This window comes from Paenibacillus rubinfantis, from assembly GCF_001486505.1.
GTDB classification, from domain to species: Bacteria; Bacillota; Bacilli; order Paenibacillales; family Paenibacillaceae; genus Fontibacillus; species Fontibacillus rubinfantis.
The window spans coordinates 230,686-692,058 of sequence record NZ_LN909064.1; the positions used below are offsets into that span (position 1 = coordinate 230,686).

Sequence of the window (461,373 nt, forward strand, 5' to 3'; positions counted from 1 at the left end):
CGGGTTTCGCGTCATTACCGGCATCTGCCTTGTTTGTGTCTTGATCCCCAGTCTGATCCTGCCAACCTTGTATTTTCCTCTGCAATACGCCCACTGGCTGAACTTGCTTCCTTTATGGAACCACAGGCTGGAGGATTATGCCCAGTCGGCCATCCATTCGATTAATCTCTACTTGGGACCCGAGTTCCTCTTGTTCTTTTATCCCTTTATCAAAAACAACACCAAAGCCCAAAAATGGGCGCATCTCGCGGTATTTCACTCCACGGTCATCTATATGGTCATCCTGGTGGGCACGTTCGTTTATTTTAACATGCAGCAATTGAGGCATACCGTTTGGCCATCGCTGATCCTCTCCAAGATTATTCGTTACACGATTGTGGAGCGATTTGACTATATTTATATCTTTAATTGGTTGTTTGTGATCTTCCCCGGATGTTGCATATCGATTTGGGCGGGAGCGCGGATTTTGAACCAAACGTTAAAGCTCCCGAAAAAATGGGCGTTATGGGTCACCTTGCTTGTGATGATCGTCGCAGTACTTTGGGTGCGATCGCCTGTGCGCATCGAGCGGCTGGAGAATATCATCATGCTCTTTGGCGGCACCTTGACCTTCGCCTACATTCCCCTGTTGCTGGTGATTGCCTCAGCCGTGCAGGCGGTCAAACGACGACACACGGCCCGAAGCGATTGAATTCGGTGCAACTAAAAAACACCCGCAACCTGTGCAGGTGTTCTTCGTAATGAAATGATAAGAGACGCTACGGCAGGAACCGTCTCCTTAAGCTTGGCTTCCGCCGGAAAGGTGCTTCTCCGTCAGGATGGTCAGCATTTGGATGCCCACTTCGTTATGCCCGCCTTCGGGGATAATGAGGTCGGCGTATTTTTTGGAAGGCTCAATAAACGCTTCATGCATCGGCTTCACCGTTGCAAGATACTGTTGATGGATCGAATGGATCGAACGGCCGCGTTCCTCCATGTCGCGCAGCACACGCCGGAGGATGCGCACGTCGGAGTCCGTGTCCACGAACACTTTAATGTCGAGCATCTCCCGCAGCTTCTCGTCATACAGGACAAATAACCCCTCAACGATAATAATGTTGTTGGGCTGCAGCTTCACCGTCTTGTCCGAACGGGTGTGGATCGTAAAATCGTACACCGGCGCATAAGCAGCTTGTCCGTTCTTGAGTTGGGTTAAGTGCTCCACCATCAGCTCGTTATCGAAGGCGAAGGGATGGTCGTAGTTCGTTTTCTCCCGTTCGGTCATGCTGAGGTGAGATTGATCCTTGTAGTAGTTGTCCTGCGAGATAAACGTGACTTTATCCGTGTCCAGCTGGCCGATAACCGAGCGGGCGACCGTTGTTTTCCCGGATCCGGTGCCACCGGCGATACCTATGATTAACATGAAATTGATTACCCTCCTAAAATACATCCCTCTAAACGTACCCGTTTAACATTCCAGTATTGTAGCATAGCCCGGGCTTTTTTTCACCTTGTTGGGGTGGAAACGGGGTCCTTCATATTATGGCAAATTCGTGACGGGATATCGATGGATGGGAGGGTCACTTTTTCTCATAAATTCCCGTGGATTAGGTTTACAATAATGGTAGGTCAAAGCCTACCAAATTTAAATAAAGAGGTGCTGTCGATGTGGCATACCAAAACCCGGGAGGCCGTCCTGCAAGAGCTGCAGGTGGATTCCGCGGCCGGAATCTCCTCGGGAGAAGCCGCGAAGCGTCTGTCTACGTACGGGCCGAACCAGATTAAAGGCAAGCCCAAACCCAGCTTGTGGTCGCTGTTCTTCGCCCAGCTTAAGGATATGCTGATCTATGTGCTGCTTGGCGCCGCCGTCGTTACGCTCATCGTTGGGGAATATATGGATGCCGTTATCATTCTGGCCGTTGTCCTGTTGAATGCGATCATTGGGGTCATTCAGGAGCAGAAAGCGGAGAAAGCGATCGAGGCACTGCAGCAAATGACGACGCCTAAAACGCTGGTGCGGCGAGACGGCGACGTCAAGGAGATCGATTCCGGGGAGATCGTCCCGGGCGATATTGTGATTTTGGATGCCGGACGCTTCATCCCGGCGGATCTTCGACTGCTCGAAAGCGCCAACCTGCAAATTGAGGAGTCCGCGTTGACCGGGGAGTCCGTTCCATCCGACAAGAACGCGGAGGACCTGCACCAAGAAGCTCAGACGCCTATCGGGGATCAGAGTAACATGGCGTTTATGTCCACGCTTGTGACCTATGGCCGCGGCGAAGGGGTGGTCGTTGGGACGGCGATGAACACCGAAATGGGCAAAATCGCCAAGATTTTGGACGAAGATACCCATGAGCTGACCCCGTTGCAAAAGAAGCTCGAAGAGCTGGGCAAAATGCTGGGTTATATCGCCATCGGCATCTGTGTCGTGATCTTCGTGATCGGCTTGATCCAGGGACGGGACCTGTTCGAGCTGTTCCTGACGGCGATCAGCCTTGCGGTTGCCGCCATCCCAGAAGGGCTGCCGGCGATCGTGGCGATCGTGCTGGCGCTAGGCGTCACCCGGATGTCCCGCGTCAACGCGATCGTGAAGAAGCTGCCTGCGGTTGAGACGTTAGGTTCGGTGAATATCATCTGCTCCGACAAAACCGGGACGCTGACGCAAAACAAAATGACGGTTGTCAAGCATTTTACCGCAGAGCCCTTAGGCGACGAGGCACCGCTTGAAATGATCAAGACGTTTGTGCTCTGTTCCGACGCCACGTATGAGAACGGCCAGGGCACCGGCGACCCGACGGAAATCGCCCTTGTTGCTTACGGAGAACAATATGAACTGTTGAAAAAATCGCTGGAAGCGGAATACAAGCGGGTATCCGAGAAGCCGTTTGATTCCGACCGCAAGCTAATGTCCACGCTCAACCAAACGCGGGAGGGATATCGCGTCCATACCAAAGGGGCGATCGACCAGCTGCTGCGCATTTCCAATTCCGCCGTGCTGAACGGGGAGGTCGTTCCGCTTACCGAGGAGCTCAAGCAGCGGTATTTGCAGGCGGCCGAGGTGATGTCGGACGATGCGCTCCGGGTGCTGGGGGCGGCCTACAAGGATACGGACCGCGTCTTGCCGCCGGAGGAGATGGAGCAGGATTTGACGATCCTGGGCTTCGTTGGCATGATCGATCCGCCGCGGATCGAGGTGAAGGATTCGATTCGCGAAGCGAAAGCAGCGGGGATTACACCGGTGATGATCACGGGCGACCACCGCAATACCGCGGTGGCCATCGCCAAGGAGTTGGAGATCGCCAGCTCCTTGGAGCAGAGTATGACCGGGGCGGAAATCGACGAGCTTTCGGACGAAGCCTTCGCTCAGAAGATCAACAACATCCGCGTGTTTGCCCGCGTTTCCCCTGAGCATAAGGTCAAGATCGTCAAAGCCTTCAAAGCGAAAGGCAATATCGTATCGATGACCGGGGACGGCGTTAACGATGCGCCTTCGCTTAAGACGGCCGACATCGGGGTCGCTATGGGGATTACCGGTACGGATGTATCCAAAGGCGCCAGCGATATGATCCTGACCGACGATAATTTTACGACGATCGTCCAAGCGATCCGGGAAGGGCGGAACATTTACGCGAATATTCGCAAGACGGTGACGTTCCTGCTGGCCTGCAATTTCGGGGAGATCGTGGCGATTCTCGCTTCCATTCTCTTCTTCTGGCCTTTGCCGCTCCTGGCAACCCAGATCCTCTGGATCAACCTGGTCACCGACACGCTGCCGGCCATTGCATTGGGGGTGGACCCTGGCGAGAAGGACGTGATGAAGCGCAAACCACGCGATCCGAAGGAAGGTTTCTTTGCCGGAGGGGCGGCATTGCAGGCGGTGCTGGGAGGATTGTTGATCGGGGCGCTGACGCTGGTGGCTTTTTACGTAGGGCTACGCGAACATGGCTATGGGCTACGTTCCGACAACATTCCCGAGGACGTGATGACTTACGCCCGGACGATGGCGTTCGTGGTGCTGGCGGCGTCGCAGCTGTTTTACTCCTTCTCCAAGCGCAGCGCAACCAAGTCGATCTTCACAATTGGGTTATTCTCAAACCTGCTGCTCGTTGGAGCGGTCGTAGCCGGATTGCTGCTACAGTTCCTATCGATCTCCATTCCGTTCCTGGCCGCGGCGTTTAAGGTGCAGAATCTCAGCTTGGCGGATTGGGGTTTAGTGATTCTGCTGGCGTTGATCCCGTTGCTCCTGAATGAGGTCGTTAAGATCCTAATGCGAGCGGCGAAAACAAAAGAGGCGTAGCGAAAGCGAGAAAGATGAGAATTTTGCTAGAACACAGGAGAATTTTGAATTCCCCTCCCGCTAGGGTTTGGTAGATGATACAAGTGAATAAACAGAAGAAGCAAAGGCCGCGGATGACAAGTCTCGCGGCCCTTGTTCGTTGGAACAAACCGAGGGGGGACAGTAGATGAAGAATCAGGGGAGTCCGCAGATGAAACGAAACGGGAAGCCGGCATTTTCGCTGGGGCGGAAGCTGACGGCCGCTTTTATTACCGTATCGCTGCTGGTTGGAGTGATTGCAGGAGTGGCCTACGTGTTTTTGAACCGGCTGGATCAGAATTACTCGGAGCTGCTTCAACAAAACACGACCGTTCTAGATCAAGTGGCCCGGCTGGAGATGGAGACGCAGCGCCAGAACAGCCTTCTGTTTGGGTATATCGTGGAGCCGACGTCCGAGAAGGAACAGCAACTGACGGAGGCTAATGCGGAGTTGAGCGCGTTCATCAATGAAATCGTAAGCGCTTCCGCAAAAGAGGAGCAAGCGGCAGTAGCCTCCTCGTTGTTGGAGTCGAACGCGACTTTTGCCCGTCTGTTGGTCAAGGTCCAGGATTACGTCCATTTGGACAAGCTGGATCTGGCGAAAGCGGAAGCCCTGATGTGGGCGATCCCAACGTCGGATACGATGATTCAGGGGGCTGGTGAACTGCGGACGCTGCAGGAGAACGAGCTTCAGGCCAAAATGGATGAGTTCCAGAAAGAATCGGCCTTAACGATGTGGATTTTGGTGTTATGCGGCGTAGTAGCAATTACGTTCGCCATTTTGACCGGCGTGATGCTGTCGTGGCAGATCGTCAGACCGATGCGAGTGATGGTGAAAGGTGCGCGCGAGCTGGCGGACGGCGATTTGACCCTTGCGGAGACGGTCGTGAACAACCGCGATGAGATTGGTGAACTGGCGGCGGCGTTTAACCACATGAGACGCAGCTGGCAGGATATGATCGGCAATTTGGGGCGTCATGCCGGTCGGGTTGCCGAATCGGCTGACCAGCTGCGCCACCAGTCGGAGCAGTTCCGTGCCTCCTCCGGAGAGATTTCCAACATCATGGGCCAAATCTCGTCCGGAAGCGAGGAGCAGGTGCAAAGCGTGGAGTCGGGCGTGGCCCAGGTGACGGAAATGGCTGCGGGAGCTCGGGAGATGGCCGGCTTGGCGGATGGTGCCCGTCAGCAATCGGCAACGGCCGTGCATGAAACGAGAGCCGGTGAGGAGATCGTAGCGTCAGCAGCGGCGCAGATGGCGTCGATCCAGCGGCAAATGGACGAGCTGCGGGCGTTCATCGAGCGGCTGGGCGTACGCTCCGAGCAGATCGCGGCGGCGGCCGAACTGATCGAAGGCATCTCCAAGCAGACGCAGATGCTGTCGCTGAACGCCTCGATCGAAGCGGCACGGGCCGGGGAAGCCGGCAAAGGATTTGCCGTGGTCGCCGGAGAGGTGCGGAAGCTGTCGGCAGAGACCGGGGCTGCAGCCGCAGGCGTGGCCGAGATGGTGGAAGGCGTGCGGAGTGAAATGGAGCTGGTGATGGAAGCGGCGCAGGCCGGATCGCAGGAAGTGGCCACCGGCATCGCAACGGTCCATCAAGCCGGAGAGGTGTTCACCCGCATCCGAGAGGCGGTCGAGCAGGTTGCCGGCCAGATCGGCCGGGTGGCCGGACAGGTTGAGCAATTGTCCTCCCAATCGGATGCCGTGGTGCAGGCGATTAACACCATCGACCGAGTTGCCCAGCAAACGGCCGGCGGTTCTCGGGAGGTATACGCGCACACCGAAGAGCAGTACGCCGGCGTTCAGGAAATGATGGCTTCCATGGAGGGGTTAAGCCAATTGTCCGATGAGCTGCAGGCGTTAATCGGGAAATTTAAATTGTAAGCGGCAGTCGGGTCTGAGTCATTTGCACGGACGTTCTGGGCACGTCCCCCTTTTAGACATCTTCCGCTGGTTAATGTTATAATGGCCCTTTATCTAAGGGGGTGCTATAACAATGAATGATGGGGGAGGATTCTTGGAGACTCTCAAGCAGCTTGACTGGACTGAGATCGGGGTTGCCTTCGGGATTATGGCGCTATTCGCTTTGTTTAGCAAAGGATTTGTGAAATTGGCCTTCGCCCTGCTGAATCGTCGGAAATCTGCTGCATCGACATCAAACCGGGGAGACCTCTGGAGGCAAGTCCTTGAACGGCCTTTTCGGTGGTTGTTTATCTTAATTGGCCTTGAGCTGGGGTTGAAATATTTGCTGCCGCGCAGCTGGGAAATCGCCATTGGCTTGGATCCCTTATTCCGCAGCGGCGTCATCGCCTTGATCGGTTGGGGACTGTATATTCTATCCGCTCAATCTTCGGTGATGCTGGAGGGACTCAGCCGCAAGATCCGATTAGATGATGCCAGCATGCTCATTCCGTTCTTATCGAAGGTCCTGCGGATCGTTGTGGTGATCTTAACCGTGGCCTTAATTGGGGCGGAATGGGGATTCAGCATTAACGGCTTGGTGGCTGGCATGGGATTGGGCAGCTTAGCCGTCGCCTTGGCGGCCAAAGACACATTAGGGAACATCATCGGCGGGATTGTGATTATTTTGGAGAAGCCTTTTGCGAAAGGCGATTGGATTCTAACGCCAACCGCTGAAGGCGTGGTGGAGGACATTACCTTCCGCAGCACGAAAATCCGCACGTTCGCCGATGCGTTGATTACCTTGCCAAACGCCGCGCTGGCGGATCAGCCGATCACGAACTGGAGCAAAATGGGCAAGCGGAGAGTGAACTTCACACTTGCAGTAGCGCTGGACTCCGACCGTGAGCAGCTGTCGGCCGCTGTCGCCCGAATCGAACGACTGCTCCGTGAGGACGAGAAGATCGATCCAGGAACGATTCTGGTCAAGTTTACGGATTTTAACGAGAGCAGCCTAGGCATCTTCATCTATTATTTTACTCGCTCGACGGTTTGGGCGGAGTATTTAACGGCGCGGCAGGAAATGAACCTCGCCTTTATGCAGGTGCTGGAGGAGGAGGGCATCAAGCTGGCTTATCCGGCGCATCGTGTATTTCTCGAAGCGGCGCCAGGAACGTCCGGCGAGATGAATGTTGCCTTATCGAGGCAATATGAAGCTTGATTATCAAACATCCCGCGGGGCTGCTTGCCCGCGGGATGTTTGGCGTTAAATCGTATAAGGTACCGCTTCGAACGTCTCCGCCTTGGCAATGGCTTCCTCCAGCGACAGGCCGGTGAAGCTTTGCGCAGGGAAGTAACGTCCGCTCTTCTTGTCGTCGACGAAAGCGCCAACCACGATGCCCGGCAGCACGCTTTCTACCGAATTCGGAGCTTGCGGGCCGCCTAAGTCGGTCCGGCACCAGCCCGGATCGTTCAGATTGATCATGACGTCCGTGCCTTCAAGGCGGGAGGCCAAATCTTTGGTGAACTTGTCCAGAGCTGCCTTGCTGGCTGCGTAGCCAGCTTGTTCCGGCTCGTTTTTGATACCGCTGGTGGTGTTGATCACCCGGCCGAAGCCGCGTTCGATCATCTTGGGAATCAGGCGGTTGCAGATCGTTGCGATGGAAATGAAATTAATTTGAAAGCTTTGTTCGAAATCCGAAACCGGGGTTTTCCAGTAATCGGTCCGGTAGGCGATTTGCACGGCAGCATTATTAAAGACGATGTCGACCGGCGTGCCCTTGGCTTCGATTTCATCCAGCATAGCCATTACTTCCTCGTGGTTGGCCAGCTCAGCTTGGACGGAGTAAGCCTGGACACCCCGTGCCCGGATCTCTTGCTCCATCTGCCGGGTATGCTCCAGTTTGCGGCTGTGCAGAATCAAGTTGCATCCCTGCTCGGCCATAAACCTTGCGGTCTGGTCCCCCACCCCGCGGCTTGCTCCGGTGACGAGCGCCCATTTGCCTTTCACATTAACCATTCCGATATCCTCCCTGTTTGCGATTCTTCTAGGTTGGTGTCCTAACGAATCTCATTTTACTAGACTTGTAAGCGGTTTACCATCATCCAGTCTTAAATTTGACTGTAGTGAAATGGAACTATATAATGGACATCACATGTAATATATGGAACTTATGACCTATTTGAAACTAGGAGGAGATACCCGAGTCTATTAAAAATTTTACTAAAACAATGTTGATATCATTTCTACCATACTACGATCAAGGTGATGCTAAGATGAATCGAATTCGTAACATTTCTATCCGTACCCGGATCATGGTGCTTGTCTTCTTGGCCATGTTCGTCTCGAATACCGCATTAATCGTCACGTTGTCCTATAGCCAACATCATGACTTTTTTAAGCTGATTACGCCCTCTTTGGGATTAAAGGCACTGATCATTTTTATCATCTTTGAAGTGGGGGCGGCATTCATCTCCGAAGCTTTGCTGGTTCGGCCGCTCAAACAAGGCGTGAAGCTGGCCAATTCGATGGCCGAGAACGATTTATCCGCCGAGATCCGGACGACGCAGCAAGGGGAAGCGGGGCAGATGATCCAGTCGCTTCAGAAGGCCAGAGATAACCTGAAACACCTGATCGCGACGATCCAGTCCTCCTCTGAACGGGTGACGTTGTCTTCGGAAGAATTGAACCGGATTATTGAGCAGGCCAATGGGCAGGTACACGAAATCAATGAGGGTGTTAAGCATTTGCTAAACGTGTTTACCCAAAACGCGGAAAGCATGAAGCAAACGGCCGTTGCCATTTCAGAAATAACGAACCATTCCCAGACGACGGCAGAACTCGCCAATCAAATTGCCGAGCGGGCTCAATTGGTCATGAATTCCGCGGAAGGCGGAAAGCAGTCGGTAGATTCCATCGTCGAGGCCATCAACGAACTGGCGGCGAACACCCAGCATGTCAGCGGCGAAGTACTCGCGCTGGAGGAACAGAGCCAGAAAATCACCGAGGTTGTCCGTATCATTCAACAAATTTCCGAGCAGACCCATCTGTTAGCCCTCAACGCGGCGATCGAAGCCGCCCGGGCCGGGGAAGAGGGAAGAGGATTCGCCGTCGTCGCCGGACAAATCCGGAAGCTGGCGGAGGATACGAATCAATCCTTGCAGGAAATCGGCAACCTGGTCCAGAATATGACCGTCCGAACCGGCAGCGTCGTGGCCGCCGTTGCCCAGACCGGGGAGAAGGTCCGAGAGGGCGTAACGCAATCGGAGAACGTGAAGACCAATATCGAGCACATCATCGACAATATGGAGAACACCTTCGCCATGTTGACCGAAATTTCCGGCGGCGTGAACACTCAAGCGGCCTCGCTGGAGGAAATGACCGCAACGCTGGAGGACGTCAACGGCACCATCGAGTCGGGGCTGCAGGTTTCCGGCAAGATCCAGGGGCAGCTCGGCACGCAGGAGAAAATCTTCGGCGAAATTGAGAAAACGTCCGGCAAGCTGGTCGAACTGTCCGAGAATATGAATGGGCTGACGAATGTATTTAAGCTGTAAGTACTAGTTGATTTTTGATGAAAAAGAGCGTCTAATATGAGAGCCCTGCAAAAGCCTCGTTTTTAGGGTATTGGGGCTCGGAACTGGAAAATAAATTTGATAAGACGGAAAAAGCAGCTTCATCCTCACCCGAGGATGGGCTGCTTTTGCTCTTTTAACTTCACCATCCGTTTTACGTTTACCACAAACGCGGTGAGGTAGGCTTGTATTCGCATGCGGAAGAGACCCCGGTATCTGGCTGTATCCATACCGTGGAATCTCTTCATTTCCGCATTCTTGTGTTCAATGATCGGTCTGCGCTTGATTCGTTCCTTGAACGTATCACTGAATTCGAACTCGATCTGTTCCTTATAGTGTTCAGCGATGATTCGAATCGAGTAAGTCTTACTCTTGGCGCCCGGCTTGTAGCATCCTTCGCGCAGCGGACAGGTTTTACACTTCTCGACGTCAAAGTAATAGACAAGCGAACGACTCTCTCCGCTGGTCTTGCTGCCTTGAATCGCCTTGCGTTTGCTTCGCTCACCGGCCGGACAAACGACGAAATCGGCATCTTTGTTATATTCGAACCCTTCTTGACGCTCGCCCCCTTCGTGGACAATCGGGTTTAAGGGCACGACAGGCGATATGGTTTCCTTTTTCATTCTGGCCAGATTATCCTTGCCGGAATAGGCGGTATCCGCTATGATTTCGTTTACGGTTACGCCGTTAGCTGTGGTTTGTTCGAGCAATGCCGGTAATTGCTTGCCGTCGTCGGTGCTTCCCGGTGTTACCTCCAGCGCGGTAATGATCTCTTCCTCCGTCATGGCGATATGTTCTTTGTAGCCAAAGAACGATTTCGAACTACTCTTCCAGCCGAAACGTGCATCCGGGTCGATGGCGGAGAGAATCCCCTTGTGTGAGAGTAATCGCTCATCCTCGATGATTTGTTTGGCGATGCCCAGTTTCTCGCTCACCGCTCCTTCATGGTCCGGAAGCAGTTCCTCCACAGTCTCTCCCAGCTGTGCCAAGTAGCTCAGCATGGTTTTCTCCGCCTCCGCATCTTCGCTTTTAACAGAGGGCAGCTTAGGTAGTTTCTTCTCCAACTTGGGGTGGCGTTTGACTACGACGCGAAACAGACGCTTGGCCGCGTCACGCAGCACTTCGAATGGCTTTTGTTTTGGGCTGCCGGCCAGTGTATGCGTGGCATCCATGATGATAGTTTTGCTTTTGACCAAGCCTTGCTTGATACATTGACTGACCACATGCTTCAGTATGTCTTCGACCTGACTTGCTCCTAGCCGGTGATTACGGAACCGCGATAGCTGGGAGGCGTCTGGCAGCGGATCCTCCGGATTGATCCCGAGAAACCACTTGTAAGCTAGATTCACCTCAGCTTCCTGAATCATTCGCTCATTCGAGAGGTTGTACAGGAGCTGCAAAAACAGCAAACGAAACAGCAGTTCCGGCTCATTTGCCGGCCTGCCGTAATACTTGCAGTAGGAATTTTCCACTAATTCATATACAAATCCGAAATCCACCGCAGCATCGATCTTGCGAAGCAGATGGTCTTTCGGCACAAGCTGATATAGCTCCGCATGGAATGATGCGGTTAGTTGTCTGGCTGGCTGCAGCAAAACGGCTCAACTCGCTTCTTTTTTTCTTCCAGTATACAGCAAACCCAGTACCGAAGGGGTACTGGGTTGCTTTTTACAGAAACTGTATTCGTTTTGCAGGGCTCTCTAATATGACGCTCTTTTTCTTTTTCGACTTTATTTAAATAGGGACAAAATATCTTATGGTAATAATTTGTATTAATAGGATATAATATGAGTTGAAAATGAGAAATAAAGGATATTTTGGCATGTAAATAGGAGGTGAGTCTGTAGGTTGTTATCCTTTTGTTGAAAACGCATACACAAGAGTAGATTTTTTAAGGAGGGACGTTTTTTGAAGAAAGTACTAACATCATTTTTGGTAATTTGTTTTCTGTTAGTCAATTTAGACATTCCTTTCACTAATGCCAGTTCGACTCAAGAAACATTATTGGGCCCTGCCGAATCGGAGACGCTTCCCCTATTGAATGAAGAGCTAGTACCGAATGGTGATGCAATAAACGAGAGTGTAACTGAAATTGTATATAATGAAGAACCACGAGGAAGATTTTTAGTCCGATTTAAAGAGAATTATCCAATAGGGGATTTGAGTGTTACGGATGGTGTCTACCAAGCCGTAGGGACATACACTCGAACTCTTAATAATACTACATCCCCCCCCGCTCAAGTAAATGCTGATAATTTGGAAGTTCAAAAAGTAATCACCTTAGAAAGCATTAACGCACTTTTTATGGAATTAACGGTGGACGAAGTTAATCGGTTGCTATCAAGCCCTATAGTAGACTCCATCGAAGAGGATAAGCTGATTGAAATCGCCCAGGATCCAGTTACGGTAGTAGAACCCCAGTCTATTAAAGAAACGTCACAGACTATTCCTTGGGGGATTCATTCCACAGGCGGCTATATGACTCAAGTAAAGAAGGGGGCCGGTACAGGCACGATAAAAGTTGCTATTTTTGATACCGGTATTGCTTCTCATTCTGACTTGAAGCTTGCCGGAGGGGTATCTTTCGTTGAGTCATCAAGTGATTATAATGACGAACAGGGACATGGCACCCATATTGCCGGCACCATTTCTGCGATTGATAATGGGATTGGTGTCGTTGGGGTTGCCCCGAATGCTGATATATTTGCGGTCAAAGTTGCAGATTCTTCCGGAACAGGCTATACAAGCTCGGTAATTCAAGGGATTGAATGGTCCATTGAAAACGATGTGGATATCATTAACATGAGCTTTGTCTCATCGCAATACAGCGAAATGCTACATGAGGCTATACAACAAGCAAGAGCAGCAGGGATCATTATTGTAGCTGCAGCCGGGAATACCGGTCTTGGAGAAAATACAATCTTATATCCCGGAGGGTACCCGGAGGTGGTTGCAGTTGGTGCTATTGACCGGTCATACCATCGTCTGGATTTCTCAAGCACAGGAGAGCAACTTGATTTAGTTGCGCCTGGATTCGGAATTACTAGTACATCTTTAGACGGCGATTATGGAGTTTCGTCTGGTACTTCGACTGCTGCCGCCCATGTAACCGGGGCCGCCGCTCTACTTTGGGCGCATCATCCATCTTGGACAGCTGACGAGGTTCTATCTAAACTTTACGAAACTGCTACGCCACTTGGTGGTGTAGAGGAGTATGGAAAAGGATTAATTAACATTGCCAAGGCGGAAGGGGTTATTACTGGTTACATCGCTCCATTGTCAGATGAGAATCTCACGGGTTTAAATTCGATTATTCCAACAAGTACGGACAGTGATTTGGAGATTGCTTCATATGACAAGAAAAATGATGGAGCTACGATATACCCCGGTGATTCGATTACTGTCTCTTTAAAACTTGAAGGGGATCAGAACGGACAAAACCCGCATAATCAAATCAATATTGAAGTGACCTCAGTTTCAAACCCTAATCAAATCATAGACTCCAAAACGATAACGAATCCAAGGTTGGATGTTGAGATCCCCTATACATGGAATACTACTCCATCAACGCCGACAGGAACTTACTTAATAAAATATCGTTATCCTGCATTGCCAAACGGATCATATGATGACACGTTTATTATCTATGTTGCACAACCTGGTATAGGTCCGGATACTTACGAACCCAATGACACCGTGAACTCCGCTAAGATCGTCTTACCGGATAATAGTTATTTATCTTATATTTCCTCAAGTAGCGACGTAGATTACTATAAGTTAGTTGCCGATAAAGCAGGGGAGATTACCTTTGATTTAAGCATCCCTGCCTCTGTTGATTTTGAGTTGTCCGTTTTTGATGATTCCGGAATTCAAGTGGGCAGATCCTCAAATGGTACGGGGGTAGACGAACAGATTGTTTTGCAAGTAGCTGCTAATAAAACGTACTTCATTAAGGTCACTGGCTTTTTTGGGCAGTTTAGTACTTTACCATATACATTGTCGCTAAGTCCAATTGAGGCTCAAAGGTTCCCTGCGCCTACAGGGTTAGAAACAGTATCTTTTTCAAATAGTATTAAATTGTCTTGGGACCCATTGCCTGACGCCAAATCTTATTTGTTAAGGATTAATGGGAAAGAGGCAGGTAATTCTTCTACATCCTCGTATACGTTTTTAAATTTAACCGCTTCACAAGCATATACTCTCGAAGTTGCTGCAGTATATCAAGAAGGGACAAGCAAGTTTTCATCCATAGAGGCTTCTACTACCATCCCCGAATTGATCTTACATGAACCCCAAGATATTGAACAGGTCTCAGGATCCAGCCAGCTTTTCAGCTTTAAACCGGCGAGTACGGGGGTGTACCGATTTTATACCAGTCCGTTTAAAGGGACGGGTTCAGCTGTAGATACACAAATCGGTATTTATTCCGACTTGCAATTGAGTAAAGTATTGGACACAAATGATGATGCTAACGATTCTGTATTTTCTGAAATCATGATTAGTTTGGTAGGCGGAGAGACTTATTATGTCAAGGTTCAGGGCTATGACACTACTCCATTGCGTGCCCGTATAACTGCAGATGTCGTTAGTTCTACCATTCCATATATCTATCTCAATCAACCAGTAGATATAAATGAACAAAGGAATGATAGCAACGTTTACGTGTTTGTCCCCGCCGAAAATGGAACTTACAGATTCACTACAAGCAGGTATCGGGGATTATCCGGGTCCAAAAATAATGATACAGATTTATCGGTGTATGCAGATCCTGAAATGGAGTCAACTATTGGATATAATGACGACAGTCCAACCTCATCATTTTCCGAAGTTGCTGTAAATCTTAGTGCTGGCACACCCTATTATGTACGCGTGAAGGAAGTAAACGGCGGAAAGGTCTATGCCCGTTTATTAGTGTCTTCCGCAGGAAGGACTTCTTTTACTCCATTACAGTTGGATACTCCACTTGATTTGACAAAACCAAGCGGTGAACATGCCTACTTGCAATTTACGCCTAATTATACCGGGAAATATCGCTTTTTTACATCTAACCTGAACGCCACATCTATGTTAAATGATACTGAAATCAGCTTATACAGTGATGTAGGTTTGAAAAATTTATTGGATTCGAATGATGATGTCAAAGGATATAAGCCATACGGTGAGCTTTTTTCCAAACTCGAGGTGAATTTGACAGCAGGCGCAACTTATTACCTGGTAGTAAGAAATGCCTCATCGAGGGAGGGGCTGCAGACACGGCTAACCGTTGAGGGTATGGTACATGATAAACCTGCGAATGCTCAGTTCATCCCGTTTGATGAACTTATTGAAAGAGACTCGACAGGGAATTTATTGTTTGTTTCGTCATTGTATGATGTCGATTATTACCAAATCGTTTTAAGTCAGCCAGAACAAATTAGCTTTTACTTGTCTGAAGGCGAAGGGGTTATTGAAGATGCTAATGGCAATGTGAGGGGCTACTTTAGCCTGGATAAACGGCAGGTTTTTGAACTTGGCGCGGGCACCTACTATTTGAGAGTCGAAGATGAGGTTCTTCATTACAATAGACAATCTTCGGCATGGGGATTTATAGGTTACAATTACGAATTGTCAGTTAATATCAATAGTATTGAGTATATTCGAGGAGATTATGGAGAAACTTCCAATCTTCGAATTATGAGCCTGCTTAATGATACTAGTCTTGATGCAACTCCAGGATCCGGTGATCATGCGAAGGTAAAATATAAACTCACAAGAGATACATCAATAATCTATGTGGAGGTTTATACACAACATGGCTTCCCAGTATATAAAACCCAAAAAACGGGGAGCTATAAAAAGAATGCCTCTATTGATGTGACTTGGAATGGTGTCGTTAATCCGTATACGCCTGCAAAAAATTATTATGCTAACTATTCAGAAATTTATACTGGAATGCCACAGTATTATGCGAAAAATGGAAGCTATCATTTATATGTTTACAGTCTTGACTCCAAAGACCGCAAGAAGAATGTTCAGCAATATATACTGAATGTATTTAATGATCCGTTAAACAAGCTTAATGTTGTTCCTCCTCCACCTGAGAAAATGAACAACAAAAAAATAACGGCAAATGACAGGGACAAATGTCAGGTTTGTCAAAACTACTTCAACACTTATGTTTTAGGTCCAAATGACAATGTCGCGCTCACAAGTTATGATGCCTGGTTCTCGGAAATGTACGGTATGACTGGGTTGCAACAGTTCTGGAAGGGCGCAGAGGATCTATTTCTTTGCAATAAAGGAAGTGCGGCGGATCAACTCCAATGTACGCTGGATACCATTGGCTTGGTTCCGGTTATTGGGGACGGTGCTGATGCGGTTAACGGTGTTATTTATCTCATAAGAGGTAAAAACGCAGAGGCACTGTTATCAGCGGGGGCAATCGTACCGGTTGTCGGAAGTTTTGTTACAGGAGGAAAAAAAGTAACTTATACTGGAGCAAAAGCATTTAAGCGGATTTATAGAAATAATCCGTGTGGATGTTTGCCCGAAGGAACCAGTATAACAACTAAAGACGGAATTAAGCCGATTGAACAGATAAGAGTTGGTGATCTGGTTCTTGCCAAAGATACAGAAACAGGAATCCAAGCATATAAATCGGTTGAGAAACTCTTCAGCAGCGAGTCCGAGGAAATATATACTGTAAAAATTGGCGATACGCTGATAGATACTACAGGGAACCATCCTTTCTGGGTAAAAGGGAAGGGCTGGGTACCTGCCGAGGAGCTGCAACCGGGCGATCAACTGGAAACGGAGGATGGTAAACTCCTTGCGGTTGATGCCTTAACGGTAAATTATGAAGCCACGAAGGTTTACAACTTTACCGTAAGCGACTTCCATACTTACTATATATCTGATCTGAGTATATTAACGCACAATCTTTTAGAAGTTTGCCAGATTCAAAATTATGCTGGTGTAAAAACAAAAAGAATATCCGGTAGAAATAGCGGAGGTCCTTCAGTGATATTGGAGGCAGAAATCAAAAAGGCAACGGGGATGGATAAGCCAAACGGTTGGGCTGCCCATCACATTGTACCTCATGGGGCGTCGAATAGATTTGCCAAGGATTTGCAGGATATATTGAAGAAACATAACATTGACCTAAATTCCTCAGCCAACGGTGTTTACCTACCTAGAGAAAAAGGGGTTTCAACTACGGTAATAGATGGGCAGACGATGGCAACGCATAATGGTAGTCATGTAATAAGTTATTATGAGTTTGTTTGGAATCAAATTAACCCTGTGAAGAATGATAAAAATAAAATCCTTGAAAGATTAGATTATGTCCGTGAAGAATTACTAAACGGCAGATTAAAACTTGGGAATATAGACAATTGAAAAGGAGAATAACATGAAAGTTTATCGATGGAAAAGCCATGTTAAATCAATGGTGCTCACTTCAAATAATGATGAAACTCATCCGATTTCCTCTGATTTTGATGGAAAACCTAAAATTGATTTATGGTCACCAACAAAAGTTGAAACTGTCAGCAAGAAGAATTTTCACGATTTTCCGATATATTTAAGTTCAAAACCTGTAGTTTCTGCTCGAGTCAAAAAAGTGATCGAACCTTTTGTAAAAGATGAAGTTGAGTTTTTACCATTGTTACATGAAGAAATTAATTTATACATGATTAATGTAACAAATGTTCTAGATTGCGTAGACTGGGAGCGATCAGATGTTCAAACCTATAAAGATGGATCATTAGCAGGATTTAATAAACTTGTATTTGATTTTACAAAAATACCTGAGGGGACGTACATTTTCAAATTTAAAGAACGTGCTTCTACATTGGTATTTGTCACAGAGTTATTTAAGAACTTAGTAGAAAGCCATAAGTTTAAAGGATTAGACTTTTCCGAGGCTTACGATTCAGAATTCACCGAGGAGAAGGAACAGGAACAGAAGCAGAATTACGAGTTGGCTCTTGAAGAAATTGAACGTAAAAAAGGAGAGGAATTCTCATACGAGGAAGCCAGGGAGCGAGTTGATAAAGGACAGGCTGTAGCCAGTGGGAAATGGAAGATGCAGTTGGATGAGAAAGGGCGATTTTGGCTGGGTGAGCTTACTTTGGATTTAACTTATCAATGGATCATGCCGATCTATACTCCTCCGATACTGCTTGGTTATTTATGGCATGAAGTAGAGAAGTCCGAGATTAAATAATTCGATGTGGAGGATTTCTATGAGACGTTATTTAAGCATTTCTATATGCTTTGCACTATTTTTGTCCATCCTCTCCCCCATGTACGGGGGAGGGGGGACGGTAGCTACGGCAGCAGCGGCAAGTTCTCCAATTACGACCCATTTACTAACGGGGAATCGGCATGTGAGTGGTATATATTACGGGAGTGTTGAGCTTCAATTAACTGTATTGAGTTCAGGCTCGGGGATTAGCGAGACGCGGTATAGCCTGAATGATGGGGGGAGCTGGGTAACTTACACAGAGCCTGTGATTTTCTCGGAAAAAAAGGTTTATCACATACTTTATCAATCCGTTGATAGTATGGGGAATATCGAAGATCCTAAAGAAGTGGGTTTTACGATTAAGCAGGATTATTTTCCGCCTGAGACAAGCGTTGAGGTGATAGGGACAAAGGGACAGAACTCCTATTACATTAGCCCGGTGACCGTCGCTTTGAATGCGGTTGACGGGCACTCCGCGATAGACTACTCGGAATACAGTCTTGATGGAGGACAGACATGGAATCGCTATGTTCAACCCATTCCGATAAATGATCAAGATAAGACATTCATTTATTATCGTTCCAGGGATATTGACGGTAATATTGAGAAAGCGCAGAAATATAAGGTTAATTTAGATCTGATCCCGCCTTCGGTACCTGAATTCGCAATCAGTCCGGACCTATGGAGTAATTCTAGCTTTGTAGTGACTATTTTTGATGGGATTGATGGACAGAGCGGTACATTGAAATCGCAGTATCGTATTGAAGGCTCGGAAACCTGGCTGGACTATACGGCGCCGGTTACGGTTAGCGGTAGCAGCTTCAAGAAGATCTATGCAAGAACGGTTGATTATGCCGGAAATGTGAGTGAAGTTGCCGAGTATACCTTGCAATTTGAGACAGTGGCTCCCGGAAAGCCAAATATAGAACTCAGTAAAGCGGTATGGACTAATGAACCCGTCTTTGTCAATATATTTGAGGGCAGCGACGAGGACAGCGGAGTTCGTGGTTACGAGTATAAAATAGGATCCGAGTCGGAGGATTGGCTCGTTTATGGTGGGCCATTCTCTGTTAAAGACGAAGGAATCACCAAGGTCTATGGCCGGACGGTTGACGTTGCGGGGAATATTAGTCTAGCTAGCGAGGCAGAAGTTAAAATCGATCTAACCCCCCCTGCAGCCCCAGCTAATATCTATAAAGTGAATCAATTGGGTACCTCCGTATTTATTCGCTGGTCCCCCGGTTCCGACAATCTATCAGGTATAGCTGAATATGAGATTTATAATGGGGATGCTCTTTTAGGAATTACGCAGGATACTAAATTCAAACTAACAGACCTTACCCCAGGCGAAGATTATACCGTAACGATAAAATCCATAGACGTAGCAGGTAACGTATCTGAGATTGGTAGTTCCATAACCTTTTTTGTAAACAATATGACCGTTTCAGCCTACCGTGACCATAATTTTGCCTGGAATGCACAAGGTGATGTATGGGGATGGGGGTTAAACAGTAGGGGACAATTAGGAGATGGAACTCGAGTTGATAAACAAGTTGCCACAAGCAATCCGAAATTAAACGGTTTTTCCATGATTTCGACAGGTTTGACGCAAAATATAGCCCTTCGCTCCGATGGAACCGTATGGACTTGGGGAGAAAGTTACCGTGGACAAGAAATCCCGCTTACCAAAGTTGAAGGCCTAGAAAATATTGTTTCTATATCGTCAGGCTTGCTTCATTACTTGGCCTTACGGGAAGACGGAACCGTCTGGGCTTGGGGAAGCAATGATTTGGGGCAATTAGGTGACGGCACGACCAACATCGCCACAACGCCTGTCCAAGTTGTTGGCTTGGATTCTGTTGTATCCATCGTAGCTAGTTATTACAATAGCATGGCTTTAAGAGAAGATGGAACCGTCTGGATTTGGGGATATGGTATCCGAGGTGTGCTTGGATATGATGCTCCAACTGAACATAAGCAACTTACACCACTTCAGATTCCGAACCTGGAGGGCATCACGCAAATTGATTTGTCATATCTTCATGGAGCTGCATTGAAGGGCGACGGTACTGTATGGACCTGGGGATTTAATGAGAGTGGCCAATTGGGGGATGGTACCTTTTTTGATCATGCAGCGCCCCTACAGGTTCAAAACTTGAATGGGGTCATCAAAGTATCGGCATCCTATTCCCAGACCCTCGCACTTACCCGGGACGGAAAAGTCTGGGCTTGGGGGAACAATTATTATGGGGAAGTTGGGGATGCATCAGGTATCCAAAAACGCCCAAGTCCCGTTAGGACAGCGCATTTAGAAGGGATTGTTGATATTGAGGCGGGAGAGTTATATAGTATGGCAATTAAGAGAAACGGTTCTGTTTGGGCCTGGGGAAATAATACGTATGGTCAATTAGGAGACGGAACTAAAGTTGCTAAAACTACCCGTACTTTGGTGAATGGAATTCCTTTCCCAACAGATGTATTATCCCCAAGTGCACCTACGCAATTAAGAACAACTGGAAAAACTTCTACAACAGCGGTATTGGCTTGGGAGGAATCGAATGATAATCATGCGGTAAAAGAATACCTGGTATACCAAGGTAATACCCTGATAGATACTTTAGAGGTTGACGCTCATCCCATTGATTATACTACCGGCTATACGGCTATAGGTTTAGCCCCTGAAACGGAATATAAATTTACGATTAAGGCGCGAGATTACGCTGGCAATATTTCCGGCGGAAGTAACGAAGTTACTGTTAGGACAGAGGCTTCTTTACCAATGGCAATATCAGCTGGAAGCAATCACACTTTAGCCCTTAAGAGCGATGGGTCTGTTTGGGCTTGGGGAAGTAATAGTGCCGGTCAGATAGGCGATGGGTCATCAATAGGACGATTGACACCAAAACAGGCTACTGTTTCATCAATCACGGCTATATCCGCAGGAGGCTCATTTAGTTTAGCATTAAAGAGTGACGGGACGGTTTGGGGCTGGGGTGAAAATACAATCGGACAGCTTGGGAATTCACAATTGACTTCTCAACAAAAGGTGCCCAAAAAGATTGAGAACCTGGACTCGATTGTTGCTATCTCCGCAGGTCATACACATGCACTTGCTTTAAAAAGCGATGGGACGGTGTGGTCTTGGGGCTCCAATTTTAGTGGTGAGTTAGGCATTGGCACAACCACTAATTCTTATGTTCCCGTTAAAATACCTTCGTTAAGTGAAGTTAAGGCGATAAGTGCAGGGATGTTCTACAACATAGCTGTAAAGACAGATGGAACTGTGTGGGCATGGGGGATGAATAATTATGGTCAACTTGGTGACGGTTCAACAACAAATCGTTTAGTTCCAGTAAGAATTACAACTCTATCCGGTGTTGAAGGGGTTGCAGCAGGGTTATACCATGCCCTTGCATTGAAACAGGATGGTTCAGTGTGGGCATGGGGATACAATTATTATGGTCAGCTTGGTGATGGTACGATCACGAGCCGGACAACACCAGTACGAATTGGAGCGTTGAGTGGCATCAAACAAATTTCGGCAGGGATGTACCATAGCATGGCCAAGTCTGACACCTTATTATATACATGGGGATCAAATGCATATGGTCAACTTGGAAACAATGGAACATCCAACTCCTCTACCCCTATTGTTATTTCGTCATTGAGTCAGACCAAAGAGATTGATGCTGGATATAGCCATAGCACCATTTTGACCAATAATAACGCGATGACCTGGGGTATGAATGGTACAGGACAACTTGGTGACGGTACCACAACCGATAAAAGAATACCGGTTGCAGTGAAGGGTCTTGTCTCCGGATTAACAACAAAAAATGTACGAGATTCTCTCATGATAGGTGAAGGAATATTTGCTGAGGAATCATTAATACTTCCGGATATGTTCCATTTTCCGGATTTGATTGCTCCATCTACCCCAGAAGATGTTATTGCTGAAATTTCTGGAGAAGGAATTTCCCTAAGATGGAAGGCATCAACTGATAATAATGGAATAAAAGAGTATTGGGTATATGCGGATCAGGTACTAGTAACTAAGACGGCTACCAATTCATCAATTATTATGAATCCAGAAAGAGACTTTACTTTATGGACTATTAGAGCGGTTGATGAGGAGGGGAATTTTTCGGATCAAAGTATTCCGATTTCATTGTAATTAAACACATCAATCTGGTTGCTTTATAAAAGTATAATAACCAACAGATCGATTTCTCTTCTTAGAAAAGAACGCTTGTGGAATTGCAGGCGTTCTTTCTTTTTTTGGTGATATCGAATAATGTCGATAAATATAGGTCTTTAATACGTGGTATTTGTCGAAATAAGACGTTTTGTGTCTATAAGGTTTCGATGTTCTAGCCGATATATGAATCAACTACTTGATACTACTGACAACCAAAATAAGGAGGGGTTATATTGGGAGCCTGGATCAATCGAATAAGAAACATCAAGATCGTGCACAGCGTAGTGATGTTGTGGGTACTCTCCTTGCTTGCCACCACGGCCATCGGCGTGGTTGGAATGAACTCGATTCTAAAGCTGCACCAAACGACGGAGGAGATTACCTCCGAAATTATTCCTAAGCTGAAGGATTGGGAAGATGTGAACGGTCATATGGGGAATCTACGAAATACGGTGACGAAGATCATCGACCGCGATTACGATGAGGCGATGATCCAAACGTTTGAGGGTTTGGACCAGCAAATTACAACGATCCTCGAGCGGAATGTGGCGGCGTCGCAAGGGAACCCGGAAGAAAGTGAACTGGCACAGAAAACCGCTCAAAGCTATCAAAAGTACGTCTCCTATCTTCCAACTTTGATCGAACAGCGCAAGCAAGGCCAAGTGGCCGATAAACAGCTGACGAACGTGGAAATGACGGAAGCGGGGAATGAATTAACCCAGGACATTTTGAATATCGTGGATTACCAGAAACAAGTGGCTGATGAGAAAAGCGCGGCCTCAAAGCTCCTTCATACGAAAAGCCTGCGGCTGTTCACGATCATCTTTGTTGCTTCGCTCCTTCTGATTAGCACGATCTCGATTTTTGTGCTCCTGATGATCCGCACTTCCATGAAGGACTTTATCTCCCGGGTAGAGCTGGTTGCAGAAGGCGATGTGACGGTTCAATTTAACGGAGAGCTCGGCAACGAGTTCGGGATGATGAACCGCGCTTTGAATAAGACCATCGGGGCGATTAAAACGATTCTGCAAACCATCGGACTGGATTCGCAGAAACTCACCGACCAAACCATTGCACTGACGGCCTCCTCTGCAGCGATGAATATGAGCGTAAGCGAAGTCTCAACGGCCATCCAGGAAGTGTCCTTAGGCTCCGTCAATCAGGCGGAAGAGTTGGCTTCTATGACCGAGTCCTTCCAGGCGTTTGGTGACCGGCTGGACGAGATCACCCGCTCGCTGGAGACGGTGGATGAAGTTGCGAAGCAGGCGGATGACAAGGCCCAGAACAGCAGCGGAAAATTGGCCGAATTGGTGACCTCCGTGCAAGGAATTGCCGAATCGTTTAGAGAAACGCAAACCAAGGTCGAAACCTTGACGGGCAGTTTGGCCCGCGTGACGGAGATTACCCGTCTAATCAGCGAGATTTCCACCCAAACCAATCTGCTGTCGCTTAATGCGTCCATCGAAGCGGCGCGTGCCGGTGAGGCAGGCCGGGGATTTGCCGTCGTGGCGGGGGAAATTCGCAAGCTAGCGGAACAAACGCAGTATTCTTCCCAGGGGATCGACGATCTGTTGCAGGAAATAGGACGGGAAATGGACGGGGTATCGGCAACGTCGGCTAAAACGGGCGAAGTGCTGGCTCGTCAATCCGAGGTCGTGAATACAACGATGGAGGCGGTTCAGGAGATCATCCATTCCATTCGGGAAATGATGCCGCAAATCGAAGAGATCACTACCTCTGTTGTGGCGGTTAATGAAGATAAGAACCGCGTCTTGCTCACCGTGAGCTCCGCTTCGGCTGTAGCTGAGCAAAATTCGGCCTCCGCCGAGGAAATTTCGGCATCGGCCATCGAGTTGAACAGCTCGACCGGGGATATCGCCCAATCGATCAAAGAGCTTGAATCGCTTTCGTTCGAAATGATCCGGGAAGTGGAGAAATTCAAATTGGCGTAAAGAGGACCAAGGCCGCCTCGACCCAGCATCGCTTCCTCCTCCAAATCAAGCTATAATAAGCATAAATAAAATCATAGTTTAGGTTGACGACCCGGAGAGGAGCAGCGAAGAGCGATGTACGGAAACGAAGGAATAACAGACAAGAAGACGCTGAAGACGGCTTTCGACCGGACGGTTTATCAGGTGGGAGGTCACGGCAAACGGAATATAGAGGTGCTGAAGCAAGCTTTTGCCGAGATCGACGGGCAACTGGACAGTGACATGTATGGTAACGGGCTTGCTTTGGAAGCTTTTGAAGCGAAAATGGCCGGGGTGCTGGGCAAGGCTTCGGCTGTGTTCTTCCCCAGCGGTACGATGGCGCAGCAAATCGCTTTGCGGATCTGGTGCGAACGTAAGGGAACGAAACGCGTAGCCTACCATCCCTTATGCCATCTGGAGATTCATGAGGAGGACGGCTTAAAGGAACTGCACGGGATCGAGCCGATCCTTCTGGCGGACAAGGACCGGCTAATCAGCTTGGAGGATGTTCAGGGTTTGCCCGAGGGGGTCGCTTGCCTGCTGCTCGAGCTGCCGCAGCGCGAGATCGGCGGACAACTGCCACCGTTTGAGGAGCTTGCGGCGATTTCCGAATACTGTCGGGAGAAAGGCATTCAGCTGCATTTGGACGGAGCCCGGCTATTTGAAGTCCTTCCGTACTATCAGAAAACTGCAGCAGAAGTCTGCGCCTTATTTGACAGCGTCTATATCTCCTTCTATAAAGGCATCGGCGGAATTGCCGGAGCGATATTGGCCGGGGAACCGGAGTTTACGAAGGAATCCAAGGTGTGGAAGAGACGACACGGCGGCGATTTGATTAGCTTGTATCCTTATTTTTTGAGTGCGGATTATTATTATGAGCAACGTGTCGGGAACATGGATGTGTATTACCGGCAGGCGCAGGAGCTCTCCGGTCTGTATAACCGGTGCCATCATCTGAAGACCGTACCGGATGTCCCGGTTTCAAACATGTTTCATGTCCATGCGGATCTCCCTAAGGATCGGCTGGAGTACATCCTAATCGAGGTCTACCGGGAAACAGGGGTTGGCTTAACCCCCTCAGTCAAGGAGAAGGTTGATCAGGGCTGCTCCTTCGAGGTAACCATCGGAGACCGGTATGGCGAGGTACCGAAAGACCGGCTGCAACTGACGTTTGAATTACTTGATCAGAAGCTGAGAGGGGAATCGCTATGAACCGTAAAGTCATTTTTTTGACCACGGACAGCATGGGGAACGGCGAACGGGAGCTCGGAACGCAACTGCTGGAAACGTTCTTGACGTTGTTGAAGCAACGGGAACCGGAGCAGCTGCCTGCAGCGGTTTTTTGTGTGAATCGGGGTGTACTGGCCTTGACTGAACAATCGTTTGCTTCACTGCATCTGAAAGAGCTGGCCAGTCGAGGCGTACCGGTATTGGCCTGCGGGACTTGTGTCAATTATTACGGCATTCAGGATCAACTCGCAGCCGGTGAGGTGTCTAGCATGGGATACTTTATGGAACTGGCAGAGCAATACGAGGTGCTGACCTTATCCTGAACAGGCATCGAATCGAAAAAACACCGTAAGAATACGGCTTCTGCCGTCCCTTACGGTGTTTTTTTATTTCGGACCCTCGTCTATTAATGACTCTATTCCTCGATAATTCAAGCCTGTTTGAAATAATCAAAGCAGGAAGATGATGTATGCGCTTACCTGAACAAGGCGGATCACAAAATCCTGCCAATCGGTCATTTACACTTCTTTACACATTTCGGAGCCGGGAGTATGATGCATCAGTAGCAATTTTATATCTGACAATGACCTGATCGCTGAATTCTGCATGCAGAAACGGGGGAACCAACTGAGACGGGCTTAGTGCCGGTTTCCGGGGTGAATCGCTTGCTTGGCCGTTTTGGCCAAACGGGCGTAGGGCTGCTTTCGTGCCCGAATCCGTCAGCTAACTCCGTAAGCGTCCGAAAGAGGGAACTGTCGCGACTTTTGCCTATGATTTTTAAAAGCGGTCGCGGGAAGGTCCAACTTTCCTGCGGCCTTTTTGCGTTGTTCTTCGCAGGAATGGAGAACCTATAGAGCACCAAATAAGTAGGGCAGAAGTTATTTTGGGGATGAAAAGAGGAGCTCATCATGGTAAACAAAATTAAGCGTGTACTGATCGGGAGACCGATGAAAAGTACCGAAATCGAAGGGGAGAAGCTGGGCAAGTTAAAGGCATTAGCCGTATTATCCTCGGACGCTTTGTCGTCGGTGGCTTATGGGACGGAGCAAATTCTGATCGTCTTGATGGCGGCGGGATTTTCAGCGATCTGGTATTCCATCCCGATCTCGTTTGCGGTGCTTGGACTGTTATTGATCTTGATCCTGTCATATCGCCAAACGATTTTCTCCTATCCAACCGGAGGCGGGGCCTATATTGTGGCGATGGATAACCTGGGGAAATCAACAGGGCTTCTGGCCGGCGGCTCACTGCTGGTCGATTATGTCCTAACGGTGGCGGTAAGCTCCTCGGCGGGGACAGACGCCATCACATCCGCTTTTCCGGCGCTGCATGATGATCGGGTGTTGATTGCGCTCTTGATGATTACTCTGCTGACGCTGATGAATCTGCGCGGGGTGACGGAATCGGCTTCGGTATTGGCTATTCCGGTTTATCTGTTTGTCGTGTCGATCTTTGTCCTGATTCTGTCGGGGCTTTTCAAATATCTGACCGGCGGCATTCACGCAAGCGTACCGGAAATGGGAACCGCGGTTTCGGACATTAGCTTGTTTCTGCTGCTGAAGGCGTTCAGCTCCGGTTGTTCAGCCTTAACCGGGGTCGAGGCGGTGTCCAACGCCATCCCGAATTTCAAGAAGCCAGCGGAGAAGAACGCGGCGGCGACGCTCGTAATGATGGGTGTCATTTTGTGCGCCATGTTTATCGGAATTAGTGCGTTGGCTTATTGGTATGGCATTGCTCCAAATCCAAAGGCAACCGTCGTTTCTCAAATTGCCGAATCAACCTTCGGCCGGGGCGTATTGTATTACGTGATTCAGGCTATCACGGCGCTTATCTTGTTCCTGGCCGCCAATACGGCTTACTCGGCCTTTCCTTTACTGGCGTTTATGCTGGCCAAAGACAAATACATGCCCCATGCCTTTATGGTTCGCGGAGACCGGCTTGGCTTTTCGAACGGGATCATTTTTCTCGGCGTAGCTTCGGCTTTGCTGGTTATCGGATTTCATGGCAACACGGAGAGCTTGATTCCGCTGTACGCGGTGGGTGTATTTATCCCGTTTACGCTGTCGCAGCTCGGCATGATGGTTCGATGGCTTAAGCTGAAGCCGCAAGGCTGGGGATTCCGGTTTGCAATCAACACGATTGGGATGCTGACCACGCTGGGAATTACACTTATCTTCATCATCACCAAGTTTTCGCATGTATGGGTCGTTTTTATTTTCTTACCGCTCGTCATGTTTATCTTTTACCAAATTCATCGTCATTATTTAAATATTGCCGAACAGCTTCGAATCCGGATGGACACGGACAAACCCTGCATTAAAGGCAGTACGATTGTGGTTCCGGTTGCCGGCGTCACCCGCGTCGTCATGAACTCCTTAAGTTACGCCAAATCGCTGACGGATAATGTTGTTGCCGTGTATGTTGGTTTTGATGACGAAGAAATTGACCGCATGGAGAAGAAGTGGGAGGAATGGGATCCGGGGGTTCGGTTAATTACGCTGCGCTCCAGCTTCCGCAGTATTATCCGTCCGATTATGAAGTTTATTGATACCGTGGAATGGAAAACGGCGGAAACCGATCATATCACCGTCTTGATTCCCCAGTTTATTACCAAGCACTGGTGGCAGAATATTTTGCACAATCAATCGAGCCTGTTGCTCCGAGCTTATTTATTTAATAAAAAGGATATTGTCATTGCGACCGTTCCTTACCATCTACAAAAATAGTTCGTTTTGCCGGCTTGACGTATACTAACCTAAATCGAGGAGGTACTCAGGTGCTTCGGACAAAAATCATCTGTACGTTAGGACCCGCCTGCGATTCGGTATCCGTGCGACGGGTACGAGCGCTGATTCTGGCGTTCGCCCCATCATCCGGATAAGACAACCGATGAGATGTTGGCATCGGCAATCGACAGCGCCCGCCGATCGGGTTACATCGAGGACGGGGATACCGTCGTCTTCTCCGCCGGATTGCAAGAAAGGTCCCCCGAAGCCGTTGTCGCAACGGCACGAGGGACCTTTACTTTTGTTAGTGGATTTGATCCAGCAACCGGTAGGCTTCCTGCTTGGTTTTCACCTGAAGCAATTGCTCGCGGAATTCGTCATCCATCAGCTTGCGGGACAGCATTTGCAGAATCTTCAAATGCTCGTTACCTTTGTTTTCGGCGGGTACGGCGATCATAAAGATCAGTTTAGCGGGGGTACCGTCCGCGCTGCTCCAATCGATGCCTTCTTGCTTGATCCCAAACACGACCCGGGGCTTCAGCACCGCTGCCGATTTACCGTGCGGCACGGCTACGTTCATGCCGATGCCGGTAGAGCTCTCTTGCTCGCGCTTTAGAATCGCCTGCTTGAATTCGGCTGAGGTGGTGAGCACACCTTCGGCGTCCAGCTTGGCGATCATCTCATCGATGATTTCGTCCCGCGTCGAGGCGGAAAGCGAAGGCTCGATGAGATCCAGGCTGATGATATCGGTCAGTTTGTTAACCGGATGTTGGGCTTCACTTGTCGGCATGCTTACCGGGCGAACCGCTTCCGAACGCGGCGTTTCGATAGCCGGGGCCGCCTCCGCCACCGCACTTGCCCCAGCGAGTTGAGGTTCAATTTGGTCTTTCTTCAGCAGCTTGATCATCAGGGCTGTGACGATGGAACCAACGATGACGGCGACGAAGAACATCAGGATATTGTCAACGGCGCCAAGCACGGCAACGATCGGTCCGCCGTGGGCGACACGGTCGCCCACGGCGCCCAGCATGGCGATAACGGAGCCGGCCATCGAGCCGACCATGATACTTGGAATAACGCGCAGCGGATCTTGGGAAGCGAAGGGAATCGCCCCTTCGGTAATCCCGAACAAGCCCATGGTGAACGCCGCTTTACCGGACTCTCTTTCCGCGTTATGGAACTTGCGTTTGAACAAGAACGTAGCCAGACCCAAACCAATCGGCGGAATACAGATCGCCACCGCGATCGGGCCCATGATTTGATAGTTACCCTCCGCGATCATCGCGGAGCCGAACATGAACGCCACCTTGTTGACCGGTCCCCCCATGTCGAAGGAGATCATGGCGCCAAGGATCAATGCCAGCAGTATCGAGCTGGCCCCTTGCATGCTGGCGAGCCAGCTAGTGAGCGATTCGAACACCTGAGCGATCGGGCCGCCCAGCAGGTAAATGAAGGCGAGGCCAAGGATCAGCGAAGACAAGACCGGAATGATGATGATCGGCATGATCGGCGTGATGGCCTTCGGCACTTTCCACTTTTTGATCCACAGCGCGACGTAACCGGCCAGGAAGCCGGCGATGATCCCGCCGATAAAACCAGCACCGGCTTCACTTCCGTAGAAGCTGCCATTCGCGGCGATATAACCGCCGATCATCCCGGGAGCCAGACCCGGACGGTCAGCGATGCTAAACGCGATGAACCCGGCTAACACCGGAACCATAAACGTAAAGGATGCGGCCCCCAGCTTCTCGATCGTTTTCCAGAACGAGTCCTCGGGAATTTGCAAGCCGCCCGGCGTAGGGACGCCGCCGATGGAAAGGGCGATAGCGATCAGAAGACCGCCGACGACGATAAACGGAATCATATAGGAGACGCCGCTCATCAAGTGGCGATAGAAGGCATTTTGCTGCTTGGCGCCGGTTGGTTTGGACGGTGTGCCTTCCCCGTTGCCCTGTCCTTTGTAAACAGGCACATCCCCGGAGATCATCTGTTTAATCAGCGTTTCGGGGTTCCGAATGCCTTCTTGCACGCCGACGGCAATCAATTTCTTTCCGACGAACCGGCTTTTGTCTACCGTTTTGTCAGCGGCGATGATGATGCCGTCCGCTTGGCGGATATCTTCTTCCGTAAACTGGTTTTCCACTCCGATCGAGCCTTGGGTCTCGACCTTCATGGCAATGCCTAGCTTATCGGCGGCTTTTTGCAGATTTTCCGCCGCCATGTACGTATGGGCAATCCCGTTGGGACATGAGGTAATCGCCAGTAATTTCATGGATTTTTCCTCCTGTAATATAGATCGAAATCGTTTACATGACCCATCTTAACGTAAAAGGAACGGCGGAAAAGAACTTTATCTTACCGGAAGTTCCGGAATAAACAGATTATTTCCCTATAAGCAACTGAGAAGCTCCTCGGGGGTTTGTGCCTGCACGAGCCGTTCGACCGTCGATGGCTGTTCGCTGAGCAGGGACAGGCGCTGGAACAGTTTTTTCGTCATCTCTTGCTCCTGCGGGGCGAGCGCCAGCATAAATACGATGGACACCTTCTCTTCCTGCCATTCCAGCGGCTCTTGCAGAGTGGCAACGGCGATCCGCGAGGTTCGAATCAGCTTAGGATCCCCATGCGGAATCGCGATACCGCCGCCGATGGTTGTAGACGAAATTCGTTCCCGCAGCAAAGCTTGATGTGCGTAATTTGTCTCGACATACCCCTGCTTCGCCAACTCATTTGCCATCAGCTCGATGAGCTCAAATCGATGACCGATGGCCAGCCGCGGAAACACGAGCGACGGCTGGGTGTACAAGCTGAGAATTGAACCGGCATGTTCCGCTTGCCCGGATTCTTGATCCAGCTTGCCGATGAAGTTGGCGATCTTCTGCACTTCCCCGGGCTCCAACAGCGGGGACACCGTGATGGACGGGCGGGTGACATGTTCCAGGGGAACCGTGGAGATGATGAAGTCGACCGAATGGTGTGATAAATACCCAGGGAGGTCCGCTACCCGAACGGAATCCAATACTTGCAGTTCCGGGAACTTCCGCTCCAGCTTGGAACGCAGAATGTGCGACATGCCAACTCCCATATGGCAAACGGTCACGATTCGCTTCCTATCCTCGATAGGTTGGCTGAGCCGCTCTACCGCAGCCTGAAAATGCAGCGTCAAGTATGCGGCTTCCTCCTCGGGAAAAGCAAATGGATACCCTGTGCTTAACTCCCGGGTCGCATCAATCACCATGTCGAACATGTAGGGGTACATTTTTTTGATATCCTGCAGCATCGGGTTCGATACTGGGAGTCCATAGCTTAACCGATTAATGGTGGAATATAGATGGATGCGCAGTCCTTCCATCAAGACCTCATCTTTACTAAAATCCACCCAGGTCAAGGCGGACATCTTCCGAACGAGCGTCTCCGCCATGCCGCGGGCTTCGGCCGTATCCGTCGTCGAAGCCGCTCCGGGGTCCGCCGTTTCGATCCGCGCCTTGGAGCGGATCTTCCCGCCCAGAATATGAGCGGTTAGATAAGCCGCCTCATCCTCCGGAAACCGTACCGCAAAAAGGCGCTCCAGCTTACGGATGAAAGTTCCGGTCCAGCGAAACTCCTGCTTCCCGCGAACAAAGATTTTCTCCTGCTCGGAGAAGGAAATGGGCTGCTTCAGCTTCGTGCGCCGAACCATCAGCAGCGTATGAATCAGCAGGTTGTCGAACGCCTCATCTGTAAACGCCAGCTGGGCGTCAAGCTCAAGCTGCTTGAGCTCCCGGGTGACCATGTCCAGTTCATGGGGAGCAAACCGATCCTTAATGAACGACTGGCCGGCTTCGCCGGTGAGTTGGGACAACCTGGACAACGCCGCCCGCTTATCCCGTTCCATCCCCTCGATCAACACGCCGACTTTTTGCTTGGAGACAACGGTTAGATCTCGTTTATCAAGCCATTCCCGCAAGGTGTCTAAATCCTTTTTGATGACGGTCTTGCTGGTATAGTGTTTGTCAGCCAGCTCTTGAATCGTGACCGGCTTCGTCTCCATCAGCAACTGGTACGCCACGGCGATGAGTCGCTCCTCTTCCGTCTCTTGATCCTTATGTTTTGCGGAATTACGTAGCTCTGCAGCGATTGCGGCTTTGTCCGACTTCGAAATGTCCAAGGTGACCCCTAATCCGGGTTTGCGGACCAGACGGGCGTTTGATGATTGGGTCAAATACCTGTCGATTTCATCCAAATCGTTGCGTATGGTTTTTTCCGAGCAGCCAAAGTGCAGGGCGATATCCCGGATCACCAAGTGAGGCCGGGTTTCGGTCAACAGCATATGTATTAAGTCCTTCTGACGGTTGTTCATCGTTTCGCGTCACCCCCTTGCTATGGGATTAAAGTGTTCGATTCGCGCCATCCTTCACTTCGTGTAGCATTTCTGGATCCGGCAGATTCGATACGGGCGGGCACCAAACCTGGCCTCCGCACGTACACTAACCTAGATTCACCCGAATATTGACAAGGAGGGGAACAGGTTTGATCCTTCTGCCGCCAAAAGATAAGAGGCAGCTGTCCCAAATCCAAATGACGCTGCCTGCGCTTCAAAGGGAAATCGTGGAGGCTCAAGAAAGAAGCCCGGTGCCCTATCGTTACGGTTCTTTAGATGAATTGCTGTTTGAGCTGAGCCTGCGGAACTCCATCGTTGATTCCGCGCTGGCGCTCAATCAGAGCGGTGCCCAATTTGCCGTCTACCGTAAATCCCGTTGCAATGAGATGTACTGGAACCGCACGGAGGAAGGAGGGTTTCGGCTGAAAAACGGAGTGGCGCCGTCGGATGCTATTATGGACATCTATCGGAACGGTCCACTTTACGGCTTCGAATGCTCCATGGCCATGATGATTGTGATGTATAAGGCGGTGCTCGATCAAATCGGCAGCCGGGCGTTTAATACGTATTTTACGAATCTGCTTCTTTACGATTGGCAGTATGACAGCGATCTCGGTTTTCGTCAAGGAAGTCTGCGGTTAGGTCCTTATCCCGGGGATATTCTCTATTTCAAAAATCCGGACCATAACCCCGAAACCCCGGAATGGCAAGGGGAGAACGTGATTATGCTAGGGGAAGACCGCTACTACGGCCATGGCATCGGTATTCGTTCTTCCGCCGGAATTATCGAAGCGCTGAACCGCCGAAGAAAACCCGGCAGCCGAAAATCGGCGTATTTGCTCGATACGATCATTTACCCCAATTACGAGCATATCCGTTCTTTGCGGGGCGTGTATGCCCGGATCGGCAGCAGCGTATATCGCCGCCGCGGCACGGACTCCGGCCAGGCTTAAGCAAATAAGGCCTCCTGCGGTTGCAGGGGGCCTTATTGCCGGCTTGCATGTGATTAGAAGAAGAAGGGGAAGAAGAATCTTCGGAAGAAGAAAAACGGGTAAGGCCGGCGAATAAAGCGGCGGAAGCGGCGCGGATAGCCATAGCCAAAACCTCCGCCGAAGGGATAACCGCCGCCATAAGGGAACCCAAACGCGCGATCATCCATATCCCCGACCGGAACGAGCAGGTACACGTGGTCATCGTCCATTCCGTCGATGATCCCTTCATACATTCTGCCGTCGGACCCTTCCATTTGCATCAGATGGTGGTGATACTTTTTACACATTTCCATCATTTGTTTCTTCTGGTCGTACCCCATCGGTTCTTGACTCATCGGGCTAACTTGGCTTGGCGTGCCGCCGTAAGGCGAATACATCGTGGGCATTCGAATCCATTCCTCCTTTGTTCTTGCTGCAGTATATTCGCGGATATAGGCATTTGTGCGATAGGTTCTTGTACCCGTTTTGCCACGATCGTCTTGTACCGGAATGGACCCGAATATGCTAAGATGGGGATGCATTGGGCATGGCCTTATCCAACGACATTTAGGAAAAAAAATGAGGAGCGATCACACATGGACAAACAACCGTTAGGCACCAAAGTGATTACGCAAATCGGAATTATCGTTAGGGATATCGAAGCCGTTTCGCAAGCTTACGCGGATTTCCTCGACGTGGAGAAGCCGGCATGGTTTTGGACCGACGCCGTGGAAGTGGCGAAGACGGAATATCAGGGAGCGCCGTCCCCAGCCCGGGCGAAACTGGCGTTTTTTGATTGCGGCCAGCTGCAGTTGGAGCTGATCGAACCGGATGAGCATCCGAGCACTTGGCGGGACTTCCTGGAGGAGAAAGGGGAAGGCATGCACCACATCGCCTTCGTGATCGACGGGATGAAGGAGAAGATTCAACTGCTCGAAGGGCGCGGCATGCCACTGTCGCAAAAAGGGGAGTACACCGGCGGACGTTATGCTTATATGGACGCTACGCGTGACCTGAAGCTGTGGATCGAGCTGCTGGAGAACGACAAGAATGACAAGTAAGCGATGATCGTTTCAAGAAATGTAAACGGATTCATGAACAAACCAAGGAGGCAAGGTAGGATTATGAAACTGATTGTGACGGGAGCGGGCAAGGGACTTGGACAGGAGATCGTTGGCGAAGCGCTGCGGCGCGGCCATGAGGTGGCCGCCGGCATTCGCTCACTGGAGACGAACGTGGAGACGTTGGAAGCTCTGCAGGAGGGGGTGCCGGGGAAACTGACGCTGCTGGAGTTGGATGTAGATGAGGAGGAGTCGGTCGCCCAAGCGAAGGAGGCAATGGCCGAGCGCTGGGGCACGGTGGATGCGCTGATCAACAATGCGGGTATTTTGCTGGCACGGGAGCAGTCGATCGAGCGTTTGGAGTTCGCCGCCGTGGAGAACACTTTCCGCACCAATCTGTACGGCCCGATGAAAATGGTGAAGCATTTCCTGCCGTTACTAAAGGCAGGGAACCGCCCGTTGATCCTCAACGTCTCTTCCGAGGCAGGCTGTTTGGCTGGAGCGTACGGCGGAGATTACCCATATGCATTGTCCAAAGCTGCGCTGAACTATTTCACCGCCCAGCTGCGCAAGGAGCTGGTGCCGCAAGGGTTCGCGGTGTACGCCATGCATCCGGGCTGGATGCGCACCCCGATGGGCGGCAGCCAGGCGCCGGGCGACCCGCGGGATTCGGCGCGGTCGATCCTCGACCTGGCCGAGGGTAAACTCGAGGCGGACACCAACGCCGTGATGATTGGCATCGACGGGAAGGCGATGCCGCTGTAGGCTGTAGGCTGCGGCGTCCCGGTGGACACGCCGCCGTGGAGGGCAGAGGGCAGCGGGAAGGCCGGATGTGTGGCGGTGCCGGTGCAGGGGATCCGGTGGCTTGCGTGAACCGTGGCGGGTGGCTGGCTCACCATGGCCGGTGGCACATCCCGAGCCCGGTGCGTACCCGTTGGCGCAACCTGGGTCCGGTGCCTATAGGGGTACCCGTCAAGCAACTAGTGATGCAGCTTCCATTTTGGATTACTTTTGTGCAAATAAGGCCCTTTTGGGGCCTTATTTTTGTGGGATCGACCGCTATTATTACCGCCCATCCGACCGCCGGGTACATGTCCATTACCCCTTAATCCAATCACCTTCCTCTAATCGCCGAACCCTCTTGCCCTTCACCGTACGTTTCTGCAAACCCGCATCGCTACGCGGTTTTCTCGTGGACAAGCCGGGAAAAATGTACGCTTCGCTACCCAGGAGTACCTATCCAAGCGGATCAAACCTCGATATGCTTGGAATGATGGGGCGCATTTGCTGCCGCTAGACAGAATAAAACAGAACTAGATATAATGATGGAACCGAAAAGGCGGGCGGCTCGGCCTAAATGACAACGCTTCCAAATTTAGCGCTACCAATTCAGATGGGGGGGTCATCCCATGCTTCGGCATTCCCGGGTTTTCCGCAGCTTTCTGATTTCTTACGTCGCCATCTTGCTCATTCCCTGCATCGGAGGGTACATCTCCTACCGGACGTCCATCAGTGTTACCGAGTCGATCTCGATCGAGAACAGCGTCATCCAGCTGGAAAAAAGCCAAGAGCTGCTCGAGCACCGGATGGCGGAAGTGGAGGGCATGACCCGGCAGCTGGCGATCAGCCAGGAGATTAACGCCCTGATGAACGACCGCGGCACTGAAAGGGACGTCTACGGCATCTGGAAAGCGATGCGCAACGTGCTGACGTTTGGGCAAACCAACGATTTTTTGCGGAACTACTTTATCTATTTGGCCAACTACAATTTGATCGTGACCTCCGGTTCCTCTTTCCGGCCGGAGCATTATTATGAATACTTCCATTACGACAACCTGTCATTGGAAGATTGGGAGCAGCAGGTGCTGGGCAAAACCCACCGCAGCGAAATCAAGCCGCTGACGCCGTTTACCGAGCGGGACGCGAAGACCTCGGTCATCACGTATATGCAATCGCTGCCGCTGGACAGCTTTAACGATACGTCCCCGGCGATTGTCGTTGTCCTCATCGACCAGAAGACGATCGCAGGTCTCCTCTCCGGCCTGACGGAACAAAGCGGCGGCTGGGTTCATATCTACGACGCGGAGGGAAATACGATTTTCCTCCAGGGCGAAATGGTGCCGGATATCGCCAAGCTGCACGCCAATCCCGGATTTGATGAGAACAAGACGAGCCAATTCTATGGCCACGATCTGGTGATCACCACCCGCTCGGATAAGAACGGCTGGGTCTATCAGGCCGGTATTCCACGAAGCATGCTTATGGAGAAGCCAAACCAGATTAAGCAAGTTTCGTGGATGATTACCGGCGGCGCGATGGGCATCGGCCTGCTGGTGGGCTTGTTCCTGGCCTACCGAAACAGCCTTCCGATCAATCGATTGATCAGCGTGATGAAGGAGCAGTTTGGCAAGGACGAGGACACGGGACGCAACGAATTTGACTTCCTGAGCGGGAACATCGCAAGCATGATTACGAAAAACAAGCTGCTGGAGTCGGACCTTCACCGCCAGCTTCCGTTGGTGCGCGACGCCTTCCTGAGGCGGTTGATTGCCGGTGAATTCGAATCGCGGGACGAAATCGCCTCGGCGGCGGCCCAAGCCGATATCGCGTTACGTCAAGGCGAGGGTTACGTGGGGATTCTGCAGATCAACGGTTATGCCGGGATGGATACCGTGGAGGTGCTGAACGAGCTAAACGCCGCAAGGCTGCTCATGAAGCAAGCCGTCACGGAGCTCGCCGGGCCCGTACCGATGATCGATTCCGGGTCGGACAAAATCGTCCTGCTGTTCTTCTCCGAGGCCAACCAGCTTCCGGGTCCGGCGGAGGAGGAGCGGATTACGGAGCTGATGGAGTCGCTCGCCCAGCATGTGTTCGCCGAGTACAAAATCTCCCTGCAAGCCGGCTTCGGCGAACCGTTCGCCAGCGTGATGGAGGTGGGGCAATCCTTCGATCAAGCGAAGCAGGCGCTGGAGTATGCGGTTTACCTGAACAGAAAGGGTATTCTCTGGAGCCATGAAACGCAAATCGAAAACACGACCTACTACTATCCGCTGGATACCGAGCATCGCCTGATCAGCACGATCCGTGCCGGGGAGCTGGAGGAGGCGCAGAAGATCATCGATTCGATCATCGCGCACAACCAGGATCAACGCGAGCTGTCCGTCGAGATGAAACACCAGCTGGTTGGTGAAATGAAGGGCACGTTCCTCAAGCTGCTGGATCAGAAAATCTTCCTGGAGTCCCCGCTGTTCGAGAGCGTCAAAAAGCGAATCATCGACATCGGATTCTCCGAGCCGCTTGAGTCGATCCAACAGGAGTTCCATGCGATTATGCAGGAGTTATGCGGCTTTATCGCCAACAAGAAGAAGGATTCACACGCCCAGCTGATCAAACAGATTTATCAGTATACGGCCGAGGCCTATGCCGACCCCGATCTAACGTTGTATAAGGTCGCGGAACAGGTGGAGCGACCGGAGAAATACATTTCCCAGCTGTTTAAAGAAGTCACCGGGGTGAACTATTCCGACCATCTGATCAAAGTGCGGATGGACCAGGCCGCGGTCCTGCTGAAGGAGAGCAGCTATACCGTCGACGAGATCGCCGCCCGGGTTGGGTACAACAGCTCGCATTCGTTCCGCCGGGCGTTCAAGCGGTTAACAGGCATTTCGCCAAGCGCTTATCGGCAATCTTGCCAGGATTGATCCACAGTTCCTCCACTCCCGTTTATCTATATCACACCCGCCATTGCAGCGGCTGTACCTTCCGATCTAGGAAGGTGCGGCTGCTGCTTTCTTTTTTAGGAATAATGGCTCCCGGCCCGAAGGATGACCCCCGAAAAACAGGAGATCTGTACGCCAAAAGACGGAAGTGTACCTGTTCAACGCCGCCAAACATGCCCTATGATGACCTCGTAAAGAAAACGCTACCAACCATCGCAGGCCATCTGCTAAACCTATGCTTCCGAAGTAAGTTTTGTTTGAAGCTGTCTTTAGGAGGTGGCGCTTACAAAACGTTTTAGGGGGAATTGTTCTGGAAAAACAACTTGCTTTCAAGCCGGATTACGTCCCGGACGCCACGCGCAAGGCGAGCTACTGGCGGGTTGCGCGCCGTAACATCAAGAAGCACTGGCAGCTGCATTTGCTGGTGATTCCTCCGGTCTTGTTCTTTCTCATTTTTAAATATTATCCGATGCTGAATGCGGTGCTCGCGTTCAAGGACTACAACGTCATCAAAGGCATTTGGGGCAGCCCGTGGGTGGGCTTCAAGCATTTCCAATTGTTCTTCGAGAACCCGCAGTTCTGGACCTTGGTGAAAAATACGGTTTTCCTCAGCGGTTACTTGATCCTGGCCGGATTCCCGATCCCGATTCTGCTGGCGCTGATGATTAACGAAATTCGCGGCGGCCGTTTTAAGAAGTTCGTGCAGTTGGTTTCCTTTGCCCCATATTTCATTTCGACCGTTGTAATGGTATCGATCATCATGCTATTTCTGGCGCCTCGGCTTGGCTTTGCCAATATCGCGCTCAATTACTTTGGACTGGAGTCGATTAACTTCCTGGGCGAGCCGGGCATGTTCCGTTCGATTTACGTTTGGTCCGACATTTGGCAGACTGCGGGCTACAATGCCGTGATCTATCTGGCGGCGCTAGCAGGAGTTGATCCCACCTTGTATGAAGCGGCGAAGGTAGACGGGGCCTCGCGATTCCAAAAAATCCGCCACGTCGACTTGCCCGGCATCGTACCGACCATCGTGATCATTCTGATTCTGAACGTCGGCAACGTAATGGCACTGGGCTTCGAGAAGGTGTATCTGCTGCAAAATCCGCTGAACCTGGTCAATTCCGAAATCATCGCGACCTACGTTTATCGGATCGGTTTGCTGAACGCCAACTACAGCTTCGCTACCGCGGTTGGCTTGTTTAATTCCATCATCAATCTCGTGTTGCTGCTGACCGTCAACGGTTTGGCCAAGCGGCTTACGAAGAACAGCATCTGGTAGGAAAGGAGTGAGGGTATGGCAGCTACAGCAATCCCCAAGAGAAGAATCAAAGAATCGGCGGGGGACCGGATCTTTATCGGCGTCATCTACGTCATCCTGACCCTGTTGGTGATCGTCGTGCTTTATCCGCTGGTCTATATCATCAGCAGCTCCATCAGCAGTCCGGCGGCCGTCACATCGGGCCGGGTCTGGCTTTGGCCGGTGGAGATATCCTTTAAGGGTTTTGAAGAGCTGTTCCGCCGAGGCGAGGTGATGACCGGGTATCTCAACTCGATTTTCTATACGACGGCCGGGACCCTCATCAGCGTCACGTTAACGATTATGATTGCTTATCCACTGTCGCGCCGGGCGTTCTTCGGGCGGAACGCGCTGATGATGGTGATCACGTTCACCATGATCTTCAGCGGCGGCCTCATTCCGACCTATATGGTGGTGAGGGGGCTAGATCTGATCGATACGCGTTGGGCGCTTTTGATTCCAAACGCGATTTGGGTTTGGCAAGTCATCATTGCCCGTTCGTTCTTCCAGTCCTCCATTCCGGAGGAATTGCTGGAGGCCAGCGAAATCGACGGCTGCAGCGACCTGCGGTTCATCTGGAGCGTGGTGCTGCCGTTGTCCAAACCGATCATAGCCGTGCTGGTGCTGATGTACGCGGTGGGGCAATGGAACGCGTATTTCGACGCCTTGATTTACTTGAAATCGGCAGACCTGTTTCCGCTGCAGCTGATTCTGCGAAGCATTATTATCCAAAACAACAGCGGCAGCAACATGGATGCGATCGCCATCGTCGAGAAGCAACAGCTTGCTGAGTTGCTGAAATACTCGTTGATTGTAGTCGCCACGTTGCCGGTGCTGATCATTTATCCGTTTGTGCAGCGGTATTTTGTCCAAGGGATGCTGGTGGGTTCCGTAAAAGGCTAATCATCGTACCGCGTAAGCCCGGAAATGGCGGTTGCGCCTATAGGCTTCTGACCTCATTATAGAAGGAGGTGATGCTCTCGATTGGCACCAAGAGAGTTGCGGAAGGGAAGCGAATGACATCTATCAAAAAGGGAGCGATCAAATTTGAAGAAAACCCTGTTAAGCATGTTCATGCTGGTGCTGGCGATTACGCTGGTTCTCAGCGGCTGTTCGGGCAAAAATACAGAGAGCTCGAACGGTGCCCAAGGCAACGGCTCGTCCGGGAGCGCCGAATCGTCGAAGCCGGTGGAAATCAGCGTCTTCGCCGTTCAGGAGTCGGGCATCGACATTCCGACCAACAAGTTTACGAAGTTTTTGGAAGAGAAATTCAACATCAAGTTTAATTGGCAGATCAACCCGTCCGACGGCGCGAAGGAGAAACGCCAAATCTCGTTGGCGAGCGGCGACTATCCGGAAGCTTACCTGCTGACGGCTTACATCGACGAGTTCTCGCAAGCGGACGTGCTTAAATACGGGCAACAGGGAGTATTGATCCCGCTGAACGACTTGATTGACAAATACGGACCGAATATCAAAAAAGCGATGGAAGAATCTCCGGAAATGAAAGCGCTGTATACTGCCCCGGACGGAAACATCTACGGGCTGGGCGCTTACACGGAGTGCTTCCACTGCTCCTATCCGAATAAAATGTGGGTGAATACCGAGTGGCTCAAAAAGCTGAACCTGGAAGAGCCCAAAACCATCGAAGAATTTAAGGCCATGCTGCAAGCGTTCAAAACCCAAGACCCGAACGGCAACGGCAAGGCGGACGAAGTGCCGCTCAGCGGTTCCATTGAGGATTTCGGCGTACGCATCGTGCCGTATCTGATGAACGCGTTCGTGTATGACGACGACCGAAACTATTTGAACATGGAAAATGGGAAGGTGGTCTCGGCAGCGATCAAGCCGGAATGGAAAGAAGGTTTGGCTTACATCAAATCGCTGTATGATGAAGGGTTGATCGATCCGGGGGCCTTTACGCAGAACGCTGAAGCTTATAAGAAAATCGGCGAAAATGCGGATGCGGAAATCCTTGGTGCTGGAGCGGGGATGCACCCGGCGATTTTCGTCAACATCGATCCAGGCAACACCCGTTCCGCACACTACAATCCGCTGGCACCTTTGTCGGGACCGGCCGGGGTTTCGTTCGCCACACATGATGCTGGCGGTGTTACTTCTGGAGCTAAGTTCGTGATCACGAATAAGGCCAGTGAGGAAGTGCAAGTTGCTTTAATTAAAGCGATTGACTACATGTATACGCCGGAAGGGCAAACCAACGCCGGATCCGGTCTGAAAGGCGAAGACTGGACCGATCCGGAGCCGGGGGATAAAGCGCTGGGCGAAGGCGTCACGCCGATGGTCAAACAAATTCCGTTGAAAGAAGGCGAAGCGCCGCGCAACGCGGGCTGGAGCGGGATGGGCCATTTCTATATGCCAAAGGAATACCGCGATACCTGGGTTCAAGGCGAAGACATTTATGCATCGGACGGTTATGAACGCAGATTGTATAACGCCACGCTGTTGTATCAGGGACATGAACCGAAGGAGATTTTCCCGATCTGGTCGATCTGGATTGATCCCAGCGTGATCGATGAAGCCAGCATGCTGCAAACCAACTTGAAAAATTACATCGAGCAAAGCCAGCTGCAGTTTATTACCGGCAACAAGGATCTGAACAAGGATTGGGATAGTTATGTGCAAGGCTTGAAGGACTTGAAGCTGGACCGCTATCTGGAGATTTTGCAAAATGCGTATGACCAATCGGCGAAATAATTCGATACTCTCGTTGTCGCGTCTACCCTTGGGTGGATCGTGGCGCGGATCAAGGAAGCCGGCCTGTCGGGCCGGCGTTCCTATTTTTCAATCGTGTAGGGGGAGCGGCAAAGGTTCAAGCCAGCCTCTTGCGTAAAAGGACGTTTTCAGGTATTTTTCTTCCAAAACAGAGATGGATGGGGAGGAATGGATGTGTTATGTTGAGCGAAGATCGTGCGATCGTAATCTCCTTGGGCGATTTCGGGGCCTCGCCGGATACGGATGAGGATGCGCAGCCGGCCATGCGGATGGCGCTGGAGGCGGCCGCCCGAGCGGAGGGTCCGGTTGTACTTGAGGTACCGTACGGGCGGTATCATTTTTATCCGCAATCGGCCATCCGGGCTCCATACCCTGTGACCAATACGGCCAGCGAAGAGGAGTTGACCAACGTCACGAAGACGATCGGGTTGCTGCTGAAAGGGCAGCGGCGGTTGACCCTTCGCGGGAACGGGGCGCTATTTCTGTTCCATGGCAAGCAGACGATGCTGGTATTGGACGGCTGTCAGGACGTGGCGATCCATGACCTTCACTTCGACTATGCCGTGCCGACGGTAACGGAAATGACGGTGGAGCGTTGCGAGCAAGGGGAGGGCTGGATAGAGGCGGCGGTGCATCCGGACTCGAGATATGACATTCAGGAAGGCCGGCTGGAATGGGTTGGCGAGGACTGGCGTTTTCGGGAGGGGCCGATGCAGCTTTACGATCCGGCGGAAAATACGACCTGGCGGGTAGATAACTGGCTGGAGCAGGGGGGGACACGAACGGAGGAGATCCAACCCGGGCGGTTGAAGTTTTCCTTTACCGGCGGTGTACCCGAGGGGTTGATCCCCGGTCGTATTGTGCAGATGCGCGACGGTATCCGGGATCAGGTGGGCGTTCTCATCAGTGAAAGCGCGGGCATTATGTTCTCCGGCTGCGGCCTGCATTTTATGCATGGGCTTGGGATGGTGGGACAATTTAGCGAAAACCTGGTTTTTGAGCGCTTGGACTTATCGCCGCGTGCCGAAAGCGGACGGACGGTTGCCGGCTTCGCCGATTTCATCCACCTGTCCGGCTGTCGAGGGCAGATGCAGATCCGAGATTGTCGGTTTGCTGGGGCACATGATGATGCAATTAACGTCCACGGCACCTATCTGCGCATCGTTGGCCGCCCGTCGCGAAGCCAGATGGTCGTGCGGTTTATGCACCCGCAAACCTACGGCTTGCCAGCCTTCCGCGCCGGGGATGCGGTTGGCTTCGTTGATGCGAATACGCTGGTGACGTATGAAACCGGCTTGGTGGTGGACGTTCGTCGGTTAAGCTCGCGGGAGCTGCTGCTTACGTTGGAGCGGCCTGCGCCGGAGCAGATCGGCCCGCAGGACGTGCTCGAGAACATCACCTGGTCGCCCGCGGTGGACATCACGGGCAACCATTTTGCCCGCATTCCAACTCGTGGAGTGTTGGCCTCCACACGCGGGCGGACCGTCATCCGCGACAACGTGTTCGAACGGATGCGGATGAGCGCCATTCTTGTCGCAGCCGACGCTAACTCCTGGTATGAATCAGGCGCAGTCACGGAGATGGTGATTGAAGGGAACCGGTTTATCGCCTGCGGCGGGGAGGCTCATGCGGTAATAGCGATCGCGCCGGAGAATCAGGAAGCGCTCTCAGACGCACCGGTTCATCACGGGATTACGATCGTTAACAACCGTTTCGAACGGGAGCACGGGCGGCTATTATCCGCGCGCAGCACAATGGGATTGGTGTTTCGCGGGAACGAGATCCTTCAGACGCCGTCTGGAGAACTTGATCCAGAACAGCTTGTGCAGTTGGAGGCTTGCTCGGATGTGGTGATTGAGGATCCTATCTTCCGCGTGGAGGATGCACAGGCAAACGAGAAATAGGAATGGGACAGGGGAGGAAGAAACGATGGAGCAAAATACGAAGCTGCAATACCACAGGCCGGCTGCGGTCTGGACCGAAGCGCTGCCGCTTGGAAACGGGCGTCTCGGCGCCATGGTTTACGGCGGGGTTGAGCGGGAAACGATCAGCCTAAACGAGGACACTTTATGGTCGGGTTATCCGCGGGATTGGAACAATCCAGCTGCCCGCCAGGTCTTGCCCGAGGTGCGGACGCTCGTGCGGGAGGGGCGATACGAGGAAGCGGATCAGCTGGGACGCCAAATGCTGGGACCGTACACCGAGTCCTATTTGCCGCTTGGCGATTTGCTGCTCACGTTCGAGCACGGGGCGGCCTGCCTGAGCTACCGGCGTTCGCTGGACTTGGCGGATGCCATCCACCTGACGGAATACGCAATCGGAGGGGTGACCTATACGCGGGAAATGTTCGCCTCCCACCCGGATCGGGTTATCGCGCTGCGGCTGACGTGCAGCCAGCCGGGGGCGCTGGCCTTCCATGCGCGGCTCGACAGCCCGCTTCGACATACCGCCGCCATTGAAGACGGTGCATTCGTGCTGCGCGGGACGGCACCGGAACGGGTGGAGCCGAACTACGTGAATGCGGATCGACCGATCCGTTACGGCGATCCGGCCGTTTCACCGGCGATGGCTTTTGAGGGCCGGTTGGCGATTGCTGAAACGGACGGCCAAGTTCGGGTCGACGGAGCCGGCATCCATGTGCTGGACGCGACGGAAGCCGTGTTGTACTTCAGCGCCGCGACCAGCTTCGACCGGTTCGACCAGATCCCCGGCGCGGGACGACCGGGGGCCACTCCAGCCGAGGTGGCGGCGGCACGCGCCAAGGCGGACTTGGCCGGTGCGCTGTCCGGCCCGTATTCGGAGCTTCGAGCTCGACACCTCGGGGATTACCGGGACCTGTTTGGTCGCGTTAGCCTGCGGCTGGGGGAATCCAAGGCTCCACAAGGCATGGATACGGAACGCCGGATCGTAGAATATGGCGCTTCCGACCCTGGCCTGGTGGAACTGCTGTTCCATTATGGCCGGTATTTGCTGATCGCCAGCTCTCGGCCGGGCACACAGGCCGCCAACCTGCAGGGCATCTGGAACGCGATGACCCGGCCGCCTTGGAGCAGCAACTGGACGCTGAATATCAATGCGGAGATGAACTACTGGCCGGCGGAAGTATGTAATCTGGCGGAATGCCACTGGCCGCTGCTGGAGATGATCGGCAATTTGGCCGAAAACGGAGCCAAAACGGCTGCCGTCAACTACGGCACGCGCGGCTGGACGGCCCACCACAACACGGATCTCTGGGGGCAAACCGCCCCGGTGGGCGATTTTGGCGACGGCGATCCGTCGTGGGCATTTTGGCCGATGGGCGGCGTGTGGTTAACGCAGCATCTGTGGGAGCATTACGTCTTTGGCGGGGACGTTGCTTATTTACATGATTTTGCTTATCCCCTTTTGAAGAACGCCGCATTGTTTGCCCTCGACTGGCTTATCGAAGACGAGTCGGGTTATCTCGTGACCTCGCCGTCTACCTCGCCGGAGCATAAATTCCGTACGGCGGAAGGTGTAGCGGCGATCAGCGAAGGGGCGACGATGGATTTGTCGCTGATCTGGGAGCTGTTCACGAACTGCATCGAAGCGGCGGGTGTGCTTGGCATCGATGAAGCGTTTCGCGAGGAGCTGCGACAAACCCGGGAACGGTTGCTGCCGCTGCAGGTCGGGAAGTATGGGCAATTGCAGGAATGGAGCCGGGATTTCGAGGACGAGGATGTGCATCATCGGCACACCTCCCATCTGGTGGGCGTCTATCCCGGCCGCCAGCTGTCGGCGGCGGAGACGCCGGAGCTGTTCGCCGCCGCGCGCCAGGTGCTGGAGTGGGCGGGCGGCGAACTCGCCGAGGCGGAGATCGTCTCGACGCTGGGGCATACGTGCCGCGTGCGCGCCGGGCTCAACGGGGACACGCCGCTGGCCGTTTATCACGGCGATGTAGAGCTAGCCGTGGAACGGACCATAGACGGCGACATCCAATTTGCGACGGAAGCCGGAGAAACGTACCGGCTGGTGCGGGATGGCCGGGCGGCCGGGAAGGAGTGAAGGGGATGGAGATGCGCGGAGCGGAGCAAGGTATCCCCAAGCTCTGGTATGACAAGCCGGCCGTGGCCTGGCCGCAAGGGTTGCCCGTGGGCAACGGACGGATCGGCGCCGTCGTGATGGCCGCGCCGGATCGCGAGGTCTGGAACCTGACCGAGTCGACGTACTGGTCCGGCCAGGCGGAGGAAGGAGCACCTGCCGCGACGGGAGGCAAGGCGGCGCTGGCGGCGATCCGCGAGCGGTTGTTCGCCGGCGATTATGCCGGTGCTGACCGGCTGGCGAAGCAGGCGCTGCAACCGCCCAAGCCGAACTTCGGCACCCATCTGGCGATGTGCGAGGTGGTGATTGAATTTGCCGGGGGCGGGGAGGAGATGGCGGGAAGCGGTATCGGTGTCTCCGATCGCTCCGGCGAACTCGCCCCGCTCGGTGATTCCAAACCGACCGGGGTGGTTGATGCGTCCTGCCTCCCATTCCGGCGCGAGCTGGACCTATCGACAGCTTTGCTGAAGACGACCGGCGGTCCCCCAGGATCAACCTTGGTCCGGGAGCTGTTTGCTTCCCACGCCGACGATGTTCTCGTCTCGCGGATAGGGAGCGAAGCGGCGGGCGGTGTCTCGTTTACGCTCGGGATTGCGGGTCTTACACCCGAATTCGCGGTTTCGGCGGAGGGGGAGACGGCGCTCGAATTCCGCGGCCGGGCGACGGAGACGGTGCACAGCGACGGGGCCTGCGGCGTCAGTTGCCGCGGCCGCGTTGAGGTTGAGACCCGGGGCGGCCGCATCCGCGTCTACGACGGCCGGCTGGTTGTTATGGGCGCGGACGAAGCCTGCATTTATCTGGCGGTCGCCACGGATTACCGCAGGGAGTCGCGCGCGTGGGAGCGGGCAGCCCGGCTGCAGACCGCCTTGGCGTTATCCAAGGGCTATGATCGCTTGAGAGCGGATCATATAGCCGACTACGCGCCGTTGTTCCGGCGGGTCTCCATCGAGCTGGGGCCGTCCGAAGAAGCGGCGAAACTGCCTACAGACCAACGGCTGCAGCGGCTGCGGGAGGAAGGCAGCAGCAGCGATCCTCAGCTGTTTGCTCTATTTCTGCAGTACGGCCGCTATTTGACCTTGGCCGGCGCGCGGGAGGATTCGCCGCTCCCCTTGCATCTGCAAGGCATTTGGAACGACGGTGAAGCTTGTCGAATGGGCTGGAGCTGTGATTACCACCTCGACGTGAACACGGAGATGAATTATTATCCGACCGAGGTGGTTCACCTTGGCGAAAGCCACATCCCTTTGATGCGATACCTGGAGGAGTTGGCCCATGCGGGACGCAAAACGGCTCGCGACGCCTACGGTTCGCCGGGGTGGGTGGCGCATGTGTTTTCGAACGTATGGGGATTTACGGAGCCGGGCTGGGACACCTCCTGGGGATTAAACGTCACCGGAGGGTTATGGCTTGCCATGCAGATGATCGAGCATTACCGATACGGACTGGACCAAGAGTTTCTGAAGCAGCAGGCGTATCCGGTGCTGCGCGAAGCGGCGTTGTTCTTCCTCGACTATATGACAGTTCATCCGAAATCCGGCTGGCTTGTGACCGGGCCTTCGAACTCTCCGGAGAACCATTTTTACCCGGGGCGGCCGGAAGAAGGGGATTGGCAGTTATCGATGGGAACCACGATGGATCAGGAACTGGTGCGGGAGCTGTTTACGTTCTGCCTGGAGGCGGCCGAGCTGCTGGAGGTCGATGTCGAGCTGCGTGCCCGCCTGACCTCCGCCATCTCCCTGTTGCCTCCGCTGCAAATCGGTCAAAACGGCCAACTGCAGGAATGGCTTGAGGATTTCGCGGAAGCGCAGCCGGAGCATCGCCATTTGTCGCATCTGTTCGCATTGTACCCGGCGCATCAAATCACACCGGAGGAGACGCCGGAGCTGGCGACCGCCGCCCGGGTGACCCTGGAGAACCGCATGCAGCAGGACGAACTCGAGGATATCGAGTTTACAGCGGCGTTGTTCGGGTTGTTTTTTGCCCGGCTGCAGGACGGGGATCGCGCTTTGAAGCATATTTCGCATCTGGTCGGCGAGCTGTGCTTCGATAATTTGCTTAGCTACTCCAAGGCAGGGATCGCCGGGGCCGAGACGAACATTTTCGTCATCGACGGCAATTTTGGCGGCACCGCAGCGATCGCGGAAATGCTGCTGCAAAGCCGTCCCGGCGGCGAAATCCACCTGCTCCCGGCGCTGCCGGCGGCCTGGCCGACGGGCCGGGTAACGGGCCTGCGCGCCAAAGGAAACGCCGAGGTGGATCTCGCCTGGGAAGCGGGCCGATTAACCGGTGCGGCCGTGCGCACCTTTTCGCCGGGCATGTTTACGGTATACCTTGGCGGCCGCCGGGCGACCTTCGAGGCGAAAGCCGGCGGAGAGTATCGGTTTGACGGGACGCTGACGCTGCAAACGGTGTAGCCGTGACTTCACTTCGCAAGAGGGAGGGGCCATTTCGAAACGGGATCGTACCCCACGAATCCCCGCGGAATGGCCCTGTTCTTTTCTCCGGGAGGCCCATTGAGTTAACTAAATAAGTGCGTCACTGCAGTTATTTTCGCACTTTTCAGCCCAATCGGCGGATTAGTTGCAGGAATACCGTTATTTTCGGCTGATTGCCGACAATCGGGCTTTTTCCAAGAAAATAAGTGCATAAGCGGCGTTATTTTCGCCAAAACCCCTTCCTTTCGGAAAAATAAGTGTATTCCCGCCCTTATTTCCCCGCCATCCGTTGTCCTTCCCCCTCCCTCCAACAGGGAAAATGTACGCCCCACACCGCAAAAGTACCTTTACGCTCCCGACCTTACACGGTAACATCATCCCTGGAAAGCGCGGTGCTTCGAAATCGCCACCTATCGGATCGATCCGCAGGTGCGGTCTATTCAGTCGGTGGATTTAGGTAAGAATTCAATTCCAGCAAGAAGCAGCCGATTGTAAAGGCTCATAAGCTACTTCGTGCGATGCTTTTCCTCGCTTGGCTTGTCATGATATAGTTACACCAGATACTGTGCGAGTAAGGGGGAAGGGTTGTGTATCGTAAACTGGTTGCGTATTGCTTGTCCAAAAAAGGGGCTGTCCAGGAGTTTCCTTTTGGTCCGGAGACGGCGGTGATGAAGGTTGGGGGGAAGATGTTCGCCTTACTTCCCGTCAAAGCTGAAGATGAGGTGGCGAGCATTTCCTTGAAATGCGATCCCGTGATCGCCGACAATCTCCGGGAGCAGCATGCTTGCGTGAAGCCGGGATATCACCTGAACAAAAAGCACTGGAATACGGTCACCGCCGACGGCAGCCTGCCGATGGACGATTTGCGGGCCATGATTGACCATTCTTACGATCTGGTGCTCGGCGGGTTAACGAAAGCGGCCCGTGAGGCGGTCTTGATGCGCATCGGCGGATAATGCCGGGTTGGTACAGGAAGCCTTCGGCCGCTCCGGAGCGTTATCCCTTCGGAATACGGCGGTATTCGGTGGGGGAGTACCCCATGATTTTCTTGAATAATCGCGAAAAATAATACGGGTCGGACAGGCCGACCGCACCGGCGATCTCTTTAACGCTTAAGCCGGTGAGGTCGAGGAGCTGTCCGGCCCGCTGCATTTTCAGCCGCAAAAAATACTCGATCGGCGGAAGCCCCGCCTCCCGGTTAAACAAGTAAACGAGATGCTGCTTCGACAGCCCGATCTGCTTCGCCATTTCGGAGAGCGTGAGGCTCTCCGTCAGCCGCTCGGTCATGTAGCGGACGGCCTCCTCGAAATAGCGCTCGCGTTTGCGGTCCTGCGCCGACCGCTCGGCGCTGAGCCCGATGCTGCTGAGCAGGTGGCGCATCGTCTGCGCGACATGGATCTGTACGGGCAAGGAGTAGTGCTTATCGTGCAGCAGGCGGTAGCATTGCTCGAATAACTCCAGCAATTGGGCGTGTACGCTGAGCGGCAGGCGGACCGGTCCGTCCTGGGGCAGTCCGTACGTGCGAATCAATGCGGCGGTATCCTCGCCTTGCAGATGAAACCAGTAGATACTCCAGGGTTTGTCGACTGAAGCCCCGTATCGGTGCGGCATGCCCGCCGGGATCACCGCTAGCTGGCGTTCCGTCAGGAGGTAGCTTTGCTGCGTTTTGCTCATCGTCGTTCCCAAACGCTCTGCCCTGCCGTCCTCGGCTTCCTCGCTCCATTCCACCCATCCTTCGCCCTCCACGCAATAGATGAAGATATGAGCATCCGCTCCTTCCGGGCGTTCCCGAAAATGATGCCGCGCCTGCGGGAAAAAACCGATATCGCTGACGAACAGCGGGCGGGTGAGGGCGGATTGGCTTAATTCTTTCAGCATATAGTCCGGTTGAACGAACAGCTTTTGCGCCTCAAAACCATCAGGTTTGCGAATTTGATCTTCCATAGAAATCCCTCCTCATAAGAATATAGTCCATCATCTCCCGTATTTCGTCAATTGGAATTCCTTCAGGTCCGGGGTACATTGGGGTTACAAACCATTACACCATTACAACCATTACAACAACGAAGGGGAAAAAGGGAGGATTGGATATGAACGTTCAACCACAGGGTTCCACGCAAACCACCACCCCGGTACAGGTACGGGTCTGGGAAGAGGATCAACGGATTCCAACCTACGGGGTTGGGGAGCCGGACAAAAACCCGATGTTTTTAGAAAAACGCGTGTATCAAGGCAGCTCCGGACGGGTTTACCCTCATCCGGTCATCGATAAGATTTACGACGAGAAGCAGGAGGTCTGCTATCGGCTGGCGATTTTGGAGAATGAGTACGTGCGCATCGAAATCATGCCAGAGCTGGGGGGGCGGATCTATCGCGCGCTCGACAAAACGAACAACTACGATTTCGTATACTACAATCGCGTCATTAAGCCGGCGCTGGTTGGCCTGGCCGGACCGTGGATTTCCGGCGGCATCGAGTTTAACTGGCCGCAGCATCACCGGCCGAACACGTTTGGCTCGGTTGAGTATCGGCTGGAGCAAGGCGAGGACGGCAGTGCCACCGTCTGGGTCAGCGAAATCGACCGTATGTACGGCACCAAGATGACTGCCGGGTTTACGCTTTACCCTGGCAAGGCGTATCTGGAGATTTCCGCGCAGCTGTACAACCGGACGCCGGAGCCGCAAACGTTCCTGTGGTGGGCCAACCCGGCCGTGGCGGTGAACGATCATACGCAGTCTGTGTTTCCGCCGGACGTTACCGCCGTATTTGACCATGGCAAGCGCGACGTCTCCCGGTTCCCGATTGCCACCGGCACGTACTACAAGATGGATTATTCCGAAGGTGTCGACATTTCCCGTTACAAAAACATCCCGGTTCCCACCTCCTACATGGCTTACAAATCCGATTTCAACTTCGTCGGCGGATATGACCACGGCGTGCAAGCCGGTTTGCTGCATGTTGCCAATCACCACATTTCCCCGGGGAAGAAGCAATGGACCTGGGGGAACGGGGAATTTGGCCAGGCTTGGGACCGCAATCTGACGGACGAGGACGGCCCGTACATCGAGCTGATGACCGGGGTGTATACCGACAACCAGCCGGATTTCACTTGGCTCCAGCCGTATGAGGAGAAATCGTTTAAGCAGTATTTTATGCCCTACAAAGACATCGGGGTCGTCAAAAATGCTTCCATCGAAGCGGCCGTTAACCTCGAAGTTGACGAGACCACGCGGACGGCGACGGTGCTGGCTTATGCAACTTCCGTATATGAAGGGGCGGTCGTGGAGCTCAAAGGCGCACGCCGGGTCTACGTATCCGATACCGTGACGCTGTCGCCGACGTCGACCTACAAATCGGTGGTCTCGCTGGATGAAGGCGACCAGCCTCATGACTTGCGGGTGACGGTGCGCGACCGCGAAGGGCGGCTGCTGATCTCGTATCGCCCGGCCGAACCGTCGATCGAGCAGGTGCCGGAAGCCGCCAAGCCGCTGCCGAAGCCGCAGGAGCTGAAGACAAACGAGCAGCTGTATTTGGCAGGTCTTCACCTGGAACAATACCGCCACGCTACGTTTGAGCCGGAGGCGTATTACCTGGAGGGCCTGAAGCGCGATGCCGGCGATATCCGCATCAATGTCGCTTACGGTACGCTGCTGCTGCGCCGGGGCCGGTTCGCCGAGGCGGAGGCGCATTTCCGCACGGCGGTGAAGTCGCTGACCTGGCGCAACCCGAACCCGTACGACAGCGAAGCGCTGTACCAGCTTGGGTTGGCGCTGCAGTTGCAAGGGCGGGACGAAGAGGCGTTCGCCGCCTTCTACAAAGCCGCCTGGTCCGCCGCCTGGCAGGACAGCGGCTACTATTCGCTGGCCGCGATCGCCTGCGGCCGCGGCAGCTATGCGGAAGCGCTCGAGCTGGTCGAGCGCTCGCTAATCCGGAACAGCCGCAACTACAAGGCGCGGCTGTTGAAGGCGGCGCTGCTGCGCAAGCTGGGGCAGCCGGGGGAGGCGCTCGCCTATGCGGGCGAGACGCTGGCGCTGGACCCGGCGCGCCGCCGCGCCGGCGGACTACTGCTTCCCGAACAGCCTGACGGATCTGCTCGTACTGCAAAGCGCGATCGCGGCGAACCCGGGCGATGCGAAGGCGCATTACTACCTTGGCAACTGGATGTATGACAAGAAACGTCCGGACGACGCGATTGCCCACTGGGAGGCGTCCCGGAAGGTGGACGCCGGGTTCCCGACCGTGCACCGCAATCTGGCGCTGGCGTATTACAACAAGCGCAACGATGCCGACGCTGCACGGGAGGCGCTGGAGAAGGCGTTTGCGTTGAACCCGAAAGATGCCCGGGTGTTTTACGAGCTGGATCAGCTCTACAAGAAGCTGGACCGTCCGGCGGCGGAGCGGCTTGCGGGGCTGGAACGTCACTTGGCGCTGGTGGAGAAGCGCGACGATCTCTATCTGGAATACGTCACGCTGCTGAATACGCTGAGCCGTCATGACGAAGCATTACGGGCTTTGGAAGCCCGGAAGTTCCACCCTTGGGAAGGCGGCGAAGGCAAAGTGACCGGACAGTACCGGTTCGCCCTCGTCGAGCTTGGGAAGCAAGCGCTGGCGGGCGGGAACGGCGATCGGGCGATCGAGCTGCTGGAACAGGCCCTCGTCTACCCGGAAAATCTCGGGGAAGGCAAGCTCACCGGAGCGCAGGAGAACGACATCCTGTATTACCTGGGTTGCGCCTACGAGGAGCTGGACCGGATGGAGCAGGCGACACCGTATTGGCAGGCCGCCTCGCAAGGGCTGGAGGAGCCGGCCGGCGCGATGTATTATAACGATCAGCCGCCGGAAATGATTTATTACCAAGGGCTGGCTTGGCGGAAGCTAGGCGTGGAGAAGGAAGCGAAACGCCGGTTCAATAAGCTGGTCGACTATGCGGAGAAGCATTTGTTCGACGAGGTCGAGTTCGACTACTTCGCCGTGTCGCTTCCGGACTTCCTCGTGTTCGAAGACGACTTGAACCGGCGCAACGTCACCCACTGCCGCTTTATGCTGGGGCTTGGCAAGCTGGGCCTTGGCCGGGCGGCGGAAGCTGCCGAGCGCTTCGACGAAGTGCTGTCCCTGGAGCCAAGCCACCAGGGCGCGAGGATCCACCGGCAGATGTGCGGATTGCCGGGGACGTTACAAACTCTACGCTAACGCTTGCCACAACGCTTATTTGGCCTAAAATGACGATGTTGACTTTCTAACGCTGATCAGCGTGCTTATGGGGGCGATGAAGCCCCCTTTTTGCTCCAAAATGAGCAAATAAGGTGTCTGGTAAGCGTTAGATCTAAAATCTCCTCCTTTTTGCGCAAATAGCGTTGGTCACAAGCGTTAGACGATTGTACTCCCGCAGCGAAAGGGAAAACTGTGGAAAATGGGGGCGAATCGCGTGTCTTCAACGTTTCACCTCAATGTTTCACCTTACAGCGATCCGGTTGGAGGAGGAATAGGCGAATGAACCAATGGCGAAAGTCGGAAGTGGAGGGCTGGGACGCCTGGACCGGGGAAACCGAGCAACTAGCGGTGACCATCGTTCCAGAGCTGGGCGGCAAGGCCGTATCGCTGCAGAATCGCAAGACGGGGCGTGAATGGCTGTGGCGGAGTGATAAGCCGCTGGGGAACGAGGGCTACGGCACGTCCTTTGCGGCCGGCGACGAAAGCGGCTGGGACGAAATGTTCCCGGCCATCGATGCCGGGGCATACCCGCAAGCGCCTTGGCAAGGCCGGGCGATCCCCGACCACGGGGAGGTCTGGTCCCGGGCTTGGGAGCATCAGACCACGAGCTCGGCCCTGACCTGCCGGATTGGCGGCGTGCTATTTCCCTATGTCCTGGAGAAGACTTATACGTTCCCGGCCGCAGACACACTTCGCACCGAATACACCGTGGCGAACTTGTCGGGAGCGCCCTTCTCCTTTTTATGGGCGGCGCATCCACTGCTGCAGGTACGGGAGGGCATGAAGCTGCACGTTCCGAACGATCTGAAAGAGATCGAGGTCTCTTACTCTGCGGAGGGAAGGCTAGGTGCGTTCGGATCCAAGCAGCCTTGGCCCCTGGCGCACAGCAGCATATCCGGAGGGCCGGTTGACCTGAGCACCGTGGAGCCCAACGCCGGCCGATTCGCGGAGAAGTATTACTTCACCGGCCGGCTTGGGCTCGGCTTCGGCTCTGGCTCCGGCTCCGGGTACGCCGGCATCAGCGATCCCGCGACCGGCGAGGCGCTGACGTTCTACTTCCCCGCAGATAAAGTGCCGTATTTAGCCGTCTGGGCCAACTACGGCGGGTTCGGCGGTAACTATCAACTTGCCTTGGAACCGGCCACCGGGCGTATGGATGAACTCGCCCATGCCGTCCGCCGGGGTGAAGCCGCTGTTGTTCCCGGCCGGGGCGTGTACCGTTGGCATTTGGATGTCACGTTAAGCTGAGTTCGATCCGTGTGTGACCTTTGTTACTCCCCTGCCGTGGGCCATACGCTAGAATGAGGACGAAACTAATCCATATGGAGGTAGGATGGCGGATGGCCCAGAACAAGGGTAGCAATCGGAATGGCAGCGAGAAACCGGCTTCCAACAATAAGACGGCGTACAACCGAACAAGCCCTGACAAGAAGAACGCCGGCAAGGGGACGGCAGGCAAATCTCCCAACGGAAAAGGAAGGGACCCGGGGAAAACAAAATCCGGTCTGATTTTTGTCGCTTCGTTGATTTTGATTGGCGTCTTGGTGATCACGCTGGCTATCGTTTTCCTGAAGGGTTCGGATTCTTCCGGGTTGAAGGATCTCCCGAACTACACGGAAATCAAAGGCGATTACACCGCCGAGGGCTTGAAATATGAGAAGCAACCGCATCTAGGTGATCCGAACGCCAAGGTTAAGGTCATCGAGTTCGCCGATTTTAAATGCCCGGCCTGCAAGAAATGGGATGAAACCTACATGACTCAGCTGCAAAAAGACTTCATCGATACCGGCAAAATCGAGCTGTTCTTTACCAACTACGCGTTTATCGACCGGGATTCGATCATGGCGGCCAGCGCGGGCGAAGCGATCGCGGCGCAGAGCAACGAGAAGTTTTGGGAGTTTAAAAGTAAGCTGTACGAACACCAAGGGGATGAAACGAAAATCTGGGCAACACCCGGCTTTTTGCTCGACTTCGTGAAGAAGAACCTCGAGGGGATCGACTATGAGCGATTCGAGAAAGATCTAAAGGAACACACCTACATGCTTCCGGTCAAAGAGGATTTCAAAACCGCCGGCTATTACGGCGTCAACGGAACCCCTCAATTTATGGTGAACGGGGAGCTGCTGCCAAGCGCCTCGTACGAGGAGTTGGCGGCGGCGATCGAAGCGGAGCTGGCGAAGGCGGGCGGACAATAGGATCATTTCGGACGCTTTATACGATGATCCCCTTTGATCAGATCGCCGAGAACTGGCGAAGAGCTTAACTCACTCCGGTCTTTGGCCCTCCTGAATGAATGGGATCATCGTGCAAAGGCAGCACGAGAGACATCAAGATGCGCTGGAAATCGGCGCTGATGCATACGAGGTAGAAGTTAACACCGGCCGACTGAGGATATCGGCCGGTTTTTTCTTATGTCGTAAGCCGGTTATGAGCGTGGTTTGGGCTTTAGTCGAACAGGGATCCAAATTTCCACCTTGCACCTATCCGAGGCCTCGTCCCATGCCGCGTATTTTTCGATCGTGGGGCCGGATTTCTCGTATTTGCTTTGGGGCAGGAACTCGGTGTTGATCCGTTTCCATACGTTTCCGAGCGTATGCCCTGAAATGCTGCCGTTCGCTTCGAACTTTAACCACGTGCCTTCCGGATATATGTAGCTCTCGAATCCGGGCACGTCTTCCTGCTCCCACTCGATCGCACACATATAGTCGTTGCTGCCCGTCTCGTCGAACCCAAAGCATAACCCCAAATCCAGGGGACGGCCGCAGCGCTGTTGGATGGCCTCATGACTGCCGTCGCTGTGGACCACCTCCCAAGTTCCGCCGCCAGAAGAAGTTACGCGCCGGATGCCGATGACTTTAAAGCCAGGTTTTACCATAACCGTATAATCCATTTTATCCACCCCTTCCATTGCTAAAGTAAAGCGAAGTCGACCATAAAAGGCCAACTTGACTCCCGGACCACGGGCCTGCATCGGTGACACTCCGTGGAGACGCTTGAACGCGACGGTAAAAGCATCCGCCGAGGCATAGCCATACCGCATGGCGATATCGATGATTTTCTCGTCGGTATTCTGAATATCGTAAGCGGCGCAGCTCAGTTTTCGACGGCGGATATACTCGGACAAAGGGAGCTCCGTCATCTGCGTAAACGCCCCCTGAAACAACGGAAAGGAACAAGCCGCAATTCGGCTGATTTCCTGTTCGTCGATGAGGTCGCACAAATGCTCCTCCACATAGTCCATGACTTGATTCACTCGCAGAATCCAATCCATACCTCTTTCACCTCTTTGAGCTTTATTATAGAAGGCCCAGATGGCCGCAACCCGTTAGTTTATGAAGAAAAATCAACGGATGGAAGGAACGAGTAATTCAGGAGAACTAGATTTAAGGTCAAAAAAGGTCAAACTCGCAGATTGATGGACCTCGGACCAAAAAATAAAACGAAAATCGCCGCCTATGGAGGGATTTGGCTCGAGATGGTTTTTGTCACTTTGGAAGCGGGGGCATATAATGAAGGTGTAAGGTCAAATAAGGTCAAACCAAAGAAAGGGGAATACATGATGTTTGATTTGATTCCATTTGGCAGACATAGAGAAGACGCGTTCAGCCAGTTGGCGAAGACGTTGAATGATGTGTTCCAGGATGACTTTTTTGCCCCGTTTCAAAATTCACCGCGTGCCTTCCGAACCGATATTCGCGAGGCGGAGGATGCGTATCTGGTTGAAGCGGATCTGCCGGGTTTCCGCAAAGAGGACATCGAGATCGATTATGCGGCTCCTTACTTGACGATCAAAGCCGTTCGCAATGAGGACAGCAGCATGGAGGATACCAACCAGCACCTCGTTCGCAAGGAACGCCGGTACGGCGAATATGTGCGGCGATTCTACGTGCAGGACATTGAGGAAGACAGCATTCGCGCGTCCTTGAAGGATGGTGTGTTGAAGCTGGAAGTGCCGAAACGGCAGCCGACCCGCTCCAAACGCATTCACATTCAAGACGGCGATTAATATAAAACAGGGGCTATCCCTCCAGCAATAAGCTGGGGAGGATAGCCCCTTTGGTATTTCATCCATCCTTAGCCCCGTTCATGGCGAGATGCTGCCAGGGCTGCCGGATCGCCAGTGTGTTCATCGGTGCGTTGCACGGCGGTGTAGTTGGCCTCCTCTGGTGCCACCCGTTCGGCGCGGACGGCGCTGATCTTGAACTCCGGCATCCGGCTGACGGGGTGGAGGGCATCGTTCGTCAGCCGGTTAACCGCCTGGTCGCCGCCCCAGTGGAACGGGACAAACATCGTGCGCGGATGGATGTCCGCCGTCACCTTGGCGGCGACCTCCAGCGACCCGCGCCGCGAGGTCAAGCGGACGCGGTCGCCCTCGCGCAGGCGAAGCTGCTCGGCCAGGTCCGGGTCTGGCCGGGCCCGGGGCACGGCCAGAACAGCCCCTGCGCTTCCTGCAGGCGCGGGTAGCTTAAGCCGCTGTAGTCGGCTTTGCCCCCGGCGGAAGCGCGGCACAACTCGTCGAATACTTCGCTCATCGACGAGTAAGAGAAATAGCGCCCTCGGCCCAGCCGTTCGGCGAGGGCGCACAGCAGCCAGGCGTCCGGCATCGCCGCGCCGGCCGGCTTAAACACCTGGGGCCGGTAGAACACCCGGCCCTCGAGGTTCGTCATCGTCCCTTCCACTTCGAGGAAGGACGTGCCGGGCAGCAGCCAATCCGCGTAGGCCGCCGTCTCCGTCTCGAACAGGTCGACGACGACGAGCAGGTCCAGCTTCGCCAGCGCCTCGGCGACTCGGGCATTGTTGGGGCTGGACACGACCGGATTGGAGCCGAGGAGGATCATCGCTTTGATGTCGCCGTCCAGCACCTTCCCGAACAGCTCATACGCGGAGACGCCTTTGCCGGGCAATTCACTTGGATCGATTCCCCAGACGCCGGCGACATGCGCCCGAGCATCGGGGTCCTCGATCGAGCGATAGCCCGGCAGCTGGTCGGCCTTGAGCCCATGCTCGCGGCCGCCCTGCCCATTGGCTTGCCCGGTGACGGAGCCGAAACCGCTGCCTGGTTTCCCGATGTGCCCGCATAGCAGGCACAGGTTGATGTACTGCAGCGTATGCTCCACGCCGTTCACCTGCTGCTCCAGGCCCCGCGCGGTCAGGACCATCCCGCGCTTCGCCCCGGCAAACCCGCGGGCCACCTGGCGGATCGTCGCCTCGGGGATCCCGGTGAGGGCGGCAACCCGTTCGGGCGGGAAGGCCCGCACCGCCTCCTGCACCGCTTCAAACCCTTCCGTATGCGCGGTCACAAACTCCGCGTCATACAAGCGCTCCTCGATGATCACATGCATCATTCCGCTGATGAGCAGCGAATCCTGTCCAGGCTCAATCATCAGTTGGTGGGTGGCGATCTTGGCCGTCATCGTCCGCCGCGGATCGATGGTGACGATGACGGCCCCTTGCTTCTTGGCGGCCAGTAAATAAGGCATCAGCGTGGGTTGGCACTCGGCGATATTGGTACCGGCGAGGAGGAGATAATCCGTTTGGGGGATATCCTCAAGCGGAAAGGGGAGACCGCGGTCGATCCCCAACGCCAGTTGCTGCGCCGCCGCCGCGGAGGACATGCAGTATCGACCGTTATAGTCCACGTAGCGGGACCGCAAGGCGACCCGGGCAAATTTGCCAAGCAAATAACACACTTCATTCGTCAGGGAACCGCCGCCAAACACGGAGACGCTGTTGGGACCGTACTGTTCCTGAAGCTGCCGAATCCGGTCGGCGATGTCGTCCAGCGCTTCGGGCCAAGCCGCTTGCGACCAAGCGGGAGAGGTTCCTTCAGGGGACAAAGACTTCCCCTTAAGACCGCCCGACATCCCCGCTTTATTGCTCCGACCCGAGTTCTGCTCCGCAAGTCTGCGCAGCGGCTGCATCACCCGTTCCGGATGAACCGTATGCTCAAAGGCATTGAAGCCCTTTTGACAGAGCCGGCCGGTGGCTACGGGGAAGTCCAGACTTGGCTTCACTTCATACCCCAGCCTGGACCCGGGGGTAACGTGCAGGTCCAGGCTGCACTGCATACTGCAGAAGGGACAGTGGGATCGCAAACGCTGCTCAGGAAGGGCGGCTGTAGGGGTAAGCATCATAAGTCGCCTCCTTCCGCTGCAGGAACGTTCGTTTCCACTGGCCTTGAATGAGGGTGACGGTGAGGATGCAAGCCAGCGCGATGCCGCTTAGAATGAGAAAACCGGGGGTATAGGAACCGGTCCACTGCTTTAGGAGGCCAAGGATATTCGGCAGGAAATAACCGCCCAGCCCGCCGGCCGCCCCCACAATCCCGGTGATCACGCCGATTTCTTGCTGGAACCGCTGCGGGACGAGCTGAAATACCGAGCCGTTGCCCATGCCCAGGCACATCATGCCAACGAACAGCAGCACGGTGACAACGGACAGCGGCGGCAGCGACGAGACGGAGGCCATCATGAGAGCCACCCCCGCGTATAAAGCCAGCAGCATGCGGACTCCGCCAAGCTTATCGGCCAGCCAGCCGCCTACCGGACGGAAGAAGCTCCCGGCGATCACGCATAAAGTGGTGAAATCGGCGGCCCGCACCGCGCTAAGCCCGTATTGTGTATTGAAAAAAATCGTCAAGTAGTTCGACAACCCTACAAAGCCGCCGAACGTCACCATATACAACAAGCAAAACAGCCACGTATCCCGCTCGCGAAGCACGGCGGCGTAGTCGCGCAGTTTTTTGGGGTCCGGCTGGTTGGGACTGTCTTTCGCCAGCAGTGTAAAAACGAGGAAAACCAATGCAACCGGAAGGAGAGCGAATCCAAACACGACCTCCCAGCTCCCAAAATACTGGGCGATTCGATTGGCGAATAAGGTGGAGAAGACGGTGCCGCTATTGCCAGCCCCGGCGATCCCCATCGCTAATCCCTGGTATTGCGGCGGGTACCAGCGGCTGGCTAAAGGCAGGGCCGCCGAGAAGGAAGCGCCAGCTACGCCCAGAAGCAAGACGACCGTGTACAACTCGCCTAGCGAATCGACGAATTGCCAGCCCCAGACGAGCGGCACCATGGTGACGGCCATACCAAGCTGGCCGGTCCGTTTGGGTCCGATTCGGTCAGCCAGCACGCCAAGCACCAGGCGAAGCACAGAGCCGCCAAGGATCGGCAGGGCGACGAGATTGGCTTTTTGCGCGGCGTTCATCGGGTAGTCCTGCATCATGATGACGGCTAGCGGCCCGATCAGGACCCATACCATAAAGCTAACATCGAAGTACAGAAAAGCGCTCAGCAGCGAGGGCTTATGCCCGCTCTTCAAAAAACCGGTACGTTCCATCCTTCCATCTCCTCTCCAGGTTCCATCCTCTTTGTCCGGGATGTTTCTGTTCTCTTAGGTACGGCCAAAACTGGGCGCAAAACAAAAAGGAGCCCCGCGCAATCTTGCGATTGCCCGAATGGCTCCTTTGCCGACCGGCGGCACTACGTTGTGCGAGACCGGAATATGAATAGGGTTGCGCCACGACGTTGTGAACGTAGTTAAATTATATGAGTTTTAGAAAGAATATGTCAATATAAATAACAAAAAATGTTCATAAATTTAACTGAAAATCATCTTGACGATTGCAAAAACGTAGTTTTCACGACGAGAATTCATTTTTCCGTGGATTTAATGTAAGGAAATATGACATAAGCGTATTTGACAACACCACTCATTCCGACGCCAACCCCATGAAGAAGGTCCTTCCTTGATACATGTCATCAACTCGATTTCGGGTTACAATAGAAGGTACAGACAAGCGAGACGAAGAATTCGAGAAAAAGAGGGATCCGCCTTGAGTGAAACCGAAGTGCCCACCCGAACGCCAAGCCAAGATCAACCTGTTGCCGCGTCCGTTGCAGAGATCGTTCGCGCCCAGCAGCAATTCGTCCAGTCCGGTGCCACACGCCCGGTTGAGTTCAGGCTGCGCCAGCTGGAACGTTTGAAGGCCGCTATTACCCGTTACGAAATGCGAATTTTGGAAGCGCTGCAGCGGGATTTGCGCAAACCTGAACTCGAAGGTTACAGCACGGAAGTGGGTTATGCGTACGACAGTATCGGTTACGTGATGAAGCGGCTTCGGCAATGGGTCAAGCCGGAGCGGGTACGAACACCGATCACCCATGTTGGCTCCCGCAGTTACATTTACCGGGAGCCTTACGGCTCGACGTTGATCATCGGCCCGTTTAACTATCCGTTTATGCTGGTGATCGATCCGTTGATCGGGGCGATCTCCGCGGGGAACGCCGCCATCGTTAAACCTTCGGAGTTTACGCCTCATGTCTCTGGGGTTATTGCCGAGATGCTTGGCGAAACGTTTGATCCCGAGTACATCCGGGTCATGGAGGGGGGGCAAGAGGTGACGTCCGCGTTGATTCACGCCCCGCTGGATTTAATTTTTTTCACCGGAAGCATTCAGGTTGGGAAAATTGTGATGGCGGCAGCCGCGGAGCATTTGGTTCCGGTGGTCTTGGAGCTGGGCGGGAAAAGCCCTTGCATTGTCGATCGGGAAGTGGATTTGGAGCTGGCCGCACAGCGCATCGTTTGGGGGAAATTCCTCAACACCGGTCAGACCTGCGTGGCGCCGGACTATGTGCTCGTTCACGAGTCGGTGAGAGCGGAGCTAATCGCCAAAATGAAGGCGCAGATCACGGCCTTCTACGGGGAAGATCCGCAGCGAAGTCCGGACTATGGTCGGATCGTAAACGAACGGCACTGGAACCGGTTGATGGGATTATTGGATCCCTCTAAAGTAGCGGTTGGCGGGACGGGGGAGCGCGAGGATCTGTATCTGGCACCAACGATTATGGACAACGTGAGCTGGGAAGACAAAGTGATGCAGGAGGAGATCTTTGGGCCGATTTTGCCGGTGCTGGAATATCGGGAGTTGGACGCGGCGCTCCGGAACATCCGGGAACACCCCAAACCGCTGGCGCTGTACTTGTTTACGAGCAACTCGGCAACGGAACAAAAGGTGATGGAGTCCGTTTCGTTCGGCGGGGGATGCGTAAATGATACGATCATGCACTTAGTGAGCCCGTATCTGCCTTTTGGCGGCGTAGGTTCTTCCGGGATGGGCGCTTATCACGGCCGGTACAGCTTTGAGACGTTTTCGCACCGGAAAAGCGTGTTGAAAAAGTCGCGGATCAACCTTAGCTTTATTTATCCGCCCTATACCGCCGGGAAGCTCAAGCTGATCCGACGTTTTATAAAGTAGGGAAGTTTGATGGAATGAAACTTTCATGGGAGGGGTATTCATGGAAATGAGTCCAAGCCGCAAATTCGCCTGGACCTGGCGCGTGAAGGAAGATCAGCTGGAGGCTTATGTGGAGATGCATTTGAATCCCTGGCCGGAGGTGCTCGAGGAGCATACCCAAGCGGGTATTCGGAATTATTCGATCTTTCAACAAGGGAATCAGTTTTTCTACTGCTTCGAATGCGATAATCCGGATGCGGCGTTCAAGTACATTGCGGACAGCGAGGTGTGCCAGCGGTGGAATGCGATCACGTCGGGGATGGTGGAGGGTTCATTTGACTTTAATGAGCCGCAGCCAATCGTGCCGATGCGCGAGGTTTTTTACTTGAAATAAATCCAATCACATCAGGAGGATTCGGAACATGAAATATCGCAAATTAGGGAAGACCGGTCTAAACGTTTCTGTGGTGGGCATCGGAACCTGGCAGTTTGGCGGGGAGTGGGGCTTGAACTACACGCAAGCGGAAGTGGATGCGATTTTGGATCGCGGCCGGGAGCTTGGCATAAACTTGATCGATACGGCCGAGTGTTACGGCGATCATTTGTCCGAATCGTTCATCGGGGATTATCTCAGCCGGCGCAACCGGGAGGATTGGTTGGTAGCCACGAAGTTTGGGCATCAATTCCATGAGCGGTTCACACGGACGGACCGTTTTGATGCCGCAGCGGTCCTGCAACAGCTAGACGCTTCGCTAAAAGCGCTGAAGACCGAATACATCGATTTATACCAGTTCCATTCCGGTCCGGATGCGGCTTTTGACAATAATGAACTGTGGACGCTGCTGGATAAACAAAAGCAAGCCGGGAAAATCCTTCATCTAGGCACGTCGATCGGCAGCAACGACAACCTTCATCAGACCGAGGCCTCGACTAAAGTGGGTTCGGAGGCGATTCAGGTGGTGTACAACCGGCTGGACCGCGTGCCGGAAGAGCGAGTGTTCCCTTCCTGCGAGCGCCAACAATTAGGTGTGCTTGCGAGGGTGCCGTTAGCGAGTGGCTACCTCAGCGGTAAGTATAAACCGGGTGCGGTGTTTAGCGAGACCGATGTGCGCCATCGTCACGATCCGGAGAACACTCGCCGCAAGCTCGAAGAAGTGGAGGAAATCCGGCGGAACGAACTGCCGGAAGGCGTGGACATGGCTCAGTGGGCTTTGGCCTGGTGCCTGAAGAATCCGATTGTCAGCACGGTGATTCCGGGCTGCAAGAATCCGGCGCAAGTAGAGGCCAATGCGGCTGCGGCTGAGCTGGAAATCTAAGAAACTTCAAGAAGACCGATAAGCAGACAAAATGTTTGCTTATCGGTCTTTTTTCTTATTGACGATTGTCAAATTTAGGATTATTATGTAACTATAAATTGGTATTTTTGAAGTATATGGTGTTGCTTGATGTCATTGGATGTCGTTTGGTGCTCTACTAGTCGAGAAACTTTCGACTCGTAGAAGGAAGCGGGATTGGGGGGCGATAATTTTTTGATATCCACAACCACGATTCGCGCAGAACTAGAAGACTACATCAAGAGCGAAAGGACAACCCTACATCGTTTTTCGGAAACTGCCGGGGTTAACGTCGGTACGTTAAGCGGAATCATTAACGGGAACCGGCCGATTGCCATCGGTCAACTGGACCGAATCACGGCTGCGATGGGCTTGCCCGAAGGACACTTTTACGATTTATACGCAGATGAATGTTTTACTTCAACCGCTCCGCATTGGAGAAGGTTGCGGCCGTTCCTGATAAAATGCGCCGAGCTGGAGAAGTACGATTGTATCAATGTGGTATTAAGCCGATTACTAGAAGACTTGAAACAGATTGCGGGAATTTTCGAAACTGCGGAGCAAATGTTTGAGAAGGGTCTAAAAAAAGCTGCCGTAATTCTATATGAAGCTGTAATTGAAAGCGAGAGATCTAGCCATTCCGAACGGCTGGCCATGAGTTACTACAGGTTGTTTAAAATTCACAGCATGGATAGTGACAAGGGATTTAAAACTGCAATGCAATTTTTGCCCTACAGACATCGTTTGCCGGAAGTGTATGCGCTTGATGGAATACTAATGTTGGTCGAAGTTTATTCGCTTAAATTTAATTGGTCTGAAGTCGAAGCATATGCAGATGAACTTTGCGCATTAGCTAAAGCGTTGTACGAAAGAAAAGTATGGAGATACAGCGATTTCAAACCACTCCGTCCTCTTGTTTATTATTATGGTAGGGGCTATCTTTTCAAGTCTGGCTCTTATGAATATAGAGGAATGTTTGAGGAAGCAAAGAAATGGATTGCAGAATATGCGGATTTAAGTTGGTTTGATGCCGATGATGAAACCCAAACTGCCGTTATTGAACAATTTAAAATGTTTGCCCAGGCCAATTATCTTTGTATGGATATTAAAACGGGGGATCGTTCAAAAATTCCTAAGTATGTTCAATTCTTGGAAGAAGAACCCGATGAACTGGTGGAGGGCTTGATAACATTAGTAGAATCGGCCAATCGCTATGAGTTTTACATTGATGATATTCTTGATCGATTTTCCGAAGAAATTGAAACATACAGGTTGATTGGAAAAGATAAGTGGTTTCCAGAATCCGTAGTCAGTGTGAACCGTTGTTCCGTTTTTTTTCAGAATTACGCAATTTATAATCTGAGAAAAAGGAATTATGAAGAAGGTATAAGGAGCTTATTATATAGCTTAAAACTGGCAATTTCCTTGAATAATAAATCTTTGATCGTGAATTGCATGACTTTATTTGAACTGAATCGCAGGTTCGTAACTGAGGAGCAATATAATAATTTTGAAGAACTGTGTAGAAAGGTGTGGGAAAATGAAAAAGAAAATGTTTTTTACGGTTTCGGCTTTGACAATGGTTAGTTTGGTAGGTTTGGCAAGTGGTACTGGTTTAATTGCAACATTGTCACATGGCTATTGGGGTTAATCTATTTTGTCTTGAACCATTCAAAAAAGTAGGGGTCAGCCCTTTTGGGTTGACCTTATTTTTATTTTATAGCGTATCTAGAGACAGAGTGAGCAACTTTCCGGGCTGTAACATCTCAAAAAATGGAATTTTTTTGTTTCTTGCATTAGGTTTCATTATGTAATATTTGGCAACCTCTTCTAATATGTTCCTAGGGTGATAGCTATGAACAGTTCTGAAAAAATCAGATTCCGAATTGAACTGGAAAGACAAGAATTAAATCGGTTAGCACAGAGATATGGCTTGCGGCATGCGCGGGTTCTCCATCAGTCGGTGGTTCTTGACCGGTTGTTGAATAAATATAGTAAAGTCACATACTCTGATTACCGAAGAAAAAAGCCCATCGCGTAAGATGAGGCTTTTTTACTTTGTTCTTTATCCTCTGGTCAAATTTCTTTAGTTCATAATTTTCTGATTTCCTCGATAGGCAATTGGGTCGTGTCGGCCACTTCCCTTGGAGAGAAGCCCTTGGATAATAACCTGCGCGCGATATGCTGGCGTTCGAGAAGGGTGCCTTGTGCGATCCCTTTTTCAATCCCTTTTTCAATCCCTTTCTCTAAGCCCTCTTCCAGGCCTTTCTCATAACCTTGCCGCATCCATGCGGGCATTAATTCCATGATCACTTCACTCTCCTTTGCGTATTGATTCGCCAGCTCCCGAAGCATTTCCTCATCCTGCCGGGGATCCGGTTCAAAATACAAATCAGCGATGGACATCACCAGGGCCAGACGGGCATTATCCAGTCTTTGGCTGAGCTGCAGCAGCATGCGCAGATAAGCCAAACGCAGCTCCCGTTCCTCCCCTTTATTGTAGCCCATTTTAGCTAGTAATGCAGCAGCCACAGGGTTGTTGGATTCGATAAACCTCCGCCAGGGTTGGTTGATGAGCTCGAATTTCAGAAACCGAAATTGGAGGATGTCCTCTCCCAGAATCGACATGCTTAAGGAATTTCGCTCATTTTTGCTCTCCGAGGAAGTAAAGATGGCGATAGGGATGATGAGTTGATGTTCTTTCCGGTGCCGTTCAAAGAGTCGGCTGAAGTAGATAAACATTCGCTCATGGAAGTCTGCTTGTCGATACGATTGAGGTTCAAGATGGATGAGGATGAAGGCATCCGTACCGATATATTTGGTTTCCAGCAGTAGATCGAGCGTACGCGCCTCTTCTCCCACCACATCTACAAGCTGCTCTTGCATGAGGAAACGGGTTTGGCTGAAGTCTAGCTGCGATTCAAGTTCAGGAAAAAACAATGCGATAAATTCCGCGAAAAACGTATGCAACAGCTTTTTAAATGCTTCATCATGGGGGATGTTTTTTCTCCCATAGTTCCCGCTTTGCGGTTCCTCCCCGACTTGTTGGATCCAGGATAATTCGGTTGCCACAGACGGATCACACTTCCTTTCCGAACGCAAAAAAGCACACCACGCGCGCCAAGATTGGCGGATGCGTAAGTGTGCTTCACTTTGCTTCTGATGAGTTCTGTTACGTTTAGCTTACCTGATATAGAGTATTATGGCAAATCTTTCACCTGCCGCTCATCCTATCCGGTCTTACCGGAAAGAAGTCATCAAGCCCTGCAACAGTGTCCGTACATCGTACTGGTATTGATTGATCGGCGCGATCGGCTTGTTCAACCCCAATAGGCCATATACCGCCATGCGGGCGGCACGGACGGAATATTCTTCGGTGAAAACGACATCGTCCGGAATTTCGCAGAATTGACTAATAAACGCTAAGTTCGTGGAGCCGTCCGGAATGACCCTCGGCCGATCTTCGATCGCTCTAGGCATGAACTGTGAGGTGATGAACGGCATCATACATGGAATACAGTTGGCGGTAGAGAGGATCGCCTCCATGTCTTCTTCAAAGTGGAGATGGTGCAGCAATTCGGTGAGAATCTCCTCGCCGGTACACTCGGACATTTTTTTAGGCACGTAATCCCCAACGCGATCCGGGAATAATCCGTATCCCCAGAAGACTTTCACATGCTCCGGTTGATTGCGGAAATGCGGCTGATGAGCCAGCACGATGGACATGAACCAGCTTGAATCCTTAAAGGTCACCAGTGCACCGGTTCCCGCCTTGTTGCGGGAAAAAGCTTCCATCCGGTCAAAAAACCGCGAGTCCTGACAAGTCACCGTAAACGATTCCCATTTGGACTCATCGATATGATCGTCGAAGGAGGAAGGACAACCAAGGTTGGTTTTTTTGGCGGCAATCCGCTCCCATAACTGCCAAGAGCTTCCCTTGCCGTTCAGCTTCGGCGCTGTGCTCATGGAGCCTAGGCTGTAGCCCTCCGTCATTGAACCGTTGGTGACGATCACCAGATCCCCTTCACCCAAATCCAGGAATTGCGGCTCTCCGTCCTTCAGATAGTGCATTCGCGTCACCGTGATCCCCTCGCCTTCGCGGAAGTCTAGATCCGTGACCGTGCATTTCAGTGAAAAGTCTACGCCGTGCCCCTCCAAATAGGTTTGCAGCGGGAGAATGATCGAGTCGTATTGGTTATAAGGCGTGCGGGTAACTCCCTCCAGCGTGTGGATGCGCGGGAATTCATGCATAAACCGGAGCATGTATCTTTTAAACTCTACGGCGCTGTGCCAAGGCTGGAAGGCAAAGGTGGTTGCCCACATGTACCAGAAATTCGTTTGGAAAAAATGCGGGCCAAACCAGTCATTGATCCGCGCTTTGCCCATTTTCTCTTCCGGGGTCATGATCAGCTTGACCATGGCCATACGGTCCGCCATATCAAAGCCCATGGAGGTCACGTCCTCCACTTGGCCGTCGCGGTTTACTAACCGGGCGTTGGAATGGGTCGGGTGGGCGGTATCAAACGCGATGATCTCATCCCGAACCGAAAGCCCCGGGTGGTCTACGGAAGGGATGGAACGCAGCAAATCCCAGGTATTTTCATACGTCTCATCATTCAGCATCCGGCCACCGCGGATCACATACCCGCGCTCACCGTCTCCGGCACCGTCGTTACTGCCGCCCAGCACCTTCATTTCCTCCAACACATGAATATTTTGGCCAGGAAAATTGCAGTCCCGAATCAGGAATGCGGCCCCCGCCAGCGAAGCGATTCCTCCGCCAACAAAATAAACGTGATTCGTATGACGATCTGCAGACATAACTTTCGCCTCCAAAGAATGTGATGAATGGAACAATCTTAATGTAATCTGTCTTTGGAGCAAACGAAATCAACAATGCAGCACGCCTGTATAAAAAAACGACACTCCTCAAGGAGTGTCTAGGAATCCGACGGAAAAAGCCAGGTTTTGCGCCGCTGAAAGTCTTCTTATCTTCACTTCTGTAAAACGGGCGGTCGCTTGGCTTTGTATTCATACCGCTGCAATGCTTGCTCGAAATGACCATCCACCAATTCGCTGAGCTTAACAATGAGGGTCTCCGGGGGCTCCTTCATTCCGTCCCGCATCCAGCTGATGATCAGCCCGGTAAACGCCAGCGTATAAAAGTTGGCCAAGAACCGTTGATCCTCCGCATCCACGTGCATCCCCGCGGACACTTCTTCAACCACACCCATGACCAGGCTATTTGTTACGTTATATAGGTAAGAATCCAGATGGCTGCGCGCCAGCGAATTCAGGGTGTTCAAACAAAACGCCCGGTTGTCTTCGATGTATTTGAATATTTTTAAGAAGCCGTTGGTCCAAGTCCGATAGCTGCGCTCCCCGGCGATGGCATCTACTGCTTCGGTTTGGTAAATCCAGCCGAGCAGCTCGAAAATATCCTGGAAATGATAGTAGAACGTTTGCCGGTTTAATCCGCAATCGTCTACGAGATGCTTCACAGTGATTTTGTTCAAGGGAGCAGAAGTCATCCGTTGCTTTAATGCGGCGGCGAGCGCCTTCTTAGTAAGGTGGGAACTAGACATGAGAATCACCTGCTTATGGTAAAAATAGGTGGATCATCCTGTCTTCATTATACTCCCGCTTAGGGCAGCCTTCAAAAAGGTAACCCCCGCCCAATCGATAGCGGAGGTTTAGGCAAGGTCTTAGGATTAACTCGTCTTCGACTTATTGTAAATATCGAAGGCGACGGCGAGCAGCAGGACCAGCCCTTTGATGCCTTGCTGCCAATCGACCCCAAGTCCGATCAGCGACATGCCATTGTTCATCACGCCCATCACCAGGCCGCCAATGATGGCGCCGATGACGGTGCCGATGCCGCCGGAGGCAGAGGCACCGCCGATAAAGCACGCCGCGATCGCATCGAGCTCAAAGTTCGTTCCAGCCTTCGGCGTAGCCGAGTTGAGGCGTGCGGCGAAGATCAGACCGGATAGTGCGGCCAGGGCGCCCATGTTAACGAAGACCCAGAACGTTACCTTATTGGTTTTGACACCGGACAGCTTGGCGGCCTTCTCATTGCCTCCAAGCGCGTAGATATGGCGGCCGGCCACCATTCGGTTCATAACGAATGAGTAAATGACAATCAAGAAGAATAGGATGATCAGGATGTTCGGCAGCCCATTGTAGGTTGCCAGCACAAAGGTAAAGATGTTGATGACGGCAACGAGTAACACGAGCTTTGTAACGAACACCCAAATCGGCGCGACCTCAAACTGATATTTGAGCTGAGTCCGCCGCTCCCTCCATTCCTGCCAAATGAGGAGAAGGGAGAGAGCCAGACCCAGCAGAATCGTCAGGGTATGAAGGCTGCCGCCGCCAAACCAGTCGGGAATGAAGCCGGAGCTGATGCGTTGGAACGATTTCGGGAATGGCGCGATCGACTGGCCGCCAAGCACAATCATCGTTAAGCCCCGGAACAGCAGCATCCCGGCCAACGTAACGATAAAGGCGGGGATTTTCACATAAGCGACCCAAAATCCTTGCCAGGCGCCAATAAGTCCGCCAATCACCAGCGAGATGATGATGGCAAGGAACGTAGGCAACTGAAGCTCCACCATCATGATGGCGGCCAAAGCTCCGATAAAGGCGGCGATGGAGCCGACGGACAAATCGATATGTCCGGTGATGATCACAAGCACCATCCCGATGGCTAGCACCAGGATGTAACTGTTTTGCAGGATTAGATTCGTAATATTCAATGGCTTCAGCAGGATGCCGCCCGTCAAAATTTGAAACAGCGCCGTGATGAAGATCAAGGCGATAATCATGCCGTACTGACGTATGTTTTTTCTGAAAAGTTCGCTAACCGCTTGCATCGGTCTACCCCCTGCCTCGAGTCATGGATTTCATCAGTACTTCCTGGGTGGCGTCCTCGCGCTTGACTTCCCCGGTAATCCGGCCTTCGCTCATGACGTAGATGCGGTCGCACATCCCAAGAATCTCTGGCAGCTCCGAGGAGATAAACAATATACCCTTGCCCTCGTCCGCCAGTTGATTGACGATCGAATAAATTTCGTATTTGGCTCCAACATCAATGCCGCGTGTCGGCTCATCGAGAATCAAGATTTCCGGCTGTGCGTAGATCCACTTGCTGAGGACGACCTTCTGTTGATTGCCGCCGCTCAGGTTGACCGTTTTCTGCAAAATGCTGGGCGTTTTAATGTTTAGCTTGCTCCGGTATTCCTCCGCGACCAGCACTTCCTCCCGTTCATTAATGACGCCGCGGCGGGACAGCTTCTTTAAAGAAGCCAGCGAGATGTTGCGTTTAATATCGTCGATCAAAACTAAGCCGTATTGCTTGCGGTCTTCGGTGACATAAGCGACGCCATGTTGAATCGCCTGGCTGATGTCGTGAAACCGCACCTCTTTGCCGTGCAGGAACAGCTGACCTTTAATATGGCGACCATAGGATCGACCAAATAAGCTCATCGCGAGTTCGGTTCGGCCTGCACCCATCAAGCCGGCGATCCCAACGATCTCCCCGCGCCGGATATTGAGGTGAATATTGTCCAGCACTTTACGCTCGTCTTGCTGCGGGTGGGTTGCCTCCCAACCCCGCACTTCAAAGATCACCTCACCGATCCGGGGAACCCGCTCCGGATAACGATGGGTGAGATCGCGGCCCACCATCCCCTTGATGATGTGATCCTCGGTCACCTGATCGGCTTTCGTATCCAACGTCTGAATCGTCCGGCCATCCCGGAGAATGGTGATCGAATCGGCAACTTTGCTGATTTCGTTTAATTTGTGCGAAATGATGATGGAGGTGATGCCTTGTTTTTTCAGTTCGAGGATTAACTCCAGCAGGTTTTCGCTGTCATTTTCGTTCAAGGCGGCTGTGGGTTCGTCCAAAATTAACAGTTTGACCTGCTTGGCTAAAGCTTTGGCGATTTCCACTAGCTGCTGCTTGCCGACGCCCAGCTCCAATACGCGTGTCGCCGGCGATTCGTTTAAGCCTACTCTTTTCAAGAGCGATTTGGTCTTGACCGTCGTTTCATTCCAATCGATTAGTCCGTGTTTGCTTTGCTCATTACCGAGAAAAAGATTCTCCGCGATCGAGAGATAAGGGATCAAGGCCAGCTCCTGATGGATAATGACGATCCCCAGCTGCTCGCTTTCCTTGATGTCCTTAAATTCGCATACCTTGCCTTCGAACAGGATCTCTCCTTCATAGGAACCATGCGGATAAACACCGCTAAGCACCTTCATCAACGTCGACTTTCCGGCCCCGTTTTCCCCGCATAAAGCATGGATTTCCCCGGAGGCTACCTTTAGGTTGACATGGCTTAGCGCCTTAACCCCCGGGAAGGTCTTCGTAATGCCCCGCATTTCCAAAATCGTATTGCTCACATGTGCCACCTGGCCTTTCGCTCACGGGAAGCGGATAGCGACGGTCGCCCGAATCCGCGTCCGCCGCTATGCGGTTACCCTAAGTTAATGAGGATTAGAGTCCCAGATCTTCCTTGGAGTAGTAGCCGGTGTCGACGAGCGCCGGTTCAACGTTGTCCTTGTCGACCGAAACCGGTTCAAGCAGGTAAGAAGGAACAACCTTGACGCCGTTATCGTAGGTTTTCGTGTCGTTAACTTCGGCTTCCGTGCCTTCCAGAATGCTTTGAACCATGGAGACCGCTTTTTTCGCCAACTCGCGTGTATCCTTAAAGACGGTTTGCGTTTGCTCTCCAGCAAGGATCGATTTGACCGATGCCAGCTCGGCATCCTGGCCGGTTACGATCGGCATCGCTTTGCTTCCGGAGCCGTAGCCCACGCCTTTAAGCGAGGACAGAATGCCGATACTGATGCCGTCATATGGGGAAAGCACGGCGTCCAGATTCTCCGTGGAATAATGAGCGCTCAGTAAGTTATCCATGCGGGCCTGAGCGGTAGCGCCATCCCAACGCAGCGTGGCGATTTGTTCCATTTTGGTTTGTCCGCTGCGTACGACAAGCTTGCCGGAATCGATGTACGGCTGCAGTACGGACATGGCACCGTCATAGAAGAAGTAGGCATTGTTATCGTCCGGAGAGCCCCCGAACAGCTCGATATTAAACGGGCCTTTGCCTTCTGTAAGTCCGAGCTTTTCTTCAATATAGGAGGCCTGCTGTACGCCAACCTTGAAGTTATCGAAGGTGGCGTAGTAGTCAACGTACTCGCTGTTCATGATCAGCCGGTCGTAGGCGACGACTTGAATGCCCTGGTCATGGGCTTTTTGCAGAACGTCAGTTAGTGCGCCGCCGTCGATGGCAGCAATAACGAGGACCTTCACGCCCTTGGTGATCATGTTTTCGATTTGCGACACCTGGTTTTCGATGACGTCTTCTCCGTATTGCAGGTCTGTGCCATAGCCGAGGGCCTTAAACTCCTTGACCATGTTGTTTCCGTCGTTTACCCAGCGTTCGGACGATTTCGTTGGCATGGCAATACCGATCGTTCCTTTCTCACCATTGCCCGATCCGCTGCTGCTGTCGTTTCCTCCGTTGGCGCAAGCCGCGAGGGCGAATACCATCGCCAAAGCAAGTAAAATGGCCGTTACCTTCTTCAAAGTTGATTCCCCCTATACTTAAAATGAATGCGTTTACAGATCGGAGTATAGCAAGCGAAGGGGGCGGTCGTATTTACAGTGGATTGACTCTTTTTATAAAAATCGAACCTTTGTGGGAGGGCTGATTCAGAGATGGGGGCCTATGAAGGGAGGCGAAAAAATGCACAAAAAAGGGGGAGAAATACTCCCCCTAAGCATCTTCATGTTCAAACGCACCTTTGCGGTATTGCAATGGAGAAAGGCCGGTGGCGCGCTTGAACGCCGTGCTGAAATAGTGTTGGGTTTCGTAGCCGACTTGTTCGGCAATTTCTCCGATCGTCAAGTCGGTGGCGATTAATAGGCGGGTCGCCCGACGGATGCGGAGCTGCGTCAAATAGCTATTAAACGTAGTGCCCAGCTCCTGTTTGATCATGCGGCTTAAATAAGCCGGGGAAGATTGCAGGGCGTGCGCCATCGCTTCCAGCGTTAGCCCGCTGTCGCCGAAATGCTCCAGCATAAATTGCTTGGCCCGGCGCACCAACGGGGAAACAGCGTTCTCCTTGTTTACGGCGGACTTCGCTTTCCGGTATACGGAGGGAAGCTCCAGCACGTCACGAGCGCCCTCGGCCAAGTACACCTCGGCAGCGATCTTTAAGTGGGTGCGCACCAAGGTTTCAATACGGTGAAAATCGGCTTCAGCTTCCAACCCCCACAGCAGGATAACAATCAGTCCGAAGGGGTCGCGGAAGATCGCCCGGGGGTAGGGGGCGAGCACCTCGGCAGCGATATTCTCCACCGCATATCCATAAAGCTGCCGTTCCTCCTCTTTGTATAAAGCGGGGGAACCAGCGGGCTCAGGCAATCGGATCACGCCCAGCCAATCCGGGCAGGCGTCCGGCAGTTGCAAGAACCGCAGCTGTTCGGAGATTTCAGCGGCCGTCATGCCCCCGTCCAGCCATTGCTGGCCAAATCGCTCCCTTAGGAGCGGATAACTACGGGAAATTTGCTGCGAAGCCTGCTGCCATTGCTGCTGTTTGGACGCTTCTTCCTCCAGCTCTCCGCGCACCTGCCGCAGGACCTTCTCTAACTGTACGGGATTGGCCGGTTTCAGGATGTAATCCTTAACCTGAAGACGGATCGCCTTTTGTGCGTACGCAAACTCGTCATGGCCCGTGATGATGATAATCTTACAATCCGGCAGCCGCTCGCGCACCTGCTTCATCAATTCGATCCCGTCCATGATCGGCATGTTGAGATCAACCAACATGATGTGAACGTCGTGCTGGATCGCCTTCTCCAGCGCCTCCTCGCCATCCTCGGCTTCAGCTACTACCGTAAGGCGTAAGCTCTCCCAGTCCACGCTATCGCGAATCCCTTCGCGAATAATACACTCATCGTCGGCGATGAGCACCCTCCAACGAGTTTCTGAGTAGGTTCCACTCATGATTCCATCCTCCCAAGGCGCGTTTGTTCCTCCCGAATGATCGGGTGGGTGACAGTAACTACGGTTCCTCGGCCTTCCTCACTTTGGATCGTCAGGCCATATTTCGGGCCAAAGGTTAACGCGATCCGAGCTTGCACATTCAGCATCCCGTATCCCTGTCCGCCTTCGCCAGCAGGGGATACACCTGCCGCGGTTGGTTCGGCTCCCTTTTCCCGGCCATCCGTGGTGCCTGCGGCCTGCAGTTCTTTTTGCAGCCGGGCTAGTTGATCCCGCGGAATGCCTTTCCCATCATCCCGGATGGTGATCACCAGCATGCCGCTATCTTCGGCGGCTTCAATGACCACGCGGCCCGGCCCCCGGCGTTCCTTGATGCCATGGTAGATGGCATTTTCCACGATCGGCTGAAGGATCAGCTTCAATACATAGACGCCGCGAATATCCGGTGCGATGTGCAGCGAGTAATCGAGTTTGCTTTGATAACGGACGTGTTGAATATGCAAGTAACTTCGCACGTGCTCGATTTCATCGTTTAGGGGGATGATGTCATTCCCCTTGCTCAAGCCGATTCGGAACAGCTTCGACAAAGACTCCGCCATTTCCGCGATGTCCTCCGAGCCGTTGCGGCGGGCCATCCAATGAATCGTATCCAGCGTATTGTACAAAAAATGCGGTTTGATATGCGCCTGCAGGCTTCTAAGCTCCGCCTCCCGCTTCTGACGCTCCTGCAGTTCGGTCAGGGAGAGCAGGCGATGGATCTGCTGGAGCATGGCGTTGAAGCGGCGGCCAAGCAGACCGATTTCATCAGTACGGTCGCTCCAGTGGCGAATCGTCAAATCGCCGGACTGGGCTTTTTGCATAAAAGAAGCCAACTGCCCAATCGGCCTCGAAATCGTGTGGGCCAGGTAGAAGGAAGCCGTCATCCCCAGCAAACAGACGATAAACACAAAGCTAACGACGTAAAAACGAATTTCCCGCATTTCCGTAGCGGATTCAGCCATGGAAAAGACGCCGACCGTCGTCCAGTTGGTGAACGGCGAATGTCGGTAGATGAACTGCAAATCGCGGCCGCCCACCCGTTCTGCGTAGGTTCCCGAGGCGTCCTGACCGAGCCGATCCAGCGGAATGCGATTGATGTAGGGGGCTGGCGGTGAATAGATGAGTTCCCCGTTGCCGTCCACCACCGTGAGATAGCCCGTTTTCCCCAACCGGACGTCCTGCGCGGTCTCGGCAATGACCCGCAGCTTGAGGTCGATTAAGACGACGCCCTTGACCTGCTGGGTTTCGGGGTCGAGAATCGCCCTTACGGCGGAGACGACTTCACTATCCTTGTAGTTGACATGCGTCGTGACATTACGGCCTCGCGGATGACCGATGATTTTGAAGATCCCTTTATTGCGGACCGCCTCTTGGTACCACGCTTCCTGGGTCAGGTTTTCTGAGGTGCGGGCATACATTTCGTTGCTGATATATTCGCCGCGGCTGTTGACGATCAGAATGCCTGCGACTTCCGAATACAAGGTGGTGAAGCCCTGCAGGAACTTGCGAATTTCGTAATGATCGGTATCTGTTGGTGTTGTTGTTCGTGGAGGTGTTTGGACAGACGGTGCCGATAGAACGGGTTCTGCCTCATTGTTGTTTTCGAGAAACTGCAGCACATCCGGGTTAAAGGAGATGAAGAACGTCATGTTTTGCAAGTTCTCCACATACGTCTCCAACGACCGGTTCACCTTGCCGATTAGCTGCAGCGTATTGCTCGTAATCTGGCGTTCGATAATGCGGTCAACCGTCCAATTCGTCAGCACGCCTAGCCCGATCGAAGGAAGGATACTGATCAACATAAAGTGGACGATTAGTTTGTAGCGGATGGGCAAGTTGTTCAGCGAAAAACGACGGATCTCCCAGGACCGCTGACCATATCTATTTCGCATAGTAATCATTCACATTCTGCCGTGTAACGACGGTGATGCCGGTATCCACGCGCTGGGGAACGCGAGGGCCGGGGTGCGAAGATCCTTCCGAGTCATGCTTCAACGAAAAGAGCAGCTGCAGCGACCAATATCCCATGTTCCAGGTGCCCTGGGCCATCGTGGCGGCGATATCTCCGCTTTTGACCAAGTCCAGGGTGCCTTTATCGGTATCAAAGCTGATGATCTTCGGGCCGGAGGAGGCCAAGCTAACGGCCTTTACGGCCTCCGCAACACCGATGCCTCCGTTGGCTTCGGTAGTGAAAATGCCTGCAACGCCTGGGAAGTCGTGCAGGATTTCCTCTGCCGCTTGCCGGGAGTAGAGCTCATCGCCTTTGCCGTTTTTGGTGGCGACAATGTGAAGGTTGGGGAATTCTTGCGTAATGGTATCGGAAAATCCTTCGGTGCGTTCCTGGTGATTTTGTTGATCTGGTACGGTGACGATGGCGACCTCCCCGCGTCCGCCGGTGAGCTCGGCCATTTTACGCGCGGCTTCAACGCCGGCCGAGTAGTTGTCGGTGCCAAGGAAGGAGAAGGCGCGGCTGCCGGGGGCGTCGGAATCGAACAAAACAACCGGAATGCCGGCATCGACCGCTTTGTTAATCGTGGCGGTGAGCTCGGTCGGATGAATGGCGGAGATCGCGATGCCGGCCGGTTTTTTTGCAATGGCTTGCTCCAGCACCGTGATTTGCTCATGAATATCGCGTTGGGTGGAGCCGCGGTATTCTACGGAGACGTTCAGCGCCTGGGCGGCGTCTTCGAAGCCTTTCAGCCCGCTTTTCCAATAGTCGATGCCCCTTTGAAACGTCACCATCACGTATTTCTCATCAATGGAACCTCGAAGGCCCCCGGAACTCCATTCGTCGTTCATCCGAATCTGGGAGCGATAATCCAGTACGTATAACGCGAAGCAAGCGAAGAGCAGCAAGTACACGATCCAAATCTTTTTCATATGAAACCCCTTTCATAACAACGGTCAAAAAAGAGAGGAACTTCGACATCATCATACTATGATTCGCCATAAATGATAATGATGGATTTTAGAGGATTCCTCGGGTTGGGGTTAGCAGAGTCACAAAGCCGTCGATTCTCATCGTGCTAAATTGAGACTAGGATCCTGCTGCTCGATCCGCGGCGGGGCTAAGTCTGTAGAGGCGAGGATGGTTAATGATGTGGAAGATGATGGAGGAGAAAATCGAAAATTTATTTCCGGGGTATTTTTCCATGGCGATGGCGACCGGGGCTTTATCGATTGCGATGGAACTGCTGAAGATTCCGTTTGCTCCAAAGATTCTGCTTTACCTGAACACCTGCATTTATGTCATATTGTGGATGCTCACCTTGATTCGCTTGTTTAAATTTTTCCCGAGAGTGCGAGCAGATTTAACAAGCCATAGCCAAGGCCCTGGTTTCTTTACCTGCACCGCCGCAACCTGCGTATACGGCAGCCAATGGGTGATCGTAGCGCATAACGGAACCATTTCGACCGGCTTGTGGGTATTCGGCATTTTGCTCTGGGTTGTCATTATGTACACCTTCTTTACGGCTGTGACGGTAAGAAAAGAGAAACCAACTCTGGCCGAAGGTATTAACGGCGCTTGGTTGATTGCCGCTGTCGCCACCCAATCGGTCTCCATTCTGGGTACGCTCATCTCATCCTATCTGACGGACGGCCGCGAGATCGTGCTGTTTTTTACGTTATGCATGTATTTGTTAGGTTGTATGCTGTACTTGAACATCATCACTTTAATATTCTACCGATTCACCTTTGTCGACCTGAAGTATGCTGCGCTGACGCCGCCTTATTGGATCAACATGGGAGCGGTCGCGATTACGACCCTGGCAGGCTCCACCTTGATGCTGCATGCGGCAAAATGGCCGTTTTTAACCGAGCTAGTTCCTTTTTTACGGGGATTTACTTTGTTCTTCTGGATTACCGGCAGTTGGTGGATTCCGTTGCTTTTTATCCTGATGATTTGGCGGCACGCCTACCATCGTTACCCTCTGACGTACGATCCCCAGTTTTGGGGAATGGTTTTCCCGCTGGCCATGTACACAACCAGTACCTATCAATTGTCACAGGCGTTGAAATTGCCGTTTTTGGTCGCGATTCCACGCGTCATGATCGTCGTTGCCCTAACGGCGTGGATCGCCGTTCTGGCCGGATTTCTTCATCATCAAGTGCGTTCCTTCCAAAGCGCCGAGAGGTCTTCCTTGAGATAACAAGCCCATTCCTTGTTTAGTAATATCACTAACAAAAATATAACAAATAACAATGGAATTAGTATATAATGGAGCTTATCTTACGACTTTATGGAGGGCTTATGAACAACCGCAGCTATGTGATCAATCATTGGAGCTTCAAAGCGTGTGATGAAACGGAGTGGAAGCCGGCCCGGGTGCCGGGTACCGTGCATACAGATCTGTTTCGCAACGGATTGATTCCTAATCCGTTCGATGGAACAAATGAACATGACTTGCAGTGGATCGATCGGAAGGATTGGGAATACGAGACCTCCTTCGAATTGGACGAAGCTTGGTTCGCCTTGCCTCGGTTGGAGCTTGTCTTTGACGGCTTAGATACGTATGCCGATGTCACGGTTAACGGGGTGCACGTCTTGTCGGCCGACAATATGTTCCGCGTTTGGCGGATCGATGTGAAGCCGCTGCTGCAGCAAGGCACAAACAAGATGGTCGTCCGCTTCCGAAGCCCGATCGCTGAGGATCTGCCCAAATTGGAGGAGCTGGGCTACGATCTTCCGGCACCAAACGACCAATCTGAGTTAGGCGGGTTAGGCGACCGCCGGGTTAGCGTGTTTGCCCGCAAAGCGCCGTATCATTACGGCTGGGATTGGGGGCCGCGCTTCGTGACCAGCGGGATCTGGCGCGAGGTCCGGCTGGAGGGCTGGTGCGGTCCGGTGATCCGCGATTTGTCGATTCGCCAGGACCGGGTCAACGCCTCGGTTGCAGAGCTCACCGCTGTGGCGGAGGTTGAAACGGCGGAGCGTTGGGAAGGTCAACTGAGGGTCACCAACGGCGAACAGACTTGGGAACGTTCTGTAGTGCTGGAACCGGGGACGCAAGCCGTAGAGGTGCCTGCGGTAATCTCGGAGCCGAAGCTGTGGTGGTGCCGGGGGCTGGGCGAACCGGCGATGTACAACTTCCGCGCCGAGCTTGTGGCGAACGGCGGGCAGGCACCGCTTGCCGAAGCGTCCGTCAGAACCGGGCTGCGCGACATCAAGCTGGTGCGGGAAACCGACGCCGCCGGCGCTTCCTTCCGCTTCGAGTTAAACGGCGTGCCGGTATTCGCTAAAGGGGCTAATCACATTCCGAACGACAGCTTTTTGACGGAAGTGACGGACGAACGCTATCGCCATGAGATCGCCTCGGCAGCTGAAAGCGGCATGAATATGCTTCGTGTATGGGGCGGCGGGATCTACGAGCAGGATGTCTTTTACGAGCTTTGTGACGAATACGGGATTCTGGTTTGGCAGGACTTTATGTTCGCTTGCAGTATGTATCCGGGGGATCCGAAGTTTCTGGACAATGTGACGCACGAAGCGGAGGACAATATCAAGCGGCTGCGGAATCATCCGTGTATCGCCCTCTGGTGCGGAAATAACGAAATCGACTCGGCTTGGGCCCATTACCTTGAAGACAAAGGTTGGGGATGGAAACAAAGTTATACGACCGAGCAGCGGGAAAAGCTGTGGGCGGATTACGAAGCGGTATTCCATGAGATTTTGCCTAAAGCGGTGGAGCGTCTGGCGAACGGTGTGGCGTATTGGCCTTCCTCGCCGCTCCGCCGCCTGACCGGGGATGAGTTTCAGCATGCCAATGAACGATCTGGTGAAGGCGACATTCATTACTGGGGCGTGTGGCATGCGGTGGAGCCGTTCGATAACTATAACCTCCGCGTTGGCCGTTTTATGAGCGAATACGGTTTTCAGTCCTTTCCTGAACTGAAATCGGTACTGACCTACGCGCCGGAGAGCGAGCTGGCATTGGAATCCGACATCATGCTGGCTCATCAGAAGAACGGCCGCGGCAACCAGTTGATCAAGGAGTACATGGACCTTTATTTGCCTACGCCAAAGGACTTCAAATCGTTCTTGTATATGAGCCAGGTGCTGCAGGCTGAGGCGATCCGCACGGCGATCGAAGCCCATCGCCGCAACAAGCCTTACTGCATGGGGACGTTGTACTGGCAGATGAACGACTGTTGGCCGGTGGCATCTTGGGCGGGGATGGACTATTACGGACGTTGGAAGGCACTGCAGTATACGGTACGCCGCAGCTTCCGCGAGGTCATGCTGGCGATCTACGAACCGGAAAGTGGCCCGATCTCGGTCAGCGTGGTGTCTGATCTGCAGCATCCGGTGGAAGCGCAGCTGCGGCTGTCGCTTTATGACTTCCAGGGCACCCTGTTGAAAGAACAGACGTTGGAGGTTCGTGCGGCTGCAGATTCCGTCGTGGAAGCTGTTGTGTTCGCGCGGGCCGAATGGCTGGAAGGCCGAGATCCGCGTCAGGTTGTGCTGCATGCGATCCTGGAGATCGAGGGGCAGGCCGTGGACAGCAAGCCTTACTATTTCGCATCGGCCAAGGAGCTATCGTTGCCAACGGCCAACATTACGGTTCAAGAAGAGGCCGGCAGCGGCGGCAGTCGATATACTTTAGTCAGCGACGCCCTGGCGCGCCAAGTGTGGATTTCGGCGGAAGAAGAGGGGATTTTCTCCGACAATTACTTTGATCTGATCCCTGGAATTCCGGTGACGGTGGAGTTCCGTCGGCGGGGCGGCGAGAGCAGCGTGGAGCCGTTTGTAGCGGGGAACCCGGGTAAGCTGACCGTCCGCTCTATGATCGATTTCGTGTGAATTCGACTCTGGATTTTACCGTGTTATAATAAACAAATAGAAATTGCGTGTAATGTAAAAACACGGTAAATTCCGGAGAAAAGAGATGGGGAACATACGTAACTCGAACCGAATTCATTTCGTCATCACGTTCGTGTTGATCGGCATGAAGCTGTTATTGCTGCGTTATTTTTTCTATGGGAGCCTTGCGGTTCAGGGAGTGCCCGGCGAGTGGCTGTCGGTACTGGCGCTGCTGTGTCTGGTTGAACTCCTGACGCCGGCCAAAGGTAAATGGGGGGTCTACCTCGGGTTTAACTTCGTGATCTCCTTTATCCTGTTTGCCGCGACGGTATATCATGCCTACTTTGGCACGGTACCAACCTATGCGGTGCTCAGCGGGCTAAACCAGGTTCCCGAGGTCAAAGCGAGCGTAGCTTCGCTATTGCGGCCCGAACAATTTCTGTATTTCATCGACCTGCCGGTGCTGATTGCCGTTCGCATCTTCCGTGCGGCTCGGCGACGCCGGGCTTCGCGCGGGTACTATCTGTCGGGAAACCTGAGCTTCCGGACAAGCCGGCCGCGGGCCTCATTGACGTGGAAGGTGGGGGTGGCATTCGTCCTGATCGTCAGCCTGATGTTATCCGGCCTTTACATCCGCTCGGGGAAGAGCATCGATAACGAGTTGGTGCGGGCCGAAAGCGTTGGTTTCTTTAACTTCCAGGTTGATGCGGCGATTCGCAACCAGGAGGAGGAGCGGATGATCGCGGAAGGCAACCTGGAGGAGACGGCGGCCAAAGTCCGGCAGTTGGAGAGCACCTATCCATACCAATTGGCTGCGACAACCGGAGAACCTGCTTATTTTGGCGCTGCCCAAGGAATGAACTTGATCGTTGTCCAGATGGAATCGTTCCAGAACTTCCCGATTAACCTGAAGCTGAACGGTCAGGAGATTACGCCCGTGCTAAACGGGTTGGCAAAGGAAGGCTTCTACTTCCCGCACGTATTCCAGCAGATCGGACCCGGGAATACGTCGGATGCCGAGTTTATGTCCAATACATCGATTTACCCGACGGCCGCAGAGGCGATGTCGACCGGTTACGGTGACCGGCAGCTTCCTAGCCTGCCGCGTTTGCTGCAACAGCATGGATACACGGCGAACACGTTCCACATCAATAAAGTGACGTTTTGGGATCGCCATAAAATGTACCCGGCGCTGAACTTTGATCAATATTACGACAAGCCGTATTATACGAACGATCATTTTAACGATTTCGGTGCGTCCGACGAGGAAATGTACCGGGTGGGCGTGGAAAAGCTAGCCGAGCTCAAGGCGCAAAGCAAGCCGTTTTACGCCCAGTTCGTCACCACCTCAAGCCATAATCCGTTTGTGGTGCCGAAGGACCGCCGCCATATCGACTTGCCGGCGGATTTGGAAGGCTCGATGCTTGGGAATTACATCGAGGCGATCAACTACACCGACTATGCCATCGGCAAGCTGATCGATCGTTTGAAGCAAACGGGCATGTGGGACAATACGATGTTGGTGTTTTACGGGGACCACTTTGGCCTCCAGGAGAAGGATGTTCCCGCCCGGGAAATCAGCGAGAAGCTGGGGATCGCTTATGACGAGCGAATCAGCCGGTTTAACATCCCGCTGATCGTTCACATCCCCGGCCAGCAGCATGGACAAGTGGTGGAACGCACCGGAGGTCAGGTCGATATATTGCCAACCGTGGCGAACCTCCTAGGCCTCTCGCTCGCGGAGGAAGGATTTACCGCGTTTGGACATGACCTGCTGAATATCGACCGCAACGTGGTGGGGATGCGGTATTATCTGCCGACCGGCTCGTTCTTTAATGACGAAGTCATGTTCGTGCCAGGGGCGGGTTTTGACGACGGCGCGGCCGTCTCGCTGGACACGCTGCAGCCGGTCGCGGATATTGCGCCGTACCGCAGCGACTATGAATACATCACGGAGCTGATGAAGCTCTCGGATGAATACGTTAAGCTGCTCCCGAAGCGGGGGCAATAACCCAAAAGGCCCTACCGGATACCGCAGGTGCGGGGATCGGGTAGGGCCTTTTAATTTTGATCGAAACGTCAGGTCAACTGAGGATGGTGTATCGGGTTTGAGCGCTGTTGGAGACAAGCTCCGGCAGCTCTTGCAGCTGAAGCTCATAAGCTTCGCGAGTGAGGCTGCCTTCCTTCAGCCTTTGCTGTAGCTGCTCCTGGAGCTGAGCGATTTGCAACTGGATCACCCGATCTGCATCTTGGCCGTTAAGCTCAGCGATGTCAGTCAGAGACTGGCCTTCCAGCAAGGCATCGTAAACCTCTTGGTCGGAGGAGGCGCCCAGCAGTCCGTTCAGCTCGTCCTCCGGACGCTCCGCGTCATTGCTGAGGCTGGACTGCTTGGACGGATGAGCCGCATAGGCCAGAGTGGTCAAATAGCTGGAAAAGCTGGGGTTTATCGTAATAACGAGGGCCATCGTGCCGAGAATGACCACTTTTTTCAATTTAAATTTCATAGGGTTGGATTCCTCTCTATTCAAGGGATAGTTCAGGCAAAAATCAATGACTCTAGTAGTAATACGGATGGGGAGCCTAGGAAGTTTCAATCGAACCTCGCCACTGTCTTACCAAAAATAGGGTGGTATCAGAAGGGTTCCTTTCGTATAATGGAGTTCAACTAAGCGTAAGTTCGGAACAAAGGGGCGTGCAGGGACGAGATGGCAGAGCAAATGGCGATTCGGTCGCTTAACGTAAGCAAGCCGATCGAGGTGGAGCATCAAGGCAAGACGGTACGAACGGGGATTTTCAAAAAGCCCGTGACGGGTGCGCTACATCTGTCGACCGTGAATTTTGCCGGGGACGAGCAGGCGGATCTGCGATTTCACGGGGGGCCGGATAAGGCGGTCTGCGTGTATCCATTTGAGCGGTATGCGTATTGGGAGGCTAAGCTGGGAGTCACCTTGGACCTTGGAGCATTTGGGGAAAATCTCACGACCGAAGGCATGCTCGAGGAGGAGATTTGCATCGGCGACCGGTTTCGTTTGGGCGAAGCCGTCGTTCAAGTCAGCCAGCCACGACAGCCCTGTTATAAGCTGGGCGTCAAGCACGGCCTACCGGAGCTGCCGCTGGAAATCCAGCAAAACGGGTACACCGGGTATTACTTTCGAGTGCTTCGCGAGGGTGAGGTTCGCCCCGAGGATCGGTTGGAGCGGCTCGAAAAACACCCGGCAGGCGTTACATTGGCGTTTGCGAACCGCGTGATGCATCTGGAGAAGGAGGATGCCGAGGGCATCCGGCGTATTTTGGCCGTGGAGGAATTGTCGGATAGCTGGCGTGAGACGTTGACCGCCCGATTGACTCGGCTGACAGAGGAATAGGCTTCTAAACCGCTCCCTATGAGGAAGCGGTTTTTTTGTACCATCCGTCCTAGGCAGAGGGCCGCGGCCTGGGACTTGGGGGCCGTTTGGTTCAAGGTTAGGCATCCGGGGGTAAATTTTTTTTGCGACGGAAAACATAGAAACTTTTACCCGGGATGATACGTCAAATGGGAAGAGTTATTTTTCTTTAGCTCTGCTTATGAGCATGGGGAGGATGAGATTTTTGAAGAAACTATGGGCTTCGCTATTAGCCGCATTCCTAATCATACCAATCTTTCAACAAACGACGGCGCAAGCGGCTACGCCAATCAGCATCTACATTGACGGCAGCCGTTTGACCACGGATCAGGCGCCAGTCGTCATCAGTGGACGGGTTATGTTGCCGCTGCGGGCAATCTTCGAAGCGCTGGATGCAACGGTCAACTATAACCAGACGCTGCAAACCGTCACCGCCCAAAAAGACAGCACGACCATCGTGCTGAAGCTGAAATCGCGTTCGGCTACCATCAACAATGAGGCGGTATTGCTGGATGTGCCGGCACAAAGTATCAAAGGCAGAACAATGGTCCCTGTCCGCTTCGTCAGTGAGGCGCTAGGCCAGCAAGTAGGTTGGAACAATACCACCAAGATCGTCACAATTAGCTCCGGCACGGGCTCGGGCGGCACGGGGGGCGGAAGCTCGGATCCCAGCCCGGTAGCTTATGTTTCTGCCCGCGATGTGGGGAATAACGGAGACGGCCGGGATTTGGAGATTAGCTTCTCGAAATCCTCGAACGAATCGCGTGTTGAACAGTACCGCGTGATGCTCGTGAAAGCTACCAATGCTTCCGCCTTTAATCTGACGGCAGCACTAAAAGTCGGATCGGCCAATTACACCTCGTTATCGCCGTCGGGAACCGACCCGGTTGTGAACCTGTCGGCTAGTGCACGGGACGTCGACGGATCGGCCATTCGTGAGAATCAATCTTACGTGGCTTATGTGTTGGTAATAGGCAAAGGCAACAGCGCCAATTCGTTATCCAACCCGTCTCCATCCTTTACGTTGTCCAATGGAGCGGCGGTAGCAGCTCCGACAAATGTGAAGGTGAGCGATGTGAGCGATTATGGCGATGGCCGTGACTTGAACGTTACTTTCACACGGGCTTCAAACGAAAGCAACATCGCGAACTATCGGGTGTTCGTTGTGAAGACAAAGGACGCCGGAAGCTTTACGCTGAGTACGGCAAACAACGTACCAAGCTCTTATTCCACGGTCGTGTCCAAATCGGGTAGCGGTTCGACGCTGACGGGTCAACTGACCTCTACCACCCGGGATACGTCCGGTGATCTGATCAAAAACAGCGTGTCCTACACGGTTTTTGTGCAATCGGTTAGCAATAACTCGGGATATGCCAACAAATTGTCTACAGCATCATCCGCAATCACGCTTGCCACAGGTTCGGTGATTGCACCAGTCATTACGAAGGTGGAAGACTGGAACGACTACGGCGACGGCCGTGACCTTCGCGTTAGCTTCAACCGGATTTCGGACGAAACGCGGATCGGATCTTACCGCATTTTCGTCGTCAAAGCCAGCGACTATGCAAACTTTAGCTTGTCGAAAGCCAATGCGGTATCCCAAACCAACTATACGCAGGTGAATAAGACTGGATCGAATATCACGTCGTACGCTTTGTCGTCGAGCGCGCGGGATGTCAACGGAGCTACGATTCGCAACGATGTCAGCTACCGGGTGTTTGTCATGGCTGTTGGTACCGGGAATTATGCTGGGACGAATACGTTATCCGCTGCTTCGGGCGCCATTACACTGACACGAGGCAATATGGTGGACATAGTCTCGAACGTGACCGTTGAAGATGTGAACGATAATAATGACGGCCGCGACCTGCGGGTGAGCTTCACCCGGGCTTCGAACGAGACGTATATCAGCAGTTACCGGATCATGGTGGTCAAAACGTCGGATGCGGGCAACTTTACGTTAGCGAAAGCCAACAACGTTGGCAGCGCAAATTATACGACGGTGAACAAAAACGGCTATACCCTCTCTACGGTTCTGAGCTCCGGAGCAAGGGACGTGGATGGAGCCACCATCCGGAACGGAATAAGTTATCGGGTGTTTGTCCTCTCGGTAGCCGCCAATGGGTACAATCTGAGTAACGCATTGTCTTATTATTCCTCGCCGATTACGTTGTCGTACAATGCGGTGGGGACCGTTTCGAATTTGACCGCAGCTGACGTTAGCGATTACGGTGACGGCCGCGACCTGTATGTTTCGTTTAACCGTGCCGCCGATGAAACGAATATCAGCCATTACCGTGTGATGGTGGTGAAATCGGCGAACGCTGGCAGCTTTAATCTAACGAAAGCGAATGCGGTACCTAGTGACCGATACACGTATATCAGCAAAGGCAACTATACGTTAACCGGGGTCCTCGCTGCAGGAGCCAAAGATGTTGACGGCGCAGCCATCAAAAACGGCGTCAGCTACCGAGTCTTTGTTTTGTCGGCTGGCCACAGCGGCACCAATGCGCTTTCACTTGCTTCAAACGTCATTACGCTTTCGGGTAGTGCTGTTGGAGCAGCTTCGAATGTAACGGCCAACGATGTGAATGATTACGGCGATGGCCGCGATCTGCGGGTATCGTTTACCCGGGCTTCGAACGAAACGTACATCAGCCAATACCGGGTGTTTGTAGTCAAGGCATCGAAGTACAATAGCTTTGACTTGAACGCCGCCAATGCGTCTAACTTCTTCACGGCCCTCAATAAAAACGGGGCCACCTTAACCGTTGATCTTACCGGCGCGAAAGACACCGATGGGGAGTTTATCCGCAACGGCGTGGCGTATCGGGTTTACGTCTTGTCGGTTGCCGTCAGCGGTGGTGGATCGAACGCACTGTCGGTGGTTTCCAACGAGGTGACGTTGAATAACAGCGCTGCGCTCGAGAGATTAAAAGTTTCGGCTAATGTTACGGGAGGACGTTTCTCCTACAGCGATATCGTGGTAAGCTTCAACAAACAGCCAAATGAAAACCATGTGCAAGAGTACCGAATCATGGTTGTTCCAGCGGCCAATGTTAGCAGCTTTAGTCTTGAGTATGCCAATACGGTGACTTTGGACAGCAATTTTACGACCGTAACTCCAAACGGACAGAATATCCAGGTTCCGTTGAACCGGGCCAATACCGTCTACGGTACGCCGTTGGATTCGAACACGACCTACCATGTATTTGTGTTGACGGTGGCGACTCCCCAATCGGGCTTGCCAAACGTCTTGTCCGGTCCATCGGGTCAAGTGAAGTTAGAAGTGGACCCAAGCACCGTTCCTGTACCTGCAGCAAGCATTGTTAGTGCTACAGCAAACGGAACTAATATCGATGTAAACTTCAACAAAGCTAATGAAGATCAAAACATCGACAAATATCTTGTTATCGCCGTACCGAGTTCGGGTACTCCAGCGATTTCCGATACAGGAGTAACTGTAGCGAAACAAGGGCCATATTCGGTTTCTGTAAATTTGGATCACCAAGGAAATCCTCTTGATTTCCAAAGTAATACCTATAATATTTACGTTATTTCGCTTCCGGATAAGAGCAAATCGACGAACTTTAACATCACCGGGCCCACTCCGGTTGCACCGTAAGCTAGAAGCAAAATAAGAAATACCTGCGAAGAGCGGTACGCCCCAAGGCGCCGCTCTTTTTTCGCCTAATTCCCGCTGCACTTGGGGCACAAGATTGACAATCTTTTCAAAATTTATGTACCATTAAGGTCAACTAAGGGAGCGGAAAGGAAACGGAATGCGGAATTTGGATGAGGCAGTAAAGACGGATGGAACGCTGGACGATCAACGGATCTGGCGCCGGGAACCGATGTACCTGGGGATGAACGGGCGACGGGTGGAGCGGTTTTATACTGACCCCGAGCATAGCTATATCTTTAAACCGCTGACGAACGGCGAATCGGTGGACCGAGAGGCGTGGGTGAATCGGAACATGCTAACGCAGCTCCCCGAGATTTCGGTGCCTCAGCTGCTGGCAGCCTCGCCGGAGGGGAAAGGAACCGAGGGTTGGACAATCTTCGAGGACCTAGGAGCGCTGCGCCATGAGTACCGGCTAGAGTATGCGCAGGCCGCGGCTCGGCAGGTGGCCCGTTTGCACGCGGCCCCGGCGGAACATTGGCCGGGCCTGACAAGCCAGGGCCCCAAACCGGGCATTGAGGCGATCGCTGGCGATGTGCTGCGGCGGCGGGAAGAGGCACGGGCAATTCTTGATGGGCATGGCCTTCCGGTACAATGGCTCGACACAGAGAATGTTGACGCCGTAAGGGATGGACACGGCTTTCGCGTTAACCATCAGGTGCTGTCCCATGGCGATTTGCATCTGGGCAACTATGCCGTGACGGAGGCGGGGCGCGTGATTCTGCTCGATTGGGAGCATGCGCATCGAAACCTCCCTTATTGGGATCTGTACCATCTGATCGACATGTCGCATCCGCGGTTTCCTAAGAGGATGCCGGCGGAGGATCGGTTGAAGCTGCTCGACACCTATTTGGAGGAAGCAGACAAGCAAGGCACAGCCTGGACAAGGGATGAGCGGGTTCGGGAGTACGCTCGGTTTGCTGCGATCTTTTCCCTTTGGATGCTGCTGTTGATCGAGGGGGATTTGCAGCGGGGAGGTGGCGTTTGGACGATCGAGGGGCTGCTGCGGCAACGGGAAGAGACGGCGGACAGTTTAGCCGGATGTCTTGAACTGCTGGAGAACCAGGGGTAGCATATGAACACTACCGATCTGCTAACGGACTGTATTGACCTTATCGGTTCATTTTCCGAACATTTCCCGCAGTAACGGACCTGTAAGCCGCTATTTGGGCTATAAAGGGGTGTTTCTACCGGGTTTGCCTGCAATAAGGTCTCTCAAGTCCGTTAAAACCTCATAGTCCCAGATTCGTAGCCATTAACGTCTCTCAGGTCCGTTAGCGGTTGACGAAGCAAGACATGACGTGGCAAGCCACACATTACTATATGAACTAGAGGCGGGATTAAATGAAGAAAGTCGGTTTAGTCATGCGAAAAATCCAGTTTGCGGAAGCCCAGGGCCCCCGCGTTTTTGCGGAGCGGCTGCGCGCCGTCGGCCGGGAGCTTGGTGTAGATGTCGTCTTTATCTCCCCGGAGCGTCATGTCAGCGGACATGATTGGCTTCCCGGCTACGAGCACGAGAAAGGTGATCTGGTCAATTACGATATCGTGCTGGACCAAATTTATGCCCAGGACATCGAGCATGTCCTTTATACCGTATCCGGGTTTACTTTTCTAAAAATGTTTCTCCCCAAGAGTGTCCTATTCCCGCATAGCTTCCCGGACCCGGCGCTCACGGGATACGAAATGATGAAGCCGTTTTACGGAATTGTGGACAAAGCGATCGTACAGACGGAGTTTTTGCGGAAGCAAATGAACGACGTGTTCGGGGTGACGGACGTGGACGTGATTCCGATCGGATTTAATGAAACGCTGGCGGAGCGGCATTTTGACCCGGCGGCGATCGTGGATAACCGGGTATTGTGGATCGGACGGGACGAGGAGAACCGGCGGCCGGATCTGGTGCTGGAGTATGCGCGGCAAAATCCGGACAAGGATGTCATCATGGTGTTCGGCGGGGAACGTTACAAGGAAAGCATGAAAAAATACGACATCCCCGGAAACGTCACCTTGCGGTTCGCATTAAGCCAGGACGAGGTGTTTGCCCTGATGAACTCGGCCAAGGTGTATTGGAGCTGCTCTCGGTTCGATACCTTCGCCATGCCGCTGACCGAAGCGTTGGCGATGGGTAAAATCGTCGTCAAGCCGGAGCATCCCTGCTATGGTCACATCAGCTCCCGCCACGCCTTTGCCGGCAATGAGAACAACTGGTTTGAACTCGTTAATATGGCTGCGGCCTTACCGCTGAAGTTTTCCCCCGGTAATCGGGAATACGCCTTCGAGAAATTTTCGGCGACGGTGATGAAGCAAGGGTATGAACGCTTCTTCGGGGAGTGGTTGAAATGAACGGGCTAACCGTGGGCTCGAAGTTGGCCGGCACCATTGAGCAACTGGCAGCGAGTGGCTGGCCGCCGCGTGAACTTGAATCGCTTGGCGCGTGGAAGCTGCGGGCGAACAGGGGAGTCACAACTCGAGCGAACAGCGTGCTCGCAGCCGGGCCGTTTCCAGAGGGGGATTGGCTCGTTGAAGTAGAGCGGTTTTACCGGGAGCGGGGTCTGCCGCCGTGCTTTCACGTTAGTGAATCCTCCCCCAAAGAGCTGGACGGGCGGCTGGCCGCCGCGGGGTACGAAGTGTCGATGAATTGCCTGCTGTTAGCGGCCGACCTCCAGGTAGTGCTTCAGCAATCCGCTGCCTACAGAATCGGCGAAGCTGCAGTCAACTGGACCACGCAGCCGGAGGAGCCTTGGATGGAAGAATTCCTGCGGATGGAGGGATTTCCGAAAGAACGGCGGGCGGGATATTTGGCGATTTTTACCGCAATGCCGGAACCCAAGACGTTTGCCGTCATAGCGGAGGCAGGGGAGCCGATGGGGGTAGCCACAGGGGTGATCGAGAGGGGCTGGGCCGGCATCAGCAACGTGGTTGTCGACCCGCGCCACCGACGCAAGGGCGTGGCGGGTCGGTTGTTGCACGCGCTGGCATCATGGGCGGCCGCGCACGGGGCGGAAGGCATGTATCTGCAAGTGTTGGCGAATAATACGCCGGCGCTGGAGCTATACGGCAAGCTGGGGTTTCAGGCCGTTTCGGCCTATCATTACAGAGTTCGCAAGTAACAGGTAACAGGGAGGCGGCCCGATTGGGCCGCCTTTTTTGCGTAGGAAGGAATTTCCTTGGGCTAGCGCGAAAATTACATTCTAGGGAATTAGTGGCTGGGTTTCTTACATAAACATGGAGTAGATCCATCGATCGAAGAAAGGATTTGGAGTACATGGCACAAACGTTGCTGTATCAATACGGGCCGAATTATCAGGAGCCGCCTAGGCCGGAACGGGATGAACGGAGGGAAATGATCTACCGGGATCCTACCCCGGTATATGTCGGTTTCTGGAGAAGGGTACTCGCTTGTTTTATCGATGCACTTCTTTTGACGGTGGTCGATTGGGTCCTTCCCCTCCCCGATTTTTCGCAAAGGCTGCTCGATCTGCTGTACTTCGTGATTCTTCCGGCCACGGCTTGGCAAGGCACGGTCGGGAAGCTGGCAGTGGGGGCCAAGATCGTGGATGCGAATGGGGATCGAATCTCCGTGTTACGGTCGCTTTGCAGATATTTTGCCCAAATTTTATCCGCATTGGTCTTATTCATCGGGTACATCATGATCGCCTTTAGCGCGGAGAAACGCGGCCTGCATGACTGGATCTGCGATACGTTTGTCATTAATCGGAACTCGGAGCTATACCCATAAACCGAAGAAACGGCTTTGGTTTGAACTCACGAGTTATGTAAGCGTTTTAATCAAAAGAATCTTTAACCATGAGCGGAAACGGAGGAGATGACGGATGACACTGGCAGAGCGATTGGGGTATGAAAAGGACGCGAAATTGTTGATCGTCAATGCGGATGATTTCGGGATGTGTCATGCGGAAAATGCGGCGATTATCCAGCTGCTTCAGGAAGGGGCAGTGTCGTCGGCTACAGTGATGGTCCCTTGTGGCTGGGCCAAGGAGGCTGCGGCCTGGAGCGTTGCCAATCCCGAATATGACGTCGGGGTCCATTTGACGTTTACCAGCGAATGGAGCGGATATAAATGGGGGCCGGTCACCCGGGATGGAGACGTGCGGACGTTGGTCACGGAAGAGGGTTATTTTCCCGGGGACGTAACCCGCTTCGAATTGCAGGCCAGCCGGCCGCAGGTGCGCCTGGAAATGATCAATCAGGTGGAGACAGCGCTGGCGTTAGGTCTTGCGCCTACGCACCTTGACAACCACATGGGCAGCTTGTACGGCTTGTCCACCGGCAACCATTTCCTCGACGTAACATTTGAAATTTGTGCGGACTATGGCTTGCCGTTTCGCTTGCCGCGTTCGTTGCCTCAGATAGGCAAATTGCCGCCGGAGGCGGCTACTCTAGTCCGACAGGTCACCGAACTGGCTGACCGGATGGGCGTCATTCTCCTCGATGATCTCATCGGGCTGCCTTTTGGCAAGCAGCCGGGCGAAACGTACGAAAGCTACAAGCGGGAGATGATTGACGTCCTCCGGGCGCTGCGTCCCGGCGTTTCCGAAATGATCATCCACCCTGCGCTCGCGACGGAAGAGCTGAAAGCGATCCATCCGGAGTGGGAAAAAAGGCATTGGGATTATCAGCTCTTCCGCGATCCGGAGATTAAGGCGGTCCTGGCGGCGGAAGGCATCGAGATGATCCGCTGGAAGGACCTGCAGCAGTTGCAGCAGCAACAACGGTCTTAACGAGTCGAACGGCTTTCAAATGAAGGGGGCAAGGCGGATGAGGCGAACCGTAAATCCGGGAACCCGATCGGAGCTTCAAAAGGTGGCTTACAGTTCAGGCAATTTGGCGGTCAATTTGATGTCGCAGGCTTTTGCTACCTATCTTGTCTACTATTACGTTGACATCCTGGGGGTCCGGCCGGCCTGGATCAGCTTGGCGATGGTTTTTCACGGCGTGTTGAATGCCGTGTTGAACCCGCTGTTTGGCCATCTGTCCGATCGGACCCGGTCACGGTTCGGCAGACGGCTCCCCTATATCGGGTTTGGCCTGGTCCCGTTGGCCGCGGCGTTTGCTCTGTTGTGGATACCGCCGGCGTCCGGGGACGGGGCTTTTCTCTATTTTATCGGAACCGTGATGCTGTACGATGGGTTGTTCGTGTTAGTGGTGCTGAACTACTCCGCTTTATTCCCGGAGATGTTCCAAAGCATGAAGGACCGCGCGTACGTATCGTCCTGGCGGCAGATGTTGGGGATCGTGGGCATGATCGTTGGCGTAGCTATTCCGCCGCTGCTCTATGCGCAAATCGGTTGGGGGGCGATGGGGGGGATCTTTGCGGCGTTATCAGCCCTATTCCTAGCCTTCTCCCTCTGGGGAAGCTGGGAAAATCCCAACGTCCCCCGAACGACATTTCGTCTGACCGCAGCGGTTGGGCATACGTTAGGGAACCGAGCGTTTGTATTCTACGTCACCGGCAGCTTCCTGGTGCAATTTACGTTTGCGCTGCTGCCGGCGGGGATTCCCTTTTATACCAAATATGTGTTGGGTCGTGAGGAGAGCTTTAACACCTTGCTGTTAGGGGCGATCTTTCTGTCTGCGATTCCATGCGTTTTCCTATGGGGGCGAATGACGGCCAAGTATGGAGCCCGGCGTGGGGTACTAACGGCCGTTGTTTGTTATGCGGCGGCTTTGCTGCCGTTCGGCTGGATCACGCAGGAGGGAAGTGCGATCGCCACCGCCGCTGCCGTAGGCGTCGGGCTAGCCGGATTGCTGGTGTTGCTCGACGTCATGTTGTCCGAGGTGATCGACGAGGACGAGCGGCGTACCGGCGCACGCCGGGAAGGCATGTACTTCGGTATGAACGGATTTATCGTCCGATGGGGGGTATCGCTGCAAGCCGCCTGTATGGGCCTGATTCTGGAGGTGAGCGGGTATGACGCCGGCCTAAACGAACAGCCGGCATCGGCCGCAATCGGCATCCGATGGATGCTTAGCGGGATACCGGCTGCGGCGCTGCTGCTGGCGTTGCTGTTTTTTTACTTCTACCCTTTGGGCAATAAGAGGTCTCCTTCGTCGGATCACGATTTTCGCAGCGGGGATTAACTCGATTTCAGCAACCCCACGATCGCTTCCGCGTTCAGCGGACGACTGTAATAGTATCCTTGAATTTGATCGCAGCCGTTTTGCTGCAGGAATTCGAATTGAGCTTTCGTTTCGACGCCTTCGGCCAACACGGTCATCCCCAGCGATTTCCCTAACTGGATGATGGAACGCAGCAGCGAGTTGTCGCGTTCGGAGCACGGCGTTTCCTGCACAAAGGTGCGGTCGATCTTCAGTACCTGAACCGGGAGGGATTTCAAGTAATGAATGGAAGAATACCCCGTCCCGAAATCGTCCACGGACAGCGAGATGCCGCGTTCCTGTAAGGCAGTTAAGGTATCCTTGATCAGCACATGATCGTTCAGCAGCGATTCGGTCACTTCCAGCTCCAGGTATTGCGGAGCGAGGCCCGTTTCGGCCAGCACCTGTTCAACCGTGCGCAAGAAGTGCGGATGCTTAAACTGCACGGCCGAGACGTTAACGGACATCGGCAGCTTCGGAAAACCGGCATCCTGCCACCGCTTGTTCATTCTGCAAGCTTCCAGCAGGACCCATTTTCCCAACTCCACGATAAACCCGTTATCTTCGGCGATGGGGATAAAAGAGACCGGCGGGATGTATCCCTGCACCGGGTCGTTCCAGCGAATCAAGGCTTCAAAGCCGGTTAGCTGCTCGGTGGAGGCATCGATTTTAGGCTGGAAGTGCAGCTCGAACTGCCCGGTGGCCAGCGCTCGAATCATCTTCTTCTCTAAGGTCAATTGGGCCATCAGTCGGTCCATCAAATAATAATCAAAGTAATGCGGGCCTTCCAACGCTTCCTTCTTCGCTTCCTTCATCGCCATTTCGGCGTGCTGCAGCAGTTGGTTCACGTCGGAGCCGTCGTCAGGATAGAGGCTGATCCCCATCCCGAAGCTGACATGGAACGTTTCGCCGGAAAGCGTATAAGGCTCTTGTAATGCGGTATTCAAATCAAGAGCGAGCGTATGTATAAACAAAGGGTCGGACACGTTCGACACCAGCACGAAAAATTCATCTGCAAAGTTGCGACACATCGAGGTTCCATCTGGGAATGCACGGCGCAGCCTGTCCGCGACTTGTCGAAGCAGTTTATTGCCGTCGCTCTCGCCATAGCTCTCGTTGATATGCCGAAACCGGTTCAAGTTGATGCAGATGACGGCGGCCGTTGTATTCTCAGCTTGGGCCGATCGAAGCTCAGCATGCATCAATTCCTTGAAACGATTGGAATTCAGCAGATGGGTGACCGGATCGAAATGGGATAACAGGCGGAGACGTTCTGTTGAGGCCTGCTGCAGCTCTACTTCCCGGGTCACGTCAAACTGAAGCCCGATAAAATAGAGGGGATGGCCCGCAGAATCCATGATCGGGCTGATCACAAATTGGTTCCAGTAGGTACTGCCGTCCTTCCGGTAATTCTTAATCGTTACCGTAGCGGAGCCGTTCTCCTTCACCGCTTTCCGAATAACGTCAAGGTGTTCCTTGTTCGTCTCTTCTCCCTGAAGAAACCGGCAATTCCGATTTAAGACTTCCTCGCGTCTATATCCGGTAAGAAGCTCAAACCCTTGGTTGACGTAAACCAGAGGATTGTCCTCCAGATTGGGGTCCGTAATAGCGAGTCCGACGCCCATCATATCGATGGCGCGCAGCAGGGCTGAGGCAGTGAGCATGGATTCGGGTCGGAATAAGGCGCTTGTCTGGTCGTCTTCCACAATATAAAGCCTCCTCGAAATGAACCGCTTGAGATGTAGTTAACCGACGATGTCCGTCATACGGGAGCGTCCGATCATAGCCAAAGTCAAAGCTTATAATCCCATCATACATGCGGCATGGTGCCGATGGCAATCGGTTTTTCTGAATAAAAAGACAAAAGTCGCATGCCCTTCTACCTAGGGTTGTAATTTTTTTCACGAAAGTGATCTTCCTCATTCTTAACGGTCTGTTCCCGGTGATAACATAACTTTATTTAAAGCACAACCGGGAAGGCGCAACCAGATATTTTACTGCTTTATAGCAATAACGCGAGATAGCGTTGAAAATTTCAGTTCGATTTATGGGAAAGCAAGCGACATTAAGATCAGGAGGTTGAAGATGGGGAAAACTACCGGTTTTTTGGAGTATCGTCGGGAGGTGCCGGGTGAAATTCGACCGCAGGAGCGGATCGACACTTGGGAGGAGTTCACTGTGCCGCTGGCGGAGGAGAAGCTAAGAACGCAGGGGGCGCGATGCATGGACTGCGGAACCCCGTTCTGTCATGCAGGACGGCTGCTGTCGGGTATGGCCTCCGGTTGTCCGTTGCACAATTTAATTCCGGAATGGAACGACCTCGTCTACCGCGGCAGTTGGAAAGAAGCGCTGAAGCGCCTGCACAAGACGAGCAACTTCCCCGAGTTTACCAGCCGGGTATGCCCGGCGCCGTGCGAAGGGGCCTGCACCGTTGGTAAGAGCGGTCAGCCCGTGACGATCAAGAGCATTGAAAGGGCCATTATCGACCGCGGATTTGCGGAAGGCTGGATACAACCTCGAGTTCCTGCCGCATCCACCGGCAAGAAGGTGGCGATCGTGGGTTCCGGTCCCGCAGGGCTGGCTTGTGCCGATCAGCTGAACAAAGCCGGGCATGCCGTGACCGTATACGAACGGGCGGATCGGATTGGCGGGTTGTTGATGTACGGCATTCCAAACATGAAGCTGGATAAGCAAATCGTTCAGCGCCGCGTCGATTTGCTGGCCGCCGAGGGCATCCGCTTCATCCCTGGGGTAGAGATCGGCAAGGACCTTTCGGCCGACCGGCTTCGCGCGGAGTTTGACGCCGTAGTGCTGTGCTGCGGAGCGACCCAAGCAAGGGAGCTGCACATCGAGGGCCGTGAGTTGGGCGGCGTTCATCAAGCGATGGAGTTCTTGTCCCAGAATACCCGAAGTCTGCTGGATTCGGGGCATCAAGACGGTCGCTTCCTCTCGGCCAAGGATAAGCATGTTGTGGTCATCGGCGGCGGCGATACGGGGACCGACTGCGTTGCTACAGCCATCCGCCAAGGCTGCAGGAGCGTGACCCAACTCGAAATCATGCCGCAGCTTCCGCAGTCTCGCCGACCGGATAATCCGTGGCCGGAGTGGCCGAAGGTGCAGAAGATCGATTATGGCCAGGCGGAAGCGGCCGAGTTGTTCGGACAGGATCCCCGCCGTTTTGAGACCTCATCGAAATCGCTGTTGGGGAATGAACAAGGCCAAGTGACCGGAGTTCAAACGGTTCGCGTGGAGTGGAAAGAGATCGACGGTCGCCGAGTGCCGGTGGAGACGCCGGGAAGCGAGCAGGTCCTTCCTGCAGATCTGGTGCTGCTGGCATTGGGGTTCGTCGGACCGGAGCTTGCTTTGTCCGAGCAGCTTGGCTTGGATCAGGATGAACGCACGAACGTCAAGGCAAAACTCGGCGATTTCCGAACGAATGTAGAGGGGATTTTCGCCGCCGGTGATATGCGGAGAGGTCAAAGCCTTGTGGTTTGGGCGATGCATGAGGGCCGGCTGGCTGCCCGCGAGGTCGACCGGTATTTGATGGGTAGAGTTAATCCATAAGCAGCTTGAGCAGCTGTGTCCGGTTGCTGGCACCAACCTTTTGAAAAATGGACCGCATATGCTTCTTAATGGTGACTTCGCTTAGGAAAAGGCGGGAGGCGATGTCGCGGTTGGTCAACCCTTCGGCGGCCAGGGCGGCAACCTCCTTCTCTCGATGGGTTAAATCTGTACGGGCATAAATTGCAGCCTCCGGTTTGCTCTTTGGCATATGCTCCGGCGATAAACCGAAGGAGATCGCATTATGGCGTCCTTGAAGGCTATCTTCGTGCAAGCTGGGGATGGTCAACTCGCCATCTTGCCCGCTAAGCAAAGAGACCAGCCTAAGGGGCAAACCGTCGGTCTGCTTCCAAATGCGATAGATCTGCTCCGGCTCAACGATCCCGTTACCCCGCAGATAGGCGACAACGCTATGAAAGTCCAGGTTCGTGAGCGGCATCCGGTAGATCAAGCCTTTCCAAAGCGGGCATCCCATCCATTTGCCAGACAGCGGATTACGGCCGGAAATGATGCTAAGGCAGCGGTCCTTAATTTGCGGCATAAAAAAATCTCGCAGCCAATCCTCCATCGGTTCGAACAGTTCATACGTATCGATAAAAAAGAACGCTGGCCCAAGCTTAGCTTGTTTATTGATGGCCTCAATGGCGGCTCTGATGATAAAGTCGGGATCGGATAAGGAGGGAAGGGAGTCAAATAAGCCAAGCTGGCACAGGATTTGCCGGCTGAATTCTTCGGGTGTGGTTCTGCACCTCGCGGCGTCTAGCTCGATTACGGTAGCCCCTTGCTTGACAGCGAGCTTTTGAAACTCCTCGGCTAATGCGCTTTTTCCAACGCCGGCTGAGCCGTAAATGTTGATGATTCGTTCCATGCTATCATAGTGCTTTAGATATAAAGAAAAGATCTCCATCTCCCACTCACGACCTAAGAATTGGGTACTTCGTTCCGTGTCCGGAAACTCGTGTGATGTTGAATTCATGGTTTTCCACCTCCTCTCACCTTCTTCAAATTTTAACTATTATTATTTAGAATATCGTTGAATCCTAAGATAGAATAGTGACTTTTTGTATAGTAATGTCGAAAAAAGCCTTTACAAAGTATACTTTGGGGTAATGTCTCAATTGCTGTCGTCATGATAAATTTTATTTTGTCTAACAGGAAATTTCTGTGGTCTGGACTACATTTCTTGAATTATTATAGGAAGAAAGGAAGATACGCCCTGAAGTAAGGATAGGCCGAAAGGCACAATATAGAGACCATGACATAAGGCGAAAGGTTCGTCATAACTAGCTGATCTGCAAAGAGAATGAGGTGAAGTCATGAGACAGGTTCATGTCAGAATGCTCGAACCAGGGGACGTTTTGGCCGAGCCTATACTAAATCAACACGGGATGACGATGCTTGGGGCGGGAACCGCATTAACCGAGAATCACATCGTCCGTCTGAAGAAGCTGGGGATTCAAACAGCCATGATCGGCTTGAAGGAGCCGGCGGGCTCCTTCCGAGATGACGGCGAGCAGGGGACAAGCCCGCTCATGAAGTTTCAGGATCTGAAAGAGAAACGCGAGGCGCGCAAGCACATTCGGCAAATGCTCGTGCGTCTGGCCGACTCCGACCTGGGCTTTGGGCGTCCGTCTACCCCTCAACTAGACGAACAGTTTCGCCGGATGTTCCGCAATATTCTGTACGAAATCACCAGCCATGAACAAGTGTTGGATGGTCTGATCCGCCTGCAGCAAAGCGACCCTTACCTGCTCGAGCATTCCTTCCACGTCACGGCGTATTCGGCGATTCTGGGCATCGCCGGCCAATACTCCGGCGCGGAAATGATCGACCTCTGCGTTGGCGCGCTGTTGTTCGACATCGGGATGACCGAACTGCCGGACCACACGATAAGGCGGAACGGCAGCTTGACGGGAGCTGATCGCGAGGCGCTGCGGCGGCACCCGGAGGCTGGCTTCCAAATCCTTTGCGATATGGAGGGCGTATCGAGACGTTCGGCCCTCTGTGCACTGCAGCATCATGAGCGCTACAACGGAACGGGATATCCTTCTCGGCTGAAGCATCACGAGATCGATGAATATGCGCAGATCGTCGCCATAGCCGATACCTACCATGCGTTGATCTCGCGGCGAAATTACCGTCTGGCCTACACACCGGGCGAAGCGATCGAATATTTGCTGGCCGCCGGGGATCGTTATTTCAGCCTCGAACTGATTCAGACGTATCTGCGTAATATCAGTATTTACCCATTGTCCTCTTTAGTGAAGCTAAGCAATGGCCAACTGGGTATCGTATCTTCCCTGGATTCCAGCCTGGTGCACCGTCCGGTGGTCAAAATCATTCGCGAAGCGGACGGCTCCAACGTCAGATCTCCTTACGAAGTAGACCTCATGCGCAAAACGGATCTGGTCATTACCGAAATCATGGAATCCCATGGGGAAGAGCTCCAGCTGTCCGCACGGCTCTGATCCCAATCCAAATGGAAACCTAAATCAGTAGACGCAAAAAAGCGCGAGCTTGGGAAGCATTCCCTAAGCTCGCGCTCATTTTATGTGGATCCTATCTATCGGCTGACGTCGGTTAGTTCAGACTGCATGGTTTCCAGCTTGCGGATGATCTCCTTTTGCCACTGCTGGTCGCCCAAATGGGCGGCAAGATTGAGCAGATCCAAATAGTCATCGATGTTCAGCCTTGTTTTTCTGCGGGCGGATAGCAATCTCATGGCGTTCGTCTCCTCTTGGCCGTTTTCGGTGGATAAACCCGGGTGATCCCGAAAAGATAATAATGATAATCATTATCAAGTAATCCTTTTTTTATTATGCACAATTCCGCGGCCCTTGTAAATAGTGGCGAGACCGTTTAATCTAAAATTTGAATAAATCATCTAATGACGGGATGGCAAGGGCTCACTGCGGTTAAGCTAAGCGAAAAACAAAACAGACAGAACAATGGGAGGCGTTATGGAGACAGAATCGCTGCTAAAAGTCGAGGAACTGGCACTCAAGAAATACAAAATTTTCAAACAAAGTCATCTCCGTTATATCGCGCGGGCGATGTTGGCGAGCATGTTTATCGGCTTTGGGGTGATTGTTGCCTTCAAAAGCGGGAACTACTTCTACTTGGAGCATTCGCCGCTAACCTATCCGATGGCAGCTCTGACTTTCGGCGCTGCGATTATCCTGATTGCCTACGGCGGCGGCGATCTTTTTACCGGCAATACGTTTTACTATACATACGCAGCTTTAAGGAAACGGCTGAAATGGCAGGATGTCACCAAGCTCTGGGTTTTCAGCTACATCGGCAATATCCTGGGGGCTGCAGCCTTCGCTTTGTTAATCTACTTGACCGGTTTATTTGCCGATGCCTCGGTAAATAGTTTCCTGCTTAACGTAGTTGAACATAAAATGGCTACCCCGGTCACGGAGTTGTTCTTCCGGGCGATTCTTTGTAACTGGCTGGTATGTCTGGCTTTCTTCATCCCGATGGCGTTGCAGGGGGACGGGGCCAAAATGTTTGCGATGATGCTGTTCGTCTTCTGCTTCTTTATTTCCGGCTATGAGCACAGCATCGCCAATATGTGTACCTTTGCTATCGCTTTGGTGCTGGACCACCCGGGTACGATCTCGTTTGGCGGTGTCGTCCACAATTTAATCCCGGTGACGCTCGGCAATTTGGTTGGCGGGGTGCTGTTGATGGGCTTTATGTACTATTTCGCGAATAAGCCGTATTTGGATGCGCAGGATTCTTCCGAATCGTCTTCAAAATAAACACAAGTTGATGGTAGGTACCTCCGTATTGGGGGTACCTATTTTTTACTGGTTTTTCTTTCGCTACCGGGTAATTTAGCCTATGGGTTCCTGCATAACTGTGTTAAGATGAAACAAAATATGCTAATTTTCGCGATTCGATGGGGTAACCCCACTCCTATCCTACCGTAAAGGGTGTATCGCATATGAAGCGGATCCGAATGTTGTTGATCGCAGGCATGCTCGTGTTTTTGATCATGGCGGGGTTAGACTTGGCAACGGTCGAAGCGGAACGAAGGGTGGTTCGATACCAGACGGAGCTGGACTATCCCCCTTACAAATTCAGCCAGAACGGATTTGAAATGGGCTTTGATCTGGAACTAACCCATCTGATCTTTAAAGAGCAAGACTATACGCTGGAATATTCCGCTTCGAGCTGGGAGGAAGTTTATCAGGCACTGGCCGAGGGATCGGCGGATACGGCCGGACTGATGGCGGTTCAAGAGGAACGGAAGCAGGATGTCCTATTTTCCAAACCGGTGATGCGGACCTACGTTGGAGTCTATGCCAGAGAGGATTTCCGAGGCAGTCTGGGGAAGGATGAGCTGAATCAATACACTGTTGGCGTGGGCAAAGGGCAATATTCCGAGGAGATCCTCCAATCGGAAGCCGGCATAGCTACTTACCGTACATACCCTACTGTTGAAGAAGCCCTACTTGCTTTGGAGCGGGGAGAAATCGATCTGCTGTTTGAGAATGAGAACGTCGTCGATTATTTGATTGTAAAGCGAGAAATGACCGGCGAGGTTCACAAGGTGCTGGAGGATCTGTATCCCCGCGATGTCGCTTATGGAATCAGCAAAAAAACACCGGAACTGGTCCATTACATCAACGACCGTATTGACGATCTGAAACGCTCGGGAGTTTATGAAGAGCTCTACTTGAAATATTTCTTTACGCATTCGGATTCGTTCTCGAATGCGATGCGAAACCGCCTTATCCTGATGGTTGGCTTACTGGTCGGCGGGGTGGGGACGAGTTATTGGCTAATTCGGGCGTATATCGTCCGTTTGCGCCGCACGATTCATGGGGAACGGGGATTTTCCAAGGAAGTGCTGGATCATACCCATTTATTTATCTGGGCGGTGCAAAGCGACCGGACAACGGTCCGCTTCAACCGGTACGCCGAATCGATTACGGGCATCCGGGAGGGGGACGCGGTTGGGCGGCCCTATACGGAGCATCCGTTGCTGCAGCATGCTTGCCGGGAGCTGATTCCGCTGTTGGATCAAGCGCTGTCCCATCGCTTCGTCGATAACCGCGAGCTCAACCTGTTCTGCGCGTATCAGGGGAAAGCGAAGGCGTTCTTGTTCCGCACGGCGGTCCTTCCCGGGATGGGAGGCGATCCGGACGTCTTCCTCATGACCGGGGTGGACATTGAGGAGCGGAAGCAATTCGAGAATAAGCTGCATCAAAGCTATCAGGAGCTGGAATTCGCGAATTTAGAATTAACCGCCACGCAGGAAGAATTGAGAGAGAACTACGATCAATTGCTGGAGAATCAAGAGAGGCTGAGACGGAGCGAGGAACGGTATCGGCTCGTGGCGGAAGCGTCGAACGGCGGCATTTGGGAGATGGACTTGGAGCGGAATCGCCGCTTTTATTCTCCACGGTGGTTTGAGTTGCTGGGTTACCGTCAAGAAGATCCGATCACAAGCGAGATGCTCCAGCAGGTGATTCATCCTGATGATTCCCCAAGGATCCAGGGGGAAATGGCCTCCTTACGGGCAGGGGACAAAGAAGTGTTCGAATGCGAATACCGCCTTCGCTGCAAAGACGGGGAGTACCGTTGGTTCCTGGGCCGGGGGAAAGCGCTGTTTGATGAGCAAGGGCGCGCTTACCGGATGGTAGGTTCGAATATCGAGGTGCACCGGCTCAAAATGTACCAGCAGCGCATGCGGCATCTCGCTTATTATGACACGCTTAGCGACCTGCCCAATCGATTGTATTTGCTCGAAGAGATGGATGCGTTGGTTTCCCGGGAAGACGCCAAGGCGGCCTTGTTTTTCGTGGATACCGATAATTTTAAATATATAAACGACACACTGGGTCATAAATTTGGCGACCGTTTGCTGATGCAAGCGAGCTCCCGCTTAACCTCCCTGATTGGGGATGCGGGCATGTTGTTCCGACTAGGCGGAGATGAGTTTGTGATTCTATTGAAGGATGCGGAGAGGGAGCAGGCGACGGCTCTGGCGGACGAGCTGCTGCAAGGCTTTAAGGAACCGTTCCGGATCGACGACAGCGATCTGTTTGTGTCGGTCAGTATCGGCATTTCGTTCTATCCGCAGGACGGCCGCAACACCGAAGAAATTCTCAAGAACGCGGACGTCGCGATGTACGCAGCCAAAGAAGCGGGGAAAGGCAAGTATGTCGTTTTTGACCCCGGATTTTTGCAAGCGTTTAATGATCGGGTCCATTTGGAAAAGAATCTGCGTCAAGCGTTGGCCCGCGGCGAATTCACCCTCCACTACCAGCCCCAAATCGGAGTGCGTGACGGCCACATTTGCGGCTTTGAGGCACTGATTCGCTGGAACAGTCCGGAGCTCGGCTTCGTATCGCCCTTATCGTTCATTAAAATTGCCGAGGACAGCCGGCTGATCGTCCCAATCGGGGAATGGGTGCTGAAGGAGTCTTGTGCTTTCGCCAAACGCCTGGAGGACGAAGGGTTCGGGACTTTTAAAATGGGTGTCAACATCTCCGTTGTGCAGCTGCTGGAGGACGACTTCGTGGAGAGTGTGCTGCGAGTGTTGGAGACTACAGGACTGGCGCCTGAGTGTCTAGAGCTGGAAATAACCGAATCGATGATTATGGAAACAGTGGATTCGCTTGTCCCTAAGCTGAACGAGCTGAAAGCCTACGGCATTCAAATCGCTTTGGATGATTTCGGCACCGGTTATTCTTCCCTGGGATCGTTGAAACAAATGCCGATTACCACACTGAAGGTGGACCGAACATTTATCGAGCATTTGCCGGAACAGGACGATAACCGCTCCCTCGCGAAGGCGATCGTGCTGATCGGTCGTAAAATGGGACTGCAGGTCGTTGCCGAAGGCGTGGAGACGGAGCAGCAGATGCAGCATGTCCGGCGTGCCAAGTGTGATATTATTCAAGGATACTATATCAGCAAGCCGCTTCCGGAGGCCGGCATTCGCGAGCTGCTGCGAAGCTATCAGCCTCCGCCGAAATAAAATAACCCGCAGGATCGTGAAGGGATTTCACGGTCCTGCGGGTTATTTGTTTTAACTTAAAGTCCTGCCGGCGTGTGGCCCTCCTGGGCGGGGACGGGGTCCGGTTCGCTGAGGAACGCGGTGATCGGCATGGATGCCGCGCCGAGCGCTGTGGAACGGGTCCCCAGATTGGCGAAGGCTACCCCGGATTTCTTCCGATGGTAGGACAAGCTGCGGTTCTCCAGGGTTTGGAGCATGGCATCCTGCAGCAGGTCACCGGCGAGAGACAGGCGGTTGCCGATGACGATCAGCTCCGGATTTAGGATATTGACCAAGTTAGCCAAGCCCACGCCAAGCTGAGCGCCGATTTCATTCAAGAGCTGAACGGCTCGGGGCTCGCCATCGCGAGCCAGCCGGATAATCTCCTCCAGGTCGGGATGCGTATCGTTCCAGAGCTTGGCGGCCCGGTCGAGCAGCGCCTTCTCCGAGGCTAGCGTCTCCCAGCAGCCGCGGTTACCGCAGCGGCAGAGCGGACCGTTCTCGGCGACGGTCATATGTCCGACCTCGCCGGAGAAGTTCGACGTGCCGCGGTACAACACGCCGCCAACGATGATACCGGAGCCGATGCCGATCCCGATACTCAGGTAGATCAGATTTTGCGCCTCGCGGCCGGCACCGTAAAGCTTCTCGCCAATCGCGCCGGCATTGGCTTCGTTATCGATATGAAGATTGGCCCCGAATTCGGCGGCCAGCGATTCGTACAGGTCAACCTGGTTCCAATCCAGGTTGGGGGCCGAGATCACGCGGCTTTTGTCATCGACAAGCCCCGGTACCCCAATCCCGATCCCAACGATGCCGTAGGGGGATTCAGGAAGCTTTTTGCTAAACTGGCGGATCGTTTTGCGGATTTGGTCCAGAACGTGATCCGGGGTGAAGTCGGCCAGCGGTACCGTTTTTTCCAGAATGACATGCCCTTCCAGGTCAACGAGCACGGCCAGGAGATCATTTACACGGATATCGATGCCGACGGCATAACCGGCGCTGCGGTTAAAGAGCAGCAGGGTAGGCTTCCGCCCGCCGCTGGATTCGCCGGGGCCGATCTCGGTCACAATCTGGCTGTCGATCAACTCGGAGACGAGGGACGATACGGTCGCCTTGTTCAAGCCGATCGCGGCGGCTATATCCGCACGAGACAACGGTTGACGATGGCGGATCGTATCCAGGACGATGGTTTTATTCATTTTTTTGATCAGCTGCTGATCGCCTGTGATTTTCATGCTCTACTCCCTCGTTATACCCATGCCTTGGGGCATGGCGAATTTATGTCTATACGCATCATAACATAAATGACACGAAAGAAATCAATAACTTTGTTAGTTTACTAGACAAACTAAGTGGAACGTGGTACGATCTAAATATAGAAGGCATGCTTCCATTATTCGGTGGGCATGCTACTTATAATCGCTAGGATGTAAAGGCTTACTTAAATTTAATCTCTGTCTGGGAGGAATTCGTGGTGAGTTATTTCAAGAACATTGGCAAAATTCAGTATGAAGGCGCAGGTTCCAACAATCCGCTGGCATTTAAACATTATAATGAGAACGAGGTTGTTCTCGGCAAATCGATGAAAGAACATCTGCGTTTTGCGGTTGCTTACTGGCACACCCTGACGATGAACGGCAGCGACCCGTTTGGTCAAGGCAACATGATTCGTCCTTGGGAAACGGTAAGCGGCTTGGATCTGGCTAAAGCCCGCGTTGAAGTTAACTTCGAATTTTTGGAGAAAATCGGCGCTCCTTATTTCTGCTTCCATGATGTCGACGTTTCTCCAGAAGGCGCTACGCTGAAGGAGTCCAACGAAAACCTGGACGTCATCGTTGCTAAGATCAAAGAAGGTATGAAACAAACCGGCGTGAAGCTGCTTTGGAACACGGCAAACATGTTCTCCAACCCGCGTTATGTACATGGCGCAGCGACAACTTCCAACGCTGACGTATTCGCTTATGCTGCAGCTCAAGTGAAAAAAGGTCTGGAAACCGCTGTTGAACTGGGCGCTGAAAACTATGTGTTCTGGGGCGGCCGCGAAGGCTACGAATCCCTGCTGAACACCGATATGGCTCTGGAACTCGACAACCTGGCGAGATTCTTCCAAATGGCAATCGACTATGCGAAGGAAATCGGCTTCAAAGGCCAATTCCTGATCGAGCCAAAACCAAAAGAGCCTACAAAACACCAATACGATTTCGACGCAGCAACGACGATTGCGTTCCTGCAAAGATACGGTTTGCAAGACCACTTCAAGCTGAACCTGGAAGCCAACCATGCAACGCTGGCCGGCCATACGTTCGAGCATGAGCTGCGCGTAGCTAGCATCAACAACATGCTGGGTTCGATCGATGCCAACCAAGGCGACATGCTGCTTGGCTGGGATACGGACGAATTCCCAACCGACTTGTATGCTGTATCGTTGGCCATGTACGAAATCCTGAGAAATGGCGGATTGGGCTCCGGCGGCGTCAACTTCGACGCGAAGGTAAGACGGACTTCCTTCGAACCGGAAGACCTGTTCTATGCTCACATCGCAGGTATGGACACCTTTGCCAAAGGCTTGAAAGTAGCCGGCAAAATGATCGAAGACAAATTTATCGAGAACCTGCTTGATGAACGTTACGCAAGCTTCAAATCCGGAATCGGCGCGGATATCGTTTCCGGTAAAGCTAACTTCAAAACGCTGGAAGCTTACGCTTTGGAGCACAGCCACATCGTCAACAAGTCGAACCACCTCGAGCTGGTTAAAGCCCGCCTGAACGAGTACATTTTCGGCACGAAATAAGCGTAAAGACAGGTTTTGAACAACTTTTCCAAAAGGGGACGCGAGCCGTCCCTTTTTTGGTATAAGGGATATGCGAAGGGAGAGTATCGCGATGAAGTATGTGATTGGCATTGACCTGGGGACCAGCTCGGTCAAGACGCTGCTCGTGAACCAGAACGGGGAGATCGCCGGGGAGGCGTCGGCCGCTTATCCGCTGATCCAAGAACGCCCCGGGTATAGTGAGCAAGATCCCGAGGAATGGGTCAAAGGGACATTAGCTTGCTTGAAGCAATTATTGAAGGATACCGGCGTAGCAGCGGAAGACGTAGAAGGCGTGTCCTTCTCCGGCCAAATGCACGGCTTGGTCCTGCTGGATGAGCAGAACAACGTGCTGCGCAACGCCATTCTGTGGAACGATACCCGGACGACCAAGCAATGCCGGGACATCGAGGCGAAGCTGGGCGACAAGCTGCTCGACATTACGCGTAACGCGGCGCTGGAAGGTTTTACGCTGCCGAAGATCCTCTGGGTGCAGGAGCATGAGCCGGAGCTGTTCGCCAAAGCGGCGCGGTTTGTGCTGCCGAAGGATTATTTGCGCTACCGCATGACCGGTCAAGTGCAAATGGAAATCTCCGACGCGGCGGGCACGCTGCTGTTGAACGTGCCGGAAGGCCGTTGGAGCGAGGAGATCGCCGCCGCATTCGGGCTCTCGGCCGGTTTCTGCCCTCCGCTGGTGGGCAGCACCGAGAACACCGGCACGCTGCTGCCGGAGTTTGCCGCCGCGTCCGGCCTGTCGGCCGGCACGAAGGTGTTCGGCGGCGGCGCCGATAATGCCTGCGGCGCGGTGGGCGCAGGCATCGTCCGCAAGGGCGACGCGCTGTGCAGCGTCGGCACGTCCGGCGTGGTACTGACGTACGAAGAAGACAAGAACAAGGATTTTGCCGGCAAGGTGCATTTCTTTAACCATGCGCATCCGGGGGCTTTTTACGCGATGGGAGTGACGCTGGCCGCCGGGTATTCCTTGAGCTGGTTTAAGGAATCGCTGGCACCGGAGCTTAGCTTTGACGAGCTGCTGAAGCCGGTGGGCGACATCGCTCCGGGTTCGGAAGGGCTGTTGTTCACCCCGTACCTAGTTGGGGAACGCACGCCGCACGCGGACAGCGTGATTCGCGGCAGCTTTATCGGCTTGTCCGGCACGCATCGCCGGGAGCATCTGGCCCGCGCGGTAATGGAAGGGATCACCTTCTCGCTGCAGGAGTCGTTTGACCTGTTCGGCGCCGCCGGCATCGAGGTCGAACGCGTTATCTCCATCGGCGGCGGGGCGAAAAATCCAGTCTGGCTGCAAATGCAAGCCGATATCTTCGGCAAGCCGGTGGTGGCGCTGAAGAACGAGCAGGGCCCGGCGATGGGCGCCGCGATGATGGCTGCTGTGGGCAGCGGTTGGTTCGGCAGTCTGAAGGAATGCGCCGATGCCTTTATCGGCTACGCCAAAACGTATGAGCCGATCCGGGCCAACGTGGAGAAGTACGCTCGCCTCTTCAAGCTGTACCAGCAGGTTTATGCGGCAACACGTTCGCTGAACGAAGGTTTGCAGGAGTTCCGCGAGTAGAGAGCCGGGTTCGGATGAATTCGATTCGATTCGGATGATTCGGATTGGCTCGATATGATCCGGACGGATTCGGAGTGGCCGGATGGATGGGGTTGAGCCCGGTTGATCCCCCGACGGATCCGCACCGTTCGAGACCGATCCGGACCGATCCGGGCCGATCCGCCACTAGAAGCGCCTGTTCCTTCATTAGGAACGGGCTCTTTTCATTCGGAAATGTTGTAAATGATGCAACATTGAAGGGTCAAAGGCTTGCGCGATAGCCAAATGTTGCATTTTGTACAACATTTTTGAGTAAACTCGGCTGATACAGCCGAAAATGTTGCAGGAAATACAACATTTCAGCCCATTCGCCGCTTTATGGCCTTAAAATGTTGTACCTTTTACAACAATCGCGGGACGTTCAGCCCGGAGCCTACCGCCACGGTTGCCAACGTGGGCAACCCAAGAAGAGCCCCATCCCATCTAGCCCGAAAGGCATGGTATAATTGTCCTTGCACGAGGAGGGAAGACAGACATGTTCATCCGGAACATTTACCGCAACTACTTCAAGAACAATTTGTTCATGAAGATCATCTTGTTTTTCTCCGTCATCACCATTGTGACGATCATTACGTTTTCGTATGTGATGTTCATGTTTATGTCCGAGTCCGCGGTGCAGAGGCAACTGGATATCCAGAAGAGGGCGATCGAAAGCGTCAGCGATTATATCGGCAGCAAATATGAATCCGTGCAAGCTATGATTCGGGACATCTATCGCGACGAGGAGCTGGCGTCGAATACTTCTTTTTTTCTGGAACATCCGTATCAGGATTACGTGAACTATCGCCTGGACCGTTTTTATATGGAAAATAATTCATCGACGGATACCGTGCTCTACTTCCGCAACGTGGTGGACGACGATCCGGACATCCGCAGCTTGATGTTGTACAGTGCGGATCTGCAGCAGCTGTATTCCTTTGGCAGCGATAATCAATTTAAGATTATTCCGACCAATCAGGCTCGGTCCTTCGTGCCCGACGTGATGTCCCAGCAGGAAAGGACGAACGTGGAAATAGCTAACATTTGGGTGCGCAAAACAGTGGGTTTGCCGGACATTCCGATGTATTCGGTTCGCATTCCGATCAACAATAAGCTAACGCTGCGCAACATCGGGCAATTGGATGTTTATTTTGAAACAGACCAGGTGTGGGGCAGCTTGGCGATGTATCAAGAGGAATTGAAGGGATCGATCCTGATCCTGTCCGCTGACGGCAGCGTGTTGTTTGATTCCTCGGGCACCTATTATGGACAAAAATATCCTTATACCGAACAGCTTAACTCGCTGTATGACACCGGGGTACTGGGCAACGGGCTGATTGCCACGAAGCTGACGCAAAGCCAGGGAGGGTACACGGTGCTCAGTACCGTCCCCAAAGAGGAGCTGGCCAAAACCTACCATGGGCTTCGCAACACGATTGTGACCATCAGTTCCATTTGCATTTTATTCGCCATTCTGATCCCGGCGCTGTTTATCAGCAATTTCGCCAAACGGACGCAGGGCATTATCCGGTTTACTCGGAGAGTGCGCAACGGCGATTTCACGGCGCGGATTGCCGATGTCCGGGAGGACGAGCTGGGGCAGATCTCCAAGAGCTTTAACGAGATGCTGGACGAGCTGAATGTGTATATCGACCGGGTGTTCAAAGCGGAGATCAAGCAGCATCAAACTGAGCTGGTTGCACTGCAGGCGCGGATCAACCCGCATTTTTTGTACAATACGCTGGAAGTGATTCGCATGCGGGCCATTTCCCAAGGCGCCAAGGACGTCGGGGAGATGATCTACAGCTTGTCCGTCCTGTTCAAGAGCATGGTGCAGCAAAAGAAAAACTACACGCTGAAGGACGAGCTGGAAGCCTGCCGCTTGTACCTGGAGCTGTTCCGCATCCGGTACAAGGATCGGTTTACCTATGAGATCCAAGCCGCTCCCGCGTTGTACGGCAAGTCGCTCGTCAGGCTGACTCTGCAGCCGATTGTGGAGAACTACATCGTGCACGGAATTCAAACGGACCAGTTTGACAACCGGATTACGATCGAAGTGCGGGAAGACGGGGATACCTTATTGGCCGTGGTGAAGGATAACGGGAAAGGCATTAAACCGGACCGGCTGGAGGAAATCCGCCGGGAGCTGGAGCGGAAGGAGGAAACCGGGCAAATGTTCGGTTTGCGAAGCGTGCATACGCGGCTGCGGTTCCTGTACGGTCCGGCTTACGGGATTGAGATCGACAGCGTACCGGGGGCTGGGACAACCATCACCGTACGTTACCCCAATCGGGAAGGAACGGAGGTTGAAGATGTATAAGGTGTTTATTGTCGATGACGAGCCGTTTATCATCGAAGGCTTATACGATATCGTCGACTGGCCGCAGTTTGGTCTGGAAATCGTCGGTCATGCGGGGAACGGGCAGCAAGCGCTGGACGCGCTGAGTTCTACGCCGGTTGATGTATTGATCACGGACATCTCGATGCCGGTGATGGACGGGTTAACGTTGATTTCCGAGGCAAGGAAGCTTCATGAGGAGCTGAAGGTGATCATTTTGAGCGGATTCAATGAGTTCGATTATCTGAAAGAAGGTATGAAGCTCGGGATCGAAAACTATTTGTTGAAGCCGATTAATCTGGAGGAGCTGGAGTCGACGCTCCGCAATACCGTGCAGAAGCTGGACAGCGTACAGACGGACGGGCTGTATGATGCCTATGATGTCCAGATTTTGAAGGATAACACCCTGTATCGCTGGCTAAACGGGCAAATCGCTGCTGCCGAATTCGAGGAGCGGACAGAGCTGCTGGGCCTGAATTTGCAGGGACCCAACGTTGCCGCCGCCGCCCTGCGCACCAAAGGCAACTCCGCCGAAGTGTTTGAACGGGCTGAACGTTATTTGAAGGAGCGGAGGGGCGTGACGCTGTTTCGCGATGTGGACGGGGATATTGGGATCGTGGGCTCTCTCCTCCAAGGGGCTGAGGAAAAAAGGACGTTTCCGGAGCTAATGGAAAATCTAGCGTTGGAGCTGTCCGTCATGAACCGGTCGATCCAAATCGGCGTGGGCAGCGTGAGACGGCTGCCGGAGGGAGCTCCCCTCAGCTACAAGGAAGCTAAGCGCGCCCTAGAATATTATCTGATCTATCCCGATCGGCGGACGATCGAATACAAGCAGCTGGAACGCGAACGACTTGGCGACAGCACGCTGGAGGGCGGTTATCCGCTGGCTTGGGACGAGTATACTAAGTTGATTTTGGCCAAGGATCAGGAGGGGCTGAAGGAGCTCATGCGCCGTGATTTCGAGCAGATGAAGCAGCTGGCGGGCATTCGCCCCGAGGATCTGCAGAACGCGGCTTTAGAGCTGGTGGTCCGCTTTAAAATGGAGCTTCAGCATATCAAATATTCGGAAGAGACCGATTTGTTTAAAAAGGCGCTCCAGCGTGTCCAACGCTGCGAAACGTTCCAGGGGATGATCGAAAGCCTCGAGAACTTGGCGGAGGAAACGGTTGGCTCGCTGCTGCAGGACGCCAAGAATCCGGTCGTGCATCAAGTGTTGACTTACATCGATAAGCATTACGCCGACGAGCTGTCGCTGAAAACGCTGGGGGCGCAATATCATATCCATCCGGTGTATCTCGGACAGTTATTTCATAAAGAGACAGGCATGTCTTTTGCGGAGTATATAAATAAGTATCGCATTGATAAAGCAAAGCAACAGCTCAAAAACTCCAATCTCAAAGTGCAGGAAATCGCCCGAAACGTGGGATACTGGGAGATCGGATACTTCTACAAGCAGTTCCGAAAGTATGTGGGGATTTCCCCCACCGACTTTAAAGCGCTGCATTAGATAGGATGGGAATGGGTACCCTGGATCAAGGATGTTTTTACCTTCCAATAAGGGAGGTTTTCCTTGAATCCGGGGTATTGTCCTTTTCTTTAATTTGTACCTCAATTTTTTAAGTTTGTCTTCTTTTTGTAACGGCTTTCATCCGGTAAGGTTAAGTTAGTTAAACAAAACAAAAGAGCTTCAAAAGGGAGGATCACCATGAGTAAAAACAAAAGAAGTTTTTCTTTCGTCCTTGCTACGCTGATGGCGTTGGTGCTTGTTCTGAGCGCATGTGGCGGCAACAAGAACGCGGACAGCAACAGCGGGTCTGCAGCGGGCAACTCGGAAGAAGCGGTTAACCTGATTTGGTATACGATCGGGACGCCGCAAAAAGATGTGGATCGCGTTATGGAAGAAGTCAGCAAGTACACCAAAGAGAAAATCAACGCGACCATCACGATGAAAATGATCGACTGGGGCGATTACACGCAAAAAATGCAAGTGAACGTGGCTTCCGGTGAACCGATGGACATCGTCTTCACTTCCGCCGGCGGTTTCGACTACGTTCAAAACGCCAGAAAAGGCGCGTTCCTAGAGTTGGATGAACTGCTTGAGAAATATGGACAAGATCTGAAAAACACCATCGACCCTGCTTTCTTGGAAGGCTCCAAAGTCGATGGCCACAACTACGGCATCCCTGCCAACAAAGAATTGCCACAACAAGAAGTATGGCGCTTCAACAAAGCGTTGGCTGACAAATACAATGTGGACATCCCAAGCATTCGTACCTTGGAAAGCCTCGAGCCGATCTTGAAAACGGTCAAGGAAAACGAACCAGGCGTAACGCCTTTTGCAATGGACAAGAACTATGTTCCTTACGTGCCTTATGATTACATCATCCAGAACCTGCCGATGGCGGTAAAACTGGACACGACGGATTATAAAATCGTAAACATCTTGGAAACCCCAGAAATGCAAGAAGCTCTGGATCTGATGCACAAATACTACAAAGCGGGTTATGTTGCTCCTGAAGCAGCAACAACCGGTTCCACAAGCGACCTGATGACTTCCGGTCAATGGTTCTTGGACCGTGCGCAAACTCAACCGCTGGCGGATAACCTGTGGTCCGCAAGCTATGGCTACCCTGTAGTCTCCACGCCGGCAAGTGACGCGATCATCACGAACACTTCCGTACAAGGCTCGATCATGGCGATCTCCGCAAACTCCGAACATCCGGAGAAAGCGATGGAATTCCTGAACCTGCTGAACACCGATCCGGTGCTGCGTAACATGGTTGACTCCGGTATCGAAGGCGTTCACTATAACAAGCTGGATGACACGCATTACGAAAACCTGGCAGAATCGAAAAACTACGACATGCCGTCTTACTCCTTGGGTAACAACATGCTTCTGTACTTGAACCCTAACGATGCAGACGACAAATGGGAACAATTCAAGAAATTTAACGCAGAAGGCGTAAACTCGCCGATCCTGAGCTTCAACTTCGACAGCACGAAAGTAGCTACCGAAATGGCAGCCGTACAAAACGTGAAGGAACAATTCTGGTCCTCGCTGATGACGGGTACGGTGGATCCGGCGGATTACTTGCCGAAAGCGATCGAAAAATTCAAAGAGGCTGGCCTTGACAAGGTCATTGCTGAAGCCCAAGCTCAGCTCGATGCCTGGAGAGCTGCAAACAATAAGTAATAATTAAAGAAAGAGTAGGGATCGGGCGGGTGATTGTTGCGCCCGATCCTTTTTCATTATTTTCGACAGGAGGGGAACATCATGGCTGCATTTTTCAAGAACCTGGTTAAGAACAAAGTTATGTTATTTATGGTGTTGCCGGGTGCCGTTTGGTTTTTCTTCTTCTCGTACCTTCCGTTGGTGGGTACGATTACGGCGTTTAAGCAATATCGCTTCAGCCGTGACGGCTTCTGGGCGAGTATCGTACGGAGTGAGTGGGTCGGATGGGATAACTTTAAGTTCCTGTTCAGCACCAATGATGCCTTTACCATCACCCGTAACACGTTGTTTTACAACCTTGCTTTTATTTTCATTGGACTCGTGCTTTCCGTGGCGATGGCGATTCTGCTGTCTGAGCTGGTCGGCAAAACGATGGCCAAAGTTTATCAAACCGGGATGTTCCTGCCTTATTTCCTATCCTGGGTTATCGTCGGCTACTTCGCGTTTAGCTTCCTGAGCATGGACCGCGGGATGATCAACCAGATTCTAGGATGGTTTGGCATGGAGCGGATCAACTGGTATTCGGAGCCGAAGTATTGGCCTTATATCTTGGTCTTCGTCAATCTGTGGAAGTCAATCGGTTACAACAGCGTCGTGTACCTGGCTTCGATCATGGGCATCGACAAATCGCTGTATGAGGCAGCGATGATCGACGGGGCCACCAAATGGCAGCAAATTCGTAACATCACGGTTCCGTTGCTCTCTCCAATTATTATCATCATGACGCTGCTGGCGGTAGGGCGGATCTTCTACGCGGACTTCGGCTTGTTCTACCAAGTGCCAAGAGATTCGGGCACGTTGTATCAAGTCACGAACGTCATCGACACTTACGTATACCGCGGTCTGAAGACAACCGGGGAAATCGGCATGAGTACGGCGGCCGGTCTTTACCAATCGGTGGTAGGCTTCGTTCTCGTTATGGTTTCCAACTACGTTGTGCGCAAAATTGATAAGGACAGCGCCCTATTTTAAAACAGCTGAAAGGAGTGTCAGAGTATGGCGGAGCTGGCTAGAAAAAGCAAAGATTTTCATAACGTCTCTCGCGGCTGGAACGCCGTTTTGCACTTGATCGCAGGCATTTTCTCTTTCTTGTGCGTGTTCCCTTTTATCTTCGTTGTCATTATTTCCTTCACGGATGAAAAAACGCTGGCCACCGACGGGTATCGGCTGATTCCTGCGAAATGGAGCCTGGAGGCGTATCGCTTCGTATTCGAAAGCGGCGATTCCCTGCTTCGCTCTTACGGCGTAACGATCCTGATCACCCTCGTGGGCACCTTGATCAGTTTGGTGATGATCTCGCTGTACGCTTACGCAATCTCGCGGAAGAGCTTCCGCTATCGCAGATTTTTCTCCGTATTTGCTATTGTAACGATGCTCTTTAACGGCGGGATGATCCCAACTTATATGGTAGTCTCCCAGTTGATGGGGCTGAAAGATACGTTGTGGGCGCTGATTTTGCCCCTCGCGATGAATGCATTTTATATCATGATCTTACGTACGTTCTATAGTACAAGCGTGCCGGAAGCGATCATTGAATCGGCGCGGATTGACGGTGCCGGCGATTTCTATATTTTCCTGCGCATCGTGTTGCCGTTGTCGCTGCCGGGTCTCGCTACAATCGGCCTCTTCAGTACCTTAGGGTACTGGAACGACTGGTTTAATGCGTTGCTGTATATCGACAATCCGGATTTGGTGCCGCTGCAATCGATGCTGATGCGGATTGAATCGAGCATCGCGTTTATTCAGCAGAACTCGCAAAACAGCTCGCTCAGCTTGACCGCGCTGCAATCCATTCCGCAGGATACGTCGCGGATGGCGATGGTCGTGCTGGCAACGTTGCCAATTATTTTTGCATATCCGTTCTTCCAACGGTATTTTGTACAAGGACTTACGGTAGGCGCTGTCAAAGAATAATATAGCGGTGGTTCAAAAATTGCCTTTTGATCACGAAGTAGTACCAAGTAGTTTAATCGGCATCGAATCTTGACTAGAATTACTCCCTTTTGAACTCTTTTGGAATGAACGTAAAACTGTAAGGAGCGAGGTGGAGACGTTGTTATACAAAGACAGATCGAAACCCGTCCCGGAACGAGTGGAGCATTTGCTCGGACTGATGACATTGGAAGAAAAGGCCGGCCAATTGATCCAGCCTTTCGGCTGGCAAACCTACGAGCATAAAGACGGAGAGATCCGGCTGACCGAATCGTTTAAGGAGCAGGTGCAAAGCGGCGGGATCGGCTCGCTGTACGGTGTGCTGCGCGCCGATCCGTGGACGGGCGTAACACTGGAAACCGGCTTGTCGCCGCGCGAAGGCGCTGAGGCGGTAAATGCCATCCAGCGTTACGCCATCGAGAACTCGCGGCTGGGCATCCCGATTCTGATCGGGGAAGAGTGCTCGCACGGCCATATGGCGATTGGCGCCACGGTGTTCCCAGTGCCGCTGTCGCTCGGCAGCACGTGGAACGTAGAGCTGTATCGTGAGATGTGTCGGGCGGTGGCCCGGGAGACGCGCGCCCAAGGCGGCGCGGTCACCTATTCTCCGGTCCTCGACGTCGTGCGCGATCCTCGCTGGGGCCGGACCGAAGAATGTTTTGGCGAAGACGCTTATATGATCGGCGAAATGGCCGTGGCTTCGGTTGAAGGCTTACAAGGGGAGAGCTTGGACGGAGAGGACAGCGTGGCCGCCACGCTGAAGCACTTCGTCGGTTACGGCAGCTCCGAGGGCGGCCGAAATGCCGGCCCGGTCCATATGGGGCGGCGCGAGCTGCTGGAGGTCGACCTCTTGCCGTTCCGCAAGGCGGTGGAAGCTGGTGCGGCTTCGATTATGCCGGCCTACAATGAGATCGACGGGGTTCCTTGTACAACCAACGAGGAGTTGTTGGACGGGATCCTTCGCGGCGAGTGGGGGTTTGACGGCATGGTCATCACCGACTGCGGCGCGATCGATATGCTCGCCTCCGGCCACGATGTGGCAGAGGACGGACGGGATGCGGCGATCCAAGCGATTCGCGCGGGCATCGACATGGAGATGTCCGGCGTCATGTTCGGCCAGCATTTGGTGGAGGCGGTACGCTCGGGACAGCTGGAGGAGGAAGTGCTTGATCGCGCGGTACGCCGCGTATTGACACTGAAATTCCGCCTCGGGCTGTTCGAACAGCCGTACGCCGACCCAGCGCGGGCCGAGCGGGTGATCGGCAGCACGGAGCATGTGGAGCTGGCCCGGAAATTGGCCAGCGAAGGCATCGTGCTGCTCAAGAACGAAGGCGGCGTGCTGCCGTTGTCGGCTAAAGCCGGGAAAATCGCCGTCATCGGCCCGAACGCCGATGTGGGCTACAACCAGCTGGGCGATTACACCTCGCCGCAGCCGCGCTCCAAGGTCACGACCGTGCTTGGTGGAATTCGCAGCAAGCTGGCCAACACGCCGGAGCGGGTGTTGTATGCTCCGGGTTGCCGCATTAATGGCGATTCCCGTGAAGGCTTCGACGTGGCTTTGTCCTGCGCGGAGCAGGCGGACACGGTGGTTATGGTCGTCGGCGGCTCCAGTGCCCGTGACTTCGGCGAGGGCACCATCGACCTCCGTACCGGCGCTTCCAAAGTGACCGGTAATACGGAGAGCGATATGGATTGCGGCGAAGGGATTGACCGCATGAACCTCAGCTTGTCCGGCGTACAGTTGGAGCTGATTCAAGAGATTCATAAATTGGGTAAACCGCTCGTAGTGGTTTACATCAACGGACGGCCGATTGCCGAGCCGTGGATTGACGAGCATGCCGATGCGATTCTAGAGGCCTGGTATCCGGGCCAAGAGGGCGGGCATGCCATCGCCGACATCCTGTTTGGCGACGTGAATCCATCTGGACGCCTAACGATCTCCGTTCCGAAGCATGTCGGACAGATTCCGGTTTACTACCACGGCAAACGCTCGCGGGGCAAACGGTATCTGGAGGACGACTCGCAGCCGCAGTATCCGTTTGGGTACGGGTTAAGCTACACGGAGTTCACATATAGCAACTTGTCGCTGGAGTCCGATACGCTTTCTGTAGATGGAACAACGAAGGTGACGGTCGAAGTTACGAACGCCGGCGACCGGGCCGGTGCGGAAGTGGTTCAGCTGTACATTAGCGATATCGCAAGCATTGTAACCCGGCCTTCGAAGGAGCTGAAGGGCTTCCGCAAGATCTTCCTGCAATCGGGCGAGACGCAGAAGGTGGAGTTCGAGATCGGGCCGGAGCAGCTGCAGTATATCGGACGGGATTACAAGGCCGTAGTAGAGCCGGGAGAATTCCGGGTACATGTCGGCAAAAACGTAAATGATACGCTGAGCGCCAATCTCTTTGTGCGGGAGGTTTAAAAATACATGGAACGCATCAGACGTTTTATCCGCGAACTGTCGGAAGCCCAGTGGCTGGATCAAATCCAGCTGCGCGGGTGGGAGATCACTTCTTCCGTCTACCAGGTTCCCGGAAGTTACACGAAGGAAACAGATTATTCAGAGGGGCAAGCCTTCGAGCGGTTCCCAAGCACGCAGGGAACAACGTATTTCTTCCGCACCCAGCTGGAGATCCCGGACGGGTGGCGCGGCGGACAGGTCGGTCTTATCTTTGCTTCCGGCGGCGAAGGGCTGCTGCGGATCAACGGCAAATCGGCGCAGGGTCTGGACCGGAACCATACGTTTGTGACGCTGCCGCAGGAGCAAGGGCAAGGCCCGCTCTCGCTGGAGATCGAGCTGTTTGATCCGATCCCTGAGCCGGTGGATCCACTGAACCAACAAGCGGTCATTCAGCCGCCGATTACACGGATCGACAGCCGGCTAGTGCTGGTGAACCGGCCGGTGCAAAGCCTGATGTATACGGCGACGGTGATCCGCGATTCCGCCGTGCTGCTGCCGGAGCAGGATTTTCGGCGCACCCGTCTGATCGAGGCGCTGTATGCCGCGATGGATGGATTTGTGGCGCTGGACGCGGAAGCGGTCCGCGAAGGCGGAGCAATTGCCGAGCTGGAGCAGAAGCTCGCGGAGCGAGTTAAAGCGATCGGTGGCAACGCTGAGGGCTTGATCCAAATGGTCGGCCAGTCGCATATCGACATCGCCTGGCTGTGGCCGGTGCGGGAGACGGTGCGCAAGACCAGCCGGACGTTCTCGACGGTGGATGCGCTGATGCGCGAATACCCGGAATACCGCTACACGCAGAGTCAACCGCTGCTGTTCGCCTTCCTGAAGGAGAACGACCCCGAGTTGTATGAGCGGGTGAAGGCGCGGATCAAGGAAGGTCGCTGGGAATTGGTCGGCGGTATGTGGGTAGAGCCCGATTTGAACCTGCCCAGCGGCGAATCGCTGATGCGGCAGATGCTGTACGGGCAGCGTTTCTATCAGGAGGAGTTTGGTTTTACCTCCGAGATCGAATGGCTGCCGGATACGTTTGGCTATTGCGCCTCCTTACCGCAAATTTTGAAGCATGGCGGGATTCGCTATTTCATGACGACCAAGCTGGGCTGGAACGACACCAACGTATTCCCGTACGACCTGTTCCATTGGGTGGGCATCGATGGTACGCCAATGTTGTCGTATCTCAACCACGGCGTAAACGAAAATACGCTGCCGAAGGACGTTCATGACCACTGGCAGTCTTATCGTCAGAAGGCCGTTCATCCGGAGCAAATGCTGCTCTACGGACATGGCGACGGCGGCGGCGGGGTCACCCGCGAAATGCTGGAGTACATTAACCGCGCCGAGCTGATGGTAGGTCAGCCGGCGAGCGAATATAGCACGGCGGCGGAGTTCTTCGCCGGAATCGAATCGGCGCAGCCGAAGCTGCCGGCATGGCACGGCGATCTGTATTTGGAGCTGCACCGGGGGACGTATACGACCCACGGGCGCAACAAGCGCAGCAATCGCAAAGCGGAGATTTTGTACCGCGAAGCCGAGCTGTGGAACGCATTGGCCGCTGCGTCGATGCCAGCGGATCAGCAGCGCGAGGCGCAAAGCACGCTGCAGGCGGGCTGGAAGCTGATTTTGCTGAACCAGTTCCACGACATCATTCCGGGTTCGGCGATTACCGAATCGTACGAGACGTCCACGAAGGAATATGTAGAAATTTTTGATAAGGGCCAAACCGGACTGCATCATGGCCTCGCAACACTGGTTCAACAAGTAAAAACCTCCGGCGAAGGTACGCCATACGTCGTCTTCAACAGCCTCGGCTGGACGCGCGATATGGTCGTGGCACTTTCCGATCCAATGGATCTCAACGGCGCGGCTGCTTTCGATGAGCAGGGGACGCGCCTTGAGCTGGACATCCGGACGGATCTTCACGGAGAAGCAGCGGCTTGGGTCCGTGTGCCGGAAGTTCCGGCGCTTGGCTACAAGACGATTTGGCTGCGGCCCAAAGCGGAAGCCATTGACGGAACAACCGCGGCAGCAAATTCCGCAACTGGAAGCCAGGTGTTCCAAGGCGAGTGGGAAACGGAATTCTACCGCCTGAAATTCAATGACCGCGGGGAGATCGTCAGCCTGTGGGATAAGGAAGCGAACCGTGAGGTCGTGAAGTCGGGCGAAAGCGCGAACCGCTTCCACTTCTACCACGACCGTCCGACGCTGTGGGACGCTTGGGACATTGACCCGCGTTATGAACAGCAGCCGGCCGGAGAGGCCGCATTGCTGGAGAGCGGTTTGGTTGCAAGCGGTCCAGTCCAAGACGTGCTGCGCTTCCGCTGGAGCATCGGCCAATCGGAAATCACGCAGGATGTGATCCTGTATCATCACGACAAACGTATCGACTTCCAAACGAAAGTGAGTTGGAATGAAGCTCACAAGCTGCTGAAGGTTGGCTTCCCAATCGATGTCGTTACGGACAAAGCCACCTACGAAATTCCGTTTGGTGCGCTGGAACGCCCAACGCATCGCAACACGAGCTGGGAGCAGGCGCAATTTGAGGTGTGCGGACACCGGTTCGCCGACGTTTCCGAACGCGGCTACGGCGTCAGCCTCCTGAACGATTGCAAATACGGTTACGACATCCAGGGCAGCACAATTCGTTTGTCGCTGCTGCGGGCGCCGAAATGGCCGGATGTGACCGCCGATCTAGGCGAGCATGAATTTACGTATTCGCTGTATCCGCACCAAGGCGATTGGCAAACCGCGCACACGGTGCGCGCGGCAGCTGAGCTGAACCACGCTCCAGTGGTGATGACAGCCGAAGCGCATGAAGGTACGCTCCCTTCCGCGGGCACGCTGCTTGGATATACCGGCGAGCATGTCGTGCTCGACACGGTGAAACCGGCCGAGGACGGCGACGGCGTAATCCTGCGTCTGTACGAATCGGCGGGCGGCCGCGAGCGCGTGGCGTTGAATTGGAACGAGCCGGTTTCGGGCGCGTTCCTGTCCGATGCGCTGGAGCGGGAGCTTGAACCGATGGCGATGGCGGACGCGGGACGGATCGAGCTCGATTTTGCCCCGTATGAGATTAAGACGCTGAAGTTGAAGTAAGATGTGAATATTTGTGGGGGCGCGTGTGGTGGCACGAGAGATTAGCTGGAAAAAGTAACGTTAATTTCGACTGTATCTTGGGATGGGGTGAATTTAACTGGAATTTCTACCGTTAATTTATCGAATATCCGCCGACTTGGGCCAATCATGCTAAATTTACAGCACGATTTACCGTTAAATGAACAATTTAGCGGGAAACCGGTGAATTAGCAGTAGGATTTACCGTTAATTTGCAACTCGTCCGCCCGTCCGCCCCCAAACGTTATCAGCGAAGCCACAAATGAAATCACGATAAAGGAGCGAGACGACAAGCTCATGGAACAATTTAGACTCCCGAAAATTCCGATGCCGCAGCTGGAAATGCCGCAATCCATCAAGGACGTGCTGGCCGAAGCCGAAACGAAACTGGCGCATCGCCCGAAATTGCTGCAGCTGTTCAAGAATTGTTTTCCGAACACGTTAGAAACGACAACCAAGCTGATGGACGACGGTACCACCTTCGTCATCACCGGTGACATCCCGGCCTCCTGGCTGCGTGATTCCGTGGAGCAGGTGATTCACTACGTGCCGTTCGCCAAGAACGATCCCGATTTGCAGCGGATCATCAGCGGGTTGATCAAACGCCATATCAACTATGTGCATATCGATCCATACGCCAACGCGTTTAACGAATCGGCTAACGACTGGCACTGGAACACGACCGACGTGACCGAGATGTCCCCATGGGTATGGGAGCGCAAATTCGAGATCGATTCCTTGTGCTTCGTGGTCCGTTTGGCTTACATGTATTGGAAGGAAACCGAGCAGACCGATATTTTTGACGCTGGCTTCAAGGCAGCGATGCGAAAGATCTACGAGCTGTTCAAAACCGAGCAGCATCACTTCGAGAAATCGCCTTACCGCTTCACTCGTAACAACGGGATTCCAACCGATTCCTTGCGGAACAACGGAATGGGGATGCCGGTGAACTATACGGGCATGATCTGGTCGGGTTTCCGTTCCAGCGACGACGCTTGCGATTTCCATTACAACATTCCGGGCAACATGTTTGCGGTTGTCGCGCTGCGTCAAATGCAGGAATTCGCCGAATGGGTTTTCCGCGACATGGACTTCCTGGCCGAGTTGAAGGAGCTGGAGTTCGAGGTCGATCACGGCATCAAGCTGTACGGGGTTTACCGTCATCCGGAATTCGGTCCGATTTACGCTTACGAAACCGACGGCTTTGGCAACTACTGCTTGATGGACGACGCCGGCACGCCGGGCTTGATGTCCATTCCGTATTTGGGTTATGTTAGCGCCGACGATCCGATTTATCAAAATACACGGCGTTTTGCGCTGAGCAAAGAAAACCCGTTCTATTTCGAAGGCAAAGCGGCAAAAGGCATCGGCAGCCCGCATACACCGGAGAATTACATTTGGCATATGGCCTTGTCGATGCAGGGCATCACGGCGCAAACGAAGGAAGAGAAGCTGGAAATGATCGCGATGCTGGAAACGACCGACGCCGGAACCGGCTATATGCATGAAGGCTTCCACGCCGATGATCCAAACACGTTTACGCGCAAATGGTTCGCTTGGTCAAACAGCTTGTTCTCGCAGCTGGTGTACCGTGCGATGCAGGAAGGTATTTTGTAAACACTTATCCCAAAGGAGACTAGACCATGAGCAAAATTATCGGCGAAGCCTTGAAAAATATCCCTTGGCAAGATAAACCGGCCGGCTTGAATGCCCCGGTATGGCGTTACTCCCAAAACCCGATCATCCAGCGCCATGCGATTCCGAACTCCAACAGCGTGTTTAACTCAGCAGTCGTGCCTTTTGAAGGCGGATTTGCCGGCGTGTTCCGCTGCGATTCCCGTTCGGTCAGCATGGACATTTTCGCAGGATTCAGCGATGACGGTGTGAACTGGAACATCAACCACGAGCCGATTCAATTTGAAGGCGACGAGGAAATCACCAAACGCGAATACCGTTATGACCCGCGCGTCTGCAAAATCGGCGATCGCTACTACATCACCTGGTGTAACGGCTACCACGGCCCAACGATCGGGATTGCTTACACGACGGACTTCAAGACGTTCCATCAGCTGGAAAACGCCTTTTTGCCGTACAACCGCAATGGCGTGTTGTTCCCGCGCAAGATCGGCGAACGTTATGCGATGCTCAGCCGCCCAAGCGACACCGGGCACACGCCGTTTGGCGATATTTTCTACAGCGAAAGCCCAGACCTGACTTTCTGGGGCAAACATCGTTACGTAATGGGGACGATTAACGGCGATGCATCCGCATGGCAATCGAAAAAAATCGGCCCAGGACCGGTTCCGATCGAAACCGACCAAGGCTGGCTGCTGATCTACCACGGCGTTATCAATACCTGCAACGGCTTCGTGTACCGCATGGGCTGCGCCCTGCTGGACCTCGACAAACCGTGGATCGTCAAAGCACGCTCGCGTAACTATATCCTCGGGCCGGAAGAGCTGTATGAATTGGTTGGCGATGTGCCAAACGTAACCTTCCCTTGCGCAGCGTTGACCGACGCCGAAACCGGCCGAATCGCCATCTACTACGGCTGTGCGGATACGGTAACTGGCCTGGCCTTCACCACCGTGGACGAGCTGTTGAAGTACATGGAAGAATATCCGCTAGAGACGGAAGCTTAAGTACAAACCACGGAGGAAAGTGGGGGTTAGAGAAATGAGCAAGCAAAGAACGGCCCATATCATATCCCATACGCACTGGGACCGGGAATGGTATTTGCCTTACGAGAAGCATCATGTTCGCCTGGTTGAGCTGGTGGACGCGTTGCTGGATAAATTGGACGGCGATTCGGCGTTCCGCAGTTTTTACCTGGACGGTCAAACGATCATTCTTGAGGACTACCTACAGGTGCGGCCAGAGAACAAGGATCGCCTGGAAAAATACATCCGCGAAGGCCGTATCCTCATCGGACCTTGGTACATTCTGCAGGACGCGTTCCTGACGAGTGGCGAAGCGAATGTCCGCAACATGCAAATCGGCCACCAGGACGCGTTGAAATACGGCGCGCCGGCGAAAATCGGCTATTTCCCCGACACCTTCGGGTTGGTGGGGCAAATCCCGCAATTGATGAAGCAGTCCGGCATCGGGAACGCCTTTTTTGGCCGCGGCGTAAAGCCAACTGGCTTCAACAATACCGTATCCGACGGCGGGTACGAGTCCTCCTTCTCGGAGCTGATCTGGGAAGGGCCGGACGGCTCCAAGGTGCTGGGCATCCTGTTCGCCAACTGGTATTCCAACGGCAACGAAGTGCCGGTGGATGAAGCGGAAGCGAAAGCGTTCTGGGACCGCAAGCTGGCGGATGCGGAGAAGTACGCCGCCACCGGTGAGCTCCTGTTTATGAACGGCTGCGACCATCAGCCGCTGCAACTGGACCTGCCGGAAGCGATCCGTACCGCAGAGAAGCTGTACCCGGACACGAAGTTCGTTCATTCGAACTTCCCGGAATATTTAAACCAGCTGGAAACGGCGCTGGAAGGCCGCGAGCTGTCCACCGTGAAGGGCGAGCTGCGCAGCCAACGTACGGATGGCTGGGGCACGCTGGTGAACACCGCCTCCGCGCGCGTGTACCTGAAGCAGATGAACCAGGAAGGCCAAGCTTTGCTGGAAAAAGTCGCCGAGCCGCTAGCCTCGATGGCGAATCTGCTCGGGAAGGATTACCCGCATCACCTCTTTACGTATGCGTGGAAAACCTTGATGCAAAACCATCCGCATGACAGCATCTGCGGATGCAGCGTAGACGAGGTTCACCGCGAGATGGTTACCCGCTTCGCGAAGAGCCGCCACGTTGCCGAGGCGCTCATCGACGACAGCAAGCGGGTGATCGCCGATGCGGTGAACACCTCCGTCTTCGCCCAGTATGGCGAAGACCCGTTGCCGCTGGTCGTGTTCAATACGACCGGCTGGAACCGCACGGGCACCGTGTCCATCGAGCTGGACGCTGCGCGCTTGTACTTGCGCGATGGTCTTGGCCTCGAGGAGACCGGCCGCCGCATGAAGGCGGTCGAACTGTCGGGCCGCGAGCTGGTCGACGAGCAGGGGAACTCGGTGCCTTGCACGGTGGAGGATCTCGGGCTGTTGTTCGGCTACGATTTGCCGGACGACAAGTTCCGCCAGCCGTACATGTGCCGCCGTGTGAAGCTGACGTTCCAAGCGGCGGACATCGCCGCATTGGGCCTGCGCACCTATGCATGGGTACGCCGGAATTCGGCGGCAGCATCCGCGAAGCCAGCTTCGTTGTTCACCGGTCACCGGGTAATGGAAAACGCGAACCTGAAGGTAGAAATCGCCGAGGACGGATCTTTTGTGATGACCGACAAAGCGACCGGTCAGGTGTACCGCGATCTTGGCGTGTATGAGAATACCGGCGATATCGGAAACGAGTACATGTACAAGCAGCCGGAAGGCGAACAGGCGTTGACCACGAAAGGGCTGGCTGCGCAAATCCGCGTGCTGGAGGATGCCCCGTACCGCGCTTCTGTGGAAGTGTGCCACGACTGGGAGATCCCGGCTTCCGCCGATGAGAAGCTGGACGAGGAAATGCGCGAGCTGGTGTATTATCCGCATCGCAAAGCGCAGCGCAGCAGCAAGCTGACGACGCTGAAGCTGCGCACGGTGATTTCGCTGGAAGCCGCCGGCAAAGGCGTTCACATCGAAACGACGATCGACAACACGGCGAAGGACCATCGAATCCGCGCCTTGTTCCCAACCGATCTGAAGGCCTCGATGCATCAGGTGGATTCGATGTTTGAAATCGCCGAACGCAGCATCGAGCCTGCACCGGAATGGGAAAACCCAAGCAACACCCAGCATCAGCAGGCGTTTGTAGACGTCAGCGGCGAAGGGGCCGGCTTGACGGTTGCGAACCTCGGCTTAAACGAATACGAAGTGCTGCGCGACGGTCGGAACACGATCGCGGTGACGCTGCTTCGTTCCGTGGGCGAGTTGGGCGACTGGGGCTTGTTCCCGACGCCGGAAGCGCAATGCCTGGGCGTGCACACTGCCCGGATGGAGCTGATCCCGCATAACGGCGACGGCATCGCGTCCGGGGCATTTACGGAAGCCTACCAGTTCCAGATTCCATGGACGGTCAGCCAAACGGAAATGCACGAAGGCCTGTTGTCTCCGGTGTATACCCCGTTCCTGTGGGAAGGCAAAGAGCTGGCGTTCTCCTCGCTCAAAATGAACGAGGCGACCGGCGACCTGCTGCTGCGCTGGTACAACATGAGCCGTGAAGCTTCTGAGCTGACGCTTGGCTTGAACATTCCGCATCAGCATTTCTACAAAACGACGATTCTCGAGGAAGACGCAGCGCCGCTGACCAAGAGCGCGGCAGGCTGTCTGTCCCTGCTAGCCGGGCCTTGTGAGATCGTGACGATCGGTGTTCGCCAGTAACTCGGGGGCACCCCTGAACCGAAACCGAGATGAAGGCTTGAAGGTTATCCTGCCATTACATGTAGTGGCGGGGTAACCTTTTTGTTTTGTCTATGGGAGCTCCTTTGCACGATTATCCCGTTTGCTCAGGAACTTAATCCCCCCCCCCTGATTCAAGGGGATAATGGCGCAAAGCCCCCTGGACAGCAAAGGGGGCGGGGCCGGCTAATAGCCAGCTCATAAAAAAAAGAGGTATACCAAAGTATACCTCACTGTGGATGAAATTGAGTTAGACCTCGTCCCAGATCCTCCGGACGTTGTCGAAGGCGATGCGTGTGCCCTGGCGGCAGTCTTCCATGCCTTCGTACTCGATGGAGAGGTAGCCGTCGTAGCCGGACGCTTTTACGATGCGCAGGATCTCCCACAGGTCGAGGTCGCCTTGACCGGCGATGGCTCCGCGCAGGTATTGGCCGCCCGCGCTGCGGAACCAGCCGGCACCGGGGTTGCGGTTCTCGGGCCGAACGTAGAAGTCCTTGATGTGAACCATCGAGGCGTAGCCGATGTTCTTCTTCACAGCGACGACGGGGCTCTCGTCAACGCAAACGAAGTTGCCGACGTCGAGCGTCGTTTTGTAGTTCGGCCGGTCGACGGCATGGATCACCGCCTGTACCCGGTCGCTGGCCTGCACATAGTAGCCGTGGTTCTCCAGGCTGGTCGTGATCCCATACTGCGCGGCATAATCGGCGATCTCCCGGCAGGCGTCCGCGATCCGCTGCAGGTCCTCCTGGAAACGGACGATCGAGGTGTCCGGCCGGGAGGCGACATCATGCCGCATCAGCTTGGCGCCCAGCGCATGGGCGTGGTCGACCTCGCGTTTGATGCGGGCGATCTCCGCCGCGTAAGCCTCTTCCGAGTCGACGATGAAGTTGGCGCCGATTGCATAGTTGGACACAACGATGCCGGCCTGCGTCGCGCGCTCGCGGATTTGCTCAATGAGACCCGGATCATCGTTGAAGTTAAACCCCAGCGGTACGATTTCGATATGCTCACCGCCGATGCCGGCGACCCAATCGATCACTTCAAGAAGGGTCATCGATCCGGCTTGCATCGCTTGATAGAGACTGTATGAACTGACTCCCAGTTTCATAAAAGGTCCATCTCCTTTAATGGTGGTTCTTAGCTAACGGACTCCAGAAGCGTTATATACCCGCTTTGAGGCGTTTTACATATTTAACGGACCGAGGAGACCTTATTTCGGCTGGAGCTGGTTAGATCGCCGCAGTAGAGGGTGCAATAAGGTCGCTGGAGTCCGTTACGGCGGGAAATCGCCGGGAAATAAGCAAATAAGGTCATCTGGGTCCGTTACGTGCGGCGGCGGAGAAACCGGCCGGTTCCCGTGGGGCTGCGATCGCGAGACCGGTCGATCCAGTAGCGCGGGGCGGTCCGCTAGCACGGGTGGTCCAGTAGCACATGTCGATCCAGTAGCACGAGTGGTCCAGTAGAACGCGTCGATCCAGTAGCACGAGTGGTCCAGTAGAACGCGTCGATCCAGTAGCACGAGTGGTCCGGTACACGGTCGATCCAGTAGCGCATGTCGATCCAGTAGCGCGGGGCGGTCCGGTAGGAGCGGCCGGCTCCTAGGGAGAAACCGGCCGTCTCCCGATCCCTCTGTGAGGTGACTATCCCCGAAACGACTGGATGAACTTCACTGCCTGGCGGATATCCTCCTCCGGGTTGTCGCCGACTTCGCGTTCGATCGTCAGGTAGCCGGTATAGCCGATTTCTTGCAGGGCGGCGAAGTAGGCAGGGAAGTCAACGCTTCCTGCGCCGAGCGGTACCTCCTCAAAGCCCGCCCCCGTTGCAGCCATTTCGGCGATTTTCTCGTGGCTCATCGACTCGTAGCCGAGGAAGCCATACACGTCCCGCGGATCAACCGTGCGGTGGCGGACGCCGTCCTTGACATGCGTGTGGACGATGTAATCCCGCAGCGTTTTGACGCCTTGGACGGGGTCGTCTCCCGTAACCATCACCATATTAGCCGGGTCGAAGTTGACGGAGACGCCGTTGGTGGTGAGGGTGTCCAGGAAGCTTTTCAGATGGGCCGCCGGTTCAGGTCCGGTTTCGATGGCAAAATAGGCGTTTAAGCTCTTCGCATAGACGCCCAGCTCCTCACAGGCTTGCTGCATCGCCGCGTAAATCGGGCTGTTGGTGTCCTCCGGCACGATGCCGATATGGGTGGTTACCACGTTGGTGCCCAGCTCCACTGCCAGATCGAGAATTCGCTTGGATTTTTCGATCTTGGCCGGATTGGCGGCGGCATCTTGAAATCCATGGCCGGCGAGATCGCCGCATAGGGCGGAGATTTCCAGCCCCAGGCTATCGATGTAATCGCGAAGCTCCTTGCGCTTCGGGCCGATCAGCACCGCCGGATCCATCTCGCCCGAAACCGCATAGATTTGTACGCCTTCGGCTCCTGCGGCCTTCGCTTTTTTCAAGCCTTCCTTGACGCCTACACCAAAGCTGTCGACGATAATTCCGATTTTGTTGTTCAGCTTCATTCCGTTCGCGCCTCCTTAGATTCCAAATTAGAATTGGATTTCCCGGCCTTCAGCGGCCGATTCGTAAATCGCGTTCAGGATTTTGATCATTTCCACGCCGTCCTCTACGGGGCTGATCGGCGGGATGTCATCCAGGCAGCTGGCGACGAAATGATCGATTTCGTTCTGGAACCCACCCTGGAAGTCAAACCCTGGGGAGGTGATTTGCGGATCGATGTTGATGATGGTGTTGTGGCGCTCGGTGACGATCGATAACGTAGGTTCGATTTCGGCACCACCCTTGTCGCCATAGATGTTAACGAGCGCCGAATTTTGCTTAGCATGGAGAGAGAAGCTAACGTCAACCATCAGAGAAGCGCCGTTCTCAAAACGGATTAATGCATTGGCCATATCCTCGACCGTGTTGAAAGAAGCGTCGTAATCTGCCGCTTGATAAAAGGTGAAGTTCTCGATATTCGAGCGGTTGCCCAGTTTTGTGTAAGTGTTACCGCTTACGGATTTCACCTTTGGCCGTCCCATCAGATACCAACAGAGGTCGATGACATGGACGCCGATGTCGATCAGCGGGCCGCCTCCAGAGCGGGATTTGTCGGCGAACCAGCCGCCCGGATTGCCAAGCCGCCGGATCAGGCTGGCTTTGGCGTAATAAATTTCGCCGAGGTCCCCGGCATCGATAAATTTCTTCAGCACCGCGATGTTGGAGGCATGCCGGCGTACGTAACCGACCTGCAGCAGGTTGCCCGTCCGCTCTACCGCCTGTTGCATCTGCAATGCTTCGTCCACGGAGATGCAGAGCGGTTTCTCGCAGAGGACTTGTTTACCCGCTTCCAAGGCGTCGATGCTGATGGCGGCATGGGAGTTGTTCCAGGTGCAGATGCTGACCGCCTGAACATCCGAGTTGGCTAACAGGTCACGATAATCCGTATAAACATGGGGAATGTCGTACTTGGCTGCCATGTTGCGGGCGCGCTCTTCATTTATGTCGCAGATCGCCCGGAGCTTGGCTCGCGGGTTGGCAAGGTAAGCCTGGAGGTGGAATTCCGAGATCGATCCGGCTCCAATTAGTCCGATGTTCAGTTCGCTCATCTTTGGCATGTACACCCTTTCGTTCTCCGCGCGAGTCTGCTACAATGAGAGCATTCAATCGCTAGGATATGTTTTATTTATTCAAAGTTATGTTTAGGCACCCCTAATTTAGCACAGGCATTTTAAAGGGAGAATGTTCAGGATGACAAAATATCTGGATTATATGATCAGTCCTGAGCCGATTCGATTGTTCAACCCCGCGGTGGATGCGAGCCGGCGCAAAATCCAATCGTTAGCCGTCGTTAACGCCGGTCATTTACCCGGGCGCACGATGCAACGGAACGACGCAAGGTTCCGGTATTGGGCGTTTGTGGTGATCACGGGCGGGAGCGGGTATTACCAAGCCGGCAGCGCGGACAGGCAGGAGGTCACGGCGGGCTCGTGGTTCTGCCTTTTCCCGGGCGAGACGTTTCATTACGGTCCGTACGAGAATGGACACTGGGACGAGTATTATTTCACGGTGGAAGGTTCGCGAGTTGAGGAATGGCTCGGCAGTTGGCTGCAGCACCCCGATCAGGTCCAAAAGGCGATAATCGATGATTCCATGATCAACCGGATGGAGCTGATGTTCATGTTGATCGACAGCGGCGTTCCCAGCAACCTCGATCGAGCTTCGCTGATGCTGGAGGCGTTCCTGTACGAGTTGGTGTCGCAGGCAGACCAAGCGGAGACTGGGAACCGGGGACGGTTTGTGATGAAGGTAATCGAGGACATCTCCGCTTCGCTGTATGCGAACCCGGAGCCGGAGGAGCTGGCGGCGCGGCATCATATTTCGGTCTCGACGCTGCGGCGGATCGTCCACGAATATTCGGGTTATCCGCTGAATGAATTTATTCACCGGCTGAAGGCGGCGGAGGCGAAGAACGTCCTGCTCAACACGGAAAAAAGCGTCAAAGAAATCGGCGAGGCGCTGGGGTATCAGGACACGTTTTATTTCTCGCGCGTGTTTAAGCGAATCACCGGTTTTTCGCCGCGGAGCTATCGGAGCCGGGGCGGACAGTAAGGTCTGGGCGTAGGGGTTTACACAATAGAGGAGGTTCACGGGATGAAGCTTTATTTTCAAGGAATGGATGAGGAATTGGTTTATGGTGTAAAAGAATTGGGGGCCCAGCTCGGAGTTCAGGTGGACCCGGCGGGAGTGCCGGTGGAAGTTGTACGTTTGCCTCAAGAGGCCGGGCGATTACGGGTTTCGCTTAGCGGCGGGAAAGGCCGGATTGAATACGTAGAGAAAATTCATTTCTTCCGTGCGTTGGGGTTGTTTGTGGAGCAGGCCAAGGCGTCGGAGACGTTTGATCTGACCGAGCGGCCAAGCTTTGACTACAATGGGGCGATGCTGGATGCGTCGCGCAATGCGGTGATGCGGGTGGATGCGATCAAGCAGATGCTGCGCTATATGGCGGTTATGGGCCTGAACGGGCTGATGATGTACACCGAAGACACGTATGAAGTACCGGAATTGCCTTACTTCGGCTATATGCGGGGACGGTACACTGCGGAGGAACTGCGGGAGTGCGATGATTACGCGGCATTGTTTGGCATCGAGATGATTCCGTGCATCCAGACGCTGGGGCATTTATTTCATGCGCTGAAATGGCTTTATGCCGAGCCGCTGCGGGACCATCCGGACATCGTGCTGCCGGGTGCGGCGGCAACATACGAATTCCTGGAGCAGTCGATTCGGGCGGCTGCGGCGCCGTTTCGGTCGAAGCGGATCCATATCGGCATGGACGAGGCATTCCAGGTTGGATTGGGCCGCTATTTGCGGGACAACGGCTTCCGCGACCGGTTTGAGGTAATGAACGAGCACGTTGGGCGGGTGATGGAGATCACCGGGAAGCTGGGGCTGGAACCGATGATCTGGAGCGATATGTATTTCAACCTGCTGTCGAATGATGTGCAGGGCGGGTTGTACAATATGGAGGCGGATTTTTCCACGGAAAATATGGCCAAAATCCCGGACGGTCTCCGGTTCGTTTACTGGAACTATTGGGGGACGGACGAGAACGCGTATAAAGAGGTGTTTGATAAGCATCGGTTGCTTGGATCGGAGCCGATTTTTGCGGGAGGCATTCACATGTGGAACCTGATGGCCCCGAATCACGGCAAGACATGGTCATCCATGCACCCGGCGCTGCGAGCAGCTAAGCGAAGCGGTCTTCGGGAGGTATTTGCCACCGCGTGGGGCGACAACGGGAACGAGGCGAATCATTTTGTGATCCTGCCTGGGCTGCAGTTGTTTGCGGAATACGGCTACCATGACGGCGAGGTGACGGACGAGCATCTGCAGAAGCGGCTTGCTGCCTGCACGGGACTGGATCTGTTCGGGCCACTGGAGGCGCTAAAAGGAATGGACGAAGTGCCGGAGGTCCACGAGGGCAACTATTACGGCGCCAACCCGTCGAAGTTCCTGCTCTGGCAAGATCCGCTGATCGGCTTGTTCGACAAGCATGTGGAAGGCATGGAAGGGACGCTGCCGGACTATTATGCCGGACTCGCTGAGAAATGGCGGGGTTACCGTGAAGGAGAGGGAAGCGGGTTGACGGAGCCGTTTGCCGCGATGTTTACCTTCTACGAAAAGCTCGCCGCCGCGCTGTCCGTGAAGTCAACGCTGGGCGTGACGATCAAGCGCCTTTACGACGCCGGGGACCGGGACGGGTTGCGGCGGCTTGCCGACGAGACGCTGCCGGAACTGCGCCGTCGGGTCGAGGAGCTGCGCGTGGCGCACCGGGAGTTGTGGCTGGGCACGTACAAGGCGTTTGGCTGGGAAGTGCTCGACATCCGCTACGGCGGGGTGCTGAGCCGTGCCGCCTCGGCCCGCGACCGCCTGCTGGATTACGTAAATGGCCGGGCCTCCCAACTGGAAGAGCTGGAGGCAGAACGTCTGGTGTTCAACCAGAACAACGTGTTTGGCACGCTGGATGTGAACGGCTTGTACCATCAGATCGCGACGGCAGGCTCGCTATCGATGTAATCGAACCGGCGTTTAAGAATACTTCTTCAACAGTTCATCTAATGTCCGCTTGAGCGAATTCAACAGCTCCGGCGGTTCAAGGACGGTAACCTCCTGACCAAGGCCGATAAAGAACGTCGCGAGGTACGGAACCTCGCTGGCTGGGATCGGTCCCTTCAGCAAGCCCGAGCCGTCCTCGCGGACGTGCAGCTCCAGGCGGCGGTGGATGAGCTGGCCTTCACACGCCTCGACGCCCAGCCGGGTGAGCTCGACCGCGCAGTCGACCAGCACCGGCTTGCTGCTGTGGTGCTCCTCCCAGTTGCCGAGGTGGATGTGGCGCAGGTCGAGCGGGACCGGGGCGTCGGGTCCCTCGGCAATCTCGGCCGAGGTGATGCGGTCGCAGCGGAACAAGCGGAAATCGCGGCGCTCGAAGCAGTAGGCCGGGCAATACCATAAGCCGCCGCTGGCGAAGATGCCAACCGGTTGGATCTGACGGCAGGTGGAGACGCTGCGGCGCGATTCGTAGTGGATGCGGAGGACTTGCTGCTGAATAGCGCCTTCCAGCAGCAGGCTTAAATACGGGAAGGCGGATTGCCGCGTCGGGGTGACGAAGTCGACGCGATTTTTCATTTGGTCGATGCGGTCCCGCACATCGCTGGACATATAGTGATAGAACTTGCCGAGCGCGGAGGAGGCTTCCGTTTCAAACGGAAGGAACTCGTAATGGCGCAAGGCGTGGCTGGCGAAGAAGATCGACACCGCCTCTTCCTCGGTAAAGGCAATTGGCGGCAGGACCCGCTCGTTTAGCACCTGGTATCCACCGTGCGGACCAACCTCGGAATACAGGGGCACACCAAGCTCGCTAAGCTCCTGGAGGTCTCGAAGAATCGTACGGGAGGAGACACCAAATTCATCAGCCAACTCCTTGACGGTGAATTTCCGTTTGCGGTTAACGGTCATCATCAGCTCCATGAGCCGTTTTGATTTGGACATGGTTTCGTAGCTCCGTTCAAATTTTTTTATTTATGACAATAGTTGTCACTATTATGGGCTACACTGAGTACAAAGTCCAGCGAAGCGGACTTGAGCCTGTGCCACTGCGTGCAGGAAACTGATGAGGATAAAGGAGCGGATTAAGCATGATTTTATTAGCGAGCCCATTGATTGCGATGAATGGAGAAGCGGCGGAGGCGATTGCCTTCTATGAACAAGCGCTGGAGGCCAAGGTGGTCTTCAAACAGACATTCGGCGAAATACCAGATCCCAAGGAGCCGATGAGCGAAGGGATGAAGAAACGCATCAACCACTCGGTATTGAAGTTGGGAGACGCCGAAATGTATGTATCGGATAAATTACCGGGCGAGTCGCACAGTGTCGGCAACCAGGTGACCGTATGTCTCACGGTGGATACGGTGGAGCACGCCCAGCGGTTATTCGATGGCCTGAAGCAAGGGGGAGAGGTGCAGCGGCCGCTCCAGCCCATTTACTTCAGCCCGGCGTACGGCATCGTCACCGACAAGTTTGGCGTCACCTTTTACGTGTTTACAAAACGCCCGGCGTAAAGCCGGTTTCTAGGGCGGCCTTTTCGCTTTTTTGGCGAAAGGGCCGTTTTCCTATGCTATGATAGAAGGTAGGAAACGGACTGACAAGGAGGTGGGAGCCCATGCCCCTACGCGAAATCACCGAGCAGGAATGGCTGACACAAATGGAGAAGAAGGTGGAGACCACGCAGGCGCAGGCGGAGACGGAGACCCGCCGGGAGGCGTTATTCTTCGTAACAACCCTCTGCGGGACTTGCCAATTGGCGGAAAAGATGCTGGAGATCGTCCTGGCGTCCGGCTCCTGCATTCCGGTGTCCAAGCTAAATATCAACTATACCCCGAAGCTGCGGGAACGGTGGCGGATCGCCAGCGTCCCCTGTCTGATCGTGCTGCAAGACGGCGAGCCGATCCGGCAGGAATACGCCATGCGTTCGGTGGTGGACTTAAGCGAGTGGCTTCGGGCCTGATCGCTTTAGCCAACAACAAAAAGGAAAGCGGTAACAAATGGACTTCTAATTTTGCGATGAAGGTGGTTTTTCCTATGGAACTGCGGAAAGCGGTAGAGATAATCGGGCGGATTCGCGCCAATATCGGCGAGGTGGTGGTCGGGAAAGAGGATGTGGTTGATCTCCTGCTCGCCGCCTTGCTCGGAAACGGACATGTGCTGCTGGAGGACGTGCCGGGTACTGGGAAAACACTCCTGGCCAAGGCGTTGGCCAAGTCGCTCGGCGGTGATTTTAAGCGGATTCAGTTTACGCCGGACTTGCTGCCTTCGGATTTGAGCGGCATTAACTTCTATAACCAAAAAACCGGAGAATTCGAGTTTCGCTCCGGACCGGTGTTTACCCATGTCCTGCTGGCGGACGAGATCAACCGGGCGACGCCGCGGACGCAGTCCAGCTTGTTGGAGTGTATGGAAGAACGGCAGGTGACCATCGACGGGGTGACGCAGGAGCTGGCGGCGCCTTTCTTGGTGATGGCTACGCAAAACCCGGTCGATCAGCAAGGGACGTTCCCGCTTCCGGAGGCCCAGTTGGACCGCTTCCTGATGCGGATCGCCATGGGATATCCGACGTCCGACGAGGGCGTATCCATTCTGCGGCGCTTCAAGGAGCGCCAGCCGCTGGCGGAGCTCCGCCCGGCCGCCTCAGCCTCAGAAGTGGCGGAAGCGCAGCGGTTCGCCCAGTCCGTCCGCGTGGAGGAGGACCTGCTTGCTTACATCGTAGCGATCACCGAGGCGACCCGCAAGCACCCGGAGGTCAAGCTGGGGGCGAGCCCGCGGGCGAGCATGAGCCTGCTCCGCGCCTCGCAGGGGTATGCGCTGGTGCGAGGCCGCGATTATGTGACGCCGGACGATATCAAGGCGGTGGCCGCACCCGTGCTGGCGCATCGGCTGCTTCTGCGTCACGGACTGCGCGGCGCGGATCAACCCGGCGCCGAGGTGGTGCGCCAAGCGCTCGAGCAGGTGGAGGTCCCGGCGGAGACGGTGCCTGCGGCAAAGGGGAATTAGGGGGACTAACCGATGTCAATGCAGCTTCCATGGTTACTTGTCAGCGCCGCGCTGATCCTCATGTCGCTGGCGTTGGTTTACCGCTGGCGGGCGCTTAAAGGAATTAGCTACCGACGTTATTTCACCGAACAGGCGGTGTTCGAAGGGGATACCGTCGAAATGGTCGAGGTGATCTCCAACGCTAAGCTGCTGCCGCTGCCGTGGCTGCGGCTGGAATCGAGTATTGCCGCCGGCTTAACGTTCGGGCGGCAGAGCAACTTGAATATCCATGCCGGGGAGATTTATCAGAACCACAGCAGCTTGTTTTACCTGCGGTCGTACCGGCAAATCACCCGGCGTCATGAGGTGGTCTGCTCGCGCCGGGGACAGTACCGGCTGGAATCGGCTACGATGACGACGGGCGACCCGCTGGGGCTGAATGCCGAGGTCAAGCAATTCCCTCTGGATCTCGAGCTCTTGGTGTACCCGCGGATTCTGGAGCTGCAGGAGCTGCCGCTGCCGAACCACAGTTGGCTGGGGGAGCTGCCCGTCCGGCGTTGGATCGTAGAGGATCCGTTCCTGACGGCGGGCATTCGTGAATACCGGCCCGGCGACCCGCTCGGCAACATCAACTGGAAGGCAACGGCCCGTACCGGGGAGCTGCAGGTACATAAACGCGATTACACGGCCGACCATCGGCTGATGATCTGCCTGAACCTGGAGACCAGCGATTCGATGTGGAGAACGGTGATCGAACCGGAGCGTATCGAGCTGGGGATCCGTTATGCGGCAACCGTGGCCGAGCATGCGCTGCGCAGCGGCTTGGCGGCGGGATTCGCTTGCAATGCGCGCCTGGCCGACGGGCCAAAGGATCCGATTCGCATCGAGCCGCATGCCTCCTCCGATCAGCTTACGCTGCTGCTGGAGACGTTGGCTCGGATGGTGCTGGACAAAACCGCTTCAATGATCCGGATGCTGGAAATCGAACTGGAGGCGGGGACAACCGATACCGATTACCTGATCATTTCCTGCCATCGCGGCGAGAAGCTGGTGGAAACCGCCGAGCTGCTGCGGCAAAACGGCAACGGCGTGGAATGGATGGAGATTCCCGCGTTTTAAATAGCCAGACATAGAAGAAGAAGCGCCGGTCAGGAATCCGGCGCTTCTTCTATTAATTTTGCCGTAAGCAGCAATCGTTCCGGGGCAGGCCCGACATAGGTGAACGGGTAGCAGGTAATCAAGGTGAGTATCGGCTCTGTGGAGGCCTGGACGGCATCGGCGTTGTCCGCGTCGACGATTCTCCGACCCGTCACCTCATAGGTGAAGTGCCCGGAGGTCGTTTCCACCTCGATGCGGTCGCCTGCTTTCAGCTTGCCTAGGCTCCGAAAGACGGTATCCCGATGGCCGGCGAGTACGCTGTTACCGTCATCGCCGGGGAGCGGGCTGCCGGGAACATGCCCGGCTCCCAGCTTAAGCGGCTCGTACCCCGTCCCTTCTAGAATCGCATAACGCTGATCGAGAGAAGGGAAGGCGATTTTGCCGAGAAGCTCGCCGTCCGCCACCGTCTGGACAGGCAACGCGGATTCTCCTCCGCCGCCCGTCTGCCGAAGCTTTCCGGCTAAGGCCGGGGAAAGCGGGTTTTCGTCCGCTGCCCGCTTCGCATTGCCATCTTCCGTTTCCCGCTGCAGCTCATCCCATTGCCGCAGGGCTTGCTGCGCCTCCAACGGGCCGCGGATCGCCTGGTACGTGGAGAAGCCCAAGACGACCAGGGAACCGGTAAACACCAGCCATGCAGCCATTCGCAGTAACGAACGTTTAGACCGCATCATTTATTCCCGTCCGGATTTACGGAGGAACATGCCGGTGCCAACCGTGGCGAACAAGCTGATCAGAATGAGGTTGAACCACGGATTCGCCGTTTTAGGCAACTCCCCGATCATGCCGGGCCCACCGTCCCCTGGGCCCGGTCCTGGTTCCGGGTCCACCGGCGGCTGCGGTTGCTCCTGCTGCGGCGGGAGAGCGGGGTCCTCCGGTTGTTCCGGCGTAGAGATATCAGGCTCTTCCCCGGAAGGGTTGCCCGGTGGCTCCTCGGTGGGTTGGCCCGGATTCGTTCCAGGGTTTCCTGGAGGGGTTCCTCCGTTGTCCGGCGTCGGATCATTGGGCTGGGATGGCCCGTCGCCCGGAGGATTGGAGCCGCCGCCCCCGCCGTTTGAAGGCTCCTCAGCATAGGCGGAGAAGGCGAAGGCAATCGTCGCCGTTTTGCCTTGATACTCGTTGCCGGCCTCCTCCGGAAAAATAACGCTTAAATCCAATTCGTTCTCCCCGCCTGCCGCAAGGCGGCCCAAGGCGATATCCTGCTGTTCCAGATGCAATGCGCCGTCATAGATGACGGTATCCCCATCTTTCACCGTTAACTGAAGGACATCAAAAAACGTCGTGTCCCCCGCGACAAAACGCGTCCGCACTTTGTAATCGAAGGCAACGCTGCCATCATTGGCGACCGTAAATGACCGCTCGACCCGATCCCCGGGTTTTAAATTGTCCATTGGAAGCTCGCTGCTTAATTCCGTTCCGATCCGCAGCTTCAGGGTATCTGCGGCGTTGGCCTGTCCGGCATGCCATACCACCCCGGCTAAGATGGAAGCGGCGTAAATCGCCATGGCGTATTTGCGGTAGCCCCGATTCCTCACCCTTTTCAATAGTCCCCATCCTTTCCTTTCCCTAGCGAATTTGCCCCTTAGCCATTCGCTGACACGTTCGTTATAACGAACCGTTACTTATGTCTATTATATCTAATTTTTATTAAATGGGAAGGGGGAAATCGGGTGGACTTTGAGTTCCTTATGTGCGAAGAGTGCCCCGGACAAACCGCAACCAATCGCGCCCCGCGCGAAAAATCTCTTTTACCCCCGGAGGCCGGACAAGATAGTAGGGCGTGACCTGGCCGCCCCAATTGATTTTGGAGTAGGCGACGGTCGGAAGGTTGGCCCCGGCAAAGTCGAATTCGGCAAAGCCGGCGTCCGACAGGTCCTGGAGGGCGAAGCTTTGTGATTGTTGAACCACGCCTCGGTTTAAATGTTCCGTTTTGCTGCCTGCAACCCAGCCGAAGGCGCGCCGGTTGTCCAGGGCAACCACCACGCTGGCGCTGACCGGTTCTCCCGTTGGCGCATAACAGACGTAGGCGCGGAAGGCTTGATCTCCAAGCAGATCCTGGGCCAGCTCAAGATCCTGCAGGGTGAGCTGGTGGCTGAAACCCTGCCTCGATTCCGTGCCTTGCAGGCACGGATGCACCTCGGACATCTTTCGCGACAACGCCGTCCGGTAGCCGGCGGCGGTCGCTTTTTTGATTTTCGCACGGATCTCCGTGCTGGCTTGATCCAGAGTATAGGGGAGCTCCACAACGTACGTGTATTTCACCTCCGCTTTAAACCCGCTCCACAAAAAGGGACGGATGTCGGCGATCTCGGGCGGGAATACGAAGCTGGCGCTGCACTGGGCCTTCCGTAAATCCGGGATTATCACCTTGGCGGTTTCATGCCATTGCCGGTTTAGCTTATAAGGTTTATCCGTTGGCGTTGGATGGAAAGCGAAGGGGTGGTAAGGATTCAAAGGCGGCAAGTACAAGTGGCCTTTCCGGTTGAAGAAAAACAGGCTCTCCCCCCGCGCCGGCGAATTGGGGGCTTCCCAACGGACGAAACGTGCGCTGCAGCCCCATTTTCGAGTATGGAATTCCGCCCATTTTTCCCATAAATCGCGATTGTTCATAGGATTACCTCGGGTTTCTTTTTAAGGCATACCGCGCCTCATTGCCAGACTATGATCTTGTCCCCCCGAATATGCGCAAAGACGTGCGTGTGCGGATCAAGGCACATGCCGCTCCCTCTGGGGAGACTTGGCATTATATATAAGCAAACGAACGAATAGGAGGGAAGACCATGATATCGGTAGCGAATTTCGGGGCGAAGGGCAACGGAGTGACGGACGATACCGCGGCGATTCAGCGAGCGCTCAATCAGGCCGCGGCAACCGGAGATACCGTTTATTTTCCCAAAGGGGTTTACCTGGTTAATCCGGCCAAGACGCTGAAGGTTGGCGGCAATACCACGATCAAGGGTGACGGCCGAAGCTCGGTCATTCGCGCATCGTCCAGCAGCTTTGGCTGGGAACTGATGCGGGTGACGGGCAAAGACATCCTGTTAACCGGCCTTGTCCTTGACGGCAACCGGCGGGTGAATCGGGTGCTGACGATTGCCGGGGGCAGTGTGCGAGTGACGGTTCAAGGGCTGCTCGTTCAAGGAGCCACGCATAGCAATGATCGCCGCAGCGACTATTACGCGGGTGTTGTGTCCGGCATCGTGGTGCTCGGCAATACCGAGTCGATAGCCATTCAGGGCTCGGAGATCGCGGATGTTGTCGCTCAAAACGGGGGCGGAATCGGCCTTGTCGCCCGGGGGATTTACGTCACAACCACCTGGGGGAGCAAGGAGCGGGCTGCAGTCAAGGTATCCATTACGGGATGCACGATTCATCATATCGGCCCGGCCGACGACGGTGACGGCATTTATTATGAAGACCCGGCGATGGAAGAGAATTGCGGGACGGGGGTCGGCAGTCTGATCGTGGGTAACCGCTTCGATTATTGCGCCAAGCGGGCGATCAAAGTGTTTGCCAAAGGGGTCACGATACGCGGCAATTCGATCAACAATCCTTACCGGAGCAATAACACCTATATGGGCGTGGAAAAAGGCCGACGGGCACCGGACATGTACGCGGCAATCAGCATTTACGGAGGCGATAACGTTGTGGAGGGCAATCAAATTGCCGGCAGCGGCAGCTTCTACGCGGCCATCGAGGTCGGGGCCGGGGCATCCGTCGATAACGTAGTTATTCAAGGCAACTCCATCGTGATGGGCAGTCAAAGCGAGATCAAGGGGACAACGGCGATTCGCCTAGGGAATATCCGCGATTTTGTGATTGGAGGCAACGACCTGCAAAACGGCGAGCGCGGAATCTGGACCTGGCAAAACGCCGAAAACGGCCGCATCGAAAACAACGCCATCCGCATGCCGCGGGGCGGCGGGATCGACTTGACGACGTATCTGCGGGGGTACACGCAAAAAAACATTCGCTGCACGGGGAACCGAATTACAGCCGGCTCCTATAAAGTGAACACCTCCTCGTTAACCAATTCGAACATAGTCGTTCAATAGGGATTGTATATGAGATCAATTTTTCAAATTTATACTACTAATTTGGCAGAATCCTGAATATAAGACTATATAGCAATCAACTTAGTAGACGGTAGAAGCCACAGCTTGACCCGAAAAGAGGTGAGTTCATTTGGCGGAGGAAGCGGGAATTTTGGTTGTATCGATTGACTTCGAGCTATATTGGGGCGTCCGGGATCTTTATACCAAGGCGGAGTATGGGGCGAAATGGTTGCGAGAAAGGGAATGGATCCCCCACATACTAGAGTTATTCCGGGCGTCCGGCGTTCACGCAACTTGGGCGACGGTGGGGCTGCTGTTTTTTGCGGACCGGCGCGAGCTGCTGGCAGGCTTGCCGGCGCTTCAACCGAGTTACGACGATCCCGGGCTCTCGCCCTACGGAGAGATTAATTCCGGCTCTGTTGGAGACGGAGAGGAAGAGGACCCCAGCTCCTTTGCACCAACGCTGATTGAGCAAATCCGTCAAACCCCGGGTCAAGCGATCGGCTCGCATACGTTTTCGCACTTTTATTGCATGGAGAAGGGGCAGTCCGTTGACGAGTTTTACAGTGATCTGCAGGCGGCGGTAGCCGCAGCGGAACTACGGGGAATCCCCCTTCAAAGCCTGGTGCTCCCGCGCAACCAGCTGCGCCGCCAGTATATGCGCAGATTGCCGGAGCTTGGGTTTAAGACGTATCGGGGAAATCCTCGCCATTCGCTGTACCGCGGCGGCTATTCCGTGTCCGATCACTTTCTGCGCCGGGCGCTGCGGCTGGCCGACAGCTACCTGAACCTGACGGGGCATCACACCTACCCGGTGGACTCAATCTCGTCCAGGCTTCCGATCGATCTGCCAGCCAGCTTCTTTTTTCGGACGCCTCCCGAACCGCTCCGGCGGCTGGAGCCGCTTCGGCTGAAGCGCATCAAGGATGGCATGACTCAGGCCGCCCGGCAGGGACAGGTGTACCATCTCTGGCTTCATCCCTACAACGCGGCGGAGGCGGAGGCCTTTCGCTCGCTGGAAGAAGTCGTGCGTCACTACCGTTATTTGGCCGAACGATACGGAATGATCAGCTTGAATATGGAGGAGCTTGGCGAGCGAGTTTTGGCGGGGTCGGAGAACCAGGCAGCGGTCATACCGACGGAATCTGAGGAAAAGGAAATTGCCGAGAACCGAAGCTTGCAGGCATTAATCGAATGAGGTGAACAACTATGGATATGGTAGCCGTTTGGAACGCCGTCCGTCGGCATATTCTCGCATTTTCTATCGTTCTGGCGACTTGCGTCGGACTGGCTGTGCTTTTGAACGAAGTGGTGACTCCCTCCTACCGGGCTAACGTAAGTCTGGTCGCCAATATCGCGTCGAATCCGGGATCGAGTACCTACAACGAGTTCTTGGCCAGCCAGATGTTGACCAAAACCTATGAGGATACGATCCAAAGCCGCTATATCGCTACGGAAGTCAAAAGGAAGGTCCCCACCCCAGACACGGTCATTCAAATGCTAAAAAAGGTGAAGGTTCGCACCGATCCCGGAACGTTGGTCATTATGCTGTCCTATACGGGAGACGAGCCGAAGCAGGCGGTTCAGATCGCGAATGCCTTTGCCGATACGTTTATCGCCAAATCGAAGGAGATCGTGGACGGCGCCAACGTCTCCATTTTGGATTACGCCAGCCTGGAGGAGACCCAGAAACCGGTCAGCCCTCGCAAAGCGCTCAACCTCGCGCTCGCTGCCTTCGTGGGCCTGTTCGCGGGACTCAGCCTGGCGCTGATCCGGGATGCCCGGCACCTGCGCAACAAGAAAAACCGCCAGGCGCGGCGGCATCTGCCGGAGGATTACTCGGAGCTTGGCGACGCCCTGGTCCGGATCGAGAAGAAATATCAAGGGAGGGCGGTCAAATGATGAATTTCGCCATCGCGGGCTGCGGGCATATTGCCTACAAGCATATCGACGCGATTGAAAAAACGGAAGGAGCCCGCCTTGTAGCTCTATGCGACCCGAACCCGGACCGGCTGGCGGAGCTGCAGGTGATCACGCCAGCCGCGTCATATCCGGATCTCGGCACGATGCTGGCACATCAGCCGGATATTGACGCCGTCTGCATCTGCGCGCCCAGCGGACTGCACGGGGCGCTGGCGCTCGAGGCGCTCCGGGCGGGCAAGCATCTCGTGCTGGAGAAGCCGGTGACGCTGGATCTGAGGGAGGCGGAGCAGCTGCGCCAAGCCGTTCGCTTAAGCGGCGTAAAGGCGACGGTGGTTCACCCGAATCGGTACCGTCCGGCGATGCGGGTGCTCCAGGCGGCGCTGGCGGAGCAGCGATTCGGCAAGCTGAGCCACGTCAACATGACCGTGCGCTGGAATCGCAGCCAAGCCTATTACGACCAAGCGGCTTGGCGCGGCACGAAGGCGATGGACGGCGGTGTGCTGCTCAATCAAGCGATCCACGGCCTGGACTTGCTGCAATGGCTGTTTGGCCCGGTTGCGGAGGTCAAATCGCTGACGGCGACGAGACTGAAGCGGATCGAGGCGGAGGATGTAGCGATTGCGGCGATCCGGCTGGACAGCGGCGCATTAGGCGTGATCGAGGCGGCCACCACGGTGTACGGACATAACCTGGAGGAGAGCCTCTCTGTATTCGGCGAGGAAGGTTATGCCGTGATCGGCGGCAAGACGGCCAACTGGATCCGCCATTGGGTCTGCGCTTCGATGTCGCGGGAAGAAACGGAAGCGCTGATTCGCAGCGTGGACAAGGATCCCTACGGCGTACCGGGGCATCAATGCATCATCGCCGATCTCGTCCAAGCCGTTCAGGAGGACCGGGAACCGGAAATCACGCTGGAGGACGGCATACGCGCCGTGAAGCTGGCGCTGGACATGACCGGCGGGGGGAGCGGTGAACCTGCTCATACCCTCGGATAGGAAGGAGACGAGACGTTATGCATAGCGGAATGCAGAGTCAATGGATACCGGAGACGGAAGGCTCCGGGAACGAGCAAGCCGGGCTGCTGCGCAAGCTCAAGGACAAAACCGCGGTGATCGGCGTGATTGGGCTAGGGTATGTGGGGCTGCCGCTGGCCGTCGAAAAGGCGAAAGCCGGCTACCGCGTCATCGGATTTGACGTGCAGAGCCGGAAGATCGAGATGCTAAACCGCGGTCATAACTACATAGGGGACGTCGTGGATGAGGATTTGCGCGGCATGGTGGAGGACGGACGGCTGCGGGCGACCGCGGAGTATGCGTTTTTGCGCGAGGTAGATGCCGTGGCGATCTGCGTGCCAACGCCGCTGGATATTTATCAGCAGCCGGATACGAGCTACGTAGAGAATTCCACGCGGGAAATCGCTCGGTTTCTGCACCCGGGGATGCTGGTCGTGCTGGAGAGCACCACCTACCCCGGGACGACGGAGGAGTTGGTGCGGCCGATCCTGGAAGCGACGGGACTGCGCTGCGGGGTTGATTTTTTTCTGGCGTATTCCCCGGAACGGGTGGATCCCGGCAACAAAACCTACAACACGAAAAACACGCCCAAAGTGGTGGGCGGCGTCACGCCGGCATGCTCGAAGGTGGCCGAGGCATTGTATCGCCAGGTCCTGAACGGCGACGTGCACGTGGTATCCAGTCCGGCGGTGGCGGAAATGGAGAAGATTTATGAGAACACGTTCCGTCATATCAACATCGCCTTAGCCAATGAGATGGCCGTTCTCTGCAGCCGGATGGGGATTAACGTGTGGGAAGTCATCGATGCAGCAAAGTCCAAGCCCTATGGGTTTATGGCTTTTTATCCGGGGCCGGGGCTAGGCGGGCATTGTATCCCGGTTGATCCGTTTTACCTGACCTGGAAAGCGCGGGAGTACGGGTATCATACCCGACTGATCGAGTTGGCGGGGGAGATCAATAATGCGATGCCGGAGTTCGTGGTACGGCGGATCGGCGATATCTTAAACGGCGACCGTAAGTCGCTGAGCGGTTCGACCGTCTATTTGCTGGGTGTCGCGTACAAAAAAGACATCGACGATTACCGCGAATCGCCGGTGCTGAAAATGATCGGACTGCTGGAGGAGCGCGGCGCCACCGTATGGACGAGTGACACGCATATTGCGGAGTTCAAACATCAGGGCCTCGCTTATACGTGCGAGGAACTGACCGAGCAGCGGCTGAGGGACGCCGATATTGCGGTCATCACAACCGATCATTCGGGCTTTGACTACGAACTGATCGGGCGCGCCAGCGGCTGCCTGCTTGACACTCGAAACGCCATGAGGGAGCAGGTCAAGCCGGAGCGGTATTACTTGCTGTAGCGATTGGCCCGTGTCATATGGCTTGCGGCCAGCGGGTGGGCTCGGGCGGCAGGCGGTGCATCGACGTCTCTCCGGCCTCTGGCGCAAATGTTGTATTTATTGCATCATTTGGACTCCAAATGGCGGGTGGCGCGCGGAAATGTTGCACTTCCTGCAACATTTATGCTCCAAATCGGGTTGGAGCCGCCCAATTGTTGTACTTATTGCAACATTTCCGGCCAACGCAGCTCATTTTGTCGCTAAATGTTGCACCTTTTACAACAAATCTCACCCAATTTACCTTAAGAGGAGCTAACAAACATGGATGGATCGATTCATGAAACCGCGGTTGTGGATCCGGGAGCGCAGGTTGGGGAAGGGACGAGAATTTGGCATTTTACTCATGTGTCGTCAGACGCGGTTATCGGCAGCCGGTGCAGCTTGGGGCAAAACGTCTATATCGCCAATCGCGTTCGCATCGGCAACGGGGTGAAGATCCAAAATAACGTCTCCGTCTACGAAGGCGTTATTTTGGAGGACGAGGTGTTTTGCGGGCCAAGCATGGTCTTTACCAATGTGCGGACTCCGCGCGCGGCGTTTCCACGTAACCGCAGCGAGGATTATCTCAAGACGCGGGTGGGGCGCGGCGCGTCGATCGGGGCGAACGCCACCATCGTCTGCGGGATCACGATCGGCGAATGGGCCTTGATCGCGGCCGGGGCCGTCGTCACCCGCGATGTGCAGCCCTACGCGCTGATCGCCGGGGTGCCCGGGCGGCGCATCGGCTGGGTGTGCCGCTGCGGGAAGACGCTGGGCTTTAGCGGCGGGGCCGGACAATGCAGCGACTGCGGCCGGGAATACCGGCTGGAGCAGGACGTCGTAGCGATCATGAAGGAAGGGTGAGTGAACGGGATGGAGCCACTACGGATCAAAGGAGATCAAACGAACGGTATCGCTGGAAATCTCAAGGGGTCGGGGACGACGACGGCCCCGGAGAAGCTGCCGACAATCCCCCTGCTGGATTTGAAGCGGGAGGTAGCGGAGCTGAAGCCGCAGCTGCTTCAGGCGATCGAAGGGGTGTTGGATGAGGCGGCGTTTATTATGGGCAATCAGGTGAAGCAGCTGGAGCGGGAGGTAGCCGAGTATCTGGGGACGAAGCACGCCATTGCGCTGAATTCCGGGACGGACGCGTTGGTCATCGCTTTGCTGGCGGCCGGGATCGGGCCTGGCGACGAAGTGGTAACAACGCCGTTTACGTTCTTTGCCACGGCGGAGGCAATTAGCCGCGTAGGGGCGGAACCGGTTTTTGCCGACGTCGACCCGCTGACCTACAATCTCGACTTGGACGATCTGGAGGCGGTCATCACGCCGCGTACCAAGGCAATCCTCCCCGTGCACCTGTTCGGCCGCCCGCTGGACATGGAACGGCTGATGGAGTTGGCTCGCCGCCGCGGGTTGGTCGTTATCGAGGATACGGCCCAAGCGTTTGGCGCGGAGGCGGGAGGACGCAAGACCGGGACGATCGGGGACATGGGCTGCTATTCCTTTTTTCCATCAAAGAATCTCGGAGCGTATGGTGACGGCGGATTGCTGGTCACGGACGACCCGGAACTGGCCGAGGCGGCGGCAATGCTGCGGACGCACGGCTCGAAGCGCAAATATTACAACGAGCGGGTGGGCTTTAATTCCCGGCTCGACGAGATCCAGGCGGCGATCCTGCGGGTCAAGCTGCCCTACATTGAGGATTGGAACGAAGGTCGCCGCCAGGCTGCGGCACGCTATCATGAGCTGCTGCGGAATATCCCCGGGTTGATGCTTCCTAGCGAGGTTCCGGACGGAGATAAGCAGGTGTTTCACCAATACACGGCACGCGTGCTGAATGGCCGGCGGGACGCGGTCCAGGCAGGGTTAGCGGAAGCCGGGATCAGCAGTTACGTGTACTACCCGTTGCCGGTGCATCAACTCCCCGTCTACGCTGACCGCAACCTGACATTCCCGCTGGCGGAGCGGTTGTCGCAGGAAGTGCTGTCGCTGCCTATTTGGCCGCAGATCAGCGCAGAGGTGCAGGAGTATATCGCAGGGCACATTCGCCGACTGATGGGCTAATCTTTTTAATCAAAGGACGATTATGGCAAACATGATAAAGAAACTCTCCTCCCAATTCATCCGCTATCTCAGGCAACTCTTGGAGCTGCTTCGCATCCAGAGCCTGCCCGGCTTACTGCGTAAGCTTAAGAACGACGGGTTCCTGAGAAACGTGGCCGTGCTGGCCAGCGGGACGGTAATCAGCCAAGTCATCGTGATGGCGACATTGCCGGTGTTGACGCGCCTCTACTCGCCAACCGAATATGGCACTTACTCCATGTACCTGTCGATCATCGGGATTTTGCTGATGGTTATCTCTTTTTCCTACGAAAATGCCATTACGCTGCCGGAAGACGACCGAACCGCCTCCAATGTGCTGAGCCTGTCCCTGCGCATCTGCATTGGGGTCAGCATCGCCAGCGGCATCGGGATTCATATCCTGGAGGAGCCGCTGTCCGCATGGTTGCACGAGTCGTATTTGACGCACTACTACATGTTCTTCATCGTCAGCCTGTTCGGTGCGGGGTTTTATCAAATCCTGAACTACTGGTCGATCCGCAAAAAATACTTCAAACAGCTGGCGCGAACGAAATATACGCAAAGCCTCAGCCAGGTCTCCTCGCAAATTGGGCTTAGCCTGTTTCACCTGGGTCCGCTGGGGCTGATCATCGGCGATATCGTTGGCCGCTTCGGTGGATTACTGCCGCAGTGGAAGCTGTGGCGCCGGGATGTGAAAAGTCAGGCCATCACTTCGGATTGGGCCGACTTGAAGGAGAGCGCTTATCGGTACCGGCGGTTTCCGTTCCTGTCGATGGCTGCCGGGCTGCTGAACAGCGTTGTGCTGTACGTGCCTACGATCCTGCTCGCCTCGTTCTACGGCCCGCAGGTGGCCGGCTGGTTCGCGCTCTGCCAGCGCATTCTCGGCTCACCGATGACGCTGATTATGACCTCCGTCCGCAACGTGTATTTAGCGGAATCCGCTGACTCCATGATCAACCATCCCCACAGACTGTATCCTTTGTTCCGCAAAACGGTCCGCAACGTTTTTCTGTTTGGCGCTTTGGTCATTTTTGCCATCGTCGCTGTGGGTCCTTACATGTTCGCCTTCCTGTTCGGCGAGGAATGGGCCCAGTCGGGCAGCTTTATCCGCATCTTGTCGATCATGTACCTGAGCCAATTCGTGGCCAACTCCGTCGGCTCCACGATTGACGTTATGGAGCGTCAGGACCTGCATTTGTATCGGGAGATCATACGGACGGTGCTCATCCTGGGCTCGCTGTACTTCGCTTGGCATACGCAGCAATCGGCGGACGTCGCGATCGGGTTGTTCAGCGCCGCATCCACATTGGGATATGCGCTGCATCTGGGGCTGTCGTGGCATTCGGTACGGAAATACAAAGGAGCGGTTAGCGAGGGAGAGGTTGTTCTGGAAACCTCCGAGGAAGCTTCCGAAGAAGCTTTGGCGGAGAGATCACTACTGGGCAAGGAGCGAGGATGACGGGATGTTGATGATTTATTCGCCTCCAGCAAGGGCCGCCGAGAGAGAATACATCTACCGCGTGATTCTAGGCGAGTTCCTGGGTCTGGATTATACCATCGCCTACCGAGAAGGAGAGCATGTTGAACTGGTATGGACTTCGGATGAGGATACGCCAGCGAAAAAAGAGGGCTCCCCGGTCCGCCGACTCCGAATGCCGGATGTACTTTTGCAGACGCCTGACTCTTTATGGCTGAGCCCGGCTTCCCTGCCTAAGCTGCCGTTGGATCGATTTGCACCACCTGCGGGGGAACCGGAAGGGGAGCCGCTGCCGGTGATCTACGGCGCGAGAGGCCGAACCGGCCGCTACATCGAGCGGCTTGGCGAAGAGGGGGAGGAAGGGTATTATCTCGGCATCGATGTGTTTGGCAGCAGTTTGTTTATGCTGACTCGGTATGAAGAGGTCGCATGCCGGGAGAAGGACCGGCACGGGCGGTTTCCCGCCCGCCGATCCCTGGCTTGGCGCGAGTCCTTCCTGCATCGTCCGATCATAAACGAATATGTGGAGCTGCTGTGGGAATTGCTGCACAAGCTGTGGCCGGGGCTGTCACGCAGGAAGCGGGAAGCGGCCGTCGTCCTCAGCCATGACGTGGATTATCCGTTTTACGTCTATGGCCGGAGTCGGTTGCGTATGATTCGCGACATGAGCATGGACCTCGTCCGCCGAAGGGATTTCGAATCCGCCCGTCAAAAAGCGGGGGTGCTTCTCCGCTCCCGGCGCGCGCTGGACCGAGACCCGTACAACACGTTCGGCTGGCTGATGGAGCTAAGCGAGCAAGCCGGACTGCGCAGCGCTTTTTACTTCATTACCGAGGAGCACCGGGCGAAATCCGGTCTGGACGGGAACTATTCCATCGACGACCCCGCGATCCAGCGTCTCCTGCGGGAGATTCACGCCCGGGGGCACGAGATCGGTCTGCATCCGGGATATCATACCTTTTTGAACCCCGCGCGCATCCGCAGGCAATTCGAAAAGCTGCGGCAGATCGCGGAAACCAACGGGATCCGCCAGGATGTCTGGGGCGGGCGTCAGCATTATTTGCGCTGGCAGGCCCCGGATACGTGGCAGTTCTGGGAGGATGCCGGCCTGGATTACGACAGCACGCTCAGCTATGCCGACCGGGCGGGCTTCCGCTGCGGCGTCTGCTACGAGTTCCCGGTGTTTAACCTGACAACTCGCCGTGAGCTGGCGCTTCGCGAACGTCCGCTTATCGTTATGGATCAGACGATTCTGCATCCGGAATACATGGGGCTTGGCCCCGAAGAAGCCTATGAAACGATCCGCCAACTGTACCTGGAATGCCGAAGATATAACGGCGTTTTCACCTTGCTCTGGCATAATAGCCAGCTCGTGAAATCGTCGGACCGGTCCGTTTACCGCAAGCTGGTGCTGGAGCTGCTGGGACAGCACCAGCCGTAAGGGGGAGAGCGTGTGAGAATCGCCTATCTGATCCATTGGAACGAAGGGCCGGAGAGCGGTGTGTTCAAAAAAATCATCAGCCAGGCGCTCAGTTGGCAAGCGTTAGGCCATGAAACGGCGCTGTTCCTGTTCAGCCGCGAATCCGCAGCCGTATGGACGGAGGCGGAAACCGGGGGGCTGCCTGTCTTCCGTGAGGCGTATCGCGGCAAGCTGGGCCGGACTCCCCGCTTTAGAGCGCTAACCGCCCGGGTGCGGGCTTGGCAGCCGGACGTCATCTATCATCGCTTCGACCTGTATTACCCCTCCCTGCCCAAGCTGCTCCGCGAGTATCCGTCTGCGCTGGAGATCAATACGAACGATGTCGCTGAGTTGGCGCTGGAAGGGGGGGGATTGGGCCGCTTCCGCCGCATGTACCACTGGCTGACGCGCCGCCTTGTGCTGAAGGCCGCCGGGGGTTTTGTGTTCGTCAGCGGCGAGCTGGCCCGGGCGGACGGTTTTCGCCGGTATGCGAATGCGAAGAACCACGTGGTCATCGGCAACGGCATCCCGTTAGAGATGTTTGCGGCGGGACGGCATATGGGGGCACGCCAGGACGAGGGACCCGTCCGCTTCGTATTCATCAGCTCGCCGGGCCAAGCTTGGCAAGGCTTGGACGAGATCGCCCGGCTAGCTGCCAACAAACCGGATTGGCGATTTGACATCATCGGACCGGAGCGCAGCGAACTGGAGGCGTCCGGCCTGCCGGTGCCAAGCAACATGGCGTTTCACGGTCAGCTGACGCGCGATCATTATCAACCGTTGCTGGATGAGGCCGATATCGCCATCGGCACGCTGGCGTTGTACCGCAAAGGCATGGAGGAGGCCTCGCCGCTGAAGGTTCGCGAGTATTTGGCTAACGGCTTGCCGGTGATTGCCGCTTATCGCGAGACGGATTTTCCCGAACCGGTCCCGTTCTTTCTCCAACTGCCGGGCGAGCCGGAGAACACGATCCGCCATCTCCTTGCGATCGAAAGCTTTGCCCGCGACTGGCGTGGGCGGCGGGTGGAGCGCGAGCAAGTGAGCCATTTGGACGTGACCGTCAAAGAGGCGGCACGGGTTGCCTACTTGCACCGGCTTGCCGGAGAACGGAGACGAGGTGACGGAGGTGGGGACGGATAATGGAGCTCAGCCTGCTATGGATTGCATTGCTTGTTATCGCCGTCGTAGGTTTCACGCTCCAATGCCTGCTGTCGCTAAAAATGAAGGTGGACGCCGCCTACCTGTTTGCGTTTTGCATCTATTTCGATTTCTTCGCTTACTTCTACAAGCTGGCCGTTCCCGGCGAATCCTTAATCCTGTTGATTGGGGCACCGTTGCTGCTTGTAGGGTCCGCATGGCTGCTGAAGCCGTCAATCGTTCTTGAGACACTACGGGATCAAGGGATATGGCTGTGGGGGATATTTCTCGCGTATGCTTTGATCTCGATCACCTGGGCCCCATCCGAGTCAAACGGGCTTATGAAAGAAGTGATTCTACTTGCCCACGGGGTCGTCCCGGCGCTTTATGTGTATCTGGTTTACCGAAAATACGGCCGATTCTCCTGGACCATCGTCGCCTGGGTCGGCCTCGCCTATGCGCTGTTGCATCTGCTGCTCGGGGAGTACAGCGAGGAATATCCAGGCCGGTTGACGTTGCCCGGAGGGAACCCGATCTTTAACGCTCGGACCTCGCTGATCACCGTAACGGTCTGTCTATGGGCGCCGCGGATCCCGTTGCCGGTCCGACTCCTGTCGCTGGGCGTCGCGATGGCTTCGGCGCTGGCTACGCAGTCCAGGGGGCCGCTGGCCGCTTTTTTGCTGGCCAATGGGCTTTATTTCGGCGTCTGGTTGATCCGCAAATTTCGCGAGCAGAAGCTTGGGAAACTGTCGCGCTTGGCAGTGCCTTTACTATTCCTGCTGATCGTCGCGGGCGGTACGGCCTCGGCTTATGCAGAGCAGCTAAAAACTTGGGTGGAAAGCAGCCGGTTTATGGTGCTGTTCGATCGGAACCAGCTGCAGGGCGACGATAACTACATCGGCCGAATGGATTTGCAGACCCGGGCCTTGGAGAAGCTGGAGGCCTCGCCGTTTCTCGGCGCTGGACTAGGCAGCGTCACGCCGCCGTTGGCCCGGGATTTTCCGCATAATTTGGTGTTGGAGATCGCTGCGGAAGGGGGATTCGTAGGACTGACGTTATGGACGTTTGCGGTGCTGTTCTCCTTATGGGCCGCTTTTCGACGTACGCCGGTGCTGGCGATTCTGCTGATTCAAGCGGTGGGTTACGCCTTGGCCAGCGGGGACTTCGGCTACAACTACGAATATGTGGTGATGGCCATGACGGCTTTGGCGCTGCTGCCGCTTAAGGAACGGGAAGGAGTGGGGATCCAACGTGAAGCTCTTGTTTTTGATCACCGGATTTGATTATGCCGGGGCGGAGAACCAGGTGCTGCTGCTGTGCCGCGAGCTGCGGGCCAGGGGCTGCGAGGTCCGTCTGGTCACGATGATACCGCCGGTTGCGTATTTGGAGGAGCTGAAGGAACTGGGAGTCGAGGTGGTCAGCCTTGGCATGAAAAAGGGCGTGCCCGACCCCAGGGCTGTTTTTCGTCTAGCTGCCCTGATTCGGCGGATGCGGCCCGACGTCGTCCACAGTCATCTGGTGCATGCCAACCTACTGGCTCGGGTCACGCGGTTGTTCGTCCGTATTCCGTATTTGATATGCACCGCCCATAACGTTAACGAGGGAGGGTGGCGGCGGGAGATGCTGTACCGGCTTACCGATCCGCTCGGAGACCTGCTCACCAACGTCAGCCGGGAAGCGGTGCGCGCTTATACGGAGCGGCGAATTGCTCCAGCCCGGAAAATTCGGCTAATAGAGAACGGCATTGACCTTAGCCGATTTACCGGGGACGAGCGGGGGCGCATGCAGCTGCGGGCGGAGCTAGGGCTGCTGGGTCTGAGGGGGGAGGAAGAGCTGGAGGCGGAAGGGAATGGAGGCGTAGCCCAGCCATCCGTTGCTAGCCCAAGCCCCTTCATCTGGCTGGCTGCCGGACGTTTCGTCCCCGAAAAAGACTACCCCGCCATGCTGCACGCCTTTGCCGAAGTGCGGCGGAGCTTCTCGGACAGCATGCTGTGGATTGCTGGCATCGGACCGGAGCGGCCGCAGATCGAACGGCAAGCGGAGGAGCTGGGCTTAACCGGCCAGGTGCGGTTCCTCGGGATTCGCACGGATATGCCGGCCTTGCTGCACGCCGCTGACGGCTTTGTGCTCTCCTCGAAGTGGGAGGGCCTGCCGATCGTGTTGCTGGAGGCTTGCGCCGGCCGGCTGCCGATCGTTGCTACCGCGGTGGGCGGCAACGCCGAGGTGGTGCTGGACGACGTGAACGGCTACCTCGTACCGCCGGAGGATCCGGCCGCGCTCGCCCGCGCGATGGAGCGAGTGATGGCTTTGCCGCCGGAGGAGCGCCAAGCGATGGGGGACCGTGGCTGGGAACACGCCGCCGCGAATTATGCCATGTCCCGCGTCGCCGGGAAATGGATCGAACTGTACGAGCAGGCGTCCGGACGGAAGCTGTCCGCCGTCCGGGCGGCGATGCCTAAGGAGGCGCATGAAGGATGACGCAGACGCGAAAAGGAAAAGTTGCCTATATCGCCACGGTTTACACCCATCTTGCGGCGTTCCATCTGCCTTTTATGAGCGACCTGCGGGCTGCCGGGTTTACGGTCCATGCCTACGCTGCCCCGGATCACGGGCGGGGGGAGGTAGATGCCGCCGGGTTTGAATGCCGGGATCTGCCGTTTAGCCGCAACCCTTTGGCTCTCGGGAATTTAAGGGCCATGCGGGAGCTCATCGGCTGGTTGAAAAGAGAGCGGTACGACCTGATCCACGTGCATACGCCTAACGCGAGCGTGGTTTGCCGGGTGGCTGCCCGTCTGGCGGGTCAACCAGCACCCCAAATCGTATATACAGCGCATGGCTTTCATTTCTACTCCGGGGCTCCTTGGCGAAACTGGCTGTTGTATTATCCGCTGGAACGATTCCTGTCGCGTTGGACCGATGTGCTGGTCACGATTAACCGGGAGGATGAACGGCGGGCGGTCGCTTTTCCGGTTCGCGGCCGTTCGGTATACGTTCCCGGGGTTGGGGTTGACCGGTCTTTGCACGCGGCTTGGGAGGGCGATGAACGCGAACGGCTGCGTCGCGACCTTGGCTTGGCTCCGGACGAATTCGCCGTGCTTTGCATTGCGGAGCTGAATCGCAACAAAAATCAGGGGCAGCTGATTAGTGCCATCGCGGAGCTGCGCCGCCGGGGCCTCCCCGCCGTGCTGCTGCTGGCCGGGGTTGGCCGGGAGGAAGCGCGGTAACGGATACCTCGTTGCGGTCGGGGACGTGGCGGCGGCAGCCGATGCGCTCGAGCAGTTGCAGCAGGACGCCGCGCGGCGGCGGCGTATGGGCGAGTACAGCCGCAAGCTGGCGGGGCTGTACGATTTGGAGCAGATCCGCCGCGATGTGGCGGCGGTCTATGCGGGGCTCGGGTTGATGGAGCGTACGGAAGTTTGCAGGGAACAGCCTAGCTTGGGAGGCGCGGAGGAGGGGAAAGTTTATGATCAAGCTATACCGGAATAACGGGATGAAGGGAGTGCTCCTGCTGCTGGACCTGCTGGTGATCTATGTCAGTTACCGGTTTGCAGCCGGACTGTTGCCGGAGGGGAATTGGAGCTCGCCCGTCATTCTGGGGGACTCCCCCTTCCGCAGCGCGCCATGGCTGGGGATGTTTACGGTGATGACATATTATTTCTTCAATCTGTACGATTTGGCTGGACGGCGGAAGCCGGCCCAATTCCTGTGGAACTTGCTGTTGGCGCAACTGTTCGTCGCCGCGGGGCTGATCGTGTTCGGCTATGCGAGCAAATTGTTCAGCTTGACCCCAAACCTGCTGTTAATCGCGTTTAGTACCCAGTTGCTGTTGTCGTTTGGATTACGCCTGCTGCTGTTTTATATCCAAAGTAAGGGGTTCAGCCGCAAAAGCACGCTGGCCATCATCGGTAATGAAGCTCCGGGAGACAAGGTGCTGCGCAGCGTGCTGGAGCAGGGGCGGCCGTGGTTCCGCATTGAACGGATCGTTCGAACAGATGAGCGAGGGGATGGCGCAGGGTTGCCGGAGGAAGCTTGGGCGGGCATAGAGACGCTGCTGATCGGTCCGGGGCTGGCCCCCGAAACGAAAGCCGAGTGGGCCCGGACGGCGGGGCAACGGAATATGGAAGTGGTCATTGTTCCGGACTTTTACGAGCTCTATTTAGCCGACGCCGAACCGCAGCAAATTGGCGATCTGCTTGTTTACTCGCTGATGCCGCCGCAGCTGACGCTGCCGGAGCGGTTATTCAAGCGTCTGTTTGATCTGGTCGCATCTTCGCTCCTGCTGCTGGCGGCGTCGCCTGTAATGCTGGCGATGTTCGTTTTGATCCCGTTGACGTCGCGGGGGAAGGCGTTGTATGTCCAGGAGCGTATCGGCCTGCAGGAAAAACCGTTCCCGCTGTATAAGTTCCGCAGCATGGTCGACGGGGCGGAAACGGCGACCGGCCCTGTGCTGGCCGGACGGAACGATGCGCGGGTGACCCGGCTGGGCCAATGGATCCGGGCTACGCGTATCGACGAGCTGCCGCAGTTATTTAATGTGCTGCTGGGTCATATGAGCTTAGTGGGCCCGCGGCCGGAGCGGGCGTTCTTCATTAACCGTTTCAAGGAAGAACTTCCGCACTACACTTACCGGTTGATGGTGAAGCCGGGGTTAACCGGATATGCGCAGGTCATGGCGGGGTATGCGACCACACCGTCCGACAAGCTGCGTTACGACCTGATGTACATCAAAAGATACTCGCTGCTGCTCGACCTCAAAATCCTGTTTCAGACGATCCGAGTTGTGGTTCAGCGAGAACAGGCTAAAGGCGTAGCGGCAGCTGGAGGAGGGGCGGATGCGACCATGGGGACGCTAGGCGGTGCTGGTTCCTCTGCATCCGGCGAAACGGCGGCGGGTACTTAGATGGCTCCAACGTTGAGCTTGCGCCTGCGCTTGCGCCGCTTTAAGGCCCCGTACTCTATCTCTAGCTTGCCGTGCCTACCGGTACGACACGACACTAAGCGAAAATGTTGTATTTTATGCAACAATTTTTTTCGGTTCTCGTGAGTTTAGGCCGAAATGTTGCATAAAGTACAACAATTTAAGGGTGTTATCGCAAATTGGCCCTAAAATGTTGTATAAAAGAGTCAATTTCATAATTCAGTTTGCTGGAGGGCATGCTTGCCCAAAATTCGAGATCGTTTTTTATAAAAATCAGGCGACTTGCCGGTGCTGACTCAACTGCTTGTTCAACTTGTCTAAGGCAAACTTACTGAGATTATAAGCCAACGTGCTTAACTGAAAGTCGACGCTCGCTCGAACACCGCGGTGACGTGTGCGTCTCATTCCGAAATACTCCTTGAGGTAGGCAAATACGCGCTCCACAGCAGTTCGTTTCTTGTACAGCTTCACAAAGCTCTCGCTTCCTCTTGCCGGATAGGTGTGCTTGCGCAGATCCGTTTCAATGCGGATCTTAAAGACCTTCTGGCAGCTGGACTCGGCAAATGGGCAATCCTTGCACTCGTTTGGCCGAGTATATCGAAGTGTCTCGTATTTGGTGTCAAAACTGTCATAGCGGTAGGCATGCCCCTCCTTGCAAACGGGACTGTAATCCCGGTTCATTCCCTCGGGAGGTTCCGTATGGTGGATTATATCAATGACCGGGTAGGCGCCTAGCGAGTGAATTAACTGGTAGACCGCCTTGCTGTCGTAGCCTTTGTCTCCTAAGACGTGCTTCACTTTAAGCATAGGGAACTTCAGCGGCAGGCCCTTAAGCAGCAAAATCGCCATTCGTTGGTCGTTTGGGTTCGCCGAGCTGAACACACCGCTGAGAATGTATTGGCTGTCGGTATCCACTAATATATTCGCCTTGAAACCATACCAGCTGGTGAGCCTGCCTTTAGAGTTCTTTTTGTCACAGCGTGCGGCCTGCCTAGGCAATGCAGCGAGCAGTTCATCGTATGTGGAGGACAGCATGTCCTCCACTTTCTTCTCAAACGGCCCTAGGCTCGCTTCGTAAGCCTCCCGTTCCTTACGCCGACGCTCTGTTTCTTCAGCAGAGGCGCGCCCGCGCGGGTAGGTCGGTTTCCTAGGCCGTTCGCTCACGGGTGGGGGTTGCGACTCGGTGACATCCAATTTGAGTTGTTCTAACTCCGGTGTCTTACTTTGTTTTTTGGAACGTCGAGCGGCCCGTCGCTTGGATGCGGACTCGCTGAATTGGCAGTCCCAAGCTTCGACGATCGAGGAGTCGACGGCGATATGCGTACCAGATACGAATCCTTCTTCTAAGGCGGACAGTACTAGACGGTCCTGTAACTTCTCAAGAAGTCCATTTTGTTGCAGCGCATGGATCAGTCTCGAATAGGAAGCTTCGCTCGGTATGCGATTGGAACCGGTAAACCGACACTGGATTCGAAATTCTTCGCTGGACTTGAGCCGCTTAACCAGGGCGGACACAAATTCTATACCTTCCATTTTTGCGATGAGCAGCGAATAGATCATGGCCGGCACGTTCAATTCCTCCGGTCGCCCACGGCCGTGTTTTTTACTTAGCGATTGCATAACCGGAGCGAGGTTCAAATGCTCGAAGATCTGGCTATATCTATCTTCAGGTTGCATTTGTAACAATTCCTCGAAGGAAAACAGTTCTATTTGGCGAATTGAATAGATAGGGGTTACCTCCTTTTTTTTCTCTCGGGTTTGGTTTGGTTACCTGTTAATTCGAGATTTGGGGAGGTACTCCCTTTTCTATGACCAAAATATCCAGCTAGATCAACGGCTTTGAATTATGAAATTGACTCTAAAATGCAATACTTTAGGGCCTCTGAGCAAATAGTCGTCTGAAATGTTGTACTTAATACAACATTTTCTTGCCAAACAGGCACCTAACAACCTCCCTATTTACTTTAAACCTCCGCACAGACTGATCTAGCCTCCTCCAACTCATCTAACTCCGTACTTAGCCGCCCCCATACTTATCCATCTCTAAACTGCCCCTTGCTCTAATCCCCAATTACTTCCTTCGATATATTCTCCGCCAGCGTCCCGGCTCCGGAGACGAGCGCGGCCTGAGCTTCCTCCGAGAGGCGGATGGGGGTTTCAGCGCCGCGGATCGTGTTTCCGATGATCCGGAAACCGCCGATCTCGCCGAGACGGATTCCGCTCGTATTGGGGAACGGGGGGCCTGCGGCGCCTTCGATGACATTGTGTTCAATAACGACACCGCTTGCCGTGCCGACGTCCGCTTCAATGGCGGCATAGTAGCTGCCGAGTCCCCCGATGATATTGCCGGATACGGTCACATCGCCGGCATAAATGGAGATGGCGGCGTACATGTCCTGCGGCAAAGGGTCCTTAGGTGTAACGAGGTAGTGGTTATCCCCGGAAAACGAGTTTAGGATTCGGTTGTTTTTTACGATAACGCCGGGAGCGGAGATTTTGATGCCGCGTTTAGCGGCGTGATGGATGATATTGTCCGAGATCACGGAATCCGATAACGGCGAGGAGGACGGCGGCTGATCGAAGTAGATACCGTCCGCATCCTCCCGCGGTGAAATATAAGAGATCAGGTTGCCCGTCATGCTGACGCGGCGGGCAATCGTTCGTCCGGGCTCGCTCCACACCATAATTCCCCGGGCGACCGGCGCGGCTTCGCGTGCGGAGATGCTGGTCAGCGTGCAGCCGAGGATCGAGATATTGGTGGTATCGCCATAGATCATGATGCCGGCGACAACGGTGGTCGCCAACGGGTGATGGGGCTCGGCCGGTTGATTCAAGTCCCGGACCGTGCTGCTTACGATCTGCACGTCGGATGAACCGCTATGGATGCCGATGCCGCGGGTCAGCCGTGCGCCACCGTCGATAACGACGCTGTCGATGCGAATCTGGCGTCCCTGTACGGAGAGGGCCTCGAACCCGTATCGAGCCCCGGAGATCGCGCGGAACTTCAATACCGGCCGGCCCAGGCCGCGGAGGGTGACGCCGCTGCGGATCGGCAGCGGCTCGTCCAGGGCGAGCAGGTACGTACCGGGAGGCACGATGACGGACGTGCTGCGGCCGGTGGCAGCGGCCTGTCTCAGCACGCGCAAAAATACGGCCGTATCGTCCGTAACCCCATCGCCCTTTGCGCCGGCCTCCTTCACGTTAAAGGTGGGGGTGGGGAAGGGGGATACCGGTCCCCACCGCAGCAGCAGGGCCCAACTCAAGCCTAGCGTCAACAGGATGAGGAGGAGTATCCGGAGCTGACGCCGGCGCGGGCCGCCACCGCCTCCATTCGGGCGAAACCGGCCGTTAAGTTGGGGCAAGGCCGGTTTATTCATCGGGCGCATCCCCTAGGATTTGACGGGAAAGCTCGGCCCAGGCCGTCATATTCGGGATCCAGTAATAAAGCTCGGCGCCTACTAGCGGATCCTTCGCCTTGCCGCTGCTCCCCGGAAACTGCACGAAATACATCTCCTCGGGATCGACGCCGCGAACCATCCAGGCCAGGCTAAGCATATCGGCATCGGTTAAATTGGAATCCAGGATATCCTCTTTGACTAGGCGGATCAGCTCGGGCAGCCGAGCCAGGTTGTCCGGAACAAGCAGTTTGCGGGCGATTGCCTGAATAACCAGCGCCTGGTTACGCTGCCGGGCATTATCGCCATCATCCAGCGACTTGCGTTCGCGGACGAAATCCAAGGCGGTTTCGCCGTTCCAATGCTGCTTTCCTGCAGGCAGGGTCCGATAGTTATAAGTCAGCTTGACGGGAGTATCCAGCTCGACTTCAATGCCGCCGATCGTATCAACGAAATGCTCGAATCCGTCGAAGTTCGTTTTAACGTAATAGTTGATGGAGCAACGGCATAAGTTGCTGACCGCTTGAATCGCGGCAAGCGTTCCGGCGTGTCCGCCTTGACCGTTCGCTTCCGCCATCGCATGCGCATGGTTGATCTTGGTCAAACCGATGCCGGGCAGGTTGACCTGAGTGTCGCGGGGGATGGATACAAGACTAACCGTATTTTGCTCGGGGTTCACGTGGGCCAGCATCAGCACGTCCGTGCGCGAAGCTTCGTCCGCCCGGGCATCCGTGGCGAGCAGCAGCAGGTTGAAGCTGCCCCGGGCTCCGCGGATCCCTTCCGTTGGTTCAGGCTTCGCCGCCGCGGCCTCTCCGGCAGTCCCGGTGCGGGTTCCGCCGGCTGGCTCGGGGGGTTCCACCTCCTTGACGGCCTCGGTTGCCGGACGCACCTCGATCCCGGCCGCCGACTCCGGCGTAGCCAATACCGGGATATCGGCGTTTCGAAAATGCCGGGACGGCTCGTATTTTAAATAGGCTGTCAGCAGACCGCCGGCCATGAGGAGCAGAAGGATCGCGGGTATCGCAACTTTTTTGCGTATTTTCATTTTCATCTCATTCCACTCCGTCTCTAGCGAAAATAGTAAGGGTCTCGTTAAAGGGATTCATAGCAGTATATTAGCGGAATCGTTATTCTATACGCAGAAAACGAGGCAACGAGACACTTGTCAGTCTCACTTTTTAACTCGTGAATACGTGCGATAATGACGAAATTCCAACGCTTTACCAGTCTATTCCGTTCCCGTCCTACATAAGGTGGTTGAAACGGGGCAAATGCCAGTACTTTTTGGGAATAGGGGAGTCGAGACGATGAAAGTGCTAGTCACAGGAGGAGCGGGGTTTATCGGCCGCCACACGGTTCAGCGGCTGGTAGATCAGGGAGACGAGGTGGTTGTGGTCGATACGGGCCTGGCCGGAAATCCGAGGAAAATGGACGAGTCGGTCCGCGGTTATGCGGTGGATATCGTTTCGGAGGAACTGGAGCGAATTTTTGCCGAGGAACGTCCGGAGGCGGTCATTCACTTGGCAGCTCAAACGAGCGTTCGCCGCTCCTTGCATAACCCGACGGGGGATGCCGAGACGAACATCCTGGGAACGATCCGATTGCTTCAGCAATGCGTCCGGTACGAGGTGCGGCGGATCGTATTCGCTTCGTCGGCAGCGGTTTACGGGAATCCGGAGCATTTGCCGATCGAGGAATCGCATGCGACGGAGCCCTTGTCTTTTTACGGCGTATCCAAGCGGGTTTCCGAGATGTACATTCAATCGTTCAATGAACGCTATGGGTTGAATTATTCCATCCTGCGGTATGCCAATGTATACGGGATTCGGGAACGGCGGACCGGAGAAGACGGAGTATTGACGGCTTTTGTGGAGCGGCTGATGGCGGGGCTTCCCTTGGAGGTGTACGGAGACGGCCTGCAGACGCGGGATTTTGTTTACGTCAAAGATGTTGCGGAGGCGAACGTGCTGGCGCTGCGGTGTACCGGCAGCCAGGTCCTGAATGTCAGCAGCGGCCGCGGGATTTCGCTCCTTGAGGCACTCGGAATGCTGAAGGAGATGTCAGGGCGCAATGTGCAGCCGCAGTTTCGTCCAGCCCAGGCGGGGGATATCGAGCAAAGCGTGTTGGATAACGGCAAAGCCCGGGACGTCCTCTGGTGGGAACCGCGATATTCGCTGTATGACGGGCTGTTGGAGATGATGGAGTTCGAATCGGAAGCGCGTAAAAATCCCATGCTTGTCGAACGAACCAGCTACAGCAAAACCTCAGCGATTTAGTCGCTTCCCCCCGCCTCATCTGCGAGGAGCGGGGTCTTTTTTTGCACAGCTCCCCGTTGTCATGCCACTGATCAGCCGGGGACAAACGACGCTTGCAGTGGTATGATGGTGTTAAGAAGAGGGATCTTCCGTTCGGATGGAAAGAAGGAAGAGGACCTCGCAGGATATCGGGAGGGATTGCGGCATGGGCAGCAGAGGGGAATATGATCCTCGGCATAACGAAGCAGTGAAGAAGGACAGACCTACTGGCATAAGCCATAGCGACGAGAAAAATGAATCCGCTTACCTTGTAGAAACGCTGCGGTTATGGCTGGCCTGCCTGATGGAATACGTCTTGCTGTTACCGGCTTGGATACTGTACGCGGTGTACCTTCGGCCGACGGAGCTCCCGACCGCGGCGCTGGGTCTGCTGCCGTTGTTGTCGCTGGCCGGCATCCTGCTCGGCGGTCGCCTGCTCAAGCTGTGGCAGCGTGGGGCGGCGGCTCTCGCGTTTGGCACAGCTTTCGCCGGGGTCGCCTTCGCTTGGGCAGGAGGCGCGGAGGCGCTTGGTTTCGGCAGCGCGCCGTCCGCAGGTCAGACTCCCGTGCAGACCCTCGTCGTCGCGGTGTTGCAATCCACCGCGTTGCTTGCTGCAGGAGTGTTCTGCTCCTTGCAGGGGATGACGATTCGAAATCGTTGGGGCAGTTTTCGGCTGTATTGGGCCGGGCTGGGCCTTTATTTCCTGGCGGGGATTTTTTACCCGCGGATCGGAGCGCTTCAAGGAACCGTCTCGTTGATCACCTGGTCCGGCGTCTTCTGCTTAGCCACCGCGTTATTTGTGACCAACCACCAGTACTTGCGTTACACCTCGCATTCTGGTGATTCGGGAGAGCGGCTGCCCGCCGGGCTCCGTCGCCATAATCGACTGTTCATCGGCATCATCATTGCGGTAGCCTTACTGCTGGCTGCCGGCGTTGGCCGCTGGATCGGCGGGCTTCTGATGTCGTTGCTCCGAGCGGTTGTGGGCTGGCTGCTCCGGCAGCCGAAAGAACCCGAGCCGCTGGAGCAGTCTGACATGGAGGCCCCGCCGATGGAGCCCATGCTGCCGCCGGTGGAGTCCCATGATTCCGATTTGCTGGTGCAGATCTTAAATTATGCATTTTATGTTTTTGGCGGATTGCTTATAGCCGCATTGTTGGGTTTCGCGTTGTATTGGCTCTACAAGAACGCCGGGGGAATCTGGCGTAAGGCCATAGACCGCTTGCTATCCCTACTGCGCCGGGAAAGTGCCCCAGCGGAGCAGGCGGCCTTCCGCGATGAGGAGACGAGCCTGTTCACGTGGGAGTCGGCCTTGCAGGGATGGCGCAAGATCGGCGAACGACTGCTGCGGACCGGGAAACCTTTGGAGCGGTGGGAGGATATGAAGGACAACCGGGAGCGGGTTCGTTATTTGTACCGGATGTTTTTGCGGAAAGAGCATGAGCAGGGTTACCGGATTCAACCGCATTTGACCCCGCGGGAAACGGTGGAGGAGCTCAAACAGGAGACGGCCCGGCAGGCGGCGGAAGCCGCTAAATCGTCCAGAGCCGGGAAGCGAAAACGGCTTGTGGGTACCGGCGGCGGTACCGAGGCGGCGGGAGAAGCCGTCCGGGGAGAACTGGAGTCCGCGACGGGACCGTTGCTCCAACTGTATTATGGAACTCGATACGGTGAGGAGAACCCCGGAGACGAGGAAGTGGCGGAGCTGCGTCGGCGCCTGCTGCGGTAAGGCCCGGCAGGGGCTTACGTCGGTCTTTTGGACCACCGAACTAAGCGCAAAAAACGCGAGCCTGCAGAGAATTTACTCTGCGCTCGCGTTTATTTTTACATTATGAGCCGTGCTTTACGATCTCAAGCTTCTTGAAACGGTGGGGTTCCTTCTCCAGCAGCTTGAAGGTCAAATCCTCATGCTCCAGTGTGTCTCCTACGTCCATGGACGGGTTCCTGCCGTAGAGCCAGCCGCCGATCGTATCGACTTCCTCCGTGCTCAGGTCGGTCAGCAGCACATCGTTGATCTGGTTCACGGTCACCGTACCGAGGGCCACCACATGCGATTCGTCCAGCTGGACGATTGGATCTTCCTCTTCTTTATCGAATTCGTCGCGGATTTCCCCAACGAGCTCCTCCAGAATGTCCTCCAACGTGACCAGACCGGCCGTTCCTCCGTATTCATCGATCAGGATAGCCATATGGTTGCCTTCCTGTTGCATTTTTTTCAGCAACTCATTTACCGGCGTCACTTCGGATACGGCCATCACAGATTGCAGCAAAGCGGCGAAATCCAAATTCGGATTGCCTTCATAGGACAGGAAAAACTGCTTCGTATTGATGATACCGATCACGTTGTCCTTGCTGCCTTCGACGACGGGGAAACGGGTATATTGCTGCTCCCGGATAATCTCCAGATTCTCCTGCAGCGTCTTGTCCGTATATAAACACACCATATCGGTGCGCGGTACCATGATTTCTTTGGCGAGCAAATTATCAAATGCAAAAATCCTGTTCACATAGCCGAACTCGCTTTGATTGATTTTCCCGCTTTCGAAGCTTTCGTTGATGATGATCTGCAGCTCTTCCTCCGAGTGCGCTTCTTCATGCTCGGAAGCCGGCTTCACGCCGAACAGGCGCACCAGTTGGTTGGCCGAGCCGTTCAAGGCCCAAATAAAGGGGCGCATAATTTTGGTAAAAAGAATTAAAGGTTTGGCTGTAACGATGGCAATCTCCTCGGCCTTGCGGATGGCTACCGTTTTGGGGGCCAACTCGCCCACCACAACGTGAAAATACGTGATGACGACAAACGCGATGATAAATGAAAGCGCGCTGCCAACCGCCTCAGGTATCTCCAGCCTGTGGAACAACGGATGCAGCATGCTCTCCACCGTTGGTTCACCAAGCCATCCAAGCCCCAGCGCGGTAATCGTAATCCCGAGCTGGCAAGCCGATAAGAATCCGTCCAGATTGGAGGTGACCTGTTTCACGGCGACGGCGCCTTTCCGTCCTTCCGCAATCAACTGGTCGACCCGGCTGCCCCGGACCCGGACGATCGCAAACTCTACCGCAACGAAAAACGCCGTTAACGCGATAAGGATCACGACCATCACCAAATTTAAAACCAAATACCTGTCACTGTCCATTCGATGCATCTACTCCTCAATTTTTTAATATAAAGACGTTAAACACTCTCTATTATATAATACAACCCCGGATAAACGCGAATTTCAGATGAGCCATATGACCTAACTTTTCAATGCTAATGTTCGTGATTTGTAATATTGGTGTTAAAATAGCTAAAAGATATCGTTTATAACTCAGCTAAACACGAATATTAATTCGAATTCAAGCTTGACGTATCCGTTTATTCCACTTATACTCAGGTTGTTGCAAAAACGCAGATTATATCAAACTATCAAGTTCGTATATCCTCAGTAATATGGATTGAGGGTCTCTACAAGGAACCATAAATTCCTGACTACGAATAGGGTGCTTTCGCATACCTATGAGGGGTCGGGAATTTTTTTGTAATTGCGCGAATTCATATCATCTCAGGAGGATACAGATGAGCAAATATGATGTCATTGTAGTAGGGGCGGGGCCCGCCGGGATTTTCGCTTGTTATGAGCTAACTCGCAAAGCGCCGCATTGGAAGGTGCTTCTGGTGGACAAGGGGCATGATATCTATCGCCGCCGTTGTCCGATTTTGGAGGAGAAGATTACGCTTTGTCCGCCTGCGGCGGGGCGCAAGGAATTTGCCGGATGCCTGCCGGCCTGCTCGATCACTGCGGGATTTGGCGGGGCGGGAGCCTACAGCGATGGGAAATTTAATATCACGACGGAATTTGGCGGCTGGCTAAGCGATTATATCGCGCCTTCCAAGGTACTAGACCTGATTCAGTACGTCGATGCGATTAACTTGGAGCATGGGGCTACGACTGCGGTCACCGATCCGTTGACCGATGCCGTGCGGGAGATCGAACAACGCGGATACGCAGCGGGACTAAAGCTGCTGCGGGCGCAGGTACGGCATCTGGGGACGGAGCAGAATCTGGAGATCCTGAAATCGATATATGAGTACTTGAATACCCGTTTGGATATGCTGTTCAAGGCGGAAGTTGAGGACTTGATCACGGAGAAAATCGACGGAAGCCACCAGGTGCGCGGCATCACGCTGAAAAATGGCGAAACTTACGAAGCCGGTCTGGTGATGGTTGCTCCGGGCCGGGACGGTTCGGCTTGGCTGACTGATATTCTCAAGAAGCGCCGGCTGAAGATGACAAACAACCAGGTGGATGTGGGGGTTCGCGTCGAAACCTCCGACGTCGTGATGCGGGAGATCAACGAGCATCTGTATGAAGGGAAGTTTATCTATAATACGTCGGTGGGCACGCGGGTTCGTACATTCTGCAGCAACCCATCCGGACATGTCGTGGTCGAAAACCACAGCGGCGTCATGGCGGCCAACGGCCATTCCTACAAGGATCCGGCGCTGGGATCGCACAATACGAACTTTGCATTACTCGTTTCGCACCGCTTCACCGAACCGTTTGATAAACCCAACGAATACGCGCGGGAGATTTGCCAACGGGCGAATGATCTGTCAAACGGCGGGGTTATCGTGCAAAAATACGGCGATATTCTACGCGGACGCCGCTCCACGGCGGCTCGCATCTCCGAAGGCTTCCTGGAGCCAACGCTGAAGGAAGCGGTGCCGGGCGACCTTGGCCTTGTGCTTCCGTACAATACGATGAAAAGCCTGATCGAAATGGTCGAGGCCCTCGATAAGGTCACGCCGGGTATCGCTTCCGAGCATACGTTGTTTTACGGCGTGGAAGCAAAGTTCTACTCGGCCCGGCCGAAGTTAAGCGAATCGCTGGAAACGGAAATCCACGGTTTGTTCTGCGGCGGCGACGGCGCGGGGATCACCCGCGGTTTAGCCCAGGCAGGAGCGGCCGGCGTATGGATCGCTCGCGGGATGATCGAGAAAGCAGGAGTGGTATAGGAACACATGCAAATACGGGTACAGCCCTTGAAGGATGGGGCGGTACCCGTTTTTTTTGCGCATGTGGAGCGGAAGAACCCACTATTATTGCTGCAGTTGTCTGATTTCCGTTTGGATTTGCTTGTAGTAGTGAAGATAAGTGAACGCTCCGAATACGAGGGAGATCAGCAACGGCAGTACAGCTAACGCGATCGGAATATACAGGCTGGTTTCTCCGGCTTGAGCGATTTTTTCCTCGCGGGTATCATTATCCGAGGGATACCGCTGATAAAGTGCGTTGATTTTACGTCTGGCATGACTTAGATACAGCGTATTTGCGGAGATGGCCAAACCGATCCTGATCGCCAAGCAAATGGTAAATAGCGCTGCCACTATTCCGCCTGAAAAGGTATTACCTGAAATTGCATATAATAGGGACCCAGCAAGGTTAATGACTAGAGAGCCCGCAACAAGATAAAGGAGCAGATACAAGTACATTCCGCGATACAACAGCCAATATCCGCCGAACACAAAGGCCGGCCAATTCCAGCGGGAATCTTCTCTCCACTTCTGTAAATAAACCTCCGTCCGTGGTCCTACAAATTGTCTTAAATCCTCTTCAGAGACTCCGAACTCAGCCGTGTTCCGAATGCGTTCGGAAAACGGATCGGTTATGTGTTGGGAGGGTAGAAGGTTATCCGCATCGATGTGCGTCTTTGGCGGCGTGCCGCAGTTTGCGCAAAACCGATCTCCTTCATAGAGGATTTTTCCACAGTAAGTACAGTACATATACAGCCTCCGTCCAGTTCTTCATAGATCGCATGTCGGTAGTTCCAAAGAACTATGCCTAAAATGTTTATCGGAGGATCATGACGGCGGATGTAGAGTGATACTCGATTTAGTGCAGAACCCAAAGGGGATTTTTACATTATTTTAACCTGCAGGAAATAATCTGCAATTCTCTAATAAATATGATGAGGAGGTAAGTCCAATAAAATAAAGCGCATGGGGAGGAATCGATGATTTATGGGTAAGGGCAACGCGAACGCTTGGCGCAACAAATGGCTAGGTCTCTTATTAGCCGGGGCATTGGCCGTAACTGGTCTGCCGGGATGGACACCGCAGGCGGCAGCGCAGCCTGCCGATCCGACGGTCGTGCTGGAGGCGGATGGACCACAGCAGGCTGGAGCAGAAACACAGCTCGAAGCAGCACCAAACGGTGGAGAGGCCTCGCTGCACATCGCGAATGCTTCGCTTAGCGTCGCTGAAGCGATCGCCAAAGGGAACAGCGGTGAAGCCGTGGAAGTGGCCGGCATTATAGTGGGCCATGCGACGGGATCGCTGACCGCGGACTTTGAGGCACCTTTCGGCAATGATTTTAACTTTCTGATTGCCGATACGGCCGGGGAACAGGATAAAGCCAAGCTGATCGACGTGCAAGTCGCTTCCGGCTTCAGAGCCGAGTTTGGCTTGCAAAGCAATTCGGACTTGATCGGGAAGTCGGTGATCGTATCGGGATCGCTTGCGGCGTACAACAATTTTGCCGGATTAAAAAGCGTAACCGCGATTTCTTTATCGCAAGACCAGCCGGGGGATCCTGGCGAAGATCCGGGGGAAGAGCCTGGTGAGGATCCCGGTGAGGACCCGGGTCAAGATCCAGATCCGGGAGATATCCCGCAGCTTCCGGATGGCACCGGCAAAAAGGTGCTGTTTGACAACGCCCACGGTCAAACCGCCGGCGCGGCAGACTGGGTCATTGATGGCGGATTTTCCGACTTTGCTGCGGGGCTGCGGGCCGCCGGCTTTACGGTAGACTCGCTGGATCGACCGATACCGTATACGTTTGGGGAAACGGCAATCACCTACGGGGCGTTGGAGCCTTATGACGTTTTCGTAATCCCCGAGGCCAACGTTCCGTTTAAGGTCGCCGAGCAAGAGGCCTTGGTGCAGTATGTGGAAAATGGCGGCGCCGTATTTTTCATCTCCGACCATTATAATGCCGACCGTAACAAGAACCGCTGGGACGCCTCGGAGGTGTTTAACGGGTACCGCCGCGGGGCTTACGAAAATCCGGCCAAAGGCATGACAGCCGAAGAGGCAAATGCTCCGGCGATGCAAGGATTAAACAGCTCCGACTGGTTAGCCGACAACTTTGGGGTTCGCTTCCGTTATAACGCCTTGGGTGACGTCAATGCAACGGATATCGTCAGCCCGTCGCAGTCCTTTGGCATTACGGCGGACGTAGATGCCGTCGCCATGCATGCGGGATCAACCGTGGCGATTCTGGATCCGAACAAAGCCAAAGGGCTTGTTTATGTACCGACTGGCGTTCCGGCCTGGGGCAATGCGGTTGATGAAGGCGTCTACGATGGCGGCGGTCGGGCGGAAGGACCCTATGCGGCTATCGCCAAGCTGGGCCTAGGCAAAGCAGCATTTATCGGCGATTCCTCGCCGGTAGAAGACGCCACTCCGAAGTATGTACGGGAAGAAAACGGCCAGAAGAAAACAACCTATGACGGCTTTAAGGAAGTGGACGACGGCTTGTTCCTTGTACAAACGGTGAAATGGCTGGCGTATGACGAGAGCTACACCTCCTTTGACCAGGTGCCGGGGCTAGCGCTGGATGTGCCAACCGCGCTGGGTGCGGATGAAGAGCCAGCGGCAACAACGGAGCCGCAGCCCGAGCCGTGGTCGCAGCCGGCCGCCGGGTATAAATGGTATGATCCGGCTACCTTTAAGCCGGGTTCGTACGGCTCATCGCAAGCGCCGGAAACGGAGCCGACGTTTGCCTTTGTTCATCAAGCGCAGCTGCCAAGCCAGCAGGAATTTCAAATCCGCGTGACCGCGGACGGCTTGACCCCGGGACAGACGGAGTCCGATTTACGGGTGGGCATCTACCTGGCCGGCGGCGAACAGATCGCCCGGTTCCAGAATGCGGACGGCAGCTGGTCGGATTACAATTACAGCCCGGCGTTTTCGTTGACGGGCGATGCCCAAGGGCATGCGTCCAAGGACTTGACTGTGCAACTGAAACCGGGGGTAACAGCTACAAGCGCTAACTTGCGTTTGAAGCAAGGCAGCGCAAATGAGATCACGAAGCAGGTCGAGATCGCTAATGTGGATGCCGAGCCGTTGCCGGGCGATCATCCGCCGGTGCCGGAGCTGAGCACGATTGCCGCAGCGCGTGAGGCAGCGGAAGGGACGGTCGTCACGGTTCAGGGAGTGATTACTTCCGAACCGGGTGTGTTTGGGGGTCAAGGCTTCTATTTGCAGGATGAGACGGCCGGCATTTACGTCTTCCAAACGGCGGCGGATTATCATGCCGGGGACCTTATCCGGATCAGTGCAACCCGCACGTTGTACAACGGAGAAGTCGAACTGGAGAATCCGGTTCTAATCGAGAAGCGGGGGACGGCTCTGTTACCGCAGCCGCAGGTCCAGGAGGCTGTGACGGAGGCTAACCAAGGTCAGCTGATCACGCTAACCAATGTGGCCGTGGAGGACGTTGTTGCCGCCACCCCGGCAGGTTCTTTTGAATTTAACGCCGTCCGTGAAGACGGCAGTTTGACCCGGGTTCGGTTTGATGGCCGAACCGGGGTGACGATGGATTCTTTCTTGGCGTTGTATCCGGCAGGTACACGCGTGGATATCAGCGGGATCGCTTCGGTATACCGAGGGACCTACCAGTTGAAGCCGCTGGCCTTGGCTGATGTCGTGCCAAGCCCAACCGAAGCGGATCTAGCAGCTCCGGTGACGGAGCGCGATGTCACCGGTGTTGAGGGAATGGATGTTTACAATCAGACGGAAGTGACGGTGGCTTTTTACGCGGAGGATGAAGGCGGCAGCGGTCTGGACCGGACCGAGTACCGGACGAATGGCGGGGAGTGGGTTCGCTATACCGAACCGCTGGTGTTGTCGGCCGACGGGAAATATACGATCGAATATCGCTCCGTTGATCAGGCAGGTAACGAGGAAGAGACCCAGACTCTGTATATCAATGTGGATCGCCTCGCGCCAGAGGTGACGTTCACCGGGGAGCCCCAAGTACTTCAGGTTGCCTCGAGTGTTCCTTTCACGATTGCCGTAAATGACGCGGTCAGCGGACCCAAATCTACGGCTTACCGGCTGGACGGCCGTACTATTATGGGGGTTGCGGATATCGTTCCGTTCTCGCTGCCGGTTGGTACGCACAAGCTGAAGATCCAGGCAACGGATGCGGCGGGACATACCGCGTCAGTAGAATTTACATTCCAGGTGACAATCGACATTGCGCATTTGGATGAGCTGGTGGATTTGGGCCAAGCTCACGGCTATTTTCTGACCAAGGGTACGGCAACCAGCTTACAAGCCCAGATCACCTCGCTGCAAAAGGCCAAAAACCCGCTGGAGCGAGACATCAAACTCAAGGCGTTGAAGCTGACCATCAGCATCCAGAGCGGATTAACCATCAAGGAAAGTTTTGCTGAGCTGATGTTGGAAGATCTGGAGTATATCGGGGGGAAGGCTGCGTAATTCGTAGGCCACAGTTTATGAAGAACCGCTCAGGATGGAGTTCATTCCTGGGCGTTTTTTTTCTCTTGCGATAGAAAAAAACCAAGCTTGCCAAGAATGAAAGCGTTTTGTATAATGGGTTATGCAACCGGTTGCAGATTAAGGAGAGATCAATCTTGTCAAAGATAACTATTCAGGAAATTGCCATTTTGGCAGGTGTAAACAAAGCGACTGTTTCCCGCGTGATCAACGGGAATCGGAACATTTCCGAGAAAACTCGGAAGAAGGTCGAAGACATCATGAAGCAGTATAACTACGTCCCCAACTCCATTGCGCGTGGATTGGCGACAAACAAGACGTTTACGGTCGGCTTTTGCTTTGATTACACCAATAAACAGGCTTATGCCAACCCGTACTTTTACAAAGTTCTGCAAGGAATTGAAGAGGTCGTATACAATCATGACCACATGTTTCTGATGATGAGCGATCATGACGGGAAGACCGGTAGATCAACATTTGAGCGGGTGGTAGTTGAGCACCGGGTTGACGGTGTCATTATCCCCAATACGCTGCTTAATGAACGGAATTATGAACTGCTAACCAAACATGAGATGCCGTTTGTCGTGTCCGGTGAAAATACGTTGACGCAGGCGGACGCACCTTGGGTGGATATCGATAACGTTCAGGCCGGTCGAATTCTCACGGAGCACCTGATCGATTTAGACTGCCGCAACATCATGATTTATGCCGGCGGGTCAGCCGCCCAGCGGGACAAGTTCCTGGGTGATCGACTGAACGGCTACCAGGAAGCGATGCGTCATCACCATTTGGAACCTCAAGTGATCGAGCACGCCGATGTCCTGAAGAAGCTTTACGACTCCCCACGATCCGGTTCTGAAGCGCAACGGCCCGATGCTCTGATTTGCTGTACGCATGAACAGCTTTTCGAAATCTTGGACTGGGAGAACGGTAACCCCCTCTTGGCCGAGTTGGCTTTAGCTACATTTGACAGCTTTCCGATGTCTAAATACTTGAAATACCCGGTGCATTTCGTGGAGATCGATCTGGAAATGATGGGGAAGCAAGCGGCGCAAATGCTGTTTTCGCGGATGAATAAGGAATCGGAAGTACCGCCATTTATCTCGATTCAGACGCAAATCGGGAAATGATCGAACAAACTAAACATAAGAGGTAATAAATTGATGACCCAATATCTGTATCACGACCCGGTAGTAGATGCTACCCTAATTTCTCTGAATGAACTAGAAGTTCGCTTAAAGCTTCCTGCCGATGCGAATCAAGTCACGCTAAACTATTGGAACAAATATAAGCCGGAGTATGGTATTCGGAAGCAAGCGATGACGCTATGGGCGGAATCGGAGGGATTTAAGTTCTATCGCACGATATTGACGGGTATGGAGTCTCGCATTCGATACCTTCAATATAAATTCGAGTTTGATGCAAAGGGGGAATCCTACTGGCTGGGTGCCGAGGGATTGCGTAAGACGGAGGGAGCCAAAGGCAGCTATTCGTATGCCTATGCGGGAGATCGTGATAGGGTGAACTCTCCGGATTGGATTGGGAACCGCGTATGGTATCAAATCTTTCCTGAACGCTTCTGCAATGGAGATCCCGGGAATGATCCGGAGTCGGTGGAACCTTGGGGAAGCGTTCCAACGCGGGACAATTATATGGGAGGTGATCTTCAAGGAATCATCAAGCAATTGGATTACCTGAGCGGACTTGGCATCAATGCGTTGTACTTAAATCCGATATTTGCGGCTACGTCGAACCATAAATACGACACCGTGGATTACTTGCAGATCGATCCGCAATTCGGGACGGTACAAGACTTGCAAGAGCTTGTCCAAAAATGCCACGAACGCGATATCAAAGTCATTCTCGACCTGGTGATCAATCATTGCGGGTTCTATCATCCGTATTTCCAAGACGTTGTTCAAAAAGGAGAAGCTTCGGATTATAAAGACTGGTTCTATATTAACCGGTATCCGATTCACCGAAGTGAAGATGGTTACGACTCCGTAGGTTATTATCAGTGGATGCCTAAGCTGCGGACATCGAATCCCGAAGTTCAGCAGTACGTATACGATATCGTTTCCTTTTGGCAGAAGGAGACGGGCATCGACGGCTGGAGAATCGATGTCGCAGATGAGGTGGAAATCAGCTTCTTGCGGGAGCTGAAATCCTGTGTCAAGAAATTAAATCCTAACGCTATCATTATTGCAGAAATCTGGGATGATGCCAAGCGCCTGATGGCGTCTGGCGGCGTGGACAGCGTGATGAACTATGAGCTGCGAACGATCCTGTTCGATTATTGCCTGGATCGTTCGATCCCGCTAGCGGAGTTCCACTCCAGATTGGTGAGCTTCCTTCACCGTTATTCCCTGACTGAACTTGATCAAATGTTTAACCTGCTGGGAAGCCATGATACGGAACGTATCTTGACGCGCTGCGGGAAGGATGAAAGCAAATTACAGCAGTTGCTGGCCCTTCAATTCTTCTTGCCGGGGAATCCTACCGTCTATTACGGGGACGAACTGGGAATGACCGGGGAGAATGACCCGGGATGCCGCGGGAGCCTGCCTTGGGAGCTCGTCTCATCAGAACCGCCGTTGTTAAGAGAGTTCCAAACTTGGATTCAGCGTAAAACAACCGCTCCGGTACTGCATCACGGCAACACGGAGCTTAGATACCGGGAAGACTCGGAATGTTACGTCATTCGACGCTACACCGAAACCGAGGAAGCGGTGCTGCTGATTAATTTTTCGCCTGACCGGCAAGATTTGAACTCCGTGATGAAGCGGTTTGACTTAATTGGCTCATATTCAATGAATCATTCACAGCAGGATTCCGGGAACTTGCCCGAATTCATCGGCCCCGGAGAGACGATTCTTTTCCAAAAACGGGATTAAGGAGATCAACCTATGATAAATAAATGGAGCAAACTATTGCCGATTATTCTTGCCCTAACCCTGGTCTTGGCCGGCTGTGGTTCCAAGGGGAACCAAGGGACGGCGAACGAGACAAGCTCGGGCGCGAAGCCAGGCAAGGATGTCACTTTAACGTTCTGGCATCACTACAGTACCGCATCTCCAGAAGAGAAGACGCTGAAAGAGGTGTTGATTCCGAAATTTGAACAGGAGAATCCTGGAGTTAAGGTCAACCCGGTTGCCTTTACTTGGGAGGACCTCCATAAGAAGCTGCAGATCAGCGGCAGCGCTGGCGATTTGCCGGACGTCGCCCGGTTAGACATCATCTGGGTACCGGAGTTCCAGAAGAGCGGATTGCTGCAGGAGCTTGACGCATTCGAAGATTTTGACGAGATTGCCGGAAGCTTGCTGGAAGGCCCGCTGTCTACAGCGAAGGTAGGCGATCACTATTACGGACTTCCTCTCAATACGAATACCAAGGTATTGTTCTGGAATAAGGAAATGCTGTCGCAAAGCGGTGTAGAACAAGCTCCGGCAACGGCAGAGCAGTTCTTTGAAGCTTTGGGCAAAATCAAGAGCAAGTATGCAAAGAGCTGGGGCTTCGGTGAACCGGCCCTTCAGGGCTGGAACGTTTTGCCGTGGATTTGGAGCAACGGTGGGGATGTGCTCTCACCGGACTTCACAACGGCTGAAGGTTATTTGAACAGCCCGGCTTCGGTAGACATTTTGACGAAACTCAAGGATGCCTACAACGCCGGCCAGATTTCCGGATTTAAGCCGGGTGACGTCGCGGTCACAGAAGGTCATGCGAGCGGAAGCTATGCCATGATGGCGGAAGGACCGTGGGCGGTCGCTCAATTCCAGTCGCAATTCCCTGATTTTGACGTTGAAATGGCTTCTTTCCCGGCGGGATCGGCGGGATCCATTCAAGTACTGGGCGGAGAGGATATCGGGATCTTTAGTAAAGATAAACAGGAGGAATCCTGGAAATTTGTGAAGTTCATGGTGTCTGAGGCCGCTCAGATCGAGATGGGCAAAATCGGCCAAATTCCGGTGAACCTCGCGTCGATGGAGAATGCCGATGTCAAGGCGATCGATTATTATCCGCCGTTTCTTGAACAGTTAAAGACGGCGAAAGCTCGTCCGCCGGTAAGCGCTTGGCCGCAAATCGACGGCGTGATAAATGATGCGATGAGTAAAATTTTCATGACGGATGCGGATGTAAAAACGGAGCTGGACGCGGCAGTTAGTGCCATCGATGCTTTGTTGAAGGAGTAGTCCATTATCGGGAGAGCGTTTTCCGCACGGGAGGCGCTCCCTTTTACGAAGGAGTCAACATGACATGCGCAAAAAAAACGGAGCGGCCGGATACTTGTTCTTTTTGCCCGGATTTTTATTTTTTGCCTTATTTATTCTCTACCCGTTGATCCGGAATTTGATCTACAGCTTTTATGATTTTCGCCTCACGAACATCAATCACCTTGAATTTGTGGGATTGGATAATTATAAGCATGTGTTCGGGGATGAAGTGTTCTGGATTTCGATACGAAATATTTTTATCTACGGGATCATATCCGTGCCCGGCCAAATGATTTTGGGGTTTCTGGTTGCCTATGCGCTTTATCAGAATCGCCCCGGTACCAAGACGTTTCGGGTCCTTTATTTCTTACCGGTTATCACGTCGTGGGTTGTAGCTTCTTTAATATTTAAATATGTATTTGCCGACCAAGGCTATTTGAATTACGCCATTACGGATATCCTTCATCTGACGGATCAGACGATCAGTTGGTTAAGTGAACCGGGGAAAGCCTTGATCGTGATTGGAGCTCTGGGAATCTGGAAAGGGGTCGGCTGGGCGATGGTTATCTACATGGCCGCGCTGCAAGGGGTACCCAAAGATCAATATGAGGCGGCTTCCCTGGACGGATGCAACGCGTGGAACCAGATCCGTTACATCACGCTACCCTCGATTCGAAATACGACGTTTTTTATTCAAATGATGTTAATTATCGGTGCGTTTAACGTGTTTACATCCGTGTATCTTGTTACCAATGGCGGACCGATGCATCAGACCGAAGTGATGTTGACGAGAATGTATCAGAAGGCGTTCTCCGAATATGATCTGGGTTACGCCTCGGCGTTATCCTATGTGTTTGCGGTGATCATTGCCGGATTAACGGCGGTGCAGTTCCGTCTGAACAAACAGGAATAGGGGGCGAACCATATGCGCTCGCTGAAAACATTTTGCATCTACGCCCTGCTTGTCGCGGGCGGACTGATTTCCATTTACCCGTTAGTGTACATGCTGTTAACCGCGCTCAAACCTATGACGCTATTGTTTGAGTTTCCACCTCGTTTTTTGCCTTCGGAAATGACCTGGTCCAACTTTCGTGAGGCGTGGGGAAGCCAGAATTTCGCTTTATATTTGTTGAATAGCCTGCTGGTAACCTTGGCTAGCTTTGCGCTGATCTTTCTGCTGTCGTCCATGTTGGCCTTTGCCTACTCGCGGTTTGATTTTAAGGGAAAAAGCCTAAGCTTTGCGATTATTATGGGGGGGTTGGTGATCCCAAGCTTGACGTTGCTGATCCCTCAGTTTGTCCTGATTCGCCAACTGGGCCTATTCGATTCGCGGTGGGGACTTATCGTGGTCTACGCTGCAGGTGCCATTCCGTTTACAACCTTCTTGCTTAAAGGCTTTTTTGATTCCATTTCCCGTGATATCGACGAATCGGTTGAGATGGAAGGGGGAGGTGCGTGGACGTTATTCGCTTCCATTATTTTGCCACTCTCCAAACCGGCATTTGTACCAGCTACGATCTTTAACGCGCTGACAGTGTGGGAAGAGTTCCCTTGGGCGTTGACCATTATCAATGATCCGCTGAAAAGGACGCTTCCCATAGCCCTGGCCAATTTCCAAGGGCAATATACGACGCAATGGGGTATCGTGTTCGCCGGTTCACTGATCGCTGTAATCCCTATCATCTTGCTGTTCCTATTGTTGCAGCGTTACTTTATCGCCGGCATTACGGCCGGAGCGGTGAAGGGGTAAACAAAGGGAGATAAGCGAGTAAACCAAGTGGGAGCAAGCGCAATCCTCCTTTTGTGCAAACGATTGACCTAGTCTTACCAACGGTGATATAATCCAGCACATATAGGAAAGTAAACGTTTACTTTGAGGGTGGAGACAACTTCAACTTTCGTTTGAACAGAGTTGTTGTTCACTTCTCGGGATTGCGGAAGGAGAGAGCTTGGCTTATGGATACCAAGTTTACAAATGGAGGAAACGAGGAAGGTTATACCTGCGGCAAAGCGCCATCGAACAACCGGGCCTACGTCCTGGGGCGTAACACCTGGCGGACGATTGAGGAAGGGAACGAGCGGGAGTGGTTGATCGGCAACGGTATCGGTGGGTATGCCAACCATTCCGTGCCGGGCGGCGGTTACCGCATGTCCCATGGCTACTTGGTGGCTTCGGCGAAAGCGCCGGTGAACCGGATGTTGGTATTTACGCGCTCGCAGGAGCAGGTGGATATCGGCGATCGCAGCTATGATCTGACTTCTCAACAATATATCAACTGGCAAAAAAACGGCCAACGCTACCTGCGCCGCTTCAAGCTAGACACTGTGCCGGAATACGACTACCAGGTCGAAGACGTGCGGATCGTGAAGACGATTGCGCTGGAGTACGGTCACAATACGGTGGCGGTTTGTTACGACATCACCGGAGGCAAAGAACCCGCAAGGATAAAGCTGGTTCCTCTGTTCAATTACCGCTCGCCGGGGGACGTCTCGGAGAAGGGGGAGTTACGGTTTGAGAAACGCCTGGAGGGCCGGTTGCTGCAACTGGTTCCCGAGCGGGATCCGGGAGTGACGATATCCTTCCTAGCCTCGGAAGGGGAATTCCTGGATCGTTCCACGCTGCCGGTTACGATGGCGACGCCAAACTATTTGATTGAAGAAGGGCATTATTATCCGTTTGAGAACCGGAACGGCTTTTTGGGCATCGATAATCACTATACGCCTTACGAAATTCATGTGAACGTGGAGCCTTACGAACGCAAACGAATCTACCTGAAGTGTTCCACCGAGGCGTTGACGCCGGATGGCAAGGACGGCTTCACGATCGTGCGCGAATACCGCGAGCGGATGGAACGACTGGTGCAAACAGCGGGATATGGCGATCGGCTGGCCGACCGGTTGGTGGAGGCAGCGGATCATTTTATCGTGGATCGGGCGTCCACCGGACTCAAAACCGTACTGGCCGGTTACCCTTGGTTCACCGATTGGGGCCGGGATACGATGATTGCCTTCCAGGGGGTGGCGCTGGCCACCAAACGGTTTGCGGAGGCTCGCGAGATTTTGGAATCTTTTGCCCATTATGTGCGGGGTGGACTTATTCCGAATATGTTCCCGGACGACGGACAGGAGCCGTTGTACAACACGGTAGATGCGTCATTGTGGTATGTCCACGCGGTCTACGAATATTTGAAACACACCGGTGGGGAAGATGATTACAGGTTCATTCGCGACAAAATTTACCCCAAATTGAAGGAAATCATCGCCGCTTACCAGGGCGGCACCGATTTCTCCATCGGGATGGATGAGGACGGCTTGATTCATGCCGGTGGCGGGCTGGATCAGGTCACGTGGATGGACGTGCGGGTTGGCGAATGGGTGGTCACGCCGCGGCACGGCAAACCGGTGGAGATCAATGCGTTGTGGTACAACGCGCTGCGGATTATGGCACAGCTGGCGGAACGTTTTGAAGAAAAGCTGCCATATGATGAATTAGCACAGAAAGTGCGGGAATCGTTCTGTCGCCGCTTCTGGAACGAGGCGGATCAATGCCTGTACGATGTGGTGGATGTGCCGCAAGAAGGCGGCGGTTTGGAGGATGACCCTTCCATTCGGCCGAATCAGATTTGGGCGGTATCGCTGCCGTTTACAATGCTGCCTCCCGAGCAGGAGAAGGCGGTGGTGGGTACGGTATATCAGCACTTGTACACGCCTTACGGACTTCGTTCATTGTCCAACCGGGATCCCCGCTTTCAGTCAAGCTACATCGGGAAGCTGATTGACCGGGACGGCGCTTATCATATGGGAACGACGTGGGCTTTCCCGCTTGGCGGGTTGATCACTGCCTATTGCAAAGTGAATGGCTACAGCCGGGAAGCTGTACTTACGGCGAAGGACATGTGCCTCGTGTTTGAGGACCATATGCATGACGGCGGAATTGGCGGTATTGCTGAGATTTTTGATGGGGAACATGCTTTAACCGGGCGAGGATGCTTTACGCAGGCTTGGAGCGTAGGCGAAATCCTTCGCGCCTATACGGAGGATGTGCTGCCGAATTTGACGGGATTGGAGTGAGGACGTTGTCCGTACAAAAAGAATACCATGGCACCATCGATTACGGAGATTTGACGGTCACCGACGGGATTTCCGTGTTCGATCCCGCGTTTGACGAGAGGTTTGTCTATGATGGAGATGATCTGGGGGCGGTATATTCGCCGGAGCGCACGCGCTTTCGCCTATGGGCGCCAACCGCTTCAGAGGCGAAGGTCGTTCTGTATGACACTTGGGATGGTACGGCGGTCAATGAGCTGCCGATGCAGCGGGATGTGAAGGGAACATGGACGCTTACGGTGGAGGAAGATTGCCGGGGGTTATTTTATACGTATCGCGTTAAGGTGGGCCAGTCGTGGAATGAAGCGGTGGACCCTTACGCAAAAGCGGTGGGGGTCAACGGAGAGAAAGCCGCGATCCTCGATTTACGGAGCACCGATCCGCAAGGATGGGAGCAGGATGTAAAGCCGTCGCTAGCATCGCCGGTGGACGCGGTCATTTATGAGCTGCATCTCCGCGATTTGTCGATTCATCCGCACAGCGGGATTCGCCAGAAGAGCAAGTTTCTGGGCCTGACGGAGGAAGGAACCCGGGGACCGGAGGGGATCCCGACGGGCCTGGATCATATCGCCGGGTTAGGCGTGACGCATGTGCAGCTGCTGCCGGTGTTTGACTATTCCCGGGAGAGCGTGGACGAGAGCCGGTTGGATGAACCCCATTACAACTGGGGATACGATCCACAGAATTATAATGTGCCGGAAGGCTCCTATGCCACAGATCCGTATGATCCGGCCAAACGCATTACCGAGCTGAAACAACTCGTTCAGACACTGCATGCCCGCGGGCTCCGGGTGATTATGGATGTGGTGTACAACCACGTGTACGACGGGTATTTGATTCATTTCACCAAGCTGGTGCCGGGGTATTACTTGCGGTATAAAGCGGACGGGACGTTATCGGACGGGGCGTTTTGCGGGAACGAGTGCGCATCGGAACGGCCGATGATGTCGAAATATATCGTGGAGTCGATCCTGCATTGGGTGCGAGAGTACCACATCGACGGGTTCCGCTTTGACCTATTGGGCCTGATCGATATCGAGACGATGAATGAAATCCGCCGCCGCCTGGACGAGATCGACCCTTCGATCCTAATGATCGGCGAAGGCTGGATGATGGAAACGGTACTTCCCAAGGAGCGCCGGGCCAACCAGGAGAACGCCGGCAAGCTGCCGGGTATCGGGATGTTTAACGACGGGATGCGGGATGCGGTGAAGGGGGACATCTTCATCTTTGACCGCAAAGGCTTCATCAGCGCCGGCGAAGGGTTCGAGGATGGAGTGAAGCGCGGCGTGGCCGGGGGGATCGACTATGACGGGGCAGAGCTTAAGCAATTTGCCGTAGAGCCGATCCAGTCGGTCAACTTCGTCGAATGCCATGATAATCATACCTTATGGGACAAAATCGAGCTGTCCACGCCGGACGCCTCGGACGACGAACGCCGGGCCATGCACCGGCTCGCCTCGGCGATCGTGCTGACGAGCCAAGGCATCCCGTTCCTCCACGCCGGCCAGGAATTTATGCGCACGAAGGGCGGCGTGGAGAACAGCTATAAATCGCCGATCGAGACCAACTGGCTCGATTGGGAGCGCTGCGCTGCGCACCAGGACGACGTGTCCTACCTGCGCAGCCTGATCGCCTTGCGCCAAGCGCATCCCGCGTTCCGCCTGCGGACGGCGGACGAGATCCGCGCGCATTTGCGCTTTGAGGCAGCGCCGCCGCACGCCGTGGCGTACACGCTGCGCGACCACGCCGGTGGCGACCCCGATCGCGCAGGGCGACCGGCCGGGAGGACCCCAGCCGGTCGCCCTGCGCGGCCAGCCCCACAAATAAGGGTAAAAAACACCCTTATTTCCGCAAAAAAGCCCTTTTTGAACAAAATAGCGGTATATCATGGCCTTATTTTTCCGCAGGCGCCCCCAAAGGGGCGGTTTTGCTCCTGCCGGACCGAAATAAGGCCATTTTTTACCTCTATTTGTTCAATAAAAGCTAAATCACCGGAAATAAGGTGATTTTATACTGCTATTTCCGAGGCGAAGCCGCCGCGCCCGCTCGCCCGCCTACGCAAAAGCCCCCACCGCCAAGCGGTGAGGGCTTTTGACTTGATTATACCTTTAGCTCAGCGCCGATGGCTCCAAACGCTGCGCTTGCACTTGGCTGTTCGCATCGACCGTGTAGCTTTGGTCGTAGATGCGGATGGCAGCCGGTGTGCTGGACTCGTTGGTTACGATAATGCTGTCCGCAGTGGCGTTCACTTGCAGCAGGGAGCCGCGGAACATCACCTTAAACGAGAACGAGGTCCAGTGCGACGGGATGAACGGACGCAGCACGAGCTCGCCTTCGCGGACGCGCAGGCCGCCGAAGCCTTGCACGATCGCCATCCACGTGCCGGCCATACTGGTCGTATGACAGCCGTCTTCGGTGTCATTGTTATAGTTGTCGAGGTCCAGGCGCGCGGTGCGCAGGTACATCTCGTAGGCCTTCTCTTGATAACCCAGCTCGCAAGCGAGGATCGCGTGCACGCAAGGGGAGAGGGAGGACTCGTGAACGGTCATCGGCTCGTAGAAGTCGAAGTTGCGTTTCTTCGTGTCCAGGTCGTAACGGTCGCTCAGGAAGAACAAACCTTGCAGCACGTCCGCCTGCTTGATGAAGCACGAACGCAAGATGCGGTCCCAAGACCAGTTTTGGTTGATCGGCAGATGCTTTGGATCCATATCCTTGACGGCGATCAGTTCCTTGTCGAGGAAGCCGTCCTGTTGCAGGAACACGCCGCGCTCTTCGTCGTACGGGTAGTACATGTTGTCGATGATGTCCTGCCATTGCTTGGTTTCCGACTCTTCAAGCCCAAGCTTCTCAATCAGCGCCGTATAGTGCGCGGAATCCTGCGACTTAAGCTCAGCCAGCACTTCCAGCGTGTATTCGAGCGTCCAGACCGCGATCCGGTTCGTGTACCAGTTGTTGTTGACGTTGTTCTCGTATTCGTTTGGCCCGGTTACGCCCAGCATGACGTATTTGCCTTTCGCCTGCGAGAAGTTTACGCGTTGCTCCCAGAAGCGGGAAATTTCAACGAGCACCTCCAAGCCGTATTCGCCCAGGTAGGATTTATCGCCTGTATAATTTACATAGTTAAAAATCGCGTAAGCGATCGCCCCGTTCCGATGGATCTCTTCAAACGTGATTTCCCATTCGTTGTGGCATTCCTCGCCGTTCATCGTCACCATCGGGTAGAGCGCGCCTTTCGTAAAGCCAAGCTTACGGGCGTTCTCCTTCGCCTTCTCCAGATGCTTATAGCGGTAGATCAGCAGGTTGCGGGCGATGTCGGACTCCGCCGTGCTGAGGTAGAACGGCAGGCAGTAGGCTTCCGTATCCCAATAGGTGCTGCCGCCGTATTTTTCCCCGGTGAAGCCTTTCGGCCCGATGTTCAGACGGTCGTCCTCGCCGCTGTAGGTTTGGTTCAATTGGAAAATATTAAAGCGAATCGCTTGCTGCGCCGCTACGTCACCTTCGATGATGATGTCGCTCATTTCCCATTTTTTCGCCCAGGCTTCGGCCTGCTCGCGTTTCAGGGTGTCGAAACCGGCTTGCTTCGCCGCGTGCAGCGCTTCCGTCCCGACTTTCACCAACTCGCCTAACCCGTGATCGCGGGAGGTGACATTGGCTACGTATTTATACAACGTAACCGTCTGGTTAGTGGACGCGGTTACCGCCACTTCAGCGGAGACGAATTTCTCCTGCTCGTGGAACGCCGGAGCCAGCTCCAGCCGCTGTCCGCCTTGCTCCACATCAAACGCCATGATCGACGTAACGTGGAAGTCGAGCTTTTTCGTTTTAACCGTCAAATAGGAGAGGTCGGCACCGGCGGCTTTTTCAACCTCCAGCCAGAATTTCTCCTCATAGTTGGAGTCCTTGTTCTTCACATCGCCGTCGAGGTAAGGCGCAAACCGCAGCTCCCCGTTGAAGTTGAGCGGCGTAACCGCATAGCGGATCGCTCCGATTTCATGGCGCACGATGCTGACGAACCGCACCGCTTCCACTGCCAGCTCTTTACCGTCTTTCATAACGGCGGTGAAGCGACGAGAGAGATAGCCTTCCTTCATGTTCAGCTCACGGACGAAATCCTTCACCTGACATTCGGCTAAATCCAGCGCCACACCGTCCACGAACACATTGATACCGATCCAGTTCGTGCTGTTCAGCACTTTGGCGAAGTATTCAGGATAGCCGTTTTTCCACCAGCCCACCCGGGTTTTGTCCGGATAATACACGCCGGCCATGTAGCTGCCTTGCAGGGAAGTGCCGCTGTATTGTTCCTCAAAGTTCGCACGCTGGCCCATATATCCGTTGCCGATACTGAAAATACTTTCCGAAATCTCATGATTCGCCGGATCAAAGGATTCTTCAATGATGGACCACGGATCTACCTTCAAATACTGTTTCACTATAACCGCTCCTTTAGTCTTTTCTAATAGATTATTTATGCAGAAAAAGAACGATAGCTATTCGCCGCGATCGGCTTGCGTACATCCAACGAGTGCGCTTGCGTTTATTTCGCGGCCAGCTGCTGCAGCAAGTCAACCGAGACGTCGCCCAGCGAAGAGACCACCCGGTCGGCCTCGCTGAGGGTGTCCGGGGAACCGATGCCGATGCAGCGCATGCCCGCGCGGCGAGCGGCTTCGATCCCGGCCTCGGCATCCTCGAATACGACGCACGCTTCTGGAGCAACGCCTACTTCCGCAGCGCCGAGCAGGAAGACCTCGGGGTCGGGTTTGGCGCTGGAGGTGCGGGTGCCGTCGATGATCGCATCGAAGTACGGCGTAAGGCCGGTATTTTTCAGGATGATCGGCGCGTTCTTGCTGGCCGAGCCCAGCGCGGTCTTTAACCCGTTCTCGCGGCACTGCTGCAGGAACTCAAGCGCCCCCGGCAGAATTTCCGAAGCATCCATACGGGAGATATACTCGACGTACCAGTTGTTTTTGCGCTCGGCCAGCTCCTGCTTGACGGGGTCTTCCAGTTGAAGGCCGCCAACACCGAGCAAAATGTCCAGCGAAGCCATACGGCTCACGCCTTTCAGCTTCTCATTATCCTGCTCGGTGAACACGAAACCCAGTTCCTCAGCCAATCGTTTCCAAGCCAGGTAATGGTATTTCGCGGTATCGACGAGCACGCCGTCGAGATCAAATAAACAAGCTTGAATCGGATTCATAATCAACCTCCTGTGAAGAGTGAAATTAGCGCAAACGTTTGAACAGAAGTCGAAAAATAAAGGAAGCTTCAGCTTCCGTTTATTTTCATCAAATGACCCCGACAGCCTTCAGGGGTTCTTGGGGACTGAATACATGGACGAATCGCGGACCATTAGGCGGTGCGGAATGATCTGCCGCTTCGGATACACCTTGTCGCTGTTGTTTTGAATCGATTGAATCAACACCTGAGAAGCGGTGTAACCCAAGTTGTAAATGCCGATATCCATGCTGCTGAGCGGTGGCGTAGAAAGCTCCGACAGCGGGATATTGTTGAAGCTGACCAGGCACAAATCTTCAGGCACTTTGAATTTCAGTTCATGCAAGCCGCGAAGCACGCCAAAGGCTACAACATCGTCAATCATGACCAGAGCCGTCGGGCGGTCCGGAAGATTCATGAAGAACGACATGGCCCGATAGCCGCTGTCCTGTAAAAACTCACCTTCGACAATCCATTCGGGCCGGCACTCCAGGCCTGAATCTTTAAGTGCATCCTGATAGCCCTTCAACCGGTCTTTCGAGACGACGAGCTCCGGCGGTCCGCTGACGAACCCAATCCGCTCATGTCCCAACGCGATTAAATGTTTCGTGGCGTCGTACGACGCCTGGATATTATCATTATCCACCGTTAAAATATCAGGATATTCCTCACTGCGTCCGATTAGCACGAACGGGTGACCGCCTTCATGAAGAAAATCGATCACGGGATCGTTTTGCCGCGAATACAGCAAAATGACCCCGTCCACCCGGCGTCCGTTTAATAATCTGGAGACGCTTTCGAGTTCCTCTTTCTCATTAGCTCCAGAGCTGATCAGCACGTCGTAACCTAAGCGGCTGGCTTGGGTTACAATGCCGCGAATCAGTTCCATAAAGAAGAAGTTGGAAAACAATTCCTCGGCGGACTTTGGCAGCATGATGCAAATACTGTTTGTCGTTTTGGAGACCAAGCTCTTGGCCATGATGTTTGGATGGTAGCCAAGCTGGTCCATAATGAGCTTCACTTTGCGCGAAGTTTCCGCGCTGATTCTGGGATGATTGGACAGCACCCGGGACACGGTAGAGGGCGATACTCCGGCCTTTTTGGCAACATCCTTAATGGTGACAGCCATAAAAAACCTCCTCTGTGGAACCGTTTGCTTTACACTGTAATATTAATCTAAAGATTTCGGAAAGTAAATAGAGAATCTAGGGAGAACCCTTACGCAGCCGCGCATTGAACCTCATTTTCCATCGAAAATAGGAATCAAAGGGAATAAATGACTCTTCCCATTGCGCAAACGTTTTACCTTTCGAAAAGAAAGACGGCCGACCTATTCTGAGGAAACATAGGGTCGGCCGTAAGGCGGTGTTGCTTGTTGTCGTAAGTTTTTTTACGCTTGCGTTAATACGGCATAACCGTAAGCCGGAAGCTTAACGGCGAGCTTGCCGTCGGTGGTGCTGTAGGTTTGACCGCTGAAGGCATCGCTCCAGGATTGACCTGTCGCAGGAATCTGGATGGTTTGACCCGCATCGTAGTTATTCAGCAGGACGAGCACCTTTTCTCCGTCTAATACACGTTCGTAAGCCAGCTTCGAGCCGCCTTTCTCCGCTTGCAGGAACTTCAGGCTGCCGGTGCGCAGCGGAGCCAGCTCCTTGCGGACTGCGATCAGCTTCTGGTAGAACGTAAACAAGTCATGGTCCTGGCGTTTTGGATCCCACTCCATGCATTTGCGGCAATCCGGATCCGGTCCTCCGTCGAGGCCCACTTCATCGCCATAATAAATGCAAGGCGTTCCGCTGTATGTAAACTGGAACAGCGCCGCCAGCTTCATCTGGGCTTTGTTGCCTTCGCATAACGTTAAGAGACGTGGAGTATCGTGGCTGTCCAGCAGATTGAAAGCCACTTCGCTGGCCTGCAGCGGATAACGGGACAACTGCTTGCCGATTGCATTCGCGAAGCCTTCGGCATCCAGGGTACCGCGAACGACGAAATCCAGCACCGCTTCCGTAAACGGATAGTTCATGACGGCGTCGAATTGATCCCCTTGCAGCCAGCCGGACGACTCGTGCCAAATTTCGCCCAAGATGTAGGCATCCGGGTTGGCGGCCTTCACCGTTTTGCGGAAATCGCGCCAGAAGGCATGATCCACTTCGTTGGCTACGTCCAGCCGCCAGCCGTCGATCCCCACTTCCTTAATCCAGAATTCAGCAACTTTCAGCAAATATTCTTTCACTTCCGGATTCTCGGTGTTCAGCTTTGGCATCAGCGGTTCAAATGCAAACGTGTCATACGTAGGAACGCGGTCCTTGACTTGCAACGGATATTCACGTACGTAGAACCAATCTTTGTAGCGGGATTTTTCGCCTTTTTCCATCACGTCGACGAATGGGGCAAACGTCTTGCCCGAATGGTTGAATACCGCGTCGAACAACACCTTGATTCCCCGCTCGTGGCAGGCTTGAACCAGCTTCTTGATCGTGGCGATATCGCCGAAATGCGGGTCGATCTTCATATAGTCGGCCGTATCGTATTTATGGTTGGTCGTGGCTTCGAACAACGGGGTGAAATAGATGCCCGTAATGCCAAGCTCGCTTAGATGGTCGAGATGATCGATCACGCCTTGCAGATCCCCGCCGAAGAAGTTGTCGCGTTCCGGTTTGCCGCCCCAAGGCATTACATCTTTTGGATCATTGCTCGGGTCGCCGTTCGCGAAGCGTTCCGGGAAGATTTGATAGAAGATGGCATCCTTCACCCAAGCCGGCGGCGTAAATACGTCAACCGGATTGATGAACGGGAACTCGAACAGCCGCTCTGGGCCTGCCGGACGTTCCTTCGTAAATTCGCTTTCCGTCATCCAGATCTGCTCATCGCCGGATTTCAGCAGGAAGCCGTATCGCGTCCGACGCAGTGGCGGCTGATAGGAGCATTCCCAATAATCGAACATCTCGTCGCTGATCATCAAGGTCATTGGAATCAGCTCTTTGCTATCATCCCACATGTATTTATCCCCCACGTAGGCGTACACCTCGGTGAGGTCGTTCTTTTTGGCGCGCAGGCGCAGATGGAGCGTTTTGTTGTCGTAAGCATAAGTCCAGTTGAGTTTGGGACGGTGATATACCGCTTCGAGTAACATAGAGAATCCCTCCTGAAGAATTAGTGGACGGCTTCGTCGCTAGGCTTCCTAAGCAAAAAAAGCACATCCAAGCCGAGTAGCAGGCCGAGGATGTACCTTTCGATAACAGCGCCTTCAAATTATTGAACCAAGCAACAAAGCTAGTATTGCTCTTATTGATCCGGATTATAACACTGTTCAAACCATTGCACAAGATACGAAAGAAACGACGAGAATTACGGATGAAAATGATCCGAGATCATGGACAGATAGTGCCAAAAATCGCTTGATACATAGAGAAAAAACGCACAATCGTGCCATATGTGCGATCGTATGGCAATGACATAAACCAATAAAAAATGCGAATTATAGAGAAAATGAAAGTAAAAGAGAGATCGGGATTGATTTTACCCGGTTTAAGCTCTGTGCAAACGTTTTTACAAGTTCCATAGCATGATGTATGATGTGTTACGTGGATAAAGCGCTTTCGGGCAGGGAATACTAAACTAACGCAGAAAGAAGCCGTAAAAAGCAAAAAGTTTCAGGTATTTTCTGAAAACGTTTGCGCAACACCGTCTATATAATATTAGGAGGGGTTATTGTAATGAAATTCAAAAAGGCATTGACCTTGATTGCGGCACTGTCCTTGGTGGTTTCGATCACTGCTTGCGGATCAAGCAATAGCGGCAACAACGGAAGCGCGAATGCGCCGGCCAACCAAACCGAAAACACGGGTAATGCAGGCACTGGCGAGAACACTTCGGCTGACTCGATCGTTCCGGAAGACGGCGCTGAGCTGATCATTTGGGAAAGTAAAGAAGAGAAAGTATTTACGGAAGAAATCGCGAAGCAATTTACAGAGAAATACGGCGTTAACGTAAAAATTGAAGAAGTAGCTCCTACTGACCAAATCGGTAAGTTGACGCAGGACGGTCCTTCCGGACTTGCTGCCGACGTCCTGATCGTCCCTCACGATCACTTGGGTAATGCGGCAACCTCCGGCTTAATCCTGCCGAACGACGTGTTTGCCGAAGAAACGACGAAGAACAATACCGAAGCCTCCATTCAAGGGGCAACCTATGACGGCCTGCTGTACGGTTATCCGAGAGCAGCCGAAACGATGGCTCTGTATTACAATAAATCGCTACTTCCTGAGGCTCCTAAAGACTTCAGCGATGTGCTGGAATTTAGCAAAACCTTCACAGATAAGTCCAAAAACAAATACGGCATTATGTGGGAAGTTGGCAACATGTACTTCAACTATCCGTTTATCGCAAGCGCTGGCGGTTACCTGTTTGGCGATAACGGTACGAACCCAGCAGATATCGGGTTGGCAAATGATGGAGCAATTGAAGGCCTGAAAGTATTCCAAAGCATTAAAGCCGCTTTGCCGATCAACAGCGGCGACATCAACCCGGACATCAAACGCAGCTTGTTTAACGAAGGCGACGTTGCGATGGACATCAACGGTCCTTGGGAATTGGCAGGATATAAAGCCGCTCTCGGCGACAACCTGGGTCTGGCTCCGTATCCGACGGTCAATGGTAAAACGGCGATCACATTCTCCGGGATTAAAGTGTGGGTGGTTAACTCCTTTACGAAATATCCAAACGCAGCGAAATTGTTCGCGAACTTTGCTTCTTCGAAAGATGCTCAGCTCTTGCTGAACGAAAAGGTCGGCGCGGTTCCGACGAACCTTGAAGCGCTGGAAGCCGATCAAATCAAAAACGATCCGTACGTATCGGCCTTTGCTGAACAAGCGAAAAACTCGCAACCGATGCCTTCTATTCCGGAAATGTCCAACGTTTGGGCTCCTGTAAACGCAGCGTTCCCAGAAATCTGGAATAATAATGCGGATCCGAAACAAGCTATGGAAGGTGCCATTAAGCAAATTCAAGAGTTGAACAGCGGGGCAGCTGAGTAAGTCAGAACTTACTTTCACCCAGTGAGGAAAGGTTGAGCCCGCCGCTTCTAGCGGCGGGTCAACCTTAATTTCCCAAGGGAGAGGAGAAGGAAGGGAAATGGACCGACACCAACATCGGGATCGGGCGACGCTATTGTCGATATTGTGCATGGGCCTGGGACAACTCTACAATCGACAATATATCAAAGGGTTGTTGTTCGTCCTATTTGAAGCTTTTAGCGTCATTTATTTCATTCGGAACTTAGGATATGCGGTTTGGGGGATCATCACGCTCGGGGAGACGCCTAGAACCGGTGCCAATATGAACGGCAACTGGGATCACTCGATCTTCATCATGATCCAAAGTTTGATTACGCTGCTGTTTGTGGCGGTTTTTATCCTTGTGTATGTCATGAACGTCCGCGACGCCCGCAAAATCGGGCAGGAACGGGACAACGGCAAGAAACCAAATAACTTTAAACAATCGGTACGTTATGTATTGGACTACAAATTCGCTGTTGCATTTTTGAGTATTCCCGCTCTCGGGATTTTATTTTTTACCGTCATGCCGATCATTTTCATGATCTTGCTTGCGTTTACCAACTATTCAGCGCCTAAACATATCCCGCCGGCCATGCTGGTCGATTGGGTTGGATTCGGAACGTTTAAGAATCTGGTGGCGCTCAAGACCTGGAGCCATACCTTTTACGGCGTATTGACCTGGACGATTATCTGGGCGATTTTGTCGACGGTAACAACCTACTTCGGTGGTCTACTCGTAGCTTTGCTGATCAATCAGAAGGGCATTCGCTTTAAAGGGCTGTGGAGAACGATCTTAATTCTTCCTTACGCCATTCCGCAGCTGATCTCGCTGCTTGTGATGAAAAATATGTTTAACGGCCAGTTTGGTCCGATTAACCAGTATCTTGGATACTTCGGGCTGGGCGGACTGCCTTGGCTGACCGACCCGTTCTGGGCCAAAGTAACGGTGATTATCGTTAATATGTGGGTGGGGATTCCGGTCTCCATGCTGCTGATCCTGGGCGTGCTGACAACGATTCCGAAGGACCTGTACGAGGCGGCCGAAGTGGATGGAGCTACCGGGTATCAAAAATTCAGAATCGTCACGCTGCCGATGATCCTGTTTACGACGGCGCCAACGCTGATTACCCAATTTGCCGGTAACATCAACAACTTTAATGCCATCTTCCTGTTGACGGGTGGCGATCCGGTGAAAGGGGATTATCAGTATGCCGGGGCAACCGACCTGCTGGTTACCTGGCTCTACAAACTGACGTTGAACCAAAATAAATACAACATGGCCTCTGCTATCGGGATCATCATTTTCATCATTATCGCTTCGTTCTCGATTTACAACTACCGCAGAACCAAGTCGTTTAAAGAGGAGGATATGATCCAATGAGCGGACGGAAAATACGAAACGCGATTCGGTTGGGCGCCAGCTATATTGTCCTAGTCATTCTGTGTATTGCCGCCGTCTACCCAGTGCTTTGGGTCGTCTTCGGTTCTTTGCGGCCGGGTAAATCGCTGTATAGTAAGACGCTGATTCCGGAGAAATTTACGCTTGACCATTATATCGAACTGTTTACATCGAAAACTTATCTGTTTGGGACCTGGTATTTGAACACGCTGAAAATCGCAGTATTCTCGATGCTCTTGGGCGTACTGCTGACGTTGCTCACCAGTTATGCGATCTCCCGGTTCCGGTTCCGCGGACGCAAAACAGCGCTGTCGGGCTTGCTCGTTCTGGGCATGTTCCCGGGCTTCATGAGTATGATCGCCATTTACCTGCTGCTGCGGGAGCTGCAACTGCTTGATACGCATTTGGCGCTCATCATCGTATATGCGGCGGGTGCGCCGCTTGGCGGGACGTTTATTGCCAAAGGCTTTCTCGATACGATCCCACGATCGCTGGATGAGGCGGCGCGGATTGACGGGGCCAGCAACTTCTTGATCTTCCGGCGGATTATTCTTCCGCTGTCTAAGCCGATGTTGACGTATATGGCGTTAACCCAGTTTGTCGGTCCATGGGTTGACTTCATCTTTGCCCGGCTCGTGCTGCGGACGAAGGAGAATTGGACGCTGGCCGTCGGGATGTGGGATATGGTCAGCAGTAACCAAAACAGTAACTTTACCTTGTTTGCCGCAGGGGCGGTTCTGATCGCTCTCCCGATCACCATCCTGTTCATGTTCCTGCAGCGGCTGCTTGTTGACGGCTTAACTTCAGGCGCCAGCAAAGGATAATGCAGTAAGCGGGTTAAAGACACCTGGGTATGGCCTCAGTCTTGCGGGGCTATGCCCTTTTTTTATACATATTTCAAAAGGGGATGCGGGGTATGAAGAAGCTTCGCGATCATAAAAATTGGAATTCCGTGGGCTTAAAAATGTTTGTCATCGTATTTGCGGCGGTTGTGACGTTATCAGCGGTGTTGGGGTTCAGCTCCTACCGGGCGTCGCGGGACATCATCCGGGAACAGGTGGCCTCGGCTTCCACTCAAGCAGTGGAACAGGCGGCGGACAAGCTTGATTTCCTGTTGGAACAATACGAAGCTTCCTCTCGGCAATTGGCTGTGGATCAGACGCTGCGGAGCGATCTGGAGACGGTCACCCAGCCGGGAATCGGAACGGTCGCTAAAACGCAAGCCGAGGACCGAATCCGCAAAAAGCTTGATGGGCTGAAGGGAACCGACAATCGCCTGCAGGGGGTACGTCTGGTCGCCAAAGGTCTGGAAGACGTCAAGTCGTATAAGTCCTCGGGCGTAAGTTCGATTCGCTCGGACGAGGCGGTGGAAGGCCGGGTGAAAGCCGTGCTGGAGGCGGAAGGCGAACCCGTATGGTTTCCGGCACTGCAGAAAGGCTTCTTCGACGCTTATACCGAGCCTACGATTACGATGGCCCGCCTGCTGCGGAACATGAACCATCCGGAGGCGGAATACATTCTGCTGTTCGAGATCAAAGCGCAGGCGCTGGGGGACATTCTAGGCAACCTGCAAATCGGGAAGTCCGGTCAGGTGCGGGTGCTTACCGCCGACAACCAAATTGTCCATGCGGTCGATCCAACTCTTTTGGAGACGGAATCCGTGATTAAGGTGGATGCCCAGTTGGCTGAAACGGGAGAAAGCTCATTCCAGGCGGTGGACGAGCAGGGGGTACAGCAGCTCGTCGTATTTCGGCCGCTGAAAACGGTCGATTGGCGGATCGTCGGGTATGCCCCGGAGAGCGACTTCTTGAGCGCGGCTGATCGGCTGCTGGTGGTGATGGGATTTGTTTTACTGGGTGCCGTGGTGGTTGCGGTGCTGATTGGATACTTGCTGGTGCGCATGGTCGGTCGGCCTTTGGAGAAGCTCTGCCGGTTGATGGAGGAAGGCGAGCGCGGGAATCTGCAGGTTCGCACGCGTTTTAAGGGGAAAGACGAAATCGGGCGACTGGGACACAGCTTCAATCGAATGCTGGAGCAAATCTCCAAGCTGGTGGAACGAACCAGCGTGTCGGCCGTGGAATTGTTGGCTACTGCGGAGAATCTGACCAAAGCGTCGCGTGACACGTCACAAACCGCCGCCGAAATCGCGCAGGCTACCGGAGAAATTGCAGCGGGAGCCGAAAGCTTGGCCGCGGAGGCGGAGAAAGGAACCGAGACGGCGGAGCGGATCGGCGATCAAATGGGCCGGGTCGCTCGCCTCAACGCTGCGATGGATGCGTCCGCCGGCCGCGTCATCGAGGTCAGCCACAAAGGGGAAGCGTATATGGAGCAGTTGGTGGAGAAGACCGAATCGGTGTCTCACATGACAACGCTGCTGGAGGAAAATTCGGACAAGCTGAGCCAAAGCACCCGCTCAATCCGCTCAATCCTTGCGCCGATGGTGGAGATGACGAAGCAAACGAATATTTTGTCGCTGAACGCGTCGATCGAAGCGTCCCGCGCCGGCTCGGCCGGCAAAGGGTTTATGGTCATCGCCGGGGAAATCCGCGAGCTCGCTGCCGCTTCGGGGGAATCGATCCAAACCGTATCGGCGATTACCGAGGAGATCCAGGAGGCGATTGGACAAACGGTCGAGGTGCTGACGGGAATATCTCCGCTGTTTGCGGCGCAAACGGAGGCTGTCAAAGAGGCGGCCGGCATCTTCCAGAATGTCAAAGGGGAAATGGAGCGATTCGTGACGGAAATCCGGAGCTCGTCCGCTTCCGTTCAGGAGCTGCTGCATTCGCAATCGATCCTGCAGGATTTTGTGGATACAGTGAGCTCGGTCGTAGAACAAACGAACGCCTCCACCGAAGAGGTCGCCTCCATGTCTCAAGAGCAGCACCGGGTCAGCGCCGGATTAGTGGATTTGTCTGCGCGGCTGGAGGATTTGGCAACGCAGCTGCAGCGCTCGCTAAGCGCGTTCCAGGGGGAGGGCGTCGCGAATTCATAACGCAAAAACGCTTCGGCGGAAGGAAGCCTGCGCTTTCCTTCGACGCCGAAGCGTTTTATTTTTGATGGAGCCTTACTCCAAAATTGCTGTCGAGTATGCGGGGAGCGTCAGCGTGTTCCCGCTAAGCCCTGTTCCTTCCCCCGTTTCCGCCAGCACTTGGGTAAAGTTCTTGCCGCCCGCTTGACCCGGGCCCAAGGTGAACGTAAGCTCGCTGCCGGTTAAGTTGTGAGCGACCAGCACGGCCTGATCTTCGGTTACTCGTACATAAGCCGTAATCCCCGGCTGGTCCGTTGGATATTCCTGAATTGCGCCGTCTTTAAGCGCGGGAATCCCGTTACGCATCCGGATCAATTTGCGGTAATGCGACAGCAGGGAGTCGGAGTTACCGGTTTGCTCGCTGACGCTGAGGCCTTTTTTGCCGGCATTGTTCTCTGCGGCCTCCCAGGTCGTTTGCCCTTCGCTGTCGTCCTGCGTCCAACGCATCGGCTCGCGGATTAGCTCGTCAGGCTTCGCGCCAAACATTCCGATCTCCTCGCCGTAATAAATAAACGGATTACCGGGAAGCGTCAGCAGCAGGCTCGCAGCCATCTTCGCATGCGGCACATCTCCCTCCAGCTGGGTCATCACCCGGTTCTGGTCATGGTTGGTCAGGAACGTGGCATCAACGAAGGTGCCGCTGGACTTTTCGCTATACAGCTTATACGTACGCTCCAGTGTAAATGGGATGTTTGCGTCCTTTTCGTTCTTCACGCTGCTGAGGATCGTCTCGGCGAGGCTGAAGTTAAATCCGGAATCCAAGGCCCCGTCCAGATAAGAGGAAATCAGCGCCGCTGAAGGATCCCATACCTCTCCGACGAGATAAACGTCGGGTTTGGTTTCGTTGAGCCCGCTGCGGAACTCCTGCCACCAAGCTACGTTTTTGTTGGTGGTTTCCTGGCTTTTGTCCGTCTGCAGATCTTCGTAGATATGCTTCGCAGCGTCAAGGCGGAAGCCGTCCAGACCTTGCTCCAGCCAGAATTTTCCCGTCTCGATCATTTCTTTCCTCACTTCCGGGTTATCGAAATTGAGATCGGGCATCCCCTCCCAGAAAATCCCGAGGTAATGGTCACCGCGCAAGCTATGCCAAGGGTTGCCGCTGCCTGCGGCACTGGAGCCGGACGTGGCACGACCGCTGTCCTCGGCCCAGACGTACCAATCCCGGTACGGACTGCTTGGATCGGCAGCCGATTCGGTGAACCAAGGGTGCTCCTTGCTGGTATGGTTCACAACCAAGTCCATAATGACTTTGATTCCACGCTTATGCGCTTCTTCCATAAAGGTGCGGAAGTCGTCCAGCGTACCGTATTCCGGGTTGATGTTGCGGTAGTCGGTGACGTCGTAGCCGTGATAGCTTGGCGAAGGATTGATCGGCATCAGCCAGATGCCGCCGATTCCCAGGTCGGTATCGGTGTCCGGGTTCCCGTCGTTTAAGTAGTCCAGCTTGCTCGTCAATCCCTTGAAGTCGCCGATGCCATCGCCGTTGGAGTCGGCAAAGGAACGGACAAACACTTCATAGAAAACCGTTGACGGCTGAGGGTCCACCGCATCGGCTTTTGCATTTTGACTTGAATCTGCTGGTGTCTCAGCGGCGGGTTGGTTTGACTCCGAGGCGGCATCGGAACCGCTTGGAGATCCGGTGCAGCCCGCCAGCAGAAGCAGAATGAGGACAGCGCTTCCAAACCGCCGCAGCACCGTTCGCCGGGGGAGGTTATGGATTGGCATGATCATCTTCCTTTCCAAAGTACCTTTTTTCATCATCATACCTGACCTGACGAGAAAGATAAAACGTTTGCACAAATGAAAACAGCGAATAAGGTGCATTTACCAAGCTTTACCTGAATATATCTTAATTATTCTAAGGGATTCTTCTTATTTCAGAAGAATGCTGTCATTTGTTAAGGTAAAATCAAATATTGGCGCATAATTTAACTCAAAATCATCCAATTATGGAGACTTAACACTAAAATAAGTCTGCGCAAACGTTATGAATGGAGATGACAAGCCTTGTTAAAATTAATCCTATCAAAATACTCGTATATGTGATATCATACGATTTGTAATTCGCATCCGGGCGTTTGCCTAGGTTGGTGCGAATACGAATTTATGGACTATTTTTCAGGGGGAGATTAGGTTATGGATACCTTGCGTATCATCATTAATGTAGCCGTTATGCTGGTGCTGATCGGCGTGCTGATTTGGATGCAGAAGAAGCACGTTTCTTTTACAAAACGGGTATTTACCGGGCTGGGCCTTGGTCTGGTGTTTGGGGTTATTCTTCAATTGTCCTACGGAGCGGGCTCCGAGGTGATCGCGAAATCGACCGATTGGTTTAACCTGGCGGGCCGCGGTTACGTTGGGCTGCTGCAGATGGTCGTGATTCCGCTGATCATGGTTTCGATCATTTCGGCGATCATGAACCTCAAGGGCAAGCAAAACCTGGGGAAAATGAGCGGCTTGATCATCGCGGTACTGTTGATTACGACAGCTATCGCAGCGAGCGTCAGCATCGTGACGAGCTTGAGCTTCGATCTCAAGGCGATCGAAATCCAGGCGGGCGATCGGGAGCAGGCGCGCGGGACGGCGCTGGAGGAACGGCTTGGTTCGGTGGAAGACAAGACGATTCCGCAGCAAGTACTGGACTTCATCCCAACTAATCCGTTTGCGGATATGACCGGCGCACGGAGTACTTCAACCTTGGCGGTCGTGATTTTCTCGGCATTTATCGGGGTGGCGGTACTGGGGCTGGATAAGAAGAAGCCAGAGCAAGCAGACACGTTCCGTAAAGTGGTTGAGGCGGTTTACGCGGTCGTTATGCGGATCGTTACGCTGGTATTGCGCTTAACGCCTTACGGCATCCTGGCGCTGATCACAAACGTGGCAGCCACGACCAATGCCGAAGAGATTTTGAAGCTGATCAAGTTCGTGGGGGCTTCCTACGTCGCATTGATCGTGATGTTTATCATTCATCTGATTTTGTTGGCTGCTTTCGGCTACAATCCGATTCAATATGTACGTAAAGTATTCCCAACATTGGTGTTTGCGTTCACCTCGCGTTCGAGCGCCGCAACGATTCCGCTGAATGTGGAAACGCAGACGAAACGACTGGGCGTTCCGGAAGGGATCGCCAACCTGTCGGCCTCGTTTGGCGCAACCATCGGGCAAAACGGCTGCGCTGGGATTTATCCGGCGATGCTGGCCGTCATGATCGCTCCAACCGTAGGGATCAACCCGCTGAGCTGGGATTTCATCCTGACGCTGATCCTGGTCGTCACCATCAGTTCGTTTGGGGTTGCTGGTGTTGGCGGCGGGGCAACGTTCGCTTCGCTGATCGTATTGTCGACGATGAACCTGCCGGTTGCGTTGGCGGGCCTCTTGATCTCCGTCGAACCGTTGATCGACATGGGCCGGACCGCCCTGAACGTCAACGACTCGATCACCGCCGGCGTGATCACCGGTAAGATTCTGGGCGAGAACGACACCGAGGCGTTCAAACGCGACGTTGATCTGGATGTCGTGACCGCTTAATCAATAGCATAGGAATAGCAAAACGAACCGCTGGGCGTGGCCTGGCGGTTTTTTTTTATTGCGAGTGTAATGAATGTTGTGTTTTAAACGTATTAACATGCGGATGGCTTGAAGGCGGCATCCTGCCGCGCGGGGGAAGCGGCCTTACGCCATCCGTCCCTTGGAGAAAGGAGGGGGAAGAAGCATGCTGCAGCAGCGCGCGCTGTATCCGGCGATGAACGAGCAGGACAAGCGGGATCAGGAAGAGCGGAGAGCCGTAACGGCCGAAACGGAGTTTGACGCGATTTTTGAAACCTACTATACCCGAATTTTTAAATATATCCGCTTCCGGGTGGACTGCGAGTATACGGCGGAGGATTTGACCAGCCAGGTGTTTGAGAAGGTGTTGACCCGTTATGATACCTTTCGTGCGGATCGCTCCCCGTTAGAGGCTTGGCTGATTGCCATCGCCCGCAATACGGTCAACGATTATTACCGCAGGCAGCAGAGACGGAAGTTGTTTTGTCTGGATCTGTTTAGCGAGTCGGCCTCTCGGGAGCAAGGACCGGAGGCTCGATCCCTCACTCGGGAAACCGCGTCGGAATTGAACCGGGCCTTGCAAAAGTTAAAGCCCCAGGAACGGCATATTCTTGCGCTTAAATATGGAGCGGGGCTGAAAAATGTCCAAATTGCCGAATTTACAGGCTTGCGTGAAAGTCATGTCGGCGTGATGTTGTTTCGCGCCACGAAAAAATTAAAGATGGATCTCGAAAGGGAGAATGGAAATGGATAACCAACAACCAGATCGTCATTTTGAGAAGGATTTGGACGCGGTGATGGATGGGCAGGAGGTCCCTGCCAGCGGATCTGGCGATTATGCAGAGGTGCTTGCCTTTGCAAATACACTTGCCGCAGCCGACTTCGGCGCGGGGGAACATAAAGAGGCCGTGAAGCAGCGGATAGTGAGTCAGGCCGCCGCCCGGCGCGTGGCGCGCAGACTAACCGGTCGCAAGGTTGCCGGCGGCGCGGCAGTTGCTGCAGCGTTAGCCCTGGTGATCGGGATCGGATTTGCGCCTTCGTCGTTTGCCAGCGGTCTTCTGGACCGGATCATCTCCACCGTGACGTTAGGGCATATTACCGTTTTTCAGGTAGCGGCACCTTCGGAGGAGGCCGCCTTCCCGTTGCCGGAAGCTTTGCAGGGCAAGGTGTTTACGGAGGACGGCCAACCCATCACCGAATGGAACTCGCAAACGGGGCCGTTGTATACAGCGGAAGGCGAGGAGATTGCCGGAGTGGCGAACGGGGAAATCGTAACCAAGGCTCAAGCCGAGGCGAGGGATAAAGAAGGGATTCGCACGCTGACCAACCCGGCGGAATTAAGCAAATCTACTGCTTTCCAGGTGAAGCTGCCGTCGTACTTGCCAGAAGGGTATGCGTTTAGTCGAGCCGAGCTCTATCTGGATGAACAAGGGATAGCGAGTCCGAAATACATCAGTTTGTATTTTGACGAAGCGGGCACCGGAAACGAAATCTACATGCAACAGCGGCTCGCCGATGAAGAAACCGCGTATTCCAGCTCTACGGAGAATGAGATCAAGCCCATCAAGATTGGCGATGCGGATGCGGTGATCATGGATGGGAACTCGATCGCCTGGGAAGCGGACGGAGTGATGTTTGACCTGGTCGCCCAAGGATTGGACGAGAGCGAATTGATCCGGGTCGCGGAGTCTTTGGAGTAGGGGGAGGTTGGCTTTTGTAGATAGCAGAGAACAAACCGGCTCGCGATAGCGGCCGGTTTGTTTGTGCTGCTGCAGAATCGTAGCAGGAAGTGGCTCGGATGAGTGACGGAATGTCCGGTCGGATGAGTGACGGAATGACCAGTCTGGATGAGTGAAGGGATGACCAGTCTGGATGAGTGACGGATTGACCAGTCTGGATGACTGGGGGAGTGAGCAGTCGGATGACTGGGGGAGTGAGCAGTCGGGTGAGTGGCGGAATGTTTGGTCGGATGACTAAGGGAGTGAACAGTCGGGTGACTGACGGAATGTCAGGTCGGATGACAGACGGATTGTCCAGCTCGATGATTAACCGATTGCCTGACCTTTGTCCGACCGGACCTTTCGCTAACGGACCTGAGAGACCTTATTCGCCTGAAATAAGGCCGACTCCACTTCTAACGGACCTGAGCGCCGCTATTTGACCTCAAAAGCTACGTATGTCGCTCAAAAACCCCAAATAAGGTCTCTCAGGTCCGTTACATTTTGAGATACCGGCTTTTTAGCGAAATAACGGCGCTGTGGTCCGTTAGAGTGTTCAACCGGACATAATCACTTCCTTCATGGCATGAAGCTTTAGCCGGAACGAAGAGGAATCAGTTAATGACGATGTTCTTCTCCTCGAACTTGATCTCGGACGGTTTCTCGGGTGTAGTTGGGGGAGAAGTGGTGCCGTTGATGGTAAGTCCGCCATTTCCATTCATTGCGATTGCACCATTGGAGTAGATAGAACCGTTTAAAACTGCCGAAGAAGAATGACTATCCATAGTGACTGAACCATCCGCATACAGCATAAATTGGTTGTCTGCCCCGCTTAGCTTAGGGTTAACAGCACCAGAGCTATAGAGGTTGCCGGCAACTAGATCGGAATCCAAGTTTAAGGTTTGTTGGGCTAAATAAAGCATCTCCCCGCCAATATACATATCGCCTTCGACCGTAGATTGTCTGTTCACGTCAGACTTTTGGAATGTAAACTGCTTTGCTGTCCAAATATATCCGTCTGCAGATAATGAGCCGTTAAAGGTGACATTTTCGAAGAAAAAAATATTCCCCGAGGCTTTGATCAAGGTTCCGGGAGAGATATTTGCATGACCGCGGATGATTAGGTCCCCATGAACTTCGATAGTCGATCTTCTATGAATATTAACGTTATTAAAAACGGTGGTTTGCGAATAACTTCTAGTCGTATTGGAGTCGTTCGAATTGATTGTAAGATCCGGATAATTGCCGTTCGAATATTTGTTTTTTACGATTGCGGCCTCCGAATTTACTTTAGAGAAAACAGTTGGAAAGTTGATTTTTTCGGGACTTTTTAAGCTGGTTCCGCCCGGTATAGTCGGAGATACGAGAACTCCATTAATGACGGATCGATTGTTGGCGACTGATCCGTGTGAATAGACATTTCCATTGATCTTCATATCGTTTAACGTCAACGCTCCATAACTAACCACCGCATATCCCCCCGTTCCGGTTCCTGGTGAGGGGTTGCCGGGAGTGAAGGAAAGGGTGATCTCCACCTTCCGCCGATAGGTTTGCGTGACTTGGTCCGATACCCCGTCGGCTTTAACAATCGCAATGTACCGCTGGTTTTCGTTGTCCAAGGTTACCGTGCCGGGCTCCACGTATTTGTCGGCGGCGACTTTGACATCGTCGAGCGTCAACTTGTCTTTGTCCTTCAACGCCATCACGGCTGCTCTGAGCTCGGAAAGCTTGATCAACAGCTTCGTTTCGCCGTCGGCCTGGGCGGAGACGATATCTTCGGAGACGTTCACCATGCCTTGGGAGTTCGTTACCGACTGCATGACCAACGTGCCGATCACGAGCAGTATCGCAACTAGCAGCAGCACGGAAACCAAGGCATACCCCTGCTCTTGGCGGATAACGGCTTGTCCTCGTCCTTTCATCCCTTAAGCACCTCACGATATCAGTTTTATCGAAACGAACAGATAGATCGGCTCCACCTTGGGCTCATCCTTCAGCGCCACTCGAAGGTTCACCTGTAAATCGTTGGGGCCCCTGGAGAAAGTAGTGCCGGTCAGGTCCAGCTTTTCGTCACTGAAACGGGTACCGTCCAGAAGAAGCTGGCCCCCATCCAACTTAACGCGGATTGTCTTGGTAGATTCCGTAAGTGCGTCGGTCACCACCTCGGCTTGAAACTGCGTAAACGTGCCGGAACTCGAGATCGACACCGCATTCCGCAAGTTCGCCTGAAGCGCGGAGCTTAGCGTGATCGCTTTATTGCGCAGCTGCGCTTCATGATTCACCCGGCCGAAAGCAAACAGCGACGTCGTCAGCACGGTTGACACTAAAATGACCAGCAGTCCGGATAAAGCTAAAGCGGCCAGCAGCTCTACCAACGTAATCCCGTCTTCTCTACGAAAGAACTGCAAACGCTGCTTCATGGGGCGTTCCCTCCAGCGGCGGACATATAGGTCTTTTTGACGGCGCTGGTTACTGAGACGTGATGCCTATACTTGCCGGATCCCTGGGAAGGATCAGGCTGCCAGTAGGCCGTTACGGTGACATACAAGATGTCGGGATTTGAAGGATATTTAGAACTACGGTCACTGACCTCGGCCTTTAAGAGATAAGGACCTTTAATCTGATCGGGCAGCGTTCCTGGGGGGCGGCTGGCCAAGGCTTGCAGCTGTGTAAACTCCATAACTTGAACCTCATGCAGCCGGGCATTAGCCAAATGCGTCGCAGAGAGACGTTGGTTCGTAAGCTGACTTTGCGAGGCGCTGTTCGTAAAATAGGATAAAAAATATAAGCTGACGATCGAGAGAATAACTAACGCAAGGGCCACTTCAAGCAACGTCAGACCCTCTTCCCGGGCAATCGCATGCCGAAGGGAAGATTTTTTTTGACGGAAGGCGGACATCATGACCATCCACTCGCTTTCAAAACAGGATAAAAAATGTAGAGCCCTGGCACCCGTTAGGGAGTTCTGTCGAACTATGTAGACTAGGTATATTTTACTATAAAAATGATAGCATCGTTTTTGATAAAGGTATATAATCGTTAGTAAAATTGCAATTGTTTAATTTTTCCTCTTGTAATCTATCAATTGAACTGAGTTAGAGAAATAGGTCCTTTGAACTAACTCTGAAACTGGCTGTTCAGCACCTGAAATTTTTAATTTCATAACACTCCGACAGGGATGAGGTGAACCATGTACACGATCAAAAAAAGGTTGGGTGAACTTCTACTGGAATCCGGAATTATTACGGAACAGCAGCTGCACACCGCTCTGGAGGAACAGCAGCAGACGAAGAAAAAACTCGGCGACGTCCTGCTGGCGCAAGGCCACCTTACAGAGCACCAGCTCATCGAAGTGTTGGAATTTCAGCTTGGCATCCCGCATATCACCTTGTCGAGGTTTCAAATTGATGCCAAATTGAGTCAGGTTATTCCGGAGCAAATGGCTAAAAGGTATCAAGTGCTCCCGATCCGCGTAGATGGGCGCAAGCTGATGGTTGCGATGGCCGATCCCCTGGATTTGTTTGTCATCGACGACCTTCGAATGAGCACCGGTTTTACGATCGAACCGGCGATTATTTCACGGGGCGAGTTGCAGCGGGGAATTGCCCGGCTGTATGGCCTGCAGGACTCCATGAACGAAATGATCAAGGATCTCGGGACCAGCGCAGCTCAGATCGACGTTGAGGATTCCGTGATCTTGGGCGAGGATTCGCCGGTTGTCCGGCTGGTACAGCAAATGATTGAGCAGGCAGTACGGCTCGGCGCGAGCGACATCCACGTCGACCCGATGGAGACGCAACTCGCGATCCGCTACCGGATCGACGGACAGCTGCGCAATGAGCGTACGGTTCCGAAGTCGATGCAGGGCGTCATCATCGCCAGGTTGAAGATCCTGGGCAACTTAAACATCGCCGAACGGCGGTTGCCGCAGGACGGGCGGATCAAGATGCTCGTGGACGGCAAGCCGATCGATATTCGCTTGTCCTCCCTGCCGACTGTACACGGGGAAAAAATCGTCATGCGTCTGCTCGACTTGGCCGATGGCGTGAAAGGCTTGGACAAGCTGGGTATGACGGAGTCGGCGTTAAGCCTGTTCCGGCGTATGATCGAGAAGCAGCACGGCATGGTTCTGCTGACCGGACCGACGGGGAGCGGGAAGACGACTACCTTGTATTCGGCGTTGCAGCACTTGAACCGAGAGGAAACGAATATTATTACGGTTGAAGATCCGGTGGAGTACATGCTGGACGGAGTGAATCAAATGCAGGTGCATCCGGCTGCAGGATTGACGTTCGCCAGGGGGCTGCGCTCCATCTTGCGTCAGGATCCCAACATTATCATGGTGGGGGAAATCCGCGACCTGGAAACGGCGGAGATTGCGATCCGTGCTTCGTTAACCGGTCATCTCGTATTTTCAACTTTACATACCAATGATGCGATAAGTACGGTCGTTCGGCTGCGCGACATGGGCATTGAACCGTACCTGATCGCCTCGTCGCTGATCGGGGTTGTCGCCCAGCGGCTGGTGCGCTGTATCTGCCCGGATTGCAGAGCAGCTTATACACCCGATCGGCAAGAAACGATCTATCTGGAACGGCTGGGGATTCAAACGGACAAGCTATACCGCGGCACCGGCTGCGGGACCTGCGGCAAAACCGGCTATCGCGGCCGGATCGCGGTGCATGAAGCGCTGCTGTTCGGCGACGACCTGCGATCTGCGATCGTGGACGGCCGATCGATCCACGAGCTTCGCCGAATGGCGAAGGAGCAAGGGATGACACCGCTGTTTGCAGACGGGATCCAGAAAGCGCTGGAAGGCCGAACCACCCTGCAGGAAATCATCCGCGAAGTGGAAGAGGAAGAACGATGAATCGGGAGGATATCGTAACGAACGAAGCGTTTAACGGGTTGCTGAAGCAAGCATTTGACGCCGGCGCTTCTGATTTGCACGTGACGGTGAATTCACCGCCGGTGCTGCGGATCGACGGGACCCTGCAGGCGTTGGGTGAGGAGCTGCTGTCTCCATCTATGCTGGAGCAGATTGTGCAGGAGCTCATGAGCCCGGAGCAATACAGGAAGTTCTCGGAGCAGGGAGAGCTGGATTTCTCTTACGGGATACAGGGGATCTCCCGGTTCCGTATTAACGTTTTTCGGCAGCGGGGTTCGATCAGTATCGCGGCAAGGGTAATCTCGCCTTCGGTTCCGGCCTTCGAGACGTTACATTTGCCACCCGTGCTGCTGAAGCTGGTTCAGAAACCGCAAGGCTTGTTTCTGGTCACCGGCCCGACCGGAAGCGGGAAATCGACGACCCTGGCTTCGCTGATCGATCATATCAACCATACGCAACGCAAGCATATCGTTACACTGGAGGACCCGATCGAATATCTGCATCGCCATGATCAGTCGATCATCAATCAACGGGAAGTGGGATTGGATACGCTGTCGTTTGATAACGGCCTTCGGGCGGCGCTTCGCCAGGACCCGGATATCATTCTGGTCGGCGAAATGCGCGATCCCGAAACGATCCGTACGGCGATTACGGCGGCCGAAACCGGACATCTCGTCTTTGCCACCCTGCACACCGCCGATGCGCCGCAGACGATCGATCGGATTATCGATGCTTTTCCGCCAGCCCAGCAAGGGCAGATCCGGATTCAGCTCGCTTCGGTGTTACTGGCGATCCTATCGCAGCGCCTGCTGCCGTCCCGCAGCGGGAAAGGGCGCGTCTGTGCGACGGAATTGCTGCTCAACCCGCCGGCGGTGAGTAACCTGATTCGCTCGGAGAAGGTACACCAGATCCGAAGCGTGATGCAGACGAACTTCCAATTGGGGATGCACACGTTGGAAATGAGTCTGCGCGAGCTGCTGCGGCAGGGCGCGGTGGATGAAGCTTCGGCCCGGCCGTACTTGACGGAAAGCTCCCTCTGATTGACAGGGGGCGTGCGAAGACAGATGCGAGAAGCGGAAGGACAGATGCCAGATGCCCCAATACGTATATCAGGGCAGGGACAGGGTGGGGAAACAACGCAAAGGGGCTTTGCAAGCCCCCGATCGGACCACCGCGCTTGCCGAGTTAAAGAGGCAGCAAATCGTTGTGACAGGTCTACGCGAGAAACGGGAGACCGTTTGGAATAAAGAGTTTTACCTGGGCAGCCCGGTCAAAAACGAGCAATTCGTTGTATTTTGCCGGCAATTTGCCACGATGATCAAGGCGGGGATTTCCATCGTTGAAGCCACCGCGATTCTGGCGGAGCAATCCGACAGCAAACCGCTGAAGAAGACGCTGGCCGAGGTGGCGGCCGAGCTTCGCAAGGGAAATACGTTCTCCGGGGCGATCTCGGCGTATCCGCGGATCTTTCCAACGATCTTCGTGCACATGATCCGTGCGGGGGAAGAGGCGGGCAGCATGGAGGAGACACTGGAGCGGCTGGCCGTGTATTTTGAGAAAGCGCATGTCACCCGGGAAAAAGTGAAGTCGGCAATGACTTATCCGCTGATTGTCAGCGTGATGGCCGTGTTTGTTATCCTCTTTTTGCTGAAATTTATGATTCCGCGGTTTCAAGCGATGTTCGCTCAACTGGGCGGCGATCTGCCCGCGATTACGAAGTTTACGCTTTCGCTCAGCCGTAGCCTGGAACAGTATTGGATCGTATGGTTATTGGCCGCGCTGGCGGTGGTGACTGCGGTTTACCTGCTCCTCAGGTGGGAGCACGGAGCGTATACCTGGGATTACATGAAGCTCAAGGCTCCGGTGTTTGGAATGTTGAATCGGAAAAGCGCAATCGCCCAGCTGACGCGGACACTGTCCTCGCTGTTTGCTAGTGCGGTACCGGTGCTGCAGGCCCTGGCTATCGTGGAGAAGGCGGTGGGCAACCGGGTGATCGGAGCCACGTTGCGGGAATGCCAGGCGTCCCTTCGCCAAGGGCGTCCACTGTCCGAGCCACTGCGCCAATCGTGGGTGTTTCCGCCGCTGGTGACCCAGATGATTCGAGTGGGCGAGGAGACGGGTTCCATTGATACGATGCTGGCCAAGGTGGCCGATTTCTACGAACGCGATGTCGAGAACACCGTGGACAAGCTGAAGCAGCTGATCGAGCCGGTGATGATTCTTTTGCTGGCCGGCGTAGTTGGCTTTATCGTAGCTTCGGTGATGATCCCGATGCTTAGCTTATATCGAAATATCAGTTGAAATCGGGTTTAGACCCCAATGACTAATTATTTTAGGAGGTTAATCATTATGACCGCACTTATCCAACGTATTCAACGCTTGCGCAAGGAAGAAAAGGGGATTACGCTCGTCGAATTACTGGCGGTTATCGTCATTATCGGGGTAATCGCCGCGATCGCGGTGCCGTTGATCTCGGGGCTGCTGGACGACACGAAGGCCAACGCTAGATCCGCGACAGCGAACCAGCTGTATGAAGCGGCGAGATTGAGATCGATTACGAAGAATAATGGGGAGATTACGGGGACGCATACGTTGACTGACTTGGTTAGAGACCATTATATCCAAGGCGGCTTGACAGATCCGAAATCGGGGAGAAATTTAGCCGATGCGACAACGGTAAATTTAGGGAATGTTAGCTCCGGGACGCTTGTCACGCTCGTTGTCTCCGGGGGCGATACGATTAACTTCACTGCAGATGACTTGAAGAACGGTAAACCGGGTACACCGAAGACGCCATAATGGACGCTAATCTGCTCCTGACGGTGCTGAATGCTGCCGGCGGGCTGGCCTTGGGGCCGGCCCTGGCGCGCTACGGGCGCGCTGGGCGCGCTTGGCGGCGGCGGTCTGCTGCTGCTGATCGCCCTCCTCACCTCCGGGAAGGGGATGGGGATGGGCGACGTGAAGCTGCTGACCGTCTTTGGCTGGGTCGTCGGCTTTCCCGGCGTGCTCCTGGCCTTGTTTCTGGCCAGTGCGGCCGGCGCGGCCGCCGGACTGCTCCAACTGGCGCGGGGCCGCAGAAGCCGCGGCCAGACGCTGGCGTTTGGTCCCTTTTTGGCGATCGGCACCCTGGTGGTTTACATGTATGGAAAGGAGATCATCCATTGGTATCTGCAAAACGTCATTCCTCTTTACTGAGCCGGCGGCCGGCCCACATCGGCATTACGATCGATGAGGATGGCATCCGTTACGTCAAATACAACCCCAAACGCGGAACCGTGGAACGTGCCGGCTTGCTGCCGGTGGATGCCGAGTTGAACGAGGATGGGGTTCCCGATGTGACCGGGTTAACCGAGATGGTGAAACGCTGGGCGAACCGCCGAGGGATTGCCGGGAAGAAGGTCCGCTTGGCCGCCCCCACCTCCCAATCGTTTATCCGATTGCTCCAGGTTCCCAAGGTCAGCAAAAGGCAGCAGCGGCGCGTCACCGAGCTGGAGATCGAAGGCAGCATCCGTCTGCCGTTTGAGGATCCGGTCATTGATTATCATTGGATGGAGGACCACAGCCGGGAGGAGGAGGGGCTGCTCACGTTTGTGGCCGCCGTACCGCGTCCGGTCATTCAGGAGCTGGTATCGTCGCTGGAACAAGCGGGACTTCGCCTGGAAGCGGTCGATTTGGCGACCATTGCGCTTTCGCGCATCCTCCAGCAGCAGCGCTTGCTTGGGGCGTCCACCAATGTGATGGCGATCAATTTCAAAGCCAAAGAAGCCGAGGTCTACACGTACCATCAGGGACTGCCCGATTTCGTGCGCACGTTTCCCTTGGAGCCGATGTCTGGGGACAAGCTGAATACATGGCGGTATGGGGAGATCGTCTCCTCTGTGACCCGGATTATGAATTTCTATGAATATACGCTGCATGAAGGGCATGAACGGGTGCAGAGCATCGTGATCGCCGGCGCCGCGCCGGACAAGGCGGAGATCGCTCGTCAGTTATCGGCGGCCTTTGATCAGGTGAGCGTGGCCGAAGTCGATTTGTCTCCGTATTTTGCCGGTCAGGAAATCGTCGATCAAGGCAGCTATGCCATTGCCCTTGGCCTCGCGATGAAGGGAGCGGAGAGCCGATGATCGAGATCAATTTGCTGCCTCCCAAACCACGCCCGGCTTCGGCCGGACTATTTCTGCCGGTCCTGCTGCTGCTTGCCGGGCTTGGGATCTGTGCCTACTTCGGGTACGCGTATTGGGGCGTTCATGAAGAGGCCGCTGCATGGACAACGTCAATCGCCGAAACGGACCGGCAGCAGGCTGAGCTGCAAAGCGAGTTGCAAAGTATGGGAGCCTCGGAGTTTGGCGCCGCAGGCATCGAGCTGATCGACAAGCTGAGTGAGCAGCGACCGGATCTCAAGACGCTGATCGGCACTCTGGAAGCTCCGCTGCCAACCGGCGGCACGCTCGAAACCGTTCGATTTAGCGGGACCGGCCTGACTTGGACCTGCCGATTTGCCAGCTTGGGCCAAGCCAGCGCCTACTCCTCTGCGCTCCGTGAACAGCCGGGACTCCGCGGGGAGCTGATTCAATCGGTGAAGGAGCTGCCGGGCCAGGGATACATCGGTACGTTTGAACTCAAGCCGGGAACGGAGACGGCGGAACAGGCAGGTGACAGCGAATGAATGCGGAACATCGCTCTGGAACGGCTGGAGCCCGTTGGATCCTGGCAGCCGCCTTGGTGATGCTGGCGGCGGGATCGTTTTATTTCTGGGGTTACCAACCGGAGGTGGAGAAAATCGCTAGCCTAAAGTCCAATCACGAAGAGAAACGGCTGTTTCTGCAAAAGACCCGGGCGATCGTGGAGGCCAAACGAGCGGAATTGGCGGCGGAGAGTACTTCAGCTGACACGATGGAACGAGAGGCTGCCGTGCCTGGCGAATCCGATCGGGAGGGCATCTTGTTGGATCTCGAACAAGCGGCTAAATCCGCTGGTGTACAAATCCAAGAAGTCGTTTTTGAGGCGCCGGGGATCGGAGCTCTGTCTGAAGCTTCGGCCGAGACCTTGCCGACTGACAGTCTCTCGACGCTGGATGAGAATCTGTCTGCCGGTGTGGACCTCCTGTCCGCCCTCTCAACTTCCATAAACGGCTCTCCTGCCGCGATGGGGGAGCTGGGACTGCTGCAGGAAGTCGACCTGACCGCGGCGGGCTTCTCCTCGCTGTCGCTGCGGTTAACTCTTCGAGGGACGTTAGCCGAGGTCAAGAGTTTTGCTGCAGCTGTGCAAAGTGCCAAGCGATTATACGTCGTCCAGTCCTTCGAATACGGGAAGGAAGAAGCGTTGGTGAGCGAAACGGCAGCATTTCGGTTGGTGGCTTTTTATCGTGAATAAATGGAAACCAGGGCCCTTTTCAGGGCTTGCGAAGCACTCCGGCCGTTGGGTCGGGGTTCTTTTTTTGCAAATCCATATCATTCCTTGATACTTTTTGGTATGTTCACCGTATAAATAACTATAATGCTGAAAGGTGGTGCAACAGGGGGATGGAAATGTGGGCAATTTGGCTCATCGTCGCCGGAATCTTATTAGTGCTTGAGATGATGACGATGACTTTTTACCTGCTATGGCTCTGCATCGGTTCGCTGGTTGCGGCAGCCGTGGCTTTGGTGGCCCCCGAAGCTTACTTCTGGCAGGTTGTTGCGGGCTGTCTGGTCGCTTTGGTCCTGACGGTATTTACGAAACCGCTCTCCAGAAAATTTCGTGCAGCAAAAGGGTTTAAGGATATCGGTACCGAACTGGTAGGGAAGCAAGGCATCGTCGTAGAACCGATTGAACCCGGGCAATACGGCATCGTGAAGGTAGGGGGAGATTCGTGGAGCGCTACGGCGACTGTCCCGATCGGCCGGGACGAGAAGGTCCGGGTGCTGGAACGAAGCAGTACAATAATTGAAGTAGAACGATGGGAGGAAATTTCTTAATGCAATGGGCAATTATCGCGGTCATTGTCGTTGTTGTCGTCGTATTTATCTCATTGACGGTCAAAATCGTCCCGCAGCAACGGGTGGGCGTCGTCGAACGTCTCGGTAAATTCAACCGCTTGCTGACACCGGGTCTGAACGTGCTCATCCCGGTCATCGACCAGGTGCGGACGTATCACGATTTGCGGATTCAACAAACCAATGTGCCACCACAAACCGTAATCACCAAGGATAACGTTCAAGTCCAGATCGACACGATTATTTTCTATCAGGTTGTCAATCCGGAGCAAGCGACGTACGGGATCTCCGACTTCGTCTACGGGGTGCGGAACATAACGACGGCAACCCTGCGTCAAATCATCGGTAAGATGGAGCTGGACGAAACGTTGTCCGGTCGGGAAAAAATTTCGACGGATATCCGGACTGCGTTGGACGAAGCGACCGAGAAATGGGGCGTACGGATCGAGCGGGTGGAAGTGCTCGACATTCGGCCGCCGGTGGACATCCAAGAAGCGATGGACAAACAAATGAAGGCCGAGCGGAACAAACGGGCGATCGTGCTCGAGGCCGAAGCCGCCAAACAAGATATGATCCTGCGCGCGGAAGGCGACAAGCAAAGTAAGATCCTGAAAGCGGAAGGCGACAAGGAAGCGCGGATTCGCGAAGCCGAAGGCTTCCGTCAAGCCCAGGAGCTTGAGGCGCTCGGGGAAGCAAAAGCCATCGAGTCGGTTGCTGCCGCCGAAAAAGCGCGGATCGAAATGCTGCGCGACGCTGCCCTGAACGAAGCGGTCTTGGCGTACCAGTCCTTCGAAGCGTTGAAGGAAGTAGCGAAGGGACCGGCGAACAAGGTGTTCATCCCGTCCAATGCGATCGAAACGCTGGGAAGCCTTGGCGCAATCAGCGAAGTCTTCAAAGCCGGCAAAGACGGCAAATAAACGTATTTACCCTAAGAACCCGGCAAGAGAATGGGGTGGCCCCCATTCTTACCGGGTTCTTTTTTTGGCTACACCGTTCGGAGTTCTCTCTAAAGATCCCCTTCTTCACCCAGGGGTTAACACCGGCAGCTATAAATGTAAGGAGGACATCGCAATGAATGTGTTAGTTATCAACGGCCACCCGGACCCCGAGGCTTATTGCGCCGCCTTGGCAGGGGCTTACCGGGACGCCGCAGCATCCCAGGCCGGCGCAAAGGTTCGGGAAATCGACTTAAGCCGGATCACCTTCAACCCGAATTTAAAATACGGGTACCGCCAAAGAACGGAGCTGGAGGAGGAACTTCAGGAAGCGCAGGAGATGATCCGCTGGGCAGATCATCTGGTGATCGTCTATCCGACGTGGTGGGGGACGATGCCAGCGGTGTTGAAGGGATTTTTTGACCGCGCCTTTTTACCCGGGTTTGCCTATCAACATCGGCCGAATTCCTTGCTTTGGGATAAACTCCTGAAGGGGAAGACCGCCCATCTGATCGTGACCATGGATACGCCGTCTTGGTACAATCGCTGGTTCTATCATCGCGCAGGGCACCGGGTGATGAAAAACAACATCTTGGGTTATTGCGGCATCAAGACAGTGCGGATTACGGAGTTGAATAGGGTCTCCGCTTCCCAGGAAACGACACGCATGAAATGGTTGGAGAAAGTGAAGAAGCTGGGCTCTGCGCTAGCCTAACTCAAAAAAACCGCCCGATGAACTCATCGGGCGGTTTCTCTATATGAACGGCTCAGGAATGCCGGTTCGACAATTGCTCTTTTAGGCGTTCCAGCTCTTCATTCACGGCGCTGGATTGGGCTGTGCCCGCATCCGCGATGCCGGACGTTCCTCCGTAGCTGGCGGAGACTTCCTGCTGAGCTTCCCAGCTCAGGATTTTCTCCTCCATACGCTCGAAGCCCCGCGCAGCTGCACCGCTTTCGATGCCGCGGCTGAAGTTCGGCCGTTCGGCTTCGGTTTTGACTTGGACCTTGCGAGCACGAGCCGCCAGTTCATTCCGCTTTTCCTTCAGGCGGGCGAACTCCGCTTTGCCTTCCGCGAGGCGAATCTCCAGCTCGGCTACGCGGTCGCGGGCCTCTTGCGCTTCCTTGGCGTACTGCTGCGCTTGCTCCTCGTAGCGGATTTTCTCCGCAGCCGCATGGCGCGCCGTCACCTCATCGCCTTGCTCCAGGGCGGTTAAGGCCCGAACTTCGCTTTGCTTGGCGAGATGGGCGATGTCCGCGCTTTTGCGATCCTGGACGGTCGCGGTCATCTGCTGCTCTTTAATCATTTTCTCGGCGGCGGCGATGTCGTCCTCCAGGTTGCGTAAGTATTGGCCGGTCATCAGGACCGGATCTTCCAGTTTGTTTAACACTTCGTGAATCGAAGCCTTCGCCAGATTGGCAATGCGATCAAATACGCTACTCATTCGAATCTCTCCTTTAGGTTGAATTAGGTTTGGGATCTTCTACGGATCAAAACGGGGAAAACGGATCATCGTAGCTGTAGCTGCCGATCGGCTCCTTTGGAACGATCAGGCTGGCGATCAAGTACAAGGCGACGACGGTGCCGAAGCTGAAGAACACTGCCACGACGGCAATCAGCCGGACGACCGTGGAGTCAACTCCCAGCCACTGCGCCAGCCCGCCACACAGGCCACTCACTTGCTTATCCGTTGCGGAACGATACAGTTTTCTCATGTTCAACCACACTCGCTTTCATTTATTTTCAAGTCCTAGATTCATTGGGTTAGAGTTTCAGCTTAACGGATTTGTTGATCCGTTGTTCATGTCTTTATTCTACCGGGAACGGCAGCGGGGCATAACGGGCTGGGGACGGTTTGTGAACTGGACCTTGGTCGGGCCGGCTCCTCGTCTGGAAGTCGGGGCAGGGGCTTAAACCCCGGAGAGCTTCTGGCGCGTAAAATGAAAAAAAGCTTGACGCCACGCCTATGTAAGCGCTTATTGCGGGAATCGGCCGATTTGGTTATAGTGTTGTGCATAAGGGAGGGGCGTCGATGTTTTTTTCGTTGCGCAATCGGCTGATTGCCGTATTTGTCGTCTTATTGGTCATTTCCTTTTGCGTCATGTTCCTGATTAGCTATAACAAATCCAGTGCGATCCTGCGTTCCGACAGCGAAACGGCGGCATTGGAAAAAATGACGGCCTACACCGCACTAATCAACTCCACGATCGGCCAGATCTACGATTTCTCTTCCGTCATCTATAACAGCGAAATCACGAACGAGTGGAGCGAATTCGTCTCCGATCCGATGCAGTCCGATGGGCAGAAGATGCTGAAAAATATTCAGCTCAGCAAGTTCCTGACGCGGACGGTTAATAACTATTCGATCATTGCCACTGCTTCGATTTATCGCAAAGACGGGCTCTACGTTGGTCTGGACAATCGGATCCTGCAGGACCCCTCGTTCTTGGAGGCGGACTGGTATCGGCATTTTTACGAGTCTGAGCAGCACTGGGCTCCGGCGGGCGTCGATCCGTTCGAACCGGTGCGCCTGAAGGAGCATGAGGTGATCAGCTTCCTGATCCCGATCGGGACGTTTAGCATCTCGCAAGCCACCGCCGTAATGAAGGTGAACGTCCGTGCGGAATACTTCAAGGATCCGCTAAGTCAGGTCCATCTCGGGACGCATGGCACGATCTTCCTGCTGAGCGGCGAAGGTGAACCCCTGCTAGGCCAGCCGTTGTCGGATTTCGGCGAACCTGTTCTGAATAAGCTGGGGGAGATCCGGGGGCGGGGGCCGCGGGAGGGCGTTTTTTATGCCAAGCCTCAGGGAGAAGACATGATCTATGTATATAAAAAATTGCAATTTAACGATTGGATGCTGGTGGGGGCGGTTTCCGAAAAAGAACTGCTAGCCAATCTCATCAATTTGAAATCAGGTATCTTGGTGGCAACCGGGACGTTGCTGGTGTTCGCCGTCCTTGCAGCCGTCTGGATTTCCTACAGCATTACCAAACCGCTGGGCGGCTTGGTGGCGGCGATGCGGCTTGTTCAGCGCGGGGAGTTTGCTCAAGCGGAGCAGCGGATCCCTGAGCGGTTACAGGTGAACCATGAGGTCGGGTTCGTGACGGTCACGTTCCGCAACATGATCGTGCGGCTGCGCGCCCATTTGAAGAGCGAATTTGAATTGAAGCTGCGCCGGCAACAAGCGGAATATCGGGCGCTGCTGATGCAGATTAATCCGCATTTTCAGTTCAATACGCTGGAGCTGCTCAGCAGCCTGGTCATTCAGCGGCGGACGGATGATGCGGTGGACGTCATCGAATCGTTGGGTAAAATGCTGCGTTTCTCGCTGAACGCCAAAAGCGACTTGATCCCGCTGCGCGACGAGGTGACGTATACCGAATCTTTTGCCGCCATTCTGAACCATCGGTTCGCCGAGCAGTTGGATTTGAGGTTGGAGAACGCCGTGCTGGACCGACCGGTTCATATCGTGAAGTTTATTTTGCAGCCGCTGGTCGAAAATGCGGTCAAATACAGCCAGGTCAAGAACGACACCGCCGTCGTGCGCATCCGCATCTGGGAGGAAGAGCAACGCCTGCTCTTGCAGGTGGCGGACAACGGGGTGGGTATGGAGCCGGAATTGGTACGGCAACTCAACGAGGAGTACCAGCACTCCCAGTTGGAGCAGGTATTAAGCACCGGCGGAAGACAGATCGGCCTGCGGAATATTTTGGCACGCTGCGCGCTTTATTACGGGGCCGGGTTTGCGTTTTCGATTCAATCCGCGCCTGGGGAAGGGACGACGATCACGTTAAGTTTACCGATAGGGGAGGGGAATGCCGATGTTTAACGTGCTGTTGGTCGATGATGAACGGGAGATTCGTCAAGGGTTACGGCTGAAAATCGATTGGCAGCAGTTGGGCCTCCAGATTGCCGGGGAAGCGGGGAACGGTCAGGAGGCGCTGGAATGGCTGCAAACCGGGGAGTGCGACATTATCATCACCGATATGCGCATGCCGATCATGGACGGGGTGGAGCTGCTTGAAAGCTGTTCCCGGCAGTATCCAGACCTTCGTCTCATCGTGTTGACGGGATATGACGACTTTCAGTACGCGCATGCGGCGATCAAGAACCGGGCCAGCGATCTGCTGCTGAAGCCGGTGACGCGAAGTGAACTGGCCGGAGCCCTGAGCAAGGTCGCCTCCGAGCTGGAGCGGGAGCGTTTGGCGCAGGCGGAGCGGAAGCTTTCCGAGTGGAAGTTGTCCCGCTACCTGGAGGAAATGAAGGAGCAGTTCATTCACAGCGTCATTAAAGCGTATCCGGGTGGTAGACACCTTTGGCAGGAGCGGATCCGATTGTTTGGCTTAAGTGAGCTGGCGGCGTTGTCGGTGCGCTTCGTGGCGATCGGATTGCTGCCCGTGCCCGCGGAAGCGCCGGAGGAAGCGGGCCTTCGCCTGCCATTTGAGCTGCTGTGCCGCGAACTCGCCGCTTCCGATACCGGGCCCGGAATCCCGGTCTTCCGGGAAGCGAAGCATCCCGATTTGTTGTTTGCCATCGTGCCGGAGGATCCGGCGGCCGTGCAGCGCTTTACCGCCCAGGTGGCCGATCGGGTTCGCAGCTACCTCAAACGGGAGGTGGTTGTAGCTGCCGGTGAACCGGCGCAGGGTCTGGAGGCTTGGCGTGAGGGCTACCTTTCCTCCGTACTGGCCTGGTATATGGGACAACATGCGCAGCAAGCCGGGGGCGAGCCGTTGCGGAGTCCGGCAGATCCGGTGCAGCTGGCGACCCAGGACAAGCTGAAGCTGCTGCAGCGGCATTTAGCTGACGGACGCAAGGAGGCGTTCGAGAAGCTGGTGGAGGAGGAGCTCGCCAAGGCGCTGGCTCATTCGCACCCGCAGTTCATCAAGTTGATTTTCCAATGCTGCTTGTCGATTGAATTGACTGCGGATGCATTGGGGCTCGCGCTGCGCGACAAGGATGAGATCTGGATTGATCCGGAGTGGGTATGGGAGCTCGGCACGGTCGCCAAGGCCTGCCGGTTCCTGTATGGCTTAGCTGACCCGCTGTTTGCCCTGAAGAGGGGCTGCGGGACCCGGGAAGAGCCTTCGATCGTGGAGGCGATGAAGGAAATGATTGAGCTGAACTACATGAACGATCTTAATCTGTCGCAAATCGCCGAGCAGTACCACTATAACCTGTCCTATTTGTCCGACCTGTTCAAAATAAAAACCGGAAAATCCTTTCTCCAATACCTGACCGATGTACGCATGAACAAGGCGGTGCAGTTGCTGGACGAAACGCCGCTTTCCTTAAGCGATATTGCGGAGCTGACGGGCTTCTCCAATGCCAGTTATTTCAGCACGAAATTCAAGAAGGTGTTTGGTATCAGCCCCTCCGAGCACCGGCAGAAGGAGAAGCATATCTAAAAAAAGTATAAGTTCAAAGCCCAAAGAAATTGGATTCTTCTCCTTTTATGTATGCGCTACCATTTTAATCAGCAAGACCATTCTCATTAAGGGGGAAGGAAATAGATGAAGAAGACCAAAGCGATGTTATTGGCTAGTTTACTTCTCGTCACCGCGATCCTGGTTTCGGCATGTGGTTCGGGTAGTAACAATGCGGGCAAAGCCAACACCGGGAATTCGAGCCAGCCTTCGGAGGCGGGAGGTGCGGCTACGGAAGAGCAAGTTGAGCTTCGCGTCATGTGGTGGGGGGACCAAACCCGGGCCGACATCACAACGGCCATGCTGAAGAAGTTTGAAGAGAAGCACCCGAACATCAAAGTGGTGCCGGAGTTTTCTCCTTTTGACGGATATTTCGACAAGCTGAATACGCAGCTCGCTTCGGGCACAGCGCCGGACCTGTTTACGTTAGGCAGCAACATCCTGGAATATGCAACGCGTAATGTGCTGTTGGATATCAACTCGTACGTTGGCAATGAAGTGGACACGAGTAAAATCTCCCCGCAGCTTATCAACATGAACACGTTTGACGGCAAGCTGCAGGGCATCTCGATCGGGGCAAACTCGACGGCGATCCTGGCCAACACGGCGCTGTTCGAGAAGGCGGGTCTCCCGATGCCAACGAAGGAATGGACTTGGGATGATTTTATCAAGATCAATGAGCAAATCGCCGCTACAGGTAAAGACACTTACGGGTCTTACGACTACTCTGGTGAGATGGACCAATTTGGTGTGTACCTGACCCAGCGCGACAAGATGATCTACAATGAGCCGGAGCAGAAGTTGGGCTTTGAGGCAGCGGATGTCGCCGAGTGGTTTACCCTCTGGGAAGGCATGCGCAAAGCGGGCAGCATCGTGACGCCGGAGCTGCAAATTTCGGCCGATCCGGACGACACGAGTATGTCCCTGGTGACGAAAGGCCAAGTGGCGATGCAGTTTATTCCGACCAACCAGTTTGCCGATTTCCAAAAAATGTCCCAGGATAAGCTGACGCTGATCCCGGTTCCGATGGGGCCTAACGGCAGCATGATCTCCGTCCAATCCAGCCAAAACATCGTGGGTTATGCCAATACCAAGCATCCGAAGGAAGTGGCGATGCTGATGGACTTCTGGGTGAACGATCCGGACGCCGCCAAAATCCTCGGCAACAACCGCGGTGTGCCGGTCTCCTCGGAGATGCGGGCGGTGCTGAAGGCGGAAGCCTCCGAAACGGACAAAGTCGTGTACGATTACCTGGATATCGTTGCAGTGGATGATGTTGATCTGCTGTACAACGTTCCTGGATCCAACGAGTTCAAGCAAGAGCTGTTGAAGGCCAGCCAAAACGTCGCTTTCGGACGTATGGACATCGCAAAAGCTGCAGAAGAGTTTTATGCGCAGGGACTTAAGATTCTGCAAGCCAACTTGAGCGCAACGACAAATTAAGAGGTCTGTCACAAGGAGAGGGGGGATCCGTTTGGTTCCCCTTTTTCTAAACCTGAGCAATGAATGATTCGGAGGTGCCTACTTATGGATTCAGTGACAGGCGTGGCGACCCAAACCGTCGTAAAGCGGAAAACGCGTCGATCCTTGAAACGGAACTTGACGGGATATTTGTTTTTGCTGCCTTGGTTGATCGGATTTTTTTGCATGGCGATTGGTCCGATTTTGGCTTCGCTGTATTTGTCCTTTACGAATTATAACATGTTAAAAGCGCCCGATTGGATTGGGCTTCATAACTTTACGGAAATGTTTACGGGGGATGCCACGTTTACGCATTCTTTGAAATTGACGTTCCAATACGTGTTCCTCTCCGTTCCTCTGCGGCTGGTGTTCGCCTTGGCAGTCGCGATCATTTTGAATAAAGGGTTACGGCTGCTGGGATTGTACCGGACCGTCTATTATATCCCTTCGTTACTTGGGGGGAGCGTGGCGATTGCCGTTGTTTGGAAAAAAATCTTCTCGGGTGACGGGTTGTTTAACCGGTTTCTCGAAATTTTTCATATCGATGCTCCCGATTGGGTGGCGAATCCGAGCTACATCATTTATTCCATCGTTGCGCTGTCGGTTTGGCAATTTGGCTCGTCCATGGTAATTTTCCTGGCGGGACTGAAGCAGATCCCGGGGGAAATCTACGAGGCTGCGGCGGTGGACGGCGTCAGCCGCACGCGCCAGTTTATGCGGATTACGCTGCCGCTGCTGTCGCCGGTGATCCTGTTTAACCTGGTCATGAACATGATTGGTTCATTCCAGGTGTTTACCTCCGGGTACATTATCGGGGACGGCCACGGCGGGCCGATCGATTCGACGATGTTCTATTCGCTGTACTTGTACTTGAAGGGCTTCTCGTACTTTAATATGGGCTACGCTTCGGCAATGGCCTGGGTGATGCTGGTGATCATCGGCATTTTTACGGCGATCGTATTCGCCTCCTCGAAGTATTGGGTCTATTACGGTGACGGCAAGGACGAAAGGGGCTGAGGAAGATGGTGTTGAGGCTAAGCTTAAGCAAACTGTGGAGACATGTGGTAGTCATCGTGATCGGGACGATCATGATTTACCCGGTATTATGGATGATCAGCAGCTCGTTCAAGCCAAACGCGGAAATCTTCTCGGACCTGGGCTTGTGGCCGGACTCCTTTACGTTGTCCAATTACGTCAACGGGTGGCGAGGGATTCAAGGGTATTCGTTTGGGCATTTTCTGATCAATTCCTTTATCATTGCAGCGCTGGCGGTGATCGGTAACGTGATCTCCTGCTCGCTGGCGGCCTTTGCCTTTGCGCGCTTGAATTTCGCGGGTCAGAAATTCTGGTTTAGCATGATGTTGATGACGTTGATGCTCCCGTTTCAGGTCACGCTTATTCCGCAATATATTCTGTTCCATTCATTTGGTTGGGTGAATACGTTCCTGCCGCTGGTCGTGCCGAAGTTTTTTGCGCTGGATGCGTTCTTTGTGCTACTGATGGTGCAATTTATTCGCGGCCTACCGATGGAGCTGGATGAAAGCGCCCGGATCGACGGCTGCGGACCTTTGCAAATTTACCTGCGCATCATTATGCCGCTTTGCGTTCCGGCGGTAATCACGACGTCGATCTTTACGTTCTACTGGACGTGGGACGATTTCTTCGGACAAATGATCTACCTGAACAGTCCAAAGCTGTTTACGGTGATGATTGGTTTGCGTTCGTTGATTGACTCCACCAGTACCTCGAACTGGGGCTCGCTGATGGCGATGTCCACGGTGGCGGTGGCGCCGGTCATCGTGATCTTCCTGATCTTCCAGCGTTATATCGTTGAGGGGATCTCCACGACGGGGCTGAAGTAAGCGGACAGGAGGGTGAACTGTGCACGACTCGACTTCTAGGAGGGAAGGGTTATGAGCTTAGCGTTATCGGACATCCATATTCGAGATCCGTTTGTCCTGCCGGTTCCGGCGGAAGGCAAATATTATATGTACGGCACGATTGGTGAGACATGCTGGAAAGGAAAGCCTCGCGGGTTCGACGTTTACGTAAGCACGGACCTGGCGGTATGGGAAGGTCCGCACCCGGCGTTCCGGCCGGAGCCGGATTTCTGGTCGGACTTCAACTACTGGGCGCCGGAGGTACATGAGTGGCAAGGCCGTTATTACATGTTCGCCACCTTCAAGGCGGACGGCCGATGCCGGGGGACGCAAACGTTGGTGGCGGACCACCCGCAGGGCCCGTTCCGCCCGCTGGGCGACGGGCCGTTGACGCCGCGCGATTGGGAGTGTCTGGACGGGACGTTTTACGTCGATCCGCAGGGTGATCCCTGGATGGTGTTCTGCCATGAATGGGTGCAGGTGCAGGACGGCGAGATTTGCGCCGTACGCCTCAGCCGCGAGCTGGATCGGGCGGTGTCTGAGCCCGTGCTGCTGTTCCGGGCTTCGGAGGCGCCGTGGGCCGAAGGGATTCGCGGCGGAGCCAACTACGTCACGGACGGCCCGTTCCTGTACCGCGCCGGTAACGGCGAGCTGCTGCTGCTTTGGTCCAGCTTCAGCGATGGCGGCTATACGATCGGCTGTGCCCGCCAGGCTGGTGGAGACCTCGCCGGTCCGTGGGTGCAGGACGCTGAGCCGCTATATAAACGAGACGGCGGCCACGGGATGCTGTTCTGCACGTTCGCGGGCGAGCTGCGCTTGGCGATTCATACGCCAAATGACAGCCCTCATGAACGTCCGATCTTCATTCCGGTTACGGAAAAGGACGGGCGATTAAGCGCACAGCCGATAGAAGCGCAGGGCTGATGTGGGATCAGAGAGCGGGGAGGGATCGGAGAGATGGGAGAGATGGGAGAGATGGGCGTATTGGAGCGGCTGCGCAAGATAGACGTGGTGTCGGCCGTAAGCGTGGAAGGCTTGCATAAGAGCACGGACCAAGCCGTGCTGGAGGAGTTTGCCGCCTCGGGCGTCAAATTCGCGGCTAGCGAAGGAAGCCCGCTGGAGCGGGTCTATTACGCCGGGGTGCGAAAGCTGCTCGACTGCATCGTGCCCTCGGTGAGCGGCGTGCCGGTGCTGCATGAAGGCGGCGTGTACCTCGGCACCTGGGTGGAGAGCACCGGGACGATTAATGCCGAGCTGCTCAGCCGCTTCGTGCCGTCGGTGGCCCAGGCGACCTTTGCTTTGTTTGCCGATTACCAACGGTCCGATGGTCTTATGCCGTACAAGGTGACCGGGGCGGGACCGGCCTATCGGCAAATTCAGATGGTCACGCCGCTGGCCCGCTCGGTTTGGAACCACTACCGGGTGAACGGCCGGACGGACCGGGCTTTCCTGGACAAGATGTACCGAGCGATGGAGCGGCATGACGCTTGGCTGGCTGCGTTTCGTGATACGCGGGGGACGGGCTGCGTTGAGGCGTTTTGCACGTTTGACACGGGGCATGATTTATCCCCGCGCTTCTGGCATATCCCGGATACGCCTCATTTGGGTGATCCCCGGCGATATGATCCGGATTCGCCGGTACTGCCGCTGCTGGCGCCGGATTTAACGGCGAACGTGTATTGCCAGCGCCGATATTTGAGTGATATTGCCGCGGAGCTGGGGGCGGCTGCCGGTCCGGAGTGGACGGCCAAAGCGGCGGCGAGCTTGTCCAGCTTGATGGCGCATTGCTTTGATGCAGAGGACGGGTTCTTCTATGATGTGGATGCGAGCGGGCAGTTTGTCCGTATCCAGTCCGACGTGCTGCTGCGCGTCTTGGCTTGCGAGGTGGGGGACGGAGCGTTTTTCGCCGCATCGCTGCGCCGATATTTGCTGAATTCGCGGAAGTTTTTCGCCAAATACCCCTTCACTTCGATTGCGATGGACGACCCGCGGTTTGACCCGTCGTCGGCTTACAACACCTGGGCAGGAACAACCAACTTCCTTAGCCTGATCCGTACACCGCATGCGTTCGAACACCATGGTCGGTTTGTGGAATTGACCTGGGTGCTGCAGCCGATTCTGTCGGCGATGGTCCGCATGGAGCGGTTTGCCCAATGTCTCAGCCCGTGGACGGGTGAGGAGGGCTTTACGGAGACGTACTCCCCTGCCATTTTGTGTCTGCTCGATTATGTAGAGCGGTTGTGCGGCATACTGCCGACGCCGGAGGAGGAGTTGTGGTTCACCGGACTGCTGCCTTATTCGATGGATCACGGCGAAGTCCCGGCGGAGGAAACCGCTTATGCCCGGACGGTAGACGGCATGTCGTTCGAACTCGTCAATACGCGGGAAGGCAGTACCGTTTACCGGAACGGAGAGCTGTACTGCCGGTTTCCTTACGGCACCCGGCTCGTTACTACTCGCCGCGGCGAGCCCAAGGCGCTGGTCGGCATGAGCGTGCGAACAGTGGAGGGTCTGCTGGAGTATGAGTGCAGAGCTTATCCGGTCCGCCTCGGTGGAAATGAGGTCTGGCGGATGGCTGGGGCTGCCTCCGGCGGAGCAGAGTCAACAAGGCAAGCTGGGCAAGCAGGCGCTTCTGCCGATACTTTGACGGGTCCCGGTGTGGTCCGGCCCACCTATCACTAGACAACCCCTAGCACGTTTCGCGAAAAAACGCCATAAACTTTTTAAGATTGGCATAATATAGGGTGCCTTTCGTATAACAATAAGTAGGCGTAAATTCGGGAAGTTTCGCTTGAGAATTTGGAAGGGGAGTGTAGGGAATGCGCATCGCAGTGATTCAGGGAAGTGCAAGGAACGGAGGGAACACGGAGGAGTTGACACGGCTGGTATTAGAGGGGATTCCCTTTACGAATATCATCCTGCGGGAGAAGGACATCAAACCGATCCACGATCAACGGCACGACGAAGGTGGCTTTGATCCGGTGGACGACGATTACGATGATCTGATCCTGCAGGTGCTGGAGCATGATATTCTGATCTTTGCCACACCGGTCTATTGGTACGGAGCCTCCGGTTTAATGAAAAACTTCATTGACCGTTGGTCGCAAAGCTTACGCGACGTCCGCTTCAATTTCAAAGAAGTGATGGCGGACAAAATCGCCTATGCCGTCGTGGTTGGCGGTGACAATCCACGAATCAAGGCGCTGCCGCTGATTCAACAGCTGCAGTACACGTTTGATTTCGTGGGGCTGCCGTTTGCCGGTTATGTGATCGGAAAGGGCAGTAAGCCGGGCGATGTGCTGAAGGACGCCCGGGCGATCCGGGAGGCGGAAGCGCTCAACGCCGAGCTGCGGAAAGTCGAGCCAGTAGCTGTTAATCGTTCCTGACGGAACGAAAGCTGGCAGTGTGTGAAATTTGCTTGTGGACGACATGAAGACGACGTGCGGCTGCATTTGCAGCGGCACGTTTTTTTCGTCGGGGGAGGACAACCTAAGCAGTCAGGCCTCTTTTGACGATTATCCCGTTGCATCAGGTCGTGGAGTAGCAGAAATACAAGGAAGAGAAACTAGGCGTGAAAAAACCGATTGGTCTGGAAATAGCGCGGCTTAAATGAGTCGAGATAACTCACAGCACTGATTATGCCGCAGCCATAAGGGGCTGAGGCTGATTATGGTGACGTGTGATCAACTGGGGGTAAGGGATCGCTGGAATGGCCATGCACATATATAGCAATTCCTCGCGCATCGATTCTTCGGAACCCAACATGCGCAGGTGGCGGCGTACCGTGTACTCATTTAAATACGCCTGCAAATGCGTCAAGCCCAAGGAGATATACGTACTCTTTAGGGATTTCCATGCCGCTCTCACAACACTCCGTAAGGGCAAATACAGCCGGAAAGTCAAAGGGAATGGCTGTAAGGTTGAGGTGTGGGCATCTACATGGCTTTTTAGGAAACTGTCGAGTTCGGGCCGCTCGGCCCGTACTCCGTCTCCTCTCTTTCGCGAAATCACATGAATCTTTACCCGCTCCGGCTCGCCGGACTCCGTGACCGTGCATCCGGCTACGACCGCTGCGGCATAAGAATAAGGCCGTAAAGGATCCCCGTACTGATCGCTGTTCACCTTCACATCTCCGCTCAAAAGCTCCCTAGCATCAAATTCTCCGAGGGAATGGCGTATTTTGTGCAGCATTAACCATGCGGTTTTGTAGGTCACCCGGATCACCTGACTCAGCCGCAAAGCCGAGATGCCGTCGGGAAGCAGGAACAACTCCAGGGCCTGAAACCATTTCAACAAGGGCAGATGGGTCCTTTCAAAAATCGTGCCCACCAAAGGCGATGCTTGATAGGCGCATCTTCCGCATTCGAACAAAGGAAGACGACGGGAGGACAGTCGAGCGCATTCGGTATATGCGCAGCGCGGACAGATGAATCCGTCAGGCCACTTTTTAGCGATTAGCAGCTCAATACAATCCGCCTCACTGTGAAAACGGCAGCTAGTATAAGGAAAATCCACACTGGCACTTAATTCCACGTCGATCCCTCCAAAAAAAGAATAGGAACATAGGTTCTCTTTCTTGATTATACCAAACATATGTTCTCTTAACAACTATAAAATACCAGAATAACCATACTGTTTTTCATCAGGTTTTGCATGTTCATTTCCGGCAACCTCATGTCGATCCCCTGTTCCTGAACGAAAGGGATAATCGTGCAAAGGGGTGTGAAAGGTACACAGGTCAATTGGATATGTTGCTCTAGGATGTGGATTTTTTTACACAGGCCTAACAATGCAGGATTATAGTTAGGGGATGGATAATATTAATTTTAAATAAATCCCTAGGAGGATGATCCTTTTGAGCGATATTATTAATTTTGCGCATCGCGGGGCGGCGGGGCATTACCCGGAGAACACGATGCTGGCTTTTGCCAAGGCCCTGGAATTAGGGGCGACTGGTATCGAGACCGACGTGCAGATGACGCGCGACGGTCAGTTGGTCCTGATTCACGACGAGACGTTGCAGCGGACGGCGGGAACGCCGGAGTGGGTGAAGGATTTGACCCTCGCTGAAATAAAGCAGCGCGAGGTAGGTTCTTGGTTCCACGCGGATTACGCGGGCGAGCGGATTCCGACGCTGGAGGAGCTGCTGGAGTTGGTCCGCAACACGGACACCATCGTCAACCTTGAGTTGAAAACTGGCGTCGTGTTATACCCCGGCATCGAGCAGAAGGTGATCGATACGGTGCGCCGCTTCGGATTAAGCGAACGGATCATCATTTCCAGCTTTAATCACTACTCCCTTGTGGAATGCAAAAGATTGGCACCGGACATCCGCACCGGCATTTTGTACATGGAAGGCTTGTACGAGCCGTGGGATTACGCGAAGCGGGTTGGCGCGGAAGCGCTCCATGCTTACCAATACGCGTTGACGCCGGAGTTGGTGGCGGAAGCGAAAGCGAACGGAGTGATCTATCACCCGTTTACCGTTAACGATGTGAAGCTGATGCAGGCGCTGATCGCTGCGGGCGTGGCCGGCATCATTACCGATTACCCGGATCGCTTGGCAGAACTGCTGGCGAAACAAGGAGTGTGACCGGATGAAAAAAACATGGCTGCTGGGACTGGGCTTTTTCAGCATTAGCTTGACCTGGGCGCTATATAATGCGTTTGTTCCGCTCTTTTTGGACGACTATTTAAAAAGCGCCGCCATGATCGGGTTTATGATGACGATCGATAATTACTTCGCCATTATTTTGCAGCCATGGATTGGACATCGTAGTGATAAAACGAATACCCGGTACGGCCGTCGGATGCCTTATCTGCTAATCGGCATGCCGCTGGGCGCCGTGTTTGCGACGCTGATTCCGTGGCACACCGGATTCGTGACCTTGGTATTGTTTATGGTATTCATGAATTTGTCGATGAGCTTGTTCCGGGCGCCGACGGTTGCGTTGATGCCCGACATCACACCGGAGCCGCAGCGCACCAAAGCGAACGGTGTGATCAATTTCATGGGCGGCATCGGCTCGGTGCTGGCTTTTGGCATCGGCTCTCAGCTCTACGGGATCGGATCGTATGTGCCGTTTCTGTTTGCCGGGGTGGTTATGCTGATCTGCCTGCTGGTCCTTAAAGCGGTGATCCGCGAACCGGCCGCGTTGGAGCTGGGGCTCGCCGGGAACGCTGCGGCGGGAGAGCAACCACAGCCAAAGCCGCAGATTCGGATCAAGGATCAACTGGACAAGACAACGGTGCTGATTTTAGCGGCGATTTTCTTCTGGTTTGTGGCCTATCAAGGCGTTGAAGCGCTGTTTACGTTGTACGGCACCAAGCAGGTAGGGATGAGCGATGCCGAAGCCTCGTTCTCCTTGACGTTCTTCTCGCTCGCCTTCCTGCTGTTTGCGTTGCCGAGCGGCTGGTTGGGAGCCCGTTATGGGAAAAAGGCGATCATCTCCACCGGAGTGGCCGGATTGTTTCTCGTTTTTGGGGTGATGATTTTTATCGATTCCGTCCTGTGGCTGCGGGTGCTGCTGATTGTTGGGGGGATCTTCTGGGCGTGCATCAACATCAACTCCTACCCGTGGGTTGTATCGACAGGGCGAGAAGAGAGCATCGGGACACGTACGGGGATTTATTACTTCGTTTCGTCTCTGGCCGCGATTACATCACCGCCGCTGCTCGGCTGGCTGATCGACGTGTTTGGATACCCGGCGTTGTTCATCAGCGCATCGGTTGGGATGCTTCTGGCGCTGTGCTGCTTGTTTTCCATTCCTCGGGAACGGCAGAGAGTAGGCAGGGATCCATTGGATCAGACGCCTGTCGGCATGAAATAAATCGATATTGTAAAAAAAGCAGCGGGTTCTCCAGACGCGATAAAGCGTTCAAGAGAACCGCTGCTTTTTGTATTAAGCAGACTTGCGTCTGGCACGTAGAGCCAGCCCTAAAGCGGCAAGCGCTACGAGCAGGGCGCAAGCCGAAAGCACGAGGGCGGTGGTCCCTGTCGTGGAGCCGCTGCTGTTGCCGGATGGGGCAGGATGGGAGGCGTCGGCTACAGGGGTGGTGCTAGCCTCGGCGTTGTCCGCCGCTGCTCCTTCGTTTGAACTAGCATGATTATGCCCCTCGGCAGCGCCATCAACCTGCCCTGCGCTCCCTTCGGTGCTCACGACCGTCAACGAATGCGGCCGATCGGAGCCTTCCGCTCCGGTCCATTCCACGACGCTGCCGTCGCTGTAGTACTGGAAGGCATCCCAAGCCAGTTCGGCGGATGCATCCGGGTTCTGCGCGACGAAGTCAAACTGTTGGAATTGGCCGGGGCCAACGCCTTCGCCTTCGGCCGTCCAGGTGACTGCGGTGACCGTTCCATCTTCTGCCGTCGCCAGCTCCACGCTCCATTCCGGTACCGGACGATACTGTTTAAAGGCGAGGCCTTCCGGGATTTTCAACGCGACTTTCACGGTGTTGAGGTCTTTCTCCACCGGCACTTTGAGGCTGTAAGTTTCCCAAGCGCCCGGGGTGGATTGGCTTGGCTTGACGGTAACATGTGCGCTAACCGTCCCGGTGAAGAAGGTGAGGATCAGCATCCAAGTGATAGCGGAACCGGCCGCGTAACGCCAAAACCGGCTTCCAAGAGATCGGGTTGTAGGGAACATAATAAAGTCTCCTTTTCTATAGTTGTTTGGTGCACCCCTTAGGGGGTTCCTACCGACAGCTCGGTATCGTAATCGTAGCTGTTCAAGGATTTCGTCAGGATATGGACATGAACGTTCCAGCGGCCGCCCATCGTGATCAACTCGCGTACCTCGGTTGGAGAGCTGCCGGGGAAGATGATTTCCGTCGTTCCCATATCCATCTCCTTCGACGTTAGCTGCAAAGTCACTTGCTCCACATCGGTGCGGGGGTGACCCTCCGGCCCGTCTACGCTGACCTGAAAGGTGTTAGTGCCTAAGGCATTTGGAGCTATGCGAATCATTACTGTTGTCCCGTCATCCAGCTGTTTCGTCAAAGTCGCGGGACCGGGGGAGGCCGAAGCCGTAGGCAAATTCGCCAGGACAGCAGCTAACACAAGCACGACTAGGCCGGTTCCAAATTCCGTCCATACGCCGGCGGCGCTTAGCGGTTTGCCTGCCCGTCTTCCACGCAGGAAGGACCAAGCACCGAGCAGCAGGCAGATCAGAGTCAGGGCGATCTTTAGTATCAGGACGCGGCCATACGCCGTATGCGTAAACGAGTACAGTGTCGGCACATGCAGCAAGCTTCCGTACACACCGGACACCATCAGGATGGCTACCATGAGGAAGGCGAGCAGAGAGAAGCGCCGGACTGTACGCCAAGTCAAGGGAAGCTGCGGCGTTCCGGACGGATGAGCCTTGTCTTCGGCAGCGGGCAAAGTTGCCACCGGAAGCAAAAATGCTAAAGCGCCAACGCCGCCCAGCCAGATCAACGATGCGGCCAGGTGCAGGAAGTCCATCGTGATGGCAAGCCCGGGAAGCTCTGCGGTGGCGGCATGTCCGATAAAAGCCTTGGACAGCAGCAGGCCAAGGCCAAATACCAGTCCGCCAGCCAGCGATAGCAGCCGGGGACGGGTGATCCGGCTGGTTCGCAGCAGGAACACCGTCCACAAGAGCCAGCCCCCCAGCAGCAGGAGTTGAATCTTCCAGATTTCCCCGAAGGTCGTATAAACCAGCGTTTGCCGCCAAAGCTCCGGATCAAACGCTTCTCTCCAACCGCCGCCTGCATCGTTGGCCGTTTGCTGCGGCAAACTAAGCAGGATGCCGGCGGAGGCGGCGATCAGTCCGGCCAGCAAGACGGCGCGGCTGCGCCGCTTCAAGCGCTCGGGCCAGGCGTTGTCCAGGCGGGGGAGGAGCCAGGCGTGGAAGACGACAGTCCCAAGATAACCAGCCATTCCGCCATAGAACAACCATCGAACCAGCACTAGACTCCAGCCCGGGAAGGAATTGCCGCTATCCGTTGTCGGATGGATGGGGAGGCCGTTGTTGGTATCGCCGCGTCCGATTTGAAACGGAATCGTTCCGGAGATGGCGTGTCCGTCGCCGGACACGACGTTCCATTTTGCCGTGTACAGGCCTTCCGGGAGGTTCGGCTGCAATGAAGCGGTCAACCGGGAGGGCTGTCGAGGGTCGATTCCCGCTCCCCCGTCATTGACGATATTTCCATTGGGTCCGATGACTTCGAGCTTGTGAAAGCCGGCTTCGATCGGTTCATTAAATTCGATTTCAAAGGTCGCGGGAGACGTGTCCAAGGTTTCGTTAGCCGCCGGTTGCGAAGAAACGACGTAAGCGTGGGCGGAAGCAGAAGCCGGTGCCAGGATGAGAAGGGCGGCGCAAGCTGCAGCCGCGAACAAAGTCCATTTACGAAACAAGATGTTCAATCGCATTCAGCCCTCATTTAGATAGTCTATTAACTTCCTCACAATGATTACCATTTTACATGGATTAATTACGCCTGAGTATGACTAGAATGGGCTATATCGTACCCTAATCTGGATTCACTTGTGTCTGAATTGTGAAGTGTCAAAAACTAAAATTTGCATAAAAGTACAGGTTGATTTGCACAAATATACATAATTTTTAAACAAAAACACTAACTTTGAATGTTAACTATTTCAAAAGTGATAAGGGTAAATTACAATGGGGGTTAGTCCATAGCTTAAGGCGAGTTTGAACATAATGAAGGAGGATATAAAGTGGCAACAATTAAGGTAGGTATCGTAGGTTACGGGAATCTGGGACGGGGTGTGGAGCTGGCGTTAAAACAAAATCCCGATTTCCAATTGAAAGCGATTTTTTCGCGCAGACAACCGGACGAGGTGGCGTCGGCTAACGGCGTGGTGCACATCTCTGAAATTGAAAAATATAAGGGAGACATCGATGTACTGCTTTTATGCGGCGGGTCGGCTACGGATCTTCCGGAGCAAGGACCGCAGCTTGCAGCGATGTTTAATACCGTTGATAGCTTTGATACGCATGCCAAAATTCCGGAATACTTCGCAAAAGTGAACGAGGTAGCGGAGAAAGCGGGAACGATCAGCGTCATTTCAACCGGTTGGGATCCCGGCTTGTTCTCGCTGAACCGTCTCTTAGCCGAATCCGTGCTGCCGGAAGGGAAAGACTATACGTTCTGGGGCAAAGGCGTAAGCCAAGGGCACTCCGACGCCATTCGCCGCGTGGCAGGCGTGAAGAACGGCGTTCAATATACGATTCCAGTCGAGGCGGCGGTCGAGCGTGTGCGCCAAGGCGAAAATCCAGAGTTGTCCACGCGTGAGAAACATCTGCGCGAGTGCTTCGTGGTTGCGGAAGAAGGGGCTGATCTGGCGAAAATTGAGCAAGAGATCAAGGAGATGCCGAACTATTTTGCGGATTACGACACGATCGTTCATTTCATCAGTGAGGAAGAGCTGAAAGCAAGTCACTCCGCGATGCCGCATGGCGGCATGGTACTGCGCAGCGGCCGGACCGGACAAGGCAATACACAGCTGATCGAGTTCAGCCTGAAGCTGGACAGCAACCCGGAATTTACGGCCAGCGTACTGGTTGCTTATGCTCGTGCGGCGTACAAGCTGTCGCAAGCAGGTCAGTCGGGGGCGAAGACCGTGTTTGATATTCCGTTTGGTCTGCTGTCTCCAAAATCGCCGGAGCAGCTGCGTAAAGAACTGCTGTAATCGGTCGTGGGCAAGCTGATCGTTTGTTCATTATAAGCAGAGGTTAAGAGGTTGTCCTAGGTAGGTGAATTTAGCTGCCTTGGGACAGCCTCTTATTTTTTGAGACTAGGATTAAAAGTCACGAAAATGTCGCATTCCACCTTGACACGACGGAGGAGAAGAGGGTGTGCGAAACAAATTGCAACAACTTTTATTGTGAACTAAATCACAAAATACAGAATTAATATGACAATTCTGCGAACTCTGATAGGCCGAAGCTGCATTGTGAACAATTATCAAAATCGCTGAATTTGCCGGATAATGCCCGAAAATCGCCTTAAATCAACTTTCCGAGTTGTGTAAAGGATAAAAGTCACACGAACTACTGTCATTAAATTACAGATATAACAATCTCTATGAATTGTTATTCAACCTCTCCTTTCCTAACATGAAAGTAGCTGATCGAACGAAGCCATTTCCTTAGTTAAGGGGATGGCGTTCATAACGTAGAAAGGGGTATCGGTATCCTATGAAAAGGAAAGGGTTGCTGCTCGCTTTATTTTCAGCCCTCCTTGTCCTCCTGACCGGGTGTAATCAATTAACGGTATTAAATCCGAAAGGTCCGGTGGCCAAGACCCAATCGCAAGTCATCATTTTCTCTATTTTAACGATGGCTGTTATTTTGCTGGTCGTTTATACGCTGTACATTTACATGCTAACGAAATATCGTGCCTCCAAAGCGGCTCCGGATTACGAACCGCCGCATGTGGAAGGAAGCAAATGGTTGGAAATTACCTGGATTACGATCCCGGTGATTATCGTGGCGGTGCTGTCGGTTGTTACGGTACGCAGTACATCGGCCGTGGAAAAGGTGCCTGAAGGCTACGAGGATCAAAAACCACTCGTGATTTACGCTTCCTCCTCCAACTGGAAATGGCATTTCAGCTATCCAGAAGAGGGCATTGAGACCGTAAACTACGTGAACATCCCAACGAACCGTCCGGTTGAGTTCCGGCTGTATTCGTTTGGTCCGATTACGAGTTTCTGGATTCCGCAGTTAGCTGGTCAGAAATACGCGATGAGCGATATGGTGAATACGCTGAACATCGTTGCCGAACACGAAGGCTCGTACATGGGCAAAAACTCCAACTTCTCGGGCGAAGGCTTTGCGCATATGGAATTCGAAGCGCTGGCGATGGCGCCGTCCGAATATGACAAATGGATCGAAGAAGTGAAGGACACCGCTTCTGAGCTGACCGAGCCGGAGTTCGACAAATTGCTGGAGACCGCTCATGTCGGCCGCCTGACGTTTACCTCGACCCATCTGGACTTCCGGCCTGCACCGGAAGGGGAGAATGCCGGCCATAACCATGGCGGCGAGAACGGAGCGGAGGACATGGACCACTCCGAAATGGATCACTCCTCGATGGATCACTCCGATATGGACATGACGGAATCTAACGAACACGAAGCTCATAATTAATCAACGGGAAGGGAGTACCTAAACATGAAATGGGACGAATTTTTCGTCACAGGTGAGCCGATGATCTACGGCGCGATGGTTAGCATCGTGGTCGCATCGCTGGCGATCCTCATCGGACTGACCTATTTTAAAAAATGGGGCTGGCTGTGGCGCGAATGGTTAACAACCGTTGATCATAAGCGAATCGGCATCATGTATATTATTGCGGCGCTGCTGATGCTCTTCCGCGGCGGCGTGGATGCGCTGCTCATGCGGGCTCAGCTGGCAATTCCGGAGAACGGGCTGCTGGATGCGCAGCATTATAACGAAATTTTTACGACACACGGGGTTATTATGATCCTGTTTATGGCGATGCCGTTTATCGTCGGTTTGATGAATGTGGTGATTCCACTGCAAATCGGCGCGCGCGACGTCGCGTTTCCGCGGCTGAATGCCGTCAGCTTCTGGCTGTTCTTCGCCGGGGCCATGCTGTTTAACATCTCCTTCGTCATCGGGGGCTCCCCGGATGCTGGATGGACGGCATACTTCCCGCTGGCAAGCATCGAGTTCAGCCCAACGGTGGGCAACAACTATTACTCGATCGCAATCCAGATCGCAGGGATCGGGACGTTGATGACCGCAGTGAACTTCCTGGTGACGATTCTGAAAATGCGTGCGCCAGGCATGAAGCTGATGAAGATGCCGATGTTCACTTGGTCGGTATTGATCACCAACGTGATCATCCTGTTCGCGTTCCCGGTACTAACCGTGGCGCTGGCGCTGATGATGTTCGACCGGTTGTTTGGCACGCAGTTCTTTACGATGGCCAACGGCGGGATGGATATGCTCTGGGCCAACCTGTTCTGGGTATGGGGCCATCCGGAGGTTTACATCGTGATCTTGCCGGCCTTCGGGATTTACAGTGAAGTCATTTCGACCTTCTCGCGTAAAAACCTGTACGGATATAAATCCATGGTTTGGAGTATGATCGTTATTTCGCTGCTGTCGTTTGTCGTATGGGCGCATCACTTCTATACGATGGGACACGGCGTGATGGTCAACGGGATCTTCTCGATTACCACGATGGCGATTGCCGTTCCGACCGGGGTTAAGATTTTCAACTGGCTGTTTACGTTGCAAAAAGGGCGCATCGAGTTTACGACGCCGATGCTGTACTCGCTTGCCTTTATTCCGATCTTTACGATCGGCGGGGTGACCGGGGTCATGCTGGCAATGGCGAGCGCCGACTATCAATACCATAATACGATGTTCCTGGTGGCGCATTTCCACTACGTGCTGATTCCAGGTACAGTCTTTGCGGTTATCGCCGGGTTCTATTACTGGTTCCCGAAACTGTTTGGCTTCCGGCTGAACGAGCGCCAAGGCAAACTGGCCTTCTGGATTATCGCAATCAGCTTTAACGTTACCTTCTTGCCGCTGTTCTTCCTTGGTTTGAAAGGGATGACCCGGCGGATGTACACCTATTCGGAAAGCACGGGCTTTGGTCCGCTGAACTTGATCGCATCGATCGGGGCGGTGGGACTCGCCATCGGGTTTATCGTTCTGGTGTACAACATTTACTGGAGCTTCCGTTACGCGGAGCGCGATACGACCGGCGATCCTTGGAACGCACGTACGCTGGAATGGAGCACGCATTCTCCGGTTCCGGAATACAACTTTGCGGTTGTACCGAAGGTGGATTCGCTGGATCCGTTCTGGGAAGCGAAGAAAAGCGGCAAAACGCTGTTCACGGACAAAATCGAAGAGATTCATATGCCGAACAACAGCGGCCAACCGTTTATTCTGGGCATGATTTTCTTATTCTTCGGATTCTTTATGGTCTTTAGCTGGTGGGTACCGGCGATTATCGCGGGACTCGGGATTATCATTATGTTGGCGGTACGCTCGTTTGAACGCGACCACGGCCGGCATATTCCGGTCAACGAAATCCTTAAAACCGAGCGGGCTTTGGCCAATCGGATGGACACGGATGCAGGATTGCGGGGTGAACACGCATGAAGGTAGATCATACTTTGCCTTTGGAATATCAAACGGAGGAGAACAGTAACCGGGTTCTTGGGTTCTGGCTGTTCCTGGGTGCGGAAATCGTGCTCTTCGCGACGTTGTTCTCGGTGTATCTGACGCTGTGGAATCGGACTGGTAACGGGCCAAGCGGCGCGGAAATTTTCGAAATCGGGCCGGTGTTGGGCGAAACGTTCCTGCTGTTGACGAGCAGTTTCACCTGCGGGCTGGCGGTACACAGCATGCGTTTGGGGCTGAGAAAGCCGTTTATGGCTTTCTTCGCCATCACGCTGCTGCTAGGCCTCGGGTTCCTCGGCATCGAAATTACCGAGTTTGTCACTTACGTGCATGAAGGCGCAACGATCCAAACAAGCGCGTTCTTGTCGAGCTTGTTCGTCCTGTTGGGCACGCACGGCGCCCACGTGACGATGGGTCTGCTGTGGGGCGGCGGCCTGATGATTCAGGTGAAACGCGAAGGATTTACCCATGATACGGCGAATAAATCGTTTATTTTTTCGCTGTACTGGCACTTCCTGGACGTGGTCTGGATCTTCATCTTCAGCTTTGTATACTTGAAAGGACTGATGTGACATGAAAAAACTATTCCCGATTCAGCACGTCATGGGATATGTGTTCTCACTGATCCTTTCTGCCGTAGCGCTGTCGGTGGTTTTCTGGGATATGTCGTTTGGCGTAGGCATGACGATCCTACTGGTCTGTGCGGCGATCCAGATGTCGGTTCAGCTGTTCCTGTTCATGCACATCGGCGAGAACCGCAGCAAAGGCGCCTTGTACGCCAACCTCGTATATGCCTTGTTCGTCGGGCTGGTGACCGTGTTTGGTACCTTGCTGACGATGATCTGGGGTTATCAGTAAGAGTGAAGCTAGTTATGTTGTTCGGAAAAGGAAACCCGTTGTCACGTATCGTGGCAGCGGGTTTTTTGGCGTTGGCGGGGGATGCTAGTGATGTAAGAAACGTATCGCTCTGCGCATTCATTGGCCGATAGGAGAGTAATTGGTGGTGGGCTGTTTGCGGTCCGTTGGGTGGCGGTCGGCGGTGGATAGTGACAGGGCTAACGGAGCGTAAGTGGTTAGGATTCAAATAGAAGAGCGGGCCAATTAGATAGTAAGGGACTGTAGAGCTGTGGTGTGTGTGGTGCTGGTTGGGGCTAGCGGACTGTGGGGCAGGGGTGAGTGGTGCGGTTGGGTAGGCTAACGGACTGTAGAGCCGTTATGTAGCGTCGGCTGGTCCTGCCTGGGCGCTAACGGACACCACGGCCGTTATTTTGGGGAATCTATGTTGTGAGGGGCCTTTTTCTACTGAATAAGGGCTGCTGGGTCCGTTAGCGTGGGAAATATAGCGGGAAATGACAAATAAGGTCGCTGAGGTCCGTTACGGGGGCGGTCGCGAGGTCGCGTTACGTGATCCGGTGCGCGGGGGCCGTGTTACGTGGTCCGGTGCGGGAGCCGTATTACGAGGTATGTTACAAGGTCCGCTGCGCGTCGAGAAAAAAGATTTGCAAAGCCTCTTTACATACCCCGTGGGGGTATATTATAATGAACATACCACAGCAAACCACGCTGGTTTGGAAAGGAGGAGACGTATGGCGAAGGTCGAGGGACACGAACATCCAGCGTCCGCACACTGCGAGGAGCATGGCGGACATCATGGCGCAATGGAAACGGAGAATGGCAAGCTGGTACGACACAGCCACCATTCCGAAGCGATGAAGAGCAACCTGACCAGTCGTTTGAACCGGATTGAAGGGCAAATCCGCGGAATCAAAGGGCTGATCGAGAGGGATACTTACTGTGACGATGTGCTGAACCAGATCGCCGCCGTGCAATCCGCGCTAAACAGCGTGGGCCGGCTGCTGCTGGAGGGACACATGAAGAGCTGCGTGGTCGAACGGATACAAGCGGGTGAGACCGAAGTGCTCGATGAGCTGCTGGTCACGGTCAACAAGCTGATGAAATAACAGTGGAACCCCCCCGGGGTACGCTGTAAGAGGACGCTATTATCATTTTATAGGAGGAAGATATCATGCAAAATATAACGTTAAACGTAGAAGGCATGTCCTGCAATCATTGCGTGAAGTCGGTGGAAGGGGCAGTCGCCGGTTTGGGGGCTACAGGTAAAGTAGACCTGGCTGCGAAAAAAGTGGATGTCACGTTTGACGAATCCAAAGTAACGGTTGAGCAAATTAAAGAAGCGATTGAGGATCAAGGCTACGATGTTGTTTAAGTCGCCGCGGTTATCGGGGATTGAGGCGTAAAGCCTTTGGCCGCGCGCCTTTGACCCGGGATCGGGCTTGGTGGCCCCCAGTGGGCCGCTACAACCGCGCGCTGGAAGCAACACGTGTTAGGAAGTTAAACGAGTAAGATTTCGCTCGTCTTCTATATACCCCCATGGGGTATTAAATATTGTGGGTTTTGAGATGGAGGAATCGTCATGGAAAAAGCATTGCCAATCAGCGGCGCGGATCACGATCAAACGACGCTGCAAATTACCGGAATGACCTGCGCCGCCTGTGCGGCCCGGATCGAGAAGGGGTTAAACCGGCTGCCTGGCGTCGAGCAGGCCAACGTCAATCTTGCGCTGGAAACCGCGCAAGTCCGCTTTGAGCCGGGGGCCGTCTCGCTGGAGCAGATCATCGACAAGGTGAGCCAGTTGGGCTACGGCGCGGTGTTGAAGCCGTCCGAGCAGGAGTCCGAGGATATCCGCACGCGGGAAATCCGGAAGCAAAGAAATAAACTGATTGTGTCAGCGGTCCTTGCGTTCCCGCTGCTGTGGGCGATGGCTGGGCATTTTTCCTTCACCTCTTGGATCTGGACGCCGGAGCTGTTCATGAACCCGTGGTTCCAACTCGTGCTGGCGACGCCGGTGCAGTTCGTTATCGGGCGCGGATTCTACGTCGGGGCTTACAAGGCGCTACGCAGCCGCAGCGCTAATATGGACGTATTGGTCGCGCTTGGGACGTCAGCGGCGTATTTTTACAGCCTGTATCTGAGCTTGGAGTCGTTGTCGATGCCTCACGGTCATACCCCCCAGCTGTATTATGAAACAAGCTCGATCCTGATTACGCTAATCCTGCTCGGCAAATGGTTTGAGGCGTTAGCCAAAGGCCGCTCCTCGCAAGCGATCAAAACGCTGATGGGGCTGCAGGCCAAAACGGCGCTTGTCCTTAAAGACGGCGTTGAGACCGAGATGCTGATTGAAGCGGTTGTTCCGGGTGACGTGTTGATCGTTAAACCTGGGGAAAAGATTCCGGTCGACGGGTTGGTGATCGGCGGCGCTTCCTCGGTGGATGAATCGATGTTGACCGGGGAGAGCATCCCGGTGGAGAAGAAGGAAGGCGACGCAGTGATCGGCGCGACCGTCAACAAACATGGCGTGCTGCGTGTGCAGGCCGCTAAAGTCGGCAGCGAGACCGCGCTTGCGCAGATCATCCGCGTTGTTGAGGAGGCACAAGGCTCGAAAGCACCGATTCAGCGGGTGGCGGATGTGATCTCCGGGATTTTTGTCCCGATTGTAGTTGGGATTGCTGTGGTTACGTTTTTGGTGTGGTTCTTCTTGGTGGCGCCGGGCAGCTTCGCCGAGGCGCTGGAAAAGGCGATCGCCGTGCTGGTCATCGCGTGCCCTTGCGCGCTGGGGCTGGCGACGCCTACGTCGATTATGGCCGGGTCCGGACGGGCCGCGGAGTACGGCATCCTGTTTAAGGGCGGCGAGCATCTCGAGGCCGCCCAGGGGTTGCAGGCGATCGTGCTGGATAAGACCGGCACGATCACGCGGGGGCAGCCGGAGCTGCGGGAAGTCGTCCCGGCCGAGGGCTGGGACGACGCGGCATTGCTCCGGCTCGTCGGCGCCGCCGAGCGCCCGCGGAGGCCGACATGGCCGCGCTGGAAGCGGCCGGCCAAACCGTGCTGCTCGTGGCGGTAGACGGCGTCTACGCCGGCATGGTCGCCGTGAGCGACACCGTGAAGGAGACGTCCAAGGCCGCGGTGGCGCGGATGAAGGAGATGGGCCTTCACGTGGTGATGATCACCGGCGATAACGTGCGCACCGCCCAGGCGATCGCCGCCGAGGTCGGGATCGACGAGGTGCTGGCCGAGGTGCTCCCGGAAGGCAAAGCCGCCGAGGTGAAAAAGCTGCAGGCCCGCGGCCTGAAGACGGCGATGGTAGGCGACGGCATCAACGATGCGCCGGCGCTGGCCGTAGCCGACGTCGGCATCGCTATCGGCACGGGCACCGACGTGGCTATGGAGGCCGCTGACGTCACGCTGATGCGCGGCGACCTGCAAGGCGTGCCGGATGCGATCGCCATGAGCAAGCGCACGATGGGCAACATCAAGCAGAACCTGTTCTGGGCGCTTGCCTACAATACGATCGGCATCCCGGTGGCGGCCGCAGGTTTCTTAGCCCCGTGGCTCGCCGGCGCGGCGATGGCGCTTAGCTCGGTCTCGGTAGTGCTGAACGCGTTGCGTTTGCAGCGGGTGAAGCTGTAACAGATCAAAAACAACAAGCCTTCATGCGCAAGGTTCCGGGGAATCCCGGTCTTGCGTTGTGAAGGCTTGTTTTTCGTGCGCTATGTTATCGAAGCGAAAGCGAAGAAGATTCTCCGATAATGCCTTGTTCCTCCAGGGCGAGGATGAAACTCTTCATTAGCTCGACGTTGGCCGTGATGGCGGAAATGTCGGGCTTTTTGAACTTCTCCGTAATGGTTAACGTAGCGCGTCCGCTCTTGATTCGCAGCCGAATATGAACGTTGGGATGGGGGGTTAGCAGCTCCTCCACCCCCTGATGCTTTAAGGCGGATCGCAGCAGACTGGGGTGGGAAGCCTTGGCCTGGAACCGCTTGTTCATGGCGGAGTTCGGGAGTGACGTTTCCCGGAGCCTCCCGGTAAACCAGGCTAAGATCGGCCGTTTGGCCGAAAATAAATCAAACTCCAGTTTGCGGCGCGGCCGGAAGCTGTATTTAACGGTGATGACGTACGTATTCCCGGATGACTCGCTACTTGGGTCGGTGACCGTCACCTCGCAGGCTCCGAAGCTGCGGGGGAGCGGTGTCTGCACATGCTGCCCCTTGTACTTCCAGCCTCGGAACTTTCCGGCGGCATAAGCCCCCCCAGAGGATCTAGCGAACTCCTTCAACAGGGTCGTCGACTTGGGTTCCCACCACGGCTTACGATTTTCCTTCGTCTGTGTCATGCTTCTCTTCCTCCTTGCCCGGCGCTCGGGTGGAAGGCAGTCTTCCCTCGCGGCGCAATGCTTCTCGCAGCAGGTATTCGATATGACCATTCACGCTTCGGAATTCGTCCGCTGCCCAGCGTTCCAAAGCCTGATAGAGAGTCGGGTCAAGGCGAAGTGGGAAGCTTTTCTTGCTGGCCATCGTGAATGGATGCCCCTAATTAGTACAACGTGCTGGTGTTGATGACCGGCTGGGCGGAACGGTCGGACACGACGGCGACGAGCAGGTTATTGATCATGGCGGCTTTGCGTTCGTCATCCAATTCGACGACTTGGCCGGCCTGCAGCCGCTCGATGGCCATCTGTACCATGGTGACGGCACCGTCGACGATTTTCTCGCGTGCCGCAATGATCGCTTCGGCTTGTTGCCGTTGCAGCATGGCGCTGGCAATCTCGGTCGAGTAGGCCAGATGCGTCAGACGCGATTCAATGACTTTTACACCGGCGATGGCCAGGCGGTTTTGCAGCTCGCTGGTCAGTTCCAGCGCAATCTCCTCTGTATTGGCACGCAGGGAGAAACCGGAGTCGTTCAACTGATCATACGGATATTTGCTCGCTACGTGACGCAAGGCGGCTTCGCTTTGAATTTCGACGAAGGTTTCGTATTCGTCTACTTCGAACAGCGCTTTGGCGGAGTCGACCACTGAGAATACGACAACCGTAGCGATTTCGATCGGATTCCCGTTCACGTCGTTGACTTTCAACTTGGCGCTGTTGAAGTTACGGACGCGCAGGGACACTTTTTTGCGAGACGAAAACGGGATGGCTAGATAGAAGCCGCTCTTGCGGATGACACCGAGATACCGTCCAAAGAAGGTGACGACTGCCGCTTGGTTCGGCTGGACAATCGTAAGCCCGGTCAAGAGCATGAAGGCAATAACGAAGGAGAGTGAACCGCCAATTACGGGGACCACTTCGCCCAGCGTCACGAGGTATACCCCCAACGCTGTGAATCCCAACAGGAACAGCAGGGCAACAAAACCGTTCAGGTACGAAATTTCTTTTTCTTTCATCTTGTATGACACTCCTTCAATTGCATATTGAATTGATACTGTTATGATATCACTTTTGCAATAAATTGTAAATAGTCGCTCAGGAGAGGGAGGATAGAAGGGCAATGGTTTGAAAACGTGGCTGGAGTGGGAGGGAATTAGTTGGGACCTAAATGGAATGAAGAGGATGGAGAGTAACAGGGCTCGGATGAAACAGAGTGAATGGTGGAAATTACTCTGTACGCGATGAGCTTGATGCGAGTGGAGACTAGTTAGATCACGCCGTGCAGTGTGCGATCGGGGAGAAGGAGATTACTTAGGTAGCTGGATAGAGTGAAGTGGATGCAGGAGGTTCGTTAGGTAACTGGATAGAGTGAAGTGGTGGCAGGAGACTCGTTAGGTGTTTGGAGAGCTATAGGGTAGTTGCAGGAGATTCGTTAGGTGGTTAGAGAGTTAAAGGGATGGGCAGATGGAGACTTGGAGACTAATTAAGGTTTGAGTAGGGAGGGAGTGGAGCGTTTTGAGTTGCCTAAGTGGTTGTGGGGCGGCTGGAGTGCGAGGAGACTAGTTAGATCACGCCGTGCAGTGTGCGGCCGGGGAGAAGGAGATTACTTAGGTAACTGGATAGAGTGAAGTGGTGACAGGAGACTCGTTAGGTAACTGGATAGAGTGAAGTGGATGCAGGGGGTACGTTAGGTGCTTGGAGAGTATGGGGTGGTTGCAGGAGATTCGTTAGGTGGTTAGAGAGTTAAAGGGATGGGCAGATGGGGACTTGGAGACTAATTAAGGTTTGAGTAGGGAGGAAGTAGGAGCGGTTTGAGTTTGCTAGGTGGTTGTGGGGAGAGGGAGGGGTTAATGCGAGTTACTGAAGCTGAATTGTTGTATTTACTACAACATTTTTCTTGGGTTTTGAGGCAAAGTTGCGAAAATGTTGTAAAACCTGCAACATTTATTGGGCTTAAGCGTGGTTTCGGGCTAAAATGTTGTACTTTTTACAACATTTTGTCCGCGGGGGGCGAGACAGCAAAAAAATGTTGCACTTAATGCAACATTTAGGTGAGCCGTTACAACGCAGCAGCCAATCATCAGCGCAGAGCCGCCCGCACCGATGGCAAGCTCGGCCTTGATTAGCCCGGAGCCGCCCGCACCGATGGCAAGCTCGGCCTTGATTAGCGCAGAGCCGCCCGCACCGATGCCAAGGTCGGCCTTGATCAGCGCAGAGCCGCCCGCACCGATGCCAAGCTCGGCCTTGATTAGCCCCAGAGCCGCCCGCACCGTTACCACGGCAGGTCAGCGACTCATATTGGAGCTGCCGCCCCCAGCATCTCCCCCGTATTTCACCCCGCAGAATCGCCCCACCGTCTCAACTAATCCAGATCATCTCGGAGTCGGCTAGCTTCCAGGTACCTTGCTCAAGCTTCAACGTGATCCTGGCGCCGACGGCACCTGTGCCGGAGCGGTACTTGGAGCCTTCGATCCGGGCGGAGTCTTCGGTAATCTCGACTTTGTCGACGCGCAGCAGCACGCCTTTTAGAGTTGGGCTGTTCTGATCGGGATTTTCCTCCTCGATCAGCTGTTCCAGCGTGCGGTCGCGAATTTCGGTGCCGAAGCTTTGCAAATGGTTGATGATATAGGTTTTATCGTCTTCCGTAAGCTGAGTCATCTCGCTAAGGTCGACGGCGATATAGTCCATTTCGTGGTTCAGCGCTTCGTCCAGCTTCATCATGGCCTCAAAGGTCATGGCATAGAGCTGCCCGGCTGAACCGTTCATTTCCTCGTGCAGGGCCTTGGGTTTATCGCTCCCGTTTGCGGCCTTCTCCTCGTCCGGGTCCGGGACATGGCCGCTAGCGTGATCCGGTTCCGTTTGTCCGACTTCGCTGGTGGGCGGATCTTGCTCCAGAACAGGCTGGTTAACCGTCGGCGGAACCGCTGCTTTGTCTCCTTCACCGCTTGAAGAGCAGGCGGCGGCCAAAATCAACACGGACACGGCGGCCAGGCAGATCAGCAGGCAGACACGCAGCCCTTTTCGCAAACGCATGTGAAATTCCCCCTTCGTACATATAAACGATCCAGAAAGGCAAATAGTTTCCTCCTGACCCGCCTAACCCAAAGACCGGACGATCTCACCCAAACGGGCGATTCCTTGTGTCAACTCCTCTGCGGTGGCATAGGCGTAGGAGAGGCGCAAACGGCCGTCTGCCTCGCGGTCGTACAAGTGCCCCGGATTGATTAGAAGGCCGGCTTTCAATGCGGCGTCAAACACTTTGCGTGGGGAGGGGGAGCCATGAAGGTTCAGCCATATATAAAAACCTCCCCGCGGCGCTTCCCAGTCGGCGATATCGCGAAAATGCCGCGCTAAAGCGTCCAACGCCGCTTCACGCCGCAGGCGGAGCGCCGCCCGAAGCCGCTCGAGATGGCGGTCGTACCTGCCGCTCTCCAGCCATTCGGCCGCCACCTGCTGCGAAAGCGCGCTGGAGCCGTAATCGCTTTGCATTTTGATATCAGCTAACCGTTCAATGACGGGCTGCGGGCCGGCGATCCAGCCAATCCGCAGCCCGGGGCTCAGCGATTTGGACAGACTGCCAAGATACAGTACGCTGCCGCTGGCATCATAGGCTTTGAGCGGCAGCGGCGGCGGCTCATCCAGCCACAACTCGCGGTAGACGTCGTCCTCAACGAGGGGCAACCGGGCCGCCTCGCAGACCTCCAGCAGTTGATGCCGACGCGCCTCACTCATGACCGTTCCGCTCGGATTATGGAAGGTTGGGATGGTATACAGCAAAGCGCTTGAATACTGCTTGGCATATACCGATAACAGGTCGGCGCGAAGCCCCTGTTCATCCATCGGCACGCCGCGCAGCTTCATGCCGGCGCTCTGAAACACAGGGACCGAATACAGATAGGATGGCCGTTCGGTGAGCACCGTCGAACCCCGGTGGAGCAAGCCGACGGCAATCAGCTGAAGCGCCTGCAGGGCACCGGAGACGATCAGCAGCGACGACGGCGTCACGGTGATCCCCAGACGGTTTAATCGAGCGGCAATCGCCGCCCGCAGTCGCAGATCCCCGTTAGGCTCGCCATAGCCGAGGTTTGGCGCATGCTTCGCCATCCCGGCCAACAGCTCGGCCATCTCGGCCTGCGGCAGCAGATCCGGGCCCATCTCGCCGGTGCCAAGCCGCAGGATGCCCGGCTGGAACTCCGCCCGGTTGATCTCCTGGACCGCCGGCAAATTGGGGTACTGCACGCCGGCGCTGACGTATTCGTTCCAGTCGGGCGGCGGGGAGGCGGTCAGCACCCCCCAAGTCCGGTTCATGACGCGGGTGCCGCCGCCCCGGTCACCTTGAAGTAGACCAGCAGCGACCAGCTCGTCCAGCGCAGCGACCACCGTGCTGCGGTTGACGCCAAACCGTGCGGCCAACTCTCGTTGCGACGGGATCCGCGTCCCGACGGGCCACTCGCCGCTTGCGATCCGATCGCGCAGATGCTCCATGATCTGACGGTGGAGCGGGATCGGCGAATTCCGGCTGGGACGCCAAGTCGAATGGTTCATGTGGGTAACCCTCCTATTTGCAGGATTGCAGCTTTTACGTGTGAACGGCGTTATTTTCCCTATTATATCGTTTGGTTGGTTTGTAATCCATCCAAATGGCTGGAGCCAAAACCGAGGCGGCCGGTTACAATAAGGTTCTGGGTAGAGGTGGAAAGGGGAGAGAGAAATGTTAGGTGCGGCGATTCATGGTTTTTTCCTGGCGTTTGGATTGATTTTGCCGTTAGGGGTGCAGAATGTATTCGTGTTTAATCAGGGGGCTGCCGGGCGGAAGCTGCGACGGGCCTTGCCGGCCGTCCTGACCGCCGCCTTAGGCGATACGATATTAATTATGCTGGCGGTGCTGGGTGTCTCGGTGCTGATCCTGTCCTGGGCTTGGCTTAAAATCGCACTTTTTGCGGCGGGAGCGGTCTTTATGATCTACATCGGCTGGACGATTTGGAGGGATGCCTCCACGCCGGCTTCCGCCGGGGCAACCGGTTTGCCTGCTAAGAAGCAGGTGGTGTTTGCTGTGTCGGTCACGTTCTTGAATCCGCACGCGATTCTGGATACGGTCGGGGTCATCGGGACAAGCTCCATGAGCTACACCGGCGGAGCGAAGTGGGCGTTTACGCTGGCGACGATTTTGGTGTCGTGGATTTGGTTTGGCGGTTTAGCCCTTGCGGGGAAAATGATCGGAAGCCTGGACCAGGGAGGCGCGATGCTGCGCGGAATTAACCGGGTATCGGCACTCATCGTTTGGGGGATGGCGATTTATATGCTTTACACCGGGCTTATCCGCAACTAGAAGAGGGGCGCTGTGGGGGCAGCCTTGCTTCATATGGAGGAAAGTTCCATAATGGGACTATCATGATGCAAGGAATAGGAGTGTGGAGGATGAACGAGACGATATCCAAGATGATGCAACATCGTTCGATTCGAAAATACAGCGATCAGCCGGTCACCCAAGAGATGGTGGAGCAAATCGTGTCTGCCGGGCAGATGGCCTCCAGCTCGAGTAATGTGCAGGCCTATAGCGTCATCGCGGTAACGGATGCGGGGCGAAAAGCCAAGTTGGCCGAGCTTTGCGGCAACCAAGCTTATGTAGCGGAATGTCCCGTTTTCCTGGTTTGGTGCGCGGACCTGTCAAGGCTTAAACAGGCGGCGGAGCGTTATATCCCATCGCAAACCACTTATGAAGCTACGACCGAAAATTTCATCGTAGCCACGGTGGATACGGCGCTGGCGGCCCAAAATGCCGCGGTGGCTGCAGAATCGCTGGGGCTCGGGATCGTGTATATCGGCGGTATCCGCAATCAAAGCGAACAAGTCGCAACGCTGCTGGATCTTCCGCGCCTGGCGTATCCCGTCTTTGGGATGTGCCTGGGTTACCCGGATCAGGAGCCGGGATTGCGACCGCGGCTTCCGCTGCCGGCTGTACTGCACTGGAACGGCTATGACGCTGCTGGTCAGGACAAGCAGGTGGCGGACTATGATGAGGTGATGTCGACGTATCTGCGCGAACGGACCGGCGGATCGAAGGACACCCCTTGGTCCGAGCTGATGGCCGAGAAGCTGGCGCAACCTGCACGCCTGCATCTACGTCAATTTTTAGCGCAGCGCGGGTTCGAATTGAAATAAGGCAAATAAGCTGTCCCGTTCGGGTCGTAGGACCCGGGGGACAGCTTTTTTTCGCAGTGTCGCTTGGGGGAAGGTGGCATCACAATCCGTAAAAACGTCGCGTGTTCTTATACAACGCCTCAGCCGCCTCTTCCGGGGCCATGCTTTGGAGATTTGCCCAAGCCATGGCAACGTGACTGATCATGCGCGGATGGGTGATCTGTCCGGCAAACGGTCCCTCGAACGGCCAAGGCCCGTCGGTTTCGGCCATCACCCGATCGGGAGGGTAGCGCCGAGCCAATTGCTGAATCTCCGGTTCATAGACGATATCCGGCGTAAATGAAATCGCATAACCGCGCTCCGCCATACGTTGGACCGTCGATTCCGAGCCTTTAAACCAATGGAAGTGAGCCCGGGTAATGCCGTGGCGGTCCAGCAGATCGCAAGCAAGGTCGGCATCCTCATATACCGCATGCAGCACGATCGGTTTATCGACCTCCTTGGCCAGAAGCATAAACTTCTCCAGCAGGTCCACGTAAGGCTCAAGGTCAAACCGGTTTCCTTGCTCCAATGCTTCTTGCCTGGCGTAATAAGGGAGTCCCACCTCGCCTACGGCAATCATATTCCCGGTATGCCGCTTGATCCAATCCAGCAGCGCCTCCATCTCCCGATCCGTCGGAATCGGCTGCTCGGGGTGAAATCCGAATGCCGGATGCACCAGGTTCGGATGTCGTTCCGCCAAAGCGTGGTTCACCTTGCAGGAGGCCAGATGCATCGAAACGGCGATCACGGATTCGACTCCGCATCCCGGCAGTTCCTGCAGAAGGCGCTCCCGAGTGACCTCGTCGTAAAGGTCTAAATGAAGATGAGCGTCGATCAACGGGATATGGATTTCTAACGGTAAACCATGAAGAACGCAGGACATTTCACCAGGCCCTTTCCAAAAACAGGATACAAGCATGCCTTTATTATACCTACTTTTTTCGCGTAAAGTTCAGCGATTTTCGCGGGTTTTCTGCGTTTTTTTTGGAAGGCGGGGGCGCTTCGTAAATGGTTTATTATTACAGCCAAACAGACCATGTCGTACAATAACAATTATACGACAAAACACGTCAACAGGAGGTACATCACAAAATATGGTAACTAATTATTTGTCGGCTGTAGCTCAGCAGTATCCTTTTCACTTCACTGTCCAACAGGAGTATCAGGATGAGCAAATCATCCAGATGTTCCTGACGGCGTGCGCCAAAGCGCCCAATACCCGCAGAAACTACTACCGTGCGCTAGAGCACTTCAGGCAATTTCTATCCGGGGTACCGTTTCGAGATGTGACATGGCGGGAAATTGAAGCCTATAAAATCTACCTGACCAAAGGCTTCTACCGCGATGCCCAAAAGCCGCTTGCTCCAGCCAGTGTGGCTGCCTTTATCGCGCCGCTAAAGTCGTTCTATAAATGGGGGAGCGACCGCGGCATCGGCTTTTTTGATCATAACCCGGCGCAAAATATTCGTATTCCGGCAATCGCCGTGACGAGCCGCAGGCATTATCTCACCCGGAATGAAGTCGGTAAACTGCTGGAAACGCTGCGGCACCAAAGCTTGCGCAACTATCTGATCGGTCTGTCCCTGGTGCTGTTGGGACTACGGGTGTCCGAGCTATGCGGCATCAAATGGAAGGACTTTCACACCGATTTGCTAGAGACTTCCGTATGGTTAACCGTCTCTCATGCAAAACGCGGGAAAACGCGCGAGGTGAAGATTCCAAAAGAACTCTGGAGCATGTATCAGGAACATGCGCGAAAATTGTCGGGTTCTCCCGAACCGGATCCGGAGCTGGCCTTGTTTCCAATCACACCGCGGCAAATCGAACGAATCATTAAGCAAGCGGGAGTCGCCAGCGGCATCCAAAAGCAACCAACCCCGCACTGGTTAAGACATACCAACGCAACGTTGGCCTTGCTCCAGGGCGCTTCTTTGCAACAAGTGCAAGAAACGTTAGGGCATTCGCATATCAATACGACCCAGCGCTATTTACACACCGTGGAGCAGATGAAAAAAGCCGCTCCTGACTTCGTGCAGGACTGCCTGATGGAATTTATGTGAGCATCTTAAAAGTTTTAGTGCTTTTTGTCTATTTTTTTTGCTGAAAATAATGCAAAAATCGCCCTTTTGTCCTATAATGTAACAAGAGTTAATTACAAACCTTGCCATATTTTGACCATTTTTTACCTAAGTGTGTCGTATAATTGTTATTGTACGACATGGTCTGTTTTTCATCCGTTTGCTCTGAATCATCATCGGGTAAAAAGCATAAAAATTTAACTGGATTTTGACGAAAATTTCTTTTTTCTTTGGGGAAGGAAGGAAAATTCAGCTCCAGAACGGGAAAGGCAAATGAAGACACAGGTTTTAGGGGGCAGAACGGTTGACTGTTTTTAATGAGTTCATTGACGACCTGTATATGGACAATAGCCCAGATGCGGTGAAGTGGTTTAACCTGCTCGTGCGCAAACATCCAGAAACCTATCATCATAGTATTCGGGTAGCCATGTTGGCAGAGAAAATCGCAGAACCGCTGGAGATCCGCGGAGCGGACAAGGACATGCTGGTCAGAGGATGCTTTATGCATGATATCGGCAAAACGATGATCCCCCGTGAGATTATTGAACAGCGGGAGCCGCTGACGGAGGCGCAGTGGAGAATTATTAAGCTGCATCCGGTGATCGGGGCGGAGCTGGTTGAGGCGGATCCGGCGTTTGGGCCGGGCATCGCGGATATCGTCCGATGGCATCATGAGCGTTGGGATGGAGCCGGGTATCCGGACGGGATCAAAGGGGAACAAATCCCCTATAACGCGAGAATTTGCGCGGTGGTTGACGCCTTCGACTCGATGACGTCGGACAGGCATTACCGGGAGCGGAAGCTGACGATGGCCGAAGCTAAGCTGGAACTACACCGGCACCGTGAAACCCAGTTCGATCCGGAGATCGTTGATGCGTTAATGCAGCTTTCCGATGAGATGCTAAATATTTATTCGATCATGTGATTTTCGCGGATATCAGGGGGGATGGACATGGAAAAAGGGTCCTGGAGCCGTCCTGTTTCTCCGGCGGAACTGCAGGAAGCGAAACAAGCAGGGAGAACCTTGCTGTCGCTTCGTGTGACCTTAATTCCCGATTGTACAAAGAGGTTGGAGCGTTTCCGGTTAATCGACACAAAATTAAACGCCTACGAACAGGTGTTAAGCCGTATACCGGATCTGGATCAACCGGAGGGGCCGCAGGAATCGATTGAATTCGTGACCTGGCTGATCGCCTTCGCAGGGACAGCCGAATACCTGCAAAGATGGGTCGAGCTGATGCTGGATGTCGATCAAGTTGTTGTCACCGAAATCTTTACATAATAGCAAGCGCAGGAGGCATCTGGATTCAGATGCCTCCTGCTGCTGTTTTTCGCTGTTCCTCCGCCATTCTGGCGGCAATCTCTCGCTTCAACCGAATAAAGTCAGAATCCTCCGTGATTTCCTCGCGCCGCGGTCGGGGAAAGGGAACCTGAATCGTATGCAGGACGCTCGCCGGCCGGTTTGAGAACAAAACAATCGTGTCGGAGAGCATCAGCGCTTCCTCAATGCTGTGCGTAATCATCAGGACGGAGCGCTTGTTTTCTTCCCAGATGTCCAGCAGCCAACGTTGCATTTCACTGCGCGTCAGGGCGTCGAGGGCGCTGAACGGTTCGTCGAGGCACATCACTTCCTGAGGGGCGAGCAACCCCCGGAGGAAAGAAGCCCGCTGCTGCATACCGCCGGATAACATATGAGGGTATGCCCGTTCGAACCCGCCTAGTCCGGCTTTGTCGAGCCAATGCTGGATTTCCGCGCGCGAGCTCAGGATCCCAGTACCGGCGATTTCTTGCGCCAGCACAACGTTGTCCTCGATCGTCCGCCAGGGGAACAGCGCCGGCTGCTGTGGCACATAGCTGATATGGCCGCGCTGACCGGTGACCGGGCGTCCTTGAAGCAGCACCTCTCCTTGCTCCGGAGCAGTTAATCCGCCGATGACGTGGAACAACGTGCTCTTGCCGCAGCCGGACGGGCCGATAATCGAGACGAATTGCCCGGCTGGCACCCGCAGTGAGATGTCGCGCAGGACCGGAACGTCCCGACGGCGGTCGCGGAATGTTTTATGAATCTGCCGAACCTCAAGCGCTGGTACAGCCGTATCCTTTAACGTTGATTCTTCGTTCATAATCGAGCATTCCTTTCCATAGGCAACCTTATCTCCGGTCGTTCGCCGGTTTGTAGCGGACAAGCCATTTTTCGAGCAGAGCGACACAGGCGAACATCGCCAAGCTGATGGCTACGATGATGGCGATGGCGACGAAGATTTTGTCCGTGCGGAACGAGGCCTTTTGCAGCATCATGTAGTAGCCGATCCCTTTGTCCGCGCCGATCCATTCGGCGATTACCGCCCCCATGACGCTGTAGGTCGCGGCGATTTTGACGCCGGACATGATCGAGGGGATCGCGTAAGGCACCTCAAGCTTGCGAAAAATATCCGCCTTGGACGCGCCGATCATCCGCATATAATCCAACATCGCCCGGTCCGTGCGGCTTAGCCCGTCCATGGCCGCCACGGCGACGGGGAAGAAACAGACGAGGGTAATCACGATGATCTTCGGCAGGATACCAAAGCCAAACCAGATCATTAGCAGCGGGGCCAGCGCGATAGTCGGCACGTTTTGGCTTAAGATGATCAGCGGATACAGCGAGGCCTTCAGAAATGGAACATAATGCAACGCAAACGCCACAAGCAGGCCCACAAGCGTTCCGATTGCAAATCCGACCAGCATCAGCCGCAGCGTCGCCAGCGTGTGCTCCCCTAAGCTGGCCGCCCCGGCAGCCGCCTCCCGGCCGATATCCACCGGGCTGGGGAGAATCCACTTCTCGATGTGAAACCAGGCGGTAGCGCCTTGCCAGATCAGCAAAAACAAGAGGACCGCCACGAGGGGCGGCCAAATGTTCTGCCAAAGGCTGCGGAGATTCATGGCCGGTATTTTTCGATCAGCTTATCCATGCTGACGCCCTTGGGATTATACGAGATTTTGATTTGCGAAATAATGCCCGTGCTGCCGAACTCGATAACAGCTTCATTCATTTTTTTCACAATAGCCAGCAACTCGTCGAGCTCTCCCTCCATCGTGGTTTCCAGGGGATTTACCTGATATTTGACGCCAGAAGCTTGAATCACTTCGATAGCCCGGTCAACATAAGGGATTACATCCTCGCCGTTTGGCGTTTTCGGAATAATTTGAATGCTTAAAAGTGCGTTTGGCATCGATTCGTTCATCCTTTCGGAATATAGATTTGGTATGGTGCATACATTGAGGTTATTGGCATTATTCGTTTGGCAAAAATTCATTCGTAAAGGCGGCATCCACATCAAGCGGCTTCTCCAACAGGCCGCGCTCATGCATCCAATCGGAGTAGTTCTGCCACACTTCCCGTTTTTGCTCGCCCCAACGCGGAGCATCGTCCTGGTATTTCGAGCTGAGCCATTTTTGGCTGGCGACCACCAGGTCCTGATCGAGTTCCGGCACGGCTTTCAGCAGGATTTGCGCCGATTCGTCCGGATGATCCATCGCGTATTTATAACCTTTGGAGACGGCGCGCATAAATGCCTTCACCAGTTCCGGGTTGTCCTTGATCGTCTTCTCGTTGGTCACAAGCACCGGCGTATAGTAATCAAGCTGCTCGGAGAAATCTTTGACATAGAGCATATCGATCGGCTCGCCCCGCAGCTCGGCCTCAATGCCGGTCCAAGCATAGAAGATCCAGGCGAAGTCGATATCCCGCTTCACGGCCGTAAAATAATCGGCGTCCCCGATGTTGAGGAACTTCACCTTGCCGACATCGGCGCCTTGCAGGTCCATGATGGATTTGATCACCGCTTCTTCAACTGGGGCACCCCAACCGCCGTAGGCTTTTCCTTCGAAATCCTTCGGCGACTTAATGTTCTTGGCTACAGGTGCAGCGAAGCCGGACGTATTATGCTGAATGATGGCCGCGATGGATACAAGCGGTACGCCTTGCATGCGGCTTTGCGTAACGTTCTCCTGCACGCTGACGCCAAACGGCACTTCTCCGGAGGCAACCATCGCCTCAGCGCCGCCGGAACCGGGGAGGAGGATTTCCACGTCCAGCCCTTCCTCGGCAAAATATCCTTGGTCTTTGGCGACGTAAAGCCCCGTGTGGTTCGTGTTAGGGCTCCAGTCGAGCACGACCTTCACAGGACGAAGCTCCTGGTCGGAAGCTTGGTTTGGCGCAGCGGCTTCGCTGTTTGACCCGCCTTCGTTTCCGGCTGCTTTCCCGGCGCTGTTCCCGCCAGCTCCTCCGCAAGCGGACAAGATCAGCAGCAGGCAGCCGAGGAAGATCGCCAGCGCGGTACGTAGTTGAACTTTCACGACACATTCTCTCCTTCGTGGGTTTATTTTTCCGCAGTTTGTTCTAGATATAACCCGGGATTTGCGTCCTTAAGCGCAATCCAACGTCCGGATACAAAAAAACGTCCCGGATCCGGGACGCGATAGGCGATGGAGATGAAATTAAGAATAAGTTCATAACCATAGTATGACTTCCTACGCTGGCATTACCCAGATCAGGTTAAAGGGTCAGTATCTTGGAGGGATACACTCTCAGCCGGCCAATTCCAGCACCCCTGAACGTATGACTGCAGATTACATCTGTCATTATAGTTTTCGTCTGCCGCTTTTGTCCAGCCCTGCCGGCACTTCGGTCTTGAAAATACAGGGCATTTGCTTTTTATCTGGCAAAAGGCTATAATGAGTTCATCTCGTGTTTTTAGGAAGAAGATATTCATTCACGTATTGAAAAGAGTGTCACTTTTTAAAACTGGAACTTTTTTCAATGTGTGAATTTTTTTTATACAAGTGGTGCATGTTCAATAAAGGTCAGCCTTTTTGAGCGACTTCTGTTAAAAAAATGTAAACATGTTAATCTTAAAAACAGGAGGTAATCCCAAATGGAAACCGGAACAGTAAAATGGTTTAACGCCGAGAAGGGTTTTGGCTTCATCGAAGTGGAAGGCGGAAATGACGTATTCGTACATTTCAGCGCGATCACAGGTGAAGGCTTCAAAACGCTTGACGAAGGCCAACGCGTACAATTCAACGTGGTTCAAGGCAACCGCGGCCCACAAGCCGAGAACGTTGTAAAACTGTAAGCCAAGCCAGGAACTGCTCTTAATGCGTTCTCGCATTAAGGGCAGTTTTTATTCGCTAAGATCATTCATGAGGTTAAATTTTCAGAAGTCCGCTTCTGATCGTACATATACGCTACAAGAAATGACATCTATGCATCCGGTTCGAACGATCACCTTGAATAGGAGGGGAATTTATGAACTACCGTAAAAAAACGTTAGAGGAAATTCCTGAGGAAAATACGCCGGTATGGACCTGCACAAGTGATGACTGCAACGGGTGGATGCGGGACAATTTCACATTTGAATATAGTCCCGTATGTCCGCTTTGCTCGTCCGAAATGGTCATGGGAACGCGTATGCTGCCCCAACTGAGCAATCCGAGCTCCGATCAAAGATCCTCGGCCAAGAAGGCATAAGTGAAGCCGCCTCGGGAATCACCAGGCGCAACCTGCAACGACAGCCGTATTCGCATCAAGCGAATACGGCTGTTTTTGTTTTTTGAGGGAGTGGATCTGGAAGATGATGCAAAAATGAAATATCCACAAAAGGATTGCATCTATATTAAAAATTTAATATGTTTGAGTTACTACGATGATGTGACACCCAGAAGGGAGAATCCCCGCGCCGATGCACGGAAATTATAAAGTTGCTTCTCAAGTCCTTGATATTCCTTCCAGCAGCAAACAAAGGAAGCTGGCCTTTCTCCTAGGGAGTGTAATCACCGCGGCTTCTCTTTCGGCTTTACCGTTTGGGATGACAGCGCTTCCTGCAATGGAGCCTTTTTTGTCGGCCGCCATCGGTTGGCTGATTTTTGGGGATATGCTAACGGCCTTTATTATATACAGCCAATATCGGGCTTCCGGTCTTCCGGGGTTAATGGTCTTATCCTGCACTTATTTGTTTAGCGGATTAATGAAATTTCTTCACGTTCTAACTTTCCCGGATCTCTTTGGTGAGTTTGGTGTCTTCATTGGTGCTGGAGGGCAAACCGCAGGATGGCTGTGGGTGTTCTGGCACGGTGGTTTTTCGCTGGGCATCTTGGTATACGCCGGGGTAAGCCGGAAGTGGTCCAAGCCGTTTAGCTCGAAGGAGCAAATCTTCAATTTCGGGACGGCAGGCATTACGCTAACGTTGTTGACGGTGCTGGGCGTATTTGAGATCGCGGCGTTAGGGGAACGCTGGCTGCCCAATATCATTGAACAGTACGATTACCGGGAAGTGAATACTTCAGGAATTGGTCCGTTCTTATGGGTTCTGAATTTCTTTGCCTTGCTGGCTCTATGGGGAAGGGTAAGGGGATGGTCGATGATGCATTTGTGGCTGGCAGTCGCTTTGCTGGCCCTGTTGATGGACGTGACGCTAACCCTGTTTGCCGGCATGCGTTTTACCTTGGGGTGGTATGTAGCGAAGTTAAATTCGGTGATTGCTTCAACCGTCGTGATTTGCGCGGTGGTTAATGAGGTGAATCGCTTATTTATCCGGTTATCGGAGCAGCACCGTCAGCTCGTGGAGTCAGGCCAGCAGCTCGAGCACGCGAACGAACAGCTGATTCGACTGACCAATCTCGACGGGTTGACGGAAATTCCCAACCGCCGGCGATTCGATGAGATTTTGGCCTGGGAACTGGAATCCCCGGAGGAGCGGAACACAGCGCTGTCGCTGCTTATCATAGATATCGATTGCTTTAAAGCCTATAATGATTACTATGGACATCAAGGCGGGGATCACGTCTTGAAAGAGATCGCATGGACGATCTATGCGGAGGCGAAGAAAGAGCAGGGCTTTGCCGCCAGATACGGCGGGGAGGAATTTGTCGTCGTCCTGTCCGGGCTGGGAACGCAGCAAACCCTAGCGTTTTCCGAGCGATTGCGTCAAGCGGTCGCTGCTCTGTCCATTGAGCATCTGCGCTCCAAGGCGGAGCCACACGTCACGATCAGCGTCGGAGGGTATCGCCTCGCTCCGTTTGATCCGATGTCGGGGGAGGAGTTGATCCTCCGGGCGGATCGCTGCCTCTATCGTGCCAAGGAAGAGGGGCGCAACCGTTCGGTTGTCGAGGGCTGATCTGCTCGCCCCGGACCTTCCTGGGTTTTAGGAGGTTGCGTTTTCGGTCATGGCCCGGTACTGCTTGAACATAAACAGGCGCCAGCGAATAATCATGCCGTAGGCGAGCAGGAAGAACAACGCCGCCGTTTGCATTACGGAGACATATTGTTCCACGGCTTCATGCAGCAGCAGGCGAACGACGAGCAGTCCGATCAGGATAAAGATAAAGCTGCGGGAACGTTCCGCATAAATCTCGCCGTCGATTTTCTCAAACTTGGTTGTCCGGATCAGCGGATAGGAGAACAGGATCCAGCCGAAAGCGAAGGCGATCACGCCCCACAAGATGGGAATATGGGTTTCCGGGACGATAAACATCATGAGTCCCGTGGTCATCCCCAGCGGGGGAATGATGATTTTCTTCACGGTGACGGGTCGACGACTGGCCTTCAGACGGATAAACAAAACGGCGACGGCCATAGCCATTGCGCCGAAGGTAAAGGCGATTTGCATATAAGAGGGATTCAACAGTTTCATGGAGGTTCCCTTTCTGTAGGTAGTTGCGAGCAGCAATTCAACAATAATAGCTACTAGTTAATAGCGATTCGCGAGAACATTATATCATACTCGCCTGCACTTGTTTCAAACTCGGTAAGGGAAAGGGGAACGAAGATGAACAGCGAATTGACGGTCGCCGTCCATTGCTTGTTGTATTTGGATTCCAGGGAGGAGCGCATGGCCAACAGCGAACAAATCGCCTGCAGCGTGGCGACACATCCGGCCCGCGTGCGTAAGGTGTTGAGCCTGCTTCGCCGTCACGACCTCGTGACGACGAAGGAGGGGGCCCATGGCGGATATCAGCTGAAGGCCGAGCTTTCGCAGGTATCCCTCGGCGACTTGTACCGCATCTTCGCCCAAGGTTCGCTGCGTCCAAGCTGGTGTTCCGGCAGCGAACACTCCTCCTGTAACATTTCCTCGAACATACCCGCTGTCATGAACCAAATCTACGGCGGAGCAGAGCAGCAGGTGGAGCTGTATTTTAACCGGCTTTCTTTGTCCGAGGTGAAGCGGTTGCTGCGGGAATCCGAGCAAGGGAAGGGAGAGGATTCGATGAGTCTGGAAAACCAAGAGGTGTGGTTATTTTATACGGGTTCTTATGCTGAAAGCGGGGAACCGGGCATTCATCTATGCGAGCTGCGGCGCAGTACCGGGGAAATGCGGGTCCTTCACGGCTTCTCAGGTCTCACGAACCCGTCCTTCGTAGCTCTGGATGCCATGGGGCTGCGGTTGTATGCGGTAAGCGAACAAAGCGAGGGGCGGGTTGCCGGTTTCGCGGTAGATCCGGGGGATGGGAAGTTGACGCTGCTAAGCGGAGATAAGGCTACGCTTGGCGCGGATCCTTGCCACCTGGCCTTGCAGCCAGGTCCGGAGCGGCACTTGCTGGTCGCCAACTATTCCAGCGGCCATGTTAATGCTTATGCCCTCGAATCGGACGGAGCGCCGGGGGACATGACTTCCCTCATTCGCCATGAAGGAAGCAGTGTAAACAAGGAGCGCCAGGAATCAGCCCATGCGCATAGCGCCGTGCCAAGTCTGGACGGCCGGTTCGCGTTTGTCTCCGATTTGGGAACCGACCAAATCGTGATCTATCGGCTGGAGTGCGGGCAATTCGTAAAGCACGGAACGACGAATCTGCCGCCGGGGGCCGGTCCGCGGCATTTCGTGATCCATCCGTCCGAACGGTTCGCATATGGCATGAACGAGTTGAACAACACGATGACGGCGTATGCGTTGGATCCGGAGGAGGGGAGGCTTGAGGTGATCCAGCACGCCAGCTCGCTGCCGGACGACTTCCAAGGGGAGAACTACCCGGCCGATATTCATTTCTCGCCGGACGGTCGTTTCGTCTATGGCTCCAACCGCGGGCATGACAGCATTGTTCGCTTTCACATCGATCCCGCAACCGGGCGTCTTGAGGACCCGGCATGGGCGAGTGCGGGAGGGAGTTGGCCGCGGAATTTTGCCGTACTGGACGACTACGTGCTGGTGGCGAATCAGTACAGCGGCAATGTCGCCGCCTTGCGCCGCGACCCCGAGAACGGCCGCTTGACGCCAACGGAGCAAAGCTTAAAGCTCGCCAAGCCATCTTGCATCGAGCCACTTTCGGCGAGCCTCGCGGCGGGGATGCTGAAGTAGCTGCGGGGGATTTTTCGTAAAAGCAAGGAACCTCGCAACCGGGAACGGCATATCTCTACAAGTAGGGAAAACGCCCATCGGCCGGCAGGTACCAAGTGAGACAGAAGCTTCATCATCAATCGAAGACGAAATGTTCTAACCCTAACACCCGAAGGCCCGCAATTTGCCGGCTTTCGGGTTTTTTCATGGACGGAAGGGGGCATTCAACGCTCCGTGCCGGGGCCTGTACCGGCTATAAGGGGAGCTTATAAATAATTTGATTTTTTTGCATAAAAAGGTTTGACATTTTTAGGCTACCGCATATAAAATAACACCATAGCATACTAAACAGGTAGGAATAATTAAAAATGTTCTCACCGTACGGACGGAGGAACGCTCTACTTGCCTTGGCAGACACGGGTAGTGGCTCGGTTTGACCGTTGGGGGGTGGGGCGTTTCTCCGTTTTCCTTTTTCAGAATGGAATCTGATGCGGTAGATGCCTGCTCTGCCCTAGTAAAGCGAGAAATGTGAGTATGGGGAGTGATACGATGAACAGAAAGTTGAAGCAAGGGGTTCTAGTGAGTTTGGCGTTAGTATTGGTTGGGGTTCTGGCGGCTTGCTCGGCGAACAAGAGCGGCAGCAACGATGCCGCCAGTGCGGCAGCCGGCAATGCCGGCGGCGGGGAGAAGCCTAAAGCGGTGGAGCTGCTGAACGTATCCTACGACCCAACCCGAGAATTATACGAGAAATATAACGAAGCTTTCGCGGCCTATTGGGAGAAGGAAAAAGGACAAAAAGTCACGATCAAGCAGTCACACGGCGGCTCGGGGAAACAAAGCCGTGCGGTCATTGACGGATTGAAGGCCGATGTGGTCACGCTGGCTCTCGGCTACGATATTGACGCTATTGCGGAGAACGGTTTGATTGATAAGGGCTGGCAGCAAAAATATGAGCTGAACAGCTCGCCTTACACCTCAACGATCGTCTTCTTGGTTCGCAAAGGCAACCCCAAGGAGATCAAGGATTGGAATGATTTGATCAAGGAAGGCGTCGAAGTCATTACGCCGAACCCGCAAACTTCCGGCGGGGCGCGGTGGAACTACCTGGCGGCATGGGGATACGCCCTGCATCATAACAATAACGATGAAGCGAAAGCACGGGAGTTCGTACAGGAGCTGTTCAAACATGTTCCCGTTCTCGACAGCGGGGCACGCGGTGCAACAACGACGTTCGTAGAACGCGGACTCGGCGACGTGCTGTTGGCTTGGGAGAATGAGGCGTGGTTGTCCGTGCAGGAGCTGGGGCCGGACAAATTTGATATCGTCTATCCGTCGGAGAGTATCCTGGCGGAACCGCCGGTTGCCGTGGTAGACAAAAACGTGGATTCCAAAGGTACCCGTGAAGTGGCCGAAGCCTATCTGAAATACTTGTATTCGGAAGAGGGGCAAAAAATCGCCGCGGAAAATTACTATCGCCCGACGCTGGACAGCGTCAAGACGGAGTTTGCCGATAAGTTCCCGGAAATCCAGTTGTTTACGATTGAGGAATTCGGCGGCTGGGCGGAAGCCCAAGCGAAGCATTTTAATGACGGTGGCATTTTCAGCCAAATTTATGTACCGCAATAATCCAAACCGACCGTAACGAATCGGAGGCGAAAAATTATGCACAGTGGCACCACAAAGCGCGGCGTTCTTCCCGGCTTCGGGATGACGATGGGATTTAGCGTGCTATATCTCAGCTTGATCGTGCTGATCCCGCTTTCCGCTTTGCTGCTGAATTCTACGGGACTAACCTGGGAGAAATTTTGGGATATCGCGACCGACCCGCGCGTACTCGCTTCCTATAAGGTCAGCTTTCTGACCGCGGCGGCAGCTGGACTGATCGATGCGGTGCTGGGGCTGCTGCTGGCCTGGGTGTTGGTCCGGTACGATTTTCCCGGCAAAAACGTGTTTGATGCCATGATCGACCTTCCCTTTGCCCTGCCTACGGCCGTGGCCGGGGTTTCCCTTACCGCGATCTATTCGGCTAACGGCTGGATCGGCTCCTTGTTTGAGCCGTTGGGGATTCGCATCGCGTTTACGCCGATGGGCATTACGCTTGCGTTGATGTTTATCGGCATCCCTTTTGTCGTGCGTACCGTACAGCCGGTGCTGCAGGATCTGGATGCCGAGGTGGAGGAGGCGGCGGCAACACTCGGCGCAAGCCGCTTTCGCACCTTCCGCCAGGTGGTGTTGCCGGAGCTGCTGCCCCCGCTGCTAACGGGGTTTGCACTCGCGTTTGCCCGCGGTATCGGCGAATACGGCTCTGTCGTCTTTATCTCCGGCAACATGCCGATGAAGACGGAGATCGCTCCGCTGCTCATCATGTCGAAGCTGGAGCAGTTCGACTATGCCGGCGCGACGGCGGTAGCGCTGATGCTACTGTTGATCTCGTTCGTGCTGCTGCTGCTCATCAACACGCTGCAGCGCCGGATCCGCAAGACCGCGCGGTAAGACAACGCTATCGATAGGGAGGGAAGAGTATGGCCGGTTCTGTGCCATTAGCTGCGAATAAGCCGACTGCCCCGCGCAGGCAAACGGGGAAGGGGTCCGGTGCCGTCAAGTGGGTGTTGATTACGGCAGCCGTACTGGTCCTGCTGTGGTTGATCGTCCTGCCGCTTGCCGTCGTCCTGACGGAGGCGCTCAAGAAAGGCTGGGACGTCTACGTGGCCGCGATCCGCGATCCGGATGCGTTGTCCGCGTTGCGGCTGACGCTGCTCGTTGCTTTAATTACTGTACCGCTGAATACGATCTTTGGGGTGGCCGCCGCCTGGGCCGTCACCAAATTCAAATTTCGCGGCAAGCAGGTGCTGGTCACGTTGATCGACCTGCCCTTTGCCGTATCACCAGTCATCGGCGGCTTAATCTACGTGCTTGTCTACGGCTCGCACGGTTGGTTTGGTCCGTGGCTGGATGAGCATAACCTCTCGATTATCTTTGCTTTGCCAGGGATCATTCTGGCAACGTTGTTCGTGACCTTCCCGTTTGTTGCCCGCGAGCTCATCCCGTTGATGGAGGATCAGGGGCAGCAAGAGGAGGAGGCCGCGGTCACATTGGGAGCCCGGGGCTTCCGGATCTTCTGGAAGGTGACGCTCCCGAACATCAAATGGGGTCTATTGTACGGAATCGTGCTTTGCAATGCGCGAGCGATGGGGGAATTCGGTGCCGTCTCCGTCGTCTCGGGCCACATCCGGGGAGAAACAAACACTTTGCCGCTGCACGTGGAGATCTTGTATAACGAATACCAATTTTCCGCGTCGTTTGCAGTCGCGTCCCTCTTGCTGCTGCTGGCGCTGGTGACCCTGCTGCTCAAGGGCTGGTTTACGCGAAAAAGTAGGCATTAGGGGGCGAACGACCTCTGCCGTTCGGTCTTCTGCCGTTCCGGACCTCTACCGTTCCGGACCTCTAACGGACCGTAGAGCCCTTATTCATTGATTTCCCGGCTATTTCCCGCTGTAACGGACCTCAGAGGTCTTATTTGGCGGAAATGGCGGAGAAATAGCTCCTTTTGCCCGAAATAAGGTCACCTGGGTCCGTTAGAAACTAAGTCCTTCGCCAGGTTGCCCAATAGCGTCTCTCAGGTCCGTTAGCGGGGCGAAAGTTGGTTGAGGTGCGAGGGCGGCATAGTTACAGAGGTTGTTGGAGTTGGTGGAGTTAGTGGTGTTACTGACTTGCTGAGTTACTGGGTTGCTGGAGTCGCTGGAGACGCTGGAGTTACTGGTGTTGCTGGTGTTGCTGGAGTCGCTGGAGTTACTGGAGTCTAACGGACCGTAGAGCCCTTATTTGCTAATTTCCCGGTCATTTCCCGCTGTAACGGACCTCAGCGACCTTATTTGGCGGAAATGGCGGAGAAGTAGCTCCTTTTGCCCGAAATAAGGTCACCTGGGTCCGTTAGAAACTAAGTCCTTCGCCAGGCTGCAAAATAGCGTCTCTCAGGTCCGTTAGCGGGGCGAAAGTTAGTTGAGGTGCGAGGGCGGCGTAGTTGCTGAGGTTGTAGGAGTTAGTGGAGTTACTGGGTTACTGGGTTACTGGAGTTACTGGAGTTACTGGAGTTGCTGGAGTCGCTGGAGTTACTGGAGTCTAACGGACCGTAGAGCCCTTATTTGCTAATTTCCCGGCTATTTCCCGCTGTAACGGACCTCAGCGACCTTATTTGGCGGAAATGGCGGAGAAGTAGCTCCTTTTGCCCGAAATAAGGTCACCTGGGTCCGTTAGAAACTAAGTCCTTCGCAAGGCTGCAAAATAACGTCTCTCAGGTCCGTTAGCGGGGCGAAAGTTAGTTGAGGTGCGAGGGCGGCGTAGTTGCAGAGGTTGTTGGAGTTAGTGGAGTTAGTGGAGTTAGTGGAGTTAGTGGAGATACTGGGGTTACAGGAGCTACAGGAGCTACAGGAGTTACTGGTATTGCTGGATTTACTGGAGTCTCTCTAGTTACTGGAGTTTCTGGAGTTAACGGTGTTACTTGTAATTACTGGAGTTGCAAAAGTTACCGAAGCGGTAGATTTGTAGCAGGTTGAGCTAGAGTTAGGGAACTGGAATCTACAGGAGTGGGCAGAAGGGTCGGCTGAATGCAAGATTCGATGTCGTCTAAGCTACTAAGGAAAACTACGTGATCCAGAGATTACTTTTGATTTACCTATACATGGGGAGGGGTAGGGTGATGGCGAAACCATTGAAAGTCGACGACATTTGGCTGGAACGGATCGCGGAACTGCTGGGCGGCATGGAGTTTGGTTCGCTGAACATCGTCGTCCATGAAGGCCAAATCGTGCAGATGGAACGCACGGAACGCAAGCGTTACGAGTTGAATCCGGGCAGCGCCTCCAGGGCTTCCGGGGCTTCCCGCCATACAGCCAAACCTTTACGTGAATCCGGACAGCGGTAAACCGCTTAGCTATCGGATTCCATCGTAATCAAACACCCCCGGTTCCGGGCGTTCAGGCAATCATTGCCTAGCCGCCTTCGTGGAACCGGGGGTGTTTGCGTTTATTGCGGCGTTTCGCCTTCACTTGGTCGGCCGGGCGCGTGTGCGGCAAGAGGGGCGGCGGCATCTCCTGGACCCGCCCCCGCCTCCACCGGCGGCAGCGGGTCATGCCCAACGTACGGACGCGCCTTCCGCGGCTTGCGGCGGTTCAGGCGAAAACCGCCGAGAAACAGAAGCAGCTGCGCGCCCAAAACATAAGGGGCCAACTCGCTACCCGCTAAATGGCCGGCGGCTAATACGGCGATCAGAGCGGCCAGTAGCCGGGCGGGAATTGCGTTGACATGGCGATTCCGTCCGCCCATCACCGCGAGGTAAAGCAGCAGCAAAGCAAACCAGCACGAGGCCAGCTGCATCCACTCGGCCGCTAGCTCCCATCCCGACGGCTCAACCCCGTCGTAGAGACTTGCCCCCAGTAAACGCCACAACTTTAGCAGCGTAAGGAAAAAGGCAGCCGCGAACAACGCGGGCAAAATGGGCCGAAAAATGCGCCATAGCCAGCTTCCCCAGCCGGGCCGTTCCATCTGGCGAAGCAGCTTGTCCCGCTCGGCGATCAGGGACTCGCTTTCCCGCTCGAGGGTCCTAAGCAACAGAGGCAAGCGGGAGACATCGCCATCCTCGGCGAAGGCGGTGATTTGCGTCAGCAGATTTTCGCTGCTGTAAGGGGCGGCTCGGCAAGCCAGAAGCTTGTCCCGCAGAACGCTTCGGGCGCCTTGTTCCAAAGCGGACTGTGGCGGCAGTTCCAGGGCGGACATCAACGATCCGGCAGCCGCGGCGTAACGTTCCAAGGTAGAGTTGACGTATTTCAGCCGGCTTTGTTCCTCCCGGATCAGCTTGCGCCGCGTCGCGCCGTAAAGCGCGAGGAACGCAGACAAGGCCAGGAAGGCGGCTAACGCGGAAGGTTCAGGCAACTGCAGCCAGGCAATCCATTCCGACAGTGACACGGCGATCACCCTTTCCATATTCCTCCTTTCACTATTGCACACGTGCCGTTGGGATTCAAGCTTGGTTCATGAGTTTAGGAAATATGATATACTTGAAAATTGGTGAAATGCTACAGAAAAATCGGCGATCGGAGGGATCGGCGTGAATGAACAACATTCAGGTGCAGAGGTTAGAATTTTGTACGAGGCACCTAAGGTTAAAGAGTATCTAAAGCTCCGCGAGCAAGCCGGAATGAGTCCGCGCAGTCAGGAAGGGGCGGCGAAGGGGCTGGTCAACTCCCTGTTTGCTGTCTCGTTGTACGATGAAGCGGGATTGGCGGGAATGGGAAGGGTTGTTGGCGATGGCGGCTGCTTTATGCAGGTGGTCGACATCGCCGTACGTCCAGATCTCCAAGGGAAAGGTCTTGGCAAAACGATCATGGGTGAAATCATGGGGTTTCTGGAAGAACACGCGCCGCCGCTAACCTACGTGAGTCTCATCGCCGATGTACCGGCGGACAAGCTGTACCGGCGCTTCGGCTTCGAGTATACCGCGCCCGCCAGCCTGGGGATGTTTTGGAGAAAAGCGTGACAAAGACATGGGGGCGTCCGAAGCAGGGCCGTCCTCATGCAAGTAAAGGGCAAAGGGGATGCCATTGGATTGACTTCCACAGTAATTGAAATTTTTATGATCGCCATTCTGGCGGGGATCGTTGGCTCGGTTCTCGGATTGGGTGGAGGAATCATCGTTACGCCGGCGTTGACGCTGCTGTTTGGTGTGGACATCAACCATGCCATCGGGGCGAGTATCATCTCCGTCATCGCCACCTCAAGCGGTTCGGCGGTGGCGTACATTCGCGACCGGATCACCAATTTGCGCGTCGGCATGTTCCTGGAGATCGCTACGACCGTCGGGGCGATAACGGGCGCTTTTATCGGGGCTTTGATCGCCCCGCGGATTTTGTATATCATTTTTGCGATACTGTTGCTGTACTCCGCATACGCCATGATCAAGAAAGGCAAGCAGGAAGTGCCCGAGAACGTTCCGCTGCATCCGGTAGCCGAAAAGCTCAGACTGCAGGGGGAGTATTATGACAAAGCGCTGGGCAAAACCGTCGCTTATAACGTGGACCGCGTTTATGAGGGGTTCGGGGTGATGTACGGTGCAGGCGTTATCTCCGGACTGCTGGGTATCGGCAGCGGCAGCTTTAAGGTCATGGCGATGGATGTGTTCATGAAAATGCCGCTGAAAGTGTCGAGCGCTACCAGTAATTTTATGATGGGCGTGACGGCGGCGGCTAGTGCAGGCATTTATTTACTCCGCGGCGACATTATTCCGATCATCTCGGCGCCGGTGGCCTTGGGCGTCCTGATCGGGGCAACCGTAGGGGCGCGCCTCATGCAGCGGATGAAGAGCAAAACGATCCGCAAGCTTTTTATCCCGGTCATGGTGTACGTGGCGTTTCAGATGATCTACCAAGGATGGAGGGGCTGATATGGGCGGTAAAAACGAGGCAGGGAACTCACAAAACCGCACCTTCGAGGTGGAGATGGCCATCAGCAAAATGCTGCGGATCGGCGTCATTCTCGCCGCGATCGTCATCATCACGGGACTGGTGCTGTTTCTAGCGACCGGTGACAGCGGATATCCCGGGGATACGTACCCAACCAGCTTTGGCACCATCCTGTCCGGGTTGCTGGCTTTCAAGGCGGCTGCGGTCATCCAGACCGGCCTGTTGCTGCTGATTCTGACGCCGGTACTTCGGGTGTTCGTCTCGCTGTTCCTATTTTGGGCGGAACGGGACTATCGATATGTCATAATCACCGCGATCGTGTTTGTGATCTTGGTCCTGAGCTTCGTGCTGGGGAAAGCGGGGTAAGCGGTAGGGAGCGGTCAAATGTTGCAAAACCTACAACATAATTAAGCTCGCCAGGCCAATGTTGATGAAAATGCTGTATAAAGTGCAACATTTTCGTGCGTTTTCGCCCACGATGACCTGAAATGTTGCAACTAATACAACAAAACAAATCCCCCTAGCCGGAAACGGGCTCAAATGTTGCACAAACTGCAACTATCGGTCCCCGGCAAAGGAACTTGGGGCTTCTCCAGCTGCGCGGCGGCGGGGAGGCCCTGTTTCATTTGGACTTGCTGCAGCAGGATGATTATAATGAGAACAGCAAACTTGGGAATACCATCCAACTGCGAAGAAAGGGAGAACCGATAGATGAATATCGTATTGTTTGGCGCGACGGGCTTAATTGGAAAAAGAATTGCGGCGGAAGCACTGCAACGCGGACATGAAGTGACGGCCGTGGTGAGAGATCGGGTGCGAGCTGACGAGATCGGGCTAATGCGTCTCGTCCCGACAGATTCCAAAAAGGCCGGCCACCTGACCTTGGTTGAAGGGGACATTTTGGTCCCCGATGCGATTGCCCGGCTGGTCCAAGGAAAGGACCTCGTCATTAGCGCCTACGGGCCGCGTTTTGGGGAAGAAGACGAGCTGCAAGAAGCGACGCGTTCGCTGATCGAAGGCGTCAAACGCGGCGGCGTCCGGCGGCTGATCGCCGTAGGCGGAGCCGGCGGCCTGGAGGTCGCGCCGAGCGTGCGGCTGATGGACACGCCGGAGTTCCCGGAGGAGGTGCGGCCGCTGGCCCGGGCGCATGAAGAGGCGCTAAACCTGTACCGAGCGTCGGACCTGGAATGGACGGTGCTGAGCCCGCCGGCACTGATTGAGCCAGGCAAGCGTACGGGCATGTTCCGGCTGGGGCTGGATCGTCTAGTCGTCGATGAGCGGGAGAACAGCCGGATCACGGCGGAGGATTACGCGGCAGCCCTGCTGGACGAGGCGGAAGATCCGTATTATATCGGTGCCCGATTTACGGTGGGGTACTAAGCAGGAACACGAGCGGGGAGGGGAGCTTATGAAATTTGTGACGTCGGAGCAAATGCGCGCCGTGGACCGCTACGCCATCGAGCGGATCGGGATCCCGGCGGTGGCCTTGATGGAGAACGCCGGGAGAGCGATCGCCGAGGAGGTGTTGGTGTTTTGCCGGGGGCGGCGGGATGGTCGGCTGCCGGAGCGCCCGGCGGAGACGATCCGGGAGCGTCCAGCCGGAGCAAACGAAGGGGACCGGAAGCAGGGCGAATCCGATTCATCCTATGACAGCGGAGCGGGGGCTTGCAGGCCGCTCCAAGAGAGCGGCAGCCCGCCGCCTGTGCCGGCGGAGCATTGGCTGATCCTCGTCGGCAAGGGGAACAATGGCGGCGACGGTTTGGTGTGCGCCCGCCATCTGGCGGATGCGGGCGTCCAGGTGAGCCTGCTGTACGCCGAGGAGCCGGAGCGACTCGGCGGCGAAGCGGCGCTGCAGCAAACGATCGCTGCAGCGTTGGGGCTGCCGGGCGAGGTGTATGCGCCCGGCACGGTGGCGGCGGCCCGATCCCGCGGGGTAACGGGGATCGTGGACGCCTTGCTGGGCACCGGGGCGAAAGGAGCGCCCCGGGGGGCCTACGCCTCCCTCATTCGGGAGGCGAATGAGACGCGGCTGCCGATCGTCGCAGCCGACATCCCCAGCGGGCTGGACGCCGATACCGGCGTGGTCCACGACCCGTGCATCCAGGCCCGGATCACCGTGTGCCTCGCCTTCTTGAAGGCGGGGCTGACGCAGTATCCGGGCGCGAAAGCCGCGGGGGACGTGGTCGCCCGCTATATCGGCATCCCCCGCGCACTTCCGCCGGAGATCCCGGCGGCGGAAGTGGGGGTGCTGCTCACCGACCGCTCGCTGCGCGGTGAGCTTGGGGTGGACGTCGGCCGGCGGCGCGAGGCCGGCCCGCATGGGCAACCCGGCGTCGCTGCTCGCCGGGGATATCATCGAGGCATTGTAATCGATCGAGCGGAGTGAGCCTCCTTCGCCCGAGCGGAGCATGGGATACCCCTGTCCGCATTGACTTTTCCAGCAAATCTTGATAGCATCGTTTTAAAATTTAGGGAAATGGCCGGGGTTCGCGAAAAGGGGAACCACCGGAACAGATAAGGGGAGAATCCGATATGAAAGTTACAGTTATTAACGGCAGCCCAACGCCGGGATCCCGGCTGGGCGCGGTGATCGCGTTGACGGAGGAGCTGTTGCGCGGCGAAGGCTTCGAAGTCAGTCATTTGAACGTGGGGGAGCTGCCGCCGGAGGATTTGATCCATACCAAATTTGAAAGCGATGCGATCGTGAAAGCCAATGCGTTGGTTGCCGGAGCGGACGCGGTGATTGTCGCCAGCCCGGTTTATCAAGCGTCGTATACGGGCGTGCTGAAGACTTTCCTGGATCTGGTGCCGCAAAAAGGCCTAGCCGGCAAAGTTGTGTTGCCGCTCTTTATCGGAGGCAGCCTTGCGCACCTGCTGACGATCGATTACGCGCTGAAGCCGGTCTTGTCCGTGCTGGGCGCACGTTATATTTTGGGCGGCGTCTATACCGTTGATGCCCAAGTGGCACGCACCGAAGCCGGCGGTTTCGAGATCGCCGAGGAGCTGCGCAGCCGACTTGAAGAGAATGTCAAGGAGCTCGTCCGGGAAACGCGACTGCGGCAACAGTCTTAAGAATCGCGTAGCGGATCGTGGAGGAAGCGTTAGATCGCCGGCGCCGGGGATGTTCCCGGTGCCGGTTTTTTTGCGGCTTGGCGTCAACCGCGCAAACGGCCAAAAAAATGGTACAATAGGACAAAATACATAACTGCTCGCAATTACCGAAGGAGGATACTTTGACATCATGTTGAAATTGGTCTTTTTCGTAGGAGTCGCCGGAACGGGGAAAACGACGGTGGCCCGCAAGCTGGCAAGACGGATGCCGGCGGCTTTTTTGGACCGCGATACGGTCGGGGGACGCTTTGTAGAGAAAATCCTGGAGATGAACGGCCTGGATGTGAACGACCGGGACTCCGATTTTTATAAGAAGCATCTGCGCGACCTGGAATACGATACGACGCGGGACATCTGCATTGAGAATTTGGCGGCTGGCCAAAATGTCTTTATGATTTCCCCGTTCACGGCGGAGCTGAAAAACAAAGACTGGATGGAAACGCTCCTTCAAGAGGCAGGATTGTCCAAAAGAGAAGTGGACGTGAAGGTCGTCGTCGTCACGCTGAAGGACATGGCAACGCAAAAGGAACGCATCATCGACCGGTGCACGGACCGCGATACTTGGAAGCTGGAGCATTGGGATGATTTCAAACACCGCGTGCAGTTCGTGCCGGAGTTGAACTGGGATATCCCGGCCTCCTCGATCCTCGAATTTGACAACAGCGGCGAGCTGACGGAGGAGAAGGTAGAGGAAGTTTACCGCTTTGTCCTGGGTGGAGAAGGACAAGTTTAATTAACGAAGAGAAGCCCTTTCCGCGGTTGAACCGCAGGAAGGGCTTTTTGATTTTTCTGCGCCCAAATACACAAGCACTCCCAACTGTTTTATAATAAAACAACATAGTTTACCAAATCGGCGATTCTTACAGAATCCCCTCGGACTGGAGGAATCAGGATGACCGTCATGACCTCTATTTTCAAAAAATACCGCATCGCCGCCATTTCGGCGATCGTGATGCTGCTGATCGAGCTGGCGGTGGAGCTGGTTCAGCCGTTAATCATCTCGCGGATCATCGACCACGGGATTCGGCAGCACGACGTGAACGTCGCTTGGATTTGGGGCGGGGTGCTGATGGCGAGCGCCCTGGTGGCGTTTTTCGCCGGGATCGCCAGTTCGTTTTTTGCCTCGCATACCAGCCAAGGCTTTGGCTATGACCTGCGCGACAAGCTGTACGAGAAGGTGCAGTCTTTTTCGTACGAGGTGTTTAACCGCTTCGCGGCGTCGTCATTAATTACCCGGCTGACCGGGGATATCACGGTGCTGCAGGATGTGATTTTCATGTGCTTGCGCTTTGCTTCCCGGGTGCCGCTGGTGGTGCTGGGGAGCGTCGTGATGGCTCTGGTCGTGCATGTGAAGCTGGGGCTGCTGCTGACGGTGACCGTTCCCGTCTTGCTGGTGTTTGTCCTGTGGATGATCCGCAAAGCGTCCGCTTTGTTTCGTACGGTACAGCGGCGCACGGACAATGTGAATGGCCTGATCCAGGAAAATTTGACCGGCATGCGGCTGATCCGCGTGTTTGTCCGGATGTCGCATGAAATCGGACGCTTCGAGCAGCGGAACCGGGAGCTCCGGCAGGGCACGGTTGCCGCGCTGAAGCTGACGGAGACCACAATGCCGTTCCTGCTGTTTATCATGAACGCGGGGATCATCGCGGTGCTGTGGTTTGGTCGGATCGAGATTGCGGGTGGGGGCGCCAGCGTTGGGGAAGTTGTCGCCGTCATCAACTATTCGCTGCGAACGATTGGTGCGTTGTCGGCGTTGTCCTGGATTATGAGCTCTTTGTCGCGGGGAGCGGCGTCCGCCGGTCGGGTGCGCGAAGTGCTGGAGGAGAACGATCCGGCCGCCGAGCGGGAAAGCCGCACGGAGGAAGCTGGCGGTGCTGGCGGTGCTGGCGGTACGGGTGCGGAAGGAGCATCGGCACTGCCGATTCAAGGACGCATCGAATTCCGCGAGGTCTCGTTCCGCTACCCGGGGCGTGATGTCATGGCCCTGGAGCGGGTTTCGTTTACGGCGGAGCCAGGGCAACGCATCGCCATCATGGGCGCAACCGGCTCGGGCAAATCATCGCTGGTGCAGCTGATTCCCGGCATGTACGAGCCGACGGAAGGGGCGATTCGCATCGACGGCACGGATATTCGCGAGCTGGACCGAAAACGGCTGCGCCGCGCCATCGGTTATGTGCCGCAGGAAGTGATGTTATTCTCCGGGACGATCCGGGAAAATATCGCTTGGGGGCGTCCGGACGCCACGCTGGAGCAAATCCAGGCCGCGGCCCGGCAAGCGCAGATCCACGACACGATCGAGCGGCAGCCGCACGGCTACGAGACGCGGCTAGGTCAACGCGGCGTGAATCTGTCCGGCGGACAGAAGCAGCGCCTGTCGATCGCCCGGGCGCTGGTGCGCCGGCCGGCCATCCTGATCCTGGACGACAGCACCAGCGCGCTGGACGTCCGTACCGAGGCAGCCTTACTGAAGGAAGTTTCGTGTCTCTCCTGCACGACGCTGCTCATCACGCAGAAGATCAGCTCCACGATGTCGGCCGATCTAATTCTACTTATGGATGACGGGCGGCTGATCGCCAGCGGTAAGCATGAGGAACTGCTGCAGCGTTCGGAATTATATCGGCGGATTTGCGAGTCCCAGAAAGGAAAGGAGGCGGAAGTGCATGCCGTTCAAGACCTTCACTGAACCGTTTCGCCATCCGTACCCGAATTTGGGGACCTCATCCCAGGCATCGCAAGGGGAAGGGGCCCGTCCAGACGCGTCGGCTCCTGCCTCTCGCCGTCCAGGACATGGTGGGCCCGGCGGCGTAAGGCCTAAGGTGCGGGCCAAGAACTGGTCCGGCACCTTAACCCGAATATGGGGTTATCTATCTACGCATAAAGCCCGGCTGGCCGCCGTTCTGCTGATGGTTGTTTTCAGCTCAGGATTGGCGCTGTTGGGTCCCTATTTGGTGGGTATGGCGGTGGACGAATACCTGGAGGCGGGCGGTGGCCGGCCATGGGCGATGTTCCTGATCGGGTTGACCTTGGTATTTGCCGGCTCCTCGCTCACCTCCTGGCTGCAAAATATCTGGATGATCGGAATCGCCCAGGAGACGGTGTACCGCATGCGTTCCGAGCTGTTCGCCCAGTTGCACCGGCTGCCGATTCCGTATTACGGCAAACGCCAGCAGGGTGAAATCATGAGCCGTCTGACCAATGATATGGACAATGTCAGCTCAACGTTGAATAGCTCGGCGATCCAAATTTTCTCCAGCGCGTTAACGTTGGTCGGCACGGTCTCCGTGATGTTGTACCTCAGCCCGTTGCTGACGCTGTTGACGTTCCTCGTTGTGCCGCTGATGATGGCCGGAATGCGCTGGATCACGAAACGGACGGGGCCGCTGTACAAGCGGCGCCAACAGGATCTCGGCAACCTGAACGGCTACATTGAGGAGACGTTGTCGGGACAGCGGATCATAAAGGCGTTCTCTCAAGAGCAGCGGGTGCTGCAGGACTTCCGCGAACGCAACGGGGCGATCCGCAGCTCCAGCTTCTGGGCGCAGACGATTTCCGGCTTTATTCCGAAGCTGATGAACGGGCTGAATAACCTTAGCTTCGCTATTGTAGCGGGAATCGGCGGGGTGCTGGCCGTTAACGGCCGCGCCGGCGTGACGGTTGGGGTGATCGTCGTATTCGTCGAATATGCGCGGCAATTTACCCGGCCGTTGAACGACCTGGCAAACCAGTGGAACACGCTGCTGTCGGCGATTGCCGGGGCGGAGCGGGTGTTTGAGGTGCTGGATGAGGAGATCGAAGCCAGCGACGAAGAAGAGGCGGTGGAACTGCCGTCGGTTCGGGGCAAGGTGGTCTTTTCAGACGTCTACTTCTCCTATGAGGAAAATAAAACCGAGGGCGGCGACACGTTAGAGGGGATTAGCTTTACGGCGAACCCGGGCGAGACGATCGCTTTAGTTGGGCCGACGGGGGCCGGCAAAACGACGCTGATCCAGCTGCTCTCCCGCTTCTACGAACCGTCCCGGGGGACGATCGCGGTCGACGGCCGCGAGATCCGGGTAATCCGGCGCGACAGCCTGCGTTCGCAGATGGCGTTTGTGCTGCAGGATTCGTTCCTGTTCCAGGGCACGATCCGCGACAATATCCGCTTCGGCCGACTGGATGCGACCGATGCGGAGGTGGAGGAGGCCGCCAAGCTGGCGAATGCGCATTCCTTTATCGTGCGGATGCCGGGCGGTTACGACAAGGTGCTTGGCGCGGACGGCGGCGGCATCAGCCAAGGGCAACGGCAGCTGCTGGCTATCGCACGGGCGATTTTGGCGGATCCCTCGATCCTGGTGCTGGACGAGGCGACCAGCAGCATCGACACCGTGACGGAGATCAAAATCCAAGAGGGCCTGCAGCGGTTGATGAAAGGAAGAACCAGCTTCGTGATCGCCCACCGGTTGAACACGATCCGTCAGGCCGACAAGATCCTGGTCTTGAAGGAAGGCCGCTTAATCGAGCAAGGCTCTCACGAGGAGTTGCTGAAGCGGCGCGGGTTCTATCATAGCTTGTATCATGGCGGGCTGGATGCGCAAAGGGAGGAGGGCGGCGCCTGATGGAGTTGAACGCCTATCTGCGGAGGATCATGTTGCAGCGGGACGAGGTGCCGACGTTTGACGACTATCCTTTCCATTTACCGGCGGTCTCGTCGTTGGGTCAGCTGGACTTCCATCCGCAAGTGACGTACATCGTCGGCGAAAACGGCATGGGCAAGTCCACGCTGCTGGAAGGCATCGCCGTCGCCTTGGGATTTAACCCGGAAGGCGGCACGATGAACTTCAGCTTCGCGACGGCCGAGACCCACTCCGAGCTGCATCGGTATCTTCGAGCCGTACGGGGGCCGATGCGGCCGCGGGACGGGTTCTTTTTCCGGGCGGAGAGTTATTATAACTTGGCTTCGGAGATCGATCGATTGGACCGGGAACCCACCAATAGCCCACCTATACGCAACTCTTATGGCGGGAAATCCCTGCATGAGATGTCGCATGGGGAATCGTTTTTCGCCTCGTTTATGAACCGTTTCGGCGGGCGAGGCCTGTACATCTTGGACGAACCGGAGGCGGCGTTATCACCGTATCGGCAGATGGCGATGCTGGCGCGGATTCACGAACTGGTCGGACGGCATTCCCAGTTCATCATTTCCACGCATTCACCGATTCTGATGGCCTATCCGGACTGTCTCATGTATCAGCTTACGCCGGACGGCATCGAAAGAACGACGTTGGAAGAAACGGATCATTATATCATCATGAAGGAGTTCGTGAATCATCGGGAGGGTATGCTAAGGGAGTTGTTGCGAGATGAGAATTGACTTCCGGTTTTGGTGTAACTATAATAGTTACAGGAAGAGTGATAACAACGATGACGAGATGACAATATGACAAGATGTCAAGATGACAAGATGACAAGATGACAACGATGACTTCGTGGCAACCCAATCGAAAAGGAGGAATTCCAGGATGAAGATGTTGGTGACAGGGGCGACGGGGCAACTCGGAGCTAAGGTGGTCGAAGCGTTGTTGGCAAAGGTGCCGGCAGAGCAGCTGGCGGTCAGCGTACGCGATCCGGAGAAAGCCAGTGCGCTTCGCGCGCGGGGCGTAGATGTGCGGCGGGGGGATTTCGAAGATCCGGCCTCGCTGGATACGGCATTTACCGGTGTGGAGCGACTCTTGATCGTATCAACACAAGGCGATAACGACACGCGGATTCGCCAGCACTTGGCGGCTGTTGCGGCGGCGCAGCGGGCAGGGGTGAAGCTCATCGCTTATACGAGCGTGGTGAATGCATCCCAGAATTCGCTGGAGCTGGCGCCGGTACATAAGGCGACCGAGGAAGCGATCGCGAAGACGGGAATTCCTTATGTGTTCCTGCGCAACAACTGGTACATTGAGAACGAGACCGGCACGATTCAGGGGATTTTGGCCGGAGCGCCGCTCGTGACCTCCGCCGGAGAAGGCAAAGTCGGCTGGGCCACGCGCGAGGACTACGCCCAAGCGGCAGCGGCCGTGCTGACTGGCAACGGCCACGAGAACAAGGTCTATGAGCTGTCGGGCACGCCGAAGACGCATGCTGAGTTGGCGCAAATCATCGGCGAAGCTCTGGGCCGCGAGGTTCCCGTGCAGCACGTCGACGATGCGACGTACGCTGAGGTGATGTCCGGCGCGGGCGTACCGGAACCGGTGGTGCCGTTCCTTGTTTCCATTCAGCGCTCGATCCGCGAAGGCGCCTTGGACGTTCCAAGCGGCGACCTGGAAGCGCTGCTGGGCCGTCCAGCAACTCCGCTGGTGGACGCGGTCCGCAGCATCGTCCAAGAGCTGCAAGCCTAACATCAAAAAGGCCCTGTTCCTATGGTGGGAACAGGGCTTTTTTTGCGTTTTTGCTGGCCTTCACCTTTCAACTGCCGCCGCAGCCGCCAACATCGACTCCGGCCGTTCAACTGCAAAAGTGCAGTTAATTCGGGGGCAAACCCGGGGGAAACGGGAGTTTTCTCGGATTTGAACTGCACTTTTACATCTAACCCCCCGAAATGAGCCCATTTGGCGTAAAGGAACTGCACTTTTACATTTCAGCCGACACGAACAGGCCGGCCAAGTGCAAAAGTGCAGTTGAAATTCCGCAAAACTTGCTTTTTCCGCGTCTGAACTGCAAAAGTGCAGTTAATTCGGGAGGAAATCCGGAAAAGAGGGACATTTATCGGATTTAAACTGCACTTTTACATCTAACTCCCCGAAATGAGTCCATTTGGCGAAAAGGAACTGCACTTTTACATTTCAGCCGCCACCGCCAACATCGACTCCGGCCGCTCAACTGCAAAAGTGCAGTTTGCAGTTCATTCGAGGTCAAACCCGAGTGAAGAAGGAACGCCTCCTCACTGCGCCTACCGGATACCCTCCCCGCCAAAACGGAGCGAATCGGGCCAGACTATACGCTGCGCCTACCGGACACCCTCACCGCCAAAACGGAGCGAATCGAGCCAGACTATACGCTGCGCCTACCGGATCCCCTCCCCGCCAAAACGGAGCGAATCGGGCCAGACTACACGCTGCGCCTACCGGATACCCTCCCCGCCAAAACGGTGCGAATCGGGCTAGACTACAAGCTGCGCCTACCGGATGCCCTTCCCGCCAAAACGATGCGAATCGGGCTAGACTACACGCAGCGGCCTACTTGATCCCCTTCCCGCCAACAGGCCGGAGCGGGATCGACTCCACGCCGGCAATCAGCGGCATCGCGCGCTGGATCATTGTCCGCGTGGCTTCTTCCTGCAGTGAGGCGTCAGGGACCTCGGCGCTGCTCCATACCTCTGTGACCCACACGGTCTCGGGTTCCGTCTCCGAAACGTTGACTACATACAGCTCGCAGTCTGGAGCAGCCTCTGCTCCGGCGGCGGCTTCCAATAAGATGTTGACTAACTGATCGCGCTCTCCGGGCTTTGCCGTGAATTTGGCGTACATGCCGAACTTGTCCATCGTCATCTCCCTGTTCATCCTCCTCTTCATCCACCACATTCTGCTTGCCAGCGGATATGAACTTAGTTTAGAAGCATTATCGCCTAACCTCCTCCGGATCGCAACTTCACCGAGGAAAATTCAACCATTCCCCCCGTGGTATAATGAAACCAAATGTCAGGGCGAAGGAGTGGATCACATGCCGAAAGTGGTATTGGCCGGGGGTACGGGGTTTGTCGGACAGGCGTTTGCAGCGCGGTTTGGAGAACTGGGCGCGGAGGTAAAGATCATTTCCCGACAAGCGCCTCATATCCCTTGGGAGGATCGGAGTGCCGTTGTAGAGGCATTGGAGGGAGCGGACCTGCTGATCAATTTGGCAGGCAGATCGGTGAATTGCCGCTATACGCCGGAGAATCGAAGGCTCATCCTGAATTCCCGGACGGAAACGACACGCCAGCTTGGGGAGAGCGTCCTGGCCTGCCAACGTCCGCCGGCCCTGTGGATCAATTCCAGCACGGCGACGATTTACCGGCATGCGGAAGACCGCCCGATGACGGAGGAGAGCGGGGACATCGGCTCGGGGTTTTCGGTTGAGGTTGCCAAGGCATGGGAGGAGGCCTTCTTTGCTATTGAACTCCCGGCGACACGGCAGATTGCCTTGCGCATCGCCATCGTGCTGGACGACGGCGGTGTGATGGGCCCCTTGCGGAACCTGGTGCGCTTCGGACTAGGCGGGGCCCAAGGGTCCGGTCGCCAGCAGTTTAGCTGGATCCATATGGAGGACCTGTTCCGGATCGTCAGGTTCCTGCAGGAGCATCCCGAGCTGGACGGCGTGTTTAACGCATCCGCCCCGCATCCCGTTACGAACCGGGAGCTGATGGCCAGCTTGCGCGGGGCGATGGGCGTTCCGGTTGGACTGCCTGCCCCGCGCTGGCTGCTGGAGCTGGGCGCACGCCTGATTCGCACGGAAACCGAGCTCGTACTGAAGAGCCGCTGGGTGTTGCCGGAACGGCTGCAGCGGGCGGGATTTCACTTCCATTACGATACGCTCGACAAGGCCTTACACGAAATTATTGCACGGAAATCCAAATAGGAGTGGATCAACATGGATCGAAGTGAATTAAAAAAGCGGTGGGAAGCGGAGGAAGCCAAGGTCTTCCGGGGCTGGGACTTTTCCGAGTTAAACGGACGGATGGAGGAAGAGGCGCTGCCATGGGATTACCCAGCCCAGGTTCGACAACAAATGAATCAGGAGACGATGATGCTGGACATGGGCACCGGCGGAGGCGAATTCCTGTTGTCGTTGTCGCCGCCGCCGGGTCGCACCTTTGCGACAGAAGCGTACCTGCCCAACTATGAGCTGTGCCGGGCCAAGCTGCCCGCCTATGGCATTGAAGTCGCAAAGGTGGAAAAGGATGATCAGCTGCCGTATGAGGATGAATTGTTCAACTTGGTGATCAACCGTCATGAGTCATTCTCGGCTAAGGAGGTATACCGAATCCTGAAGCCGGGTGGGGTGTTTATCACCCAACAGGTCGGAGGGCAGAACAATCGGGAACTGTCGCGTGAACTTCTTGGCGAAGGGGCGATGGAGACGCCGGCTGAGTTCGACCTGGCCCATACGGTTCGAGACATCCTCGAAGCGGGGCTTAACGTCGAGGTGCAGCAGGAGTTTTTTCCCGAGGTGAAGTTTCATGATGTAGGGGCGCTTGTCTATTATGCGAAAATCATTGAGTGGGAGTTTGCCGGTTTCTCCGTAGAACGCTGTTTCGAGAAGTTATGCGAGCTGCAGAACCAAGTGGAGCAAGTCGGATTTGTGTCTACCCGGGAGCATCGGTTTTTGATCCTGGCGCGGAAGGAGAAAAGAGGATGAAATTCGTAGATGTTGCGATTTTGACGGATCAGGTGATGGCGATGGCCCGGTTCTATGAGACGATCCTGCAAACGACGGCGGTTGGGGACGAGATCCATAGGGAAGTGAAGACTGAGGGCACCGGACTCGCGATATACTCGCGGCGGGCAGCGGAAACGGACATGGGGTTTGATTTCTCGACCCACTGGGGATCGGGGAACTTCACGTTGGGATTTAACGTTGCGGACGTCGATGTGGAATATGAACGATTGAAAGCGTTGGGCGTCGAATTCGTGGCCCTGCCGACGACTTATCCGTGGGGAGCCCGATCGATGCATTTTCGCGATCCGGACGGCAATATTGTGTGCTTTAGAAGTAGGGTTTGATAGCCGCTTGCAGGAAAGCAACGGAGAATGCCGCTGATGTCAGCTGCCTGCAATCCGAAATTATTCACCCCTGGTGCCGCGATTCGTCTCCTTATGTTTTGAGAGCGCTAACATTACAATGAGTTTAATCAAAGCAAGGGGGGAATCAAACACAATGAAAAAATGGATATCGATTTTATGCAGCGCCGCGATGCTGGCGTTATTACTTGCCGGCTGCGGCGGAGGGAATGAAGCTTCCGGCAGCGGGGAGAACGGCGGGGAGAAAGTGAGCATCTCCATCTGGCATAACTGGACAGGCCAGGACGCCAAAGCGGTGGCGATGCGGAAGATTATCGAAGACTTCCGGGCCGAGCATCCCGAGATCGAGGTTGTCGACGAAGGGCTCCCAACCGACGGGCTGAAAACTCGCCTGCGGACAGTGGCCGCAGCAGACGAAATGCCCGATTTGTTCGTGATGTGGCCGGATGCGATGACGAAGGAATTCGTCAAAGGCGATCTGCTGCAGCCGATCAACGAGGAGCTGGATGCCAATCCGGATTGGAAGAACAATTTTATTCCGAATGCGCTGGATGGTTATACCGTGGACGGCAAAATTTACTCCGTGCCGATGAACCTGGCGCCAAGCTCTTTTATCTACTATAACGATGCCTTGTTCAAAAAATATAACGTAAAGGTCCCGGAAACCTGGGAAGAGCTGGGGACGGCGATCCAAACGTTTAATGACAACGGCGTGATCCCGATCGCCCTGGGGAACAAAGCGAATTGGGTGGCCCAATCAACCTTCTTCAGCACCGTGGGCGACCGCATTACCGGTACCGATTGGTTCCTGAAAGCCGTGGAGCAGGACGGAGCGAAGTTTACGGACCCCGAGTTCGTTGAAGCGCTCACCACGTTCCAGAAGCTAGGTGAATTAAAAGCGTTCCAGGACGGCTTCAACAGCCTCGATGAAACGCAGATGATGCAGCTGTACTTCCAGGGGAATGCCGCGATGGTCGTTAACGGCGGCTGGGCACTGGCGAACCTCGTCAACAATGCGCCGCCGGAAGTGCTGGACAACACGCATATCACGATCGTTCCTACGATTGCAGGTGGCAAAGGGGCTCCGGATACGACCGCAGGTGTCGTAGGTACGGGTCTTGGCGTCAGCAAGAAGCTGACCGGTGCCCGCAAGGAAGCGGCGATGAAGCTGTTCTACGCGATGGCCGGTCCTGACGGACAAAAGGCGACCCTCGATAGCAGCACTTTGGTCAGCTACAACATCGAGCTCGACAAGAGCAAGGCGCATCCGCTATTCGTGGAGCTATATGACCTGATCCAACGCGTTAAAATCGTGCCGGTCTACGACTCCAAGCTGGGCTCGGCAACGGTGGAAGTGGTGAACAACGGACTCCAGGAGCTGCTGATGGGCGGCAAAGCGGAGGATATCGCCCGCAAGATCCAGGACGCGCAGGCTGCGGCTGTAGCTGCAAATTAAAGCTACCCCCTTCCCCTTAGGGGAGGGGGATTATTTTTCCCCTCAAAAGGATGTGAGAGAGCATGAACGCCTTACGCAGCAAACGCTTCATCATCACCGGGCTGCTGCCCGCGCTGGTCATTTATTCGCTGTTCGTCTTCGTACCGGTGATCTGGTCGGCGTATTACGGCTTCTTTAACTGGTCGGGGATCGGCGAAGCGAAGTATACCGGCCTAAGCAATTATGCGGAAATCTTGCGGGATCCCGTGTTTTGGCGGGCGCTGAAAAATAACGTCGTATTCGTGCTGGCCTCGGTGTTTGGACAGATTCCGCTGGCCCTCGCCCTGGCGGTGCTGCTGCACAAAAGCAACCTGCTGCAGCGCTTCCTGCGCTCGGCTATCTTCCTTCCGATGGTGTTGTCCACGGTCGTTATCGGGATGATCTGGCAGTACATTTACCATCCGCAAATCGGCATTTTGAACTTTCTGCTGGATGCGTTGGGGTTGTCCAGCTGGAAGCTGCAGTGGTTGTCGGACGGCAAGATCGCCATCTATTCGCTGATTCCGCCGCTGATTTGGAGTTATGTCGGCTTGTATCTGATTATTTTCATGTCCGCGCTCCAAAATATTCCCGGCGAAATTCATGACGCGGCCAAAATCGACGGCGTTTCCGGCGTCCGCAAGCTGCTGTCGATCTCGCTGCCGATGATCAAGAACACCGTGCAGGTCGCGGTTGTCCTGTGTATTTCGGGCAGCCTGAAGTCCTTTGACCTCGTCTACATCATGACGAAGGGCGGCCCGGCGCATGCAACCGAGCTGCTGGCGACGTATATGTATAACTCAACGTTCTCGACCTACCGATACGGGTTTGGTAGCGCGATTTCAACCAGCATTATGATCATCAGCCTTTTGTTAATCGGTACCAGCCAATGGCTGACCAATCGGAAGAAAGACGCCGCTTGAGGTGAAAGGAGGAGTCCATCCACATGAACATGAATACGACACCCCCCGTAACGGCGGGAAAAGTAAAGCCCAGCGGCGGCGTACGGATATGGGCCAAACCGGGCCGGGGCTTGTTTTGGGTCCTGCTGACGGTTTACGGGGTGGTGACCTTGTACCCGTTTTTCTGGCTGGTCATCAGCGCGTTTAAGACGAACGCGGATTTCTACGCCCGTCCCTTTGGGCTGCCGCAGGTGTGGCACGGCGACAACTTTACCCGGGCTTGGGAAAGCTCGCGGCTGGGTACGGCGTTTGGCAATTCGCTGATTGTGGCGCTAGGCTCGCTGGTGCTGACTTTGTTTATCGCCGCGCTAACTTCGTTTATTCTGGCCCGCTTCCAGTTTCGCTGGAAGGGCGGGGTTTTGACCTTTTTTGTAATCGGGATGCTGATTCCGATTCATAGCACCCTGGTTCCGCTGTTTATTCTGATGAAGCAGATGTCGTTGCTCAACACCTATTGGGCGCTGATCCTGCCTTACACTGCATTTGCGCTGCCCACGGCCGTGTTCGTGCTGACGGCGTATCTGACGAGCGTGCCGCGCGAGCTGGAGGAGGCGGCTTTTATCGACGGGACCGGGCTGTGGGGATTATTCTTCCGCATCATGCTGCCGATGTCGGTTCCGGCGTTGGCCACCGTGACGATTCTCAGCTTCCTGCACTCCTGGAACGATTTCTCCTTCGCGCTGGTGTTCATTAACAAAACGGCGCTCAAAACGCTGCCGCTGGCCATCGCCAACTTCGCCGACGGCTATCAGACGGACTATGGCTTGTCACTGGCGGGCATGACGTTGTCGGTGATCCCGACGGTTATCCTTTATTTGCTGTTTCAGGAACAAATGATGAAGGGGATGACGGCCGGCGCGGTGAAAGGATAAAGGAGGAACATCCTACACCGAGCAAAGGGGGAGCGTCAGATGCACAAGTGGTTGGCTACATCGCTTCAACGCAAGCTGTCGGTGGTGGTCGCAGGGTCCATGATCGTGCCGATGTTGGCCTTGGGGATATTCGCCTTCGTGATCTCTTCCAACATTACGGAGGAAAAGACGAAGCTAACCGGGAGCGACATGCTGAAGCAAATGGACGCCAATTTGCGCTTTATGCTGGAGGATATCGAAACGCTGTCGATCTTCCTGATCGGGGAGCGGGATTTGCAGGCGTATTTGACCGGCCCGGAGGACGACGAGGCCAAGCGAACGGAGCTGGTCGGACGGATGACCAATCTGGCGGCCTCCAAGCCTTATATCGCCAATATCGCCATCTATCCGGAGCGGTTCGAGGGGCGCCTCTCGACGGCCACCTGGTATGAAAATGAGCTTCCGGCGGAGGCGGCCAAGGCGTTTGCGGGCGGCGGGAAAACGTGGTCCGGCGTGTACGCCATCCGCGATTATGCCGGGATGGAGCAGGTGATGACCTTGTTCCGGCCGATCCGCAGCATCTATGACTTTCGCCGGCTGGGTTGGCTGGCGATCAGCCTGGATGAACAAGAGCTGGCCCGCAACCTGGAATCGCCGGAGTTTGGTCAAGGGATGGGCAAAGTGGAGCTGGTTGGTGTAGACGGGACGATCCTGTCCTCAACCGGCAAGTCCAGGTTAGGTCGGCCGCTGGAAGATTACGCGCCCGGCCTGCTTGCGTTGATCCCGGGCGGAGTTGCGGCTGCGGACGACGGAGATGGACTTCCCAACGCCGCTTCCGTGAACGGGAACGGAAGCGGGAGTGTCATCTACGGCGAAGGGGACGAAAAGTCAACGGTGTTATATCGCCGCGAGCCGCTGACCGATTGGATGCTGGTGGGGCGCGTGCCTTACGACCAATATCGCGCGGAAAACCGCTACATTCTCACGTTAACCGCCGAGGTTGTAGGCGTATCTGTCTTGGCGTGCACACTGCTTATTTGGTTTACGGTGCGCCGGATCACCCGGCCGCTGCGCGTGTTAACCCGCCACTTGTCGCGAATCGATCCGGAGCGGCCGCTGCCGCGTTTTCCGGCGACCTCGGACGATGAGATCGGCCGGCTGGGCCACAGCTACAATATGCTTGGCGCGCATATCGAGCAATTAAAGCGGGAGGTTATCCGCGGGGAAGCGCGCAAGAAGGAGGCCGACCTGCGAGCGTTGCAGGCGCAGATCAACCCGCATTTTCTCTATAACACGTTGTCTTCGATCCATTGGATCGCTTTGATGTCAGGGGAGCGGCGAATCGCCGATATGGTAGAAGGATTAAGCGACTTTTTGCGTATCAGCCTGAATCAGGGCCGGGATTATTGCCCGGTCGAGCAGGAGGTGGCGCATATCCGCAACTATGTGCGCGTCCAATCGATCCGTTTTCCCGATAAGTTTGCCGTTGAGTATATCGTGGACGAGGGGTTGCTGGACAAATGGATGCTAAAGCTGCTGCTCCAGCCTTTGGTGGAGAACGCCTTGATTCACGGGATTCAAAAGCGCGATGGGGTCGGGACGATCACGATCCTGATCCAACCGGAGGGGAAACGCATGAACGTGATGGTCATGGATGACGGTCTTGGCATGAGCGCAGAACGTCTGCGGGAGGTTCGTCAGGCGTTGGCTTTGCCTGGGGGCGAGGAGGCGGAGGCTATGCCGACAGCGACGGGGATGCCTGGAGCGGCTTTGGCCGAGGCGGCAGCTACGAGGGATCCGGCAGTGGCCCCGGTGACTCCGTCTATCTCGTCGGCTTCGGCGACTTCGGGGGGCTCGGTAGCCTCGACAGCCTCGGCGGCGTCTGCTGCTTCGTCAGCGGGATTGGCCGCCGGGTATGGGCTGCGCAACGTCAACGAGCGGCTGCTGTTGCACTATGGACGGGAAGCGGGGCTTACCGTGGATAGCCGGGAAGGCGAGGGGACGCAGGTTTCGTTCTCCATTCCGATCATGGAGGGATCGCCATGAATGTGTTAATCGTAGATGATGAGGTGATTATCCGGACCGGGCTCGCCAGCGTCATTTCCTGGAGCGAGCTGGGGCTTCATCTGCTCTCGCCGGCCGCTTCCGCAGAGGAGGCGCTTGAACGGCTGGAGGCGGAGCGGCCGGATATCTTGATCACCGATATTCGTATGAACGGCAAAACTGGTCTGGAGCTGGCGGAAGAAGCCGCCAAGCTGCTGCCGGGGTTGGAAGTGATCATCCTGTCGGGGTATGGGGATTTTGCTTACACTCAACAGGCGATCCGCCAGGGCGTTGGCGACTATTTGCTGAAGACAAGCAAGCCGGAGGAGATCATCCGTACGGTGCTTCAGGCCAAGCAGCGGCTGCTGGAGCGGCGGGCCGAAGACTCCCGTGCGCAGCGGCAGGCCCGGGAAGAACGGCGGCGGCAGCTGCATAAGTGGGTGATCGAAGGCGAGGCCGGGGCCGTTCCGGCGCTTCCCGACCGCGGGAAGCAGGAGAGGGAAGCGGACAGACCCGAGAGATGGCAGGTTTTGATTGTGTCCGCCGACGGCTGGGGCCAGGAGGAGAATGCGGATTCCCTGCTGCGGTTTGCCGTGCAAAATATGCTGGAGGATTTGCTGCCCGGTTCGGCGGTGTTGATCCATCAAGGTCAAATCGTAGGCGTGACCGATGACTCGAGCTGGGGGGATGCGCACTTTACGGCAGGACGGTTCAAAGGGATGCTGGAACGGATCGAAAACCTGCTGAACTGCCGGTTGCGCTTGGCGGCCGGAATTGCCGTGGAGGAAGCGGATCAGGTGCATCAAAGTTATCTTACGGCGGCGGCCGCTTTTGCTTACCATGATCTGTTGCCCGGCGTAAAGCTGCTGGATTACCGGGAAGTTGCCGAGCGTAAGGGCGGCAGAACGGTGTTGTCACAAGAAGAGGAGAATGGGCTGGGTTCGATTTTGCTGGAGCAGGACCCGATGGCGTTGCGAGCCTGGACGCATCGGCTGGCCGACGAGTTGGCTGCAGACCCGGAATGCACGCCGGAATCGTATCAGGCCTGCCTGCAATCGGCGGCCGTTGCCGCCCACCGTTGGCTGGAGCGAACGCTCCGGGCTTTGGGGAAGGAGGGGGCGGCCCGCTTCGAGCCTTGGCAGCAACCGATTGAAGGGGCCAAGTTGAAGGAGGAGCTGTTCCGCCATCTGCATGCGGTGATGACTTTGTATCATAACCAGCTTGGCGAGGGGCAGGCTTCCCACGTGCAGCGGGCTAAAGCTTATATGGAGTCCTGCCCGGCAGAGGAGCTAAGCCTGCAGCAGGTGGCGGCTTATGTGCATTTGCACCCCGGCCACCTAAGCGAGCTGTTCAAGAAGGAGACGGGCAGCACCTTCGGCGATTACGTCATTGCCTTGCGCATGCGCCGAGCCATGGAGCTGCTGGCCGTCTCCCCGGCCAAAGTAAGCGAAATCGCCGGTCTAACCGGGTACGAGGACGTGAAATATTTTAGCCGGCTGTTCAAGAAGCATACGGGCAAAACGCCTAGCGAATTTCGCGATGAGGCGCTGGGTTACGATCCGGCGGGCCTCACAGCGGGCGGGGGTTAGCCTGCCCAACCAACATCACCATCGGGAAAAGAGGGACGATTCATGATTTTATCGGGGCCATGGAAGCTGCAGCATTTTGATGTTGGGGAGAAGCCACCTCTGGAGCTGGCCGCCCCCGGGTTGGACGATCGCTTCTGGATCGAGGCCGGCGTCCCGGGCGATGTCCATTCGGCGCTGCTGGAGCGCGGCATTATCGAGCCTCCGTATTTCGGGCATAACGATGCCAAATGCCGCTGGATCGAGCGGAAGGAATGGTGGTACCGTACGACGTTTGAGCTGGACGCCGTACCTGGGGAAGAAGGCGAGCGAATCGAGCTGGTATTCGAAGGGCTGGATACGTTTGCGGCCATTTTTGTCAACGGGCATGAGATCGGTTTGGCCTCCAACATGTTCCGTCGTTATCCCTTTGATATCACGCGGATCGTCCATGAAGGGCGAAATACGGTGGCGATCCGATTTGATCCGCTGGAACTGCATTACCGTGACAAAGAGCGGTTCGAATGGTCTTCGTATACGAAGGAGCGCCCGTGGATCCGCAAGGCGGCGATGAATTTCGGCTGGGACTGGGGACCGCGGGTCGTCACGGCCGGCATTTGGGGGCCGGTTCGGCTGGAGCGCCGGAGAAGGGCCAAGCTGACCGGCGTATATGCCGCAACGTTGTCCGCATCAGCGGAGGAAGCGGTCATCCGGGTCAAAGCCGAGGCGGAGGCATTCCGTTCCGGAACGAAGGCGGTTGCTGTCGCGAGGCTGATCGACGCAGAGAGGAATGAGGTAGCGTCCGTTGAGCTTCCTGTGTTGGAGAGCGCCGAGGCGGAGGCTGCGGGCGGGCAGGCCGCGTTGAGGCAAGCTTTCCCCCGTGCGTTCCGAACGCAGGGAGCGGCGTCGGCCGAACTGCGGATCGCCATGCCGCGGCGGTGGTGGACGCATGATTTAGGCGAGCCTTATCTGTACTCGCTGGAGGTAACGCTGGTTGTTGGCGGCGAAGAAGTGGATCGTTATCAGCAGTCTTTTGGCATACGGACGTTGGATTTGTCGCTGCAAGATCCCGATGGCAACCCGTCTTTTGCCTTTATTCTTAATGGCATTAAGGTTTACGCCAAAGGGGCCAACTGGATCCCGGCGGACCATCTGATCGGATCCATTCCAGAGTCCACGTACCGCGAGCTGGTCGAGCTGGCCGTGGAAGGACAGATGAACATGCTGCGCGTATGGGCGGGTGGCATTTATGAAAAGGATGTTTTCTACGAGGAATGCGATCGGCGAGGCGTGCTGGTGTGGCAGGATTTCGCTTTTGCCAATGCGTTGTTTCCGGACTTCAACCGTGACTTTATGGATAATGTGCGGCAGGAAATCGTCGATAACGTCAAGCGGCTGCGGAATCGGGCTTCGCTGGCGCTCTGGTGCGGCAACAACGAAATCGACTGGCTGTATGACATGAAGGCGGCGGCGGGGGATATTACCGGACCGTTTTTTGGGGAAACGATCTATCATGAGCTGATTCCCGGGCTGCTGGCGGAGCTGGATCCACATCGCTCCTATTGGCCTTCGTCACCGTACGGGGCCCAGGAGGGGTATGACGCCAACGATCCGAACCACGGGGACCGTCACAACTGGCAAGTGTGGCACGGTTCGGTCTACCCGCGTATGCAGGGCGAGAAACCGTTGCTGGATTATAGTATCGAAGGGGTTACGTTCAAGAACTTTAAGCAAGACTTCGCTTTGTTCAGCAGTGAGTTTGGCATGCATGCTTCAGCGAATCGGTACACGTTGGAGAAAAACATTCCGGAAGGGCAGTTTACCTGGGGAAGCGCCGAGATGGCATACCGGAACAAGGATACGAACCATCGCAAAGGGATTTTGCTGATGGAGGGGTATACGGGGATTCCGCGGGATATCGAGGAGTATTTGAACTTCTCCATGCTGACTCAGGCGGAGGGGCTGAAGTATGGCATTGAGCATTTCCGACGCCATCGTCATCGCAACAGCGGCGCGCTGGTGTGGCAGCTGAACGACAGTTGGCCGGGGACAAGCTGGTCGATGATCGATTACGAGCGGCTGCCGAAGGCGTCGTATTACTATGGGAAGACGTTTTTTCACCCGGTGCTCCTGTCGTTGGAGCATGAACCGGGCGAGCCGCTGCGCGTCTGGGTCGTCAACGATACGCTGGAGCCGCTGGAGGGGACCGTGACATTAACGGTGCATCCCTTGTCCCTTGGTGGCGTCGTAGCGGCAGAACGGCAGGTTTCGTTTGCGGTGCAAGTCCCTCCGCAAACGGCGCTGCCGCTCGGGAGCCTAGGCGAGGCGGAGGCCCTTGCCGGCTTGGCGCCGGAGGAGGTCCTGGTGGAGCTGAGCGCCACGGGGTTCGCCGCACCGGCCAACCACTACTACCTGCGCGACCCGAAGGAGCTGCGCCTGCCGGTGGCTGAGCTGGACGTGCAGGTCGACGAGGCGGAGCAGACCGTCACGGTCACGGCCTCGGGCCGGAGCGTCGCCCGGCTGGTCAAGCTGGAGCTGCCGCTGGGCGGCGTCCGCTTCAGCGACAACTATTTCGACCTGCTGCCCGGCGAGCAGCGGACCGTCCATCTCCGGCACCCCGAGGGCCGGCCCTTGCCGTGGGCAGCGCTGCGGGTAGGCGCGTTGAACGCCGGAACGCAGCCGGGCATACGCTGCTAGGGGCGGCGCGTTGAACGCCGGAACGCAGCCGGGCATACGCTGCTAGGGGCGGGCGCGACGGAGCGGCTGCGGCTGTGGCTGTGGCTAAGTGGCGATGCCCGGCACAACCTCCCCGCGCCCCGCACCAAAAAGGCGACCCCACATTTGATGTGGGGCCGCCTTTTCACTTTACTCCTCGTGCTCGTAAAGGGTGATGCTTTCAATCTGGTTGATCGTTCGGCGCAACTCCCGGGCTTGTTCCCGGTGGATGTCGCCGTTTTCGAACATCCGGTTGATTTCCGCCCGTTCGGCATCCATCACCAGCAGCCGCAGCTCTTCCTTCTGCGCTTCCGTCTTCTCGTTAAATGGATCACCGCTGCCCTTCAGCCGACCGATCGCACGCTTGTAGTCCAGGATGACGAATTGAACGAGGTTGTCCGATTCGTCCCCTTTTTTCAAGCCCTGTAAATACTCGAGTGCTGCTTGCAGTGCCCGGAGGTGGATGTCCCGCCCTACGACCTTCATGTCGTAATCTTTGTATTTACGTTTCGCACGCCGGAAGTCCCGCACCGTACTGCCGACCATAAAGAAGAAGCGGGCGCGTCCGCTTTGTGACAGCTTTTCTTCCCGGTGATCCAAGGCCTTCTCGAAGGTTTCGTACATCTCTTTATCCATGCCGCCTTCCTGCATGGTCTGTTGAATATAGCTGCGTTCCACCTTCAGTGCGGCCCGGTGCAGCTCGGTGATTTTACCCAGCATGGCCGGTCGATCCAGCCGCTCGGCGCCCCATTGATCCAAGGCGGGTTGAAGCAGGCGGCTGTACTCGTCCATCAGCTGATAGGCCGCAGTTTTGTTATCCTCGTCCATTTCTTCCTTGATCTTGTTCAGCGCTACCCGCAGCACGCGGGTCCGAGCCTCGTTCATATCGAGGAACTCGCCGGCTTCTTCGCCGGATGCGCCCCCCTTGCTCAGGATCGGCAAGAAGATCGTGGCCACCACTAACGTAAACAAGATGACGCCTGCCGCCAAAAACAAAATCAATGACCGTTCCGGAAACGGTCCGCCGCTGGCAACCACATAGGGGATGGATAATACCCCGGCCATCGTAACCGTGCCGCGGACCCCGGTTAGGGTCAACAGCAGACTGGATTTTACCGTAGGTCTTTCAACGTTATTCCCTTTGGCCTTCCGGTGTTCATACATGGCAAAGAGATGCGACCAAATAAAGCGAATCCCCAAGATGCCAATCCCAACGACCAGCACATATCCGATCGCCAGCACATTGTTAATATTCGGGTTATCAACCGTCGCCTGGATCGACGACGGGATGTTTAACCCGAGCAGCAGGAAGACGATCCCGTTCAGGATGAACAGCACGGTGGACCAGATGTTTTCCGTGAGCAGCTGTTCTTTGGCCAGCATCGTTTCCGTCCGCTCCCGCAGCAACGAGTGCACAACCCCGCCCACAACCACGGCAATTACGCCGGAAGCGTGCAGGAATTCCTCAGTGACGATAAAGATTAGGAACGGTGTCAGGATTTGCAGCAGCGAATGCAGTGTGGCGTCCTTAATCCCTTGTTTGAGCAAGGAAAACCGGATCCAGGTCATAATTAAGCTGAGCACCAGACCCAGGATAGCCCCGAGAATGAACATATAGGTGAAATCAAATAAGGCTTCCTTCAGTGAAAAATACCCCGTCACGACGGCAGCAACCGCGTAGTTGAAGGCTACCAGGCCCGAGGCATCGTTGATCAGCGATTCCCCTCGAACGAGATTTAACACCTTCTCCGGGAGATGAATCCGTTTGGCAATCCCATTGACGGCCACCGGATCGGTAGGGGAGAGGATTGCCGCCAGCGCAAATGCAGCGACCAGCGGAATGTCGGGAATGACGGCATGGATGAGATAACCGCCTCCCAACGTTGTTAAAACGACTAGAATAATGGCGTTACCGAGAATCGCCCCGCGCATATTCCATAGCTGGTCGCGGGGGAAGTACCTGCCGTCGTTGTACAACAGGGGCGCAACAAACAGGAGCAAAAACCATTCGGTCTCGAGTTCCAACGAAAAACCGTTGAAGGCTAGCGCAATGATAATCCCAAGGGCGATTTGGGTCAGCGCCGTGGGGATCAACGGGATATAGTGGCTGATGATGTTCGAGGCCACAATACAGATGAGTAGCATGATAACGGTGATGAGTAAATCCATAAAGGTAAACCGTCCTTCCGAAAGATGAGGGATGAGGCACTGGGCCATTTTGGTAGGGTTATTATAACCTGTTTTTTTAAACCGAAGTTAAATAAGAATAATTTTTTTGCGAAAAAAATGCCCTTCCACAGCCAATGCGGAAGAGCTGAATTGCAGGATATCTCTCTTTTACAGGTCGTCGAACCCGTTGTCGTCGCCAACCTTGCCGTAGTTACGGGATTTGGCTTCGAAGAAATCCGTTTTCGTCGCGTTCAGCGCCTCGTCGGAGAACGGTTTAATCCATGGCATACAGTTGATATCGACGCCTTGGTAGGCTTTGTCCAGTCCCATCAACGTCAAACGCTTGTTGGCGATGTATTTGATGTAATCGGACAACTCGTTTAAGTCGATGCCTTGGACATTTTTTAGCGTATAATGGGCCCAGTTCGTTTCCAGCTCCACCGCCCGGTCGATCGTACGGTACGCGTAGTCGATATTCTCTTTCGTATTCAGCTCCGGATAATCGATCAGCAGTTGCTTAAATACCTCGGCAAAAAAGTAGCAATGCTGGTTCTCATCCCGCTGGATATACGAAATCATCTGGCTGGTGCCCATCATCTTCTGATCACGCGCCAGATTGTAGAAGAACGCAAACGTGCTGTAGAAGAAAATGCCTTCAAGAATAAGGTCCGCAACCAGCGCTTCAAAAAAAGTCTGCGGCGTCGCATTGTTGCGGAAGTTCTGATAGATATCGGAGATAAACTTGTTGCGGTCCAGCAGCACCGGATCATGCTTCCAGTATTCAAAAATCTCTTTCTGCTCCTGCTCCGAAACAATCGAGGACAGCACATAAGAATAAGACTGATTATGTACCACTTCCTGTTGCCCGATAATCGCCGAAATCGCCTCCAGCGACGAGTCGGTGAAGTAGCGCTTCACGTCGCCGACGAACATCGTTTGCATCGAGTCGAGCACCGCCAGCAGCGAGATGTTGATCTTGAAGGTGCGCTGCTCCTCCGGGTCAAGCAGGGCGAATTGCTGCGCGTCTTTAGCCATCGGGATCTCGTCGGCGATCCAGTGGTTGAGCAGCAGCACTTTGTACAGCTTGTACATATGCGGCATGCGGATGTCGTTCCAGTTCAGGATACCCGAACATTCGCCGCCGATGATCCGCGTTGATTTATTCGGCGCTTCGGTGTTAAAAATCGTTTGAAGTTGCATGGGATTTCGCTCCTTAATTGTGGTGATTCATGCGGGAGGGGGCCGCCGGCTGAAATGTTCTTACGATCGCTGTTGCTCGCGGATTTCTCTGATTGAACTAGATTCAGAAGTAGTAGAAATCCACTCGCAAAGGCGAACGCTCCGCTTCTTCAGAATCATTTCACCCTCTGGCCCATTCCCCGCATGGATATATGCTCAAAACGTGAGCGCATCCCCGCAGGGGACAGCGCCTCCGAGCAGGTAGTGGCACTACAACCGCCTCCACTGCTCATTAGTTCTTTAAAAGCAAGCGCATCCCTTAGGGGACAGCGCCTCCGAGCACGAAGTGGCACTACAACCGCCCCCACTGCTCATTAGTTCTTTAAAAGCAAGCGCATCCCCGCAGGGGACAGCGCCTCTTAGCACGTAGTTACGCCTAGAAAGGCTATGCCGCACACTCGTCTATTAACTAACTAATCTTTGCTCCAGTAGTAAGTGCATCCCGAAGGGACAACGAGGGTTACGCACGCAGTAGTACCGTTTACCGTCGGCGTCGCAGTCTCCGCTCTCGCAGGAGCGCCGCAGTAGAGCGGGCCCGAAGGGCGACAAGCGGCTCATCCCGCCTATGTCCCTCGGGTGCGCCGAAAGCAGCAGTCCTGAGCAGCACGGTTTACCAGGTGACCCGGGAGCGCCTAAAGTAAGACGTACCCGAAGGGGGAAAAGCGTTCCTAGCACGTAGCCAAGGCGCCTCCCCGAAGGGGATAGCCGGCAGGAGCGCCTCAGTCCCTCCCACGTTCCTCCAGTTTGCGGGAGACCAGAGGGCAGCAGGCCCTCGGGCGCCCTCCCTTACGGTAAGGGAGGGGTGGGGAGGGTTGAGACCCCTATGAGGCACAACTCTCGCACTCCTCAATCGTCAACGCCCGGCTGCGCACATAATACGTCGACTTCAGCCCAGCTTTCCAGGCATGCAGATGCAAGTCCAGGAACTCGGTGGCCTTGATGTCCGGCCGCACGTACAGGTTGAAGCTTTGCCCCTGGTCGACATGGCGCTGGCGGGCGCCGGCCATGTCAATCGACCAGTGTTGGTCGATCAGGAACGCCGTTTTGTAATACCAGATCGTTTTTTCGGACAGGTCCGGTGCCGGGTTCGCGATCTTGTATGTGGTCTTCTCCTCATAGGAGAGCAGCTCGTACAACGGATCGATGCTGGCGGTGGAGCCGGCGATGATCGATGTTGATCCGTTGGGCGCGATCGCAAACATCCAGGCGTTACGCACGCCGTTCTCGCGAACTTCCTTCTGCAGTTCACGCCATTGCTCCGTTGTTACGAATTTACCTTCCCGCGTGCCGTCCGTGTAGTTCCGGGCTTCGAAGTAATGCCCCGTTTCCCAATCGGAGCCGGCAAACTTCGGATATTTGCCTTTTTCCTTGGCGAGCTCCATGCTGGATTTGACCAGCAGGAAGTTGATTTTTTCGTAAAGCGCGTCGTTGTATGCCACGGCTTCCTTGGATTCCCAGCGGATGCCTTCCAGCGCGAGCAGGTGGTGCAAGCCAAACGTGCCCAGCCCGATCGCCCGATATTGGCTGTTCGTGTACTGCGCCTGCAGCACTTCGATATTGTTGATATCGATGACGTTGTCGAGCATCCGCGTCTGAATCGGCACCAGCCGTTCCAGAACGCCCGCCGGCACTGCGCGGGCCAGGTGGATCGAGTTCAGGTTGCAGACGACGAAGTCGCCCGGGATTTTGGATACGACGATCCGGGTTTGGCCATCCTTGGTCACCAGTTCCTCTTGCTCGACCACCGTCGGCGATTGGTTTTGCATAATTTCCGTACACAGGTTGGACGAGTAGACCATTCCGTGCGCGCGGTTCGGGTTAGCGCGGTTCACGGTATCGCGGTAGAACATGTAAGGCGTACCGGTCTCCAACTGCGATTTCAAAATCCGCTTCATGATATCGATCGCCGGCATCGTAATGCGCGAAAGCGTAGGGTGGGCGACGGCCTCGGCGTATTTTTCGCGAAAGCTGCCTTTCCCGAATTCTTCATCGTAGAAGTCTTCCAGACCCAAAGCGCGTCCGTTCGCATCCTTCCAGCCCATCGTTTTCTTCACTTCATGCGGGCAGAACAGACTCCATTCCCCGCGGGCTTCCACCGCCTCCATAAACAGGTCGGGCAGGCACACGCCGTGGAAGACGTCATGGGCGCGCATCCGCTCGTCCCCGTTGTTCAGCTTTAAGTCAAGGAAAGCGAGGATATCCTTATGAAAAACGTCCAGATAAACCGCGATCGCGCCTTTCCGCGTTCCAAGCTGGTCGACGCTGACGGCGGTATTGTTCAACTGGCGGATCCAAGGGATAACGCCGGAGCTGGTGTTCTTGTGGCCGCGGATATCGGAGCCGCGGGCGCGGACCTTGCCGAGGTAGACGCCGATCCCGCCACCCATTTTGCTCAAGCGAGCCACGTCGGTGTTGGAGTCGAAGATGCCCTCAAGCGAGTCGTCCACCGTATCGATAAAGCAGCTGGACAGCTGGCCGGCGACTTTTTTGCCGGCATTGGACATCGTTGGCGTTGCGGCGGTCATATAAATGTTGCTCATCGCCCAATACGCTTCCTTCACCAGCTCCAAGCGTTTCTCTTCCGGCTCCTTGTGCATTAGGTACATAGCGATGACCATATAACGCTCCTGTGGCAGCTCCATCGTCCGTCCATCGAAGTCAGTGGCGAGGTACCGTTCGGTGAGCGTCAGCAGGCCGATATAGTCGAACAGCAGATCGCAGGACGGGTCGATCGTACGGCCCAGCTCTTCGATTTGTTCTTTTGTATAACACTCGAGCAATTCCTCGCGGTAAATGCCCAGCTTGCACAGCTCGGTGATCAAATGGTGGAACGAGCCGTAAGGCTCCTCCGGGTAAGCTTTGTAACGGCGGTTAACCGCCGCTTTTTTATAGAGGGAAGTCAGCAGGGAGCGAGCGGCGGCGAATTTCCAATCCGGCTCTTCTTTTGTGACCAGCTCCAGAGATGACATCGTAAACGCATTGCTGATTTCTTCACCGGTTACGTCGTCGCGACGGAGCTTCGCATTGACACCGCGCAGCAGGCGCTCTTTATCGAGGTTATGTAATCCTTGCAAAATCCGGTCGGCATAAACGCCAAGGCGCTCGCCGTCAAACGCAAGCTGTCGGTTGTTTGGTTTCGTCACTAGAGTGGGCATCAGATGAATCCTCGCTTTCGTGAAATAAGGTAGGATAATTGCTGCATATCGCCAACGTTATCACAAATCGTGAATTTTCAAATTATAGATAATAGGCGAAAAAGGGGGCGCAAATCCGTTTGCGCTCCGTGATGAAGTTTGTCAGACTGTGACGAAGGTCACAGGCTTTTAATTATACCAGAAACTTCTATCCTTCGTGATCAAAAAGTCAGCTTTTTGGTATAGCTAGAATGAGAATATCGACTCCCATAAGACAGCTTGTCCCTGCCGCAGGCTTTGTTGAATATCGATCAGCCGTTGGTTGGAGCTCCCCCGGTAGAGAAGAGAAGGGTCACGAAGCTCCTCGACGAATCGTCCGTCAACCAGCACCTCGCAGCGCCGCAGCAGTTCATATTCAGGGGAGTCAGGACGTTCTATTAATTCTTCGTAGGTATATCCGCTGTAAATCCAAATCGATAGGGGGCCCGTTTCGGCCACCAACCGGTCGATCAACCCGCTGACCTCGGCAGCGGAGAAAAAAGGGTCCCCGCCAAGGATCGATAGACCGCTTAGCAGGGGGTTATTTTTAATGTCATGAATAATCTCGGCTTCGCGCTCTAGGGTCAGCGGTTCACCGTAATCGAAGTTCCAGGTCTTTGGGCTAAAACAGCCCTTGCAGTAATGTCGGCAGCCGCTGATGAAGAGTGCAGCCCGCAGGCCTTCGCCTTCATTAATTGATTCCGGATAGTAGCCGCATAGATTCATGCGTCGTGCTTAACCCGGTCGCGCACTTCGGCTTGTTTGGCGGCGTTAAACCGCGTTTGGAAGTCTCCGGTCAGGTAACCGGTGACCCGGCGCAAGCGGCGGATATGCACCTCATTCTCATGGCTGTCGCAAGAAGGGCAGGTCGCCCCAATGATGCCTTCGAAGCCGCAGGCCGAGCAGCGGTCGATCGGATGGTTGATGCTGAAATAGCTGACCTGCTGCTGCAGGGCGTATTGCACGATTTTCAGGAACGCCGCCGGGTTGCTGCGGGCATTGCCGTTTAGCTCGATGTAAGAGATTGCCCCCGCGTTGCACAGCCCGTGGAATTTGGCCTCCAGCTCGATTTTTCGGGCAGCGCTGAGGTTGTAATAGACCGGAATATGGAACGAATTCGTGTAATATTCGCGGTCCACCACCTCGGGAACCGGACCATATACCGCGCGGTCGCGTTTAGTGAACTTGCCGGACAGCCCCTCTGCCGGCGTGGCGAACAACGTGATATTCAGGTTGTGAATTTGGCTTTGGCAGTCGCAATAATCGCGCATGTAGGCGATCAGATCATATGCTTTTTGATAAACCGCTTCGTCTTCGCCGTGGTGCTTCCCGTACATCGCCTTCATGCATTCGGCCAGCCCGATGAACCCAATGGACAAACTGCCGTGTTTCAGCAAGTCACCTACCGTATCGTCCGGAGCAAGCGCCTCGCCACCTTCCCAGACACCTTCACGCATCATGAAATCGGAAGCCTTCGCTTTTTGCGAGGACTGGATTTTGAAGCGGTGCAGCAGACCTTCCAGCGCGATATCCATATAATGCGTCAACTCGCGGTAGAAGCCGCGCTCGTCGGCCTCCTTGCGATGGCCCAATGCGATGCCGTGCTCCAAGCCGAGCTTGACCAGGTTCAACGTATTAAAGGAAAGGTTGCCTTTGCCGGACAGATGATTCCGTCCAAATCGATCGGCCAGCACGCGAGTACGGCAGCCCATCGTGGCGAATTCCGTGTCCGGATTCGATGGGTCGTAATACATCAGGTTAAGCGGGGCGTCAAGGTTGGCGAAATTCGGATACAACCGTTTGGCCGAGCATTCCGCCGCCTTCAGGAACAGGGCGTAGTTTGGCTCGCCCGGGTTCTGATTGACGCCTTGCTTACATTTGAAAATCTGAATCGGGAAAATCGGCGTTTCCCCGCTGCCCAGTCCGCGCATTGTGGCGGTGAGCAGGGAGCTGATCACCAGTTGCCCTTCCGGCGAAGTGCAGGTGCCATAGTTAATGCTGGTGAACGGGATTTGTCCGCCGGCCCGGCTCGACATCGTGTTCAGGTTATGGATCAGGCTTTCGGCGGCCTGCCGCGTTTCGCTTTCGGTTTCTTTCAGCGCATATTTAAAGGCTTTAGGATATTGGTCGCGCAGGTCGCTGCGGCTCATCGCAATGTCGCCCAACTCGGCGCTTGCATCGCCTTCTTCGAAGTATTCCAGCCCTTTGCGGAAATACTTGGCGAACGATTTGGCAACGTAAGGGGCGAGATCGAAGTCCAGTTTGTTTGCGGATACGCCTCCGTACTGGGAGTTTTGCTGGGATTGGAAAATAATCGCCACCAGCGCCATCGCCGTCATGATCGAGGTTGGCGGCCGTACGCTGCCGTTCCCGGTGTTGAAGCCTTCCCGCAGCAGCTTATCGAACGGGATAAAGATGCAGTTGGTTGTACCGATCGCGTATTGATCCAGGTCGTGAACGTAGACGATGTTGTCCTGAATCGCCTGCACCAAGCGGGCCGGCATGACGAAATGGCTTGCGTACCACTTGGCATACTCGCTGCCGAATTTACTCATCTTGCCGGAGAAGCTCTCTCCGTTCAAATTGGCGTTCTCCCGCAGCACCTCGAGGTTGCGGCTATGCACGATTTCCTCGCCTAATTGAATGACTTCATCCAGCAAGGTATCCCGGCCGGTATACTTTTGGTTTAGCAATGCCATAACAAAGTTCTCCTCCCCAGAAACTAAGTTTTTATCCCATACTAAAAGGGCATGTCCAACCCGACGAGGGTGGACATGCCCGAATGCGCTGCATCATAACGTTCACGTTGGGCATAGAAACATAAGCCCTAAGGTTCAGCGGCAAGCGGACACCATCCCTGTTCCTCGCAGGTTTTCCGTCGGTGTCTTCCAAACGGGCAGGTCTCCTGGCTTTCGGATCGTTGCTGACGCCTTCCCGCAGCCGATGAATCAAGCCGCAGTGGCATATAGGTCAGTCGAACGGCTGGGTCTTAAAGACGAGTTCGATGAACCGCTTCGTCTTCAGAACCTAGCTACCGATTACAGTGGCGGGACCGCAGCGGATTTGCACCGCACTTCCCTTTTAAGGTCCGGCGGCTTGTCCGCCGCCGAATCACCCGTTCACACTATATTTTGTTGCGTTGATCTAAGGATAGCCCAAGATGTTGTGTTTGTAAACGGGGGATTTACGATGAAAAAGGGCTGAAAACCTCGTGAAAATCTCCGGGCCGCGCAGTGATGCGGAGAGTGGGGGACGAGATGAATTGTGAAATTTTTTAATTGAGTCGTAGGAACTAGGAGAATAGTTGCGGGCGCTCTTGTACGGTCGATATTTGTCTAACGGACGGAGAAGCCGTTATTTCCGCCATTTCTGGCGATTCTAGAATCTAACGGACTCCATGGACCTTATTTGGTGCAATGGCGTACGAATTGGGCGATTTTTCGGTAAATAGAGGCTCTACGGTCCGTTAAAATTCAAATTGGGATGATTGGAGACCAATAAGAGCGTTGGAGTCCGTTAGAGTTCGGTTGATCTTCGGGAGCAAGGATGGGTAGAATGGGGAGGTAGGTTGAATAACAAGCTCGTGATTGATAACAAATCTAATCTAGGAAGGAAGCGATCCATAATGGCAATCGCCGAAGTTACCGTTATTCCGATCGGAACGGGAAGCACCAGCCTAAGCGCTTATGTTGCCGACTTGCACCGGGTACTGGAGAAGCAGGAGGGCATCACATTTACCCTCACCTCGATGAGCACGATTATTGAAGGTCCGTTGGACGACGTATTCGCCGCCATTCGCGCCATCCATGAAGCGCCGTTCCAGTCGGGCGCCGGCCGCGTCTCAACGTCGATCAAGATCGATGACCGCCGCGACAAAGCCAGCTCCTCCGAGCAGAAGCTGCGCTCCGTTCGCGAGAAATTGTGATCTGCAATTTTCCAGACATTTGCGCTTGCATTATTTTGAAATCGGGGTATAATAAATTTTGTTCGCTAAAAACGAACTTGCTGGTGTAGCTCAGCTGGTAGAGCAACGCATTCGTAATGCGTAGGTCGGGGGTTCGAATCCCTTCACCAGCATCCTATATGCAAGCGTAACGCGCCTTCCGAGGTTTTCGGGGGGCGCGTTTTTTGTTTCGAATGGCACCCACGGGCATTGATAACTATATTGCGAGTACGGTCATGATGGAAAGTTTACGAACTTTCTTCAATGCGGGAGAGGATTATCCACAATAGAACTCTTCGTCGCAGCCTCCCCTTCATTTACTTCAAAGCCAACTGAACCGCTGCTTTTTCCGCTTCGGAATAGGCTTTCTGCAAAACCTCATTTTTATCTAAAATGTCGGTTCCTTGGACCCGGAGGATGTCGAAATCCTCGATCCCAAGAAATTGAAACATCGACTTCAGGTACTTATAGGAGTATTCGACTTCGGTGTACCAATCGTTGTTGGTATAGATCCCCCCGCTGCCCTGGATGACAACCATGCTGCGTCCATCCTTAAGGAGACCAACGGAGCCATTTTCGGTGTACTTGAAGGTTTCCTTCGCAATCATGATGTTATCCATATAATCTTTTAATTTGGACGGCACGTTAAAGTTATGCAAAGGGTAAGCGATGATATATTTCCGGGCGCTTTTGAATTGCTGAAGGACCTTGTCCATCTTTCGGGTAACCTCTTGTTCTTCGGTTGTTAGCTCTTCTCCGTTTCTTTGTTTTCTCCATGCGTGTAGCACCGTCTTGTCCACCATGGGGACAATGTCCTCGTATAAGTTGATTTGTTCGATGATCTCCTCGCCGGATTGATGCTCTTTATAGATCTTCAAGAAATAATCTAAGACGTTCAAACTAAACGATAAAGTTGAATTCGCCTCTGGGTGTGCGTTAATGATCAGCAGTTTATTCATAGATGGTTCCTCCAGTTTCTATTTTTTGATTACACCTATTAGACAACCGGAGGTATCAATTTGTGACTACAAGCAGCGGTTTGAGATTATAAATAAGAAAAGGGAAGGGAGATTCTCAGCGAACCTCCCTTTGTCTCGAGGTGTTAACCTTCCTCCATCGCATCCCTTTTCGTCCGATGGACCGTGCCAAACGGATGCTCCGGCGGCGCATAAATAACATACACTTTTAGCGGCTCGTTGCCGGTGTTGATGATGTTATGCCACTTGCCGGCAGGGATGAAGACAGCGTCGTCATCATCGATGTTTTGCACGAAAGTTAAATGGTCTGCCCGATCGCCGATTTGGGCGACGCCTCGGCCGTCTTCAACCCGTATAAATTGGTCGGTGCCCGGGTGAACTTCCAGGCCGATATCCTCCCCGACGGGGATGCTCATCAAGGTGACCTGAAAATGCTGGCCGGTCCACAAAGCCGTTCGAAACGTTTGATTTCGCTCCGTTGCCTCGCTAATGTCGATGACAAAAGGCTGTTGCCCATAATCCTGGAGCGGTTGCCGACTCCAAGGGTCAATCGCTCCAGGAGAAGAGGGATATTCAGGATATACGGGGCCGGGTTGGACATCGCCGGGAAAGCGGGCAGGGTAATATGCAGGCTGATTCGCGTGAACGAAGTAAGGATCAGGATAAGGAGAAGGATAATACGGTGAGGAATACGACAAGCCAGGGTAGGGTCCGGGAATGTAATTCATCTTTCACATAACCTCCAAGGTTTATTACCCATCATATGCCTATCGTTCGGCCACGTGCTTAGCTGCAAAAATGAGTCAATTCTACCGATGCAATCATCTAGGAATCTCAAATCTCCCTGACATAGAATAGAACATACCTTAGTAAAGGGGAGAAGATGGTATGGCAAAAACGCTTTTGGATTACAACTCGACGGTGGTCACACCGGTGACGAACGGGGTCAACATTCCGATTCCGGTCGTTGGGGGCGTGCAAATTGCGGCGGTTTCCGTTTTCCTTGATCCGGCTGATCCGGCATCCTTGACGAACCGTGTGGAGTTGAAGGCAACGATCGGCGTTGAAGCGCTGACGGATACGCCCAATATCCTGGTACGGATCTGGAGAGCAGGCACCGAAATTTTCTATGGGTTGGTAGAGCTGGAGGATGCCTTCAACGACTGGGGCCTCATCAGTGTGCATTTTGTAGAACATGCCCCGCTTGGCGTGCAAAACTATCAATTGATCGTAGAAAATCAGGATAATAACAGCACGGCTAGAGTTGTAGGACCGGTTGTCTTCACAGCGATGGCCATTGGCGGATAATTGGGAAGTTTGATTCCTTCTCGATAAGATCATCCCCTCACGGCGAAGCCGGAGGGGATGATTTTGCTTAATTCATGGATTCATTCTTGACGGTTTTCAGATTCCCTTCGTTTTGAATTGTTGTGTTCACGTCCAAGTCCATCTCCATCCGAGGAAGGTAATTTGTACGCCAATGGGCCAACTTATCCCGCGGGATCCTGGTACGGAAATACTGACCAACCCCCAGAATGTCGGCCTCGTGCTGTTGAATGTTCTTGAACATTCTGTTGAAACGCTGGGTTAGTAGAGTGTCCAGCTCGTCTTTGATCATATCCACGGAAGGGTCGCCTCTCGTTTCCAGGATAGACACTTTCAAGTTGATCTGGCTGCGCATATGAGGAATCCCATCTTTCATCGAGACGTGGTGATTCATGGAGTTGCTGACAATCAATACGCTGGCGTGGTTCAAGACTTCGATCTTGCCGTGCGCGCTTTGTTCACCAAACGCGTTTAACAGCAGGGTTTCATCTTCTGTAATCTGTCCGACCATCTTGCCATGCCGGATGATGGCGGCACCGACATTTTCGATAACCGTGCTGGTTCCCGACTTAATGATCGGGATTGCAACGTCCCGGGTATACGAATGAATGCTGCGAAAAATTTGCCAAGTTCGCGTGACCGCGACCGAAGGGCTCCAACCGGCATTTTTCTCGAAGAAGTTGTACAACACCATTTGTTCGGATTCCGACGTGTCCTGCAGATGATGGAAGAATCCTTCTAAATCCTCATCACATATGGCAACCATCGATTTCGCTGAAATTTCGCGGGAACGCATGAAGCTGGAAATACTGTCCGTTAGCCCTTCTTCGGCATATTTTCGCTCAAAAACAATGACTTTCAGATGCAGCAGATCAACGCGGGTCTCCATATTCGAGCTAATCTCATCGACGATCTCGGTAATCGTTTGTCCCGTTCGCATCACCAGCATCGATTGGGTCCCGTCCTGGCTGGATTTCGGGATCATAAGAAACACCTTGTATTTGGAATCGACCCGGGAGATCCCCATGATGACGGGCAAAGAACGGTGATTGATGTCTCGGTTATCCCAGCATCCGCTTAGGGCCAAGAGGCAGCAGGCCGCCAGCGTCATTTTCAGTAGAAGAAGACGGGTTCTCATGGGGCAGCCGCCGCCTTCCGCCGGGAAACCCTTCCCAGAATATAGACCGAAGAGGGAATTGTAAGGTAAATATAGAGTCGTACCCAAGCATTCACTCCAAATAAGAAATCGACATCCCGCCAATCGGGAATGTTGATGCCTGCGAGGAAGGTAAGCAAGGTGAGCCCGATGACGATGTAGGATGTCCGGAAGGTTTTGGGGATACAGCGTCTCAAGATCTCGGTAATCACCCAAGATGTCAAGGCCGTAAACAGCATGACGAACGTGACGGTACAGAGCAGGAAAAATATCGTGATGCGGTCAAACATCAGCCAGGTAATGTCAATGGTATCCACCGCAACGATAAAGGGAAAATGGTACTTGGAAGCGGTGTCCTCCCCAAAGGTTAGCACCGGAATATAAACGGCGATCAAAAAAAACGGGAATAGGGCCAGACTTCCCCATATGACTTTTTTTCGGTTATACCGGACTTTGGTCGAAATGAATCCGAGATACATAAACCCGCCGAAAAAAGCAAAAGAGCTTTCCAGGTAATCGGGGTCCGTAAGGAATGAAAAATCGTTGCTCCACAAAGGGAAGATGTAATGCCAATCTACATTCTGAAAAGCCATGCACAGGACAAAGGTGATGAGTGGAATAAAGATAAAGGCCATCAATACACTAGTCCGAAAGATGACCTGCACGCCCAGGGAGGTGAGGAATGCCGAAATAGACAAAGTGAGCAGCATGACCGCCCATAAGGGGGTATTGGATAGAAAGACAAGGGAGATCGTTTCCGCATAGGCCCGAATCGTCACAGAGGTCACCATAAACATGTAAACGAACAACGGCAACAAGAAGATCACGGCAACGGGCTTACCATAACGCAAATAAATATCGATCAGATTCTCCCCCTCAAAGCGGCTCAACCCTTTCGTGTACACGGAAATCAGAACCCAATGCACCAGGAAGCCCAACAGGATGGGAATCCAGTGGGCGGCTCTCGTGCTATCGATGATATTCGTTGGGAAGATAAAGAAAATCAGCCCGATATGGATTAGGAGATGTACGGACACAACCTGGTGGCTTTTATCCATTGGAATCATCCTTTGGTTTAATGAAGTATAAGAAGGGGATACCGTAGGTTGTTAGGCTGGACAAATAAGCACAGATGATGACCAACCCGGACATCACGCCAAAAACGCCATAAAGAGAAGCCAAGATCAGCGTAAGGTATTTGAACAGGCGAATCGGCAGTGAATTTTGGAATCCAACAACCGCCGAACTGGCGATGGTGGTCGCCGCCAAAATAATGATGAGCAGGCTGCTGACCAGCCGAGCTTCAACGACCGCTTGTCCCAGGATAATCCCCCCTACAACGGTTAGTGTTGGGCCAATGCTTTTGGGCAGCCGGACGCTGGCGACGATAATGAGCTCGAGTACGATCAACAACAGCAGCGTCTCTACGAAAGCGGGGTACGGCACACCGGTACGACTCTCCGCAATGCTGAGCGCAAGCTCGATGCGGAGCACCTCCGGATTCACGGAAACTAGTGCGACGTAAAGGCCGGGCATGATCAGGTTGATCATGATGCCGGCGACGCGCAACCCCCGAATCAAATACATAAACAGGATCGGATAATTTCGATCGTTCTCCATCATAAACAAATCGCCAATCAGTGCGGGAAGAATTAGGGCGAATGGAAAACGATCCAGGAAGAGAACAATTCGACCCTGGCGCAGGGCATGGGCGGCCTCCATCGGAAGCTCGGTGGTGTAGAATTTTGGGACTACGCTCCAGGGCTGGAAGCCCAGCGCTTTGCTGAGTCGCTGAAGGCTGTAGAGATCCCAGCTCTTTCTAGCTTCCAGACGCTCTGAGACCTCTTGGAGCAGGTTAGGCTCAACCTGGTCCTCCAAATACAATAAGGCCAGTTTACGGGGGGAGGTATTGCCGGTGAGGTAAGATTGGGTGCGTAAGGATGTGGTGTTTAGCTCCCTTTTCAACAGGCCGATATTGGTAATGAGATCATCATTAAACGCGCTGGCTGAACCCTGCAGCACATTTTCGTTTAAAGGCTGCTCAATGCTGCGAGTTAAGGTCACCGGGATCGGAACGACATCTAAATAAGTTTCGGGGTCCTCATAGTAAATGATCAGGTGTCCGCTGGATAACGCGGCAAACAGACGCACCTCATCGGGCTCAGAGATCGCCTGCCCCAGCTTGCTGAGCACAAATAAGGCCGGATCCCGATCCGTGACCGGAGCGATCTCCCAGTTTGCCTCACGGACGCGGGATTGCAGATTCGCCCACGTTTTTGGCAGATCGATCAGCGATTTAAACCCCATAATCCGGACAGGCCGTCCGGCCAAAATATGCTCTTCGATAAAAAAATCGTCGTCATGCTCAAATCGCTTGCGAATTTGATCCGGAAGCTTCATAGGACAATCCTCTTTCTCTATGGATTAACCCCATTATTTGTTGGAAGTGAGGGGAATATGTATGTTTATACGAAAAACACCGCCAAGCTCATCGGAGCGCTTGACGGTGTTCTTTTTACATCGGCGGTAGATTGGGCTGGCTTTTCATCACTTGCGGCGGCGTGTTATAAACGCGGGGCGGTGCCGGCGGCAGGTGGGGAGCGGGGGCATGCGGCTGAGGCTGGGCGACGTAATGGAAAGTGGCGCCGTCAGGACTTGGTCCATGTGCCCAAGGACCGGTTGCACTGGCCTCACCCCGAGAGAAGTTGAAGAGTACATGAGAGACTTCCTGTTTCTCCCGTTCTTTCGGGAAGGTGGTGGGGACGACAACGCCGCCCTCTTTGGCCTCGAGCTCTTTAATCGCCGCGATCCATTGGTTTTGATGCATCGTATCCCGGGCGAGCAGCCAGGACAGCATATCCTTCACGCCTCGGTCGTTTGTCATCTCGTAGAGCCGTGCCACTTGGAGCCTACCCTGAGACTCTGCGTTCAAATTGGCCCGGAAATCCGCGAGCAGATTCCCGCTGGCGATCGTATATCGTGAGTTCCAGGGATACCCGTTGCTATCCTGCGGTGCAGCGCCTAGCCCGGTAACGATCGCGTGCTGGGGATTAGATCCCCCGAGAATGGCGGCGATTACCGGATCTTTGGCGGCATCTTCCAGCGTCTCCATCGGCGCGTCGTCGAGCAGGCGGGCGATCATGGTGGCCAGCATTTCGACATGGGCCAGCTCCTCAGTGGCGGTATCCAGCAGCAAATCTCGGTATTTGCCGTCTCCTCGCGTGTTCCACCCTTGGAACAGGTATTGCATGGCTACCGTGATTTCCCCGAATTGACCGCCAAGCGCTTCCTGCAGCTTTCGGGCGTAGACCGGATCCGGACGTTCCGGTTTGGCTTGGTATTGCAGCTCTTTAATATGGAAAAACAAACGCATCCCTCCGTATAGTTCGTCATGAGAGATGTGTATTCAACGGATTATGCCAAATTGCCTGGACCTAAAAATGAACCAAGCTGATCAGCAAAAAAATACCCCGGAAGCTTATGCTCCCGGGTTGTCTATCTCCCAAACGGACAGCTAGCGGTGCTCGATCAAGTCGATCGTACCCAACACGATGTGGGCTAAACCGAATCCAAGCGCGCCGGTAGCGGCAAGCTTATACTTGCTTCCAAGCAGTGATGCAGCCGAAGCGGATACTACAGCTCCAAGAACGGTAGGAATCAAACCTTCGCGCATTTTCATACACCCCTTTGGTTTGGTTGGAAAGACGACGTTAGTCTAAGCAAAACGGGCACCGGCTATTCGCCAATGCCCGCTTCGTCTTCGTATTGTTATCCAAGTCTTCATGTACACGTGAAGACCGGCCTGTGTCCCTGCTTCGACTACAACATACTGCCTGTTTCTAAAACAACAAAAGCCCTACCTCTCATTTGTCCTTGCGGCTCCGATGACCGCGCCAGTGTGAATCAGAAAATCGTCAAAATTCTTACTTTTATTGGGTCATTCAAATAGGAATTTCATACCGGAATGGTATAAGGAGAGTTATAATCTTTTGAGGAACTGCAACGTGGTCATAACAACTAATTTTTAATTATACTTTAAACTATTAAAAAATGCAATACATATCCATAAAATTCCTCCTTAAGTGATGATTTTGTGAAACCCCGGGAAATCATCATGTGGTGAGACATATGTCACACTGGAGGAGGGAAGGCAACATGTATAATGAGTTCATCTAAGATTTATATAATCAAAAAATAAGGGAGTTTGCCATGAAACGCGGAGATATCCTGTTGATCGGACTAATCGTTGCCATCGCGTTGGTATTCTTGGTGCCGAGATGGCTTGGCGATTCAAGTGAAAACAATCACAACAATGAGAACCGGGTAGCGAGGATCACGGTTGACGGGAAGCTGTTCAAGACGGTGCAGTTAACCGGGGAGGAGCAGACCGTGGACATCAAAACGGAGTACGGCTACAACATTTTGAAGGTGCATGATTACGGCATTGAGATGATCGACGCCGACTGCCCGGACAAATTGTGCCTGACCTTCGGATTTATCGATCGGAACGGCGGTACGATTGTATGCCTTCCACATAAGTTAATGGTCGAAGTAGTGGCCTCGGGAGGAGACGATGTCGATGCACTCGTTAAATGAACAGTCCAATCTGATATTAAAAAGAACGGTAATCGTGGCGATTTTTGCGGCGGTAGCGGTCGTGCTCAGCCTGGTGGAATCGGTGATTCCGGTGAACATGAGCGTGCCGGGGGCGAAGCTAGGGCTCGCCAATATTATGGTGCTGACCTGCCTCTACTTCCTGCGGGCCCGCGACGCCTTGATGATGGTGCTGCTGAAAACGCTGCTGACCGCGTTTATTTTCGGAACCTTTTCCAGTTTCCTGTTCAGTATTATGGGCGCGTTGTTCAGCTTTGTCGCGATGTGGTTCCTGCTGTTGGTTGGCCGCAAGCGGCTTAGTGTGATCGGAATCAGCATCGTTGGGGGGATTGCTCATAATATCGGGCAACTGACAGCAGCCGCGCTGTACTTCAATACATCGAAGATCTTCTATTATTTGCCGATGCTGTTGATTATGGGGGTTCTGACCGGAATTGCGGTGGGGATTGCGGTGAGATATATGATCCCGTCGCTGTCGAAGCTGTCTTTATTTGAAGGCTTTTTGGCGGAAACGGCTTAAGCTGGAGGAGCTTTCGTACTTCGCATTCCTGAGGGGGTAGAGAGAAATGGGCGAAACCGGATGGGCTTACGAGCTTCGGGAGGTTTCCTTTGCATATCACCCGACGCATCCCGTACTTCATGAGATCACGTTAGGTATCCCTTCGGGCAGCTGGGTATCGCTAGTGGGGCCAAACGGCTGCGGAAAATCAACGTTGGCTAAATTACTCGGCGGGCTGCTGGCCGTAAACGGGGGGACCATTGACGTGGAGGGAACCCGGTTGGACCGAGAGTCGGTGACGAAGTTGCGTCCGCGGATAGGGATGGTGTTTCAAAATCCGGACAATCAATTTATCGGCGCCACGGTTGAAGAGGATATCGCCTTTGGCTTGGAGGGGCGCAACCTGCCGCGGGAGGTAATGGTGAACCGCGTGCGGGAATACGCGGATAAACTCAAGATCGGCCATCTGCTGAAGAAACATCCCGCCGAGCTGTCGGGGGGGCAAAAACAGCGGGTGGCCGTCGCTTCGATATTAGCGATGGAGCCGGGCATCGTGATTTTTGACGAGGCTTCTTCGATGCTGGACGAGAAAGCTCGCGGCGAGCTGCTCGCGATCCTGCGGGACATGAAGCGTACCGGTCGTTACACGATGGTGTCGATCACGCATGATGCCGACGAGATCCTGGCCTCGGACCGGGCGATCGTGCTGGGCGGAGGGACGGTGGCGGCCGATCTGACGCCGGAGGAGCTATTCCGCGACGAGGTGCTGCTGGCCGATTGCCGGTTGATCGCTCCGTACCGGATCCGGCTGCAGCAGGAGCTGAAGCGGCGGGGGGTTCCGCTTCCTGCCGGATGGGGACCGAACGGCGAAGAGGAGGCGGATCTCTAATGGCCATTCAATTCGAGCAAGTCAGCTTTGCCTATGACGAACGCAGCCTGTGGCGCCATAGTGCGCTGGAGGAGGTTGACCTGCACCTGGCGGACGGCGTGTTTGCCGGAATTGCCGGTGCCTCCGGTTCAGGTAAATCGACGTTGATGCAGCATTTTAATGGCATTCTGAAGCCAACGGGCGGCAAGGTTCACGTCCTGGATGTAACGATGGAAGCCGGCGGCCAAATGCCGCCGATGCGCGAGCTGCGCCGCCGCGTCGGGCTGGTCTTCCAGTTCCCGGAGCAGCAGCTGTTCGAGGATACGGTGGAGAAGGATCTCTGCTTTGGTCCGCTGAACTTCGGCTGTTCCTTAAGCGAAGCAAAGGAGCGAGCCAGCCGCGCGCTGGCGCAGGTTGGGCTGGACGATACGTTCCTCGGCCGCAACCCGTTCCACCTGAGCGGGGGCCAGATGCGCAAAGTGGCGATCGCCTCGGTGCTGGCGATGGAGCCGGATGTGATCGCTCTCGACGAGCCAACGGCAACGCTGGATCCGCAAAGCCGGGCCGAGCTGGCGGGAATGCTGTCGCGGCTGCACCGCGAAGCGGGGAAGACGGTGATTGTCGTGACGCACCGGATGGAGGAGATCCTCCCGTACGCCGAGCAGTGGATCGTGATGAAGGATGGCCGCAAGTCATTCCAAGGCAGCGTTGCCGAGCTGGTAAATGAGGCATCTCGACTGGAGGCCGAAGGGCTGGCGATTCCAGCGTGTATCCGCTACTGGAATCAGGCGGCGGCACGGTACGGCTTGACCGGCGAGCCGCCGTGCTTGACGGCGGAGGCGCTCGGCTGTTTCCTTTAACCAACCTTCCAGAAAGGGAGGGAACAAACCCTCCCGCCTTTTCACACACCCCTTTTGATCGGGAGAGAGGCGTGTAGGGGAAGAGTGGAGGTCTTGGTGGTCTGCCTATCACTACAAAAAAAAAATAGATCTTCTTTAGTACCGCACGGTGNGTGACGCACCGGATGGAGGAGATCCTCCCGTACGCCGAGCAGTGGATCGTGATGAAGGATGGCCGCAAGTCATTCCAAGGCAGCGTTGCCGAGCTGGTAAATGAGGCATCTCGACTGGAGGCCGAAGGGCTGGCGATTCCAGCGTGTATCCGCTACTGGAATCAGGCGGCGGCACGGTACGGCTTGACCGGCGAGCCGCCGTGCTTGACGGCGGAGGCGCTGGCCGAGCGGCTGGCACGGTTGTTGGCGGGGCAGCCGGCGACGCTCCGGGCGGAAGACGCGATCCCAGCCGGCGCTTCTGGGAAAGGAGGCGGTGGACATGCGGAATAAGCTGCTGTTTGGGCGCAGCATTGATACCGGCTCCTGGGTGCACGCTGTGGATCCTCGGGCCAAGCTGACCGGGATGGTGCTGTACCTGATCGCGATCGTGGCAGTAGGCTCTTGGCCCGCTTTGGTTGTGGCTGCTGCGTTTTCGGTCTGCTACATGCTGTCGACCAAGATTCCGCTGAAATATTATCTGAAGGCAGCTAAACCGCTGTGGGTGCTAATGGTGTTCATCTTCGTCGTTCAGTGCTTGACGGTCGACTCGGGGGCTGCGCTCTGGCGCATCGGCTCCTGGACGCTGTACAGCGGAGGGGTGAGCAGCGGGTTGATCGCCGCCTTCCGCATGGGGCTGTTGGTGTCGTTTACCGCGATCCTGACGTTTACAACAACGCCGGGGTTGTTGAACCAAGGCTTAAGCGGTGTGTTAAAGCCGCTTCGGCGGGTCGGCATCTCGTCCGAACGCCTGACGCTGATGATGAGCATCGCGCTGCGCTTCATCCCCACGATTCTGGATGAAACGCACAAGATCCTTAAAGCGCAGGCCGCCCGCGGCGCGGACCTGAAGGAGCTGCCGTGGAAGGAGAAGGGGCGCATGCTGGTATCGCTGCTCGTCCCGGTCACGGTCAGCGCCTTCCGCCGGGCGGAGGAGCTGGTTTTGTCCATGGAGTCCCGGGGCTATACGATCGGCGCGCCGCGCTCGGAATACCACCTGCTGGCCTGGACGGCCCGGGACACCTGGTTCGTGGTATCCTATGTACTCCTCGCGGCGGTGGCCGTGGCGTACCGGTTGATTTAAGGCGGGGGAGTGGGTTGGCCCTCCCCTGCACCGGGGTGGGCCAGTAAGGAAAGCGGGTAGAATGTTGTATTTCATACAACATTTGTAGCGGAATCAGTTGGGGTGGCGCTGAAATGTTGTAGTTTCTACAACATTCTTGCTTGAAACGCGCAGGAAGCCACCGAAATGTTGCAGTTTTTACAACATTTTCGCTCAACCCACTAGGATAGCTGTGAAAATGTTGTACAAAATGCAAGATTCTCCGCGAGTAAAGGAAGTAGACAGAGTTAGATGGGATAGGGTTGCTGGGTTGATCGTTTGATCGTTTGATCGTTTGGTTGGTTGACTGGCCATTTAATCATGTGAGGGGGAAACGACTGTGGCACGTTTTTTTAATGGGAAAGAAGTCGAGCTGCTTGCGCCCACAGGAACATTTGAAATTTTCAAACAAGTGATTGAGGAGAATTGCGACGCGGTCTATTTCGGGGGACCTAGCTTAAATATGCGTTTGATGCGCAAAGGCTTCAACTTTAGTTTGGAGGAAATTACAGAGGCGGTAAAGATCGCGCATGGCCTCGGCAAAAAAGTCTACATTACCGTCAACAATCTGCTCAATGAAGGCGAGTTGGATGAGGCGCGGGCGTATTTGCGATTTTTGGAATCGGCGGGTCCGGATGCGATTATCGTCCAGGATTTCGCCGTGTTGGCGTTGATCCGGGACATGGGGTTGAAGCTTAATGTCCATTCCTCCGTCATGATGAACGTGCATAACGTGGAGATGGTTCGCGCTTTGCAGGAGATGGGAGTGACCCGTGTCGTCACGTCGCGCGAGATGGATTTGATGACGACCCGCTATCTGCAACAGGCGACCGGCATGGAGCTGGAGTACTTCGTGCATGGGGATATGTGCTCGGTGCATGGGGCGAACTGTTATTTTAGCTCGATGGTGTTTGGGATGAGCAGCAACCGGGGCAAATGTCTGAAGCCGTGCCGCTGGGATTACCGCGTGAAAAAAGACGGCAACGTCTATCCGGCGGAATACCCGCTGGCCGTCAAAGATATGTTCATGTACGAGCATATTCCGGAGCTGATCCACGGGGGCATTACCTCCTTTAAGATCGAAGGCCGCATGCGGGATGCCGCGTTTGTAGTAATGCTCGTCAAGGCGTACGGCGACGCCATCGATCGTTATATCAACGATCCGGTGGGCTTTGAGCGCAGCCGGGATACGAAGCTGCTCTATGAAAACCGCAAGCGTGATTTCTCCACCGGGTACGCGTTTGGCCGACCGGGATTGTCCAACATCAACCGGCGGTATGAAGGGACGGGCAAGTTTTACAGCACAGGCAAAGTGTTCAGCACGCCAACGGAGGAGCGGGAACTCGGAGAGAAGCGCGTGGAAGTCATTCGTCAGGCGCTTGCGGCCGTTGGGGAAGAGAAGAAAGCGGCACGGAAGAATGAAACTTCGGTAGGCGTTTCCGTGCATGTCAATAATATGGCGCAGGCCAAAGCCGCTCTGGAAGCGGGAGCCGATCATCTCTATCTGTCGGGCGACGTGTTCGAGCCGGATCGGCCGTTTACAAAGGAGGAGATCAAAGAGCTGGCGGCGCTGAAAGGCAACGCCAAGCTGTATCTCGGCTTGCCGCGGATGATGACGGAGCAGCATTTTGAGCTCTACGAAGGACTGCTGTTCAGCGAGCGGCTGCCGATCGACGGCCTGATGGTAACCAATTTGGGGGCCATCCGCAAGTTTGCGGGCAAAGGGTATCCGCTGGTGGGCGATCTCAATTTGAACGTGTATAACCCGCTGTCGGCGGATTTTTACCGTGGGCTAGGCGTTCGCCGCTTAACGGCCTCGATGGAGCTGCCGCTGAAGGATCTCGCCGGGCTGCTGGCCCATGCGCCGGGTCCGCTGGAAGCAATCGTTCACGGTTCGCCGGCGATCATGTACATGGAGCATGACCTGTACGACAATGCCGAGGTGTACCAGGCGATCGCCGAGGAAGACAATCATTATGTTGACAACAGCATTTTGGTGCTGAAAACGGATAAAGGCGAAAACCCGGTCTACCGGGATGTGCATGGCCGCAATCATTTGATGATGGCCAAGGAATTGTGCCTGATGCCGGTCGTCAAAGAGCTGCTGGAAGCCGGCTTGTCCGTGTTCCGCATCGAAGGTGCGACCTACAAGCCGGAGCAGTTGGCTGAGATCGTGCGCGCCTATAAGGCAGCGTTGGCGAAGCCGGATGCAGCTGGGGAGCTATTTGGCCGGATGACGCCGGTATATGCCGGATACACGCTGGGTGCGCTGCAGTTTGATGGCGGTAGTGCCAGCGGGGCCGCAGGCGCCGGGGCGGAGACTTCGACGGCCGACGGTAACAACAGCGAAACGGCCAAGGAGACCGAGCAGGCCGCGGCGGAGTTGCACGCGCAGGCGCAGGCGGAAGTCGCAGCAAGTCAAGCCTAACGGCGGAAAGGGAGCGAAGGGATATGCAGAGCTATATCGGACCGGAAGAAGTGTTGAAGAAGCGCGAGCAGTATTTTTATCCTTGCACCAGTTATTTTTATCGGAATCCGCCGCAGCTGGTAAAAGGGGAAATGCAGTATGTCTACGGGCATGACGGCAAGCGGTATACCGACTTTTTTGCCGGCGTGTCGGTGGTGGCGAGCGGCCACTGCAACCCGGAAATCGCCGAGCGGACGGCCGAGCAGCTGCGGATGCTGCAGCATACGAGTACGATCTATTTGACGCAGCCGAATGTGGATTTGGCGGAGCGGCTGTCCGGCGTGCTGCCGGGCGAACTGCGCCGAACGTTCTTTGTCAACAGCGGCTCGGAGGCGAATGAAGGCGCGTTGCTGCTCGCCCGCATGCATACGGGGCGGCGGGGCTTCCTGGCGCTGGAGCAAGGGCTGCACGGCCGGACCTATCTGACGATGAGCGTGACCGGGCTTCAGATGTGGCGGACCGATCCACAGCTGGCCCACGACACGGACGTCACGTTTATCCCCCGGCCGTACGAGCGGGGGCTTAGCGCCGATGAGGCGGCACGCCGCTCCATCGCGGCGCTGGCGGCGGCGCTGGCGGAGAAGGGCGATACCTTCGCCGCGATGATCGCCGAGCCGATCCAGGGCAACGCCGGCATCATCGCGCCGGCGGACTGGTATTTCGCTGAAGTGAAGCGGCTCCTGGAGCAGCACGGGGTGCTGCTCATCGCCGATGAGATTCAGACCGGGTTTGGCCGGACGGGCCGGATGTTCGCCATGGACCGGTACGGCGTCACGCCGGACATCCTGACGATGGCCAAAGCGCTCGGCAGCGGCATCCCGGTGGCGGGCTTCGCCACCACCGACGTGATCGCCGCCAGCCTGAACCGGCCATCCGCCTCCACGTTCGGCGGCAACCCGGTTTCGTCCGTGACCGCGCTCGCGGTCTTGGACTACATCGAGGCGCATCGGCTGCCGGACCGGGCCGAGCGCCTCGGCGAGCTGCTGCGCGGCGGCGCGGGGCTGATGCTCGGCGCAGAGCTCTGCGCCGAGGAGCCCGCGCGCGGCGCGAAGCTCGTCGACGACGTGCTGGAGGCGATGCTCGACCGCGGCTACATCATCGGCAAGAACGGCGTGAACCGCAACGTTCTAGCCTTCCAGCCGCCGCTGGTCATCGCCGAGGACGACGTGCGCGGCATGCTGGACGCGCTCGAGGCCGTGCTGGCGGAGCTGGTGTAAACGCCAGCCCAGCCACGGCGTAATCGCCGCAAGCTCCCCAGCCTGAATAGCGGTAAATCTTACCGCTATTTCCCTGCATCGGAGCTGCGGTCGCCCGAATAGCGGTAAAAAGTACCCTTATTTACCGTCAATACCGGCGAAAACCGCCTTGGATCACGAAATAGGGGTAAATAATACCGCTATTTCGGCCAAATCGGCGGTTTTCCGGGAAATAGCGGTACTTTTTACCGCTATTTGGTGGGTGGCGGCGCGGAAGGACTTGGAGGGCCTACAGCCCTTCGAGATCTTGAGAGACCTAAAGGCCCTGAAGCCCCGATGGTCTCGAAAGTTCCGGAAGCTCCTGAAGCTCTGGAAGCCCGAAAGCTCCAGAAGCTCCTGAAGCTCCGAAAGCCCGAAAGCTCCAGAAGCTCCTGAAGCTCCGGAAGCCCGCAAGCTCCATAAGCTCCTGAAGCTCCGGAAGCCCGCAAGCTCCATAAGCCCGTGAAGCTCCCCAAGGGCGCCGTGGCTTCACGCAAATTGTTTTTGAAGGAGAGTGACCATCCCATGGAAGTAGCCCGTAAAATCGGAACCAAAATCCGGTTGTACAGCGAATTGGTGATGTTTTCGCATACGTTGTTTTCGCTGCCTTTCGCCATCATCTCGATGATTTGGGCGGCGGAGGGATTCCCGTCATGGCGTGTGATGCTGTGGGGGCTGATCGCCCTCATCGGCGCGCGCAACGGGGCCAACGCGTTTAACCGCGTGGTCGACCGCGTCTTTGATGCACAAAACCCGCGCACCGCCCATCGTCACCTGCCGAGGAAGCTGTTGGAGTCGAAGGAGGTGCTGGTGTTCGTGGCGGTCAACTATGCGATCTTTATTTTCGCCGCAGGTATGTTAAATACGCTGTGCCTGATCCTGTCGCCGGTCGCCATCTTCCTGATCTCATCCTATTCCTATACCAAGCGATTTACGTACCTTAGCCACTTGTACTTGGGCTTTACGATCGCCTCGGCCCCGATTGGGGCCTGGTTCGCCGTCACCGGCCAGTTTGCGTTTACGCCGTTTATCCTTGGTACGATCGTGATGCTATGGATCGCCGGGTTTGACATCATCTATGGCTCGCAGGACATCGAATTTGATCGCAACCACGGCCTCTGGTCGATCCCCAGTGCATTTGGACTCAAGAACGGCCTGCGGATCGCCGCTGGCCTGCACACGATCATGGTGCTGCTGCTGATGGCCTTGATTCCGATCCGCCATCTAAGCTGGCTGTATATCACGGGAATCATCTTGGCCATCCTGCTGCTGATGACGGAGCATAAAATGATCAAACCGTCGAACCGCAAAATCATGAACGTGGCATCTTATAATTTGAACCAAGTGATCAGCATGATGATCCTGTTCTTTACCCTTGGCGATTACTTTCTGCTGAAATAGCACTTTACTCAAAAACCCCCTCGCGTCCTACTGAGACGTGAGGGGGGTTGCTTCTTATAATCGAATATCGATGGATTGGGAGTAGTCAACTTCCATCTTCCCGATGACTTGAAAAGGCTGAAGGGAGCGATCCAGTTCCTCGATTTCATCCTGCCATGCTTGGGAAGTTCGATCCACTGGGGTTTGACGGGGCTCGTTAACGATCCCGGCTTTTTCTGAAAGCTGTGCCTTATAGTCCGATAACGCAGTTACGGTGTGATGGTACAAATCGCTGATCTCCGCGGAGCTTTTTCCGGCCAAGTCGGCCAAACCGAGACCTTGGGCGGACAGCCCCTCAAATCCTGGCGGCAGCAGAGGGGACTGCTGATTCAGGCGGCTTACCCCCATATAAAACTTGCCGTAAAAATCCGTCATCAAGTTGACCTGATCTTGGATGCGTGATTTGACGAGGGAGATGCCTTGCTCTAGGGCTTCCAGGTCTTCTTGGGTTGTCTGTGAGTTTGCTTGGGCTTCTTGTAAAGCAAGCTCCCGTTTCTCCAGCACAGCTAAATATTTCTCAACAGGCTCAAGTCCATCCAGCAAATTCGTGTAGGTGGATAGGGCTTGATTTAATGGAGAAATAGAACCCCCGGCAGTGATCACGGCTTCGCTTCGTCCGCTGCCCTTTGGATCGGCTTGATCCAGCTTAGCCAAGGTCATTTTCTTAAGCCGAAGATCCTGCTCATCCCCCAGATGGCTTTGTTGAACCCGTTTGTTCAACAGGTCAGCTACCTGATTCGTAGCAGCAGGTCTTGTAAACTGTCCATTCATCCCCGTAATTCGCATAAGTAACCTCCTTCTCAACGCGGAATCCAATATTCATCTTCTAATCCACTTATCGGAATATCATGTGAAAAAATGAACCTACATTAACGGTAAAAACAAAAATCCCTTCGCAGATCAAGTCGGCAAGGGATTTATTGGTTCGAGAACGTATGTTCGAATTGTGGCACATCGCATAGAAGGCGGCCCTTATTCGATTTTCATAATATTAGTATAAAACAGCCGCGAAGATAAGTCTATATTTTTCCAGGGCAATCCCTTATAGTGGGGGTACCCGGCCGGGTATACGTTCACAAATTTTAGGAGGAGCAAGTGCAGTTACGTATCTGGGATGCCAATTTGAAAATCAGACTAGTGGGAGAAGCGCTTTTTAACCTGCTGTTCTGGATGTACTTTCCGTTTATTGCCGTCTATTTCGGAACCGCGCTGGGGAATCGCACAGCCGGTCTCTTAATGGCCTTGCCTCCGCTGTTTAGTATGGTTGGCAATCTGGTGGGCGGTGCGCTAGCGGACCGGATCGGACGCCGCCCGGTGATGCTGGCCGGTGCCTTGATTCAAGCGCTGATGTTTGTCCTGTTTGCGGTATCGTCCTCTCACCTGATCGAGTACCTTGCTTACATCGGCATCGGTCTGGGAGGTGCGGCATACCGGCCAGCGAGCTCCGCGATGGTGGCCGATCTGGTTCCTGCCGAACATCGGAGGCAGGTCTTTGCGACGTTTACGACGGCGAACAACTTGGGGGCGGTACTTGGACCCGCTTTGGGAGCCGTATTCTTTTTCCGGTATCGGCAGGAGCTGTTATGGACCTGTGCGGGAATTCTGCTACTATACTTTATCGCCATCTATTTCGTGATTCGAGAGACGAAGCCGTTCGCGGCCTTGGGTGAAGAGCCGGCCAAGCCTGTATCGCTTCCCCGGTTCTTCCATGAGCAGTGGAAGGGCTACGGCGTCATCCTCCGCGATCGGGTGTTTTTCGTCTATCTACTGGCAGGGGTTTTTGCCCTCGTACCGATCATGCAGTTGGATTTATATCTGGCGGTCTATTTATCCAATGAGGTACCAGCTCAGGCCTTGTTTCAATGGGGCAGGGGTGCCTTGACGTTGTCGGGAAAAGAGGTCTACGGTTGGATTCTCGGCTTTAACGGGCTCTTGTTTGTCCTGTTTGTCCTCCCGATCACGAAATGGCTGCGGCATTGGAAGGAACGCGATATCTTTGTGATGTCCGCGCTGTTATCCGGAGGAGGCACCTTTGCGGTTGGGTTGAATCCGCAGCTCTGGTATCTGTTTGCGGTGACCATTTTGTATACATTAGGGGAAATGATCCGGATGCCCGTTACGCAGAGCTTTATTAGCCGTTATGCGCCGGAGCAGGCAAGAGGGCAATATATGGGGGCGGACAACCTGCAATACACCTTCGGCCGAATGCTGGCGCCCATCACCGTCACCCTGTCGGCCTGGCTGCCCCCTATGGGCGTATTTACAGTAATCTTGGTCTTTGCCTTTGTCAGCGTTGGATTCTACCTTCAGCTCTACCGTATGGCCCCGGAGCCGGAAACCCCTTCTTCGGAGAATTCTTAGTTACTTAATAAAACGCAAAAAAACGCGAACCCAAGGATAGGAAGATCCTTGGGTTCGCGCTTTGGACATCGACGCTACTTCTCCCGCCCGCTAAAATAATCCAGCAACGCCTGCAGATCGCGGTGAGCGGGGTAATGGGTCAACTGGTCGATAATGTCCTGCGCTTCGCTGAGATAGCGGCAGCTTAACGCTTCGGTTTGCTCCAATGCGCCGCTGGCTTGGATCGCCGCAACAACGGCGTCTACTTCTTCGGCAGGGCTGTCTGCCGTAATCGCCCGGATCGATGGCGCCAGCCCCTTATCCTGCAGGGCATAGAGGACGGGGAGCGTCACCTGGCCGCTGCGCAGATCGCTGCCGGCCGGCTTACCCAGCTTCTCCGCCGATTGCGTGAAGTCCAGCACGTCGTCGCGGATCTGGAACGACATGCCCAGCTTCTCGCCGAAGTTGTACAACAGCCCCGCCGTTTCCGTGTCAGCGCCGGCGGCTTTTGCGCCGATTTGCAAGCAGGTCGCCATCAGCTGGGCGGTTTTATTCTTTGACTTCTCCAGGTATTCCGGAATCGTCACGTCGTAATCAAACAGATGGGAGAGCTGCTGGTATTCGCCTAAACATAACTTGGTGGTCGCCATAGAGGAGAGGTCGTAAACGAATTTCTCCCGTTCCGCGGAGTAAACGGAGATCAGCTCAATCACTCGGGCGGACATATAGTTGCCGACATGCAGCGCACCGCTGACGCCCAGCTTGATGTGCATGGCTTTCTGACCACGGCGCATTGGCGAATCATCGATGATATCGTCATGGATCAGGGAGGCGGCGTGAATAAATTCCGCAGCCGCAGCAAGGCGCCATACCTTCTTCGGGTCGGGATCGGGGCCAAAGCGGCTGCCTACGATAACCATCAGGGGACGAACCCGCTTGCCGCCCGAACGAATCAGCTCCACGATGCTCTTCGCCAACTGGGAAGAACGGGGGACGTCACGGTCGTATTTCACCATGTTCTCAATTTCCCGATCGACCGTTTTCAATGAGATGTTTAACGTTTCCTCAAGCTTCATGGCGATCCCTCCGGAGTATGGATTAGCGGTTTGATGGATGCTTAGGTTTAGCCGGTTGCGAATCCTCCATCAGGGAGCTTCGCGCCCTTCGAGCTTCACATCGCCTTGGTAGCGGTACTGCGGTTATTCTCCAGCTGCAGGAACAGTTCCCAAGCTTTGAGCAAGCGCTCGTCCTCGGAGCGTCCCTCCACGCGTTTGATTTGCAACTGCTTAATAATAGGAGCCAGATGCACAAGCAAATCGAATTCTTCCCATTTCAAGCAAAGCTCAACGTAAAAACTGTATAGGTAGTCGCCGTCCAGCACTTTGCGGGTCAGCGCCTCGCCGGGGGCAAGGGAGCTGCATTCGCTGTGGCGCTGCATAGCGAGCTTGATTGCGATGTAAATGGATAACCGTTGACGCTGGCGTGCCGGCGTCATGTCATATTGCAGCAGCAGGTCTGCCAGCGGGGTTGCTTCTTCATAAGGTAAATCGATCTGAATGCCGGCCTCGGGCGATAATTCGCCCTGCAATAAGCGATAAGCGTCTTGAATGAGTTGGAATTTCATTAGGGCACACTCCTCACAGAGGTAGTTCAAAAAGCCGTCTTGCAGGGACCCTGACACCGATTTCGGCAAAGGAGAAAAAGGAGAGTAATGTGCGCCAGGCGCACATTACTCCGGTTCAAGGTTTCATAAGAGCTGTTTATTCGGTATAGAGATACCATCTTCGTACCAGAGGGATTCGTTTCCATTGTTTCTTGAGCCAAGGAAGGACGTAGTAATCCAGGCCAAACGTGCTGCCCGATCCACCGATCAGGGCAACGCCTGCGGTCATATACCACAGCATTTCGGTCGATGCCATGCTGGAAGACCAGATCATGACGCCCAACGCAACGGTCGCTGCCGAGGCGATGGCGGTGAAGAGACCTACGATGATCATGACGCCAAGCGCGATTTCCGCAAAGACCATAAAGAACTGGAATACGGTAGCTAGTGCGGTGTAACCGCCGTCCGAAGTGTAGAAGAACACATCCATAAACCAGCCAACGATCGATTTAATAAATCCAGGCACCGGCAAGGCAGTGACTGCCGTTGAGGCGCTTTCCACGGCCGAAGCTGCCGCTTGGGCATCTACGGTTTTGGTGACCTCACCGGCTGCTTCACTGGCTGCCGAAATGACATCCGCTTTGGGAGAAGCCGGGATCAGGAAGATATTCGATGGATCCTTCCAAACCTTCGGAAGCTTGTCGATGCCTTCTTCCAGCCATTTGTAGCCTACGAAAAGCCGCAGCGGCAGGAGCCAGAAGTTCGGCGACCGCTTCGCAAAATGACCGCCAACGAAGCTTCTGCGATTGTTCACGTGGAAGAATTCGTGCATCATATAAGTCCATACTTTGGCAAAGCCAGCCACGGTGAACAAATAGTACATATTGATCAAGTGCTTGCTGAACATTGCCATGAAGCCGCTCAGCATAAACATTTTGTTCGGAAGACCTACATTCGCTACGCCGTAGCGGCTGCCGATACATACCATCGTGCCGTGGAAGCCGGGTTTATAAGACTTCTTCGGTTTACCGTGAACGTCCGCATAGATGTTGTGCGCGATGAGCGGACCGGCTTGCTCGGCATTTTCAACCATCTGCGGCACCGGACGGGTCTCGCCTTCCGGAATGAAGAAGATGTTGTCGCCGACGATATAAACGTCCTCGTGATCGATGCTTTGCAGCTTATCGTTCGTGACGATCCGTTTGCGGCCTTCCTGCTTCACGTCGAGCTTGCCAACGAGCTCGGAGCCTTCGACCCCGGCCGTCCACACGATCGTGTCGGCTTCCAGCTCTTTACCTTCGCCGAGCTGTACGCTGGTTGGCGTTACGCCGGTGATCTTGGCGCTCGTAATGATTTCTACGTTCATCTTGTGCAGCCGTTTCGCTGCTTTTTCGATCAATTTATCCGGCAGGATCGGCAGGATTTTCGGAGCCATATCGGCTACGACCAGACGGACCTCGCTCGGATCGATAAAGAACTCTTTGCACAGCTCGTCGCGGAACTCGGCCAATTCGCCAACCAGTTCCACGCCCGTGAAGCCGGCGCCTACGACAACGAAGGACAGCATCTTGCGGCGTTTGGCGGCATTGCGAACCTTCGCTGCCTCGCTGAACTTGTTGCGTACTTGCTCTTTCAAGCGTACGGCGTCTTCATAGGACCACAGCGTCAGCGCATGCTCCTCGGCACCGGGAATCCCAAAGAACGTTGGTTTACAACCGGTACCGATTACAAGGTAGTCGTATTGATAAGTCGTTTGCTCGGAACGAAGTTCTTTGGCGTTAAAATCAATGTTATCGATGGAATCCAGAACCACGTCGACTTTTTGTCCGGCAAAAATCTTCTTCAGTTCGATTTTGACCGAATCTTCCGGTGCCCGATTGGCTGCAACTTCGTGCAATTCCGTCAGCAGCGTATGGTAGGGGTTCCGGTCAATCAGCTGGATCTCCACGTCTTTATCTTTTTTGAACAGTTTGGCCAGATGCTTGGAAGTAACAACACCGCCATAACCGCCGCCCAAAACTACGATTTTCTTCAAGTGGTTCACCTTCTCATTTTAGGGTGGGTGGGAATATGCGTTTATTTCGCTTGTTCAAGAGCCTTGGTAACAAGTTCGAAATGCGGTTGCAGCGTGATGGTTGCACCGGCGATGGCATCGGTTTTGCCTTCTTCGTTAAACGTTACGGCTGCCGGATCTTGCTTCTCAACCAGGTAAGCTTCGGCTTTCGCTGCTTCTTCATGCCATTCGCCTTGCGAGCCAGCCGCTTTCATGCCGTATTTGCCATCGATCGAATATTGTTTTTTGTCTTCCCCTTTGTCGTTTACGCCGCTAAAGTTAACTTTAACGATCTTGCCTGCCGCAACGACGACATCAACCGTATCTTTCCAGCCCGAATGCTCGTCGAATGCAGCGCCTTCGACATGGTAGGTGCCGTCTTTGTAAGGACCCGCTGCAACTGGACCTGCGGTCAGCGCTTGATCGGCCAAGTTAAAGAATTCACTTACATGGACAGAAACACCGGCAATCGCGTCGGTTTTGCCTTCGTCATTCAGGGTAATAGCTTTTGGATCTTGTTTCTCGATCAGGAATTGCTCAACCTTCTCGGCTTGCTCATGCCATTCGGAAGAGGCGCCGCCGGCTTTCATGCCGTATTTGCCTTCTTTGGAGTAAGTCACTTTATCGACAGGAGCTTTCTCGCTCAGCGCGTTCCATTTGGCTTCCGTGATTTTGCCACCGGCGACTGTCAGGGTGACGTAGGATTGCCAGCCGGAATCCGCATCCACTTCACCTTGGGCATAATACACGCCGTCTTGATATTTGCCTTGCTCTGCAGATGCATCATTGCTGCCTGCGTTTGTTGCATTGGTGTTGGTGGCAGCCGCGTTGTTTGCCGGCTCTGTTTTGTTTGCGCTGTTCGCGTCGTTGTTCGACCCGCAGCCGGCCAATACACCGAGCAGCAGGGCACTGCTAAGGATAATTGAAGCTTTTTTCATGATAGAGACCTCCAGTGAATGAAATATATATATTAAAATGTGAAGACATTTTAATAACGACAATCAGGCGGGGAAAAGCTTGAAAAGGGCTGATTTTATGAGGGGTTCAGGAGTCCCAAAACCTTTGTTCGATGGAATTTTAGCATATAAGAATAGGTGTTAATGTGAAATAAATCACATGAGGTGTGACATAAAACAACTCCCTAAACCGTCGGAATCTGCGCCACGCAAGGGTTTGAGCGTTTGTAAGCGATTGCCTAATATTTAAAATATTTATTTTTAAGATGGGGACTTAATAGAGATTTGTGAATCTGTTGTTGAAACCCGACTAATTACCTAGCTGCATAGGTGAAAACTCCCGGTTTTTTAAGGTGATCCACCCCGTGGACATCCGTAAAGAGGGCTTATAAACAAAAAGTTCCAAACGGCTTGTGAAAATAGTCATGACAAATGCCGATATAGTTAGAAGCGGGCGCTGCCCGAAAATATCGCGAGACGGAAAGAAGGCATCCTTTTTGACGGTGTATAGGACGTTTATTTCGCGCCTTTTACTTAATTATGCAGCAGGCTCCTTGCTTGCGGTCGTCGCGATCGCGAGTCTTATTACAGCCGCGCCTTTGAATATATCTCCCTCGGAATACGCTTGGTTGATCGGCATCCTGAGCATTTCAATATGCTGTATGCTGGGACTGGAATGGTTTGTATTTGCCCGGCAAATGAAGCCGATCCACAGCGTATTTATGGAGGAGATCGGCAGCTACCAAACGCTTCAGAATGTATACATACGTACGCATCGTTTACCCTCGCTCGCGGTCAAGCGCATCCTCGGGCCTCATTTGTTTGGCCTGGTGGTACCGGGAGCGGGCTTAACGCTGTGGCTCATTCAATCCGGCCACCTGTCGATTCCGCCTTACTACGTGCTGCTTGCCACCTTAGGCGGCATCTTAGTTAGCGGTATGCACGCCTTAGTTGAATATTACTTAACCTCCTATGCGATTAGGCCGGTTCTGGAGGAGCTTATCGCATGGAGCCGCAAGATGTTTGGCAAAGAATTATCGCTTCACGGAAGGGTTATCGTCCCTGTATCTCGAAAGTTAAAATGGAGCTTTGCATTAATGAGCATGGCCCCGTTGCTGCTGTACAGCTTATCGATGCAGTTTCGCTTCGAAGAGCTTGGCCATGGCGCTTATGCTTATTGGCAATGGGCCGGATATATTTTAGCCGTGAGCATCGTCTTTGCGATTATCGGTTCCCGGCTGCTGGCGCGCGAAATCATGCTGCCGATTCAGCATTTGTACGAACGGATGGCCGAGGTGAAGACCGGAAGCATTCGGACCGGGGCCAGCGATTTGTTTTCCGACGAGTTTTCCCGTCTGGTTACGGGCTTTAATCATATGCTGCGGGGGCTGCAAACACAGGCCTCGCGAAACAGCCAATTGGTGGACAGCTATTTCGGCACATTAGCGGCGGCGCTGGATGCCCGCGATCCATATACGGCCGGCCATTCGCTGCGGGTTGCGGAATACGCGGTCAAAATCGGGGAGATGGCCCGTTTGTCCGAAGAGCGCCTTGATGAGCTGCGCAAGTCGGCGCTGCTCCACGATATCGGCAAAATCGGGATCCGCGATGCGGTTCTGCTGAAAGAAGGCCGCTTGACCGAAGAGGAATGGGAGCAGGTGAAGCAGCATCCTGCGCTTGGCGAAGCTATTTTAAAGCAAGTGGAACCTGCGGATGCGATGGCCCCTTATTTGCCGGGGGTTCGCTCCCATCATGAACGGTACGATGGCGGGGGCTATCCGGACGGCTTGTCCGGGGAAGAGATCCCGCTGTTTGGACGGATTATCGCCGTGGCGGACGCCTTTGACGCGATGACCTCCGACCGGCCTTACCGCAAAGGCTTGGAGCGTGATCAAGCGATCGAAATTCTGGAGCAAGGCCGCGGAACCCAGTGGGACCCGTATTTTGCCGAATTGTTCGTGCAGTATTATCGGCGGGGGAACCAAAGCAAAGAATCCGGCTAAAATTGCGAAAGACCAGCCGATTTGGCAATCAGGAGTGGGGATATGGGGATAAGTAATACCTTTGTGTTAAATCTAAGCCTGTTGATCACGGTGGCCTATTTGGCCAATATCCTATATAAATACGGGTTGAGGAAAATGTCGCAGAAGACGCTGCACGTCCTGTCCGTTCTGCTGATGATCTTATCGGGCTGGGTCTGCATGAGGTTTGGGTTCCGGCTCAAAGACGACGTTTTGTTTGACCTGCGTCTGGTGCCGCTGATGATAGCGGCTTTTGTGTATTCCAGTCCGTTGACGATGGTTGTGATCGGGTTCGGGATTGGCCTGGCGCGGCTCACGTTTGGCATCAGCGCAGCGGCTCTGGTGGGTTTGCTGAATCTGACGCTGCTTGGATTCGTTTGCGCCGGGCTGAATTATTGGATGCAACGGACCCATCATCGCTTTGCAGTCAAAGGCTTGGTTACGATTCTTGTCGTGAATGTGATGAACTGCATAAATATCGCCATCTTTGGCGTTACACCAGCGAAGTTTTATTTATCGCAAATTATGCCGGTCGCCCTGCCGATGAGCCTTATGCTCAGTCTGGTATTTGCGCTGATCCTGCGGGACTTTCAGCTTGGGGCAAGGCAAAACCTGGAGCTAAAATACGCCAATGAGCTGCTGCGCAAACAGACCGATGAGCTGCACAAAGCCAAGATCGGGTTGGAGGATCGGGCCAAGCAGCTGGCTCAGGCGTCCAGTTATAAATCGGAGTTCTTGGCCACGATGTCGCACGAGCTGCGGACGCCGCTGAACAGCATCATTAATTTTGCGGAGATGATCAGCGAGTCGGAGGAGGCGGGGGAAGAGATCTCGGGGTATGGCCGCATTATCCATAAATCCGGACAAGAGCTGCTGCAGATCATTAACGATATCCTGGATTTGTCCAAGGTTGAGGCGGGGCGGCTGGAGATCACAAACGAAGAAGTGGTGCTGGCGGAGCTGCCCGTCTGGATGCAAATGCAATTCGAGCGGATCGCCGCCCAGAAAAAGATTGAATTTCATACCCGACTGGAGACAGGCTTACCCGAATCGATCATTTCCGATCCGCAGCGGATTGTCCAAATCCTGCGGAATCTGCTGTCCAATGCGTTTAAATTTACACATGAGGGAAGTGTAGAGCTGGACATCCGCCGAGCTCCGGCGAACGATACGCCTGAAGGGGAATGGCTCGTGTTCACCGTATCGGATACCGGCATCGGTGTTGCCGAGGACAAGCAGTTGGCCGTATTTGAGGCGTTTCAACAGGCGGACGGTTCCATCAGCCGGCGGTACGGAGGGACGGGTCTGGGGCTGTCGATCAGCAGCAACCTGGCCCGATTGCTCGGCGGTTATATCCGCATGAGCAGTAAGGAAGGTCAAGGCAGCGCGTTTTCCTTCTATATACCGTTAAAACCGGCCCGGGCTCATCATGAAGTGATGAGTTCGTAGGGTCCATGTTGCCGTGATGGACGGATTATCGTTACAATGGGGAGAAGAAAGGATGGGATGACAGATAATGGAGAAGCATGTGATTTCCACGACAGCCGCGCCGGGGGCCATCGGTCCTTATTCTCAGGGGATTCAGCTGGGGGATTTGATCTTTACCTCAGGCCAGTTGGGGCTGGTGCCGGAAACCGGACAGCTGGCGGATGGGGTTGAAGCCCAGGCTGCTCAAGCTTTGCGGAATGTTCAGGCCGTGCTGGCTGCCGCCGGGAGCGGATTGGACAAGGTGATCAAGACAACCGTATTTCTTAAGGACATGAATGATTTTGCTAAGGTGAACGAAGTGTACGGTTCGTTTTTTGCCGAGCCATATCCTGCGCGCAGCGCCGTTGAAGTGGCTCGCCTGCCGAAGGACGGGTTGGTCGAAATCGAGGTTGTCGCGGTCAAATAACATGGCTCAGGGTTGTTTGTTGAGCCGGAAAGCTGCTGGGGGCGAAAGCCTTTCGGCGGCTTTTTTTGTGAAAAACGGCAGCCTCCGGTCCCAGGTTCAGGGAGGCTAATCCCGTTCATAGGAACGTATAAAGCAGATCCAGAGCGCGTAAACGATCAACGCCAAGGCCCCGGCGCCGGAAACGAAGCCCACGGTGCGGTGCAGCTGGGTTTCAGCCGCAATGGCGCCATACCCCCAGGCAAACGTGAGCGGAACGATGGCGTCCCGCCATCGGAAGCTAACCAGGCACGCGCCGGCGAGCCCGACGGCGAGAAGCAGGAGCGTGAGCCCGATCTGCCATGGGCCTCCGGAGAGGCGGCCCTCGAGAAGGCGGGTCTGGACTACCCAGGTATCGATGCTGGCCAACGCGGTGACGGAGATCCACCCGAAATACAAGCTAAACGGCAGGCGCACGAACCAGACTTCCGCAGCAGCCGGGCGGAGGATCTGCCGGGTACTGCGGTACATAGAGGCGGCCACGATCACGAGTAAGAGCAATATCACCAGGTTAAGCAGGGGATAATGATCGCCCAGCATCACCCGGACGATGGACAGCAGGCAAGTCAGCAGAAATCGAACCGGCATGGGCGGAACTGAAAACGGCTCCCGGGCCGGTCGCAGGAGCGGATAAAGGACCCAGCCGGTCAACAAACCGTAGATAAGCAGCCAGATCGAGAAGGTATAACCCGCCGGCGTGAGGAGCGCATGCAAACCGTCCCGGAGCTCGCCGGTTCGGCGAACGCCAAACGGAAGCGCGGTTGTAGCCAGGTTTGCCGCCATCAGCGCCGCAAACGAGGCGAGATTGCACCAATATCCGGCCTTGCTGGGCATCACGGGGAACCTCCCTCCTTCGATCGTCTTCGCTACTTTGCAATATTCCCCAATTATTTTCAAAAGATAAGGGTGGGGAGGAAGGCGGTTTTATCTCCTGCGGTTTTCGTATAAGATGTTAGTAATGAATTTTGGGTAGGAATCAGGATAACCGACGGGAGATCATCATGAATCAACGTCTTTATGGAATATGGCTAGGCGATGTGTTGTTTTGCTTCTCCGGAGAAGTCTCGGAGTCGAAAGTGGATGCCTGGACCGCAGTGCTTCGGCGTAAGGAGCTGGAGCCGGGAGTCCGGCCTTTTCAGCATGCCGTACTGCGGCTGGCGGAGGTCAGGTATCCGGTCTCATCCGTGCGGAGGTCCTATAAAAACGGGGAGCGCCGAAGCTTGATCGGTCGGTCCCTGGAGGGGTTGGCTTTGCCGGTACCGGAAGCGTGGCGCCTGCTGCTGCAATGGGACGAATCGGCTTGGGAGGAGCAGGAGATCAAGCCGGGAGCAGAAATGGGCTATTGGAGCAAAGCGGCCCGATTTGCTCTGGATCTGCTGCTGCGCGGCCGGATTGCTCCGACCATACGTCCGGTGACTGCCACCGGAAGACGACGCGGTGCACAGGGTCAAATGCGAGCAGCCTGGGGGCCGCTGCTGACGGAGACGGACGATGCGGCGCGGTTTCAACGTCTGGCGGGTGCGATGCCGCCGATCTGTCTGGCCGCAGTGCAAACGGGGGCGGGAGTTGCTTCTGAAGAGGAAGGTTCGCTTGAGGACCGGCAGATGGCGGTGCTGCATTCGTTTCTAACCGCGATGATCGATCACGAAACGCGCGGGGCGGTTCAGGACTTGGGACGAAAGTTAAATCCCAGCCGGGCCGATTACCACCGGGGCTCTTCGCCGCTCGCCGAGCTGTGGTGGAACGGCCTGCTGACCGGCGGGCCGCCTGCGGATATCCAAGGGAGCTCGGCAGAGCTGGAGCAGTTAAGCGCAGAGATTACCGCCGCCGGGGGCGGTCGTCCCCGGGCTGAGGAACCCGAAGCCGGCGGGGTTGCAACGGGGAGCCTGCGGCTCTGTCTGCGGGTAGAGCCCAATGAGGCAGGCGGGGAAGAGGCAGGGGCTCGGGCAGCTGCCGCAACCTCTGCCTGGCGGTTGAGCTTCTGGGCCGAAGGGGCCGAGGATACCCGCGTGTTGCTGCCGGCTGGTCTGGTCTGGAGCTACCCGGAGCCGGACATGGAGATTTACGGGCTCCTGTACCGGAATGTACAGGAGAATTTCCTGCTGCGGCTGAGCAAGGCGGCCGGCGTCTCCCGGGAGGTGGCCGCTGCTCTGGAGGCCCCGCGACCGCAGGAGCTGCTCTTGGAGCCGGAGGAGCTGTTTGCCTTTTTGAGCAAGTCCGTTCCGGCACTGCGCAAGCATGGCGTGACCGTGCAGATGCCGAGCCGCTGGACTCGAGAAGGGCGGCGTCCCGCTAAAGTCCGCATCAAAGCTCACGGATTTGCGGGTGATTTGCCGGATGGCGGGGCAGCCGGAATGCCGAAGCTGGGCGTGGACCAACTGGTCGCCGTTGAAGCCGAGGTGCTGCTCGGGGGCCGCGAGTTGACCCGGGAGGAGCTGGCCGAGCTGGCATCGGCGAAGCTGCCGCTCGTTTTTTTTCGCGGCGAATGGATTGAAGTGGATGTGAAGGAGATCCGCCAGGTGCTGAAGTTTATGAAGCGCCATGAGAATGGAACCTTGACCTTTCGCGAACTGATGCACCTGGCTTCCGGCGAGGAGGAGGTGCAGCTGGAGGGTGTGGATATCGCCGGCATCGAAACGACGGGGATGCTGTCCATGCTGATGGCCGGCGGTGCAGTTCGGCAGTTGCAACCGCGAGTGGTGCCTGCCGGGCTCAACGGGACGCTGCGCCCCTATCAGGAACGGGGGTATCAGTGGCTGGCCACAATGCGCGAGCTGGGGTTCGGCGCGCTGCTGGCTGACGATATGGGCTTGGGGAAAACGGTGCAGGTGATTTCCGTGCTGTTGGATGGGAACCGGCAGACGGAGGGCAAAAGCCTGATCATCTGTCCCACCTCCTTGTTAGGCAACTGGCAGCGGGAGTTCTCCCGATTTGCTCCCGAGCTGCGCTTGTACGTGCATCATGGGAGCGACCGGTATCATGAGGACCGGTTCCTGCAGGAGTACCGGGCATGCGACGTCATTCTGACGACCTATCAGCTGGCCGGCCGGGATGCCAAGGAGCTGCGTTCGGTCGAGTGGACGACGGTGGTGCTGGACGAAGCCCAGTACATTAAGAATTACGGAACCAAGCAGGCGCAAAGCGTGATGAAGCTCAGCGCACCGCACCGGATCGCCATGACCGGCACCCCGGTGGAAAACCGGCTAAGCGAGCTTTGGTCGATTTTTCAATTCCTGAATCCCGGATATCTGGGCACGCACGCCTCGTTTCGGACGCGGTATACCGGTGCCGGGGGAGAGCAGCAAGCAGGCGAGCTGCAGAAGCTGCGGAAGCTGGTGGCGCCGTTCCTGCTGCGCCGCCTCAAGAGCGATCCGGATATCCGCAAGGACCTTCCGGAGAAAATTGAGCTGAAATCCTATTGTACGTTAACCGTTGAGCAAGCCCGCTTGTACCAATCCGTGACGGCGGAGCTGCTTGGCCGGATCGGCAGCCAAAACGGTATCGCCCGCAAGGGCTTGGTGTTATCTTCGCTGACCCGGCTGAAGCAAATCTGCGATCACCCGGAGCTTGTTCAAGGCGCGCGATTGCCGGAGACGGCTGCGTTTGGGCGTTCAGGTAAAATGGAGCGGTTGGGCGAGCTGCTCGATATGATTATGGACAGCGGGGAAGCGGCGTTGATCTTCACCCAATACGTCCGGATGGGGGAGCTGCTGCAGGCGCGTTTGGCGGAGCGGTACGGCATTCGACCGTTCTTTCTACACGGCGGTGTGCCGAAGGCCGACCGGGATACGATGGTACGGGCGTTTCAGGACGGCGAGGGCTCGCCGATCTTCGTGTTATCGCTGAAGGCGGGTGGCGTTGGCCTCAACCTGACCCGGGCCAATCATGTCGTCCATTATGACCGGTGGTGGAACCCGGCGGTGGAGAACCAGGCGACCGACCGGGTATTCCGGATCGGGCAGCAGAAGAACGTCGAGGTGCATAAGCTGATCTGCCAAGGGACGCTGGAAGAGCGGATCGATGAATTAATCGAGCGTAAAAAATCGCTGTCGGAGCAAGTGGTTGGCTCCGGCGAACAATGGCTGACAGAAATGAGCGACGAGGAGCTCCGCAGCTTGATCGAGCTGCAGGAAGGCGGGCTTTTCCCGGAAGGTGCGTTTGGCTGAACCCGCTTCCGCAAAAGTTACGCATTGGATGTGCGAACGGCGGTAGCGGCGGAACGAGTGGAATGACGGGGCCATACGTTGTCGATTGAAACCGGAAGCATGTGGAGATAAAAAGCTGCGAGGAGGAATACGCATGACCAGGACCCAAACGATAGCGCAGGAATCCGGCGCGACGCAGGTCCGCTATGAAGCGGACGGGCTGCAGGTAGAGCTGGCACCGGATCATGCGGTGCAGATCCCGTTGTCGCCGCCGGCGGAGCGGGAGAAGCCGGCGCTGCTGCGCCGGCTGTTGGAACACACCTAGTGATGTGTAGAAGAGACAGGACCTGCAAGGCGCGGTCAGCGCGGTTGCTTCATCGGGGCAACCCACCCACCTCTATTTCCTCCGCCACAGACGGCCTCCCCTCCCCGCGCCTCTGAACTAGCGAAAATACTGTATTCCCTGTAACCTTTTCGCCCCGTTATCCGTCCTTTTGGGCAAAAAAGTCGTACCCTCTACAACATTATCGTGCTGTCCCGGGGTTGCTCGGACATATGTTGTACTAATTGCAACATTTTGTCCCGAAGGAGGGCCGAGGTCCGCAAAAGGTGAGCGATACCGCGTCCCCCAGAGGGGGGTGAAAAGCCGGAGAAGCCGCGTCCTGAGTCGCAGGACGGTTTCACGGGGGTGCAAAATCTGGTATGATAGTGAATATTTCGCGGGGAGGAATCATGTCATGAATTTTTTACAACGGTTAAAGGACGGTGCGGGCAAGGTTACCGATCGCGCGCAAAATGTCGTGGAGATCGGTAAACTGAACACCCAAATTTCAAATATCGAACGCGAACTGGGTTTATATTTTCAAAAAATGGGCGAAGTGTTCTACGAGGCTTACCGAAATAAGGATATGGCCAATGCGGAAAAAGAGATGCTGGAGCTGGCCAAAACCTGTGATCTGCTCACGGAGGAACGCGACGAAATTCGGTTAAAAATCGCCGAGCTCAAAAATGAACGCCTCTGCGGCGCTTGCGGCCGGAACGTGGCGGAGGATGCTTTGTTCTGCCAATATTGCGGCCATAAGCTGATGAAGGCCAAACCCTCCGTTCCAGCGGAATTGCTGAAGCCGGCTCCAGAACCGGTGCAGCCGCCGGTCTCACGTGAGGCGGCGGTCAGCTCGGAGCCTCCGGTCATGGAGCCGGTAGCGATTAACGAGATGGATACGCTGGTGCTAGCCGCTTCCCTGGTTCGCGAGAAGACGGAGCCGCGGGAACCGGGGGCACAACCGACGGAGGCCGTCGAACCGGTAGATCCGGAGGAGGAGGAGCGTCAGCAACGCGAGCTGGACCGGGAACGCAAACGCCAGGAGGAGCTGGACCGCCGCATTCGCAGCTGGTCTCAGAACGCTGCAGCTCCGCAGCCGGAGAGTCCGGAAGTGGAAGTGATGATCGGCGGCGTGGCCACCGTCAAATGCCAAATTTGTTCCTCTACACTGGTGAAAGGCACCAAATGGTGCCCGCATTGCGGCTCAGAGCAAATTTAGCGAAGCGAAAGTTCATCAGGTTGTCATAAACTCAACTGCCCCGGCAGCGCACTCATTCGTAGTAATAGATAAGCATGCGGTATACGCCGGTACGGCGGCCCAGGAGCAAAGGTTTCGCAGCGGCTCCGCAGCTGTTGTGCCGGCTTCGTTATTTCAACGCCCTCCTCGGATCTTGCCCCGCTTTCGAGCGGATGCTCCCTCTTGAGGAGGGGGATGCTATACCGCATAATCCAGTGAACAGGAGCGTGAGGTACGTGGAATGCATCGTACATTTTGATGTCGTACATAAGGATGAGGTGAAGAGCTTGCGTGGTCTGCTTTTCCTCGATCCCGGAAAGTCTCCGTCCGAAAGCGACTTTCTGCAAATGTTCGAAGAGATGGGATATAAGCTGCGTCTGGAGGATCAACAAAACCTCGTATTCAAGCCGACGGAAGCCGGCGCAGATTACAGCGAGATCCGGGTACGCCGCCTTGATACCGGAGAGAAAACCTACAAGGAAGACGGCGAATTAAAGACGCTGCTCACCAACCTGTTGCCGCGGGAGCCTAAGCCGCTATAGTTTGAAATCCTCGGCGATGTAACGGTGGCGCTGTTTGAAACAAAGCGTTGCAAAGTTTTCACGAAACCCTCAAAATTCCTCTTCCTCTTCCCGGGCGGGATGCGTTATACTTCTAACATTGTGTGTTCATCTATGAATTTTCCGTATAAGTGCAGGGATTGGCCTGCATGTCTCTACCTGATCACCGGAATGATCGGACTACGGAAAGTAACGCCGTGCATAAGCCCGGGAAGCGGAGGTTTCAGGTGTATTTTCGCCTGTTTTTTCGCTGTTTCGGTACGCATCGGGGGCTTTCTGTTTATAGGTCCATTTCCGCTCAGGAAATGGGCTTTTTTGCGTTTTGCGGATAGTTAAAGATGATCGATGGGAGAGGGGATAACCGCAATGAAGCTGTTGAAGGACAAAGTGATGGCAGAGGGGATCGTCCTGGGAAACCAGGTGTTGAAGGTGGATTCGTTTCTGAATCATCAAATGGATCCGGTGCTGATGAAGGAAATGGGGGCCGAGTTCGCCCGGCGATTTGCCGGTGAAGGCATCACGAAGGTGCTGACGATTGAATCCTCCGGGATCGCCCCGGCGATCATGACCGCGCTGGAGCTTAGCGTGCCGATGATCTTCGCGCGCAAGCATCAGTCGCTGACACTCAAGGACAACATTTATGTGGAAAAAGTATACTCGTTCACCAAGCGGGAAACCAACGAGATCACGGTGTCGAAAAAGTTTCTGTGTGCAGAAGATCGGGTGTTGATCGTAGACGACTTTTTGGCAAACGGCGAGGCTGCCTTCGGGCTGGCCCGCATCGTGGAGAAAGCTGGGGCTTCTGTCGCCGGCATCGGAATCGTTATTGAGAAGTCATTCCAGCCGGGAGCCCGGCTGCTCACCGAAGCAGGATACCGCGTCGAATCGCTCGTTCGGATCGCCTCGCTGGAAGACGGTGCAGTGGCTTTCGTCGAGGATACACCTAATCATTCATGGGATTAACTATCAATTCGGGGAGGAACTAGAATCCAATGGAACGCGAACGTATTTTTCAGAAACACCGTCATCCCTTTAAAACTCTATCGCTTGGGTTGCAGCACGTGCTGGCGATGTATGCCGGAGCCGTGATCGTCCCGCTGATCGTCGGAGGCGCGTTGAACTTCACAGCTCAGCAGATGACCTACCTGATCGCCATCGACCTGCTGGCTTGCGGCGTCGCGACGCTGCTTCAGGTGTGGGGGAATCGCTGGTTCGGCATCGGGCTTCCGGTGATGCTGGGCTGCGCTTTTCAGGCCGTGTCGCCCATGATCGCCATCGGGCTGACGGATGGCGCTGGGGTCTCGTCCATTTACGGCGCAATCATCGCCTCCGGGCTGTTTGTATTCCTGTTTGCCGGTTTGTTCGGCAAGCTGATCGCTTTGTTTCCGCCGGTCGTTACCGGCTCCGTCGTCACGATTATCGGCGTTACGCTGATCCCGGTGGCGATCTCGGATTTGGGCGGCGGCAGCCCGGGCGAGAATCCGGACTTTGGCAGCCCGCTGAACCTTGTGCTGGGCTTTGGGGTATTGCTGTTCGTCATTTTGATGAACCGCTTTGCCAAAGGCTTTCCGCGTTCCATCTCCGTTTTGCTGGGGTTGATCGTAGGGACGCTGGTGGCAGCGCTCGCCGGTGAAGTCGATTTGACACCGCTAAAGGAAGCCAGCTGGTTTCATGCGGTACAGCCGTTTTACTTTGGCAAACCGACGTTCCACGCTTCCGCAATCTTGACGATGATTCTAGTGGCGATCGTAAGTGTCGCCGAATCGACCGGCGTATTTATGGCGCTTGGCAAAATCGTAGATAAAGAGATTACCGATAAGGATTTGACGCGGGGGTACCGGGCGGAAGGGCTGGCGATCATGCGCGGAGGGATTTTCAACTCGTTTCCGTATACGACGTATTCGCAAAATGTCGGGCTTGTCCAGATGAGCCGGGTGAAAACCCGCGACGTGATCGTGGTGGCCGGCTCGCTGCTGATTCTGATCGGCTTCGTGCCCAAAATCGCCGCGTTGACGCAGCTGGTGCCGACGTCGGTGCTCGGCGGAGCGATGATCGCGTTGTTTGGACTTGTATTGTCCTCCGGGATCCGGATGTTGGGCGATCAGGTAGATTTAAACCGGCATGAAAACCTGCTGATCATCGCTTGTTCCGTCGGCATGGGATTAGGTGTGACCGTGATGCCCGAGCTGTTTGACCGGCTGCCGGCCGCACTGCGGATTCTGGTGGACAACGGGATCGTGGCGGGCAGCTTTACGGCGATTGGGATGAACTTGCTGTTTAACGGCTGGAGTGGGCAGCGCAAGCCGGCTTTGGCAGAAGAAGCGGTTGAACTTCAAGAACCCGCCAGTGCGACGGCATACAGCAGCGTGGCTCAATGAGAGGCTACATCCGCTGCAGCTGACGCTCGGCCAGCTCGCCGATCCAAGGCAGCTTCAGCCATTTTCCCTGGAGCGTAGCCAGCATCAGCACAACCCAAAGGGTGACGCCAAGCAGGGTCAGCAGCAGATTGACGACAATGCCGATGACCGGCAGGAAGCCGGACAAGGCATGGGCCAACATCAGGCCGCCAAACAGCATGACCGATTGCAGGGCATGGAACAGTACGAATCGGCTGCGCCGCTCCAGTGCGAGAAACGCGACGCCGCCGACAAAAGCGAACAGGTAACACAGGAAGCCGGCGACGTTTTCGTAGAGGCCGGTGGATGATTTGAAAGGGGACATCAGGACGACACCTTCTTTCAGGGAGGATTGTCTTATCCTAATGTATGACGAGCCCTCTCACGAAAGAACCAGCTCGGTCCGATCAGGTGCGAACCACTGCTGTAAAATATCGTCTGCAATAACCTCCGCGGCTTTTGGCCGGCGGAGGTTTTCTATTTTCCGGCGAAGCTCGACCTGCCGGTGTTCGTTCCCGAAGAGAGCGTCGATTTCCTCGGTCAGCTCCGCAGGGGTGCGGGCGATGGAAGCTACGCCTTTTTGCGCAAGGTACCGCGCGTTGTTGAGCTCTTGCCCGGGAACGGGGCGGTACACGAACACCGGCAGCCGGCAGGACAGCGCTTCGGACAACGTGATGCCCCCCGGCTTGGTTACGATACAGTCGCTTTTCCGCATCAAGGCGGCAATCTGTTCGACGTATCCGAGCACATGGACATCGGGATGGGGATTTAGCTGCTCCTGGAGCGAGCGGTAAAGCTCGCGGTTTCTCCCGCAAACGGTGATGATGCGGTAACGTTCCGAGGCGTTTAACCGTTCGATAACTTCGCGAACCCCTTGCATGGAACCGTAGGCTCCTGCCATCAGCAGAACGGTGGTTTTTCCGCGGGTATGGTTCGGGATAAGTCCTTGGAGAGGAGCAGGCAAGTCATCCTCCGCGCCTTCGGGTTGCTGTGAATCGGCAAATTCCGGTTTCACCGGAATCCCGCTGACCTGAATTCGGTCGCCGGGAATCCCGCGGTCGATCATTTCCGCTTTCAAATCGTCGGTGGCAACGTAGTAGCGGTCAACCCCGGAGTGAATCCACCTTCCGTGCAAGTCGAAGTCGGTGATGATATTGGCAAGCGGCAGCGACTGACCGGTTCGTTTGAGCAGCCGGGGCATCGCGAGTTGAGGGAAAGTATGAAGGATGAGATCCGGACGGGCTTGTCGCAATGTCTGCTGCAGTTTGCCGATGCCAAACGAATTGATCACCTCGAGCAGCGGCGCTTCCTGCGGCATTTGCTTGGTGGCATTATAAACCCAGCCGTAGAGGCCGGGAATCGTCTTGAAGCTTTGTAAATACACGAACTTGGTTAACCCGTTGATCAGCGGATGCGCCTCCGCCATTAGATCAAGCAATAGGACGTCTGTCAGGCCTTTGTTCCGCAAGCTGGCCTCAACCGCCTTGGAGGCTTGGTAATGCCCATCCCCGTAGCTGGCATATAAAATGATAATTTTTGGAGGTCGGGAAATCATGGCTGGTTCACTCCTCTTCTTGTCCAGGCAATGGCAGTCAGCTGTTTGTAGTTTACCCCCACATCCCGTTAATAAATATTATTAGGGGCAGCGGATAAAAAATGTACGATTGGAAGAAAGCTGAAACCTAATCCTGAATATGTTACAATAAGGGAATAGGAGGTCATTCCATACAACTGAATAGCCGGCACGACTTCATTGAATGTGAACCTACACTTTTCGGCAGCATTTACCTTAAGCGTTCTGGGAGGGAATCACTATGGCAACGAAAGGTCATGATGAAGTAAAAGAAAGTTTACGGGAAATGACCCGAATCTTCAAACCGAAGGATCCGAAGAAGTTCGTGAAAGAATATGTCCGCAAGTATCGTATTATGGGCGGCTATGAAGAGGAATTGACCCACCTGGTTGAGCATGAGCTCGGGAAATTGGACTCGTCCGTTTCCTGAATCATTTAAATGAAAGCATATTCGCCGTTCCGGCGCCTTGGGCGTACGGGACGGTTTTTTTCGTCCGTTCCCACATATATTAAACTGACGGGAATCTCACGAAAACAATCGTCGGACGGCAGCGGGAGGAGAATCAGGACGTGAAGGTACGATTAAAAACCAAAGAAGAAATCGAGCGGATCCGCGAGGCGGGACGGATATTGGCTGAATGCCACCGCGAAATCGCCAAAATGATTGGACCGGGCATTACGACGTTGGAAATCGACGCCTTTGTGGAGTCGTTTTTGGAGAAACGGGGAGCTACGGCGGAGCAAAAGGGATACCACGGGTTTCCATTTGCAACCTGTGCGTCGATCAATGATGTGGTCTGCCATGGGTTCCCGGGGAACCAGAAACTGGCGGCAGGAGATATCGTGACGATCGACATCGTTGTGGGCAAAAACGGCTGGATGGCCGACTCCGGCTGGTCCTATCGGATCGGGCAAGTGAGCGAGGAGGCGGAGAAGCTGCTGACGACCACCGAGCAGGCCTTGCTGGCCGGTATCGCGCAGGCGGTCCCCGGCAAGAAGGTCGGGGACATCGGGTACGCGGTGCAGCACGTGGCGCAGGCGGCAAACATCGGCATCGTGAAGCCGCTGATCGGCCACGGCATCGGCCGGGCCATGCATGAAGCGCCGGACGTGCCTAACTTCGGCCGGCCGCGCAGCGGGGTAACCCTGCAGCCGGGGATGGTCATCACGATCGAGCCGATCTTCACCGGCGGGGACACCGGCGCCGTGTTGTGGGAGGACGACGGCTGGACGATCCGTACTGCGGACGGCAGCCTGGGAGCGCATTACGAGCACACGCTGGCGATCACGGAGGACGGACCGCGGGTGCTGACAAACGGGGAATAGGAATAAGACGAGAGAGCGCTGCGACGCTCTCTTTTTCTTATTAGGAAAGGCTATGCTTGCGTTGCTCCACTACGTCCCTGCTTAGGTATTCTAACGGACCTCAGCGCCGTTATTTGCCCCATCGGCTAGTGTCCCGATCTCTAACGGAACCAGGAGACCTTATTTCGGGGATTTTCAGTTGAATCGCCCCGAATTAGGCTTAATAAGGTCTCTGGGGTCCGTTACAGCGGGAAATAGCCGGGAAATGGGCAAATAAGGTCATTGAGGTCCGATAGAGATACGCTTAGTTCCCGCGCGAGCTTCAGGATCCTAACGGACCTCAGCGCTGTTATTTGCCCCATCGGCTAGTGTCCCGAGCTCTAACGGAACCAGGAGACCTTATTTCGGAGATTTTCAGTTGAATCGCCACGAATTAGGCTTAATAAGGTCTCTGGGGTCCGTTACAGCGGGAAATAGCCGGGAAATGGGCAAATAAGGTCATTGAGGTCCGATAGAGATACGCTTAGTTCCCGCGCGAGCTTCAGGATCCTAACGGACCTCAGCGCCGTTATTTGCCCCATCGGCTAGTGTCCCGAGCTCTAACGGAACCAGGAGACCTTATTTCGGAGATTTTCAGTTGCATCGCCACGAATTAGGCTTAATAAGGTCTCTGGGGTCCGTTACAGCGGGAAATAGCCGGGAAAGGGGCAAATAAGGTCATTGAGGTCCGTTAGAGTGAAGTTTTCTTTGACGAAAATGAAATAAAGTTTGAAGAAATGTCAAAAATGAAGCAGAGCGAAGAAACGTCACAATTCGCCGGAAAATGTTCGAAATTGGCAGCCTTTTCAGTCGGTGTCGAAACGGAGAAAACGTTCGCAAAACCTTTTGTGATGCGGCTTTTCGGATTTTTGAACAATTTGTGAACTGCCCCTGAATCATTGACAAACATGGGGTTCGATCATATATTTAATAGGTGATTGTTGTAATTGACAGGAATGTAGTTTCCGTGATAGACAGGTAGATTTTCGGGCTGCTTAGGCTGGGAATCTCTGTGATGCTGCGGAAGAAAACGTAAGAAGTGGGGTAGATCAATGATGAAACCGTGGAAGGCTGTTAAGCGGCTGGCACCGATGTTTGCCATGCTGGCGCTCCTCTTGTCCGCATGCGGCCGCGAAGACCTGTCCGTGCTCAGACCGCAGGGTCCGGTAGCCGAAGGCCAGCTCGGACTAATTAAACTGTCGATTACGATCATGGTGGTCGTGATGCTGATCGTATTCGGGATTGCCGCTTACGTGTGGGTCAAGTATCGCCGCAAGCCGGGTCAAACCGATATTCCGAAGCAGGTTGAAGGCAACCATAAGCTGGAGATTATTTGGACAGCGATCCCGCTGGTACTGGTGTTGATTTTGGCGGTTGCCACCGTGCAGAAGGTATTTGCTTTTGGTGAGGACTATTCGAAGGATGCCAATGCGGTGAAGGTGAAGGTCACCTCGCATTTGTTCTGGTGGGAGTTCACCTATCCGGAATACGGAATCACAACGGCCCAGGACATGATTATTCCTACGGGCAAGAAAATTGCGCTTGAGCTGAAGACAGCTGACGTGCTGCACTCCTTCTGGGTGCCTTCGCTCGGCGGTAAAACGGATACGAATACGGACGGAACGATCAACAAAGCTTGGCTGGAAGCTACGAACGAAGGGGTTTACCTCGGGAAGTGCGCCGAGCTGTGCGGGAAATCCCATGCATTCATGGAATTCAAGGTTAAGGCGGTTAGCCAGGAATCCTTCGACCGTTGGGTAGAAGCGATGAAGGCGCCGGTGCAGACGATTCAGGATCCTGCCGTAGCGGAAGTGTTTAAGACGCAATGCTTGAGCTGCCACGCGGTTGGCGATCAAGGCGGACCGATCGGGCCAAACCTGACAGGCATCGGCAGCAGAGAGACGGTAGCGAGCATTTTACATAATGCGGAAGCATCCGGCAAACCGATCGACGGCAAACCGGTCAAGGATAATTTGGTGGAATGGCTGACAGATCCGCAAAAAGTGAAACCAGGCAATAAGATGCCTAGTCCGAAAGAAGATCTCGGGCTGACGGATGCGGAAATCGAAGCGATCGCCGACTACTTGGCAAACAGCAAATTATCTTATTAATCTTGCGTGCCTCTAAGGACGGCATGGATGGATAGGAATTAAAAGAGGGGGTACAAACCTTGGCTCATGCTCACACTGTCAAGCGGCACAAGGGATTAATGGACTGGTTGACGACGGTCGATCACAAGAAAATCGCCATTTTGTATTTGATTGCAGGCGGCTTCTTCTTTGGGATCGGCGGTATCGAAGCATTGCTGATCCGCGTGCAGCTGGCGAAACCAATGAATGATTTCGTGTCGGCGCAGCAGTTTAACGAATTGATTACAATGCACGGCACAACGATGATTTTCCTCGGTGTCATGCCGGTGATTTTTGCTCTGATGAATGCGGTCATCCCGCTGCAGATCGGGGCCCGGGACGTGGCGTTTCCATTTCTGAACGCCCTCGGGTTCTGGACGTTCCTGTTCGGCGGCTTGCTGCTGAACCTCAGCTGGATCATGGGCGGTGCGCCGGATGCCGGCTGGACTTCGTATACGCCGCTGTCGTCAACGACCTACAGCTTGACGCACGGGGTCGACTTCTATACGATCGGCTTGCAGATCGCGGGTCTCGGGACGCTGATTGGCGGCATTAACTTCCTGGCGACGATCATCACGATGCGTGCGCCGGGCATGTCCTTTATGCGGATGCCGATGTTCACCTGGACTACGTTCGTCACGTCGGCGATGATCCTGTTCGCTTTTCCGGCGATCACGGTGGGTCTGGTGCTGTTGACGTTCGACCGGATTCTCGGCGCTAACTTCTTTAATGTGGAGAGCGGCGGCAACCCGGTGTTGTGGCAGCATATCTTCTGGATCTTCGGACACCCCGAGGTTTACATTTTGATCCTGCCGGCGTTTGGGGTCATCTCCGAAGTTGTAAGTACATTCTCGCGCAAGCGGTTGTTTGGTTATAGCTCGATGGTGTTTGCTACGATCCTGATCGCCTTCCTGGGCTTCATGGTTTGGGCGCACCACATGTTTACGACGGGGATGGGGCCGGTCGCCAACGCGCTGTTCTCCATCGCGACCATGCTGATCGCCGTTCCGACGGGGATCAAAATCTTCAACTGGTTGTTCACGATGTGGGGCGGGCAAATCCGCTTTACGACAGCAAACCTGTTTGCTTCCGGGTTTATCCCTACGTTCGTTATGGGTGGGGTTACCGGGGTCATGCTGGCATCGGCGCCAGCGGACTACCAGTATCATGATACCTATTTCGTCGTCGCGCATTTCCACTACGTTATCGTAGGCGGCCTGGTGCTTGGTTTGTTTGCCGGTCTGCACTACTGGTGGCCTAAAATGTTCGGCCGCATGCTGGATGAGAAACTTGGGAAATGGGAGTTCTGGTTCTTTATCATCGGTTTCCACATGACGTTCTTCGTGCAGCATTTCCTTGGTTTGATTGGGATGCAGCGCCGCGTCTTTACTTATTTGCCGAATCAGGGCTTCGATCTAATGAACCTGATCAGTACAATCGGCGCGTTCCTGATGGGTGTAGGCGTGATTTTGTTCCTGGTGAATATCGCGATCACGGCGAGCAAGCCAAAAGGCGTTGCGGGCGATGCTTGGGAAGACGGCCGTACGCTGGAATGGGCGATTGCTTCACCGCCGGAAGAGTATAACTTCAAGCAAATTCCGCTCGTACGCGGTATCGATGCGTTCTGGAAAGAGAAGATGGCTGGCAATAAAGAAATGACGCCGGCGGAGCCGGTAGGTCCGATCCATATGCCGTCGCCGACGATTCTGCCCTTTGTGATGTCGGTCGGCTTGTTCATCGCCGGTTTGGGCTTTATGTTCACCAACGATGATTTCGGCAACGGTCTGATGAACTTCCTGTTCAACAACTATATCGTCGTTGGCATCGGTCTGGCGATCACGTTCCTGTGTATGCTGCTCCGTTCGTTGTATGACGATCACGGCTGGCATATCGAACCGGATGAACTGAATGGGAAGGGGGTCAAAGCATGAGTACGCCAAACACATCACATGTTACAGGTACGCTGCCGCATGAACCGGAAAAGGCGACGCTGGAAGGCCGCAATAAAATTTTGGGCTTCTGGTTATTTCTCGGGGGCGAGGCCGTCCTGTTTGGTACTTTGTTTGCGACCTTCCTGACGCTGCGGAATCAAATCGCGGATGGTCCATCCGCAAGTGAGCTGTTTAACTTGGGGATCACGGCCGCTGCAACCTTTATCCTGTTGGTCAGCAGTTTAACGAGCGTGTTCGCCATTCAGGCGATGCATCGCGGGGACAAGGGGAAGCTGGCGGGCTGGTTGGGTGTTACCGTCCTGCTTGGCCTCGCATTCCTTGTGCTGGAGATTTATGAGTTTGCCGAGTATGTACTGCATGAAGAATACGGCATGACGACAAGTGCGTTTAGCTCCGCGTTCTACACGCTGGTTGGTTTCCACGGGGCGCACGTATTGTTCGGGATTCTGTGGATTTCACTGCTGATCGGGCAACTCTTTAAGAAAGGCCTGAACGTTGTCACAGCACCAAAGATTTATGTGTCAGCGATTTATTGGCACTTCATCGACGTGGTCTGGGTGTTCATTTTCACGGTTGTCTACCTGCTCGGAAAGGTGGTCTAACGCATGGTTAATCAGGAATCAAACGGTTCGCCTACGGTGAAGCATCGCCAACGGCATGAAGGTCCCGAGAAGCATATCATCGCGTTTATTTTCTCCATCGTCCTAACGTTGATCGCTTTCGCTGCGGTTGCGGCCGGCGGGGTAAATACCGCCTTCACCGTCATTTTGCTGCTGGTGATGGCCATCTTACAGGTGTTGGTTCAACTGGGTTATTGGATGCATATGAAGGATAAAGGGCACTTGATCCCGATTATCTTCATGGCTGGCGGATTTTTCGTTGCATTTACTGCGATCATCGCCGCTTTATATTGGATGTGGTGGTAAACGAAAAAGAGGCGGGTTTCGCGGTCAGGCGGGCCCCCTCTTTTGCGGGTTAAACCGCAAGATTTCATAATAGGCTTGGCACAGAAACGGTACCGTCCCTCGGGGACGCTGTCACCGTTTTTGTCGTATTTGCGGGCTTGTTCACAATTTGGACAGAACTAACATCGCTACGGAAGGAGGGTTTGCCGTGCTGGGATTAGAATATTTTAATTTTACGGCGGTTTGGAGTCCGGTGTTTTTAGCCTTTATGCTGCTGGCGACGGCCGGGTACTTTGTGCTGATTGGGCCGGGCGGCGACAAATGGGCGGAGGGGGATTCCCGCGTTTCACCCGGACGGAAGCTATTGTTCGTAACCGGAATGCTGCTGCTTTACCTGGCTCAAGGCGGGCCGGTGGAGCTGCTGGGACATATGATGTTCAGCTTCCATATGCTCAGCATGGCGCTTTCCTATCTGTTGGCGCCGCCGCTGTTGATGCTGGGACTGCCGCCTTGGGTCTGGCGGCGAGTGACCGCTTATCTAGCTGCCAGCCCGCTGAAAAGGCTGAAGGTGTTGGCCCGTCCGGTGGTGGCGGCTGTGGTGTTTAACGGGTTATTTTCGTTTTACCATTTGCCGGTTGTTCATGATTACGTCATGCTTCATTTCGGCATCCACCGGCTGTATTACTTCATCTTGTTTATCGCGGCCGGACTGATGTGGTGGACGCTGGTTAATCCCTTGCCCGAACGGGCCGGAGTTCAGGGGCTTAAGAAAATGGGCTTTATTTTTCTCAACATGGTGCTGTTAACACCGGCTTGCGGTTTGATCATCTTTGCGGATGAACCGCTTTATGCGACCTACAGCGATCCCGCGATCTGGGCAAAGGCGATGGGCTACTGCGTCGCCGGCGATCCTGCGATGCTGCTCCGTCAATTCGGCGGCCCGCAGTTCTTCGGGTACCTGCAGCCGGACGTGGATCAGCAGGTGGGCGGGATTCTGATGAAATTCATTCAGGAATTCATCTTTGCGTCGATGCTGGCTTATGTGTTCTTCCATTGGTACAAGCAAGAGAACCAGGAGAACGAGGAGGAAGAGGAGGCCATGGGTGCGGGGATGCCGAAGGCACCGCTTAATCCACCACCGCCTCAGACTGGATCCTAAGTTCGTCGCAGGGTCACGATAAGAATAAGAAATCAGCTTATGTTACGGAGTATATTTTAGGAGGATGCCAATTGGATCTGTTTACATTATTTCCGACGTTAAGCACCTCGTTTATCGTCATCAGCGCGGTGCTGGTCGCGATCGGCTGGGGGCTGATCATCAAAGGGAAACGGGAAGCCCACAAAAAAACGATGATCGCCGCGGCGGTAGCTGCACTGCTGTTCTTCGTGATCTATATGTCGCGGACCGTATTTATCGGCAATACGTCATGGGGTGGACCGGACAACCTGAAGGGGTATTATCAGACCTTCCTCGTCTTTCATATCGTCTTGGCGACCGTGGCGGCCGTATTCGGTATCACAACGCTGGTGCTTGGCTTTAAGGCCAAATACGCCAAACACCGCAAATGGGGCCGGGTGACCTCGGTGATCTGGTTCTGTACGGCGGTAACCGGTGTAGCGGTTTATGTGCTGCTTTACCTGATGTATCCGGGTGGTCATACCAAGCCGGTATGGGAAGTTATTTTAGGAGTGTAAATGAAAAACGCCAATGGCGGATTCTAACAGAATCGCGCGGTTGGCGTTTTTTTTTTGCGTGGAGGAAGGAAGTGTTGACATGAAAATAAGCACAGTATATACTGTGTATAAAGATATAAACAGTAAGCACAGTGAATATCAAATCCCATCGGCGATCACGAATCATCGGTTTCAAGTAATGGGGTTGAAAAGAGGTTGATCAACTTGGAGAGATGGAAAGACGCTTGGTTTATCTTCATCAAAGATTTGCAGAACGATCGGCTGTATCTGATCTGGAACGTGATCTTCATGTTGTACGTCTCGCTGATGCTCGGCATTTTCATCGGGACGCGGGAAGAAGTCGAGCTCGTCATGAATCCGATGAGCGACTTCATGATGCTGATGATCGTTCCGTTCACGGGGTTCTTTTTTAGCCGGCGATCATTTAACTATATTAAGGAAAACTCATATACCCAAATGCTGCGATATTATCGAGAGTTGCCGATATCGGTGCGGACGGTGTTGCGAAGTCGGCTGATCCAGCTAGGGGCAGCGATGCTGCTGAACGGGATCTTGTTCTACGGCGGTCTTTATCTTGTAACGTACCTGATGAGTAGCAACACATGGGATTTTGGAGCCTTCATCGTGTTTTGCTTCACTTGGACGGGGTACAGTTTACTGATCAACGGGGTGTTCATCTTCTGCGAGCTGCTGATGAGCGGCAAAGTATATTTAGGGTTAACGTTCCTGCTCATGCTGGTGCTGGGGGTGACCGCTATCGTGATGAATTTGAATGGCGTCAACCTGATGACGTTCACCTTGGAAAGCTCCCGGCGTTACCTGGTTCTGTCCCCCATCATGTGGTATTCCTTAGTTGTCGGCGGTCTTGGATTAACCTACCTGTTATCGTTGACGCGGCGAAGACTAATAAAGCGGGATTTGGCCTAGATATGGCACGGAAATACGGGAGTAAGGCGGAGGTGAGCAAGAAAGGTGTGGATTCCCATTCAAATTAACGAAAATAGCGCCGCACCGCTGTATCATCAGATCGAGTCACAGCTTCGATCTTTGATTGTCAGCGGACAAATCGAGGAGGGCACCTTGCTGCCTTCGATCCGGGAGTTTGCCGGCGCGTTAAACTGCAGCGTGATTACGGTACGCCGGGTATATCAGGATTTAGAGACCGAGGGACTGCTTCGAACTCGGCAAGGGACCGGTACGTTCGTCGCTAAGGTTACTGCGGATGAACGCGATGAGTACCGCACCGCAGTCGTGAAGGAAGCGATCGAAAAAGCCGTGGATACCGGAAAATCCCTGCAATATGAGGCGGAAGAGTTAAAGCAGCTGTTTTTGCAAATCGTGAAGCAGAAGTATGATCCATCGCAAAGGAAGGGGGAAACGGACTAATGGAACAGTCGATGGCAATCGAACTGATCGGGGCCGTCAAGCAGGGGCGCCGCAAGCAGATTGGACCGCTGCAGCTCCAAGTGCCGAAAGGGTATATCGTGGCTCTGGTCGGACCTAACGGCTCGGGAAAAAGTACGATGATGAAAATGATCCAGCAAACGCTTCAGCCGGATGCGGGGGAAATCCGCTGGTTTGGGCAAGGGTACTCCGGCATGATGCCGATCGAGGTGCGGCAACAAATCGGCTATGTCCCTGAGGCGCCTGAGCCGGAGGAGAATTATATGACCGCGGAGCGGGCAGCCCAGTTCCGTTCGCATTGGTACCCCACTTGGGACGAGAGATTGTTCGAGGAATTAATGAACCGGTTCGAGATCCCGAAGCGGGAACGCTTAAACCGGATGTCCAAGGGGGAGCGGCGGAAATTTGAAATCGCGGCGGCGCTGGCCGCCCGGCCGAAGTTGCTGCTGCTCGACGAGCCTTCCTCCGGCCTGGATCCCTTTGCTTGGAAGGGGATGATCGACGAGCTTCGGGACTTTATGTCAGGCGAGGATATGACGATTCTGATCGCCACCCATGTGGCCGAGGAAGTGAAGCGGCTAGCGGATTACATCGCTTTAATGCACCAGGGACAGGTGTTAGGAATGGCTGAGAAGGATCAATTATTCAGCAGTTGGAAAGAAATTTGGATCCGGAGCGGCGGGTGCTCGCCGGATGATTTGCCGGAAGGAACGATTCTCCGCGTGGATGGTCCGTCGGTGACGAAGCTGATCGTTCAGGAGCAACAGGAAGGGGAGCTGCAGCAGAGCCTCGCGGCCAAAGGTTTGCAGGTCATGCAGACCCGCAGCCTGGAGCTGGATGAAATTTTGCAGCTTTGGATTCAAGGGCATCCGCCGGTGAAGCCGGCGCTGAAAGCGGCAATGATTTAATGGCATAAATGATTTTGTATCCAAGAAGGAGAGGGAATATGGCGAATCCATTGGTTTTGGAAAAGGTAATGAAGCAATTTGGCGAGAAAACGGCCGTGAACAACATTTCGCTACAGGTGGGAGAAGGCGAGATTTACGGTTTGCTTGGCGCTAACGGCGCGGGCAAGACAACAACGATGCGGATGGTGTTAGGTTTGATCTATCCGGACGGCGGACAGATCCTTTATAACGGCAAGCCTTACGGCCGTGAACTGCAGTCGCAAATGGGCTATTTACCGGAGGAGCGCGGTTTGTACCCGAAGGTGAAGGTCAGCGACCAAATCATCTACCTCGCCCGTTTGCGGGGGATGTCTGCGGCCGAAGCCGACAAAAGCTTGAAATACTGGCTTAATCGGTTCGAAGTGCCGGAATATTACGACAAGAAAATCGAGGAGCTCTCCAAAGGCAACCAGCAGAAAATGGGCTTTATCGCCGCGGTTGTCCATAAGCCGAAAATCGTCATCATGGACGAAGCCTTCAGCGGGCTGGACCCGGTTAACGTTGAGTTGCTAAAAGCAACGGTGAAGGAGCTGCGCGACCAAGGTACCAGTATCCTGTTCTCCACCCACCGGATGGAGCATGTGGAGGAGCTGTGCCGCAACATTACGATTTTGCATCGTTCGAATACCGTGTTGCAGGGCAATTTGCAGGAGATCAAAAAACGTTATCCTCGCGAAGAGGTGCTCTTGCATACTACAGGAGAAGTGACGGGGCTCGAACGCATCGCAGGCGTGGAGAAGGTTGAGCGGAAAGAACGCGGCTACCTGGTGCGTATCTCGCAGGTAACGGCGGCGCAAGAGATTCTGCGCAAGGCGATGGAGGTCAGCGAAGTGGAGCATTTCGAGATTAAGGAGCCCACGCTGAACGAGATCTTTATTAAAGAGGTAGGTGAGTCGAATGAATAAAATGGGGACGGTCGTTGGCTTTACGTTTATGAATAAAGTCAGAACGAAATCATTTATCATTACTACGCTCGTATTGGCGCTGCTCGTAACGATTGGGCTGCATGTGCCTTATTTTATCGATAAGTTTACCGGCGGGGACGATAGTCCAGCTAAGATTGGTCTCGTGTACGAAGGGCAGCCGGAACTAGCGAAGTCGCTTGAGGATTATACGGAGAAGCAGCAGGTAGCGGGTTATACGCTGGTTCCGTACGAACAGGCGGATCCAGACGCACTGCAAGCGGCAATCGAGGCTGGGGATATCGCGGGTTATCTGCAGTTTGCCGAAGGGGATGGGGGCGTATTCCCTACCGTGACTTATACCTCCAAGAAAGACAGCTTGGGCATGGGACTGCAAACCGCTTTGCAGGCCGCATTGCAGAACGTCAAGGCGGAGTACTTGACGAAAGGCATGCTGACCGATGAGCAAATCGCCGCTCTGAGCGCGCCGGTACAAATCGATGCGGTGAAGGCTTCGACGGAATCAGGCGCAGACGGCGCCGGGACGAAGGCGGAAGAGGCCGGTGCAATCAACTTTGTGATCGTGTACGTGCTGATCATCCTGTTCTTTATGACGATCATGATGACGGGCAATATGATCTCGGCTGAGGTGACCGCGGAGAAAAGCTCGCGGATCATGGAAATTCTGATCACCAGTGTATCGCCGCTGGCGCAAATGTTCGGTAAAATCCTTGGGATGTTTTTTATCGGGCTGCTGCAAATTGCGGTTTTTGCCGGGGTGATCGCGATCAACATCTCGCTGCCTTATAACCGGCCGGTGTTGGCGGACTTCAATCTGCATCTGTCCGACATCCGCGTGGAAGTGTTAGTGCTGGGTCTGGTGTTCTACGTCTTAGGATACTTCCTTTATGCGACGCTCTTTGCCGCGATCGGCTCGCTGGTCAGCCGGACCGAGGAGTTGGGGCAAGCGGTGATGCCGATTACGATGCTGTCGCTGGCGGCGTTCTATATTGGGATCTTCAGCTTGAGCACACCGAACTCGCTGCTCATGAAGGTCAGCTCCTTCATTCCGTTTGTCTCGCCGGTCTCGATGATCGTACGGGTGGGCATCGGGGAGCCGCCGGTGTGGGAAGTCGCGGCTTCGCTGGTGGTCCTGGCCATCGCGATCTTCCTGTTCGGCTGGTTGTCCGCCAAGATTTATCGTACCGGCGTCCTGCTGTACGGGAAACGGCCTTCCTTCAAAGAGCTGCGCAAAGCGATGAAGGCGTATAAGATCTAAGGAGTTTAAGGAGGGTTTCTCTATGACGAAAGAGAAGATGCAAGGGTTCCTATTCACAATGATCGGGATGTTGTTCGTTGGTTTGACGATGTACATCCGTAGAAGTGGTGTGGATATGCCGGATTTTGGGATGGGGCTGATGAACGGAGCAGGAATCGGATTTCTGCTGCTCGCACTGCTTCGCTATCGTGTCAAACCTAAGGGAGCGAAAAATGCTTCTTAACCTCCAAAGAGCTCGCACAAAGCAATAGAAGCATATCAAGCCTTGGTGGACTACTCGTAGTCTATCAAGGCTTTTTTTCTTGGTCACCCCAAGTTCACACGGAGGACACATCGCTTCGTTATACTTGGTCTTGCAAGGAGGAATGGAGGTGCAGCCCGAATTCATAGAAGTGAAGGGCAAAGGCCAGAATAGGAGCATAGGTGATGCCGGGATGAAACGAAGCATATTGCTGGTGGAGGACGACGCGCTGATGCGCGAGTTTATCACCGATTATTTTAAGAAAGAGCAATGGGATGTGCATGAAGCGGAGAACGGCCGGGTGGCGCTGGAAATATTCGAGCAAACCCCCGTTGATCTGGTCGTGCTGGACATTATGATGCCGGAGATGGACGGTTGGTCCGTATGCCGGCGGATTCGCGGCAAATCGGATGTGCCGATTATCATTATGACGGCCCGAGCCGAGGACGACGATCAGCTGCTCGGATTCGAGCTGGGCGCCGATGAATACGTCACGAAGCCGCTAAGCCCAAGAGTGCTCGTCGCGCGGGCCACCGCTTTGATGAAGCGGAAGGAAGGCACGGTGGGCCGAACCAGCGAGGTGCAAGTGTTTGGCGACCTGTCGATCAACCGCGATGCGCATGTCGTGACCGTCAAGGGCGAGCCGGTGAGCTTGACGCCCAAGGAGTACGAGCTGCTGATTTTTCTGGTCAAGCATGTCGGCAAGGTGCTAAACCGGGAAGCGATTTTGGATGCGGTATGGGGTTACGAGTATTTGGGGGATGCCCGGACGGTGGATACCCATGTCAAAAAATTAAGAGCCAAGCTGGGAGACGAAGGCCGGTCCATCGTGACCGTGATCCGTTCGGGCTATAAATTCGATGCAAATCCATGAAAAGACATAGTGTTGTTTTCAAATTATTTGTCGTTACTTCGCTGCTGGTCCTGCTTGCTTTTATGGTGGTGATGGCGGCTGAGGGCTTGTTCTTCGAACGGTTCTACCGAAGCACCAAAATCAGCCGGCTGGCCGGAAGCATGGAGAGCTTTGCCAAGCAATACGGTGAACATCCGAACGAGGAAGAGCGGGTGTCCCGGCTGCTGGGCGAATACATGAACCGGCATGACGCCAGCATCGCGATTCTGAATCGGGAGTTTGCCCAGCTTCATTATGAACCTTATTCCATCGATTTGCGGACCCCGGATGGGAAGACGATTAAGGTTGTCATTCCAACGGAAGGGACGACAAGAGAAGAGATCCCGCAGCTTCAGATTGGTGACCCGTTGACGGTTGACGGAATGTTTATGGATCAACTGGATACGATTATGAACCCCGTCAACATTCGGTTGTCGGAGGAGGCGAGCCCTGAGCCGGACTTGGGATTGGTGCGTGCGGAAGGCAAAGTGATAGATCTCCTGCTGCCGGAGCTGAATTCCCGTTCCTACAATCCTTATTACCAGGATACGTTGATTGATGATGCGGTCCAAGCTTGGCGGGCGCAACGGTCCGACGCTTCGGCCTCCGAAACCCGGCTGCTTCAGGGGGAGCCCGTTCGCTTCGAATGGCGGGATCCGTGGAGCGGCGTGGAATACGCCATGCTGCTGCAGCCGCTCGCCAACGAGGGGCGGACCGGCCCGCGATACATGGTAGCGCTAAGCTCGTTGCAGCCGGTGGGCGAGGCCGTGGATATCCTCCAGCGTTATGTGATCGTGCTGGCCCCGCTGATCGTTGTGCTGGTGGTGCTGCTGTCGCTGATGTTCTCGCGGATCGTTTCCCGTCCGCTGCTTGCTCTAAACCGGACGGCGGCCCGGTTAGCGGAGCTGGATTTCTCCGCGGTGCCGGAAGCCAAGTCCAAGGATGAGTTCGGCGAGCTGTCCCGACATCTGGCGCGGCTGTCGCGCAATTTGGACGAAGCGCTGAAGGAGCTAACCCATGCGAATCGTCAACTGCAGCAAGACGTGGAGGAGAAGCGGAAAGCGGAAGAGCTGCGCAAAGAGCTGGTCGCCAATATCTCACACGAGCTGAAGACGCCGCTTGGCATCGTCAAGGGATTTGCAGAAGGGCTGCAGGATGGGGTGGCCGACGACAAGCGAGAGCGTTATCTGGCGATGATCGTCAGCGAAACCGATCGTATGAACGCTTTGATCATGGATATGCTGGAGCTGTCCAAATTTGAGGTGAAGAAGGTGCAGCTGCATCCCCGCAGCTTCTCCCTGACCGACCTTGTTCAGCGGGTAAGCGAGTCCTTTGACCAGCAGTTGGATGCGAAGGGGCTTCGAATCGAGTTAAAGCCAAGCTATGAAGCAGGCGAGCAGTGCCCCGTGCCGGAGAAGCTCACGGTTTGGGCCGATCCGCGGCGGATCGAGCAGGTGATCCTGAATTTATTAAGCAACGCCGTTCGCCATGCCCGGGAGCAGAGTACGATCCGCATCGCGCTGCACCGGGACCTGGACGGAAAGACCACCACGACGATCGAAAATGCCGGCCCTTCTATTGCCGAGGCGGATCTGGCGCGGATCTGGGACCACTTTTATCGGGCGGAGCGTTCGCGGGACCGCAAGTCCGGCGGGACCGGGCTAGGGCTGGCGATCGTCAAGCATATCCTGGAGCTGCATGGCAGTGAATACGGAGCTCGGAATACCGAGCAAGGCGTAGCGTTTTATTTTACCTTACAAAATAAAGAAAACCCAAACGGAGGAGAAACTCATGATGAAACGTAAAACAATGGTACTTTTGACGGCAGCCCTGGCGGCTGTGCTGATGCTGAGCGCATGCGGCACGAAATCTCTTACCGGAGCACCGCAGAATGAGAATACTGCTTCAAATTCGGCAGGGGTCAGCGACCCGACACCGGCCAACTCCGAATCGGAGAATAACGCAGCGAACCCGGATGAGGGGACAGCGACAAACGGCGATCCGGCCGAGACGGCCGGAAACCAAGCCGATGAGAACGGTGCCGCCAATGGCGATATCCTAATCGTCATCGACCAAACGCCCAAGCCGCTGGCCGAAGGGGGCAGCTTTGACTTCACTGTCAAGAAAGCGCCGGAGGGATATATGCTGAAGGAGATTCACTGGAAATCCGAGAAGAACGACATTGTGAATACGCTGGAGGAAGCGATCCAGCATGGACAGAACGGCGGAGACGGCTTCTATATCAGCGGAAATGGACAGTTTATGGGGTTCCTGTATCCCGATGAAATGAAAGGCGAAGAGGGGAAAGTGACCTTCGTATTCGGCAATGAGCAAGGCCAGGAGTTAACCTGGGAGAAAGAAATTACGTTGAAATAATAACAAACGACCCAAGCCATCCGTGTCTTCACGAAGGCTTGGGTCGTTTTGTGTTAACGGGGGATTGGCATCGAACCGATCGAACCGTTCAATCCTAGCGGACCTAGGCTTTGATCGCCCCTTGCGTAATGCCGTTGATAATCCATTTTTGCAAGAACAGGTACACGACCACCATCGGCAGCAGCGCCAGTAAGTAAGAAGCGAACGCCAGGTTGTAATCCGTGCTGAATTGCCCCTGGAACACGTATTGCACGAGCGGCAAGGTGTACTGAGTGGGTTCGGCCAGCAGGATGAGCGGAAGCAGGAAATCGTTCCATGCCGACAAACTGGACAGAATCGCCACCGTAGCGCTGATCGGCGCTAGCAGCGGGAAAATGATCCGCCAGAAAGTCCCCCAGGTGGAGGTGCCGTCTACTCGGGCCGCTTCCTCTAACTCAATCGGCACCGAGCGAATGTAACCGACATAAACGAACACGTTAAACGGCAGGCCATAAACGATGTACAGGATGATCAAGCCCGGAATGTTGTTCATGCTAAGATCGGTGGTGACTTTTACGACGGGAAGCATGATGATTTGAAACGGAATAAACATGGCGCTGATAAAGTACAGGTATAGGCCTTTAAAGAACTTGCGGTTCATGTTGCGGGCAATCGCGTAAGAGACCAGGGAATTCGTCAACAGGATAAAAACCACCGAAACGGCCGTAACCGCAAAGCTGTTCCCCAGAGCCTGAAAGAAGTTGGTGGCTTCGATCGCCCGCGAGAAATTGCTAAAATGAAGGCCGGTTGGCAACGCGAAGAGGGACTCCGCCATCTCTTCCGGATTTTTCAGGGCGATGCTGACCGTCATATAAAGCGGGAACAAAATGAAAAGGGAGCCAAGCGCAATGAGCAGCGTCGCAAGCCAATTGGTTTTCTTTTTCATAGTTGATCCAACTCCCGTCTTTGCAGAACTTTAATTTGGAACAGAGAAATCGCGACGATCACGATGAAGTAGATGACGGCATTCGCCGATTGGTAAGCAAATTCGCCGCCGGTAAATCCGCCTTGATAAATCAGCAGGGCAATCGAACGGGTTGCCGTACCCGGTCCGCCTCCGGTGAGTGCGACGATTTGGTCGAATACCATCAGCCCGCCTTTCATAGCCAGCACCATGTTGATGGTAAAGAACGAAGCGAGCATCGGGAAGGTGATTTTCCAGAACTCCTGCCATTTCGAGGCGCCATCTAGGCTGGAGGCTTCATACAGATCCGTCGGAATCGTTTGGAGCCCGGCCAAGTAAAGAATCGTGTTATAAGCAACAGCTTGCCATACGCCGACAAAAACGATGCCGATCCAGGCCCAATCCGGGTTCCCCAGAAGGTTCGTTGATAACAAATCACTGCCCAGCTTTTCGCCCCAGACAGGAAAGACATTAGAGAACAGATAGTTAAAAATGTAACCGATGATCAGTACGCCAAGGACGTTGGGAAGAAAGTAAAAACCGCGGAAGAAGTTCTTGGCTTTGATCTTGGCGTTCAGTCCCAGCGCAATCAATAAGCTCAGGACGTTGATAAGTACGGTTGCTGCAATGGCATACTTGAATGTAAAAATGTAGGCATCCAGCACGTTGGAATCTTTAAATACATTGATGAAATTTTTCAGGCCGATGAACTCATACCCGCTGCTAAAGCCGTCCCAGTTCGTAAAGGCATAAAAGATGCCTTGAAGGGCCGGATACGTGTGGAACGTAAAAAATAGCAGGAGAGCGGGCAAAGTCATCCAATAAAAGGCCGCGCGGCGTTTGGTCATGGGTTTTCCTCCTCAAAATAATGATCGATCCTTGGATAATGAATGGTAGTAAACGTTTACGTAACAGGCAAATAAAAACGTGAGCGGCTTTAAGACGATGGGTTAGATCCTATCCGCTAACGTTCTTCGAAAGAAGGGCAGCCGGTCAGGGGGATTAGGACCTAACGGCCTAACCGTTTGCCTTTCGATAATGAAGTGATCCATAATAACGCTGCTTTCGGGTTCTTCCGTTGTGATCATGCGAATCAGCTTTTGACAGGCCAGATTGCCCATGTCATACAGCGGTTGGCGAACGGTCGTCAAAGGAGGGACCGACATTCGGGCCAACTTAAGATCATCATAGCCGATGATGGACAACTCGTCGGGTACCTTAATCCCGTGTTTGGCAGCTACAGAGATCGCAGCGATCGCCATTTCGTCGCTGGCTGCAAATATGGCGGTGATATCCGGCGCCTTCGCTAAGAGCTCTCCCATCGCGTTATATCCTACCTCAAAGAGGAAATCACCATAAACGATATAGGCGTCGTTCACCGGGATCCCATGATGCTCCAGGGCTTTTTTATACCCTTCAATCCGGGGCAAGCCCGCGATCATGTCATGTTTCGTCCCGCTGAGCAGGGCGATTTTTCGATGGCCGAAACCGATGAGGTACTCCACGGCATCATAAGCGGCTTGAAAATCATCAACCTTGATATACGGAACGTTGTCGTAACGGCATTCCGTCGAGACCAATACATACGGGATCTGCATTTGCTGCAGGGTCTGATAATACTCTTCCTTCAGCACTTCACTGGAAAATATCAGGCCGTCGACCTGTTTTTCCCGCAAGACTTGCAAGTATTTCAGCGTTCTCTTTCCGTCCGAATCGGTATTGCAGACCATAACGCTGTAGCCGTTGTTTTGCGCCAAATCTTCGACTCCGCGGAGAATCTCGGAAGAGAAGAGGCTGGAGACCGTCGGAAACATCACGCCGATCGTATGGGTCTTTTTGTTGATTAGGCCGCGGGCAATGGCATTGGGCTGATAACCGATTTCCTCAATGGCCTTGTACACCTTGGCTTTCGTCCGATCCGAATACCCTGGCAAATGATTGAGTACGCGGGATACGGTGGCGATAGAGACATTCGCCTTTTTCGCGACATCCTTGATGGTTGGATTCATCCTATTTCCGCCTCATTCGCTATAAATTTGGAACCGATTAGGGAAGGATATCGAACATACGTAAACGCTTACTCAAATCTTAGATCGGCGGCATTTATTTGTCAACGTTGTTTTTGGGATAAGGTGGGGTTGGACGGGGAAGAAATATTTCCAAGTTGAAAAGAGGATTGACAAACAAATAACCCGGCGATATATTCTAGGTAAGCGTTTACGTTCGATAAGGTTCGAGAGGTATCGGGAATTTAACGGATCAGGTACGAGTAGTTCGTAAACGTTTACCTTCAAAGTACCGTTGAGTTCAACACCATGCAAAGAGGTGAAGCCACAAGCCGGGCGAGGTTCGACGAAACATCATGAATGTTAGGAGACAGGGGCTCTTGCAACGGCAATCGCAGACTATTTACGTCGAAAACGTAAACGTTTACGTCCATCTTCTTTTTATCAATTCTCAGTCCAAAAAAATTAAGGATCAGGGGGATTCAAACAATGAAAAAAATCGTAGCACCTGTATTAGCAGGCCTGTTGGCCATGTCCTTGCTTAGCGCATGCGGCAATGGTGGAAATAGTGAAGGAAGTAACGCGGGGGCAGCATCTGGAAACGGAACCGCAAGTTCCGGGAAAAAGGTAGAGATCGAATTTTTCCAAAATAAGACCGAAGCAAAAGAGACGTTTGACAAGCTTGTCGCGAAGTTTAACGAAGCGAACCCGAATATCAAGGTCACCCAGGTCAACCCGCCGGATGCGGAAACGGTACTGAAGACGAGAGCAGCCAAAAACGATATTCCGGACGTTGTAGGGATGGGCGCAACGGATGCTTATAAATCGTTGGCCGCTGGGGGCATGTTCAAGGATTTAACCGGGGACCCGCTGCTCGCATCGATTCAACCGGCATACATCCAGATGATGAACGACTTGACGGGAGCCGAGGTCATTAACGGCATTCCATTCTCCGCAAACGCCAGCGGCGTGATCTATAACAAAGCGATCTTTGCGGAAGCCGGCGTAGAGGTACCCAAAACTTGGGACGAGTTCATCGCCGTAGCCGAGAAGTTTAAAGCGGACGGAAAGAACGCCTTTTACCTGACTTACAAGGATTCATGGACCGTGCTTGTCCCGTTTAATGCCTTGGAGCCAAGCATTGTAGGGACCGAGATCTTCAAACAACGCCAGGAGGGTTCGGTGAAGTTCGCCGACGCCTTTAAAGAAGTGGCAGAGAAGCAATTGAAGCTCCTGGAATACGGTCAAAAGGATATTTACGGCAAGGGCTACAGCGATGGCAACACCGCGTTCGCTAAAGGCGAGTCGGCGATGTATCTGCAAGGGGTATGGGCGATTCCGGAAATTCAGAAGGCCAACCCGTCGATCGAGCTTGGCGTATTCCCGTTGCCGGCTACAAATGACGCTGCCAAGAACAAAGTCATTTCCGGCGTAGACACGTTGCTGACCATTGCTAAAAACACGAAACATCCGGAAGAAGCTGCGAAGTTTGTCCAATTCCTGTTGGAACCGGAAAACGTACAGCAATACATCGATGAGCAAAAGGCATTCCCGGCCATCACCGGGGTATCGCAAAGCGATCCAATCATGGACGGCTTCAAAGAGGCATTTGCGGCCGGGCAAATCTCCGACTTTGCGGACCATTATGTTCCTGGTGCCATGAAGCTAGATGCCATTGTCCAAGACTTCCTGCATAAGAAAGATATCGATGCTTACCTGAAGCAAATGGATGCGGAGTGGGATAAAGTCGCGGATCGGAAATAAATAAGTTATCGTGAAGTGCAAGAGGGCGGGGACTAGGTTCCTGCCCTCTTTTTTGTTGCGGGTACGCCGGGTTGATTTTCGTGAGATTCCTCACTATAATGAATACCCGTGGGGGTATCTAGATTAGATGTCAGGCACAGGCACCGAAGGGTTAGGGAAAGGAGTGCGGGACATGACGGAAGATCATAATTATGCGGAAGAAGTTAAACGACGCTTGAAACGAATTGAAGGCCAGGTGCGCGGCGTGCTTCGGATGATGGACGAAGGGAAGCCCTGCAAGGAGGTCGTGAGCCAATTGTCCGCAGTGCGGAGCGCGGCGGATAAAGCGATGGCGCAGATCGTAGCGGATAACCTGCAGCAGTGCATCTTGGAGGAACAGGCCAAGGGGGGCGACACCGAACATTTGGTGAAGGAAGCCGTCGAGCTGCTGGTCAAGAGTCGTTAATATAAAGAAGGAGACGATACACATGGCGTTTAAGCCAGAAAAGGAAATCACTTCAGCCGAATTGGCAACGCGAATAAAACGGGGCGAACCGGTAAATGTGCTTGATGTGCGCGAGCCGCTCGAATGGGCCGAAGGCCATATTCCCGGGGCGAAGCATATCCCGCTGGGTCAGCTGCCGGAGCGGCACGCGGAGCTGGATCCCCAGGAAGAGCTGATCGTTGTCTGCCGCAGCGGCGGACGCAGCAGCTTGGCGTGTGAGCTGCTTGGCGAAAGAGGCTACAACGTCGTTAACCTGCTCGGCGGGATGATGACCTGGCAAGATGAAGTGGAGTGACCAACATGCTGATCATGGTCGGAGGACTGTTGCTTGTCGCCACGATAAGCGGATATGTGCTGCAGTTGATATGGCCTGTCCCGGGCCTGAAGTTCGTGGAGGCAAGGGCCGCATGCGGGCTCGACCTTCCGCCGCAGACGAAGAAGCTGGATGTCCGGGACGCATCCTATTATGAGGAGTGCCACCTGGACGGAACGATCAACATTTCGTTAGGTCGGCTGCCGTTTGTATGGGATAGAGAGCTTTCGCCTGCGGATCCGGTCCTCATTCTCACGGATCGCCGATTTGCGGCGATGAAAGCGGCCCGGATCCTGAGAAGACGCGGATTCCGGGAGATTTACGCCTTGCGTGGGGAAGTGTGCCGAATCAAGGCGGCGTTACAACCCTGTTTGGAGAAGAAACCCGCCTGCTGATGCAGGCGGGTTTTAGGTGTGTTACGATAGAAAACGCAGTGTTTTATTTGAATTCATTTCGAGTCTCATTGTAAATGACGGTGACGCCCAGGGAAAGATACGTTTCTTCCTTATAGTGGCATTGCGGACAAGTCTTTAAAGAACGATCGGCGTCCCGTTCGGATACCAGCGGCTGGCTGCAATTGGGGCAGCGGCTTTCGAACAGTTTCTTCAAAGTGGCTCGCAAGATCATCACCTATTTCTGATAAGTTTACTTGGTATTTATTATAGCGGTTACTCGCCCGGAAGTACAGAGGAACGATAGGGGAACGGCACGGGGGCTATTAGACAGGAGTCGAAGGGGAGCATGGACATTTTGCTGTTTGCGGTGATGTTTGTTTTAGGGCTGGTGGGTTCGTTTTTTTCCGGACTGTTAGGCATTGGCGGAGCGATTATCAATTATCCGTTGCTGCTATTTGTTCCAGCGGCGTTGGGGGTGGCCCATTTCAGCGGACAGGAGGTCTCCTCGATCAGCATGTTTCAGGTGCTGTTTGCTTCCTTATCCGGTGTGCTGGCTTTCCGACGGAGAACTACGCAAGGCGGCGGTATCCATAAAGGACTTGTCCTTTACATGGGTGGCAGCACCTTGGTTGGGAGTCTGCTCGGCGGGCTGGTTTCAGGTTATCTGGCAAGCGAGGTCATCAACCTTGTATACGGTATTCTCGCGGCGGTTGCCGTTGTGCTGATGTTGATCCCAAACCGCGGAGTGCCGGAGAGCAAAGCGGAACCCCTTTCCTTTAACCGCCTAATCGCTATGGCTGCGGCGTTAATAATTGGTCTCGCTTCCGGCGTAGTTGGTGCGGGAGGGGCTTTTATGCTGATTCCTGTCATGTTGACGATCCTGAACATCCCTCCGCGCACCGCAATCGCCTCGTCGCTTGCCATCGTCTTGTTCTCCGCCGTCGGAGGTGTGGTTGGTAAAGTCGCAACAATGCCGCTCCCTTTGGAGCCGGTGCTGTATACCATCCTTGGGAGTCTGGCCGGGGCTCCGCTGGGTGCCCGGATCGGAGCTAAAATCAGCGTAAAATACCTTCGCTACGGATTGGTGGCAATCATCGCCTTCACTGCGGTGAAGATTTGGTGGTCGCTGCTATAAGAATAGGGCCCGTGATCAAGATTGATGCGATCGCGGGCCCTTCGCGTGGGGATGAAACTTTCGGACTAGAATGAACGTTAAATGTACAGCAAGCTATATTAGAGAGCAAGGGGAGAGACATTCATCATGCCAACGCCTACATTACCCAGCCGCGCGTCGGTGAAGAGGAGAACGGGTGCTAAGAAACGCGCGTCCGTCAAGAAACGGCGGAAGCGTGGATTTTTCTATATGTTTTCCCGGTTTGTTATCGCGATGATGCTGATCGGAACGGCTGGCTTGATCTGGCTGTTCTTCACCCCGTCCGGTAACAATATGCGATATTTGATGGCCGACACGTTGATTACGACGCAGCATCGCCACTGGGCGAAATATATCATCGGGCAGGCCGAACTGGATAAGCGGGTGGCTGCTTACCAGGCTCGATTCGAACAGATGGGAACGGAGAAGGACACCCATACGATCGACTTATCGAACCCAGACAAGGAAGATACGCCAGTAAAGAAGCCGCTTGTTGAAGTCGAGGAAGTTTCGGGGAGCGGCTATCATGGGTACGTGATGACCGTTAACGATCCAACCAAAATCCGTTTAGGTGTGCCGGCGAAACGAGGCAAGGGAGAGAAGGTCTCCAGTATGGTGAAGCGAACCGGAGCCCTCGCTGGAGTAAACGGCGGCGGATTTGCCGACCCGAACTGGAAAGGCAACGGCTTTAAGCCTATCGGGGTGGTGATTTCGCAAGGGAAGCTGTATTACAATGGCATCAGCTCAGGCGCGGCGACGCAGATCGTGGGTCTGGACAAGCAAGGGAAAATGATCGCGGGCAAATACACGCTCGAGGAACTGGATAAGCTGGGCATTCAGGAGGCCGTGACGTTCCAGCCGAGAATTATCGTCAACGGCAAAGGACAGATCCGCAGTCAAAAAGAAGGCTGGGGAATCGCGCCGCGAACGGCGATGGGCCAACGCGAGGACGGCGCCATCCTGTTCGTCGTCATCGACGGGCGCCAGCCGGGCTATAGCATCGGCGCCAGCCTGTACGATGTCCAGCAAGTCATGTTGGATCACGGAGCGGTGATCGCCGCCAATTTAGACGGCGGCTCGTCTACCGTCTTGGTGAAGGAAGGCGGGGATATCGTCAACAAGCCTTCTTCCGAATACGGAGAACGCTATCTGCCAACCGCCTTTCTTGTCTTTGATGACCCATCCAAGGTAACCATCCCGAACATTTGGGAAGGTCTCCGCCCGCAGGATATCGATCCGGGGAAAAAGTGATTCCGCTCATACGAAGGAACTAAATATTTTTAACAATGAGGACTTTTTGACTAGATTTATTTTAAAATCAGGGAAAAAAGTCTTCATTTTTTTCTTGGATTTGCCGAAATAGATAAAGGATAGATAAATGCATACTCTCATGGAAAAAGGCAAACTTGCCGAAAGGTAAGGACGCAAAGCTATAGGGACTAAAGTTCTAGGAACATGTCAGCCAGCTACCCGGACGGTTAGAATCAGACCCAACCGGCATAGGTGAAGTCTGTTTTTTTGTCGAATTCATGAAAGAAAATGTATATTTGTCCACGATATAACAATATGTTCGCCTCATATGAAATCTTCCCGATCATGCGCACGACTATCAGCCTTCCGACATCATGAAGACCTTAATGATAACTTGCCGCCTTAAAGCATGAGAAGGGGAGATTTTGTTTTAACTTGGGGATAGAACAGCGCGGTACAGGGTGCCGCGGCATGAGGTACATAGCGAAAAACAGGGAGAATTAAGAAAACAAGGAGATGATGAGATGGCCGATCCATGGAATGGGGAGGAAGAAGGGCTGTTCCACGATTCTCTCCGGGACAAGTACTTAACTTTCCAGGTGGAGCGGGAGCAATACGGAATCGAGATCCAATACGTCACCGAGATCATCGGGATTCAGCCGATCACTGCAGTGCCTCAAATGCCAGATTACATTCGCGGCATCATCAACTTACGGGGAACGGTGATCCCGGTGATGGATGTGCGGGTTCGCTTTGGTTTGCCCCCCCGTGCGTATTCCGATCGTACCTGCATCATTGTTGTCGAGCTTAAGGAGGTAGCGGTTGGACTGATCGTCGACAGAGTGGCGGAAGTCATGTCCATCCCTGCTGAAGACATCGTGCCGCCTCCGGATATTCGGAACGGGGAGAGCCGTTTTGTGGCGGGGGTCGGCAAGCCTAGCGGTGCGATGTTGCTCCTGCTGGATTGCCATCGACTGATCAACGAGCACTTGGTCATAGCTGGAGCATCTAACTGAATCTATCAACATGGAGGAATCGTCGTATGAAATGGATTTACAACATGAAAATCAGCAAAAAATTAATTAGTTCTTTCGTTCTGGTCGCTCTTCTAGCGGGAGTGGTTGGATTCGTAGGGCTTTGGAACATCCATAATATAGATCAGGACTACAGCGAGCTTTTTACGGATTACGGCATTCCGATTGGGGACATCGGCGAAGTGGGCATGATGTTTAATGATACGCGGGCAACCATCCGGGATGTGTTGATCAGTACAGATGACCAGGAAATCGATGGATACTTGCAAAAGCTAGCCGAACTGGACAAGCAGATTTCTGCTGGATTAACCAAGTTTGAGGCGAAAATCCATACCGAAACGACGCGCACCGTATTTGCCGAATTGAAGGAGAATCTTGCCGCCTATTCCAGCTTAGAGGATCAGGTGGTGCAAATGGTGCGGTCTGGACAACGGGAAGCGGCCACCGAGCAGTTTTACAGGGTGGGAACTCCAATTATCAATGAGGTTGCCGCAGATATTGACCACTTGTTCGATGAGAAGCGAACGCATGGGCAGCAATTATCAAGCGACTTAACATCGCAATCCGATCGGACCATAAACACCATGCTGGCGATCGTGCTGATCTCGATCATCGTAGCGGTGCTCCTGGGAATTCTCATTTCCCGGATGATCAGCAAGCCGGTTACCCACTTGATGACGGCTGCGGAGAGAATCGCTAACGGGGATCTGGATGTGGAGATCGTCAACGCCCATCGGGATGAAATCGGTGTGTTGGCTTCCTCGTTCCGTAAGATGACGGATAATCTGAACGAAGTCATGACACATATTCAGGCCGCTTCCGAGCAGGTGGCTTCCGGATCGAAGCAGGTATCGGATGTCAGCGTCGCCTTAGCTCAAGGAGCTACCGAACAAGCCAGCTCGATCGAGCAACTGTCCGCCTCTATCGAGGAAATCGCATCCCAAACGAAGTTGAACGCCGATAATGCAGCGCTGGCCAACCAGTTGGCCGAGCAAACGAGATCAAACGCCACGATGGGCAGTGAGCAAATGAGCGAAATGCTGAAAGCCATGGACGGTATCAATACCGCCTCGGAGAGCATCTCGCGGATCATCAAGGTTATTGACGAAATCGCCTTCCAAACGAACATTCTGGCTTTAAACGCAGCGGTGGAGGCCGCCCGAGCCGGTCAGCACGGAAAGGGATTTGCCGTAGTCGCGGAGGAGGTACGGAACCTGGCGGCTCGTTCGGCTAATGCGGCCAAAGAGACCACAGGGATGATCGAAAATTCGGTTCGTAAGGTGGAGGATGGAACAAAAATCGCCAACGATACGGCTGCAGCGTTGAAGGCGATCGTGTGTGACGTGGAAAAGGTGGCCAATTTGGTAGGCGATATCGCCACCGCATCGGGAGAGCAGTCGGCGGGCGTGAGCCAGATCAACCAAGGAATCCTGCAGGTCTCTCAGGTCATTCAGGCGAATTCCGCCACTTCGGAAGAAGGGGCGGCAGCGAGCGAAGAGTTGTCCAGCCAAGCCGATTTGCTGCGGGAGCAAGTCGAACGGTTTAACCTGCGGAAAGGCCATTTTCCAAAGGCGCTGAGGGGCAGTGAGGAGATCCATCCGGATGTACTGCGCATGCTGGGGCAAATGTCCGAGAAGAACCGCGAAAGCTATGCGGCGGAATCCCAAGCGGCGGGAGGGAACTCCGCAGCCCCCCGGGGCGGGAGGATCGTCTTGAGCGACCGGGAGTTCGGAAAGTACTAAGCACCGGAAGATAAGGAAAGGCCGAGCCGGGGAATGAAGTGCTCCCTTGCTTGGCCTCTTTTTATTTGATAAAAACCCCTCCGAAGGGAAGCGCTTCGCGCAGAAAACGCCGCACGATACCGTCCTCCGCCTGCAGGTCGCGCTCCAGCTCCTGGCTTCCGGCGCCGCCGGATTGGATCAGAATCGAACCGTTCCCCGTGATTTTCCATTGATACCGCATATGCTGGCTGGCTAAGTGGTTGCCGTAAACCGACAGTTCCAGCTTGGCATTCTCGGGATAAGCTAACACCCGGCCGGCTTCGACGTAAAGAGGCTCCTCCGGATGAAGTGGGAGTTCCAGGACTTGCCCCTGGGTCAGCACGCCGATTTGCCCTTGACCGGTGAACTTCACCTTCACCGCGTCACGTGTGATCATCATGTTCTTCATACTGAGGATGCGGGTTTCCATTTGGATGCCCTCCGTATAGTAGAAGAGCTGGCGGAAGTCGTACAGCCAATCGCTGTCCTCCACCAGCCTTAACGTCTTGAGTCCGATCGAGGGAGGAAACGCGGCCACAAGCTGGCAAGGCCCGCTGTAATCGGAGCGGATCAGTCTGCGCTTGCGGTAGATCCCTTTGACGTCCAGCAGCTTGTCGCTGCGTAACGCGGCGGGGCCGCGGTATGCGATCACCTGGCTGGGGTGCAGGATATGAAGTCGCTCTCCGGGTAGCAAATCAAATGTAACGGCTTGTCCACCCACCGTGGAAGAATCGTGATGCTCGTGCAGGTCCATTTTAATCTACCTCCTGTTCGGGGTCTTAACGTCGAAGAGCAAAACGAATCACCCGAAGCAGGATAAAATATCCGGCAAACAACCCGGCGGCCGTTATGACAAGGATGCGCATCTTGCGCGCGTTGGCGTCCCTGGCTTGCTGGGCTTCGGTTAAGGCGTGAACGGTTGCGGATAACTCTCGGTTGCGCTCCATCAGCTGCTCGTTTTGCAGCCGGAACACTTCCAATGCGTCCTGGGTTTCCGTCAGTGCGCCTTGGGCCTGCTCCAGCTTGTCCACCGTCGCCGCATAGTCGGCTTTTAATGCATTCACTTCGGAAGGGAGCTGCGACAGCTCCTTGACGCCGTCCATAAGATCGTTGAAATAACCCGCTTCGGCTTGGTTGGTGCCAGCCAGGAACAATGCTCCAGCGAAGAAAGCCGTTGAAGCCAAAGCGATGATCCGGCTCCGGATCCATCTCATGATTCCCCACCTCCTCATCACTATTACGTTAGTTTCATTTAAAAAGTTTCCGATGGATCAGGTTGGTTCCAAATGAAGCGTTGACGATATTTTCGCGGGGACATGCCTTCGATCTTGCTGAAGCAGGCCGTGAAATAAGCAGCTTGGTTAAAGCCAACTTGCTCGGCGATCCGTTCGATCGTCAGGTCGGTTTGCAGGAGCAGCAGCTTGGCCTGTTCAATCCGCAGGCGTTGCAAATAAACGGCGGGGGAGCAACCGAACACCTTTTGCATGCAACGAGCGATGTAGACCGGGTGGAAATTGATGCTTTCCCCCAGCTTTTGTGCGGAAAAAGGCTCATCATAATGCTCGCGCAGATAGGAGGCCGCCTTCTCGGCGCAAGCCGACTGTGGAGGAAGTCCAGCCTGGGTTGATGAGGCCGATAACTCTACGATGACGTTTTGAAAAAGAGCCTGCTGACGCAGCCGCACACTGTCCAAATGGATGTCCCGGTTTAAATCGGTTAGCTCGTTCAGCAAGGTGATGATTTTCTGCGGTTGAGTCAGCTTTGCATATTGGGGCAGGGGGACCGTATAAGAGGTGGCCGTGAACGGGGGCAGGGAGATCGCACTAAGCATGTCCCTATCCGGCAGACTGCAACCGCAATGCCGATATTCTTCCCCTTCAATGATTCGCCAATCGCCCATCAACTGAAAATGCAGCCAATGGTGCAGCGTGTCTTCCCGGCAACCTTCCAGCGCATAGTGATAGCAATCCGGACGAAGGATCAGCGCATGACCGGCCGTCACCTCATAATGACGGTCTTCCTCTCCGATAAATAAACGCCCATGCTCGACGACCAGAAGGTCGAAGGCGCCGATATTTTGCCGGCTGGGATGCTTTCCGCCTACCGGGATCACCGCCGAGCCGCTGACGATGTAATGGGGCAGAGGGGGCGCGATAAATTCGATGAACGGAGGCAAAGGATACCAGCTCCTCTTAGGTTGGAATATTGAAAGATTGAGTTGATTCTATGATACACTAAAGTGACCTTAGCATCTATAATGTGTTTCATGCTGACACGACGACAGAGAGTCCGCAGGGCTCCCCGATATCCAGGAGGTTGTAATAATGAAGAAAATCAAGAGCGGTGGGAAGGATAAATTTTCCCTTTGGCTGCTCGCATGGCCTATATTTATTGAATTGTTTCTGCAAATTCTGCTAGGCACCGTCGATACGCTGATGGTCAGCCGCATTTCCGATCATGCGGTAGCGGTCGTCGGGTTCTCGAACCAGCTGTTTAATGCGTTAACCACACTGTTTGCCACCGTAGCCAGCGGGGCAGGGATCGTCATCGCCCAAAAAATCGGGTCGGGCCGTGAAGAGGATGCCCGGACCGTAGCGATTATCGCCTTCAAGGTGACGGCCGCCATCGGCATCGTCCTTAGCATTCTGCTGATCGCTGTACCCGGACCTATCGCCACAATGCTGCAGTTGCCGGACGAACTGCTGCCCTTGGCGAAGGTCTATATCTCCATCGTGGGTGGCGGGATGATTTTGACCGCGATGATCTCCATGCTGGGAACCGCAATCCGTAACACCGGGAATACGAAAGGACCGATGTTTACAGCGATCGGGATGAACGTTATTCATATAATTATGAACTATTGCTTTATCTTTGGCGCTCTCGGATTTCCGCAATGGGGCTTGACCGGGGTGGCCATCTCAACGGTAGCCAGCCGGTTGATCGCAACGATCGTGCTGCTGTTGATCTTCCTAGGCACGTTCCAGCGGCGAATCGGCATCAAGGACCTTCCGCTGTTTGATCGCAAGCTGTTTAAGGAAGTGCTCGTGATCGGCTGGCCGCTCGGCGTCAATTCGGCGAGTTGGGTGTTCTCGCAGCTGGCGATCTTCTCGTTCCTCGCGGTGCTGGGTTCCACTGAGCTGGCCGCCCGGACGTATATGAATACGCTGGAGTCGTTTTGCTTCATGCTGGGGTTCTCGCTGGCGATGGCGGCGCAAATCCAGATCGCCCATCTTTACGGGGCGGGTAAAACGAAGGAAGCGTATCGTGCGGTATACCGGGTACTAGCCTTCGGGCTGCCGCTGGTGATCGTCAACGCGTTTATACTTGTTTTATTTGGTCCGAAGCTGCTCGGACTGTTTACGCAGGATGCTGAGATCCTGGCCCTCTGTGCCGCGCTGCTTTGGCTAAACCTGCTGCTGCAGCCGGGTAAAATGATCAACATGGCGCTCGGCAACTCGCTGAATGCGGTAGGGGATACGCGGTACACGATGATTATCTCCTTGATCTTTATGTCCGTCGTGGCTACCGGCTGCTCGTATCTGTTTGGCGTTTCACTTGGCTGGGGCATCATCGCGATTTATGCCAGTATGATCAGCGACGAATATATCCGCGGGGTCTTTTCATTCTTCCGCTGGAGAGGGCGTAAGTATTTACGCAGGAAAGAGCAAGAGCTGCTTCAAGAACGCGGGTTAGGCCAAGGGCAAGCACAAGGGAAACCGGCAATGGACGGAGCTGCAACTCCAGCGCTCTAAGCGTACAAAAATAGCCGCAGGGCGGTCCCAAAGGGGATTGCCTGCGGCTTTCTTTTTTGGCAAATGGCGTGTTATTCCTTAGTCTCCTTCGCTCGGTCGGGCAGCTGTTGTACGTAGCTGTCGCTGAGGCGGAGCAATTCAAGGGCGCGGTTATATTCGCTCTCCGTCGTTAACGCTTGCTGCACGCCGTCTTTGGCCAGCGGGTATTTCGTACCGTCATCGTACCATACGCCCGGGATAAACAACGCCTGGTTGTTTAAGAATGAGCCGGACGGCAGGTAATAACGCTGCGGCAATAAGTTGTATGACGTCTGGTTCAAAATATCCTCACCAAAGTGGATATGGTTATCCAGCTTCACGCCAAGCAGGTTGGCTACCGTCGGCAGGATATCCACTTGGCCGCCGACATTTTCCATGACGGAAGGGGTATCCACGCCTGGAGCATGGATGAGCAGCGGGATATTAATCATGTCCATATAGCTGTAATCTCGGCCGTAGATCTCTTTCATCAGCTCCAGCCCATGTTTATCCAATGAATACATCGGCAAGCCGAGATGGTCGCCGTAAATGACGACTACGCTGTTGTCCCAAATGCCTTTTTGCTTCAAATCCTGGATGAATTGGCCTAGCGCATAGTCTGCATAGCTTTGCGAACGCAGATAGTCGCCGACCATATTGTCTTGGTAACGCTCCGGTAATTGGATCTTATCCTTCTCATGCGGCATCGTAAACGGATGGTGCGCCGTCATGGAGATGACTTGGGTATAAAACGGCTGTCCGACTTGCTGCATGCGATCCAGCTCTTCGGCGGTCTTCTTGTAGAGCACTTCGTCCGAAGGGCCAAAGAAGACGGTATCTTCGGTGCCAAACCATTTCTGGTCATAGTAGCGATTAAAGCCAATTGCGGAGTACAGTTCCCCGCGGTTCCAGAAATCCACGACATTGGTATGGAACGTAGCGGTGTCATACCCTTGATCCCGCATCAGCTTCGGCAAGCTTGGCAGGTCTTTATCCGGGTAGTTTTGCGTAGCTGCCTCATTGTACGGAATGTAGAACGAGGTGTTGACGACAAACTCGGCATCGGACGTATTGCCTTGTCCGACCATTTGATAGAAATGCTTGAAATAAGTGTTTTCCTTCGCCAGTTTGTTCATGTTTGGCGTCACTTCTTGACCGTCGATCTTCAGGTCGATCAGGAAGTTCTGGAACGATTCCAACTGGATGATAATCAAGTTCTTACCTTGAGCAGCGCCGAAATATTTCGGATTAGCCGAAGTGGCGATCCCTTTAAGCTCGTTGATTTTCGCCTGCGAGATCTGGTTCTTATCGACCAATTCCTCTTTCTTGGTGCTGGAGAAAATCGTGTACGTCTCATAGTTCAGGATGCCCATTTGCTCGGCTTGCTTAATCTCGTTCATGCTGGCCCGGTTCGGCCAAACGTTAAAGATGCACAGCAGCAGCGAAAAAGCGAAGATCCCCGTGATGACACCGGTGCTGGCTTTTCTTAGATTAAAGAACGCCTTGAGCTTCTCGGCGCGTTTCTTCCGGAACAACCAGAAGCCGATAACGACGATGTCCAAAAAGATGAGCAGATAATAAGGGGCCAGCAGAGAGAACACGCTGTTCTTCACGGCGGTCACTTGGTTAACCTGCTGCAGGGCCGTGTAATTTACGATGACCCCATAATATTTATGGTACATAATAGCCGCAAAGAAAATGGCCGTAACGATCAGGTTTACGGTTAAATAAAGGCCGATCTTACGTTTGGAGGAAAACCATTCAATCAAGCAGAACAAAACCCAGATAAAGGGGATTTCCTTCAGCAATGGCCCCCATGCGGGAACTTCATCAAAAATGGCCGTCCAGACAAGATAAATCTTCAAGATCATGATGACGGAGAAAAAAACAAACGGCTTGATGTTGGCGAGCCGAATGCGATTGAATTGTGACACTTTGTTTCCTTCCTTTCCGCAAAAGCTCCTTTTGTTGAATTTCATGCTGAGTTAACAATTTTAACGCCCCATATATAATACATGAAATGATCGTAAGAATAAAATTAATCAATTCACTCAATTAGCAAGATATTCCACTTAAACCGGGATGAAGCTTGCCGTAACCCGGATTCTTGACGGATAACGCCCCTTTTTGGTAAATTAAAGGTATTCCTTCTTTTCAGGAACTTGATTTGTGATCGAAAGATGACGATTAGAACATCCGCTTAAAGAGGAGAGATTTTGATGTCGGTGAAGGTTCTTAACTAGTAATTTCATAAGGACAGTTACACAGGGTATAGGGACGTGCCGCTTGGAGTCTAAGCGAGCCCGTATTTTCCCGTACGCTTGTTTCGGTCTATGAATTAGTTAAGAACACACGCGGAACATCTTGCAGCTTTTCCAGCTGCCGTTATCCCGATAACGACCAAGCCGTGCTGTTTTCAGCACGGCTTTTTTTGATTGATCGGATTCGGCTACAGCGGGAGAAGTATAGGCAAAGGATGGCATACGTGCTGTCCTTTGCCTTTTTTTATGCCGGAAAGAAGGAATAATGATCGATGAAGGAGGTTTTCGTTTTGGAAACTTTTTCGCTTAGTACATTGGAATATGAGAGCATTAAACAGGATTTGCTGGGATACGCGGTATCCTATGCCGGTCGGAAACGAATCGAAGAGCTTGCACCGATGGTGGAAAAACGGGGGATCGAGCGGGCGATTGCCGAAACGGCAGAAGCGCTAGCGCTCTACGGAAAAGGGGCCAGCGTTCCGCTGCCCTCGCTGGAAGGGATTGAGCTGGTCGTCTCCTTGCTGGGCACCGGGTATCTGTTCACCGAACAGGACTTGATGGCGGTGCAGACATTTCTGAAAAGCTGCGGCCAGCTGAAGAAATATATGGTCTCCAAAGGGGAGATGGCCTGGAGAATCGGAATCTATGCAACGGATCTGCAGGAGTTGCCGGCATTGCAGCAGGAGATTCTCCGCTGTATCCGGTTCGGGGTGATTGCGGATGAGGCGAGCCGGGAGCTGGAGAAGACGCGCAAAAAAATCGCCGTCGTCAAAGAACGTATCCAGAAGCGCATCCAGTCTGTGATGGCTCGTCATGCCGCGATTTTGCAGGAAAATATCGTGAGCGTACGCGGCGGCAGATACGTGATTCCTGTGAAAAAGGATTACTACAAGCAAGTCAACGGACGTATGCTGGATCAGTCGACCAGCGGACAAACGGTGTTTATCGAACCGCAGGAGGTGGCGGCGCTGCAAGGCGAGCTGGAGCTGCTTCAAGCCGAAGAAGCCCGGGAGGAAGCGAAAATTCTCGGTTATCTCGCTGGATTGGTCGAACGGGAAGCTGCCGACCTGATTCGGAATATTGAGATTACGGGGACGTATGACTTTATTTTTGCCAAAGCCAAATACGCCGCAACGATCGGCGGGGCTGCGGTTCAACTCAGCGAGACTGGGGAGACCGTGATTCGCGGGGCTAAGCATCCGAAGTTGCTGCAGACGATGGTCCCACTGGACATGGCGATCGGTGCGGATTACCGGACGCTGATCATCACCGGCCCGAATACCGGCGGAAAAACGGTCGTCCTGAAGACATTTGGCCTGTTGTCCCTGATGGTGCAATCGGGGTTGCTGGTGCCGGTTTCGCCGAACAGCCGTTTTGCGGTGTACCAAGGCATCCGCGCCGTCATCGGGGACGGGCAGAACCTGGAGCAGTCGCTCAGCACCTTCTCCGCCCAAATCGGCGCGTTGGTGCAGATTTTACAGACAGCAGGGCCAACCACCCTGGTGCTGATCGATGAGCTGGCGGCCGGTACCGATCCGGGGGAAGGGATTGCCTTGTCCATCGCGGTCCTGGAGGAGTTTGCCCGAAAAAAAACAACGGTTATGGTGACGACCCACTTCAACGAGCTGAAGACGTTCGCCTCTCGGGCTGAAGGCTTCGAGAACGCGAGGATGGAATTCGATGCCGAGACGCTGCGTCCGCTGTACCGATTGACCATCGGGCAGTCCGGTCGAAGTTATGCGATTGAAATCGCCCGCAAGCTGGGCATGTCCGGCGGGATCATCGAACGTTCGCAGCATATCGTCAGCCGCCAGCAGTCCGCCGACGGCAGCGGAAGCGGCGGTTTGCGGTGGGATGAGATCGTTCCACCGAAGCAAGCCTCGTCGCCGGAAACGTCTGGATCCCGGAACCACCGCGACGTAAGGGACGGGAAGCGACGACCGCAGGCGAGCGGAACGGAGCGTCAAGGGAGCGGGGATGGTGCTGCTGCAAACGAAGATGGTTTAGGTTCAGATGAAGAAGCATCCGCGTTACCCCAACCCTCGCGTAAGTTTGAGGTTGGCGACGCCGTTCTCGTGACGTCCATTGGAAAAATCGGCATCGTCGTTGAACCGCCGGACTTTCGGGGAATGGCGTTGGTGCAGGTCCAGAAGCAGAAAATCAAGATCAATCATAAACGGTTAAAGCCCTACCTGAAGAGCGAATCCCTGTATCCGGAGGATTATGATCTAGATATCATCTTTGACTCGAAGGAAAATCGGAAAAAGCGGAAACTGATGAACAAACGCCATGTGGAGGGCTTGGTTATCCTCAAAAAGCCGGGGGAAGATTAACGGGAGGCGACGAAACGTAAGCCCAATCGCGGAAATTGTAATGAAAGAGAGAGCGTGAGCTTTAGGGATATCCTGAAGCTTGCGCTTCTTTTTTTAGGGGACGTGGGTAATGCTGTTATAAGGGATATGTATGAAATTTCATATATAACGAGGCGAGAAAGGCCCTGAATCCGGAATTATATATGAAAAATCGAACAGAATAGGGGCAAACGAGGGGGAAGCGGCGGGATATGTATGAAAAATCGCATAAAATCGACAGAATGAGGATCTTAACGGGGAGAAATACGACGGCGGCGGGCACTGGCACGCATTCACTAAGTTATCTGACAAGACCAAAACAAAAACAAACACAAAGGCCCTTGCGCCGATACCGCGCAAAGGCCTAGGGAACTCGCCAAAAACAAGCCCATTTCGCAACACGTTCCCCTTGTTAAGTGGGGCGGTTAACTACAACTGTTTGGTGAGCGTCGCCACAAATTGCTCCAGGAAGACCTGGTCTTCAGCGTCAAAACGGCCCTTCAGCGGGCTGTCGATGTCGAGCACCCCAATCAGGCGGTCATCTTTAACGATCGGGACGACGATCTCACTGTTGGACGCGGCGTCGCAGGCGATATGGCCCGGAAACGCATGAACATCTTCGATCCGCAGCGTTTCGCGACGCTCCGCGCTGGTGCCGCATACGCCTTTGCCGAGCGGGATCCGGATGCAGGCCGGAAGGCCCTGAAACGGTCCGAGCACCAGCTCTTGGCCGTCAAACAAATAAAAGCCAACCCAATTGATATCATCTAAGAAAAAGTTCAGCAACGCGGCGGCGTTAGCCAAATTCGCTACCTGGTTGCTCTCCTCGTAAATCAGCGCCTGAAGCTGCGACAAGACGGCGTTCTGTCGTTCTTCACGGGAGCCGCTGTATTCGCTGGTATGAAACATTCGTCATTCCCTCCTTCAAGCTGCGGGCTGGCCTAGGCCGCCAACACAGCGATAGATTTATTATAAAGAAGTTTTTTGTCGAGGAATAGCATTCCATCGAAAGGGAGATTATTTTTTCTTACAAAGTCCGACATCGAGTGCTATTTTTTATCAAATTTGCAAAATATGTTTTTTGGCATCATGAGGTAAAATAGGGACAAGATTAATGAAAAGGTGATTTTTATGGTACCTCAAACGATTCGAGGCGCAAGCCGTACCAATAACAAAATCAGCAACGACCTGAAGGCGACCATCGAGCACCTGCGTCTGGAATTGATGAATGCCGCCACCCAAGATAACTTCAGCAGCGGCACGATTCTGGAATTAAGCCAACGCTTGGATCAGTATATCGTAATGGCCCAAAGTCAGATGCTCGGTAAATAAGCGGCCGTTGGTTCATCTGCGCCCAATGCTTTTTCGATGAAGGTCTGGACCTCCTCGGCATACCGCTTGGGGTTGATTCCGTAAGCATTGGCGTGGACCGCGCCTTCGACGAGCAGCAGTTCTTTGGGTTCGGGCTTATGAAGATACATCTCCCGGCTCATATAGGTCGGCACGTAATTGTCTTCCGTGCCGTGGATGAACAACACCGGCAGCGTGCTCTTCTCGACGGCCTTGATCGGGCTGACCTGATCCAGACGGAAGCCGGCTTTGCGTTGCAACATTTTATTAACCAGAGGCAAGAGCGGCTTGGCCGGCAGCTTGTTTAGCTTGGAAATCTGATGGCGCATGAGCTCCGTCAAGTCCGAATAAGGGCAGTCGGCGATAACAAATTTCACATTCGGATGGGCGATGGAGAGATACTCCAGCACCGTTCCGCCCCCCAGCGATTGGCCATGCAGGCCGATTACACTATTTTCTCCGTAATTCTCCAGGATCCAATGAACCCACGTTTGCACATCGTATTTCTCCTGAAAACCATAAGTCGTGTAACTTCCTTCACTCCCGCCATGCCGTCGCTGATCAACCAGCAGGATGTTAAACCCCGTTTTTTGAAACATGTCGATATATTGCGTGGAAGCGTGCAGCGATACCGTATAGCCGTGGACGATAATCATCCAGCGGTGGCTCTCGGGAAACAGCTCCAGCACGTAGCCGTTCAGCTTCAGTCCATCCCGGGACATCACTTGGACCGGCCGTTTGGGCAGCCGTTCGAATTGTTCACGCGTGTAGACGCCGGTTCGCTCCAAGTAATCATAAATGCTCTCCATCGTTTGCAGCCGCATCTGAGTAATCTGACGCACCGCAAAACGCGGCAGGCCACTAACAAATACCAGGACAGCTAGCAGTGTTATCAAAATGACGATCGTAAAAACCATGTGCGCGGGTTCCTCCTTGCGAGCCTATCCGTGAAGCTCTCTATGTTTATAATAGTATCACCGAAAAGTTGGAAGGAAAATCGCCTGTCCGGAAAATTTGCCCGATCCCTTTGACGAGCCGATTCCGATGTGATTAGCTATTAAAGGGTGTTAGGGCAGACAGAAGGGATACCCAATGATCATTCAAACAAGCTAAGTGGAAACGGCGAGGGGAGCTGGCTAACGTGTATAAATGCAGCGGGGACATCCCCGTCCTTGAGGGCGAAAGGCTGCGCCTGCGGCGAATGGAGCGGAGCGATGCAGGGGTCATGTTCCGGTACTGGAGCGATCCTGATGTCATTAAGTACATGAATCTTCCGCCATTCACTTCGGTAGAGGATGTCTGGGAGATGATTAATCTGCTTAACGGTTTAGCCGAGAGCGAAGATACGATCCGCTTCGGCATTGAGCTTAAGGAAGAGAGGAAGCTGATCGGCAGCTGCGGTTTTAACGTTTGGGAGCTGGCCGGAGCCTATCGCGGCGAAATCGGCTATGATTTGGGGCGCGAATATTGGGGACACGGATATATGTCGGAAGCGCTGCGGATGCTGCTCGCGTATGGGTACGAGACGATGGGATTAAACCGCATTGAGGCGTTGGTCGACCCCCGTAATGCAGCTTCTCGCAGGCTGCTGAAGGCGTTTGGGTTCATGGAGGAAGGTCTGCTGCGGCAGTATCAATGGACGGAGAGTGGATTCGTTGATCTGTTGATGTATTCCTTACTTAAAAAAGAGTATTATGCGGGAGGGGCGACTTAACGATGGAGATGCGAAAAGAATCCCGCGGGTTCCTTCATCGACTGGATCCGCTGAGCAAACTGGTCGCTTTAGCCTGCTTGGCCACGCTCGCCATGCATTGGGACGACCTGCTGAGGCAGGGCGCTCTTCTGCTGGCGCTGATCGCGGCGGCCAAGCTGGGGGCCGGAATGAGCTGGCGGCGGCTGCTGCGGCGGATCGCCTGGATTTTAGGCTTTGGCTTGCCCTTATTTGCGGTGACCGCGCTTGCCGTACAGCTTCGGGAAGGCGCTGGCGGAGAAACGCTGTTGGTTTCGAGCACGGCGCTGACCGCCGGGGCAGCCGTGACCTTGCGGATGGTCAGCTTGTTCTTGTCCTCGTTGGCCTATATCGAGTCAACCGATCCCAAGGACTTCGTTGTAATGATGACCACCCGGTTGAAGCTGCCGTACCGCTTTGTGTTTGGCATCTCGATGGCGCTGACGTTTTTGCCGCTGCTGGCAGAGGAAGGCCGACAAGCGGCAGCCGCCCGGAAGCTGCGCATGGGACGGCGTCCGCGAGGTATCGCGGAACGGCTGGCAACGCGGCGGGGACAGCTGGTCACCGTATTCGCCGGGGCGATCCGGCGCGTGGAGCAAACGGCAGGCGCGATGGACGTCAAGGGATTTGGGGCGTATCGGGAGCGGACATTTTTGCGGGATGTACCGCTTGAAGCGATTGGCGTATGGACGATGATCGTGAGCTTGGGCTTGACCGCGGGCCTGTGGTTGCTGTGAAGGAAGGGGATCCGGTAGCCTGCGGGCCCGAGGATTCGAAAAAAAGGACTTGACGCGGATTCATTGTTAACCTAAATTATGATTTATGGTTAACAATTGAAATGACGAGAGGATGGTTCAGGTGAACGGAGCAAGCTCCAGGAAGACGTTCCAGCGCTTTACCACGCTGGATATCGTACTTATGGCGATGCTGGCGGCCGCAAATGCTGTGATGACGGTGTTTCTGTCGCCCTTAAATCAAGCGTTGAACGGGTTGGGGGGACCGATTCTCACCTCAACGATTACCGGCTTGTATATGATTTATGGACTACTGGCGTATTATATTATCCGCAAACCGGGGACGGCCTTAATCACTTACGGGATCGGTGCGGTTGTCCAAGCTTTTATGGGAACGGCGTATGGTATTTTATCCTGTTTTGTGGCTGCCGCTTGTTATCTGGTTATCGTGGAAGCGGCTTTTGCCCTCGTGCGGTACAAAAAATGGAGCTGGCCGATGCTGATGATTACAGGGGGAGCGATGGTACCGTTATGGTTTTTCTTCGCCGCCCAAATGTATGGTTATACGAAGTGGGGCACGGATGTGCTGCTGATCGCGTTAGCCGTCCGGGTGCTGAGCGGCATGATCTTGTGCGGGCTGCTGGTGAAGCTGCTGGGCGACGCCTTGGCCGGCAGCGGATTGCTTCGCCGCTTCGCGGTTGGCAGCCGGGCGGAAGCGTAAGATGACGCAACCGGCACTGGAGCTGGACAACGTCAGCTACGCGTTTGAGGCCGGCGGAGCTCCGGCGGTGCGAAATGTGACGCTCACCGTGAACCGCGGGGAGTGGGTGGCGCTCGTCGGAGCGAGCGGCAGCGGCAAATCGGCCCTGGCGCAGCTGATCAGCGGGTATCTCCCCCGCGCCGGGGGAGGGAGCCGTACAGGCCGATTGCTCGTGGACGGCGTCGATCCCGCGGAAGCGGAGATCGGCGAGGTTGCCCGGCGCGTTGGGGTCGTGTTCCAAGACCCCGACGCGCAGCTTGTGCAGGGCCGGGTCGAAGACGAAGTCGCCTTCGGCCCGGAGAACCTGCGCGTGCCCGCCGCCGAGCTGGAGGGGCGGGTGGCGGACGCGCATCCTGCGGCTTGGTGCGGTTGGGGCGGTCTCTTATGCACATCTAGATGGGAATAAGAGACAGGCTGCGGGACGTCCGCCTGACGCTGTACCCTGGCGAGTGGCGGCTGCTGTGCGGGGACAACGGCTCCGGCAAAACCACGTTGTCCCGCCTGCTGATGGGCCTCCTGCCCCCGCCTAAAGGAACGGTGTTTTGGCAGGGCCGGGACACCGCCCGCCGGACGCTGTACGATCTGGCGTCCGACATCGGCTACGTGTTCCAGCAGCCGGAGCAGCAATTCGTCGCCTCCACTGTGTGGGACGAGCTGCTCTACAGCCCGCGCGCCGAGCTGGGGCTAGGGCCGCAGGACCCGGTGCCGGAGGAACTGCGGCACCGGGCGGAGCGGATGCTCGAGGCGATCGGTTTGGGCGGCAAAACCGGAGAGTCCCCGTATTGGCTAAGCGGCGGGGAGAAGCGATTGCTAAGTGCCGCCTCCGTCATGATCTGCCCGAAGCGGTTGTATATTCTGGATGAGCCTACGGCAGGTATCGATTATGTGGGCGTTCGCCTGCTTACGGCATTGTGCCGCGAGGCGCTCACGCAAGGGGCTGCGCTGATCATGATCACGCACGAGCCGGAGCTGTTTGAAGGCCAACCGGTCCAACGCTGGAGGATAGCGGAAGGGCAGCTCCGGGAGGAAGAGCGGGAGGAAGCGAGCCTTTGGACGAGATGAGGATACGGACGACAAGTCGGGAGGAAGTCCCGCACTTGCCGTCCGTCTTTCTTTTTTTGGGGCATTCTACTATAATGAAAGCTTATGGAATCATCGCCCGGATGGTAAAGAAAGGAAGTCTTGTTCACCATGAATTCAAGCAAGTTGAAACGCAGCTATATTTTGACCGGATTAATGTTGTCCACGTTTTTGGCCGCGATCGAAGGGACCGTCATCGGTCCGGCAGGCCCGCGTATCGTTGGCGATCTGGGCGGAGCTCGTTTGCTCAGTTGGGTGTTTACCGCGTACCTGCTGACCATGTCCGTCACTACACCGATTTTTGGCAAAATCAGCGACCTGTACGGCCGTAAACCGGTATTTGTGATCAGCTCGCTGCTGTTCCTGTCCGGCTCGATCCTGTCCGGTACGGCCCACAGCATGGGGCAGCTGATCGGATTCCGTGCCCTGCAGGGGATCGGGGCCGGCGGCCTGCTGCCGGTGACGTTTACGATCATCGGCGACATTTATTCGATTGAGGAACGCTCCAAAATTCAGGGCTGGATCAGCTCGGTCTGGGGCATCTCCTCCTTAATCGGGCCGCTTCTGGGCGGATATGTCGTAGATTCGCTGAATTGGCGCTGGGCCTTCTACTTTAATGTGCCGTTTGGGCTGCTGTCGCTCTATTTCATCATCGTCTACCTGAAAGAAAAGATCGAAAAACGGAAGGTAAAGGTGGATTATCTCGGAGCGATCACCTTTACGATCGGCGTTTCCGCTTTGCTGATTGGGCTGGCGACAGGCGGGCAGCAGTTGGGCTGGAATTCGCCGTGGCTGTGGGGGATTTTTGCCGTGGCCATTTGTTTCCTGGCCTTGTTTTTTGTCGCCGAACAACGGGCGGAGGAACCGCTGGTGCCGCTGAAGCTGTTCCGCATCCGCGATATCGCCTTTTCCAACATCACCAGTCTTTTGGCAAGCGCTCTGTTAATCGGCTTAACTTCATACCTGCCGCTCTGGATTCAAGGGGTACAGGGGCAAAATGCCACGATTTCCGGACTTGCGCTGGCCCCAATGTCGATCGGCTGGATGCTGGGCTCCGTGCTTGGCGGCCGTTGGATTATCTCCCGCGGCTCCCGTTACACCTCGCTGATCGGGATGGTAATAATCGCCTTGGGGGCGACGGGGCTGGCCACGATCCACGACGGAACGCCAATTTGGCCGCTGTTGATCTTCAACGCGTTGTATGGGATCGGGTTTGGCTTTTCGTTTACGGTCTTTACGATCATCGCTCAGTCCTCTGTGGGCTACAACCTGCGCGGGGCTTCGACGGCGCTCAATTCCTTCGTTAAATCGATCGGGCAAACGATTGGCGTAGCCGCCTTCGGGACCTTGATTAATCTGCATATTGCAACCCAAACGAACAATGGCACAGCGGCTGGTGTCCCGATTTCACAGGACGATATCGACCAGTTGCTGTCTCCCGAAAAAGTACATCTGCTGGCCCCTGAGTTGTGGAGCGAGTTGAAGCATGTTTTAGCACAAAGCCTGCATACGCTGTATATCGTGATGGCCGTCATTGCGGTGGTTGGAATCCTCTGCGCGTTAGGGCTGCGCAACCGGACGCCGGGGCTGGAGGAGGAGGTCACGGCGAAAGCGGGCGATCCGGCCGTGGATAGAGCTTAGCTTAAGGTTTTCTCTATTTAAAGATCTGACGCCTTCCCCAGGCTGCCGTCCCGTTTAAACGGGACGGCAGCCTGTTTTGTTTTGCATAGATCGGTATAAAAAAGCCCGTCTCTTCGCACCTTAACGGGAAAGGGGAGGTGTAACTATGAACAAGGAAATGAATATTGACCAACATACGCTGGTGGATGCCTGGCAAAAGCAATTGCCGGAATACCTGAATCCGGGGGACTCCGCGCAGGTACAAGCGGATGCGGCGAATCCCCAGGGGCTGCGGATTCATATCAATGCGGCGGGACATCAGTTTTATTCCTTTGATTTTCAATGCTCTTATATGGACCCGCGCGAGGTTCGCGTCGATTTAGTTGATGTGGAGCGGGACGGGCAGACCATAGCGGAGGACAGCGTACAGATCCAGGAATTGACCGGAGATTATGTCCGCCATATCCATGAATGTGCGCAAGCGTTATCGTCGATGACGAACCCTTAAGGAGAAAGCGAGGATAAATGCGATGGCACGAAGCAAATCGGGTATCGACAAAAATTTGACCAACGTGGTTGAGGATTTGGACCGGACCCCGGTGAATGCGCAACAAGCCCAGCAGATGCAGCAAAAGGTGAACGATCGTCGGCACCGGGACATCAACAATCGCGACAATAACAAGGATATGGATCCATCCCATTAGGTAAGGGAGTCAGTCAGGTCGGCTCCTGTCCTTAGCGTGATGATTTCACCTTATTGAGGCTGTGTTGGCGGTTCCGGCCTATAATAACGTGAGAATTTCACCTTAATGAAGCCAAAGACGGCAAATCTCCCCCTGAATCCTCTGGATAACGTGAAAAAATCACCTTATTCAGCTTGAAATCCAAGGGGATTAGCGAAATAAGATGATTTTATCTCTCTATTTGGATCAAAAAAAGGCTGCATCCGGGCATCCCGGAAACAGCCTTTTTGGTTTTATTTGCGCAGCAGCGGGGCGAGCTTTTCGGCTTCGCGGCCCATTTTCTTCAACAGTTCAATCATGATATGCTTCTCTTCGTCGTTCAACCCGCTGAGCGCATGGTCGATGCGATCGGCAAACTCCGGATACAGCTGATCCATCAACTCTTTCCCCTTGGGTGTCAACTCGGCATAAATCACGCGACGGTCGCGCGGACAAGGCGTCCGGTGGAGCAAGCCTGCCGCCTCAAGCTTATCGATCACGTAAGTCACGTTGCCGCTTTGGAGCAGAAGCTTGGCGCCGATTTGTTGAATCGGCTGCGAGCCTTTGTAATAAAGGACTTCCAAGACGGCGAAGGCCGTTGGATTAAACCCCTGGATTTTACTCCCCGTTACCGCATGCTCGTTGACGCTTTTAAAAGATTTGGCAAAAACCCGGTACAAATGCAGCGACAAGTCCGTTCCGCGTTCTTCGGTTGTCATCATGTGCATCCCGCCCTTACTTTATAATTGTGAATCTTTGAACAAGGTTGAATTAGTGTAATCTTAAAACACTTGCGAATTAAAAAAAATATAATTTATCACAATTTGCGCTTTTTTTAATGGAAATAAATGTTTACCTCTACGCCCTCAGCCTGCGGGAAATTTCATGCTGCGGCACAGGGAGTGAATCCGCCTCCGGACGGATGGATTCTCCCCCTCAATTCATTAAGATTACCTCATAATCGTGTTGGAGTAGGGGATGAGGGAAAGATGATGGGATTTGGGAAAAAATCATCCGGTCAGGCAAAATCGGGGCTTCTGCAAAACCGCGCCTATTTGGCGCTGCTCTCCGCGCAGCTGGTATCCAATATCGGCGATTGGCTGTATTTGCTCGCCTTGTTGACGATGGTTGGTTTGAAGTGGCAGGCGACGCCTTGGGAAATTACGATGGTTTCGCTGTTTATGGTGCTGCCCGTTCTTTTGGGAGGGCCTTTAGCCGGGATGCTGGCAGACCGGGTCGAGCGTAAAAAGCTGATGGTTACTTCCGACCTCGTTCGATTTGTGGTTTTGATTGGCTTCGTTTTTGTGACGTCGATCTGGCAGGTGTACGTTCTGTTGATCGCCAAGGGAATTATGGACGTCGTCTTCTCTCCGGCGAAAAATGGCAAAATCAAAGAGATCGTGCCGCATGATCAGTTGGATCAGGCGGTTTCCTACAGCGCAATCATTGAACAAGGCACGAAAATTATCGGCCCGGCCCTGGGCGGCATGCTGACGGCTGCTTTTAGCGTCACGGTGTGTTTTGTCGTTGATGCGGGAACCTTCCTTGTATCGGCGTTCTTGTTAAGCAAGGTCCCGGGCAAGCTGCGGGACGTTGCCGAGCGGTTGAAGACGGTGGACGGGGGAGCGGGGGATGCAGCAGCTGCGGCTACACGCAAGCAGGGCTTTTGGACGGAAATGGCGGCAGGGGCGAAAATCATCGGCGGAATTCCGCTGCTGGCTTTTGGCACGTTGATCCTGTGTGCCAGCCTGCTTGTCCTGCAGATTGCCGACTCGCAAGCGGTGGTCCTGTTCCGGGAGATTCCGGGGGTGTCGGACGACCTGCTCGGGTGGTGCATCACGTTTAGCGGGATCGGCACGCTGACTGCGGCGTGGTTCACGCAGCGAATCCGCATCTCCCCCTTGTTCAAAATGGGGATCGGCGGAACGCTGGTGGGGTTGGTGTTCGCAGCGGCGGGGTTCATCGTGAGCCATCTGCCACTGACGGACGGCGTGATGGCGCTGATGTTAACCTTGTTTGCCTTCGCCGGGCTAGGCGCCGGCATGACGTTTATCCCGTTCCAGGTTCTGCTGCAGCAGCGGACCCCGGAAGCGGTGACCGGCCGTGTATTCGGAACAGTATCGAGCTTGACCTCAACCGCAACGCTGATCGGCCCGCTGTTTGGAGGCTCGTTGGTGACCGCCTTTGGGCCGGAGCCCGCCTTTATCTTGTCAGGTTGTTTGATGGCATCCATCGGCTTCGTGCTGTTGATGTTTGCTCCGGCGATTATGAAGCGGGATCGCATGGCCGCCGAGCCGGCCATGGGGGCGTAACGCTAACGGCGGCGGGCTCGCCGGACCGTCTCGGAGACATGTACATGAACGCATGATGATTTATAATGGAAGAAATGACGGATAGATTTGAGGAGATTCATTTTGGAACAAACACAAGCATGGTTGGAAGTGAACATACATCAGGCGGGATACGAGACCGGGAAAGCCGCCATCGAACAAATTTCGCTTGCGGTCAAGCCCGGTGTGCTCACCGGGCTGATTGGGCCAAACGGGGCAGGGAAAAGCACGACGTTGAAGGCGATCCTTGGCCTGTTGCCGTTTACGGACGCGGCGGTGGAATTTCATGGCGGGGCGAACCATTACGCCTATATACCGGAGCAGCCGGTGTTCTATGACACGCTGACGTTATGGGAGCATTTAGGGCTGGCCGCCGCCGTCTACGGCATGGACGAGTCCGAGTTTGAGCGGGAGGCCGGTGCGCTGCTGGAGAAGTTCCGTATGACCGAAGCGCGGGACCTGCTGCCGGGCGGTTTCTCCAAGGGAATGCGGCAGAAAATGATGCTGATGATCGGATTCCTTGGCCGTCCGGACGTTTATATCGTGGACGAGCCGTTTATTGGCTTGGACCCGCGGGCGACCAAGGATTTTCTTGGCTTGCTGGAGGAGGAGCGCCGACGCGGGGCCGGCGTATTGATGTCCACGCACGTGCTCGATACGGCGGAGCGTATTTGCGACGACTTTATTCTGATTTCGGATGGCCGGGTCAAAGCAAACGGTACGATGGATGATATCCGCGATGCCGCTGCGATGCCGGGCGCCTCCTTGTTCGATTGCTTCGACGCCTTAACCTGAAGGCCTGATGTCGGCATAAGGCGAGGATCGGAGAGCGAGAGAGGGGGCTAAAAGCGTTGAGAAGGATGACTACAACAACAAACAGGGCATCCATGAGAAATAGGGTATCAATGACCGCCCGGCGCTTATTTATCCGGCGCTGGCGGGATCGGTTCCGGGAGAAGTTAGGCGTTTTGAAGTTTACGTTTGATTGGACGATTCTATTGTATCTTGGCATTCCCGGCTTGCTGCTGGGCGGCCGAGCGTATTACGGGTTGTGGCGGGAGGAGCTGCCCGTTTGGATGGCTCAGCTGCCGTATCCGGTCATTCCGGTCCTGCTGTTATTGATCCTGTATAGCAGCGGCGGGATTTCTTTCTATATCGAAGCGGCGGACGTGTTGTTCCTGCGCCAGCGGCCGCGTTGGATCAAGGGAATCATGCTGCGCGGGCTGGTCGCATCCGCCGCCGTTCAGGCCGTGGTGCTGGCCGTCGCCGTCGGCGTGTTAAGCCCGCTGCTCGTTCGCGTCTACGGGATGAGCTGGACGGAAATCGCCGGGTTATCTGCGGTTGCGTTCGCCGTCAAGCTGATCCAGATGCTTATCCAGCAACTGCTTGGCGTATTAACTGCGGGCTGGCGCCAGCTCTTGCTGCGCTCGCTGGCTTATTCGGGGCTGGGCGCCGCCTTTGGGGCCTGGGCCGCCTGGGCTTGGACTGCCGCCGCGGCCGGGGGGGCGAACGGGCTGGGGCGCCGTCTGACGCGCTCGCGGCAACCGGAGGCCCGCGTGGCGGAGGCGCTCGTCAAAGCATTCTTCCGCGGCAGCGAATGGAAGCTATACGCCCAGATGACGCTGGCCGGGTTGGCTGCCGTGGTGCTGCCGCCCTATCCCGCGGTGAATCTGATCGTGTATGCCGCGCTGCTTCTCTTGCTGCTTTACTGGCTGGGCGGCCACCGGCGAGCCTTCTTCGAGCGCGAGCTGATGGCGATCCTTCCGTTGGAGGAATCGCTGGAATACCGCAGCGCAGCTCCGGCGATGACGATGCTGCTGCTGCCCGCGGTTGTTGTGCTGACGGCGGCGCTGGGGGCCAAGCTGTTCCCGCCGCTGTGGGGCTTGCCGGCCGGCGCGGTCTGCGGCGTGTTGATCGCTTGGTGGCTCGGCGGTTTTTCCCGCGGATGGGGTCTGGCCTTCGGACGCCGTACGAAGGCCGGCTAATCGGCGCGGGAGAGATCGAATTTAATTTATTCCTTGTTCGATAGGGAGATCGGAACATAGGATATATTGTTAAGCGCTTTACAAAAAGTGTCGAATGGAGCCGAATTTTCCGAGGTGTAATGGGAGCATGGTGCTTCCGTATTCGGCTCCAATTCCTTGGGTCCGTGAATGATCGACAAAAGGCAACAAGCTCGGTATCGTGAATCGACACCGGGCTTTTTCGGTTTAACCGGTCCCTGCGAATCACTCCAACGATTTATCTTTTCAACCAAAAAAATGATTGCGCTTACTTAAAATTTGTAGTAAAAGTTGAATTAAGCGCTTTACTCATCTAGTTTTGAGAATCATTTGTTTTCTTGTAAGCGTTGTATTTTTAAGCGATTAATGAGAAACGGGAGGGCGAAATGCGGACGATCCGGCTTACAATGGCACAAGCGTTGCTGAAGTTTCTGGACAGTCAATATGTTTCCGTCGACGGTGTGGAGACGAAGTTTGTTGCCGGTGTCATGGGCATCTTTGGCCATGGCAACGTCACTGGCATCGGCGAGGCGCTGGAGCGCTGCCCCGGAAGCCTCAAGTTCGTGCAAGGAAAGAACGAGCAAGGGATGGCCCACGCGGCGATCGCATTTGCGAAGCAATCGCGCCGCCGGCGCATCTACGCGTGTACGACCTCGATTGGTCCGGGCGCACTGAACATGGTAACCGCTGCCGGGACGGCGACGGTGAACCGTATTCCGCTGTTGCTGCTGCCCGGCGACAACTTTGCTTCCCGCCAGCCTGATCCGGTGCTGCAGCAGTTGGAGGCGGGCCACGATTACACGATTGCGGCGACGGATTGCTTTAAGCCGGTAAGCAAATATTGGGATCGCATCGTCCGTCCGGAGCAGTTGATGACCGCGGCGCTGCACGCGATGCGCGTGCTAACGGACCCGGCGGAGACGGGAACGGTGACGCTGGCGCTCCCGCAGGACGTGCAGGCGGAGGCGTATGATTATCCGCTGGCGTTTTTTGATAAACGGGTGCATGTCATTGAACGGCACCGTCCCTCCGAGGAGGCGCTCCACCGGGCGGTGGAAGCCATCGCAGCCAAACGCCGTCCGATCCTCGTTGCGGGAGGCGGCGTGCGTTATTCCGGGGCTGAGGCGGAGCTGTTGGCATTCGCCGAACGGTTTGGCATTCCGGTGGTGGAGACGCAGGCGGGCAAAGGCGCCTTGCCTTGGAACCACCCGCTTAACGTCGGCGGCGTTGGAGTAACCGGCGGACTGGCCGCCAATCGGCTCGCACGCCAGGCGGATCTTGTGATCGGCGTCGGCACGAGGTTTACTGACTTCACGACCGCGTCCAAGTCGGCGTATCGGGAAGACGCGCTATTCGTTAATGTGAACGTCAGCCGGCTGGATGGGGTTAAGTTGGACGGCATCCCGCTTGCCGGAGATGCGAAGGCTACGCTGCCGCAGCTTGCGGAAGGTTTGGCGGCGGCGGGGTACACATCAGCTTACGGCGAAACGGAGATCGCAGCGCTTAAGTCCGAGTGGGATCGGGAGGTCGATCGGCTGTATGGGGTCGAACGCGAAGACGGGTTGGCGCAGACGCGCGCGATTGGAGAGATCAACGAGACGATTGGCGAAGAGGCGATTATCGTATGCGCGTCGGGTAGTCTGCCAGGCCATCTGCAGCGGCTATGGCGGACGTCTCGGCCGGATACCTACCATATGGAATACGGCTTTTCCTGTATGGGCTATGAAGTGAGCGGCGCTTTCGGGGTCTCGCTTGCCGAACCGCAGCGGGATGTATATGCCTTAGTCGGAGACGGCGGCTATTTGATGCTTCACTCCGAACTGCTCACCAGCTTGCAGGAAGGACGGAAAATCACGGTGCTGCTGTTTGATAACCACGGCTACCAGTGTATTCACAACTTGCAGCGAGAACACGGGAGCGACGGATTCGGCAACGAATTCCGTTACCGTGAGGACATTACGGGCCGCTACACGGGCGCGGTGCTTCCGATTGATTTTGCGGCGCACGCTCGTAGTCTTGGGGCTGCTTCTTATAAGGCATCCAATGCGGAAGAGCTTCGCGAGGCGCTGCGATTAGCCCAGTCGGAGACGCGAACGACACTGATTGAGATCGCAGTGCTGCCCGGCACAAATACGGAGGGCTACGAGTCCTGGTGGAACGTTGGTGTTCCCGCGGTCTCAACGGGCAAACGGGTCGTCCAGGCCCGTGAAGCGATGAACGAGCGGATTCGGCAGGCGAGAGCTTATTAACGAACACGCAACGGGGAGGGATGGCGATGGCGGGGTTTTCTTTTCGCATAGGCGTGCATCCGATTAATTGGGTTGGAGAAGACGTCAAGGAGCATGGCGATGATACGACATACGAGCAAATCTTGGAGGATATCCAGGCGCTTGGCTTGAGAGGAACAGAGATGGGGCGAAAATATCCGACCGAGATCGGCTTGCTGAAGCAAGCGCTGTCCGGACGAGGAATCCAGCTTGTCTCACAATGGAAGTCGGTGCTTTTCTCCGATCCGGCTTATCGCGAGCAGGAACTGGAGGCGTACCGGAAGCACGCGAGGTTTTTGAAAGACATGGGGGCCGAAGTGATCAGCACCTGTGAAGTTGGCGGCTCCTTGCATTTCGATCCGCGGCGAACCCCAAACGAACGGACCGTCCTTCCGCTGGACGACGCAGGCTGGGAGAGCTTGGCCGAAGGGCTTAACATGGCCGGACGCATCGCCCGCGAGCACGGGTTGAAGCTGACATACCACCACCACGGCGGCACCGTCATCGAACGTCCCGAGGAGATCGACAAGCTGATGGAGCTGACTGATCCGGAAGCCGTGTGGCTGCTGTTTGATACCGGGCATGCGCTGTACGGCGGGGCTGATCCGTTGGCGCTGCTTCGCAAGCATTACGACCGTATCGCCTACGTTCATCTCAAGGACGTACGCGCCTGCAAACTGCGCCAGGCGAAGGAGGCGGGCGCCGACTTCATCACCTGCATCCGTCAAGGCGTATTCACCGTTCCTGGCGACGGCGACATCGACTTTCGGCCGATTATCGCAGAGTTGGTCGGCCGCGGTTATGACGGCTGGGCCATGCTCGAGGGTGAGCAGGATCCGGCGGAACACCCGCCGCGCGAATACGCGGCGAAGGCGCTGGCCTACCTGCATTCGTTGAATTCTGCCCCCAAGGGAGGGGATCATTTATGACCACGTTGCTCTCGCTGTTCCCGGAGAACCGGAGGTTTGACCTTACGGCGCTCGGGCGGCTGTGCATCGATCTTAATGCCAACGAAATCAACCGCCCGATGGAGCAGACGATGACGTTCACCAAATATGTCGGGGGCTCGCCGGCGAATATCGCCATCGGTATGAGCCGGCTTGGCCGACGTGTCGCGTTTATCGGCAAGTTGGCCGATGACCAGATGGGCCGGTTCATACGTTCTTACCTGCGTGAGAACGGCATCGACGACAGCGGCGTCTCGACAGACCACACCGGTGCGGTAACCGGGCTTGCCTTCACGGAAATCAAGAGCCCCGTCGATTGCAGCATCCTGATGTATCGGGATCACGTTGCCGATTTGAAGCTGGATCCGACAGAGGTTCACGAGTCCTTAATCGCGGACAGCCGGGCGCTGCTCATCTCGGGAACGGCGCTGGCCGCAAGCCCGTCTCGCGAGGCCGTATTCGTCGCGCTGGAGTACGCCCGATCTCACGGGACTCCGGTCGCCTTCGATATCGACTATCGGCCTTATACCTGGCGGTCACCGGAGGAGACGGCGGTTTACTGCCACCTTGTAGCCGAGAAAAGCGACATCCTCCTCGGCACGCGTGAGGAATTTGACGGTATGGAGCGATTCGAGGGGAATCCGGACCGCAGCGACCGATACACCGCGGCCAAGTGGTTCAAGCGCGGCGCGAAACTCGTCGTCATCAAGCATGGCAAGGAGGGTTCTATCGCCTATACGAAGGATGGCCTGGAGCATCGCGCTCCGTCGTATCCGGCGAACGTCGTCAAGACGTTTGGGGCGGGTGATGCTTATGCTTCCAGCTTCCTCCACGGCCTGATGTCCGGTTGGGACGTCGCCCGGAGCATGTCGTTTGGCGGGGCGGCGGCGAGTGTCGTGATTTCGAGCCACAGCTGTTCGGATGCGATGCCAACCGCCGCTGCCGTGGAGGAGTATATTCGGCGCTGCGAGCGCGGGGAAATTACAGCCGGTTGACTTGAGGTACAGGTGCATCGGCTATAGAAACGGGGAGAACATGGGTTATGAACGCTACGCTTAACAACTGGATCGGCGGCGATTGGGTCGCGTCCGCCTCCAACCAGACGGAGGAGGTCCACAACCCGGCTACGGGAGAAACGCTGGCAAAGGTGCCGTTGTCCACGCAGGCCGATCTCGATGGGGCGGTTGATGCGGCGACAGAAGCTTTTGCCTCCTGGAGCCGGACGCCCGTCCCGCGCCGGGCACGGGTGCTGTTTAAGTACCAGCAGCTGCTCGTGGAGCATTGGGATGAATTAGCTCGGCTTATTACGTTGGAGAACGGCAAAAGCTTCAGCGAAGCGCACGGCGAGGTGCTGCGCGGCATCGAATGCGTGGAATTTGCCGCAGGCGCTCCCTCGTTGATGATGGGGAAGCAGTTGCCGGACATCGCTTCGAACCTTGAATCCGGGATGTACCGCTATCCGTTGGGTGTCGTTGGCGGCATCACGCCGTTTAATTTTCCGATGATGGTGCCTTGCTGGATGTTCCCGCTGGCGATCGCGTGCGGCAATACGTTTGTGCTTAAACCGTCCGAACGGACGCCGCTGCTGGCGAACCGGCTGGCTGAACTGTTCCATGAAGCCGGCTTGCCGCCCGGCGTGCTGAACGTCGTACACGGGGCGCACGAGGTCGTAAACGGGTTGCTGCGTCATCCCGGCGTTAAGGCGATCTCGTTTGTTGGATCGCAGCCGGTGGCCGAATACGTGTACGCAACCGGCGCGGCAAACGGCAAACGCGTTCAAGCATTAGCCGGAGCCAAAAACCATACGATCGTCATGCCGGATGCGGATCTGGACCTTGCGGTCAAGGAAATCGTCAGCGCGGCGTTTGGCTCCGCGGGCGAACGCTGCATGGCTTGCGCTGTCGTCGTTGCCGTCGGCGACATCGCGGACGATTTGGTCGCCCGGTTGTCTGCCGCCGCGGATAAGCTGAAGATCGGCAACGGCCTTGGCGAAGGGGTGTTCCTTGGCCCGGTCATTCGGCAGCCGCACAAGGAACGGACGATTCACTATATCGAAAGCGGCGTCGCCGAAGGAGCCGTGCTCGTCAGGGACGGGCGCGAGGATGCGGCGGCCAGCGGTGAGGGCTTCTTCCTCGGCCCAACGATCTTCGATCAGGTGAACGGGGAGATGGCGATCGGCAGGGACGAGATTTTTGCACCGGTCCTGTCGGTGATGCGGGCCGGAACGCTGGAGGAGGCGGTCGAGATCGCCAATCGCTCGGAGTTTGCGAACGGCGCTTGTCTGTTTACCCGCAGCGGAGCCAATGTGCGCATGTTCCGTGAGACGATCGACGCCGGGATGCTGGGAATCAATCTGGGCGTGCCTGCTCCGATGGCGTTCTTTCCGTTCTCCGGTTATAAGAAATCATTCTACGGTGACTTGCATGCGAACGGCACGGATGGGGTTGAATTTTATACGCGCAAAAAAATGGTGACCGCTCGCTGGTCGTGACCAGGTCGAAGCAGGTGGGAGGAACGACATGGACAAAGTAAGGATCGGCGTCATCGGCGCCGGGAGAATCGGCAAAATTCACGTCGACAATCTATTAAAACTGCCGCAAGCGGAGATCCTCGCGATCAGCGATTTGTATGCGGACGTCGATTTGGAGGAATGGGCGCAGGTGAGGGGAATCCCGATCGTGACGACCGACAGCGACGCGGTGATTCATCACCCCGACATCGATGCGGTATTTATCTGCTCGTCCACAGACAGCCATGTTCCGCTCATCAAAAGCGCCGCGAGAAACGGCAAGCATATTTTTTGCGAAAAACCGATCAGCATGGATTTCCGCCAGACGAAGGAGGCGCTGGAGGAAGTGCGCCGCGCCGGCGTGAAGCTGCAGGTGGGCTTCAACCGCCGGTTTGACCACAACTTCCGCCGGATTCGCGAGCATGTCGAGTCGGGAGCGATCGGCGATGTGCAGCTTATCAAAATAACGTCCCGCGATCCGAGCCCGCCTCCAGAGTCCTACATCGCGGTGTCCGGCGGCATCTTCATGGACATGATGATCCATGACTTCGATATGGCGCGCTATCTGTCCGGCAGCGAGGTGGAGGAGGTGTTCGCGCAAGGCGGTGTACTGATCGATCCCGCATTTGCGAAATACGACGATGTGGATACGGCGATCGTCACGCTGCGTTTCGCAAACGGTGCTCTCGGCGTGATCGATTGCAGCCGTCAAGCGGCATACGGGTACGATCAGCGCGCGGAAGCGTTTGGCTCCCTCGGAGCAGCCACTGCCGACAACGATTATGCCAATACCGTGGCGCTTAGTACGGCGGAAGGCGTGCAAAGCGACAAGCCGCTTTACTTCTTCCTCGAGCGTTATTCCGAGGCGTACCTCCTAGAGACACAGCAATTTATCGAATGCGTGCGGAGCGGTCAGCCGGTTCCGGTTGACGGCGAGGACGGCCGGCAAGCGGAGCGAATCGCCGCTGCGGCGAAGCGGTCGCTTCGGGAGCGCCGGATCGTCAAGCTGTCGGAGCTGGACGTCGCTGAATCCATCCATGCAGGAAATGAAGGGAGATGAGGAAATGTCGAATTTGATCGTTCGTCCCGACCGAGGAGTGCCGGGCGAGCGCCCCCTGCTGTCGGTGACGCCCGAGTCCGCCGGTTGGAGTTATGTCGGGTTTGACGTGCACAGATTGAAGCCCGGGGAGAAACTCGCACGGAGTACAGAGGATCGCGAGTATTGCCTTGTGATCCTGGAAGGAAAGGTGAACGTATCGACGGCGGAGTCCCAGTGGGAGGCGGTTGGCGAGCGAATGAGCGTCTTCGAGCGCATTCCTCCGCACGCGGTCTACGTTCCGGGCGGCGACCGGTACGAGGTTGAAGCGTTAACCGAAACGGAGCTCGCGATTTGCCATGCGCCGGATCGAAACAGCGGCCATCCGGCGCGGCGGATCGGGCCCGAGGATATCGGCGTAGAAGTCCGGGGGGAAGGTGCAACCAAACGTTATATCCACCATATCTTGCCGGAGCAGCAGCCTGCGGACAGCTTGCTTGTCGTCGAGGTGTTTACGCCTCCGGGAAATTGGTCCAGCTATCCCCCGCACAAGCACGACCAAGACGCCCTGCCGGGGGAAGCGCTGCTGGAAGAGACGTACTATTACAGGGTAGATCCCCCGCAAGGGTTTGCCGTTCAGCGCGTGTACACGGACGACGGCTCGCTCAACGCAACGCTGGCGGTGAAGAACGGTGAGACGGTGCTTGTGCCCAAGGGCTATCATCCGGTATCCGCGCCGCCGGGCTACCAGGTCTACTATCTCAACGTCATGGCCGGGCCCGTTCGCACTTGGAAGATTCACAACGATCCGGACCACGCCTGGACGCTGGAAGCGCCGCACACCCGCGAGGAAACCTGAGATTGAACATTTGCAAAGGGAGAACAATCATCGGATAATAGCTCAGTAGAGAGCGGCAAAGCTCGTACGATTTCATCCGAATTATGAACGAGGTTGGTTATGAAAGCGACGACGATTTACGACGTAGCCAAGGAAGCGGGCGTATCGATTGCGACCGTCTCCAACGTCATTAATGGCAAAGGCAATGTAGGCAAGAAGAAGCGGGAAGAGATATTTAAGGTGATGAACCGTCTCCAATACAAGCCAAGTGTGATCGCTTCCGCCTTGATGGGGAAGAAGACGTATACATTGGGGCTGCTTATTCCCGATGTGTCGAACCCCTTCTTCTCCGAAATCGCCCGGGCCGTGGAAGATATGGCCCATGAGGAAGGATACAGCGTCATCGTGTGCAGCACGGATAACAATGACGAACGGATCGAGAAGTATATCAAGCTTTTGGAGCAAAAAAGCGTAGACGGCCTTTTGATTGGTACCGGCGTGGAAAACGCGAACATCATTGCTCAGCTGTCTGAGAATTCCGTCCCGATCGTCATGATCGCCCGGGAGACGCCGGACATCGCCGTACACAGCGTGCTGACGGACGATTTCAAGGGCGGCTCGCTCGCTGCCGGCCATCTGCTGCAGCTCGGGCATGAGAACGTAGCGATCTTGTCCGAGAATGCCAAGTTCAGCAGCAGCAAAGAGCGGGTGAGAGGGTTTCGGTTCGCCTTGTTTGAGGCCGGCAAAACGCTGGACGACGAGCGGATCATCGCCTGCCGTTCCGCGATCCAGGACGGCAAACGAGCGGCAGCGCTGCTGCTTGAAGGGCCTAATCCGCCGACGGCCATCTTCTGCTGCAACGATATGCTGGCGATCGGAGCCTTGCAGGCAGCCCGGGAATGCGGCGTTCGCGTCCCGGAGCAGCTGTCGATCATCGGCTTTGACAACACGATTTTGTCCACCGTCACGAACCCGTCGTTGACGACGATCGCCCAGCCGACGGACGAAATGGCGAAGCTTGCTTTTGGCTTGCTCGTCTCTTCGCCGGACGAAGAGACAGACGCCATCCGACAACGCATCGTGATGCAACCGAAGCTTGTCGTCCGGGAATCCACGGGACCTGCACTGCACGAAGCCGGCCGTTAAGGCCGGCCCAGGGCTCGTGCGTAACCGGCATCATCGCCATCTCCATACAACAACGCCAACGACTAAAACCATCGCAATTCCCACATATCATCGCATCTAGTCGAACCTATCACAATCTCCGCATGCAATTCATCTAGCCAAACACCATCGCATTTTCCGAACATCGCTGCAGTATGCGTCACTTGATATCCGGTCATAAGGATTTGTTCAAATTACAATGTTAAGCGCTTACATCTAGTGAAGGAAGTGTATATCCGCATCCTGCGGGCCGTAAGGAGTCCATTTGGTATTGCTGCGAACCTTTGGGGAGGTGAGGCTGGAGCACGCGAAGTGCTAACGTGGCAGATAGAAGGAGCAGGACAGGACGTGAAATCATTAATGGAGGGGTTATATGAAAAAGTCCGGAATGTTGGGGGCACTTCTTTTATCGATAGCTGTCATTTTCGCGGGGTGCGATGGGAATAACACGGCGGCGCCCAATGCGTCGAAGTCGAACGATTCCCCGAAGAACGAAGCGTCAAAGCCCGTGGCTGGCGGCGTTCATTCGGACAGCAAGGAAGCTCCCGCGCTCGCGAAGCTTGTGGAAGAAGGCAAGCTGCCGAAGCTGGAGGAGCGGCTGCCGGTCGCAGAGGACGTTATGGTCGAGCAGGTTGTGGAGGAAATCGGCCAATACGGAGGTGACTGGACGATGGCCTGGACGGGACCGGGCGATAAGTGGGCTGTCGGGCAGCCGACGGAGGAGGCGTTGTTCCGCTTCAACGCAGACGGAACCGGGGTGGAGCCTAACGTCGCTAAGAGCTACGAGGTGAACGAGGACTCCACGGTGTTTACGATCCATCTGCGCGAAGGGATGAAATGGTCGGACGGCGTACCGTTTACGGCCGACGACGTGTTGTTCTACTGGGAGCACATGCTGACCCAAGAGACGTTTGGCAAGAAGATCTATGACGCTTACTATTCGGTAGATCCGGTCACGGGCGATAAGGCGCTTGCCGAAGTGAAGAAGGTTGACGACTATACGTTTACGGTCACGCACAAATACCCGAGCGTGCAGTTCCTCGAGCGGGTCGCGATCGATAATAAGTGGTTTTTCGCACCGGCGCATTTCCACAAGACGATTCTTCCCGAGTTCGTCGGCGAGGCGAAAACCGCCGAGATTGCCAAGCAATGGGGGTATGAGGACGCCAAGGCGTTCCTTGTCGACACCGGTTACTACTATTGGCTGCACCCGCAGATTCCAACGTTGCGCGCTTGGGTAGCCCACACGGATCCGAATAGTGATCAGTTCGTGATGGAGCGCAATCCGTACTACTGGAAAACCGATGCCGAAGGTCACCAGCTGCCTTACATGGATCGCATTGTTGTAACGAAGATTCAGGATCCAAGCCAGATCTTGCTCGGTACGCTGGCGGGCAACTATAATCTGGCGACCTATGGCGCAAAGGACTTTACGATATTGAAAGAAAACGAGAAGAAGGGCGACTTCCGCGTCCTGCAATGGACGCAGCCTGGCTGGACGAGTGCGGGCATCCAACTGAACCAGACCACGAAGGATCCGAAGCTGCGCCAGCTGTTCCAGGATATCCGCTTCCGCGAGGCGCTCTCGATTGGGGTAGACCGCAACGAAATCACCGAAATCGTGACGAACGGCATCGCCGACCCGGTGCAGGCTTCCGTTCCGGAAGGCGTGTTTGGCTACCAGGAGGGATGGGCGCAGAAATGGGCCGAGTTTGATCCGGACCGCGCGAACCAGCTGCTGGATGAAATCGGCTTAACCCGCGGCAAGGACGGCTTCCGCACGTTCCCGGACGGCTCGGATCTCACCTTGACCGATATCGAATCGAGTACGAATGCAGACGCCTTCCTGGAGCTTTTGAAGAAGTATTTTGAAGATATGGGATTGAAGTTTAACGTCAAGGTCCTCGAGTCCGGCGCGTATAACGACATGAAGTATGCCAACGAGGTTCCGATCAACACGGAGGCGATCTCCGTCGCGAACGTCGCGTTCCGTCCGGATACGCTAGTACCGCTGCGCGTCATCACGCCATGGTTTGGTCATTACGGTTTGTATACGGAGTCGGGCGGCAAGGAAGGCGTGAAGCCGGAAGGCGATGTCGCCAAAATCCTGGATCTCTGGTCGCAATTGAAAGCCAGCAGCTCCAAGGATGAAATCAATCGCATTGCGAACGAAATCTATAAGGTTCATATGGATAACCAATGGGTGATCGGCTATGCCGGCCCGACGCCAGCACTGGTTGTGGCCAGCAACAAAATGCGCAATGTTCCGGAGAACGCCGTGTGGGCCGATGAATTCCGTTCCTTGGGTCACGGGCATCCAGCGCAGTTTTACTTGAAGCAGTAACTCGGCGACACGGGGAGGCGGCGGGGATGCAAGCTTCCCGCTGCCGGGCCTCCGTGCCGGGCACGCGCGAAATCGCATTGGAGGGGACAGATAACAGATGCTTCAATACATTCTCAAGCGCATTTTATTGGCCATTCCCGTCGTCATCCTGATTTCGTTTATCGTCTTCTATATCATTCAACTGCCTCCCGGGGACTACGTGTCCACCTATGCGGCACAAATGGCGGCCGCGGGCGACAACATGACGGCGGAGGAAATGGAAGAGATGCGGGAAAACCTGGGGCTAAGCGGTCCGGTATACGAGCAATATGCGGTCTGGATCAAAAAAATCGTGCTGCACGGCGATTTCGGCTTTTCGTTTAGCTATAACAAACCGGTTCTCGACGTTGTGAAACAGTATATGGGACTGACGCTTGTCGTCTCGTTTGTCACGTTGTTCTTCCATTATGTCGTTGCGATCCCGATCGGCATCTATACCGCCGTGAAGCAGTATTCCGCCGGGGACTATTTTTTCTCAGGTCTCAGCTTTATCGGCATGGCGACGCCCAACTTTCTGCTGGCGATCATTCTGATGTTTTTCTCCTACAAATGGTTTGGGGACCCGCTGCTGGGACTGTTCTCGCCCGAGTACGTCAATGCGCCGTGGTCTATGGATAAAGTGGTCGATTTGATGAAGCACTTGATCATCCCGGTGATCGTAATCGGGATTGCGCATACCGCGGATTTGATCCGCGTCATGCGGGGCCAGATGCTCGACGAGCTGAACAAGCCCAATATCGTCACCGCCCGCGCGAAGGGCGTATCGAATTTGAAGATTCTGTTCAAATATCCTACACGCGCCGCCTTAAACCCCATTGTGAGTACGCTCGGCTGGTCGCTGTCTTCCATCTTTACGGGTTCGACCATTACCGCGATTGTCCTGAACCTGCCGATCCAGGGACCGGTTATGTACAACGCGCTGCTGGGCCAAGATATGTACCTTGCCGGATCCTGGCTGCTGTTTATGGCGCTGCTTACCGTGCTGGGAACGCTGATCTCGGATATTTTGCTGGCCTGGCTTGATCCAAAAATCCGTACAGAGTTCAGAGGTAATTGACTATGAATCCATCAACGATATTTAAAAGGAAAGTTCCGACAAACGCCAATGTCCCAAGGCCGGGCAAGCCGGACAACAAAGAGGACCTGAACTACAGCTCGCAATGGAAGCTGATGTACTTGCGGTTTAAGAAGCACAAGCTGGCCCGGATTAGCCTGGTTATTCTTGGGGTCCTGTATATTGTTGCGCTGCTGGCTCAATTTATCGCGCCGTACAGCCTGCAAAGCTATGACAGCAAATACGTCAACGCTCCGCCGACATTGCCGCGCTTCGTTGACGCCGAGGGCAAGTTCCATCTTCGTCCCTTTGTCTATGAATTAAAATCCGAGCGTGATCCGGAGACGATGCGCAAAATTTTCGTTAATAACGAGGAGAAGAGATATCCGCTGCAATTGTTCGTCAAAGGCGAGGAATACAAGTTTCTCGGGTTGTTCCGCACCGATGTTCACCTGCTCGGCGTCGAGCAGCCGGGCCGGATCTTCATGCTTGGCACGGACGGGATGGGAAGGGATTTATTCTCCCGCATCGTACTTGGCAGTCAGATCTCGTTGTCGATTCCGCTGGTTGGGGTGGGCATCAGCTTTGTGATTGGACTTATTCTCGGCGGCATCTCCGGTTACTTTGGCGGTTGGATTGATTCGCTTATCCAGCGAATCATCGAGATTATCCGCTCGTTCCCGACGCTTCCGCTGTGGATGGCGTTATCGGCGGCGATCCCGCCGCGCATCCCGGTTGTGACGATGTATCTGTACATCGTCATCATCTTTGCGCTGATCGGTTGGACGGATCTGGCGCGGGTCGTTCGGGGCAAGTTCATCTCGTTGAAGAATGAGGATTACGTTGTCGCCGCCAAAATCGCCGGGGTCAGCGATACGAAAATTATTATTAAGCATTTGCTTCCCGGCTTTATCAGCTATCTCGTTGTCGCGACAACGCTGGCGATTCCTGGCATGATTCTCTCCGAGACGGCGATGAGCTTCCTTGGTCTGGGCATCCGCTCCCCTGCGACAAGCTGGGGCGTGCTGCTGCAGGAAGCCCAGCAGATCGAGAACGTTGCGCTGTATCCGTGGAAGCTGTTCCCGCTGGGCATCGTTATTTTGACCGTGCTGACCTATAACTTCTTGGGCGACGGGATGCGGGATGCCGCCGATCCGTACAAGAAATGATCCAACGATACTATGAAGCGAGCGAGGGGACCGTATGACGACGCAACCACTAGCAACCGAGCAGCCTCTGCTCTCGGTTCGAAACTTGAAGATTCGTATCCAGATGGACAACGGGGTTATGAATGCGGTGGACGGGGTTGACTTTGATATTCAAAAAGGGAAGACCCTGGGGCTAGTCGGCGAGTCAGGCTGCGGCAAAAGCTTAACCAGCCGGTCGCTCATCAGCCTCAATCCAAAGGAGTGCGAGACGTCGGGCTCCATTCATTACCGCCCTTCCGACGGCAAGGGGGAGAAGGGGATCGACATCCTTTCCCTTGAACCCAACGGTAAGGCGATCCGCTCCATCCGCGGCCGCAGAATCTCGATGATATTTCAGGAGCCGATGACGGCGTTCTCCCCGATGTATACGATCGGCAATCAGATCGTGGAGGCGATTCGCATCCACCGGACGAAAGACAAGAAAGAAGCCAAGCAAATTGCGCTCCAGATGTTATCCAAGGTTGGCATCTCGGACGAGGAGAAGCGGTTTGATCAATATCCGCATGAGTTTTCCGGGGGGATGCGGCAGCGCGCGATGATCTCGATGGCGCTGTCGTGTAATCCCGAGCTCTTGATTGCCGACGAGCCCACGACGGCGTTGGATGTGACCATCCAGGCGCAGGTGCTTGAATTAATGCGGTCGCTTCAGCAGGAATTGGGCATGTCGATCTTGCTGGTCACGCATGACCTTGGTATCATCGCCCAGATGTGCGATGAGGTCGCGGTCATGTACCTGGGGAAAATCGTCGAGCAGGCGCCGGTGAAGGAATTGTTCCGCAATCCGAAGCATCCCTACACCAAAGGCTTAATGAGATCGATGCCGCGGCTGGGCGGCGGCAAGGAGAAGCGGCTGGAATCCATCGAGGGGTCGGTGCCGATGGCGATCGACATGCCGCCCATGTGCGGTTTCTATGAACGCTGTAAGGACCGCATCGAAGGCGTTTGCAACGCAGCCGCCGTTCCAATGACCTCGATTTCCGAGGAGCATACGGTCAGATGCTTCCTGTACTCGGAACCGCAAGGAGGTGAATCGCAATGACAAACGCGCTGCTTGATGTTGTTGGGTTAAACAAGGCGTTTCAAGTGAAGCCCAAGTCGGCGAAGCTGTTCGCCAGACCAACGCGGGTTCAGGTCTTAAACGATATTTCGTTTGAGCTGTACGAAGGCGAGACGCTGAGCATCGTCGGGGAATCGGGCTGCGGGAAGACGACGCTGGGCCGTTGCCTGGTCAAGGGCATTCCCGCCACCGCGGGGCAGGTGATGTATCGCACCGAGGAGGACGAACGCGTCGATTTTCTGGCGCTGAAGGGGAAGGAGGCCAAGCGGCTGCGCCGAGATATCCAGATGATTTTTCAGGATCCGTATTCGTCCCTTAGCCCACGCATGAGCGTGTTCGATATTATTTCGGAGCCGCTTGTCGCCAACTTCAAGCTGAGCCGGGCGGAAGTCGAAGACAAAGTGAAGGATATCGCGGAAAAAGCCGGCCTCAACGCCAGTTACCTGCGCCGGTATCCGCACGCGTTCTCCGGCGGCCAGCGGCAGCGGATCGCCATCGCCCGCGCCCTGATCATGAAGCCGCGGCTTATCGTCTGTGATGAAGCGGTGTCCGCGCTGGACGTGTCCATTCAAGCGCAGATTATTAATCTGCTTAAGGATCTGCAGGAGCAATTTAAGATCACGTACTTATTTATATCGCATGACTTGTCCATTGTTCAGAATATTTCGGACCGCGTCGCCGTCATGCACCTGGGACGTATCGTCGAGCTAGCCCCAACTAAGGAGCTGTTCGAGGGTCCAAAGCATCCGTATACGGAGGCGCTGATGTCGGCGGTACCGCAGCCCGATCCGGAAGCGGACCACAGCCGCATCATTTTGGAAGGGGAGGTGCCGAATCCGGCCCATCCGCCAAGCGGTTGCCATTTCCATCCGCGTTGTGCCTACCGCACTGAGAAGTGCATGCAGCAATCACCGGAGCTGCGAGAGATTGCAGACGGCCATTCCGTAGCTTGTCATTATGCAGAACAATTAAACTTAAGAGGTGTACGCCATGATTGAACATGCCCCAGCCAATCCGAATCCGAGAAAGCTGATTATCTTCCTCGATTGCGGAGATACAATTATTGACGAAAGTACGGAGACCCGAGATGAGGAGGGGATCGTGCTGGACGGTCAGGTGATTCCCGGCGCCGACGTGATGGTGAAGACGCTGGCGGAACGGGGATTCCGGCTGGCGATTGTCGCCGACGGCGCAGCGCAGTCGTTCAAAAACCTGCTGACCCGCAACGGAATCTTTGAATGCTTCGAGACGCTTATTTATTCTGAGAACATCCGCGCAATGAAGCCGAGCCCGCGGATGTTCAAGGCGGCGATGGGCGCGATGGAATTGGAGGAAACCGACATTCCTCGAATCATCATGGTCGGCAACAACTTAAGCCGCGATGCCAAGGGAGCAAATGCGCTCGGAATCACGAGCGTATTCCTGAACTGGACGCCGCGTTACCCGAAGACGCCGGCGGACGATTCGGAGATCCCGCGGTATACGATTGAAACTCCGCTTGAGCTGATTGAGCTGGCAGAAAGGCTGGATGCGCAGCTGTCTGAGCAAACGGCTGATGGGGGATGGAAAGAACAACAGCAGGCTTATGACCCAAGTTGACGAGGTGGTGCGGCTGACAGGGAGTCGAAAGGAGCCCCGATCGGAGGGGAGGTGCCGTGATGCGCGAGGCGGGGATGCAAATGGCGGCGTTCTTTTCCGCGTATGAAATCTATTTCCGGGTGCTGATCAGCGCGTTGCTCGGATTCGTCATCGGTTTAGACCGTACGCACAAGAATAAACCGGCGGGCGTAAAGACGTATACGTTTGTCACACTCGCCTCGGCGCTGATCACGATTGTCTCGATCGAAAGCGTCGTGCGATACGGTCATTTGCACGACCGAACGATGATGGATCCGATGCGGCTTACGGCGCAAATCGTCAGCGGGCTTGGCTTCCTCGGGGCAGGCCTCATCATGAAGGCCGGATTCGAGGTGAAGGGGCTGACGTCTGCGGCGATGATCCTGTTTGCAGGGGGCGTAGGCATTGGGATTGGAGCTGGCTTTTACGGCATCGTGATTTTTACATTGGTAACCGCCTTTGTCTTCGTCCGCTTCGGCAGCTGGATTGAGCGGAGGGAGCACGATCGGCTGGAAGCGGGCAAGTACGATATGGAGGATCATGATCCTGCGGATGAGGATGAGGATCCTTCCGTTTGATAGATAGTAAGGAACGGCAACGAATCGCCTTGGCGGAATTTCACCGCCCTACAACGGGACGAAGCGGGCTTGGGCTCCGCGGCGTCCCGTTTGCCGTTCTGCTCGCTTATACACCCGCGTTTTCCGCTGCGCTGCTGCCTGCGGTGTACCCCGTTGAGAAGGCGGCTGTAATGTTGTATCCGCCGGTATAACCGTGGACATCCAGAATTTCGCCGCAGAAATAAAGCCCTTGCATCCGCTTGGATTGCATCGTTTTGGGGTCGATTTCCTTTAAGTTCACCCCGCCGCCCGTGACGAAAGCCTCCTCAATGGATAACGTGCCGTAGACCCGGATCGGGAAGCGTTTGATGAACTGGGCGAGCTGCAACCACCTTTGCTTCGGAATGTGATCGTAAGTTAATTGGGGATCTAATTCCGCTTTTTGAAGCAGGAGCGGGATGACCTTCTCGGGCAAATAAGCTTTTAATGCATTTTTGATCGATTTTTTGGATTCCTCTTCCGCAAGCTTCAGCGTCTCTTTATAGACCTCGTCCATGCTCTTCTCGGGAGCAAAGTCGATGGACACTTCAACATTGCCCGTACCAAACTGCTTCAAAGCTTTGACGACGAATTGGCTGCACCGCAAAGCGATTGGCCCGGATATCCCAAAGTGCGTGAACAGCATGTCGCCTTGGTGCTCGATCAATCTTTTCCCCTTGGGGCTCCATACGGAAAGGGAAACATCTCGCAGGGAAAGCCCTTGCAGTTCCTTGCTTTGAATAAAGGGCTCGTTCGAGGTCAACGGAACTTCAGTTGGAAAAAGTTCCGTGATTGTATGTCCAGCGCGTTCTGCCCAGGCATACCCGTCACCCGTCGAGCCGGTTTGGGGCACGGATTTCCCGCCAACAGCGACAATCACCGCCTTGCTCTTTATCACTTCTCCTGTTTTCAGCTTGATACCGACGGTTTGTCCGTTGTCATAGAGCACCTCCTCGACGGGGCTGTTCACACGGATCTCGACGCCTTGGGACCGCACTTTATTGATCAGCGCATCTACTACGGTTTTGGCTTTATCGGAGACAGGGAACATCCGCCCGTTGTCCTCTTCTTTGAGCCTGATCCCTAACCCCTCAAAGAACGCCACGATGTCCTGATTGCCGAAAGTGGTTAAAGCGCTGTACAGGAAACGCCCGTTTCCAGGGATAAATTTGATCAGCTCATCCAGCTCTTTCGCGTTGGTGACATTACATCTTCCGCCGCCGGAGATGCCCAATTTACGCCCCAGCTTGTCCCCTTTGTCCACGAGTAGAACCTTGGCACCTTGCTTGCTTGCCGCAATGGCAGCCATCAGCCCGGAGGGGCCGCCGCCGATGACGATGACATCAACTTTTTTCATGGGAGTATCCTCTCTATTTGTACTTTCTTACTATTATCTAAACTATGCATTATTGTAAAACTTTGTCGGCTATGATTTAATCGAAACTAGAGTTGTATGCTTGTATTCTTCCGCCAGAGGAGGGAGAACGTGGATGCTGTAAAAGAGATCATGCTTCAAGTGTTGATCGCCAGCTTGCCTGCCTTTCTGTTTCCGTTGACGTTCGAAAAAAGAAACTGCTACGGGCAGCACAACAATCTTACCGCTAAGGGACAATCCTTTGCCATAGGCTTAACGTATACCTGCTTGTGCAGCATGCTGCTTTGCGATATCTTTGCCTCGCGGTTATGGGACGTCATTCCGATCAACTTTGGAATTTTACCCCTATTTGCCCTGATGTTGTATGGCAGGTTGCGCAACGGGGTCGCCCTGGCTCTGATGCAGATCATACTCCATCCTCTGTTTGCAGTAAATTACACCCTTGTTGGGTTTATCATGGAGACGGGAGTGATTCTATACCCGATTGTCCTGCTCACTTCCCGCTATTTCCAAAGAACCGGCCGGCAAGGGAAGGTAGCGATCGTATCCCTCTTCTTTATGATGGGGGAGACGATGATCGGCTTGTCGCCTTTCTTAACCGGCAGCCTGTCGTTTAATTCCGACCTCAGCGCGTTATCCATCTGGGTCGTTAACGTGCTGGTGACCATGCTGGTCGGCAGCGTGTTCGTCTACATGATCGAAAGCACGCTGGAGAAGGAAAAGCTGCGCGGCCAAGTGCTGCAGCTGTCGCGAGAATATTTCAGGGAAGCGGAGAAGCTCCAGCAGATGATGGACGCCGCTCCGCTGGGGATCGTTTTACTAGATCAACAAGGCTATATTATATCGATAAACGACACGTTTCTCCAATTATACCGAACGTACCGGGAGGAGCGGGAGGGGCTGCGCCGCGAGGATCTATTACTGCGTCGGCTGATCGACGTGCTCAGCGGCGTTCCGATCGAATCGATCGCTACCCGGGTCAAGCAGTCGCTTGAGGGTCAGGCGAAAATGACCGAGCTGATTAAAGCAAACGATCATATATATTTTACCAGTACCTCGCCAATTCAAAAAAGCCACTCCAAGGAAGTGATCGGCGCGGTTGCGATCGTTCAGGACATCACCGAACTGGAAACGCTTCGGATGGAATTGAACCATGTAGAGCGGCTCAGCCTGGTCGGTCAAATGGCCGCTGGGATTACGCATGAGATTCGCAATCCGATGGCGGTGGTCCGGGGCTTCCTGCAATTGATGCGGGAGAAGAGTCCGCCAACGTTGGATCATTATTACCGGATCGTGATGGAGGAACTGGATCGGGCGAACGGGATCATTAACGATTTTTTATCCCTGGCGCAGAATCGTCCGGTCGAAAGCGAGAAAATCCATCTCCACGACATCATTAAGGAGCTAACGCCTTTGCTCTGGGCGGACGCGAATCTTCGCGGCCAAACGATCGAGGTGAAATTGGATGAGCAGCTGCAGCCGCTGCTGTTAAACGCCAAGGAGATCAAGCAGCTGATCTTGAACCTGTCGCGTAATGCGATGGAAGCGATGGAGGAGAAGGGGCAGCTTACGCTTGAGACCCGAGTGGCGGATCAAGGCGGGTTGCTGCTCGTCAGCGACACGGGTCCCGGGATTTCTCCCGGACAGCGGGAGAAGCTGTTCGAGCCGTTCTATACCACGAAGGCGAAGGGAACGGGGCTGGGGCTCGCCTTATGCCTCAGCATCGTCGAACGGCACGGCGGCAAAATCAGCGTTGATTCGGCGGAGGGGCAAGGCACCACGTTTACCGTTTTCTTCCCGCTCTCGTAAGCCCGAAGGAGCAGGGGAATGACGAGGGTGAGAGTTGCTTTCCTCTCTTAGGAATGTATAATAAAATTAATCTGGCTAAGGGCGACGCCGTTGCGGCGCTTGGGAAGGGCCATTTTATTATGCATAAGGAGTGATAGATGATGTCGATGTCCTTTGACCAATATATGAGAGACATGGTACAACCGATGAGAGACGAACTGACTGTACTGGGCATTCAAGAGCTGCGCTTGCCGGAGGAAGTTGAAGAGAAGTTGCCAAGCGTGAAGGGAACGGCGCTGGTTGTCGTCAATTCCGTCTGCGGCTGTGCGGCAGGACAATGCCGTCCGGGCGTAGCGAAGGCGCTGCAGCATGACCTGACCCCGGACCACCTGTTCACCGTATTTGCCGGACAAGACAAGGAAGCAACGGCGAAAGCGCGCGAATATTTCGCACCGTATCCGCCTTCTTCGCCTTCGATCGCTTTGATGAAGGACGGGGAGCTGGTTCATTTCATCGAACGTCACCAAATTGAGGACCGTTCGGCTGAGGAAATCGCCGCCGATCTGACCAGCGCCTTCGACCGGTTCTGCCGGTAAGCTGATCTTAGCGGCGGGCCGACCCGCCAGCCGCTATCGCCCCGCCATCCGGTTTGCCCGGATGGTCCGGGGCGTTTTTCAATTTAGGGAATACTACTTACATAAGGTGTAATATTTTGGATGTGGAGGGATTTAGGATGAGTTTACAGCAGGAAATCATTAAACGCTTGGGCGTCAAGCCCGTCATCGATGTGGATGAAGAGATTCGCCGGCGCGTCGACTTCTTGAAGGAGCATGTCAAAGCTTCGCGTACGACCGGCCTCTTGATCGCCATCAGCGGCGGGATCGACAGCGCCGTGGCGACCGGCTTATGCAAACGGGCGACGGACGAGCTGACACAGGAAACCGGGCAGCCGTACATGACGTTGGGTGTATTCCAGCCTTACGGGGAACAGGAGGACATCGAGCACAGCTACGAGGTGGCCAAGGCGTTTGGGCTTGAACATACGGCGGAGACGAACATTGAGGAAGCTGTGGACGAAATCGCCCTGGAAGTCGAGCATAGTCTGAAAAATATCGGGAAATCCCGGCACCTGAGCCCGCAAGGCAAAGGCAACGTGAAGGCGCGGACGCGGATGGTTACGCAATATGCGTTGGCTTTCGAGCTGAATCTGCTCGTTGTTGGCACCGACCATGCTTCCGAGGCGATCACCGGCTTCTACACCAAATGGGGGGATGGGGCTGTTGACGTTACGCCGCTTAGTTCGCTGAACAAACGTCAGGTCCGTCAGTTAGCCGCCCGCCTTGGCGTGCCGCAAAGCGTGATCCACAAGGCGCCTACCGCCGGCCTGTGGGAAGGGCAAACCGACGAGAAGGAGCTGGGGATCAGCTACGACGATAACAGCGATTATCTCGAAGGCAAGTCGATCGACCCCGCTGTCCAAGAGCGGCTGGAGTCATTCTATCGGAAGACGGAGCACAAGCGCAGCCCGATCCCGGGGATTTAATTCATATGGGGCACCGACCAGGAACAGGACGGGAGCCTTAACAGCGGGCAAGATCTACGCGAGCCCGGGCGATAAGCCCGGGGGCTCGCGTTTTTTTATACGGTTTGGGCTTGGACTTAAGTCCAGGATAGATCCCGGACCCAAGCCAGTGGCGCCAGCGGGAGAAGGGGTTATAATGCAGGGAGACAATACAAATTTAGCGGCGAACGGGATAGCATGACTCTTGCATTTGGGCTTGTCCGTGAATCTCTTTTTAACTTTGTCCGTATATATAACATGACCCATGTTATAGTCTTTATTTGGAAATAGTTTAGGATGAAGTTAAGCTAGGAGATTTGAGGGAGGGGTTTCATTTGAAAAATGTATTAACGATTTTTACGGCGCCGGAGGAAACGTTCAAACGGGTACGGGAGAGCAAGACGGCTTGGCTATTTGCGCTTGCGGCAATGGTGGTGGTCTCCATTGTCGTGATCTACATGCAGATGCCGTCGCTGGAGAAGGAGTTTCTACGCCAGATCCAAAGCCAACAGATGGATGCCGCCATGCAGGATACGTTTATGGCCACGGCCAAAACATCCTCTTACGTCATGGGTGCCGTTCTGCCGGTGATTATGTTATTCGTGACAGGCCTGCTGCTCATGTTATTGAACTTGGTCGTACGAGGGGAAGGCAAGTACATGCAGTTCGTGTCCATCGCCGCATTCTCCGCACTGCCGGGCCTTGTGGGCAGCTTGATCACGGGGATTCTGGTCATGACGACGGACGTGCAGTCGGCAACGGATGTGTCGCTTAGCTTAGGCGCTTTTGTCTCCGATAAGTCCAGCCAAATGTATCAATTATTATCTCTAATTAATCCATTTACCATTTGGGGCCTCGTTCTGTACGTTATCGGCTCTTCGGTGATCATGAAGCGGCCGCGCAAAAAGGTATCCACCTGGATTATCGCAGCTTGGCTTGTCATTTCGCTGGGTTCGCTGTTGTTGGTTTAAGTCCGGTATTATACATAATTTAGGATAGGTGATGGACTTGTTCAAGAAAAAATGGTTTTGGGGCGCCCTTGTCGGATTGGCGGTCATCGTGCTGGTGGCTGCTAATCTGATGGGTCTGAATCGGGCTGCCGAGGTGAAGACGGCAGAAGTGCAGATGGGCAAGATCGTCGAGCAGATCTTTACGAACGGCAAGCTGGAGCCGGGGCAAACGACCTCGGTATACGCTCCGGCAAGCGGCGTGGTGGAAGCGGTGAAGGTGAAGCAGGGCGATACGGTGAAGAAAGGCCAGGTCCTGCTGACGCTTGGTATGGAACAGGTTAGGGACCAACTGGAGAAGGAACGGATTAATCTGCAATTAACCGAGGCGGAGCGGCTGGCGGCCAAGAAGCAGCATTTTGAGAGCTTCAAGCAGGCGCGCGGCGAAAACCCGGATCTGGAGCCGGAGGAGCTGGATTTGACCGCCTATGACTTGCGCATCCGCTCCAGTCAGCTGACGATTGAATCCCTGGAGAAGCAGCTAGCGAATCAGCAGGTGCTGGCCACGGCGGACGGCGTTGTTACCTCGTTGGCAGTGAATAAGGGCCAGATGCTGGCTGAAGGTATCGAGATCGCCGCGATTGCGGACTTGAGCCGTCTTAAAGTCAACGCCTTCCTGAACGAGCTGGACGCGGGCAAGGCCACGCAAGGGATGAAGGCGGTAGTTACCGGCGAAGCCTTCGCGGACAGTTATGACGGCACTATCTCTTATCTGGCTCCTACGGCGGGGCTGCCCGAGCCAACCTCCAAGGATACGTCGGTGGAAATGGAGGTAAGTCTGGATCAGATCTCGGCGGAGCTCCGTCCGGGTTATAACGTGACAGTGGAAATGGAGATCCCCGACAAGGAGCGGCTGCTTGTACCGATCGATGCGGTTCAGTATGACGGCGAGCAGGCTTATGTGTTCAAGATTCAGGACGGGGTTGCTGTCAAAGCGCTGGTGACGACAGGGAAGGAAGGCGAAGATCAAATCGAACTGGTCACAGGGGCGGCCGCTGGCGACCTCGTCGTGGTGGAAGGCGGCGACAAACTGCAGGACGGCGCTAAGGTGAAAGTGAAATGATTACGCTAACGGGCATCACCAAAGTTTATAAAAACGGCCCTCTTGAGGTACAGGCCTTGATGCCGCTGGACCTGCACATTGAGAAAGGCGAGTTCGTGGCTATCATGGGCTCATCAGGTTCAGGCAAATCGACGCTGATGAACATTATCGGCTGTCTGGATATACCCACCTCGGGCAGCTATGAGCTGGACGGGGATCAGGTTCAATCCCTAAGCGAGGAAGAGCTGTCCAAGGTGCGTAACCGTAAAATCGGCTTCGTCTTCCAAAGCTTTAATCTGCTGGGCCGCCAAACCGTCCTGCAGAACGTCACGTTGCCGATGATGTACGCCGGAATCTCACGTGAGAAGCGTAACGAACGGGCACTTGATTTGCTGGACAAGGTCGGCCTAGCCGAGCGGATTAAGCATCGACCGACCGAGCTCTCCGGAGGGCAAAAGCAACGGGTGGCGATCGCTCGGGCGCTGACGATGAACGCGCCGATTCTGCTGGCCGATGAACCTACCGGGAACCTGGATACGAAATCGTCCTATGAAATCATGGATCTGTTCAAAGAAATTCATGCCGAAGGCACGACGATTGTACTCGTTACCCACGAGCCGGACATTGCCGAGAATGCCGACCGGATCATCACGTTTGGGGACGGTCGGATTTTGAGCGACAAGCGTAAAGGGAGTGTTAGCCGATGAGCATTTGGGAGAGCATCCTTGTTGCCCTGGACAATCTCCGAATGAACAAGCTGCGTTCCTTCCTGACGATGATCGGCATCGTCTTTGGCGTTGCCGCGGTAGTCACGGTCGTGTCGATCGGGCAGGCCGGACAAAGCTCGATCATGTCCGAGATGTCCAATTATGAGGATGGGTATTTTCTGCTCTATCCGAACTATAGCAACGGTGAGCCGGATGACAACATCTACTTCCGGCAGCGGGAATTGGCCGAGATCCGTAAGCTTCCGGGAGTCCGTTACGTTTCCGCATCGTCGACTTACGGGATGAGCGGTAAATTTAAGAAGGACGATTTGCAGTTCAGCGTGACCGGAACGATGGCCGAATCGCCCAAAATGCAAAAAATCGATATCGTGGCCGGCCGATTCTTCAACTCGCAAGAGGAACGAGCACGTCAAAAAGCCATTGTAGTCGAAGCCAAATATGCGGATAAAGTGTTTGGTTCTCCGCAGGGGGCGATCGGGCGGAAAATCCAGCTTTCCGGAGGGTTGTTCCGGATTGTTGGGGTGTACAAGGTGCAGGAGAGCCTCATGAGCGGAATGGGCGGGGAGCGTTATTCCGCCTACGCGCCGATCACCGCCATGCCTTCGGATGGGGAAGGGCTCAGCGATCGCTTGAGCATGATCGAGGTGCTGCCGACCTCGCCGGAGCGAATGGACGAAACGATCGAGACGATCAAATCCTGGCTGGCGGATCGCAAGAATGTCAGCAAGGATGCGTATACCTCGGAATCTGCGAGGGACGCCGAGCAGATGATCAAAAGCACGTTCTCCATCCTGCAGACGATCATCGGCTCCATCGCCGGCATTTCCTTGCTTGTCGGGGGGATCGGGGTCATGAACATTATGCTGGTCTCCGTGACGGAGCGGACCCGGGAAATCGGGATCCGCAAGGCAATCGGTGCGACGCCGGGGACGATCATGCTCCAGTTTATGATTGAAGCGGTGATTCTCTCGTTTATCGGGGGGACGCTGGGGGCGTTGCTGGGGTTATTGGCCGCCTGGGTGTTCGCGTTAATTTCGGGATGGCCGTTTGTCGTATCCATCTGGGCCATTATGCTGGCGTTTGGATTTTCGGCAGCGGTGGGCATCTTCTTCGGCCTGTACCCGGCCAACAAAGCCTCGAAGCTGCACCCGATTGAATCGCTGCGTTACGAGTAAAATGAAACAACCCGGTCCTCCGTTTGGAGGAGCCGGGTTATTTTGTTTCGCAGGCTGTTGGGCCTGGCGGTTAAGTTGGGTTAAGCTTTTGCACCGACCGGTTGGACCGGGATGTAAATGTCGATCTGCTTGCCTTCCTTTGGCCAACAGCGTTCGTCGTACCATTCGAAATCAGGGGCAGCCAATTGCTCGTAGCCGGAGGTCGGGAACCAGTTCGTAAAGATTACGTCCCAGGTTTGCTGGATGGATGAGGTGAAATCGGCTTCGCCGGCCGGCGGAGTGGTGAAGATCGCGTACGTCGCGGGCGGGATGCGATATTCGGTCATGCCTTCCAGCACTTCGGCCGCTTCGTCGACTTCAAAGCCGATGATGTAGCGGAACGTGCCGTCCTCATCGAGGGTAGAGCAGACGCCGAGTTCAACGTTGGGATGGAGCTTGCCGGGAACGCGGGAGCCCCATTGCTCGCGCATGTATTTTTGCCAAAATGCCGGGATCTCTTTGCTGTTTTCGCCTTCTACGGTTGTCGTTTGAATCGAGAACCCCAGGATCCGCATGGCCGGAATTTGTTCGATACGGTATTGCATGACGTAATCTCCCCAATCGTAAGAAATTTGCGCAACGAAGTCTCGAAGCGGGTTGGCCTTGGGCACCAGGTAAGGCGGGCAGCCGCGGCGGCGGCATTCCGTGGGAAGAATCCCGTACATTTTCCGAAAAGCCCGGGTAAACGCTTCATGGGAGCTGAAGCCGCAGTGCAGCGCGATATCGAGCACCTTCAGGTCGGAATACGCCAGGAGCTCGGCGGCTTTGGACAACCTTCGCTTCCGGATGTAGGATGTCATCGTATCCCCGACGAAATACAGGAACGTCCGATGAAAGTGGTATTCGGAGTAAAACATCGCCTTAGCCACCTCAGCCAACAAGAGCTCCTCGCCCAGCCGTTCTTCGATATAATCGATGCTTTGTTGAATGGTGTTGATTGGATTCATACCTTCCTCCAGACCGGTCTATGGCTTAAGTATAGCGGACCAACCCCTGAGCTTCTTGATCATTCTTGCGGTTGGGGAGAAGTTGGATGAATTTAGTATAACATGGAGGTGAGGGGGGAGGATGTGCTGCTTGCTCCCGTTCAGCCGGCCGTTTGACGATCCCTTCGGCAGGACTCGCGCCTCCACGGGTTCCCTGTTACAATGGGGGAAGCGGCCGTTGATGGGCTTGGCCCGGGACGGGGCGTTTGAAGAGAAGTTAGGAAGGAAGAAGGGCTGCCTGTTGATATTCGGAATCGGACATGACATCGTCGAAATCGAGCGTATTCAGCGTTTGCTAACCAAGTCGATCGGCGAGCGGTTGCGTCGGCGGATCTTAACCGCTGCGGAGCTGGAGTTGCCGGGACAAGTTGCGCGTCCGGCGGAGTTTCTGGCGGGGCGGTTTGCGGCCAAGGAAGCGGTCAGCAAGGCGTTTGGCTGCGGCATCGGTCACGTGCTCAGCTTTACCGACATGGAGATTTTGCCCGATGTGAACGGGAAACCACTGGTGGTTTTGACGCCGGAAGCTTGGGAGCGGTTGGCGCTGCCTGGAGCCGGACGTGTTGAGGGCAGCGGCGGATATGCCATACATCTTAGCATTACGCATGAGCGGCAGTTAGCTTCAGCTTTTGCCGTAGTGGAACGCGTGGAATAGAAGGAGAGCAGCATGCGGGGAAACAGGGAAACACGGAACTTTTTCAGTACGGAGCTGCTCGGTTGGTACGAGCGGTCGAAGCGGGACCTGCCTTGGCGCAGGCACCGCGATCCTTATTATATTTGGGTGTCGGAGATCATGCTGCAGCAGACGCGCGTGGATACGGTCATCCCTTATTTTCAGCGGTTTATCGAGCGCTTCCCGACGATTCGGGACCTGGCGGAGGCCCCGGAGGAAGAGGTGCTGAAATGCTGGGAAGGGCTGGGCTACTATTCGCGGGCTCGCAATCTGCAAGCGGCGGCCCAGCAGGTGATGGAGCGGCACGGGGGGATCGTGCCGAACACCAAGGCGGAGGTGTCCGCCTTGAAAGGGGTTGGCCCGTATACGACCGGGGCGATCTTAAGCATTGCCTTTAACCGCCCGGAGCCGGCGGTGGACGGGAACGTCATGCGGGTGCTGTCGCGCTACTTCCTCATCGAGGAAGACGTCGCAAAGGTCGGGACACGCACCCTCATGGAGGAACTGGCCGCGGAGCTGATCCCGGAAGGGCGGGCCTCCGATTTTAATCAGGCTTTGATGGAGCTGGGGGCGCTGGTCTGCACGCCCAAGTCGCCGCAATGCCTGATTTGCCCGGTGATGGCCCGCTGCGCCGGCCGGCTCGAAGGCGCGGAGGAGCGCCTGCCGGTCAAGAGCAAGGCGCTGTCTCTCATACACACCTCACAACACCCAACGCCTTGCACCTGCGCGACCAACTTACGTGCAGGCTCCAAGGACGCGGCGTCGGGGCCACACGGGGCGGCGCAGCCGGCTCGGCGGCGGCCCCGGTGTTAGCCGGAGGCGGGGCCGCTGCCGATGACACCTCCGCCGAGTACCGGTGGATCACTCGGCAGGACATGGACAACCTCGCGTTCCCGAACGTGTTCCTGCGCATTCTGAACGGGTACTTTGGCGCTTAATGCGCCGTAGCTCTCAGGAAGCAGCGTAGAGGCCACTCGGCAAGCGGATTGCTCGCGCAAGCAGAGAAATAGCGGTAAATCTTACCGCTATTTCATTGGAATCGCCCGTTTGGAGCGAAATAGCGGTACAAATTGGCCTTATTGCAGGCAAATCCGCCTGTTGAGGCGGCAATCCGGGCAAATAAGGCCATAAATTACCGCTATTTGCGGTGGGGCGCCTCCCGAGAGAGAGATAGCGGTATTTTTTACCGCTATCCAACCCCAACCATGCTGGCTGCCTAAATACAGCCAGCCCCGGCCGCGCGATGCGTTTGCATGGCGCGGCTTGTTGTGTAAAGTGTGTGGGGGATGGATGGAATGTTAATGTGGAGCGCTAAACGGTTCTGAACAGCACGGTACAACCAAGGCGCGAGACTAACTAGTGTGTTAAGAAGTAAAAGGTTGGAGCGAAGTGGTCGCTTGTCTGCACAACGGGGGCTTAGGAGGATCGTTCCAACTAGCTTACGTCAGAGCAGAAGCCATAGCGGTAAATCTTACCGCTACTTCATTGGAATCGCCCATTTGGAGCGAAATAGCGGTACAAATTGGCCTTATTGCAGGCAAATTTGCCATCATTGGCGGTAATCCGGACAAATAGGGCCATAAATTACCGCTATTAGCGGCAAGGCGTCTCCCGAGAGAGGAATAGTGGTACTTTCTACCGCTATCTGGCCTTTAGTTTGCTGGCTGGCGTGGAACGCTCATATGGAGCGCTAAAAGGAACTGGGCAGCACGGTGCAACCAAGGCGCGAGACTAACTAGTGTGTTAAGAAGACAAGGGGTAGAGGTAGGGGGGGACTTGTCTGCACGAAAGGTGCAATAGCAGCATAGCGTAACGTGATAAAATCACCTTATTTGGCCACAAACCCCGGTTTTGGGCCAAATAGCGTTATAAAGTGTTCTTATTTTGAGCTTTAGAGCTCAGTTAGGGCGTAAATAGGGTGGATAAGGTGATTGAATCACGCTATTTCGGCTCAAAACCGGATTTCGAGACCAATAGCGTTAAACATTCACCTTATTTCCCGCGAGTCCGCATGGATAAGGAATCGCCCGTTTGCCGCCCCCCCCCTCGCCCGCCGCACACCAAAAAAGGAAGGCGCATCTCCGCGCCTTCCTTTTTCCCGTTGCCACGCAACGTGAATTACATCATCCGGTTTTCTACGGATTTCATATGATTTTGCGTGTCTGGCTCGCGGTGTTCCTCGCCTTCGACTTTGCCGAGGTCGGGAGTGGCCCCGCCGCCGGTTACGCTGTGGGCGAAGTTGGTGAACTGCTTCTTATGCGCATCCTCCGCGTGTTTGGAGGCGAGAAGCTCCTCCGGGTCATTCGTCAATTTACGCTTTTGCTCAGCCATAGATGTATCCTCCTTCGTTCGTAAAGAACATCGCGTTATTTTTTCGAAGCTTCATAACGACGGTTGACTTCGTCCCAGTTGATGACATTCCAGAACGCGGCGATGTAGTCTGGCCGTTTGTTTTGATACTTCAGATAATAGGCGTGCTCCCATACGTCAAGGCCAAGAATCGGCGTCAAGCCCTCGGAGAGCGGGTTGTCCTGGTTCGCTGTGCTGGTGACGGCGAGCTTGCCGTCCTTGCCGACGACCAACCATGCCCAGCCGCTGCCAAACCGGGTTGTTGCTGCTTTGGTGAAATCCTCTTTGAATTTATCGAAGCCGCCGAGGTCGCTGTCAATGGCGGCAGCGACCGCACCGGTTGGCGCGCCTCCACCGCCGGGACCGATAACCTTCCAGAACAAGCTGTGGTTGGCATGGCCGCCGCCGTTGTTGCGTACGGCCGTACGGATGCTCTCAGGAACAGCATCTAGGTTGGAGATCAGCTCCTCCACGCTTTTGTTCTGCAGATCCGGGGCACTTTCCAGCGCGGCGTTCAAGTTTGTCACGTAGGTGTTGTGGTGCCGGTCATGGTGGATATTCATCGTTTGTTCATCAATATGAGGTTCCAAAGCGTTTGCCGGATAAGGCAGCGCAGGTAATTCATGTGCCATGATCGATTTTACCTCCCGTTTAATTTGCTCAAGACTCGTCATCCGAATATTAAGGCCATCGGCAGCAAACCAACCTCCCCCTTAACACCCGCATAACAATCCTATTATTGGTAACGCATAAAAATATATGCATATCTGAGAGGCGTTTAAGGACGTTTTGCAAAAGTTCACAATTGTAAACGCTTAATATAAAGCGCTTTCAGAAGAAAAATGATGTATTTGGGAGATATCTATGGTTTAATGGACAAGGAAAGAGTTTTTTTCTCGTTTTTTGTCTGGAATCAAATATTCGGTTGATGTAAAACAGGGGGGTTCTTTTTACATCGGCCTATCTTGCGTGAAGAAAAGGGAGATCATAGCATGCTTATTCGTTCCTTTCAGTTGAGTGATGTGAATCAAGTGATGGAGCTATTGCAGGTGGCCTTATCGGAAGATTGCTACGAAGATACCAAGTGCGCGTTTGCCAGACAACTTTCTTGGGATTCTGAACTGATTATGGTTGCGGAAGTCGAGGAAGAGATCAAAGGGGTATTGATTGGCACGATCGATCAGAATACGGGATGTATCTACCGCATGGCCGTACACCCTGAGTACCGCCGGCGCGGCGTTGGCCGCAGCCTCGTCTCCGCGATGGAACAGCGGTTCCAACAGCGGAATGTCCGTCGGATTATGGTCGCTGGAGATGAACACAATAAAGCGATCATGCCTCTGTACGAAGCGATGGGCTATGGAGCCAGCAAGTTTTTGGAAGCCTTCCAGAAGCTTGGTATTGCAGCAGCCCGGACGCTGACGGGATCCAATTGATGAAAATTTCCCAAAGCAAATTTGGGAAATGTTGAAGCATATCTTCCATCCATTGCAAATGGGTGAAGGATATGCTTTTCTATTATATAGATTGTTTAAATTTGATGAGGTGCAGGATGGAAACGGTCATGGATTCAGATAGCAAAAGAACAGCGGAACTCGAAAACTCCGCCGGCAAGCCGCAACCGGACAGTCCGCAAGGCCGATGGGCGACGGAGCTGTGGGAGATGCTGAAGACGATCGTCATCGCCTTCGTCATCATGGTGCTGTTGAATATATTTGTTTTTAACTTATCGATGGTGAAAGGGCAATCAATGCAGCCCACCCTGGAGGAGCAGGAGCGGCTATTCGTGGACAAGCTGGTGTACCGGTTAGGTCATCCGAAGCGCGGCGAGGTTGTTGTGCTGAAGGATCCCAGCGTTGATGCGGATCGGAAGCCGTTCCTGGTCAAGCGGATCGTAGCGGTCCCCGGGGATACGGTTGAGGTGCGCGAGGGTAAGCTGATCGTCAACGGGATCCCGCAGGATGAGCCTTATACGGACACGGTAATCGAGGACGGCGACATGCCGGAGATGAAGCTGAACGCCGGGAGTTATTTCGTGATGGGCGATAACCGCCACGCCGGACGGAGCAAAGACAGCCGCTATTTCGGCAGCGTGAAGGAGAAATGGATCGTTGGCCGCGCGGAATTCGTTTTTTGGCCGATTGCCAAGATCCGTGATTTATAAGCCGTTTTCTTGGGAGGATGAACAGTGAAGGAAATTACGATTTATACGGATGGGGCATGCTCCGGAAATCCGGGTCCAGGAGGATGGGGCGCGGTGCTGATGTTTAACGGGCATCGGAAGGAGCTGTCCGGCGGCGAAAAAATGACCACCAACAACCGCATGGAAATTCAAGCGGTGATTTCGGCCCTTAGTCACTTGAAGGAGCCCTGTCAAGTAAAGGTCTACAGCGACTCCGCTTATGTGGTCAACTGCTTTCAGCAGAATTGGATCCGCGGGTGGCTTAAGAACGGGTGGAAGAACAGCAGGAACCAGCCCGTCGAGAACCGCGACCTATGGGAAGAGCTGTGGCGGCTGATGGGCATCCATAAGGTGGAATACGTCAAGGTCAAGGGGCATAGCGACAACGAGCTGAACAATCATTGCGACCTGTTGGCACGGGAAGCGATCAAACGTTTATCTTCGTAAAAATACAGCAGACAGCCATTACGACATCATGAACAGGAAGGAGGGGGAACATATGACAACGGCGGAAACCGGCTTAGCCCGTTTACCGGCTGGGGAAAGCCGCTGGGCGGAGCTGAAGCGGGAGATTAAAGAAGCGGCGGCGGAGCTAGGCATTGACGATATCGGTTTTGCCAGTGCCGATCCGTTCCTGTCGCTCAAGTCAATTCTGCAGGACCGGCGCGACAAGGGGTATGAATCCGGCTTCGAGGAGCCGGATCTCGATAAGCGGGTGTACCCGGAATTATCGCTAGAGCAGCCGGCTTCGTTGATTTCGATCGCGGTGGCGTATCCGTCGAAGATGGAGAATCCCCCGAAGTCGGCACCCGGCGAGCGGCGGGGGATCTTGGCCCGCGCTGCCTGGGGGCGGGACTACCACCAGGTGCTCCGCGAAGCGATGGAGAAGCTCGAGAACTTCATTCGCGAGCGGGTGCCTGAAGCGCGAATCGAAAGCATGGTCGATACCGGCGCTTTGGTGGATCGGGCGGTAGCCGAGCGTGCGGGGATCGGCTTCAAGGGTAAAAACTGCGCCATCATCTCCCCCAAATGGGGCTCGTGGATTTATCTCGGCGAGTTGATCACAAACGTGCCGTTTCCTCCGGACACGCCGGTGGAGGAGGATTGCGGCGAGTGCACCAAATGCATCGACGCGTGCCCGACGGGAGCGTTAGTGGGTCCCGGTGAGTTAAACGCGCAGCGGTGCATTTCTTTTTTGACGCAAACGAAGGGGTTTGTGGAAGAGGAATTTATGGTGAAGATCGGCAACCGTCTTTACGGCTGCGATACATGCCAAGTGGTCTGCCCGAAAAACAAAGGCAAGTCCTGGAACCATCGGCCTGAACTGCAGCCCGACCCGGAGAAGGTGAAGCCGCTGTTACTGCCGCTGCTGGATTTAAGCAATCGCGAGTTCAAGGAACGGTTTGGCGACAGCGCTGCGGCCTGGAGAGGCAAGAAGCCGATCCAGCGCAATGCGGTGATTGCGCTTGGCAACTTCAAAGATCCGACTTCCGTGCCGAAATTAATAGATATACTACTCCATGATCCGCGGCCAGAGTTAAGGGGAACTGCAGCTTGGTCGCTAAGCCAAATCGGGGGCATGGAGGCTGAGGATGCGATCAGACGGGCGCTTGACGCGGAGCAGGACGAAGAAGTGCAGGTCCGGCTTCGGGCTGCTAAGCAGAAGCTGCAAGCTTCCATCGGGGACTGATATCCGGCAAGGGGGATAACTATAAATGCGATTCATCAGTATCGAGGATATCGAACCGGGGCAACATTTGGGTAAAACCGTGTATTCGGCGAACGGAACTGTGCTATTGTCGGCAGGTGTTCAGCTTACGGTTTTCATGATCAACACGCTGAAGCGGATCGGCGTGACGATGTTATATATTAAGGATCCGGATTTTGAGGATGTCGAAGTGGAAGACGTGCTGAGCGAGTCGACCAAACAGGCCGTGTTCCGGGACATGTCCGAAACGCTACAGGCGATCCGTTCCGGTAAGGATTGGAGTACGCGCAAGATCAGCAACAGCGTTGACTCCCTGCTGACCGATGTGCTCAATAGCAAAGAAGTGCTGCTGCAGCTGACCGATATCCGGACGGCGGATAATGCCGGCTATCTTCATGCGGTGAACGTCAGCCTGATTTCGTCTATGATTGGACTTAACCTCGGGTTGGGGTATTCCCAGCTCAAGGATTTAGCCATTGGCGCGTTGCTGCACGATATCGGCAAATCGCTGGAGCTGCCGGAGGGGGCCGATCCCGAAGACCCCAAAAACCATCACACCTGGCGGGGATACGAGCTGCTGCGCCATAAACGTGAATTTAATCTGCTGATCGCCCACACGGCGTTGCAGCATCATGAACGTCCGGACGGCAACGGCATGCCGCGGGGGCTCGCGGGAGATGAAATCCATCTGTTTCCGCGAATTGTCGCGGTAGCCAATATGTACGACAATTTGATCAGCGGCGGAAGCAAGGACGGGCGGGTTTTGCTGCCGCATGAAGCCTGCGAGCATCTGATGGCCTGCTCGGAGCAGGAGCTGGACCACGAGGTGCTGGTGGAGTTTACGCGAATTATTTCCGTTTATCCGAATGGAACCTCGGTCCGGTTGGGGACGAAGGAGACCGGTGTAGTTGTAAGACAGCACCGGGGTTTGCCGGGCCGACCGGTCATTCGGATCGTGCGGGGCACCGGCGACGAGCTGGACGTCAACGAAGTGGATCTGGCGACGGAAACAACGTTGTTTATCGAGGCGGTTTTGGCCTGAATCCTTGAATCGCGGCAGGCTGGATGCTATGATATTTGGAGTGCGCCAGCCCGTAAATCAGGGGCTAGGGGCTGCACGATATTAATTCAGGGGTGGCTGAAGCATGGATATCGTTATTCCAATTATTACTTTAATCGTCGGTCTGGTTGGCGGCTTTGCGATTGGGGTCTTTTACCTCCGCAGACAGCTCACGAAGATGCAGAGCGATCCGCAGATGCTGCAGAAGATGGCCAAGCAAATGGGGTACAACCTGAACGGCAAGCAGATGCAGCGCGCGCAGCAGATGATGAAAAATCAAGGCGGACAAGCGCCGGGAGCGGGACGTCCAACAAAGAAGAAAAGATAAAGTAACGTTTCGCCATACTTTATTGAAAGGAGGAGGCGCTGAAGATGGCTGGATTGAAAGATTACGTCAACAAGCAGGTAGGCGACAATCGGGAGCAAATCGAGCATCATGTTCGGGAAATCCTGAAATTGATCGGGGAAGACGTGGAACGCGAGGGGCTTCTTGAAACCCCGGCTCGAGTAACGCGGATGTACGAGGAGATTTTTGCCGGATATGAAGTGGATCCGCGGGACGTCCTGGGCGTGACCTTTGAGGAAAACCACGAGGAGCTGGTGATCGTCAAAGACATCGTCTACTATAGTCAATGCGAGCATCATATGGCGCCTTTCTTCGGCAAAGCCCATATCGGCTATATTCCAAGCGGCCGGATCGCCGGGCTCAGCAAGCTGGCCCGACTGGTTGAAGCGGTAACCCGCCGCCTGCAAGTGCAGGAGCGGATCACCTCGCAAATTGCCGACATCATGGACGAGGTATTGCAGCCGAAAGGCGTAATGGTCGTCGTCGAGGGTGAGCATCTGTGCATGTGCGCCCGCGGCGTCAAGAAGCCGGGTAGCAAAACCGTAACCTCAGCCGTACGCGGAAGCTTCCGCAAGGATGCAGCCGCTCGGGCGGAGTTTTTGTCCTTGCTAAAGGAATAGAGCCTTTCATGCCAAATGGCAGCCGTTTAAAACGGCTGCCATTTTAATTTTCTTGCGGATTCGAAACGCTTGGCTACGGCCGGCCAGTAAACGACGTTCCACCAAGCCTTGATGTAGTCGGCGCGTACGTTTTGGTGCTTCAGATAATAAGCGTGCTCCCAAACATCAAGCGGAAGCAGCGGGACGACATCCCATTGCGACAGGTTCTGGTGCTTCTCCGCCGTGAGGATCTCCAGACGGTGGGCGCGTGGGCTCCATACGAGAATAGCCCAGCCGCCGCCTTCCACCTTCGCGGCCGCTTCGGAGAATTGCTTATGGAAAGCGTCATAGCTGCCAAAATCGCGTTTGATCTGCTCCAGCAGCTCGCCTTTGGGTTTGCCGCCGCCTTGCGGATTCATAATGTCCCAAAAGATCGTATGAAGGTAATGCCCTGCTCCGTTAAAAGCCAGCTCCCGCTCCCAGTGCTTCACTAAATCGAAGTTGCCGGATTTGCGGGCCTCCTGCAGCTTCAGCTCCGCTTTGTTCAAATCATCGACATATGTCTTGTGGTGCTTGTCGTGGTGAATGCGCATCGTCTGCTCATCGATGTGCGGCTCCAGAGCATTATAGGGGTAGGGCAGCGGGGGAAGTATGTGCCCGCCGATCGGGACGGGGTGTTCTGATGCCGGTACGCGCGCCGCCACCGCTTCAGCGTCATCGGCAGCCTCGGTTGGCTCCTGGCGATGGTTGGCCGCTTCCGGCGCAGGTTCCGCCTCGGGTTGCAGCACGGTCTCGGCAGCTTGGTTCGCTTCATCGTTTGCCTCATCGTTCGATTGTTCAACCGCCGAATCGGACGGCGCTTGCTCCCGATAAGGCGGCTGTGCTCCGACGGCCGCATGATAAGGGTCGGGATACGGCGGTGCTCCGGCCATGCTGCCGGCGATTTGGCCCGGCCGGTTCAGCCGCTCGAGCACCTCGAGGAAATAGGCCGATTCGCGAATGATATGCAGCAACACAACGGGGGCGAGTGGCACGGCCTTGACTGCCGGGCTGTGCTTCAGCATGACCTCGAGGTTGCGGATGAACTCCTGCGACTGTTGAAACGAGGCTTGAAGCAGCCGTTCCGTCTGCCGGATGAGCTCCGGGCTCGCGGGGGCATGGGGGGCGGACAAAGCGTATTGCAGCAGTTTGTCTGCGGCGGCTTCCGTCCTCTCAAAGATCGGTTTCCATTCTTCCAGCAGTCGAACGTAATCCGCCTCCAGGCCGGGGACAATCGCCTGGATCACTTCCGTATGCTCTGCCTCCTGTTGCTTCCAAAAACGAATTTCCTCCAAAATGCGCACAGGCAAAAAAGGCCCGTAAACGAACAACATTGGCCTACCTCCTCAAGGTTAAGAAGTACATTACTACTAACTTATTGGAGAGGAGGGTTGGCTTATGCTACTCGGATACGGACCCTGTTTGCACGTTGGTCTTTTGGGACGCGAGCTTTACATTGCCGAGGAACAGCGACACCTTGCGCAGATACTCCTTGGGATGCTCGCGGAAAATCAATTCATGATGAGCGCCGTCCACGATCCACACGTCGGAATCGGGATTAGTCTGGTTCGCCGCCAATTTCTCAGCGATGGGGTAAGGCGCTTTTTCATCCTTGGTGCCGTGAATGAACAGGATCGGATAAGGATAATCCTCCGATTTGACCTGGGCATACGGGATCTGCCGCAGGCTGGTTCCGTTCAGCACCGGCAGCAGCATGCCGATGATCTCCAGCGACGGATGGCGGGGGAGGTCGATATGCTGGCGGATATTGTGATACATCGTGTCCGGCTCCAGCAGGAACGTGCTGTCGAGGATCATAGCGTCGATGTCCGGGTTTTTGAGACCGGCTTGCAGCGCCGTGCCTGCCCCCATGGAGAAGCCCCAGACGATGATTTCTTGACCGCCCCGCTGCTTGGCAACCTGGATCGCTCCGAGCAGCTGCTGGGCTTCCTTTTTGCCGCCGGTGGCGACTTCCTTGCTGTTTTGCGCGGCAAAACCGTAATCAAACATCAGAACATTAAAATTCAGACGATGGGCGAAATTGGCCAGATCATACATCGGAATCCAGGATTCCTCCCGGTTGGCCCCATACCCATGGCTAAAGACGATGGTTTTGACGGAATCCTCCGCGGGGATATACCACCCTTGCATTATACGGCTCCCGTCGGCTGCGGGAAAAGCGATATTCTCGTACTCAAGATTAATGGACAGCTTCGGATTGGAGTAAAGCGGCGCTACCTTGGGGTTGGACAACACCCATGCGATATATCCATGTAAGGAGACGAAGCAAAAAATCAGGAAAAACAGCACGGATAAAAAAAGAGCGACGAGGATATTTTTTATGCTGATGTGCCGGGCAGCCGCCGCGGGAACATCGCCGGGAACGAAAGCCGAAGAAGGCAAGGGAAGGTCATTTCGGCCGGTGTGGCTCATGCGCATCCCTCCTGTTACTAGATAATATGATGGCAATACTGGACAGTTTCCTATTAATGAAAACGCTTTAAATGGAAGGTTTATCAGAGAAAATGTCGAATTAACACGATTCTCCTGAATTTAATCGTAAGTCGATCTGGTGGTAATGTCAATGGAAGGTGTTTCATTGACGGGAATTCGCTTCTTTCATATAATTTATGTAACCGAGTTTCATATAGTGAAACCTAAGGAGAGTAGATGCCGGATGGAAGACCGAAAGCTGACGGTGCGCGCGGTCGAGCGGGCTTTAGATATATTGGTGTGCTTCACCAAAGCAAGCGATTTGGGACTGACGGAAATCGCCGCCGAAATCGGCCTGCATAAAAGCACGGTTCATCGGTTGCTGACCACGCTGGAAGAGCGAGGGTTTGTTGTCCGCGACCCCGCGACGGAGAAATACCGGCTGGGCCTGAAGGTGTGGGAGCTGTCGACGCATATGGCCCACAGCGACGATCCGGCCGTGCTGCTGCTGCCGCAGATGGAGCGGCTGCGCGACCGGCTGGGCGAGACGGTCAGCCTGTATTTGCGCGACGGCATCGAGCGGCTGCGGATCCAGGCGGTGCAGAGCAACCAGGCGATCCGCCGGGTCGCGCCGGTTGGAGCGCGGCTGCCGCTGTACGTGGGCGCGTCCAGCAAGGTGCTTGTCGCCTATTCGAGCGACGAAGTGCTCCGGGCGGTGCTGGACAGCCCGGATTGGCCGCCGACGGTGGACCGGGCGGCCTATGTGGCGCAGCTGGAGGAGATCCGTGAACACGGATATGCCACCAGCTACGAGGAGCGGGAGCCGGGGGCGTCCGCCGTCTCCGCGCCGATTTTCGACCGGACCGGGAAGCTCGCTGCTGCCCTGTCCGTGTCGGGGCCGGTCAGCCGCTTGACGTTGCAGCGGCTGGAGGAGTACGGGCCGATCCTGGTGGAGGCGGCCCGGGAGATGGGGTTGCTGATGTAGCCGGCGTTTGACGCGGCGAAAGAGGGCCGCTAGGGAAATAAGGTGAAGAAATCACCTTATTTCCCTGGCGGAGGCTGACATCGGGCCAATAGGGTGATCGTATCGTCCTATTGGCCCGAAAAGCGGTGAATTTGGCCGCAGTCCCGGCGAATAGGATGATTTTATAACGCTATTTCGGCTACACCGAGCGAAATGGAGCCAATAAGGTGATTCCATCACCTTATTTTTTTATGCCCCAAGCGGGATAAAGCCAACAAAGCCCACCCTTACTACGGGCGGGCTTTGTTGGCTTTAATGGGGATAGCAAGCGCAGCGCAGTGCGGCTTACTGGATCCCCCGAACCCAAGCGGAGATATCGTCGATGATCTCCTTGGAGACGTTGGACGGCTGGGCGTACTCTGCGCCGATCGAGAGGCCGTCCGCCTTGGCCAGCAGGTGGTTCACCTGCGGATACGATTTGAATGTGACGTCTTTGCGGTTCTGCAGCGCGGTTTTCCAGCCTGCGAATTGCTTCATCGTCACTTGCCAATCGTTCTCGCCTTGCAGAATTAGCATCGGGCCGGATTGCTGCTTGGCGAGCTCCGCTGGCACGTAATTTTTCTGCTCGAACCACCAGTATGCAGGCTGGATCGGGAATTGCTCCGGCATATGGTCAACCGTATACTGCGGGTCGTTAACCATCGCGGCGATCGAAGTATATACCGCAGCCTGCTGCTCATAAGGCGTGGTGTCCTGACCCAGCTGCTTCACGCGGCTGACAAGCTCGGCTTGCTGCTCGGCCAGCACGTCGGCGAACTTGCCGCTGGGCCCGGACAGCAGGATCGTCCCGGCGATGTCGCCGTTACTATCGCCTGCGGTAATTAGCGGCATGGCATAGCCGCCCTGGCTGTGGCCAGCTACGAAGATGCGGGAAACGTCGACCTCCGGCGTCTTCTTCAAAAGAGCGACCGCCTTTAGGGCGTCGTCGACGGTTTCTTTTTTCAGCGTAAATTTCGGATCGGCAGCTACCTTAAACGTATGCTCGTACGTGACTTTGTCGTAGCGAAGCACGGCGATGCCTTGCGCGGCCAGGCCAACCGCGAGGTCGCGGAACGGCTTGCCGCCGCCGATCGCCTCGTCTCGGTCGTTCGTCCCGGAGCCGTGTACGAGCACGACCGCCGGGAACGGCCCCTCACCTGCGGCGGGCAGCGTCAATGTGCCCGGTAGGGCCATGGCGCCTTCGCCAACGGTCACTTCCCGCTCGGTGTAAGCGGCCGAGTCTTCGTACGCCGGCTTCTGATACGCCCCTGAGCTGGTCGCGGCGGCGATATACATGTCGTCGATCTCCCCGGCGGCGTTCAAGCGCAGCGTCAGGTTCATCGGAATGGCCGACGTTTGGAAGGCGTACGTTACGTTGCGATGAACCGAGTTCGCGCTTTGGCTTTTGGACGGAGTGCCGGCCGCTTTGCCGAACACCGTTTCATAATTTGTCCACAGCTGGTTTAGCATAGCGGCCGGGAGGGCGTAGGACGAAGACGCGCTGACGTATTTCGCCGCTTCGGCACCGTCTCCAGCCAGCAGTGCCTTCAGGAAAAGGTCGGCGGGATCTTGGGTCCCGTCGTTGGCTTTGCTCTGCGCGGGGTCCTTCACTTCAAACGCCTCGGTCAGGAATTCGGCATCGATCAGCGCGCGGCCTTCGGCGATGCGAACCGGTTCGCTTAGCGCAACCGGCTTCCCGTCAAACAAAGCTTCCGCTGATCCGAGGGTCAGCACCAGCTTATGGCTGTCCTTCGTGACGAGTATGGTTTGGCTTCCGGACAGCCAGTGGACTTGCGCGCCAAAGCTTTCGGCGGCTTCCCGCACCGGAGCTAGCGACGTCGCGCTTTGCTTCGCCGCGAAGGCGGATGCCGAAGGAAGGGCCAGGGTGAGTGCCAACGTAGCAGCGGCAGCATTTTTGAACAGGGAACGTTTGGTCATGGAAATCTCCTCCTTATATATCATCAAATCAAGAGCTTATTTCTATTTGGCAAGCCAGGCAGACCATGCGATGACGGCGAAAATACCAAGCAGGGTGATCCAAGAGATCGGGTTGGCGAAGTTCATCGTCCAGCCGATGCCGGTTCTTTTCTCCACGAAGATCGTAGGGTCTTGCGGATTAAAGTAAATCGCCCCCAGCTTCCAATGGCGGTCATCCTGTACCGCGGCCGTGCGGGTACCGGCTACGCCCGAACCGCGGCCGATCCGGCTTCCGCCTTGTCCCGTAGTGAAGGACAACACCAGCGCGAACAGCACGATAAATACGGGTACGGCCATACTAACCAACGTGAGGACGTTCTGATCCATCGGACGAATCATGTTCACCTGGATGAACGAGAACATCAGGATCAGCGCCAACGAGGAAGCCAGCGTAAAAACGGACCATCTGCGGCGGAACATGGCGTTTTGGCGGAGCGAACGCTCCGGATCGCTGGCCTGAAGCTGCTGCTTGCTGTGTTGAATCGACCAGTTGACAAACCAGAACAGGACCGTCATAATCACCTGCATCACGTTCGGAAACAACACGATACGATAAGATTTGGCGGCGGTGCTGACGACTTGGCCGGACAAGTCAAACTTCATCGCAACCAGATCCGGTATTGCCGCGTAATGGCTTAACGTCAGGGCGACGCTGGCCGCAATGATGACGGCATGGATCAAGAACCACTTGCCGGAAAGCGCCAGCTTTTGCCGGCGAAAGCCGGTGTCTACCGCCAGCAGGCCTGGAGCGGATGAAGCGGCGGGCAAGGTTGGACGGATTTGTTTCATTCGGGAATAAAAAATGAGATACAGGGCCGTGGAGATTACGATCGTCAGTCCGACAAAAACGCTAAACACGACACCCTGGGTATTTTCGTCCTTGTTCCATAGACTAATCAGGCAGGCAATCAGCAACAGCGAATAAATCGCCCCGCTCATCACGGCATATTGCCGCCGCAACCGCCGGATCGGTTCGCTTTCATACTGCTCCTCGCTGACCGACACGCCAAAGCTTACCGTATTTCGGGTCAAATAAGGCATGAAGGCCAGGGTGGCCAGCAGGGGGACAAACATAAGCAGCAACAGCAACATAGATAAAAGCATCATATTGCACTACTCCTTTCGAGTAATTTCTTGATGAATTTGCTCTACTAGGGAAAGCAACTCGTCCTTCTCCATCCCGCGGCAGATGGCTTCTGCAACGATCGGACGCAGCTCGCGTCGCTGCTTCTCGCGGAATTCGGGAGTGACCGGAGGCATGCTGACCGGATCGACGACAACCCCTTTTTGGCGATGGACTTGGATGTAACCCTCTTGTTTCAGCATAGTGTAGGCTTTGTTTACGGTATGCAGGTTGACGCCGATGTCCGAAGCCAGACTCCGCACCGATGGCAGGGGCTCGCCTAGCTGCAGCCGTCCGCTGGCGATTCCTTCGATAATTTGATGGACCAGCTGCGTATAAATCGGGACGTCCGATTGTAAATCCAGCTGAATAATCACAGTACGGCATCTCCTTTTGTTCTAACTGTTATACTTATAATATAACAGATGGTTTGTGTAGTGTAAACCAGAAGTTAAAGTAGTATATACCAGCAAGGGGGAGTTAAATTGGATTCAACGCATCGGATTGTAAAGTTAACGGAGTTCACGCCGGAATGGCTGGAACCGATCCGCAGGCTGGAGCAGCTTTGCCGTCAGTCGGACGGCTCGAAACTCAAGATCGGTCTGGAGCATTTAACAAAAGAAAGCGGTGATCACGCCTACCTTTACCAAGTGGAGGGGCGATTCGCCGGATGCTTCATTTGGTATACCGCGGATGGGGTGGAGGCGAACCTCAGCGCGATGGTTCATCCGGATTGGCGGCGCCAGGGGGTGTTCCGGCGACTTTTTGAGGCCGCTGCAGCGGAGATGAGCGAGCAGGGGATTCAAACCTGCCGCTTTAAAGTGCCCGCCGACTCCGAACCCGGCCTGCGTTGTGTGGAGCATTTGGGTGCCCAATATGACGGCACGCAGTTTGCAATGGAACTTGCCGCTTTGCCGGAAGGCTTGGCGTCCGATGAGGTTGCCACAACAACGCTCCGTCCGGAGGAGCTCGAGGATTTTGGCTTTATGGTACGCTGTTTGTCACAGGCGTTTGGCGATGAGGAGGAGTGGACGCTCCGGTATTTGGGCCATACTCGGGAGCCCAGTCGCCATAACTATATCGGCTGGCACGGGGAGGAGCGAGTCGGCTTGATTCGCGTGAATCTTCTCGGGAGCGGTACGGCGGTGATCCATGATTTTTGCGTGTTGCCCGCCCACCAGGGACGCGGGTATGGAAGGGAGATGCTGGCCCAAATCGTGCAGTTGCTTCTGGCTCAGGGCTGCACGTGTATTCGCCTAAGCGTAGCCGCAGACAATCGCGGCGCCTTGGAATTGTATCGCAGGACCGGCTTTGAGATCGTAACCGAATCGCGTTATTACACCTGCAACCTAAAAAGAGTTCCCTTCGATTGAAGAAGGGAACTCTTTTTCATTCAAGCCTAGTCGATTTAGGCGTTGGATGTAATCATTTGACGCAAGACGGTTTGTAGGATACCGCCGTTGTGATAGTAATCAACGTCCACCATGCTGTCGAGACGGGCGATAACCGGGAATTGGAACGTGGTTCCGTCCGCGCGGGTTGCCGTCACGGTCAACTCTTGGCCCGGCTTCACGTCATTGCTGAGTCCGTCGATATCAAACGTTTCGGTCCCGTCGATGGCGAGCGTTTTCCAGCTAACGCCTTCCTGGAACTGCAGCGGCAGAACGCCCATACCAACCAGGTTGCTGCGGTGGATCCGTTCGAAGCTCTCCGCGATAACCGCTTTGACACCCAGCAGGTAGGTGCCTTTTGCTGCCCAGTCGCGGGAGCTGCCTGTGCCGTATTCTTTACCGGCGATCACGACGAGGTTCTGGCCCTCTGCTTGATATTTCATCGAAGCGTCGTAAATGGACATCACTTCGTCCGTCGGCAGGTATTTGGTCACGCCGCCTTCCGTACCCGGTGCAACCTGGTTGCGGATGCGGATGTTCGCGAAGGTGCCGCGCATCATCACTTCGTGGTTACCGCGACGCGAGCCATAGGAGTTGAAGTCCTTGCGTTCGACGCCATGGTCGGTCAAATATTTACCTCCGGGGCTGTTTGGCGAAATGTTGCCTGCCGGGGAGATATGGTCCGTCGTGACCGAATCGCCGAGCAAGGCCAGAACACGGGCGTTGCGGATATCGGCGATGTCGGACAGTCCTTCGCCAATCTTCTCGAAGAACGGCGGGTTTTGGATGTAAGTCGATTTCTCATCCCACTCGTACAACTCGCCTTGCGGAACTGGAATCGAGTTCCAGCGTTCGTTTTGCGTGAAGACGTGCTCGTATTTGCTGCGGAACATCTCCGGGCTCACCGATTGGCCAATCGCTTCCTTGATTTCCGCGGAAGAAGGCCAGATGTCCTTCAGGTATACCGGCTGGTTGTCGCGATCGTAACCGATCGGATCGTTTTGCAGGTCGATGTTGACCGTGCCGGCCAGCGCGTAGGCGACGACAAGCGGAGGGGAAGCCAGGTAGTTGGCTTTGACCTGCGCATGGACGCGGCCTTCAAAGTTCCGGTTGCCCGAGAGCACAGCCGCGACGGTCAGATCGTTATCGGCAATCGCCGCGCTGACTTCGTCCGGCAATGGACCGGAGTTCCCGATGCAGGTTGCGCAGCCGTAACCGGCAACGTGGAAGCCAAGCGCTTCCAGCGACTCGATCAGGCCGGCTTTTTGCAAATACTCGGTCACCACGAGGGAGCCCGGGGTCAAGCTGCTCTTCACGTAACCCGGTTTGGTCAGGCCGCGTTCTACGGCTTTCTTCGCCAGCAAGCCGGCACCGACCATAACGCTTGGGTTCGACGTGTTCGTGCAGCTCGTAATCGCCGCAATGACAACCGCTCCGGCTTTCAGCTCGCTGGTTGAGCCGTCCGGGTGCTTCACTGGTACTGCCTGCTCGATCTTCTCTTCGCTGAGCCCGTAGCCGCCTTTTTCAACCGGCGTGCGGATGATCGAATTAAAGCTCTCTTTCATCGCCGTCAGCTCGATACGGTCCTGCGGACGCTTAGGTCCGGCCAAGCTTGGTACGACGGAGCCGAGGTCCAGCTCGATCAGATCGGTGAATACCGGATCCGGCGTATCGTTGGTGCGGAACATGCCTTGAGCTTTGTAATATGCTTCAACAAGGGCAATTTGCTCCTCAGAGCGGCCGGTGCTGCGCAGGTAGGCGAGCGTTTCCGTATCTACCGGGAAGTAACCGATCGTTGCGCCGTATTCCGGGGCCATATTTGCCACGGTCGCGCGATCGGCGAGGCTGATGTTGGCGAGGCCTGGGCCGTAGAATTCAACGAATTTGCCAACGACGCCTTTCTTGCGCAGCATTTGCGTAACGGTCAACGCCAGGTCGGTCGCAGTAGCGCCTTCGGCGAGGCTGCCTGTCAGTTTAAAACCGATCACTTCAGGAGCGACAAAATAGAGCGGTTGCCCCAGCATACCGGCTTCGGCTTCAATCCCGCCAACGCCCCAGCCAACGACGCCAAGGCCGTTGATCATCGTCGTATGCGAGTCCGTACCCACAAGGGAATCCGGATAAACGACCGTTTCGCCGTTGACGGTTTTCGTCGCAGCTACGGACGCCAGATACTCCAGGTTGACTTGGTGAACGATCCCGGTAGCCGGAGGTACGGCGCGGAAGTTGTTAAAGGCGGTTTGCGCCCAGCGCAGGAAGCGGTAGCGTTCCTCGTTGCGCTCAAACTCGACTTTCATGTTGTATTCGAGCGCATCCGGGGACCCAAACGCATCGACCATTACGGAGTGGTCGATCACGAGGTCAACGGGCACAAGCGGGTTGATCTGTTTAGGATCGCCGCCGGCTTTCTTCACCGTGTCGCGCATGGCCGCCAGGTCGACGACAACCGGAACGCCGGTGAAATCTTGCAATACGATACGAGCGGGGATAAAAGGAATCTCTTTGTTCTCATCGCGGCCCTCGCTCCAACCGGCGATTTGCTTCACATGCTCCTGCGTGATGGCTCTTCCGTCGTATTGGCGGACAGCCGCTTCTAGCAATACTTTAATAGAGAACGGTAGTTTGGAAATCTTGCCTAGCCCTTGCTGCTCGAGAGCCTGCAGGTCGTAGTAGCGGTAGCTCTTGCCGCCTACTTCCAGCGTACGGGCAGCGGAGTTAAAATCGTTCGCTGACATGAATGAACCTCCTTGATTCGTGGTTTCACCTGATGAAACATAATTTCAAATTTTATTTGATTTAAGTATACCTTCCCATACGTGGTGAGTAAAGAACTTTTTGTACCCAAATCTCGGCGGTTAAGGCTTCACCCATGCGGATGAATGGGCTTTCAGACCGCTGCGGGACAGGTGCAAAACATACTCCCTCCCGGGCGTTCATATAATGGCTAATAGTGAAAAGGAGGCGTGGACGTATGGCGGATGAATGGAAGAAAACGTTATCGGTTTATGTCAACGAGCACAACCAGGATGAAGTGGACTATCGCACGCCTAGCGGAGGCACGGTCGTAACCGATGTGGATTATTTGCTGCGGCGGGGCGAGCGGAAGCGCAGGCTGGAGAGCTGGTATCGCCAAAGGGGAGCTGCGCCGCTGCGCTGCGAGACCCGAGCCAAGCTGGTGCGTGAGATTGAAAGCCGCGAGGGTGAGATCGAGGTCGATCTGCAGCTATCGAGAAAAATATACTATGAAAAGGGAGGCGCCCGCCACCAGGAGGAGCGAATCGAAAAGCAGCGTCTCACACTAGCACGAGACGGTGCGGGCTGGATCGTCATCAAGGTGGAGCAGCCGGTCCCTGAACGGCATCCGGCAATCACACTGCCCGATGATGACGAAGGTGAGGCGGCGGGACGTAAGGGCGCTGCGCCACGACCATTTTTGAACCGCGATGTCCTTGGTGGAGGGGGCACGCGCAGCATTGCCTACCGGCGTGAGGAGGCCGTGCTGTATGCCGATCGGTGGTGGGATAGCTTCAACCCGGAGTTTGCCGCCTTTGAGGTTGACTGCACGAACTACATCTCCCAATGTCTCTTTGCAGGCGGAGCCCCAATAAACTATACTGGAAAAAGAGAATCGGGCTGGTGGTACAAAGGCTACGTCGGAGGACGAGAGCTGTGGAGCTACAGCTGGGCCGTTGCCAACGCGCTGGAGCGCCATCTCGGCCAGAGTCGTACCGGACTTCGCGCCGAGCTGCTCGAACGTCCGGAACAGCTACAGCTTGGAGACGTTATCGCTTATGATTGGGACGGCAACGGCACGTTTCAGCACAACACCATCGTGACTGCGTTCGACGCCGGCGGAATGCCGCTGGTTAACGCCCATACCACGCCAAGTAAACACCGCTATTGGGATTACCGGGATTCCTATGCCTGGACCGACAATACGGTGTATCGTTTTTTTCATATCGCGGACCGGTTCTAGAAGAACGAAAAGAGGTTAGTTATGGGACAGGATAGAATTACCGTAGGCCTCATCTACGGGGGTAAATCGGGAGAACATGAGGTCTCGCTGCAGACGGCCTTCGCCGTATCTAAGGCGTTTAATTACAACAAATACGAGCTGCTACCTTTTTATATCGATAAGCAGGGGAAATGGAAAGTCGGCAGCAAGTTGAATGCACCGTTTGCCGCGCTGGAGGATTTGAAGCTTGGGGAGCATGCCGGTGATACGTCTGCCGCGATGGGGCTGTTGTTTGGCAAGCTCTCGTCTGGCCAATCGGATATCGATGTGGTGTTCCCGCTTCTGCACGGCACAAACGGCGAAGACGGCACGATCCAGGGGCTGTTCGAAATGGCCGATTTGCCATATGTCGGTGCGGGAGTACTCGCTTCCGCTGCGGGGATGGATAAGGTCATCATGAAGAAGCTGTTCGCCGAGGCGGGACTTGAGCAATGCGCTTACTGCTTTTTCACCGCTTCCGAGTGGGAGCGCGCCAGCCATGCAGTGGTTCAAGGCATCGAGGAGAAGCTGGGCTATCCTTGCTTTGTCAAGCCGGCGAACCTTGGCTCGAGCGTTGGCATTTCTAAAGCGAGAAATCGCGAGGAGCTATTGGCTTCGGTGGCGTTGGCGTTCCGCTACGACGTGAAGGTGATCGTCGAGGAGTTTGTGGACGCCCGTGAAGTGGAGGTTGGGGTACTCGGCAACGACGAGCTGCTGGCCTCTGTTCCGGGAGAAATTGTCTCCTCCGGAGAATACTACGATTACCAGGCCAAATATTTGGACGGCAAATCGCAGATGCTGATTCCGGCACCTGTCGATACCGAACTAGCGGAGCGAATTCGCGATCTGGCGGTTAAGGCGTTCAAAGCCATTGCCGGCAGCGGGTTGTGCCGGGCCGACTTTTTTGTGCGAAGAACGGATCACAAGGTTTGGATTAATGAAGTGAATACGATGCCGGGCTTCACCCCTTTTAGCATGTATCCGCTATTGTGGCGGGAGACTGGGGTGGCTTATGAGGTGCTGTTAGATCGCTTGATCGAGCTCGCGTTGGAGCGTTACGCGGCCCGGCAGGCACTGGAATTCGAAAGCGGCATCTAGTCTGCGGCGGCCATTGCCGCCCCGGACAGCCGGCTGAAGAAAGGAAGGGATGACGGTGGGATTTCAAACGGAATTTAACTCGGTCTGCAAGTTCAAGAAAGAGCAGGAGCTTTACGAGCTGCTGGAATACGGCCGCGGGAAAATGCTCAAAGAGGGGCTTCGCGTGTTCCCGACAGGACAAAAGGTAATCGCGTATTCACCGGATAATAAGGCGGTAGCGATCGTGAAAATCACCGCCTGCGTTGCCGAAATTAACTTCAATGGAGAGGAAGTTACCTCGGTTGAACTGGAGCTGGTCCGTCCGCTGACGGAAGAGGAGTCTGAAGTACAGACCGCTCTGGCGTACGAAATGTTTTTTGGAGATCCTGCAAGGGCATGATTGTACGCTTCGGTTATGTAGCGATGTCCACCGTGATCGAAAACGCGTCGCCTTCCAAGACGATGACGTTAAAGACGTTTAACGGAATTGCCGACCGCGAGGCGGCGATCCGTAAGCTGGAGATGATCGCGGGAGAGAATCTGCATAACACGCTTCGCCTGCTCCGGCATAACGTCGGCAATGAGATACAGGTTTACCGCTTCTCTTCGAAGCTGGTTCCTCTAGCGACCCACGAGTCGCTGTCGGATTGGAATCCTTACGAAGCGCTGCGGGAGCCGTTTGCCGCCGTGGGGAAATATGTTAAGGAGCATGGCCTTCGGGTGTCCTTTCACCCGGATCACTTTACCGTATTAAGTACACCGCGGCCCGAGGTGCTGAAATCCTCGATCCGCGATTTGAATCATCATGTCGCCATGTTTGATGCCATGGGCTTGGACGCCCGGGCCAAGAACAACATCCATGTCGGCGGCGCTTATGGGGACAAGCCCACCGCGGGGACCCGGTTCCGCGAGAATGTGGCGGCTCTTCCGGAACGCATCAAACAGAGGTTAACGTTCGAAAACGACGACAAAACGTTTAACGCAACGGAGACCCTGGAGCTTTGCGAGGCGCTGGGCATCCCGATGGTGCTCGACATTCACCATCAGTGGGTGAACAACGAAGGCGAGAGCCCGGCCGAGCTGTGGCCGCGTATCTTGGCGACCTGGCAAACGCCGTATGCCCAGGCCGATTCACCGGCAGACGATCCGCTGCCGCCGAAGATCCACGCGTCGAGCCCCAAAAGCGCCAGCGACCCGCGGGGTCACGCCGATCATGTCATCGTCCGTCCGCTGCTCGAATTTCTGCGCAGCATCGCCCCGATTACCGATCGGGTTGACGTCATGCTGGAAGCCAAGCTCAAAGACGGGGCATTGTTTGCGCTGATGGAGGATTTGGCGCGATACCGCGAGGAAGGCGTTGAAATTTTGGACGGAGCCAGCGTGCGCATCCAACCGTAATTCATTTGGACAAGCCACAGCTGTCCCCGTCTCTCTTGAAAATTGCAGGGAAATAAGGTAAGTTGTACAAAATGAAACGTGCACTTTAAGAGGAGGATATTCATGGGTGATTTATTAGCGGGGAAAAATGTGATCGTGATGGGCGTTGCCAATGAGCGCAGCATCGCATGGGCGATTGCGCAAAGTTTGGCGGAGCAAGGCGCCCGTCTGGCATTTACATACGAAAGCGAACGCGTTGAAGGCCGAGTGCGCAAGCTGGCCGAAACGATTCCAGGTTCGCTAATCCTGCCGTGCAACGTGACGGTGGACGAGGAGATCGACAAGCTGGCCGACGCGCTGCGCAGTGAGTTTGGCGTGCTGCACGGGCTTGTACACAGCATCGCCTTTGCTAAAGGCGAGGACCTGGCCGGCGAGTTTGTGGACACGTCCCGCGAAGGCTTTGCGCTGGCTAACGACATCAGCGTTTATTCGCTGGTGGCCGTGTCCAAGCGTCTGGCTCCGCTCATGACGGAAGGCGGCAGCATTATGACGATGACGTATATGGGATCGGAGCGCGTAATGCGCAACTATAACGTGATGGGTGTGGCTAAGGCCGGACTGGAAGCTTCGGTACGTTACTTGGCGAACGATCTTGGGCCGAAGAACATCCGCGTTAATGCGGTATCGGCAGGTCCGATCCGTACGCTGGCCGCTAAAGGTATCAGCGACTTCAACTCGATCCTCAAACAGGTCGAAGAAAAGGCACCGCTGCGCAGAACGACGGAAACGGCTGAAGTTGGGGATACGGCGATGTTCCTGATCAGCCATCTGTCCCGCGGAATTACCGGTGAGGTTATTTTCGTAGACGGCGGGTACAATATCGTAGGTGCATAACAAAGAGACCGCGTGCGGTTAATCAGCTGAAAGTTCGTTTCCGGCGGGGCCATGCCTCGCTTTTGGACACGGACTTTTTGCATATAGGAAGAGCGGCTTTCGCTGTATTCTGCGTCAGAGCAGGCGAAAGGACGCAACTTTGCCAAATCAATGACGTATAGTTTTTAAGGAGTAGATTATCAGTTTACGATGAAAGTAGAGTGAATCGATTGGAATCGAATCCGAAAGTTCCATATGTGGTAGGCAGCAAAAGTCCGACGGCCGTAGCGATCAACTGCGCAGCCAAAGCGGGAGAGTTTATCAAGAGCCGGCTTGGGGGCTACCGGGACCTGAATACGAAGCAATCGCCTCAGGATCTGGTGACGGACGTGGACAAAGGTGCGGAGGCGATGATTCGAAAGCTGATTCTAACGCATTTTCCCGACCATGAGATTCTAGGCGAGGAAGGTGTGGCGCCGGGAGCGTCAGCTTCAGCGGCTGCGCTGAAACAAGCCAGCGAGTCGGAGTACTTATGGATCGTCGACCCGGTGGACGGAACGACTAATTTTGTTCATGGATTTCCTTTTTTTTGCGTTTCGATTGCGCTGGCATATAAAGGCGAGGTCATCATCGGCGTGATTTATGATCCGATGCGCGACGAGATGTTTGTGGCGGAGAAGGGCAAAGGTGCCTACATTCACGGGCAACCATCGAAAGTATCCGCCGATACGGCGTTGTCCGGCAGCGTTATCGCTGTCGGCTTTAACCCGGACCGGGAGTTTGCGTTGCCGATGAACATGCGTGGATTAAACGCTTTGTCAGGAGAAGTACGCAGCCTGCGAGCTGCTGGATCAGCTGCTCTGCATTTGGCTTATGTGGCCGCCGGTCGATTAAGCGGCTATTACGAGGTTGGCCTGAACGCCTGGGATGTCGCCGCCGGCGCATTAATCGTGAAGGAATCGGGAGGAATAGTGACCGATACTGCAGGTAACCCTTATCACATCGGCGTACGCCATGTGATTGCCAGCAATGGCAAAATCCATAACGAGCTGCTAGGCGTGATTCGGGCTGCGGACGCAACCGGGCTGTAAGGAATGAACGGCTGCTGCAGCGAGGCCCCTGGCATATAGGCGGGCAGGGATTCGGAAGAATCCGCGGTACGCTTGATCGAGAATACCGGAAGGAGTGTCAAGGATGAGCGATAGCAAGGATTTGGAACGCGAGCTCAGCGAGATGCTGACCGAAGGGGAATACGGCAGCGAGGAAGAACGCCGCGAGGAAGAGCGCAGAAGGTTGTCGCCAAAGTACGAAATCCGCATCCAAACGACGTTGGATCCAATCGTGGAGGAGACGTTGAACTACCGGAAAATAGCCAAGGAAATCGATGGCCGTTATGATGAATATATGAAGAAAACCGGACGTATAGAGGAGAAGCCGGAATAACGGCAAAGGCGCCGGTGTCCATGTAGAAACAACAAGACCTGAGGCCGCAATTTAAACCTCGGGTTTTGCGCGCTTATCCTACCTATTATCTATTAATCAAAGGAGTTGAAAGGCTTGAAGAAGTTTAGCTTGAACAAGACTTCCGTCCTGACGGGAGCGCTCGCTCTAATCCTTTTCCTTTTCAGCGGCGCGGCCGCCGCACCGATCCATGCCGCCGAAGCGGCTCAAGCTGACAGCTACCTTATCGTGGCGTTAGGTGATTCGATCACCGCCGGGTACGAGCCAGGGATGACGGAAACTAGCGTCCCCTACGGGTTTGTAGATCGTTTGAAAGAGCAGGGCTTGTTCCATGGCCGGACATCGGCAGTTAACTATGGCATTCTTGGCTTAACCAGCGAAGGTTTGAAGAATTACATAACGGCGATTCAATCGGGCTTACCGCTCGCTGCTGCGGACATTCAGCCAAACGTACCGGATCCACGGATCGCTGCTTTTGCTTCCGGCGTCGTTCAAGCGAAGGTTGACCTGCAGAAGGCGGATCTGATCACGATCACCATCGGCGGGAACGACTTGCTTAAACTGCTGCCGGATGTCAAAAATATCTCGCTGGAGCAGCTCCGGGCCCAGAGCGAAGAGGTGTTAAAAGCTTATGGCGACAACCTTCGCGAGGTTGTCCGCATCCTGACGGAGCTCAACCCCTCAGCGCAAATCGTCATCGCCGACCAATACCAGCCGGTGCCGAAGCTTGCCGGCGCTTCCATATACGATGAGCTGCAGCAGCTGGCTGGCAAATTTACCGCCATCGTGGATGGCGTTGTTGCCGATCATGCGGCTCAAACGAAGCCGATCAAAGCGGCCCATGTGGCGGCAGCCTTTTCAGGGCGTGAAATTTCGCTGACGCATATTTTCTCGGATACGGACATTCATCCCAATCAAGCGGGATATGAGGAAATCGCCAAGATCTTCGCCGAAACGGTTTGGGGGAGCTTCCGGACAACCGTGGCAAAGAGCGGCGGTGCGCCGATATCCGTCGTGGTGAAAGGACAAGAACTAAACACCCCATATCCGCCGATTCTGAAGAACGGGCAGACGTTTGTGGCGATCAAGGACATCACGGACGCAGTTGGCGCCCAAAGTAAATGGGAATCCCGTAATTCCACCGCCACCATCACTTATGGAAGCCGGACGGTGGTGATCCCGGTGGGCTCGAAGCAAATTCAGGTAGACGGCACACCCGCGGCTACCGCAACACCGGCTTTCCTGCAGAAGGTCGGTAAGGAGAACAAAACTTATGTACCTCTAGCCATACTCGTACAGGGACTCGGGCTTGACGTACAATACAGCGGTAAAATGAAGACAGTCTTTATCAACGAATTGTAGTTGGATATCGTAGCAGCCGGAGCGCCTTAGGGAGCGCTCCGGTTTTTTAATTTTTGGGTCGGTAGCAGTTTCGCAACCCGGCGCTGTTTTGCCTCTGTTTTGGGCTCCTTTGCATGATTATCCCGTTTGGTCAGGTAACAGTGAAAATTGAACTCAGGGGCAGTGAAAAGGGAACCCGTGAGCAGTGAAAGGTGAGCTCAAGAGAAGTTAAAAAGAGAGCTCAGGTGATGAACCGGTCATCACGTGCCGGAGAAGTTCCTATCATAGCTAGATAGGATACAGGGGAGAAAAGGCACATGATGTAAGAGGCGCTATGATGAAGAGATACACTATGGTGAAAAGACTCTAAAATGTAATCTTCACAATAGGCGGCAAAGGGATAAGCAATCTTGGTTAAGCAAAAAGCCTAACCTTGACTGGTTTAGCCGTATGATCAGGCCGCAAAGGCATGAGGGGGCTTCGTCGGCTGGTTCGCAATGAGCTGTCGATAAGAAATGCTCCGAGTTGCCATACACATCCGCAGCAGCTTCTGGCGCATTGAGGTGATCTCTCCGGGCAAGCGAAGTTGGCGTCGTACAGTGAACTCGTTCAGGTAGGCCTGCAGATATTTTATCCCTAACGCCATATAGGTGCATTTCAGCGATTCCCACGCTTGGCAGATCACTTTGCGCAAGGGCACATAAAGCCGATAGGCCAGGGGAAACAACTGTACTTCAGACGCATCAACATCCACATGGTTCGTGATAAACGAGGTGAGCTCGCGGCGGTCTGCTCTTTGCCTGTTTCCTCTCTTATGGGGTAGCAGATGGATTTTCACCTGTTCCGGTTCTCCCGATTCCGCTACCGTACATCCGACAACAACCGCCGTGACATCTGGCTGATCTATCTGGACCCGAGCCGGGTTTCGTCTGTACTGATCGCTGTTTACCTTCACATTTCCGTTTAACAACTGCCGGGCATCGAATTCCACGAGGGCATGACGAATTTTGTGCAGCATCAACCAGGCCGTCTTGTAGGTGACGCGAATCACCCCGCACAACCGAATCGCCGAGATGCCGTCTGGGAGCAAAAATAACTCCAAAGCCTGAAACCACTTCAGCAAGGGCAGATGAGTGCCTTCGAAAATCGTACCAACCAAAGGAGATGTCTGATGTCCACAACCTCCGCATTCGAACAAGGGGATACGTCGGGAGGTCAACCGGCTGCACTGGGTGTGGGCACAACGAGGGCAAACAAAACCGCTCGGCCATTTCATCGCGATCAACGCTTCCACACAATCCTGTTCGTTCGTAAAACGACTGCTGAAAGTTTGAAGATCCATATCCATGCCATTCTCCATGTCCAACTCCCCCTTAATCACCGGAATGCGTACGTGTGTTCTCATTTTTATTATACCAAACATATGATCCCCTATCAAGAAAAAAATACCAACTATTTCGCTTCTCAACATAACTCTTCTCTATATTCCGTCTCTGATTTAAAGAGGGCCCGTCCTTTTTGTGGCTGCCCCTGAGTGAAAGGGATAATCATGCAAAGGGGCGGGCGAGAGGGGGGGACGGGGCAGGACGGGGCAGGACGGGGCAGGACGGGGCAGGATGCGGCAGGACGGGGCAGGGCGCGGCATGACGGGGCAGGACGCGGCAGGATGTGGCAGGATGTGGCAGGACGCGGCGGGTGCAGAGCAGAAGCAGTAGGAGGCAGATGCACGGCAGATGCAGGGCCGGATCCCAACTCCGTATAAACGCACATAAGCTTCTTACTCCTGGACATTTAGCGCCGGCGGACGTTCCGTTAATCTGGAGGGGGAGCGGTCTTGTCGTCTATGGAGGACAGATCGCAAGTGAAGCGCTAAACACAGGAGGAGAGGGCGAAGTATGCCGAAAATCGCGGACAAATATTTGCAGGTCGACCCCTGGAAGGTCGTGGAGGAAGGCTTTGATCCGGGGCGGAACCGGGTCAGTGAGTCGATTTTTTCGCTGGGGAATGAATATATGGGGGTCAGAGGTTATCCGGAGGAAGGGTATGGCGGGGATACGCTACTGGGCAGTTACTTCAACGGGTTGTTCGAGGAGAGTCCGGTTACGGCCCACTACAAAGGGATTATCAAATCGCTGCGGTTCATGGTGAATGCGGTGGATTGGTTGCATACGCGAATCACGCTGGACGGGGAAACGTTGGATCTGGCGGAGAGCCGGTTCAGCGATTTTCGGCGGGAGCTGGATTTCCGTACGGGGATCTATACCCGGGAATTCGTGTGGCATACGGCTAGCGGGAAAGACGTGCGGCTTACGTTTGAGCGCCTCGTGAGCATGAAGGTGTCGTATCTCGGGGCTCAGCGGATTACGTTTACGCCCCTGAACTTCTCCGGTTCGATCCAGGTGCGGACGGGATTGGATCTGGCGGTGATCCATGAGGATCAGCAGCGTTCCTATTGGAAGGAGCTGAAGCAAGGGGAGGCTACCGGCGGGGTCGCGGGGATTCTTGGGGAGACGGTGAACACAGGCAATCGGCTGTTCTCGGGATTCCGCGTGGATGCGGCCGATGCCTTGGAAAATAAGCTGATCCAAAGCGAAAGCTATATCGGCAGGGAGCTGGTGTTGCGGCTAGAGCAAGGCCAGCGGACCACGCTGGACAAACTCGTCGTTAACGTGGCGGAAAAGGACCGTGCGGTTGCGAACGATGAGCTTTGGCGGCGGGGGATCGAACTGGCGGCGCAGCATACGCAAGCGGGGTACGATGCGGTATCCGCTGACCAGTGCGCGTACTGGGCACAAGTGTGGGCGGAGTCGGACATCGCGATTGAGGGCGATCCGGAGAATCAGCAGGGGATTCGTTTTTGTATTTTTCAGCTGTACCAAACTTACCATGGGGATAACCCCGGCTTTAACATTGGTGCAAAGGGGTTGACCGGCGAGGCGTATCGGGGGCTGGCTTTTTGGGATACGGAGTCGTATTGCTTGCCGTTCTATATCTTCAACAATCCGAAGGCGGCGCGGAGCCTGCTCGAATTCCGTTACCGCACGCTCCCCGAAGCATTAAAGCGGGCCAAGGAGTTGGACTGTGAAGGGGCGTTTTATCCGATCGCCACGATCGACGGGACAGAGAGCTGCGACTTATGGCAGCATTCCAATCTGCAACTGCATGTCGGTACGGCGGTGGCGTACGGGCTACGCCATTACGTAAACATTACAGGCGATAAGGCGTTCCTGTTTGAAAAAGGCGCGGAAATGCTGATCCAGATCAGCCGTTTTTACGCGACTCGGGGGCAGTGGGGGCAGCAGTCGGGCAAGTACGGTTATTTTGGTGTGATGGGTCCCGACGAGTTTCAGCTTATGGTTAATAACAACTGCTATATCAACCTGATGGCGAAAAAGCTGTTCGAATATACGCTGGAGGTGCTGGAAGCGATGCAGAGCGAGGCTTCCGCTGCTTATGGTGAGCTGGCCACACGGCTTGGCCTGACGGAGGAGGAGCAGGAGGACTGGCGGAACAAGGCGCAGCACATGAAAATTCCAAGAGATGAACGGACGGGGATTTTCGAGGAGCATGATGGATTTTTTGACTTGCCGCATCTGGACATTCATTCGATTCCGGTCACGGAATTTCCGCTGTATTCGCACTGGTCGTATGATCGGTTATACCGGTACGACATGATCAAGCAGCCGGATGTGCTGATGTTTATGTTCCTGTACAACAGCGAGTTTTCGCCGGAGGAAAAACGCGCCAACTACGATTATTACGAGCCGCGTTGTATCCATGAATCCTCGCTTTCACCGTCGATTCATTCGATTTTGGCGGCGGAAATCGGGCGTTCGGAGGAGGCTTATAAGTTCTTTGAGTTCGCCACTCGGCTGGATCTCGACAACTATAATCGCAATACGCGGGAAGGGCTGCATACGACCTCGATCGCTGCGGCGTGGATGAACATCGTGTATGGATTCGGCGGGATGCGCTCGGACGGAGAACAGCTCGTGCTGAATCCGAGTATTCCTGAACGATGGCAGAGCTACCGGTTCATGGTGACTTACCAAGGCACAAAGTTATTGGTGGAAGTGGATCAGGACCAAGTCTCCATCCGCGCAATGTCCGGCGGCGAAGTGGAAATGACGGTGTACGGAAACCGGGTTACGGTTGGTGAAGCAGGGATTCGGGTGCCGCTGCGAAAGGCGGTAATTCAATGAGCTGGATCGTCAGGGAAAACGGGTTTGACCCGGAACGGATCGCACACCACGGCAACAAATTTATGATTGGCAATGGGGTGCTGGGCTATCGCGGGACCTTGGAGGAGTTCGGCAAAAACGAGTTGACTGCAACGATCGTTGCCGGGCTGTATGATAAGGTTGGGGATCAATGGCGTGAGCCGGTGAACGCACCTAACGGATTGGCGACGACGGTCTTTTGGAACGGCGAACAGCTAAGCGTGCTGAAGGCCATGAACGTGGCCAAGGCTGAGAATGGGGCCGGAGGTAAAGGAGAAAGCGCAAGGGTAGGCGAAAGAGGAGTCGAAAGAGCAGTCGAAAGAGCAGTCGAAAGCGGAAAGGGAGTCGAAGTAACCGGTGAGGAGGGAGCTGCCCGCCTGGTTTTAGACTCTCATGAGCAGTCGCTGGACCTGCGGCATGCGGTACACCGCCGCCGTTCAGTGTTTTGTATGGGCGACGGCACGGAGGTTGCAATCACGTCGGAGCGGTTTTGCAGCGCAGCCCGCTCGGAGTTGATCGTCTGCCGCCTCGTTGTAGAGAGTAGCATGGAAGGCGAGCTTACGATCAACACCGGCATTGACGGCGATGTCTGGGACATCAACGGCCCGCATCTGGAGCGGATGGACAGCGGGGTGGATGCGACCGGGGAGGTCGTGTCGCTGACCGCGTGGACCCAGGAGCTTGGCGTACCACTGACGGTAGCGGAAGCCACGGAGGTACAGGGCAGAGGGGAGCCTCGGCTGCTTCACGGGGACCTGTCCGTCCGCCGCCGCATCCAAGTGCGGTGCCGAGCCGGCGAACCGGTCGAGCTCGTCAAATACGTCGCCGTGTTGACAGGACAGGTCGGCGGTTCGCCGGTTGGCGATGTCCGGGCGGCGGCAGTGCAGTCCGCCCGGGAAGCGCGGCAGCTCGGCTTCGATCGGCTGCTGCGTGAGCACGCCGATCAGTGGGAGCGCAAGTGGGAAGCCTCCGACCTGACGATCGAAGGCGACGAAGAAGCCCAGCTGGCGCTGCGCTACAGCATGTACCAGCTGCATATCATCGCACCGGACCGCTCGGAGCGCGTGTCCATTCCGGCCCGCGGCCTATCCGGCCAGGTCTATAAAGGCGCGGTATTTTGGGATACGGAGATGTTTATGCTGCCTTTCTTCCTGTATACGGAACCGGGGGTTGCCCGTAATTTGATGATGTACCGGGTGCATACGCTGGAAGGTGCGAAGCGTAAAGCCGCGGAATACGGCTACGATGGGGCATTCTATGCCTGGGAGAGTCAGGAGACGGGTGACGATGCTTGCACGCTTTTTAATGTGAACGATGTGTTCACCGGACGTCCGATGCGTACGTATTTTCGCGATAAGCAGGTGCATATCAGCGCGGATGTGGCTTACGGGATCTGGAAGTACTACCTGTTTACCGGCGATGAGAGCCTGCTTCTGGACGGCGGGGCCGAGGTGGCGTGGGAGTGCGCCAAGTTCTTTTACTCGTATGGGTACTTCAATTCGCGGAAGCAACGGTACGAAATCCTCGACGTCACCGGGCCGGATGAATATCACGAGCGGGTGAACAACAACGCATTTACCAACCGGATGGTCAAGGAATGCCTGCGCATTTCCCTGGATGCTATGGAGATCCTGCAAAACCGCGATCCCCGTCGGTACGGGGCGCTGTTGGCAGCGAGCGCCGTCAGCCCGGAGCAAATTCGCGATATGTATGAGCGTTTGTACGTTCCGCAGCCGGATGCCGAGACCGGTTTGATCGAGCAGTTCGACCGCTATTACACGTTAGAGGACGTTTCGCTGCCGGACCTAAAAGCACGGATGCTTCATCCGCATGAGTATCTCGGCGGGGGGAACGGCCCTGCCACGACGACGCAAATTCTAAAGCAGGCCGACGTGGTGCTGATGCTGCACCTGTTCAAAGGCGATTATGCCTCGTCCGTCAAACAGGCGAATTGGGCCTATTACGAGCCGCGCACAGAGCATGGTTCGAGCCTCAGCGCATGTATCTACGCCCTGGTGGCGGCAGATACGGGCTCACCGGATTGGGGTTACCCTTATTTTATGCGAACGGCGACGATCGACTTAACCGGGGAATCCAAGCAATACGTCGGAGACCTCTACATCGGCGGCACGCATCCTGCGGCGAATGGCGGGGCATGGATGGCGGCAATACTGGGATTTGCCGGCTTGCGATACGATGGCAATAAAGCATCGCTCCGGCCGGCTATGCCTTCCGCCTGGCAAGCGATCGAGTTCCCGGTCCGCCTTCGCGGTGGTTCCTACCGGATTCGCGTCAGCCGGGATGAAGTCACCATTTTCGCTCAGGCCGGAAATCCGGAACCGCTGCGGCTTATCGTGGGGGATCTGGAGCTGTCGATCGCGCCAGGGCATGACGTTTGTGTCCCCTATGAAGCCGACTGAAGGTTTGGACAGTCAGCTCGGCCAAATTGAGCTATATACGCTAGTTCAGGCGAGTTATATATGAAAAATCGAATACATTCATCAAAGGAGAATTCTAGCATGCTGGAAACAATGAAAGGCGCAATCTTTGACCTCGACGGCGTGATCGTCGATACGGCCAAGTACCACTATCTCGCATGGCGGTCGCTAGCGCACCGGCTGGGCTTCGAATTTACCGAAGCCCATAACGAGCGGCTGAAAGGCGTTAGCCGCATGGACTCGCTGCGCATTCTGCTGGAGGTAGGCGGCGTGGAAGCCACGGAGCAGGAACGCGAGCAGATGGCCGCAGACAAAAACCGCGAATACGTCGAGTTTATTTCCAAGCTGGAGCCGTCGGAAATTTTGCCCGGAGCGAAGGCGTATTTGCTGCAGCTGCGCGAACGCGGGGTGAAGATCGCTCTCGGCTCGGCGAGCAAGAACGCCGCGTTCATCTTGGATCGGCTCGGCATCGCCGATTTATTTGATGCCGTGATCGACGGCACCAAGGTGTCCAAGGCGAAGCCGGACCCCGAGGTGTTCCTCGCCGCCAGTGCCGCGTTGGCGTTGCCGCCGTCCGACTGCGTCGTGTTTGAGGACGCAGAGGCGGGGGTGCAGGCAGGCAAAGCCGCCGGCTGCCGCGTCGTTGGCATCGGCAGCCCAGACATTCTGAGCGAGGCCGACCTGGTTGTTAGCGGATTGCATGAACTGGTGTAATTGGCACGCGACCGCTTTTTACGAAACCCCAAGAAGTCTCTCGGATACTTCCCGAGGGGCTTTTTGTTTTTTTTAGCTGGCAAGATTGCAAAAATCCCCTACACTAAGAGGTGAGGCAGGGGTCAAGTCCTGCGTGAAGCGAAATCGAAGAAACCGCCACAATCTGCGTAGAATCGCGCATCCTTGCCGGTTTTGATTATTGCTATATTTGAATTGCCGGAGGTGCAAAGCCATTGAAACCAGGCAACCGACTTCGAAATCCGTTCGCCAATTTGAACGTCAAACAACAGATGATTCTTCTTTTTGTCGTGATGGTGATTCCCTTGTTTATCCTGAATGCCTACGGCAATTACAAAGCCGATCAGATCTTGAAGCGCAACGTAACCAATGCCTATATCGAACTGAACAAGCAGAACTTTCGGCTGATCACCCGCGACATCGAAGCGATCAATAAAGTGACGTCCACGGTGTTCCAGCATCCGCTGCTCCAGCAGCTGAACCCCAGCGACGAAGAAGCGGAGTCCGTCCTAGAGCGGGTCAAAACTTACGAAAAGCTGGAGACTTTGCTGTTCAATTACTCGCAGGAAACCGACCAGCGCGAGCCGCTATACTATTCCCTTTACGTGTACGATCCGTCCAACGCGTATTTTTTTGCGCCGTATTATCCGGAGGCGCGGAAGGCCGGCGTCTACTTCTTTCTGGAGCAGGAGAAGCCGGAATGGTTTGATGAAGCCGTCGAAAAAAAGGGAAACGGTTACTTGCGCCTAATCGACCATTTATCCCCGCCTACGAAAGGTCAGCAAAATCAAAAAACGCTCGCTTATGTCCGGGCGATCAACAGCATCTATAAAAACGGCACGATTGGCGTGCTGGTTGTTTCCAATGTCGACGGCCGGATCGGCGAGTCGCTGCAGACCGTCTCGATCCCGGAGGGAGAGCTGTATTTTACCGATTGGAGCAACCGTATCCTCACCTCAACGACGCCGGCGGGAGCGCCGACCGGATCGATCTTAAATCTGCCGCAGGAGGCCGATTTGGGGGACTCCCTGATCGGGGTGAAGGATGTTATTACTGAAGATTTTATTTATGTCATTAATTATAATTACGTCCTGCAGCAGAAGCTCGTCTACAAGGTGCCCGTCAAGGCGCTGCTGCAGCAGCAAAACGAGATCAAACGAATTATCCAGCTGATCTCCATCGCTTATTTTGCGGTTGGTCTGGTGCTGATCTTGTATTTCTGGAGATCGCTGATGACCCCAATCCAGAAGCTGGTCTATTTCGTTCGCCGCTACGAGCCGGGGAACGTGGTGCCGGAGACGCCGTACCGGGATCGCAACGATGAGGTCAGCGTATTAATCTCCACAATCTATGAGATGGCGCGCCGGCTGAATGGGCTGATTCACTATAAATACCAGATGGACATCAAGCAGAAGGAAGCTCAGTTGCAAATTCTGTACCAGCAAATCAATCCGCATCTGCTGTACAACACGCTGGAGAGCATCTACTGGAAAAGCGCGATGGAAGGAAACAACGCCTCCGCTGAAATGATCAAGGAGTTGTCCAAGCTGATGAAGATCAGCCTCAGCCGCGGCCGGGAGCTGATCACGCTGGAGGAGGAGCTGGAGCATGCTTCCGCCTACATCAAGTTGCAAGAGCACCGGTACGAGTACGGATTCCGCGTGACTTGGGACATTCCGGCCGAGTTGCATACCACCATCATCCCGAAAATCACGCTGCAGCCGCTTATTGAAAATGCGATCTTTCATGGCGTTAAACACATGGGAGAGGACGGCGAAATCGCCATCCGTGCCGAATCGGACCTAGCGCAGGGGCAGGGGCGGGTCCGCATCACGATTACCGACAACGGCTATAAGCCGGTGGACTTTGACGCGATCGACAAGCTGCTCAACGATGAAACGCCTAGCCCGTCCTTTGGCTACGGGATCCGCAACATCCATCAGCGGCTTCGGCTGCATTTCGGGCCGGAGTACGGCCTCAAATACGAGGGCCGGCCGGAGGGCGGCACCGCCGTTACGATTACCCTGCCCATGGCGGCCGAGCGGAACGAATAACGAACAGGGGGAACAACGCATGTATAACATTTTGGTCGTTGACGATGAACCGCTGATTTGCAAAGGATTATCCGGCCTTTTGACCGCTTCGGGGCTGGATATCGGCCAGATTTTCACCGCATATAACGGGCATGAGGCGCTGGATTACGTCCGGATGGAGGATATCGATTTGCTGGTTACCGACATCCAGATGGGAGAAATGAACGGGATCGAGCTGATGCAGCAGGCGAAGCTGATCAAGCCCTGGGTGCAGACGATCATCATCTCGGCACATGAAACGTTCCAATATGCGCAGATGGCGATCCGGCTTGGGGCGAAGGATTATTTAATCAAACCGCTGAACAGCGAGCAGTTCCTGGACTCTGTGCGCAACGCTTTGCTGAAGATGGATAAGCCGATGCCGCAGGCCGAGGAGTGGTTGTCTCAGGGAGCGGAGCATTTCCACATGGTGGAGCCGTTGCCGGAGTCCGGCGAACAGTTTAGCCGCCTTTTGCGCGAACCCGCTGAAGGGGACGAGGAGCAGCGGACCGACGAAGCTGAGCGGTTGGGGCTTACGGGGCCTTATTTTTCCGTGATCAAAATCAAGCTGGCCATCCCCGCTGATAAGCAGTTGTCCATGGATCAGGATAAGGATGCCCGCTTGTTCCGCTATGCCGCGCTGAATATCGTGAATGAGCTGCTGCACCAGGAATGGCGCGCGGTGTCCTTTTATATCCGGAACCTGGAGATTGCGCTCATCCTGCAATGGAACGAAACGGAGTACGCTGAGCCGAATCTCAATAAAATCAACCAGCTCGAAATGCTCGGCCGGAGCCTACATCATCACATCCATAAGTATCTTGGCCTGCTGTGCACGGTGGGGATTAGTCAGATTCTCAAGGGCGCGGGATTCCTTGGCGTGCTGAGCCGGCAGGCTGACAAAGCGATGCTGTGGGGCGGGGGACACGGGGATTATCATGTGTTTTACTATGGTGATTTCAACTGGCATAACTATGCCCAAGACCCTTCCACCGAGGAGTTGACGACGCAGAGCAACCGGATTGTGGAGAGCGCCAAGAAGTATATCGAGGAGAATTACCGGCAGAAGGGGTTAACGATCCACGAGGTGGCCCGCAGCAATCACGTTAGCCCCAATTACTTGAGTTATCTTTTTAAGAAAAATACCGGCTACAACCTGTGGGAATACGTCATTAAGCTGCGGATGGAGGAGAGCAAAACGCTGATTCTGAACACGGACCTGCGCCGTTACGAGATTGCCGAACGCGTGGGTTACGAGTCGCCCGAGCATTTCAGCAAGATATTTAAGAAATACTTTGGCGTCAGCCCTACGGAGCTGAAGAAATAACGATGAAGTAAGAACGACCATAGTTCACATAGTTTTAGACATGTTCGCGCGGGGGCCCCTTTTCTAAAATGGGAAGAGACACTACTTAGAAAAGAGGGAGAACGATGGGGGAACCCGTGATTTCGCCGGGGAACATGCAGCAGGACACGAGGAGGGCGGACGTGATGCGGACGCCGCGTCGGGGATCAAATTGGAAAAAGTACATGTGGGGTTATCTGTTTTTGGTTCCGGCGATCGCCATATTTATCGTGTTCTTGTGGGTCCCGATCATCAAAGGGATGGTTTACAGCTTCTACAATATCGATTTCGTCAAAGGCAACACGTTTGTCGGATTCGACAATTACGTGAAGGTGTTTCATAACCCGGACGTGCTGTTGTCGGTTCGCAACACTTTGTATTATATGCTCCTCTGCTTGGTGATTGGCTTTTGGGTGCCAATCGCCGCATCGATCGCCATTTCCGAGCTTCGTTGGTTCCAGGGCTTCGCGCGGATCGCAGCTTATCTGCCGTTTGTTGTGCCGGGTGTCGTCCTGTACGGGATGTGGCGCTGGATGTATGACCCGGTGGGGCCGATCAACGCTTTGCTCGGATGGTTCGGAGCCGATCCGGTTTCGTTTGTCTCCGACGGCAGGTGGTCGATGGTTTCCATCGTCTTTATGGAGACCTGGCAGCAATTCGGCTCGGCGATGCTGATCTATTTGGCCGGGGTGCTGAGCATTCCGCGGGACTGGTACGAAGCGGCCGAAATCGATGGAGCCGGGGTCTGGGCCCGGATCAAATATATCACGCTCCCGTCGATGCGGAACCTGATCGTGCTGATGTTGATTTTGCAACTGATCGGCACTTCCCAGGCCTACCAATCGCAATTGGCTTTGCTGGACGGCGGGCCAAACAAGGTGACGCTGACTTACGCCCTTCTGACGGTCAAATACGCCTTTACTCAGCTCGACTACGGGGCTGGCACCGCGCTGGGTGTCCTGATGTTCCTCGTGCTGAGCGTGCTTGGCGTGCTGCAATACAAGCTGAACAAGGAGGAGTACTGATATGAAAGAAAGAGGCATCCTGTCGCCCTCCGATCTGCATAAGCCGCTCAATAAAGTCGTTTACGGATTTATGGTGTTGTGCATCGCGGTCATGGCTTTTACAATGTTGTATCCGATCGCCATGACGATGTTTAACGGGCTCAAGAGCAATCAAGAGGTGAACTCGTTCCCGCCGCGGTTTTTTCCGTCGGAATGGCATTGGGACAATTTTCCGAAGGCATGGGATTATATCAATCTACCGATGTTTTTGAAAAATACCCTGCTTATCTTCGGCGGCAACCTGCTGATGACCATTCTGGTGCTGGGTCTCGCTTCGTTCAGCATTTCGCGCATCCGGGTACCGTATAGCCGGGCGATTTACTTCTTCATCCTGCTGACGTTGTTTATCCCGGCTTCCAGCTATATGATCCCGAACTTCGTGAACCTGAAGGAGTTGGGGCTGCTGAATTCCTATTGGGCCTTCTGGCTGCCAGCTGGGGCGAACGCGTATTATTTTCTGTTGATGAAAAACTTCTTCGACGGCATCCACCCGGAAATCTTCGAAGCGGCCCGGATCGACGGAGCTTCGGAGTGGACCAGTTACTTGCGGATCGCGGTGCCGCTGTCGGTGCCGATCTTTGCGACGCTGGCGATCTTTATTTTCTCCACGGCTTGGAACGACTGGTTTTGGCCGTCCCTGGTCATGCACACGGAAGATAAGTACACGCTGGCGACCGCGATTTACAAATATGTGATTAACGCGCGGAATATGGACAGCAGCATCAAGTTCAGCATTTTGTTTATGGTGATGATTCCGCCGATCTTCGTGTTCCTTGGGTTCCAGAAGTTTATCATGCGCAGCGTCAGCTTGTCCGCGGTGAAGGGATAGGTAGTCCTAGTGGTAGCGGTTACAGAATCGTAGGCCTGCACATGAAAGTCATAAGATCACACATCGATTGCGATTACGTTCTCTTTTATGATGAACATGCAAGATACATTAACTTTAGGAAAAGGGGAGTTTGAATGCGCAAGTTTTCAGCGGTGTTGATGTGCCTGATGCTGCTTGGCTCGCTGCTCGCAGCCTGCGGCGGAGGGAACAAGGAAGCTCAAACTAACGGCGGGAACAGCGGCGGAAATACGGCTACGAGCAACAACGGGGGAGGCAATGCCGAACCGGCTGCGGGAGAAGCCGATGACATTACGCAACGCAAGGTCACGATTAAAATCCACTACCCGCTGCCGGATGAAACCACACTCCGTCAGCAGGAGGACGATAAAATCGCTCGCTTCCAAGCTAAGTATCCAAACGTAACGATCGTTAAGGACGACTGGCAATACAGCGTAAACGAAATCGGCGTGAAGATGGCATCCAATGAAGCGCCAACCTTCTACAATACCTGGGCGACGGAAGCCCAATTCCTGGTGGAACGCGGTTGGGTCGCCGACATCACGGAGCTGTGGAACAACTGGGAGTACAAGGACGAAATTAACCCGGTGCTGCAAAATCAATTTATCGTTGACGGCAAGGTGTACGGGATCACGCAAAACGGTTACGTCACTTCGACGGTAGTCAACAAGAAGCTGCTGGACGAGAAGGGCATCACCGCTCCTGCGTTCGACTGGACCTGGGACGACATGTACAACGTAGCTAAAGGGGTTGCCGATCCGAAGAAGGGGATTTCCGGGATCGCCCCGATGGGGAAAGGCAACGAAGCGGGCTGGAACTGGACCAACTTCCTGTTTGAAGCCGGCGGTGATATCGAAACGAATGAAAACGGCAAAGTGACCGCCGTCTTTAACTCCGAAGCTGGAGTGAAGGCGCTGGACTTCTACAAGAAGCTGAGATGGGAAGCCAATGCGATTCCACAAGACTGGGCGCTGGGCTGGGGCGATGCGGTGAGTTCCTTCCAACAAGGCCGGACGGCGATGGTGATTGCCGGAGCGTTTGACGTCATTCAAGCGGCGCTCAACGAAGGCGGTATGAAGCCGGAGGACGTTATTGCTTACCCGATGCCTGCTGCTGAGAAAGGCGGCAAGCATTACGGAATTCTGGGCGGGAACTACCTCGTAATCAACCCGAACGCTACGAAAGACGAACAGGAAATGGCGTTCCGTTATATTACGTTTGATTACTTTACGGACGATGCTTTGAAAGCGGTCGAGGACACGATTAATGCTCGCAAAGCCGAAGGTAAGTACTATGTACCGACGCCGCTAGAGTATTTTAGCGAAGATTCCGAATACGCCGGCAAAGTGAAAGCCATTTACGAAAAATACGACAATGTGTACGAATATGATCCGCAGCTCTTCACCTTGCTGGAAGGCAAGCCGGAAGCACAGTTCGGCACGCAGGACTACTACGCGACGATGTCGAACGTCGTACAGGAGTCGTTCTCGAAGAAAGGCACCGACTCCAAGCAGCAGCTGGATGTCGCAGCCAAGTACGTGCAGGAGAATTTCTTCGATAAAATTCAAGCGCAATAATTGGTGAGTTGGGAGGAGTCTCCCCTTGGGTCAGGTTGACCGGGGGGAGGCTTTTTTGGGCTTGGAGGGGTGTGGTGGGTGTAGTCTTGGGGTGGAGGTGAGGGGACGATTGGAGAGTGACGTGGCGCAGGTCGAGTAACGATGAGGGTGAAGGGGCGAGGAGGAAGTGGAGTGTGGGGAGAGCTGGGTTGTTGGTAGGGGGAGAGGTGATGGCGCAGGTCGAGTAACGATGAGGGTGAAGGGGCGAGGAGGAAGTGGAGTGTGTGGGGAGAGCAGGGTTGTTGGTAGGGGGAGTGGTGATGGCGCAGGTCGAGTAACGATGAGGGTGAAGGTGCGAGGAGGAAGTGGAGTGTGTGGGGAGAGTGGCGATGGTGGCGGAGGGGGCTAGTGCTGACATCAGTGCGGATGCTGCTAGTGCCAATGCCGTGCCGAACCAGCGCCAAGGCCAGTCGCCGTCGCCTATTACCATACTGGTGCTAGTTGCGCTCAATTTTGTTCAATGTCAGATGCTGGCGTTAATGTCGGTGCTAGTGCCAATGCCTGTGTTGCTAACGGACCTGAGAGACGTTATTTTGAGGGATCGACTCAGTTTGAGCTTCTAACGGACCTGAGAGACGTTATTTCCCATTTTGAGCGTGATTCAACGCTGGTTTTGGCGAAATAAGGTCATCTGGTTCCGTTAGGCTGGGAAATAGTCGGGAAATGAACAATTAGCGTCATCTAGGTCCGTTAGAGGGTGAACGGGAGAGTGCAGCTGTTAAGCGAAGGGGGATGACCGTCGAGTGAGGAGGACGGTGCTGAGGTCAGGGGGCTGCCGAGTACCAGGTGCTGAGTGCCGAGTTCAGATAGATCACGCGCCGATCCAAAAGGATCACGCGGCTGCCGTTGTTTTGTCCTTCTGCTGGCGGGCGCGGGCTTGCCGTCCCAGCACCAGGCCCACGAGGGAGGCCATCATCTGCTGGAACACCATGCCCAGCACGACCGGGACGGCCACTGGAGCGGGGAAGTAGGTGACGGCCAGCACCGCGCCGGCACTGATGTTACGCATGCCGCCGTTGAAGACGAGCGCGACTTTGTCGGCTTCGTTCAGGCCGATCAGCCGGGACAAGCCGAAGCCCAGCGCGTAGCCGATCGCCGCGAGCAGGACGATGATAGCGGCGAGTCCTAGTAACCGCGGGCTGAAGTCAGTCAGGTAAGGCGCAACAACTGCACCGTTGATCGCCACGACTGAAGCCATGGCGAGCTTGGAGAATGGGTTCAGCCAAGGCCCCCAGGCGGCGATGACCTTGCCTTTGCTCCACTGGTTCAGCAGCATACCGACTAGCGAAGGGACGACGATCATCCAGAACAGGCTAGTCATCATCGCCAACGCATCGAGCCGAACACTGGTGCCGACCAGCAGCGACAGGATGCCGGGAACAACGAATGGCGCCAGCAGCGTATCGATCAGGATGATCGACAGGGTCAAGGCGATGTTGCCTTTGTAGATGCCGACCCACACAAAGCTGCTGACCCCGGTTGGAATCGCCGCGGCGAGAATGAAACCGGTAATCGTATAGAAATCCCCGGGGAAAGCCACATGCCCCATCCCCATGGCGATCAGCGGCATGGCGAGATGGAGGATGAACAGGCAGAGCACCAGGGGAAGTGGTTTTTTGAGTACGTTCAAGAAGTCCTTGAAGCTCAGGCTGATGCTCCCGGCAAAGGTCATGAAAGCAAACAGCCACGGAGACCAGGAGGTATATGCGGCCAGATGGCTCCCGCTAAGGACGCCAATCAATATGCTGGCAGGCGTGATCAAGGGCATCAATCTGTTTAGTTGTCGGTTCAACGTTTGCAGCATGGTGACGACATCCTTTGGTTTATAAGCTTCTTGTAGTATAGAACGTTCGCGGAGAATCGTAAATGGGACGGAGCCACGATCATTTCCCATCAAAAAAAGTCTGCCGGTTCATAAAACAAACCAGGCAGACTTGATGTTTAGCGGGCGATTTCCTTAAACGAAGCCTCGGCGGCTTCCAGCGTGAAGTCGATGTCGGCTTCCGTGTGCGCCGTCGTCAGGAACCAGGCTTCGTATTTAGACGGAGCGAGGTTGACGCTGCGGCGGAGCATCGCGCGGAAGAAGGCGGCGAACGCTTCGCCGTCCGTGTCTTGCGCCTCGTCGTAATTCGTGACCGGGTGGTCGCAGAAGTGCGTCGAGAACGAGCCGCGGATCCGGTTGATCGTCAGCGGCACCCCATGGCGGCGGGCCGACTCGGCCAGCCCGTCGGTCAGCTTCACGGCGAGGCGGTCCATCTCGTCGTAGACCCCGGCGCCTTGCAGCACCTCGAGGCAGGCGATGCCGGCGGAGATAGAGGCAGGGTTGCCTGCCATCGTCCCGGCCTGATAGGCCGGGCCCAGCGGCGCCACCTGCTCCATGATCTCTTTGCTGCCGCCGTACGCACCGATCGGCAGCCCGCCGCCGATGATTTTGCCGAGGGCGGTCAGGTCCGGCCGGATCGCTTCGTGGTTGGAGAGGCCGGCGTAGGTTTGCGCCGAGCCGTAGTGGAAGCGGAAGGCCGTAATGACCTCGTCGTAGATGACGAGGGCGCCGTACTGCCGCGCGAGCCGGCAGAGCTCTTCCAAGAACCCGGGCTGCGGCATCACCATGCCGAAGTTCCCGACGATCGGCTCGACCATGACGGCGGCGACGTCGTCGCCCCAACGGTCGAGCGCTTCCTTCAGCGCCGAGGCATCGTTAAACGGCACGGTGATCACCTCGTGCGCGATGCTGGTCGGAATGCCGGCGCTGTCGGGGATGCCCAGCGTGGACGGGCCCGAGCCGGCGGCCACGAGCACGAGATCGGAATGGCCGTGGTAACAACCGGCAAATTTGATGATTTTGTTGCGCTTCGTATACGCGCGCGCAACGCGGATCGTGGTCATCACCGCTTCCGTGCCGGAGTTCACGAAGCGCACCTTGTCCATCGAGGGGATCGCTTCCTTCAGCATCACGGCTAAACGGATCTCCAGCTCGGTAGGTGTTCCGTACAACGTGCCGTTTGCGGCGGCTTCCTGGATCGCCTTCGTGACGTGCGGATGGGCATGTCCGGTAATGATCGGCCCGTAAGCCGCCAAATAATCGACGTATTTGTTTCCGTCCACGTCCCAAAAGTACGCACCCTCGGCTTTTTTCATAAAAACAGGCGCCCCGCCACCAACCGCCTTAAACGAGCGGGAGGGGCTGTTGACGCCACCTACGATATGTTGCAACGCTTCTTCGTACAATCGTTCCGATTGCGATCGATTCATCTTTCTAAACTTCCTTTCTGATTGAAGAACTGGTGAGGACTAATTTGATGGATGCACCGGCGATCCAACTGCAAAAGTACATTTGATTGGTCTGGATAACCGGCATTTTCGTGCGCTCAACTGCAAAAGTGCATTTCAATTAGCGGGATAGGTCCCTAAAAGCCACTTTTCAGAGGAAATGAACTGCACTTTTACATCCGGCGAGCCGAAAAGAGCGGTTTTTACTAAAATGAACTGCACTTTTACATCTCGTGGCGGTGGCGGTGGTGGAGCAACGGGGCACATGGTGTATTCTGGGCTCAGAGGCTCCAGAGACTCCCGAGGCTCACGAAGCTTCGGGTCTCGCGAAGCTCGCCAGATCACCCGGGCTCCCGAGGCACTCGGGGCTCCAGAAGCACCCAGGGTACCCGACGCACCCGGCATCCCAAGCGTACCCTGGACTTCCAAGTCCCCCGAGACTCCCGGGGCTACCGAGGTTTCCCCAACCTCCAACCACCAACCCCGCCTCAAGGGCTGGCCGCCTCCAGGTTCGAGCCGCCGCCGCTGCCGGCGTTCGCCCCCGTACGGCCCGAGCCGCTCGGGCTGTCGGCGTTGTTGCTGCCGCCTTCGCTGCCCTCGGCTCCGCCGGCATCGCTGCCGCTGTCCGTTCTGTTATCGGCGGCTTTATTAAATACGTCCTGCACGTATTCCTTCAATTCATCATCACTGCGAACGCCGAGGACGGACGAGCCACCAATGGTTTTCTCGACCAGCAGCTCCATCGGCGGAATCTGTTCGCTGGCGACCATTTGCGCGTCATACCCGACGGTAGCCAGCTTCCACATATCCTGAACCGACAGGTTCGTGTCGATGTAAGGATTGATTTTCTCCAGAATTGAAGGCAGCTTCATGATCGAAGTCGTCGACTTCAATTTATCCGCGACGGCCTTCAGGAAGTTGCGCTGCCGCTCGGTCCGGGTGTAGTCGGACATGGCGTCATGCCGGAAGCGAACGTATTGCAGCGCCGTTTTGCCGTCGAGGTGCTGCTGTCCTTTTTTCAAATCAATGTCGTATTCATGGTTATCCGCTTTGCTGGTGTAGTGCATATCTTTTTCTACGTAAAAATCAACCCCGCCGACCGCATCCACGAGCTCAATGAATCCCTGGAAGTCGGTATACACATAATATTGAATCGGGATGCCCAGCAGGTCGGAGACCGCCTGCATCGCCGTATTCGGGCCATGGGTGATCGCCGTGTTGATCCGGTCCGAGCCGTGCTCCGGAATCTCGGTATACGTGTCGCGCAGAATCGAGAACAGGTAAGCCTTCTTGCTCACAGGGTCCAGGGAAGCGACCAGCATGGTGTCCGAACGGGGAATTTCCCCCTTCTTCAAGCCGCGCGCATCCACGCCCATCAATAGGATGTTTACGCGCTCTTTGCCTTCCCATTTGGGCGGCTCCGGCACCTTTGTTTCAGTAGGCTGCACGTTATAGAAAGGAGACTGTTCTCCTTCTTTTTGAAAATTGTCCACTTGGTTATAGATGGCGGTAAAATAGTAGGCCGCGAAGGCGGCGATGACGACGACCACTCCGATCACCGACCAGAGAATCGCCCGTTTTGTGCGTTTGGTCATTAGGTTCGTTCCTTTCAGATCGTACGATGATTTCGGTTTCTATTATAGATATACTACATATCTTTACATTATAATTTTTTTTGTAAATACAATCAATTTCAGGGTTGGAGAGGCCAGAGGAGGAGTTCAGATGTCGGAACAACCGCAACAAGTGCAAATCGGCAAGCCCGTTCCGGACTTTCGACTGCCCGCAGACAGCGGGGAGGAAATCACGCTATCGCAATTTCGCGGCCGCAAGGTCGTGCTTTATTTCTATCCGAAAGATTCGACCCCTGCTTGTACCCAGGAGGCTTGCGATTTCCGCGACCTTGCTCAGGCGTACGGGGAATACGGGGCGGTGGTGTTGGGGATCAGCGGAGATTCCGTGAAATCCCACGGCAGGTTTGTCCTGAAGCAAGGGCTGAATTTTCCGCTGCTCTCGGACGAGTCCCATGAGGTGTGCCGGAAGTATGGCGTATGGCAGCTAAAAAAATTGTACGGCCGCGAATATGAAGGCATCGTCCGCTCAACGTTCCTTATCGATGAAGAGGGGAGGCTGCTTCGTGAGTGGCGGGGCGTCAGAGTAAAAGGGCACGCCGAGCAAGTGCTGGAGGCGCTTCGGGAGACAAATACGAAATAAAATGGGTGTTTATGGGATTTGCGCTGGATCGCCTCTGGTCTGATTGACGAGGGGCGATTTTTTTATGCCAACAACGGTTATAGGGAAGTCTATTTGCGTTTCTACCTTCATACAATCTACCAGATAGGCAAGGGATTCATAGAAAAGAATTTGATCCTAGCTGCGGAGGTAGAAGATCGATGAAACAAAAACGGTTGTCCGGACTTATGCTGGTTCGTATTATGCTGCTAACTTTGGTGCTGATCGCTGCGGTCGGCGCACCGCTGGGCTTTCAGTCGCAGGGCTTGCCCGAAGTGAAGGCTCATGCTATGAAGGAACAAGCCGCGGTGGAAGCCGCGACCCATACAAAGAATCTCGCCGTTACAACTCAAAAGATGCAATCCGTTCATACTTCGGCCACAGGCAGCACGGCTGCGGCGCCAACGGCTTTGGCAGCGGCCAAGCCAACGAAGAAAGCGGAGCCTCCCCAGGACTTGAAGAAAGACGTACAGGGCAAAACGGCTTATCTGACGTTTGATGATGGCCCCAGCACGCATACAGATCAAGTGCTGGAGATTTTGCAAAAAGAAGAGGTGACCGCCACCTTCTTCGTGCTCGGTCAGCAAGCCAAACGCTACCCGGAGGTGATCCGGCGAATCGTCGATGGCGGCCATGCCCTCGGCAACCATACGTATAACCATGATTATGACGCGTTGTACGATAGCTTCGGCCATTTTTGGAAGCAGATCAAGGCAACGGAGGAAGTGCTGCGGGAAATTACGGGGGATCGCACGCCGTTGGTGCGCGCGCCGGGCGGGACGTACGGGCATTTTGACAAGACGTATTTCAACCTGCTGGAGCAGGGTGGATATAAGGTGTTTGACTGGAATGTGGACAGCGGGGATTCCAAGCGCAAAGGCGTTCCGGCGAGCGAAATCATCAGTAACGTGAAGAAGGAGAAACCCCAGGACCAGGTTGTCGTGCTGATGCATGACGGCGGGGGGCATGAGGAGACCGTTAAGGCGCTGCCTGATATTATTCATTACTATAAAAAACTAGGTTATGAGTTCCGGACGCTGTCTGCGGAGCAAAAGCCCGTTCAATTTACGCTGGATCCCGGAATCGGCAAGAAAAACCGCCCAGCCCCTTCCAACGAATGGGTAGCGTCCAATGTTGTTCCGAATGCGGCCTTGTTTGAACCGGAGCTGCCGCTGACGGTGGAGGCAGGCGGGGTGCAAACGCAGCTTGCGGCCGGGGAATACGAGATGCAAGACGGCCAGTATCTGGCGCCCGTCCGCACGGTGATGGAGCGCCTCGGCGCCAAAGTCTACTGGAGCGAGGCGACGCAAAGCGCCTATATCCACTGGGGGGACGCCTCTGTAGTCGCCGATACGCGGCGCGGAGTGTTGACGGCCGAACGCAAGGACGGGTCGATCGTCGAATGGGAAGTAACGTTTGACCGCAAAGCGCAGGCGTTATGGATCCCGCTACGTCCGCTGCTGGAGGCGTTGGACCATCCGATCGTCGAGGCCGTATCTAATGTCACTGGACGGCGGGTCACGGCACTCTAGCAGAGTCACGTCCTTTCCTTTCTTTCTTCCATGTCTATTTCAGCTAGTTTCTGGAGAAACTGGTTGATAGATTACGGCCATGGTTGAGAAATGGAGGGGAAGTCACGATGAATCACGATCAAGCGCAGGCGCTGCTGGAGCGGCTCGTCCACAAGGTGGATCGGGTGATCGTTGGGAAAAAAGCGGAGATTGAGCTCGCGGTGG

The 461,373-nt window shown here is 54.7% G+C and carries 378 protein-coding genes, 1 tRNA gene, 3 pseudogenes and 6 riboswitches (2 of these 388 cut by a window edge); of the genes and pseudogenes, 273 read left to right on the forward strand and 109 right to left on the reverse strand.

Features of this window, described 5'->3' with window-relative positions; translation table 11 throughout:
• Positions 1–691 carry the 3' portion of a GerAB/ArcD/ProY family transporter gene (locus BN3277_RS09460; RefSeq protein WP_059042032.1) on the forward strand. The gene continues 419 nt to the left of window position 1, outside the view, so the window shows 691 of its 1,110 coding nt (coding positions 420–1,110); its start codon lies beyond the left edge, outside the window; the stop codon is at positions 689–691.
• 87 nt (positions 692–778) lie between these two features.
• Here the strand turns inward: BN3277_RS09460 and udk are convergent, their stop codons facing one another.
• Positions 779–1,402, reverse strand: coding sequence for a uridine kinase (gene udk, locus BN3277_RS09465; RefSeq protein ID WP_059042034.1), 624 nt, complete (start codon positions 1,400–1,402; stop codon positions 779–781).
• Positions 1,403–1,639: 237 nt separating this feature from the next.
• On the opposite strand from udk, the gene BN3277_RS09470 reads away from it, so the two are divergent.
• The 3 genes from BN3277_RS09470 (at position 1,640) to BN3277_RS09480 (ending at position 7,413) form a co-directional block, all read left to right on the forward strand.
• The gene (locus BN3277_RS09470; protein ID WP_187380063.1) at positions 1,640–4,276 is read left to right on the forward strand and encodes a cation-translocating P-type ATPase; all 2,637 of its coding nucleotides are present in this window, start codon (positions 1,640–1,642) and stop codon (positions 4,274–4,276) included.
• A gap of 166 nt (positions 4,277–4,442) precedes the next feature.
• Entirely contained in the window at positions 4,443–6,176 is a 1,734-nt protein-coding gene (locus BN3277_RS09475; RefSeq protein ID WP_059042038.1) for a methyl-accepting chemotaxis protein, read from the forward strand.
• Between the two features lie 112 nt (positions 6,177–6,288).
• Positions 6,289–7,413 (forward strand): mechanosensitive ion channel family protein, encoded by a 1,125-nt coding sequence (locus BN3277_RS09480; protein WP_059042040.1) that lies wholly within the window; start codon positions 6,289–6,291, stop codon positions 7,411–7,413.
• 45 nt (positions 7,414–7,458) lie between these two features.
• On the opposite strand, the gene BN3277_RS09485 is transcribed toward BN3277_RS09480, so the two are convergent.
• Positions 7,459–8,211: an SDR family NAD(P)-dependent oxidoreductase gene (locus BN3277_RS09485; RefSeq protein WP_059042042.1), complete on the reverse strand. Its 753-nt coding sequence runs from the start codon at positions 8,209–8,211 to the stop codon at positions 7,459–7,461.
• Positions 8,212–8,468: 257 nt separating this feature from the next.
• Here BN3277_RS09485 and BN3277_RS09490 point away from each other — a divergent pair, with 257 nt between their 5' ends.
• A complete protein-coding gene (locus tag BN3277_RS09490; RefSeq protein WP_059042044.1) occupies positions 8,469–9,749 on the forward strand; it encodes a methyl-accepting chemotaxis protein in 1,281 nt (426 codons plus the stop codon).
• Positions 9,750–9,874: 125 nt separating this feature from the next.
• Here BN3277_RS09490 and BN3277_RS09495 read toward each other — a convergent pair whose 3' ends face one another.
• Positions 9,875–11,362 carry an IS1182 family transposase gene (locus tag BN3277_RS09495; RefSeq protein WP_262362869.1) on the reverse strand — a complete coding sequence of 496 codons (1,488 nt, stop codon included), beginning with the start codon at positions 11,360–11,362 and terminating at the stop codon, positions 9,875–9,877.
• A 313-nt stretch (positions 11,363–11,675) separates the two neighbouring features.
• On the opposite strand from BN3277_RS09495, the gene BN3277_RS09500 reads away from it, so the two are divergent.
• The 7 genes from BN3277_RS09500 (at position 11,676) to BN3277_RS09530 (ending at position 28,118) form a co-directional block, all read left to right on the forward strand.
• Positions 11,676–17,144 (forward strand): S8 family serine peptidase, encoded by a 5,469-nt coding sequence (locus BN3277_RS09500; RefSeq protein ID WP_059042046.1) that lies wholly within the window; start codon positions 11,676–11,678, stop codon positions 17,142–17,144.
• Positions 17,145–17,157: 13 nt separating this feature from the next.
• The gene (locus tag BN3277_RS09505) at positions 17,158–17,973 is read left to right on the forward strand and encodes an imm11 family protein (protein WP_059042048.1); all 816 of its coding nucleotides are present in this window, start codon (positions 17,158–17,160) and stop codon (positions 17,971–17,973) included.
• Between the two features lie 19 nt (positions 17,974–17,992).
• Positions 17,993–22,168: an RCC1 domain-containing protein gene (locus tag BN3277_RS09510; protein ID WP_059042050.1), complete on the forward strand. Its 4,176-nt coding sequence runs from the start codon at positions 17,993–17,995 to the stop codon at positions 22,166–22,168.
• A gap of 257 nt (positions 22,169–22,425) precedes the next feature.
• Positions 22,426–24,144, forward strand: a complete 1,719-nt coding sequence (locus tag BN3277_RS09515; protein WP_059042052.1) for a methyl-accepting chemotaxis protein — start codon at positions 22,426–22,428, stop codon at positions 24,142–24,144.
• Positions 24,145–24,258: 114 nt separating this feature from the next.
• The gene (locus BN3277_RS09520; protein WP_187380056.1) at positions 24,259–25,374 is read left to right on the forward strand and encodes a threonine aldolase family protein; all 1,116 of its coding nucleotides are present in this window, start codon (positions 24,259–24,261) and stop codon (positions 25,372–25,374) included.
• Complete coding sequence (locus BN3277_RS09525) at positions 25,371–25,715, forward strand: DsrE family protein (protein ID WP_059042054.1); 345 nt, start codon at positions 25,371–25,373, stop codon at positions 25,713–25,715. Before BN3277_RS09520 ends, BN3277_RS09525 begins: the two co-directional genes overlap by 4 nt.
• 260 nt (positions 25,716–25,975) lie before the next feature.
• Positions 25,976–26,145: riboswitch (cyclic di-AMP (ydaO/yuaA leader) on the forward strand.
• 155 nt (positions 26,146–26,300) lie between these two features.
• Positions 26,301–28,118 (forward strand): APC family permease, encoded by a 1,818-nt coding sequence (locus tag BN3277_RS09530; RefSeq protein ID WP_059042056.1) that lies wholly within the window; start codon positions 26,301–26,303, stop codon positions 28,116–28,118.
• A 304-nt stretch (positions 28,119–28,422) separates the two neighbouring features.
• Here the strand turns inward: BN3277_RS09530 and BN3277_RS09535 are convergent, their stop codons facing one another.
• Together BN3277_RS09535 and BN3277_RS09540 are read right to left on the reverse strand one after the other, a co-directional pair.
• Complete coding sequence (locus tag BN3277_RS09535) at positions 28,423–30,390, reverse strand: fructose-specific PTS transporter subunit EIIC (RefSeq protein ID WP_059042058.1); 1,968 nt, start codon at positions 30,388–30,390, stop codon at positions 28,423–28,425.
• 117 nt (positions 30,391–30,507) lie between these two features.
• A complete protein-coding gene (locus BN3277_RS09540) occupies positions 30,508–32,454 on the reverse strand; it encodes a BglG family transcription antiterminator (protein WP_059042060.1) in 1,947 nt (648 codons plus the stop codon).
• A 170-nt stretch (positions 32,455–32,624) separates the two neighbouring features.
• Between BN3277_RS09540 and BN3277_RS09545 the strand changes: the two genes are divergently transcribed.
• A complete protein-coding gene (locus BN3277_RS09545) occupies positions 32,625–33,428 on the forward strand; it encodes a protein-glutamine gamma-glutamyltransferase (RefSeq protein ID WP_059042062.1) in 804 nt (267 codons plus the stop codon).
• 53 nt (positions 33,429–33,481) lie between these two features.
• Here BN3277_RS09545 and BN3277_RS09550 read toward each other — a convergent pair whose 3' ends face one another.
• Positions 33,482–33,853 carry a hypothetical protein gene (locus BN3277_RS09550; RefSeq protein WP_059042064.1) on the reverse strand — a complete coding sequence of 124 codons (372 nt, stop codon included), beginning with the start codon at positions 33,851–33,853 and terminating at the stop codon, positions 33,482–33,484.
• 189 nt (positions 33,854–34,042) lie between these two features.
• Here BN3277_RS09550 and BN3277_RS09555 point away from each other — a divergent pair, with 189 nt between their 5' ends.
• The 10 genes from BN3277_RS09555 (at position 34,043) to BN3277_RS09605 (ending at position 49,706) form a co-directional block, all read left to right on the forward strand.
• Positions 34,043–34,507 carry a VOC family protein gene (locus BN3277_RS09555; RefSeq protein WP_059042067.1) on the forward strand — a complete coding sequence of 155 codons (465 nt, stop codon included), beginning with the start codon at positions 34,043–34,045 and terminating at the stop codon, positions 34,505–34,507.
• Positions 34,508–34,570: 63 nt separating this feature from the next.
• On the forward strand, positions 34,571–35,272 hold the full coding sequence (locus BN3277_RS09560; protein ID WP_059042069.1) for an SDR family NAD(P)-dependent oxidoreductase: 702 nt from the start codon (positions 34,571–34,573) through the stop codon (positions 35,270–35,272).
• Between the two features lie 644 nt (positions 35,273–35,916).
• Positions 35,917–38,208 (forward strand): helix-turn-helix domain-containing protein, encoded by a 2,292-nt coding sequence (locus BN3277_RS09565; protein ID WP_059042072.1) that lies wholly within the window; start codon positions 35,917–35,919, stop codon positions 38,206–38,208.
• A gap of 442 nt (positions 38,209–38,650) precedes the next feature.
• Positions 38,651–39,505, forward strand: a complete 855-nt coding sequence (locus BN3277_RS09570; RefSeq protein ID WP_059042712.1) for an ABC transporter permease — start codon at positions 38,651–38,653, stop codon at positions 39,503–39,505.
• Between the two features lie 15 nt (positions 39,506–39,520).
• Positions 39,521–40,426 (forward strand): carbohydrate ABC transporter permease, encoded by a 906-nt coding sequence (locus tag BN3277_RS09575; protein ID WP_059042074.1) that lies wholly within the window; start codon positions 39,521–39,523, stop codon positions 40,424–40,426.
• Between the two features lie 144 nt (positions 40,427–40,570).
• Positions 40,571–42,238: an extracellular solute-binding protein gene (locus BN3277_RS09580; protein WP_059042076.1), complete on the forward strand. Its 1,668-nt coding sequence runs from the start codon at positions 40,571–40,573 to the stop codon at positions 42,236–42,238.
• Positions 42,239–42,435: 197 nt separating this feature from the next.
• The gene (locus BN3277_RS09585) at positions 42,436–44,160 is read left to right on the forward strand and encodes a right-handed parallel beta-helix repeat-containing protein (RefSeq protein ID WP_187380057.1); all 1,725 of its coding nucleotides are present in this window, start codon (positions 42,436–42,438) and stop codon (positions 44,158–44,160) included.
• Between the two features lie 25 nt (positions 44,161–44,185).
• The gene (locus BN3277_RS09590) at positions 44,186–46,279 is read left to right on the forward strand and encodes a glycoside hydrolase family 95 protein (RefSeq protein WP_059042080.1); all 2,094 of its coding nucleotides are present in this window, start codon (positions 44,186–44,188) and stop codon (positions 46,277–46,279) included.
• Positions 46,280–46,284: 5 nt separating this feature from the next.
• Positions 46,285–48,729: a glycoside hydrolase family 95 protein gene (locus BN3277_RS09595; protein ID WP_059042083.1), complete on the forward strand. Its 2,445-nt coding sequence runs from the start codon at positions 46,285–46,287 to the stop codon at positions 48,727–48,729.
• Between the two features lie 608 nt (positions 48,730–49,337).
• Complete coding sequence (locus tag BN3277_RS09605) at positions 49,338–49,706, forward strand: MmcQ/YjbR family DNA-binding protein (protein WP_059042087.1); 369 nt, start codon at positions 49,338–49,340, stop codon at positions 49,704–49,706.
• A gap of 40 nt (positions 49,707–49,746) precedes the next feature.
• Here the strand turns inward: BN3277_RS09605 and BN3277_RS09610 are convergent, their stop codons facing one another.
• Entirely contained in the window at positions 49,747–50,694 is a 948-nt protein-coding gene (locus BN3277_RS09610) for an AraC family transcriptional regulator (RefSeq protein WP_059042089.1), read from the reverse strand.
• 146 nt (positions 50,695–50,840) lie between these two features.
• Between BN3277_RS09610 and BN3277_RS09615 the strand changes: the two are divergent.
• From BN3277_RS09615 to BN3277_RS09625, 3 genes and pseudogenes are all read left to right on the forward strand, one after another.
• A pseudogene (locus tag BN3277_RS09615) lies at positions 50,841–53,940 on the forward strand (DUF5107 domain-containing protein).
• A gap of 300 nt (positions 53,941–54,240) precedes the next feature.
• A complete protein-coding gene (locus BN3277_RS09620; RefSeq protein ID WP_059042091.1) occupies positions 54,241–55,209 on the forward strand; it encodes an aldose epimerase family protein in 969 nt (322 codons plus the stop codon).
• A 92-nt stretch (positions 55,210–55,301) separates the two neighbouring features.
• Entirely contained in the window at positions 55,302–56,156 is an 855-nt protein-coding gene (locus tag BN3277_RS09625; RefSeq protein WP_059042093.1) for a DsbA family protein, read from the forward strand.
• Between the two features lie 230 nt (positions 56,157–56,386).
• On the opposite strand, the gene BN3277_RS09630 is transcribed toward BN3277_RS09625, so the two are convergent.
• Complete coding sequence (locus BN3277_RS09630) at positions 56,387–57,232, reverse strand: AraC family transcriptional regulator (RefSeq protein ID WP_059042095.1); 846 nt, start codon at positions 57,230–57,232, stop codon at positions 56,387–56,389.
• A 288-nt stretch (positions 57,233–57,520) separates the two neighbouring features.
• On the opposite strand from BN3277_RS09630, the gene BN3277_RS09635 reads away from it, so the two are divergent.
• On the forward strand, positions 57,521–57,967 hold the full coding sequence (locus BN3277_RS09635; RefSeq protein WP_059042713.1) for an Hsp20/alpha crystallin family protein: 447 nt from the start codon (positions 57,521–57,523) through the stop codon (positions 57,965–57,967).
• Positions 57,968–58,035: 68 nt separating this feature from the next.
• On the opposite strand, the gene BN3277_RS26000 is transcribed toward BN3277_RS09635, so the two are convergent.
• From BN3277_RS26000 to BN3277_RS09650, 3 genes are read right to left on the reverse strand one after another with little or no spacing between them, the layout of a single operon-like run.
• Complete coding sequence (locus tag BN3277_RS26000; protein WP_232436376.1) at positions 58,036–58,386, reverse strand: molybdopterin dinucleotide binding domain-containing protein; 351 nt, start codon at positions 58,384–58,386, stop codon at positions 58,036–58,038.
• A complete protein-coding gene (locus tag BN3277_RS09645; RefSeq protein WP_059042099.1) occupies positions 58,314–60,095 on the reverse strand; it encodes a molybdopterin oxidoreductase family protein in 1,782 nt (593 codons plus the stop codon). The genes BN3277_RS26000 and BN3277_RS09645 overlap by 73 nt, the downstream gene beginning before the upstream one ends.
• A complete protein-coding gene (locus BN3277_RS09650; RefSeq protein WP_059042100.1) occupies positions 60,064–61,296 on the reverse strand; it encodes a nitrate/nitrite transporter in 1,233 nt (410 codons plus the stop codon). The genes BN3277_RS09645 and BN3277_RS09650 overlap by 32 nt, the downstream gene beginning before the upstream one ends.
• Before the next feature lie 496 nt (positions 61,297–61,792).
• Between BN3277_RS09650 and BN3277_RS09655 the strand changes: the two genes are divergently transcribed.
• From BN3277_RS09655 to BN3277_RS25035, 5 genes are all read left to right on the forward strand, one after another.
• On the forward strand, positions 61,793–63,214 hold the full coding sequence (locus BN3277_RS09655) for an aldehyde dehydrogenase (protein ID WP_082691397.1): 1,422 nt from the start codon (positions 61,793–61,795) through the stop codon (positions 63,212–63,214).
• A gap of 40 nt (positions 63,215–63,254) precedes the next feature.
• Positions 63,255–63,587 carry an L-rhamnose mutarotase gene (locus BN3277_RS09660; protein WP_082691398.1) on the forward strand — a complete coding sequence of 111 codons (333 nt, stop codon included), beginning with the start codon at positions 63,255–63,257 and terminating at the stop codon, positions 63,585–63,587.
• Positions 63,588–63,615: 28 nt separating this feature from the next.
• Positions 63,616–64,509, forward strand: coding sequence for an aldo/keto reductase (locus tag BN3277_RS09665; protein ID WP_059042102.1), 894 nt, complete (start codon positions 63,616–63,618; stop codon positions 64,507–64,509).
• Positions 64,510–64,704: 195 nt separating this feature from the next.
• Positions 64,705–66,114: an XRE family transcriptional regulator gene (locus tag BN3277_RS09670; protein WP_232436377.1), complete on the forward strand. Its 1,410-nt coding sequence runs from the start codon at positions 64,705–64,707 to the stop codon at positions 66,112–66,114.
• A gap of 268 nt (positions 66,115–66,382) precedes the next feature.
• Positions 66,383–66,568: an aspartyl-phosphate phosphatase Spo0E family protein gene (locus BN3277_RS25035; protein ID WP_082691399.1), complete on the forward strand. Its 186-nt coding sequence runs from the start codon at positions 66,383–66,385 to the stop codon at positions 66,566–66,568.
• Positions 66,569–66,618: 50 nt separating this feature from the next.
• Here the strand turns inward: BN3277_RS25035 and BN3277_RS09675 are convergent, their stop codons facing one another.
• The 9 genes from BN3277_RS09675 to BN3277_RS09715 all read right to left on the reverse strand — a co-directional run bounded on the left by BN3277_RS09675 (position 66,619) and on the right by BN3277_RS09715 (position 78,464).
• The gene (locus BN3277_RS09675) at positions 66,619–67,599 is read right to left on the reverse strand and encodes an Rpn family recombination-promoting nuclease/putative transposase (protein ID WP_157688705.1); all 981 of its coding nucleotides are present in this window, start codon (positions 67,597–67,599) and stop codon (positions 66,619–66,621) included.
• A gap of 168 nt (positions 67,600–67,767) precedes the next feature.
• The gene (locus BN3277_RS09680) at positions 67,768–69,348 is read right to left on the reverse strand and encodes an oleate hydratase (protein WP_059042104.1); all 1,581 of its coding nucleotides are present in this window, start codon (positions 69,346–69,348) and stop codon (positions 67,768–67,770) included.
• 173 nt (positions 69,349–69,521) lie between these two features.
• Positions 69,522–70,112, reverse strand: coding sequence for a TetR-like C-terminal domain-containing protein (locus tag BN3277_RS09685; RefSeq protein ID WP_059042106.1), 591 nt, complete (start codon positions 70,110–70,112; stop codon positions 69,522–69,524).
• Between the two features lie 126 nt (positions 70,113–70,238).
• Positions 70,239–71,402: a multiple monosaccharide ABC transporter permease gene (gene mmsB / locus BN3277_RS09690; RefSeq protein WP_059042108.1), complete on the reverse strand. Its 1,164-nt coding sequence runs from the start codon at positions 71,400–71,402 to the stop codon at positions 70,239–70,241.
• A gap of 4 nt (positions 71,403–71,406) precedes the next feature.
• A complete protein-coding gene (gene mmsA, locus BN3277_RS09695; protein WP_089153335.1) occupies positions 71,407–72,936 on the reverse strand; it encodes a multiple monosaccharide ABC transporter ATP-binding protein in 1,530 nt (509 codons plus the stop codon).
• Positions 72,937–73,030: 94 nt separating this feature from the next.
• Complete coding sequence (gene chvE, locus BN3277_RS09700; protein WP_059042110.1) at positions 73,031–74,125, reverse strand: multiple monosaccharide ABC transporter substrate-binding protein; 1,095 nt, start codon at positions 74,123–74,125, stop codon at positions 73,031–73,033.
• A 190-nt stretch (positions 74,126–74,315) separates the two neighbouring features.
• Entirely contained in the window at positions 74,316–75,548 is a 1,233-nt protein-coding gene (locus BN3277_RS09705) for a response regulator (protein WP_059042112.1), read from the reverse strand.
• Positions 75,545–77,476: a cache domain-containing sensor histidine kinase gene (locus BN3277_RS09710; protein ID WP_059042114.1), complete on the reverse strand. Its 1,932-nt coding sequence runs from the start codon at positions 77,474–77,476 to the stop codon at positions 75,545–75,547. The genes BN3277_RS09705 and BN3277_RS09710 overlap by 4 nt, the downstream gene beginning before the upstream one ends.
• Positions 77,466–78,464, reverse strand: a complete 999-nt coding sequence (locus BN3277_RS09715) for a substrate-binding domain-containing protein (RefSeq protein ID WP_059042115.1) — start codon at positions 78,462–78,464, stop codon at positions 77,466–77,468. The genes BN3277_RS09710 and BN3277_RS09715 overlap by 11 nt, the downstream gene beginning before the upstream one ends.
• Positions 78,465–78,679: 215 nt before the next feature.
• On the opposite strand from BN3277_RS09715, the gene BN3277_RS09720 reads away from it, so the two are divergent.
• The 3 genes from BN3277_RS09720 to BN3277_RS09730 all read left to right on the forward strand — a co-directional run bounded on the left by BN3277_RS09720 (position 78,680) and on the right by BN3277_RS09730 (position 84,397).
• Positions 78,680–79,735, forward strand: a complete 1,056-nt coding sequence (locus BN3277_RS09720) for a tellurite resistance/C4-dicarboxylate transporter family protein (protein ID WP_059042118.1) — start codon at positions 78,680–78,682, stop codon at positions 79,733–79,735.
• Positions 79,736–79,836: 101 nt separating this feature from the next.
• Complete coding sequence (locus BN3277_RS09725; protein ID WP_059042120.1) at positions 79,837–82,386, forward strand: beta-mannosidase; 2,550 nt, start codon at positions 79,837–79,839, stop codon at positions 82,384–82,386.
• An 85-nt stretch (positions 82,387–82,471) separates the two neighbouring features.
• Positions 82,472–84,397 carry an LTA synthase family protein gene (locus tag BN3277_RS09730; RefSeq protein ID WP_059042122.1) on the forward strand — a complete coding sequence of 642 codons (1,926 nt, stop codon included), beginning with the start codon at positions 82,472–82,474 and terminating at the stop codon, positions 84,395–84,397.
• Positions 84,398–84,470: 73 nt separating this feature from the next.
• Here BN3277_RS09730 and BN3277_RS09735 read toward each other — a convergent pair whose 3' ends face one another.
• The gene (locus BN3277_RS09735; protein WP_059042124.1) at positions 84,471–84,890 is read right to left on the reverse strand and encodes a hypothetical protein; all 420 of its coding nucleotides are present in this window, start codon (positions 84,888–84,890) and stop codon (positions 84,471–84,473) included.
• Positions 84,891–85,091: 201 nt separating this feature from the next.
• Here BN3277_RS09735 and BN3277_RS09740 point away from each other — a divergent pair, with 201 nt between their 5' ends.
• The 8 genes from BN3277_RS09740 to BN3277_RS09775 all read left to right on the forward strand — a co-directional run bounded on the left by BN3277_RS09740 (position 85,092) and on the right by BN3277_RS09775 (position 95,553).
• A complete protein-coding gene (locus tag BN3277_RS09740; protein WP_082691401.1) occupies positions 85,092–85,751 on the forward strand; it encodes an MOSC domain-containing protein in 660 nt (219 codons plus the stop codon).
• A 214-nt stretch (positions 85,752–85,965) separates the two neighbouring features.
• Entirely contained in the window at positions 85,966–89,394 is a 3,429-nt protein-coding gene (locus BN3277_RS09745; RefSeq protein ID WP_232436378.1) for a copper amine oxidase N-terminal domain-containing protein, read from the forward strand.
• A 157-nt stretch (positions 89,395–89,551) separates the two neighbouring features.
• Positions 89,552–90,523 (forward strand): phosphotransferase, encoded by a 972-nt coding sequence (locus tag BN3277_RS09750; RefSeq protein ID WP_059042126.1) that lies wholly within the window; start codon positions 89,552–89,554, stop codon positions 90,521–90,523.
• Between the two features lie 272 nt (positions 90,524–90,795).
• Positions 90,796–91,794, forward strand: a complete 999-nt coding sequence (locus tag BN3277_RS09755) for a glycosyltransferase (RefSeq protein ID WP_059042128.1) — start codon at positions 90,796–90,798, stop codon at positions 91,792–91,794.
• Positions 91,791–92,561, forward strand: a complete 771-nt coding sequence (locus BN3277_RS09760) for a GNAT family N-acetyltransferase (RefSeq protein WP_059042129.1) — start codon at positions 91,791–91,793, stop codon at positions 92,559–92,561. Before BN3277_RS09755 ends, BN3277_RS09760 begins: the two co-directional genes overlap by 4 nt.
• 155 nt (positions 92,562–92,716) lie before the next feature.
• Positions 92,717–93,190: an RDD family protein gene (locus BN3277_RS09765; protein ID WP_059042131.1), complete on the forward strand. Its 474-nt coding sequence runs from the start codon at positions 92,717–92,719 to the stop codon at positions 93,188–93,190.
• Between the two features lie 94 nt (positions 93,191–93,284).
• On the forward strand, positions 93,285–94,193 hold the full coding sequence (locus BN3277_RS09770; RefSeq protein ID WP_059042133.1) for a polysaccharide deacetylase family protein: 909 nt from the start codon (positions 93,285–93,287) through the stop codon (positions 94,191–94,193).
• A gap of 37 nt (positions 94,194–94,230) precedes the next feature.
• Positions 94,231–95,553 (forward strand): MFS transporter, encoded by a 1,323-nt coding sequence (locus BN3277_RS09775; protein WP_059042134.1) that lies wholly within the window; start codon positions 94,231–94,233, stop codon positions 95,551–95,553.
• Here the strand turns inward: BN3277_RS09775 and BN3277_RS09780 are convergent.
• Entirely contained in the window at positions 95,550–97,277 is a 1,728-nt protein-coding gene (locus BN3277_RS09780) for a putative bifunctional diguanylate cyclase/phosphodiesterase (protein WP_059042137.1), read from the reverse strand. The two genes, BN3277_RS09775 and BN3277_RS09780, sit on opposite strands and share 4 nt — an antisense overlap.
• Positions 97,278–97,656: 379 nt before the next feature.
• Between BN3277_RS09780 and BN3277_RS09785 the strand changes: the two genes are divergently transcribed.
• Entirely contained in the window at positions 97,657–99,135 is a 1,479-nt protein-coding gene (locus BN3277_RS09785; RefSeq protein WP_059042139.1) for a glutamate synthase subunit beta, read from the forward strand.
• Here BN3277_RS09785 and BN3277_RS25510 read toward each other — a convergent pair.
• Entirely contained in the window at positions 99,125–100,108 is a 984-nt protein-coding gene (locus tag BN3277_RS25510) for a helix-turn-helix transcriptional regulator (protein ID WP_059042140.1), read from the reverse strand. The genes BN3277_RS09785 and BN3277_RS25510 overlap by 11 nt on opposite strands.
• A 340-nt stretch (positions 100,109–100,448) precedes the next feature.
• Between BN3277_RS25510 and BN3277_RS09795 the strand changes: the two genes are divergently transcribed.
• Entirely contained in the window at positions 100,449–101,600 is a 1,152-nt protein-coding gene (locus BN3277_RS09795) for an HD-GYP domain-containing protein (protein WP_082691403.1), read from the forward strand.
• Between the two features lie 95 nt (positions 101,601–101,695).
• Here BN3277_RS09795 and BN3277_RS25515 read toward each other — a convergent pair whose 3' ends face one another.
• Positions 101,696–101,854 (reverse strand): hypothetical protein, encoded by a 159-nt coding sequence (locus BN3277_RS25515; RefSeq protein ID WP_157688707.1) that lies wholly within the window; start codon positions 101,852–101,854, stop codon positions 101,696–101,698.
• 238 nt (positions 101,855–102,092) lie between these two features.
• Between BN3277_RS25515 and BN3277_RS09800 the strand changes: the two genes are divergently transcribed.
• Both BN3277_RS09800 and BN3277_RS09805 read left to right on the forward strand, forming a co-directional pair.
• Entirely contained in the window at positions 102,093–102,899 is an 807-nt protein-coding gene (locus tag BN3277_RS09800; RefSeq protein ID WP_059042144.1) for a formate/nitrite transporter family protein, read from the forward strand.
• Between the two features lie 185 nt (positions 102,900–103,084).
• Positions 103,085–106,129 (forward strand): EAL domain-containing protein, encoded by a 3,045-nt coding sequence (locus BN3277_RS09805; protein ID WP_059042146.1) that lies wholly within the window; start codon positions 103,085–103,087, stop codon positions 106,127–106,129.
• Between the two features lie 56 nt (positions 106,130–106,185).
• Here the strand turns inward: BN3277_RS09805 and BN3277_RS09810 are convergent, their stop codons facing one another.
• Positions 106,186–107,385: an ROK family transcriptional regulator gene (locus tag BN3277_RS09810; RefSeq protein ID WP_059042148.1), complete on the reverse strand. Its 1,200-nt coding sequence runs from the start codon at positions 107,383–107,385 to the stop codon at positions 106,186–106,188.
• A gap of 239 nt (positions 107,386–107,624) precedes the next feature.
• On the opposite strand from BN3277_RS09810, the gene xylA reads away from it, so the two are divergent.
• The 12 genes from xylA (at position 107,625) to BN3277_RS09870 (ending at position 129,030) form a co-directional block, all read left to right on the forward strand.
• Positions 107,625–108,941 carry a xylose isomerase gene (gene xylA, locus BN3277_RS09815; RefSeq protein WP_059042149.1) on the forward strand — a complete coding sequence of 439 codons (1,317 nt, stop codon included), beginning with the start codon at positions 107,625–107,627 and terminating at the stop codon, positions 108,939–108,941.
• Positions 108,942–109,032: 91 nt separating this feature from the next.
• Entirely contained in the window at positions 109,033–110,529 is a 1,497-nt protein-coding gene (xylB, locus tag BN3277_RS09820) for a xylulokinase (RefSeq protein ID WP_059042151.1), read from the forward strand.
• A 514-nt stretch (positions 110,530–111,043) separates the two neighbouring features.
• Positions 111,044–112,867 (forward strand): sensor histidine kinase, encoded by a 1,824-nt coding sequence (locus BN3277_RS09825; RefSeq protein WP_059042153.1) that lies wholly within the window; start codon positions 111,044–111,046, stop codon positions 112,865–112,867.
• A complete protein-coding gene (locus BN3277_RS09830; protein WP_059042155.1) occupies positions 112,860–114,392 on the forward strand; it encodes a response regulator transcription factor in 1,533 nt (510 codons plus the stop codon). Before BN3277_RS09825 ends, BN3277_RS09830 begins: the two co-directional genes overlap by 8 nt.
• Before the next feature lie 198 nt (positions 114,393–114,590).
• On the forward strand, positions 114,591–116,078 hold the full coding sequence (locus BN3277_RS09835) for an ABC transporter substrate-binding protein (protein ID WP_059042157.1): 1,488 nt from the start codon (positions 114,591–114,593) through the stop codon (positions 116,076–116,078).
• 81 nt (positions 116,079–116,159) lie between these two features.
• Positions 116,160–117,089, forward strand: coding sequence for an ABC transporter permease (locus BN3277_RS09840; protein ID WP_059042159.1), 930 nt, complete (start codon positions 116,160–116,162; stop codon positions 117,087–117,089).
• A gap of 24 nt (positions 117,090–117,113) precedes the next feature.
• Positions 117,114–118,031, forward strand: a complete 918-nt coding sequence (locus BN3277_RS09845) for a carbohydrate ABC transporter permease (protein ID WP_059042160.1) — start codon at positions 117,114–117,116, stop codon at positions 118,029–118,031.
• 199 nt (positions 118,032–118,230) lie between these two features.
• Positions 118,231–120,468: a glycoside hydrolase family 3 N-terminal domain-containing protein gene (locus BN3277_RS09850; protein WP_232436395.1), complete on the forward strand. Its 2,238-nt coding sequence runs from the start codon at positions 118,231–118,233 to the stop codon at positions 120,466–120,468.
• Between the two features lie 6 nt (positions 120,469–120,474).
• A complete protein-coding gene (locus BN3277_RS09855) occupies positions 120,475–123,600 on the forward strand; it encodes an alpha-mannosidase (RefSeq protein ID WP_059042164.1) in 3,126 nt (1,041 codons plus the stop codon).
• Positions 123,601–123,915: 315 nt separating this feature from the next.
• Positions 123,916–125,235 carry a glycoside hydrolase family 125 protein gene (locus BN3277_RS09860; protein WP_059042167.1) on the forward strand — a complete coding sequence of 440 codons (1,320 nt, stop codon included), beginning with the start codon at positions 123,916–123,918 and terminating at the stop codon, positions 125,233–125,235.
• 26 nt (positions 125,236–125,261) lie between these two features.
• Positions 125,262–126,260, forward strand: a complete 999-nt coding sequence (locus tag BN3277_RS09865; RefSeq protein WP_059042168.1) for a glycoside hydrolase family 130 protein — start codon at positions 125,262–125,264, stop codon at positions 126,258–126,260.
• Between the two features lie 34 nt (positions 126,261–126,294).
• Entirely contained in the window at positions 126,295–129,030 is a 2,736-nt protein-coding gene (locus tag BN3277_RS09870) for an alpha-mannosidase (RefSeq protein ID WP_059042170.1), read from the forward strand.
• 268 nt (positions 129,031–129,298) lie between these two features.
• Here the strand turns inward: BN3277_RS09870 and BN3277_RS09875 are convergent, their stop codons facing one another.
• From BN3277_RS09875 to BN3277_RS09885, 3 genes are all read right to left on the reverse strand, one after another.
• A complete protein-coding gene (locus BN3277_RS09875; protein WP_059042172.1) occupies positions 129,299–130,156 on the reverse strand; it encodes a sugar phosphate isomerase/epimerase family protein in 858 nt (285 codons plus the stop codon).
• 532 nt (positions 130,157–130,688) lie between these two features.
• The gene (locus BN3277_RS09880) at positions 130,689–131,567 is read right to left on the reverse strand and encodes a sugar phosphate isomerase/epimerase family protein (protein ID WP_059042174.1); all 879 of its coding nucleotides are present in this window, start codon (positions 131,565–131,567) and stop codon (positions 130,689–130,691) included.
• Positions 131,568–131,594: 27 nt separating this feature from the next.
• The gene (locus BN3277_RS09885) at positions 131,595–132,653 is read right to left on the reverse strand and encodes a Gfo/Idh/MocA family protein (protein WP_059042729.1); all 1,059 of its coding nucleotides are present in this window, start codon (positions 132,651–132,653) and stop codon (positions 131,595–131,597) included.
• 142 nt (positions 132,654–132,795) lie between these two features.
• Here BN3277_RS09885 and BN3277_RS09890 point away from each other — a divergent pair, with 142 nt between their 5' ends.
• Together BN3277_RS09890 and BN3277_RS09895 are read left to right on the forward strand one after the other, a co-directional pair.
• Positions 132,796–133,656 carry a helix-turn-helix domain-containing protein gene (locus BN3277_RS09890; protein ID WP_059042176.1) on the forward strand — a complete coding sequence of 287 codons (861 nt, stop codon included), beginning with the start codon at positions 132,796–132,798 and terminating at the stop codon, positions 133,654–133,656.
• 42 nt (positions 133,657–133,698) lie between these two features.
• Entirely contained in the window at positions 133,699–135,624 is a 1,926-nt protein-coding gene (locus BN3277_RS09895; RefSeq protein WP_059042178.1) for a beta-N-acetylhexosaminidase, read from the forward strand.
• A gap of 12 nt (positions 135,625–135,636) precedes the next feature.
• Here the strand turns inward: BN3277_RS09895 and BN3277_RS09900 are convergent, their stop codons facing one another.
• Entirely contained in the window at positions 135,637–136,596 is a 960-nt protein-coding gene (locus tag BN3277_RS09900; protein ID WP_059042180.1) for a helix-turn-helix transcriptional regulator, read from the reverse strand.
• A 146-nt stretch (positions 136,597–136,742) separates the two neighbouring features.
• Between BN3277_RS09900 and BN3277_RS09905 the strand changes: the two genes are divergently transcribed.
• The 4 genes from BN3277_RS09905 (at position 136,743) to BN3277_RS09920 (ending at position 139,752) form a co-directional block, all read left to right on the forward strand.
• On the forward strand, positions 136,743–137,165 hold the full coding sequence (locus BN3277_RS09905) for a VOC family protein (RefSeq protein ID WP_059042184.1): 423 nt from the start codon (positions 136,743–136,745) through the stop codon (positions 137,163–137,165).
• Between the two features lie 101 nt (positions 137,166–137,266).
• Complete coding sequence (locus BN3277_RS09910) at positions 137,267–137,611, forward strand: thioredoxin family protein (protein WP_082691404.1); 345 nt, start codon at positions 137,267–137,269, stop codon at positions 137,609–137,611.
• A gap of 74 nt (positions 137,612–137,685) precedes the next feature.
• The gene (locus tag BN3277_RS09915; protein WP_059042733.1) at positions 137,686–138,654 is read left to right on the forward strand and encodes an AAA family ATPase; all 969 of its coding nucleotides are present in this window, start codon (positions 137,686–137,688) and stop codon (positions 138,652–138,654) included.
• Positions 138,655–138,666: 12 nt separating this feature from the next.
• Entirely contained in the window at positions 138,667–139,752 is a 1,086-nt protein-coding gene (locus tag BN3277_RS09920; RefSeq protein WP_232436379.1) for a DUF58 domain-containing protein, read from the forward strand.
• Positions 139,753–139,781: 29 nt separating this feature from the next.
• Here BN3277_RS09920 and BN3277_RS09925 read toward each other — a convergent pair whose 3' ends face one another.
• The 3 genes from BN3277_RS09925 to BN3277_RS09935 form a co-directional block, all read right to left on the reverse strand.
• The gene (locus tag BN3277_RS09925; RefSeq protein ID WP_082691405.1) at positions 139,782–140,462 is read right to left on the reverse strand and encodes a class D sortase; all 681 of its coding nucleotides are present in this window, start codon (positions 140,460–140,462) and stop codon (positions 139,782–139,784) included.
• Entirely contained in the window at positions 140,463–141,332 is an 870-nt protein-coding gene (locus BN3277_RS09930) for a hypothetical protein (protein WP_059042187.1), read from the reverse strand.
• Positions 141,333–141,474: 142 nt separating this feature from the next.
• On the reverse strand, positions 141,475–142,398 hold the full coding sequence (locus BN3277_RS09935; RefSeq protein WP_059042189.1) for a GNAT family N-acetyltransferase: 924 nt from the start codon (positions 142,396–142,398) through the stop codon (positions 141,475–141,477).
• A gap of 170 nt (positions 142,399–142,568) precedes the next feature.
• Between BN3277_RS09935 and BN3277_RS09940 the strand changes: the two genes are divergently transcribed.
• The 15 genes from BN3277_RS09940 to BN3277_RS10010 all read left to right on the forward strand — a co-directional run bounded on the left by BN3277_RS09940 (position 142,569) and on the right by BN3277_RS10010 (position 159,216).
• Positions 142,569–143,843, forward strand: a complete 1,275-nt coding sequence (locus tag BN3277_RS09940; RefSeq protein ID WP_059042190.1) for a glycosyl hydrolase family 28-related protein — start codon at positions 142,569–142,571, stop codon at positions 143,841–143,843.
• Positions 143,844–143,973: 130 nt separating this feature from the next.
• Positions 143,974–145,041, forward strand: coding sequence for a polysaccharide deacetylase family protein (locus BN3277_RS09945; RefSeq protein WP_059042192.1), 1,068 nt, complete (start codon positions 143,974–143,976; stop codon positions 145,039–145,041).
• Positions 145,042–145,052: 11 nt separating this feature from the next.
• Positions 145,053–145,745 carry a YveK family protein gene (locus BN3277_RS09950; RefSeq protein ID WP_059042194.1) on the forward strand — a complete coding sequence of 231 codons (693 nt, stop codon included), beginning with the start codon at positions 145,053–145,055 and terminating at the stop codon, positions 145,743–145,745.
• On the forward strand, positions 145,742–146,761 hold the full coding sequence (locus BN3277_RS09955) for a Gfo/Idh/MocA family protein (RefSeq protein WP_059042196.1): 1,020 nt from the start codon (positions 145,742–145,744) through the stop codon (positions 146,759–146,761). Before BN3277_RS09950 ends, BN3277_RS09955 begins: the two co-directional genes overlap by 4 nt.
• Positions 146,762–146,790: 29 nt before the next feature.
• Positions 146,791–148,140 (forward strand): nucleotide sugar dehydrogenase, encoded by a 1,350-nt coding sequence (locus BN3277_RS09960; RefSeq protein WP_059042736.1) that lies wholly within the window; start codon positions 146,791–146,793, stop codon positions 148,138–148,140.
• A 300-nt stretch (positions 148,141–148,440) separates the two neighbouring features.
• A complete protein-coding gene (locus BN3277_RS09965) occupies positions 148,441–149,022 on the forward strand; it encodes an acyltransferase (protein ID WP_059042198.1) in 582 nt (193 codons plus the stop codon).
• Between the two features lie 9 nt (positions 149,023–149,031).
• Positions 149,032–150,225 (forward strand): DegT/DnrJ/EryC1/StrS family aminotransferase, encoded by a 1,194-nt coding sequence (locus BN3277_RS09970; RefSeq protein WP_082691431.1) that lies wholly within the window; start codon positions 149,032–149,034, stop codon positions 150,223–150,225.
• A 31-nt stretch (positions 150,226–150,256) separates the two neighbouring features.
• Positions 150,257–151,702, forward strand: a complete 1,446-nt coding sequence (locus BN3277_RS09975) for a lipopolysaccharide biosynthesis protein (protein ID WP_059042199.1) — start codon at positions 150,257–150,259, stop codon at positions 151,700–151,702.
• 4 nt (positions 151,703–151,706) lie between these two features.
• The gene (locus BN3277_RS09980) at positions 151,707–153,161 is read left to right on the forward strand and encodes a polysaccharide deacetylase family protein (protein ID WP_059042202.1); all 1,455 of its coding nucleotides are present in this window, start codon (positions 151,707–151,709) and stop codon (positions 153,159–153,161) included.
• A gap of 12 nt (positions 153,162–153,173) precedes the next feature.
• On the forward strand, positions 153,174–154,319 hold the full coding sequence (locus BN3277_RS09985) for a glycosyltransferase (protein WP_059042204.1): 1,146 nt from the start codon (positions 153,174–153,176) through the stop codon (positions 154,317–154,319).
• Positions 154,319–155,599, forward strand: coding sequence for an O-antigen ligase family protein (locus BN3277_RS09990; RefSeq protein ID WP_059042206.1), 1,281 nt, complete (start codon positions 154,319–154,321; stop codon positions 155,597–155,599). The genes BN3277_RS09985 and BN3277_RS09990 overlap by 1 nt, the downstream gene beginning before the upstream one ends.
• Positions 155,568–156,794, forward strand: a complete 1,227-nt coding sequence (locus BN3277_RS09995) for a glycosyltransferase (protein ID WP_232436380.1) — start codon at positions 155,568–155,570, stop codon at positions 156,792–156,794. The genes BN3277_RS09990 and BN3277_RS09995 overlap by 32 nt, the downstream gene beginning before the upstream one ends.
• A complete protein-coding gene (locus BN3277_RS10000; protein ID WP_059042208.1) occupies positions 156,791–157,540 on the forward strand; it encodes a glycosyltransferase in 750 nt (249 codons plus the stop codon). Before BN3277_RS09995 ends, BN3277_RS10000 begins: the two co-directional genes overlap by 4 nt.
• Entirely contained in the window at positions 157,518–157,802 is a 285-nt protein-coding gene (locus tag BN3277_RS10005) for a hypothetical protein (protein ID WP_148501024.1), read from the forward strand. The genes BN3277_RS10000 and BN3277_RS10005 overlap by 23 nt, the downstream gene beginning before the upstream one ends.
• Entirely contained in the window at positions 157,780–159,216 is a 1,437-nt protein-coding gene (locus BN3277_RS10010) for a sugar transferase (protein WP_059042212.1), read from the forward strand. Before BN3277_RS10005 ends, BN3277_RS10010 begins: the two co-directional genes overlap by 23 nt.
• Before the next feature lie 291 nt (positions 159,217–159,507).
• Here BN3277_RS10010 and BN3277_RS10015 read toward each other — a convergent pair whose 3' ends face one another.
• The 3 genes from BN3277_RS10015 to BN3277_RS10025 form a co-directional block, all read right to left on the reverse strand.
• Positions 159,508–160,911, reverse strand: coding sequence for a transposase (locus BN3277_RS10015; protein ID WP_059041470.1), 1,404 nt, complete (start codon positions 160,909–160,911; stop codon positions 159,508–159,510).
• A gap of 383 nt (positions 160,912–161,294) precedes the next feature.
• Complete coding sequence (locus tag BN3277_RS10020) at positions 161,295–162,611, reverse strand: glycosyl hydrolase family 28-related protein (RefSeq protein WP_059042214.1); 1,317 nt, start codon at positions 162,609–162,611, stop codon at positions 161,295–161,297.
• Positions 162,604–163,680 carry an LCP family protein gene (locus BN3277_RS10025; RefSeq protein ID WP_232436381.1) on the reverse strand — a complete coding sequence of 359 codons (1,077 nt, stop codon included), beginning with the start codon at positions 163,678–163,680 and terminating at the stop codon, positions 162,604–162,606. The genes BN3277_RS10020 and BN3277_RS10025 overlap by 8 nt, the downstream gene beginning before the upstream one ends.
• 256 nt (positions 163,681–163,936) lie before the next feature.
• Between BN3277_RS10025 and BN3277_RS10030 the strand changes: the two genes are divergently transcribed.
• Positions 163,937–164,905, forward strand: coding sequence for an NAD-dependent epimerase/dehydratase family protein (locus BN3277_RS10030; protein ID WP_059042216.1), 969 nt, complete (start codon positions 163,937–163,939; stop codon positions 164,903–164,905).
• A gap of 184 nt (positions 164,906–165,089) precedes the next feature.
• The gene (locus BN3277_RS10035; RefSeq protein WP_059042218.1) at positions 165,090–166,652 is read left to right on the forward strand and encodes a DUF4129 domain-containing protein; all 1,563 of its coding nucleotides are present in this window, start codon (positions 165,090–165,092) and stop codon (positions 166,650–166,652) included.
• 100 nt (positions 166,653–166,752) lie between these two features.
• Here BN3277_RS10035 and BN3277_RS10040 read toward each other — a convergent pair whose 3' ends face one another.
• On the reverse strand, positions 166,753–168,057 hold the full coding sequence (locus BN3277_RS10040; protein ID WP_059042220.1) for a hemolysin family protein: 1,305 nt from the start codon (positions 168,055–168,057) through the stop codon (positions 166,753–166,755).
• Positions 168,058–168,315: 258 nt separating this feature from the next.
• Positions 168,316–168,415, forward strand: a riboswitch (purine riboswitch).
• Between the two features lie 64 nt (positions 168,416–168,479).
• Here BN3277_RS10040 and BN3277_RS10045 point away from each other — a divergent pair.
• A complete protein-coding gene (locus BN3277_RS10045) occupies positions 168,480–169,919 on the forward strand; it encodes an NAD(P)/FAD-dependent oxidoreductase (RefSeq protein WP_059042222.1) in 1,440 nt (479 codons plus the stop codon).
• An 84-nt stretch (positions 169,920–170,003) separates the two neighbouring features.
• Here BN3277_RS10045 and BN3277_RS26220 read toward each other — a convergent pair whose 3' ends face one another.
• On the reverse strand, positions 170,004–170,687 hold the full coding sequence (locus BN3277_RS26220; protein ID WP_059042224.1) for a zinc ribbon domain-containing protein: 684 nt from the start codon (positions 170,685–170,687) through the stop codon (positions 170,004–170,006).
• Positions 170,688–170,924: 237 nt separating this feature from the next.
• Here BN3277_RS26220 and BN3277_RS10055 point away from each other — a divergent pair, with 237 nt between their 5' ends.
• From BN3277_RS10055 to pulA, 8 genes are all read left to right on the forward strand, one after another.
• Positions 170,925–174,410, forward strand: coding sequence for a DUF6359 domain-containing protein (locus BN3277_RS10055; protein WP_059042226.1), 3,486 nt, complete (start codon positions 170,925–170,927; stop codon positions 174,408–174,410).
• 155 nt (positions 174,411–174,565) lie between these two features.
• Positions 174,566–175,558, forward strand: a complete 993-nt coding sequence (locus tag BN3277_RS10060; protein WP_059042228.1) for a LacI family DNA-binding transcriptional regulator — start codon at positions 174,566–174,568, stop codon at positions 175,556–175,558.
• Between the two features lie 33 nt (positions 175,559–175,591).
• Positions 175,592–177,322 carry a glycoside hydrolase family 13 protein gene (locus BN3277_RS10065; protein ID WP_059042230.1) on the forward strand — a complete coding sequence of 577 codons (1,731 nt, stop codon included), beginning with the start codon at positions 175,592–175,594 and terminating at the stop codon, positions 177,320–177,322.
• Between the two features lie 12 nt (positions 177,323–177,334).
• A complete protein-coding gene (locus tag BN3277_RS10070; RefSeq protein ID WP_059042232.1) occupies positions 177,335–178,618 on the forward strand; it encodes an extracellular solute-binding protein in 1,284 nt (427 codons plus the stop codon).
• A 64-nt stretch (positions 178,619–178,682) separates the two neighbouring features.
• A complete protein-coding gene (locus BN3277_RS10075; protein WP_059042234.1) occupies positions 178,683–179,552 on the forward strand; it encodes a carbohydrate ABC transporter permease in 870 nt (289 codons plus the stop codon).
• A 12-nt stretch (positions 179,553–179,564) separates the two neighbouring features.
• Positions 179,565–180,389, forward strand: a complete 825-nt coding sequence (locus BN3277_RS10080) for a carbohydrate ABC transporter permease (RefSeq protein ID WP_059042236.1) — start codon at positions 179,565–179,567, stop codon at positions 180,387–180,389.
• A 206-nt stretch (positions 180,390–180,595) separates the two neighbouring features.
• Positions 180,596–182,710 (forward strand): amylo-alpha-1,6-glucosidase, encoded by a 2,115-nt coding sequence (locus tag BN3277_RS10085; protein WP_082691409.1) that lies wholly within the window; start codon positions 180,596–180,598, stop codon positions 182,708–182,710.
• 5 nt (positions 182,711–182,715) lie between these two features.
• Positions 182,716–184,755, forward strand: a complete 2,040-nt coding sequence (gene pulA / locus BN3277_RS10090) for a type I pullulanase (RefSeq protein ID WP_082691410.1) — start codon at positions 182,716–182,718, stop codon at positions 184,753–184,755.
• Positions 184,756–184,857: 102 nt separating this feature from the next.
• Here the strand turns inward: pulA and BN3277_RS10095 are convergent, their stop codons facing one another.
• The 4 genes from BN3277_RS10095 to BN3277_RS10110 all read right to left on the reverse strand — a co-directional run bounded on the left by BN3277_RS10095 (position 184,858) and on the right by BN3277_RS10110 (position 191,096).
• Positions 184,858–187,182: a glycoside hydrolase family 65 protein gene (locus BN3277_RS10095; protein ID WP_059042238.1), complete on the reverse strand. Its 2,325-nt coding sequence runs from the start codon at positions 187,180–187,182 to the stop codon at positions 184,858–184,860.
• A gap of 104 nt (positions 187,183–187,286) precedes the next feature.
• Positions 187,287–187,946 (reverse strand): beta-phosphoglucomutase, encoded by a 660-nt coding sequence (gene pgmB, locus BN3277_RS10100; protein ID WP_059042240.1) that lies wholly within the window; start codon positions 187,944–187,946, stop codon positions 187,287–187,289.
• A 108-nt stretch (positions 187,947–188,054) separates the two neighbouring features.
• A complete protein-coding gene (locus tag BN3277_RS10105) occupies positions 188,055–189,092 on the reverse strand; it encodes a LacI family DNA-binding transcriptional regulator (protein ID WP_059042242.1) in 1,038 nt (345 codons plus the stop codon).
• Between the two features lie 261 nt (positions 189,093–189,353).
• Positions 189,354–191,096: an alpha-glycosidase gene (locus BN3277_RS10110; RefSeq protein ID WP_059042244.1), complete on the reverse strand. Its 1,743-nt coding sequence runs from the start codon at positions 191,094–191,096 to the stop codon at positions 189,354–189,356.
• Positions 191,097–191,679: 583 nt separating this feature from the next.
• On the opposite strand from BN3277_RS10110, the gene BN3277_RS10115 reads away from it, so the two are divergent.
• From BN3277_RS10115 to BN3277_RS10130, 4 genes are all read left to right on the forward strand, one after another.
• Positions 191,680–192,999 (forward strand): sugar ABC transporter substrate-binding protein, encoded by a 1,320-nt coding sequence (locus tag BN3277_RS10115; protein ID WP_059042246.1) that lies wholly within the window; start codon positions 191,680–191,682, stop codon positions 192,997–192,999.
• Positions 193,000–193,096: 97 nt separating this feature from the next.
• Positions 193,097–194,401 carry a carbohydrate ABC transporter permease gene (locus BN3277_RS10120; RefSeq protein WP_059042248.1) on the forward strand — a complete coding sequence of 435 codons (1,305 nt, stop codon included), beginning with the start codon at positions 193,097–193,099 and terminating at the stop codon, positions 194,399–194,401.
• Positions 194,398–195,243 carry a sugar ABC transporter permease gene (locus BN3277_RS10125; protein ID WP_059042250.1) on the forward strand — a complete coding sequence of 282 codons (846 nt, stop codon included), beginning with the start codon at positions 194,398–194,400 and terminating at the stop codon, positions 195,241–195,243. Before BN3277_RS10120 ends, BN3277_RS10125 begins: the two co-directional genes overlap by 4 nt.
• A gap of 92 nt (positions 195,244–195,335) precedes the next feature.
• A complete protein-coding gene (locus BN3277_RS10130) occupies positions 195,336–197,411 on the forward strand; it encodes a methyl-accepting chemotaxis protein (protein WP_059042252.1) in 2,076 nt (691 codons plus the stop codon).
• Positions 197,412–197,483: 72 nt separating this feature from the next.
• On the opposite strand, the gene BN3277_RS10135 is transcribed toward BN3277_RS10130, so the two are convergent.
• Entirely contained in the window at positions 197,484–199,172 is a 1,689-nt protein-coding gene (locus BN3277_RS10135) for an alpha-amylase family glycosyl hydrolase (protein WP_059042254.1), read from the reverse strand.
• 411 nt (positions 199,173–199,583) lie between these two features.
• Here BN3277_RS10135 and BN3277_RS10140 point away from each other — a divergent pair, with 411 nt between their 5' ends.
• The 3 genes from BN3277_RS10140 (at position 199,584) to BN3277_RS10150 (ending at position 202,693) form a co-directional block, all read left to right on the forward strand.
• Positions 199,584–200,975 (forward strand): L-cystine transporter, encoded by a 1,392-nt coding sequence (locus tag BN3277_RS10140; protein ID WP_059042256.1) that lies wholly within the window; start codon positions 199,584–199,586, stop codon positions 200,973–200,975.
• Between the two features lie 184 nt (positions 200,976–201,159).
• Complete coding sequence (locus BN3277_RS10145; protein WP_059042258.1) at positions 201,160–201,747, forward strand: sigma-70 family RNA polymerase sigma factor; 588 nt, start codon at positions 201,160–201,162, stop codon at positions 201,745–201,747.
• The gene (locus BN3277_RS10150; protein WP_059042263.1) at positions 201,740–202,693 is read left to right on the forward strand and encodes a DUF4367 domain-containing protein; all 954 of its coding nucleotides are present in this window, start codon (positions 201,740–201,742) and stop codon (positions 202,691–202,693) included. Before BN3277_RS10145 ends, BN3277_RS10150 begins: the two co-directional genes overlap by 8 nt.
• 632 nt (positions 202,694–203,325) lie before the next feature.
• Here the strand turns inward: BN3277_RS10150 and BN3277_RS10155 are convergent.
• Genes BN3277_RS10155 through BN3277_RS10165 form a run of 3 tightly spaced genes read right to left on the reverse strand, consistent with a single transcriptional unit; the run spans position 203,326 to position 205,544 of the window.
• On the reverse strand, positions 203,326–204,633 hold the full coding sequence (locus BN3277_RS10155) for a hypothetical protein (RefSeq protein ID WP_059042265.1): 1,308 nt from the start codon (positions 204,631–204,633) through the stop codon (positions 203,326–203,328).
• A 12-nt stretch (positions 204,634–204,645) separates the two neighbouring features.
• The gene (locus BN3277_RS10160) at positions 204,646–205,131 is read right to left on the reverse strand and encodes a prepilin-type N-terminal cleavage/methylation domain-containing protein (RefSeq protein WP_059042267.1); all 486 of its coding nucleotides are present in this window, start codon (positions 205,129–205,131) and stop codon (positions 204,646–204,648) included.
• The gene (locus BN3277_RS10165; RefSeq protein WP_157688709.1) at positions 205,128–205,544 is read right to left on the reverse strand and encodes a type IV pilus modification PilV family protein; all 417 of its coding nucleotides are present in this window, start codon (positions 205,542–205,544) and stop codon (positions 205,128–205,130) included. The genes BN3277_RS10160 and BN3277_RS10165 overlap by 4 nt, the downstream gene beginning before the upstream one ends.
• A gap of 357 nt (positions 205,545–205,901) precedes the next feature.
• Here BN3277_RS10165 and BN3277_RS10170 point away from each other — a divergent pair, with 357 nt between their 5' ends.
• The 11 genes from BN3277_RS10170 to BN3277_RS10220 all read left to right on the forward strand — a co-directional run bounded on the left by BN3277_RS10170 (position 205,902) and on the right by BN3277_RS10220 (position 215,224).
• Complete coding sequence (locus tag BN3277_RS10170; protein ID WP_059042271.1) at positions 205,902–207,581, forward strand: GspE/PulE family protein; 1,680 nt, start codon at positions 205,902–205,904, stop codon at positions 207,579–207,581.
• Positions 207,578–208,639: a type IV pilus twitching motility protein PilT gene (locus BN3277_RS10175; protein ID WP_059042273.1), complete on the forward strand. Its 1,062-nt coding sequence runs from the start codon at positions 207,578–207,580 to the stop codon at positions 208,637–208,639. Before BN3277_RS10170 ends, BN3277_RS10175 begins: the two co-directional genes overlap by 4 nt.
• An 85-nt stretch (positions 208,640–208,724) precedes the next feature.
• The gene (locus tag BN3277_RS10180) at positions 208,725–209,900 is read left to right on the forward strand and encodes a type II secretion system F family protein (protein WP_232436382.1); all 1,176 of its coding nucleotides are present in this window, start codon (positions 208,725–208,727) and stop codon (positions 209,898–209,900) included.
• A gap of 48 nt (positions 209,901–209,948) precedes the next feature.
• Positions 209,949–210,398, forward strand: a complete 450-nt coding sequence (locus BN3277_RS10185; RefSeq protein ID WP_059042275.1) for a prepilin-type N-terminal cleavage/methylation domain-containing protein — start codon at positions 209,949–209,951, stop codon at positions 210,396–210,398.
• Between the two features lie 30 nt (positions 210,399–210,428).
• Positions 210,429–210,794 (forward strand): prepilin peptidase, encoded by a 366-nt coding sequence (locus BN3277_RS25520; protein ID WP_059042276.1) that lies wholly within the window; start codon positions 210,429–210,431, stop codon positions 210,792–210,794.
• Positions 210,761–211,723 (forward strand): type IV pilus biogenesis protein PilM, encoded by a 963-nt coding sequence (pilM, locus tag BN3277_RS10195; RefSeq protein WP_059042277.1) that lies wholly within the window; start codon positions 210,761–210,763, stop codon positions 211,721–211,723. Before BN3277_RS25520 ends, pilM begins: the two co-directional genes overlap by 34 nt.
• Positions 211,720–212,265, forward strand: coding sequence for a hypothetical protein (locus BN3277_RS10200; RefSeq protein ID WP_059042279.1), 546 nt, complete (start codon positions 211,720–211,722; stop codon positions 212,263–212,265). Before pilM ends, BN3277_RS10200 begins: the two co-directional genes overlap by 4 nt.
• Complete coding sequence (locus BN3277_RS10205) at positions 212,262–212,972, forward strand: hypothetical protein (RefSeq protein ID WP_059042281.1); 711 nt, start codon at positions 212,262–212,264, stop codon at positions 212,970–212,972. The genes BN3277_RS10200 and BN3277_RS10205 overlap by 4 nt, the downstream gene beginning before the upstream one ends.
• A 149-nt stretch (positions 212,973–213,121) precedes the next feature.
• A complete protein-coding gene (locus BN3277_RS10210) occupies positions 213,122–213,556 on the forward strand; it encodes an NfeD family protein (RefSeq protein WP_059042283.1) in 435 nt (144 codons plus the stop codon).
• On the forward strand, positions 213,556–214,491 hold the full coding sequence (locus BN3277_RS10215) for an SPFH domain-containing protein (RefSeq protein ID WP_059042285.1): 936 nt from the start codon (positions 213,556–213,558) through the stop codon (positions 214,489–214,491). The genes BN3277_RS10210 and BN3277_RS10215 overlap by 1 nt, the downstream gene beginning before the upstream one ends.
• A gap of 154 nt (positions 214,492–214,645) precedes the next feature.
• The gene (locus tag BN3277_RS10220; protein ID WP_059042287.1) at positions 214,646–215,224 is read left to right on the forward strand and encodes an NAD(P)H-dependent oxidoreductase; all 579 of its coding nucleotides are present in this window, start codon (positions 214,646–214,648) and stop codon (positions 215,222–215,224) included.
• A 52-nt stretch (positions 215,225–215,276) separates the two neighbouring features.
• On the opposite strand, the gene BN3277_RS10225 is transcribed toward BN3277_RS10220, so the two are convergent.
• Positions 215,277–215,951: a PspA/IM30 family protein gene (locus BN3277_RS10225; protein ID WP_059042288.1), complete on the reverse strand. Its 675-nt coding sequence runs from the start codon at positions 215,949–215,951 to the stop codon at positions 215,277–215,279.
• Between the two features lie 46 nt (positions 215,952–215,997).
• Positions 215,998–216,222 (reverse strand): PspC domain-containing protein, encoded by a 225-nt coding sequence (locus BN3277_RS10230; RefSeq protein ID WP_059042289.1) that lies wholly within the window; start codon positions 216,220–216,222, stop codon positions 215,998–216,000.
• Between the two features lie 317 nt (positions 216,223–216,539).
• On the opposite strand from BN3277_RS10230, the gene BN3277_RS10235 reads away from it, so the two are divergent.
• From BN3277_RS10235 to BN3277_RS10270, 8 genes are all read left to right on the forward strand, one after another.
• Positions 216,540–218,339: a cache domain-containing sensor histidine kinase gene (locus BN3277_RS10235; RefSeq protein ID WP_059042291.1), complete on the forward strand. Its 1,800-nt coding sequence runs from the start codon at positions 216,540–216,542 to the stop codon at positions 218,337–218,339.
• Positions 218,332–219,915, forward strand: a complete 1,584-nt coding sequence (locus BN3277_RS10240; RefSeq protein ID WP_059042293.1) for a response regulator transcription factor — start codon at positions 218,332–218,334, stop codon at positions 219,913–219,915. Before BN3277_RS10235 ends, BN3277_RS10240 begins: the two co-directional genes overlap by 8 nt.
• A 105-nt stretch (positions 219,916–220,020) precedes the next feature.
• Positions 220,021–221,376, forward strand: coding sequence for an ABC transporter substrate-binding protein (locus BN3277_RS10245; RefSeq protein WP_059042295.1), 1,356 nt, complete (start codon positions 220,021–220,023; stop codon positions 221,374–221,376).
• Between the two features lie 84 nt (positions 221,377–221,460).
• Complete coding sequence (locus BN3277_RS10250; RefSeq protein WP_059042297.1) at positions 221,461–222,411, forward strand: carbohydrate ABC transporter permease; 951 nt, start codon at positions 221,461–221,463, stop codon at positions 222,409–222,411.
• Between the two features lie 5 nt (positions 222,412–222,416).
• Positions 222,417–223,256 (forward strand): carbohydrate ABC transporter permease, encoded by an 840-nt coding sequence (locus tag BN3277_RS10255; RefSeq protein WP_059042299.1) that lies wholly within the window; start codon positions 222,417–222,419, stop codon positions 223,254–223,256.
• Between the two features lie 51 nt (positions 223,257–223,307).
• Positions 223,308–224,198 (forward strand): glycoside hydrolase family 43 protein, encoded by an 891-nt coding sequence (locus BN3277_RS10260; RefSeq protein WP_059042301.1) that lies wholly within the window; start codon positions 223,308–223,310, stop codon positions 224,196–224,198.
• A 33-nt stretch (positions 224,199–224,231) separates the two neighbouring features.
• A complete protein-coding gene (locus BN3277_RS10265; RefSeq protein ID WP_059042303.1) occupies positions 224,232–225,956 on the forward strand; it encodes an MGH1-like glycoside hydrolase domain-containing protein in 1,725 nt (574 codons plus the stop codon).
• 137 nt (positions 225,957–226,093) lie between these two features.
• The gene (locus tag BN3277_RS10270; RefSeq protein WP_082691415.1) at positions 226,094–226,660 is read left to right on the forward strand and encodes a flavodoxin family protein; all 567 of its coding nucleotides are present in this window, start codon (positions 226,094–226,096) and stop codon (positions 226,658–226,660) included.
• Positions 226,661–226,910: 250 nt separating this feature from the next.
• Here the strand turns inward: BN3277_RS10270 and BN3277_RS10275 are convergent, their stop codons facing one another.
• Positions 226,911–227,807 (reverse strand): transposase, encoded by an 897-nt coding sequence (locus BN3277_RS10275; protein ID WP_449289970.1) that lies wholly within the window; start codon positions 227,805–227,807, stop codon positions 226,911–226,913.
• Between the two features lie 322 nt (positions 227,808–228,129).
• Here BN3277_RS10275 and BN3277_RS10280 point away from each other — a divergent pair, with 322 nt between their 5' ends.
• The gene (locus tag BN3277_RS10280; RefSeq protein WP_059042307.1) at positions 228,130–228,867 is read left to right on the forward strand and encodes a glycerophosphodiester phosphodiesterase; all 738 of its coding nucleotides are present in this window, start codon (positions 228,130–228,132) and stop codon (positions 228,865–228,867) included.
• A gap of 4 nt (positions 228,868–228,871) precedes the next feature.
• Positions 228,872–230,104 (forward strand): SLC45 family MFS transporter, encoded by a 1,233-nt coding sequence (locus tag BN3277_RS10285; RefSeq protein ID WP_059042308.1) that lies wholly within the window; start codon positions 228,872–228,874, stop codon positions 230,102–230,104.
• Positions 230,105–230,176: 72 nt separating this feature from the next.
• Here BN3277_RS10285 and BN3277_RS10290 read toward each other — a convergent pair whose 3' ends face one another.
• Entirely contained in the window at positions 230,177–230,920 is a 744-nt protein-coding gene (locus tag BN3277_RS10290) for a YcnI family copper-binding membrane protein (RefSeq protein WP_059042309.1), read from the reverse strand.
• Between the two features lie 38 nt (positions 230,921–230,958).
• The gene (locus BN3277_RS10295; RefSeq protein WP_059042310.1) at positions 230,959–232,665 is read right to left on the reverse strand and encodes a copper resistance CopC/CopD family protein; all 1,707 of its coding nucleotides are present in this window, start codon (positions 232,663–232,665) and stop codon (positions 230,959–230,961) included.
• A 309-nt stretch (positions 232,666–232,974) separates the two neighbouring features.
• On the opposite strand from BN3277_RS10295, the gene BN3277_RS10300 reads away from it, so the two are divergent.
• From BN3277_RS10300 to BN3277_RS10335, 8 genes and pseudogenes are all read left to right on the forward strand, one after another.
• On the forward strand, positions 232,975–233,949 hold the full coding sequence (locus BN3277_RS10300; RefSeq protein ID WP_059042311.1) for a diaminopimelate dehydrogenase: 975 nt from the start codon (positions 232,975–232,977) through the stop codon (positions 233,947–233,949).
• Positions 233,950–234,457: 508 nt separating this feature from the next.
• Positions 234,458–235,411, forward strand: a complete 954-nt coding sequence (gene qoxA, locus BN3277_RS10305; protein WP_059042312.1) for a cytochrome aa3 quinol oxidase subunit II — start codon at positions 234,458–234,460, stop codon at positions 235,409–235,411.
• Between the two features lie 24 nt (positions 235,412–235,435).
• Entirely contained in the window at positions 235,436–237,409 is a 1,974-nt protein-coding gene (gene qoxB / locus BN3277_RS10310) for a cytochrome aa3 quinol oxidase subunit I (RefSeq protein ID WP_059042313.1), read from the forward strand.
• On the forward strand, positions 237,406–238,002 hold the full coding sequence (qoxC, locus tag BN3277_RS10315) for a cytochrome aa3 quinol oxidase subunit III (RefSeq protein WP_059042315.1): 597 nt from the start codon (positions 237,406–237,408) through the stop codon (positions 238,000–238,002). The genes qoxB and qoxC overlap by 4 nt, the downstream gene beginning before the upstream one ends.
• Position 238,003: 1 nt before the next feature.
• Positions 238,004–238,288 carry a cytochrome aa3 quinol oxidase subunit IV gene (gene qoxD / locus BN3277_RS10320; RefSeq protein ID WP_059042317.1) on the forward strand — a complete coding sequence of 95 codons (285 nt, stop codon included), beginning with the start codon at positions 238,004–238,006 and terminating at the stop codon, positions 238,286–238,288.
• Positions 238,289–239,016: 728 nt separating this feature from the next.
• Positions 239,017–239,391: a metal-sensitive transcriptional regulator gene (locus tag BN3277_RS10325; protein WP_059042319.1), complete on the forward strand. Its 375-nt coding sequence runs from the start codon at positions 239,017–239,019 to the stop codon at positions 239,389–239,391.
• 65 nt (positions 239,392–239,456) lie between these two features.
• Positions 239,457–239,657: a copper chaperone CopZ gene (copZ, locus tag BN3277_RS10330; protein WP_059042320.1), complete on the forward strand. Its 201-nt coding sequence runs from the start codon at positions 239,457–239,459 to the stop codon at positions 239,655–239,657.
• A 207-nt stretch (positions 239,658–239,864) separates the two neighbouring features.
• Positions 239,865–241,918: pseudogene (locus BN3277_RS10335) on the forward strand (heavy metal translocating P-type ATPase).
• Positions 241,919–242,003: 85 nt separating this feature from the next.
• Here BN3277_RS10335 and BN3277_RS10340 read toward each other — a convergent pair.
• The 6 genes from BN3277_RS10340 to BN3277_RS10365 form a co-directional block, all read right to left on the reverse strand.
• Positions 242,004–242,621, reverse strand: coding sequence for a hypothetical protein (locus BN3277_RS10340; protein ID WP_059042321.1), 618 nt, complete (start codon positions 242,619–242,621; stop codon positions 242,004–242,006).
• Positions 242,596–242,802 (reverse strand): type II toxin-antitoxin system antitoxin, encoded by a 207-nt coding sequence (locus BN3277_RS10345; protein ID WP_059042322.1) that lies wholly within the window; start codon positions 242,800–242,802, stop codon positions 242,596–242,598. The genes BN3277_RS10340 and BN3277_RS10345 overlap by 26 nt, the downstream gene beginning before the upstream one ends.
• A 19-nt stretch (positions 242,803–242,821) precedes the next feature.
• A complete protein-coding gene (locus BN3277_RS10350; protein WP_059042324.1) occupies positions 242,822–243,673 on the reverse strand; it encodes an SPFH domain-containing protein in 852 nt (283 codons plus the stop codon).
• A 954-nt stretch (positions 243,674–244,627) separates the two neighbouring features.
• Positions 244,628–244,936, reverse strand: coding sequence for a hypothetical protein (locus BN3277_RS10355; protein ID WP_059042326.1), 309 nt, complete (start codon positions 244,934–244,936; stop codon positions 244,628–244,630).
• A 79-nt stretch (positions 244,937–245,015) separates the two neighbouring features.
• Positions 245,016–245,690: a hypothetical protein gene (locus BN3277_RS10360; protein ID WP_059042328.1), complete on the reverse strand. Its 675-nt coding sequence runs from the start codon at positions 245,688–245,690 to the stop codon at positions 245,016–245,018.
• A 63-nt stretch (positions 245,691–245,753) separates the two neighbouring features.
• The gene (locus BN3277_RS10365) at positions 245,754–247,202 is read right to left on the reverse strand and encodes an aminotransferase-like domain-containing protein (RefSeq protein ID WP_059042330.1); all 1,449 of its coding nucleotides are present in this window, start codon (positions 247,200–247,202) and stop codon (positions 245,754–245,756) included.
• Positions 247,203–247,368: 166 nt separating this feature from the next.
• Here BN3277_RS10365 and BN3277_RS10370 point away from each other — a divergent pair, with 166 nt between their 5' ends.
• Both BN3277_RS10370 and nfsA read left to right on the forward strand, forming a co-directional pair.
• Complete coding sequence (locus BN3277_RS10370) at positions 247,369–247,986, forward strand: LysE/ArgO family amino acid transporter (protein ID WP_059042332.1); 618 nt, start codon at positions 247,369–247,371, stop codon at positions 247,984–247,986.
• An 89-nt stretch (positions 247,987–248,075) separates the two neighbouring features.
• Complete coding sequence (gene nfsA / locus BN3277_RS10375) at positions 248,076–248,819, forward strand: oxygen-insensitive NADPH nitroreductase (RefSeq protein ID WP_059042333.1); 744 nt, start codon at positions 248,076–248,078, stop codon at positions 248,817–248,819.
• 79 nt (positions 248,820–248,898) lie between these two features.
• Here the strand turns inward: nfsA and BN3277_RS10380 are convergent, their stop codons facing one another.
• On the reverse strand, positions 248,899–249,723 hold the full coding sequence (locus BN3277_RS10380; RefSeq protein WP_059042336.1) for a TatD family hydrolase: 825 nt from the start codon (positions 249,721–249,723) through the stop codon (positions 248,899–248,901).
• A 211-nt stretch (positions 249,724–249,934) separates the two neighbouring features.
• Between BN3277_RS10380 and BN3277_RS10385 the strand changes: the two genes are divergently transcribed.
• The 3 genes from BN3277_RS10385 (at position 249,935) to BN3277_RS10395 (ending at position 252,200) form a co-directional block, all read left to right on the forward strand.
• The gene (locus BN3277_RS10385; RefSeq protein ID WP_059042338.1) at positions 249,935–250,900 is read left to right on the forward strand and encodes a tyrosine-type recombinase/integrase; all 966 of its coding nucleotides are present in this window, start codon (positions 249,935–249,937) and stop codon (positions 250,898–250,900) included.
• A gap of 322 nt (positions 250,901–251,222) precedes the next feature.
• Positions 251,223–251,843 (forward strand): HD-GYP domain-containing protein, encoded by a 621-nt coding sequence (locus tag BN3277_RS10390; protein ID WP_082691416.1) that lies wholly within the window; start codon positions 251,223–251,225, stop codon positions 251,841–251,843.
• A 27-nt stretch (positions 251,844–251,870) separates the two neighbouring features.
• The gene (locus tag BN3277_RS10395) at positions 251,871–252,200 is read left to right on the forward strand and encodes a hypothetical protein (protein ID WP_059042340.1); all 330 of its coding nucleotides are present in this window, start codon (positions 251,871–251,873) and stop codon (positions 252,198–252,200) included.
• Between the two features lie 25 nt (positions 252,201–252,225).
• On the opposite strand, the gene BN3277_RS10400 is transcribed toward BN3277_RS10395, so the two are convergent.
• The 4 genes from BN3277_RS10400 to BN3277_RS10415 form a co-directional block, all read right to left on the reverse strand.
• The gene (locus tag BN3277_RS10400) at positions 252,226–253,041 is read right to left on the reverse strand and encodes an ABC transporter ATP-binding protein (RefSeq protein WP_059042342.1); all 816 of its coding nucleotides are present in this window, start codon (positions 253,039–253,041) and stop codon (positions 252,226–252,228) included.
• A 28-nt stretch (positions 253,042–253,069) separates the two neighbouring features.
• Positions 253,070–253,840 (reverse strand): ABC transporter permease, encoded by a 771-nt coding sequence (locus tag BN3277_RS10405; protein ID WP_059042344.1) that lies wholly within the window; start codon positions 253,838–253,840, stop codon positions 253,070–253,072.
• Positions 253,837–254,130, reverse strand: a complete 294-nt coding sequence (locus BN3277_RS10410) for an MTH1187 family thiamine-binding protein (protein ID WP_059042346.1) — start codon at positions 254,128–254,130, stop codon at positions 253,837–253,839. The genes BN3277_RS10405 and BN3277_RS10410 overlap by 4 nt, the downstream gene beginning before the upstream one ends.
• 61 nt (positions 254,131–254,191) lie before the next feature.
• Positions 254,192–255,256 (reverse strand): ABC transporter substrate-binding protein, encoded by a 1,065-nt coding sequence (locus BN3277_RS10415; RefSeq protein WP_082691417.1) that lies wholly within the window; start codon positions 255,254–255,256, stop codon positions 254,192–254,194.
• Between the two features lie 153 nt (positions 255,257–255,409).
• Positions 255,410–255,522: riboswitch (TPP riboswitch) on the reverse strand.
• 312 nt (positions 255,523–255,834) lie between these two features.
• On the opposite strand from BN3277_RS10415, the gene BN3277_RS10420 reads away from it, so the two are divergent.
• The 3 genes from BN3277_RS10420 to BN3277_RS10430 all read left to right on the forward strand — a co-directional run bounded on the left by BN3277_RS10420 (position 255,835) and on the right by BN3277_RS10430 (position 258,075).
• Positions 255,835–256,035 carry a cold-shock protein gene (locus BN3277_RS10420; RefSeq protein ID WP_009223993.1) on the forward strand — a complete coding sequence of 67 codons (201 nt, stop codon included), beginning with the start codon at positions 255,835–255,837 and terminating at the stop codon, positions 256,033–256,035.
• A gap of 173 nt (positions 256,036–256,208) precedes the next feature.
• A complete protein-coding gene (locus BN3277_RS10425; RefSeq protein ID WP_059042351.1) occupies positions 256,209–256,430 on the forward strand; it encodes a cold-shock protein in 222 nt (73 codons plus the stop codon).
• Positions 256,431–256,641: 211 nt separating this feature from the next.
• Positions 256,642–258,075, forward strand: a complete 1,434-nt coding sequence (locus tag BN3277_RS10430) for a sensor domain-containing diguanylate cyclase (RefSeq protein ID WP_059042353.1) — start codon at positions 256,642–256,644, stop codon at positions 258,073–258,075.
• A 27-nt stretch (positions 258,076–258,102) separates the two neighbouring features.
• Here the strand turns inward: BN3277_RS10430 and BN3277_RS10435 are convergent, their stop codons facing one another.
• On the reverse strand, positions 258,103–258,591 hold the full coding sequence (locus tag BN3277_RS10435; RefSeq protein WP_059042355.1) for a CcdC family protein: 489 nt from the start codon (positions 258,589–258,591) through the stop codon (positions 258,103–258,105).
• Positions 258,592–258,726: 135 nt separating this feature from the next.
• On the opposite strand from BN3277_RS10435, the gene BN3277_RS10440 reads away from it, so the two are divergent.
• The 5 genes from BN3277_RS10440 to BN3277_RS10460 all read left to right on the forward strand — a co-directional run bounded on the left by BN3277_RS10440 (position 258,727) and on the right by BN3277_RS10460 (position 265,150).
• A complete protein-coding gene (locus BN3277_RS10440) occupies positions 258,727–260,250 on the forward strand; it encodes a beta-propeller fold lactonase family protein (protein ID WP_082691418.1) in 1,524 nt (507 codons plus the stop codon).
• 528 nt (positions 260,251–260,778) lie between these two features.
• Positions 260,779–261,855, forward strand: a complete 1,077-nt coding sequence (locus BN3277_RS10445) for a sulfate ABC transporter substrate-binding protein (protein WP_059042357.1) — start codon at positions 260,779–260,781, stop codon at positions 261,853–261,855.
• 36 nt (positions 261,856–261,891) lie between these two features.
• Positions 261,892–262,722, forward strand: coding sequence for a sulfate ABC transporter permease subunit CysT (gene cysT, locus BN3277_RS10450; protein WP_059042358.1), 831 nt, complete (start codon positions 261,892–261,894; stop codon positions 262,720–262,722).
• A gap of 29 nt (positions 262,723–262,751) precedes the next feature.
• The gene (gene cysW / locus BN3277_RS10455; protein ID WP_059042360.1) at positions 262,752–263,612 is read left to right on the forward strand and encodes a sulfate ABC transporter permease subunit CysW; all 861 of its coding nucleotides are present in this window, start codon (positions 262,752–262,754) and stop codon (positions 263,610–263,612) included.
• 1,313 nt (positions 263,613–264,925) lie between these two features.
• On the forward strand, positions 264,926–265,150 hold the full coding sequence (locus tag BN3277_RS10460; RefSeq protein ID WP_059042362.1) for a YezD family protein: 225 nt from the start codon (positions 264,926–264,928) through the stop codon (positions 265,148–265,150).
• A 101-nt stretch (positions 265,151–265,251) separates the two neighbouring features.
• On the opposite strand, the gene BN3277_RS10465 is transcribed toward BN3277_RS10460, so the two are convergent.
• On the reverse strand, positions 265,252–266,199 hold the full coding sequence (locus tag BN3277_RS10465; RefSeq protein ID WP_148501032.1) for a hypothetical protein: 948 nt from the start codon (positions 266,197–266,199) through the stop codon (positions 265,252–265,254).
• 133 nt (positions 266,200–266,332) lie between these two features.
• Between BN3277_RS10465 and BN3277_RS10470 the strand changes: the two genes are divergently transcribed.
• The 11 genes from BN3277_RS10470 to BN3277_RS10520 all read left to right on the forward strand — a co-directional run bounded on the left by BN3277_RS10470 (position 266,333) and on the right by BN3277_RS10520 (position 277,162).
• Positions 266,333–266,761, forward strand: coding sequence for a GNAT family N-acetyltransferase (locus tag BN3277_RS10470; RefSeq protein ID WP_059042365.1), 429 nt, complete (start codon positions 266,333–266,335; stop codon positions 266,759–266,761).
• Between the two features lie 96 nt (positions 266,762–266,857).
• A complete protein-coding gene (locus BN3277_RS10475) occupies positions 266,858–267,664 on the forward strand; it encodes a sulfite exporter TauE/SafE family protein (protein ID WP_392396628.1) in 807 nt (268 codons plus the stop codon).
• A 1-nt stretch (position 267,665) separates the two neighbouring features.
• Positions 267,666–268,049 (forward strand): DUF1634 domain-containing protein, encoded by a 384-nt coding sequence (locus BN3277_RS10480; RefSeq protein ID WP_059042367.1) that lies wholly within the window; start codon positions 267,666–267,668, stop codon positions 268,047–268,049.
• Between the two features lie 345 nt (positions 268,050–268,394).
• Positions 268,395–269,063, forward strand: a complete 669-nt coding sequence (locus BN3277_RS10485) for an NAD(P)-dependent oxidoreductase (RefSeq protein WP_059042368.1) — start codon at positions 268,395–268,397, stop codon at positions 269,061–269,063.
• Positions 269,038–270,069, forward strand: coding sequence for an NAD(P)H-hydrate epimerase (locus BN3277_RS10490; protein ID WP_232436383.1), 1,032 nt, complete (start codon positions 269,038–269,040; stop codon positions 270,067–270,069). Before BN3277_RS10485 ends, BN3277_RS10490 begins: the two co-directional genes overlap by 26 nt.
• Positions 270,070–270,215: 146 nt before the next feature.
• A complete protein-coding gene (gene ssuE, locus BN3277_RS10495; RefSeq protein WP_059042370.1) occupies positions 270,216–270,755 on the forward strand; it encodes an NADPH-dependent FMN reductase in 540 nt (179 codons plus the stop codon).
• 169 nt (positions 270,756–270,924) lie between these two features.
• Positions 270,925–271,527, forward strand: coding sequence for a P-loop nucleotide/nucleoside kinase family protein (locus BN3277_RS10500; protein ID WP_059042371.1), 603 nt, complete (start codon positions 270,925–270,927; stop codon positions 271,525–271,527).
• Between the two features lie 159 nt (positions 271,528–271,686).
• On the forward strand, positions 271,687–273,480 hold the full coding sequence (locus BN3277_RS10505) for an ABC transporter ATP-binding protein (RefSeq protein WP_059042372.1): 1,794 nt from the start codon (positions 271,687–271,689) through the stop codon (positions 273,478–273,480).
• Positions 273,458–275,392, forward strand: a complete 1,935-nt coding sequence (locus tag BN3277_RS10510; protein WP_059042373.1) for an ABC transporter ATP-binding protein — start codon at positions 273,458–273,460, stop codon at positions 275,390–275,392. The genes BN3277_RS10505 and BN3277_RS10510 overlap by 23 nt, the downstream gene beginning before the upstream one ends.
• Positions 275,392–276,147, forward strand: coding sequence for an AAA family ATPase (locus BN3277_RS10515; protein WP_059042374.1), 756 nt, complete (start codon positions 275,392–275,394; stop codon positions 276,145–276,147). The genes BN3277_RS10510 and BN3277_RS10515 overlap by 1 nt, the downstream gene beginning before the upstream one ends.
• Before the next feature lie 148 nt (positions 276,148–276,295).
• Positions 276,296–277,162 (forward strand): SDR family oxidoreductase, encoded by an 867-nt coding sequence (locus tag BN3277_RS10520; RefSeq protein ID WP_059042375.1) that lies wholly within the window; start codon positions 276,296–276,298, stop codon positions 277,160–277,162.
• 837 nt (positions 277,163–277,999) lie between these two features.
• Here the strand turns inward: BN3277_RS10520 and BN3277_RS10525 are convergent.
• Complete coding sequence (locus BN3277_RS10525) at positions 278,000–278,311, reverse strand: putative quinol monooxygenase (protein ID WP_316244805.1); 312 nt, start codon at positions 278,309–278,311, stop codon at positions 278,000–278,002.
• 172 nt (positions 278,312–278,483) lie between these two features.
• Here BN3277_RS10525 and BN3277_RS10530 point away from each other — a divergent pair, with 172 nt between their 5' ends.
• From BN3277_RS10530 to BN3277_RS10570, 9 genes are all read left to right on the forward strand, one after another.
• A complete protein-coding gene (locus tag BN3277_RS10530; RefSeq protein WP_059042376.1) occupies positions 278,484–279,377 on the forward strand; it encodes a TIGR01777 family oxidoreductase in 894 nt (297 codons plus the stop codon).
• Positions 279,378–279,389: 12 nt separating this feature from the next.
• On the forward strand, positions 279,390–280,157 hold the full coding sequence (locus tag BN3277_RS10535; RefSeq protein WP_059042377.1) for a class I SAM-dependent methyltransferase: 768 nt from the start codon (positions 279,390–279,392) through the stop codon (positions 280,155–280,157).
• The gene (locus BN3277_RS10540; protein WP_059042378.1) at positions 280,154–280,522 is read left to right on the forward strand and encodes a VOC family protein; all 369 of its coding nucleotides are present in this window, start codon (positions 280,154–280,156) and stop codon (positions 280,520–280,522) included. The genes BN3277_RS10535 and BN3277_RS10540 overlap by 4 nt, the downstream gene beginning before the upstream one ends.
• Before the next feature lie 154 nt (positions 280,523–280,676).
• A complete protein-coding gene (locus tag BN3277_RS10545; protein ID WP_059042379.1) occupies positions 280,677–281,996 on the forward strand; it encodes an extracellular solute-binding protein in 1,320 nt (439 codons plus the stop codon).
• 62 nt (positions 281,997–282,058) lie between these two features.
• Positions 282,059–282,937 (forward strand): carbohydrate ABC transporter permease, encoded by an 879-nt coding sequence (locus BN3277_RS10550; protein WP_059042380.1) that lies wholly within the window; start codon positions 282,059–282,061, stop codon positions 282,935–282,937.
• A 23-nt stretch (positions 282,938–282,960) separates the two neighbouring features.
• Positions 282,961–283,848: a carbohydrate ABC transporter permease gene (locus tag BN3277_RS10555; protein WP_082691421.1), complete on the forward strand. Its 888-nt coding sequence runs from the start codon at positions 282,961–282,963 to the stop codon at positions 283,846–283,848.
• A 39-nt stretch (positions 283,849–283,887) separates the two neighbouring features.
• Positions 283,888–285,873, forward strand: a complete 1,986-nt coding sequence (locus BN3277_RS10560; protein WP_059042381.1) for a cache domain-containing sensor histidine kinase — start codon at positions 283,888–283,890, stop codon at positions 285,871–285,873.
• Complete coding sequence (locus tag BN3277_RS26225; RefSeq protein ID WP_059042382.1) at positions 285,870–287,459, forward strand: response regulator transcription factor; 1,590 nt, start codon at positions 285,870–285,872, stop codon at positions 287,457–287,459. The genes BN3277_RS10560 and BN3277_RS26225 overlap by 4 nt, the downstream gene beginning before the upstream one ends.
• A gap of 42 nt (positions 287,460–287,501) precedes the next feature.
• Positions 287,502–290,132: a beta-mannosidase gene (locus tag BN3277_RS10570; protein WP_059042383.1), complete on the forward strand. Its 2,631-nt coding sequence runs from the start codon at positions 287,502–287,504 to the stop codon at positions 290,130–290,132.
• A 168-nt stretch (positions 290,133–290,300) separates the two neighbouring features.
• Here BN3277_RS10570 and BN3277_RS10575 read toward each other — a convergent pair whose 3' ends face one another.
• The 5 genes from BN3277_RS10575 to BN3277_RS10595 all read right to left on the reverse strand — a co-directional run bounded on the left by BN3277_RS10575 (position 290,301) and on the right by BN3277_RS10595 (position 299,430).
• Entirely contained in the window at positions 290,301–292,319 is a 2,019-nt protein-coding gene (locus BN3277_RS10575; RefSeq protein WP_059042385.1) for a Na+/H+ antiporter, read from the reverse strand.
• 168 nt (positions 292,320–292,487) lie between these two features.
• A complete protein-coding gene (locus BN3277_RS10580) occupies positions 292,488–293,519 on the reverse strand; it encodes a ribonucleotide-diphosphate reductase subunit beta (RefSeq protein WP_059042387.1) in 1,032 nt (343 codons plus the stop codon).
• A gap of 860 nt (positions 293,520–294,379) precedes the next feature.
• Positions 294,380–296,713: a ribonucleoside-diphosphate reductase subunit alpha gene (locus tag BN3277_RS10585; RefSeq protein ID WP_059042389.1), complete on the reverse strand. Its 2,334-nt coding sequence runs from the start codon at positions 296,711–296,713 to the stop codon at positions 294,380–294,382.
• A 225-nt stretch (positions 296,714–296,938) separates the two neighbouring features.
• On the reverse strand, positions 296,939–297,457 hold the full coding sequence (nrdG, locus tag BN3277_RS10590; protein WP_059042391.1) for an anaerobic ribonucleoside-triphosphate reductase activating protein: 519 nt from the start codon (positions 297,455–297,457) through the stop codon (positions 296,939–296,941).
• Complete coding sequence (locus BN3277_RS10595; protein WP_059042393.1) at positions 297,454–299,430, reverse strand: anaerobic ribonucleoside triphosphate reductase; 1,977 nt, start codon at positions 299,428–299,430, stop codon at positions 297,454–297,456. The genes nrdG and BN3277_RS10595 overlap by 4 nt, the downstream gene beginning before the upstream one ends.
• A gap of 179 nt (positions 299,431–299,609) precedes the next feature.
• Positions 299,610–299,865, reverse strand: a riboswitch (cobalamin riboswitch).
• Positions 299,866–300,356: 491 nt separating this feature from the next.
• Here BN3277_RS10595 and BN3277_RS10600 point away from each other — a divergent pair.
• On the forward strand, positions 300,357–300,656 hold the full coding sequence (locus BN3277_RS10600) for an MTH1187 family thiamine-binding protein (RefSeq protein WP_059042395.1): 300 nt from the start codon (positions 300,357–300,359) through the stop codon (positions 300,654–300,656).
• 79 nt (positions 300,657–300,735) lie between these two features.
• Positions 300,736–300,808: transfer RNA gene (locus BN3277_RS10605), tRNA-Thr, on the forward strand.
• A gap of 183 nt (positions 300,809–300,991) precedes the next feature.
• On the opposite strand, the gene BN3277_RS10610 is transcribed toward BN3277_RS10605, so the two are convergent.
• A complete protein-coding gene (locus BN3277_RS10610) occupies positions 300,992–301,633 on the reverse strand; it encodes an FMN-dependent NADH-azoreductase (protein ID WP_059042398.1) in 642 nt (213 codons plus the stop codon).
• A 143-nt stretch (positions 301,634–301,776) separates the two neighbouring features.
• The gene (locus BN3277_RS10615) at positions 301,777–302,379 is read right to left on the reverse strand and encodes a cupin domain-containing protein (RefSeq protein WP_059042400.1); all 603 of its coding nucleotides are present in this window, start codon (positions 302,377–302,379) and stop codon (positions 301,777–301,779) included.
• Positions 302,380–302,539: 160 nt separating this feature from the next.
• Here BN3277_RS10615 and BN3277_RS10620 point away from each other — a divergent pair, with 160 nt between their 5' ends.
• Positions 302,540–302,959, forward strand: a complete 420-nt coding sequence (locus BN3277_RS10620; RefSeq protein ID WP_059042402.1) for a hypothetical protein — start codon at positions 302,540–302,542, stop codon at positions 302,957–302,959.
• Between the two features lie 67 nt (positions 302,960–303,026).
• On the opposite strand, the gene BN3277_RS10625 is transcribed toward BN3277_RS10620, so the two are convergent.
• The 5 genes from BN3277_RS10625 to BN3277_RS10645 all read right to left on the reverse strand — a co-directional run bounded on the left by BN3277_RS10625 (position 303,027) and on the right by BN3277_RS10645 (position 307,806).
• A complete protein-coding gene (locus BN3277_RS10625) occupies positions 303,027–304,115 on the reverse strand; it encodes a Ger(x)C family spore germination protein (RefSeq protein WP_059042404.1) in 1,089 nt (362 codons plus the stop codon).
• Positions 304,112–305,191, reverse strand: a complete 1,080-nt coding sequence (locus BN3277_RS10630; RefSeq protein ID WP_059042406.1) for a GerAB/ArcD/ProY family transporter — start codon at positions 305,189–305,191, stop codon at positions 304,112–304,114. The genes BN3277_RS10625 and BN3277_RS10630 overlap by 4 nt, the downstream gene beginning before the upstream one ends.
• The gene (locus tag BN3277_RS10635; protein ID WP_059042408.1) at positions 305,184–306,533 is read right to left on the reverse strand and encodes a spore germination protein; all 1,350 of its coding nucleotides are present in this window, start codon (positions 306,531–306,533) and stop codon (positions 305,184–305,186) included. Before BN3277_RS10635 ends, BN3277_RS10630 begins: the two co-directional genes overlap by 8 nt.
• A 115-nt stretch (positions 306,534–306,648) precedes the next feature.
• The gene (locus BN3277_RS10640) at positions 306,649–307,500 is read right to left on the reverse strand and encodes a manganese catalase (RefSeq protein ID WP_059042410.1); all 852 of its coding nucleotides are present in this window, start codon (positions 307,498–307,500) and stop codon (positions 306,649–306,651) included.
• A gap of 147 nt (positions 307,501–307,647) precedes the next feature.
• Entirely contained in the window at positions 307,648–307,806 is a 159-nt protein-coding gene (locus BN3277_RS10645; protein ID WP_055106627.1) for a hypothetical protein, read from the reverse strand.
• Between the two features lie 536 nt (positions 307,807–308,342).
• Here BN3277_RS10645 and BN3277_RS10650 point away from each other — a divergent pair.
• The 9 genes from BN3277_RS10650 to BN3277_RS10695 all read left to right on the forward strand — a co-directional run bounded on the left by BN3277_RS10650 (position 308,343) and on the right by BN3277_RS10695 (position 317,367).
• Entirely contained in the window at positions 308,343–308,729 is a 387-nt protein-coding gene (locus tag BN3277_RS10650) for a NusG domain II-containing protein (protein ID WP_059042412.1), read from the forward strand.
• On the forward strand, positions 308,713–309,267 hold the full coding sequence (locus BN3277_RS10655; RefSeq protein ID WP_089153339.1) for a Gx transporter family protein: 555 nt from the start codon (positions 308,713–308,715) through the stop codon (positions 309,265–309,267). Before BN3277_RS10650 ends, BN3277_RS10655 begins: the two co-directional genes overlap by 17 nt.
• A gap of 46 nt (positions 309,268–309,313) precedes the next feature.
• The gene (locus BN3277_RS10660; protein WP_059042416.1) at positions 309,314–310,135 is read left to right on the forward strand and encodes an ATP-binding cassette domain-containing protein; all 822 of its coding nucleotides are present in this window, start codon (positions 309,314–309,316) and stop codon (positions 310,133–310,135) included.
• A complete protein-coding gene (locus tag BN3277_RS10665) occupies positions 310,135–310,974 on the forward strand; it encodes an energy-coupling factor transporter ATPase (protein ID WP_059042418.1) in 840 nt (279 codons plus the stop codon). Before BN3277_RS10660 ends, BN3277_RS10665 begins: the two co-directional genes overlap by 1 nt.
• A gap of 164 nt (positions 310,975–311,138) precedes the next feature.
• Entirely contained in the window at positions 311,139–311,456 is a 318-nt protein-coding gene (locus BN3277_RS10670) for an energy-coupling factor ABC transporter ATP-binding protein (protein WP_232436384.1), read from the forward strand.
• On the forward strand, positions 311,446–312,246 hold the full coding sequence (locus BN3277_RS10675; protein ID WP_059042420.1) for an energy-coupling factor transporter transmembrane component T family protein: 801 nt from the start codon (positions 311,446–311,448) through the stop codon (positions 312,244–312,246). Before BN3277_RS10670 ends, BN3277_RS10675 begins: the two co-directional genes overlap by 11 nt.
• Positions 312,247–312,604: 358 nt before the next feature.
• Positions 312,605–314,692: a peptidase U32 family protein gene (locus BN3277_RS10680; protein WP_059042422.1), complete on the forward strand. Its 2,088-nt coding sequence runs from the start codon at positions 312,605–312,607 to the stop codon at positions 314,690–314,692.
• 23 nt (positions 314,693–314,715) lie between these two features.
• Positions 314,716–315,948, forward strand: coding sequence for an aspartate aminotransferase family protein (locus BN3277_RS10685; protein ID WP_059042424.1), 1,233 nt, complete (start codon positions 314,716–314,718; stop codon positions 315,946–315,948).
• 543 nt (positions 315,949–316,491) lie between these two features.
• Positions 316,492–317,367: a UbiA-like polyprenyltransferase gene (locus BN3277_RS10695; protein WP_059042427.1), complete on the forward strand. Its 876-nt coding sequence runs from the start codon at positions 316,492–316,494 to the stop codon at positions 317,365–317,367.
• Between the two features lie 54 nt (positions 317,368–317,421).
• Here BN3277_RS10695 and BN3277_RS10700 read toward each other — a convergent pair whose 3' ends face one another.
• Positions 317,422–318,192 (reverse strand): hypothetical protein, encoded by a 771-nt coding sequence (locus BN3277_RS10700; RefSeq protein ID WP_059042430.1) that lies wholly within the window; start codon positions 318,190–318,192, stop codon positions 317,422–317,424.
• Positions 318,193–318,501: 309 nt separating this feature from the next.
• Here BN3277_RS10700 and BN3277_RS10705 point away from each other — a divergent pair, with 309 nt between their 5' ends.
• Complete coding sequence (locus tag BN3277_RS10705) at positions 318,502–319,767, forward strand: MDR family MFS transporter (RefSeq protein ID WP_059042431.1); 1,266 nt, start codon at positions 318,502–318,504, stop codon at positions 319,765–319,767.
• Positions 319,768–319,841: 74 nt separating this feature from the next.
• Here the strand turns inward: BN3277_RS10705 and BN3277_RS10710 are convergent, their stop codons facing one another.
• From BN3277_RS10710 to BN3277_RS10725, 4 genes are all read right to left on the reverse strand, one after another.
• Positions 319,842–320,822 carry a polyprenyl synthetase family protein gene (locus BN3277_RS10710; RefSeq protein WP_059042433.1) on the reverse strand — a complete coding sequence of 327 codons (981 nt, stop codon included), beginning with the start codon at positions 320,820–320,822 and terminating at the stop codon, positions 319,842–319,844.
• Positions 320,823–320,917: 95 nt separating this feature from the next.
• Positions 320,918–321,370 carry a hypothetical protein gene (locus BN3277_RS10715; protein ID WP_059042435.1) on the reverse strand — a complete coding sequence of 151 codons (453 nt, stop codon included), beginning with the start codon at positions 321,368–321,370 and terminating at the stop codon, positions 320,918–320,920.
• 136 nt (positions 321,371–321,506) lie between these two features.
• Entirely contained in the window at positions 321,507–323,384 is a 1,878-nt protein-coding gene (locus BN3277_RS10720) for an NAD(P)/FAD-dependent oxidoreductase (protein WP_059042437.1), read from the reverse strand.
• A 41-nt stretch (positions 323,385–323,425) separates the two neighbouring features.
• Positions 323,426–324,340 carry an FMN-binding protein gene (locus BN3277_RS10725; RefSeq protein WP_059042439.1) on the reverse strand — a complete coding sequence of 305 codons (915 nt, stop codon included), beginning with the start codon at positions 324,338–324,340 and terminating at the stop codon, positions 323,426–323,428.
• Positions 324,341–324,855: 515 nt separating this feature from the next.
• On the opposite strand from BN3277_RS10725, the gene BN3277_RS10730 reads away from it, so the two are divergent.
• The 3 genes from BN3277_RS10730 to BN3277_RS10740 all read left to right on the forward strand — a co-directional run bounded on the left by BN3277_RS10730 (position 324,856) and on the right by BN3277_RS10740 (position 328,273).
• Complete coding sequence (locus tag BN3277_RS10730) at positions 324,856–326,361, forward strand: HD-GYP domain-containing protein (RefSeq protein ID WP_059042441.1); 1,506 nt, start codon at positions 324,856–324,858, stop codon at positions 326,359–326,361.
• A gap of 42 nt (positions 326,362–326,403) precedes the next feature.
• Positions 326,404–327,828 carry a sensor histidine kinase gene (locus tag BN3277_RS10735; RefSeq protein WP_059042442.1) on the forward strand — a complete coding sequence of 475 codons (1,425 nt, stop codon included), beginning with the start codon at positions 326,404–326,406 and terminating at the stop codon, positions 327,826–327,828.
• Positions 327,829–327,895: 67 nt separating this feature from the next.
• On the forward strand, positions 327,896–328,273 hold the full coding sequence (locus tag BN3277_RS10740; RefSeq protein WP_059042444.1) for a RidA family protein: 378 nt from the start codon (positions 327,896–327,898) through the stop codon (positions 328,271–328,273).
• Positions 328,274–328,378: 105 nt separating this feature from the next.
• On the opposite strand, the gene BN3277_RS10745 is transcribed toward BN3277_RS10740, so the two are convergent.
• On the reverse strand, positions 328,379–329,146 hold the full coding sequence (locus BN3277_RS10745) for a hypothetical protein (RefSeq protein ID WP_148501034.1): 768 nt from the start codon (positions 329,144–329,146) through the stop codon (positions 328,379–328,381).
• Between the two features lie 164 nt (positions 329,147–329,310).
• On the opposite strand from BN3277_RS10745, the gene BN3277_RS10750 reads away from it, so the two are divergent.
• The 6 genes from BN3277_RS10750 (at position 329,311) to BN3277_RS10770 (ending at position 336,951) form a co-directional block, all read left to right on the forward strand.
• Complete coding sequence (locus BN3277_RS10750) at positions 329,311–332,475, forward strand: DEAD/DEAH box helicase (RefSeq protein ID WP_059042448.1); 3,165 nt, start codon at positions 329,311–329,313, stop codon at positions 332,473–332,475.
• A gap of 133 nt (positions 332,476–332,608) precedes the next feature.
• Positions 332,609–332,779: a hypothetical protein gene (locus BN3277_RS25525; RefSeq protein WP_157688711.1), complete on the forward strand. Its 171-nt coding sequence runs from the start codon at positions 332,609–332,611 to the stop codon at positions 332,777–332,779.
• 412 nt (positions 332,780–333,191) lie between these two features.
• On the forward strand, positions 333,192–333,995 hold the full coding sequence (locus BN3277_RS10755; protein WP_059042450.1) for a zinc ribbon domain-containing protein: 804 nt from the start codon (positions 333,192–333,194) through the stop codon (positions 333,993–333,995).
• 254 nt (positions 333,996–334,249) lie between these two features.
• A complete protein-coding gene (locus BN3277_RS10760; RefSeq protein WP_059042452.1) occupies positions 334,250–334,555 on the forward strand; it encodes a hypothetical protein in 306 nt (101 codons plus the stop codon).
• Between the two features lie 121 nt (positions 334,556–334,676).
• Positions 334,677–334,776: riboswitch (purine riboswitch) on the forward strand.
• 163 nt (positions 334,777–334,939) lie between these two features.
• On the forward strand, positions 334,940–335,536 hold the full coding sequence (locus tag BN3277_RS10765; protein ID WP_059042454.1) for a xanthine phosphoribosyltransferase: 597 nt from the start codon (positions 334,940–334,942) through the stop codon (positions 335,534–335,536).
• 29 nt (positions 335,537–335,565) lie between these two features.
• Entirely contained in the window at positions 335,566–336,951 is a 1,386-nt protein-coding gene (locus BN3277_RS10770) for a nucleobase:cation symporter-2 family protein (protein ID WP_059042456.1), read from the forward strand.
• Positions 336,952–336,955: 4 nt separating this feature from the next.
• On the opposite strand, the gene BN3277_RS10775 is transcribed toward BN3277_RS10770, so the two are convergent.
• Entirely contained in the window at positions 336,956–337,294 is a 339-nt protein-coding gene (locus BN3277_RS10775) for a DUF4870 domain-containing protein (protein ID WP_059042458.1), read from the reverse strand.
• A gap of 57 nt (positions 337,295–337,351) precedes the next feature.
• Positions 337,352–338,524, reverse strand: a complete 1,173-nt coding sequence (locus tag BN3277_RS10780; protein ID WP_059042460.1) for an MGDG synthase family glycosyltransferase — start codon at positions 338,522–338,524, stop codon at positions 337,352–337,354.
• A 259-nt stretch (positions 338,525–338,783) separates the two neighbouring features.
• Here BN3277_RS10780 and BN3277_RS10785 point away from each other — a divergent pair, with 259 nt between their 5' ends.
• From BN3277_RS10785 to BN3277_RS10870, 17 genes are all read left to right on the forward strand, one after another.
• Positions 338,784–338,972 carry a hypothetical protein gene (locus tag BN3277_RS10785; protein WP_059042463.1) on the forward strand — a complete coding sequence of 63 codons (189 nt, stop codon included), beginning with the start codon at positions 338,784–338,786 and terminating at the stop codon, positions 338,970–338,972.
• 140 nt (positions 338,973–339,112) lie between these two features.
• Positions 339,113–339,868: a type I methionyl aminopeptidase gene (gene map / locus BN3277_RS10790; RefSeq protein ID WP_059042465.1), complete on the forward strand. Its 756-nt coding sequence runs from the start codon at positions 339,113–339,115 to the stop codon at positions 339,866–339,868.
• 1,070 nt (positions 339,869–340,938) lie between these two features.
• Positions 340,939–341,997: a cytochrome c oxidase subunit II gene (coxB, locus tag BN3277_RS10795; RefSeq protein ID WP_059042467.1), complete on the forward strand. Its 1,059-nt coding sequence runs from the start codon at positions 340,939–340,941 to the stop codon at positions 341,995–341,997.
• Positions 341,998–342,095: 98 nt separating this feature from the next.
• Entirely contained in the window at positions 342,096–343,946 is a 1,851-nt protein-coding gene (ctaD, locus tag BN3277_RS10800) for a cytochrome c oxidase subunit I (RefSeq protein ID WP_059042755.1), read from the forward strand.
• Complete coding sequence (locus tag BN3277_RS10805; RefSeq protein ID WP_059042468.1) at positions 343,943–344,569, forward strand: cytochrome (ubi)quinol oxidase subunit III; 627 nt, start codon at positions 343,943–343,945, stop codon at positions 344,567–344,569. Before ctaD ends, BN3277_RS10805 begins: the two co-directional genes overlap by 4 nt.
• 3 nt (positions 344,570–344,572) lie before the next feature.
• Positions 344,573–344,893, forward strand: a complete 321-nt coding sequence (locus tag BN3277_RS10810) for a cytochrome C oxidase subunit IV family protein (protein ID WP_059042471.1) — start codon at positions 344,573–344,575, stop codon at positions 344,891–344,893.
• A gap of 187 nt (positions 344,894–345,080) precedes the next feature.
• Positions 345,081–346,031: a cytochrome c oxidase assembly factor CtaG gene (gene ctaG, locus BN3277_RS10815; RefSeq protein WP_059042473.1), complete on the forward strand. Its 951-nt coding sequence runs from the start codon at positions 345,081–345,083 to the stop codon at positions 346,029–346,031.
• Positions 346,032–346,102: 71 nt separating this feature from the next.
• Positions 346,103–346,567, forward strand: a complete 465-nt coding sequence (locus BN3277_RS10820) for a DUF420 domain-containing protein (RefSeq protein WP_059042475.1) — start codon at positions 346,103–346,105, stop codon at positions 346,565–346,567.
• Positions 346,568–346,771: 204 nt separating this feature from the next.
• Positions 346,772–347,494 carry a hypothetical protein gene (locus BN3277_RS10830; protein ID WP_059042478.1) on the forward strand — a complete coding sequence of 241 codons (723 nt, stop codon included), beginning with the start codon at positions 346,772–346,774 and terminating at the stop codon, positions 347,492–347,494.
• 45 nt (positions 347,495–347,539) lie between these two features.
• A complete protein-coding gene (locus tag BN3277_RS10835) occupies positions 347,540–347,953 on the forward strand; it encodes a GntR family transcriptional regulator (protein WP_059042481.1) in 414 nt (137 codons plus the stop codon).
• Entirely contained in the window at positions 347,953–348,879 is a 927-nt protein-coding gene (locus BN3277_RS10840; RefSeq protein ID WP_059042483.1) for an ABC transporter ATP-binding protein, read from the forward strand. The genes BN3277_RS10835 and BN3277_RS10840 overlap by 1 nt, the downstream gene beginning before the upstream one ends.
• Positions 348,880–348,917: 38 nt before the next feature.
• Positions 348,918–349,823, forward strand: a complete 906-nt coding sequence (locus BN3277_RS10845; RefSeq protein WP_059042485.1) for an ABC transporter ATP-binding protein — start codon at positions 348,918–348,920, stop codon at positions 349,821–349,823.
• Positions 349,816–351,099, forward strand: a complete 1,284-nt coding sequence (locus BN3277_RS10850) for an ABC transporter permease (protein WP_059042487.1) — start codon at positions 349,816–349,818, stop codon at positions 351,097–351,099. The genes BN3277_RS10845 and BN3277_RS10850 overlap by 8 nt, the downstream gene beginning before the upstream one ends.
• A 22-nt stretch (positions 351,100–351,121) precedes the next feature.
• The gene (locus BN3277_RS10855; RefSeq protein ID WP_059042489.1) at positions 351,122–351,322 is read left to right on the forward strand and encodes a hypothetical protein; all 201 of its coding nucleotides are present in this window, start codon (positions 351,122–351,124) and stop codon (positions 351,320–351,322) included.
• Positions 351,323–351,533: 211 nt separating this feature from the next.
• Entirely contained in the window at positions 351,534–352,214 is a 681-nt protein-coding gene (locus BN3277_RS10860; RefSeq protein WP_059042760.1) for a response regulator transcription factor, read from the forward strand.
• On the forward strand, positions 352,211–354,037 hold the full coding sequence (locus BN3277_RS10865) for a sensor histidine kinase (RefSeq protein ID WP_059042490.1): 1,827 nt from the start codon (positions 352,211–352,213) through the stop codon (positions 354,035–354,037). The genes BN3277_RS10860 and BN3277_RS10865 overlap by 4 nt, the downstream gene beginning before the upstream one ends.
• Positions 354,024–354,608, forward strand: a complete 585-nt coding sequence (locus BN3277_RS10870) for a hypothetical protein (RefSeq protein WP_316244806.1) — start codon at positions 354,024–354,026, stop codon at positions 354,606–354,608. Before BN3277_RS10865 ends, BN3277_RS10870 begins: the two co-directional genes overlap by 14 nt.
• Positions 354,609–354,711: 103 nt before the next feature.
• On the opposite strand, the gene BN3277_RS10875 is transcribed toward BN3277_RS10870, so the two are convergent.
• From BN3277_RS10875 to BN3277_RS10885, 3 genes are all read right to left on the reverse strand, one after another.
• On the reverse strand, positions 354,712–355,533 hold the full coding sequence (locus BN3277_RS10875) for a carbohydrate ABC transporter permease (RefSeq protein WP_059042495.1): 822 nt from the start codon (positions 355,531–355,533) through the stop codon (positions 354,712–354,714).
• Entirely contained in the window at positions 355,530–356,399 is an 870-nt protein-coding gene (locus tag BN3277_RS10880; protein ID WP_059042498.1) for a carbohydrate ABC transporter permease, read from the reverse strand. Before BN3277_RS10880 ends, BN3277_RS10875 begins: the two co-directional genes overlap by 4 nt.
• Before the next feature lie 102 nt (positions 356,400–356,501).
• Complete coding sequence (locus BN3277_RS10885) at positions 356,502–357,560, reverse strand: LacI family DNA-binding transcriptional regulator (protein WP_059042499.1); 1,059 nt, start codon at positions 357,558–357,560, stop codon at positions 356,502–356,504.
• A 486-nt stretch (positions 357,561–358,046) separates the two neighbouring features.
• On the opposite strand from BN3277_RS10885, the gene BN3277_RS10890 reads away from it, so the two are divergent.
• From BN3277_RS10890 to BN3277_RS10905, 4 genes are all read left to right on the forward strand, one after another.
• Positions 358,047–359,321, forward strand: a complete 1,275-nt coding sequence (locus BN3277_RS10890) for an ABC transporter substrate-binding protein (protein WP_059042501.1) — start codon at positions 358,047–358,049, stop codon at positions 359,319–359,321.
• 172 nt (positions 359,322–359,493) lie between these two features.
• The gene (locus BN3277_RS10895) at positions 359,494–359,766 is read left to right on the forward strand and encodes a metal-sensitive transcriptional regulator (protein ID WP_059042503.1); all 273 of its coding nucleotides are present in this window, start codon (positions 359,494–359,496) and stop codon (positions 359,764–359,766) included.
• A 22-nt stretch (positions 359,767–359,788) separates the two neighbouring features.
• Entirely contained in the window at positions 359,789–360,100 is a 312-nt protein-coding gene (locus tag BN3277_RS10900) for a rhodanese-like domain-containing protein (protein WP_059042505.1), read from the forward strand.
• A gap of 5 nt (positions 360,101–360,105) precedes the next feature.
• Entirely contained in the window at positions 360,106–360,513 is a 408-nt protein-coding gene (locus tag BN3277_RS10905; protein WP_059042507.1) for a rhodanese-like domain-containing protein, read from the forward strand.
• A 43-nt stretch (positions 360,514–360,556) separates the two neighbouring features.
• On the opposite strand, the gene BN3277_RS25050 is transcribed toward BN3277_RS10905, so the two are convergent.
• Positions 360,557–360,739 (reverse strand): hypothetical protein, encoded by a 183-nt coding sequence (locus tag BN3277_RS25050; protein WP_232436385.1) that lies wholly within the window; start codon positions 360,737–360,739, stop codon positions 360,557–360,559.
• Between the two features lie 120 nt (positions 360,740–360,859).
• On the opposite strand from BN3277_RS25050, the gene BN3277_RS10910 reads away from it, so the two are divergent.
• The 4 genes from BN3277_RS10910 (at position 360,860) to BN3277_RS10925 (ending at position 365,693) form a co-directional block, all read left to right on the forward strand.
• Positions 360,860–361,648, forward strand: coding sequence for a sulfite exporter TauE/SafE family protein (locus BN3277_RS10910; RefSeq protein ID WP_059042510.1), 789 nt, complete (start codon positions 360,860–360,862; stop codon positions 361,646–361,648).
• Between the two features lie 126 nt (positions 361,649–361,774).
• Positions 361,775–362,917: a phosphodiester glycosidase family protein gene (locus BN3277_RS10915; RefSeq protein ID WP_059042512.1), complete on the forward strand. Its 1,143-nt coding sequence runs from the start codon at positions 361,775–361,777 to the stop codon at positions 362,915–362,917.
• Between the two features lie 138 nt (positions 362,918–363,055).
• Positions 363,056–363,140, forward strand: a riboswitch (cyclic di-GMP riboswitch).
• A gap of 301 nt (positions 363,141–363,441) precedes the next feature.
• Positions 363,442–363,933, forward strand: coding sequence for a chemotaxis protein CheW (locus BN3277_RS10920; protein WP_059042514.1), 492 nt, complete (start codon positions 363,442–363,444; stop codon positions 363,931–363,933).
• 26 nt (positions 363,934–363,959) lie between these two features.
• Complete coding sequence (locus tag BN3277_RS10925) at positions 363,960–365,693, forward strand: methyl-accepting chemotaxis protein (protein WP_059042515.1); 1,734 nt, start codon at positions 363,960–363,962, stop codon at positions 365,691–365,693.
• 61 nt (positions 365,694–365,754) lie between these two features.
• On the opposite strand, the gene BN3277_RS10930 is transcribed toward BN3277_RS10925, so the two are convergent.
• The 3 genes from BN3277_RS10930 to BN3277_RS10940 are packed head-to-tail and all read right to left on the reverse strand — an operon-like array spanning position 365,755 to position 367,887.
• Positions 365,755–366,465 carry an AIM24 family protein gene (locus tag BN3277_RS10930; RefSeq protein WP_059042518.1) on the reverse strand — a complete coding sequence of 237 codons (711 nt, stop codon included), beginning with the start codon at positions 366,463–366,465 and terminating at the stop codon, positions 365,755–365,757.
• 25 nt (positions 366,466–366,490) lie between these two features.
• The gene (locus BN3277_RS10935; protein WP_059042520.1) at positions 366,491–366,925 is read right to left on the reverse strand and encodes a hypothetical protein; all 435 of its coding nucleotides are present in this window, start codon (positions 366,923–366,925) and stop codon (positions 366,491–366,493) included.
• Between the two features lie 38 nt (positions 366,926–366,963).
• Positions 366,964–367,887, reverse strand: a complete 924-nt coding sequence (locus BN3277_RS10940; protein WP_059042522.1) for an AraC family transcriptional regulator — start codon at positions 367,885–367,887, stop codon at positions 366,964–366,966.
• A gap of 148 nt (positions 367,888–368,035) precedes the next feature.
• Between BN3277_RS10940 and BN3277_RS10945 the strand changes: the two genes are divergently transcribed.
• A complete protein-coding gene (locus BN3277_RS10945) occupies positions 368,036–369,463 on the forward strand; it encodes an MATE family efflux transporter (RefSeq protein ID WP_059042524.1) in 1,428 nt (475 codons plus the stop codon).
• A 71-nt stretch (positions 369,464–369,534) separates the two neighbouring features.
• Here BN3277_RS10945 and BN3277_RS10950 read toward each other — a convergent pair whose 3' ends face one another.
• Positions 369,535–371,415: an LTA synthase family protein gene (locus BN3277_RS10950; protein WP_089153340.1), complete on the reverse strand. Its 1,881-nt coding sequence runs from the start codon at positions 371,413–371,415 to the stop codon at positions 369,535–369,537.
• Between the two features lie 617 nt (positions 371,416–372,032).
• Between BN3277_RS10950 and BN3277_RS10955 the strand changes: the two genes are divergently transcribed.
• Positions 372,033–374,075, forward strand: coding sequence for an endonuclease MutS2 (locus BN3277_RS10955; RefSeq protein ID WP_089153347.1), 2,043 nt, complete (start codon positions 372,033–372,035; stop codon positions 374,073–374,075).
• 447 nt (positions 374,076–374,522) lie between these two features.
• Here the strand turns inward: BN3277_RS10955 and BN3277_RS10960 are convergent, their stop codons facing one another.
• Complete coding sequence (locus BN3277_RS10960; RefSeq protein ID WP_059042530.1) at positions 374,523–375,002, reverse strand: GAF domain-containing protein; 480 nt, start codon at positions 375,000–375,002, stop codon at positions 374,523–374,525.
• A gap of 222 nt (positions 375,003–375,224) precedes the next feature.
• On the opposite strand from BN3277_RS10960, the gene BN3277_RS10965 reads away from it, so the two are divergent.
• Entirely contained in the window at positions 375,225–375,425 is a 201-nt protein-coding gene (locus tag BN3277_RS10965) for an aspartyl-phosphate phosphatase Spo0E family protein (RefSeq protein ID WP_059042532.1), read from the forward strand.
• On the opposite strand, the gene BN3277_RS10970 is transcribed toward BN3277_RS10965, so the two are convergent.
• The gene (locus BN3277_RS10970; protein ID WP_059042535.1) at positions 375,407–376,360 is read right to left on the reverse strand and encodes an alpha/beta hydrolase; all 954 of its coding nucleotides are present in this window, start codon (positions 376,358–376,360) and stop codon (positions 375,407–375,409) included. The two genes, BN3277_RS10965 and BN3277_RS10970, sit on opposite strands and share 19 nt — an antisense overlap.
• 224 nt (positions 376,361–376,584) lie before the next feature.
• On the opposite strand from BN3277_RS10970, the gene BN3277_RS10975 reads away from it, so the two are divergent.
• The 8 genes from BN3277_RS10975 (at position 376,585) to BN3277_RS25770 (ending at position 382,070) form a co-directional block, all read left to right on the forward strand.
• Positions 376,585–377,157, forward strand: coding sequence for a GNAT family N-acetyltransferase (locus BN3277_RS10975; RefSeq protein ID WP_059042537.1), 573 nt, complete (start codon positions 376,585–376,587; stop codon positions 377,155–377,157).
• Between the two features lie 2 nt (positions 377,158–377,159).
• The gene (locus BN3277_RS10980) at positions 377,160–377,909 is read left to right on the forward strand and encodes an energy-coupling factor transporter transmembrane component T family protein (protein ID WP_059042539.1); all 750 of its coding nucleotides are present in this window, start codon (positions 377,160–377,162) and stop codon (positions 377,907–377,909) included.
• A gap of 112 nt (positions 377,910–378,021) precedes the next feature.
• Positions 378,022–378,627 (forward strand): ECF transporter S component, encoded by a 606-nt coding sequence (locus tag BN3277_RS10985; protein ID WP_187380058.1) that lies wholly within the window; start codon positions 378,022–378,024, stop codon positions 378,625–378,627.
• A gap of 1 nt (position 378,628) precedes the next feature.
• Positions 378,629–379,072, forward strand: coding sequence for an energy-coupling factor ABC transporter ATP-binding protein (locus tag BN3277_RS25325; protein ID WP_059042543.1), 444 nt, complete (start codon positions 378,629–378,631; stop codon positions 379,070–379,072).
• A complete protein-coding gene (locus BN3277_RS25330) occupies positions 379,063–379,728 on the forward strand; it encodes an ABC transporter ATP-binding protein (protein WP_059042545.1) in 666 nt (221 codons plus the stop codon). Before BN3277_RS25325 ends, BN3277_RS25330 begins: the two co-directional genes overlap by 10 nt.
• Before the next feature lie 129 nt (positions 379,729–379,857).
• Complete coding sequence (locus tag BN3277_RS11000; RefSeq protein ID WP_187380059.1) at positions 379,858–381,387, forward strand: MDR family MFS transporter; 1,530 nt, start codon at positions 379,858–379,860, stop codon at positions 381,385–381,387.
• Positions 381,388–381,532: 145 nt separating this feature from the next.
• Positions 381,533–381,874: a hypothetical protein gene (locus tag BN3277_RS11005; protein WP_059042547.1), complete on the forward strand. Its 342-nt coding sequence runs from the start codon at positions 381,533–381,535 to the stop codon at positions 381,872–381,874.
• A gap of 22 nt (positions 381,875–381,896) precedes the next feature.
• On the forward strand, positions 381,897–382,070 hold the full coding sequence (locus tag BN3277_RS25770) for a hypothetical protein (RefSeq protein ID WP_187380060.1): 174 nt from the start codon (positions 381,897–381,899) through the stop codon (positions 382,068–382,070).
• A gap of 272 nt (positions 382,071–382,342) precedes the next feature.
• Here BN3277_RS25770 and BN3277_RS11010 read toward each other — a convergent pair whose 3' ends face one another.
• Complete coding sequence (locus BN3277_RS11010; RefSeq protein ID WP_059042549.1) at positions 382,343–382,810, reverse strand: MarR family winged helix-turn-helix transcriptional regulator; 468 nt, start codon at positions 382,808–382,810, stop codon at positions 382,343–382,345.
• 267 nt (positions 382,811–383,077) lie between these two features.
• Between BN3277_RS11010 and BN3277_RS11015 the strand changes: the two genes are divergently transcribed.
• The 17 genes from BN3277_RS11015 (at position 383,078) to BN3277_RS11095 (ending at position 403,079) form a co-directional block, all read left to right on the forward strand.
• Entirely contained in the window at positions 383,078–384,400 is a 1,323-nt protein-coding gene (locus tag BN3277_RS11015) for an MFS transporter (protein WP_059042551.1), read from the forward strand.
• Positions 384,401–384,502: 102 nt separating this feature from the next.
• Positions 384,503–385,213 (forward strand): ABC transporter ATP-binding protein, encoded by a 711-nt coding sequence (locus BN3277_RS11020; RefSeq protein ID WP_232436386.1) that lies wholly within the window; start codon positions 384,503–384,505, stop codon positions 385,211–385,213.
• Between the two features lie 110 nt (positions 385,214–385,323).
• Entirely contained in the window at positions 385,324–386,403 is a 1,080-nt protein-coding gene (locus tag BN3277_RS11025; protein WP_059042556.1) for an ABC transporter permease, read from the forward strand.
• A 404-nt stretch (positions 386,404–386,807) separates the two neighbouring features.
• Positions 386,808–388,670 (forward strand): 3D-(3,5/4)-trihydroxycyclohexane-1,2-dione acylhydrolase (decyclizing), encoded by a 1,863-nt coding sequence (iolD, locus tag BN3277_RS11030; RefSeq protein WP_059042558.1) that lies wholly within the window; start codon positions 386,808–386,810, stop codon positions 388,668–388,670.
• 26 nt (positions 388,671–388,696) lie between these two features.
• Positions 388,697–389,617: a myo-inosose-2 dehydratase gene (iolE, locus tag BN3277_RS11035; protein WP_059042560.1), complete on the forward strand. Its 921-nt coding sequence runs from the start codon at positions 388,697–388,699 to the stop codon at positions 389,615–389,617.
• Positions 389,614–390,630, forward strand: a complete 1,017-nt coding sequence (iolC, locus tag BN3277_RS11040) for a 5-dehydro-2-deoxygluconokinase (protein ID WP_059042562.1) — start codon at positions 389,614–389,616, stop codon at positions 390,628–390,630. Before iolE ends, iolC begins: the two co-directional genes overlap by 4 nt.
• 47 nt (positions 390,631–390,677) lie before the next feature.
• Positions 390,678–392,126 carry a CoA-acylating methylmalonate-semialdehyde dehydrogenase gene (locus BN3277_RS11045; RefSeq protein WP_059042563.1) on the forward strand — a complete coding sequence of 483 codons (1,449 nt, stop codon included), beginning with the start codon at positions 390,678–390,680 and terminating at the stop codon, positions 392,124–392,126.
• A 28-nt stretch (positions 392,127–392,154) separates the two neighbouring features.
• A complete protein-coding gene (iolG, locus tag BN3277_RS11050; RefSeq protein ID WP_059042565.1) occupies positions 392,155–393,204 on the forward strand; it encodes an inositol 2-dehydrogenase in 1,050 nt (349 codons plus the stop codon).
• A 4-nt stretch (positions 393,205–393,208) separates the two neighbouring features.
• A complete protein-coding gene (gene iolB / locus BN3277_RS11055) occupies positions 393,209–394,039 on the forward strand; it encodes a 5-deoxy-glucuronate isomerase (RefSeq protein ID WP_059042568.1) in 831 nt (276 codons plus the stop codon).
• Positions 394,040–394,138: 99 nt separating this feature from the next.
• A complete protein-coding gene (locus tag BN3277_RS11060) occupies positions 394,139–395,164 on the forward strand; it encodes a LacI family DNA-binding transcriptional regulator (protein WP_059042570.1) in 1,026 nt (341 codons plus the stop codon).
• A gap of 391 nt (positions 395,165–395,555) precedes the next feature.
• Positions 395,556–397,526: an ABC transporter substrate-binding protein gene (locus tag BN3277_RS11065; protein WP_059042572.1), complete on the forward strand. Its 1,971-nt coding sequence runs from the start codon at positions 395,556–395,558 to the stop codon at positions 397,524–397,526.
• A 97-nt stretch (positions 397,527–397,623) separates the two neighbouring features.
• Entirely contained in the window at positions 397,624–398,622 is a 999-nt protein-coding gene (locus BN3277_RS11070) for an ABC transporter permease (protein WP_059042573.1), read from the forward strand.
• Between the two features lie 2 nt (positions 398,623–398,624).
• Complete coding sequence (locus BN3277_RS11075; RefSeq protein WP_082691426.1) at positions 398,625–399,788, forward strand: ABC transporter permease; 1,164 nt, start codon at positions 398,625–398,627, stop codon at positions 399,786–399,788.
• 34 nt (positions 399,789–399,822) lie between these two features.
• Positions 399,823–400,866: an ABC transporter ATP-binding protein gene (locus BN3277_RS11080; protein WP_232436387.1), complete on the forward strand. Its 1,044-nt coding sequence runs from the start codon at positions 399,823–399,825 to the stop codon at positions 400,864–400,866.
• Positions 400,863–401,882: an ABC transporter ATP-binding protein gene (locus BN3277_RS11085; RefSeq protein WP_059042575.1), complete on the forward strand. Its 1,020-nt coding sequence runs from the start codon at positions 400,863–400,865 to the stop codon at positions 401,880–401,882. Before BN3277_RS11080 ends, BN3277_RS11085 begins: the two co-directional genes overlap by 4 nt.
• Positions 401,875–402,483, forward strand: coding sequence for an HAD family hydrolase (locus tag BN3277_RS11090; protein WP_059042577.1), 609 nt, complete (start codon positions 401,875–401,877; stop codon positions 402,481–402,483). Before BN3277_RS11085 ends, BN3277_RS11090 begins: the two co-directional genes overlap by 8 nt.
• A gap of 59 nt (positions 402,484–402,542) precedes the next feature.
• A complete protein-coding gene (locus tag BN3277_RS11095) occupies positions 402,543–403,079 on the forward strand; it encodes an MgtC/SapB family protein (RefSeq protein WP_232436388.1) in 537 nt (178 codons plus the stop codon).
• A gap of 106 nt (positions 403,080–403,185) precedes the next feature.
• Here the strand turns inward: BN3277_RS11095 and BN3277_RS11100 are convergent, their stop codons facing one another.
• Positions 403,186–404,454: a BaiN/RdsA family NAD(P)/FAD-dependent oxidoreductase gene (locus BN3277_RS11100; protein ID WP_059042579.1), complete on the reverse strand. Its 1,269-nt coding sequence runs from the start codon at positions 404,452–404,454 to the stop codon at positions 403,186–403,188.
• Positions 404,455–404,583: 129 nt separating this feature from the next.
• Between BN3277_RS11100 and BN3277_RS11105 the strand changes: the two genes are divergently transcribed.
• The 7 genes from BN3277_RS11105 (at position 404,584) to BN3277_RS11135 (ending at position 411,773) form a co-directional block, all read left to right on the forward strand.
• Positions 404,584–406,281 carry a two-component system sensor histidine kinase NtrB gene (locus BN3277_RS11105; RefSeq protein ID WP_059042581.1) on the forward strand — a complete coding sequence of 566 codons (1,698 nt, stop codon included), beginning with the start codon at positions 404,584–404,586 and terminating at the stop codon, positions 406,279–406,281.
• Between the two features lie 140 nt (positions 406,282–406,421).
• On the forward strand, positions 406,422–406,856 hold the full coding sequence (locus BN3277_RS11110) for a BrxA/BrxB family bacilliredoxin (RefSeq protein WP_059042583.1): 435 nt from the start codon (positions 406,422–406,424) through the stop codon (positions 406,854–406,856).
• 137 nt (positions 406,857–406,993) lie between these two features.
• Entirely contained in the window at positions 406,994–407,803 is an 810-nt protein-coding gene (gene nadE, locus BN3277_RS11115; RefSeq protein WP_059042585.1) for an ammonia-dependent NAD(+) synthetase, read from the forward strand.
• A 353-nt stretch (positions 407,804–408,156) separates the two neighbouring features.
• Entirely contained in the window at positions 408,157–408,792 is a 636-nt protein-coding gene (locus tag BN3277_RS11120) for a Yip1 family protein (RefSeq protein WP_232436389.1), read from the forward strand.
• Between the two features lie 31 nt (positions 408,793–408,823).
• Positions 408,824–409,891, forward strand: a complete 1,068-nt coding sequence (locus BN3277_RS11125) for an efflux RND transporter periplasmic adaptor subunit (RefSeq protein WP_232436390.1) — start codon at positions 408,824–408,826, stop codon at positions 409,889–409,891.
• Positions 409,888–410,577, forward strand: coding sequence for an ABC transporter ATP-binding protein (locus BN3277_RS11130; protein WP_059042591.1), 690 nt, complete (start codon positions 409,888–409,890; stop codon positions 410,575–410,577). The genes BN3277_RS11125 and BN3277_RS11130 overlap by 4 nt, the downstream gene beginning before the upstream one ends.
• Positions 410,574–411,773 carry an ABC transporter permease gene (locus BN3277_RS11135; protein ID WP_059042593.1) on the forward strand — a complete coding sequence of 400 codons (1,200 nt, stop codon included), beginning with the start codon at positions 410,574–410,576 and terminating at the stop codon, positions 411,771–411,773. The genes BN3277_RS11130 and BN3277_RS11135 overlap by 4 nt, the downstream gene beginning before the upstream one ends.
• An 80-nt stretch (positions 411,774–411,853) precedes the next feature.
• On the opposite strand, the gene BN3277_RS11140 is transcribed toward BN3277_RS11135, so the two are convergent.
• Complete coding sequence (locus BN3277_RS11140; protein WP_059042594.1) at positions 411,854–412,759, reverse strand: AraC family transcriptional regulator; 906 nt, start codon at positions 412,757–412,759, stop codon at positions 411,854–411,856.
• A 280-nt stretch (positions 412,760–413,039) separates the two neighbouring features.
• Between BN3277_RS11140 and acpS the strand changes: the two genes are divergently transcribed.
• The 3 genes and pseudogenes from acpS to BN3277_RS26230 all read left to right on the forward strand — a co-directional run bounded on the left by acpS (position 413,040) and on the right by BN3277_RS26230 (position 414,406).
• Positions 413,040–413,450, forward strand: coding sequence for a holo-ACP synthase (acpS, locus tag BN3277_RS11145; protein WP_059042772.1), 411 nt, complete (start codon positions 413,040–413,042; stop codon positions 413,448–413,450).
• A gap of 12 nt (positions 413,451–413,462) precedes the next feature.
• A pseudogene (gene mutY, locus BN3277_RS11150) lies at positions 413,463–414,149 on the forward strand (A/G-specific adenine glycosylase); the annotation flags it as partial.
• A 125-nt stretch (positions 414,150–414,274) separates the two neighbouring features.
• Entirely contained in the window at positions 414,275–414,406 is a 132-nt protein-coding gene (locus BN3277_RS26230; protein ID WP_262362870.1) for an NUDIX hydrolase, read from the forward strand.
• A 1,180-nt stretch (positions 414,407–415,586) separates the two neighbouring features.
• Here BN3277_RS26230 and BN3277_RS11155 read toward each other — a convergent pair.
• Positions 415,587–415,799, reverse strand: a complete 213-nt coding sequence (locus BN3277_RS11155; RefSeq protein ID WP_059042596.1) for a hypothetical protein — start codon at positions 415,797–415,799, stop codon at positions 415,587–415,589.
• Between the two features lie 35 nt (positions 415,800–415,834).
• Positions 415,835–416,449, reverse strand: coding sequence for a superoxide dismutase (locus BN3277_RS11160; protein WP_059042774.1), 615 nt, complete (start codon positions 416,447–416,449; stop codon positions 415,835–415,837).
• 360 nt (positions 416,450–416,809) lie between these two features.
• On the opposite strand from BN3277_RS11160, the gene BN3277_RS11165 reads away from it, so the two are divergent.
• From BN3277_RS11165 to folE, 7 genes are all read left to right on the forward strand, one after another.
• Complete coding sequence (locus BN3277_RS11165; RefSeq protein ID WP_059042598.1) at positions 416,810–417,253, forward strand: GNAT family N-acetyltransferase; 444 nt, start codon at positions 416,810–416,812, stop codon at positions 417,251–417,253.
• Positions 417,254–417,369: 116 nt separating this feature from the next.
• Entirely contained in the window at positions 417,370–417,981 is a 612-nt protein-coding gene (gene lepB / locus BN3277_RS11170; protein WP_059042600.1) for a signal peptidase I, read from the forward strand.
• Between the two features lie 24 nt (positions 417,982–418,005).
• The gene (gene rnhA, locus BN3277_RS11175; protein ID WP_059042602.1) at positions 418,006–418,446 is read left to right on the forward strand and encodes a ribonuclease HI; all 441 of its coding nucleotides are present in this window, start codon (positions 418,006–418,008) and stop codon (positions 418,444–418,446) included.
• Between the two features lie 52 nt (positions 418,447–418,498).
• The gene (queG, locus tag BN3277_RS11180) at positions 418,499–419,689 is read left to right on the forward strand and encodes a tRNA epoxyqueuosine(34) reductase QueG (protein ID WP_059042604.1); all 1,191 of its coding nucleotides are present in this window, start codon (positions 418,499–418,501) and stop codon (positions 419,687–419,689) included.
• A 25-nt stretch (positions 419,690–419,714) separates the two neighbouring features.
• Positions 419,715–420,749, forward strand: coding sequence for an HD-GYP domain-containing protein (locus BN3277_RS11185; protein WP_059042606.1), 1,035 nt, complete (start codon positions 419,715–419,717; stop codon positions 420,747–420,749).
• A 103-nt stretch (positions 420,750–420,852) separates the two neighbouring features.
• Positions 420,853–421,095: a YneF family protein gene (locus BN3277_RS11190; protein WP_059042609.1), complete on the forward strand. Its 243-nt coding sequence runs from the start codon at positions 420,853–420,855 to the stop codon at positions 421,093–421,095.
• Positions 421,096–421,139: 44 nt separating this feature from the next.
• A complete protein-coding gene (gene folE, locus BN3277_RS11195) occupies positions 421,140–421,733 on the forward strand; it encodes a GTP cyclohydrolase I FolE (RefSeq protein ID WP_059042610.1) in 594 nt (197 codons plus the stop codon).
• A 26-nt stretch (positions 421,734–421,759) separates the two neighbouring features.
• Here the strand turns inward: folE and BN3277_RS11200 are convergent, their stop codons facing one another.
• Both BN3277_RS11200 and BN3277_RS11205 read right to left on the reverse strand, forming a co-directional pair.
• Positions 421,760–423,085 carry a Fe-Mn family superoxide dismutase gene (locus BN3277_RS11200; RefSeq protein ID WP_059042612.1) on the reverse strand — a complete coding sequence of 442 codons (1,326 nt, stop codon included), beginning with the start codon at positions 423,083–423,085 and terminating at the stop codon, positions 421,760–421,762.
• A 67-nt stretch (positions 423,086–423,152) separates the two neighbouring features.
• Positions 423,153–424,184 (reverse strand): alpha/beta hydrolase, encoded by a 1,032-nt coding sequence (locus tag BN3277_RS11205; RefSeq protein WP_059042614.1) that lies wholly within the window; start codon positions 424,182–424,184, stop codon positions 423,153–423,155.
• A gap of 244 nt (positions 424,185–424,428) precedes the next feature.
• Between BN3277_RS11205 and BN3277_RS11210 the strand changes: the two genes are divergently transcribed.
• Positions 424,429–425,169, forward strand: a complete 741-nt coding sequence (locus BN3277_RS11210) for an IclR family transcriptional regulator (protein ID WP_059042616.1) — start codon at positions 424,429–424,431, stop codon at positions 425,167–425,169.
• Positions 425,170–425,493: 324 nt separating this feature from the next.
• Here BN3277_RS11210 and BN3277_RS11215 read toward each other — a convergent pair whose 3' ends face one another.
• The 3 genes from BN3277_RS11215 to BN3277_RS11225 are packed head-to-tail and all read right to left on the reverse strand — an operon-like array spanning position 425,494 to position 428,664.
• The gene (locus tag BN3277_RS11215) at positions 425,494–427,125 is read right to left on the reverse strand and encodes an alpha/beta hydrolase family protein (protein ID WP_059042618.1); all 1,632 of its coding nucleotides are present in this window, start codon (positions 427,123–427,125) and stop codon (positions 425,494–425,496) included.
• Positions 427,126–427,167: 42 nt separating this feature from the next.
• The gene (locus BN3277_RS11220) at positions 427,168–428,271 is read right to left on the reverse strand and encodes a DUF1648 domain-containing protein (RefSeq protein WP_059042620.1); all 1,104 of its coding nucleotides are present in this window, start codon (positions 428,269–428,271) and stop codon (positions 427,168–427,170) included.
• Positions 428,272–428,277: 6 nt separating this feature from the next.
• Positions 428,278–428,664: a GntR family transcriptional regulator gene (locus BN3277_RS11225; RefSeq protein ID WP_059042622.1), complete on the reverse strand. Its 387-nt coding sequence runs from the start codon at positions 428,662–428,664 to the stop codon at positions 428,278–428,280.
• A 108-nt stretch (positions 428,665–428,772) separates the two neighbouring features.
• Between BN3277_RS11225 and BN3277_RS11230 the strand changes: the two genes are divergently transcribed.
• On the forward strand, positions 428,773–429,660 hold the full coding sequence (locus BN3277_RS11230; RefSeq protein WP_059042624.1) for a GNAT family N-acetyltransferase: 888 nt from the start codon (positions 428,773–428,775) through the stop codon (positions 429,658–429,660).
• Between the two features lie 35 nt (positions 429,661–429,695).
• Here the strand turns inward: BN3277_RS11230 and acnA are convergent, their stop codons facing one another.
• Positions 429,696–432,413, reverse strand: coding sequence for an aconitate hydratase AcnA (gene acnA, locus BN3277_RS11235; RefSeq protein ID WP_059042627.1), 2,718 nt, complete (start codon positions 432,411–432,413; stop codon positions 429,696–429,698).
• A 236-nt stretch (positions 432,414–432,649) separates the two neighbouring features.
• Here acnA and BN3277_RS11240 point away from each other — a divergent pair, with 236 nt between their 5' ends.
• The 8 genes from BN3277_RS11240 (at position 432,650) to BN3277_RS11275 (ending at position 439,822) form a co-directional block, all read left to right on the forward strand.
• Positions 432,650–433,654 carry an amidase domain-containing protein gene (locus tag BN3277_RS11240; protein WP_059042629.1) on the forward strand — a complete coding sequence of 335 codons (1,005 nt, stop codon included), beginning with the start codon at positions 432,650–432,652 and terminating at the stop codon, positions 433,652–433,654.
• A 21-nt stretch (positions 433,655–433,675) separates the two neighbouring features.
• Complete coding sequence (locus BN3277_RS11245; protein ID WP_059042630.1) at positions 433,676–434,770, forward strand: D-alanine--D-alanine ligase; 1,095 nt, start codon at positions 433,676–433,678, stop codon at positions 434,768–434,770.
• Positions 434,771–434,825: 55 nt separating this feature from the next.
• The gene (locus BN3277_RS11250; protein ID WP_059042632.1) at positions 434,826–435,149 is read left to right on the forward strand and encodes a hypothetical protein; all 324 of its coding nucleotides are present in this window, start codon (positions 434,826–434,828) and stop codon (positions 435,147–435,149) included.
• Positions 435,146–436,147 carry a UV DNA damage repair endonuclease UvsE gene (uvsE, locus tag BN3277_RS11255; protein WP_059042634.1) on the forward strand — a complete coding sequence of 334 codons (1,002 nt, stop codon included), beginning with the start codon at positions 435,146–435,148 and terminating at the stop codon, positions 436,145–436,147. The genes BN3277_RS11250 and uvsE overlap by 4 nt, the downstream gene beginning before the upstream one ends.
• Before the next feature lie 102 nt (positions 436,148–436,249).
• Positions 436,250–437,020, forward strand: a complete 771-nt coding sequence (gene fabI / locus BN3277_RS11260) for an enoyl-ACP reductase FabI (RefSeq protein WP_059042637.1) — start codon at positions 436,250–436,252, stop codon at positions 437,018–437,020.
• A gap of 200 nt (positions 437,021–437,220) precedes the next feature.
• Positions 437,221–438,090 (forward strand): inositol monophosphatase family protein, encoded by an 870-nt coding sequence (locus BN3277_RS11265; protein ID WP_059042639.1) that lies wholly within the window; start codon positions 437,221–437,223, stop codon positions 438,088–438,090.
• Between the two features lie 103 nt (positions 438,091–438,193).
• A complete protein-coding gene (locus BN3277_RS11270) occupies positions 438,194–438,442 on the forward strand; it encodes a hypothetical protein (protein ID WP_187380061.1) in 249 nt (82 codons plus the stop codon).
• A gap of 114 nt (positions 438,443–438,556) precedes the next feature.
• Entirely contained in the window at positions 438,557–439,822 is a 1,266-nt protein-coding gene (locus BN3277_RS11275; protein ID WP_059042643.1) for a stalk domain-containing protein, read from the forward strand.
• A gap of 433 nt (positions 439,823–440,255) precedes the next feature.
• Here the strand turns inward: BN3277_RS11275 and BN3277_RS11280 are convergent, their stop codons facing one another.
• Positions 440,256–441,161 carry a transposase gene (locus BN3277_RS11280; RefSeq protein ID WP_059042645.1) on the reverse strand — a complete coding sequence of 302 codons (906 nt, stop codon included), beginning with the start codon at positions 441,159–441,161 and terminating at the stop codon, positions 440,256–440,258.
• Between the two features lie 535 nt (positions 441,162–441,696).
• Between BN3277_RS11280 and BN3277_RS11285 the strand changes: the two genes are divergently transcribed.
• The 8 genes from BN3277_RS11285 (at position 441,697) to BN3277_RS11320 (ending at position 454,096) form a co-directional block, all read left to right on the forward strand.
• Entirely contained in the window at positions 441,697–444,003 is a 2,307-nt protein-coding gene (locus BN3277_RS11285) for a glycoside hydrolase family 65 protein (RefSeq protein WP_059042646.1), read from the forward strand.
• The gene (locus BN3277_RS11290; protein ID WP_059042647.1) at positions 444,000–446,441 is read left to right on the forward strand and encodes a glycosyl hydrolase family 65 domain-containing protein; all 2,442 of its coding nucleotides are present in this window, start codon (positions 444,000–444,002) and stop codon (positions 446,439–446,441) included. The genes BN3277_RS11285 and BN3277_RS11290 overlap by 4 nt, the downstream gene beginning before the upstream one ends.
• Before the next feature lie 99 nt (positions 446,442–446,540).
• Positions 446,541–447,173 (forward strand): beta-phosphoglucomutase, encoded by a 633-nt coding sequence (gene pgmB, locus BN3277_RS11295; protein WP_089153341.1) that lies wholly within the window; start codon positions 446,541–446,543, stop codon positions 447,171–447,173.
• Positions 447,174–447,463: 290 nt separating this feature from the next.
• Positions 447,464–449,245 carry a sensor histidine kinase gene (locus tag BN3277_RS11300; RefSeq protein WP_059042775.1) on the forward strand — a complete coding sequence of 594 codons (1,782 nt, stop codon included), beginning with the start codon at positions 447,464–447,466 and terminating at the stop codon, positions 449,243–449,245.
• Positions 449,246–449,264: 19 nt separating this feature from the next.
• Complete coding sequence (locus tag BN3277_RS11305) at positions 449,265–450,590, forward strand: response regulator (protein ID WP_059042650.1); 1,326 nt, start codon at positions 449,265–449,267, stop codon at positions 450,588–450,590.
• Between the two features lie 104 nt (positions 450,591–450,694).
• A complete protein-coding gene (locus BN3277_RS11310; RefSeq protein WP_059042653.1) occupies positions 450,695–451,633 on the forward strand; it encodes a carbohydrate ABC transporter permease in 939 nt (312 codons plus the stop codon).
• 1 nt (position 451,634) lies between these two features.
• The gene (locus BN3277_RS11315) at positions 451,635–452,501 is read left to right on the forward strand and encodes a carbohydrate ABC transporter permease (RefSeq protein ID WP_059042655.1); all 867 of its coding nucleotides are present in this window, start codon (positions 451,635–451,637) and stop codon (positions 452,499–452,501) included.
• A 134-nt stretch (positions 452,502–452,635) separates the two neighbouring features.
• Positions 452,636–454,096 carry an ABC transporter substrate-binding protein gene (locus BN3277_RS11320; protein WP_059042656.1) on the forward strand — a complete coding sequence of 487 codons (1,461 nt, stop codon included), beginning with the start codon at positions 452,636–452,638 and terminating at the stop codon, positions 454,094–454,096.
• Between the two features lie 871 nt (positions 454,097–454,967).
• Here the strand turns inward: BN3277_RS11320 and BN3277_RS11330 are convergent.
• The 3 genes from BN3277_RS11330 to BN3277_RS11345 form a co-directional block, all read right to left on the reverse strand.
• Entirely contained in the window at positions 454,968–455,939 is a 972-nt protein-coding gene (locus BN3277_RS11330) for a bile acid:sodium symporter family protein (protein ID WP_059042659.1), read from the reverse strand.
• A gap of 137 nt (positions 455,940–456,076) precedes the next feature.
• A complete protein-coding gene (locus BN3277_RS11335) occupies positions 456,077–457,387 on the reverse strand; it encodes a glutamate-1-semialdehyde 2,1-aminomutase (RefSeq protein WP_059042661.1) in 1,311 nt (436 codons plus the stop codon).
• Positions 457,388–457,893: 506 nt separating this feature from the next.
• Positions 457,894–459,000 (reverse strand): LCP family protein, encoded by a 1,107-nt coding sequence (locus BN3277_RS11345; RefSeq protein WP_059042664.1) that lies wholly within the window; start codon positions 458,998–459,000, stop codon positions 457,894–457,896.
• A gap of 130 nt (positions 459,001–459,130) precedes the next feature.
• Between BN3277_RS11345 and bcp the strand changes: the two genes are divergently transcribed.
• The 3 genes from bcp to BN3277_RS11360 all read left to right on the forward strand — a co-directional run.
• Positions 459,131–459,619 (forward strand): thioredoxin-dependent thiol peroxidase, encoded by a 489-nt coding sequence (gene bcp, locus BN3277_RS11350; protein ID WP_059042666.1) that lies wholly within the window; start codon positions 459,131–459,133, stop codon positions 459,617–459,619.
• A gap of 179 nt (positions 459,620–459,798) precedes the next feature.
• A complete protein-coding gene (locus BN3277_RS11355; protein ID WP_059042667.1) occupies positions 459,799–461,169 on the forward strand; it encodes a polysaccharide deacetylase family protein in 1,371 nt (456 codons plus the stop codon).
• A 107-nt stretch (positions 461,170–461,276) separates the two neighbouring features.
• Positions 461,277–461,373, forward strand: partial view of an AAA family ATPase gene (locus BN3277_RS11360; RefSeq protein ID WP_059042669.1) — the start only. Its footprint extends 875 nt past the window's final position; only the first 97 of its 972 coding nucleotides appear in the window; its start codon is at positions 461,277–461,279; its stop codon lies beyond the right edge, outside the window.

Coding starts and splice junctions, on each gene's coding strand:
- udk (WP_059042034.1), bottom strand. CDS start 1,402: ATGTTAATCATAGGTATCGCCGGTGGCACCGGATCCGGGAAAACAACG.
- BN3277_RS09475 (WP_059042038.1), top strand. CDS start 4,443: ATGAAGAATCAGGGGAGTCCGCAGATGAAACGAAACGGGAAGCCGGCA.
- BN3277_RS09480 (WP_059042040.1), top strand. CDS start 6,289: ATGAATGATGGGGGAGGATTCTTGGAGACTCTCAAGCAGCTTGACTGG.
- BN3277_RS09485 (WP_059042042.1), bottom strand. CDS start 8,211: ATGGTTAATGTGAAAGGCAAATGGGCGCTCGTCACCGGAGCAAGCCGC.
- BN3277_RS09490 (WP_059042044.1), top strand. CDS start 8,469: ATGAATCGAATTCGTAACATTTCTATCCGTACCCGGATCATGGTGCTT.
- BN3277_RS09505 (WP_059042048.1), top strand. CDS start 17,158: ATGAAAGTTTATCGATGGAAAAGCCATGTTAAATCAATGGTGCTCACT.
- BN3277_RS09510 (WP_059042050.1), top strand. CDS start 17,993: ATGAGACGTTATTTAAGCATTTCTATATGCTTTGCACTATTTTTGTCC.
- BN3277_RS09520 (WP_187380056.1), top strand. CDS start 24,259: ATGTACGGAAACGAAGGAATAACAGACAAGAAGACGCTGAAGACGGCT.
- BN3277_RS09525 (WP_059042054.1), top strand. CDS start 25,371: ATGAACCGTAAAGTCATTTTTTTGACCACGGACAGCATGGGGAACGGC.
- BN3277_RS09530 (WP_059042056.1), top strand. CDS start 26,301: ATGGTAAACAAAATTAAGCGTGTACTGATCGGGAGACCGATGAAAAGT.
- BN3277_RS09535 (WP_059042058.1), bottom strand. CDS start 30,390: ATGAAATTACTGGCGATTACCTCATGTCCCAACGGGATTGCCCATACG.
- BN3277_RS09540 (WP_059042060.1), bottom strand. CDS start 32,454: ATGAACAACCGTCAGAAGGACTTAATACATATGCTGTTGACCGAAACC.
- BN3277_RS09550 (WP_059042064.1), bottom strand. CDS start 33,853: ATGCCCACGATGTATTCGCCTTACGGCGGCACGCCAAGCCAAGTTAGC.
- BN3277_RS09555 (WP_059042067.1), top strand. CDS start 34,043: ATGGACAAACAACCGTTAGGCACCAAAGTGATTACGCAAATCGGAATT.
- BN3277_RS09560 (WP_059042069.1), top strand. CDS start 34,571: ATGAAACTGATTGTGACGGGAGCGGGCAAGGGACTTGGACAGGAGATC.
- BN3277_RS09565 (WP_059042072.1), top strand. CDS start 35,917: ATGCTTCGGCATTCCCGGGTTTTCCGCAGCTTTCTGATTTCTTACGTC.
- BN3277_RS09575 (WP_059042074.1), top strand. CDS start 39,521: ATGGCAGCTACAGCAATCCCCAAGAGAAGAATCAAAGAATCGGCGGGG.
- BN3277_RS09585 (WP_187380057.1), top strand. CDS start 42,436: ATGTTGAGCGAAGATCGTGCGATCGTAATCTCCTTGGGCGATTTCGGG.
- BN3277_RS09590 (WP_059042080.1), top strand. CDS start 44,186: ATGGAGCAAAATACGAAGCTGCAATACCACAGGCCGGCTGCGGTCTGG.
- BN3277_RS09595 (WP_059042083.1), top strand. CDS start 46,285: ATGGAGATGCGCGGAGCGGAGCAAGGTATCCCCAAGCTCTGGTATGAC.
- BN3277_RS09610 (WP_059042089.1), bottom strand. CDS start 50,694: ATGGAAGATCAAATTCGCAAACCTGATGGTTTTGAGGCGCAAAAGCTG.
- BN3277_RS09620 (WP_059042091.1), top strand. CDS start 54,241: ATGAACCAATGGCGAAAGTCGGAAGTGGAGGGCTGGGACGCCTGGACC.
- BN3277_RS09625 (WP_059042093.1), top strand. CDS start 55,302: ATGGCCCAGAACAAGGGTAGCAATCGGAATGGCAGCGAGAAACCGGCT.
- BN3277_RS09630 (WP_059042095.1), bottom strand. CDS start 57,232: ATGGATTGGATTCTGCGAGTGAATCAAGTCATGGACTATGTGGAGGAG.
- BN3277_RS09635 (WP_059042713.1), top strand. CDS start 57,521: ATGTTTGATTTGATTCCATTTGGCAGACATAGAGAAGACGCGTTCAGC.
- BN3277_RS09645 (WP_059042099.1), bottom strand. CDS start 60,095: ATGATGCTTACCCCTACAGCCGCCCTTCCTGAGCAGCGTTTGCGATCC.
- BN3277_RS09650 (WP_059042100.1), bottom strand. CDS start 61,296: ATGGAACGTACCGGTTTTTTGAAGAGCGGGCATAAGCCCTCGCTGCTG.
- BN3277_RS09660 (WP_082691398.1), top strand. CDS start 63,255: ATGGAAATGAGTCCAAGCCGCAAATTCGCCTGGACCTGGCGCGTGAAG.
- BN3277_RS09665 (WP_059042102.1), top strand. CDS start 63,616: ATGAAATATCGCAAATTAGGGAAGACCGGTCTAAACGTTTCTGTGGTG.
- BN3277_RS25035 (WP_082691399.1), top strand. CDS start 66,383: ATGAACAGTTCTGAAAAAATCAGATTCCGAATTGAACTGGAAAGACAA.
- BN3277_RS09680 (WP_059042104.1), bottom strand. CDS start 69,348: ATGTCTGCAGATCGTCATACGAATCACGTTTATTTTGTTGGCGGAGGA.
- BN3277_RS09685 (WP_059042106.1), bottom strand. CDS start 70,112: ATGTCTAGTTCCCACCTTACTAAGAAGGCGCTCGCCGCCGCATTAAAG.
- mmsB (WP_059042108.1), bottom strand. CDS start 71,402: ATGCAAGCGGTTAGCGAACTTTTCAGAAAAAACATACGTCAGTACGGC.
- BN3277_RS09705 (WP_059042112.1), bottom strand. CDS start 75,548: ATGAGTGGAACCTACTCAGAAACTCGTTGGAGGGTGCTCATCGCCGAC.
- BN3277_RS09710 (WP_059042114.1), bottom strand. CDS start 77,476: ATGCGAAATAGATATGGTCAGCGGTCCTGGGAGATCCGTCGTTTTTCG.
- BN3277_RS09715 (WP_059042115.1), bottom strand. CDS start 78,464: ATGAAAAAGATTTGGATCGTGTACTTGCTGCTCTTCGCTTGCTTCGCG.
- BN3277_RS09720 (WP_059042118.1), top strand. CDS start 78,680: ATGATGTGGAAGATGATGGAGGAGAAAATCGAAAATTTATTTCCGGGG.
- BN3277_RS09725 (WP_059042120.1), top strand. CDS start 79,837: ATGAACAACCGCAGCTATGTGATCAATCATTGGAGCTTCAAAGCGTGT.
- BN3277_RS09730 (WP_059042122.1), top strand. CDS start 82,472: ATGGGGAACATACGTAACTCGAACCGAATTCATTTCGTCATCACGTTC.
- BN3277_RS09735 (WP_059042124.1), bottom strand. CDS start 84,890: ATGAAATTTAAATTGAAAAAAGTGGTCATTCTCGGCACGATGGCCCTC.
- BN3277_RS09740 (WP_082691401.1), top strand. CDS start 85,092: ATGGCAGAGCAAATGGCGATTCGGTCGCTTAACGTAAGCAAGCCGATC.
- BN3277_RS09745 (WP_232436378.1), top strand. CDS start 85,966: ATGAGATTTTTGAAGAAACTATGGGCTTCGCTATTAGCCGCATTCCTA.
- BN3277_RS09750 (WP_059042126.1), top strand. CDS start 89,552: ATGCGGAATTTGGATGAGGCAGTAAAGACGGATGGAACGCTGGACGAT.
- BN3277_RS09755 (WP_059042128.1), top strand. CDS start 90,796: ATGAAGAAAGTCGGTTTAGTCATGCGAAAAATCCAGTTTGCGGAAGCC.
- BN3277_RS09760 (WP_059042129.1), top strand. CDS start 91,791: ATGAACGGGCTAACCGTGGGCTCGAAGTTGGCCGGCACCATTGAGCAA.
- BN3277_RS09765 (WP_059042131.1), top strand. CDS start 92,717: ATGGCACAAACGTTGCTGTATCAATACGGGCCGAATTATCAGGAGCCG.
- BN3277_RS09770 (WP_059042133.1), top strand. CDS start 93,285: ATGACACTGGCAGAGCGATTGGGGTATGAAAAGGACGCGAAATTGTTG.
- BN3277_RS09775 (WP_059042134.1), top strand. CDS start 94,231: ATGAGGCGAACCGTAAATCCGGGAACCCGATCGGAGCTTCAAAAGGTG.
- BN3277_RS09785 (WP_059042139.1), top strand. CDS start 97,657: ATGGGGAAAACTACCGGTTTTTTGGAGTATCGTCGGGAGGTGCCGGGT.
- BN3277_RS25510 (WP_059042140.1), bottom strand. CDS start 100,108: ATGAATTCAACATCACACGAGTTTCCGGACACGGAACGAAGTACCCAA.
- BN3277_RS09795 (WP_082691403.1), top strand. CDS start 100,449: ATGAGACAGGTTCATGTCAGAATGCTCGAACCAGGGGACGTTTTGGCC.
- BN3277_RS25515 (WP_157688707.1), bottom strand. CDS start 101,854: ATGAGATTGCTATCCGCCCGCAGAAAAACAAGGCTGAACATCGATGAC.
- BN3277_RS09800 (WP_059042144.1), top strand. CDS start 102,093: ATGGAGACAGAATCGCTGCTAAAAGTCGAGGAACTGGCACTCAAGAAA.
- BN3277_RS09805 (WP_059042146.1), top strand. CDS start 103,085: ATGAAGCGGATCCGAATGTTGTTGATCGCAGGCATGCTCGTGTTTTTG.
- BN3277_RS09810 (WP_059042148.1), bottom strand. CDS start 107,385: ATGAAAATCACAGGCGATCAGCAGCTGATCAAAAAAATGAATAAAACC.
- xylB (WP_059042151.1), top strand. CDS start 109,033: ATGAAGTATGTGATTGGCATTGACCTGGGGACCAGCTCGGTCAAGACG.
- BN3277_RS09825 (WP_059042153.1), top strand. CDS start 111,044: ATGTTCATCCGGAACATTTACCGCAACTACTTCAAGAACAATTTGTTC.
- BN3277_RS09830 (WP_059042155.1), top strand. CDS start 112,860: ATGTATAAGGTGTTTATTGTCGATGACGAGCCGTTTATCATCGAAGGC.
- BN3277_RS09835 (WP_059042157.1), top strand. CDS start 114,591: ATGAGTAAAAACAAAAGAAGTTTTTCTTTCGTCCTTGCTACGCTGATG.
- BN3277_RS09840 (WP_059042159.1), top strand. CDS start 116,160: ATGGCTGCATTTTTCAAGAACCTGGTTAAGAACAAAGTTATGTTATTT.
- BN3277_RS09845 (WP_059042160.1), top strand. CDS start 117,114: ATGGCGGAGCTGGCTAGAAAAAGCAAAGATTTTCATAACGTCTCTCGC.
- BN3277_RS09850 (WP_232436395.1), top strand. CDS start 118,231: ATGACATTGGAAGAAAAGGCCGGCCAATTGATCCAGCCTTTCGGCTGG.
- BN3277_RS09855 (WP_059042164.1), top strand. CDS start 120,475: ATGGAACGCATCAGACGTTTTATCCGCGAACTGTCGGAAGCCCAGTGG.
- BN3277_RS09860 (WP_059042167.1), top strand. CDS start 123,916: ATGGAACAATTTAGACTCCCGAAAATTCCGATGCCGCAGCTGGAAATG.
- BN3277_RS09865 (WP_059042168.1), top strand. CDS start 125,262: ATGAGCAAAATTATCGGCGAAGCCTTGAAAAATATCCCTTGGCAAGAT.
- BN3277_RS09870 (WP_059042170.1), top strand. CDS start 126,295: ATGAGCAAGCAAAGAACGGCCCATATCATATCCCATACGCACTGGGAC.
- BN3277_RS09875 (WP_059042172.1), bottom strand. CDS start 130,156: ATGAAACTGGGAGTCAGTTCATACAGTCTCTATCAAGCGATGCAAGCC.
- BN3277_RS09880 (WP_059042174.1), bottom strand. CDS start 131,567: ATGAAGCTGAACAACAAAATCGGAATTATCGTCGACAGCTTTGGTGTA.
- BN3277_RS09885 (WP_059042729.1), bottom strand. CDS start 132,653: ATGAGCGAACTGAACATCGGACTAATTGGAGCCGGATCGATCTCGGAA.
- BN3277_RS09890 (WP_059042176.1), top strand. CDS start 132,796: ATGACAAAATATCTGGATTATATGATCAGTCCTGAGCCGATTCGATTG.
- BN3277_RS09895 (WP_059042178.1), top strand. CDS start 133,699: ATGAAGCTTTATTTTCAAGGAATGGATGAGGAATTGGTTTATGGTGTA.
- BN3277_RS09900 (WP_059042180.1), bottom strand. CDS start 136,596: ATGTCCAAATCAAAACGGCTCATGGAGCTGATGATGACCGTTAACCGC.
- BN3277_RS09905 (WP_059042184.1), top strand. CDS start 136,743: ATGATTTTATTAGCGAGCCCATTGATTGCGATGAATGGAGAAGCGGCG.
- BN3277_RS09910 (WP_082691404.1), top strand. CDS start 137,267: ATGCCCCTACGCGAAATCACCGAGCAGGAATGGCTGACACAAATGGAG.
- BN3277_RS09915 (WP_059042733.1), top strand. CDS start 137,686: ATGGAACTGCGGAAAGCGGTAGAGATAATCGGGCGGATTCGCGCCAAT.
- BN3277_RS09920 (WP_232436379.1), top strand. CDS start 138,667: ATGTCAATGCAGCTTCCATGGTTACTTGTCAGCGCCGCGCTGATCCTC.
- BN3277_RS09925 (WP_082691405.1), bottom strand. CDS start 140,462: ATGATGCGGTCTAAACGTTCGTTACTGCGAATGGCTGCATGGCTGGTG.
- BN3277_RS09935 (WP_059042189.1), bottom strand. CDS start 142,398: ATGAACAATCGCGATTTATGGGAAAAATGGGCGGAATTCCATACTCGA.
- BN3277_RS09940 (WP_059042190.1), top strand. CDS start 142,569: ATGATATCGGTAGCGAATTTCGGGGCGAAGGGCAACGGAGTGACGGAC.
- BN3277_RS09950 (WP_059042194.1), top strand. CDS start 145,053: ATGGATATGGTAGCCGTTTGGAACGCCGTCCGTCGGCATATTCTCGCA.
- BN3277_RS09955 (WP_059042196.1), top strand. CDS start 145,742: ATGATGAATTTCGCCATCGCGGGCTGCGGGCATATTGCCTACAAGCAT.
- BN3277_RS09960 (WP_059042736.1), top strand. CDS start 146,791: ATGCAGAGTCAATGGATACCGGAGACGGAAGGCTCCGGGAACGAGCAA.
- BN3277_RS09965 (WP_059042198.1), top strand. CDS start 148,441: ATGGATGGATCGATTCATGAAACCGCGGTTGTGGATCCGGGAGCGCAG.
- BN3277_RS09970 (WP_082691431.1), top strand. CDS start 149,032: ATGGAGCCACTACGGATCAAAGGAGATCAAACGAACGGTATCGCTGGA.
- BN3277_RS09975 (WP_059042199.1), top strand. CDS start 150,257: ATGATAAAGAAACTCTCCTCCCAATTCATCCGCTATCTCAGGCAACTC.
- BN3277_RS09980 (WP_059042202.1), top strand. CDS start 151,707: ATGTTGATGATTTATTCGCCTCCAGCAAGGGCCGCCGAGAGAGAATAC.
- BN3277_RS09990 (WP_059042206.1), top strand. CDS start 154,319: ATGGAGCTCAGCCTGCTATGGATTGCATTGCTTGTTATCGCCGTCGTA.
- BN3277_RS10000 (WP_059042208.1), top strand. CDS start 156,791: ATGACGCAGACGCGAAAAGGAAAAGTTGCCTATATCGCCACGGTTTAC.
- BN3277_RS10010 (WP_059042212.1), top strand. CDS start 157,780: ATGATCAAGCTATACCGGAATAACGGGATGAAGGGAGTGCTCCTGCTG.
- BN3277_RS10015 (WP_059041470.1), bottom strand. CDS start 160,911: ATGCAACCTGAAGATAGATATAGCCAGATCTTCGAGCATTTGAACCTC.
- BN3277_RS10020 (WP_059042214.1), bottom strand. CDS start 162,611: ATGAATAAACCGGCCTTGCCCCAACTTAACGGCCGGTTTCGCCCGAAT.
- BN3277_RS10025 (WP_232436381.1), bottom strand. CDS start 163,680: ATGAAAATGAAAATACGCAAAAAAGTTGCGATACCCGCGATCCTTCTG.
- BN3277_RS10030 (WP_059042216.1), top strand. CDS start 163,937: ATGAAAGTGCTAGTCACAGGAGGAGCGGGGTTTATCGGCCGCCACACG.
- BN3277_RS10035 (WP_059042218.1), top strand. CDS start 165,090: ATGGGCAGCAGAGGGGAATATGATCCTCGGCATAACGAAGCAGTGAAG.
- BN3277_RS10040 (WP_059042220.1), bottom strand. CDS start 168,057: ATGGACAGTGACAGGTATTTGGTTTTAAATTTGGTGATGGTCGTGATC.
- BN3277_RS10045 (WP_059042222.1), top strand. CDS start 168,480: ATGAGCAAATATGATGTCATTGTAGTAGGGGCGGGGCCCGCCGGGATT.
- BN3277_RS26220 (WP_059042224.1), bottom strand. CDS start 170,687: ATGTACTGTACTTACTGTGGAAAAATCCTCTATGAAGGAGATCGGTTT.
- BN3277_RS10055 (WP_059042226.1), top strand. CDS start 170,925: ATGGGTAAGGGCAACGCGAACGCTTGGCGCAACAAATGGCTAGGTCTC.
- BN3277_RS10065 (WP_059042230.1), top strand. CDS start 175,592: ATGACCCAATATCTGTATCACGACCCGGTAGTAGATGCTACCCTAATT.
- BN3277_RS10070 (WP_059042232.1), top strand. CDS start 177,335: ATGATAAATAAATGGAGCAAACTATTGCCGATTATTCTTGCCCTAACC.
- BN3277_RS10075 (WP_059042234.1), top strand. CDS start 178,683: ATGCGCAAAAAAAACGGAGCGGCCGGATACTTGTTCTTTTTGCCCGGA.
- BN3277_RS10080 (WP_059042236.1), top strand. CDS start 179,565: ATGCGCTCGCTGAAAACATTTTGCATCTACGCCCTGCTTGTCGCGGGC.
- BN3277_RS10085 (WP_082691409.1), top strand. CDS start 180,596: ATGGATACCAAGTTTACAAATGGAGGAAACGAGGAAGGTTATACCTGC.
- pgmB (WP_059042240.1), bottom strand. CDS start 187,946: ATGAATCCGATTCAAGCTTGTTTATTTGATCTCGACGGCGTGCTCGTC.
- BN3277_RS10105 (WP_059042242.1), bottom strand. CDS start 189,092: ATGGCTGTCACCATTAAGGATGTTGCCAAAAAGGCCGGAGTATCGCCC.
- BN3277_RS10110 (WP_059042244.1), bottom strand. CDS start 191,096: ATGTTACTCGAAGCGGTATATCACCGTCCCAAACTCAACTGGACTTAT.
- BN3277_RS10115 (WP_059042246.1), top strand. CDS start 191,680: ATGAAATTCAAAAAGGCATTGACCTTGATTGCGGCACTGTCCTTGGTG.
- BN3277_RS10120 (WP_059042248.1), top strand. CDS start 193,097: ATGGACCGACACCAACATCGGGATCGGGCGACGCTATTGTCGATATTG.
- BN3277_RS10125 (WP_059042250.1), top strand. CDS start 194,398: ATGAGCGGACGGAAAATACGAAACGCGATTCGGTTGGGCGCCAGCTAT.
- BN3277_RS10130 (WP_059042252.1), top strand. CDS start 195,336: ATGAAGAAGCTTCGCGATCATAAAAATTGGAATTCCGTGGGCTTAAAA.
- BN3277_RS10135 (WP_059042254.1), bottom strand. CDS start 199,172: ATGCCAATCCATAACCTCCCCCGGCGAACGGTGCTGCGGCGGTTTGGA.
- BN3277_RS10140 (WP_059042256.1), top strand. CDS start 199,584: ATGGATACCTTGCGTATCATCATTAATGTAGCCGTTATGCTGGTGCTG.
- BN3277_RS10145 (WP_059042258.1), top strand. CDS start 201,160: ATGCTGCAGCAGCGCGCGCTGTATCCGGCGATGAACGAGCAGGACAAG.
- BN3277_RS10150 (WP_059042263.1), top strand. CDS start 201,740: ATGGATAACCAACAACCAGATCGTCATTTTGAGAAGGATTTGGACGCG.
- BN3277_RS10155 (WP_059042265.1), bottom strand. CDS start 204,633: ATGAAAGGACGAGGACAAGCCGTTATCCGCCAAGAGCAGGGGTATGCC.
- BN3277_RS10160 (WP_059042267.1), bottom strand. CDS start 205,131: ATGAAGCAGCGTTTGCAGTTCTTTCGTAGAGAAGACGGGATTACGTTG.
- BN3277_RS10170 (WP_059042271.1), top strand. CDS start 205,902: ATGTACACGATCAAAAAAAGGTTGGGTGAACTTCTACTGGAATCCGGA.
- BN3277_RS10175 (WP_059042273.1), top strand. CDS start 207,578: ATGAATCGGGAGGATATCGTAACGAACGAAGCGTTTAACGGGTTGCTG.
- BN3277_RS10185 (WP_059042275.1), top strand. CDS start 209,949: ATGACCGCACTTATCCAACGTATTCAACGCTTGCGCAAGGAAGAAAAG.
- BN3277_RS25520 (WP_059042276.1), top strand. CDS start 210,429: ATGCTGCCGGCGGGCTGGCCTTGGGGCCGGCCCTGGCGCGCTACGGGC.
- BN3277_RS10200 (WP_059042279.1), top strand. CDS start 211,720: ATGATCGAGATCAATTTGCTGCCTCCCAAACCACGCCCGGCTTCGGCC.
- BN3277_RS10205 (WP_059042281.1), top strand. CDS start 212,262: ATGAATGCGGAACATCGCTCTGGAACGGCTGGAGCCCGTTGGATCCTG.
- BN3277_RS10210 (WP_059042283.1), top strand. CDS start 213,122: ATGGAAATGTGGGCAATTTGGCTCATCGTCGCCGGAATCTTATTAGTG.
- BN3277_RS10215 (WP_059042285.1), top strand. CDS start 213,556: ATGCAATGGGCAATTATCGCGGTCATTGTCGTTGTTGTCGTCGTATTT.
- BN3277_RS10220 (WP_059042287.1), top strand. CDS start 214,646: ATGAATGTGTTAGTTATCAACGGCCACCCGGACCCCGAGGCTTATTGC.
- BN3277_RS10225 (WP_059042288.1), bottom strand. CDS start 215,951: ATGAGTAGCGTATTTGATCGCATTGCCAATCTGGCGAAGGCTTCGATT.
- BN3277_RS10230 (WP_059042289.1), bottom strand. CDS start 216,222: ATGAGAAAACTGTATCGTTCCGCAACGGATAAGCAAGTGAGTGGCCTG.
- BN3277_RS10235 (WP_059042291.1), top strand. CDS start 216,540: ATGTTTTTTTCGTTGCGCAATCGGCTGATTGCCGTATTTGTCGTCTTA.
- BN3277_RS10240 (WP_059042293.1), top strand. CDS start 218,332: ATGTTTAACGTGCTGTTGGTCGATGATGAACGGGAGATTCGTCAAGGG.
- BN3277_RS10245 (WP_059042295.1), top strand. CDS start 220,021: ATGAAGAAGACCAAAGCGATGTTATTGGCTAGTTTACTTCTCGTCACC.
- BN3277_RS10250 (WP_059042297.1), top strand. CDS start 221,461: ATGGATTCAGTGACAGGCGTGGCGACCCAAACCGTCGTAAAGCGGAAA.
- BN3277_RS10255 (WP_059042299.1), top strand. CDS start 222,417: ATGGTGTTGAGGCTAAGCTTAAGCAAACTGTGGAGACATGTGGTAGTC.
- BN3277_RS10260 (WP_059042301.1), top strand. CDS start 223,308: ATGAGCTTAGCGTTATCGGACATCCATATTCGAGATCCGTTTGTCCTG.
- BN3277_RS10265 (WP_059042303.1), top strand. CDS start 224,232: ATGGGAGAGATGGGAGAGATGGGCGTATTGGAGCGGCTGCGCAAGATA.
- BN3277_RS10270 (WP_082691415.1), top strand. CDS start 226,094: ATGCGCATCGCAGTGATTCAGGGAAGTGCAAGGAACGGAGGGAACACG.
- BN3277_RS10285 (WP_059042308.1), top strand. CDS start 228,872: ATGAAAAAAACATGGCTGCTGGGACTGGGCTTTTTCAGCATTAGCTTG.
- BN3277_RS10290 (WP_059042309.1), bottom strand. CDS start 230,920: ATGTTCCCTACAACCCGATCTCTTGGAAGCCGGTTTTGGCGTTACGCG.
- BN3277_RS10295 (WP_059042310.1), bottom strand. CDS start 232,665: ATGCGATTGAACATCTTGTTTCGTAAATGGACTTTGTTCGCGGCTGCA.
- qoxA (WP_059042312.1), top strand. CDS start 234,458: ATGAAAAGGAAAGGGTTGCTGCTCGCTTTATTTTCAGCCCTCCTTGTC.
- qoxB (WP_059042313.1), top strand. CDS start 235,436: ATGAAATGGGACGAATTTTTCGTCACAGGTGAGCCGATGATCTACGGC.
- qoxC (WP_059042315.1), top strand. CDS start 237,406: ATGAAGGTAGATCATACTTTGCCTTTGGAATATCAAACGGAGGAGAAC.
- qoxD (WP_059042317.1), top strand. CDS start 238,004: ATGAAAAAACTATTCCCGATTCAGCACGTCATGGGATATGTGTTCTCA.
- BN3277_RS10325 (WP_059042319.1), top strand. CDS start 239,017: ATGGCGAAGGTCGAGGGACACGAACATCCAGCGTCCGCACACTGCGAG.
- copZ (WP_059042320.1), top strand. CDS start 239,457: ATGCAAAATATAACGTTAAACGTAGAAGGCATGTCCTGCAATCATTGC.
- BN3277_RS10340 (WP_059042321.1), bottom strand. CDS start 242,621: ATGACACAGACGAAGGAAAATCGTAAGCCGTGGTGGGAACCCAAGTCG.
- BN3277_RS10345 (WP_059042322.1), bottom strand. CDS start 242,802: ATGGCCAGCAAGAAAAGCTTCCCACTTCGCCTTGACCCGACTCTCTAT.
- BN3277_RS10350 (WP_059042324.1), bottom strand. CDS start 243,673: ATGAAAGAAAAAGAAATTTCGTACCTGAACGGTTTTGTTGCCCTGCTG.
- BN3277_RS10360 (WP_059042328.1), bottom strand. CDS start 245,690: ATGCGTTTGCGAAAAGGGCTGCGTGTCTGCCTGCTGATCTGCCTGGCC.
- BN3277_RS10365 (WP_059042330.1), bottom strand. CDS start 247,202: ATGAACCATTCGACTTGGCGTCCCAGCCGGAATTCGCCGATCCCGCTC.
- BN3277_RS10370 (WP_059042332.1), top strand. CDS start 247,369: ATGTTAGGTGCGGCGATTCATGGTTTTTTCCTGGCGTTTGGATTGATT.
- nfsA (WP_059042333.1), top strand. CDS start 248,076: ATGAACGAGACGATATCCAAGATGATGCAACATCGTTCGATTCGAAAA.
- BN3277_RS10380 (WP_059042336.1), bottom strand. CDS start 249,723: ATGTCCTGCGTTCTTCATGGTTTACCGTTAGAAATCCATATCCCGTTG.
- BN3277_RS10385 (WP_059042338.1), top strand. CDS start 249,935: ATGGTAACTAATTATTTGTCGGCTGTAGCTCAGCAGTATCCTTTTCAC.
- BN3277_RS10395 (WP_059042340.1), top strand. CDS start 251,871: ATGGAAAAAGGGTCCTGGAGCCGTCCTGTTTCTCCGGCGGAACTGCAG.
- BN3277_RS10400 (WP_059042342.1), bottom strand. CDS start 253,041: ATGAACGAAGAATCAACGTTAAAGGATACGGCTGTACCAGCGCTTGAG.
- BN3277_RS10405 (WP_059042344.1), bottom strand. CDS start 253,840: ATGAATCTCCGCAGCCTTTGGCAGAACATTTGGCCGCCCCTCGTGGCG.
- BN3277_RS10410 (WP_059042346.1), bottom strand. CDS start 254,130: ATGCCAAACGCACTTTTAAGCATTCAAATTATTCCGAAAACGCCAAAC.
- BN3277_RS10420 (WP_009223993.1), top strand. CDS start 255,835: ATGGAAACCGGAACAGTAAAATGGTTTAACGCCGAGAAGGGTTTTGGC.
- BN3277_RS10425 (WP_059042351.1), top strand. CDS start 256,209: ATGAACTACCGTAAAAAAACGTTAGAGGAAATTCCTGAGGAAAATACG.
- BN3277_RS10430 (WP_059042353.1), top strand. CDS start 256,642: ATGCACGGAAATTATAAAGTTGCTTCTCAAGTCCTTGATATTCCTTCC.
- BN3277_RS10435 (WP_059042355.1), bottom strand. CDS start 258,591: ATGAAACTGTTGAATCCCTCTTATATGCAAATCGCCTTTACCTTCGGC.
- BN3277_RS10440 (WP_082691418.1), top strand. CDS start 258,727: ATGAACAGCGAATTGACGGTCGCCGTCCATTGCTTGTTGTATTTGGAT.
- BN3277_RS10445 (WP_059042357.1), top strand. CDS start 260,779: ATGAACAGAAAGTTGAAGCAAGGGGTTCTAGTGAGTTTGGCGTTAGTA.
- cysT (WP_059042358.1), top strand. CDS start 261,892: ATGCACAGTGGCACCACAAAGCGCGGCGTTCTTCCCGGCTTCGGGATG.
- cysW (WP_059042360.1), top strand. CDS start 262,752: ATGGCCGGTTCTGTGCCATTAGCTGCGAATAAGCCGACTGCCCCGCGC.
- BN3277_RS10460 (WP_059042362.1), top strand. CDS start 264,926: ATGGCGAAACCATTGAAAGTCGACGACATTTGGCTGGAACGGATCGCG.
- BN3277_RS10475 (WP_392396628.1), top strand. CDS start 266,858: ATGATCGCCATTCTGGCGGGGATCGTTGGCTCGGTTCTCGGATTGGGT.
- BN3277_RS10480 (WP_059042367.1), top strand. CDS start 267,666: ATGGGCGGTAAAAACGAGGCAGGGAACTCACAAAACCGCACCTTCGAG.
- BN3277_RS10485 (WP_059042368.1), top strand. CDS start 268,395: ATGAATATCGTATTGTTTGGCGCGACGGGCTTAATTGGAAAAAGAATT.
- ssuE (WP_059042370.1), top strand. CDS start 270,216: ATGAAAGTTACAGTTATTAACGGCAGCCCAACGCCGGGATCCCGGCTG.
- BN3277_RS10500 (WP_059042371.1), top strand. CDS start 270,925: ATGTTGAAATTGGTCTTTTTCGTAGGAGTCGCCGGAACGGGGAAAACG.
- BN3277_RS10505 (WP_059042372.1), top strand. CDS start 271,687: ATGACCGTCATGACCTCTATTTTCAAAAAATACCGCATCGCCGCCATT.
- BN3277_RS10510 (WP_059042373.1), top strand. CDS start 273,458: ATGCCGTTCAAGACCTTCACTGAACCGTTTCGCCATCCGTACCCGAAT.
- BN3277_RS10515 (WP_059042374.1), top strand. CDS start 275,392: ATGGAGTTGAACGCCTATCTGCGGAGGATCATGTTGCAGCGGGACGAG.
- BN3277_RS10520 (WP_059042375.1), top strand. CDS start 276,296: ATGAAGATGTTGGTGACAGGGGCGACGGGGCAACTCGGAGCTAAGGTG.
- BN3277_RS10525 (WP_316244805.1), bottom strand. CDS start 278,311: ATGACGATGGACAAGTTCGGCATGTACGCCAAATTCACGGCAAAGCCC.
- BN3277_RS10530 (WP_059042376.1), top strand. CDS start 278,484: ATGCCGAAAGTGGTATTGGCCGGGGGTACGGGGTTTGTCGGACAGGCG.
- BN3277_RS10535 (WP_059042377.1), top strand. CDS start 279,390: ATGGATCGAAGTGAATTAAAAAAGCGGTGGGAAGCGGAGGAAGCCAAG.
- BN3277_RS10540 (WP_059042378.1), top strand. CDS start 280,154: ATGAAATTCGTAGATGTTGCGATTTTGACGGATCAGGTGATGGCGATG.
- BN3277_RS10545 (WP_059042379.1), top strand. CDS start 280,677: ATGAAAAAATGGATATCGATTTTATGCAGCGCCGCGATGCTGGCGTTA.
- BN3277_RS10550 (WP_059042380.1), top strand. CDS start 282,059: ATGAACGCCTTACGCAGCAAACGCTTCATCATCACCGGGCTGCTGCCC.
- BN3277_RS10555 (WP_082691421.1), top strand. CDS start 282,961: ATGAACATGAATACGACACCCCCCGTAACGGCGGGAAAAGTAAAGCCC.
- BN3277_RS10560 (WP_059042381.1), top strand. CDS start 283,888: ATGCACAAGTGGTTGGCTACATCGCTTCAACGCAAGCTGTCGGTGGTG.
- BN3277_RS26225 (WP_059042382.1), top strand. CDS start 285,870: ATGAATGTGTTAATCGTAGATGATGAGGTGATTATCCGGACCGGGCTC.
- BN3277_RS10570 (WP_059042383.1), top strand. CDS start 287,502: ATGATTTTATCGGGGCCATGGAAGCTGCAGCATTTTGATGTTGGGGAG.
- BN3277_RS10575 (WP_059042385.1), bottom strand. CDS start 292,319: ATGGATTTACTCATCACCGTTATCATGCTACTCATCTGTATTGTGGCC.
- BN3277_RS10580 (WP_059042387.1), bottom strand. CDS start 293,519: ATGCAACTTCAAACGATTTTTAACACCGAAGCGCCGAATAAATCAACG.
- BN3277_RS10585 (WP_059042389.1), bottom strand. CDS start 296,713: ATGCCCACTCTAGTGACGAAACCAAACAACCGACAGCTTGCGTTTGAC.
- nrdG (WP_059042391.1), bottom strand. CDS start 297,457: ATGAATCTATGCGGCTACTATCCGGAATCAATTAATGAAGGCGAAGGC.
- BN3277_RS10595 (WP_059042393.1), bottom strand. CDS start 299,430: ATGGCATTGCTAAACCAAAAGTATACCGGCCGGGATACCTTGCTGGAT.
- BN3277_RS10600 (WP_059042395.1), top strand. CDS start 300,357: ATGGCAATCGCCGAAGTTACCGTTATTCCGATCGGAACGGGAAGCACC.
- BN3277_RS10610 (WP_059042398.1), bottom strand. CDS start 301,633: ATGAATAAACTGCTGATCATTAACGCACACCCAGAGGCGAATTCAACT.
- BN3277_RS10615 (WP_059042400.1), bottom strand. CDS start 302,379: ATGAATTACATTCCCGGACCCTACCCTGGCTTGTCGTATTCCTCACCG.
- BN3277_RS10620 (WP_059042402.1), top strand. CDS start 302,540: ATGGCAAAAACGCTTTTGGATTACAACTCGACGGTGGTCACACCGGTG.
- BN3277_RS10625 (WP_059042404.1), bottom strand. CDS start 304,115: ATGAGAACCCGTCTTCTTCTACTGAAAATGACGCTGGCGGCCTGCTGC.
- BN3277_RS10630 (WP_059042406.1), bottom strand. CDS start 305,191: ATGGATAAAAGCCACCAGGTTGTGTCCGTACATCTCCTAATCCATATC.
- BN3277_RS10635 (WP_059042408.1), bottom strand. CDS start 306,533: ATGAAGCTTCCGGATCAAATTCGCAAGCGATTTGAGCATGACGACGAT.
- BN3277_RS10645 (WP_055106627.1), bottom strand. CDS start 307,806: ATGCGCGAAGGTTTGATTCCTACCGTTCTTGGAGCTGTAGTATCCGCT.
- BN3277_RS10650 (WP_059042412.1), top strand. CDS start 308,343: ATGAAACGCGGAGATATCCTGTTGATCGGACTAATCGTTGCCATCGCG.
- BN3277_RS10655 (WP_089153339.1), top strand. CDS start 308,713: ATGCACTCGTTAAATGAACAGTCCAATCTGATATTAAAAAGAACGGTA.
- BN3277_RS10660 (WP_059042416.1), top strand. CDS start 309,314: ATGGGCGAAACCGGATGGGCTTACGAGCTTCGGGAGGTTTCCTTTGCA.
- BN3277_RS10665 (WP_059042418.1), top strand. CDS start 310,135: ATGGCCATTCAATTCGAGCAAGTCAGCTTTGCCTATGACGAACGCAGC.
- BN3277_RS10670 (WP_232436384.1), top strand. CDS start 311,139: ATGGAGGAGATCCTCCCGTACGCCGAGCAGTGGATCGTGATGAAGGAT.
- BN3277_RS10675 (WP_059042420.1), top strand. CDS start 311,446: ATGCGGAATAAGCTGCTGTTTGGGCGCAGCATTGATACCGGCTCCTGG.
- BN3277_RS10685 (WP_059042424.1), top strand. CDS start 314,716: ATGCAGAGCTATATCGGACCGGAAGAAGTGTTGAAGAAGCGCGAGCAG.
- BN3277_RS10695 (WP_059042427.1), top strand. CDS start 316,492: ATGGAAGTAGCCCGTAAAATCGGAACCAAAATCCGGTTGTACAGCGAA.
- BN3277_RS10700 (WP_059042430.1), bottom strand. CDS start 318,192: ATGCGAATTACGGGGATGAATGGACAGTTTACAAGACCTGCTGCTACG.
- BN3277_RS10710 (WP_059042433.1), bottom strand. CDS start 320,822: ATGAAGCTTGAGGAAACGTTAAACATCTCATTGAAAACGGTCGATCGG.
- BN3277_RS10715 (WP_059042435.1), bottom strand. CDS start 321,370: ATGAAATTCCAACTCATTCAAGACGCTTATCGCTTATTGCAGGGCGAA.
- BN3277_RS10725 (WP_059042439.1), bottom strand. CDS start 324,340: ATGAAAAAAGCTTCAATTATCCTTAGCAGTGCCCTGCTGCTCGGTGTA.
- BN3277_RS10735 (WP_059042442.1), top strand. CDS start 326,404: ATGGGGATAAGTAATACCTTTGTGTTAAATCTAAGCCTGTTGATCACG.
- BN3277_RS10740 (WP_059042444.1), top strand. CDS start 327,896: ATGGAGAAGCATGTGATTTCCACGACAGCCGCGCCGGGGGCCATCGGT.
- BN3277_RS10750 (WP_059042448.1), top strand. CDS start 329,311: ATGAATCAACGTCTTTATGGAATATGGCTAGGCGATGTGTTGTTTTGC.
- BN3277_RS25525 (WP_157688711.1), top strand. CDS start 332,609: ATGACCAGGACCCAAACGATAGCGCAGGAATCCGGCGCGACGCAGGTC.
- BN3277_RS10755 (WP_059042450.1), top strand. CDS start 333,192: ATGAATTTTTTACAACGGTTAAAGGACGGTGCGGGCAAGGTTACCGAT.
- BN3277_RS10765 (WP_059042454.1), top strand. CDS start 334,940: ATGAAGCTGTTGAAGGACAAAGTGATGGCAGAGGGGATCGTCCTGGGA.
- BN3277_RS10770 (WP_059042456.1), top strand. CDS start 335,566: ATGGAACGCGAACGTATTTTTCAGAAACACCGTCATCCCTTTAAAACT.
- BN3277_RS10775 (WP_059042458.1), bottom strand. CDS start 337,294: ATGTCCCCTTTCAAATCATCCACCGGCCTCTACGAAAACGTCGCCGGC.
- BN3277_RS10780 (WP_059042460.1), bottom strand. CDS start 338,524: ATGATTTCCCGACCTCCAAAAATTATCATTTTATATGCCAGCTACGGG.
- BN3277_RS10785 (WP_059042463.1), top strand. CDS start 338,784: ATGGCAACGAAAGGTCATGATGAAGTAAAAGAAAGTTTACGGGAAATG.
- coxB (WP_059042467.1), top strand. CDS start 340,939: ATGATGAAACCGTGGAAGGCTGTTAAGCGGCTGGCACCGATGTTTGCC.
- ctaD (WP_059042755.1), top strand. CDS start 342,096: ATGGACTGGTTGACGACGGTCGATCACAAGAAAATCGCCATTTTGTAT.
- BN3277_RS10805 (WP_059042468.1), top strand. CDS start 343,943: ATGAGTACGCCAAACACATCACATGTTACAGGTACGCTGCCGCATGAA.
- BN3277_RS10810 (WP_059042471.1), top strand. CDS start 344,573: ATGGTTAATCAGGAATCAAACGGTTCGCCTACGGTGAAGCATCGCCAA.
- BN3277_RS10840 (WP_059042483.1), top strand. CDS start 347,953: ATGGAACAGTCGATGGCAATCGAACTGATCGGGGCCGTCAAGCAGGGG.
- BN3277_RS10845 (WP_059042485.1), top strand. CDS start 348,918: ATGGCGAATCCATTGGTTTTGGAAAAGGTAATGAAGCAATTTGGCGAG.
- BN3277_RS10850 (WP_059042487.1), top strand. CDS start 349,816: ATGAATAAAATGGGGACGGTCGTTGGCTTTACGTTTATGAATAAAGTC.
- BN3277_RS10855 (WP_059042489.1), top strand. CDS start 351,122: ATGACGAAAGAGAAGATGCAAGGGTTCCTATTCACAATGATCGGGATG.
- BN3277_RS10860 (WP_059042760.1), top strand. CDS start 351,534: ATGAAACGAAGCATATTGCTGGTGGAGGACGACGCGCTGATGCGCGAG.
- BN3277_RS10865 (WP_059042490.1), top strand. CDS start 352,211: ATGAAAAGACATAGTGTTGTTTTCAAATTATTTGTCGTTACTTCGCTG.
- BN3277_RS10870 (WP_316244806.1), top strand. CDS start 354,024: ATGATGAAACGTAAAACAATGGTACTTTTGACGGCAGCCCTGGCGGCT.
- BN3277_RS10875 (WP_059042495.1), bottom strand. CDS start 355,533: ATGAAAAAGAAAACCAATTGGCTTGCGACGCTGCTCATTGCGCTTGGC.
- BN3277_RS10880 (WP_059042498.1), bottom strand. CDS start 356,399: ATGACCAAACGCCGCGCGGCCTTTTATTGGATGACTTTGCCCGCTCTC.
- BN3277_RS10885 (WP_059042499.1), bottom strand. CDS start 357,560: ATGAATCCAACCATCAAGGATGTCGCGAAAAAGGCGAATGTCTCTATC.
- BN3277_RS10890 (WP_059042501.1), top strand. CDS start 358,047: ATGAAAAAAATCGTAGCACCTGTATTAGCAGGCCTGTTGGCCATGTCC.
- BN3277_RS10895 (WP_059042503.1), top strand. CDS start 359,494: ATGACGGAAGATCATAATTATGCGGAAGAAGTTAAACGACGCTTGAAA.
- BN3277_RS10900 (WP_059042505.1), top strand. CDS start 359,789: ATGGCGTTTAAGCCAGAAAAGGAAATCACTTCAGCCGAATTGGCAACG.
- BN3277_RS10905 (WP_059042507.1), top strand. CDS start 360,106: ATGCTGATCATGGTCGGAGGACTGTTGCTTGTCGCCACGATAAGCGGA.
- BN3277_RS10910 (WP_059042510.1), top strand. CDS start 360,860: ATGGACATTTTGCTGTTTGCGGTGATGTTTGTTTTAGGGCTGGTGGGT.
- BN3277_RS10915 (WP_059042512.1), top strand. CDS start 361,775: ATGCCAACGCCTACATTACCCAGCCGCGCGTCGGTGAAGAGGAGAACG.
- BN3277_RS10920 (WP_059042514.1), top strand. CDS start 363,442: ATGGCCGATCCATGGAATGGGGAGGAAGAAGGGCTGTTCCACGATTCT.
- BN3277_RS10925 (WP_059042515.1), top strand. CDS start 363,960: ATGAAATGGATTTACAACATGAAAATCAGCAAAAAATTAATTAGTTCT.
- BN3277_RS10930 (WP_059042518.1), bottom strand. CDS start 366,465: ATGGACCTGCACGAGCATCACGATTCTTCCACGGTGGGTGGACAAGCC.
- BN3277_RS10935 (WP_059042520.1), bottom strand. CDS start 366,925: ATGAGATGGATCCGGAGCCGGATCATCGCTTTGGCTTCAACGGCTTTC.
- BN3277_RS10945 (WP_059042524.1), top strand. CDS start 368,036: ATGAAGAAAATCAAGAGCGGTGGGAAGGATAAATTTTCCCTTTGGCTG.
- BN3277_RS10960 (WP_059042530.1), bottom strand. CDS start 375,002: ATGTTTCATACCAGCGAATACAGCGGCTCCCGTGAAGAACGACAGAAC.
- BN3277_RS10965 (WP_059042532.1), top strand. CDS start 375,225: ATGGTACCTCAAACGATTCGAGGCGCAAGCCGTACCAATAACAAAATC.
- BN3277_RS10970 (WP_059042535.1), bottom strand. CDS start 376,360: ATGGTTTTTACGATCGTCATTTTGATAACACTGCTAGCTGTCCTGGTA.
- BN3277_RS10980 (WP_059042539.1), top strand. CDS start 377,160: ATGGAGATGCGAAAAGAATCCCGCGGGTTCCTTCATCGACTGGATCCG.
- BN3277_RS10985 (WP_187380058.1), top strand. CDS start 378,022: ATGGTTCAGGTGAACGGAGCAAGCTCCAGGAAGACGTTCCAGCGCTTT.
- BN3277_RS25325 (WP_059042543.1), top strand. CDS start 378,629: ATGACGCAACCGGCACTGGAGCTGGACAACGTCAGCTACGCGTTTGAG.
- BN3277_RS25330 (WP_059042545.1), top strand. CDS start 379,063: ATGGGAATAAGAGACAGGCTGCGGGACGTCCGCCTGACGCTGTACCCT.
- BN3277_RS11000 (WP_187380059.1), top strand. CDS start 379,858: ATGAATTCAAGCAAGTTGAAACGCAGCTATATTTTGACCGGATTAATG.
- BN3277_RS11005 (WP_059042547.1), top strand. CDS start 381,533: ATGAACAAGGAAATGAATATTGACCAACATACGCTGGTGGATGCCTGG.
- BN3277_RS25770 (WP_187380060.1), top strand. CDS start 381,897: ATGGCACGAAGCAAATCGGGTATCGACAAAAATTTGACCAACGTGGTT.
- BN3277_RS11010 (WP_059042549.1), bottom strand. CDS start 382,810: ATGATGACAACCGAAGAACGCGGAACGGACTTGTCGCTGCATTTGTAC.
- BN3277_RS11015 (WP_059042551.1), top strand. CDS start 383,078: ATGATGGGATTTGGGAAAAAATCATCCGGTCAGGCAAAATCGGGGCTT.
- BN3277_RS11025 (WP_059042556.1), top strand. CDS start 385,324: ATGACCGCCCGGCGCTTATTTATCCGGCGCTGGCGGGATCGGTTCCGG.
- iolD (WP_059042558.1), top strand. CDS start 386,808: ATGCGGACGATCCGGCTTACAATGGCACAAGCGTTGCTGAAGTTTCTG.
- iolE (WP_059042560.1), top strand. CDS start 388,697: ATGGCGGGGTTTTCTTTTCGCATAGGCGTGCATCCGATTAATTGGGTT.
- iolC (WP_059042562.1), top strand. CDS start 389,614: ATGACCACGTTGCTCTCGCTGTTCCCGGAGAACCGGAGGTTTGACCTT.
- BN3277_RS11045 (WP_059042563.1), top strand. CDS start 390,678: ATGAACGCTACGCTTAACAACTGGATCGGCGGCGATTGGGTCGCGTCC.
- iolG (WP_059042565.1), top strand. CDS start 392,155: ATGGACAAAGTAAGGATCGGCGTCATCGGCGCCGGGAGAATCGGCAAA.
- iolB (WP_059042568.1), top strand. CDS start 393,209: ATGTCGAATTTGATCGTTCGTCCCGACCGAGGAGTGCCGGGCGAGCGC.
- BN3277_RS11060 (WP_059042570.1), top strand. CDS start 394,139: ATGAAAGCGACGACGATTTACGACGTAGCCAAGGAAGCGGGCGTATCG.
- BN3277_RS11065 (WP_059042572.1), top strand. CDS start 395,556: ATGAAAAAGTCCGGAATGTTGGGGGCACTTCTTTTATCGATAGCTGTC.
- BN3277_RS11070 (WP_059042573.1), top strand. CDS start 397,624: ATGCTTCAATACATTCTCAAGCGCATTTTATTGGCCATTCCCGTCGTC.
- BN3277_RS11075 (WP_082691426.1), top strand. CDS start 398,625: ATGAATCCATCAACGATATTTAAAAGGAAAGTTCCGACAAACGCCAAT.
- BN3277_RS11080 (WP_232436387.1), top strand. CDS start 399,823: ATGACGACGCAACCACTAGCAACCGAGCAGCCTCTGCTCTCGGTTCGA.
- BN3277_RS11085 (WP_059042575.1), top strand. CDS start 400,863: ATGACAAACGCGCTGCTTGATGTTGTTGGGTTAAACAAGGCGTTTCAA.
- BN3277_RS11090 (WP_059042577.1), top strand. CDS start 401,875: ATGATTGAACATGCCCCAGCCAATCCGAATCCGAGAAAGCTGATTATC.
- BN3277_RS11095 (WP_232436388.1), top strand. CDS start 402,543: ATGCGCGAGGCGGGGATGCAAATGGCGGCGTTCTTTTCCGCGTATGAA.
- BN3277_RS11100 (WP_059042579.1), bottom strand. CDS start 404,454: ATGAAAAAAGTTGATGTCATCGTCATCGGCGGCGGCCCCTCCGGGCTG.
- BN3277_RS11110 (WP_059042583.1), top strand. CDS start 406,422: ATGTCGATGTCCTTTGACCAATATATGAGAGACATGGTACAACCGATG.
- nadE (WP_059042585.1), top strand. CDS start 406,994: ATGAGTTTACAGCAGGAAATCATTAAACGCTTGGGCGTCAAGCCCGTC.
- BN3277_RS11125 (WP_232436390.1), top strand. CDS start 408,824: ATGGACTTGTTCAAGAAAAAATGGTTTTGGGGCGCCCTTGTCGGATTG.
- BN3277_RS11130 (WP_059042591.1), top strand. CDS start 409,888: ATGATTACGCTAACGGGCATCACCAAAGTTTATAAAAACGGCCCTCTT.
- BN3277_RS11135 (WP_059042593.1), top strand. CDS start 410,574: ATGAGCATTTGGGAGAGCATCCTTGTTGCCCTGGACAATCTCCGAATG.
- BN3277_RS11140 (WP_059042594.1), bottom strand. CDS start 412,759: ATGAATCCAATCAACACCATTCAACAAAGCATCGATTATATCGAAGAA.
- BN3277_RS11155 (WP_059042596.1), bottom strand. CDS start 415,799: ATGGCTGAGCAAAAGCGTAAATTGACGAATGACCCGGAGGAGCTTCTC.
- BN3277_RS11160 (WP_059042774.1), bottom strand. CDS start 416,449: ATGGCACATGAATTACCTGCGCTGCCTTATCCGGCAAACGCTTTGGAA.
- BN3277_RS11165 (WP_059042598.1), top strand. CDS start 416,810: ATGCTTATTCGTTCCTTTCAGTTGAGTGATGTGAATCAAGTGATGGAG.
- lepB (WP_059042600.1), top strand. CDS start 417,370: ATGGAAACGGTCATGGATTCAGATAGCAAAAGAACAGCGGAACTCGAA.
- queG (WP_059042604.1), top strand. CDS start 418,499: ATGACAACGGCGGAAACCGGCTTAGCCCGTTTACCGGCTGGGGAAAGC.
- BN3277_RS11185 (WP_059042606.1), top strand. CDS start 419,715: ATGCGATTCATCAGTATCGAGGATATCGAACCGGGGCAACATTTGGGT.
- BN3277_RS11190 (WP_059042609.1), top strand. CDS start 420,853: ATGGATATCGTTATTCCAATTATTACTTTAATCGTCGGTCTGGTTGGC.
- folE (WP_059042610.1), top strand. CDS start 421,140: ATGGCTGGATTGAAAGATTACGTCAACAAGCAGGTAGGCGACAATCGG.
- BN3277_RS11200 (WP_059042612.1), bottom strand. CDS start 423,085: ATGTTGTTCGTTTACGGGCCTTTTTTGCCTGTGCGCATTTTGGAGGAA.
- BN3277_RS11205 (WP_059042614.1), bottom strand. CDS start 424,184: ATGAGCCACACCGGCCGAAATGACCTTCCCTTGCCTTCTTCGGCTTTC.
- BN3277_RS11210 (WP_059042616.1), top strand. CDS start 424,429: ATGGAAGACCGAAAGCTGACGGTGCGCGCGGTCGAGCGGGCTTTAGAT.
- BN3277_RS11215 (WP_059042618.1), bottom strand. CDS start 427,125: ATGACCAAACGTTCCCTGTTCAAAAATGCTGCCGCTGCTACGTTGGCA.
- BN3277_RS11220 (WP_059042620.1), bottom strand. CDS start 428,271: ATGATGCTTTTATCTATGTTGCTGTTGCTGCTTATGTTTGTCCCCCTG.
- acnA (WP_059042627.1), bottom strand. CDS start 432,413: ATGTCAGCGAACGATTTTAACTCCGCTGCCCGTACGCTGGAAGTAGGC.
- BN3277_RS11240 (WP_059042629.1), top strand. CDS start 432,650: ATGGCGGATGAATGGAAGAAAACGTTATCGGTTTATGTCAACGAGCAC.
- BN3277_RS11245 (WP_059042630.1), top strand. CDS start 433,676: ATGGGACAGGATAGAATTACCGTAGGCCTCATCTACGGGGGTAAATCG.
- uvsE (WP_059042634.1), top strand. CDS start 435,146: ATGATTGTACGCTTCGGTTATGTAGCGATGTCCACCGTGATCGAAAAC.
- fabI (WP_059042637.1), top strand. CDS start 436,250: ATGGGTGATTTATTAGCGGGGAAAAATGTGATCGTGATGGGCGTTGCC.
- BN3277_RS11270 (WP_187380061.1), top strand. CDS start 438,194: ATGAGCGATAGCAAGGATTTGGAACGCGAGCTCAGCGAGATGCTGACC.
- BN3277_RS11280 (WP_059042645.1), bottom strand. CDS start 441,161: ATGGAGAATGGCATGGATATGGATCTTCAAACTTTCAGCAGTCGTTTT.
- BN3277_RS11285 (WP_059042646.1), top strand. CDS start 441,697: ATGCCGAAAATCGCGGACAAATATTTGCAGGTCGACCCCTGGAAGGTC.
- BN3277_RS11290 (WP_059042647.1), top strand. CDS start 444,000: ATGAGCTGGATCGTCAGGGAAAACGGGTTTGACCCGGAACGGATCGCA.
- pgmB (WP_089153341.1), top strand. CDS start 446,541: ATGCTGGAAACAATGAAAGGCGCAATCTTTGACCTCGACGGCGTGATC.
- BN3277_RS11300 (WP_059042775.1), top strand. CDS start 447,464: ATGATTCTTCTTTTTGTCGTGATGGTGATTCCCTTGTTTATCCTGAAT.
- BN3277_RS11305 (WP_059042650.1), top strand. CDS start 449,265: ATGTATAACATTTTGGTCGTTGACGATGAACCGCTGATTTGCAAAGGA.
- BN3277_RS11310 (WP_059042653.1), top strand. CDS start 450,695: ATGGGGGAACCCGTGATTTCGCCGGGGAACATGCAGCAGGACACGAGG.
- BN3277_RS11315 (WP_059042655.1), top strand. CDS start 451,635: ATGAAAGAAAGAGGCATCCTGTCGCCCTCCGATCTGCATAAGCCGCTC.
- BN3277_RS11320 (WP_059042656.1), top strand. CDS start 452,636: ATGCGCAAGTTTTCAGCGGTGTTGATGTGCCTGATGCTGCTTGGCTCG.
- BN3277_RS11330 (WP_059042659.1), bottom strand. CDS start 455,939: ATGCTGCAAACGTTGAACCGACAACTAAACAGATTGATGCCCTTGATC.
- BN3277_RS11335 (WP_059042661.1), bottom strand. CDS start 457,387: ATGAATCGATCGCAATCGGAACGATTGTACGAAGAAGCGTTGCAACAT.
- BN3277_RS11345 (WP_059042664.1), bottom strand. CDS start 459,000: ATGACCAAACGCACAAAACGGGCGATTCTCTGGTCGGTGATCGGAGTG.
- bcp (WP_059042666.1), top strand. CDS start 459,131: ATGTCGGAACAACCGCAACAAGTGCAAATCGGCAAGCCCGTTCCGGAC.
- BN3277_RS11355 (WP_059042667.1), top strand. CDS start 459,799: ATGAAACAAAAACGGTTGTCCGGACTTATGCTGGTTCGTATTATGCTG.